This window comes from Cyclobacteriaceae bacterium, assembly GCA_013141055.1.
Lineage (GTDB): Bacteria > Bacteroidota > Bacteroidia > Cytophagales > Cyclobacteriaceae > ELB16-189.
Genome location: JABFRS010000001.1, coordinates 2,630,001 through 3,091,373, shown reverse-complemented (window position 1 = coordinate 3,091,373; position 461,373 = coordinate 2,630,001). Strand labels below are relative to the sequence as shown.

Sequence of the window (461,373 nt, the reverse complement as noted above, 5' to 3'; positions counted from 1 at the left end):
ATAAATACGCACCCTGTCTTCCACTTCTGTCACTTCACTATTAAACTCTTTTTCAAGATTTCGCAGCTGACTGGGTGAAAGGTCATCGTCGAAGATGACATTCTTCACCTTATTGTTGGCAACGAAAGACAGTATCTCCTCCAGCTTTCCCTTCCCGACGAAAGTTCTTGAGTCCGGGCTGGGAAGATGCTGGATATATCTCTTCAAGGTTGAAATACCCGCTGTTTCGGCTAAAAATGCAAGTTCGTCCAGGTGCTCATCAATGAGATCCTGTAATTCACGGTTCGACGCAACGGCAACAAGGACGCAGGTTAATTTATTAGGTGTCTGGCTCTCCATAATTCAAATTCAAAAATACGGGGTTTATCAGGTGTAGTTTTTAGGTCGGTTACTTTTATTTAGTTTTGAAGAATTTAAAACTGAAAAACGTCCATTTTCGACGTTATAACGGTCTATTTGGCTAATGAAGGTTGCAATCGTCCTCAATACTTCCTGGAACATCTATAACTTCCGGATGAACTTCGTCAGAGCCATGCTCGCGAAGGGATATGAGGTTCATACAATTGCTCCAATAGACAGCTACACACACTTTCTTACAGAAGCTGGTTGCAAGCACCATGCCGTGCGGATGGACAGTCGCGGTGTAAACCCGATCAAAGACACCGCTCTTATTATAGAGTTGTGGTCTATTTACAGAACCATCAAACCGGACATGATATTGCACTATACCATAAAGCCTAATGTTTATGGTTCACTGGCAGCGGCATTCCTGGGAATTCCGACTGTTAATAATGTGTGCGGGCTGGGAACTGTTTTTCTTAAGAAGAACATGCTTTCTGCCATAGCGCTTTTCCTTTATAAATGGACTTTCCGCTATCCAAAGAAGGTTTTTTTCCAGAATCCCGATGACCGGGACCTGTTCGTTTCAAGGAAGCTGATCGCTGAAAAGTCGACCGATCTTCTCCCCGGTTCAGGAATTGATCTCAAGCATTTTGTCCCTTCCGAATTCAAAAGAAACAGCAAGTTTACATTCCTGCTGATCTCACGTCTGATCACTGATAAGGGAATTCTCGAATATGTTGAAGCAGTAAGAAAGCTCCGCGCTCAGGGCATGGATGCTCACTTTCAGATATTGGGAGCCAAGGATCCAAAGCATCAAAGAGGAATTCCATTGCAGTTGATTGACTCCTGGATCAAGGATAATACGATTGAATATCTGGGCACCACACATGATGTCCGTCCCTTCATAAATGCTGCCGACTGTGTAGTGCTTCCATCCTATCGTGAGGGAACACCGCATACTTTGCTGGAGGCTGCGAGCTGTGCAAAGCCTATCATCGCGACGGATGTACCGGGATGCCATCAGGTAGTCACCGATAATTATAATGGCTTCCTCTGCCGGATGAAAGATTCCGATGATCTTGCCAGTAAAATGGATCGCATGGCAGGTATGGATGACAATTCCCTTCGCCAATTCGGCGAAAACGGAAGAAAGAAAATGGAGCAGGAGTTTGACGAGTCGCTGGTCATCGATAAATACCTCGAAACATTATCCGCCCTCCAGAAAGCCTCATAAGTTTTGTTTACCGGAAATCGGTAGTTTTACCCTGGATTACTCATTACGCGTGAAATTTTCTACTCTTCAATTCAGGTATATCGCATTCCTGTGCCTCTTCGTTTGGGGCTGCGGGACCTATAAGCAGAATGTACTGCTGCATGCTCCGGATGACTTCAAATCACCTCCGATCACCAAGGAAATACTGCAGGCAGAACGCAATTATGTCATTCAGAAAAATGACATGCTGAAGGTGGATGTCTACACCAACAAAGGTGAGCGCGTTATTGATCCCAATCCAGAACTTACAAGACCCACTGCCAATACAACCAATCAACTACGTCCCCAGGTAAATTATCTTGTGGAGCTTGATGGTGTTGTGAAATTTCCGGTGATAGGAGATCTTAAAATGGAAGGACTTACTCTTCGCCAGGCGGAATTGATTCTGCAGCAGGAGTACGACAAGTTCTTTCATGATTGCTACGTAGTAGTAACCTTTCAAAACAAAAGAGTGATTGTTCTTGGCGCGGTAGGCGGCCAGGTAATACCGCTGGTAAATCAAAACATAACACTGGCAGAAGTGATTGCATTGGCGAAAGGTCTGCCCAATGATTCAAAGGCGGGCAGCATCAGAATTGTTCGTGGAGAAAAAGTCTTCATAGTAGATCTTACCACCATCGAGGGATTTCAATCCGGCAATATGATCATCGAGCCGGGAGACATCATTTACATTGAACCGGTAAGAAGACCCTTCGCTGAAGGCTTGAGAGATTATACAGGTCTCATCAGTCTGTTTGTAAGTGCACTTTCACTGATCATCGTTATCCGAAGCCTGAACTAACGTGAATAATAATCGCCTCCGTCCTCAACGTAATGATGCTCTTGAAGGGATTGACCTCGAGAAGCTCAAGATGGTTGCGCGTAAAAATCTGTGGGCGATCATTATCATCTTCATTGTTACCAATCTTGGTGCTTATCTCACCATCCGCTGGACCAAGGATGTTTATGAATCAAGCTCTGAATTACGTCTTGAAATAAAACAGGATGCTACAGCTTTAGGGATCGCTCAGATCGTTGAAGATCAAAACAGGAATATCATTGCGGGTGAGATCGAGCAGATGAAATCAAAGCTGTTCTTCAGTCGCGTGCTGGATTCACTGGATCTCTGGGTGAGCTATTACAGCGCCGGAAATGTTCTGGAATTCGAAATGTATCGTGCATCTCCCTTTCGTGTCAACTATACATTGACTGACAAGAGGATCCTGGATAAGCCAATCTATTTCGATTTTATTGAAGGCAATAAGTATCAGATAAAGATCGGTGAAGAAGGTGAAGAGAGAGAAGCAACATTGGGTGAACCCCTTGTACTCGAAGGAGCAAGCTTCTTAATTCAGCTGGCACCGAACGCTCAACCGGACTTTAAGAATCACTTCTTCTTTATCATCAACAGTCGCGAGAAGCTTGTCGAGTTCCTGACCGACAACCTGAAGATCGAGCCATTAAACTTTGACGCTAACACGATCCGGATCTCTTTGAGAGATTTCAGCGTAAGAAAGGTTTACACAATCGTCAACAAGATTGATTCAGTGTATCTGCATTACAGTAATGAACAAAAGAACAGCTCCAACAAGCAAAAGATCGAGTGGTTGAACAATGAACTTGGCCAGGTTGAAACGAAGATGGAAAACTTCGAAAACTATTTCGAGAACTTCACGCTGAAGAATAAAAGCAGCAACCTGGATTCAGATCTTCGCAAGACAATCTTTGTTATCAACCAGCTTGACTCACAAAGATTCGAGCTTAACAGAAAGATCACAGACATCAGCACCCTGATGGATGATCTGTCTTCCGGAAAAACGACGGCATTCATTATGCCGAAGCCATATCTGCCAACGTTCATTAACGAGAGGATTGAAGAATTCCAGAAGATCACGCAGGATCAGAATAAGCTTACCCTCTCCTATAAAGACAATACCTATGCCTTTCAGCAAAAGGAAAAGGAAGTCAACACTATAAAGAGTGCACTGTTCGGTCAGCTTACAGAAGTGAGAAAGAACTGGATGGGTTCTATGGTGGAGCTGAATCAGAAGAAGGCAAAGCTTGAAAAGGATTTTGCCACCATGCCGGACAAAAACACTCAATTTTCAAAGAATCAGCGCTTTTATAAGTTGTATGAAGAATTCTATCTGAGCATGATGCAGGCGAAGGCTGAATTTGAAATTGCACAGGCAGGAAGTACACCGGATTTCAAGATTCTTTCTTCTGCGGTTCTTCCGACAAAACCTGTTGCCCCTAATCGTTACATAATTCTTGGGATTGGTTTCGTGGGTGGGCTGATCCTTAATTTCTTCTTCATTGGAATCATCTATCTCTCCAATAATAAAATTACCGGACTGACAGAAATTGAAAGATCGACAGGAGTTCCGGTGCTGGGTGTGATTCCTGAAATGAAGAACAAGGCAGCAAGTCCATTCTACATTGTTGACAATCCACGTTCTATTGTCAGTGAGGCCATTCGAACATTGCGAACCAATCTTGACTTCTTCACCTCGAGTGACAAGAAGAAAGTTATCGTTATCTCATCGAGTGTATCCGGTGAAGGCAAGTCATTCCTTGCGATGAACCTTGGAGGAATACTGGCGATGTCAAAAAAGAAAGTAATCCTTCTGGATCTTGACATGCGCAAGGCAAAAGAAAACAGTCACGCTGATATCAAAGATCCATCAAAGGGCGTAAGCACGATATTGATTCATAGGAACACATTGGCGGAGAGCATTACCAAAACCTCACTGGAAGGTCTTGACTTTATTCCTGCAGGCCCTCATCCTCCCAATCCTTCTGAGCTATTGCTCAATGGAGAGTTTGAAGATCTGTTGACAGAATTGAGAGGCATCTATGATTATATCGTAATTGATACACCTCCTGTCGGACTGGTTACGGATGGGATCATGGCCATGAAGCGCGCCGATCTTTCGATCTATGTAGTACGTGCTAATTATTCAAAGAAAGAATTCCTCTCTAACCTGGAGCGATTGATCTCCATCAATAAGCTTTCGAATGTAGCCGTTGTGCTGAATGCTTTACCAAATACCGGAAAGACATACGGCTACGGATACTACCAGGAAGACAAAAGCAAGAAGCACTGGCTGAAACAAATCTTTAACTAGCGTGTTTTCCTTTTTTAGCAAGCCCGCTTTACGTCCCCTGATCACCGATATGCATTCGCATTTGATTCCGGGGATCGATGACGGAGTAAAGTCACCACGGGAAGCATTTGCCGTGATTGATGCGCTGATGGAACTGGGATATCAGAAGATCATCACCACTCCTCACATCATGACAGATTATTACGGCAACACCGCCGAATCTGTAACAACAGCATTCGAGAATTTCAAGGTGGTGCTAAAGGAATCTGGTTATACAATTCCCTTTCATTGTGCAGCAGAATATTATCTGGATGAGAACTTCATTAAGATAATGATGGACAAGAAAAGGATATTGACATTTGGCGATCGTCATTTTCTTTTCGAAACGAATGTGATGAGTGAGCCATACCAATTGAAAGAGTTCATATTCTCAGCAACATCACAGGGATACAAGCCCGTGCTGGCACATCCTGAACGCTATGAATACATGTCGCTTGAAAAAGCAGAGGATATGAGAAATCGTGGAGTGCTGTTGCAGATCAATATGCTTTCGCTGATTGGTTTCTATGGTCCCCAGATCCAGAAGATGGCAGAGAAGATGATTCAAAAAGGTTTGATCGATCTGTTGGGAAGTGATTGTCATAATATGGATCATGCGCTGATCCTTAAAAAAGTTCAGCAAGCTAAATTCTACAGGAAGGCTCTGGATCTTCCTTTGTTGAATTATACACTTTAAGAAATATGGTAGTAGTTACAGGTGCAACCGGACTGTTGGGAGGTCATATCCTTTCAAAACTTCTTTCAGAAGGAGTTGAGACCGTTGCGCTGTATCGTGGCGATCACCAGTTGCCGGAAGGAGTCATAAAAAAACAGGCAGACGTTCTTGATCAGGTTTCATTGCGCGAAGCTTTTGAAGGAGCGGATACGGTTATACATTCTGCAGCATATGTTTCGTTCAATCCCCGTCGTGAAAGAAAGGTCTTTGATACAAATGTTCAGGGTACACGAAATGCAATTGATGCATGTCTTCAGCTTGGAATAAAGAATTTTATCCAGATCAGTTCCGTTGCGGCGCTTGGACGATCAACACGTGAGCCCATCACAGAAGACAGCAAGTGGAATAATATTCTTTCTACCGACTACGCTGAATCAAAGTACCGTGCAGAGCTTGAAGTTTATCGCGGCGCTGAAGAAGGTCTTACCATAAGCATGGTGAATCCTTCAGTGATCCTGGCGGCAGATCAGATATCAAGAAGCAGTGCTACGTTGTTTGACTATGTGTGGAATGAGAAATCATTTTACACGAATGGATCATTGAATTATGTTGACGCACGTGATGTGGCGGAAGCAGTGTTTCAGCTCTATAAAAAACCGCAGCATCTTGAGAAGTTTATTCTGTCTGCCGGGTCAATTCCCTTCAAGGATTTTTTCACGGAAGTAGCCAAACGCTTTGGCAAAAAGCCACCCTCCATTGAAGTGTCTGCAGGCCTGACGCACTGGGCCGGTCTGGCAGAAGAAATCAGGGCTTTTATGCTCAATAAAGAGCCAGTTGTTACCCGTCAATCAGCTCTGATGGCGGTTCAATCCTTTCAATACAAAAATCAAAAATCTGTCGATTTGCTGGGAATCCGGTACAAGAGCCTGGAACAAACGCTTGCATGGTGCTGTGAGGCCTATTTGCGAAATGTTAAGCCTAAGAAATAAAAAATGCAAGTTGCAGTTCGACTATTATTACCAGACTTTTGAGCCAAATAAGGGCCTAAAATTATTAGAGACCCATTTTTTTAATATTCGTGACCAGTTTTGTATTTTGGTCAAACCCTTTTAGAGAATGGCGCAGGAATTCAGAAAACGGGAGGAAGAGGAGGAGTTGATCAGAAGTTTTGAAGATATTCTCAAAAGGAAATCCAGCGGCTTTTTCGATCTCGAAGCATACGAGACAATCATTTACCACTACCTCGATCGCGGAAAACATAAAAAAGCTCTTGTGGCCGTTACCATGGCCATGGAACAATATCCTTTTTCAACAGAACTCATTGCTGTAAAGGCTCAGATCCTTTCCAATCTTCAGCGTTACGAAGAAGCTCTGGAGCTTCTGGAACAGGCACTCAATCTCCACCCAACGGATCTGGATATACTCCTTTCCATGGGCTCGATATTCTCTCTTCAGGGCCTTCATGAAAAAGCAATTGAACTATACGAACAAGCGCTTGAAATGACTGAAGATGATCGTGATGAGATCTACTACAGCCTGGGCCTGGCTTATCAAAGCAAAGAAGAGTTTGATCAGGCGATCGAATGCTATAAAAAATCGATTGAAGAGAATCTCAATCACGAAGGTTCGCTGTACGAACTTGCTTACTGCCTTGATGTTGTAGGTCAGCTTGAGAACAGCTTATCATACTATAAGAAATTCATTGACGAAGATCCTTTCTCAGGACCAGCGTGGTACAATCTTGGAATTGTTTGCAACAAGCTTGAACGTTACGAAGAAGCGATCGAAGCTTATGAATATGCGATTGCCCTTGATGAGAACTTTGCTTCAGCATGGTTTAACATGGGCAACTCCTTTATGAACAAGCAGGAGTTTGAAAAAGCTCTTGACGCATTCAGAAAGACCATTGACATTGAAGGACCGAGCCCTGAAGTTTATTGCTGCATGGGCGCTGCACATGAAGGTCTTGAACAATATGATCTGGGATTAAAGTTCTTCCAGAAGTCGACCAAGCTTGATTCAATGTATGATGAAGCATGGTTCGGTGCCGGAAGCTGCCTGGAGAAACAGGAGAAATGGTATCAGGCTCTTCACTTCTTTAATAAGGCAGTAAAGCTTAATTCACAGAACGCTGACTACTGGAAAGCAGCTGCACATGCTGAGTTTAAGATCGGCAATACCATCTCAAGCATCAGCGCATATGAAGAGGCCAGCCATTTAGGACCTGAAGACAAGGAGATCTGGCTGAACTGGTCATTTATTTATTATGACCGTGGTGAATATGAAAAGGCTGTTGAGGTTATCCTTCAGGGGATGGCTGAGATTCCTGACGACCCTGAATTTTTTTACCGCATCGCGGTTTATCTGATAGAAGCCGGCAAGTTCAAAGATGCCTTCAACTATTTAGAGAATGGTTTAATACTAAACTTTGAAGGACACACCGTCCTGTTTGACTTCTTTCAAAAGCCTGAAACCCAAAAGGCGTTATACAAGATCATCGACCAATTTAGAAAAGACAATCCCTCATGAACTACACGTTGAATAATCTCCCTGAGCGTACCACCAAGCCCAGGCAAATAGGATATACTATGGCCATGGACAAAGGCCTAAGCCTGAGGGAGACGGAAGATTTTGTAAGCAACTGCTCTGAACATATTGATATCGTAAAACTTGGATGGGCAACTTCTTACGTAACGCCACATCTTAAAGAGAAAATAAAGGTTTATAAAGACGCAGGCCTTCCATGTTATTTTGGAGGCACTTTGTTCGAGGCTTTTATCATCCGCAATCAATTTGATGATTATCGCAAGCTTCTTGATAAATATGATCTGCAATTCGCAGAAGTGTCAGACGGATCGATTGATCTGGATCATGACAAGAAATGTGATTACATACGCAAGCTAACACCACAGGTCACTGTACTTTCTGAAGTAGGTTCCAAGGATGCTGATAAGATCATCCCACCTTATCAGTGGATCGACTTAATGCAGAAGGAGCTTGAAGCCGGAGCATGGAAAGTGATCGGCGAAGCACGTGAAGGTGGTAACGTAGGACTATTCCGTTCTTCTGGTGAAGTACGGTCAGGTCTTGTACAGGAGATCTTAACCAAGATCCCTTTTGAAAAAATTATCTGGGAAGCGCCGCAAAAAGCGCAGCAGGTGTGGTTTATCAAGCTTTTAGGCGCCAACGTAAATCTTGGTAACATTGCACCGGAAGAAGTGATTCCGTTAGAGACCATCCGACTTGGACTTCGTGGAGATACCTTCCTTCATTTTCTGGGTTTAGAACGTAAAAAAGATAACAACGCTCCTCCCTTTCACATCGATTAAGGCTGCCCTGCAAACAGACCGAATCGATTTTTTTACTGGTTTAAATAAATAGAAGTGAGAACACTGAAAGATTATCTGCTGCTGTATTTCAAAGGCATAAGCATGGGAGCCGCAGATGTAATACCAGGAGTTTCCGGAGGAACTATAGCATTCATCACCGGCATCTACGACGAACTTATCGAATCTATCAAAGCGATTGACATCACTGCTGTTCGTCTTCTGCTTTCTTTTCAATTTGCGGCCTTCTGGAAAAAAATCAATGGCAACTTTCTGATCTGCGTACTGGCAGGGATTGTTACCAGCATATTTTCCCTTGCCAACCTGATGACGTACCTGCTGGCAAATCATCCTATTTCTATCTGGTCCTTTTTCTTTGGATTGATCCTCGTCTCATCGCCACTTATTCTCAGGGATATTAAGAAATGGAATTTTGTCACCGTACTCTCTTTCATCATCGGGATCGTGGTAGCGTATGCGATCACTGTGCTCTCCCCTACTGAGACTCCAAATAATCTGTTCTTCATTTTCTTTTGTGGAGCACTTGCTATCTGCGCAATGATATTACCCGGGATCTCAGGTGCCTTCATCCTCTTGCTCATCGGAAAGTATGAGTACATCATCACCGCACTCATCACATTGAATTTTCCCGTGATCATCGTATTCGTATTGGGATGCTTTATCGGACTGGTAGGGTTCTCACATGTTCTCAGCTGGGTATTAAAGAATTACCGCTTCCCAACACTTGCCGTGCTGGCGGGCTTTATGATCGGCTCTCTTAACAAAGTGTGGCCGTGGAAAAATGTGATCGGTTTCCGTCTTGACCACAACGGCGTACAGGTACCTGCCTTTGACAAAAGTGTATGGCCAGGTCAGTTTGAAGGCGATCCGCATTTGTTTCATGCCATTCTCTTCGCAGCGCTTGGTGTATTTCTTGTAGTAGCAATTGAAAAAACAGCTACTTATCTCAAATCAAAAAACTAAAAAAACTTCATGGAAAAAAAATTTGGCTTAATCGGCGCTACTGTCTCTCATTCATTCTCGAAAGCATATTTCGATGAGAAGTTTTTTCATGACGGACTGCGTGATTATCACTATGACCTTTATACTCTTAAGAACGTTGACGAGCTAAAGACCCTCCTGAAAGAAAATCCGGAACTGGCAGGCCTTAACGTAACCATCCCTTACAAAGAGCAGGTTTTAAAATTCCTCAGCGATATCGACCCTTTCGCAAAGACCATCGGAGCGGTGAATGTTATAAAGATATCGGATGGCAAGCTGAAAGGATATAACACCGACTGCGATGCATTCCTCGAATCTCTTGAAAAATGGTTTCCCAACATTGACGGATCACGTGCATTGATCCTCGGAACCGGCGGATCGTCAAAAGCAGTTCAGGCGGCTCTGAAAAGAATTCCTATAGACTTCAAACTTGTCTCCAGAGACAAAGCTTAGGGTGATTATACATACGAAGACCTTGAAAAGGACCCAAGCATCATCGGAGATTCACATCTTATCATCAATACGACTCCTCTTGGCATGACACCGGATACGAATGCAACGCCTCCTATTGATTTTGAACAAGTAACCTCCAATCATTTCGTTTACGATCTGATCTACAATCCGGCCCGTACCAAGTTTTTACAGAAAGCTGAAATGCGTGGGGCAACGATCAAGAACGGTCTTGAAATGCTGCATATACAGGCTGAGAAAAGCTGGGCGATCTGGAACAACTAATCCAATAGCTGTCAGACACCTGGATTTGTTAAAAAATCATCAGGTGTCTGACAGTATAAAGGAGGTGTCAGGCTCCTTCGCTAAATTGCAGAATGGATTTCAAACTGACGAGCGAATACGTACCGACCGGAGATCAGCCGGCGGCAATCAAGAAATTAGTTACGGGCATTGAAGAAGGAGAAGCACACCAGACGCTGTTAGGTGTTACCGGCTCCGGGAAGACTTTTACAGTCGCCAACGTAATTGCCAACACGAACAGACCTACCCTTGTATTAAGTCACAATAAAACTCTTGCAGCTCAGCTATTTGGGGAGTTCAAACAGTTCTTCCCCGAAAATGCTGTCGAGTTCTTTATCTCCTATTACGATTATTACCAGCCGGAAGCGTTCATTCCTTCTTCCAATCTTTACATTGAAAAAGATCTTTCCATCAATGAAGAAATTGAGAAGCTCAGATTGAGTGCTACCTCGGCTCTGCTCACGGGCAGAAGAGATGTGATCGTAGTGGCATCCGTTTCATGTATTTACGGTATCGGAAATCCGGTTGAGTTTGGGAAGAACAGAATACAGCTTAAGGTCGGCGAGATGATCTCACGGAACAAGCTGCTGTTTGGCCTGGTGGATATTCTTTACAGTCGCTCAGAAGTCGAATTCAAGAGAAGTAATTTCAGAGTGAAGGGCGATACGGTAGATGTATTTCTTGCGTATGCCGATTATGCTATCCGGATCTATTTCCTGGGAGACGAGATTGAATCTATTCAGAGGATCGATCCAGTGACGGGAAGAAAGATCTCCAATGAAAGTGTGGTGACCATATTCCCTGCCAACCTTTTCGTTACAGGAAAGGACTCCTTACATCAGGCGATCCGTGAGATTCAGGATGATATGATGCTGCAGGTTGAATTGTTTGAATCAGATAAACGTCACCTGGAAGCCAAACGATTAAAAGAACGAACCGAGTTTGATCTGGAAATGATGCGTGAGCTGGGCTATTGCAGCGGCATTGAAAATTACTCGCGATACTTTGATAGAAGAAAGCCTGGCGACAGACCCTTCTGTCTGATTGACTACTTCCCGGACGACTATTTAATGGTCATTGACGAAAGTCACGTAAGCGTTCCTCAGGTTCGCGCGATGTGGGGTGGAGACCGTTCGCGCAAAGCAAATCTGGTTGATTTTGGATTTCGGTTGCCATCAGCGCTTGACAATCGCCCATTGACTTTCAATGAATTTGAAACATTGATGAATCAGGTCGTGTACGTAAGCGCAACGCCCAGTGAATATGAATTAAGGAAATCAGAAGGTGTTGTTGTTGAGCAGATCATTCGCCCGACGGGATTGCTGGATCCGCAGATAGATGTTCGCCCCAGCAAGACACAGATCGACGATCTTCTGGAAGAAATTGATGAGAGGGTGAAGAGAAGAGAACGTGTTCTGGTGACGACGTTGACCAAAAGAATGGCAGAGGAGCTTACTAAGTTTTTAGAAAGAGCATCTGTAAAATGTCGGTACATCCATTCAGAAGTTGCGACTCTTGACCGGGTTGAGATCTTAAGAGAATTGCGTTTAGGAGTATTTGATGTGCTGGTGGGTGTCAATCTTTTGCGCGAAGGACTGGATCTTCCTGAGGTTTCCCTGGTGGCTATTCTGGATGCCGACAAGGAAGGCTTCTTGCGAAATGAGAGATCACTGGTTCAGACGATAGGCCGCGCTGCAAGAAATGTCAATGGTCGTGTCATCATGTATGCTGACAAGATCACGGAATCCATGCAGATGGCCATCGATGAAACAGATCGCAGAAGAAAGATCCAGACGGAATATAATATTGCGAACGGGATCACGCCTCAGACCATCATCCGTTCCAAAGATTCAATTCTTGGGCAAACGAAAGTGGCTGACTCCAAGAAGTCTTTCAAGAAATACTATGTTGAAAATGAAGAGACCTCTCTTGCGGCAGATCCTGTAATGGCTTACCTCAGCAAGGAGGAGCTAACCAAAATGGTGGATCAGACCAGGAAGGCAATGGAAAAGGCAGCGAAGGAACTCGAATTTATGGACGCTGCCAGATTAAGAGACGAGTTTTTAGCTTTGCAGAAAATGCTGGAGGATAAGAAATGATTCAGCAATAGATTAATTTGTCGATCGTAAATAATTTTTTAAACTATAAATTCAATAATGAAAAACTTTTTAATTGCTCTGTTCTTTTGTTTAACTGCGATCTCTTTTTATGCCAATGCTCAGGCCACCAATGATATCCTCATTGGCGGCGGACTGGATGTCGTCAAGACTGATAATGTCAAAGTCTTTGATAAGGCTCAGATTGGCTTCGAAGCAAACTATTTTATTCAAAGACGCTTTGCCATTGGTGCCGGTCTCGAAATCTGGACACGACAAAGAAATTCGTTCGTTATGGGTGTGCGCTGGTATGCCAACGATAATATTTTTCTTCGCTTTCGCGGATTGATTGGAGCAAACGACGCCTCTTTTGGTGCTGGGTATTCCAAACCCATTGGAAAGAACTGGAGGTTTGAAGCGTTGGGAGATTTCTTCTTCGACAGTCAGAGGTTTGCTCTGAGGGGCGGACTGAGTTACGTTATCCGGAGGTAGGAATTCAGGAGTCAATTAAACTTCAATAAAAAAGGGCACGAATGCCCTTTTTTATTTTTTATGAAAATGCTGATTAAGCAAATCTCTTTGCTACTTCGCTCCAGTTGACAACATTCCAGAAAGCTGCACAATAATCCGGGCGACGGTTTTGATAGTTGAGATAATAAGCATGCTCCCAGACATCCAATCCTAAAAGAGGAGTTCCCTTCACTTCAGCAACATCCATCAAAGGATTATCCTGGTTAGGTGTTGAAGTGATGGCCAGCTTGCCGGAAGCATCTTTAATAAGCCATGCCCAACCTGAACCAAATCGTCCGGTTGCTGCAGCGTTGAATTTTGTCTTGAACTCATCGAAAGTTCCAAACGCAGCATTGATTGCATCTGCCAAAGCGCCTGTTGGTGCGCCACCAGAATTCGGTCCCATGATCGTCCAGAACAGACTGTGATTATAATGACCGCCTCCGTTATTACGAACAGGTGCCGGGTACTTTGAAATATTCTTGCAAATCTCTTCGATGCTCAGATTTTCTTCCGGCTTACCGGCAAGAGCGGTGTTAAGATTTGTAACATAAGCATTGTGATGTTTGCCATGATGGATTTCCATCGTACGAGCGTCAATATGAGGTTCCAAAGCATTCGCTGCATAAGGAAGAGCTGGAAGTGTAAAGGCCATAATTTTATTCTTTTTGTTTAATTCAAAATCTCAATCAAATATAACAACCCTGATCGTGCGGCAAAAGTTTATTCAGATTCAATATTCTGCTGAAAAAAATGTGCCATTAAGTACTTCAAAGTACGTTTCGATCAATATTTTCTCACTAATTCACCCAATGTCTTAATACCCTGTTCAACTTTATCAGACCACGGCAATCCAAAGGAAATACGGAAGCAATTTTTGAATTGTCCCTGAGATGAAAAGATCTGACCCGGCGCGATTCCAATACCCGCCTTCAGTGCCCGCTTGTGAAGCTTATAGGAGTCAATTCTTTTATCAAGCTCAAGCCACAATGCAAACCCTCCTTGCGGACGAGTGATCCGGGTACTCTCAGGAAAATACTCCGTCACCGCCTGAATGTAACGAAGACATTGAGTATGCAGTGCTTTTCTTAAATGACGTAGATGGAGTTCATATCTGCCGTTGGCAAGAAAATTTGCAATGGCAGCCTGAGCCAGTGTGTTGGTTGAGACATTATTCATTCTCTTCAACCGCACAACACTGTCTTTGAACTTGCCTGGTACCACCCATCCAATTCTATATCCTGGCGCCAGTGACTTGGAGAATGATCCGCATTGAATGACCATTCCCTTCTTGTCAAATGACTTGCATGTGCGGGGACGAACTTTCCCAAAGAACAATTCACCATAGATGTCATCCTCGATCAAAGGAATATTGTTTTTCGTGACAAGGTCCACCAGCTTCTTTTTCTTTTCATCTGAAAGACAACTGCCCATTGGGTTATTGAAATTGGGCACAAACAGACACGCTCTTATGTTGAATTTCGCCATCGCACTTTCAAGGCGGTCAAGATCAACACCGGTTTCAGGATCGGTTGGTATCTCTACTACTTTCAAACCAAGACTTTCCATCACCTGAAATATTGCAAAGTAGGTAGGGCTTTCAATGGCCACCGCATCGCCCGGTTTGGTAACGGCTTTCAGGCTTAGAGACAAAGCTTCCATGCAGCCTGCCGTTACAACTATATCATCTTCACCCAACGTTCCTCCCCAGTTAAATGATTGTCGTGCTATCTGCTTACGCAATTCAACATTCCCCTGGATGTGCTCATAGTTAAGACAGCTATCCTGAGAGGTTCGGAGTGCGTGAGTTACAGCCTTGTTCAGTTTTGCTGCTGGCAACAATTCAACAGAAGGAGCACCTAGTGAAAAATTAATCAGCTTGTCGGAACGAAGGTCGTGATACACGCTGCTGATCATTTCATCAATGGTAACGGGCAGCGCCTCTTCTGATGGATCGCACGTAGTAGGAACCTTGAGCATGTTACCCGGTGTGAATTTCACATAGTAGCCTGATTGAGGCCGGGCTTCAACAAGTCCTTTGCTTTCAAGATGATAGTACGCCTGAAATGCAGTGCTGAGACTTATTCCTTGCTCCTTACTGAGAGTACGGACAGACAACAGCTTATCTCCTACTTTTAATGCTTTACGCTCAATCAATCTTTCAATACGTTCCGCTACCTCCTGATAAAGATGATCGGTTGTTAGTTGCGCAGTCTTCATAAATAAGTTTATAAAATTCGAATTACAATGAGTGATCTATGGAAAAACTGATCTGGTCAAAATACACAAAACTGAAACTGTTTTGTAAAGGTATAAAAAGAAAAATTTGCACCAATATTTTAAATAAGAGTTTCACAGAAGCGGGTTGAGCAAACGGCTCCGATGGCGAAGCTTTGTGTAAATATTAAAGCGAAATCAATATGAGAGCTCTGGTAATTTTTCTCCTGTTACTTTTTCCTGTGACCGTATGGGCAAACATTGATCCATTGGATTCAATTCAAAAAACAAAAAAGGAGAATACATCGAACTTAAAACTTTCAACGCGATTACATTCAATGGGGCAGTTTTCCTATGGCGGAAGAATTGTTTCAGACAATCCAACACTTGATTTCAATTTCACCTATGACCGTAAAACGTGGGGTCTTCAGGTGTTTAAGGCAATGGATCTTCACAACGAGCCAACGCAAATCAACTTTATGCTTGCGGTGATTAACAAAAATTTTCATCTCGGCAGGAAACTAACGATCACCCCCAGTGCAGGCTTTATCCTTGAGCAATGTCACTCAATGGCTGATAAAGGTTCAGATGTCACACTGATATTAACAACAGGCTATAAAATCTCTAAAAGCTTTACGATTGAGCATAGTACATTATTTGGAAATTTAGTCATGGAACAGGAGTATAAGGATTGGGTGAACCGGTTCCGGATACTCTATTCAAAAAATCACATTGACATGGGGCTGATGGCCTGGCATAATAATAAGGTTTTTGATTCTGCAGAATATATGACTTTCGGAAGCAGCCTGTTTTATAGCAGAGTCAGGCTTTCACCTGCACTGATGATGAATGCAGGAGTAACAGGATTGCTGATGCCCTATTCCAATGATATTGAGGACTATCCAAAAAAGAACGGAATAATCGTTACCGTGGGATTGGTTTTGGACTAATCTCATTTGGGAAGCGATAACGCCGCTCATCATTTCCTATCTGGATTTTTCAGGCGATTGATTATCTTTAAAATCAATCATTATCCCTATGAAAAATCTCGTCTCCACCGTACTTCTTGCTATTGCTTTCATTAATCTATCAGGACAAACATCTCTCCCCTCTTTTACTGAGCCTGCGCTTTCACCCTCCGGTGATGAGATTGCTTTTGTTTCGGGTGGGGACATCTGGACGGTATCCTCAAAAGGTGGAGAAGCACGATTACTGGTAGTCAGTGAAAGTTTTGAATCACGGCCTCTTTATTCTCCTGATGGAAAATACATTGCCTTTACAAGTCAGCGCTCCGGAAACGGTGACGTTTATATTATCAGGCTTGATAACGGCGAACTTAAACGCCTGACCTTTGATGACGGCCTCGACGAAGTAAGCGCCTGGACACCCGATTCAGGTTGGATATTCTTCTCCACAACCGGAAAGGAAATATCAGGAATGGGAGATGTCTTCAAAGTTTCAATCCTTGGAGGAACACCTGTGTTACTTCTCGATGAACCTTATACAAATGAATTTTTTGCAAATCCATCAGGTGACGGCAATGCCATTGCCTTTAATGCCCGTGGTGTAGCATCACGTCAATGGTGGAGAAGAGGACATAGTCATCTTGATGAATCAGAGATCTGGATCAGAAAAAATAACGGTGAACTTTCAAAAGTTACCGATCGCGGAGCAAAAAGTCTCTGGCCGATGTGGAGCAAAGACAATTCTTCAATTTTCTACACTTCCGATCGGGATGGAATTGAAAATCTCTGGTCGCAGCCATTGAATGGTGCAGCAAAAAAACTTACCACGTTTACAAATGGAAGAGTTCTCTGGCCATCCATGAGCTATGATGGAAAGACAATTCTCTTTGAACGTGACCTGACTATCTGGAAATATGATATTGCTTCTACCAAAGCTGAACCTGTCACTATCATTAAAAAAGGATCTGCATCTGCTCCACTATCCATTGTTTCAAAGCTTACCAACCAATTCAATGAATTTGCCCTGTCACCCGATGGAAAGAAGATTGCCTTCATTGTAAAGGGCGAAGTATTTGCTGTCTCAGCAAAAGATGGAGGTGATGCGGTTCGTGTTACCAGCAGTCTTCAACCGGAAGATGATATCACGTGGACCGGTGACAGCAAGTCGATCATTTACTCGGCATCTACTTCCAGCAAGCGTCAGTTATTTTCGTATTCTTTTGATTCGAGATCAGTCAAGCAACTTACTAATAGCGCTTATCACAATGAATTCCCATTTGTATCTCCTGATGGAAAGTCATTAGCCTACATCCGTGATGGAAAAGAACTACATGTTATGGACATCGCTTCAGGTACTGATAAGCGTTTAGCCACGGCTTACTTCAATCGCGGAGCAGTTGCTTCCAATTCAGTTGTATGGTCACCTGATAATAAATGGATTGCCTTTGCTTCCTCTGGTGTCAAATCTTTCAGGAACATATCCATTGTCTCAGCACAAGGTGGAGAAGTGAGACCAGTATCCTTCCTTTCAAACTCATTCGGAGGAAATCTGATCTGGGCTAAAGAGGGAAAGTATCTCCTCTATCTATCCCGTCAGAGAACAGAAAGCGGACAGGTAGCACGCATAGACCTTGTTCCTCAAACTCCATTGTTTGCTGAGGAGCGCTTCCAAAATCTGTTTAGTGATCCTGTAGTTGAACCGAAAGTCACTCCGGAAGCAAAGCCTTCAGTCAAAAAAACAGACGATGCAATTGCTGAAAAGCCTAAGGATAAAAAATCAGTTACGATCGTTTGGGAAGGAATTCAACAGCGGATCAGCTTTTTGCCAATCGGACTGGATGCAAATTCCATAACGCTCAGCAATGATGGGAAAACCCTTCTTGTTGCAGCGGCTGTGGCAGGTCAGGAAAATCTTTACACGTGGTCATTAGATCCCTCTGCAAAAGAAGCGCCGGTTGCCAAACAACTTACCAGCACTCCTGGCGGAAAGAATAGTCCTGTGTTCAGCAGCGATGATAAAGATGTATTCTATTTAGAACAGGGTCGCATACAAAAAATAAACATTGAAAGTCGTCAGGCGAAGGGTGTAGACATCACGGCAGAAGTCGAGACTAATTTTCTCACTCAAAAGTCGGCGATGTACCAGCAGGCATGGGAAATCCAGCGTGATAATTTTTATGATACTGCCTACCATGGCAGAGACTGGAATGCAGCGGGAAAGAAATATGCACCCTATGCGAATGGAGCAGGAAGTCCTGATGAGCTGCGAAGAATTATCGGTCTTCTGTTAGGTGAACTAAACGCATCTCACTCTGGAGTGAGTGCACCCAACGGATCAGCCATTACAGCAGCAGGAAGGATTGGATTAAGATTTGAATCCAGCGCCGTTGAAAAAGGTCAGCTAAAGATAAAATCAATCATTCCATTAAGTCCGGCTGCCGTGTCCGGAAATATAAAGCTGGGAGAATATGTAGTTGCTGTAGACGATACGCTGATTACGTCATCTGTCAACTATGATAAGTTGCTATTAAATAAGATTGGCAAACGAGTTACTCTTAAAATAAGTCCGACAACTTCAGTCAAAGAAGCCAGAAGTGTTGATCTGAAGCCTGTTAATATGGCCACTGAAAAAGGATTGCTCTACAAAGAGTGGGTAGCTCAACAGAGAGACTATGTGCACAAGAAAAGCAATGGCCGGTTGGGTTATGTTCACATGTTCGATATGTCATCAGAATCATTGAATCAATTGTATTTTGATCTGGATGCGGAGAATCACGCACGTGAAGGTGTGGTGGTGGACGTTAGAAACAACAATGGAGGATTTGTAAATGCTTATGCACTGGATGTATTTTCACGAAAGGCATACATGACGATGACTATCAGAGGTTTGCCTTCAGCGCCAGCAAGGACACAATTGGGACAACGCTCACTGGAGCTGCCAACGATCCTGCTTATCAATCAGCATTCGTTATCCGATGCAGAAGATTTCACAGAAGGATACAAGACTCTTCAGTTGGGTAAGGTTGTAGGTGAACCTACAGGAGGATGGATTATTTATACATCAGGAACACAATTAATAGACGGCTCCAATTTACGACTGCCTTTTATACGGATCACAGATCATGAGGGTAAGAATATGGAACTGGCGCCACGACAGCCCGATATCAAAGTGAGCAGAGCATTGGGAGAAAGTGGAAATAAAGTCGATACTCAATTAGACACCGCTGTGAAAGAGTTGCTGGGGGATATTGATTCTAACAAGAAGAAATAAGCAGTGAGATGATGCAGGGTTGTTAGTTTAATGGCAAAACCATAGCTGATTGGGTTCGAGTCCCACCTATCTACCTGGGTAGTTTAAACTGGTCAAAACCGCTATGTCGCATTGTTCGATTCGATGCACAACCACTTTTCAATCTTCTTACAAAAAATTTACTGACACCTTCAACTCAACAAACCTTTGAGTTAGTGACTTTCAACTGATCTGGTCAAAATACCTAAAACTGAAACTGTTTTTTCTCCGTTTTAAAGAGAAGTTTTGAGGTATAATTCATTACAAATGAGGACAAGAAGAAAATGGATTTTACTATTCGGAATTATCGTTGGAATCTTAGCGTTAATGGTTAATAGTATTTTATGAAACCTGCTAGTAGCAGAACATTAGAATGAAAAATAACAAAAACCTGATTGCTTACCTGGCGCTGGCCGCTGTATGTATCATCTGGGGTACCACGTACCTTGCTTTACGCATCGGTGTTACTCAGTTTCCGGCATTTCTTTTCTCGATGATCCGCTTTCTTTGCGCCGGTCCTATCCTGGTAGTGTTTATGCTAACCGTTGGAAAGGCACAATTACCCAGTAAAAAGGTGATTTTCAATCAGGCAATCGTCGGTTTGCTTATGATCACACTTGGAATCAGTGTGGTGGGCTGGAGTGAAAAATATATTTCCAGCGGACTCGCTGCTATTATTTGTTCTGTTATGCCGATCTGGATCGTGCTGATCAATATCATCACGACCAAAGAAGAACGTCCTAACTGGCTCATCATTCTTGGACTTCTTACCGGACTTACCGGCATCATCCTGATCTTCGGTGAACACATCGCGGAATTTTCAGACTCCAATTATCGTGTAGGAATTCTCATGACCTTCCTGGCTAATTTATGCTGGGCGATCGGAAGTGTTTGGATCAAGAAAAATAATGGGAATAGTAATCCATTCCTCAATGCAGGATTGCAAATGGTCTTTGGCGGACTCTTCCTCATTCCATTCAGTCTTGTGTTTGATGATTACCGCACAATTCAATGGCCGGCAGAAGTAGTTTATTCTTTGATCTACATGATATTGATCGGATCCGTTGCGGCGTATGCCTGCTATTCATACGCGATCAAGAATCTTCCAATGACATTGGTCTCCCTTTACGCATACATCAATCCAATTGTAGCGGTTGTTCTTGGATGGCTTATCCTTTCTGAAAAGCTGAATACTAAAATTGGTATTGCCATATTCATCACTGTAGCCGGAATCTATCTGGTGAACAAGGGATATCAGATGAAAAACTCTTCAGAGAAACCTTTTCAGGGAATCCGTTCCATACTGCGCTCTATTAAAGCAATAGCTTTTCACTGATATGAAAACACTTCCCTGGTTTGATCGCAAATTCGACTTCGGACTTCCGGTAAATATGTTGCCGTTCTTCCTTGAACGACTGGAAGGAACAATCATTCGCATTGAACATAAGGTGAAAGGAAAAAACGAAAAGTTTCTTTCTGAGAAGTTCAATGATAAGTGGTCAGTGAAGCAACACATCGTCCATCTGGCGGAAGTTGATCAGATCAACAACAGAAGAGTGGATGAGATGAAGGCTGGGGTGGAAGTTTTATCTCCCGCTGTATTTGAACCAAAAGATTGCAATCTGTGGTCAATTGAAAAAGTCCTTGATTATTTTCGTACAGCAAGAATGGAAAATCTTGCGAAGTACAAATCTCTTTCAGAAGCAGAACTGGCAAAATCTTCCATCCATCCAAGATTAAAGGTCCCAATGACTGCTATTGATCTTGCATTCTTTGATGCTGAGCATGACGATCATCATTTGTTAAAGATCTCAGAAACCATCTCTGACCATGTACACGCCTAAGAATTTCAGAAATGAGAATTCAGATGAATTAAAACAGTTCATCCGCGATAACGGGTTTGGCATCCTGATAAGTCAAATGGAAGGGAAGCCATGGGCAACGCACATTCCCATGATCCTGAGTGAAGATGGAAAGACTCTTACGGGACACGTTGCAAGAGCAAACTTTCAATGGAAAAATTTTGATACAGCCTCTGACGTACTGGCTGTTTTCAGCGGACCTCATGCTTATATTTCTTCTTCCTGGTATGATCACGAAAACGTTCCTACCTGGAATTATATCGCAGTCCACGTCACCGGCAAGATCCGGATCATCGAAGATGAAGCATTGCTACAATCATTGAAAGATCTGGTTAATAAATACGAGAAAGATTCTGCTTGTCCGGTAACTGTTGAAAAAATGACTCCCAAACTTTTACAGGCAGACATAAAAGCAATTGTTGCTTTTGAGATACAGATTGAAAAAATGGAAGCCTCTTATAAGCTTTCGCAGAACCGTGACGACAAAAATTATCAACAGATCATAGCAGAGTTGCAACGAAGAAATGACACGGGATCAAGCGAGATTGCCCGGGAAATGAAGAAGAACAGAAGTGTGGAAAAACACTAGCCGCAGGTAAAAATCACCCCAAAACTCGAGTAGTTTTTAAATATCTTTACAGCTTAAGAAAATCAACTGTATGACACTGACAGCATCCATTCCGGTACAAAAAACGTCTCATTCACGCCTGAAAGAAACTGATTTCGATAACCTCGAATTCGGAAAGTATATTTCAGATCACATGCTTATTTCTGACTGGGCTGCTGGCAACTGGAGCGAGCCTGTTATTGTTCCATTCGGTGAGCTTAAGATGACACCTGCTATTCTGGCACTTCATTATGGCCAATCGATTTTTGAAGGCATGAAGGCATTCAAAAGACCGGATGGAACCATCAATATCTTCCGTCCGCATAAACATCTTGATCGCATGAACAAATCACTGGATCGCATGTGCATGCCCAGGATCACATTTGATATGTTCATCCAATGCCTCCACGCTCTGATAGAAGTTGATAAAGACTGGATCCCGACATTTGAAGGCTCTTCTCTTTACATTCGTCCGGTAGTATTCGCATCTGAATCACGCCTGGGAGTAAAGGTTGCCGATAAATATAAATTCGTAATACTTACCAGTCCCGTCGGACCATATTACAGCAAACCCTTCAGACTTAAGGTTGAAGATCATTTTACGCGCACAGCAGATGGCGGCACAGGTTTCGCAAAGTGTGCTGGTAACTATGGAGGAGCATTCTACCCAACACAAGTAGCCAAGAATGAAGGCTTCGACCAGATCCTCTGGACGGATCATAAAGAACACAAGTACATTGATGAAGTAGGAATGATGAACGTAATGTTCGTTATGAATGGGAAAATCGTAACCCCAAATCTTAGCTCTGCAATTCTGGATGGCATCACCCGCGATTCACTTCTGACCATGGCCCGTGAAATGGGGTTGCCGGTTGAAGAACGCCGCGTGAGTATTGACGAACTTGAAGAAGGGTTTAAAAACAAGACTCTTACGGAAGCCTTTGGTGCAGGAACGGCTGCGGTAGTTGCACCGATTGCCGTTATCCATATCCATGGTACCGACTATCAGCTTCCCGCTGTAAGTTCCTCCAGCATTCAGCAAAAATTGAAGGCAAAGCTGACGGATGTTCGACTTGGAAATACTCCTGATGCTCACAACTGGAATTACATCATTTAAATAAGTAACTGACAACGATGATTGCCGCACTCTTTAAAGAGAAGAACTCACCGTTATTAATTGAAGAAGTTAAGAAACCTGCTCCTGGCAAGGGGCAGGTTTTAATCAAGCTTCATGCAGCCGCTCTCAATCACCGCGATCTCTGGATCCAGAAAGAGCAAGCCAATCCCTCTTCATCAGGAATCATCCTTGGTTCCGATGGCAGTGGAGTAATTGAATCACTTGGAGAAGATATTGAAGAAGAAATTATCGGACAGGAGGTAGTTATCAATCCCAGCATCAACTGGGGGAAAAATTCTGCAGTACAATCCGATGCTTTTAAGTTTTTAGGATTTCCGGATGCAGGAACATTTGCTCAGTATGTTGCCGTGTCGCGAAAACTGGTAGTTGAAAAGCCACAGCATCTTTCCTTTGAGCAGGCAGCAACTGTTCCGCTATCAGGACTTACTGCTTATCGGGCGCTGTTTACAAAAGCAAGGATTCGACCTGGTGAGAAAGTATTGGTTACCGGTGCCGGAGGTGGAGCCGCACTCTGGGCAGTAAAATTTGCTGTAGCCTTTCAGGCAAGAGTATTTATTACATCAGGTTCCGAAGAAAAAATTAAGAAGTGTATTGAGCTTGGCGCGACAGCCGGTTTCAATTATAAGGAGAAAGGCTGGATTGAAAAGATCACAAAGGAGGTTGGAGGATTTGATGTGATCATTGACAGTGCCGGTGGTGAGCAGTTTCCAAGTCTGCTCGATCTCGCCATGCCAGGAGGAAGAATTGTAATCTTTGGAAGAACAGCCGGAAATATTCCCTCTATCTCTCCCCGCACTCTTTTCTGGAAGCAACTTTCAATTTTTGGAACCAGCATGGGAACGGAAGACGAGTTTCTTTCCATGCTCGATCTGATCCACAAGCGCAAGATTATTCCTGTCATCGATGAGGTGTTCCCATTGCAAAATGTTAATGAGGCTTTTGCGCGCATGGAGAATGGAGGACAGTTTGGAAAGATCGTTTTGAATATCCCACAATAGTCTTTATCCGTATGAAAAATATCGAATACAGGAGTGATGCCAAGATCACACCTGATCAATTTGTGGACTTACTAAAACGATCTACGCTTGACCAGAGAAGACCAGTAGGCAACCCAGAGCGCATAAAAAAAATGCTGCAGTTCGGAAACATTCTTATCACCGCCTGGGACAAGGATTTATTGGTTGGTGTTTCCCGTGCATTGAGCGATTTTTCATTTTGCTGTTATTTGTCTGATCTGGCCGTGGATGCTTCCTACCAGCATCAGGGTATTGGCAAAAAATTAATCGAGGTCACCCATGAAGTGTCGGGAGTAGAAGACACGATGCTTATGTTGCTGGCCGCACCCGCCGCTGTCAATTACTATCCCAAGATTGGAATGAATCGTTTTGAGGAATGTTTTATTATCAAAAGAAAAGCAAACTGATATGGCTGATCAATTCCCAATAACCGACAAAACAGAGATCACGCGTTTGCCTAAGCGCGGCGTTTACGACAAGGATGTTGTTTACTCTATTCTTGATGAGGCTCTGGTATGCACGTTAGCTTATTCAAAAGATGAGCAATCCTTTCAGATACCAACTGGCTTTTGCAGAATTGATGACATGCTTTACGTTCATGGCAGTGTAGGAAGTTTTTACATGCGTGAACTCATCTCAAAAAAGAGTAAGGTATGCATCAGTGTTACACATCTTGATGGATTGGTGCTGGCACGTTCTGCTTTTCATCATTCTGTGAATTACCGTTCCGTGGTTATTTTCAGCGAGCCTGAATTGGTAACTCAAAAGGAGATTCTGTATAAAGTCCTGGAGGTCTTTACTGAAAAGGTGTGTCCCGGAAGATGGAATGATGTCCGAAAGCCAACCGACAACGAGTGGAAGGCAACCATGGTAATTGGTTTTAAGATTCAGGAAGCTTCGGCCAAAGTTCGCGTGGGTCCACCAAAAGACGATGATGAAGATTATGATATGAATGTGTGGGCTGGTGTAGTTCCATTAAAGACTATCAGGCTGACTCCTGAAGCGGATCCAGTCTTGAAGAAGGGAATTGAGCTACCTGCCTATTTAGGCAATGACATGGACCAGCGTCCTGGTTAATCAGCATTAATCTGCGGGAAAATTCACTATCTTTGCGCGTCGCAAACCCTAAATTCGGCCAAAAACGCAGAAGGCTGAACTAGTTACTTAAAAAATTGGTTTTGAATTGACTGGAAATTACAATAATCACTAATCACTATAATTCATGGGAAGACCTCCTGTATTACCAAAAAAGAAGAAAGACGGATTCTATATTGAAATCCGCAATAAGGGCGCCAAATCAGGTACTATTATTATCCGCGACAGCGAACAGGCAATGATGCAGGCAGCTAAGCAATACGAAACAACGAAAGACGTTACCATTCTTGGAAAGCACGAGAACGGAAAACGCGTTGAAGAAGGACGTGTTAAAAAAGCTAAAGCCTAGTTAAGGCTTCAGCTTTCAATCACTTCAAAAAGCAATCATTAATTTCTAATTAGAAAGGCAAGTCATCTGTTGAAGATGAACTTGATTGGAAGGGTTCGTCTCCGATCGAATCAGACGAGGACGAGCTCTTTCCATTTCCACCTCCCGCGCCATTCTTTTCAAGTTTCCATGCGCGCGCCTCAGTATACCAGCGACCATTGTATTCACGGCTTTCAAGATCAACGGATACATTAACCATATCACCCTCCGCCAAATTGAATTGATCTATTTTATCTCCCCAGGCAGAAAGACATACTTTCTTTGGATACTGTGCCTGTGTCTCAACAATGAATTCCTGTTTCTTCCATTGTCCTTTTTTTCCCATGCCCGTTTGAACTGCCAGCATCTGGATAACTTTTCCTTTTAATTCCATACTCATAAGCGCAATGTTACTATTTTTCTCTGATCCTTTTAAAAAACCTGTCTAACAACTCTTTACTTTCTGCACCCTTTATCCCTTTCGAAACTTCCGTTCCGGGATGCAAAACCGGTGATTTCAGCAAACTGAAACCCCTTTGCAAATCTTCTGCCCCATACACCAGTTTCTGAATCTGCGACCAACGCAAGGCTCCTGCACACATCACACAAGGTTCCAACGTTACATACAAAGTACACTCTGTGAGATACTTCGCCCCGAGGTAGTTTGATGCCGCTGTGATAGCCAGCATTTCAGCATGAGCTGTAACATCGGTCAACTGCTCCGTTTGATTGTATGACCTTGCAATAATTTTATTCTGACTTACTACTACTGCCCCAACCGGAATTTCCCCTGCCTCAAACGCCTTCACTGCCTCCTTCATTGCCTCACGCATAAAGTGTTCGTCTGTGTAGAGTTCCATGTTTGAGTGCTAGGTCGGAAATACGAAGTTCTGATTTCTGGAATTAGGAAAAAATTGGTTGGCGAATGTTTACCTGATAATCCTTATCTAACACGGACGCTTTTCATTATTTCCTGCGCAATAGGTTGCCAGTCCTCCCTTAGATCTTTGGGACAGGAGAAGGTAAAAACGAGTGTACGATCTTTTTCAACGAGATACTGAATGTAGGTGTATTTAAGGATTGGATCCTGCAGGCCTTGCTTTCTACGATCTCCGCTGACACGTGATTCGAATTCGAAAAAAATAAACTCCTTTTTGTGAAGAAGCTGAGTACCCTCACTAATGACCTCCATCCGATCAAAAAGATTATGAAGTCCTGATTTAAAAAATTGCTGAGCCATTTCAACATTGGCATCTGGCCAGTTCGTGGCAGAAATATTCACACTGAAATCAACCATGCGTTCCTGATCTGTATAGGCTCCCAATGGCGCGCGGACTGACGGATACCGTTGCGCAATGTCATCAGGGGTCATTGGATACATCGTTTTTGGCAGGGAAACAGAAACGCCGTCAGCAACCTTGGTTTTTATCAGGGTGGCCGGCGCAAAAGAAGTTACAAGAGCCAAAACGACGAGAAGGAATAGGTTTTTGATCATTATTCAGCGATGAATTTATAACGATTAACAGGTAACGTTTATTAACTTGCGCGCCCAAAATTAATCATTTTCAGATGCTTAGGACACATACTTGCGGCGAACTGCGAATCAACGACGTCAACAAGACCGTAACCCTGACGGGCTGGGTACAGCGCCTTCGGGACAAGGGCAGCCTTCTCTGGATTGATCTAAGAGACAGATATGGTATCACCCAGCTCTTTCTGGAGGAAGGAAAAACTGATCCTCAATTGCTGCTGGATGCCCGTAAGCTAGGTCGTGAATATGTGGTGAAAATCACTGGAGTGGTGGCTGAGCGCCTTTCAAAAAATGACAAAATTCCAACCGGTGGAATCGAAATAAAGGTGGAAAAAATCGAAGTTTTGAATGAGTCAAAAACACCTCCGTTTACAATAGAAGAAAATACAGACGGAGGCGATGATCTTCGTATGAAATATCGATATCTGGATTTACGCAGAACGCCGGTTCGCGAAAGCCTGCAGCTTCGTCATAAAATGGCGCAACAAACTCGTATCTATCTTGACAGTTTGAATTTCATTGAAGTAGAAACGCCTGTCTTAATCAAGTCAACTCCGGAAGGAGCTCGTGATTTTGTTGTGCCTTCACGTGTACATAATGGTGAGTTCTATGCATTGCCGCAATCCCCTCAAACTTTTAAACAACTGTTGATGGTTTCCGGATTCGACCGCTACTATCAAATCGTAAAATGCTTTCGCGATGAAGATCTTCGTGCTGATCGCCAGCCTGAGTTTACTCAGATCGACTGTGAGATGGCATTCATCACACAGGAAGATATCCTCACTACGTTTGAAGGACTGATCCGTCATCTTTTCAAAACGGTGAAAGCAATTGACATGCCTTCCGTTCCGCACATGTCATACGCTGATGCTATGAAGTTTTACGGATCCGATAAACCGGATACGCGTTTTGAAATCAAGTTCACTGAATTGACTTCATTGGTGAAAGGAAAAGATTTTCCTGTATTTGATCAGGCTGATCTCGTAGTGGCTATTGCTGCTACCGGATGTGCTGGATATACCCGTAAGCAAATTGACGAGCTGACAGAATATGTAAAACGTCCTCAGATCGGAGCGAAAGGTTTAGTGTGGGTACGTTACGAAGCCAACGGCAGTTTAAAATCATCTGCTGACAAATTCTACTCTGAAGAAGAATTAAAGAAGTGGGCCGAAGCTTGCCATGCGCAACCAGGAGATTTGATACTGGTAATGGCTGGTGAAGGAGATAAGACAAGAAAGGCTCTTGGCGAATTACGTTTGCTCATTGGAGCTCAATTGGGGTTACGTGATAAAAATAAATTCTCGGCACTTTGGGTTATTGATTTTCCATTGCTTGAATGGAATGAGGAGACCAATCGTTTCCATGCGATGCATCATCCCTTTACATCACCGAAACGCGAAGATATTTCCCTTCTGGAAACAGATCCTGGTAAAGTCAGGGCCAATGCCTATGATATGGTGATCAATGGAACAGAAGTTGGAGGAGGGTCGATTCGTATTCATGATCGTCCTACTCAGCAAATGATGTTCACACATCTTGGATTCTCTGAAGAAGAAGCAAAGAAACAGTTCGGGTTCCTGATGGAGGCGTTTGAATTTGGAGCACCTCCACACGGGGGAATTGCCTTTGGGTTTGACCGCTTGTGCTCCTTGTTTGGTGGCGCGGACTCCATTCGTGATTTTATTGCATTCCCTAAGAATAATGCAGGGCGAGACACGATGATCGATACACCATCAACAATTTCAGCAGAGCAGTTGAAGGAATTGGGTATCAGGATCGCAGAGTAAATCGCATTTTTCTCCTGACAATCAGGAGGCTGAATTTAGAGGAGTGGATTTCTGTTGAGATTTCCACTTCCTAGGAATTGCCTTATCCTATTCATATTTTAGTCAACCTTAATAACTGGCGTTTACCCACCCAAACGAATCATTCATGAAAAAAATCACATTCTTCCTTATCGGGATAATTGCATTTGCAGCTTGCACGAACAAGGCGGATGAGCTTTACAAACAAGCTGTTACAAAGCTCAACGCACATGATTTTCAGGGAGCCATTGCAAAGTTTGATTCCGTCATTCTTCTGGATGACAAGAATATGCTAGCCTACATCAATCGCGGTAATGCAAAGTTTGATGTAGATGATTTCGAAGGATCACTGGCAGATTATAACAAAGCAATTTCCATGAGTTCTGATAAAGATCTGGATCCGGGTATTTATTGCAACCGCGCTGATGTTTACTGGCAATTGGAAAAATTTGACGAGGCCATGAAAGACTATACAAAAGCGATTGACATGAAGCCTGACTATGACAGTGCGCTCGTTGGGCGTGGTAAGACCTTCCTGGCAATGGGTGACTTTGTGAATGCTAAAACAGATATAGAAAAAGCAATTACAATCAATAACGGGAATGCTTCAGCTCATTATGCCTTGGGAGATGTTGTTTATAATCTGAAGGACTATGAACTTTCGATCTTAGAATACACCAAAGCCATTGAGTTAAAGTCAACGGAAATGATCTACTTCCTGGATCGTGGAGATGCTTACTATATGGTTGAGAATTTTGATAAAGCAGTAGCTGATTATTCCAAAGCAATTGAAATGAATCCACAACTTCCTGCAACCTATGTGCTCAGAGGTGATGCACTGGATGATTCAGGTAAACCCAGTGAAGCCATTGAAGATTATAATAAAGCTATCGCGATCGATTCACTGTATGCCTCCGCCTATTACAATCGGGGGGTTACTTTAAAAAAGATGGGTGATAAGAAAAGTGCTTGTGCCGATTTCATAAAAGCCGATGGCCTTGGCGATGAAAATGCCGCGGGGTATTTGAAAGACTGTAAATAATCTTAATTGAAAAATTAAAAAAAGGATTATTGAAGTGATCGGGTAGTTGGCTAAAAGCTGACTACCCGATTTTTTTATCTCCAGTCTCCTAATAAAATTGCTCCAGCCCAATAATAAGGCAGTGCAAATTTTGGATTTTTCGAGAGATTCACCTGCGCCAAACGCAAAGCATCAACCGCATCCATTGTTTTGATGTTCTTATAGAAATCTCCAATTAAAATAGAAGTCGCCTCATCATCCACTTTCCACAGCGTCGCTACTACCGACTTTACACCATTCTGTAAAAATCCACTGGCAGGGCTTACAGGTGAACTCTCATTCGAACCTTTGGTTACAGCCGTCTGGCACGCTGAAAGCACCACGATACTAAGGTGATTCATTACTTCCATTCCCCATAACTCTTCTAATGTCAGCTTACCATCCTCATTCTTTGATGGATTTACTGCCATTGTCAGATATGACTTGCTGAAATCCTCATAATCAAGATTTCCATGCGTGGCGAAATGCATAACATTAAACTTCTCCTCTGCGAACTTCGCTTTATCTTCCGTGGCATCATCTCCAGTAAATATCGAAGCATTGGGAAAGAGCTTCTTTATGTCCGATACTTCTTTTTCAGTTGATGGCAGACTTTTATCAGGGTTGCCGAAAGCAAGGATATTATAATCCTTCTCTCCTCCTTCCAAAGTACGCAACAACATGTCCGTTGAGTTTGCATAGAAGATTGAGAATTGATTTGCCATGAGGCTGAATTTCCCATTTTGCAATGTCTTGCCTAACAGCTGAAAAGGAATATAGCTTAAAGCACCATTAGGGATAATGCAAAGCTTCTTTTTGTTGGCTATCTCAGCACTGACAGGAGATATCAGATAATGATACAATTCCTCAAACGGCTTCATCGATTTATCCGTTTGCTTCTGATCAGAAACAAGTTCCTTTCGCTCTACTTCTTCCTTTGAAAGATCCAGCTTCCCAAATGTACCTTGTTGGGTGCGCACAATACTCATTACACCACTAACATCACGGGCAAGTTGCTCTCTTGTAATATTAACAACCTTGGCAATCACCGTATCCGACGTTGCCATAAAAATATACAGTTGTTTTTCACCAGGCAGATAAGAAAGCAGAGCCATGTCCTTCGGAATTTGCTTCTTCCTCTTTCTAAACTCAGATGGCTGAACACTATTACTAAAGAACTTTGATAACTCTGGTTGGACATTCACCTGTTGATTGACAAATTTAAGATAGTCACCTTCAGCAATTGTCTGAATACCTTCAAGATTCTTAAGCTTGGCAACATTTTGTTTATCAACTGGTAATGCCTTTTCATTTACTATCTGCTGTTCAATGCCGTCAAGCTTGGCCTTCATAGTGCGCTCCTGGCCTACCACCTTGTTCTTGTTCTCATTCTGAAACTTGATGTCCAATCCGCGATACTTTGCTTTTAAATTATCTTCATTGTTCTTCTGAAGGTATTCCATAGCTGCGTCAGTTTCTCCAAGCTGCAGCAGCACATCTACCAACACTTCATAAACCTTTAAAATGTTTTTGTCAGAGGAAAACAATTTTTGCGCTTCTTCACCACCCGATACCTTGTTTCGGATTTTCTCAATGATCAATACCGATTCTTTAAGATTATCACGACCCATTTGCAGATCACCGGTTTCCCTGTTCATTACACCAAGTAGGTATAAACTTTCCCAAAGTGTACTATTCTTACCCATCGTTCTGGATGTTGCAATCGCTTCTTCAAGCAGCGGTTTAGCTGCAGCATATTTTTTCTCCTCCACTTCCAATTTCCCCAGTAACACAAGATTGCTGATATATCCAATCTTCAGTGATTTTTCTTTGGACAGCCTCATGCCCTCCACCAGGTAAGGACGGGCTTCTGTAAATTTTTTCTCATCAATTTTCAAACGTCCCATGACACCAAGGTTGTCAGATTTTGCTCGGAAGGCTCCCACCTGATCACAGGTCGCCAATGAAAGTTTGATCCATTTCTCTGCCTCTGTAGGATTTCCCAGATAATAATGTGTTTCCCCAATCAATACCTGAATAATTGCAAGGTTTTCATTGAGATCATTTGCTTTTTTGGAAATGGCGAGTGTCTGCTGATAGTACTCCATCGCTTTCACATAATTTCCCTGAGCCGAATAATTCTCACCAAGGTTAGCAATCGGGGCAAGTCGGGCATACTCTGCATGAATGCTTTTATAGATGCTATCTGCAATCAATTGATTTTTTATTGCCTGATCATACTCATTCAACTGTTTGTAAATATTTCCTCTGTCCACATACACTCCTGCAATTCCCCAATCATTATCAATCTGCTGGTAAAGCTCAAGGCTTTTAGTTGCATAGTCGAGTGCTTTTTGAAACTCTCCTAATTCACGCAGGATCGTACCACGCTGTCCGAAAATACTGGCCTGCAGCATTACATCTTTAATAGTATCTGCAATCACCTGAGCATCATCGAGTAACTTCATGGCCTTGATCTGGTCACCGGTTACATATCCCACGTCAAAGCTTTGACTCACCAGTGTGTTGGCATATTCCTTTCCATTCTTATTCTTTTTATAAAGATCCAATGCTTTCTGAAGGCTTTTTTCAGCGAGCGCTGCCTTACCCTGAGATCGGTAAAGCCATTTCATCTGACTGAAAATAAATGCCTGAATACCTTCATCATGCGTCTGTTCAGCAAGTTTCTCAGCTTCCAGGAAATACTTCTCTGACTTCACATAATCCTGTTGAACATTTAATTCCAGATTTCCGAGACATGAGAGATTATATGGAATATTATCCCTGTCCTTGATCTTCCTTCGGAGAACCAGGGCTTTTGAATACAGGGGCTCGGCATTTTTGTAATCATTTTTAATTGCATAGACTATCGCAAGATCATTAAGAGCAGAAGCCAGGTTTAATGTATCCCTTAAGGCTTTACGAATAGTAATCGAGCGATCGAAATAATCCATTGCTTTTGGATAGTCTTTCGACTTATAATAAGTATTCCCGATGTCCTGATAAGTTGTTCCCAGTTGTACGGAATCTTTTATCACCAATAGTGCATCTGCCGCATTCACGAGCGCTATAGTTCCATCAATGGGATTACCAGAGTCCTTGTATAGGATTGCCAGTTTCGACCAGGATCGCGCAACTTGCTTGTTATTCCTGCAAGCTTTTGCCAGTGCTATTGCCTTCTGATGATATTCTATCGCCTTCACATAATCTACCTTACTCCAATGATCCTGTCCAATATTGGAAAGCATGACGCAGGCATTAACTGAGTCCCCGGCTTCCATATACAATCCATAAGCTGTTTTGTAATGATCGATGGAGAAATCATAGTGGTCAAACCAGGTATCCGACTGATAGGCAAGATCCCAATGAGCTTCAGCTTCTTCCCTTTTGTCTCCGGCCCTATTGTACAGTTTAATGGATTCCGTGAATCTGTCTATTGCCAGGGCATATTGCTTGCGCGCCACCTGACGATGTCCCTGGTCGTCACTCATATTACCAGCCTTTAGAAAATTCCCTAATTGTTCATAAATTTTCTGGGCCAGCCTGAAGTTCTCAATAGACTTTACATTACTATCGAACTGCTTATAGGAATTGGCAAGATGCTCGTATGAGTAGGCAAGATCTGACTTGTCTTTTCTGTCTCTATTTAAGAGAATTGCACGTTCATGATTTTTATATGAATTGACAGAGTCCTTAACATCACGATAAGCATAGCCCATATTATTGATAACAATTGTGAGGCTTGCGGTGTCCTTGATCTGTCGATAGTCCTTTTCAGATTTATCATAATAAAAAATCTCATTCTTGATATCTCCCTTCTTTCCATATACCAATGCAATGTCCCAATTCATGTCTGCTCTTCTGGAAAGATCATCCACTTCGATGTACTCAAGCCGCTCTTTGAATTTTGAAATAGCGAGATCATACTGCCCCGTTTCACGATAGCATTTTGCAAGTTTCTTCTTCAGATTTTCAAGCTTCACCCGGTTATCAAGCTTTTTGTAGATAACCTCCGCCTCTTTATAACTTTTAATGGCATTGAGATAATCCTCATGCTCCACAAACTGGATTCCCTGATAGTCAAGGATGGTTACAAGCGATGCGTCATTCTTGGTTTTTTTTGCCAAAGCAATACCATCTGCGGTAATGGATTTCGCTATCTGATACCGCTTTAAATTTTCATTAACGATTGCCAGAGATCGCATCAATGTAACAACGCTGGTTGTATCCTTTAAGTCAACATAGATATCTTTTGCCTTCTGATAATACACCAAAGAGGAGTCATGGTTTTTGAGTTTCTCCTCAAATACAAAACCATGATTCCATAGGGCCGTTCCTTCATCACTTTTATTTTTGGCCAGTCTTGCAAACTTCAAAGCAGCTCGATAGATCTCAATCGATGACTGGTAATCTTCCACAGCATACGTTACATCAGCGGATGCGTTCAATGTTGTGTACATGTTATTCAGGTAGTCAACATTACCAGGGTTGTCTTTCACCAACTTGCCCCGGATACCAATCGCTTTTTCAAATGACTTTAAGGAATTAGCATAATCTTTTAATCGATACTGTACCATCCCTATTGCCTGATGAGCATGGCCTATCGTGAAATTATTATTGGCTTTAGTGAAATGATCCAATGCCAATTGATATGATGCCAGACTTTTATCATAGGCTTCAGACCTCTCATACAAATCAGCTTTTGCGAAAAAATAAAGGCCAATTTGATTCTCGTCTCCCATTTTTTCGGAGAGAAAAATGCATGCATCCAGCAATGCCTCGGCATCATCAAATTTCTTATCGTTGGAAAATTTTGTCGCATCCTCTTTCCAATCTTCAAGAAGTTTTTTTGTTATCTTTCTTTTGTACTGAGTATACTTTCCTTCCATGGATTGCTTTGTCGCACCGACAAACCAGGTTTTCAATAAACCCGGAGAAGCAACATCCCCTTCCTCCACATACTCCTTGAATGCCTCACTAAGTCGGATATCCTGACCCATCGTCTCCCAGTTCATCTGATTAAGATGATAGACATAGTACCAAACTGCCAGCGTATCAGTTTTTATCATAACATCATACACTGCCTCGCCTTCATACGGGCCAGCCTGAACCTTGCCCTTATAGCCAGATTGTTTTAGCTTTTCTCCAGCTGCATGTATGTCATTTTGCATGGACAGAAATTTTTCTGTGCGCAAAGTGAAGCCGTCCTTTTCGAGAATTTCCTCAAATGTGTAATAAGGTTCCCCGTTGTCTTTAACAACATTTATAGCTTCTGTGATGAGAAAGAAATAAGAAGTACGCTCTCTTTTCGGAACCGTGATATTTACATAAAACAAATCACCATCCATTATGATCTCATTTTCATTTAGTTTGATGGTACCCACTGAACGGTTTTGAGAAACCGATGTCCATGTCACCGTGCCTAACTTATGATTATGAGCTTTTACGTCTTTGCGAACCATTCCATAAACAGTTCCGGTGCCGTCCTGTTTCAGTCCTATGTCAAGGCCATGATCAATGGCAGCTGTATATACGTTTGCCCCTTTTTTCTCCAATGAAGAGAACTTGAACCCCATGGTGTAAACCTCAGTTTCAGTTTTCTGCCCAAAAGATGTGAGGAGAAGAGAAAATAGTGCGAAGGCAAGAGAAACGGTAACTTTCATAGGGAGCTTTAACTCTAAAAATAAAGAGAAAAAGCTACCTATTGCTTTAAATTAGTGGAATTACGTAGAAATCCGTACCAGTACGGATATCGAATTGCGGGTTGACGGTATATGCTTTTCTTGGCTAATCCAATAGCCTACGAGCACCTTCGGCATCAATGTCAATATCATCCTCTCCCACTTCATCAAAAGGATTCTCAAGGTGATCCTGAATATTATCCAGACTGACCAAAATGAAGCTGTAGAGCACAGGCATAACATATTCCAGCGATGGCGAATAATCACCAAATGTGCTGGCAAAATATGGTCCATATATGATCGGGAAAATATAAATGAAAACTTTGCTATACGCCCTTAAGGTTACGGGTGTTCGATAGACAAAAATTATCTTAAGATTATCAAAGGCAATGATCATCTTGCTAACATACTGACTCACTCTGGAAATCTCTCCACTTTGAACACCATGATCCCGCAACTCCATGGTAATTGCTGATAGTTTCGAAAAGAGTTTATAGATCTCGACTTCTCTTGCAGGCCACTCGCTCTTCTTTCCACTAAGAATAATCTTCAATTTTTGCATCATCTCAAGAGTAGTCTCGCGAGTACGCTGCGGCAGATCATTATTTTTGTTTGTCGTCCAATCACGTGTTGCATAATAGATGGCAATCGCGTGACCTTTAAAGTCGGCCCATCTCTGCAAAGCCGTTTCTCTTCTACTGTAGGCCGAGCCAATTGAAAACACAACGGGGAAAACAATGGCCACACCCACCAGCATATCAGGAAATTTTGCAGTGAGACCAAATTGAATGCAAACATAAGTTGATATTACAGACAGTGCAGTAATGATCAGTGTCTTATAATTAATGATTAGCGAAAAGCTACGGATTGTTTTCTTCATTGCTGAGAACATAAGAACCGCATGTGGCTTATAACAGGCGGTTAAAAATTAAGTGTACTAAGGTATAAAATTATTGTTCACGTTTTACAACGGTTGCGCTGGCTTGTGCAACTGGAAAAACTACCAGATCAGCCACCACTACATGAGGCGGTCGGGTTAAAGCAAACAAAATAAGGTCAGCTATGTCCTCACCCTTCAAGGGAATAAGGCCTTTGTAAGCTGCGGCAGCACGCTCAGCATCTCCTTTAAATCTGACTAATGAAAATTCCGTCTCTACCATTCCAGGCTGGATCGCAGTTACTTTAATTCCGGCAGCATTCAGATCAATTCGCATGCTACGGGTCAAAGCTTCAACAGCAAACTTACTGGCACAATAAACGTTTCCGTTTGCGTACACTTCTCTCCCAGCAATAGATCCCAGATTAACTACGTGACCAGATCTACGTTCGACCATTCCTGGCAACACTTCACGTGATACATACAGTAAGCCTTTTACGTTAATGTCAATCATTGCATCCCAGTCTTCAACATTACCAGATTGAATCGGATCAAGGCCGTGTGCATTGCCTGCATTATTGATAAGGATATCAATGGATGTCCATTCTGCAGGAAGAGATTTAATTGCCTTGGCAACTTCATTATGATCCCGAACCTCAAAAGAGAGAGTAGTAACTTCAGTAATCAAAGACAATTCTTTGCTGATCTCCGCAAGACGATCTTTTCTTCTGCCACAAAGGATGAGCTTGAAATTATTTTTGGCCAGCAATCTGGCAGTAGCCTCTCCGATCCCGGAAGTAGCTCCGGTGATAAAGACGATTCGCTTATGAGTCATAAATGATTAACGGGGTGAAAGAAGAGGCAATATTATTGAAAAATGAAATACACCGAAATAGTATTGGTGTGAAGATCTTTAATGGGTGCTGCAAAAGGACTAGGGTCAGATCCAAGCATATTTGTCAAGCCTTTTTGAAAACGAATTTCCTGAGAGAATTTAAAGAAAGGAAAATAAAAATCGAAGCCAAGACCTGCATCAAGACTAAGGTTCATACTCTTTATATCAAGATTGGAAGTTGTTGACTGTACATCATTTTTTCCGGAGGCCTCAAAGGATGGTGTAAAACCTCCTACCATGTACATCCTGACATTTCCTCTTCGCATGGATTTATACTTTAACAGGATTGGAAATTCATACATAGAGGTTTCTACCAATTGCTGCCTTGAAGAGTTGTTTGTAAAATAGTAGTTAAGCTTATGATTATAGAATCCTGCTTTTGGCATCACTCGCAGATCGAGGACTTCGTTCAAACGAAGATTAATAAGAAATCCCAATGAAAATCCTCCACTGAAAGAACCTTGCACAGAATGAACGGTATCAAAACTTTGCGTTACAAACCGATCAGAGTATTTAACCTCATAGGCTGAGGTATGAATACCAATCATAAAACCGTAAGAGATTTTTCTTCTATCAAACTCAGGATTATTTCTTTTCGCCCACGCAAAATTCTGCCCATAGGAAAGACCTGTGGTTAACAACAGCAGTACCGTTATTTGGTACCCCAGTAGAGCGAACTTATTCCGAAAGTGAGTGAATTGCATTGCGGATTTTTGTAACCAATGGTGGAAAGAATTTTTATGAAATCATTTCCATCTGGAAAAGCTTGTACTGATTCAGGAAGATATTGATACGCCGATTGATCTTTCGATATCCATCGGCCAACCAATGGCAAGATGGCAGTAAAATAAACTTTGTACAACTGCTTCATCGGGAATTTTGAAGGCCTGGAGAATTCAAGAATAACAATTCTTCCTCCGGGCTTTACTACCCTTAGCATCTCTGCCAACCCACGTTCCAGATTCTCAAAATTCCTCACACCAAAGGCAACGATCAAAGCATCAAAAAAATTATCCTCAAACGGAAGATTTTCAGAGTCACCCAAGCGGAGATCAATAATATGATCAACCTTTTTAGCACGCATCTTTTGTCTGCCGACTTCCAGCATGCCTTCAGAAATGTCAACACCGACAATCTTATCAGGGTTGAGATTAAGTGCTTCGATGGCAAAATCACCGGTACCGGTTGCCACATCAAGGATCGTTTTAGGCTGAAGCTCTTTCAATAAGGCAACAGCTTTTTTTCTCCAGACAATATCAATACCAAGGCTCAAAAAATGGTTGAGGAAATCATAGCGGCCACTGATGCTATCAAACATCCTGGCGACTTGTTGCTTCTTGGCTGAGGAATCTTCTTTGTAAGGTACTACCACGTGCGAAAGTTAGTGAATTCCTTCAAGGTGTTAATGTGTTAATATGCAGAAGTGCCTATGCTGGATATTCTGATTTCCACATCAAGTCATCAAGAAATTGTTGAGGTGCTGGTTCTTATTGGTACTTTTGCCAAAATGATTATAAAATCGGCCGAATTTATCATGAGCAATACGGACCCTGGGCGTAGTCCGGTGTCAAACAAGCATGAATTTGCATTCATTGGCCGATCCAATGTGGGAAAGTCGTCTCTTATTAATATGCTGGTGAACAGGAAAACACTGGCCAATACGTCCTCCACTCCCGGCAAGACACAGACAATCAATCATTTTCTGATCAACGAAAAATGGTATCTGGTGGATTTACCTGGATATGGATATGCTCATACGGCACGAAGCAAACTGCAGTCATGGGGACCGATGATTGAAACCTATCTCAAAAAAAGAGAAACTCTTACAACAACTTTTGTGCTCCTGGATCCACGTCATGAGCCCCAAAAAATTGATCTAGAATTCATTGAATGGATGGCAAGTCAGAACCTACCCTTTTCGCTCGTCTTTACAAAATCAGATAAGTTGAAACGAAGTGAATTGTTGATATCCATAAAAAGATGGGAAGACACTTTAAAAGTGACCTGGGCTGAACTTCCCCCAATGTTTCTGACGTCATCAGAAAAACATGAAGGTAAGGACCAACTGCTGGGGTATATCGGATCCCTTCTTACGGGTGTAAAAAAATAATTTCACTCGTTTGATTCTGAATCTCCGCTTCTGGCTTTTCTTTATCAAACACTGCGTAATCTCACTTCATATTCAAATTGAATCCTTATTTTTGCTAATCATATTAAAGTATAAACGATGGAATTAAAAGATCTCGCTAGCGTTTCCGGAAAAGGTGGATTGTACAAAATTTTAAAACCAGGAAATACGGGCGTTCTGTTGGAATCTCTTGATGAGGCGAAAAGCAGAATGGTTGCCAGCGCAAGCAACCGGATATCTTTGCTGGAAGAAATCTCGATTTATACCACTACAAAAGAAGGAACAATTCCATTGGGAGATGTTTTAAAGAAGATCAAAAAAGAATTCAATAATGATACAGGTGTCGATATCAATTCAGATCCATCAGAGTTGAAAGCATTCCTGAAATCAGTGCTGCCTGAATATGATGAAAATCGAGTATATGTTTCTGATATTAAGAAGCTGGTAAGATGGTATGGCGTTATTTTACAATACGCACCGGAGATACTTGAAGAAAGTAAAAAGGAAGAAAGTAAGTAATTATAAAAAGCAGTTGGCAGCTTCACCAACTGCTTTCAAGATTATTGATCTCCATTGAAGGCACAAATGAATCCAAGTTTTTCATAATACAAACCCGGGCCATCACAAGCCATCCAGGTTCCTGATAATTCAGAATCAGAATTTACCATCAGATATTCTTTCAATCCTGCCTCACAGGTTGCAATCAATTCATTTTCGGAATCATAGACTAACTCAACGTACTTTTGATAGCTTATCGTTGTTATTTGAAAAGTACCACCCGCCTCTACAATAGCACCATTTCGCTCTCTTGATTTAAGAAACTTTCCATTAGGATAAAAGTAAAGTGACTCCTGCCAGTCCATATCTGCACCTACAAGTGGTGGCTGATTTGCAAAGTTTCCAGTCATCCGCACAAGAATCCATTTCTCTGTACAATTTGCTGGAATTGGTGCAATCTTCTCTTTTTCACAAGAGATTAAGATCAAAATCAGGAATATCGGAAGGATCAGTTTTTTCATAGCTAAGATTTTTCAGTATTAATAACTCTTAGACACATGTTCCGACGTTCAGGTTGGAATCTAAAATTACTATTTATTTCTATGCTGCTTTAAGCTTTGCAATATCAAGTTTCTTCATTTTTAAAAGTGCCTGCATCGCTCGATTTCCTTTTTCAGGATCCGACATCAACTTGCCGAGCATGGATGGAACGATCTGCCAGGAGACACCAAACTTATCCTTTAACCAACCGCACATGCTTTCATTGCCACCATTTGCAATCAGACTGTTCCAGTAATGGTCAATCTCTTCCTGGGTATCACAGTTTACAACAAAAGAAACTGCTTCGTTAAATTTGAAGTTCGGTCCGCCATTCAATCCAATGAATTTTGATCCATTCAATTCAAAGGCCACGACCATCGGATTAGCATCAGTGATCTTTGAATTTTTAAAGATTGAACAATAATAATCCGCTGCTTCCCTGGCATTACCATCACACCAGAGGCAAGAAACAATTGAATGATCCATGTTTTTGAATTTAAGTCTTTATGTTTTTTTGTGTTGACGTAACGAAATTACTCAACCCCCTAAACATAGAAAGGCTTAAAAACGACAATCGTGAGGGGCGATTCCGACGAAATGCTAAAACAGGAGAAAAAAGAAGTGACTTATTTTATTGCTTCGACAATCTATAACGATCAAAGTTGCCATCATCATATCGATGAATCATGATAACTTCGTTTCCGTTTACCTCCAGGTCATATTCTCCGCCTAAAATCAACGTCCAATCAAAATTAGCAGTGAAAGCACAAGCGTTCGAAAAATTGATTTTACTTCCGCTTACTGAGAAAGTGCCGGAACAAATGGATGGATAATTTGAAACATCACTGGATCCTTCAAATTTATTATCAGTGACCACAATTGTCACATGTGAAGAAATTGCATCAATCAGTGGACCTCCTCTGTAAAATTCACCTTTGTAAACGCCCGACGCAAGGGGATCGACTCCTTCCTTCTTTTTGACCTCATCTTTCTTACAAGAGGTCATCAAAAACGTTACTGCAAGCAGGAGCAATGGAATGTTCTTCATAATTCTGCTATTTCTCATTAGACCACTCAACATGGAAATAGGTTGGAATGGATAGTGAAAAAATATGCTTCATATTTTCACCCAAAGCTTTCCGCCTTCTCAACCATTTTCTTTGAACCCACATAAAAAGGTGTACGTTGATGGAGTGTTAAAGGCTGAATGTCCAATATCCTTTTCTTACCATCAGTAGCAAGTCCCCCAGCCTGTTCTGCAAGGTATGCCAAGGCATTACACTCATACATCAATCGGAGTTTTCCTCCTTTGTCTTTGGCATTTGCAGGATAAATATAAATTCCTCCCTTCAGCATATTGCGGTGGAAGTCGGCTACCAGCGAACCTATGTAGCGTGCCATGAAATTTTGACCTTTGCAATAATTTAAATAACCCTTCACACCTTCTGAAAACGAGTTGAATGAACCTTCATTTACCGAAAAAATCCTTCCGTCTTCAGGCATTTTAAGATCAGGATGAGAAAGAAAATACTCTCCCAGTGTTGGTTCGTACGTAAATCCGTTGACACCATGGCCCGTGGTGTACACGAGCATCGTGCTTGATCCATACAATATATAACCGGCCGCTACCTGCTCACTTCCCTTCTGCAGAATATCAATGTTCTGTATGGGTGTACCCTCAGGACTTTTTCTTCTATACACTGAGAAGATTGTCCCGATAGAAACGTTAACATCAATATTGGAGGATCCATCGAGTGGATCAATCGCAATTACATACTTTCCTTCGTTGTTGAGGTCGACAAATGATTCTGTCTCTTCAGAGATCAAGGCACATACTTCTCCGCCTTTCGAAAGCGCCCTAGTAAAGCGGATGTTGGCCAGCACGTCAAGCTTTTGTTGCTCATCTCCTGCCGAGTTTTGAGAACCCAAAGCACCCATGATGTCAATAAGTCCGGCTTTGTTTACTTCCCGGTTTACCACCTTTGATGCCAAGGCTATGTCTCTCAGTAATTGCGAAAGTTCGCCGCTGGCGTATTGAAACTGCTCCTGGTTATTCTTTATAAACCGGTCAAGGGCGATTCCGATAGAGTGAGCAATGCGGGACTGTTCCATACTTGTTATTCTTTGGGAGGTAAAGTTAATGCAATCGATTGAAATGGACTAAAAAGACAGAAAAAAAGGACCACAAACAGAGTAATCAATAAAGAAAGATGAAAGACATCCTACATTTGAAAAGTAACTATGAAAACAGGTTCAACAATGTCAAAAGGTGTTTTATCTTTTATCTTTCGTTCTAAATTTAATTCATGCAGATATTCAAATTCGGTGGAGCGTCGGTTAACAGTGCAAAAGGCATCCGTCAGGTAGCAAGTATCGTTAAGAGATATTCAAAAGAAAAAATCCTTGTAGTGGTATCTGCCATGGGAAAGACTACCAATGCCCTCGAGCGGGTAATTGATCAATATCAGAAAGGAAAAAATTTTCAGGAAGAGATAGAGTCCAGTCGCATATACCATGAGAATATCATGCGTGAACTCTTCAAAACTGAGAGTCCTATCTGGCAAAAGGTGGCCCATGAGTTCGACAGTATCCCTGATTTATTGAAAGCAAAAATGCCTCATGATCAGTTATATGATCAGGTGGTATCTATTGGAGAAATTGTATCCACATTAATCGTTTGTGATTTTATCGCTGAACAGGGATTAAGCATGCAATGGCTCGATGCCCGTAAGTACATTATCACTGATGAAACTTTCCGTGAAGGAAAAGTAGACTGGACCGAAACAGATCAACGCATTAACACCTTACGATCCCTCATCGATGAAAAAATAATTCTCACGCAAGGATTTATAGGAGGTCATGGAAAATACACGATCACTCTGGGTCGGGATGGTTCTGATTATACAGCTGCAATCTTCGCTTCATGCCTTCACGCAGACTCAGTGACAATCTGGAAAGATGTTCCTGGCGTTATGAATGCTGATCCTCGTCGTTTGCCGGAAGCTGTAGTCTTTGAAGAACTCCCCTTCCGGGAAGCAGCGGAAATGACATACTATGGCGCATCGGTTATTCATCCAAAAACCATCAAACCGCTAGCAAACAATAATATTCCATTGTATGTAAAGAACTTTGATGATCCCTCCTTGCCAGGAACCATCATCCACGAAACGAAGATCAGCGCACTTCCTCCCTTGATTGTGTTTAAAGACAACCAATGCCTGGTCTCCTGCAGGGTAACGGATTACACCTTTATCAATGAAGAGCAACTCAGTTCTATTTTTAAGGCATTATCTGAACTAAACATTAAGATCAATGTAATGCAGAATTCAGCAATCTCATTCTCCTTTTGTATTGATTTTCGTGAGGACAAAGTATTGCAGCTCACTGAGCGACTTTCCAGTCACTTTGAAGTTTACTACAATACCGGACTTACATTGATCACTGTGAAAAATTACGATATGATCAGTTCAGACAAGTACAGGAATATGAAAGGCGTTCTATTAGAGCAATTGTCAAGGAGTACGCTTCAGGTATTGGTAAAAAACTGAAGCATTAAATTATTTTAATGTACTAATAAAACCCTTCATTGATCTCGTCAGTATTTCAAAAACGTTCTGAAAATCACTCTCTCCTCCCGACCACGGATCAGGAACGTCAGATCCAATATCTTCAGAGTCAAACGTGCGCATAAGTTTGATCTTATCGCCATATTTTTCGGCACCGGGAAGCCGCATGATGTTATTGAGATTACTTTGATCCATAGGAATGATCAAGTCATAATCTTCAAAATCTTTTACAGAGAATTGCCTGCCAATGTGGTCTATCTTTATTCCATTCTTTAATGCATTCCTGATTGTACGGGAATCAGGCTGATCACCAACATGATAATTCGCGGTTCCACAAGAAGCAATCTTAAAATGATTCTGAAGGTTTTTTTCGGTGATCTGATGAATAAAAATTGCTTCTGCAAGCGGTGAGCGGCAGATATTGCCAAGGCAAACAAAAAGAATTCGTGTCATTAGAAGTAAAAATTTAATAAAAATAGGAAGAGTAGGGTTACAACGTAAGTTTGAAAAGAATTAATCAGGTATAGCACATTTTATCGGTTTTTGGTTTGGAAACACCTCGGGTTGGGGTGTTTCCTTTTTTTATGGGATTTTTGATCCTCTGATCATTAAATTGCACTCAAATCTATTTTCATGGAATTAATTAAAGTCAACAATCAATATGCTCCCTTCGTAGCATTAATAGAATTGTATCGTCCTAAAGAACTCAACGCACTAAATCCCCAGTTGATGGGTGAGGTTCGCGACGCACTTCAGGTTCTTGACAAAGATGACTCAGTAAGGGTTATTATCATCACGGGCAATGAACAAGCGTTCGCTGCCGGTGCAGACATCAAGCAGATGGCTGACAAGACCGCGATGGATATGCTTATGCTGGATCAGTTCAGCACCTGGGACCAGATCCGCAAAACAAAAAAACCAATCATTGCAGCAGTTTCGGGATTTGCCTTGGGCGGTGGATGTGAATTTGCAATGACCTGCGATATGATCATTGCATCGGAGACTGCAAAATTCGGTCAACCGGAAATAAAACTTGGAACCATACCAGGTGCGGGTGGCACTCAACGACTTACCAAAGCGGTGGGAAAAGCAAAAGCAATGGAACTTATTCTTACCGGAAGATTCCTATCAGCAGAAGATGCACTCTTTTACGGACTGGTTATAAAAGTGGTGCCTGTAGAATTTTACTTACTGGAAGCTGTCAATCTTGCCAAAGAAATTGCAGCAATGTCGCCGGTTGCGGTACAGCTCGCAAAAGAATCAATCAACCGTTCCTTCGAAACTTTATTGGATGAAGGACTAATGTTTGAACGAAAGAACTTCTATCTCACATTTGCGAGCGAAGATCAGAAAGAAGGAATGAAAGCATTTATAGAGAAAAGAAAACCCACGTTCACTGGAAAATAATCATTCAGTAATTTGATATTCAAAATAAAAGCCTTCGCTACAATGTAACGAAGGCTTTTATTTCTTTAGAATTTATGATTATCTGACGGAGAATCCGAAACCTGCAGTAAGCATGCCGTTGGAATTCACATATGAGTAATCACTGTTCAATGCAATCGGTCCGAATTTCAAACGAATACCACCTGTTGCCCTTACGCCACTAACTGAATATTCTTCATGAAATGGATTCGTCAAAAGAACCGGCTGAGCCAATGGAATTCCACTTTCAGTTTGATTCACATAATAGCTTCCTGTGATATCATAAGTAGTCTTAGAGCTGTTGTATCCAATAGCACCATAAAATGTTATAACAGCAAATGTTTTGCTTACAAGAATCTGTGCAGTGTATCCTTTTGTTTCACCGATTCCATTTTGATTATTATAGGTATTTGAAGTTGCTCCATCAAAATAGTATCCTTTCAGATCAGTAGTGGCTGTCAACTGTGAGTAAGCCAATAATAATGAAAGGTGGAAAGGTGCCATTTTAATACCCGGAATATGCTGCTTGATATCATGTTGGATACCAACTCCCCAATTCTTCAATTCTGTTCCGCTCAATGTAACTGCTGGAGTATAACGGAATCTCAGATCTGTATTTGCAAATAATCCAATACCACCTGTGATTGTAGGAACAACCAATGATCCGATGGGAACATCCTTGCTGATGTTTCCACCACCAGGTCCCAGAAAAGGAATAAGTGTATTAGGGCCGCTGTTGAAAACAAATCTTGGGATAGATGTTTCTTCACCGTAGGCTGTTGGAGCAGGATCACTGGTTCCAGAACCATTATAGGAAACTCCTGTAAGTCCGCTTGGGAGGAAAGTCTTTTGCTCACTTTTTGCAAAAATGGTATTCATGGTCACCTGCAAATCGAATCCAAATTTCTTATGGTTTTCTGCAGTGGAATACCATCCATTATTCATTAAAGAACCGAAATCTTCAGCAACCGGTTTAATGTAACCAGAAACCAATCCTTGCACGTTTGCTGATCCCGTCGCCGTTGGCGTAGTACTATTACCGATCGCTGCTGCCGGAAAAAATTTCGCTATCTGATTGGTCTGGGCAAACGCCGCTTGACTTGCCAGAAGCATCAGAAAAATGATTTTTTTTGTCATAAGGGGATTATTTATAATTGAAAGATACGAAACCCAAAACAAAGTCAAAAATGCATGAAGTGCGCCTGACCACTGATGATGCAAGAGTATATCTCCTATCTTTGACTTCTGATAATAAGAATGGTCTTACTCTATAACTTTGGTATCCGATTTCTGAGCAGTGCGTACTGGCTGGCCTCATGGTTCAATCCAAAAGCAAAAGCCTTTCGCGAGGGGCGCATCCGGCAATCGGATAAATTGAAACAAACTTTCCCTTCCAACAGCCAGGATAAGTGGGTTTGGTTTCATTGCGCATCCTTAGGTGAGTTTGAACAGGGTCGTCCCGTTATGGAGGCATTGAAAGTATGGAATCCTTCCCTGAAGATTCTGCTTACTTTCTTCTCTCCTTCTGGCTATGAGGTAAGGAAAAACTATGCAACGGCTGATGCTGTATTTTATCTTCCCTGGGATACCAAAAAGAATGCACGATGGTTTGCTGAAAATGTAAAACCTTCCCTTGTTGTATTTGTGAAGTATGAATTCTGGTACCATTATTCTGAACAGTTAAACAAAAAGAATATTCCACTCATCTCGATCGCCTCGATTTTTCGTCAAGACCAGAGTTTTTTTCAATCATATGGATCTTTCTTTCGGAAGATGTTGGGTTATTTCAATCATTTTTTTGTTCAAAATGAAGAGTCAGTCACGTTGCTAAAGTCTATTGGAATACAATCTGTTACATTGGGTGGAGATACACGATTTGATCGCGTCCATCAGATCATTCAGCAATCGGAAGAAATTGCAATAGCAAAACAATTTAAGGATGGACAAAAACTAATGGTCATTGGAAGCGCCTGGCCTGATGACATGGATGTCCTCTATCCTTTCATTAATGAAAACAAAGACAGACTAAAATTTATCATTGCTCCTCATGAGATCTCTGAAGAGTTTCTAAGCACCATAGAAAAATCGATTGATGGGAAAACAGTCCGTTTTTCGAAGGCAGGAAATGCTTCGTTACCGGAAGTATCTGTATTGATTATTGACAACATCGGAATGCTGTCACGATTATACAATTACGGAGAGTTTGCATATGTTGGTGGGGCATTTGGTGAAGGTCTTCATAACATACTGGAGGCTGCTTGCTATGGAATCCCAGTGTTCTTCGGCAATAAAAAATACCAGAAATATCAGGAAGCGGTGGATCTTGTATTCAGGGGTGGTGCTTTTGAAGTCGGTGACTTTACTCAACTAAAATCAAAATATGAAATGATGATCAGTCATCCAGAGACTTTCTTGCTGGCGTGTGAAGTGACTCGTCAATATGTTTTGGAAAATCTGGGGGCAACTTCCAGGATTGTGAATTACAGCAAAAAATATCTTTCATAATGGAAGGCCGCGTAATGAAATCGACAGGATCGTGGTATGAAGTTATCGGCACTGATAAAAAGAAATATAATTGCAGGCTTCAGGGCAAGCTGCGTCTTGATGAAGGAAAAGAAACTAATCCTGTCGCCGTTGGAGATCGGGTTGAATTACTACTCGACCAAAATGATGCTTCCATTTCGGAAGTCAAGCAACGTGACAATCACATCCTTCGTCAATCAGTTAAGAAAACTGGTCATCGTCAGGTGCTTGCAGCAAACGTAGACCAGGTATTGTTGATTGCAACAGTAAGTCATCCAAGAACTTCACTTGGATTTATCGATCGGTTTTTGGTAAGCGCCGAATCATTCCGAATACCGCAAATTCTGATCTTCAATAAAAAAGACCTGCTCACTGAAAAAGAAATGGTTCAAATTGATCAGGCTAAAGCTCTTTACGAATCTTTAAATGTCACCACACTCATCATTTCATCTCTGGATGATGAAGATGTGAAACAGTTATATAATCTGTTAAACAATAAAACAACATTGATTGCTGGTCATTCAGGGGTGGGTAAATCAACACTCCTCAACAAACTTTCACCCGGACTTGGGCAGACAACCGGCGAGGTCTCAGATTTTACAAGCAAAGGCACCCATACTACCACCTTTGCGGAAATGTTTCTGATAAGCGAAAATACATTTGTTATAGATACACCCGGTGTCAAGGAATGGGGATTGGTTGATATGACACAACAGGAAATCTCAGACTACTTTCCTGAAATGCGGGAGCTACGTTCGGAATGCAAATTCGAATCAAGATGTTTACACCTCACGGAACCTAAATGTGCTATTCGACTGGCGGTAGAAGAAGGGACGATTGCTTTGAACCGCTACAATAATTATGTGAGCATGGTGATGGGCTACGACAACAGGAAATGATCAAAAGCTAAAAAATAGACAACCAGTTATCACCGCAAAAGAAGTCTGAAGTAATTCAAGGCAAGTTTTATATCACCCAACAGAAGAGCCTGGCGCAACTCGTAACGAATTCTCATTTTTAATGCAGAATATTCCTCATCAGTTCTATTCAAGAGGAAAGCTTTTTCGCAGATTTTGAAAGTTGATTCCAGCTGACGACTCCCGCGCTTATATTGATGACTTCCCAATGATGTGGATAGTATTCTCCTTTTTAAAAGTACCTCCGGGGTATAGATAAATTTAAACTGACGTGAGGAACGCACCAGGAAATCAAAGTCTTCATAAGCGAGTGATTCATCATACCCTCCCAGCCTATCAAACACCATACGCTTCATCATCATAGTGGGACTATTGATAAAGTACTTTCTCAGAATTGCAGCATAGATATCACCTTGAGGAATTGAGTTGTGAGGAAAGCGATCTGAATGACGACCCAGACTTTTACCCTCAGCATTTATCAGCTCGGCGTCGCAAAAATTAACACCAGCATCAACTGAAGCGTTTTGAAAAGCGGTCACACCTTCCTCAATTCGTTCCGGAAGTAGTACATCATCGGCTGAAAGGTCAATGATAAATTCTCCACTGGCAACTTCAAGACCTTTGTTGAAAGCCCGACAATTGCCCAGATTATTTTGTATGGGGATAAATTTTGCATTCGTAAGACGTGGAAGGATTCTCTGAATTACTTCCACACTTTGATCTTCACTATGATCATCCAAAATGATCAGCTCAACATTGGGATAGGTTTGGTCTTGTACAGAACGAATTGCTTCTTCAACAAATTTCGAATGATTGAAGCAAAGACATATAACCGAAACCAATGGCTTGTTCACACCAGATCTTTTTCAAAGGTAAGCTTCATAGATGGAATAGCTCCAAGTCTTAACTTGAAATCCAGCAAACTGAAATTTGGTTGACCCTCAACAGCGGAGGTGCCGAGATCCAGTAAATGGATTTTATTGGACCCACAGAATTTATAAATGCCACTAATCAATAAAACTACAGGACTGATGGCATCAAACTTCTTTAAATGACCGGAATAAAAATTATACAGTATATCCTGATGAACGCGAATAGAAATAGAGGCCGCAGCAAGTTCATTCTTGTGATAGGCTCCAAAAAGAAAAAAAGATGACTTAAATACATTCACAGTCTCCGTCAACTCAGAAAGTGTCATACTGAGAGAATGGCCCCGTTGATCACGGCATTTTAAAATAAACTTATAAACAGTTTCCAATTCACTGATGGGTAATTTTTTAAAAGTAAGGCCCTTCACTTTTGCCTGCTTGAGCTTTCTCTTTTCCCAGCTTTCAATCTTATCATCGAAAGCAGTATTGTCAATTCTGATTCCCGAACTTATTTGCGCATCAGTAACATGATATCCAAGGTTGAATAAAATAGTTTGCAAAAGCTCCCCGGAAGAGTTGTAAAATAATGGTGGCTCAATGATCCTTACAGACCTGATTTTCTTTTTTACCAGATGTCTTTCACACTCTTGAATAAATTGATAGAGAACCAGCGGAGAGAGATCGCGTGAAAAGTTAAAAGAACCAAAAGAAGCCCGCATGGGGGAGTAAGCCTTGTGGTCCTTTACATGAAAAGAAACACGCGCCATGATCTTTTGATTTGCTTTTCTCAGCAAATAGAAATTCAGCCAATCATCTGCCTGAAGTAAATGATGCTGCGGATCATCAAACAAAAAGGAATTATAATCGGGAGTAGATGCCGAAGAAATTTCTGTTACAACACTATATCCCTTCTCCAATTAGTAAGGAATTCCGATTTTTTTATAAATGAAATGCATGAGCCAGGCAGGTCCGATCATAAGAAACTGCAGATCTTTTAAGAAAGAAGGTTTCTTACCTTCCACTTTATGTCCATAGAACTGACCGATCCACGCCACAACAAAAATACCAAGGCTTGCAGCCCACAACGGAATGCCGGCTGCGGAGATAGCATTCGCTAAAAAAAGACAGAGTAACGCAAACAAGACCATTCCGATCGTCAACGTGATCGATAAAGTAAAGTAATAAGCAATTGCAAAGATCAGAACGATGGTAGCCCAGTTGGCATATGGATTTCCCTCTCCCAGAAAAGATTGAACTGGTCCCGGCGGAATAGAAGCAATCAATCCTATTACACTAAAAAAAATCAGAGGAACACAAATCCAGTGAATTGCCTTGTTGGTTGCATTCTGGTGGCTCTCACCGTATTCCGAAAGCAGAAGATCTATTTTTCGCATAAGCAGAGGTTTAGAAACACTTATAAATATAAAGATGAAAGATCAAACTATAAAGACTAACCGGAAGCGAAAAAAGGTCAAAGTGATCCAAAAAGAAACTAAGTCAGTTTTGTTTTCACCTTTGTCCAGTCTTTGACCTGCCAGAAAACTTTTCCTGTTGTGAGGTGATTTCCCTTAACATCATGAATTTTAATAATGCACGGAACCTCAACAGACTCCTGCGTTTGCAGTGGAACTATAATTTCTTTCTGAAACCATTCATCGGAAGTGCTGAACTCAGCATATGCATCCATCTTACCTTGATAATGATACTCCATTTCAATACGGCGCATGATCAATCTGTATTTCTTTATGTCGAGACGTGAAAGCAATAAGAACCCTGTCGCAAATTCCGAAATGGTTGCAAGTCCGCATGCATGAAGACCTTTTATATGATTGAAGTTACTGCGACGGTAAGGAATAAGGGCTTTGAGAAAATGATCACCGATCTCAACAACCTGAAATTTGTGAGGAGCATTGAAAGGAACCATCCGGTAGAGTGATTGATTCAAAATCCACCTCCAAAAAGACGAATGTTTGGCTTTTTCGATGACTGCTGCAGAATTCATAAAGTGTTGGACGTTGAAATCCTAAGTTAAGTAATTTAAAGGGCAAATTTGGGTGAGATTCATCAATGATTTAAGTGCCTGATTGGACTAATTGTTAAATAGGCTATATTGTTCAATCAAATTTACATTGAATGACTCAAGATAAGAGGCGGCCGAATTTAGTTCATGCTTTCATTCCCATCGTAATACTAATTTCTCTCCTTACTATCAACGTGATTGTATTGGGTAACGATGCGATCTCAGGTGCCAACCAGATTGCACTCTTACTTGCCGCCGGAATCGCGGGTATCATTTCCTACAAACTCGGATACACCTGGGAAGAAATTGAATCCAGTATTGTTAAAAGCATCAGCTCAGCAATGGGCGCTATGCTGATCCTTCTTGTGATCGGCTCTCTTTCAGGCACATGGCTTCTCAGTGGAATTGTTCCTGCAATGATCTATTATGGATTGAAGATCTTAAATCCTACTATTTTCCTTTTTGCTGCATGCATTGTCTGTTGCGTCGTCTCTCTTGCCACAGGATCCAGCTGGTCCACGGTAGCCACAGTAGGAATAGCCTTATTGGGAATTGGAAAAGCAATGGACATATCGGAAGGTGTTATTGCAGGTGCCATCATATCCGGTGCCTACTTCGGAGATAAGATGTCGCCCCTGAGCGACACCACTAATCTCGCTCCAGCGATGGCAGGTACTGATCTTTTCACTCACGTGAAATACATGATCTATACAACGGTGCCGACTCTGGCGATCACCTTACTGATCTTTTTCGTCTGGGGATTTACTCTTGACACGCACGTAACAGCAACGGATACTACTGCTGTATTATCTGCCATCGAAAGTAAATTCAATCTCAACCCGCTCCTCTTTGTAGTTCCTGCGTTGGTAATTTTCATGATTGTAAAAAAAGTACCTGCCCTGCCAGCTTTGATGATTGGAGCTTTGCTTGGTGGAATTTTTGCCATCATCTTTCAACCACAGATCATTGACCAGATCTCTGCGATTAGTGGAAATTCTGTAAAGAGTTCCTTTGTCGCTGTCATGAAAGCATTGACCACGACCATCAATATTCAAACGGACAACAAAATGATCTCCGATCTGTTGACAGCACGGGGAATGAGTGGAATGCTGAACACCATCTGGCTTATCCTCTGCGCTATGATCTTTGGTGGAGTAATGGAATCATCCGGTTTATTAAACCGCATTGCAGAAGAAATCATCCGGTTTGCACATAGCACAGGATCTTTGGTAGCGAGCACTGCTGCCACGTGTGTGTTTTTTAACTTTACTGCATCCGATCAATACATGGCAATCGCAATACCTGGAAGGATGTACTCAAGCACTTACCGTGAGAGAGGATATAAACCTGAATTACTGAGTCGCACGCTGGAAGATGCAGGCACCGTAACTTCTGTTTTAATTCCATGGAACACGTGTGGCGCTACTCAGGCAAATGTTCTCGGTGTTGCAACGATGGTGTATGCACCATACTGTTTCTTTTGCATTATTAGTCCACTGATGACAGTCCTGCAGGCTTACTTGAATTTTAAGATACGAAGGTTTAGTGATGCCAAACCCGCATAACGGAAATACGACCATTACTAACGAGGAGATCAATCTACTTCCGTTAGGAGCTTTTGATGGAAAAGTAGTGGTCATTTCTGACCCTGAAGAACTTGCAAACGCTTTTCGCGAAATAAATCGCCACTCTACGATAGGATTTGATACCGAAACAAAACCCGTTTTCGTAAGAGGTCAGTATAATAAAGTAGCGATCCTTCAGATTGCACTTCCCGAAACTGTTTATATCATTCGATTAATGGCTACCGGGTTGACTCCTGAGATTATTCAGTTCTTGCAAAATGAATCGATAGAAAAAGCAGGCGTTGCAATTCGTGATGATCTGAAAGCACTCCAACATTTGAAAAAATTTAAGCCGGCTGGTTTTGTTGAGCTAGCGCTACTTTCAAAAGATAAAGGGCTTGAAGTTGAAAGCGTAAAAAAACTGACCGCCCTTTTGTTAGGCTTTCGCATTTCAAAAAGTGCGCAAACCAGCAACTGGGAAGCTCCTCAGCTTAATGAAAAGCAGGTAAGCTACGCTGCTACCGACGCATGGGTTTGCTTAAATATCTATGAGACTCTTAAGAAAATGCCAGCGGTTCCAAAACCTAAGCCTTCGCTACCGGAGGAGGAACAGAATTCAGAAGGTTAGTCTTTTTGAAAGTTCTTCTCGCCAACACAGCGCTTATTAATGTAAGCACCGCTCCCAGCAACATCGCTGCACCAGGAAAATAAATAGGGGCCTCCACAGAAGTATAGTAAGCAAAAAGTCCATTCATCATCAAAGGGCCAAGAATAGAACTCACACTCATGAGACTCGTGAATCCTCCTTGCAATTCTCCCTGTGCGTTAGCAGGAACAACCCCTGACATGATTCCCTGTAATGCAGGCCCGGCAATTCCTCCAAGACAATAGATGACTGTAAAGGCGTACATCATCCAACCGTGTGTTGCGAAAGCATAACATAAAAATCCAAGTGAGTATAATGCAAGGCCAACGAACACGCTCTTTTGCTGACCCAGAGCCGGAATAATTTTCCTGATAAGAAGTCCCTGAACAATGGCAAACATAAAACCCACAACCGCAAGAGAAATACCGATTTGACCCGGCTCCCATTTAAACTTTTCAATCGTAAAGTAAGACCAGTTGCTTTGCACAGCATGTGCAGCAAGATAAAGACAGGTTATCGCAATCAATAAGCCCGAGATAACCGGGTATTTCCAGAGATTCAATAATGTCCCGAAAGGATTTGCCCTTTTCCATTCAAAGGGTCTTCTGTTTTCTTTCGATAGCGATTCTGGAAGAATAAAATATCCGTACAGCCAGTTTAATAATGTCAGTATCGCAGCAGCAATAAAGGGAACACGAGGACCAAAATCGCCGAGCAATCCACCAATCACAGGACCAATAATGAATCCCAACCCGAAGGCAGCGCCAATGATCCCAAAATTCTGTGCGCGATTTTCATTAGTACTGATGTCTGCAATGTAAGCACCGGCTGTTGTGAAGCTTGCTCCCATCGCACCCGCTATAATGCGACCAACAAAAAGCCATGCGATGTTCGGAGCATAAACAACAAACAGGTAATCAAGGCCAAATCCAAATAAAGCGGCTAATAAGACAGGCCTTCTGCCATATTGATCACTAAGTCCACCCATGATGGGAGCGCAGAAAAATTGCGTTAAAGCGTAGGCAGCAATCAACCATGCACCATACGTTGCGGCAAGACTTATGGATGATCCTGGTCCTAGAAGCTCCTGAATCAAACTGGGAACAACAGGTATGATGATTCCAAAACCTGTTACGTCGATTAAAAGTGTAACAAAAATAAATCCAAGAGCTGCTTTCGGCTTTGCCATGATGTTTTTAATAAGGCGGCTAAATTAATTTATTTCCTCTATGCAGCATACAGAAAAAAGGCATCTAACTGCAGGAAAGTTCTATTTTAATATCATTCTAAATGAAGGATAAGATTACTATCCAGAGATATATCTTCTTTCAGCTTTCTATAATACGAATGGGAGATGACGCAAGCGCTAGAGATTTTTTTCAGGATCAAAAAGACCGAAAGCGATGAATTTGACGGCATTTCTTTACAAATTTCTAAGGTGAAGCATATTGCCGGTAAGGATATGTAACCACCAGATTGGTGATTACGTCAAATATAAGACACAGGCCCGTGCAACCTTTTTTGACGCCAACCAGTCTGTATTACTAGTTTAAAAGAAATACCCATGAAAAAACTATCACTGTTAATAGTCATTTTAGCCATCAGCGTTCTTTCATTCGCGCAGACGCGTGAGGTGAGAAACGTCGAGAACTTTACAAAACTTTCCTTCCGCGTTCCTGGCAAACTTTACCTGAAACAGGGAAGTGTTCAAAAAGTTGAACTCGAAGGCCCTGCGAATCTTTTGAAAGAAATTGAAACCGAAGTAAACGGCGGAAGACTTTCTATTGGCAAGGAAGGAAAATGGATGGACTTTAACTGGAAAGATAGTGACAGAATCACTGCATATGTTACTGTAAAAGATCTTGAAGGAATAAGCGTTAGTGGATCCGGAGATGTAATTGCTGAAGATAAATTCTCAACAAAAAATCTTGAATTAAAAGTAAGCGGCTCTGGTTCTTTAAAATTGGAAGCTGCTGCTGATGGAAATATAGAAGCTGATGTTTCGGGATCTGGCAATATTGATCTAAAAGGTTCTTGTGGCAATTTTGACAGTGATGTAAGCGGAAGTGGAAGAGTTATTCTATCCATCACCATTCGTGAGCAGGCAGATTTTGGTATCTCAGGTTCCGGAAGAATTCAGGCAGATGGAACTGCGAAGGTAGTAACCGCAAAGATCAGCGGCTCAGGAAGAGTTTTAGCATCAAATCTTGAAGCAGACAAATGTGAAGTACGGATATCCGGGTCGGGCGATGTGGAAATCAGCGTGAAGTCAGATCTTGATGCTGTAATCAGTGGCAGCGGTAGTGTAACATATAAGGGAAATCCAGCCCGCGTAAATAGCCATTCTGCAGGAAGTGGAAAAGTGAGAAAAATGTAATGAGATTAAGATCAAAAGATTAGAGATTAAAAAAAGATCTGCAGCGATGCAGGTCTTTTTTATTTATGTCTAAGTACACCTGCTACAATAAAGTATTGAGCACTGATATAGGTAAACATGATCAGAAATCCGGCCATCGGCAGAGGTGAATAAAATTTATTGATAGCGAGCAATGAATCAGAGACCATAAAAAGAACAGCTCCCAGAAATACCATCCAGAAGCTTTGGGAAGTCGTACGGCCGTAGCGGAATAAAGCCGTCATGGTCATACCAACAAGCACCATAGAGTAAATCAATACCGGAATTTTTAAGGCGCCCAACTTCGGGAAAAGAATGGTGATTAATCCTGTACCGATGAGAATCAGTGGCAATGAATACCGGATTTTTTGAGTCCAGAGCAATTCATTTGTCTTATCCGTTGTCATGAATTTACTGTAAGAGATCATATAGAAAAGATGACCTACCAGAAAAGCCACTAATCCGAAGATAAAGAACCATTCGGCTTGAGGTTGAAAGATCAGCAACACATCGCCTGCCCAACAGAAGAGCAGTGCCAGAATAAAAATTCCTGAACGCTTTTCTGCCTCCATCCAATAGTATCCCATCAGTGAAATCATGATTACTGGCTTTGAAAGATCCTGCATCAAAGGCATTTCAATTACAGCACCAACCAATTGAATAGCACTGGCAATCAGAAAGACAACGAGAAAAATTGAATTGTTTTTCATTTGAACGCCGACACTCGTGAAGGCCGTGTCCATAAATATAAGAAAGCTATGAAACTAAGTATGCCACCGACACCAAATGGAATATAAAATTGTAATGGATTATTGACATAAATCAATCCCGAAAAGAAGGCTCCAATACCAATTCCGAATTCCATCAGAATGTATAATGATGCCAGACCTCTTCCTCGATGCTCTGGCAAACTGAGGTCTGCGGCCCACGCCAGTAATGTCGGGGAATTAGCACCTTGTCCCAATCCATACATAAATACTCCAATGATCAACATCATCTTGGTGGAAGCAAAAGCTATAATCCCCATCGCAATGGTCATAATCATCGTAGAAAATTTTAATACCCTAACGCGACCATAGGTATCAGACGCCCGTCCCGCGAGAAGACGAATCATAAGAGACGCAATAGTAAAATAAGTGAAGAGAAGTCCCTTGTTTTCAATTGCAAAGAAAGTGCTGTAGTCTGTCGCAATCGTGAATAATGTTCCATAAGCATAAGCACATAATCCCATTACTACACATGGCATGATAACCCGAGGTTCAAAAAGATCAACCTTACTTACCAAAAGAAGTCTGTACGTTATTGCATGCTTCTCTTTTACTGTTTCTTTAATTGTAATGACAATCAAAGCCGAGAGGATTGCAAAAGCAGAAGAACAATAGAAGAGAGATTCCATTGAATAGGTGGATATGAACCATCCACCGAAAGACAATCCACTGGCCATTCCCAGACTACTGGAAGTTCCCATAAGGCCCATCGCTTCTCCCCTTCTGTCAGGTGGAATGATGTCGGAAATATAAGCCGCCTCGCCTGTTGGAGTAAACCCTGTAGAGAATCCATGAAGCAACCGCAGAAACAAAAATCCAAATACAGTAGTAAGGACAGGATAAAGTAAACTGCAAATGAAGCACACCAGCGCTCCTGCCATTATCACTGGCTTTCTTCCAATCCTGTCTGCCAGCTTTCCGCTCAATGGACGGGAGATCATGGCTGTAACAGTAAACAATGAGATGATCAGTCCAATATATTCTGCCCCGCCAATGGAAGGCAGGTAGATGAATAATCCCGGCACCAGCATGTTGAAGCTCGCAAAAAAAAGAAATGAGCTTGTGCAGAGAAGCCAGAACTGCGTAGAGTAAATTTTTGAGGATCCTGGTTTGAGCACGGGAGAATATAGGAAGTAAGAAATTGCTTATTGTTTCACTGCGTTTTCCTGAGCGCCCAGGAGAAATGCTTTGATGAAATCATCCAAATCACCGTCAAGAACATTTTGCGCATCCGTTCGCTCAACACCAGTGCGCGCATCCTTCACAAGTTTATAGGGATGCAATACATAGTTTCTGATCTGAGAACCGAAATCAATTTTCATTTTTCCAGCCTCCACTTTATCACGGGCAGCATTTCGCTTGTCCATCTCAAGTTGATACAATCTGGACTTCAGCATTTGCATGGCCTTCTCACGATTCGCATGCTGAGAGCGCTCTACCTGACAAACAATAACAATTCCTGTTGGCTTATGTGTGAGCTGAACTTTTGTTTCTACTTTATTTACGTTCTGACCACCCGCACCACCTGATCTGGAAGTCTGCATTTCAATGTCAGCCGGATTGATCTCAATATTGATTGTGTCATCCACTTCAGGATAGACAAACACCGATGCAAAAGATGTATGACGACGGGCATTTGAATCAAAGGGAGAAATTCTTACCAAACGATGAACGCCTGATTCAGATTTCAGCTTTCCAAAAGCAAAAGGTCCTTCTATTTCGATCGTCGCGGATTTAATCCCCGCAACATCCCCTGCCTGATAATCTACTTCACGAACCGTATAGCCGTTTTTCTCTCCCCACATGATATACATGCGGTGAAGCATATCCGCCCAGTCCTGACTTTCCGTACCACCTGCTCCAGGATTGATTTCGATCATAGCACTTAGCTGATCTTCTTCCTTGCTGAGCATCTTCTTGAATTCAAGTTCCTCAATCGATCTCGCAGCATTTTTATACTCCGCGTTTACCTCATCTTCGGAAACATCTCCTGCCTGATGAAATTCCACCAATACTTCAAGGTCGTCAAGTTGCTTGCTGACAGCGTCATAAGCATCCGTCCAGACTTTCTTAGCTCGGATATTTTTCAGGGTTGCTTCGGCCTGCTTGGAGTTATTCCAGAATTCGGCCTGCTGTGTAATACGTTCTTCGTCTTCGATTTCTACTCTCTTGCGATCGTAGTCAAAGATACCTCCTCAAGGCAGCCACTCGGGCCTTCAAATCTTTTAATTGTTCTGATGTCATGGAGCAAAGATATAAGAAGAATCGGAGAATTAAGAAGTTGGGATGCGGCCGTCAGAATAAAGTAGCTCGACCTCAAATACTACCAATTGTTACCTTCTTTTTCCTACCTACTTTAAAATAGTTATTATTAAAAAACTGCATCACTGTTCCACCACCTGCGAGGATACCAGAGGTGATCCACACGCCGCTGCTGATTGTATTGGAATCAGACGAATTAAGCATGTCTGTAAACAAAAGAATGACTCCCGCAGCAATCAATTTTCTTCCCGAGCTTGCTGTATGAAAACTGTTGTTGGAATGGTGTCGCATATCAATGACACCGATCTCGGATACATAGATGGTATCCTCATTGTTGACTTTAATAAAATCCTTGTGGATTCCAGTAATCGTGGCAGAAGCAAATTCCTTATCCCCTTTGAACTGAAATCTGATCTTTTCTCCCTCCGTGAAACGTGCTATTACTGAATTTTTTTTAATAAGCACCAGCGCCTTTTGCTGAGCCGTTCCATTCAGTGCTATCGTTAAGATAATAAGACTCAGGAGGATTCTAATCATTCTTTAACCGCGTTCCTGTAAAGCTACAGAAGAATAGACGCACAGAACTCATATTAAGTTCTTAAAAAAATACAGAATCTGTGCGCCTATGTGCGGTTTAATGAAATCAGAAGGAGTACATCCAACCAAATGGATCGGGTTTCAGTCCACGTTTGATGGCATCAAGTTCAGCCAAAACCTTATTTGAAAATTTCCTTGTCTCAACAGGAGGCAAATAATGATTCTTTCCCTCGTAACCGATCAATTCAATGTGGGCGATGGTAGCGGCAGTACCGGCACCAAAAGCTTCTTTCACTCTTCCGCTTTCAAGACCGTCGACAAGCTCTTTAACAGAAATCTTTCTTTCTTCCACTTTCATCCCCCAGTGCCTGGCCAATGCCAATACACTATCGCGCGTAATACCTTTCAAAATTGAATCTCCAAGCTCAGGAGTTACGATGGTGTCATCAAATACAAACATGACATTCATTGTTCCTGACTCTTCAATGTATTTGTGCTCCCTTCCATCCGTCCATATCAATTGGTGATAACCCTGATCCTGGGCAAGCTTGGCAGGATACAATGAACTTCCATAATTCCCTCCGGCTTTTGCAAAACCAGTTCCGCCTTCTACAGCTCTTGTATAATGTGTTTCAATCTTAACCTTCACAGGAGTTGAATAGTAAGGACCAACCGGTGAATTGATAATCATGAAAGTAAAGTCGAGAGAAGGCCGGATACCGATATACTCATCCGCAGAGAACATAAAGGGACGGATATAAAATGAGCTGCCTTCAGTTTTCGGAATCCACTCACGATCAATTTCCATTAAAGAATGAATTCCTTCCATAAAAATATCTTCTGGCAGATATGGCATACACATTCTATCAGCCGAAATATTCATACGCTTCCAGTTGTCCAGCGGACGGAAGATCAAAGCTTCACCCTGATCGTTTCTGTATGCTTTCAATCCTTCGAAAATAGACTGGCCATAATGAATCGCCGGGGTTGCAGGACTCACCAGCATGTGACCATAAGGTACCACGCGCAAATTGCCCCAATCACCTTTACGGAAATCAGCAAGGAACATGTGATCCGCAAACACTTTCCCGAAAGGAAGATCATTAAAGTCAACTTCTTTCACACGGGATTTCTCAGTCTTCGTAACATCAATTTTCAACGTTTCTACCATGTCAGAATAAATTTTAGAGCGGCAATTTAATGGATATTTCAGACCTCGGCTAACGGATGTTAGCAAATCTTGAAAAACCGCGTTTGTTTAACAATAATCTAATTTTTAGGACATCCCTGAAGTAAGTTCTTACGCATGCAAACACTGATCTCAACCCCGATATATTGATCATAATTAGGAATGATAAAGTACCCGGATTTTTCATAGAGATGCATTGCTTCCGGCTGCTTCTTAGCAGTTTCCAAAATGCATGACAAAAGGTTTAATTCCATTGCCCAGGTCTCAAGAGCATCCATAATGCGTCCGGCAATTCCTTGCGAACGATGCTCTGCTGAAACAAACATTCTCTTAATCTCCATGGTGGTATCATCGTATTTCTTCATGGCTCCGCAGCCAACGGGTCTGCCATCCCGGTAGACGATCACAACATGCCTGATCTTATCGAGCTTATTGAATTGGTTGAAGAATTTCTGACTGTCGCCATAACGACCGGCAAGATCCTTATCAAGCTCAACCACCAATGAAATAAAATCCGGATGAGAGGAATCTGTTCTGAGGATCTCTTCTGTCATAAACAAAGATCTAAAGCGACTTGATCACCTTCCACATTTGTTCTGCCACCAGTTGATTCCCTTTCTCATTCAGGTGAACACGATCCGTAGTAAGAATTCCAGACTCTTTATTTTCAGGGTTCGACTTTATATTATACTCAAGAAAAGCCTTTCTCAAATCAATCAGCTGAAGGCCATTCTTTGTTGCTAAAGAACGGATGATCGTGCTGTAACGATTAAGATCACCGTCCAATTCATTGCTGAAATCCGTACGCTCTCCAATCACCCCTGGAGTACAAAGAATTACCGCTATATTTTTTGCCTTTAATTTATTGATGATTGCTGTGTAGAATTTTTCAAACTTATCAGGATCCGTGCCCGTACCAAAGGATCGCTTGTGCCAGACGTCATTCACTCCAATGTAGATGACAACTACATCAGGATTTTTCACCAGAACATCATCCTCCATCCTAAGAAACAGATCATATATTTTATTTCCCCCAATACCGGCGCCCATAAATTCAAATTGACTTGCCTTTCCATCAGCCACAGCCAGATCTCCGATCTTAAGAATATAACCTCCTGAACTTGCTCCGGCCTGGGTGATGGAATCACCAAAGAAAACAACTCTCTTCTTTTGCAAGAAAGTAAAAGAACTTGCCACAATAAACATGATCATCATCGTCCAGGAAAAAACTCTCATAATCAGTTATGAATTAAAGATTGGTAATTTCAAAAACATAGAATTTAAAAATCTGGGTAGCACTGAAATTATTATCCGTAACAAAAACCATTGTTCTGTTTCCGTTCGGCAGCGTCTTTCCCCAGGCAAAAGTCTCAATGTTATCTGTGTCTCTTATACCGATATTGCTGAAATCAAGAACCAACGTTTTGACTAATGGTTTATAGGAAGCATTTACAAGTGAGGTGACATTTGACACATCCGTCGCACCACTAAAGTCAACCTCATAAATCCTGATCGTATTGCCCGTAGCAGTAGGATAGCCAGCTGAAAAGGCCCTTTCTAAAACAAGCAATCTGTTTTCATCTATGGAAAGAACCTCACAAACTCCATTGTTGCTGGAACCATTAGCTGGAATCGGATTCTTTGGATTTTTTTCAGGGATATAAGCATACTGTGCAACTTGTGTATTCGTCTTCCAATTGACACGCGCTATACGAATTGGCGATCCACCTTGTGAAAAGGTAGCACGAGGCCCGTCCTGCAAAAGTGGAGCCTCAATGGCAACCCAGAGGTCATCGCTATTCGGAATAAGACACATCGATTCAAAAGTAGCATTGGTGATGAGCCCTGTAGTATTGGGCGGCCGTACGTACCGGAACTGTGATGGTGTTGGAATTTCCTTTATAAATGTCCCTTGAAGATCTATTTGATGAATGAAGGGTTGAACTGGCGCGATGTTAATGTTTAAGTCAGATCCTTCACTGGCATATAACAAAGTTCCCGTGAAGGGATCATATCGGATAGATTCAGGATCTGTATAGTTAATGGTCGTCGAGGATCCGAAATAATCATTATACGAAGGATAGTTGTTGCCAGCAGGTGTTTTTAAACTCACTACTGTTTTCAGATTAATAGAGGAGAAAATGGATGCATCATAATTCAGTTCCGCTGTATAAAAGCGAGCTGGATTAATTTCACTTCCATCATCAGAAAGCAGATAAAAAGTTCCATCGGGATTCATATCGATTCCTGAAATGCCTCCCACCTGTGTACCCTGGAAAGTTGTAGCTACATCGAGTTGCTGTTCGCCAATCAATCGGAATTTACTCACTTGTATTGGCTCTTTCTTATCAGAGCAGTTGAAGATCATTAAAAAAGGCAAAAAGCAGAAAATGTAATACATGCTATCAGTTTAGGAATGAAAGTACGGAAAATCCTAAAGCAAAAATCCCGAATCTCAGATGTAAAAACACCGGAAATTCAGGAGATGAGAAAAATTAATCGGAATCTATTCTTGCTTGAGAACGTCTGCAGGATTGGTTCTTGTAACTTTTATTGTCTGGGAGCCTATCATAAGCAAAGCAATGAAGAGAATACCTAACACCCCGGCAAACATTTCAATAAGAGAAAGGGGTGCATGATTAGCAATTTCAGGAAGCAATAATTGTTCAAAGAATATGATAGTGACTGGCAATCCGATAAGAGTAGCAATCAGAAGCAACGTGATAAATCCTTTTCCTAAAAGATATAACAGACCTATTTCACTTGCCCCCATTACTTTGCGAATACTAATTTCTTTTAAACGTGTTTCAGTGGTGAATACTACCATTCCAAGTAATCCCATGGAGGCGATACAAACCGCCAACATGGCAAGAAATCCTGCCATCTTCACAGCGGCCTGCAATCCACTAAAGGCTTCCTCAAGTTGTTCATCATAGAACATCCCTTCCATAGGATGCACATTATCATGCTTCTTCCAGATTGCTTCAATTTTATCATGAGTGGCAATCAGATCCGTTGATCCAATTTTAAGGTTTATCCAGTTCATTCTCTTGTGGGAATATCGCATCACCACTTCCCTTGCCTCCGCTTTATCATTAGCCCTTCCATACTGAAAGTTTTTCATCACCCCGATGATCTTCATATCCTTTCCTTCAACGCGCAGGATCTCATCGATTGCATTGGCAGGATTCTGCTCAGCGATATTGAATCTCTTCAGAAGCTGTTCATTCACGATCACTTCACTTTCAATAAAGTCCTCTCCTCTGGTTGTGAAGTTTCTACCTGCCAAAAGTTTATGCTCATGAAGCGGAAGATAATTCTCATCAATGGCATTATAATTTACTGATGCAGAATCATCTGGATTGGCATGGTACTTTACACGTGTTGTCCAGTAGTTGCCTACGCTTGGAATAATCCTTGATATGGATATCGCCTTTACTTCAGGCAATTCACTTAAGTCCTTCTTCAGTAGCTCCGCGTTATTGCCTTTGAGTTCAATGTTAAAAATATTTTCTGTTTTAAATCCAAGATCAAACGCCATGAAATGCTTGTATTGCGAGAATATGACGATCGTACAAGTGATAAAGATGATGGATATCGTGTATTGAAATACAATTAATGCCCTCCTCAGAGTTTGCTTCTTAAAGCTCAGAACAGATGATAAATTCTTCAAGGCTTGTGCCGCATTCACTTTAGCAAAGAATAAGGCCGGTAGAAATCCCGCTCCTACTCCTACAAGAACCGCAAATAATATAAACCAAAGCACCATCTCCAATGATAAGTTTAACGTCAGCATTCTACTGAACCCAGGATCGATCCCTAAAAAATAACCTCTTAGGATAAGGAAGATTACGAATGCAAACACAAGCCCTATCAGCGAAATAAGAACAGCCTCTATTACAAACTGGCTTAATACCTGACTCTTCAATGCCCCAACAACTTTTCGGATACCCACTTCCCTGCTTCTTCTTAAAGATCTAGCTATAGAAAGATTCGCATAATTGAAGCAAGCTGAAAGAATAACAACAAATGAAAGTCCTCCGAAAATCCACATCGCACTGCTTCCCATCACCGGACCGATTTCATTACTTTGATTATCAGTCATCATGATGCTGTCAAAGGGCTGAATCGAAAGCTCGATATGAGTGTCTTTTACCGTTGGATCAAATTTTACAGACAGCTGATTAAGATTTGCCTGTAAGGTTTCAAGGTTTGCATCCTCAGGAAGCAGCAGATACACCCATGTTCCCCAGATATTATCCCATGCCATTTCTCTTTTTTCCTCTTCCGTGAGAATAGTCCTTGAGCTAAAAGATCCCAGCATATCAAATTTGATGTTGGAAAAAGTAGGGATGTCCTTAATAATTCCCGTAACCGTGTAATCTCTTCCCTGGTCCGTTATTGTTTTTCCCATCGCATCCTGATCACCAAAGAATTTTCTCGCTGTTTGTTCTGTCAGCACCATGGAGAATGGTTCCTTCAATGCTGTTTCTGCGTTTCCTCTCAGCAATTGAAAAGAGAAAACGCTAAACAATTTTTCATTGGCCCAATAACCGTTGACCGGAATTGTTTTCTCATTTGCTTTCATGTCACCCTGAAAACCGGCCCTGAAAAAAGCAACAGCTTCAGGCATTTTAAAGCTCTCATTGATTTCCAAAGCTGCTTTCACTGATGTTGTGGCCATGAAATGATCATCCTGATTATCAAGAAACTGATACTTGCTGATGACCCGATAGATGCGCGAGTGATTTGTATGGAACTTGTCATAAGAAAACAAATCGGTAAGAACTCCGATAGTAAGTAATCCCACTGACATGCTGATCGCAAGTCCTGCAATGTTGATTGTGGAGAAAAGTTTATTCCGGACAATATTGCGTCCCGATGTTTTAATGTAGCTGCCCAGCATAATCCAGTTGATTAAAAGATTTATAAATTCAGGTTTACGAACAGTATAGGATCTGAAGAACTTAAACACATCAATGATGTAGATAAGTCTTGCTCTCCTCAATGATTTCTCTTTTACATTTCTATTAAAATATTCATTCAAATCACCTTCAAGATCTTCCAGCAACTCCGGACGACAATACCATGAGAGCAAACGCGTTGCCCATCTCGGTGGTATTATGTTCTGAGGTTGCTTCATACTATTCACTCTTTAAAACCTCTGCAGGATTTGATCTTGCTGCCTTTAACGTTTGAGAGCCGATCATTAAAAATGCCAGAATCATCACGGATAAAACTCCAATCAATAATTCAATCACCGTGATCGGTTGATGATATGGAAATTCAACCAAAACGACCTTATCGAAAAATAAATAGGTGACCGGAATGGCAACCAATGCCGAGGCAATCAGTAGTGATAAGAATCCCTTTCCGAGCAGATAGACAAGCTTTCTTTCACTTGCACCTAAAACTTTTCGGATGCTGATCTCTTTGAGGCGGGTCTCTGTAGTAAAGACCACCATTCCAAACAAACCCATCGACGCAATGCAGATCGCCAGGAAGGCAAGCAAGCCAATTACTTTAAGCATTACCGAAAACTGACTGTAAGCCTTTTCAATCTGATCATCATAAAATACGGCATTCAAAGGATGGACCTTGTCAACTTTCTTCCATGCAGCGTCAATGGCAGTAAGTGTTTCAGGGAGATTGCTGGAAATAACTTTCAGATTGAGATATCCCCACGGCTCATCTGCTGAATATCTGAAAATGACAGGATCAATCTTATTCTGCAATGTCCCGTAATGAAAGTCTTTGATTACCCCAACAATGGAAAGCTTTTTCCGATCAACAACTACTTCCTCTCCGATTGCTTTTGCAGGATCTCCTTTCGCAATATTGAAATGCTTCAGAACCTGTTCGTTTACAATTACCTCACTCTCCTCACCTTTTTTCGGACGTAACAGGAAATTGCCTCCCGCAAGGATCTGATGATCGTGAATAGGCAGATAATGTTCGTCTACAAGATTTAACCAAACCAGAACAGAATCCTTCGGATCCGAATATTTCATGTGAGTGCCATGAACACTACCAATGCTTGTGATCATCAATGAGCGGGATATTTCATTCACGGCCGGGATAGATTCAAGTTCCTTAACGACCAGATCACCTTTATTTCCCTGAAGTTTTATGTTGAGGATATTCTCTGTCTTATATCCCAGATCGAATGTGAGGAAGCCTTTGTATTGATTGTATCCTATGACGGTGCCAGTAATAAAAATCAGCGAGAATGTATACTGAACAACAATCAATGCTTTACGCATATTCAGACGCTTAAACACTTTCACCGAAGAAGCATTTTTCAAAACCTGAATAGCGTTGATCTTTGAAAAGAAAATAGCAGGGAGAAAACCCGCCAACACACCAACCAATAGAGCTAATCCTATAAAGGATAGAACCAGTCCCGGAGACAAATCAAGGGAAACGAGATCACTGATAAACTTGTCAAGTGACAAAAATTGAACACGCAGAAATAAGAACAGCGGGAATGAGATGATCAAAGCAATCAATGAAATGATAATAGCTTCTGCCATGAATTGAGAAAGGACATGACTTTTCAAAGCCCCAATTACTTTACGGATCCCGACCTCACGGGTGCGCCGTAATGATCTGGCAATGGATAAGTTGGTATAGTTAAAGCATGCCGAAAGAATCACCACAAAAGCGAGACCTCCGAGTATCCATACTACCAAAGGCATCATATTCGCTCCAATATTATTGTTGATCCTCCTGCCCAAAGCAATTTCTTTCAGGGGCTGAAGAAGTAGTTCTATTTTCTTGTGTTGGAAAGCCTTGTTCTCCTCTTTGCTCAACTTATCGAGATTCGCCTGAAAGGCTGAAGCACTACCATTCTCTGGAAGGACTACATAAACGTAGTTGGACCATACATTATCCCAGTTATTAAACCCTTTGTCTTTCAAAGGCATTTCAAGTTCAGCAGTAGAAAAAGAGATCAGGACCTCAAATCTTAAATGACATAGCTTTGGAACATCCTTTATTACGGCAGTGACAATGTAATCGAGACTGTCAAATCTTACCGGCTTTCCCAATACATCGGTCTTTCCGAATAATTTTTTCGCTGAGGATTCAGTTACAACAATTGAATGAGGTTCTTTCAAAGCTGTTGCAGAATTCCCCTGAATCACTGAAAAGCTGAATACTTTAAAGAAAGACTTGTCGGCATACAGACCTTCAATTGGAATGATATTCTCTCCAATGTGAGCATCTCCACCGAACCCATTTCTTAAAATGGTCAGCTCTTCAACTCCGGAAATGGTCTCCTGAATTTTCTTTCCAGCCTTTACAGAATTTGAAGCAAGTTCAAATGATGGATAATTCTGATCCTGAAAAACCGAATTGACGCGGTAGATCCTCTCCTTCTTTTCAAAAAAATCATCAAAGGAAAGAAGGTCGGATGCAAACGAAATGACAAGTAAGCCAACCGCCATACTAACAGATAATCCAAAAATATTAATGGCTGAGAAAAGCTTATTGCGAACAATGTTACGGCCTGATGTTTTGATATAGCTCCCAAGCATAATCCAGCTGATTAAAAGGTTGACAATTTCAGGTTTACGTATGGTATAGAATCTGAAGAACTTAAATACATCAATGACATAAATCAGCTTTGCTTTACGAATCGATTTTGATTTTACATTGCGATCAAAATATTCATTGAGGTCTCCTTCAAGATCCTCCAGCAATTCCGGACGACAATACCATGACAGCAAACGCGTTGCCCATTTCGGTGGAGATATTTTTCTCTCATCTTCCATTAGATTCTTTTCAACGTCATGGATGGAATGATGCTCCATAGTTGGTCACGAAGATCCTTCGATTTTATCAACGCCGACTTCCCTGTATTAGTAATAATGTAATAGCGCTTCCTTTTTCCGCCTCGTGTGTTGGTTGCTTCTCCCAGCTTGCTCTTTACAAATCCTTTCTCCTCCAACCGATTCAATACAGCGTGAACAACTCCAAGCTTGGCCGCTCTTCCAGTATGTCGTTCTAATTCATCACTGATGGCAACACTGTAAGCATCATTTACCAGTGCCGCAATGGTTAATAAAACCAGCTCTTCAAATTCACCAAGGTTTGTTCCCTTCATAGCCAAGTATTAATTACGTAAATGTATGTAAAATAGTTATGAACCTGAGAACACTCAGTCATATCACCACAAGTTCTCAGGTGTGCGAATCCGGGAAATGTATGTTTTTTTTAAAGCTACCCAGGAAAAAAAAGGCAAAAAAAATTATTCAACTCGGACTTTACGGATATAAAGTTCAGCAAGAATAAGGTTTGGAAGCCAGCTGAGCCACGCAATGGTTGCATATGCAGCAGGTTGGGAAAGGTCAAATGACCATGAAGAAGCAAAAACATAAACGCGCAACGTTATTGCCGCCAATGTCAATGCAAAACTTCGGATCATCCATTCACGATGACTGGTTATATCTCTCTTGCGAATCTTGTGATATGCCAGATAGGTAAACCAGAACCATAACGTGCACTGTACAAAGAAACTTAAGAGAACAAGACTTCCCCTGTTGATGAACAGACTCATCACAAAACCTCCCGGAGCAGAAAAAAACAAGATACCGAATACATAAATCTTCCCCAGTGTCCGGTGAAGTCCCGGAGAGCGATGCCGGAGAGAAGTGCTGAATTGAAAAAATCCTATTACCAGCACCATCCCTGCTATCAGCACATGAGAATAGAATGCCGGGAGATACCATCCAGTGGCAATGGCCTCTCGCTTTAAACGAAGGAAACCATAATTCCCGTCAAAATTGAAGTATGTAAACGCGTTCAACGAAAGAGCAACGGCCAGAAAAAAAAGGAGTGCAATGCCAACTTTCCTCGACCGTAAACCGAACGCACTCATTCTTTAAAGAGAAGCCGAATAGGAAGGATCAAGACTTCCGACAATCCTTTCAAGAAAGATCAGATTATGTTTGTCAATGGGCGTCATCCTTTCCATTATTTCCGAATACGAATTATACTTAGGCTGATACCACTTGTTGTACCCGAATCTTTCAGAAAGAGAAGGATCTGAGAAAGTATATCCATAGATCGCCAGGATCTCATTCCTTATTTCCTTTATTGTTTTATCTGAAGCAAAATCATAATGCTTGGTTCCCTGAGTCTCTTCGTCATACCGGACAAAATCTCCCTTCAGATAGCTGCTATCCATTTTTACCAGTTCACTAAAAATATAGTTACGATTCGACTTGACAGCATTCACAGACCTATCCACATCAATGGCGAAGTAGCGGTAAGATGGAAAATTATATTCCTCCTCGGGGTCATCACTCATATAGTCCTGAGCCTCCTCACCGGAGGGTGAAACTTTTACTTCCAGCAACATGCTGTCAATTCTATTGACAACTACTTCACCATAGCCATAAATATCTCCGGATCCCAACACTTCTCTCTTTTCATCCATAAATGCTACCTGCTTCTTGACATAAAATTCTTCTCTGCCGTCAAGATAGCGCTCTGTAAAAGTGGTGATGAGGGTACTGATCTTACCTGATACGTTTTCCAGAAATTCACTCTTGGATTTTATGTATACCAGCCAACCACCGCTGTAGGATTCTCCAATGGTGAAGCCATGAAGAATCTCTTTACAAACACCAAAAGAAGTCATGAAGCTTGGCGGAATAATAATTCCCTTTGAAGCATGATCTATCAATGGAATTTCACACATGCTTTGATGAGTGTCATCAATAGTCAGATCATCGGGAAGAAATTCAAAATTTGAAACGTAGGCTCTCGACTTTTCATTTGGGAACCCCGCATGAAACTGATACTCTTTGTCAAGCCAGCCATTTAAACTGTCCTTTTTTACAAGAACAAAATCTGATGTTTCTGAAACCGGTATGATCCACTCGTACTCCACAGGAACAATCATTTTGGCATCACTGAGCTGATAATACCCAACCTTGTCGTCCTTTTTCACCTCCACCACATCATTCATCGCCATTCCTGGTGTTCCAACAAGATCAAATGAAACAGGCACAACTTCAACACCATCGCCATCCACAAGACCCATCTTATAACCGGTTGAACGGCTCGCTTCGTTATCAAGGAAGTAATTGACCCAGCCTCCACCATTCACTGCATAGAAATAATCTTTACCCTGATAGTTTGTGTACCAGATAATTGAATCATACTTCTTCTGAAGCTCTTTTGCTTTTTCATAATAAGCTCCACGATCCGCCATCAATTCATCATTCATCGCCTCTGCCTCAATAGAATTTCTGAAGTTGCTGAATTCCGTATAAAATTCCTGACCATCAAATTTCGTAATGAGGAATTTATTATCAGTGCGTTCCAGCCAAAGGATAAGGCGATTACTTAGCTCTACGCCGGTTTGCATCGTGCTATCCTGATAAGCAAAAATGGGGATACTTACTGTTACCGCCGTATTATCCAATGTGATGACCGCTTCATTGAATCTCGCATCACACCACGCCGTACGGGAATATTTATTCTGCAAAACTGCTATTCCCGCCATGATGGCATCTTTATTCTGAGAAGCATTAAAATGATCAAGGATCAAAGAGTCCGGACCATTAAGGCTTGCGGCAAAGTCGTTTATAAAATCTTTGACCTCTGTCTCACGATCCACTTTAGTGAAAAAATGACAACCCGTAACGCTCACTAACATGAGGACCATAAGAAGGCGCGGATAGAGGGGGGATTTCATAATTTGTTTTTTAAAGAGAAATTAAAACGATACTCAAGAACTGATCTTCAATCTTCATCAATTACATCTTAGGTTTCCATGGAACCTCCACAGCCTTTAGTTCAAGTGTCATCATCCTGCACAAGACAAACAAGTAATCAGACAGACGATTGAGGTACTGAACGACGAGGATATCAACCTTTTCCTGTTCGTCCAGTTCAATGACCAACCTTTCACCACGACGACAAACAGTCCGGGCCACATGTCCGAACGAAACAGATTGATGGCCTCCCGGAAGAACAAATACTTTCATAGGTTCCAGCACAGCATCCATGGTATCGATTTTCTTTTCAAGAAAGGTAATATCTGCTTCAGCGAGATGAGGGATCTTCACTTTAGTGTTGCCGGGTTCTGTTGCAAGAATAGCCCCTACCGTAAACAGTCTGTCCTGAATTTCGATGAGTTCATCCGCACGGTGTTGATTTACTGGTTGATCACGGAGCACTCCAATCCAGGAGTTTAGTTCATCAATCGTACCATAGGTATTAATTCTCAGATCAGCTTTGGAAACCCGCTTTCCGCCAAAGAGCGCAGTGGTTCCCTTGTCTCCCGTCCTGGTATAGATCTTCATACTGTAATTTGGGAAAAGAGAGGGCAATAAGCAAAAGGGACTTGCATCTCTTTAAGCAAAAAAACTGCTCATTCATTCAGAACTCTGATTGCGAAATCAGCACATTCCGAAATAAATGAATGGATTAATGCTCTGCTTCTACTTCAGGAATTCCTCTGGTCACATTATCATTGACCTTATCCCACTCTACCAATCCATCACGAAGACGGATGATACGATGTGAATAATGGGCGATATCATCTTCGTGCGTTACCATAATGATAGTATTGCCTTTATCATGAAGCTCCTGAAAAAGAGCCATGATTCCGTAAGATGTTTTTGAGTCAAGATTACCAGTAGGCTCATCGGCAAGAATGATCGAAGGCTTGTTTACCAATGCACGTGCAATGGCCACACGCTGACGCTGACCTCCGGAAAGTTCATTGGGCTTATGATGATAACGATCTGCAAGGTTGACACTTTCCAGTGAAGCCATCGCTATCTCATTGCGTTCACTTTTTCCATACCCTGCGTAGATCAGTGGAAGTGCCACATTCTCTAATGCACTCGCGCGTGGCAAAAGATTGAATGTCTGGAATACGAATCCGATTTCTTTATTGCGAACCGTAGCAAGCTCGTTCTCTGTCATCTCACTTACCATCTGACCATTTAGCTCGTATGTTCCGTCAGTAGGTGAGTCAAGACAACCAACGATATTCATCAATGTTGATTTTCCCGATCCGGAAGGACCCATGAAAGCAACATACTCTCCTTTATTAATCGTAATGGATACAGACTGCAAAGCGTTTACGATGTTGTCACCCATCTTATAAACCTTTGAAATTTTATTCGTTTCGATGATTTTCGCCATATCCTGATATTAATTTAAGAGAGTCCCTATGCTTCAACTCATTATAGATGATTGAGTTTCAATTTTAGGTCAAATTGCTGAAAAATAAATTCTAAAAGCCAAAATTACTCAAAATTTAAAGCCTTTCAGCCCTCATTCCAATGAATTTGAGACGACCCCGGTGTTTAAATGTTACAGTTTGATAAATCCGACACACTCTCTGATAACATCATCATCCTTCAGGATTCTTGTATGACCCAGACCCCGGGTTTTGAAAAGCTTCGCCGAAGGATATGCTTTTATCAATTCCTCCGCATTAATAATATAAACGTCCTGATCTTCTTCATCATGTACCAGCATCAGGTCAATAGGATGAGGCAGATTTTTAATCGCATGCATAGAGGTAAACTCCTCAAAAGACTTTCCCGTCTTCTCTATCACAAACTTCCTGAATCTTGTAACGGATGGCCAGGTCCCATTGATTGCCCGCAGATAAGTACTTAATATCTCGTCCGCTATGGTGGGAGACGCAATGTTGATGAGTTTGCGAATGGGCAAACCGTGTGATGCTGAATACAAGGAAGCTGCACCTCCAAAAGAATGCGTGATCAATGCTACCGGCTCCCCGAATTTCTTAAAGATCTCATGCAGTGTTTTTTCAAACTGGAGGATAGAGGTATGTCTCCCCTCCGACTTTCCATGAGCAGGACCATCGAATCCAATAATACGATATCCCGCAGCCTCCAATGGCTGTACAAATTTTCTGAATTGTGTTGCTCTTCCTGCCCATCCATGAACCAGCAATACATATGGAAGAGCCTTATCTCCCCATGAATAGCATTGAACTGATTTTCCTTCCACAACAATAGTGGTGAGTTCCGCTTTTCTACTTAACTCTTTTTCCTTTTCAGGAACCTTATATCGTATCGGAACATAAAACACGAATCTGAAAATTCGTTGAGCAATGAAGGGAGCAAATTTCTCCAGCTTAGGATACAGCCAGCGGGTCGCTGTTAATATGAATGGAACATTATTCCTTTTCTTTTTCATTTATGCGTCAGCAGTTAAATCAAAAACCTGCTGCTGGAATTCAAATGTCTTCAGATCATACACTCTCTCAGCGAAAGTGACTTTATTGTTTTTATCCACCAACACCACGGTGGAACATCGTGAGCCATAATCAGGCGACTTGATAAACATTGATGATAGCATCCGCTCACGCTCAAGACCAACGCCTGTATCAGGAAGCTGAGCATCTTTAGCCGGCTCACTGTCGTAGAGAAATTCAAACAATTCAGCAGGTTCGATCTTTTCCTTTTTTAAGATGAGCTTAAGATTCGCTTTCCCTCTCTCCACCTTGGGCCACGGTGTATCCAGCAAATGATTACTGAGACCATGCAATCCAGGAGTTATCTTTTTTATTCCTGATGAATAATTTGAATAGTACCAAAGATCCTCCAGCGTACCGACAATGAGATTAAAACCATTATACATCTTACCGGAAGACTCGATTTTTCTCAGATAGTCCTGTGCATTGATTTCACTCTCCAGATAATCAGAAACAAGCTGCCCGCGTGAAGGGGCCCTGGGATCTATATTTTGAGGATCTCTGTAATTGGTCAGCAGACTTATTTTTCCCGACTTCGTCATTGCCATCCATGTGCCCTGGGCTTCAAGGTCGCGGCCACCCAGAATAGAAGGATAATCTTTCCAATAGCCGGCAGCCGCTGTTTGGCGACGATAGAACTCATCACGATTGGCAGCAATGATCAGCTTATAAACAGGATGGTCCTGAACGGAAAGAAAGATCAAACACATGAAAAAACAGATTTACAATGCGCACAAAGGTATCATATTGTCCACATTGTAAAATAAAAGAGCATGGCCCGATACAGGCCGATGATTAGCGTGAAAAGAAAAAATAACGGAGCTACTCTCAACAATCCCCAATACCATTTTTGCTTGTAAAAATTGATCTGTCCAAAAAACAGGAAGCAAGCCAGAAACGAGGCGACAATGATGAAATAGACATTGTCATTCAGAATAACACCCCAGTCAACTCCAAAGAGGTGTACAAATTTTATAAGCCCAATAAGAATCGTCGGGAAAATGATAAGATTAAACAGAATATGAAACGTATTGAACTCCAGTGAGAAAAGAAGATGGTCGAAAAAATAAGCCTTCTTTGAAAAATTGACTGCAAACAAAGCAAAAGAGAACATGATCACCACAAGTATCAGCAACAGCTTGGAGAGATTGGTGGATTGTGCCGTGTACTTTTCAGTGAATAGCTCCAGGGTTATCTTCTCTTTTTCAATTTTCTCATTCACCATCCTGGCCGCACGTTCATGATACGGCAAAACATTCATCTGTGAATAGAGACTTGAGTTAAAGGAATCCCACAGCGGAAAAAGAAAATAAAAAAAGTTAGCAACAAAGAATAAGGATATCAGACTCATGTAAGGCATTCTGATCCCGTCCGTAATATTCCTCGACAGCTGTCCCGGCTTTGTCAACAGAAGCTTGAGTGTCCGGATAAATTTACCATCAAGAAAAGTAAACGCGTTCAGAAGTCCGGCAAGGAAGCTTTGGATGGAACGTTCATTTTCCTCCATAACCTTCTCACCACATTTGCCACAGTACCTTCCTTTAAACTCGAAATGACAAGTCTTGCAGGTATGAACTACTTCTAAATTGAATGTGTCTTCTTTTCTTTTAAATAGTGAGAAAGGCATAAGACTAATTTATACAATTATTCCTCAAACAGTTCCAACTGAGATGGCAATAGTTGAAATGACCTTCTATGATAAGGCGTAATACCCAACGCTCTGATCCCATCCCTGTGCTCCAGGGTAGGATACCCAACATTTGTCTCCCATCCATATCCAGGAAATTCTATCGCCCACTGACTCATCAGATTATCACGATACGTTTTCGCCAGTACAGAAGCGGCGGCAATAGACAGATACTTCCCATCTCCTTTAATAATACATTCGTGACGAACATCGCGATAGGTAGTAAACCGGTTGCCATCGATCAATAAAAGCTGAGGCAAAACTTTCAATTGGTCCAACGCAATATGCATTGCCTTAAAAGACGCATTCAGAATATTGATCTCATCAATCTCAGTGTGACTTACTTCCGCCACCGCCCACGCCAATGCATCGCGCATGATCACATCCCTCAGCTCTTCCCTGTTTTCCTTTGAAAGCTGCTTGGAGTCATTCAGTAATTTATGTTTGTACTTCTTGGGAAGTATTACAGCCGCAGCAACCACCGGACCCGCCAGACAGCCCCGCCCCACCTCATCACAGCCGGCTTCAATCAGATCTTTTGTAAATGAGCTCTTGAGCAATCTTTAAATGTTTTTACTTCAGTGTGTTAATGTCGTTTTTTGACAGGAATATCACAATATTAAAGGCTTAAAAAAGACATACCATGAACGCAGACTCAAAAAACTCATGGCAGACACTTTCGTCGGCCGAGAAATATGACAATGCCTGGATCAGCGTCACTGAGTTTCAGGTAATCACGCCTGGAGGAAAACCTGGGATTTATGGGAAAGTCCATTTCAAAAATAAAGCGATCGGCATCATTGCTCTGGATGAACAGGACAACATCTGGCTTGTGGGACAACACCGGTATCCATTAAATGAATGGTCATGGGAAATACCGGAAGGCGGCGGACCCGTTACAGGTGATGTCTTGGAATCAGCAAAACGTGAATTGAAAGAAGAGACTGGTCTCACAGCAACCCGTTGGACTCAAATCATACGAACACATTTATCCAATTCCGTTTCTGATGAAGAAGGATTTGTATTCCTGGCAGAAGGCCTGACTCATGGAACCAAAGAACTAGAAGATAGCGAAGCCGATATGAAACTTCAGAAACTTCCATTCGCGGAAGCATTGAAGATGGTGCTGGATGGAAAAATAACCGATAGCCTGAGCATGATAGGAATATTAAAAGTGGCGAGGATGAAGAGCCTGTAAGTTCATAATAGATGAAACTCTCTTCCTATCGTTCCGAAATAAAAACAAGTTTTCTTCTTGCATACCCGGTGATGTTAAGTCAGCTGGGTCATGTGATGATGGGAGTTTCTGACAACGTAATGGTCGGCCATCTCGGGGCCGAAGAACTTGCAGCCTCCGGTCTGGCAAACGTTGCCTTTAATGTATTGATGCTTTTTGGAATTGGAGTTTCCTACGCCATCACACCGTTGGTTGCCACAGCCGATGGCGAGAAAAATATTTTTAACATCAATGAAACGCTTCGTCATGGCCTTGTGATCAACGTTGTGACGAGCCTTGTACTGGTAACGATTGTTTTCTTTGCAAAGAATTTACTTTACCACATCGACCAGCCAGCCGAAGTGATCGCATTGTCAATTCCCTACCTGGAGATCATCACCTTCTCGATCATTCCGATGCTCATCTTCCAGACGTACCGCCAATTTTCGGAAGGCCTTTCCAACACCTGGATACCCATGATCATCGTGCTGGCCTGTAACGTGCTGAATATCCTCCTCAACTATATATTAATATATGGTCATGCTGGTTTTCCGGCTCTGGGCCTCAATGGTGCAGGATGGGCAACATTCATATCACGCATCGTAATGGGTTGCTCGCTTGCTGCCTTCATTTATTATGCTCCGCGCTTCAGGCAATATCGCCCGGGATTCGCATTCGGAAAGTATTCCCGTGCTCTTTTCAGCAAAATGCTCAACATCGGTTTGCCTGCAGGGTTACAATTCATCTTTGAAGTTGCTGCTTTCGATTTCTCTCTTGTCATGATGGGCTGGATGGGAACGAGTGCACTGGCAGCTCATCAGATCGCCATCAATCTCGCCACAGTAAGTTATATGACTACCTCCGGACTTGCCGCTGCAGCCGCTATCCGCGTAAGTCATGAACTTGGAAAAGGCGACATCACAGCATTGCGCAAAGCCGCATTCGTTCTGTTAGGAATGGCATTGTCCCTCATGACTGCCTGGGGAATCTTCTTTGTCGTTGGAAAAAATTTCCTTCCACAACTTTATGTTGAAGATCTTGAAGTGATCCGTGTTGCCGGACCTCTCATTATCATTGCCGGATTATTTCAATTGTCAGACGGAATGCAGGTAGTGATCATCGGTGCGCTGCGTGGGTTACAAGACGTTAAAATTCCATCCGTCTTTATTTTTATCTCCTACTGGATCATTGGATTACCGCTTGGATACTGGCTGGGATTTCAGGCAGGACTTGGACCCGTCGGCATATGGACTGGATTACTCGTGGGGCTGACACTAACAGCCACCGCCATGGTATGGAGATTCAATTACTTAAGCTTAAAGCTAAAGTCAGAAACCAGAAAACAGATTGATATCGCTCAGTAATTCCAGGACACTAATCAATCAGATAGATTGATGTCTGAAGATTCATGCTGAACTTATTCAGCTTCAACCCTTCCTCTTTTACAAAATGGGATACAATAGCGCTTGAATACTCTCTGATGCAAGGGAAATGCTTTGCTTTCTTCTCAATTTTATTTGCTCTCAAAAGCGCTGACAGCGTTGTCTTTTCGCGGGCACCGATCTCACTACCCTTCTTCACTGACTTCTTTATCGTTTCAATGATACCGTTGATCTCTTCTACTTGCTTTGGATTGAATTGAGGCATATAAATTTTATTGTGGGCTAAAAGTAAGGTTTTTTGAGCTATTGAAAACTGTTGGGTATCCAGCTTTAAACTTTCCACTTAAAATTTTACCTTCACCATCTCCACATGTTCTTTATGAAAGACTCCGCCAAGCCCGTTAGAAATTCCCAGACCACGATCACTGAACTGATGGTTCCTTCGTATGCCAACTTTGGTGGCAAGATCCACGGCGGCACGCTTCTCTCGCTCATGGATAAATTAGCTTACGCATGCGCGAGCAAACATGCAGGAGAATATTGTGTAACAGTTTCAGTTGATAAAGTTGAGTTTCTACAGCCTGTGGAAGTGGGTGAACTGGTTTCCATGCATGGTTCCGTCAATTATGTAGGAAGAACTTCTCTCGTGGTAGGCATCAGGGTTGAAGCTCTCAATGTCAAGACCGGAATAGTCAAGCATACCAACTCATCTTTCTTTACCATGGTAGCAAAGGGTGAAGATGAAAAACCCGCAATCGTTCCCAAATTGATCCTGGAAAATAAAGAAGATGTGAAAAGATTTATCGAAGCCATGCGTGTCCGCGAGATCAAGGCAGCGATGAAAGAACAAATGGATGATGCACGCTCAGGAATCGATGTCGAAAATGCAGGCGCGCTCTTAAAAGATGAACGATGTATTTTAAAATTTGCCTGAGATTACCGGTCAGCACTTTTTTTCTCCCCGAAACAGAATTTTAGTAATATCTTCCCAACAACCGTTAAGCCTTACGTCAAGGCTTCTCGAAAGACCCAAAACTAAAAACCTATGAAATCATTTCTAACGCTTCTCCTTGTCTTTGTACTGGGAAGCAGCTTCGCGCAATACCCGCTCGTGCTTACCCAACGCGATCAGGCCAAAGTCATTGACGAACTTCTTGATGATCGTCTTCGTACTCTTTTACCAGCACTCATGCGTCGTGAGGGTTTTGATATGTGGGTAGTCGTCTCCCGTGAATACAATGAAGACCCCGTTATCGAAACGTTACTTCCTGCAACCTGGATGGCAGCACGACGCACAACAATGCTCGTTGCTTTTGACAAAGGAACTGAAATGGAATATCTCGCTGTCGCACGCTATGATGTTGGTAAAGTTTTTAAGCGCGCATGGGAACCCGATGCAAACCCTGATCAATGGGCACAGCTTGGAAAAATAATAGCCGACCGCAATCCAAAAAAGATCGGTGTGAACAAAGCTCCTTCCTGGGGACACTCTGATGGATTAACATCCAATGATTTTGATAAACTAATCAGTGTGCTTCCAAAAGCATTGCAGCCTAAAGTTGTATCCGCTGAAAAACTTTCCGTTGCGTGGCTCGAATCACGTACAGAAAAAGAAATGATCATCTATCAGCAGATCTGCCGGATCGCTCACAACATCATTGCAGAAGGATTTACAGATAAGGTGATTCAGCCGGGCGTAACTACCACAGAAGATGTTGTCTGGTGGTATCGCGAAAAGATCAAAGAACTCAAGCTCGACACCTGGTTCCATCCTTCCGTTGCCATTCAGCGGAATGAACCCGAAGCCGTCACACTCAAACGCGCAAACCCATTGCTCATCTTACCCGGTGATTTCTTATGGGTTGACTTTGGAATTAAATATTTAAGATTGAACACCGACACTCAACAACATGCTTATGTTCTAAAGCCAGGCGAAACGGAAGCTCCTGAATTTTTGCGCAATGCATTGAAGAAGGGAAACAGACTTCAGGATATCCTCACCTCCAATTTCAAAGAAGGTAAAACAGGAAACCAGATACTTGCTGACTCACGTAAGCAAGCCATCGCGGAAGGAATCACTCCATCCATCTACACACACCCGATAGGATTTCATGGTCACGCAGCCGGCACTACCATCGGACAGTGGGACATGCAAGGTGGAGTTCCCAACACTGGTGATTATCCCCAACATTATAAAACAGCATACTCCATTGAACTAAATTGTTCCGTAAATATTCCCGAATGGAAAAAAGACGTGCGTGTACAATTAGAGGAAGATGGATACTTTGATGAGACAGGTTTTCGCTATATTGATGGCCGGCAAACAGAACTGATACTTATACCTAAACCTATTCCGAACGCGAAGTAATTTATTTACCGCGTGAAGGATTAAATTTTTTAACACTTCATGAGGATATTGAGAGGAATACACACTGCCTATGGTTCGTTTGTATTCCTCATTCTTTTTATAATCTTTTTCTTTCCCCTTCTGATTCCCATTGCCTTCCCAAAGAAATTCTCCTGGGTTGGAATTATTAACCGGCTGTGGGCAAAACTTCTTTTCACGTTTGTGGTGCTTCCCTATAAAGTGGAGAGCAGATCAAAGCTCGATCCGGGAAAGCAATACATATTCTGTCCCAATCATTTCTCCTATCTCGATATTCCAACCATGGGACTCAATCCCATCAATACCATATTCGTTGGGAAGAATGATATGGAGAAGGTTCCGTTCTTCGGATTCATGTATGGGAAGCTTCACATCACCGTTGACCGGAATCGCCTGAGAAGTAAGTATGAAACATTTATTAAGTCAGGCCAGGCCATTGATGATGGAAAAAGTCTTGTCCTGTATCCTGAAGGTGGAATTTTTACAGAGAATGCACCCGCAATGGTCAGATTCAAAGATGGCGCCTTCCGGTTGGCCATTGAAAAACAAATCCCGATCGTGCCCGTCACCATTCCTTATAATTGGATAATTTTGCCACCCGATGAGTTTTTGTTGAGGCAGGGAAATGTCAAAGTAATATTTCACGAGCCCATCGAAACTAACAACATGACATTGGCAGATGTGGATACTCTAAAACAAAAGGTATTCACCATCATTGAAGACGAGATTTGTAAGTATAAGAAATGAAAATTGACAGGACCTTACTGGATAAAATTGCTCACCTCTCCCGACTTGAGTTTGAAGAGAAAGATGCTGAGAAGGTGATGAAAGAGATGTCGGCCATTGTAACATGGGTAGAACAGTTGAATGAAGTCAATACCGAGGGAGTTGAACCTCTCACTACGATGAGTCATGAGGTGAACGCGTTAAGAGAGGATGAAGTGAAACCTCACCTGCCTCATGATCAGGCCCTGCTGAACGCTCCTAAAAAAGACGCTGATTATTTTCGTGTACCAAAAGTCCTGGAGTAAACACAACGGACGAACATGTACATCCTACAATTCTGGAAAAGCTGGCCACCTGTTTATCAACGTCTGTGGTGGATTGTATTGATCACCTTTACTGCATCCGTTGGTATCCTGGTTTTTTCATTTGCAAAACATCCAGCTCCCGTATTTGCATGGGAGCAATTTCAGGATCTCAAACGCCAGGAAATTCCTGTCTATAATATAGAGGTCGGCGGAATTAACATTCCCGTCCTGACGGAAAATTATATTCTCTTTGAACGCTGGGCAGGAAAGCCAATGCAGATTGATCTCTCTGCCCTGGACATCTACTTATTTTTGTTTGCAGCGGCAATGGTAATGATCCTTGCCATCATTTCTGCTCTTCCCAGATTCTGGTTCCTGGTGGGTGCCGGCGCGGCAGTGTTCATGATTTCAAGTTTCCAGCTGGAGACATTGGAGATCTTTGGCCTGTACAACAAGATCCCTACCATCGGGATCATGATCATATTGATCGGCACAGCTCTTTACTTTCAATTCCTGAATAAATCAGCATCCCTTTTATACCGGATAGGGGGATTCCTCATCGCAACGATCATAACAGGACTTATCATTTCTAATTTTTCAACAGCACAACATCCACTTCGCTACCTCGCAGTAAACACACTCTCATCCTCCCTCGTGATCACCATTCTTTTTATTGTGCTTGTTGCACATGAGATCATGGCATCTTTTGTTTCATTGGTAGGGAAAGGAACGCAGAATTCAAAAACTCTCCGGCACTATGTCATTATCAGCTTATTCTATCTCGTCAATCTGTGGTTCACGTACCTCGATAGAATAAACTACATCGAGTGGGCCTTTACCATTCCACCTGTCTTGTTGCTGGTGATATCCGGAATTCTTGCGCTGTGGGGAATCCGTCAACGAGAGCCTGTATATGAAAACATTCTCACAGCGGATCCATTCGCAGTTTATCTCATCGGATCATTAGCAGTTTTATCATTCGGCACCCTCGGCTATTTTATTGCCTCCGCAAATGATCTCGTTGTGCTTTCTTTAAGTGACCTCATTCTTTATGCTCACATTGGATATGGGATGATCTTCTTCCTCTATGTCATTTCCAATTTCATGCCCATGCTCATCGCCAACTATAAGGTGTCGCGGGTACTTTATAAGCCAACGGCCATGCCGTACATCTCTTACCGTCTGGCGGGACTGATCTTCACGCTGGCTTTTGTTTTCTATAACAACTGGATGGCTCCTGTTAATCATTTTATTTCCGGGTACTATACTTCACTTGGTGATCTGTTCACTCAGCAGGATGAAACACTCAGCACCGGCTACTACAAACGTGCCTATTTTTATGCACCGTATAATCAACACGCTGCTACTGCCCTGGCAAAGAATGAAGCACTGAAAAGCAATACCCTTAATCAAAGAAAATATCTTAACGGCGCAAACTCATACCGGCCTACCGAGTTTACGCTCCTTAATAATGCTGCCACCTTTTCAGGGAATAGTCTGGAAGAGCTGATCGTGCTTCAGGAAGCCTATAAGCTCCAGCCAAAAAGCGGCGCTATCAAAAACAATCTTGCGATCTCGTTTTCAAAACTGGGAATGACCGATTCTGCTTCTCACTATTTTGAAGAAGCTCAGAAAAATAATCTGACACGTCCTTCCGCTGAAATGAATTTCTTCGGACTGATGGCTAGTTATGATACAAAGGTCAATGCTGATTCCCTTTACAAAGCTTCAGAATCAGAGCCACCAAAAATCAAAAGCAACATCATTGCCATCGCCAACCACCAGGGGAAAGTGATGGATATTAAAATGGATCTCCCCAAAGATTCGACTCTTAATCTTTTCACGGCGACGATGATTGGAAATTATATCACCAATCACATCGGCATAATTGATACAGCATTTGTTGCCAGCTCTGCAGCAGTTGCCCGCAAAAAACAAAACAAGGATTACAGTGAGCTGGTACTTATTCCGGCAGCACGGGCATACTATGCAGCAGGATTGGTAAACCGTGCCTTTGAACTCTTACAAGAAGTCATGTCGACTTCCTCCAATCCTGGAATTCACAATATCACCATGGCCTTGTGGTCTTTGGATCATGACAAACCGGATCTTGCATCCGCATTTCTGCATTATGCCATGTACACATCGCCACAAACTTCCCTTGTGAATGCGGTAACGATCACAGAAGTTGGCAGGATCAATGAAGCGATCATCGCGTGGGATACGCTTCATTATAAAAAGGATACCGTGATTCGCTCCATCGCGGAAAGTATGAAAAGAGTACTGGCAGGAGATGCTTCGTGGTACCAGGGCTTCAGCGATAAAGAAAAGTATCAATACCTGCGCCACCGCGTTTCAATCTATGATTCTATATCTTTCAATTCACTGGTCAATCAGATCATCAATGAAGATCTTAAAGCAAAAGCTATTCTTGATCGTTCAAAAAAATGGTTCTCCCTTGACGAGGTTTCCAAAGCAGCATACACCTATAAACGACTTCAGGGACTTCATCTCACCGATATCGAACTCTTTGCAAAGATCAAATACTACGAATTGCGAATGTTTGCCGCCCAGAATTACTGGCAATTGATTGATGAACAAATTAAAAAGGGAGTATCGTTTGGAGCTTATCGCGAAACTGAACGCGTTTACTATGAAGCATTGCGAAATCTGAATACCAATGATACCCTCTCTGCTTCAAAGAACTTTAACTGGCTCGCGAAAAACAATTATATGTTTGATGAAGGAGTTGTGGCAGCTTCCGATTTCTTCAAAAGAAGTTCAAAGAGAAGATCCTACACCATCCTCTCAGAGGCGCTGCAGGTAAATCCCAACTCCGTTAAAATTCTCAAGGCTTACATTCCAATCGCTCAGGCGAATGAGTATGATGATTATGCTGCCAGCGCACTTCAGACTCTGAAGGGTCTCATCTCTCCTGCTGCCTTTCAGAAATTTGTTTCCCGGAATCAGCTATCCTCATTGGTGATTCAATAACGGATTTACGCCAAAATCCTTCTTATCTCCTTTCGCTTCTTTCAGTTCTTCCCGTTACCTTTGCCCACCTCATTATAAAATCACATGGAATTAAAGAAAGTACCCCTCAATGATATTCACGAAGCGCTTGGCGCCAAGATGGTTCCGTTTGCCGGATTCAATATGCCGGTCCGCTACTCATCTGATCTTGAAGAACACATGACCGTACGTAACGGTGTGGGGGTATTTGATGTGTCGCACATGGGAGAGTTTACCGTGAAAGGCCCGGATGCACTGGACCTTATACAGAGAGTTACCAGCAACGATGCAAGCAAACTAATAGATGGCCAGGCGCAATACTCCTGTCTCCCGAATGAAGACGGCGGTATCGTGGATGACCTTATCGTTTATAAGATCCATGACAATGATTACATGCTGGTGGTCAATGCTTCAAACATCGACAAGGACTGGAACTGGATCTCAAAATTCAATACCAAAAAAGCAGAGATGAAAAATGTATCAGATGATACATGTCTTTTTGCTGTACAGGGACCAAAAGCCTCAGCTGTTTTGCAGGCATTGACAAAGACTGACCTATCCAAAATTCCATACTATCATTTTGCTATTGGTGAATTTGCGGGACTCTCTAATGTTGTTATCAGCAATACAGGCTACACCGGTGCCGGTGGTTTTGAGATCTATTGCAAGGCTGCCGATGGCGTAAAGATCTGGAACGCAATCTTTGAAGCCGGTAAAAATGAAAACATCAAACCGATTGGATTAGGCGCCCGTGATACCCTTCGCCTGGAGATGGGCTTCTGCCTTTACGGAAATGATATTGATGATACAACCTCTCCATTGGAAGGTGGTCTTGGATGGATCACGAAATTCACGAAAGACTTCACCAACTCCTCTGCATTAAAGAAACAAAAAGAGGAAGGCGTCACGCGCAAGCTGGTTGGATTCAAAATGATTGACAAGGGCATTCCCCGTCACGATTATCCCATCAAGGATGCAACAGGAAATGTCATCGGAAAAGTTACATCGGGGACGATCTCTCCGGTATTGGGGATTGGAGTAGGGCTTGGTTACGTTACTATCGAAAACTCTAAAGTGGGCTCAGAAATTTTTATTGATGTCCGCGGAAAAGGTTTGAAGGCCAGCGTTGCCAAACTTCCAATGATCTAAAATGAAGTTTCTTCTCTTTCTGATTTTCCTGGCCAATGCAGCCGTTGCTCAACAACAAGAATATCTGGTTGAATCAAATAATGCATTAAAGTTAATGGAGGAGAAAAAGTACGAAGAAGCTATCTCTATTTTCAGTTTTCTCGTCGATAAATACCCAAGATACTCCACCTATCGTTATCACAGGGCACTGTCTTATTCTTATCTCCTAAAGTACAACGAAGCCCTTGCCGACTACAAAATTCTGGCGCAACAACTTTCAGATGAACCTGAGTATTATTTCCAGGCAGGAGCTCTTTTCGAAAAAATTGAAAAACCTGATTCAGCAGAATGGTATTACTCAAAAGCCATTTCATTAACCCAGGAAGATTATCAATACTATTCTCAACGTGGTACTTTTTATTTAAAGCAGGGATTATATTCCAAAGCTGTAAGTGATCTGGATGCATCTATCCGCTTAAATCCGAACCATCTGAGCTCATTGCATAATCGGGGAAACGCTCTTTCCAAATTAGGCAACAAAAAAAAAGCTTGCGAAGACTGGTGTCTGGCATCAAGCCTTGGTAGTGAGATGTCAAAAAAACAAGTTGAAAAGAACTGTCAACAACACCCCTGCACAAAATGAAATCAATTGATGTCTGTCTCAGTCCTGAGTTAATGCACTTGTATGATGTGAAAGACCGTACGGTTGTGGTGGTTGATATTCTCCGCGCTACTTCCTGCATGGTCACAGCATTCGCACACGGTGTTGAAAGCATCACACCCTTCGCTGATCTTTCCGCCTGCCAGGCAATGAAAGAAAAAGGATATATCACTTCAGGTGAACGTGATGGAAAAAAAGTTGATGGCTTCGACAGAGGCAACTCTCCTTTTGAGTACATGGGTGCCGACATCAAGGAAAAGAAAATCGCCTTCACCACCACCAATGGAACGCAAGCCATTGAAAAAGCTTTTGGCGCTAAGAAAATTATCATTGGTTCTTTCCTTAATCTTTCCTCTGTTGTAAAATATCTCCTCTTCGGAGAAAACAGTGTGCTGATCATCTGCGCAGGATGGAAAGGAAAGGTCAATCTTGAAGACACGCTCTTCGCCGGAGCGATCATGGAAAAATTAAGAAATCACATCGAGCCCGACTGCGATGCTCCACTCGTAGCGCAGCATCTTTATAATCTTGCAAAAGATGATATGGTCAAGTTCCTCAACAACTCATCGCACGTTAAACGTCTTAACAGACTTAACATTCACAAAGACATTGAATTCTGCCTGACTCCTGATCAGTACTCCATCGTACCGGTTATGAATGAGGGGAAGCTTACCATCGGATAAAAAATAATCTTACGAGTCATAGCTCCATAGGAGCGCCCTGTTTGTAGTAAGGTTCTTCTGAGACAGGACATAGCTCCGTAGGAGCGACCTGTTATTAAATTAAAAAAAACAGCTCAAACTTTCTTATCAAAAAATATGCAAAGCAACAGGCCGCTCCTACGGAGCTTGACCATCACTTAGAATTACTTTTCTACAAACAGGTCGCCCCTAACGGGGCTGGTTGTCTCCGCCTTTCCTGTTACATTAATTGCGAATGGTAATAACACTGAAATTTGGAACGCTTGCATGCAACTATTCCAAAGGTGCATGATCCTTCGCACCTGAACGTGCATCCATTCATCCTTTCATACCATTCCCGGTCCGGACAGAGCCAGCATCGTCTCTAATCCATCCCCATTCATACAAAAAATCCTACTCAATAACCTAATAATCATTATTTTAACATTCTATTTCCAAATCCATTTTAAACATGAAAATATCAAGCTTCATCATCCTGCTGTTGTTTGTCTGCTCGGCAACCTTTGGCACTAATACAACAGATACCCGACTCTTATCCCAACCGGCAGTAAGCGCAAACAACATTGCATTTATCTATGCCGAGGATCTCTGGATTGCCAATCCCGATGGCTCACAACCTCGCCGCCTTACAGTAGATGAAGGCGTTGAATCAAATCCAATGTTCTCTCCCGATGGAAAATGGATTGCCTTCAGCGCACAATATGATGGTAACACAGATGTCTTCATCATTCCTGTTGAAGGTGGAATTCCAACACGTCTTACCTGGCATCCCGGAGTCGACAACGCCAAAGGATTCACACCTGATGGTAAAAGTGTCTTGTTCACTTCCCAGCGTGCCATGTTCAATAATCGCTATTCACAATTATTTACTGTACCTGTAACCGGTGCTTATCCCACTCAGCTTGAAGTTCCGAATGCAGCACACGCTTCTTATTCACCGGATGCAAAATCAATAGCCTATACTCCCCTCAACGATGCTTTCAAGCAATGGAAAAATTATCGCGGAGGAAGCTTCTCTACCATCTGGATATTCTCGTTCGGAGATAAATCAGCAGTAAAAATTCCAACAGCACAGGCAGGCAGCAATGATGTTGGCCCAATGTGGCTGGGCAACAAGATCTACTTCAGAAGTGATCGCAACGGTGAATTCAACTTATACTCATACGATGTTTCTTCCAAAGAAATAAAACAACTGACAACCTTTAACGACTTTCCAATCATCAATATGTCGGTCGGAAGCGGCAAAATCATTTTCGAACAGGCTGGCTATCTTCATTCGTTCGATCCCGCAACAGCATCTTCAAAAAAGATAACAGTAGGTATCGCCGCAGATCTTCAGGAACTTCGTCCAAGATTTGTAAAAGGTCCTCAGTACATCCGTGATGGACAGATCTCCGCTACCGGCTCACGCGTGGTTCTTGATTTCAGAGGAGACATCTTCACCATCCCTGCTGAAAAAGGTGATCCAAGAAATCTTACTCAAACTACCGGAGTCCATGAAAAATTTCCAGCATGGTCACCCGACGGCAAATCAATTGCATACTTCTCTGATGCCAGCGGTGAATATGAACTTCACATCCGTACGCAGGATGGAAAAAATCCCGCTAAAGCATTTAAACCTATCGGAACAGGATTCTATGCTTATCCAAAATGGTCGCCCGATAGCAAGAGGATCGCTTATGTCGACAACGGCAGAAATCTATATGTTCTCGATGTAGCATCTGGTGTCAGCAAGAAAGTTGATGGCGATGAGATCTATTCACCCGGCATCTTCAGGGAGTTATTTGGCGATTGGTCTAATGACTCCAGATGGATTGTCTACACCAAGGCCATGGGTACCAACTTCAAAAAGATCATGATGTATTCTGTTGATCAGGATAAAACATTTCCCGTAACGGACGGATTGGTGGATGCTTCAAATCCCGTATTCGATCCTGCAGGAAAATATCTTTTCTTCTTTGCATCCACGAATGCAGGTCCTGTTGTCAACTGGTTTGATCAGTCCAACAACGATATGAGATCAACGAATTCAATTTATCTCCTGACGCTTCAGAAGGAAACTCTTTCTCCATTCTCAAAAGAAAGTGATGAAGAAGAAGTGAAAGGCGACAAACCAGAAACAAAACCCGAAGTAAAATCAGACAAGACACCGGCTCCCGCTGCCGAAAAGAAAAATGATTCCTTCCGCGTAGACTGGGCAGGTATTGAAACAAGGATTGTTGACTTCCCGATTGCTGCCGGCAACTATTACGGATTGGGGATGGGGAAAGACAATGAACTCCTTTATGTTGCTCGTAAAGAAAACGGAAGCGGTGTTCTTCACAAATATGATATGAAGAAACGCAAGGACACAGATGTTATGGACCTGGATGACTATTCAATCTCTTCTGACGGCAAGAAGATGCTGTATTATAATAACAACTCCAGAACATGGGGAATTACCAACGTGGGTGAAAAACCGGAAGCCGGAAAAGGAATTCTGAATGTCGCCGATATTCAGGTTAAGATCGATCCGATAGCTGAATGGCCAAACATTTTCAATGAAGCATGGAGAGTAAACCGCGACTACTTCTATGACCCCGGCATGCATGGTGCTGACTGGGCAGCCATGAAAAAGAAATATACTGTATTCCTTACCGACTTATCATGTCGCAGTGATCTGAATACTGTCATCCAGTGGATGTGCAGCGAACTTGGCGTAGGTCACCATCGCATTACCGCACCCGGAGAGAAGCTGAATAATCCGGCTACCGTTTCCGGCGGACTATTGGGAGCTGATTATACTGTAGCAAACGGTCGCTATCAGATCAAAAAGATCTATGGTGGTTTGAATTTCAATCCAAATCTTCGTTCTCCGTTGACTGAACCAGGAGTGAATGCGAATGTTGGCGACTATATTATAGCTGTGAATGGAAAAGATGTTCCTTCATCTGAAAACATCTTTAAATTCTTTGAAGCAACTGCCGGCAAGATCGTCGAGCTTACATTGAGTGCGAATGCAACGGGTGCTGGTTCACGTACTGTAAAAGTCGTACCGGTCGACAATGAAAATGCACTACGCAACCGCGACTGGGTTGAAGGAAATCTCAAGAAGGTGAATGAGGCTACCAACGGACAGGTAGCATACGTTTACGTTCCTAACACCGCAGGATTAGGGCACGAATATTTCAAGCGCTACTTCTATCCGCAGGCAAATAAAAAAGCAGTCATCGTGGATGAACGCTTTAATGGTGGTGGTCAGCTTGCCGATTATTATATCGATAACTTACTAAGACCTTATCAGGCACACTGGAACATGCGTTATGGTAAAGACTTGAAATCCCCTAACGGTTCGATCCAGGGTCCGAAAGTGATGATCATTGATGAAACTGCTGGTTCCGGTGGCGACATGCTTCCATGGATGTTCAGAAAATTCAATGTTGGAACGCTGGTAGGAAAACGCACCTGGGGAGGACTCGTTGGTGTTCTCGGCTTTCCTGAGTTCATTGACGGTGGTAGCGTAACAGCACCCAATGTTGGAATCTGGACGAAAGACGGATTCATCGTTGAGAATGTTGGTATACCACCCGATATCGAAATCGAGCAAACACCTTCTGAAGTGATCAAAGGAAACGATCCGCAACTGGAGAAGGCAATTGAGATTGCATTGAAACAATTGAAAGAGAATCCGCAGGCGGATCCTGTCAGGCCTCCTTATCCGGTAAGAGTGAGAAAAAACTAATCAGACTAAAATCAAAAAGCTGTCTCGGGAAACCGGGGCAGCTTTTTTCATTTAATAACAGATAACGGTTAATGCAATTTGGGATTCTGATGATGCCGGTCTTTATCCCGGATCGTTTTCTTTTCAATGTTCTTTTTGAAGGACTCTGTTAAATTAACACCCGTCTGATTCGCAAGACAGATCAATACCCACAATACATCAGCCATCTCCTCTCCAAGATCTTTTCCTTTGTCAGCTTCTTTTTCAGATTGCTCACCATATCGTCTGGCCATGATCCTGGCTACCTCTCCTACTTCTTCCGTCAGGAGAGCGGTATTAGTAAGCTCATTAAAATAGCGGACACCATGCGCCTTGATCCATGTGTCTACCAGCTTCTGCGATTCATCTAATGTCATAATTACTTCTTTTCAAGTTCCTCAAAATTAATATCCATCACTTCATAATTCTTCCACCCGATAAAATCAAAGTGCCACCATTCAGAACCATTCACCTTGAATCCATTTTTCTCCATTACGGATATGATCAGCTCCCTGTTTTTTCTGATAACGGGATCTTTGACAGGAGTTGAAGGCCAGGCGTCTTTGCTGAAAGAATCGTATTCGGTTGGCATCTTCAGCTCTTCACCGGTTTTAATATCAACGATGGTCATGTCCAGTGCACATCCCCGGTTATGCCGCGAACCTTTGTATGGAGAAGCAACATACGTTGTGTCGTGATACTCCTCATAAAACTTGACCGTTGCAGCATACGGGCGATACGCATCATGCATTTTTACTTTAACACCCAGCTTCTTAAAATCCGCCTGTGCTTTCTTTAAAGCTTCCGCCACCGGCTTGCGGGCATACGCTTTTGCGAGTGTGTAAATTTTCTGCCCTGTAAAATTGTTGGCGGTTGCATACCGGATGTCCATCACCAGATCCGGAATAAATTTTTCGAGATCAACCAGCTCTTTGTCAGGATTGGTTTTCACGGACTCATTATACTGCTGATAATTCGTTGGTTTAAGCCCATATTTATTCTGAGCGATGCTTAGCAGGGGAAGAAAAAGTAAAATTATCAATGATCTTTTCATATTTTTAATGAGTAATAAAACTCTCCGTCCAATTACACTCCTGCTTTAAAAGTGGGGTCACTAACCTGATCAAATTTATTCACGAATGAAAATACTGAAAAGAATTCTAATCGGCATTGTTATCCTGCTTGCCGTATTTGTCCTGGGAGTTTATATCTATCTGCGAACTACTTCTCCCAAATATTCCGGTGAAGTAACCTTAAAGGGATTGACAGCAGAAGTCAGTGTTGGTTACGATGAATACGGCGTTCCTCATATCTCAGCACAAACAGCAGAAGATGCCTATTTTGCTCTGGGTTATATTCATGCTCAGGATCGTTTGTTTCAAATGGAAATGATCCGAAGAGCTGCCGGTGGAAGACTTTCAGAAGTTCTTGGAAAAGATCTGCTTCCTGTAGACAAGCTTTTCAGAACACTCGGCATCAATAAGTTTGCTGCTACTCACGCTCAAAAATATCTCAGTAAGGATTCATCAGCATTTCAGAAGGCTGCCCTGTCTTATCAGAAAGGTGTGAACGAATTCGTGCGGACCGGAAAGACTCCCCTTGAATTCATGATCATGGGAATCCCCAAAACTGAATTTGTACCGGAAGATATTTATCTGGCCATCGGTTTCATGTCATTTGGTTTCGCCGAAGGAATCAGAGCCGATCCTGTCATCAATAAAATTAAGACTGAACTGGGTGAAAGTTATTTAAAAGATCTTGCCATTCAGACTCCCGGAGATGCAGTCAGAATCAAAAGTTTTAAAGGCCCGGTAAAAACACTCGAGAAAGATTCTCTTATAGCGGCTCTTTCGGAAGCTTTACAAAAAATTCCAATACCTCTTTGGTCGGGAAGCAATGGCTGGGTGGTTTCAGGTGAACATACCAAGTCAGGATTTCCCATTCTGGCAAACGACACGCACATCGGATTCTCACAACCAGCAGTATGGTATGAAGCATCGCTGTCTTATCCGGGTTTCAATTTTTATGGACATCATCTCGCAGGAGTTCCCTTTGCCTTGCTTGGCAATAATGAATTCTGCGGCTGGGGATTGACCATGTTTGAAAATGATGATACCGATTTCTTTACGGAAACAATCGATCCGAAGAATCCTGATCAGGTGATGTTTAATGGTCAGTGGGAAGCCATCACTACCCGCGATGAAATAATAAAGATCAAAGGTGAAAAAGATCTGACACTCGCAATCAAATCAACGCGTCACGGCCCGATCATTAACGGCATTATGGAAAAGACAGTGCCTGCTACTACCGTTGTTTCACTTTCGTGGATGCTCAATCATCTTAGTAATGAATCACTGCAGGCCGCTTATCAGTTAAATCATGCAACCAGCTTTGCAGATGCAGCCAAAGCCGCCGAACTATTCTCTTCTCCGGGATTGAATGTTATGTATGCTGATGTTGCCGGGAATATCGCATGGTGGGCAGTAGCCAAATTACCGGTCCGACCCACTCATGTAAACTCCAAGATATTCCTCGATGGGGCGTATGGAAAAGATGAATACATCGGGTTCTACGACTTCTCAAAAAATCCACAGGCCATCAATCCTCCGTGGGGATATGTCTATTCTGCAAACAATCAGCCTGATACGGTGGATGGAGTTTTGTATCCCGGATATTATTATCCCCGTGCCCGCTCTGGAAGAATTGTTGAACTTCTCAGTAAAGAGAGAAAGTGGACCGTAGATGACATGAAGGCAATAAACCTTGACGTTGTTTCCAATATGCATCCTGCCATTGCAAAAGAGATCGCTTCGATACTGGACTTCACAGGCAAACCGGAATTCAAGGAGATGGCAAAGGTTCTTAAGGACTGGGATGGTGATCACCAGCTGAATGACGTTGCTCCATCCGTTTATTACAATATGCTTTCACAGATCATGGTGCGATCCATGGAGGATGAGCTGGGTTCGGATGCCTTTGATGCGATTATGAAATCGTCCATTCCAAAAAATTCTTACGAGACATTTATTAAGAATAATTTATCTCCATGGTGGGATGATGTGAGAACAAAAGATGTTGTGGAAGAGAGGCAGGATATTATTGAGCAGTCAGCGATTAAGACACTTAAAATATTAAAAGAGACCAGTGGAGAATGTACAACCTGCTGGACCTGGAACAAGATTCACACGCTTACACACAAACATGCATTGTCATCTGTGAAACCTCTGGACAAATTCTTCGGTGTAGGGCCATTTGAAGTTCCGGGTGGAAGTGAAGTGATCAACAATTTGCATTTTGATCTGGACACAACCGGATACTACCCTGTGAATGGCGGACCCGCTCTCCGTAAGATCACGGATTTTGCAAACGTCAATGAGGGCATAACCGTCTCTCCCACCGGACAGTCTGGAAATGTGATGAGTGATCATTATTCCGATCAGGCAGAAATGTTTGCTACCGGAAAATTCAGACGTATGATCATGAAACTGACCGGGAAAGAAGAGTGGAAAAATATTTTGATCCTCAAACCTAACTGATTGCTGACCTAACCTAAAACCTATATGAACGAACAACCCCTCATGAGCGCTGAAGAAGCGATCGCAGAAACCCAACGGTTCATGACAAAAGTCTACGGATGGATGTCATTTGCATTGATTATCACCGGATTTGTTGCCATGTACATCGCATCTTCACCATCATTGCTGGAAATGGTTTTTGGCAACACGATCACATTCATTGGAATTATTGTTGTGCAGTTCATCATCGTAGGCGCATTGGCGGGCTGGGTCAGCAAAATGTCTGCAACGACGGCTACACTCATCTTTATTTTATATTCAGCATTAAACGGATTAACCCTTTCGGGAATTTTTCTGGTCTACACAACTGAATCTCTCGCCTCGACATTTTTCATAACGGCCGGTACGTTTGGAGTCATGAGCATTTATGGGTACACCACTAATGCGGATCTTTCTAAAATGAAGAATCTTTTGTTCATGGGATTGATGGGATTAGTGATCGCATCGATTGCCAACATCTTTATGAAAAGTGAAATGATCTACTGGATCACTACCTATCTCGGTGTTTTGATCTTTGTTGGTCTTACTGCTTATGATACACAGAAGATCAAGAATATGAACATCATCGGCAATGAAGGCACCGATGAAGACCGAAAAGAAGCGATCATGGGAGCTCTTACACTTTACCTTGATTTTATAAATCTATTCCTGTATCTGTTAAGGATCTTTGGAAAGAGAAAATAGCATCTCTTCGTTGTCAGTTTCATGATGTCAACAGGCAAGAGATTGGGTAAGATCTGAATAAGCTCCGAGTAGAGACTGGGTAGAGACTGAATAGACTCCGCATAAGCTTGGGGAAGGATCAGAGAGTCGAAGGAGATGGATCCGACATGAATCAGAGAAACATCAGAGAGCAATCAGAGGCGAATCAGAGAAGAATCAGGGAATAGATAGGGAAATACGGCGTTTTATAGGGAAGTGATCAGAGACGAATCAGAGATTTATCAGAGAAAGCAGCGTTTTTATAGGGGAAACATCAGAGAGCGATCAGAGAAACATCAGAGAAAGCATGCAATGGTAGCTGAAAAGTACGAGGAACGTCCGAGGAACGTAGCTGAAACACCCCTAAAAACCCTCAAAATGGGCTAAAAACGAAGAAAAGGAGGTGTAAGTTTGGAGTTGAGGAGTCAAAAGTGGCGATTTTGGGGTGATTTGGAGGTTTTTGGGGTTGAGTCTGGTATGGCCCAATATCAATCTACATCTGAAAAGCCTAAAACGGAACCATATAGCACTAGAAGGCTATATGGCGTACCGTAAACACGGATTCATGGATTAAAAGGTAAAAAAAGCCATCCGGCAGATACTGGATTGACAGGATTTATCAGCTTCGCTGATGAGGTACTAAAAATCTCTAAGTTTTTGGGGCGTTTGTCGCCCGCTTCCGGACGAGGCGGTCAGTTTCTTAACAGTTTCTAACAGTTCTTAACAGTTCGTGACAGTTCTTAACAGTTTGTAACAGATCGTGAGTGTTCGTGTAGTTTCGTAACAGTTTCTAACAGTTCGTGACATTTTGGTTTTGCGGCGGTTGCATATTTGGGGCATGGCAAAACAAACGGCATATGAAAAACTTAGACAGGAACAGTAATCACGGATTTACAGATAAAAAAGCAATACAGCTTTTGCTTGAGAAAGGATGCAGATTGACACGGATGATCAGCTTCGCTGATGGGTTCTATAAGCCCACGGTTTTAACCGTGGGATGATGATAGGATATTTTCATTCCACCATTTTAATGGTTTCAAAATTAATCTGCGTTTAGAAAACCATTGAAATGGTTACCGGCATTGATATCAATTTATAACCCACGGTTAAAACAATGGGTTATCCTATTCATCGGCTACAATGTCTTCATAAAAAAATGTTGCGTACCTACGGCACCGGTGTAAATTCTGATGATGTTGACTACAAATATTGGGTCCCTCCGGGACCGTTAACTAACGGCAATGAGAGATGTCATAGGTGATTTTGATACACGACCATTAAATAACCCAATAGGACATGTTTGTGGATACTGGTCCCAGCGGGACCCAATCTTTGTAGAAAGATTATGTTTAGTTCGACCAGCGTGCCGTAGGTACGCAACAACATGATGAACGATTCTATTTGAGTTTAAAAGCAAACGCACTTAGTTATGCTTCATCTGTGGTCATGCATTTTTCTTCGATTCAAAAGCTATTATTTCTTATCCGTCCGTACCTCACATCCCCATCATCACAAACGCTCCCCAATAATACGGATCCTTATATTTCACCATCAACTGCGTCTGAGCCAGCTTGAAAGCCTTTAACTTATTACCGCTCTTGGTCCAGTTATTATAGAAGTTCGTCATCAGCATCTGTGTCGCTGCATCATCCACTTTCCACAAGCTCATGATCAACGCATTGGCGCCTGCCACTAAAAATGCGCGCTGCAATCCATACACTCCCTCCCCCGCCCTCACATCTCCTAATCCTGTTTCACATGCGCTTAAAACAATAAGATCCGTTCCTTCCAGAGAAAGATTCATCGCTTCATATGCCGTAAGAATTCCGTTGTCGTTGCTTTGAAGATCAGAAGATTCCTGCTGCTTGCCAGGATCCGGTGCACCAGACAAAATTAGTCCTGACCTTAACAAAGGATTGTTCTTTGCATTCTCAGCATCGATGCCCATTGCATTGCCTGTACCAATATCCGTATCTGCCAGAAAATATCCGTGTGTTGCAATATGCATAAGAGCAGGTCCTTTAACTGCTTTGATCTTTGCTTCATTAGCTTCTTTCTGTTCACTCAGACTGACCGTATAGCCCGCTAGCTTCAGGATCTTTGCAAGGTTCTCTACTTCAGCCTTTGTTCCTGGCAATGCCACTGCTGCACCACCATAGTCGGGGAACCCCAACACAAAAGCAGTCTTTTTCAGAATAGCCTTCTTACTCTTTAATGCAATGATGTCCTTGGAATTACCAATGGTCACAACATCAAAACGATTTCCAACATAGTCGCCATCCGTCTTCTTCAGGGTATTGATATTCATCTGATTGTAAACTCCATCAGGAGAAAAGTAGATCATCTTCTTGCCCACCAGCAATGGATCAATCTTTGACCAATACTGCTCATAGGAATACTGATCCGCTATCCGCTGAATGATCGCGTTTTTATAATACTTGGCAAACTTTGTCTCCATCTGACTGCCATTGTCAAGCACTACCATCTTAGGGATATCAAGTCCTTTTGTCAGAATAAGTGCAACGTAGCGCGACTGATCCGTGAAGTCCTTGTCAAACGATCTCACGCGAATGATCTCCACCAGTGCCTCCGTTTCACCCAGCAATCCCGCTACTTTCTTATAGCTGATCTTCTCACTGGAATATGCTTTGGAAAAATCGCCGGAGCGTTGCGACAAAGCTTTCTCAGAAGCGTTGGCCTGCTGCTCAAGAGCCTTGATATCAATCTTCTGGTCGTTCAGCTCTGATTTTGAAAGAGAATAGTATTTAGCCAGAGCTTCCTTCTGACCAATCCATGATAAATAATCTTCAATCAATTGCTTATCCTTACTTTCAAGGATTGCCTTTTTGATCTTGTTGGTTGAATTCAAAAGCAGCGCCTTGGTAGTAATCTGATAGTCCATGACATCTTTTAATATCTCAGGCTTGCTGACACTGGCTTCCACTGCATAACCATAGAAACGCTGGAAGCGTGGTTGTAAAATATCCCAGTACTTTGTCTTCTCCACCTCACTCATAGGAGGGAAATACTGATTGATAAAGTCAAGAGACTTTGTCATCGCTTCACTAAAGTAGGTATAGGCATTGGTAAGATCTCCTTTCTTCCAATACAGGATCCCCAGGTTATCCACTGACTTCACATAGTCAGGATGATTCTCTCCCAGTACACTCTTTCGGATTGCTATCGATCGCAGAAACGCAGCCTCTGCTTCCGGGAACTTACCCTGAACTCTATAAAGAGTTCCAAGGTCATTCTGCACTTTCGCAAAGGATGGGCTTTCTTCTGTAAATTTCTTTTTATAAAGTTCCGCTGACTTCTTAAGCAATGGTTCTGACTGATCATACTTGTTAGTCTGGATATAAAGCACCCCCAGCTGATTCAGCAATGCCGCATATTCAGGTCCAACCGTTTGGAGGCGGTTTTCAAATGTCTTCTTGATCGTTAATAGAATTGATTCGGCCTGGACATAATCACCCGAGAGTTGATAGAGATAAGCAAGATTGGATTGAAATCTTCTTGTATCGAATGATTTATCATCCTTCTTTACTTCAGAATTTTTGATCGCCTCTTTCATTAATTCAACGGCTTGCGGATATCTTCCCAGTGTCTGATAAAGCATTGCCTTATTATTCTGCAGCACCGCGTATTGCATGCTATTCTCCTTGAAGATCCCTTTTAATATCTGTGCGGAAGTTTCAAAATCCCTTTCAGCATCGTTGTACTTCCCTGACATTTCCTCAAGCTTGGCTCTGCTGTTCAGGTTAGCAGCATAGCCCACACTCTTCTCTCCCAATATTGATTGGGTGTTTTCAAGTGAAACTGTAATGATGCTGTCAGCTTTTTCGGTACGGCCCTGCAAAAGATAAACGACTCCCAGCATGGTTTCGGACTTCAGATAACTGATATCTCTTTGCAGTCCTTTATTAATCATGTAGCTCCTCGCATTGTCAAGGGCAAGTTGTGCAGGCTGAAACCATCTGCGGTTATAATAGAATGTCGCCCACGCCAGTGTATCTCTTGCTATTTCAGAGTCTGTTTTTTCAGAGCGCTCTTTCAACATGTACATGGCTGTCGCGCCGCCTTCTCCTTTATTATCAACATCAAAGAATCCTGCATTCTCATTCACTGACATCGCCAACTGAAAATCAATAGAATCAAGCTGTGCTTTCTTCTTGGCACCTGCATTACCGACTTCTTTCTTTACTCCTTTTAAAAGGCCTCCCCAATCCTGAGCCATAGCCTGGGCGGATACAAAAAGCACTAGTAAAAAAACAATTGATCTCATGATGTTGGGTGTTAGTTTTAATAAACGTTTCAAAAATCGCCAATCAGCTTTAATTATTCAACGAGGCACTTTTAGCGAAAGGCATTATGTTTTGGGTAGTACAATTTTGAAGTTATAAAGTATCCATGAATATCCTCTAACTTTCGGGCAAATAAGGCAGTATACATGCATTTTTAAGCGTTTTACGTAGCCTGGCTAAAAACACTTATCATTTTGAAACTCTTCCACAATCTTTCTCAAGCAGTCGTTGAATCTCTCCACGAAATATTTGTCGAAAACCGGTACGCTGACAAGGTCATAGAAAAGGTCCTGAAACAAAATCCCAAATGGGGTGCGCGCGACCGTCGCTTCATAGCAGAGACTACGTATGATATTGTGAGATGGCATCGCCTGTTCTCATATCTGATTGATTGTGATCCTGAAGATTTCTGGAGACTTCTGCAGGCGTGGTGTGTATGGAATAAAATTACCATGCCGGATTGGGAAGAGTTTCCTCCCGTCGACAAGGGCAAGTTCTTTGAACGATATGATAAAATAAAGAACACAACCAAAATACGTGAATCAATTCCTGATTGGCTCGATGATCTTGGCAGGAAAGAAATAGGGCGCACCTGGGATGGCGAGATCCAGGCATTGAATGAACAGGCTAAAGTTGTTCTGCGTGTCAATACATTAAAAATTCAAAGACATGATCTGCAAAAACAACTGGAAGAAGAGCAGATTGAAACCAATGCACCTAAAGAATTTCCGGATGCATTGATCCTTGATGAACGTCAGAATATTTTCACACGACAACAATTTAAAGACGGACTTTTTGAAGTTCAGGATGCCGGTTCTCAGATGATCGCTCCTTTCCTGCAGGTAAGTCCGGGGCAACGTGTTATTGATGCGTGTGCCGGAGCGGGTGGAAAAACTCTTCATCTTGCATCACTCCTTAATAATAAAGGCAGGATCATTGCGATGGATACTGAAGGATTTAAGCTGGAAGAACTGAAGAAACGGGCAAGACGTGCAGGTGCCAGCGATACGATCGAGACAAGAGCCATTGATTCTTCCAAGGTTATCAAGCGACTTGAAAATTCTGCAGACAGAGTCTTGTTGGATGTTCCCTGTTCGGGACTTGGAGTAATCCGGCGTAACCCTGACGCCAAGTGGAAACTCTCATCCGAGTTCATTGAAAAAGTAAAGGTTCAGCAGCAAACTATTCTGAATGATTACAGCACTATGCTGAAGGTTGGTGGACTTATGGTTTACTCTACCTGCAGCATTCTGCCAAGTGAAAATGAAGGTCAGGTTGAACAATTCATGAAAAACCATGAAGGAAAATTTGAGCTTCAGGAGCAGAAGAGCATTATGCCTAGTGAAGGCTTTGACGGATTCTATATGGCCCGTATGAAGAGAATATCCAGGTAAATCTTCATTTGCTTTTCTTTCTCTCACGGCACACCTTTTGTATTGTAGTTTTCAGCGACAGTAAACTGAATAATTCTCAAATAAAGAAGTTTACATTTTGCTTGAGTTCCATTCTACTATAAATTACAATCCAATTTCTTTTTTGAATGGTCTTAGTCAACGGCAATCTTAATCTTCCAACAGGTGAAAAGCAGTAAGGCTGATTTGAATTCTCAATTCATTTCAGGTGGTGGAGAAATGGGTGCGCTCACACGCGCAAAAGACTGGACTAAAACATCTCTTGGACCTCCTGAAACCTGGCCACAAAGTCTTCGCACAACGCTTAGCATTATTCTTAATTCCAAGTTCCCCATGTTTCTATGGTGGGGACCAGAGTTAATTTGTTTTTATAACGATGCTTACCGGCCAAGCCTGGGGCAAAATGGAAAACATCCTTCCATTCTTGGACAACCTGCAAAAGAATCATGGGCGGAAATTTGGGACATTATAAAACCATTGATCGATCAGGTGCTGAATACAGGAGTAGCTACCTTTAGCGAAGATCAGTTGATACCCATCTATCGAAACGGAAAAATTGAGGATGTCTACTGGACCTTTAGCTACAGTCCCGTTAAAGACGAATCAGGAAAAGAAGCTGGTGTGCTGGTCACCTGCAGTGAGACCACAGGGAAGATCAACGCATTGAAAGAAATCAAGCAGCGTGAAGATCTGCTTAGCTTCACAATAGAAGCTGCCGAACTTGGAACATGGGATTTAAATCCTTCCACTAATAAATTCATTGGTAATGATCGGTTAAAAGATTGGTTTGGACTTACGCCGCATCAGGAAATTGAATTGCCTCTGGCGCTTGGCAACATTGCAGATGACGACCGTCAAAAAGTAATTGATTCTATTTCAGAAGCGTTAAGGCCTGGTTCTGATGGCAATTATGAAATATCATACACCATTACTAATCCTCTTACCGGACAACAGCGAAGAGTACTGGCAAAAGGAAAGGCAACCTACAACGAAAAGAATATTGCAGAACGATTCAGTGGTACCCTTCAGGATATCACCTCACAACAGAATGCATTCAGGCAGATTGAAGAAAGTGAGAAGCGCTTTCGCAATACAGTAGATCAGGCTCCTCTTGGTATTACCATTTTACGTGGACCTGAGTTCATTGTGGAAATGGCAAATCAGACCTATCTCGAGCTGGTGGGAAGAACAGGAACTTCTTTTATCGGCAAACCTCTTTTCGAATGGCTGCCGGAAGTAAAAGAAGCTGTAGGCGCATTGTTAACCTCCGTAATGACGACAGGAGTGCCTTATCATGGATTTGAATTTCCCGTCATCCTGAATCGGTATGGAAAAAATGAACAGACCTATTTCAATTTTGTATACCATCCGCTAAGAGAAGAAACCGGAGATATTTCAGGGATCATTGTTGTTGCAACAGAAGTAACAGCATCGGTTAACGCAAAGCACGCACTGACTGAAAGTGAAAAGCAGTTCAGGAATCTGGTCATGCAATCTCCTATTCCGATGACTATTTTCATGGGAGAAGATCATGTGATCGAGATGGCCAATGTGATCATGTTTGAAAACATCTGGCGAAAAAAAGAAAGTGACGTAATAGGCAAAAAAGCTTTAGACGTCTTTCCTGAATTAAAAGATCAGAAATATCCAGAGCTACTAAAAGAGGTTTATAACTCTGGTAAGACCCACAGGGAGCTGGAGTCCGTTGCTTATGTACAGGGGGATGACGGGATGAGCAAATTCTATCTCGACTTTGAGTATGCTCCTCTTTTTGGAACGGACGGAAAAGTGGCCGGCATTATTATTACTGTCAATGATGTAACGGAGAAAGTAGAGGCAAGACAAAAAGTTGAGAATGCAGAACAACGCCTGCGACTTGCCAGTGAGGCATCGGGACTTGCGACATGGGAACTTGATCTTGTTAACCGATCGATCATTCATACCTCAAGACTGTCAGAGATTTTTGGCCACGACAAATCAGTGGTATTACTTCATCAGCAGATGCGCGGGCAGATTCATCCGGAAGATATAGCCTTTGTTGAGAAGTCTTTTGATGAGGCCATGAGATCGGGAGTATATTCTTATGAAGCCCGGATTATTAAACCCAACAAAGATATCGGTTGGATAAGAACCCGCGGAACAGTTTTCTATGATAAAGATAAGACACCGGTAAGGATTATAGGAACGCTAGGAGATATTACAGAAGAACGGAAGAACCGTCTGATGCTGGAAGCTAGTGAACAAAGTCTGGAAAGACAGGTTCGCGAACGAACCGCTGAACTCGAGCAGAAGAATAAGGAACTGGAAAAGATGAATACGGAATTACAGTCTTTCGCTTATGTATCCAGTCACGATTTACAGGAGCCTTTGCGGAAGATCCGGACCTTTGCTTCACATATCCTTGAAAAAGAGTATGCCAGCCTTTCAGACAATGCGAAAGATTATTTTCTGAGAATGCAAAATGCTGCCAAGCGTATGCAAACGCTTATTGAAGATTTGCTGGCATATTCCAGGACCAGCACCGTAGAGAGAAACTTTGAGAATACGGATCTGAATCTGATCATTGAACAGGTGAAAACGGATCTCAGGGAAGATATTGCCCAGAAGAACGCAGTGATAGAATCAGACAAGCTATCAAAAGCTTACATCATTCCATTTCAATTCAGACAATTGATTCATAATCTCATTGGGAATTCTTTGAAATTTTCAAGAGAGGGTATTACTCCTCATATCAGGATCAAGGGCAATACTATGAAAGGCAATTCTTCAGGGGCACCTTCGAATCTCTTACCTGATAAAACATATTATCATCTTTCCATTTCAGATAACGGAATTGGATTTGATGCTGAGTACAAGGATAGAATCTTTGAAGTCTTTCAGCGCCTTCACGGAAGGGACGAATACAAGGGTACAGGAATCGGCCTGTCGATCGTGAAGAAAATTATCGAAAATCATAATGGAATAATTCTCGCGAATGGTGAAGTAAACAAGGGCGCCACCTTTGATATGTACTTCCCTATATCTCAATAAAGGTTAAAATCGCATTTAATTCAGGGATTACTTATTTATGACCCGGGATTTTTGTAAAATTATATTGTGATTGCCCGAACCCCAGGGCTATTTTCAATAATCTTAAAGCTTCCTCACCTTGAATTCTGCCCACGATTTTGCATTGAAATATCGTTTCAAGCACTATTCAAAATTACTGATGGGAGTCGCCATACTAATCGGCGCACTGATTCTGCTAGGTTGGGCTTTTGACATCGCTTTCATAAAGCACTCCTTTTCCAATACACCCACCATGAATCCCACCTCAGCGGTGTGTTTCATTTTGCTAGCGGTCTCCTTTCTCATCATTCACTCAACTTCCAGAAATGGATATGTCTTTGCCTGTTCATTATCAATTGCAGTGATCATTGTAGGACTTCTGAGACTAGCGGATTTCCTATTAGGAACTCACTTTGGTATTGATGGATTTCTTTTCCCAGGCGAATTACAATCAGAATTACCTGGAGTTATTTCCAATAGAATGGCCCCCAATACGGCCTTTAACTTTTCTATTCTTGCCTCCGCAGTCCTTCTAACCAGTTTATCAAATGATTTTGCAAAACGGATTGCAAATCTGGCCGTACTCCTTGCCATTCTTGTTGCGCTTTTTGCCATTATAGGATATTTGTATTCTGTTAAGGAATCTTTCGGTTTGCTGTACTATGTACCGATGGCGTTACAATCTGCTATTACATTCTTACTCGTTGCAACGGCTATACTTTTTACCAATACAGAGCGTGGTTTTATGTCTGTGATCTCAAGCTCTTACTCGGGCGGAACGATTGCAAGACTACTCATCCCCGCAGCAATCGTCTCTCCTGTCATTCTGGGATACTTGAAGCTGATCGGACAAGCCAAGTCGCCCATCACCGATGAGTTGGGAGTATCAGTAGTAATCGTCGCATTTATCATTCTGTTCTTTCTTATTATTCTTCAGGCAGCCTTCATCATTAATAATAAAGACATTGAACAGAAGAAAATTGAAGACAAGCTGGCACTTCTCAACTTAAGTCTGGAACAAAAAATTCTGGATCGTACAGAAGAGATCTACAGAAATGAACGACGCTACCGGTCTCTTATTGAAAACAGTGCGGAAGGGATCTCACTTTTTGATAGGAAGCTGGTTCCTACCTATCAAAGCCCGGGGGTATTTTCCATCACAGGATATACGTTCGAAGAAAGAAGATTAATGAGTGGACTTGACTCTGTTCATCCGGATGACCGTGAGGATGCGCAAAGACTTTTTGCAACCTTACTGGAGAATCCGGGTAAGTCTTTCAATTTTCAATACCGGTCTCTTCACAAAAACGGAAATCATGTCTGGGTGGAAGGGATTGCTTCAAATCTTCTGGATGATCGGGATGTCCAGGCTATCATCATCAACTATCGCAACATCACCGAAAGAAAAGAGGCAGAGGTCCGACAAACAGAAAGTGAGCAGAGGTTACGATCCATTCTTGACAGCAGTGCGGATGCCATCGCTATCACTGACGAGAATCTACGAACTAAATATCAAAACCCAGCTGTAGAACGACTGACTGGTATTTCTTTAGAGTACAGATTGGCTCATCCTGATCAACGTTTTATACATCCTGAAGATGCTCATCTTTTAAAAGACGTAGTAGATTCTGTTTTTAAGGAACCGGGTAAGGCATTTCCCTTTCAGGTACGAGTACAGCACCGAAAAGGTCATGGCATCTGGATAGAAGGTGTTGTGACTAATTTGATGAATGATAAAAATGTTAATGGAATTACGTTTACTTACAGAGATATTACTGACAGAAAGAATTTTGAAGAGAAACTTGCCAGTAATGAGCAGCGTTTTCGTGTGTTGATTGAAAATATTGTCGACGCCATTGTCCTCAATGATGAAGATTCCAATATTCTTTATCAGAGTCCGTCCGTAACAAGGATCCTGGGATACACGCTTGAAGAAAGAATAAGCCGGCCGGTCCTTGAATATGTTCATCCTGAGAACAAAGAGGATTTCCTGGAACTCTATCGCAAGCTAAAACTACAACCTGGATTACCATTGCCATTTCAATACCGGTTCCTTCATAAGAACGGAAATTACATCTGGCTGGAGGGGGTCGTCACAAATCTTATGAACGATCCTACTGTTCGGGCTTATGTTGCCAACTATCGTGATGTTAGTCAAAGAAAAGAATCTGAAGAAGAGATTCTCAATCTCAACAATGAACTTGAAAACCGCGTCACCGTTAGGACCAAGCAGCTTCAGGAACTAAATCAGGAACTCGAAGCATTCACATATTCAATATCGCATGATCTCCGTGCTCCATTGCGGATCATGAACGGCTTTGGGCAGATCCTTCTTGAAGACTATTCACATCAGTTTGACAGCGAAGGTCAGGTTATCCTGGGCAGGATCATGAGAAATGCCAAGCGGATGGGGCAGTTGATTGATGATCTCCTTAACTTCTCGCGTCTGGGACGAGCCGAGCTTACAATATCAGAAGTCAATATGAATAATCTGGTAAAAGAAGTGGTAGAAGAACTTGTTGTCGGCGGAACCATGATTCCTGAAAAATTCAAATTGCTTAAGTTGCCTCCCGCAAAAGGTGATTTCAATTTATTAAAACAAGTCTGGATCAATCTTCTCTCTAACGCCATCAAGTATTCCGGAAAGAAAGATCAGCCCATGATTGAAGTCGGTTCGCTTAAGCAAGACGACAAGACTGTGTACTACGTTAAAGACAACGGTAACGGATTTGACATGCAGTACTATTCAAAATTGTTTGGCGTATTTCAACGTCTGCACAAAGAGTCGGAATTTTCAGGAACGGGAGTAGGTCTCGCGTTGGTTCAAAGAATCATTGCCCGTCACGGAGGCACCGTATGGGCAGAAGGAAAGCCACTTGAAGGGGCAGTTTTCTACTTTAATCTGCCTTCTTAAGAGCCAAACCAACTTCACCTTTCCTTAGGTAAGAGAATTAATTATTATTAATTAACTTCTATCTACCATGGAAAAGAGGATTAAAGTGATCATGCTGGAAGATAGCGAGGAAGATGCTGGCTTTATCCTCAAAACACTCCATCGCGCTGGCCTTATCCTTGACACAAAAATCGTTTTCACCCGCAACGACTTTATTGACGCTCTTCAATCTTTTCTGCCGGATCTGATCCTTAGCGATCATCAGCTTCCACAATTCAATTCAATGGAAGCGCTTTCAATTTGCAAGCAGACGTCTCCCCTTACTCCATTCATTCTTGTGACAGGTGCCGTTTCGGAAGAGTTTGCAGCTTCCATCATCAAGGCAGGTGCTGATGATTATGTATTAAAAAATAATCTGAAACGTCTGCCAACGGCAATCATTCAGGCGATCGATAAGAAGTTAATTCAAAGCTCTCTTCATGACACGGAAAAAGAGTTGATTGTAGCGCATGAGAGACTTCTGTTTCATATTGAAAATACACCCCTCGGGTTTATTGAGTGGGATACTAATCTCCACATACAATTGCTCTCCAAAAGAGCAGAAGAGATCTTTGGATGGAAACCTAAAGAATGGCTGAAAGGAGAGATCAATGAATTAAGTCAGGTGCATGAAGAGGACAGAGAGATGGTTAGAAAAATTGCGGACGAGCTGATCAGCGGAGCAATCGAAAGGAATTCTACCCAACAAAGGAACATTACCAAAGATGGCAGGGTTATCTGGTGCGAATGGCATAATTCTGTTCTCAAAAACCGAAATGGAGAAGTTATAACCATCATGTCGCTTGTTCAGGATGTTACTGAAAAAAAATTAGCGGAACAGGCCATCAAAGAACAGAATACCAAATTGAGAGACATCGCCTGGCTTCAGTCCCATGGGGTCCGGGGTCCGCTTGCCAGAATCCTGGGACTTATTAATATCCTTCAGCATCCGGAGGATCAGCAAAACAAAAGTGAACTGATGAGCTATCTCCTGGCTTCAGCCAATGAGCTGGATCACGTTATTCGAAATATCGTTAACAAGTCCGAAGAGGTAGAATAAATTCTTACTACCACTTCACTCCGATCCTTACTCCACCCCATCTGTGAAAATCTCCTTCAACAAATTCCTTGCTGATGATGGACTTGAAATACTCGAGATAGATGGACTTGAAAGAGAGAACAAACCCGTAATTAGCCTGAAATGTTATACGGGTAAGATCATTTTGTGATATGGTATAAGGACTGTCTCTATTGAAAAAACCACCTTGCAAGGTCGCATCATATCCAACGATGTTCATCAAAGGCTGCAGATAGACATGAAATCTGAACTTCTTTGTCGGGATGGCAGATATTCCACTTTCAGAAAATGCCCGCGTGATACTGGGATTTAATTTTCCAATCATCATAACAAATCCAGAAGAGAGTCGCGTGTTTAAGGTTCCTGCTCTCGCCTGCATCATACCATTGATTAAAAATTTATTGTTGAGATGAACAAGATTCTTTTCAAAGGCGAACTCATAGTTTATTATAATGTCGTTGTGAATCTGATTTTGCCATCCTCGTGGGATCGTATAATGAATCAATTCATGAAGGGCCTTCTGCACACCGTAACCTCCGGCACCCTGGCCAATGATCCCAAGAGAAAGAGAAGAAGTAATTCTCTGATGCCGCATGGAATCCACACTCATAGAAAATGTCTTGAGCTGCAGCGTGGCAGCAAAGGGACGATCTCCGTATAAAATATCATCATGCTCAATACTTTTTGGAGTATATCCATTCTGCTCAAGTGAGATGCCTGATCGGGTCTTATATCGCTGTGGCGCCACCAGTATTTTGGTGAGAGGAAATTTCCTGAAAAGCGGGTGAACCATCTCAAGATTAATTCCCGCAGTATAATAGTCGTCAGTGGCAGTGAAGTAATCATTGTCAACATTGAGTCTTATGTAGCGATTACCATCCACCATGCGGAAACTCGCCATGTTGTCAATTGTCTGCCCGGAAGAGAGATTGGCAATGATCCAGAAAAAAGAAATGAGAAAAGAGAATTTAAGCCGGCTGCTGGTTTGAGAGGAAAGCATATCAAAATCCGTTTTAGGATGCTCTCCCTATTCAATTTTCGTTCCACGGGGCTGAAAATCCGTGATCCCTGAAATTATTTATGGAATTTTATCACAAATTCACACCCACACGGATCCCACCCCATCGGTGATACATCCCTGATTCAAATTCCTTACTGATAATGGTTTTGAAATAGTCAAGATGAATAGACCCAAAGCTGAGCACTCCTCCATAATTAGCCTGAAATGTAACATGAGAGACATCACCAGAAGAAATCGTATAGGGGCTTGAGCTATTAAATAACCCTCCCTGAAGCGTTGCGTCATAGGCGACCACATTCACAACTGGTTGTACGTATAAATGAAATTTCAACTTTCCTGACGATGCTTTTTCACGGGAAAAAACGGAAGCAATTGCCCCATTGAGTCGACCCAGCATCACAACAGCACCGGTTGAGATCTTTGTATTAAGAGTACCTACTCTTGCACTCGCAAAACCATTGACAATAAAATTATTTCCTGATGAAAGAATATTCTTCTCCAGGCCAACTTCATAATTAACAACTACATCATTCTGAATTTGGTACTGCCAGCCAAAAGGCTCCTGACCTTTTATCCATGAGTGAATGGCTTTTTGCATTTCATATCCACCAGCAGCTGGCCCAATGACGCCTAATGTTAATGAAGATGTTGTACGAATGTGACGAACTGAATCCACACTTAAGGCGAATGTCTTCAACATCAAGGCTGCGGCAAACGGCCGGTCTCCATATAAAATGGTATTACTTTCAATACTCGTTGGAGTATAGCCGTTATGCTCAATCGAAATCCCATACTGACTACCAGAGCTTCGGGGTGTAAATAATGCCTTACTGATAGGAAACTTACTATAAGATGGAGCCACCACTTCAAGATTCATCCCTTGTGTGAAATAGTAATCAGTAGCGGTGAAGTAGTCGTTCTCGTAGTTAAATCTGATATATCTTTTTGAATCAATCATTCGAAAACTTGACATGTTTTCTACAGCCTGTCCATAGCTCAAAAGAGACGCGGAAGGCAAAATAAGCAGGATCAACAGAACTCGACAGATCATCAAATGATATACGATGATAGTGGGGTATTTAGATTTTACGGTGAAAGAAGTTTCAACCACATCATTTCCCCTTCGCAGCATGCATTTCATCCGTCATCTGATAATCCTTCAGTTTGTAAACCGAAAAATATCTCACAACTTCTCCGCTTCTGGAGTTTTCAAAAGTTTCCAGTAGCTCCAGGGAGGAGAAATATGGAAGAAAAGCTTCATCGAGATTGATAGAATAGTTGCTCGGGACAACACACAAGGCATCCTCTCCTTTCATAAGAGTAGGACGATCATTGTTCAACCAGAAATACTGATGAAGGTCCGTTACCCTACCAACCCCTACCAGGGAGATGTTATGGGGAAGTGCCACATAATAATCAAGGTGCGCAGCAGGAAACCATTTATGAGAAACAATCTTAATATTATTATCCAGATTTCCTGACTTTTTCTGTGAGACAAGCCAGGGACTGAATTGATCAGCAAACTGTTTCCAACCATACATATCCAATGTGAAGTCACCCTCACCGTATCTCGGCTTATCCCGATATCCCAAAGTGCCTGGATAGAAATTTATCAGGATGGCAGCCGCGACAAATGCGGTGACGATGAGATAAGCACTTGATTTCAAAATTAACGGAAGTGAATATGAGCTGCCTTTGGATTTTTCGTCGAGATAGGCAGCAGCAAGCAAGGCCATTACCATAAATCCCGGGCCACTCCAATGTGGAAGAATGGAATTGAACAACGACATTCCCGTGACAACTAATATCATTGGAAGGCCGTTCCATAAGACAAATCGCAATGCAATACTATCCATGAATTTAAGACTTCTTACTTTCCACAAACCGATAAAAATAAGAACAACATTGACAGGATTATTATACAGAATCTGACCTCCGACCGTTTGAATAAAATAGTCGAGATGAATAAGCGACTCCCGTACTGCTACACGTTCACTATGAAATTTATAAGTGATGAAATCGTTTTGAATATTCCAGATGAGAATGGGGCTAACAACCAATGCTGTAATGAGAGCCGCTGCATAGAGTCCTGGCTTTGCAAGAAGACTTCTTTTATAAAGCAGAATATACATTCCAAATCCAAACCAGATAAAGACGCCATGAACTTTGCAAAGAATAGCTAAACCTGACAGGAGGCCAAATAATATCCAATGGATAAATGATGATGATTGCTGCTGATGAGCATTCAAAATGATCTGATATCCTATCCATAATGATGCGAGCCAGAAAATCACCTGAGGGCTGTCGGGAATGATGAAGGTTCCTGCAATAACAGATGTATAGATGCTGGTGTTGTACAGAATAGCAGCGAACCAACCTGTTCTCTCATTCTTAAGAAGACTTCCTAATTTGAAAGAAATGTAAGTACCAAGTGCTGCGCCCACTATGGCTCCGAGCCTGACAAATAATTCACTGGTAAATAATAAGTTGCCCGTAAAAAATCGAATCAGAATTCCGACGCCGGGTGGGTGATCAAAGTAATTTGGCTGAAGATCCAGAGCATATAGAAAGTAATAAACCTCATCGTTGCTGAGTTCAAGGGATGCCCCAACAACTATTCGCAAAATCGCTGAAAAGAGGATGAGATAAAGGATTCTGGATGGCATTCTCAAAGATAATTACAATTCGCATCACTACTCCTCAGTAAAAAATTTATTGCCTTTGATTTTAAAATGCCTGCAATCAGAATATCTTTCCTGATCATCAATTCAATATGGACGGCATTTCTTATCCAAAAATCTACTTGTACCGTCGCATTGTTCAGGCTAAGCTATTCATCGATAGTCACTATGCAGAAAGCATTAACCTGGATAACATTGCTGATGAAGCCTTCTTCTCAAAATATCATTTTATACGCCTGTTTAAAAAATCTTACGGAAAAACACCTCATCACTACCTCACTTCCGTCCGGATTCACCATGCATCCTTGTTATTGCAATCAGGGAAGTCGGCAATTGATGTTTGCCATGCCGTCGGATTTGAAAGCGTAAGTTCTTTTACAGGATTATTTAAGAAAATTGTGGGGATAACACCGTCTCTTTATCAGCAACGTCAGCTTCAGATAAAGACTGATGTACAGAAAGCTCCACTCAAGTTTGTTCCTAATTGTTTCGCGGAAGCGAAGGGTTGGACCAAAAAAAGCAATTTTCAAGAAGTCATAAATTGAACTATTCTCTCATATTTGTTCAGAAAAACAAACACTGATTATGGTAACAAGATTATCGCACGTAAGTGTGTTTGTCCTCAATCAGGACAGCGCCTATGATTTTTATGTTAATAAACTAGGCTTTAAGGTCCATACAGATGCACCTATGGGGCCGGGTGCACGGTGGCTAACGGTTACTCCACCAGAGCAACCTGAACTCGAAATTACATTGATGGCCATTGAAGCGGGGATGATGTTTAATAAAGAAACTGCGGAACAAATGAGAAATCTCGTGAGCAAAGGAACCTTTGGCTTCGGAGTGTTTCAATGTAAGGACATCTATGCAACGTATGAAGAGCTCAAGGCAAAAGGCATAGAATTTAAGAAAGCTCCAAAAGAGGAATTCTACGGACTTGAAGCTTTGTTTAAAGACGACTCCGGGAACTGGTTTAGTCTTGTACAAAAATAATTCAGCAGCTATGGGTAAGAAAGACAAACGTTTTGACGCCTACATTGAAAAGTCGGCAGCTTTCGCAAAACCTATTCTTAATCACTTGAGAAAAGTTGTGCATGCATGCTGCCCGGAGGTAGAGGAAACCATGAAATGGAGCAGTCCTCACTTTCAATACAAGGGAATGCTTTGCTCCATGGCGGCTTTCAATCAGCATTGTGCCTTTGGATTCTGGAAAGCTCGTCTTATGGAAGATTATGATAAGCTTCTGTCTGTTGGCAATAAAACAGCCATGGGGCATTTCGGACAACTGAAGACTTTGAAAGATCTTCCATCTGATAGTATCCTCAAAAAATACATTGAGGAAGCGATGAGACTTAATGACGAAGATATCAAGGTGGTAAAGAAACCAACACCTCAGATTAAGCAAGCGCTTAAAGTACCGACAGATCTGAAGTCAGAGCTTCTTAAAAATAGTGAGGCCCGAAAAACTTTTGAATCCTTTAATTATACCAACAGGAAAGAATATATAGAGTGGATCACGGAAGCTAAAACAGATGCCACCCGTGAAAAGAGATTGAATACAGCGATTGAATGGATGGCAGAAGGAAAAATCAGGCATTGGAAATATCTTAAATAATCTATCCGAAAGTTTCCAAACAGCAACAACCGTTTAACATTTAACCGGTAATCAATTAACGTTTTTTCCCGATCTTGCGGTAAATTCAGACTGCTTGGGATTCATTCGTATCATATTTGAAAAGTTGTACATCGCATGGGTGGTATTCGTTTTCACCTTTTTCATGATCCTCTATCTTCCGGGGATTCTCCTTCCCTTTCTTTTTGGCGAACGATATGGAACGATCAGCTATCAATTCCTAAAGTTATGGTCGTGGACTTTCAGCAAGTTGAATTTTATTCCATATGAAATTAAAGGGAAAGAAAATATCCATCCTGGTAAGTCGTATGTCTATGTAAGCAATCATACCTCCTCTCTGGATATCCCGGGAGTTTGTCTCACGGTGCCGACCCAGATACGGCCTCTTGCAAAAAAAGAACTAAAGAAGATTCCGGTATTTGGATGGATTGCAAAGAACGCCACCATTATCGTAGACAGATCCAGCAATGAAAGTCGCAGAAAGAGCATGGATCACCTGAAGGATGTTCTGAAAAGAGGAATATCGATTTTGATTTTTCCGGAAGGAACTCAAAATCGCGGACCAGAACCATTGAAGCCATTCTATGACGGCGCGTTCCGCATTGCTATTGAAACTCAGCAACCACTGCTGCCAATGATCATTCTCAACGCGGGGAAACTGATGCCACCCAAGGAATTCACGATCAAGCCTGGAAAGATCAAGATATTTATATTACCAGAAATCTCAACAGAAGGATTACTGCTTTCAGATGTCCAGGCTTTAAAAGAAAAAGTAATCAATCAAATGAGTGAGGTAATCACTCAACATTCATAGCAATGGATATCCGGTCCACAATTGTTTATTAGCTATCTTTTTTAAGAATTATTATAGGAGAAGCGTTGCAGCGCTCCCCCCATAACAATTGAATTTTAAAGTGTAAACCCTACTGTAAAGCTGATCGATCTTCCATCAGAAGACCAGACTCCAGGACCTGGGTAAAATGTTGGTCTCTTTGTAAAGTACTGCTGATCCAGCACATTGTTCACGTTGATTCTGAACATGAGCTGACTTGAAACCCTGAATGAAGAATTTATATCCAGTATACCGTAGGATGGCACTAAACCAACAGAACCATTTGCTGATGGCTTCCGTGTATTCAGGGCATCCGCAAAGGTCTCACCAGTGTAACTGTAGAGAAATGAAACGCTTGCTCCTGACCTACGGATAGTAACACCGTTACGTGTAATAATGTCAGGAACACTTTCAAGTTTATTTCCATTAACAGAAACATTTGTGTCTCCTACTTTAATCTGAGCATCTGTATATCGTCCGTTAAACAATGCAGTAGACGTAAAGAATGAAATCTTCGCATCCTTTGCAAAATCCACTCCATACTCAAGAAAAATCTCTGCTCCCTCCGTAACTGAATTTCCAATGTTAGTACGGTACAGATAGAATACTCCATCTTCCAGCACGGACTGACTTCCAAGACGATTGTTGTATACCAGTCTGAAAACTCCTACATCCCATTTGAAGTTTGAGGTATTCCCACGAAAACCCGCTTCAAGATTGTATCCTGCAGCATCCTTCAAATTTTTATCAACACGTTCGTAAATAGAAGAAGCTATAATCTCCTTTAAAATCACTGGACGGTACGCTTGGGCAAATCCTGCATAAAAAGAACCTATTTGCTTAAGGTTATATTCACAGTTAATTCCAAAAAGCGGGAATTGATGCTTGATGGTGTTAGGGATTTGACCCGGATCATAATAATTGATCACACCTGAAAATACGGATTCTCCTGATTCCAGTCTCACACCAGGATTCAATACCAGGTTTGGCAAAACCTGAATTTTATTCTCTGCAAAAAAAGCAACGTTCGTTGACTTTAAATGCATATCCCGGCCAAAGGCAGGCTCTGTCAACGTTAAATCAAAACCAGTACCGGTAGTTCCTTTACCTAACTGCTGACGGTGAAGATCATTATTTACATACTGAACCCCGGCGGCAATGGTATTATTTACATTCATAAAAGAATAAGAATGTAAAATCCTCAACTCGGAGGTATAACTATTAAAATTATCAATATCGACCTGTCTGGCTGCATATGTCAGAGTAGCGGGATTGATTGCATCTACAATATCAGCAGGTCTGTCAAACTGTACGCTGTTGCGGTATCCCAGCACCGCTGAGGTTGTTAATAGAACTTTCGTTCCTGCAGAAGGACTCCACTCCATTTTCAATGAAGGAACATAGATCTCCGGATTAAAATAATTTCTTGAACGTATCGATTGTTTTGGGTTTGCATTAAACATGCTATCGGTTAGTGGCCCTGGAATGTGATAGACATAGTTTGAACGACCTACCTCCATTGTAAATTTTAATCTATTGGAAGGTGAATAGCTTACTAATAAAGATTGGGCATCATAGTCAGTATCGCTATTATTGCGGTAACCCTTCGAGATACGCTTCGTGTAATAAGCCCTGTATTGAAATTTCCCGATCTTACCACTAACGGCGTTGTATGTGCTCATCAAACCAAAGGAGCCGACGGAATTAACACTTTCAAAACCCAATCTCCTTGTTGTATCAGGAGCTTTAGTTATATAGTTCAGCATACCGCCAAACTGTGCACCATACTGAAGTGAACCAGTGCCACGAACTAATTCTATTCGTTCAATTGCTTCCATCGGCATGCTGTAATGACTTGCCGGATAACCATAGATGTCTGAATTTGTAATCGTTCCATTTCTGCGGATATTATATTCCCATCCACGGTGAGGATCGAGTCCTCTGGTTGAAATGTTGGTTTGATTACCCGTTCCATCCATATCATAAACAAACACTCCCGGGATCTTTGCAAAGATCTGGCGCCCTGTCTTTTCAGCAATATTGGCATTGATATTTTGAAGATTGATCACTTCACTTTTCTTCCCCGCCCAAATATTGGTTCCTTGTTCAGCCGGCAATCGCATGATATCCGACCATATCTTTCCTTTGATTACTACAGGATCCAGTTTTTTGGTAACAAGAGAATCCTGTGAGAATACCTGAAAAGCGAAGGCAGTAAAAAATATTAATATGAAAAGTTTTTTCATTTAGAATTTCTTTTAAAAAAAGCGGAGAGAGCCCCCTCCCTCCGCTTTACCCAATTAATAATTAACTACATCTGTATTTAATTATGTACCTGCCCGTGTCCAGCGGTCAGGATATCTTTATTATCTTAATTAGCACCGTCACCGTTAGCAAATGCAACTGTGAACCCTGCAACTTTAGTTCCTAATTCAGTTCCTGCTACACAATCCGTACGATAGTGAATTGCGCTATACAATCTTGACATAGCAGCTTCTTCAGACATGGTATTAAAATCCTTTGCCCCTGCAGGGAAAAGATAACTTAACACCGTTGCCGCTGAAGCTGAAAATGTTGAGTGTCCTGAAACATATGATGGAAAGTTTGGCAAACCTGTGCTGGTCTTGATTGTAGGATCCAATTGTGCTGGTCTTGCATTGAAATAAAAGTACTTTGTGTCCCAGCAAGCAACAACCGCGTCATGCATTGACATGTTGAGCAATGCAAAGGCACGAGCTGCTCTCACCTCACTAAAACGCGCGTCACGGATGTATTCCTCAGCAATATCATTCCAGTGTCCTGGAGGAGAGTAAGTTCCAACTCCGTCAGCCCACTTATGTACAATAGCAAGTCTACCTCTGTCAAGATTATCAGCATAGAATTTTACTTCAGCAAGTTCCTTTGCCATTTCAGAGGAACCTGCAACTGGTGGAGGAACTGGTCGAACATCGATAATATTCTGAGTTGTCATGCTCCAGCATTTTACCGAAGCTCCATTTACTCCATTTAAACCAAAGAAGGGAAGCATCGGAGGACGAGGAGGCAAGTCCTGGCTCAACCAGGCAACATCCTGTCTGCTCTCAGCATTTGCTTTCAAGCCATCCCATAATGGTTTCGAACCAATTGCATTTCTCATTCCGTCGCCACCAGCGCGGGCAATGAATACGGCGGCAACTGCTTTTCCAAGGTTAAGTCCAGCGGTAATATCGCTTGGTGTTGCTTTACCAGCCCAAAGAGCAGCACTACGTTGCTCGCCTGCTTTCAATGTAATTTCTTCAATAGCAGCTGGAAATAATGATTTCAAAATATCTGCAGCTGCTCCTGACATTACTGCATCTTCTGATGGATATGAAGGCAGGTCGGTTTTTGGCATCAATGATTGGATCGCCGGATCTACATTGTAAGGTGCAGGTCTGTTATATTGATATTTATAATACCATGCTGCTTTCAACGCATCATACTGTGCTACCGATGCGTAGCTATAAGCTCTTGCGGCATAGGGAGGATTTGAAAAAGGAAATCCCGGATCAGCAAATGGATTCTCAGCATCAGGCCCAGGATAGCTTCCATCTGGATTTGGTGCTGGAGGAAGGTTGTAACGTGCTACTAAAGCACGGAAGATTTGATTCCAACGAAGAATTCCTCCTACACTCCAGTACTCAATAGATTTCTTTTGCGCTGGCGTCAGTTTGCTCTGAAGATCTTTGATCGTTGCAAGCTCAGCGAGATAAGCAGCTGATCCTACAAGTGTCGGTGCTGGTACAGCAATCTGATTGATTGGATTCAAAAACACAGGAGCCCATGTTCCTGCATTTGCATCAATGCTAAGCGGAGCCTGTGCTACTAAATGCTCACTGTTGTCAATGTCCTTGCAGCTGATCGGCAGCAATACAACTGCGAAAAAAAGAACTGCGATTTTTGAAAAATGAATTGATCTCATGGCTGTGGAACAGTTTCGTTTTTAGAAGAGAAATGAAAGGTATAAAGCAAGCCGCCCATCAGTGTGGTGGCCTGACCAACGTTGCGGCCATCAACTGTATAGCTGAAAGAGGCACGTACGGCAAGATTCTTAGGTTTTGGAAGATAGTACATCAGCAATGCACCAACTTTTGAATAGTTCATTCTATTCGAAACGAAAGGCATATCCTGACGACGGATGTCACCACCACCCAAAGTATTTTGCTGTGAATAGAAAGCTTCCGCCTGGATACCATTTTTATAGTAACCCAGCATAGTTGTGAAGTCGTACACATCGTTCATTTTTACCTGATCAGTAAAATACAACTGGCCATCGCTGTAGTAGGATGGTCTGTCAAGCTTAACGTTGCTTCTAAGAGTATAACCTGTGCTTGCATTGATATACCATCCACTGTTAAGATGGTAGTTACCAGTAACACGCGCCGTGAAATTTGTGCTTGCCATTCCTATTGAAAGCGGTAAAAGATCCGGTGTATAGTTTGTCAGTGGCGTTGATGCTGTTCCTACTGCAAAAGCACGAAATCCGCTGGATGCAAAATCTTTTGCAAAAAACCTGTACTTCACGGACAATGATAAATCCTGAATCCCTTGCATATCTGTCAATGTACCCTGGCTTGCATGTGTTTTCACAAATGGCACCATCGCAATGATGTTCATCTTTTCAGTCACACCATAGTTACCCATCCAGGTAATACTCTGCGTTGTGATCGTTCCGATGTTTGCGTTATCACGCTTCAATCCACCTTCCCAATAGTCTTTCCACTGGTCATGGGTGTATAGAAATCCTGTGCAAAAGGCACCCTTTGGCATCAGCAAGCCATCGGTTAGCGATTGTGCTTGTGCACCGACCGCAAAAAGTGAAAAAATAATTACGTAGACTCTCTTCATATGTGTTAAAAAATGGGTTTCGGGGAATTCCGATCGATCAATTGAATTATGCATTGATGATCAGAGGTGACAACAAAAGTTGTCCAGAACATTCAGGAGGACTTAATACATTTCCCTGTCAACCAGGAAAACCAATTAAGAAGCTGATGTTCGATTAAGCGATGCGTTCAGGAGGATGAACGATCGAAGGAGAAAATGTTGGTACGAGAGATTGAAGTGCTGAGATGTAAGCAACTTCTAAAGACCAGCCAACCACAGAAGATTTAACTGATACAATATTTGAAATGTATTCCTTAATGAAACCCGGAACTGTCTTAACATTCTGTTTCGCATCTACGGGTTTATCTGAAAATGCCTGAGCAAGTTCTTCCTGTTGCTGATTAATCCTATTGCCTTCGTGATCTTTGACACAGGCAATCAAAACGGCATCAAGACCAATTTTCTGCTTAACAATTTTGTACAGCTCACCTTGATATTCAAACTGGCCGTCAGCCTTTTCCCATTCTTTCTCCTGAGTAACGTATGGGACACTGATGGGTATTTCGATGATTAGTTCCTGTGAATTGGATCTCTCATCGTCAACGGAGCTGATGGAGTTATGATATTTCCAGCCCTCGAAAACGAGGTAATATCCCGCTATGTTTAGCGTGATAATAAAGAGAAAGAAGAGGGCAATTGCTTTTCTCATCACCGCAAGGATAAGGAAAATTTCAATGCTGATGCAACAAGTTGATTAAAAATATGCTGTTTAAAAGCTAAAAAAGGCTACAATGGCATGTAAACGACCTTTTTAGTCTCGAAAAAATCCTCCTTAAAGAATGTTGGAAGGTCGTAAAGACTATAGGGTCGCTTCAGTTTATCCATCTCTTCATCAAGATCTCCACCCTTTAAGTACAATATTCCATTATCAATTGTATGAAGGGATTTCGGTTTGATCTTGTTATTGACCCAACCATAAAATTCCTGCATCTGGGTCACTGCACGACTCACAATAAAATCATACTTTAACTTGAGTTGCTCTGCGCGATTCTGTTCTGCGATAACATTTGTCAGGCCTAATCCCTGAGCAACTTCTTTTACAACCGTTATTTTTTTCCCGATAGAATCGACCAGATGAAACTGTGTATGTGGGAAAAGAATTGCTAGTGGTATGCCTGGAAATCCGCCACCTGTTCCGACATCAAGAACATTTGCTTCCGGTAAAAAGGAAATCACTTTTGCAATCCCTAATGAGTGCAGTACATGATTTACATACAGGTTTTCAATGTCCTTCCGGGATATGACATTAATTTTTTCATTCCATTCCTTATACAGAGGTCCCAGTTTTTCAAATTGATTACGTTGTTGTTCTGTAAGATATGGGAAGTATTGGGTAATGGTAGTGATATCCTGCACAGCTGTAAGATTATTTGATTCCGAAAGTTAATTCAAGTTAAACGTATTCTTAAGGATCAGCATGAGCTTTTACAAAAGGCCTTTTTTTATTTATATTTAATCATAATCTTCTTCATTTTGACCATTCCCTTCCATCATATTAGAAAAGTCACAGCCATTCTCTTTGCAACAATGGCCATTTCTTTTATTGGATTCTATGCGACAAACGCTGCAGCAGCACCGGGCAATTCAATTAATTATTCCACACAAATTCAATACACCGAGTGCGGAAATCCAATTCAATTCATCGAATTGAGTGATCATTCAATTTCCCTAACTGAACTCTCCAAAGTCTCCTTTGTTCCAAAAGCTAACGAACTCTCAACCTTCGATGCTTTTAGCGCTGCGTTATTCACTAATGACGGATTGAATGTCTCACGCTTCCTCCACCACACGTTTTATACAGTGGTGAACATCAACGCACCTTAGCGTTTTCGTGCAAAATTTACGGAGTACAATTTTCTAATTTATTTCTAATCCGGGTTACGAAAGGACTTCTGACTTAAGGGTGTCATAAAACATCATCCTATTTCAGTCTTCGTAACTCATAATTCAACTTTTATGAAGAACATCATTGATTTAATCAAAAGACTTTGGTTCGTAATAGCAATTCTTGGAATGACGGTACTGCTCTACATCGCCATGTCACGATAAAAATGACTATATTCTCAGGCGGGATTATGTCTCGCCTGCTTTTTTTAAATTTTAAAGAACTCAATGAAATTATCTGTTGAAAATGTATTACTCTTTGGATCTGTCCTCTTGTTCATCAGTGTTATTGCAAGCAAGACGTCATTCAAATTTGGAATACCAACACTTATTCTTTTTCTCATAGTAGGAATGCTGGCCGGATCGGATGGTCCCGGAGGAATTTATTTTAATGATCCGAAAATTGCTCAATTCCTTGGGGTTGTAGCACTTACTTTCATTCTCTTTTCCGGCGGACTTGATACTAAGTGGGAAAGTGTAAAGCCCGTCTTACGAAATGGAATTTCATTATCCACCATCGGAGTTTTTATTACGACCGTCTCGGTCGGTCTATTTTGTTCGTACTTGTTAAACTTTACAGTTCCGGAGGGTCTTCTTCTTGGTGCCATTGTATCCTCGACAGATGCCGCGGCAGTTTTTTCCATTCTAAGATCACGAAGTATTGGATTAAAAGGGACCATACGACCCTTGCTCGAATTTGAAAGTGGAAGCAATGACGCAATGGCTTATTTTCTTACCATCAGCTTCATTTATCTCGTCCAGGAGCAGGATGCATCCATTGTAAGTCTGATTCCAAAATTCTTTACAGGGATGATACTAGGTGCTGCCAGCGGATACTTTTTCGGAAGAGTTATGATCTGGGTTGTTAACAAGATCAAACTTGATATTGTCGGCCTTTATCCTGTATTAATTCTTTCTCTTGTATTCTTCACATTCTCATTTACAGATACTATTGGGGGAAATGGATTCCTTGCTGTTTACATCTCAGCGATCATTCTTGGGAACAGCAACTTTATTCATAAAAAAAGTATGATGAAGTTTTATGATGGGCAAGCCTGGCTTATGCAAATCGTTATGTTCCTTACGCTGGGTCTACTTGTATTTCCATTGCAGATCGTTCCAATTATTCCACAGGGCTTACTGATCTCTCTCTTTCTTATTTTGGTCGCCAGACCGCTGTCAGTCTTTATAGCATTATCCTTTGCTCATGATCTGAACTTCAGGAAAAAACTTTTCATTTCGTGGGTAGGATTAAGGGGGGCTGCCCCTATCGTATTTGCAACTTATCCCCTGCTCGCACATATTCATTATGCAGACATGATCTTCAATCTTGTCTTTTTCATTTCTCTTTCCTCGGTGCTTCTGCAGGGGACTACTTTGCCTCTTATGGCAAAATGGCTTCATGTGAGCGTACCTCCAAAGTTGAAAAGAAAATTTCCGTTGGATATTGAGTTAAAGGATGATTCACGTTCGGAGCTTATTGAGCTGGACATTCCTGAAGATTCACCAGCTGTTGGCAAGGCTGTCGTACAACTAAAACTTCCCAAGACCGCACTCATTGTTCTCATTCATCGCGAGGACAAATATCTCACCGCTGATGGTGATACCATTATTCAACCGATGGACCACTTGCTAATCATGGCTGATAATACCGACACAGTCAAAAAAGTCTTAGAGTGTTTTGCTGTTGCTTAGTCTGAAAAAGGATACTGAGAAAAAGAAATATTAAATCCGATCAGTAACTTACTGCAAAAACAAATTCTTCATGCAGATAAAGAACAGTACTCTTCAGGATATCGACACAATTTTTGATTTATATACTGCAGCGATTGAGCATCAAAAGAAAGTATTCAATAAGCATTGGCTTCCTTTCGATCGTAGAATGGTGGAAAAAGAAATCCTTGAAAATCGGCAGTGGAAAATAATAATAAATGATGAGGTTGCATGCATTTTTGCAATAACTCACAATGATCCGATGATATGGAAAGAGAAGGACAAAGATCCATCAGTTTATATTCATAGAATCGTAACTAATCCATCTTTCCGGGGTCAGTATTTTGTCAAAGACATTATTGCCTGGGCCAGGATATTCTGTAGAGAGAACGGAAAAGAATTCATCCGGATGGATACCTGGGGAGATAATCAAAAGCTTATCGACTACTATACTCAATGTGGCTTCAAATTTCTAGGAATCACTCAAATGGGGATTACTGAAGATCTTCCGAAGCATTATCAAAATGCAAGTCTCAGTCTCTTTGAGATCAGCATCATTTAAACCAGTAAGTTCATATTGAAGAAAGTATTCCATGCAAGTATGAATCATTGCTACCTTTACAGCAAAACCTCTTCTCATGCTTTTGGCCTTTAGCCTTCTTCAGCTTACCAACGGAATTCTAATCATCTTTTTCCTCTTTCTGGTGTTTAGATTCATTGAAACCAACTGGTCATATAAGATAAGCAAACCATATCAGTGGGAGGAAGCGGTTCGAAGCGGAGTTGTTTCCAAAAAATTGAAGAAGATTGAAAGATTTTATCGGGACAAAGTGAGGTTTTATACATTCTGGCTTCAAATCAACAGGCTAAAGAAAGAGTCAGTTGTGGGTGCCTTAGCAGAAGTAGGAGTTTATAAAGGTGAGACTGCCAGGATCATTCATGAAATTGATAACACCCGACCTCTGCACCTGTTTGATACATTTGAAGGATTTAATAAACAGGATCTTGAAATTGAGAACTCCAACCACACCAACTACTCCATCGATTTTTCTGACACCGAAATTGAACTCGTAAGCAAATTTATAAAGGGAAATGATAACATCTTGTTTCATAAAGGCTATTTTCCGGTAACAGCTGAAAACTTAAGACAGGAAATCTTTGCCTTTGTCCATCTTGATGCAGATCTATATAAACCAACATTAGCAGGGCTGGAATTCTTCTACCCACGTTTGTCACCCGGCGGTGTTATTATTGTTCACGATTATAATCACAACTGGCAAGGTGTGACTAATGCAGTAGATGAATTCGTGAAAACTATTCCAGAGAATCTCATGGAAATTTCTGACTGGCAGGGAAGCATAATGATTATAAAAAATAAATAATCGTGAAAATGAAAAAAATGGCCTACAAGGATTTTACGATCAAGGCCATTGTTACAGACTTCTCAAGAACTGAAAGTCTTCTCAAGGATCTGGCAGTATTAAAGGGCATTGACCATCAAAAAGATACTTATTTTAATGTATCAAAAGGGAAGCTAAAACTCCGTCAGGGAACAATTGAGAACCTGATAACACATTATGAAAGAATTGAAGATGATGGAATGGAGAAAACAATTGTCTATCAATATGATGCGAATCCTACCCGGAACCAGATTGATTCACTTTTTCAGAATCACAAAATTATTGGTACTGTTGAAAAAATAAGAAGGATATATTTCTCAGGAATTATAAAAATTCATCTGGATACTTTGCCCGACCAAAGAACATTTATTGAAATAGAAGCTATCGATAGTTCAGATTCTATTCAAAGCGAAGAGCTGAAAGCACAGTGCATCTCAATGAAGAGAAAACTCGAAATCAGTGATGAGTATCTTGTAAAAACGGGGTATCTGGCAGCAGAATCCTAGGGTTTTTCTTCCGAGACAGTTTCTACCATTGAGCTACTGAGTGAGTGGTTGATTTCTTTTAAAACCGAATCAAGTTCATTAGCTGCATTATCAATCTCACTTAATAAAAAACCGGTTTCATTTTCTTTTATCGCACCGATCTTGACCAGATTAATAAGTCCAAGGATTCTTGTTAAAGGGCCGCGAACTCTGTGCGAATTATGAAAAGTGTACTGAATAAGCTTTTCATTTTGCTCAAATATCTTTGAAGTTTTTTCTTCTACAAGTTCCTGAAGATTCTCATTCATCGCCGCGATCTCCTCGTTAGCCCTGCTTAACTGCAATGCCTGATCCTGAATAGATGAATGTTGCTCTTGAATTTGCTGGTTAAGAAGAGTAAGTTCATTTTTCGCTTTCCGGTTTTGAACTAACAATCTGTAATAGATAATCGCAAGGATAGTAACAATGACTGCAAAGATGGCGCTAAAAATGAGCAGCGACCTTACAACTACCAGCTGCTTCTGGTTCATCTCAGCCTGACGTACGAGATTAAGATTTTCTCTTTCCTTTTGCTCAGACTCATACTTGGTTCTTAATTCAATCCCTTGTCTGTTTTGAACCTCATTGTACAAACTATCTTCCAGTGCAAGAAGCAATTCATGATGCTCAAGTGCTTGCTTAAAGTTGCTTCTTCTCTTATTTAAGTCGACAAGATTCTTATAAACATTTACCAACAATGGTTTAAAATTCTCTTTTTCGCCTATCACCTTTGCCTTCTTTATAAATTCTAAAGCCTCCGTGTATTTTCCAAGTTCAATGAGAGAGTGTCCGACATTATTCAACGCACTGGCTTCCTGAAGCGTTAATCCTTTTGACTGGTCGATCACAATTGCTTTTTTGTAAAATTCAATAGCAATTCTGTACCGGCCCATTTCATTATTGACCAATCCAATATTTGTAAGCGTATTAGCCAGTTTTCCAGGCTTATGCAGTTTAGTATAAATTATTTCCGCACTATTCAGATATAACAATGCTGAATCAAGTTGTTCTGAATTAATCAAGATGAGTGCTATATTATTCTGAAGATCAGCGACTGTTTCTTCATCTTTTACTTTCTGGTTGATTACGAGTGCTTTTCTGTAATTCTCCATAGCAGCTTTGTAATCATTATTAAAGTAATAGTGATTGCCGATCACCTTAAAAACAAGGCCCTTCAAAAAATCATCCGATTCACGCTCACTTAGTTCTAAAGCCTGGACATAGTTTTCAAAAGCTTTGTCGCGCATACCAAGCCTTGAATAGTATTTACCTGTATTCAGGATTGCATATGCTAATCCCAATTGGTCCTGCGATTGAATCGCAAGCTTTCTTGCCTGCTGCGAATATTCAAAACTCTTCTTCAAATCTGCATTGACCATCAAAGAAGCAGCATCATTTAAAATCCAGATTTTCTCATGAACTGAAGTGGCTTTTTCAAAACGCACCTGAATACTGTCCATCGCTTTCTCCTGACCATAGATTTTTAGGCTTGAAAAAAGTAGTAAGACGAGAAAAGACCGTTTCATGAGGAATTTGAGGGGTGTCAAAATTTGGGAGGACAAAGGTAAGATTTTCTTCTTGCCTAAGATGCTTTAAGTCAACGCAATATGTATTTTGGATAAATCTTATGTCAACCCTTACGACAAATTACACTTTCAGGTTACCACCGAAATGGATAATAGTTTTCACGCTTTTCATCAGCGCATTTTCTTGCTTTGGAATTGATTTTACGACTTCTCCAAAATATCAAACGTTTGAAAACGCTTCTAAGGGATTACGATCAAGTAAACCAAAAAGCACTATTTCTTATCGAAATGCTCTGATCAAGCTAAGGCAGAAATTATTTTTAAATTCTTTCAATTTTTCTTTAGACAACATAAGATCATTAGGTCACAGGATTAGTGTATTAATGATTCAATCGTCCAAAGATCTTTTCAACAGAACCAACCTCAAGAAAAGCTTTAACACTCTTATCCTTCATCAAAATTCAGATGAAGATCTTATCCATTCAATACAAGGATAAATATCTGCCAGGTTAAGACTGGCTTCATTCATTCTTATTAATCATCCCAATAGCGCATACGCGTGCTGCTACTATTTCATGAATTTCTTAAAAAAATTATTAAGAGTATTTTTTGTTGCTATTATAATTTGCCTTGCCGGATTTGGCTCGGGAATGACAGGCTTACTACCGAACTATCGTCATAGATTTCTGGACAATGAAATCAAAATAGAAAAATTGGATCGGAAAAGAGGGGGCAGATCGAAGAGTCTGAAAATTAAAAAATTATAGAGCAAGAGTCAGGGTCAGGAACAAACTCTTGTCAAATCATACTCCTACATATGTTCCTTCTTGTTTTTCACAAGATCGTACATGAGTTCACGTGCGCGATGAAGTTGAGCTTTTACGGTTCCCAGTGGGGCCTCTAACTCAACAGCAATCTCTTCATAAGACAATTCATGAAAATATCGTAACCGTACAAGCTTTTGATACTTTGCAGGAAGCATTCCCACAAATACCTGAATCAATTCTTCCTTTTGTGATTTAATCGCTTCCTCCTGGGGATCAGGATTCTGATCTTTTACATCGATAGATACTGATTGTCCATCATCATCGGTATAAGTATTTTCGATGCTCATGGTATTGATCTTTTTCTTTCGAATAAAGTCAATCGTATTATTCGTGGCAATTCTGAAAAGCCATGTACTGAAAGTAAAATCTTTTTTGAAACGGTGCAGGCTTTTAAAAGCTTTAGCAAACGACTCTATCATTAAATCCTCTGCATCGTCAACATTACGAACCATTTTCAGGATCATATGATACACAGGTCGCTTGTAACGCTGCAGCAATTTTGCAAAAGCCTTGTCATCTCCTGCAACGGCGCGATCGATCAACTGAAAATCCTCCAGCGCTTTAGACGAAAACCTGTTTTCTATTTCTTCCATCGTACTCGTCTGGAGACCAGCGCCCCAAGACCCGTTCCAAGATAGTAAATGGCGTAATTAAAATCTAAAAGTGGCGTTTTCCAGGCCTCAAAATTATCCCCCAGCACTCGGGAAGTGCGATGAACAAGTCCTATCAGCACTATTTCGCGCAGAAAAAGCCAGCCCACAAAAAACTTCCATAGTCCGGTAAAATAAATATTAAGGGCAGTACGACCACCCAACTCAGCACCCAGGAAAGCGAAAATATTCCCAATAGAATCTTATCTGAAAATTTATAACGCTTACCAACAGAAAGATGCCTGAGTTTTTGATAGAAAAAAGCTTTCCAGGTTTTCTTCGGTTCAGAGGGTATTAATGAGTCCTTGCCGATGCTTACAACCGTATTGAGTTTTGTCGCATGTTCATTTACAAAAAGATCATCATCACCTCCTGTGACCGGGAGATGCTTGTTAAATCCCTTATTCGTAAGAAAAAGATCTTTTCGATAAGCAAGATTGCGTCCTACACCCATGTAAGGTTTACCTAGCAATGCCCAACCTATAAATTGTATTGCGGTGACCAGCGATTCAAAACGTATAAAAGAATTTAGATAAGAATCTTCCTTTGAATATGGAGAGTACCCAATCACTATTTCTTTACCCTGCTGAAAATTGGAAGCCATCGACTGAATCCAAAGATCACTGGTGGGTCGACAATCAGCATCGGTAAGCAATACCCAATCATTAGTTGCTGCTTTTATGCCCAGCGTCAATGCGAATTTTTTCCCATTAATATGCTCCGGCAAATGACGAACGCGTACCATCTTCAGCTTACTATTTTCCTTTGTTGCTTCCAGCAGATAATCGTACGTACCATCGTTGCTCCTGTCTTCAACAATGATCACTTCAAAGTTTGGATAGTCCTGCCGTAATAATAATGGAACCAGCTGCCTGATATTTTCCTCCTCATCATGTGCGCAGACGATAACCGATACAGGCGGGCGTGTATCCTGTTGGGTGGGCAGTCTTTTTCTGGAAAAAGCGACTGTTAAACTGATCAAATAGATCAGCTGAATCCCAAGAATCGTCCAGGCAATAATCAGTAAGGATGTGAATAAAGAGACCATTTTTCGAAGCGGCAAAGATATATTAATTGTCCAATGAAGAAACCCGAAATCGACGAGCTTTGTGGCAAGACAACATACTTAAGAAAGCAATGAAGCTTATCTTTGTGCTCCATGAAATTTCAAATTCTCTCAAAAGACCCACAATCTAAGGCAAGGACTGGAATTGTTTCCACGGCTCACGGTGATATACCAACACCCATTTTTATGCCTGTAGGAACTGCCGGATCCGTTAAAGCGGTTCATCAACGTGAACTGGAAAATGACATTGACGCCAAAATCATCCTCGGAAATACCTATCATCTTTACATGCGTCCGGGACTTGAAATATTAAAAAAGGCAGGTGGTCTTCATAAATTCAATGGCTGGAGCCGTCCTATTCTTACTGACAGTGGCGGCTATCAGGTTTATTCGCTCTCTCAAAATCGAAAGATTAAGGATGAAGGAGTAACATTTAAATCGCATATTGACGGCTCTTCACATTTTTTTAGTCCCGAGGGAGCAATGGATATTCAACGAATCATTGGTGCGGACATCATGATGGCTTTTGATGAATGTACACCTTACCCATGCGAGTATAGCTATGCAAGAAAATCACTGAAGATCACGCACGACTGGCTTGCCCGATGTGTAAAACATTTTCATAGCACACCAGCTGCCTACGGTTATGAACAAACATTATTTCCTATTGTCCAGGGGAGCGTTTATCCAGACTTAAGAAAGGAATCAGCAGAATTCATCGCATCACAAAATCAACCGGGAAATGCTATCGGAGGTCTTTCTGTTGGTGAACCACATGAAGATATGTATGCCATGACGGAGCTTGTTTGTGGAATTCTCCCCCAGGATAAGCCTCGCTATCTGATGGGTGTTGGAACACCTGAAAACATCCTTGAGTCCATTGCGCTTGGTGTTGATATGTTTGACTGCGTAATGCCCACCCGCAACGCCAGAAATGGAATGCTCTTTACAACAGAAGGGATTATCAATATTCGAAATGAAAAGTGGAAAGATGATCTTTCTCCTTTGGACGTAGGACTAGGGGGCCATGTGAGCACTTTTTACTCAAAAGCTTACCTGCGGCACCTTATCATAAGTAAAGAAATTTTAGGCGCGCAAATTGCTTCCATCCACAACCTGACCTTCTATCTTTGGCTGGTAAAGCAAGCCCGTCTTAAAATAGAGGAAGGCGTTTTTACCGAATGGAAAAATAAAATGATAAAAACCGTATCTCAAAGAATGTAAATGTCTTGCCATAGATGAAAATCATTGATCGCTATATTTTAAAGAAGATCCTCTCCACATTCTTTTTCGTGGTGTTGATCCTTATGGCAATCATTACGGTGATCGACATCACGGAAAAGATGGATAAGTTTGCAAAGAATAATCTTTCCAGTCAGGAGATTCTTGGATATTATCTTGACTTCATTCCATGGGTAGCAGGTCTCATCACTCCCATAACAGTCTTTATCGCTATCATCTATGTAACATCAAGAATGGCCGGCCATACAGAGATCATTGCGATTCTGAGTGGTGGTGTGAGCTTTAAAAGATTTTTATTTCCATATCTGATGGCTTCCATAGTGATTGGGTCCATCAGCTTTGCATTAAACGGGTGGGTGATTCCACGCGCTACAAAATCAAGACTTGCCTTCGAGCTACAATATTTTAACAATCGATACTTCTTTGAAGCCCGCAACATTCATCTGCAGATGGCGCCCAATGTTTATCTGTTCATCCAGAATTACAACAATGTTTCTAACGTTGGATATCAGTTCAGTCTTGAGCGTTTTGAAAACAATGTTTTGATTGAGAAACTGACTTCTGATAACATCCGATGGGATTCCGTAAAACAAAAGTGGAAACTCGGTTACTGGAGATTGAAACAAGTGAATGATGTGTTTTCAACAACACCTCAGAGTGATGTGTCGTTACTGGTAAAAACCGGCGACTCTATGGATACAACTCTCGCTATCTCGCCAAAAGATTTTGAAGCTCAGGAACGAAGCTATGATGGAATGACGATGCCTGAACTCAACGCTCACATTGCCAAATTAAAATTCAGAGGTGCTACGGGAGTTCAGATGTACGAGACAGAAAAACTGGTCCGGTATGCCACACCGTTCAGCACTTTCGTTTTAGTATTCATGGGTGTTGTTGTTTCTTCACGAAAGAGCCGTGGTGGTACCGGATTGCAAATAGCGCTCGGATTTGTCCTGGCCTTTATCTTCATTTTATTCTTTATGCTCTCGCGAACTTTTGCGGAAGCTGGAGAAATTTCACCTTTAGTTGCAGCGTGGATACCTAACATTGTATTCTCAACAATAACCCTTGTCATTTATTACTTTACCCCCCGATGACAATCTCGACTTCTGACACCATCAAACTTCATTCAATCGTATTTTTGTTTGGATTCACCGGAATACTAGGAAAGCTTGTATCTATTCCGGCGGTAGAGATGGTTTTCTTTAGAAGTTTTTTAGCTGCTATTGGAATGGCAGTCCTGATCCTGAGTGTAAAAGGAACCTTTAAAGTTTCAGGAGCTGATTTCACTAAAATATTTCTCACAGGTTTTATTGTGGGCGTACATTGGATCACGTTCTTTTTATCTGCTCGTGTTGCCAATGTTTCAGTAAGTCTCGTTGGTTTCGCGACCGCAAGCTTATGGACAGCATTTCTCGAGCCACTTGCAAAAGGTTATAAGATCAAACCTATTGAAGTTATTTTCGGATTGATTGTCTTGGCTGGCTTATACTTGATTTTTGCTTCAGACTTCAGTTACTCCACCGGACTTATTCTTGGTGTTCTCTCGGGGCTCACGTGTGCCATCTTCACAATCATCAATTCACAAATGGTGAAGAAGGTTGATTCTTTTACAATCACATTTTATGAAATGTCAGGTGCTTTTATCAGCATCGGTTTATTCCTTCCACTATACCAAAACTTTTGGGCTGAAGGAAATCAACTCAGATTGATTCCTTCAATGGTGGATTGGGTTTGCATCGCATTATTGGCATGGTTATGCTCTGTTTACGCTTATTCTACCGCAGTAGAGTTAATGAAAAGAGTAAGTGCTTTTTTCTTCCAACTGATGCTCAACCTGGAGCCTGTGTATGGAATCATAATGGCAGTATTGATCTTTGGTGATGAAGAGAAAATGAATCTGAATTTCTACCTGGGCACACTCGTCATACTTTGTGCCGTATTGATTTATCCGATGATGAGAAAAAGATTTACAATTCACCCGCCCAGCCAAAGTTCTCATTAAAAATCTCGGATGCTTTAATTTTCTTATCAAAAATTCCGAAGACTGAAGAGCCCGAACCACTCATACTTGCATACACCGCTCCTTGCGAATAAAGATCTTCTCTAAGCTTTTTAATAACAGGATTGGTTATAAAAATTTTCTTTTCAAAGTCATTACAAATATAATCCTTCCATTGCGTTAAAGGACCCTGAATTGCGTTACCAAGTTCATGGCCTTTCATTCCCAATTCAACACCATCATAAGCTTCTTTTGTTGAAACGTGTATGCCGGGCGTGAGGATTACAATGAAATAACCTCTCAAACTTATATTCACTGGCATTAGCACTTCACCCCTTCCGCTTCCCATCATAGGATGATCCTGAATAAAAAAGGGACAGTCACTTCCAAGAGCAAAAGCATAATCCCTCATCTTTTGTTGACTCAGACCCAGATTGAACAATTCATTCAGGAGACGGATCATATAAGAAGCATCTGAAGATCCGCCACCTAATCCCGCTCCCGTTGGAATATTCTTGTGTAAATGGATTTGAATAGATGGAAGTTTAAAATCTTGCTTCAAAAGTTGATAGGCTTTTAAACACAAGTTTTCCTCTGCCTTTCCAGGGATAGGAATGCCCGTCTGAACAAATTTCATTTCTGAATTTTCCAGAACCTCCAGGACGTCTGTCCATGGAATTGGATAAAAACAAGTTGAAATATTGTGATATCCGTCCGATCGCTTGCTGAGTATATTAAGACCCAGATTGATTTTACACGGAGGAAACGCTACCACAATTACTTTTTCATCTGCTCTATAATCTCTTCCGTGATACCAGTGGTAGAGAACCCTCCATCATGCATAAGATTTTGCATGGTTACCATTCTGCTATAATCAGAGAACATTAATGCAATGTAGTTGGCACAATCTTCACCGGAAGCATTTCCGAGAGGAGACATCATTTTTGCGTAGTCAAAGAATACGTCAAATCCTGAAATACCCGCACCCGCAGTAGTAAGTGTTGGAGATTGTGAAATCGTATTTACACGTACCTTCTTAAGTTTTCCAAAACGATACCCATAGCTCCTGGCAATGGATTCAAGAACAGCTTTTGCTTGTGCCATGTCTGAGTAATCAGGGAACGTGCGTTGTGAAGCAATGTAGGTGAGAGCAAGAATGGATCCCCATTCATTCATTGCGTCAGTCTTTTCAGCTGTCTGCAGAACTTTATGAAAAGAGACTCCCGAGATATCAAGAGTCTTTAGATACCAGTCATAATTCAAGTCACCATACAATTTATCCTTGCGAACATTTGGGCTCATTCCAATAGAATGGAGAACGAAATCCAGTTTTCCCCCAAGAATCTCCATCGATTTGGTGAAGAGGTTAGTCAATTCCGCCTCGCTGGTAGCATCAGCAGGAATTATTTCTGCGTTGCATTGAGTTGCCAATTCCTTAATCTTACCCATTCGCATGGCAATGGGCGCGTTGGTCAGGGTGAATTGCCCACCCTCCTCTTTTATTTTGACCGCCGTCTTCCAGGCAATAGAATTTTCGTCCAATGCTCCGAAGATGATACCGCGTTTACCGCGAAGAAGGTTGTATGCCATACAATTAGAGATTAAGTTTGATTGCAATATTACAAAAATCAATTTTATTACGGTTGTTGAGGGTTTTCAAAATTTAGAAACATGTCTGAACTAAAGGGGGATCAACCGATCGGTGTATTCGATAGTGGCATTGGAGGTTTAACTGTTGCCCACGCGATCAAGCAAAAAATGCCCAATGAGAATCTGATTTACTTTGGGGATACGGCTCATCTTCCATATGGCGATAAATCTGAAGCGGCTATACAGGCATATTCTATAAAAATTGCGGATGTCTTATTGAAAAAAAATTGCAAGGTCATCGTGATCGCGTGTAATTCAGCAAGCTCAGCGGCTTATGAATTATTAAAGGAGTATGTTCATCAGTCCGTAAAAGTCATTAATGTGATTGACCCTATGGTTAATCTTGTTGCGGAAAAATTTCATGATTGTACTATCGGATTAATTGGAACAAAGCGAACTATCCAGTCAGGCATTTACGAAAAGAAGATCACAGATGCCAATAAAAATATCTCCCTTCGGTCTGTTCCGGCGCCACTTCTGGTACCCATGATTGAAGAAGGTTTTTTTAATAACAAGATCAGTCACGACATCATTGAAAAGTATCTACGCGATCCATTGTTAAAAAATATTGATGCGCTTATTCTGGGATGCACTCACTATCCTTTGGTCAAAAAAGAAATAAAAGATTTCTATTCAGACTCAGTTGATGTTCTGGATTCTTCTGCGGTAGTAGCTGAAGCTCTATATAATTACCTGCTTTCACAGAATCTTTTAAAGAAAGACAAAACCGGAGCTGATCAGTTTCTGGTTTCCGATTTTACAGAGTCCTTTGAAGCCTCAACAAAGCTGTTTTTCCGTGAAGCTGTTCACCTGGAAAAGCATGCTCTCTGGAACTGATAATCTGGCATACATGTAGGTTTTGAGCAGATTTTAAAGATTTTAATCTGGAAAAATCCTTGTACTTTGGTTAAATATTTTCATGTCTTTGCCTCAGTATATATTGTTCAATTCCGCTTCTCCCTCCTTACTAGTGGTTGTGAATCATTTGAAAATTCAGTTTACACAAAAGACTAGTTTTCGTGGCACTATTTTAATGGTCCAGGTATCTCACAAGAGACCGCTTCAAACATCGCGTTATTATTTTACGGCATAGGAGTTAGAATTTAATACATATGATTTCAAAGAGAATTTTGCTTGTAAGCCTGATGGTGTTCTTCACTCTCAGCTCTTTTTCGCAAGCCCTTGATAGTCTTAAGGAGCGATTCAAAAAAGAAAAAAATGATTCTATAAAGTTTGATATACTGCTGAAGCTATCGAAAGCCGCAGAGTTTCAGGACTATGCCCTTGCGAGGAGGTATGCCGAAGAGGCTATGGAACTTGCAAAAAAAATTAATACCAATTGGTCCAAATCAACTATCTATCTACGTCTTGCTTTTCTCGAAACGATGAGAGGCGATTATGCAGAAGCCTTGAGATATGATATGGAGTGTGTAAAAATTCATACCGTTACAAAGGATAGCGCTAGCCTTTCTCTCGCTTTGAGCGATGTTGGTGCTGATTACAGAGATCTTGGCGAGTTCGAGGAAGGATATTTCTATCTGACTCAAGGTTATCAGATGGCAAGAACCCATCAGAAGGTACCATCGTATGATGATTCTCTTGTAATGAGTATTTGTCTTCACAATATCGGGACGATTTTTACCGAATTACGACAGTTTGATATTGCGCTGAGTCACCTTCAGGCCTCCGCTAAAATAAGCGAGGATATTAATGATCCTGAGGGGGCACCATATTCTCATGACGAAATTGGTGATTTATACCGTCTTAAAGGAGATTACAATCAGTCGGAAAAAAATCTCCTGCTTGCATTAAAAGAAGCGCATCAGCTAAAAATCAGATTTCTCATACCCCGCATTCATACTCACCTGGCAGGACTTTATCTGGAGAAGAAAGATTTTAAAAATTCTTTGGTCTACTATGATTCAGTAAATGAGCATCAAAAAAAGATCAACAATCGTTTTGGAATGGCTGAATGCGATTTGGGAAAAGGTAAAGTCATGGCGCGCTCAGGCAACTTCAATGAAGCTCTTGATCTTTATGAAAAGAGTTTAGAGACTGCAAAAGAGTTAAATGCGCGTAACCTTGCCCTTGCATGCTATAAGGAAATGGCTTCATTGTATGAAATCAGAAATGACTATGCTAATTCATTGTTGTATCTGAAGCAACATGATGCTCTTCGCGACAGCATCTTCAGTGGCGCCGCAATGGAGAAATTATTCCTGAATCAGAAAAAATTTGAAGTCGAGAACAAAAACACTGAAATCGCTGCTCTTAGCAAAGAAAAGACTGAGCAAAGCTCAGAAATAAAAAGACAAGAACTCGTTACCAATATCCTGGTAATTGCAGTGGCTCTTACAGGATTTCTGTTGTTAACTGTTTATCGAAGCGGTCAAAGAAGAAAAAGAATCAACGGGCTCTTGCTGGAACATCAGGAAGAAATCAAGAAGCGAAGCATCGAACTTGAGCAGCTTAACCAGGTAAAGGATAAATTCTTTTCCATCATATCGCATGATTTGCGCTCACCTATGAACGCACTATCCGGCACACTTGATTTACTTGAGCAGAAAAATATTTCCCAGGCTGAGTTTAGTGAAGTCTCCAAGAATCTCAGAACACAATTCAATCACACCCGAACTCTTATCAACAACTTATTGAATTGGACATTATTGCAAATGGATAAGTTGACGATTCAGCCTGAAAAAGTTGTATTGCATTCAAAAGTGGAAGAAAGCTTTGCGACACTTAAAATGCTGTATACCAAGGACATCCAAATGGAAAATAAGGTTAATGAAAATGTTGTGGCCTTTGCCGACCCTAACATAGTAAATCTTGTCTTGCGCAATCTAATTCTCAACGCAGTAAAGTTTACAGAATCCGGTGGACACATCTGGATTGATTCAAAGGAAAGCGACAATGAAATTATCGTTTCGGTTTCCGACAACGGGATTGGAATAAGACCTGAAGTAAGAGAGGTGCTTTTCGAAAAGACTTCCGGTTACAGCACACGAGGAACCGCCAACGAAAAAGGTACAGGATTAGGTTTAATACTTTGCAAAGAGTTTGTTGAAAAAAACGGAGGAAGAATCTGGCTGGAAAGTGAGATTGGAAAAGGAACTTCTTTCTATTTTACTTTGCCAAAAGCTTAAGGCGCTAATCGCAATACGATTCCATCGATCTCCTCTGTAATTCTGATCTGACATCCCAATCGGCTGTTATCTTTTACATGAAAGGCCTGATCAAGCATTGCAAGCTCTGAATCATTTTGTTCAGGAAGAGACGTATTGGACTCAAGATAACATTGACACGAAGCACATAACGCCATCCCTCCACAAGTTCCTTCTACCGGGAGTTCATATGCCTTACATATCTCCATTATATTCATGTTCATATCAGTAGGTGCCTCCAGATGATGAGGAACCCCTTCGCGATCAATGATGGTGACTTTTATATCCATATATTCTGAATGATCATTTCAAAATGATCAGAATCCACTGACACCATTAACAGTGGTGTATTTCAATACGTTCTTTTTATTGGGATAAATTTTGGCAAAAGCAGATTGTACCGCCAGTGTTCCTTCATGAAATCCTGATAATATTAATTTAAGCTTGCCCGGATAGGTATTAATATCTCCTACCGCATAGATACCTTTTCGATTTGTAGAATAATCGAAGGTATCTACTTTCACAGCGTTCTTTTCAATTTCCAATCCCCAATTAGCAATCGGCCCCAGACTTGGAGTTAATCCAAATAGAGGAATAAAGTGATCCGTCTCTTTAATGATATCTCCAAGACTGGTATGCTTGATTAACACAGAACCCACGGAACCCGATGCTGTTGGATTAATTGCACTTACTTCCGCATCAGTGATAAGATTTATTCTTTTCTCATTGGCGAGATCCATTACCTTTTGAACGGAATCAAGATGTCCACGAAAAGAAGTTCTTCTATGTACAAGTGATATCTCAGAGGCAATTTTATTTTCAGCCAGATAGATTGTCCAGTCAAGTGCTGAATCTCCGCCACCAGAAATTACAACTCTTTTTCCCTTGTAAAATTCAGGGTCCTTAATGATGTATTCAACACCTTTATCCTCAAACATTTCCAGGTTTTCAATCGGAGGTTTTCTGGGTTCAAAAACTCCTAATCCACCAGCTATGATTACAACTGGAGCCTTATGCTGAGTGCCACGATTAGTGGTTACTAAAAACTGATTGTCTCCAATCTCCTCCAGGTCCACGACTGTTTCACCGAGGGTGAAGCCGGGCTTAAACACAGCACTTTGTTCCATGAGGCGGTTGACAAGATCGCCTGCATTGATAATTGGGTATCCAGGAATATCATAAATAGGCTTTTTAGGATATATCTCGATAAGCTGTCCACCGGGCTGTGGTAAAGAATCGATAAGGTGACATCTGAGTTTTAAAAGGCCAGCCTCAAAAACCGTAAAAATGCCTACAGGACCTGCTCCGATGATAATAATATCCGTTTGAACCATAATTGAAAATAATCGCGAAAATAATTATTTCTACCCGCAAACCGTTGAATCGGAAGCCGTTCAAAATATTCCCAGACGAATCTTTTTGACCCGCAGTGGGTTATGGTTGTTTATCGACCATTCGGCACAGCTTTTTTGATCAGTTGAATGAATAAAATTAACTTTGTCTTTTAGATACTGATGAGCGATTCAATTCTACACGAATGTGGCATAGCGCTGGTCAGGCTGCGCAAGCCTCTTTCCTATTACATTGAGAAGTACGGTCCTACCTATGGGATGAACAAAATGTACATCCTGATGGAAAAACAGCATAATCGCGGTCAGGATGGAGCCGGAATTGCCAATATCAAGATTGATCAGGAGCCTGGACTGCGCTATATCAGCCGCTATCGCTCTATGAAAAGCCAGCCAGTAGCTAACCTCTTCAAAAAAATCGGGAAAAAATATAAAAAAGCCCAGAAGGAGGGTAAAGAGAAATTTCATAATGAAAAGTGGCTGAAAAGGCATCTTTCCTTCAGTGGTGAACTTTGGCTTGGACACCTTCGCTATGGAACTCACGGCTTTAACAGCATTGAAAATGTTCATCCCTTCCTGAGACAGAACAACTGGCGCAGTCGGAATCTTGTAATGGCAGGAAACTTCAACATGACAAATGTCGACGAGCTTTTTGACATCCTCGTGAATCTCGGTCAGCATCCAAAGGAAAAAGTTGACACCGTCACCGTGATGGAAAAGATCGGACACTTTCTGGATGAAGAAGTTCAGACTCAGTTTGAAAAGTACAAGGATCAATTCACGAATAAGGAAGTTTCAGACATTATTGAGAATGAAATTGATCTGGCAAGCATGCTGAAAAGAGCTTGCAAGGATTTTGACGGTGGCTACACTATGGCCGGAATGATTGGATCGGGATCTGCTTTTGTTGTTCGTGATCCTAACGGAATCAGACCAGCTTATTTTTATGCAGATGAAGAAGTGGTAGTCGTTGCTTCCGAAAAGCCTGCCATTAAGACCGCTTTCAATATTGAATACAATCAGATAGAAGAAATAAAACCGGGGCACGCTCTTATCATTACAAAGAGTGGAGAATATGCCCAGCATAGCATCGTGCCGTCCGGAGAGAAAAAATCCTGCAGCTTTGAGCGTATTTATTTCTCCAGAGGAAACGATCCGGACATTTATCGCGAAAGAAAAATGCTCGGAAAGCTTTTGGTGCCTCAGGTGCTGAAAGCCATCAATTTTGATCTTAAGAATACAGTCTTCTCTTATATTCCTAATACTGCAGAAACGGCCTTTTACGGAATGATGGCAGAGGTGGAGAATTATCTCATCAGAAAGCAGACAGATATCATTGTTGACGGCAAACCTTCTGTTGATTCGCTGGAGGACATACTTGCGTTCCGTCCACGAATTGAAAAAATTGTCATCAAGGATGCAAAGCTTAGGACCTTCATTGCCGATGATGATCATCGCGATGAGATGGTTGCTCACGTTTACGACACCACTTACGAAGTTGTAAATCGGGATAAGGACACTTTGGTCGTAATTGATGATTCAATTGTCAGAGGTACTACGCTTGAGAAAAGTATTCTCAGGCTTTTAGACAGGCTGGGTCCAAAGAAGATTGTAGTGGTATCTTCCGCACCACAAATCCGTTTTCCGGATTGCTATGGCATCGATATGAGCCGTATGGGCGATTTTGTTGCTTTCAGAGCGGTCATAGAACTCTTAAAAGAGCATGGCAAAGATTATTTATTGGGTGAAGTTTATGAGCAATGTCTGCAGTCAGCATTAATCAAGGAACCGATCAATCACGTCAAAAAGCTTTACGAACAATTTACCTATGAACAGATCTCCGACAAGATTTCTGAGATCGTCAAGCCTCCTGACATGAAAGCAGAGTTAAAGGTGGTTTTCCAGACAGTAGAAGCTCTTCATAAAGGAATTCCTAATCATTCAGGGGACTGGTATTTTACAGGAGATTATCCAACACCAGGAGGTATGCTCGTAGCTAATAAATCATACGTTAACTACATGGAAGGAAGATTGGTAAGAGCATATTAAGAATAGAGTGACAAAATCGCGCATAAAAAAAGGACCTCGAGCATCGAGGTCCTTTTTTTAATACTCATTTCAGAATTATTATCTCACTACAATTTTTTGCCTAAGTACATCCTGACCAACTGCAATTGAGATGATGTATAATCCAGGTGCCAGTTGCTGTGTCATTTCCATCCTGACCTGTTTTGAATCAAGATTTCTGATAACGTTCTGACTTAGCTCCTTACCACTGATATCCTGAATTTTAACAAGCGCATCCTTACCAAGATTTTCTTTCAGGAAACTGATGTTAATCTCACTTCCATTGGAAGGGTTAGGATAAATACTTAATGCTTCCTTAACCTCCACAGAAACTATTTTACTATATGAGTAATTCTTATCAAAGTCAGTTTGTTTCAGTCTGTAGTATGATTTACCAATCACCGGCTGATGGTCATATGCTGTATAGCTTCTTGGCACCGTGGAAGTCCCCGCACCCTTTACTTCCACAACATCAGAGAATTCTTCACCACTTTCTGATTTTTGAACGGTAAAGAAATCATTTCTTAATTCAGTTTCTGTTCTCCAATTAAGCTCAACCAATCCGTTATGGCTTGCGGCTGTAAAACTCACAAGTTTAATCGGAAGGATAATTGCTGCGTCTGTAAGTGCCCATGGAGAAAGATTATTAGGCATCAGTTGACCTGGTATTGTTACCTGAAAGAATCCGGCTGCAGGAGCATTATTATTAAAGGATTGACCCGCTGATGGTGCATTCCAATAGTTGGAAGCGCTCCAGCTTTGGCCCGTAATTCCGGTGCCAGGAAGGGTTGGAATAGATCCAGGTTTCTCACTTGCAAGCGCCGTAAATGTCAATGTGGCTGTTGGGCGTACGACATTCGTTGATGGAGTTAATATCCAGAATCTGTCAACAACTGAATTACCTCCACTGGTACCATTTAGATTGGTCACAGTAGCAGGGAGTGGAGTATTGTTGGCTGGAGTAGCATAAGTTGAAACCGTCAGGGTTGAGGCAGCAGAACCCGCACTGGTAATGTTATAGGTCACAGGAATGTATTCTGTAGAGGATTTAGCAAATGGGAAAACAAAGGCGCCTGTAAGATTGCCTGTAGCCCATTTAACTTCACTATAAGGTGCGGTTGTTTTTTCGCTTATGATATATCCTGATGTGCGGGTGATAGATGAAGTGGATGCGTTCGTAACATTAATCTGATTTCCGTTCAGATCCAGACCCCCGTTAGTAAGTGTCAATTGATTATTGACTGTAACACCCTTGTTCATCTGAACAAGATCTGTTGAGGTTCCGTTAATTGTTAATTTATAGAATGTTTCAGTTGCCGTGCCACTGATGATCTGAGGTTGCATTGGACCATTTGCATCGAAAATAACACCAACATCAGATCCAGTCGTTGATGGCAAGAAAGTTCCATTGTTCGTCCAGTTACCCCCCACGGTAAAACTCTGAATGCGTCCCGGACTTGTGTTGGCATCTATTTTTGCTCCTGTATTGATAATCACATCACCAGTAACCGTAAAGGCAGTGGTATTGCTACTTCCATCTCCTCTCAAGGTTGGAGTTGAGGTTCCGTTTCCAATAGTTAGATTTCCAGCCACAGAGGTGCCTGTAGGAGACAATTCATAATTGTTACCTGAATAGAGTACTTCAAGATTTCCAAAAGCCTCTGCTGGTATACTGATGGGATTAGGAGCTACCTGTTCATACTTCACTGTTCCAAAAGGGGCTACTGTTCCCAACGATGTTGAGAAAACCGTAGGAAAACTACTGGCACTTCCGGTCATCCAGAAAGTAGCACCGGGATCTATTTGAAATGTCTCTCCAGGGTTTCCTGTAATGTCAGTATCATCACTGGTAAATAAAGTCCCTGTTTGAATTCTTACATCTCCTGTAACATTGGCAGGAGTAATATCCTGACCGGATGGACTAATTGAAACACCGGCGACGCTGGAGTTATTAAACAATAAGTTATTGTAGTGCCAGGTGGCCGGCGCGTTTGATGGGAAGATCAGAAGCTGACCTGCAGTACCATTAAAGTTGAACGTACTGGAAGTGCCTGGAGAAAGTGTTCCCAGATTATTCGTAAAGCTCACAGCTCCCGAAAGATTTACAATTCCAGCTCCTGAAAGATTAAGAACTGCAGTTGCTTCGTTGGAAGCGTTGCCTGTCGTATTGAATACAAGACTTCCAACATTCAATGTTCCAGTCGAAATGTTAACCCTTGCAATTCTGGCGTTGTTATTCACTGCGCTTCCAATGGTAAGTGTTCCAAGCACGCTGGCAGTTCCTGCATTAATATTCCATGCATCAGTTGCGGCCCCTCCTGGCTGATTTACCATAGCATTGGTCTGGATTGTCAGCAAGTTGGTAGTGGTGTGTGTCAATATCTGCGCGGTTGTTCTTGGAGAAGAGGATGTGTTGATGTTAATCGTATTGATCGTTGTTGCGGAAGGCATGTCATACTGAATGGTCGTTGTCGCATCAGCGATTAACGGATTGCCTATCGTTACAACATCCGTTGCCAGATTTGGAATACGTTGTCTTCCATAGGCACCGGAGGCTGCCCCTGCTACAGCCGTCAAAGTAAGCTGCGTATCGTTTGCAATTGACAAGACCGTTCCTCTTACTGTTCCTGCAGAAGTTTGAAGCATAATTACGTCACCTGTGACAAGTTCTGAAAGGAAAAGAGTTCCTCCTGATCCAACAACATTTGCCGAACCATCAAATGTCACAGTTCCTGTTAAATGCTCAATCCAGGTGGTCTTATCATTCCAGATACGCGTTCCTGTAAGTCTGTTGAAAATGTTTGAAAGCACAATCAATTCACCAACCTGAAAATCAGCAGAAGTATTTGAAGGAGGTAATGTGGAAGCAGGCTCTCCTACGATTTGTGTCGAAGTTGCTGTTCTTGCTCCTGCCGTTGTTGTGTTCCAAAGGAAGCCATTTGCTGTCCATTTGGTTTGAAAATTTGCAGTATTAGCACCACCATCAAGGTCAGAAGGATCGAACGTAAATATTGCATCGAATGAGGTGAATACCGCATCCTGGTTCTTGATAGACCAGTAGCGATTAGCTGTCTTGGATGGTTGAATATTAGAGGATCCAATTCCAGGATGATCTCCTGCTATGGTTGAAACTGTGATCGAACCTACTGTTGAGATGCCTGTAAGACTCAGGGTTGCCGGCGCGTATGTAGTGCCGGATCCGATTTCATATGTAGGATTTGTTAGTGTTGGAGAGGAAACATCTTTCTTCAGATTACCATCAACGAAACCTGTCGTTCTGGAAACTGGGGCTCCGCCGGAAACATAGACGCTGTATACGCCTGTGATGATATGATTGGATAGAAGGTTAAGGGAAGTGTTAACAGAAATATCAACACCAAGCCTAACATCATTTGGATTGTTGATTGTAAGGTTAGCAAAACCTGTACTTGTAGTTCCACCAATAATCTGATTTGTTCCTGTTGTAAAGATTACGTTACTAGAGTTGTTGACAAAGTTTCCGCCACCGTTGTATGTCCAGAATCCATTTGTACCATTTACTGTAATCGTCCGATTAGAGTAGTTCAATACACCATTAGAAAGAATAAGACTTCCTACAGTAAGGTCATTACTCATACTTTGCGTTGCAGAAGAGTTATAGGAAAGTGTTCCCCCAACCGTCATCACAGGATTCAATGTCATCCTTCCGATGTTGGAAAAATTCAGGTTCCCACGAATCAATGTCATTGCTGTTGAAACAACATTTGGAGATCCTGATGCACCACTGATGTTTACGTTCTGATAAGGATAGGTGTTGGTGGTTGATGGATTGGTTGCCGAACTTCCTTTTGGTGTCTGTGTACCCGTTCCATTGAAAGTTACTGTGGTTCCTGCAGCAAAATCATTCGCTGTTCCGGTCAATTCAGGAAGCGTTACAGAGTTCCTTGCGAAACTAATACCAGACGTTCCTGTCATGATAAGATTCGCCGCCCCTGTGAGTGCGTTTGTCGCGACATCAAATACAGCAGTACCAGATGTTGTTAAAGTGTTTGTAACTGAAGAGGTACCTGATGCAAGGGTTTTAGTGCCCGAGGTACTGATCGTTAGTCTGTTATAAGCCGTTCCATACACAGATTGATTGCCTGCATAATTATAATCAACTGTACTGTTGACTCTTGAAAAATCAATGATACCAGTACCAGTTATAGTTCCGCTTCCGGCGATATAAAGAATCACTCCTCTTACGCCATCACCGTTGTTGAATCTCCTGCCTGATCCGACGTTCAACACATTACCACCTACCTTTGTAAGGGCTAGTAAACCAAAATTATTAATCGTGGTTGATGCCCCGATGGTCAATCTCAATTCATTGATATTGATCAGCTTGGGACCTGAATAAGAATACGTAGTTCCAGTTGTAGTTACAGTATGTATACCTGTTCCTGATGTGGAAGCTGGCCAGAATCCACTGTTGACAAGGTTACAGTTAACGATAAGGTCTTCACCGATAACGTTATCCCATGTTCCACCAGCAGCAACATCAATGGTGTTATTAAAAGTTTTGATACCGGTTCCGGTAGTTGTGAATTGAAAGTATCCTCCAATCGATGTTGTTCCGGTAACGGTGAAACGGATGGATCCTAATCCTGCAGATTGCCCGCCTGGAACTAAAAAAGCACCGGCTATATTGAGGATATGTGCATTACTTGTACCTGTGATGGACGTATTGCCATTCATAGTCAGGTTTCCGCCTACGGCAAGTGTGTTGGGACCTGCCCCTGTAAAGTTTAATCTGGCAGTACTTTCGATCGTAAGATTATTGCTGGCAGCATCTGCTGTGACATCGATAACGTGATTGCTGGTTATCAGTACATTATCTGCGGCACCAGGGACAATTCCGCCCAACCAGGTGGTTCCCACGTTCCATGGACCGCTCGTAGTCGACGTAATTTGTGCCTCTGCAACCGCCATCACAAAAAACAACAGAATAACGCTTGCAGCTAAAGACTTAAAGGTCATGGAATCCGGTTTTTGGCAAAATCACACTTTTGGTAAAGGTACAAAAGGTCAATGATTCAATATGCTCTTTTCGTAAATAGTAACCTGTTTTTAGGGCAAATAAAAGTCAAAAACGAGGTCGTTCATGCATTTAAAATGGCCTTTGGGGCATTTATTGAACCCAATCTTGGAGCAGGGGCGGCAATCCAGTCTGGAATTCTCAAAAATGGTGAATTTGGTGCGGTACGGATACATTCCAAATGCGGGAATTGTGCTCCCCCAAATACTGAAAATTTCCTTTCGGAACGCCGCCGCAATATGCATCAAACCAGTGTCGTGGGTGAAGACATAACGGGACTGTTTAACAAGACTAGCTGACTGATTCAGATTGAATTTCCCGCAGGCATTATAGACAATGGTCTTCTTATTCATTTGCTGCAGAATTCCTTCACCTTCAATATCCTCAGGATTTGTGGTGAAAAATCTGGCTATAGCTTCTCCATTCTCGACATCTTCCTTACCCCCTAGTAAAATCACAGGTTGGTTTATCTTGTCGCATAATTCAATCATCCTGTTCAGCGGAAGTTTTTTTGTGTTGTGCTGTGCACCGATCGCATAAACGATATATCCCTTTCTAAAGGCTTCAGGCAACCATTCTAGAGGCACTTCATCCTTCTCAGGAATAAAATAATCCAACCCTAATGCATCCTGCCTGACGCCGAGAGATTTTACGGTTTCCATATACCTCTCAACGATATGAATATTGGGGAGCTTGTTGATCTTCAGATTAACGATCAGCCATTTTTCAATATTAAGTTTCTTAAAACTGAAGGACTTCACATTTAAAGCTCTTTTGATTCTGAGTGTCCTGAGGTTGTGATGCAGATCAATTACGTAATCAAAATTTTCCTTTTTCAATTCTGTTATAAACTCCGAAAGATTGTCTTTCAGAAAATGCATCCTGTCGATGTAAGGATTTACTTCAAACAATTCACGATACTGAATTTTTGTTGCGTAATGTATGGCCGAATCCTCCAGTTGGGTTTTGAGAGTACGTACAACAGGTGTTGTCAGCACAATATCTCCAATGGAAGAAAAGCGTAGTATAAGAATCTTCATCCGGCAGTTACCATAAATTCAAATTTACCACTTTGATGAAGAATACCCTTAGCGGGGGTAGGTTGTAAACTGATTTTTTCACCCATCTATTTACTATTTTAGAAGCAGAAAAAATTTTCATCATGAATTACTGGCTGTTAAAAACTGAACCTGAAACTTTTTCCTGGAACGATCTGATTCGTGACAAAAAAGCTGTCTGGGACGGGGTGAGGAATTTTCAAGCAAGGAACCATCTCAAGAATATGAAATTGGGTGATAAAGCGCTTATTTACCATACTGGAGAAGAAAAGGCAGTTGTTGGTATATCCACCGTGGTTCGCGAATCATATCCTGAACCTAAAGAACCTGATTGGGTAGCCGTGGATCTTGCCCCTGATAAAGCACTGAAAAATCCCGTCAGTCTTGCGAAAGTAAAACAGGATAAATCTCTTCAACAAATGGTACTCGTTAAAGTTGCAAGATTATCTGTACAGCCTGTTTTGAAATCAGAATTTGATAAAATAATGGAACTAAGCTCTAAACCTTGAAACTCAAAGTCACTTTTCTTTTTTTCTGGACATGCCTCATCGCAGTTTCTATTGCTAAAGCTCAGTTAAGTCAACCATTTCGTTTTGAGAAAGAGATCAAGGGATCAGAACAGGGGCCAATGGTTGTTTCTCTTAAGAAAGAAGGCCTCGCATTGATAAGTGATGATGAAGAATCATTACAAGGTCAAAAAAAATGGTTGATTGAAATTCTGGATTCCACTCTCTCCAAAATCTGGTCAACAGATATTGAATTAAACAATCGCGCGCTTCTTGTAGGATTTGAATACAATACCAATCACGTTTATTTCCTATTCCGTGAGGGAGAATCTTCTTACTACAATTTTCAATTGTTCACCATCAATTTTGTTGAACAAAAAGTCAGTCATGACGATGTGAAATTTGAAATTGATTTCAAGCTAACTCACTTCACCATGTCAGGAAGCAGCGGAATATTTGGTGGGTATATCAACAGCGAACCTGCTGTGCTGCTGTATGACCGATCAAGCAGTCACCCTAAAGTGTTGCCAGGATTATTCATGCGCGACACAAAGTTGTTAGATGTTCGAGCTAATCAAAATGAAAGCTTCAACATTCTTTTGGCTGAGCGAAAAGATCGGGATAAAACCATTCTTGGTGTTCGCACTTTTGATCATCAGGGAAATCTTCTGATCGATGATAACATTGACATCGATCCGCGATATTCAGTTCTCAATGGCATCACAAGTGTCTTGGAGCGTGATGAGCTGATGATTGTGGGCACCTATGCCGAAGGTTCCGGTCGTGAGGCACTTGGACTTTTTTCTTCTGTTGTAGACCCATTCTCCGAACAAATGGTAAACTATATTGATTTCGCATCGATGGATCATTTTCTGGATTATCTAGGACCAAAGCGCGCAGAAGATATAAAAAACAAGTCCCAGAAGCTAAAGACGCAGGGTCTGCTTCCCAACTTCACAGCATCCGTGTTGCCAGTTCGAATAGAAGAGCGATCAAACGGTTTCTTTTTATTGGCAGAAGTGTATCGTTCCAATCAGGTCAATTCAAATAACTATTGGAGGACAAATTCATATCCAGCCAATACATTGGGCTCACCGTACTATGGCTATGGTTCAGGCTACAATATGTACAATCCATCTTATGCTTCACCTTATCCAACAGCCCGATCTTCACCACATCTTGAAGTTCAAATGTTTGAAAGCCTGGTGGTTCAGATAGATCCCAATGGTAATGTACAGAAGTCAGCAAGTATCAAACTTGATAATGTAAGATCTAACGGAATTGAACAGACAGGTGATTTTGTATTAAAGCAAGACAGCATATTTCTTCTTTACAAAAAAGACAATGACATCTTTTATCAGGAGGAGCTTCGGGCTGATGATGATAAACCGACTGTCAATCAGACAAAAATAAAGCTTAATAGCTTTAATGATGAACTCAAATTTGATCAAACTCAGGAAGGTTCAACTCGCCACTGGTTTGGAGAGCATTTCTATGTTTGGGGTTATCAGACAATCAGGGATAAAACACGTGTATCGGATAAGGTGCGAAGAGTTTTTTATGTTAATCGAATCACAGTGGAGTAAAACTCTGCTCATTACTTTTTTAGGTTTCGTAAGTTTCCTTACCCTTTCTGCTCAGGTATTGCTGGAAGGCAGGATAGAGATTCCTATTAACGAAGATTCCAATGCTGAGAAGTTCAAAGCAATTGGTATTGAAAAAAATGGCCTTATTATCTATCGTATCATTCCAGGTCGTGAAGAAGATAAACTTGAATTGATAAAGGTAGATACTTCTTTCATTGAGGGATGGAGAGGTTATATTGGAGTTCCCAGAAATTTAACCCTGATCCACGCTGAGTACAGCAACGGTATACTTTTCATTCTTTTTAAACATCGCTTTTATCTGGGCGGCGACTTTCAAATTATTTCTGTTCGTGTGAATGATGGAAAGTTCAGTACATACTTGGTAAAGAATCTCATTCCCTTTAATCCTACTCAGTTTACAATCAATAGTCAGGCAGCAATGATCGGGGGGTATTTTAATTATCGACCACTTGTATTGTATTACAACTTTACTCTTCAGACCTCAAAGATCCTTCCCGGATTTTTAAATGAAGAAGGGGAATTAGATCAACTGAAGCCTTATAGTGACGGAAGTGTTGATGTAGTGGTCTGCGCCCGGAATCTTCAAAAAAAGAAATCGCTTTGGATCAGGAATTATGACTCACAGGGAGAACTGATCAAGACTACTATTGTGCAGCCTGACGTCGATAAAAATTACCAATTACTGTTTGGCCGATCTGTCAGACTTTCGAATGGGGATCAGATCGTCGCCGGCGTTTATGGTCGTTTCTCAGATCTGTCACGGGGAATATTTGTTGCTGGTATTAATCCAGTTGGTGAGTATTCTATACGATACTACAACTTTTCTGAGTTGGATAATTTTTTCAGCTACATGAAAGTTCGACGTCAAAAGAGGATCAAAGAAAGAATTGAAAGAAGGAAAATTCATGGAAAAAAGATTAAGTTCAATTACCGTTTTTTGATTCATGAGATCATTCCCTACAAGGATCAATACATAATGACGGGTGAGGCATTTTATCCACACTACGCCTATCCGAATAATTCAAATCTTCAGACAAGAAGTTTTTATCAGACTGCCGCTTCAGGTTTTTACAATTCCCCGAATATGAGAGGTGAGATGGTTTTCGATGGCTATCAATATACCCATGCTGTAGTCGTCGGATTCGACAAGACAGGATCAATTCAATGGGACAATAGCTTTGAGATCAATGATGTGAAGACCATGCAACTCGAGCAATTTGTGGAGGTCAAGCCTGAAAAAGACAGGATTGTCATGATGTATCTTTTCAAAAATAAACTCCGCACAAAAATCATCAATGATTCACAGGTCCTGGAAGGGAAAAGTCAGGATGACATTAAAACCAATCCCAATCAAAAGATAGACCCCAAGAGCATTGTGGGAGAACAGTTGGATTATTGGTATGGGGAACATTTTTATGCTTATGGAATTCAAATTGTAAGTACCGGAGGCAGTGAAAGAAAAATCTTCTATGTTAACAAGCTGACTTACAAATAAGCGTTATGAATCGTGAAATAACTTCTATATTTGCCTCACGGCATGCAGAAAAAGCTCATTCTTGATTCTGATCTCCTAACTATCACCCTTGATCGTCTTTGCCAGGAATTAATAGAGAATCACGGGGATTTCGAACATACTATTTTATTAGGCCTCCAACCCCGGGGGATATTTCTGGCCGAATGGCTTCAGGAAAAACTATCCGCGCTTAGCAAAAAACAAATTCCGCTCGGATATCTGGACACCACTTTTCATAGGGACGATTTCCGCCGTCGTGATATTCCCGCCAAGGCGAGTGAAACAAGAGTCCCATTTCTTATTGAGGGAAAGAAGGTGGTGGTAATCGACGATGTTCTCTATACCGGCCGTACCGTTCGCGCTGCATTAGATGCTATGATCGCTTTCGGTCGCCCTGAAAAAGTGGAGCTTCTCGTATTGATCGACCGCAAGCACACACGTGAATTACCAATATCTGCTGACTATGTAGGCAAATACGTAGACACTTTAGAAAGTCAGCGTGTACTGGTGGAACTGGATGCCGATCAGAAGCATAATAAAATTTGGCTCATTAATAAAGATTGAAACTTATGTCACGACTCAGTCAGCCGCACTTGCTAGGAATCAAGAATATTACGCGCGATGACATTGAACTTATTTTTGAAACTGCTGACACTTTTAAAGAAGTTATCAATCGCCCTATAAAGAAAGTTCCTTCCTTGCGGGATGTAACCATTGCCAACGTATTTTTTGAAAATTCCACACGTACAAGACTTTCTTTTGAACTGGCTCAAAAGAGACTTTCCGCAGATGTGATAAACTTTTCAGCCTCCAATAGTTCGGTTAAGAAAGGCGAAACACTTTTAGACACTGTTAACAATATCCTCGCCATGAAGGTTGACATGATCGTAATGCGACATGCCAGCGTAGGAGCCGCACACTTTTTATCTAAACATATAAAAGCAAACATCATCAATGCAGGAGATGGCACACATGAACATCCTACACAGGCACTCCTGGATGCCTATTCTATTCGTGAGAAATTAAAATCTGTGAAAGGAAAGAAAGTTGCGATCATAGGAGACATTCTACATTCAAGAGTCGCCTTATCAAATATTTTCGCGCTGAAAAAACTTGGGGCTGAAGTTTTAGTATGCGGACCTCCTACCCTGCTTCCAAAGTTTATCGGACAACTTGGCGTTAAGACAGAATGGGATTTGCAAAAGGCTCTTGAGTGGTGTGATGTAGCAAACGTTTTACGCATACAACTAGAGCGACAACAGATAAAGTACTTTCCTTCTTTACGGGAATATTCACTCTATTACGGTATCACCAAAAAAATGCTGGATGGATTGAAAAAGGAAATCGTGCTGATGCACCCGGGGCCGATTAATCGTGGTGTTGAGCTCAGTAGCGATGCTGCGGATTCACACCATTCCATCATTCTCGATCAGGTCGAAAATGGAGTAGCCATACGCATGGCTGTAATGTATCTTTTAGCGGGAGCTACCGCTTAAAATATCCACAAGTCCTTATATCATTTCGAGCGACTTACAAGAGACGTTTTTATTACCTTGCGTCACTATTATTCAACATTATGATCTATAACTCAATTGTAGAAACTATCGGCAATACGCCCATGGTTAAGCTCAATAAGCTGAATGCAGGAATCGCAGGTACCATCCTTGTCAAGGTTGAGTATTTCAATCCTGGAAATTCAACAAAAGACAGGATGGCCCTCAAAATGATCGAGGATGCCGAGAAAGCAGGGCTTCTCAAGCCGGGAGGAACAATTATCGAAGGTACCTCCGGTAACACAGGAATGGGCCTTGCCTTGACTGCAATTGCCAAAGGCTATAAATGCATCTTCACGATGGCCGACAAGCAGTCTCAGGAAAAAATAAATATTCTTAAGGCAGTAGGTGCCGAAGTTATCGTTTGCCCAACGAATGTTGAGCCAGACGACCCACGCTCATATTACTCCATCGCCAAGAAGCTCAATAAAGATATTCCAAATTCATACTATCCTAATCAGTACGACAATCTATCCAATACTGCAGCCCATTTCGAAACGACAGGCCCTGAAATCTGGAAGCAAAGCGGTGGTAAGATCACCCATTATGTTGCAACAGTAGGAACAGGCGGATCAATGTGTGGTACTGCTCAATATTTAAAACAACAGAATTCAAAACTTAAAACTGTTGGCGTTGACACCTACGGATCAGTTTTTAAAAAATATAAGGAAACCGGAATTTTTGACCGTAATGAGATCTACCCATATCTAACAGAGGGTTTTGGTGAGGACATCCTTCCTAAGAATGTGAACTTCGAAATGATTGACCTATTCATTAAGGTAACGGATAAGGATGGTGCGATTATGGCAAGAAGATTGTCGAAGGAAGAAGGATTGTTTGTTGGATGGAGCAGTGGATCTGCTATGCATGGTGCTTTGGAATATGCCCGTGAGCATCTTAAGAAAGATGATATGATGGTCGTATTGCTTCCTGATCATGGAACTCGTTACCTCAACAAGGTCTATAATGATAACTGGATGAAGGATCATGGATTTCTTGAAGAACGAATCTTTTCTTCAGCACGCGACATCATCCTTCATCGCAACAACAGTGACAGCCTGTTTACTGTAAAGAAGAGTGCAAAGATTGGAGAGGCTATTAAAATCATGAATCAGCAGGGAATTGATCAGGTGCCCGTTGTAGATGGAACGGAATTTGTTGGAAGCGTTGCTTCTGCAAGTCTTCTTGAAAAGATCATTCAGGATCCAACGGTAAAAGACAGTTCTGTTGGAGAGCTGATGGATAAGCCCATGCAATTTGTTGCGCTGGATACTACCCTTGATGTTCTTTCATCTATGCTTAATAAGAATAACAAAGCACTGCTTGTAAGAGATGAAGCAATGAAAGCACACATCATCACGCATCATGACATTTTAAAGGCAATGACCTCATAATAAAATTGAAAACCCGGAAATAAAAAATGGAACCCAAGAGTTCCATTTTTTATTTAGTTAATTTTTTAAATATTAGTGTCGTATAACCTCCACTTCAATTCTGTCATTGTAGTTGGCATAAACGCTGGTTTGAGGATAAACCATTTCCTTACCACCTTCTCCTTTGGTAGAAATGCGTTCTACTGAGATTCCTTGTGACACCAAATATCGTCTTGCAGATTCAGCTCTAAGATCTGTCAATTCCTTGGCAGAACCGGTTTTTTTCACGTTCCCAGGATCTGATTCAAAGAATTTAGTGCTGGTTCCAAGCGTGACGATGTCTCGGGATTCTGTTCCATTGCAATGACCATGGATCTTAACTTTGTAGGCCAGATTTTCCTTCATAAGATCTACGAGTCCGTCCATTTCATCTTTGAATTGTGGCTGCATGACTACTGAGTTGCGATAGAAACTGACGTTGTTAAATTCTATATAATCTCCTCGCTTCGCACGGGTAAGGGTAAGAGGAATGATAATCTCACCATCAGGACCTGTGCCGGATGAAGATGGAAGCGGATCCTTATAATTGATAGTTGTTTCCAAAACCTTATAACCAGGTGCTACCGTAGTGATGAACAATGTCGATGATGCATTTCTTGGTGCAGGCAAATCAATCATTTCATTTGCCTTATAAGCCTGATACTGGGTAGCCTTTTCTGATTCTGAAAAATGCAACTCACCTCTAACTTCATTTCCGTTCTCAGCATTCAGGAATTTAAAATCGAAGAACTTATGCTTTGCTACTTTTTTTACAACTGGCTTAACAATTGTTGAGGAGTCTACTTTTGTAACTACAGGAGTTTCAACAACAGAATCCTTTACTACAGGTTGTTCAACCACAGGCTTTTCTACTACTATAGGCTTTTCAACAATAGGTTGTTCCACCGGCATAGAATCCTCTCCCAAATGACCATTGAAAACCCATGCATCCTTATACTCTGAATCAAGTTTAATCTTAATAAGAAACGCAAACGCTTTCCTTTTTTCAGCAGTCTGAAGTATGTAAACATAATAGAGTTTACGGGCAGGATTAATTGCGTAATGAGCACTGAAGCCGACCCGGTTTGCTTTGGCGGTAAAGCGAACGGCATTGTCCTGAACAGCAAAAACCCCGATAGTTACATAGTATTCCTGGGGTGCTGATTGTGCCACGACCGAAGTACAGAGGGCCGAAAACGCAATTATCCAGAACGAAATTGTTAATGCCTTCATAGTTTAAAAAGATTTCAATTTCTCTAAGGTAAGAAATAATCGAAAATTCGATGCAATTGGCAAATAAAGAAGGGGTTTTAGCCTTCGACGCAGGCATTTGAAAGCTCTGCCCCTTTGTTTAAGGCCTAAAAAATGAGCAATTCACTGTCTTTCCTAAAATAACAATTAAGAAATACCTGACGCAAAGTGCATCAGGACTTAAACCAGACTAGACCGTTATTTTACAATTTCGATCTCTACACGAACGTTGGCTTCAGCCTTTTCATCGTCGACTTTAAAGAGAGCTTTCTTTCCGCCCCACGCCTTAACGGTCATTCTTTTCTTGTCAATGCCATGGGCGATCAGGTAATCACGGATTTCGTTGGCGCGCAACTCTGAAAGTTTCTTTGCCGAACCATAATCTTCTACAGTGCCATCCAGCGAGAAATAATCTTTGCTTGTTGGAGGGCGCTTGATGATTTTACCAGGGTCATTTCCATTGGTATGACCATGTATACGAATTTCTTCCTTTGGATTGTCCTTAAGAATCTGAACAAGTTTGTCAACTTCATATTTCGATTCCGGTCTTAATACAGCAGCATCCTTATAGAAGAATATATAGTCAAGTCTTCCAATTTCTCCCTTTTTAGTAGCCATCACCTGTTTGTCGACTTCCGCTTTAATTCTTTCCTCAACAAGACGAGCTGAATCCGCTGCGCTCATTTTCTTAGGTTCTTCAACCACAACAGGTTCAGCTTGTTCAACCACCGGTTCGGTAATGACTGGCTGCTCAGTAACAGGATGAAAGTCTTTGTGTTCATCTGCAGCTGCAAGATCTTTTACAGCTCCTCTGAAAACCCAGGTGTCTCTGAATGAACCCGTTCCACGAATGCGCTTAGCTTCAGCAAGGGCAGCATCACGATCTTCGGTTTCAAGCACAACAACATAGTATAAATTCTTGAAATTGTTTAATTCAACCTGGGGAGTAAGTCCTTTTTTCTTTGCGAAAACGACACATTTTTCTGCATTTGCTTCAACAGAAAACGCACCCACTACCACGACAAATCCACTGTGTATCAGTGGTATATTTTGTTGGGAGTTTGCCTGCCCCACAAGAGCAAAAAACAAAATAGAAATCAAGCCAATCGTTTTCATTCTGATGATTTTAGAAATAGACTTTGCAATATTAATTCTGCGCACCCTATAAATTTATTCAATTTCCGCTAAAATATTACATTCCTGAAGGTTAATCACCTGAAATTACGGTAAATGAGCGTTGTATGGTCTCACCCAAGTCATCTACGAGCGTAAGAACATGCTGCCCTTGTTTGGCTCCTATCGAAAAACGATGACTCTTTTGAGTTGATCCGAGAAAGTGCCCATCAATATGCCAGAAAATAACTGAAGCGGAATTCCGATGTGTAGCTTCAAATACGGTAGTGCTTGTTTTTCCATCCAACTGTACTGGCAGATATATTTTTGAATTGACTTTAGGATAAATAATATCCATTGATGCGATAGATGCTGGATCAGCACAATCATTCCGATACGCAGGAAGCGAACGATAGTACAAGTTTCCGATCTTAAAATAATACTCCTGAATAGCGGGGAGCACAAACCAACTTACAGACTTCATTTCATTTACAGATGCACACTCACTGTGTACACGATATTTCATGTCGGGAGACAAATGAATTAGTTTATGGTATTGACATAAAGCAGAAGTCAGTCCTGCTACTGGAATTGATACTGTATCAACCTTATCACACAATGATGACGCACGTTGACCACTCATTGAACATACTGCAGCACTTGTTAATTCTGATTGAGGTTTCTGAAACCATGTCTGACCATGAAGAATAGCAAACAGATCAAACATTAATGGAGCTGCTGCTTCAGTACCGGTTAATCCAGGTCTTCCTTCACCATCTGCATTTCCGACCCATACTCCTACTGCATAATCCGGAGTTACACCAACTGCCCAACCATCCCTGAATCCAAAGCTTGTTCCTGTCTTCCACGCAATAGGTGTCGTGCTGCTAAAATGCTGCCATCCGGTTTCTTCACCCGGCCGATATAATTCTTTTAAAGTTTCAAATGTCAGCCAGAGTGATGAAGCACTTAGGTATGAGGACGACTCAAGAACTGTATCGGGAAAATTTGTACGTGTAAATAAAGGCGAATGAAAATCCATTCTATTGTATCGATCCTTCCCGGGATATTGAAAATAATTATTCAGTGTACGTGCCGCAGAAGCATACATTCCTGTGATATCCCATAATGAACCTTCCGCACCTCCCAACACCAGCGACAATCCATAATGGTCTGGGGATTTTTTTAATGTACTCATTCCGATGCTTTGAAGAAGCCTATAAAATTTTTCATAGCGATAATCCTTAAGCTCATAAATTGTTGGAACATTTAAAGATCGGATTAGGGCCTTATCGGCAGGAACTGCTCCGTCATACTGTCGTGAGAAATTCTTCGGCGCAAATCCACTGATCAAAGTTGGAACGTCAGGTATCAACGTACCAGGAAGCATTTTACCTTCATCAAGCATGGCTGCGAAAAGGAAAGGTTTAAGAATGCTGCCTGTACTTCTGGGAGCCTGGATGACATCAACGCTTTGTTCGTGGTCATCTCCTGATTTTGTATTTCCTACATATGCAAGCACTTCGCCTGACCTTACATCCACAATTAAAGCAGCTGCATTAAAAACCTGATTGGCTTGTATTCTTTGAAAGTGATCATCCACTATCTGCTCTGCCCTGATCTGAATCTCCTGATCAACAGAAGATCTCACTACCTTCTGTCTGTACCCCGCTTTCACCACCTGATCCAGCAAATGTGATGCATACCGTGGCAAGGGCTGAGGTTTCTCAGGAATAGGTTCTGTTATTGCAAGTTGAAAACTGATCTCATCAAGCTCATGCTGCTGAAATAATTTTTCAAGAAGATGATTACGCTTTGCCTTGAGAAGATCACGGTTCCTGGCAAGATGAATCAATGATGGATTATTCGGAAGTACTGCCAGCAATGCTGCTTCTCCCCATGACAATTCCGCGGAACTCCTTCCAAAGTAGCGCCAGCATGCAGCTTCGATTCCAACCACATTACCTCCGAAAGGTGCATGTGATGCATAGAATTGCAGGATTTCTTTTTTTGAATAGCGAAGCTCAGCACGTGTGGCAAGAATTACCTCTATGATCTTTTGAAAGACGGTGCGGTCTGGATTCTTCCTTGACAACCGAATCGTTTGCATGGTAAGTGTACTACCCCCGCTAACCACATGACCCGCCTGAATATTCATTCTTATCGCTCTGCCCAATGCAAGAATATCAATGCCTAGATGATTCATGAAGCGTTTATCCTCATAAGCAATAATGGCTTTCTGAAATTTTTCATTAACGGTGTCTATCTCGGGAAATCGCCATTGTCCATCAGAAGCAATCGCTGCTGAAAGTAAATGACCGGAATGATCTTCCAGAACAGTGGAGTATGAGCTATTGAAGAGTTTTTGAGGAAGAGAAAAAAAGTACCAGAGCAATAATACCATCGCAAGAAAAAAGAGTATGATTCTTTTCCTTGTAAAAAACGTCTTCAGTGTGTTAGTGATCTGCAATTATTTAATTGGAATGACGAATATCCAACGTCGAATGCAGAAGTGCAACGCACTGTTACGGCATTTTGTTGGCGTGACGGGAAGCAAGTTTCCAAAGGTTTCCGCTTTTGACATAAACCTCAGTATAGCGGAGATCCATCGCAAAAGCAGTTCCATTAGTAACTCCTTCAAATCTTCCAAGGCCGGTAACAATCGCTGAGTTGGAATACAATCTCACTTTGGAATCTTTCACTTCCACTTTTTGATATACAAGTTTACCACTCTTAAGATCATTCACTACCTCATCCTTACTTTGAATCCAGCCATTGGAATGAATGTACTGAACTTTATCATCCAGAACTTTTACAAGTGAATCATACTGCTTGTTGAGTAGCCAGTCAAATTTCCTTTTGGACAATTCCAGGATACTCAGCTCCTGAGAAGTCTGAGCAAAAGCTGTAATAATTCCCAGCGAGAGAATTACAATCAACGAAACTTTCTTCATGATGATTAATCAGCGTTCTACACCTTCGAGCACAAGCTCAGCATCCGGTTTCGATTCATCTGTTAGGGCAACTTTGCCGCGCTCCTGGCGAAGTATCCGCATGTACAGAGATATGTTCTTGTCAAAAAGGAAACGGAAAAACAGTTTGGTCCAGGAGTTATGAGACTTTAATGAATCATAATATTCAGGAGCTTGATTTTTCAGTTCAGGCAATTTATTCCAAGGAATGGAAGGAAAATCATGATGTTCGTTATGAAATCCTACGTTAAAAGCTACAGCATTCAGAGGACCATAATAACTATATGTTTCCTGTTTCTCATCCAAGGTCAGGTAATGTTCCTGAATCCAGCGAGCCCCCAGAGGATGAAGACCTACGGAGAAGAAGAAGCTAAATAATAAAAAGAAGAATGCTTTTGGTCCGAAGAATACCCAGATAGCAACATTAAATGCAATTTGAACTATCCAGTTTGCAACGATCCATCCATCCACAGGCTTGATCTCTTTCAAACGGAATGTACGGATCGCCTGAAATATCGGAAAGAATAAAAGCCAGAGTGCTTTTCCAAAAAAGGAACTGTTTATGAGTTTCGCTTCCCAATAATCAGGAAGATCTCCGTCTAATTCATGAACACCTTGAAATGAATGGTGCTTGATATGGTAGCGCACAAAAGAAATAGCACTTGGAAACATGTGAGGAAGGTTTGCAACAATCGCCGCTGCAAGGTTCATTCCCTTCTTTTTAAATAACAAGTTATGAGTGCATTCGTGGATCATTACAAATAATGCATGATTTGCAAATGCCCCACCAATGTATGCTGCGGCTACCACAATCCACCACGAAGCGTCCCTCACGAGATAAGCTCCACCGACCATTCCGCCAACAAGGCCCAGGATCGCCAGGATAGTGCCTGGATTTTTACCCATCAGTTTTTTGATCTGAGGATGCTTTTTCATGATCTCATGAGTGCGTCCACGATGCGGCTCAGGGCCGGAAGAGAAGCGGAATTCAGTTGTTTGGGCCATTGTAACTAGTAAACTGCAAATTTAAAAAGAAATTGTTAAGAGATGAATCAGATTTCACAGGCAGCCTTAGACTTAAACCGGAAAAACCATTTCTGTGTCACAACAAATACTGACAATAATGGTTCGGGAACTTATTCCTCATAACCCTATCAAATTCCTTTATAACTTTCGGATTATATATACTAATTAATGGATTCCAATATAAACATAAGCTACTTCCCCAAGACAGAGGCAATCATTTATGGACTTGTCGTTTTGCTTTCAGCAGCAGCATGCTATTTCCTTGGACTAAGCATCATCTTTCTCGTCGTACTTGTAATACTATTTTACTACATAGTTATGTCCGGATCGGCTATAGTCACTCTGGACGATGAGACTTTGAAGATCACCTCTATGAACATTTTTTCAACCCCTCAATCTATTGACATCGCATCCATTACAAAAGTGAGAGGCATCATTGGTTATGATGGGCATAGTACTGGTGGATATTATATGTTTTCCGGAAGGCGACTGGAAATTGAAATGAATGGCGATAAAGAAAACAGAATTTACTTTCCAGTCTTAAATCAGAAGGCTGAAAAGAAGATGGTCAAGGCTCTGAAAAAACTTACGAAAAAAGAAAAGGTCGTTGAAGAGAACGAGGAGATTGAAGAGAGTGAAGATTAAAACTAAAAAAGCCGAATTCACAATTTTGAAGATTAACTTCATCATTCTGAATCCGGCCTTGATTATTTTTTCTAAGGATACTCTATTGAACGCTTCTCTTGATTACCTGGACTACTTGTCCTTTCGTTCTGGCATAGACACCATGATCATACATTGCTTCACAACTCATCGCCGGTAAATAATAGCTTCCTGCATAAGTGGCGGTTAGCATCACTTTGAATGTCTTCCGCTGACCAGCATTGATATCAAAGTAAGTGTATACGCGATCATCACGAATATCCTGATAAGTGAAGACATCGTTCTTAAGCATATCCTCGGCACCATCCAAACGAAGATTATTAATCTCCCAGCCTGAAGGGAAGATCTGATTCAATGCAAGATTCTTGTACGCTCCACGAACACCTGGATGTGAAATGGTAACAGTAGCAATAAACTCAGTTCCTTGTTCAAGACTGGAAGGATCAACAGCTCCACCATCTGCATCTGCATAAGTCACCGACAATCCTAAATTATTGCTGGCCTCCATTTCTTCGCCACGCGCCGGCACGCCTTCAGTAATTATGCGTGCGAATAAGGTCGACTGACTCTGGCTTTCAATTTTAATAGCACCAACCTTCACACCATCGAATGGAAGACTTACCTGAGCAAAGGTGAGGTCCGTACTGACTGGCACATTCTTTCCATTAAAAGTATAAGTGAATTTTAATGGACCCTTCTTTTCAGTTCCGGCAAACATTCCCACTGCCTTTAAACTCCAGGCAACCGATTGAGTACTCATCCAGGTATTTGAATTACTTAACGAAGCGGATATATCTTTTACCAATTCAAAAGCTTTCGTACGATCATTCAACAATAAAAGTGTTTCAAGAATGATCGCTTTATCACGAACATCCGATCCATACGAATATGCCATCTCCTGGTACGGCTTAATACTTGTTGGAAGATTGGCAATTAAAGTTTTTGCTGCCTCCTGTTGTCCGGCTTTAGCATAAGCAGCAGCGAGCATCCAAACTGATGTTACCGGAAGATTCCCCATTTCACGCATACGGTTCATAGAAGCAAGGTCAGGATCACCAGCTAATGCAAGTGTGTACAACCGATACGCCTGAATCAACTCACTACTCTGGAATTCCTTATTCTTTCTCCATTCCACAGACTTATTCTTTTGGAATTTCTTCCAGCGTTTCAACATATCACTTGGAACGAAATAACCTTTGGCCTCTGCCTCCAGAAGAAAATGACCCGCATATGTAGCGCCCCAGCTTTCAGAATCCTGATTTCCTGGCCAATATGAGAATCCGCCATCACGCGTGACAAATAGCTTCAACCTCTCAATGCCTGCACGAACGTTGCGCTGCGTTGTCACCTTTTCATCTTCCGTCAATGCCTTTACCTGATCCAGATAAAGTTGAGGGAAAACAGAAGATGTTGTTTGCTCAATACAACCGTATGGATATTGCATCAGGTAACGAAGTCGCTGACCAAGATTGATTGGCGGGAGGCTTGACACTTCCAGCATAGCTGTGTTGGTCCCTAATATCCCAACCGGCGCTACCGTTGAATTAAATCCTTTGCCAGGCTCCATTATACCTTCAATTACTTTAGTTACCGGCGGATTTGGATTACGGATCTCAATATCAATTACATCAGTTGCGCTATAGCTTCCGGAAGAAACTGTTACTTCAATTTTTGCTATTCCGGTTTCACCTCTGACGGTAAGATCAAAATCCGTCGTAAGGTCTTCTTTATCCATTGTTACTGATCTTGAAGCATCGCCAGATAATGAAACAGGTCCACTCACCTTCACCTCCACTTTCACATTTTTTATGCTTTTCTCCATGGAGAAAATCGTCACGGGCAACTTTAATGTTTCCTCAGGCCCTAGAACCCGTGGCAATGTTGCGAGTACCATTAATGGTTTGCGTACTGGTGTTGCTTTATCAGTCGCACCATATGCACCTTCATAGCCTGCAACAACCATCGTTTTAACAGAACCAATGTACTGAGGCATGATAAACTTATGTTCGTTGCTGCCTCCATCCAGTGTAAACGGTCCTAAAAACTTTACAACAGGTTTAAATCTGTTTGCCTTAGCATCATCTTCCTTACTTTTTGCTGCCATGTCACCACCAACAGCAAGAAGTCGCTCGATCTTTCCACCGAAAGCTCCCATGACTGCATCATAGATATCCCAGGTTTTTATACCCAGAGCTTCGCGTGCATAGAAACGAGACCAGGCATTAGGAGTAGTGAATCGGGTTATATCAAGCAAACCTTCATCTACCACAGCAACCGTGTAGGTCATTTTTCTTTTCGATTTCTCAGATATTTTAATCACCACTTCCTTTCCAGGCTCCAATACATCCAGCATTGTAATGACTGGGTCTAAATGAGTTTTTGGATCCTCCACTGTAACAGGTATGACACCATACATTCTTATTGGAAGATCATTTATGGTTTGAGAGTGTGGTTGAAGAAGTGTTACACTTACAAAAACATTCGGCGTCATTTCCGGTGTAACATCAAAACTAAATTTGTTGTCGCCGCTTTTTGTTTCAACCCAGTATGTACCGATTACGCGACTTCCATTCTCAATGCTGACGAGCGCACGACCATTGTCGCTTCCAGGAATTACAAGATTTGCTTTTTCGCCAATGCTATATCCTGGCTTATCAGAAGATACCGAAAGCATGGCAGCTCCCTGAGATTCATTTTTTGCCCGACCTGCCCAACCCGGCCAATCGATATAAACTACTTTCGCCGTGCTGTGACCAGAAACAGGATCCGTTGCACGAACCAAAAATCTTCCCCATTCAGGATATTTCACTTTAAAATTCCAAACTCCTTTACCATTGACAGTTTTAATCCGTCCGGAAGCAATTGGTGTTGAGTTATTTGCCGACATGTAATTGGCATTTCCTTCTGAACTATCCCACCACCAGCGCCACTCAAGTTTAGAAATGGTCATTTGAATATTATCACGCGTAACGCCATTACCGTCTGCATCCAATGTTACTACCTCCACGCGATGAGTGGTATCGGTTAACAACATTCCGCGAGCCTTATCGCCTTGCGGAAGACGAATACCGGTAAATGAAGAATAAGGATAGAACGGAAGACTGAAACGATCAATGCTGAAATTTCCGCTTTCCTCATACACTTTACCTCTAAAGATTGCATTTAGCATGCCCGCCGGTTCACCGCTAACTTCAAGTGAGGCATTGATTTTGGCGTTACCGTCATCATCGGTATATCCTTCAAAGATTGGCTTCGCTTCACTGTCAACTCTCTTTGCCGGATCATCAAATGTGTATTCAGGATATTTATCAAACTTGGTTTGAGCTTCGGTCAGCAGAACTTCGAATTCTGCTTTCAGATTTCTTCCTGGTGAACCGGCCAACCAATTTACATTCAGTGTTCCTGAAATATTATTATCCCCAACAGTGATCTTATCTTTTCCAAAGTCAAGCTTGATCTTTAAGCGATTAGGCTTGATCGTTTCAATCTTAACCGTCTGAGTGAATTGAGCTCCACCGACTTTGATCCTCGCCATCCAGTTACCGGTAGGTGCGTCAGGTGAAGTAGTTGTGGCAAATTTATAAAAACCATTCTCTGATGAGGATCTTACAAGTCGTTGCGTCACTTGCCCTTGCGGATTCTGCAATTCCATCACAACAGGATGTGCGGCCGGAAGAAGTTTTAATTTATCCTCCAACAGGAAGGTCAGGTATAGAGAATCACCTGGTCTCCAAACACCACGCTCGCCATAAATCAATCCTTTCAAACCTTTGTCAACATGCTCTCCTCCTACGTCAAAATTGCTAAGTGAAAGTGACTCACCGTCTGCCAATCTCAAATAACCACGCTGTGCGCCATTTTTGGCAATCAACGCAAAGGGAGTTTGCTTAGAGCTGATGGATACTTTTCCGTCTGTGTCCGTATTGGCAACACCGGTTAACTGTTGCTGGAAATCATAAAGCTCAACCTGAACACCACCCTGAGGTTTTGTGGTTTTTAGATCATTAATAAAGACAATAGTATTTCCATCACCACCACGTTTCACCATGATGCCAAGGTCAGATGCGATCACATTGCGTCGTATGGTGCGACTGTTTGTATAGTAAGATGAGTTACAAGGATTGTCGCGTTGTTCCCAATCGTAATTTTCATCGTAGTCGTAATCATTATAGTAATCCCAATTACTTGCTTCATCCTCCGCCTGATCCCAATCCTCCTCTGCCAATGGAGTTTCAACAGCATCTTCACCCTCCGGGCAATTATAGACAGAGTAGGCTCTCTTAAATCCTACACTTACCTGGTAAATGGCCCCTGGCTCGGTATTTATAAATTTTGAAAGATCAATCGTATAACGACTCCACTTTCCAAGATCATTGCCAGAACCTTCCAGGGAAACCATCTTTTTTATAAGTGATTTTCCTACACGTCGAATTTCCGAGTTGCCATCAAAATCATTGACTTGCAGAAATTGAAGAACATTTCTTTCGTAGATCTTGATGATCTGAATATCAACAGCTTTCAAGTTGACTGCTTCAAAAGGAAGAATCAACCCATCAGTTGAAGGAAGAATATTTCCCTTACCAATAAATCTTACCAATGGAGCCACCTGTTCAAAGATTACATCGAAGGATCCGCCTTCTGCCATGCGATAGTTTAAAATGTTTTTTATTCCCGCCTCTATCGTCAGTTTCTTGGAACCTGTTTGACGTGCTGGAGGAAAAATATGGATTTCATTATCCTTGATCTCAAAGTCAAGGGATGGAATGTCAGAGAAAGAAAGAAGTCCGGCAAGATTTTGCTTTTCACTTAAAGGATCCGAAAACTGAACCACTACATGCTGATTGGAACTTTGCTCCACTTTTACATTTGTAACTTTGAAATCTCCGAGCGCAGGAATTTCAACATCCCTATTATCCATTTGCTCTATTCCAATCTCCTTTCCATTAACAGAAAGAACAACATTGCTTGCTTTATCCTTGCGGTCAACATCTTCTACTATAAAAGCATGATGCTTCCCTTCACCAGTATGAATCCAATTTACTTTCAAGGATTTTCCTTCCTGGTCCGCCGTGAGCGTTTTCTCAAGAGATGATTCTTCCGCAAAATCTGCTGTGAATAAGACCCCTTCAATTTTCTGACGTTTTAATTCAGTTTTTACGTAAGGCTTGATATTATCAACTGTAAGTTCAAAGTTCTGAGGGATTACCTGGAATGAGTAGAGGAATGTCTTTAGATCAGAAGGAACATCCAGAAGACGGGAAAGATTGAATTCTACCTCATATACCGTCCCGGATAACATTCTTCCGTCAGGACGAAACTCTACAGTATGCCTGTCCACCCAGATAGTTTTTCCCTTTAAAGTAGGACTGAAGTTGAAAAGCTTCACTGAACTTTCTCCCAATGCAGTTGAGTCAACTGCATCCTGTGCCAGCACAATCTGAATATTTGAACCTGAGCCAACAACACCTGCTGTATAGGACGATATATATTCTCCAAAAGCAGGATTAACACCACCCGAAATAGTTGTGGAGCTTTTGGCAGTTTTAAAATAAAGGACACCAGCAACGGCGGCGGCGAGAACAATGACACCAATGGCAATTTTCTTCCAGGGAGAGCTCATAAGAAAGAGTTTGAATTTGAAACTTGAGGATTAGGCCGAAGGTCGGAGATTTATTAATGCAACAAAAATCCCGCGCCATAATTAAATTATCGCAACGGGATTATTAAGCTTTATAAGCCGTAAGCCTGAATTACACTTTCACTTCGGTCTTATTCATCACTTTGGTCTGGACCTGAATAGATTCATGGTGAACCAATCTCAACAGGTCACGGGTGAATCCTTCATCAAGTCCCATTGCCTTTCCAAGGGCGGCACGGGTCTGGACGATTTCTTCCCAGCGGTTAACCTGAAGAATCGTGACATTATTCTCTCTTTTATACTGACCTATCTTTTCAGATACCTTCATCCTGTTGGCCATTTTCTGCATGATCTCGTCATCAAGCTGGTCAATCTGTTCACGGAGAAGGCTCAACGTATCCTTGAATGTCTTATTATCAGACGAAGCAGTACGAACAACAAGGCTATCCACAATCTTCGCGAGAACAGATGGTGTCACTTGCTGCTTGGCATCACTCCACGCTGCATCCGGGTTAAGATGACTTTCAATCATCAACCCTGCCATATCGAGATCAAGTGCTTTCTGAGCGACCATTGCAATCAACTCTCGATTTCCAGCGATGTGACTTGGATCGCAAATCATTTCAATTCCGGGAACGCGGGTCTTTAGTTCAATTCCCAAATTCCACATCGGCGCATTACGGAAAGGTCCTTTTTCGAAAGATGAAAATCCACGATGGATGGCTGACATTTTATTGATACCAGCGCGGCTTAGGCGCTCGAATGCACCAATCCACAATTCGATATCGGGATTGACTGGATTTTTAACCATCACTGGAATATCAACACCTTGCAACGCATCAGCAATCTCCTGAACAGAGAATGGATTCACTGTGGTGCGGGCACCGATCCAAAGAATGTCCACGCCGGCTTTGAGGCAGGCTTCAACGTGAGCGGCAGTTGCCACTTCGGTTGTGATCGGCAATCCTGTTTCCTGCTTCGCCATGACGAGCCACTTCAAGCCATCTGCTCCTGCTCCTTCAAACTGGCCGGGGCGGGTGCGGGGTTTCCATATACCTGCGCGAAGAGCATGAACTTTTCCAGTAGCCGCAAGCTGGCGGGCAGTTGTGATCATCTGGCTTTCTGTCTCAGCACTGCAAGGACCGCTAATGATCAATGGTTTCGTGATCTTAAGTGCTGATGTGATTGATTCGAATTGCATATCTTAAAATTTAAATACTAGGAATGAATGATGGTTTTATCTTCTGTTTCTTTTGGTTTTGCTTCAGGAAGCCCGGCATCTAAAACCTTTCGGATCTTATTTGCCTCTTTCATAACACGATAAAGCTCTTTTGTGTTCCGCTTCATAAGCTGATAATGGAAACGCTGAAGATGCATAATATACTCTGATATTGCCTGACCGAGATATTCAGCATTTTGCTCAAAAATCGGTGCCCACATATCCGGAGAGCTTTTCGCAAGACGAACAGTTGAAGTCAACCCGCTTCCCGCAAGGTTGAAAATGTTTTTCTCGTCTTTTTCAATATCGAGCACTGTCTGGCTTAGTAAAAATGAACTAACGTGTGATAGATGTGAAACGTACGCAACATGGCGATCATGTTCATCCGGATCCATGAAAATTGTTTTCATTCCCAATGCTTCAAATATCTTCTCAGCGATCGAGAGAGATACGTCAGAAGATTTATCACGTTCACAGATGATATTCGTCTTGTCAGCAAACAAGCCTCTGAATGCCGCTTCAGGACCTGAGTTTTCAGTTCCTGCGATCGGGTGTGCTGCAACAAACTGCTGGCGATTAACATGATTACTTACGGAACGACATATCAATGATTTTGTGGAACCGGTATCAATCACGACTGCTCCCTTTTTAATAACATCCAACACCTGCGGCAACAGCGCATTCATAATGTTTACGGGAATTGCGAGAATAATAATATCCGCTTGTGCGATTGACCGATCTTCATGGTCAATGCGATCAACAAGACCGAGCTCTATCGCTTTTTTTCCATTCTCCTCATTCAGATCCACACCAACAAGCTCTGTGGCAAGACCTGCTTTTCGCAAATCAAGTCCGATAGAACCACCAATCAAGCCAAGACCAACAATTGTAATTTTCATGCTATCGCTTTCGGGTGAAGAGTTGATTGTTTTGAATCCTGTTTTTTCCAGTTCGTAATGCGCAAAAGTGCTTCGTTCATTTTTTCTACAGGAGCACAAAGAGAAATGCGAATGTGCCTGCGGCCTGCTTCTCCGAAAATAAATCCAGGAGTAATAAAAATTTTCGTTCCATAGAGAATATCATCGATCCACTTTTCAACTTCTTTAATATGATCAGGAGCTTTGGCCCAGATGAATAAACCGGATTGTTTTTCTGAATAGGTACATTCCAGTTCTTTCATAATATTTTTTGCAGCAACACTCCGCTCACGATAAACCTTGTTGAGCTCTTTAAACCATTGCTCGCCGTTTTTCAATGCTTCCACTGCGGCTTGCTGTAGTCCAAGGAACATTCCTGAGTCCATGTTGCTCTTCACACGCAGGACGGCATCAATAAATTCTTTTTTACCAGCTACCCATCCTATACGCCAGCCGGCCATGTTATGAGATTTGCTCAAAGAATTTAATTCCAGCGCCACTTCCTCAGCTCCTTCAATGGAAAGAATGCTTAAAGGAGCATCATTAAGAATTCGACTATATGGGTTATCGTTTACAATCAGGAATTGATTCTTTCTTGCCAAGTCAACCAGTGCTTTCATTTCATCGCGGGATGCAACATGGCCCGTTGGCATGTGAGGAAAATTTACCCACATAATCTTCACCTTTGAAAGATCCTGGTTCTTCAATGATTCGATATCAACGCCCCAATCCAAAGATTCTTTCATCTCATAAGTTCTGATTTTTGCCCCTACAAGTTTGCCAACAGATGAATAAGTAGGATAACCAGGGTCAGGAATCAGAATCTCATCTCCTTCATTCACAAATGCCATAGCAATATGCATGATTCCCTCCTTTGAGCCCATGAGAGGTAAAATACCCGATTCCGCATCAAGGGAGACACCGTACACATTATTATATAGTGTCGCGATCCCCTGACGAAGAGCAGGAATACCTTTGTAGTTCTGGTAGCCGTGATGGGAAGGATTTTGAGCAGATTGAGTTAACGCCTCAATTGTATCGCCGGATGGTGCAAGATCAGGACTTCCGATACCAAGATTAATGACACGGAGTTCAGGAGTATCAAGTAACCGAACCTCAGCAAGTTTTTTGCTAAAATAGTATTCCTCAACGTTTGCTATTCTGTCTGCTGTTTTGATCATGTTCTTGACTTCAGAATTTTATATCCGCTTTTTTATACTCACCCAGCACACTCAGGTTGCGTGTCTGACGCAATACCTGATTAAGTGCCAGATCATAGTTTTTCTTTTTCTTCCATTCAACATCCACATGAATTGAATATTCGCGAGGCTTTCCAATAATTGGGATCGACTGGATCTTTGTCAGGTTGATACTATTGTCCTTGAATGATGTTAACACATTTGCAAGGCTTCCTGCTTCATTAGGTACCTCAAACCAAAGAGATGCTTTATTGCTGTCAGTTATTTCAGTATTCTTTTTTGTGAGGATCAGAAAACGGGTGAAGTTCTTCTTATGCGTTTCAATTCTTTTTTCAAGAATTTGAAGTCCGAATTTTTTCGCGGCATGTTCATTGGCGATGGCTGCCGTGTCTCTAAGTTTTTTCTCCTTTACTTTTTTTGCTGACAATGCCGTATCCTCACTCTCTTTGATCTCAACACCTTCAAGTTTGTTAAGAAACTCTGTGCATTGACGAATGGCCATCGGATGAGATTCAATGCTCTTGATGTCTTTTAGCTTAACACCAGGAAGGGCAAGTAAATGCATGTGAATAGGGAGATACAATTCGCCAACAATAGCGAAATGATATTCCTGCAAAAGGAAATAATTTGGAAGGATGCTTCCTGCAATGGAATTTTCTATGGCCATGACGGCGTAGTCTGCCTGATCGTGTTTCAAAGTTTCACAAAGTGCATGAAACGAAAGACACTCCACCGTATCGATAGGACTTTGGAAATGCGTCAATGCAGCCACCTCATGAAAGCTGGTGGCTATACCCTGGATCGCAATTCTTAATTTCTTCTTCTTCATTTCTGCCCTTATTCAAATAGTGTTGTCAAAAAAAAATCCCGGATGAACCGGGACTTTTGGAGTTTCTGTTATCTTTTTAAATGATCAACAAAGCGCTCTGTCAGTCCCGAGGGATTGATAGAAATAGAAGTAAAAATAAAATCGCTTGTTGTTCATGTGTTATTCTGAAGGCTAAGAACGTAGAAAATTACTATTTCACCAACCTGCACTCAAAGAAATTGAAAAATTCTTACCGCCACTAACTACTGTTAGTCGGTAAAGGTTGGCCTGCATGGGGTAAAAAAGTAACTTTGCTCAAAATCAATCCATATGAAAATCACCCTTATCGCCATTTCCTTCTTGATTTTAGTTGCCTGTGGCAAGACTGCGGATCATAGTAATCACAATCAGGCTGGCAGCACAGATTCTGACAATCCAAATCAGGCCCTATATAGTGAGATCATGGATATTCATGATGAGGTGATGCCTAAGATGGAAGACATCTATAAGCTTAAGCAGACTTTAACAGAGAAAGTCACAAATACTCCTGACATGCCTGAAGCTCAAAAGCTCGAAATTCAGGCAACGATCGCCAGACTTGATTCTGCAAACAACTCTATGATGGATTGGATGCATAGTTTCAGTCCACTACCCGATTCTGTAGACCAGGAAAAAGCCAGAGAGTATCTTGAGATGCAAATGGAGTCTATAAAGAAGGTGAGAGATGTTACCAATGAGACACTTGAAAAGGCTCAAAAGATTAAGAATTAAGAAAACTTTTTTAGGACACGTATCACTTTTTCATTTTCTTCTTCTTGCTCTTTTTGAGGATTTCGTGAGGCAATAAAGATTTTGATTTCTTTCCTTCTTTGGCAATTCTCTCTGCCTCAATCCTGACATTGTAACGGATGGCCTGCCAGTATTCGCCACCGTAACCAACAAGGATCTCTGATCGGGCCGGGATATCACGCGTGGCAACAATAAAGCATCGTTTCTTCTCAGTTTCGTATTCTGAATTGTTTTTCAAACCTTCCACGCGAGCAATTCCTTTTGCGTCATTGGCAAAATGAGCAAAGCCTTTGTGCTTCCATGCATCGATAACATAGTTATTGGTGAAGAAGAAAACGTAGCCGTTACGATCCTCAGGCATCTTTTCAGCTTCCTTCCAGGTAAGAACTTCTCCTTTGTATTCAACAATCCTGGTTCCTTTTGGAATAAATACTCTTGTAAACAACCCTTTTCCGGCGCCTGGCAACTGAGAACGTTTGGTATATAAATTCTTTTCCTGAAGAGCCATCAATAATTAATCTTCGATTTTGTAAAAATGATAAAATTGAGTTGAATGAACCAGTCGAACAGCGGGTAACTCCAGTGGATAACGACTTAAAATATAATTCACCTTCAATTTATGATGCAGTTGAAATCTTACTTCGGGCTTATCCTGGGCCGTGGCAATATTGGTTGTGTACAATATAGGATGACCAGAAGCGGTAGAAAAAGGTAGGAGTGCTTCTGCAGCGGAACCATAATCGTATTCATTATAACACCAGACTACAGTTACTTCAGAATCTTCTGAGATGTGATTGGTTAGTTCATTCAAAGCAGACTGGAAAGGTTTACTGTTCTGCCATCCATTGTAAGCATTTTGTCGTTCTAGAATTGTGATGGAAATATTTTCATACAATAGAGGGAAAATTAACATCCCTCCCATCAAAATGCCGTACTTAAGCATGGGTGGTGAATTTGTTACCATGAGCACAAAAATGATCAATGGAATCAGGATGGCAGACTGCTTCAGAAAATACCAGGGTCCTGCCGAATAATAAGCCATCAATGCCCCCACCAGTGAGATGCTTACAAGAAGAGCAGCAAGCAACAATCTCTCTTTGGTTTGCCACCATCGAACCATGGCAATTCCCATTAACAAAAGCAAAATATAAACTCCAAAGGAACCGCTTTTTAAAAGAGAGAAAGTATTCCGCATTGTTGCTTTTATCGTTTTGAAAATAAATCCAAAGAGGTCAAATTCAAACAACTGATCAATTTTCTGCATATCACCAGCATAGGGAGGCGCGGTAAAGTAACGCATGTACAGAAGTGTGATTCCAAGTCCAACAAGAAATACAATAATCATTGAAATCATCATCTTCCTTGTCTGACTCAATCCGATTAATGACGTTAACCAAAAGATAGCAGTAGACCTTAAAAGCACAACCGCGAAGACAAGTCCAATAAAAATGGTCACATATAAGTTTCTCTTCCTTACATCCTTTGCCTGATAGATCAGAGTGATCAAAAGAATAAAGATGATGGCAAAAAAAAGATGAATGGATTCAGGAAAATAAGTAAAGATGTAACCTGTAAACTGTTCTGTGAAGAGAAGGGCGCTGCAGAAAAGCAATCTGCTTTCCAGAGAAGAAGGAATAAAAAAAATAATGGTGATCGACAGAAGAGCGAGCACAAAATGAATCTTTATAAACAAGGTTGGATCCTCTCCAAAAAAATCCTGACTCGCACCATACATCACGGCATACCCTGGCCCATACCAATTCATCTGACCAATCCGGGAAACATCTTCTGTGATGCAGCCCTCCGCACGTACAGACCCGGTTTCTGAGAAAACTTTCGCTGAGCAATAATTGATTACCTCGTCCTCATACGCCAGATAATATCGATTATCAGAGACAGCCCGAAAGAAAAGAAAAGTTAAAAAGCTGATTTGAAGGGCGATCAGAACCTTTAGTAATAATAAACGCTGGCTTTTTAATACTTCCAGCATACTTTTGACCCTTCCTTTCATACCAAAATGAAATCAATTTCCAGAAAGGTAAATTTAAGAAATGAAAAAGAACGTATTAATTACCGGAGCCGCAGGAATGATCGGGTCGCATCTGACCGAAGAACTGCTTAACAAAGGTTATAACGTAACCGGAATTGATGATCTTTCTTACGGAAGCCTTATCAATCTCGAACCCTGCATTCATCATCCTAATTTCAAATTCTACAGAGTCAACATTCTTGATTTCGATTCTCTTAAAATTCTCGGAAAAGATATGGATACCATTATTCATATGGCGGCCGTTAAAAAGATCTCTGAAAAAGATATCAGCCTCCCAACCCTTTTGGTAAATACTAAAGGAACTGAGAATGTTTTGGAGACCGCTAAAATGTGGGGGTGTAAAGTTCTTTTTGCTTCCACATCTGATGTCTATGGAATGTCCCCAGATCTACCGCTCAATGAAGATGGCGATCTCTTACTCGGGCCAAGCCTTATAAAGCGATGGAGCTATGCCGTATCAAAATTATATGGAGAGCAACTTTCATTTGGATATTTTCATGATCATAAAGTTCCGATTGTCATCATCCGTTTTTTTGGAGGGTTCAGTCCAAGGTCAAGTTTTGCCTGGAGTGGCGGGCACGTTCCGATTTTTATTCGTTCGATCATGAATGATGAAGAAGTGATCGTCCATGGAGATGGGCTTCAGACACGTTCTATGGGTTTCGTATCCGATCTGGTAAAAGGCACTATTCTCGCACTTGAAAGTGAGAAAGCAGTTGGGGAGATTATTAATATCGGAAATGATGAAGAACTTTCCGTTTTAGAAACCGCCAGACTTATTCACAAAATCACCGGATCAAAAAAAGAACTTAAGATAAAATTCGTTCCTATGAGCGAAGTGTTTGGTAAATACAAGGATATTCTCAGACGAGTTCCGGATCTGTCAAAAGCAAAAAGAATTCTTGGTTACGAGCCTTCTGTAAAACTGGAAGATGCTGTCAGATTAACAATTCAGGAAATCCAAAAAAGTAAATCCTGAGATGATCTTCTTCCTGATCCCGGTTTATAATGAGACTGCCAACCTGAAGAATCTGTATGGAGAGCTTACCGCATGGCAAAGTGTGCAGAACATACATTATGTTTTTTCTGATGACGGATCAAAGGACAGATCAAAAGAACTAATAACAGAATTATTTAGTGGCAGGCTATACACTGTACTTGGAGATGGGATTAATCGCGGCCCGGGTGCAGCGTTTAATACTGGCTTTCAATGGATTCTAAAAAACTCAAAGCCAGAAGACATTGTTGTAACTCTTGAAGCAGACTGTACCTCTGACTTAAAAATTCTAAACATTATGCTCGGCCTGCAGTCAATGGGCTATGATCTTGTGCTGGCATCAGTATATGCACAGGGCGGCGGCTTTGAGAAAACATCATTCTTCAGGAAGTTTATCTCGGCAGCAGCTAACTTCATGTTTCGCTTTCTGTTTGATGTGAAAGTACTGACACTCAGTTCCTTTTATAGGGTCTACAGCGTTTCATTGCTGAATAGAATACAGGAAAAGTATAATGGAATTATTACAGAACCGGGTTTTGTATGCATGCTTGAAGTTCTGGTTCGTTCCATTCATTGCAACGCACAGGTCATTGAAGTCCCAATGCAGTTGCATTCTTCAAAACGCGTTGGCCAGTCGAACATGAACGTTGTGAAGACGACGATTCAGTACTTTAAATATTTACTGAAGGGGAAATCTTCCCAATAGATCACTTAGCAACCAACACCGGAAGACTTGTGATGAGAACTATCAGATCAGAGTCATTAACAAGTTTCTTTTCATCAGCCACCAGCAGGAAGTTTTCATAAAGCGAGTTTAGTTCCTCACCTTCATATCGATATCCAAGCAATTCAGCACGGTGCTTTAAAGCAGCGCGACCACTTCGCGCCGTCAAAACAATAGAGGAAGATCCAACACCCACATCTGCAGGATTTATAATTTCATAATTTTCTGAATGCTTCAGAAAACCATCCTGATGAATACCTGATGAATGAGCAAAAGCATTCTTGCCAACGATCGCCTTATTAGCCTGAACAGGCATACGCATCATGGAACTAACCAGCATGCTCATTTCAGAAATTCTTTCAGATTTGATATTTGTATGAAGACCAAGGTCACTATGCGTTTTAATGATCATAGCAACTTCTTCCAACGCGGTATTACCTGCACGTTCACCAATTCCGTTGATTGTTACTTCCGCCTGACGGGCACCATTCAGTAAGCCCGCCATTGTATTTGCTGTGGCAAGACCAAGATCATTGTGACAATGAACTGAGATCACCGCTTTATCAATATTTTTTACGTTCTCAAACAAATACTGAATTCGTTTCCCATAAAGATGAGGAAGGCAATACCCGGTAGTATCGGGGATATTAACGACATCTGCGCCTGCAGCTATAACCGCTTCCGTCAGCTTCGCCAGAAATTCAAGATCCGCACGACCAGCATCCTCAGCATAAAATTCAACTTCATATCCTTTTGATTTCGCGTATTCTACCGCCCAAACGCCTTGTTCAAGAACTTGTCCTCGATCGCTCCGGAATTTATGTTTGATATGAACATCGGAAGAACCAATTCCTGTATGAATTCTTCCATGCTTAGCGTGATGCAACGCTTCTGCCGCCACATCGATATCTTCTTTTTTGGCTCGGGTCAATCCACAAACAGTAACATGATTAACGGCTTTCGATATTTCAACTACTGATAAAAAATCACCAGGACTTGATATTGGGAAACCAGCCTCGATCACATCCACTCCCATAGCTTCAAGCTCACGGGCAATGATCACCTTCTCTTCTGTCTTCAGCTGACAGCCAGGGACCTGCTCTCCATCGCGAAGCGTCGTATCAAAAATCTGGATCTTGTTGCTCATTATTTAAGTCGTTAATTGTTATTGTTTATCAGATATCAAACTCTATCGATTGGCTGAAATACTTGCCAATGATAAATTTTCAAGAACCTGACTTCCCATTGATTGCGTGTTTAGTATTTTATTCTTCGCTGTCGTAACGTGTGCTATGTCTACTGTGCGATAACCTTCTTTTAATGTTTCAGAGACTGCTTTCAGAACTGCTTCTGACTCTTCCTTCATTCCAAATGAAATATCTAACAGCAGGGCCACTGATAAAATCGATGCAAGAGGATTTGCAATTCCTTTGCCCGTAATGTCGTGGGCACTTCCGTGAATCGGTTCGTATAGACCTACTGTATCTCCGATAGAAGCAGATGCAAGCATTCCCATAGAACCAGCTATTTGCGATGCTTCGTCTGTAAGAATATCACCAAATAGATTTCCGGTTAGCACCACATCAAAGCTTCGTGGAGATTGAATAAGTTTCATGGCCGCAGAATCCACGAATTGATGCTCAAGTGTTATATCTGGATATTGCTTTCCGATTTCCTGAACAGTCTCTCTCCACAAGCGTGAACTTTCAAGAACATTTGCCTTATCAACAGAGGTCACTTTTTTCCTCCGTGTACGAGCTGCCTGAAATGCTTTATGGGCTATTCTTTCAACTTCATAACGTTGATAGATCATGATGTCGTAAGCAGTGTTTCCCTCGTCCTTTCTACCCTTCTCTCCAAAGTAAACATCACCAGTAAGCTCGCGGAAGAAAAGAATATCAGAACCTTTCAATATTTCAGGCTTGATACTGGATGCTTCAAGCAATTCATCAAAAAGTTTGATCGGTCTTAGGTTAGCATAAAGACCAAGCTCTTTCCTCATTTTAAGCAATCCTTGCTCAGGCCTTACTTTTAATGTCGGATCATTATCATATTTAGGATGACCTACCGCTCCAAATAAAATTGCATCACAGTTTTTAAGCTGACCTAATGTTTTGTCCGGTAATGCTTGTCCGGTACTCTCGATAGCATCATGTCCGATGATTGCATCTTCAAACAGAAAACTATGTCCAAAGTCTTCAGCAATCTTCTGAAGCACTTTCTTACCTTCAGTAGTCACCTCTTTACCAATTCCATCTCCCGGAAGAATTACTATTTTCTTATTCATATTAGTGCGCCAGGTCAAATTCACGAATCTCACTATTCAGACTGAGCAGATAATCAATGTCATCGTAGCCATTGATCATACAAGTCTTCTTATAAAGATTGATATCAAAACTTTCAGAAATTCCATTCAGAGAAACTGTCTGCTTTTCAAGATCAACAATGATCTCAGTGTTGGGATCCTTTTCGATGGCTTCAAACAATTTTTTTAAATAGGCATCGGATACCACTACCGGAAGCAAGCCATTGTTCAGTGCATTGCCTTTAAAAATGTCAGCAAAGAAACTTGAGATCACGACCCGGAATCCGAAATCAAAAATCGCCCACGCCGCGTGCTCACGACTGCTTCCACAACCAAAGTTCTTTCCAGCGACCAGAATTTTTCCCGAGTAAATGCCAGAGTTCAATACAAAATCCTTTACTGGATTATTATCTGCATCAAATCTCCAGTCGCGGAAAAGATTGTCGCCAAAACCTTCACGGGTAGTTGCTTTAAGAAAGCGCGCAGGAATAATCTGATCAGTATCAATATTCTCAACTGATAAGGGAACCGCAGTGGTGGTAAGCGCTATAAATTTTTCTTTGCTCATTAAAATTCACTGTTAGCTGTTCAGACCAACGATTAAACTAATTCTCTTACATCTGTCACTCGTCCTGTGATCGCTGCTGCTGCTGCGCTCAATGGACTTGCTAGAAAAGTTCTTGACTTTGGACCCTGTCGTCCTTCAAAATTTCTATTGGAAGTTGCTATGCAATATTTTCCGGCAGGAACCTTATCTTCATTCATTCCAAGGCATGCGGAGCAGCCGGGACTTCTTAGCTCAAAACCCGCCGCTTCAAAAACTTTATCAAGCCCTTCCTTCTTTGCCTGCTCTTCAACTTGCTTTGAACCTGGAACAACCCACACTTCAACATTTGCTGCTTTCTTTTTCCCTTTCACCATGTCGGCTACAAGTCTTAGATCTTCAATACGGGCATTTGTGCAGCTTCCAATAAAAACATAGTCGATTGCTTTCCCCAGTAGTTGTGACCCTGGTTCAAGACCCATATAATCCAGGGATTTCGTAAACGAAGCCTGTTCACTGATTTCTTTTAGTTCTTCCAGTGTTGGAATACGATCAGTGATGCGCATGCCCATACCAGGATTTGTTCCGTATGTGATCATCGGAGCAATGTCAGCAGCGTTGAACTTCACTACCTCATCATACACAGCTCCTTCATCGGTTAAAAGTTTTTTCCACTCTATAATTTTTTGATTAAAGTCCTCTCCTTGTGGTGCAAATTTCCTTCCTCGGATGTAATTGAAAGTCGTTTCATCCGGTGCAATCAACCCACCACGTGCACCCATTTCAATGCTCATGTTGCAAATCGTCATGCGAGCCTCCATTGAAAGATTTTGAATGGCATCACCGGCATATTCAACAAAGAAGCCTGTAGCACCACTGGCAGTAAGTTTAGAAATGATGTAAAGGATAATATCCTTGCTCACCACACCTTTGGCAAGTTTTCCATTAATCTCTATGCGCATTGTCTTCGGCTTGTATTGAAGAATACATTGCGTTGCCAATACTTGTTCCACTTCGCTCGTACCAATTCCAAAAGCAATATTTCCAAATGCTCCGTGCGTTGAGGTGTGACTATCACCACAGACGATCGTCATGCCTGGCAATGTTAAACCAAGCTCAGGACCAATGATATGTACAATACCCTGGAATGGATGTCCAAGGTCATATAATTCAATTCCAAAGTCTTTACAGTTAGTACGGAGTGTTTCCACCTGATGACGTGACAAAGCTTCCTTGATAGGAAGATGCTGATCTTTTGTTGGCACGTTATGATCTGCAGTAGCAGTTGTGCGCTGTGTATTGAATACTTTGATGCCTCTTTTCTTCAGGCCATCGAAAGCCTGAGGACTTGTTACCTCATGAATGAAATGACGGTCTATGAACAGTGCGTCCGGATATCCTTCTGAGCGCTTGACAACATGGCTGTCCCAGATCTTTTCAAAAATTGTCTTTGGTTTCTTATCGCTCACAACAATCGTTAGTTTGGCCTATGCCCTTTAAAACGAAATCGCCCCGACAAAACTGTTGTTTTGCCGGGGCGGATTCTTTGTTTCTTTCCCGTTACGAATATGATAAATTTTTATGCTATGGCGTCAGTATATGTTCAATTTTATTTAATCACTTACAAGCGTTAGTTTCTATCATCATCCGAGTCTGCACTACTTCAAAAGAACAGCTTCTGATGTAATAGGAATTTTTAACACCTTGGAGATCAAGCATCCTTGCTCTGCCGCCTTTGTGATCTCGATAAACTTTGCTTCTGTAATGTTTGGAATTTTCCCCTGAATAGAGAGGTGAACTGATTTTATGTCAAGACCTTCCAACGTGACAGCAGCAGTAGTATCAAGAGACGTTGCAACAAAACCAGCTTCACCAAGAATGCTGCTGATGGCCATGGTAAAACATCCAGCATGCGCTGCAGCCAGTAGTTCTTCAGGATTGGTACCTACACCATCTGCAAAACGGGTATTGAAAGAATATTGAGTTTTATTAAGAGTTGTGCTTTGAGTGGACAGATTTCCTTTTCCTGTTTTCAAATCACCTTCCCAATGTGCTGATGCGTTACGTTTCATGTTGTTTATTTTTAAAGAGTTGAACAATAATAACAGTTTTATTTAAAAAGCGTTCACCGCGCCTTGTGATTTACCACCATGGTAATGGAAACTTTATCTCGCTTACTGATTCAACCACCATGTCAGGCTTGAAGGCATATCGGCTCAAATGATCTTTCTTTGTAATTCCACTGAGGACAAGAATTGTCTTATATCCCATCTGAACACCCCCGCGGATATCTGTCTCCATTGTATCGCCAATAATGGTAGTCTCTGCCGCTTCCAATCCTAATGACTTTCGGGCATATCGCATCATTACAGGACTGGGCTTACCAATAACAAATGCTTCAATACCAGTTGCTTCTTCAATCATAGCAGTGGTTGCTGCAATTCCAAGATTCGCCCAACCTTTCTTCTTGGGAGAGGGATCACGATTCGTGGTTATAAATTTCGCTCCGGCCAATATCATGTCAACAGCACGCTGCACCATTTCAAGCGTGAAATTTCTCCCTTCACCGAGCACCACGAAATCGGGATCAGTATCAATAAGCGTAATGCCGTTTTCATGAAGGCTTGTCAGCAATCCCCCTTCTCCTAAAACATAAGCAGTACCATTGGGGATCTGTGTTGAAAGAAATTTTCCCGTTGCCATAGCACTGGTATATATGTGCTTTTCAGTTACATCCATACCCAGTTTATGAAGCTTTCGAACGGCTTCCAGTCGTGTCCGCTGACTGTTGTTGGTCATGAAACTAAATGGAATATTTGCCGTGACAAGACTTTTAATAAATACATCCGCGCCGGGGATCATGAGATCACCGCCGTAAACCACTCCATCCATGTCAATCAGAAGACCTTGTGCCATAATTACAGATTACCTGATAAAAATATCTTTCCTAAGATACGGGATCACGACTCCTCAATCATTAATAAACTGGAAAAAATTATAAATTGAATGTGAAATGGATTGCATTCGACCTCCCCGTGTCCTAACAACATTACTGACAGTAACCTTTCTGGTTATTTTCTGTGAAAGTTTGCTTGGGCAAAAGAAACAAATAGACAGCCTGAACAATTTGTTTTCTACCGGAAACGATTCCAGTAAAATGATCGCCTTGAATGAACTGAGCTGGATCTACAAAAACAGTAATGTTGATTCAGCGATTATGTTTGCACGCCGGGCTCTTTACCTGGCGAAACAAAAACGCAATCAAAAATTCATCTCAAAAGCTTTCAATAGTCTTGGAAGTGCTAAGCAGGCATCCGGTGAATATGATAGTGCCCTCTACTATCTGAATCAATCCATTGAAACAAGCTCTAAGGATGACTCTCTAAGCATGCCTAATGTTCTAAACAACATAGGAATTATTTATGATGAAAAAGGAGATTATGACAAAGCACTTCAATCCTATTTCAAAGGTCTCCAGATGGCTCAGAAAACAGGAGCAGTTACCATACAGGCTTATATCCTCAGCAACATTGGAATCGTTTATAAAAAACAGAAGCAATACGACAAAGTACTCGAATACTATACTACTGCCCTTGAACTCTATAAAAAACTCAACTCATCTTTTGGCATCACTGTAACTTCAGGAAATATTGGTTCTGTTCTCTTACAGACTAAAGAATATCAAAAGTCAATAGACTATTCCCTGATTGCAAAGAAAGGATATGAAGAATTGGGCTACACCCGATATGTCCCATATACCCTTGGCAATATGGCCATTGCCTACGATAGTTTACATCAACCAGACAAGGCGGAAGGGTATTACCGACAGGCATATAATGAGCACTTAAAATTTGACAATCAATATGAGGCTGCTTACAACAGTAAGAATCTCGTTTTCTTCTACCTCAAAAACCATAAAGTTTCAGAAGCAAAACTTTTTGCCGATAAAGCCATTGCCTCTGCTGAGAAGATCGGAGCAAAGGAAATGGTCCGCGATTCCTACAATGCCATGTCGCGCATTGCAAAAGAACTTGGCGATTACAAGGAGGCCTATCGATATCAGCAAAAGTACATGTCCTTAAAAGATAGCTTGTTTGAAGAAAGCAAAACAAAAACCATTTTCGAACTAGAGGTCAAGTATGAAAGCGAAGCAAAAGAACTTGAACTCTCTCAGCAAAAAGTTCTGCTTGCCACCAATGCACTTGAGTTGGAACAAAGAAATATTCAGGTGCTCTCACTTGCATCGGCAACCCTCTTCCTGCTGATCCTTGGAGTTCTCATTTATCAAAATCAACTGGCCCGAAGAAAGAAGCTCAAACAGGAATCAGAGTTTCAGCTAAAGCTTGCAGAAGCAAAACTTGAGAATGAATTACATCAGGACAGGCTTCGGATTTCCAGGGATCTTCATGATAACATCGGTTCAAGGCTTCTGTTTTTATACACGGCTACCGAAAATCTGGCTGAAAGATCTGCACCCGAATCCAGCGAAAAAGCAGAACAATTGTCCCTGTTTGCAAAAAATACATTGCATGAATTAAGAAGAACAGTATGGTTCATCAATAAAGACAATGTAAACCTGGAAGAACTTCAGCTCAAGTTGAAAGAATACTTCAACTTTTTGAATCAGTCGGCGACATTAACCATCGATATGGTCCTGAATGCTGATCCATCCAACATTATTCCTTCACCAAAGGCAGCGGCCATTTTCAGAGTTGCCCAAGAGGCAGTGAGCAACGCCATTAAACACTCAGGAGCACATCATATCAATATCAATCTGACATCTTCTTCTGATAATGATCTTCAGCTCACCATATCAGATGATGGCAATGGATTTGATCAGAATACTTCCGGAGACGGAAACGGTTTAAAAAACATGCAATTGCATGCTAGCAACGCAAAGGGAACTATCAGTATAAAATCTGAAAAAAAACAGGGTACAAGCATTGTTTTAACATTACCACTGGATTAAATCCGCATTTCTGCGTATGGTGGCCGGAATGCAATAAGATAATTTTGAAAAGCTTTTTTACACTAACAATTCACAAATGAGTACACCTGCCATCCGCGTAGCAATAGCTGAGGATAATTCATTTGCATTGAATGTCATCCTGGAAAAAATAAAAAGCATGAGTAACATTCAGGCATGCGTGACGGCCAATAATGGAAGCGATCTGATTGACAAAATTCCTGGGTCAGGCAGAGTGGATGTCATACTTATGGACATCGAAATGCCAATCCTCAATGGAATTGAAACTACGCGAAGAGTAAAAAAAGATTATCCGGGAATTAAGATTCTTATGCTCACAATTTTTGAGGATGATGATAACATTTTCGAATCGATCCGGGCAGGTGCTGACGGATATTTGCTAAAAGATGAGAAGGGAACAAAAATTCATCAAGCCATTCTTGAAACTATGGAAGGCGGTGCAGGAATGTCTGCCGGAATCGCTGCACGAGTATTGAAAATGATGGTAAGTGGGGGTCCGTTAAAGCAATCTGTAAATCAGGAAGTCATTGATCTTACAAAAAGAGAGATTGAAATCCTTGAACAATTGAAGGCTGGCTTAAGCTATGAGCGCATTGGCGAAAATCTCTTCATCAGTTACGGAACGGTCCGCAAGCACATTGAAAATGTCTACCGCAAACTTCAGGTGCATAATAAGGTAGATGCCGTACAGAAGGCAATACAGCACAAAATAGTTTAAGAATATCCTGCTCCACCCCAAAAGCATAAAGCTGGTATATACACGGCTTACAATCATGCAATGACCGCTGATATCTCATATGTAACTCCTTAAATGGGATCCCAACATCCTGATTATTCAAATACGATACTCTGCGTATTGCTCTCCGCAGCTTCTTCAACCACATTTACAATAAAAAAAACTCAACCCTTATGAAAAAGATTTTAAGCCTCATCGCAATTATTGCTTTAGGCGCCACGCTGACGTTCGCTCAGAAAAAAGGCAAAGGCGCAGTGGTAGAAAAAAGAGAATCAGATAAATTCAAAGTGGAAAAGTCAAAGATCCTCTTCGATATGAAGAGACTTGCCTTGGCTCAATTGACAGTAACCTACAAACTGACCACTACAGCAAAGACGATTGCTCAGGCTAAAGGTGGAAACCGGGATATTGCTGGCGCAAGAGTATCAGCTTACATGGAGTTTACGGACGGTGATATGACTCAAAAGGAATATCAGGAGATCACAGATTACTTCTATTACTATCTGCAAAAACAATTCAAATCAATCGGAATAGATACTGTGAGCTGGAACAACATTACTGCGCATGACTTCTATCTAAAAGTTGATGAGAGTGAGGATAACAAAGATTTCAAGGAAGAAAAAGGAGGCGGCCAGGAATGGGTGACTGTGACGGCGCTTGGAGGCAAGCAATTACATCAGGGAATGACAGGCTTTGCGTTCGGTAAAGGAAAACGCGCGATAGATTTCTCCAAAGACCTGGATGCTGTAGCTGCATTTTTCAAATTAACGGTTGACTTTGCTGATGTTATGGTAAACCTTGACATCAAGTCAGTGGCCGCTCAGGATCTGGGTAACGGCTGGTATCGTCCTGCATCCAGCAAAAAGAAATATACATGGGCCATCAATCCCGAAATGAGAGTAGGAAATACTGAGAAGACATTCACCCTGTTCTCAACGAAAAAAGGTGGCCTCGAATTCCTGATGATGTGGAACGATATTGAATCACACACAAAATATGCTGAGTCAATGACAGAAGATGTTTCAAAGGCTAGAAGCGGTGTCGCCAAACAATTCGCTTTCAGAAAAGAACTCACTCCTGTGTTGATTCAAACTACCAGAGATAAATATAAGACAGCAGCAAAGAAAGCAATGGAGACTTATGCTGATGCTCTTGTTGAGAAGATTAAAATGGGGGAGAAATAATCTAAATCTAAGTGGCTTTAAAATAAAGGCGCTTCCGTTTTATGGAGGCGCCTTTTCTATTTATATAGAGTCGAATCAACTGGCTATACCAAATACTCAAACAGATTTTCATTTTGATTCACAAGTGTATAATTCAACTTGTGACTATTCATCCGGTCGATCAGCAAGGTAAAATCTTCTTTCGACTTAACTTCGATTCCAATCAAAGCAGGACCGGTTTCCTTGTTATGCTTTTGAATGAATTCAAAGCGAACAATATCATCATTTGGACCAAGGATATGATTAACAAACTCTTTTAAAGCTCCCGGACGTTGCGCGAAACGAACAATGAAATAGTGCTTTAATCCTTCGAACAAAAGAGACCGCTCTTTGATCTCCTGCATACGATCGATGTCATTATTACCCCCACTAAGAATGCAAACCGCCTTTTTACCCTTCAGTTGATCTGCATACTGATCCAATGCAGCAATCGATAGAGCACCAGCAGGCTCCGCTACGATTGCATCCTCATTGTATAATTGAAGAATAGTGGAACTTGCTTTTCCTTCCGGAACGAGCAACATATCAGATAATACTTCCTTACATATCGGAAAAGTAAAATCACCCACTTTCTTTACAGAAGCACCGTCCACAAACCTCTGAATAGAATCAAGAACCACCGGCTTGCCTGCTTTTAAAGCCTCCTTCATCGAAGGCGCTCCCTGAGGTTCAACACCAATAATTTTTGTTTGAGGTGAATAAGTCTGAAAGTAAGTTCCCAAACCTGCACACAAACCACCACCACCAATCGGAACAAATACAAAGTCAATATTGGACTGCTCTTCAAGGATTTCCTTTGCAACAGTGCCCTGCCCCTCCATGACTTTAACATGATCAAAAGGAGGAATAAATACACTTTTATGTGCATCAACATACTCAAGAGCATGGGCCTGGCATTCATCAAACGTGTCTCCAATGAGAACAATTTCGATATTGCTGCCACCAAACATTTTTACCTGATTAATCTTCTGCTTCGGAGTTATTGCCGGCATATAGATGACACCTTTTATATCAAGTTCCTTACAAGAGAAGGCAACTCCTTGTGCATGGTTTCCAGCACTGGCACAAACAACTCCGCGTTTACGTTGCTCAGGCGTTAGACTTTGAATTAAATTATAAGCACCTCTAATCTTATATGAGCGAACGACCTGAAGATCTTCCCTCTTCAGATAAATTTCAGCACCAAACTTTTCTGATAGTTTGCGATGATACTGAAGGGGAGTCTTTAATACAACACTCTTTAGCACCTCGTATGCGGAGTTGATGTCGAGTGTTTGTTTTACGGTCGATTGCATTTTACAGATTATGTTCTTGGTTGGTAACTAAACGTTAATGATTAGTTGATCATGCTGGCGGCTACTTTTTCTTTTTCCGGGCGCAATGCTCTGACCGCTGCACCTGCCTGCCATAATTCGCTTTCACGAACTTCTTTCAATTCTTCTGCAAGCTTTTCACGATAATCCGGTTTGCTGCAAGTTTCAATTGTACGTTTTGCTTCAGCACCGCTCGCTACGCTATCATAAAGCTCCTTGAACACAGGTAATGTCGCTGCTTTGAATTTCTTTTTCCAGTCAAGTGCACCACGTTGAGCAGTTGTTGAACAGTTGGCATACATCCAATCCATTCCATTCTCTGCTACCAATGGCATTAAGCTCTGTGTCAATTCTTCAACAGTCTCGTTGAAAGCCTCAGAAGGCGTGTGTCCTTTTGAACGCAAAACTTCATACTGAGCTTCAAAGATACCAGCAATGGCACCCATCAATGTGCCACGTTCGCCTGTCAAATCAGAGTACACTTCTTTTTTGAAATCTGTCTGGAACAAGTAACCAGAGCCTACACCAATGCCAAGAGCAATTGCTTTCGTTGTAGCGTTTCCGGAAGCATCCTGAAAAACAGCATAGCTTGAATTAATTCCTTTACCCTGCAAAAATAATCTGCGAACAGAAGTACCGGAACCTTTCGGAGCTGCAAGCACAACGTCAACATCCGCTGGAGGAATAATTCCCGTTTGATCTTTGAAAGTAATGCCAAAGCCATGAGAGAAGTAAAGTGTTTTGCCTTTTGTAAGATAAGGTTTGATAGTTGGCCACAAAGCAATCTGACCAGCATCAGACAATAAGAACTCAAGAATCGTTCCGCGCTTGGCAGCTTCTTCAATTTCAAATAAAGTTTCACCCGGGATCCAGCCATGCTCTACAGCTTTATTCCATGTTTTGGAACCTTTGCGTTGACCAACAATCACATTAAATCCATTGTCGCGAAGATTGAGGGCCTGAGCCGGACCTTGGACTCCATATCCAATGATTGCAATGGTTTCCTTTTGCAAAACTTCCAATGCTTTTTCCATCGGAAATTCTTCCCGTGTTACCACCTCTTCCATTGTGCCACCAAAATTGATCTTTGCCATAGTTCGTGTTTTAAAAAGTTATTGTTTTTTTATTTTTAGTCTACATCAATTATTCTTTCACTGAATTCAAGGTAAGAAGCACTACCTTCAAATACATTCACCTCATCGGTCTCAATAAGTTTTTCCAGTTGCACTTTTACCTTCTCCATTAAGTCAGGCGTGGTGTACAGAAGCATAATAATTCCGCCACGACGAAAATCATCCTCATTCTCAAAGGCCATCATTTTCTTCACCCTTACTCTTCTCCTGTTAAGAATATTTATGATTCTATTCAGCACAGAGAAATTATTGTCGGACGAAAGCTCCAATGTGAAATCCTGCTTCATACTATTTGGGTTGTTCGAGTAAAATATCCGACACTCCTGCTCCTGTTGGGATCATCGGAAATACATTGTCTTCCTTTCCAACTACCACCTCCAGAAAATAAGAAGTTTTAGCATCCAACATTTCTTTCAAAGCACCCTGTAGATCTTCCCTCTTCTCAACCTTTCGGGCAGTAACATTATAAGCTTCTGCGATTTTTATAAAATCAGGATTCTGCATCTCTGTAAATGAATAGCGCTTCTGATGGAAAAGTTGCTGCCATTGACGAACCATTCCCAGGAAGTTGTTATTCAACACCAGCACTTTAACCGGTATTTTATACTGCATGATTGTACCAAGTTCCTGGATAGTCATTTGGTATCCTCCATCACCGATCACAGCTACCACTTGCTGATGCGGCATTGCAAGTTTGGCGCCAATCGCCGCAGGAAGTGCAAAGCCCATGGTACCTGCCCCACCAGAAGTAACATTCGTTCTTGGGCTTTTGAATTTATAATAACGCGATGTCACCATTTGATGCTGACCAACATCCGTCACCACAATGGACTCTCCCTTTGTAAGGTTTGAAAGATGATTGATGACCTCCGCCATCATCAACTCACCGGAAGGATTAAACTCCTTTTGAATTACCTTCTCATATTCAATTCTGTCAAAGTTGCGAAAGGTCTCTCTCCATGAATCATGACGATTCACATGACACTTTTCAGTCAATGCAATAAGGGCTTCTTTCGCATCTGCATGAACTGATACATCAGCTCGTATGATCTTATTGATCTCTGAATTATCAATATCAATATGAATGATCTTTGCCTGCTTTGCATACTTGCTCACATTGCCGGTAACTCGATCATCAAATCGCATCCCAAGACCAATCAATACATCACATTCATTGGTGTTTACGTTCGATCCATAATTTCCGTGCATTCCAAGATAGCCTGCATAGTTTGGATGATCGGTTGGAAATCCCCCCAAACCCAAAAGAGTGCACGCTACCGGAATTCCAGTCTTCTCTGAAAATGCAATAAGCTCCTGAGTAGCACCTGAAAGTAAAACTCCCTGTCCCGCAAGAATGTAAGGCTTCTTTGCATTATTAATTAACTGTGTCGCGGCCTCCACCTGCGAATGTTGCAAGGAAGGTCTCGGTCGGTAGGTTCTTATGCTTTCACACTTTTTATATTCGACCTCATCCATCAATTCATTCTGAGCATTCTTGGTAATGTCTATTAATACAGGGCCGGGTCTTCCGCTTTTCGCGATGTAAAATGCTTTCGCAATGGCAGGAGCAATATCCTTAGCTTCTGTAACCTGGATGTTCCACTTCGTTACAGGGATAGTCGTATTAACAACATCCGTTTCCTGAAATGCATCGGTGCCCAATAAATGAGCAAACACCTGGCCCGTAATACATACAATTGGTGTTGAGTCTATCAATGCATCTGCAAGCCCTGTAACCAAATTTGTTGCACCGGGACCAGAGGTTGCCAACGCCACTCCTACTTTTCCGGATACTCTTGCATATCCCTGAGCAGCATGTACTGCTCCTTGCTCGTGACGCACCAATATATGTGTCAGCTGATCTGAAAAATCATACAAAGCATCATACACCGGCATGATTGCTCCGCCAGGATATCCAAAGAGAATATCCACGTTTTCGGAAACAAGACTTTGCAATAAAGCTTTTGACCCGGAGATCTTTTGCTTTGGAAGAGATTCCTCTCTTTTCTGATCAGCCGTCAACCCCGATCTACTCTTCGTCAGTAACGCATCCATCTGCAGCTGTTTTTACTTGTTTAGCATATTTATAAAGTACTCCACTCGTCACACGCAATGGAGGCTTCTGGTAGTGCGACCTTCTGATAGCGAGTGTCTTCTCATCCACCAGCAAATTGAGTTGACGTTTTTTTACATCGATCTCAATCCAGTCATTATCTTCTACCAATCCAATCAAACCTCCATCAAATGCTTCTGGCGTGATGTGACCGATAACAAATCCATGAGAACCACCGGAGAATCTTCCATCTGTGATCAGTGCAACTGTCTTACCTAATCCTGAACCCATGATCAAACTCGTTGGCTTCAGCATTTCAGGCATACCTGGTGCGCCTTTAGGACCCACGTTGCGAATCACTACTACATCGCCTTCTTTTATTTTTCCGGATTGTATTCCGGCAGTCAATTCGAATTCTCCATTGAAGACCCGCGCCGTTCCCTTGAATCTTTCACCTTCTTTTCCTGTGATCTTTGCTACCGAACCCTTCTCGGCAAGATTTCCATAGAGAATCTGAAGATGTCCTGTTTTCTTGATAGCCTTCTCAACAGGATAAATAACATCCTGCTTTTCGAAATCCAATGCCGGAATATCTTTTAGATTTTCAGCAATTGTTTTTCCGGTCACGGTAATGCAATCACCATGAAGAAATCCTTTATCAAGAAGATACTTCATCACAAGAGGAGTACCACCAATCATATGCAGATCTTCCATCAGATACTTTCCACTTGGCTTCAGATCAGCTAACAATGGAGTCTTATCTGATATGCGTTGAAAATCTTCCTGATTGATTTTTACACCAACCGACTTAGCCATAGCAATCAGGTGCAACACAGCATTCGTCGATCCGCCAAGAATCATGACAATGGTGATAGCATTCTCAAATGCCTCAAACGTCATGATATCACGGGGTTTAATATCTTTTTCTAACAAATGACGAATGGCTTGTCCAGCTTCACGGCACTCATTTGATTTTTCTTTGCTAAGTGCAGGACTTGATGAAGAATATGGCAATGCCATTCCCAATGCTTCAATCGCGGAAGCCATGGTGTTAGCAGTATACATTCCTCCGCATGCTCCCGCACCCGGGCAGGAATTCTGAATAATTCCCTTATAATCTTCATCTGAGAGTTTGTTGGAAAGTTTTTCTCCCAATGCCTCAAACGACGAAATGATATTCAATGACTTTCCTTTCCAATGACCACCTGCGATCGTTCCACCATAGACCATAATTGCCGGACGGTTTAATCTTCCCATCGCCATCACAGAACCGGGCATGTTTTTATCACAACCAACAACCGCTATAAGTCCATCATAGTATTGAGCGCCACAAACTGTTTCAATAGAGTCGGCAATTACTTCTCTGCTGACCAGAGAGTAACGCATTCCTTCCGTGCCATTTGAAATACCATCACTTACGCCAATCGTATTGAATATCAATCCAACAAGTTCATGATCCCATACTGCCTGCTTAACTTCCAACGCAAGTGCGTTCAGATGCATATTGCAGGTGTTGCCGTCGTATCCGGTGCTTACTACTCCTACTTGTGCCTTTTTAAGATCAAGTTCTGTCAATCCAATTCCATACAACATTGCCTGTGACGCTGGCAGTGTCATATCCTGAGTGATGGTCTTGCTATACTTATTGATTTCCATTTTTTTTGATCCTGATATTCTTTTTCTTTTGACTAAGCTTTGGTGATCTTACACAATCACATAGCTATAACTCTTGTCCATCACAATGCTTTGATATGCCTCCTGCACGACAGACCCAAGAGATTTTTTCCAAAGTTTATGGAAAGCCTGTCCTTCAATTGATTCGATCGCATTTATTTCCGCTGCCGTTCCACAGAAAAAGGCGCTGTCAGCCTCAAACAATTCTTCCGGTCTGAAATACTTTTCAACGACAGGTATTTCAAGTTCGTGACAAATTTCAATTACAGTCTGACGAGTAATCCCTGGAAGAATATTTCCAAGCGGTGGGGTATAGAGCACTCCATCCTTCTCAAAGAAGAAATTGGCTCCCGGACCTTCTGCTACAAATCCATTCATGTCCAGCATCAACGCTTCATCAAAGCCACGTTGCTTTGATTCCATAGTAGCCATGATGGAATTGACATAGTGCCCGGTGGCCTTTGCTTCCATCCTGACAGATTTAGGGTTCGGTCTTTGAACCGTAGAAACGCAAATGCGTAATGAGGAACTTCTGAAATATTTTCCCCAGTCCCAGGCTGTGATCATGATCGACACATCTTTCGGTCCATCAAGAGACATGTTGGGACTGCAAAATACAAGGGGACGCAGGTAAGCATTAGAAAGGTTATTTTTCTCAAGTACCTGATATGAAAGTTGAGTGAGTTCTTCAACACTGTAGCTTAATGGAATGCCAATGAGTTCACAACTCTTTTTCAATCTTTCAAAATGCTCATGGGATTTAAAAATCTTTACACCATGAATGGTCTGGTAAGAACGGATTCCTTCAAATGCGCCATAGCCGTAATGAAGGGTTTGACTGAACAAATCCATCTTCGCCTCTGCTGCCTTCACGAACTTTCCATCGAGGAAAAGAACTGTGTTTTCGTTGTAATACATATGTTTTTAAAACAATCGTTAGTTTGTGCCTGCCTGTAGAAAACAAAACCGCCCCGATTGTGTCGGGGCGGTTGAAAAATCTGTTCAAATATCAGATCAACACCACCCCGCTGGTTGCAGAATGACGATGATAATAATCACCACGAGAGCACTAATCCCGTTGGTGAATGATGTCAATGCTATGTTTATTCGGTTCAACTTCACAATTATATAAATCGAGTGTCTACAAGATTGGAAAAAAAAGGCATCAGTTTCAATTCTTTTTCCATAAAAATTTCATTTTCAGGCGTTAACGAGTGTTAGTTAAATGTTATTCTTGACTTCTTCTTGGCATCAAATCCAAAAAGAACACTTGTTTTCAAAGGCGTTCCTCAGGCCTTTCTTCAAAACGAATTAGTTTTGCCCGATAACGATCTGTACTATGAAGCCATCCCGCAGGACATTTATCGGAACCATCCTGTCAGCTTTTACTGGTTTGACATTCCTCAGCAGCTTCTCTCCAAAATCAAAAAAAGATAATCCTATGCTTACTCACCACGTTTTCTTTTGGCTGAAGAATCCTTCTTCGACCGAAGACCGTAATAAACTCATTGAAGGTCTCAAGACATTAAAAAAAATTGAAAGCATTCGACAGATTCACATTGGCTTGCCTGCAGATACGGAGAAGCGTGAAGTGGTCGATAACAGCTACAGCGTTTCAGAACTTATGTTCTTCGATGATGCAGCGGGTCAGAAAATCTACCAGGATCATCCTATCCATAAAAAGTTTGTAGAAAATTGCTCGATGCTGTGGGGGAAGGTGATTGTGTATGATTCCCTGAACGTATTATAAGATCATCCCAACCACTTCTTGAATGCTACCGCTTTTTCGCGACTGATCTCAAGTTCATTATTAAATGGCGCTTTCAATTGAACATTGATACCCTTATGCGTTGACTTTATCCGGGCGACACTCTGGATGTGTATGATAAACTGACGATTCACCCTGAAAAACTTGTCGGGATCCAGCAGATTTTCAATCTCATCAAGTGTTGGATGCTCTCCAATAAATTTTTCATTACCCATCGTGTGAATGAAGATGAGCTCTTCCTTGTGAAAAAAAGCTATCTCTGCAGTAGTGACCGGAACAAGTGTATTACGCTGCAGCGAAAGGAACCTCTCCTTATAACGTTTCGATGAATCCTTACCCCATGTACTTATCATGGATTTAAGTTGGTCCGACAACGTGCTTTCAACACCCATTGACTTGTACTTTTTCAATGCACTTTCCAACTCTTTAGAATCAACAGGTTTTAATAAATAGTCAACGCTGTTCAGTTTAAATGCACGAATAGCATACTCGTCATATGCAGTTGTGAAAATGATCGGACAAGTGATATGAAGCGATTCAAAAATCTCAAAACTTATACCATCTGAAAGCTGAATATCAGAAAGGATCAGGTCCGGAAGGGGATTCTCCTTAAACCACTTCCTGCTCATTTGCACGCTGACCAACGGCCCAATCAGTTCAGCATCAGGCTGAATTTTTCTTACCTGGTTCTCAAGGTCCTTTGCCACCAATGGTTCGTCTTCAATAATGAGGATCTTCATAATGGTAAATTAGAGTAGCGGTATTTTAATATTAAATCGTTGATCAGTTTCTTCAATCTCAATGGGCTTATCCGTAAGAAAACGATAAAGAGATCTGAGATTCTCAAGTCCTTGTTTATTGGAAGTCTCAACGATCTTTCGCAATTGAAGGTTATTGCCCACGATTAAATAATCACCGGCCGTATAGATTTCTATAGAAAGAGGTCTTTGGGAATCGACGATGTTGTGCTTGATGGCATTCTCAATCAATATCTGCAGCGTCACCGGCACAATAGCCTTCTCATAAACCGATGCAGGAACATTTACTTTGATCCTGATCGATTCCCTGAATCGTGTCTCAACTAAAAAAATATATTTACTGATAAATTCCAGTTCCGTTCCAATCGCCACGTAGTTTTTATCCTTATTCTGGAGAACATACCGATACACTCTCGACATATGATGAAGGAATTGAGATGCAAGGGTTGGATTCTCAGAGATCAGACTATTCAAAGAAGTCAATGCATTAAAAAGAAAATGCGGATTCAGCTGGTTTTTCAAGTTATCAAATTGAACAATGGATTTTTCCTTTTCGAGACGCTCTGCCATAATGATCGAATCCTTCCATCGGTCAATAAAAAACCGAACGATAAATATTGAATTAATAGCAGCTGACATTATTGAATAAAGAGCCCACGTTGTCGCAACAAACATGCTGTCGAGCTTAACAGGCAACAGCGGCTCTCCAAAATAGTACACTAAAAAACGAATGAACAATGCTACCACCACTCCCAGGATCAACTGAACTGCAATTCTTTTTGGAATACCCTGTTCAAAAGGCATCACTTTATTAAGCCATATGTTAACCCCACGAATCGATTCCCAAAGCGCCGAAATCAGGAGGAACATAATGACAAAAAGAACCAGGTTCAGCTCTGTAGAAAATAAGCCAGAACCCCACCGGATTGCATAAGCAATGCAGTTAGCAATGAAAATAAAAATATAGGGACCAAAGCGATTCATATCATAGTTGAAATGAAACATTGTAAAGGGACTTCATCTGCTTGTCAATTACGCTTTTCGGAATTTTTCTGAAGAGTCCATTTCGCAAAGAGATCACCAGACTGTTTTCAAGTTGCGCAATTTTACCAATATTCCATGATTGCTTCACAATTTCGGTGGTACGTCTGATTCTTGATGCTTCAAATTTTATAAAAGTCTCTTCAGGACTGTATTTCATTAACCCATTGGCGAGTGTTGCCGCATCTTCGATCGCCATACATGCGCCCTGACCCATATTTGGCGTTGTCGCATGCGCCGCATCACCCATTAACACGATACGTTCAAACGCGAATTTGCGGATCGGCTTCAGATCTATGATATCGCTCCAGATGATCTGCTCATCCCTTGTGCGTTCCAGAATCTCCGGAATAGGGAAATGAAAGTCTTTGAAATAATGCAACAGATCCTCAGAAGATGCATTGCGCATTATTGGATCATTTGCTCTTGCGTTTAATGTAGCAAACCAATAAACACGATTGTTGCTAAGCGGAACAATACCAAAACGTTTTCCAGGTCCCCAGCTTTCTGAAGCTTCTGATGAATTAAAATCTTCCGGCAAATCACTCACTACAGCACGCCAGCAGGTATACCCTGAAAAGCGGGGTGATGATTCCGGCAATAATTTTCTTCTGATAGGAGAATGAATTCCATCGGAGGCAATCACATACTCCGCTTGTGCCTCACTCCCGTCACCAAAGTGAATGGTTACACCTCTCCCATGCTGAATGACATCTGAACAGGTTTTACCGAATTCAATAGTGCCAGGTATTAAAAGTCCGGCAAGAACATCATGAAGTTCTGCACGATGAATAGTGAAATTATTAACGACTCCGAAATCCGCTGTCAGCTTTTCAGCATCTGTGAAGCTGATAACTTTTCCCTTATCATCCTTGATAGCCATTGCCTTAATCTCTTTCCCGGCTTTCATGATATCTTCTGCAATTCCAATTTCCGTAAATGCTTTCATGGCATTTGATGCCAAAGTAATTCCTGCACCAACTGTTTTGAATTTTACAGCGCTCTCGTAAACAGTGACGTTCAAGCCCTTGCGCTGCATGGCAATCGCCAACGTCAGTCCTCCAATTCCTCCACCTATAATTGCAAATCTCTTCATACTACTGAGTGATGGTCTTAAGTTTTCTTTCACGATTAAATAAGAACAGAGGACAAGTGAAAGCAAAAGAAATTACAAATGTTAATACTACATACCACCCTATTCCTTTTATTCTCATTCTTCGCGCTTCTACGATCATCCATACCAGAACAGGAGTTGTGCCAATAAAGAAATCTGTTGTAATGGAAGAGGTGAAATCATTTTCCATTCCGGCACCGATATAATTCGCCATGGTAAAAAGTTGATCGCCGAACATCATTTGATGAAGATTGAAATACCATGGAACAATAGCGCCCGCCACCGCCATCATAAGGTAAAACCACATAAGCGGTGTGAATTTTGAAACTGAAATCTTTATCATAATAAATTAGTTAGGGAAAAATACGGGAGCTACGCTGTGTAGTTGCGTGAATTTGGTGCAAAGCCGTACAAAAACTATTTGAGGTGTATCGAAATTCAGGTGAGGTGAATCTGCTCTAAAGCAAGAAAACCTCCCAAAAGGAGGTCTTCAGATCAGTCTTGAAAAAAAATTAAATATTTGGCTGCGGGGTAGTTCTCAAGTAAGGCTTCACCCGAGTATGACCTTTTGGAAATCTTCCTGCAATCTCTTCGTCTTTCACAGCAGCAGTGATGATAACATCTTCTCCATGCTTCCAGTTAGCCGGAGTGGCTACACTATACTTAGCTGTAAGCTGAAGGCTGTCAATTACACGAATGATCTCATCAAAATTTCTTCCGGTAGCCGCAGGATATGTAATGGTGAGCTTTACTTTTTTATCTGGTCCGATCACAAATACAGAACGCACAGTAAACTTGTCGCTCACTTCCGGATGAATCATATCATACAACTTTGCTACTTCAAAAGAAGGGTCGGCAATCAATGGAAAATTCACTACTGTATTCTGAGTTTCATTGATATCACCAATCCATTTACCATGCTGTTCTACTGAATCTGTACTCAAGGCCACAACCTTCACATTTCTTTTATCAAATTCCGAACGAAGCTTTGCAACGGCACCAAGCTCTGTCGTGCAGACAGGCGTGAAATCCGCCGGATGAGAAAACAATACTCCCCATCCATCTCCCAACCATTTGTGAAATTGAATTGTACCTTCTGATGTCTGTGCCTGAAAATCCGGCGCAATGTCTCCTAATCGAATTGCCATATCCTGTATTTTTTATTTTGAATAGCAAATATAAAGGTAAAGTCTAGTAAATTACTAGATTATAGAAATAACTATTTCCCGAGCTCGCGTTCGCGCTTTACAATATGCGCCAGGGTACTTTTTGAAAGCAATTTTAATGTCTCATCACGCACGTTGGTAAAGGCATCGCGTATACCGCAGGTGACTTCATCACGACATTCCTCGCAGGGTTCATAATAGTTAAGAGATACACAGGGAAGCAGTGAGATAGCACCATCCATCAACCGGATGATCTCTATCATATTCACATCTTCGGGTCGCTTGTATAAATAGTATCCTCCGCCTTTTCCTTTCTTACTGTGAAGAATTTTGGCGTTGCGCATTTCCAGAAGAATCGCTTCCAGGAATTTTTTTGGAATCTTTTGTGCCTCCGCAATATCCTGAATATGTACAGGACCCTTTTGGTAGCGCTCAGCAAGATAGACAAGAGCGTGGATGGCGTATTTACACTTCTTAGATAGCATAATCAGGGTTCTAAGTTAGGGAAATTTGAAGATTAATTTGGGCGGCTGCCGCGAGACGCAGGCACCGGGCTATCCGCTTCAAGTCCGGCCGCACACAAATCCATCTCACTCCGGGCTTTCCGCTCCTATCCCTTCCGCGTGCTCAGTTCATTAACTACCTGGTCCTTGTCGTGAAAGAATGGAATGGAAAAGTCGGAATGTTGAACGTGGAAAAATTTTCGATATTCGTATTAAATGAAATCAGTTTTTCTCAGCAACTTCTTCATTATCGGGATTATCATCGAACTGGCAGCAGTCATCTTTTATTTTCCTGCGTATCGCTCCTTCTATTATGGAGGTGGCGCTCCTTTCCTGCAGATCTTTTTTGGATTGGTCTACGCGGTTGGTGGCTACTTAATTTTCAAAAGTGATGTTCCGTATTTCGCAAAGCTTGCTACGGTTTACTGGTGGATCGCCGCAATTATTGGCTGGGTTTCTTTCTATTTTATTTCATACGGGGTTGAATCAATGCGGTCAACACAGGAAACGTATCTTATACCTGAGCGGTATCGTGGCAAAGTAATGGTCTATTATAACAAACCTGACGGCGATCAACCTTCCTACGACGGGAAAAGAATTGTATTTAAAGTAAAGGAGGATGGAACAGTGCACACCAGACTCCTAAGGAAGAACAATCACTATTACACCAATAACCTGAATCCTCTTTTTTATTACCTGAGTGAATCAGGGGAACGCAAACTTTTAAAATTGCACAACGACCCTTCTCTTCAGAAGGATGAAGTGGCTTTACATATCAGCAGATACTCATTCGACGATGGGCAGGTAATCGATCAGGAGTTTTTTGTCTTTACCCTGGACGAAATGGACTCTTATTATAAGAACAGGTAACTGTTTCTTCTGTTGGAAAACCAATCAAAAATACTGCTCTCATGAATTCCAAAATTGGCTTGTTATTAAAAGGTTTTTACCTTTGCCGCCCCTCCATTTATGACTGCCCACGTGGTGAAATTGGTAGACACGTACGTTTGAGGGGCGTATTCCGTAAGGTGTGCTGGTTCGAGTCCAGTCGTGGGCACTAGATCAAATCCCTGGTCCTTTTGAAAAAGAGGATTAATGCCGAAGTGGTGAAATTGGTAGACACGCACGTTTCAGGGGCGTGTGCCGCAAGGTATGGGGGTTCGAGTCCCCCCTTCGGCACTTTAAAAGCAAAAAGACCCGACTATTCAGCGTAGTCGGGTCTTTTAATTTAAGACACAGCATCCTTAGTCAGACTAAGATACTATGAATGAGCGGTTTAGGTTTATGGTAAAGGTATATTAAGGTCAAAAATGGGTCAGAAATCAATTAAGCAGCATGACGCAATTGTTCTGATCTTTCAGCTTCTTCAGTCTTCTTAATATGGACTGTAACTACAAAATGAAAAAACAGGCTGAAAAAACCAGTGACGAGTAAAAGGCTGAAGTGGATCATGGCTGTTGGTTTTAAATTTTAATAAAGGTCGCTTTCATGATTAAAACACGCCGTTCGTTCTTCAGACAGAGCCGTCAGAAGTAATATTTTCCTCCCTTTTGAATAATTTTTCCACATTAGCATGGCCGGCATGTAATTTGGCGGCATTAATAACTGACTATCGGGGATTATCCTATGATTTTTAGAACCTCATTTTTCTGCGCATTGACCATTATTGGTGCTTTTTCCACAGGATCAGCACAAAATTCTGCCCCTCCTTCAAAAGATTGGTTTCTTCTCGATCCTAAAAATGATCATGTCCAGGGTTTGAGTACGGAAAGAACATATGATTCGCTCCTTAAAAATCTCCCATCCCGTACCGTGATAGTAGCTGTGCTCGATGGCGGAGTTGATATATACCATGAGGATTTGAAGAGCATCATCTGGACCAATACTAAGGAGATTCCTGACAATGGCGTTGATGATGACAAGAACGGTTATGTCGATGACGTCCATGGCTGGAACTTCATTGGAGGAAAAAATGGCAATGTGAACGAGGACACCTACGAACTCACCCGGGAGTACATCCGACTCAACAACATATTCGGTAACGTTGAAAATGATAAAGTTCCCAAAAAGCAAAAAGCAGATTACGAGAAGTTTAAAACGATAAAAAGCAAATTCGAGCGTTTGCGCGATAAGAACAAAAAGGAATATGACGTCTATCGCGGTATGTATAAAAACTTACGAATGAGCATTGACACATTAAAGTCTATTCTCAAAACAGATGTGCTCACAAAAGAGAGCCTGGATACATTAAAAGTTTCCGATCCTACCCTTGCTTTCGCGAAAGGATTCGCTTCCACCCTTCTTAAACGAACCGCACCAGGCACAGATATAGAACAGGTTATTACTGAACTGAAAGAGGGAGTTGACTATTATAAAGTCATTGTTGAATATGGATATAATGTTGATTTTGATTCCAGGCTTATTGTTGGGGACGACTATAACAATAAGACGGAAAAATATTACGGCAATAATGATGTGAAAGGTCCGGATGCAAGCCACGGAACTCACGTTGCCGGGATCATTGCAGCTGACCGCAAGAACAATATCGGTATTAAGGGAATCGCCAACAACGTTCTCATTATGCCCGTTCGAACAGTGCCCAACGGAGATGAAAGAGATAAAGATATTGCCAATGCTATTCGCTATGCCGTTGACAATGGAGCACAGATCATCAACATGAGCTTTGGAAAGGGATTCTCACCTGAGAAAAATGTTGTTGATGATGCTGTACGCTATGCGGAAAAGAAGGGCGTCTTGATCGTTCACGCTGCGGGAAACGAGGCCGAGAACAACGACAAGGAAAATAATTTCCCAACACGCTATTTCCTGGATGGAAAAGAAGCGAAGAACTGGCTTGAGATCGGTGCGTCTGCCTGGGGCAATGATGACCAACTGGTCGCCGATTTTTCCAACTATGGGAAAAAATCTGTGGATGTTTTCTCTCCAGGTCTGCAGATCTATTCCACCACACCGGAAAATAATTACAAAGAAATGTCCGGCACCAGCATGGCGTCACCAGCCGCTACAGGGGTAGCCGCAATGCTCATGTCTTACTTCCCCGACCTCTCTGCAGTACAAGTGATGGATATCCTTAAGAAATCATCCCGGAAATTCGATGGATTGAAAGTTCAGAAGCCAGGCGGCGGAAAGATCAACTTTGATGATCTCAGTAATACCGGAGGATTGATCAACGCTTATGAAGCTGTGAAAATGGCGATGGAATTGAAAGGAAAGAAAATCGAGAAGTAATCTGACTTAGTTACTTCTTCTTGAATTTCTTGAAGAGGTTGTAGACGATCACCATCTTTCCTTCCTTGTTCTGATGTGCCCGAAGGAAAACACTGGGGCCAACCTTTGCATCTACACCAACATTCTCAGGCTTATAATCCTTGTTACGCTTCTTCAGATTACTCAGAGGTACCTGTATCGTCAGGTCCGTGCTGTCGCCAAGCGAATAGCGGCCTTCAAGAAAAAGAGACAAAACACTCGATTCAATTTCCATTCGGCTCACATCAAGATACTGACCCGAGAGACTGAACTGCCCTTTGATCTCGGCAAACTGCACATCTGAAAAATCACGCTTCTTGAACAGGAAATTGCTCATCTTCTCCAGTGGCTCAAAATCCTTCAGCTCACCTTCGCGCAATTTGAAGTCGACCGTTCCCGATAATGAAGGCATCAGAATATTAAACTTGTCATCAATCTTAGCGGTGAGATTAAGTTTAGTAAACACCTTTCCGCTCAGGTTCTTAGATTGAATAGTTTTTTGAGAGAAGTTATCGAAAGAGGAAAAGAACTTCTGAATGTCGGCATTCTTCACTTCAGCCCTCAGCGTCACCGGATTAATTTTTTTATCCAGAGCAAAAACTTTTAAAGAAAGATCAACCTCTCCATCTGCAAGGCGCATGCTGACAGGATTAGCAATAAGATGGTTATTCATGAAGTTGACCTTTCCTGAAAATTTAGAAGCATGGAAGGATCCATTCACGATCTCATTGACCTTAACATCCAGGATGAATTCTACTTTGCTGTTAAGTATATCCAGCAGGTCGGATATCTTTTTCTTACCTCTGGCAGCTGCTTTCGGTGAAACTTTCTCATTTGATTTACTGGTCTTGAGACTTGCCAGGTCTATGCGCGGCGACGTTATACTAAGATTGATAGATCCCTTTTCCTCTGGCACAAAAAAGAATGGAATAAATCCTATTACATTACCTTTTATCATCACCGGATTCCCATTGATCCTGAAATCAATCTCATCAAGGTCCATCCTCTCTTCCGTAAATCGGAACTGCGCATTGATCCTGTCAAATTTTTTCTCCTGTTGGCGCATCACCAGCGATCCATCTTTTATTCTGACAGTCCCCTTTAGCTTACCCCGATAAACAGTTTTTGGACCATCCAGATATTCATTCAGCTTGCCATTGTAATTAATGTCTGCATCAAAGATTCCGCCCAAAAGCTTCAAGCTGGCAGTGTCTGTCTCATGATTGATATCTGTGAGGTTAATGTGACTTTTGGAAATCAGTTTAAGCTTAGGATCCGTCAGATCCGTAATAACTAGATTTGCCTCCACACCTACTTCCTCTATCCTTGTGGAAACTGTGTCGAGCACAATTCTGGAATTATGATCATCGATTTCTTTCGTAGAGTCGATGTGATTGGTAAATGATCCCTTGAAGGAAAGATCTTTTGCATCAAGCTTTCCGGTAACAAAGTGATTTCCCCTGGAGGTAAATGCAATATCAACTTTAGGTTCAGCACCCGGTCCCAGACTGCCCTGAAGCTTAACATTCAAATCAATCGGTCCGTCAAATTGAAATTTTTCAAGCTTTTCACGCAGCGCTTTGGTGATCAATGACAGTCCCTCGCTATAATTCAGATCTTTCGAATCAATATTCAAAGTAAAGCCACCCCGCTTTGAAAAATCGAAACGTCCCGAAAGAGCGACGGTAGAGTTTTTGAATTTTAATTCTGAAGGAAGAATTGTCAACTCTTTTTTGGAAGGCCTGAACTCAAGATTAAGATCAGCATCCGTTGCTTTTTTTGTGAGATATCCACCCTTTGCTGCATTCAGCACTAAGCCACCAAAGCCCATCTTTCCCCTCAGAGAAATGCGTTGTAGAGAATCTGATGATGCAATATTCAAAAAGGTTTTTATCAACGTGATATCGATCGACTTGTTCTTCAGGGAATCCACATACGTCACTCTGGTGTCTTCAAAAAAGATGTCCTCCAGTTCAAGGGCAGGCTTGGGTCCTGTGGATTCGACACTATCTTTCTTTTGCTTCTTCAACACATCCATGTTAGTGTAGCCCTTGGTATCCGTGAAGATGAAAACAGTTCCGTTCCTGATACTGATCGACTTAAGACTAATCGCTCCCTGAAATAATCTGATAGGGTTGACGTGAATGTAAATTTTGTCCGCTGTGAGAAAATCCTTATGATACTTATCAAAATGCGGACCGCGCACATAGATCTTTCCAAGGGTGATAGAAAAATTCGGGAACTGCTCAAAAATGGTGAAGTCCAGCCACCCTATTTTTACATCGCCATTAACACTTTCTTTCAGCTCTTCATTAATGGTTCTAAGGATTGAAGGGCGAAAATATTGAGCAGCACCATAACCGATGACTACCAGAGACACTAAAAAAATAATGAAATATAAAGTCCACCGCAGAACACGGACCATAAATCGCCTTCCTTTATTCTTTTAAGTTAGAGAAAAAAAGATAAACGAGCGGCAGTAATTTTCTTGAATCAGACTGCTGGCTTGGCAGGCTCAGGTTTCTCACCGACCTTCTTTTTGTTAATGCCAAACAAGCTATAGGCTAATGTCTTCCCGGCATTCTCAGTTTCGTCTTTGAGTATTTGCAGAACACCCTGACGCAAAACCCTGCTTTTATCCGCAGATTCAACGATATAGTTTATATCCAAACCTTCTGTGGTCTCTGAAAACCGGATGGAAACAACCGGCGATCCTTCTCCTCCATTGAAATTCACACTGCAATTCTTCATCTCACTGGTAATGTCCTTAGTGAGATCAGAAGTCTCTTCTCCTTCGAGATTGAGCTGAAAACTCATCTTGAGATCTGAAAAAGGAACTAGCTGAGGAAATGTTTCATAAAATTCGCGCGTCCATTGATTACGCTCGTTATCATTGGAACTTGCGTTAGCCATTCCTTCGTATATACGGGCATACAACATGCGTTGATATTCATTTCCTCTCTCGCGGTCCTGAAGTACCTGCTGGAAATATTTTATTGCTTCTGACTTATTTCCTTCAGCCAGGTACAGCTTGCCCAAAAAGTAGCGGAAGTATTTCTTAAGTCTCGGACGCTTATCAGTCTCCAATAACCTTTTATATACCTCGATGAAGTATTCATTCCCAAAACCATCTATGACCGAAGATACTTCATCAAAGCTCATCAGATTTTCAGGAGAGAAAATAGTATAAATAACCTGCTCACGCTCAGGGTTCTCAGCAATCAGTGAAGCCAGCAACATTTTATAATGATGGATCTCAAGGGAATACTTGATCCACTTGTACCAGTTCACCGGGTTAAACCAAAACCACCATTGATCGTTCTCAAAAAAGTATTCTTTTTCGAACTGAAGTTGATTGAGATAATTCAGCGAAGAGACAGCAAGGTTGTATTGCTCCTGCCCCCAGGTGGTGCCAATGTGAAGTTCCTGAAATCGTGATGCCTTATTATTGTACTCCTGACTTTCATCTGTCAAACCTTCATAATGCAGTGCTCTTGCCAGACCGATAGCGTGCCATCCATAGCCAGGCGTTGAGCCCTGTTCTTTTAAAACCCGGCGCAAAAGAGAATCAGCTTCTTCAGGGTGTGCCCTATAAGTATTGAGAGTCCCGCGCATATAGAAATACTCTTTTGTATTCTTTTCACCTCCATACTCCTTCTGTTCTGCTTCCTTGAAGAAATCGTCTGCTTCACTAAACTCACCCATGGCAAGCTTGAACTCAGCGTAATTGTTGCTGGAATATGCATCCCCTTTTATCAGCTCATTGTAAAAGAAGTTAGCTGAATCAATCTCCAGCTTATAATCATAGATCATCGCCTTGTAATGAAATGTCCCCAGATACTGGCGATTGAGAAAGGAAGGATCAAACAACCCCGTATTCATTGACATGTCATTGTAATTCTTCATCAGAGCCGAATCGAGGTACTTGTTGGCCATCGCGACATTCTCCTTTACTGAATTCTTAAGAAAAGGAAATTGCTTTGAAGTATAAACGCGGTTGCGGTGAAAGATCCATGCCATGGTATTGTAAGCATTGATACTTTGCTCCAGCTGAAAATTGTAATCGCGGACATGATACAGAACTTCCATTGCCTTATCCGGCATTTCAATATTCTGATATGACGTCTCAAGCATGTAAGCGATCAGACCGTAGTCATTATGATAACGATACACAGCGCTATAGTCATAATAATTGTTGCTGCGGGTTCTGAGCTGCTTGTCGAAATCCTTCTCCATGAGACGAAGGGCCTTCTTCAAAGGTGTGATAGCCTGGTTGAATCCAAGTTCATCATTTGCCCTGAAAAAAAGATAGGCTCCCTGAAACATATGACCCACATAATAAGTACTGTCGCGACGGACAAATCCTCTTGCCTTTTCAAATGTCTTCTCTTCATAGAATGACAGGTTCTCCGCACGCTCCTGATCAATAGACTCTCTGACACGCGATTGCGCAAAGACGGTTTCCGAGAAGGTTACCGTCAAAACAACGCTGAGAAGAATATGAAAAAGATGATTTCGCATTCCGGCTTATTTTTTTGCTGTGATACCAAGCTTTGATAAACGATTGACTTCCTGATCAACGATCTGATTCAGGGCAACTTTTGCTGCATCACGATTCCTGAATATCAGACGATGATGCAAAACAGGGTGAGCCAGTGCACGAATATCATCCTCAATTACATAGTCACGCTGATTGACCAGCGCCCATGCTTTAAGACATTTAATAAAGATGATACCACCGCGTGTCGAACAACCCAATGCTATTTCAGCATGATGTCTGGTAGCCTGAACCAGCTTCACAATTGATTTTACAATCTCAGGATGCACGTAAACATTTTCAGCTTCCTGCTGCAGATTGATAACATCGTTGTACGCCAATACCTGGTGCACTGCTTTCCTTACATCCCCAATCGACAGGTAGTTGTTATAGATATCCAACTCCACTTCTTCCGTCACGTAACCAAAAGAAATTTTCATAAAGAAACGATCCAGCTGGGCTGTCGGCAGTGGATATGTTCCTTCCATTTCGATCGGATTCTGAGTAGCGATGGTAAAGAAAAATTTATCCAGTTGGAAAGTAGTGTCCCCTGCTGAGATCTGGTTCTCTGCCATACACTCCAGCAAGGCACTTTGAACTTTTGGAGAGGCACGATTGATCTCATCTGCCAGTAGCACGTGTGTGAAAAGCGGACCCTTCTTAAAAACGAAATCTTTCTTCTCTTCATCAAAGATATAGGAGCCAATCAGATCCATAGGAAGAAGGTCAGGTGTAAACTGAATTCTTTTAAATGCGACACCTCCACCGGCAGTCGGCTGAAAATCTGCAGCGCCTTCTGAAATAGATTGAGCCAGTGTTTTCGCCAGCACAGTTTTTCCGGCCCCCGGATTATCTTCCAGAAGAATATGACCCTTGGCCAGCAAAGCAGTGATCACATAGTTGATCTCCTGCGGCTTACCACGGATGATCTTTCCAATATTTTCTGCGAGTGTCAGGAGCTTTGATGAATGAGTGCTTTCGTTCATAACATTTATTGATTTTCGTATTCGTTTTCTGATTGTAAAAAATACCGGCTGGCCAGGACGATGTTGAAATAATTTAAGGCCACTTTAAAGAATCCTTTCGTTTTGCGAATTGCAGAAGCTTTACTATTGCCAAACTGATGAATGATCTCGGCATCTCCCTCACGTAAAGTGCCCCTTCCATATTTCAACCGGAGATAGACCGTCATAAAGGTATAGAAGCTCGTATTAAATACAGGATCCACTTTCGTTCGGGCATAATCCAAAGGCGTTTGAGCAATCCTTTCAGCTCCCGCCATATGGAATTGATACAATGCAGTCTGATAAATAGCATCAGCCTTTGTCGCATCATTTTTTGCTAACGAAGTCCTGATCACCAGATAAATAAGATATAGCAGTGGCAGAAGGAAAATAAACACGATCACGCCTCCAGCAATTTTACCCGCCAGCAATAACATTTCTTTCCATGACATTCCCTTCTCTTCCACGTTCTTGCGATCACCCTTCACATCCTCCTTCTTCTCTTTCTTTGGTTTAGGCTTTATATGAATCTCATCAGCGACAATTGGCGCAGGGAAATTATCAACCTGATTCTCAATAGACACTCCCTTTCTTGGTTTCGGAATAGCCTTCGCCTCGTCTTTATAGGAAACAATAACCAACGAATCTCCTGCTGTTATCGCAGATAATGTAGTATCCTTTTTATCATACAACACACGACATACAGAAACATCAATGGAACGTGTGACTGATTTGTTCAACTGATACTTCTCATCAAAGTAAATGATGTTGCTGAAGGTGGCATCCATTCTTTTTGATTTATCCCCAACAACCGATTCTGCTTTTGCATTCAACACCAGCCAGGGTTCGGGTGGCGGCAAAGGTGGAGTTCCATCAGGCTTCGGTGCGTTTTGCTGATCTTCATTACCAATGGTCATATCAAAGTCCATCCATCCATATCCAGGAAAGTAGACTTGCGTCCATGCATGCGCCTGACTGGCATAAAACCAATACCATCCTTTATTCTTATCACTTCTGTTGATGGTTGCAAAGCCTGTGGTGAAGCGTGCAGGTATTCCTACCGAACGGAGTAAAAACAACGAAGCTCCTGCATAGTAAGTGCAATATCCTGCATGTGTTTTGAAGAGAAAATCATTCAGCATCGATGTGTTAGGAATGTTTGGATCACTCGGCGTTCCGGGCTTGAGTGTGTATCTGAAAATCCTTTTTCCATTTTTATCACGGGCGAGAAAGTGATCCCTGATGGCAAGCACCTTGTCGGCAGGATTGACAATGCCCGCAGTAATCTTCTTTGCCAGCAATGCGATGGAATCATAGATAACACCCTTCGGCATGTCTATGTAATAATTATAGAATTCCGGATCTACCTTTGAATAATCTCTGACCGTTCTCAATTCACTGTAACGCTCTTCCTGAAAAGATTCCAGTTGTGGATTGGCAGAAGGATTGTAAACGAAGTATGCATTGTTCAATTCAGATACGTACGACTTTACTTTATAGGCAGATATAAATGTCTTCTGGAAATCCTTCTCAACAGGTATCGATTGAATATAAAAAGCACTTGCTGGTGCAAGCAAAGCGTGCTTCCATGTGTTGGAGGAAAGATAGACTTCCGATTCAACAACCTTCCGGTTCTTCTTACCCAATGCATTTCTAATAACTGAGCTATCCTGCCGTGAGTGAAAGATGGCCACTTCCGATGGATCTGCATCAAACTCATCGAGGTAGGGAACATTTGCATCACGAATGAAGCTTTCCTTGGCAGGATCATACTTTGTCAGATAGTGATAAACAAAATACAAAGGCTGCGGTGTGCCATCAGGAAAGTAATTATTCAGGCGACTGCAGAACATCAACTGATCGGACTGGCTCATCTTAGAGCTGATCTTCATCGTATCTTTTAATTTGAAGCCATCGTCTTTGCCCCCAGGCTTATCCATCAGGCCATAGCGCTGATCATAACCACCATCTTTCTCCTTCTTGTCTCCGTCTTTATCCGATTTTGCGCCCCTGTCAACAAGCTCCTTCTCAACTGCCTTGAGATCATCCCTCAGGAGATTTCCGACAAAAAGAAAAGCGAGAATTACTAATATTAAAAACAGCGCAAACCGTAGAACCAATCTGCCGGACTTTTTCAAATCCATTTCAACATCATACACCAGCAGAGGGGAAACAAAAAGCATGTACAAACCATACACCACCACTGGCAACAAATGATAAAGAATGTAGGAAATGCTGACATCAACCGTGTTTGAGATGGCCACGACGGTAGATACTCCCAGTATTCCAAAAAGAATAATGTATGAGAACTTTACACGAACCAGGAGAAATCCGAAGATCCATCCAAGAATGAAGAGCGCTGAATACAATTGAAACCGCGCCGTTGCATAAAACACATCAAACTCTCCAGGAAGCTTGACAATGATCTTACCAATGAGCCAATATGCAAACCACAATAAGATAAAGGTGACCAGCCAGCGGATCCTGAAAAAGTAAAGTGAGTAAGCAATCAGGAGACCGGTTCCAAAATAAATGGACTGTGTAAGAATATTTGAAGTGAGGGCGGTGTATGAAAAATTTACATAGACAAGAGTGATGTACCCGATGACCGCCGTCGGGAGGACAATAAAAATCCATCGTATCAATAACTGCACAAATCTATCTCGCATACTTACCTGTATCATTCTGTTACATCAATGGATCGTACCAGCCACGCATTTCCGCGTGACTTCAAAACCCTTTCAATTTCATTTTCATTTTTGAGAATGCGTTGTCGCAAAGGAGAAACAAACCACGGTTTACGAAGCTTATCTACCGGATTCTTTTCCGGACGGAAGAAAATATCTTTTACTGCTATCTTAAAGGGAGAAGCAATCGCATCCGATAATCTTACTACCACCAGCGGAACACTCATCGGTAAGGTCTTTATCAGCATTTCAATTTCTGATACAGGCGTCAATGCAGAAAGACAGACGAACGCAGCCTTGTTAACATTCACATACGAATTCGGTGAGTTGCCTTTCTGCCAGGAAGCAGCGGTGATCTGAAACAACTCATTCTTTTTATCACTCATGCCGGAAAGCCTGGCTATCTCCTGATCCTGAGGGATCCTTACATCATAACCGTTCTTTTGCAAAGCCTCAAAAACATTTCTCACTTTGTCCTTATAGACATTCAGCAATTCTGTATCAAAGGTTCCATCGTTCAGATCAAATCCCTCATAGAAGCTTGCATAGAAATAAAGGTGCGATGCATAAGGATCTTTCGTTTCTGGTATTCTTACAACAAGCTGTCCGCTCTTCGCATAGATCTTCCATACTATCCTGCGGATGTTATCACCTGATTCAAACTCTTTATAACTAATATACTCTCCTTCTACCCTGCGTGGAATTTCAATTCTATGCTTTTGTTCTTCCGTAGAATTCGGCTGAGCATCCACTCTCTCTTTCCTCAATTCCTTTGGCAATGTGTAAAGCTGCTGTGTGAATGGCACACTGCAGGGAAGTGCGATCAGACTGAACATATCATAAAACAGGATATGAACCTTTTCAACATCATAAATTCCACGATCATGAAGAAGTGTCCTGCCCGTTCCCTTAATAGCATGACGAAGGAATCCTCTCTTCTTGAAAACATCGGTATCCAGAAGAATCACTTCTGATAATTTCTTTCCGGCAAATACCAGTCGACCGCGAATCGTTCCAAGTAATGGACGGATCACTGTTCCGGTTAAGGAAATCACCAGCATTGCATATCCCGCCTCTGCCTGTTGACCGTCTCCGAATTGAACCTGCACACTGATCTTCTTCTGCCTGACATTATATATAAAGAGTCCCCAGGTAGTAAGGGCCGTCAAAAGGCTGATGGAAAAAAGTCCGACGATCGCCCACTGGATGATACGGACAAACTGATACATAACGATCCACATATTGGAATCGTCCTGACCATAATTGGCTTTGAGCCACATGCCACCCAGCCAAAGCACCAGAAGGGTTAGGAGCAATTGCCAGCGGATCACGATATGACTCAACCAATACAAAGAGAGACGTAACAGCATGTGGGATTTAACGGAGAATTAGAGGCAGAATTTTAGAAAGGGAAAATATAATTATAAAATATTGGTGAACAAAAAACTGAAATCCTTTGTATTGATATCTGAATTCTAAAAAACAGGCTTATGGATAAGGTATGGCTCATAACAGGCTGCTCAACGGGTTTCGGCCGCGAATTGGCTAAACTCGTACTCAAATCAGGTTACAAGGCAGGTGTTGCCGCCCGCAATCCAAAAGACATCGAGGATATTATTAAAGATTACCCTCAAACTTCCCTTTCGTTAAAGCTCGATGTTACAAAGGCTGAAGAAATTACTTCAGCGGTAGCGCTGACAAAACAAAAGTTCGGAAGAATCGATGTATTGGTGAACAATGCCGGCATTGGCTACTTCGGAGCGATTGAAGAAAGCGAAGAGGCAGAGGTAAGAAGAATGTTTGAGATCAACTTCTTCGGCCTTGCAAGAATCACCAATGAAGTGCTGCCGATCATGCGAGCTCAACACAGTGGTCATATTCTAAACATCGCATCGATTGGAGGATTGGTTGGATTTCCAGCAGTAGGATTTTATAACGCCACCAAGTTTGCAGTGGATGGCTACTCCGAATCATTATCAAAAGAAGTTGCACACCTTGGAATTAAAGTAACGGTCATTGCTCCCAGCGGATTCAGAACAGATTGGGCAGGACGATCAGCCAATAATAGTCCTGTTGTCATTGAAGATTATCTTCCTTCTGCAGGTGCAAATAAAAATACGATCCGTGGATACAGCGGCCAGCAACCTGGCGATCCAGTAAGAGCTGCACAGGCGATTGTCAAAGTTGTTGAAACAGAACATCCACCTTTGAGATTATTGTTAGGTGCTGCAGCATTGAAAGGTGCGCGTAATAAGCTCGAAGTCCTTAAAAAGGATTTCGATACCTGGGAAGCAACTACCACTGGTGCGGACTTTCCTTCCTGATTGCTATTCGCTTCTTAACGTTTGAGTAGGATTTGCTGAAATGGTTTTCAGACTCTGGATCCAGATGATCAGCGCTATTAAAGCAGCTACACCCACAAAGGTCAGTGCGAAAAATTCCCATGGCATGGATGTGTGATAGGCAAATCCTTCAAGCCATCGGTTCGCAGCCAACCATGCAACAGGACCGGCAATCAGTAAAGCAATGATCAATACGCCTGTAAACTGATTGAACAATAACACTAATACCTGACGGATCGAAGCGCCGAACACCCTGCGGATGCTGATCTCCTTATTTCTGCGCATAATATTAAATGTGGTAAGGCCGACCATCCCAATGATTGCTATGATCAATACGACGATGGTAAACAGGAGCACAAGTCTCGATGCGATCATCTCTGTCTGATAGAGCTCATGGAAAGTATCATCCTGAAACCAGTAGCGCATGGTAAATGTCGGCTCAACATTATTGTAGGCTTTCTGAATTACTTCAAATGCACGTTTTGCCTGACCGGGTTGATACTTGATATACACCGCAGAGATGTAATCATAAGTTACTCTAAACAAAATGACGGGCTCCCTGCTTTCATGCAGTGATCCCGTATGAAAATCATTGACTATTCCAATGATCACACTCTTGGCATTCCCCACTGAAATTTCCTGTCCGATAGGATTCGCCAGATTCATGATCTTTGCAGACTCTTCTGTTATCAATACTTCTGATCGTAGTGAATCACTCGTCTTCTCCTCAAAATTTCTTCCTTCAATGATTTTCAATCCAATAACCTCTGGGAAATCATAACTACATCCCATCGTCTTGAAGGATATTCTTGTTCCGTCCGGCTTTCCGGGCCAGCTCACTCCGGTATTGCCTCCACCCAAAGTAAGGGGATTGGATTGCGATGCACCGATTCCAACAATGGAAGGATCCTTACTGAGCTCATCCTTAAAGCTGCCCATCTTCCTCAATACCCGAATCGTCGGCTCAACACGAATGGTATTGCTCCTGTCAAAGCCAAGATTCTTTTCAGAAATAAATCCGATCTGCTTGTAGAGTACACCTGTAAAAATGATGATGCCGATAGATACACTGAGTTGCACCACCAACAGCACACTTCGCAGTCGGTGAGAACCTGTTGTATTGCCAAATTGATTCTTCAGAATCCGGGCAGGTTGAAAAGATGACATCACCATGGCCGGATACACTCCCGCAATGAGTGCCACTGAAATCAAAAACAGAAATAAATAAAGAGGAATATATCCCGTCAGCAAACTTATCTGAATGGGTTCTGACAACAGAGCATTGAAGAAAGGCAAAACAAGCTGAGTGATCAGTCCTGATAATAAAAAGGCAACCAGCACGATCATGAAAGATTCGCCCATGAACTGAGCCGCAATGGCACTGCGCATTGCACCCGTAACTTTTCTTACTCCGATTTCCTTGGCCCGCAGCGTTGCACGGGCGGTAGACATATTTACAAAATTGATGACCGCCATGATAACGACAAGCGAAGCAATAACAATGAACAGTACAACATACTCTATCCGTCCTCCAGAATTTTTGCCCTCCTCAAATTTGCTGTTCAGGCGCCAGTCAGTGAGAGGATAGGCCTGGTAAGCAATCTTCTGTTCCCTTAGTTCTTCTGTTAGAACACCAGCAGTATTTAATTTTTCAGTCAGAAGCTCAGCGCTTACCGCCTTATGCGTCTTCACATACACAGGAAAGAAGTTTTCAGAAAGCTGATCATCATTCACACCCCATTGCTTTTTCAGAATGGAGAAAGGCATGGCAAAGTCGAAACGAAGAGAAGAGTTGGAAGGAATGTTTTTGAAAACAGAAGCAATGGTCACTTCCCAGAAATCATCGATCTTGATCATTTTCCCCACAGGGCTTGCTTCACCGAAAAGAGCGATGGCCATATCTTCGGAGATGGCAATGTTGGTATTTCCTTTTAATGGATTAGGATCTCCCTCCAGGATTGGAAAGTTGAAAATTGAAAACAGGGACTCATTCGCGTAGACACCATTCTTATAAACACATTCGTTGGCCTTACCTTCTGCCCTGAAGCATAGCTCATGAGGCCAGCGTGAACCATTCGAAACGATTGCCGCTGATTCTATTTCCGGAACGGTAGATACACTGATCCCTGCCGATGCTGCATCGTATGTCTGAATGGTTCCGCTTCCGTTAACATGTGTGATGACTTTAAACAGCTTTTCAGTTTCCGGATGAAACCTGTCAAAGGAATATTCCTGAGAAACCCATAATAATATCAGGAAGGCGCAGGTAAAACCCGTTGCAAGTCCGAATACATTTAATAAGGAGTGTCCTGGCTGTCGCACAAAATTGCGGACAGAGATGAGCAGCATATTTTTGATCATGGCACCGAATAGATTGTTTTGATAATTATTCTTCACAGGCCGTATGTTCTTTAGTCTGAAAAACCTGACAACATTCCAGATGAAAGAGATCTTTGCCCATGTCTTATTCTTCTTTGCTGAGCGATAAAATAATTCATATACGTCTCCCTGGATTTGTTCCAGCAGATCCGGGTGACAATACCATTGCAAAAAACGATCGGCCCAGCGTGGAGGATTCATTATTTCAAATAGCTGAATTGTAATGCCATCTTTGGAATCTGATTGAACAGCTGGTTGCGCATCTCATTTGCTTCTTCCAGCGCACGCTTTCCGGCGGCGGTTAGTAAGAAGATGCGCTTACGGCGTCCTCCTCTTTCTTCTGTCGGATCACTCATCTTCGATTTCAGGAATCCCTTCTCTTCAAGACGAGTCAGCACAGAATGAACGGCACTGATGTTCAGACTTCTTCCCGCTTGCTTTTCTATTTCATCCATGACTGCTACGCCGTATGCTTCAGGGTATAAAATACCAACATGCAACAGCACCAGTTCTTCCAGTTCGCCCAGGTAATTTCCTTTCATAAATGTGAATTAGTTCTGCAAACGTGAAACTAATAGATATGTTTCAGTTTTGTAGGATTAATGCAGAGAAAAAGAAGTGACAGAGCCCAAAAGAGGCACTTTTATTACAACTACTAAAGATCGACTGGCTTAAAAAATCCTACTCACTCCTCAAAGAATCAGAAGGATTTGCCTGCGAAGCACGGAAAGCCTGAGTGCTCACAATAATAAGGACCAGCACTAACGCGATAGCCCCGGCTAGTGGAATCACCCACCACGTCAATGAGATCCGATAGTCATATCGCTCCAGGAAATTATTCAATCCCCACCATGCCAGCGGTGCCGCAAAAGAAAATCCAATCAGTACGAGATAAGCAAAGTCTTTCGACAGCAATGACACAATGCTGCCGGTGCTCGCTCCCATCACTTTGCGGATCCCTATTTCCTTAATGCGTTGCTCAGCCGTAAAAGCCGCCAGACCATACAGTCCCAGGCAGGTAATAAAAATTGCCAGGACAGCGAAAAGATTGGAGAGCGTACCGATCATCTCAATGGATGCAAATTTCCGGTCGTACTCATCATCTACAAACTTGTACTCAAACGGGTAGGACGGATTATACTTTTTATAAATGTTCTCTAATTGTTTCATCGATGCCGTACGATCATTACTTGCTTCCAACCGCATCGTAATAATTTCCAGCCAGTCAGGATCCAGCAGGAAAAATCCAGGCTGCACTTCCCGGAAAGGAGAGGTCATCAATGGATTATCCACGATACCAACTACATGCCACTTCTTTCCCCAAAGATCGATCTGCTCGCCAATAGGATTTTGAATTCCCATGACATCCAGGGCCGCCTGGTTCAGGATCATTGCACTGGTATCACTCTTGAAATCCTGTGAGAAGTCACGCCCTTCCAGGACTTTGATTCCCATCGTCTTTGTGTAATCATACTCTGTGCTGACACGACTGAATAAAACAGATTGTGACTCCGGTTTACCGGCCCATCCTAATGTATTGTTTCCATAAATTTCTGTGATGGGACTGCTCGATGTGGTCATCGACTTTACCAATCCGGAGCTCAGCAATTCCTGCCTCAGAGATTTATAGTTCTTTGCCAGCTCCTCATTTGAAGAGACCATGATAAGATTCTCCTTATCGTAACCTACGTCTCTGCTCTTGACAAAATTTATCTGCTGATAGATGACAAACGTAGCGCCAATCAGCAGGATCGAAAAGAAGAACTGAAGAGAGACAAGAATCTTTCTCGGTGCCACACCTCTTGTGCCCAGGTGCAGCTTGCCTTTCAATACATTGACAGGATTAAAAGACGAAAGATAAAATGCAGGATAGCTGCCCGCGAAAAGACTTGTGAAAATGATAAACGTTGCTGCTATCATCCACACCCACGGTGAAGAATATTGAATGGAAAGTTCTTTTTGCACGAGGTCATTATATAAAGGAAGGATCATCTGCACCACCAGCAGTGCAATAAAAAACGCAAAGGCGGAGATGATAAAGGATTCACCCAGAAACTGACTGATCAGTTCAGAGCGCCTGGATCCTACCGCCTTACGAACTCCTACTTCTCTCGCCCGTCGTTCACTGCGTGCAGTAGCAAGATTCATAAAATTGATGCAGGCAATGACAAGAATGAAAACAGCGATCGCCGAAAACAGCTTGACATAGTCATACATCCCGCCAATCAATACTCCATCTTTATAAGTTGATTTCAATCTCCAGTCCTCTAAGGGATGAAGGAACAGTGTTCTGATGTTCTCAGGAACCTTTTCATGAATCAGATTGGCAATGCCTGCTTCAACTTCTTTTCTATCCGCTCCCGGTTGAAGCTCGACAAACACCTGGAACGATTCATTGTCCCACTGTGTCAGGGAATTCTTGATCCATCCCTGCTGCGCATTCACTGCCCAGGGCAATAAAAAATCAAATCTGAAAGAAGAATTGGATGGAATATCTTTTAATACTCCCGTTACTTTAAAATCTGTTTTATTATCAACCCGGATCAGTTGATTAACAGGATCCTTGTCGCCAAACATAGCTTTGGCAAGAGACTCAGAAATCACAATGGAGGAAATATCATCCAGCACACTGGAAGCTTCTCCCTTACTCAATGGAAACTGAAACATCTCCAGGAATTCCGGACTGACATAGAACCCTTGCTTGTTGACACGGGTGTCTCCTGATAAAAGAAGATGAGGTCCTCCCCAATCGGTTACCGCCGTATTCTTAATGCGCGCATCAGCAGTTTTTAAATATTCATAAACAGGAAGTGGAACGGAACGGTATGAATTAATCTTATCGCTGAACTGCGCATGAAGCCATGTCTGTGATAACCGATCTGAATTTTTGTGAAAGGAGTCAAAAGAAAGTTCATCATACACCCACAGCATGATGAGAATACTGCAAGCGATTCCCGCCGCAAGTCCACCGATATTGATAACAGAATAAAATGAATTTCGAACGAGGTTCCGGAAAGCGATGGTCAGATAACTGCGAAGCATGAATCTCTCTTAAGTCCAGTCATAAAAATACCTTATTTTACAAGACCTTTTCTACTTCACCCTGTAGAATTCCATCATCCAGTTGAGCTCCCACGTTCTTCCATTGTCGGTTGAAAATGATTGCTCCCAGTAAGCAAAGTTCTTGCATATCTCTGTCCACTCAACCCACACCAGCACTTCTCTATTATCAAAGATGCCCTGAGATAAAAAGGAACCTTTGTTTCTCCAGAATGTGCCCTTTAACGCAGGCATCGCTAATGCAGACATCGAATCCATGCGATCGATCTTCCAGAACTGATTGTTGAAATCAAACTCACGAACCACGCTTCGCTCGCACAGAGAGTTTCCCTCTATATACCGATGCATCGCAATATTTCCAACCCCGGCATTTCTCTTTACTTCAGTGTGGTGCGACTCAAAGCTTATCCAGTCATTGCAATCACACAACCAGTTCTTAAGACGGGTGTTCACAACCTTCCATTGACCTATCAGGAAATCAAAATCTTCAAGCATGACTGAATGTTGAATTATGCTGAAAAGTAGCAACGATGATCAAATCAGTCGTTTAAGATTTTATGACCGCAAAGAGCATTCCTTTAACGGTAACTTTCGATGACTACACTTTATTGGGTTAACCGGAGAAGTATTTAAAATGAGCTATTTATTAAGAAACCACCATCACTCAATCGTCTTTGCGTACGCCATGACGGCTCTCAACTGACCATAGCCAAATTTACCTTTCAGCTTTTCATAAAGATCTTTTGAGGTAGAACCTTCCGGCAATTCACGCTGGGCAGCAACAATTTTCATCACAGTCTCTTCTGTCATGAATTTGAAGATACTTACCGTTCCTTCTGCTACCCCTTTGGCCAGATGAGTTTCAATGGTGGAAACAACAAGTCCGCGCTCCTGCGCAATCTGTTCCACTGTCATGCCGCTATTCATAAGATCAAGTGTGATCTCAAACGTGCTGCGCTTCTCATCTTTTGCTTTTGGCTTTCTTGCTTTCTTCTTCTTCTTACCTGCAGGAACCTCCGCATCTGCCAGGCTCCTGATCTCACTTAATAATATTGTGCGCTCCTCCCCTCTCTTCAGTGCCAGCTCATTAAAATCAAATTTCTCATGACTGTTCAAGATAGCTTCCGTCAACGAAGCCGCCTTGTCTATTTCCTCCAGCTTCTTACTCAATACCTGGTCAAGGTCGGTCAGTTGTGTTGTATATGTTTTTACGCGCTTCCCAAGTTTCACAACCTCAAGATGATGAAGCAACGTTTTAATATTCTGAAAAAGCAAAGCCCTGTAGTAGGCGCTTCCTTTTTTAATCCTTTCTATCAACGCAGGAAGATCCTTTGCATTGAGCAAGTCTGTCAGTTGATTCCGGAATCTTTCTGTATTGCCTTGCTCTACTTCCAACGCCGCAATAATCTGTGAAAGCGCCGGCTTCATCGTTCCCTCTTCAAATCCTGCCTCATCATGATCTTTCTGCACATACTTTATATCCTTGATCAGATCACTAAAATCGAAAGTTCTATAGATCACCTGCCGCACAAAACGTTCCTGCCTCACTTTCATTTCCTCACTTAATTGATGAGGGCGATGATTGCTTTGAACAAACGCGACGATCTGCTTATCGGTACTGATGACAGAAGATTGAATGCGCGTTCTCAGGACAAGGCCTTCAAGTGATCGCAACCGCGACAACGCTACATAGACCTGACCATCTGCGAAAGCCTGGCCTACATCGATGATCGCTTTGTCAAATGTCAACCCCTGGCTTTTGTGAACCGTAATCGCCCACGCAAGCCGTACCGGGTATTGTTCAAAAGCGCCGATGACATCTTCCTGAAGATCCTGGGCATCATCATTTACTTTATACTTCTTGTTCTCCCACCGCTCACGCTTCAGCTGAAACCGTGTATGGTTCCCCGCCATTTCAACAAAGACCTTATCACCATCGATTTCAATAACCGTGGCGAGCTTCCCATTGAAATACATTTTACTTTCATTGTCGTTTCGCACGAACATGATCTGTGTACCAATTTTCAGTTCAATGCTTAAAGGCACCGGGTACATGCTTTCAGGGAATTCATCCTCTATGCTTGCCCCAAAAAAATGTGAGGCACTATCCAATGCCCTTAACTCTTTCTGATTTAACTCGTCCGCTTTATAATTATGAGTCGTCAACGTGATGATCTCTCTGAGCTTACTGATCTCTTCAGGCGTCTTGTAATGCTGATTGAGCACCGCAATATCTTCCGGAGTGGTAATGTTGTTACGGAGATTATTCAATATAGTGATGAAGGTCGGGTCGCTCTGACGGAAAATCTTATCCAGTTCAATATAAACAGGTGTATCTTCTTCAAGCGCTTTCGCTTCATAGAACCACGGACTTCTGTAATAACGACTCAATGTTTCCCATTGATCATTCTTCACAACCGGAGGAAGCTGATACAGATCACCAATGAACAATACCTGAATGCCACCAAAGCTTTGCTTAAAGTTCCCACGCGCTGCACGCATACGGTAATCGATCGCGTCCAACAGGTCGGCACGAAGCATACTTACCTCATCGATCACCAGCAGATCAATGGAGCGAAGCACTTGTCGTCGCGCACTGTTCAAGGGATGTTTTCTTGCCAGCGTATTCTGATTCATGAATCTTCCATCTTCTGTAATGCTCTCCGCCAAAGAACGATCAGGCAGAAAGGTCATGGGTGGCAATAAGAACTGTGAATGAATCGTAACACCCCCTGCATTCAATGCAGCAATACCGGTAGGTGCTACTATAATAAGTGACTTATGAGTAAGCTTACTAAGATTCTTCAGGAAAGTGGTTTTTCCGGTGCCGGCTTTTCCTGTAAGGAAAATATGTCCTGAGGTAGTGTTGACAAACCTGGCAGCGGCGGATAAGAGATCTTCCATAGATAAGGGACGCAAGTAGCATTTTTTGATGGGAGTGTGCAATGCCAGAATAAGTAATGTCAGGTAAACCGTATGCTTCAGGACGTGGATTTTACTACCCAATCCACGCTTTCTCTATCATTGAAAACCATTACAAATGCCTTCCGGGAAGGGCGTAATTTTTTATGTCAACCTGAAAAAAACACACACAGACATGAAAAATTCAATTCTAAAAACACTCATACTCTCCTGTATTTTATTGGCAGGTATTTCAGCTAAGGCTCAGGAGAAGACCTGGAGTGTCGGTCCTGAAGTAGGGCTAAGCCTTTCCAAATATGGTGGTGACGCAGGCAGCAATGATCTAAAATCAGGAGCAGTGGGTGGACTATTCCTTACCTATAGTATTAAAAATACGTTCGGTATAACAGGTAAAGTTCTCTACTATCAGAAAGGTGCTTATGTTCCTGATCTGGATCTCAAGCAAACTTTAAATTATATTGAAGTGCCGATCATTGGTCGTTATTTCCTGATCAAAGAAGGAAACTTCCGTCCTAACATTTTTCTTGGACCATCATTCAATTTCCTGACTGGCGTTACCAATAAGGTTGGAACAGGTGATCGTGTAAGTCAGGAGAACTGGGATTCTGTTTACAACAGCTTTGACCTTGGAATTACCGGTGGTGCTGGACTCAATTTCCTGATTGCTTCAGAAACTTATTTCATCATTGATGCACGCTATACTCATGGCTTCTCAGATCTTACAAAGCCAGCGGGCGTAATCAATAACAATTCCATTGCTATCACCGCAGGAATTTCCTTCGGATTCTAATTAAGATATTTAAACTCTCATTAAACCCTGCCGCTTTACAGTAGCAGGGTTTTTTTGTGACAATATTTTACAATTCCCTTTGGACTTATTAAGCTAATTTTGACTCCTATCCGGAACAACTGTGTGGAATAATCGTAAGACCACACCAGACTTAGATCATTACGGACTCAATAGCTTAAATTTCCATCAGGATGCAATCAACCCGTAAGATCGGCCTTATACTTGCCCTGGTATTTCTTCTGCCGGCATTGTTCTTCTCAGTTTACGAGATCTCTTCGCTCAGTAAGGACGAGAAGATGATCGAGGAGATTTACAACAAGCAACTGGAAGCAATCCTTTTCTCTGTCAATCAATACTCAGACGACATATTAAACAGCTGGAGCACCCGGATCGAAACGACTATGGAAGACGTGGTGAGCTCCGATTCCATTCCCCCCAAGATCAACGCGCTTCTTTCCCTCAATCCATCTCTTGTTTGCGCATTCATAAGCGATACATTAGATCATCTGCCGGTGCAAAAAATATACTCCTCCTCAGATTCTATTGAGGATCTCTATAAAGACAAAATCAGGTCAGCACTTGCCGGCGGGACCAAACTTATCCAGGAGCTGAAGCAGTACAAGATGAGTGGGTTTCAAAAAATTGTAGCACTTCCGCATTCCTGGAGCGATACGGAGGATCTGCAATGCATGATCTTTGTTATTGAGAATAAGAACGGGTTCCGTGTTGTGGGACTACTCCTTAATCCGGGAGTGTTCATTCAGGACCTCGTCGGGCCACGCCTTCAGAAGATTGCCAAAGATCAGTTTATCCTTTCGGTATTTGACAGCAGGCATAAACCACCCATCTATTCAACACTTTCAGCCGACAGTGTCTCGGCAAAAATGGAAGGACTCACCAAGAATTTCTGGCTCTTTCCCGACTATGCTATTGGCATCCGCACGAAAGGATCCTCATTACAGGTGCTGATCAATGAAAGAACCAGCAACAACATTATCATGCTCCTGTCATTGGATGTGATCCTGATCATTGCCGTCTTCCTCGTTTTCAGAAACGTAAAGAAGGAAGTGCAGCTTGCCCAGAACAAGGCAGATTTTGTTTCAAACGTTTCACACGAGATACGCACTCCGCTTGCGCTGATCAGCATGTTTGCAGAAACACTTGAGATGGGCCGGGTCCCCACAGAAGAAAAAAAGAAAGAGTATTACGGCATCATCAGCAAGGAAACGCACAGGCTTTCGTCCATTGTCAACAAGATCCTGAATTTCAGTCAGACGGAAGCGAATAAGAAAACACTGCACCCCGAAGTGCTGGTGCTTGGAACTGAAATAAAAGATGTTCTTAACACGTATGACTTTCATCTCACCAATAAAGGCTTTGAATACACCTTTAAGGAAAGTGGTGATATCCGTGTGCTGGCAGATAAAGAAGCTTTAATAGAAGTGCTGATCAATCTGCTGGACAATGCAATTAAATATAGTAGTGATAAGAAACGCATCGAGATAGAGACAGGCTCAGAGAATAATGAAGGCTTCGTAACCGTAAAAGACTATGGTGTTGGGATCAGCAGCCAGGACCAGAAGCTTATCTTCAATAAGTTCTATCGCGTATCCAGTGGCGATCTGGCAAAGAGTAAAGGCACAGGACTGGGACTTTCATTGGTGAAGCAACTGATGGAAGCGCAGAAAGGAAGAATTACAGTATCCAGCAAATCAGGGAAAGGCTCGTCATTCACGGCATACTTTCCGTTAGAAACAAAATCGTAATAACATGGCAAGCATACTGATCATTGAAGACGAACCGGCGATGCAATTAGGCTTAAAGGATAATCTTGAGCTTGAAGGCTATGCGGTGGAACTTGCCGGCGACGGAGAAACAGGTCTTAGAAAACTGAAGACAGGACAATACGATCTTGTTTTGCTCGATGTGATGCTGCCGAAGATATCGGGTTTCGATGTTTGCAAATCAGCACGAACAGCAGGCATACATACGCCAATTATATTATTGACTGCAAAAGGTGAAGAGATCGATAAGATCATTGGGCTCGAATTAGGTGCTGATGATTATATCACGAAGCCGTTCAGCGTTCGCGAGCTGCTGGCAAGAGTCAAAGCGATCTTAAGAAGAAGCAAAGATATCATTGGTAAAGAGCAGGTCATCATTGAGATCGGAAGATTGAAACTTGACTTCGCCGCTTTCCAATCAAAAGAGAACGATGAAGAAGTAAAATTATCTCACAAGGAATTCGAGATCCTCTCCTATCTTCATGCGAACCGAAATCGTGTAGTAAGTCGTTACGATCTTCTGGAAAACGTTTGGGGTTATGAAGAACAGATCTCAACACGTACTGTAGATAATTTTATCGTGAGACTTCGGCAAAAAGTGGAAGCCAATCCGAATGCGCCAAGGATCATTCTTACCGTTCATGGCGAAGGTTATAAGATGGTGATCTGATCCTAAAACTTCTTTTTACTTTATCGAACCAGCCAATATTCTTTTTCGTTATGCCTCATCACTATAGAATAGTAACGGGACATTTTGACATCCCGATCTCATTATAAGAGCAAATTAGAAAAGTTAAAAACCTAATAATTTGCTCAGTTGCACACTTTTTTGAGCGTGCACCACCGTTTCCAGCATCAATTCAAAGAAAATCAGTCAAAAGCACGGTCGACCCACGGTCACCCCACGGTCACTCCACGGTCACCCCCCTCTTTTATCCGATAAGACTCCGGGAAGAGATTGGGAAAAGACAGGCGAAGCACTGGAAAAGATGGGCTTAAGGTCTCAAAAAGCCACTTTCTGACTCAATGGGAGGATTCTTTAAGATTCAGTTACCCGACCAAATATGAGCCTCAAGATTTAAGGAGGTGATGACAGGACGGCAGAAAGGCCTGGATAAATTATTTAACCAAAACACAATCATCTTCTCTCCATTCACTCTCCTTTTCAATAATCTGTCTTCTCTTTTTCTTATGACATCTTGTTACAAACCTTTACTCATGCATGACATCTTAGGTTAAGGGCTTCGCGTTATTTGAACTGTAAACATTATTACAGTTTTAAAAACACAAATGCCATGAAAGCAAAAGCAATTATCACCGCAGGATTGTTCATCATCCTTAGCTCACCAATCATCAATACGTTTGCACAAACAATTGATGAACCAGCCATTAAAATTCTTCCTACCGTACAAAAAGGAATTCTGAAAGTATTGTACGCTTATAATAACAACGAAGCAGTAGAAGTTAAATTCTTCAACGCTGACGGACCGATCGTTACTGATAAGATCAAGTCCGGAACTTTCCAGAATGGCTTCTCAAAGAAATATGATGTTCGCAAAACAAGTCCCGGCGACCTCTGGGTTGAAGTGAGCTCAGAAGATCTTTCTGTAACCTATCGTCTGGTGGAATCCAACGACGGAAAAGGCTTTGTTCCCCTTTTGGAAAAAACAACTTATAACCATCAATTGGTTGCCTCCAACACTAGTTTGGGTTTAAACTAGCTGTGTTAGTTTGAAGAGGGTGGATGGTTTGGTCATCATTCACCTTTCTTCAAACATTTGTACTTTTATTTAAATTTCTAAGCGTGAAGTTTCTCGGATCCCTTTTTCTCGGTTTAATCTTTATCTCAAACCAGTCGCATTCCCAGGTGATCAATCTGGAAGGCGAATGGAAATTTCACGTTGATGATAAATCATTCTGGTCGGTTGCCGACTTTGATGATTCCAAATGGGGAACCATTCATGTTCCATCCCCTTGGGAAGAAGAAGGATTCAACGGTTACGACGGCTTTGCATGGTATCGTAAAAAATTTGACGGCAGAAAGCTCGACAAGGCTGACAACTATTATTTAGGTCTTGGGTTCATCGATGATTGCGATGAAGTCTATCTGAATGGAAAGCTTGTAGGATTCTCAGGATCCATGCCTCCGAAATTCAAAACTGCTTATAACACCGAACGGAAATACGTATTGCCTTCAGACGCCATCAACTTCAATGGAGAAAACGTGATCGCCATCCGCATTTTCGATGTGGTCCACGGCGGCGGGATCATTGAAGGTGACATTGGCATCTTCCGAGGAGAGAGCACTAAGTCTTTGCTGGTAGATCTTCAGGGAATCTGGTCTTTTGCAACAAGCCCTTCCGGCGAGCCGATAAAGAAAGATGCTACCTGGGACAAGCTGATGGTTCCGCAGGAATGGGATCAGCAGGGCTATGCACGCTATGATGGTTTCGCCTGGTATAAAAAAACTTTTACACTTCCTGCTGTTCTTCCTGACGAACCGCTGGTTCTGATTCTGGGCAAGATCGATGACTTTGATAAAACATACTTCAATGGTGTATTCATTGGAACCACCAATGATCACAGACCTTATGGTGAGAGTGGATCGTTTGATAAACGAAGAGTGTACCTCATACCTCCTGATCTTCTGAAAAAAGGAGGCGTTAATACGATTGAAGTCCTGGTGGAGGACATGGGAAATATAGGCGGCATTCACGATGGCCCTGTCGGTATCACTACCCGATCAAAATACAATCGCTATTTTGAGTGGTAAGGTTTATTTTGCCGGTAAGTAAACAAAGAACCTTGCGCCTTTCTCCAGTTCCGAAGTAACTCTGATGAAACCATTATGGTTTTCAACGATCTTCTTCGCGATGGCAAGACCTATACCGGTACCCTCATACTTGCGTCCATGTAGCCGTTGAAATAATCCAAAGATCTTGTCGCTGTACTCTTCTTCAAAGCCGATACCATTATCCCTGACACAGATACAGACCATCTCCTTTTTAGAAATACCCAGAATATTTTCGTCCTCTTCCGTTACCGGCACTTCTTTGATCTCGATCCTCGGTTTTTTGGAATCTGTGCTGCTGAATTTTAAGGCATTGCTTATAAGATTCTGAAACAGTTGCTGCATCTGCCAGCGTACCGCCTGAACTACCGGCAGTGGACCTACTTCAACACTGGCATTTTTATCCCGAATCATTATTTCAAGATCATCAAGAATAGCCTTTGTAACTTCTGCGATGTCTACACTCGCCTTCTTTGCACTATTGTCAGATAACTTAGACAGCGACAATACGTCTTCAATCAACGTTTGCATTCTGCCGGATGCGTTGATCATCCTGTCAAAATAATTTGTTTCTTCCGGATCAAGTTTTGGCAGAATGCGGGATCGGAGAATGTTTCCAAAAGCCTGAACCTTTCGCAAAGGTTCTTTCAGATCGTGTGACGCCACAGATGCAAACTGCAGCAGGTCAAGATTGGATCGCTCCAGCTGCGTATTGGAATCTTTCAGCTGTCGCGAAGTACTTTCAAGCTCTTCGTAATTGTGAGCGATAATTTCTGAAGCCTGTTTTTGTTCAGTGATATCGGTATGCGTGATGACAAGACCATCGAGCATCTTGGCAGCATTCAGCTTATACCAACGCCCTGTTGATTCATGATGAAACTCATCATTCTCCTCCACACCGGTTTCCACCACTTCCTTTAATCTTTCAAATAACTCCGAAGCATGATGGGGGAATATTTTAAGGAAACTTTTTCCAGGGATATCAAATCGTGACATTCCGAAAAACTGTTCCGCAGCAACATTGGCAGCCAGGTATTGAAAATCGATGATCTTGTTATCCTTATCCCGCATCGTTTTCTGTGCCGTAATCCCGCTATTGGATGTTACAAAGATCCCATCCACAATGCTGGAAAGTCTTTTCGATTCAGAAATATCGGTGATGTTGATAACAACACCTTCTGACACCTGATCCCGTTTAACATACGGAGCAATGCGCATCAGATAATATTTGTGCTCCTGAAGCATGATTTCCTTATCAAATGGCACGTCCGTCTTGATCACTCTTTTTATAGCATCCACAAGATTGAAGTCTTTGATGTTAGTTGTGATGTGTACGATAGATCTTCCAATGTCTGAACCAATCAGGTTGATCATCGTGGTAGCCGAAGGACTAAACTTGCGGATGATAAGCTTGTCATCAACAACAATATGACCAATGCTTGAATTATTGAAATAGTTATTCAGGTCATCGTTAAGTTCATGCAGTTCCTTGATCTTGAGCTGGTGCTCTCCGCTTACCGTATGCAGTTCTTCATTAAGAGACTGTAACTCTTCATTTGTGCTTTGAAGTTCTTCATTCGTTGAAGTCAGTTCCTCCGCGCTGGACTGCAGTTCTTCGTTGGCAGTTTCCATCTCTTCGATGACTGCCTGAAGATTTTCACGGGTTTCTTTCAACTCCTGTTCGATCTCCAGAATGGCGTCTGATGTTACCGGCGACGAATTGGTTTTCGTTCTTGCAGATTTGGAAGCTGGCTCTTCCTCCTCCAGCACAACGCATAAAAATGCTTGCTGATACTCATTCGAGTTGAGATAAGGCTTTACTAAAACACTCACCCGACGGATGGAGCCGGATTCATGCAGCTGCACACCATTCATTACAATCTTTTCATTTTGAACAATGGCTTTCCTTACTGCCACACCCAGTGCTACGGAGAGATCACCGGATACCATCTTAAGCAAATTGAAATTAAAAGCATTGTCAGGGAATTGGATAAAGCTCTTGTATGCACCAATCGCCTGCTTAAGGGTAAAGTCTTTATCAATAAACAGCGCAGCAATTTTGTTTGATTCAAGAAGAGTATCCTTAAATATTTCCGCAAGATTGTTGTTGAGGTTCCTGTAGTTCGACTTACCATTTGGATAAACCATGTTTTTATCCAACGGCATGATGAGCGTATCATTCTCGATCACCTTCGCCTTTATGGTACACCGGTAGATCTTCCATTTACGGTTGATCTCCTGCATGTAGTCCTTGATAATGTCGATGTTCTCACTGGGGCCCATCATAAGAAAGCTGTTCGAGCCAAGAGCAAAATGAAACTTTCTTAATATTTTCTGCTGCAGGGTGGGATTAACATAGATAAACATGTTGCGGCATGTGATCAGATTCAAGTGACTGAAAGGAGGATCTTTCAGAATGTCATGATTGGCAAAAACAACATGCTTTCTGATATCTGCGGTTACCCGGAATCTATTTCCCTCTTGTACAAAATACTTCTGAAGGCGACTTTGAGAAACATCTTTGGCAATTGCATCACTGTACACGCCCCTGGATGCGACTTCCAGAGCATCAGTATCAATGTCGGTTGCAAATACTTTTAAATTTTTGGGCTCAATGTTATGGTTCTCAAAATATTCAAGGAAAAGCATGGCAATGGAATATGCCTCCTCACCCGTACTACAGGCCACCACCCAGACTTTTATAGCTTCTTCCTTCTTATGTTCATCAATAATTCTTGGTATGACTTCCGTTCTCAGTACTTCAAATGCCTCTGCATCGCGGAAGAACTTGGTAACATTGATGAGAAATTCTTTACTAAGGTTCTTGACCTCTTCTTCATCAGAGACAAGATGATTTTTATAATCATTGATAGACTTGATTCCTACTTCTGACATTCTCTTGGCCAGACGCCTGAAGAGAGTAGGTCTTTTATAGTGAGTAAAATCTCTTCTCGTAACCCGATTGAGCAAATCAAGTATCTCCCGAAGAGTTTCCTCATCTTTTTTACCAAAAGGATAAAAAGATTTGATCAGGGGAAGTTCGTTAAGATAATTTGCGATCTCTTCTCCAATGATCTCCGGGGGAAGGATGAGATCTGCACAGCCTGTGTCCACTGCACTAAGCGGCATTCCATCAAAACTTGCAGTGAGAGGATCCTGAACAATCACAATTCCTCCCTCTTTCTTTATCTCTTTGATTCCCTTGCTTCCATCCGTACCTGTGCCGGATAAAATAATTCCTATGGCATTCGACTTACATTCTTTTGCGAGGGATTCAAGGAATACATCGATAGCGTTATTCGGAAGCTTATCTTTTATTTTTTCTACCAACTTGATGCGTCCCTGCTTGATCGTCATTAACTTTTTGCTGGGAATGACATAAATACAGTCAGGCTCTACTTCCATTGCATCCTCCGCCTCATATACTTTCATCTGTGTATGACGAGATAGCAATTCAGCCATCAGACTTTTATAGTCAGGAGACAGGTGTTGAATGACGACAAATGAAAATCCGGTATTCTTGGGCATGTAGTCGAACAGATCGTGAATTGCTTCTAATCCACCCGCTGACGCGCCGATTCCTATCACGTACCGGTTTAAATTCAGTGCAGTTTTCTTCTCTTCCTTTTTTAGGGTCTTGATGAGCATTAGGGGAATTTGTTTTTATCTTTGGAGGCCTATGAATCAATTATCAATCCTTCTTATCGAAGACGATCCGGATGACGTGGAATTACTTCAGGAAGCTCTGAAAAACGCGAATATTCAATATAATTTGCATGTTTTAGGAGAAGGAAACACAGTCCTCCCTTACCTCGAAGTGTGTAAAAATTTCCCCAATATTATTCTCCTGGATCTTAACATTCCCAAGCTCCACGGCCGGGAGGTTCTCAAACTTTTAAAATCTTCGGACAAATTCAAGGGCATTCCCGTGGCAGTTCTTACAACCGCCTCTTCTCAAACTGAAAGGGATTTATGCATAGAGCTGGGTGCTGATCAGTTTTTAACAAAGCCCGCGACAGTGGATGGTTTTACAAAAACAGTAAAGCTGATTGTAGATGTTGCTGCTGCTTCCAGTTAAGATTACTCTCTAACTTCTTAAATTTTTATAGGTCAGCACCACAACAAGTGTAATGACCCATAGCACACCTATGAGGTGGACGATCAAAGATCCTCTGTTCAACCGACGTAAGGGATCTGCATTTCTTCCCAGTATTAAAAAGATAATTCCTATAATTCCTGCCGGATAGGAAACCATCAAATTCAATTTCCACTGCCACAAATAGCTTGTTAGCAGAAATATAATTCCAAAAATGAGACTGATCGTATTGTAGAGTTTTGTCTTCGACATTAATAATAAGCTATAGAGTTGATGAAAAAATAATCTAGCTCTTCACGACAAAAAATATAAGAAAGGAAATGACCGCAGAGGCCACACCTAGAATGTGAACGATGATGGACGCCTTATTCAGTTTTGTAGGCGGGCCGATGTTTCTTCCGATGACCCAAAAAATAAATCCCAGGATACCTACTGGAAAGGAGATAAAGACATTGGCGATATAGGCCCAGAACCAGCTGGTGAGTGCGAACCAAATTCCACAGAGCAGACTGAGGATGTTGAAAACAAGAGCGCGTGTTTCAGGTTTCATAAGGGGTGGATTAAAAGAAAGATATGAATTTTTTTCAACCCCGATACCCTCAACCTCTGAATCGAAGGTGCCTGATTTTCCACCAAAGAGATCTTTTAATGCATACTCCTCCTGCAATCACAATTTCTCCAAGGCTAATTTCGTCTATTGCCATATTCACATTGATCACTAATCCGGTGCCGATAACAATCGTCTGCGTTTTAAGGCCAATGAAACTAACGATTAAAGAATCCTCTTTAGCCGGGTTCTTAATCGTAATGGAGTACTTACCGTTCACATCTGATACAACAGCATTTCCGGTTCTCTTATGAACAATGTTTATTCCCGGCAATGGCAGGCTATCTTCCTGGTTGATGATAACACCTGAAATGGTACGCACTGCTGGAATGGATGCTACTTCGCCTTTCACAATACCATCGCCAATTCTTTGTTCTGTACTAACTGCCTTCTTTTCATTTTGAGCGTACGTCTGACGGGTTGAAAAGAGAATCAAAATACTGATCAGAACAAGCGATAGCCAATGCTGTCTTTTCTTTTCCGGAGACAATGAATATCCCTTCAGCTGATTCGCTCTGAATCTACCGCAGGTTGCTGCACCATTAATAAAGTATTGCTTGATCTCCTCTTCGCTCCAGTAGGTAAAGTCGATCACTTCTTTCTGGCAGGAAGAACAAAAGCCTCCTTTTTTAGTAGGCGTAAACTTAGAGTATTCTTCGTGGCAAGGTTTCGCAATAGAGAGAATCAGCTCGTTTTTCATGGTAGAGGCATTTATAATAAGATGCACGCCTCACACAATTCCATAAAAAAAGTGCTTGAATATTTACGCCACAGCGCAAACACTCAAGCACCTTAACACCTTATTCTATGATAAACTTGTCTTCCGGTTTGCGAATTTGGTGATCAGCACGTACAGCACCGGTACCACGAAGATTGCCAGTGAGCTTGCCGCGATCATTCCTCCCGCCACTGTCCAGCCTATTGTCTTTCTTGCTTCAGCACCCGCACCGGATGAAAATGCCAACGGCAATACACCCAGAATAAATGCCAGCGAAGTCATGATGATCGGACGAAGACGAAGCTGAACCGCCTCGAGTGTTGCCTTCACAATTTCCATTCCTGCATCCACGCGCTCTTTCGCAAACTCAACGATCAGGATAGCATTCTTTGCCGCCAATCCGATCAACGTGATCAAACCGATCTGCGCATAGATGTTATTGGAAAGGCTCGGAAGCAATGTCAGCGTAAGGATTGAACCAAAAGCACCGATCGGAACTGCAAATAATACCGAGAATGGAACGGACCAGCTTTCATACAACGCTGCCAGAAAGAGAAATACAAATACAATGGAGATCGCAAAAATCAGAAGGATGGTATTGCCCGCCTTCACTTCCTCGCGACTGATTCCACCGAACTCATAACCGTAACCGGCAGGCAATGATTTAGCCGCTACTTCTTTCAAAGCATCCAGAGCCTGACCACTACTGAAGCCTGGCTTGGGACTTCCATTGATCTCAACAGACCTATAAATATTAAAATGCGATACCAGTGATGGGTTCTCAACGATCTTAGTTGTAACCAATGAACTCAACGGAACCATTCCTCCTGTATTGTTGCGAACAAAATACCTGCTCAGATCCGTTATGGATGAGCGATACATTGTATCAGCCTGCGCCATCACTCGGAAATTTCTTCCATAAATATTAAAATCATTTATATAGCTGCTTCCGAGCAACGTGCCGAGTGTTCCATAAACATCAGAAACAGAGATTCCCAGCTTCTTAACTTTTTCACGATCCACATCCACCTGATAACTCGGTGTGCGTGCTGTGAAGAAAGTGAAAGCAAGTCCTATTTCAGGACGGGCATTCAGCTCCGCAAGAAAGTTTCTGGCAACTTTTTCAAACTGCTGAATATTATCTGTGCTGGTGGTTTGTTGCAATTCAAATGTAAAACCTGCTGTCTGACCAAGACCAGGAATTGCAGGTGGAGTGATGGCAAGTACGCGTGCCTCTTTTATGTCCGCAGTTCGCTTGAAAATTTCTGCAGCGACAGCCTGAACCTGCTGCTCTTTGCTGGTGCGCAAATCCCAATGCTTAAGATTCACGAAGATGGTACCAACGTTTGACTTGTTGGATTGACTCACAATATTCAACCCTGCGATACCTCCCACCAGCCGAACGGCCGGTATTGCCTGAACTCTTGCCATGATATCTTTTAACAAGACCGTGCTTCGCGTGGTAGAAGTAGCTTCCGGCATTTCATAGGTAACGAATAATCTTCCTTCATCCTCTGTAGGAATGAAACCTGATGGCTTTGCCTTGAACATAAAAAACAATCCAATAAACACACATACGAGCATGACCAACACCAACCTGGATGCTTTGATCCATTTGGAAACATAGTGAGTATATCCGTTTGTAACTTTCTCAAACCAGGTATTGAATCGGGCAAAGAATTTCTCCAGGAAGTTTTTGCGTGCATCCTTGTCTTTGGAAGGCTTCAGCATGATGGTACACAAAGCTGGCGTTAAGGAAAGTGCTACAAAAGCTGAGATCATGACAGATACAGCAATGGTAATGGCAAACTGCTGATAGAGTTTCCCTACAATTCCGGGAACAAACCCAACTGGCACAAACACCGCTGCGAGAATCAATGCGATAGCAATAACAGGTCCTGTGATTTCCTTCATCGCTTTCTCTGTGGCTTCTTTTGGCGAAAGTTTATCATGATCAATGTTATGCTGAACAGCCTCCACCACAACGATGGCATCATCCACCACGATACCGATGGCGAGCACGAACGCAAACATGGTGAGCGTGTTGATTGTAAAATCAAATGGTATGAAGAATATGAAGGTTCCTACGAGTGAAACAGGAATTGCGAGAACCGGGATGAGGGTTGCCCTCCAGTTCTGCAGGAAAAGAAATACTACAATGATCACGAGGATCAATGCCTCCAAAAGTGTTTTAACAACTTCCTTGATGGAAACTTTTACAACGCTTGCTGTTTCCAGTGGAACACCAAAGTCAAGATCTTTTGGAAAAGATTTTTTTAACTCTGTCAGGGTTGCCATAACAGCATCATACGTTTCCAATGCATTGGCACCCGGTGCCTGGTAGATCAGAAGAAACGCCGCCGGACTTCCCTGCACAAAAGAGGTAGTGGCCGCATAATCAAAAACTCCCAACTCAATGCGTGCAACATCTTTCAGATAAACAATACTTCCAGAGAGTGGTGCAGTACGCACAATCACATTTTCAAATTGCTCCTTGGAATTGATTCTGCTGTTGGAAAGAACAGAATACTCAAAGCTCTGAACATTCTGTTGTGGAGTTCCACCCACCGTTCCGGCAGCCACCTGGAGATTCTGTTCGGCCAATGCCGCAAGGATCTCTGCTGTTGAAATTCCGAGAGAGGATAGTTTCTCCGGATTGATCCAGATGCGCATTCCGAAATCAGCTCCACGGGAAAGAATGTCACCCACTCCTTTTACACGCTGCAAGGCATCCTTGATATAAATGTTGGTATAGTTTCCGATGAAGCGCGGATCATGCGTTCCTTTTGGAGAATATACCGCGAGGGCAATCATCACACTGGGATTACGCTTACGGGTAGTCAATCCAAGTCTCTTCACACCATCCGGCAATGCAGGCTCTGCAACACTTACGCGATTCTGAACGTCCAGTGTAGCGATGTTGATGTCCGTGCCGATATCAAATGTTACTGTGATATTGCTTTGTCCACTGCTTGTGCTGTTGCTGGACATATATGACATACCAGGAACACCATTAACCTGTGTTTCAATTGCTGTGGTCGTTGTTTGCTCAACGGTCTGAGCATCCGCACCTGTGAATATCCCCGAAATGCTTACGGTTGGTGGAGTAATGTCGGGATACTGAGATACCGGCAATGTCGTCATGGCGATGATACCCACTAGAACAATGACGACTGAGATTACGATGGCCGTTACAGGCCGTTTTATAAATACATCTGATATCATGCTGCTTGATTATTTTGTTGGGTTCTTCGCTGTTTCATTGCCGTTCTTGACAGCAATGGCAGAACCTTCTTTTAAATTCTGAACTCCTTCAACAACGATTGTCTCTCCGTCATTAAGTCCTTTCAGGATGACGACGTCACGGGCAACCTGCTTGCCAATGATGACACGCTGCTGAGTTACTTTGTTGCTATCGGTCTTTACAACGTACACAAAGTACTCTCCCAATTGTTCAGTGATCGCCTTAAATGGAACGAGAATTGATTTCTTTGAAGCATCATTCAATACACGAACGGTACCACTCATTCCAGCACGCAAATTATTTTCTGGATTTGAAAATTCAAGACGAACAATTATAGTTCCTGTCTGTGCATTCACAGCACGATCAATGAGACTGATCTTGCCAGGATGAGGATAAATAATTCCATTAAACGCCAGCCTGAAAGTTGAATCAGTCTTTGAACTTTTAACTCCCTGGAACTGTACAAAACGATATATCTCTTTCTGGTCAATTGAAAGATCAGCCGCAATCGGATTATCGGAAGAAACAGTATTCAGAATGGTTTGCCCCGCTGACACTGCTGTTCCCAATCTCACTTGAGAGATTCCGATTGTTCCATCAAAAGGAGCAGTGATGCTGGTGTAGCGGACATTGGTCTGCACACTTTTCACAGAAGCTTTGCTGGCTTCCAGCGTTCTTTTTGCTGCTTCGTAATTAGCCTCAGCATTATCAACGAGTTGTTTTGCAACAGCGTCGTGCTTGTTCAGCTCACGGTAGCGCTCAACATCCTTTTGTGCCTTCACAAGATTAGCTTCTTGTACTGCCTGATTTGCAACAGACTGCTGATAGGCCGCTTCATATTGTTGCTGATCAATGGAGTACAGCTTCTGTCCTTTTTTCACACGATCGCCTTCCTTAAAATGAACAGCCGTGATGTAGCCATTCACCTGAGGACGAAGTTCTACCTGGTTAAGGGCAATGACAGTGGCAGGATACTCATCATAATACACAGCATCCTTTTCAGAAATTTTCTGAACAGTGACGTTGACAGGTCCCGGCTTCTGCGGCTGCTGACCTTTTGGGGTGCATGAGAACACCATGACAATAAAGAGTATGGAGAAAATATTTGGTATAGATCTTAATAGCATATTGGTTGGGATGTTTGGATTAATAATTGATTTGACCAAGAGACTTCTGAACATCAATTTTGCTGGCCAGCACCTGGTAAAGTGAGTTGAAATAGTTAATGCGCGCATTGCGCAAATCTGTTTCCGCAGTAATTACTTCGAGATAGGTTTTAATACCTGTCTTGTACTGGAGCTGAATGATATCATACACTTCTTTTGCCAGCACTACATTTTCACGCAAAGACATGTAGGTGGCAAGGCTGCTCTTATAGGATGCCATAGCACGGATGTATTCCGCATTGGAATTGTTCTTGAGATTGGTAAGATCCCAGTCAAGTCTTTTGGCATTCCATTTCTGGATCTTGATGTTAGCTGTCCGCTTTCCGCCCTGAAAGATTGGGACGCCAATGGTTAATATAGCATTGGAATAAGGAGTGTTGGTCTTATAAATCTCGTTCAGACTGAATTCAGGACTGAGATAATAGAAATTGTAAGCTCCGGATAAAGCAACTGTTGGAAGAAAGCTCCACTTGCTATACTTCAAATTGAAGTTCTGAAGCTTTTGCTGCGTCGTCAGTAATTTATAATCAATGCGGTTGGTGTAGTCCAGTGTTTGAAGTGTGTCAAGATCGATCTCATTCTCCATCTGGAGCGTGTCATAGACAATTTCAAAATCATCAGCATAAGTATAACCCATAAGGACTTTCAGATTCTGCATTTTGTATTTCAGCAATTCCATGTTGCTCTTGAGAGTTGCCTGTGTATTGTTCAAGGCAATGGTCGCCCGTTTGAAATCAGTCTTGTCAGTGATCCCGGCAGAATACTGATCCTTTGCAGTTTTTAAGCTTTGGCCTAAACGAACGATATCACCTTTGCCAAGTTTTATCTGTTGTGAAGTTGCCAGCACATCGTAAAACGCTTTCGTAACATTTACCGCTACATCGATCTTGCTGCTGCTTGTTTTCTGCAACGACTGGATCCTGACTTCCGATGCAGTCTTGCTTGCAAGCAACACATCACGGTTGAAGATGTTCTGCGTTAGTGCAAACTGTGCAAGGGATGTATTGCCAATACCAAAACGGGTAATATTCCCCTGAAAGTAATTGGGTTGAATCTCAAAGTTATGAACCAGATTGTAATTGAAATTGATCTGTGGATACCAGTCGGCAAGCTTCGTCTTGATTGTCGACTCGGTTATCTCCTGATCAACCAGTGATTGCTGGATGAGTGGTTGGTGAGTTATCGCATAGCTCACTACATTTTCAAGGGTAGCAACCTGAAGCACACTGTCAGGTTTAGTTTCCTGACCCAACAAACTCAGGGGCAAAATTAAAATTATGAGACCCGCCAGGCCTGATCTCCATCGTACGTACAACATTCTGTAGAAATTATTCATTAATAAAAGGGATTGGGAAATGGGTGATTAAAAATCTGCTTCCTCATTGAAGAGGCTTTTATAGATAACTTTCTTTCGTTCTTTCAAGAAAGTCTTGTATTCATTTTCATCAAGATCAAACATACCTTGCAGGATCGGCTTGGCTACCAGAGGATAGCTACACATGGACATCAGATTAGCCATGAAGTGCTCCGGCTTGATCGGGTCAATGGTACCCTTACTGATCTCATCTTCGAGTTGAGGAAAAATTGTTTCACAAAGATTCTGGCGCTTCTTCTTCAGGTATTCCTTTTCTTTTTCCGGATTCGTGTTGATCTCCGAAATAATAAAATTCTGCATGTATGGATACCGGATATTCCGGTCAATAAACACGTCCAGGTATTGGCTGATCTTCTTTTTAAAAGGATCCTTCGACTTGAAGATGTCGGAGATCTTTGTCCGCGTCTCACTGACCGCCTCCTCAAATACCGTTTGCAAAAGCTGCTCACGACTTCGGAAGTAATAGTGAATCAGGGCACGATTGACCCCCGCTTCATCCGCAATTTCCTGCGTAGTCGCCTTTAAACGGCCCTTTTGGAAAAAGATCTCTCTGGCGGTGTCCTTAATTACTTGTTCCGTTTCCTGCGTAGATGTCACTTGTCATATTTGTTTAACAATTTTGTTAACCAGCAGTCATGACAAATGGTTCAGTCTCGTTATTCTTTTTTAAGAATACGAGGAGGTAATCCGGTAATCTCCTGATCCTGTGATTTCTACTCTTTGGGCAGCGTGAGTTTAAATGCAGTGCCCTTGTTCTCCGTGCTGGTAAATTCTATTGAACCGCTCATTAGCTCAGCGAGACTTTTCACAATAGAAAGTCCCAATCCGATGGAGCGCTCTCCATTCAGGCCTGTTCTCCCAGCAGGCGTGTATTTCTGAAAGACCATTGGCTTAAGATTTTCCGGAATGCCAATGCCATTATCAGCAATGGTAACAATTATGACATGGGCCATTTCGTCAATGGAAATATCGATGGATCCGTACTCATGCGTAAACTTGACGGCATTGGACAGCAGATTATTCATGATCTGGAAATACTTAACATCATCTCCATTGATGAATAATTGTTTGGGACCGCTTTTATAGCGCAATTGTCTTCTGGGGTAAGAATGATTGAACTGATCGATCACACTCATTACATTGAGCACGGCATCAAACCTGTTCTTCTTGACGTAGATCGTCTCCGATACTAAATGCTCCTCTTTTAAAAAATCGTAAATAAAGTCGAGACAGTTGTGAGTGGTGTCTTTCATGAATCCAATCAGTTTACCGGCTTCTTCAGAATTACCATCCTGGAATTTCTTTTCCAGCAAATGAATAACTTCTTTCGATAACAGCAGTGGCCCGCTTAAATGGTGAGAGAGCATTTCCAGAAGAGAATCTTTCTTCGCTCCATAGGTAATGATATACTGAGCATGCTCTTTTGCTTTGGTAATATTCCTGACAAACGCTACTATCTTATCTTCATCAGCAATGTAAGTTGCATCAACAGAGACATAGATCGGATGATTACCCGCAGTGACGTTAAATTCAATATCACATACCGATCCATCCTTTTTTAAATCAGTTAAGTGACTTTTTATATAATCCACATCTTTTTCAAAAGTAATTTTCCAGAGGTCATCATAATGAATCATTCTCCCCGGATCAGTAATTTCCAGTATGCGCTTCAATGTATCGTTGATATATTCAATGCGGCCGTTTTTTAAGTCGACTACTAAAACTCCGGTCTTGGAAGTCTCCCCGATTTTCTGGAGTGTTGGTAATTGCAGATTGCTCATAAATTCAGAAACTATTTTTACATCGGGATTTCCCGGATACGATACAGTCATTGAGGATAACCAAAACTCAGGCCGTGGCAGAAGAATGTTTTTGTATGAAAGGCTTCAAAAGCTCTAACATCACAGCTATCCTTTACCTTACATGCTGATCAATCCTCTGGCAAAAGAATAGGCGATCAGTTCATTCGTGTTTTTCACTTCAGCCTTGGAGACGAGATTCTTTCGATGCGATTCAACTGTCTTTTCAGCAATGAATAATTTTTTGGCAATGGCACGTGAAGAGTATCCCTTTGCAAGAAGTTCCAGAACTTGTTTCTCTCGTTTTGAAAAGAACTCGTCTTTGCTCTTCAATGTATCCTCGAGTCCAATCAAAAATCTATTGAGATTTTTTAATCGTTTAGATGTTGCTTCACAGATATACTTCTTACCGGAATAAACCACTTTTATGCCTTGAATGAGCTCCTGATAGCCTGCTTTCTTGGAAATAAATCCCATGGCACCGGCCTTCATCGCACGGGCTACCCGATCAGCATCATCATATACTGAATGAAAGATCACTTTGATTTTGGGAAACTTCTGATTGACAATCGTGCATATTTCAAATCCATCGATGGTCTTTACTTCCTTCATCGAGTCCAGGTATATGTCCAGCAACAGAATGTCGGTCTGGCCGTCAAGCTTTTTCATTAGCTCATCGAAGTCAGAAGCCTCTCCGCTGATGGCTATTTCCTCATCCGTGGTCAGAAGAAATTTTATCCCATCTCTGATAATCTTATAATCCTCTAAATGAAAAACTTTGATCTTAACCGCCATCGTGAGAAAATTTTACGCGAATAAAGGAGTCCTCGAATCCTTATTATTTAAAACCTGAGTTAATAATTTAAAAATCATGGTTTTTCCTGATCGCAATGAAAAAACCATGCGCTGGAACCAGGTTAATCTCAGCACAGCTAGAATCAAATGATTATACTTGTGCACAAAGAGTTGTGGCAATTTTTCCACGATTCCTCCCCTAAACTGATTATATAATGACACTCTTTTACGCGGACGATGATCCGGACGAAATCGAGCTCTTTGGATATGCGTTAAGGGCTATTGATGAGTCTATAGAGTTTATCACAGCTAAGAATGGCGAGGAGGCTCTTGTCATTTTACAGCTGAATGAACCCCCCACCTTTATTTTTCTGGACATTAATATGCCCCGTCGTAATGGGATGGAAGTGCTGGTGGATATCAGGAAAATCTCTCACTTACGCGATGTGCCGGTAATGATTTATTCCAGCACCACAGATGAAAAGCAAATGAAAGAAGCGGTCAAGCTGGGAGCTACAAAATTCATCTCCAAGCCATCTTCTGTCAGAGAGCTTTCCAAGCTCCTCAAATCCGTACTAGGTGTTTCTCCGGGTGGAGTTGCCTGATCTTCTATGGTTGTCTTTTAAATCAGCCCGACTGAATTTATTAGAACCAAACGCTTCCTACCTTTGTTTTCATGTAATCAATCTAAACCCACTTACACATGAAAATCATAGTAGCGTTTCTTGCGTGCATCCTCACAACGATAGGTCTTTCTGCACAAACCTTTACCTTAAAGAGTAATGAAGTCGGTGGTCAGGCAACCAATAAACAATTTGCAAACGTCTTTGGATGTAAAGGAGAAAATATCTCTCCTCAACTTTCATGGGAGAATGCGCCTGCAGGAACACAAAGCTTTGCAGTAACTATTTTTGACAAGGACGCACCTACCGGAAGTGGATTCTGGCATTGGGTGATCTTCAATATCCCTGCTGACGTGAAAGAATTAAAATCAGGAGCGGGAGATATTTCCAAAGGTCTTGCACCGAAAGAAGCTATTCAGATAAATACAGATGCCGGAACACCGGGTTATGTCGGACCCTGCCCTCCTCCCGGAGCACCACATGAATACCTTATTACTGTGTATGCACTGAAATCCAAACTGGCATTGGATAAATCTGCAACACCGGCATATGTAGGATTTAATTTATCAGGCACTCTTCTGGCGAAGGCTTCTATTGTGATGTACGGAAGACAGTAACCAATTTATATCTGAGGGTTTGGAGATTACTTTCAAATCCTCAGATTCTTTAAAGTTTTTGAAGCTTGTCATTTATAACTTTTGAATCGGCGGCCGTCTTTGCCATCGAAAGCGCTTTTAGTAAATGCTGCTTCGCGAGCACCGAATCAATGCCTGTATAAAGTTCTCCCAGCAGGGCAAAATAAAAATGATTATCCGTCAGCTGAAGCTTCTCCGCCTCAATGATTGCCTCGGGTTTTCCATTTGCTTTTGAAAGTGCATACGTTCTGTTAAGTGCGGCAATGGGAGAATAAACGATCTCTAATAATTGATTATAAAGCTGAAGGATACTTTCCCACTTTTCACGGGAATCACTTTTTTGTGTGTGCCAATACGCAATCCCGGCTTCAAGGTGGTATCGTGAGATCATATCTCCATTTGCAGCACCATTCAAAAAATAACCTCCCTTCTTAATAAGATCTGAACTCCATAACCCAGGATCCTGATCGTCATATAAGATGAGTCCTCCATCCTTATCAATGCGTGCCTCAAAGCGTGACGCATGAAAACACATCAGTGACATCAATGCATTTACGGATGGAGTATTAGTTTCCTGGGTTTCAATCAGCATATAGCAAAGTCGCATGGCCTCCAGGCAAAGCTCCTTGCGAAGTGTCTTGTCCTGACTTACAGAATAGTACCCTTCGTTGAACAACAGGTAAATAGTGGTGAGGACGGTTGATAATCTTGCTTCTATCTCTGAATCTGCCGGCAACTCAATAGCAATTTTCTCTTCCCGAAGTTTCTCCTTTGCCCTGAAAAGTCTTTTGTTGATCGTTTCCTTATTCGTAAGGAACGCATTGGCAATCTCCTCAATTCCAAAGCCGCACAGGATCCGCAATGATAATCCGATTTGACTCTCCTGCGGAATGGAGGGATGACAAATAGCAAACATCATCTGCAGTTGACTGTCATTGATACTCTCAGGAGATAGGTCTATGTCGATGTGTTTCAGCTGATCCGTTTCGATTTTCAGATCCGGAACAATCTTATCATGAAAGATTGAACGACGGGTAAGGTGATTGATGGCTTTATTTCTGGCAACATTATAAAGCCAGGCAACCGGATTTTCTGGAGAGCCTTCCAAACCCCAGACCTGTGATGCCGTGAAGAAAGTCTCACTTGCAATGTCTTCCGCTATTTCAATTTGCTCAAAGCCAAATCTTCGAGACAATACCGAAACAATTTTCCGATACTCTGTTCTGAACAGATGTGGAATGAGAGGTTGGCTTTTCATTTTAAAAAACGAAGCCTGCAAATTGCAGAGCTTCGTCTTAAAGTTAAAGATCAGAAAGCATTGATCTCTCTTACTTCAACTTCTCCACCCATCAATAATACAGGGCAGCCGTTTGCGAGTTCAACCGCTTCATCATAGGAATTTGCTTTCACGATCGAAAACCCGCCAATGAACTCTTTCATTTCAATAAAAGGACCATCTGTGACGAGATTCTTCTTCACAATTTTTCCGTGATGCATCAACCTGTTTCCTTTGGTAACAAGCTTATTCTGTGCAGCAATGCCGCCGACCCAATCCATCCATTTCTTTGTCCTGGATTTTGTCTCCTCTTCCGAAACCTCAGGCAGACTATTCCAATCTCCCCTGAAAACAAATAAAAATTCTTTCATAATAATGATTGTTTAAGTTATTGATGACTCCATAACAAACAGAGAAATCAAAACTGGACATTCAGAAAGCCTCAGGAATTGTTGTGAACGGAAACTATTTTTCTCACCTCCACACTGTTTCCTTCTCCCTTCAGGATTGGACAGCCCTTTGCCAGACTCACGGCATCATCAAAGTTCATTGCGTTGACTTTTATAAACCCGGCGAGAGACTCTTTTATTTCTACAAATGGACCATCTGTCATTACCTGATTCGGCTTCAGCACCTTTCCTTCTGTTGACAATCCTGTTCCACCCAGGAATTTTCCTTTGGCAACAATGGTGTTGATCCAATCCTGATACTGTTTCATGTAGACCTGCATCTGTTCCGGGGATGGCTGCGCTGACTTATCAGTAAGGTTGAGACGCATTAAGATCACGAATTCTTCCATAATTGAAATGATTTAAGTTTGACACACTCATAACAATCGAAATATTCAGTATTGGACAAAAGTTGTTCAAAATCATTAAAAAAATAATGTGATTATTATTTTACAGTTCTAAACCCAATATTCGAGCTTCCAGAATCAATAGAAGTCGCCTGCCTTGCGCTGGGGCGATAATTTGAACAATAGTTGGAAGCGCAAAGAAATGATCCGCCCTTGGTAACTCGTTTGATTGCATACGGATCATTAGGATCGTAAGAAGAAGCAGGTCCTTTTGGATCGTTCGTTATTGAATTTGCTGCAATCGTCTGAAAATAATCAGCAGTATAAAAATCTGAAGTCCACTCCCACGCATTCCCGATCATATCATAAAGTCCATATTCATTGGCAGGAAAACTTTTCACGGGTGATGATAACTCAAATCCATCTTCCTTCAGGTTCCTTACTGGAAAACTTCCCTGAAAAGTATTTGCCATGTACGATTTCTTTGGATTCATTTCACCGCCCCAACCATAGCGTGCCTGTTCCTTTCCACCACGCGAAGCAAATTCCCATTCCGCTTCTGTTGGCAAGCGACTTCCCTCCCATTTGCAGTAAGCAATTGCATCTTCAAAGGCAATCTGAACAACGGGGTGATTCCACCGACCTTCCAAGTTACTTTCAGGACCTTCCGGGTTTTGCCAGTCAGCGTCGGGAACAAACGCCCACCACTGCGAGTAATCGTTCAACATTACCGGCTGATCAGGTTGGATGAATACCAATGACCCAGCCATTAGCAAGCTGTCGGGCGGTGCGGGTGTGTCAGGAGGTAAACTGCTTTTCAAATCTTCCCAAGTTGGCTTGCGCTCCGCCACCGTTTTATATCCGGTGGCATCAATAAATTTCATGAATTGTTCATTGGTGACTTCTGTTTCAGACATCCAGAAACCGGAAACATGAACTTTATGAGCAGGTCTTTCATGATCATAGGCTTCCGTTTCATTGGTGCCCATGATAAAATCTCCACCCGGTATCCATACCATCCCAGGAAGTGGCGCTGATTCCTTAGAGGGTTTTTTCGAACAGGATACGTTCAATAAAACCAGGATAATAAAAATATTGACAAGCAGCCTACCCATAATAGCATTAACAATGAACGGGCAAAGTTATTGTCCTGCTAAGATGATGGAAATTATTCCTGCAAAAAAGAGAATGAACATGATTGCAAGCAATGTGGACACGCCTTTGGGGGCATTCCTGAATTCCTTCCAGATAAACACTCCCCAGAAAGCTGCAATAAGAGTAGCGCCCTGACCAAGGCCATAGGAAATAGCGGCTCCAGCCTTGCCTGCAGCAATCAAATTGAAAGAGTTTCCGATTCCCCAGATAAGTCCACCCAGGATCCCTACCATGTGAGTGAAAAAACTTCCTTTGAAATAAGCTGTATAGCTCGTTGGCTCGCCACTGATTGGACGCTTTAGAAGAATAGTATTAAAAACCAGATTGCTCAGGAATATTCCAACAGAGAAAATTACTACGGCTGTATAGGGAGTCATCAATCCAGCGGCAGGGTCTTTAAAATTTTCCATATCCATTGATACAGCAATGAATCGATAGAAGAAAGACATGAGTATTCCTGCCAGAATAGATACCACGATACCCTTTGTCGAAACCTTCTGACTTCCTGAAGTTGATTTTTTATAAGCCAATGCATTAACGAGAATAGCCAAGGTGATTAATCCAACTCCAGTAAATAATAATAAAGGATCTCCACTCTGTGCACCATTGTAATTAACAATGACACCTAACACCAATGCAATTCCAATTCCTACTGGAAATGCTACAGACATTCCAGCGATGGCGATAGCAGTTGACAATAGTATGTTAGCAGCATTGAAAATAACTCCACCGATAAGGGCGCTTGAGATATTGCTCATATCCGCCTGACGAAGATCATCAAGAAACCCTCTTCCATTCTCGCCATTGCTTCCAAGTGTAAAAGCAAAAATGAGCGACAGCAACAGAATTCCTATTACATAGTCCCAATAGAATAATTCATAACGCCAGGTCTTACCGGCAAGCTTCTGGGTATTACCCCAGGATCCCCAGCAAAACATAGTGATGAAGCAAAAAATAACTGCCGTTGAATATTCTTCTATGATAAACATGATCTTCTTATTTAGTTATTTCCTTTTTTATCTCCCGCCGGGATGTCATACTTGAATCCTTTCCAAGGTTCCTTGTCAGCAACATATTCAGGATTTGGCTGCATCATCTTAGCTGAAACACTTTCTCTCCATTTCTGCAGCATGTCTCTCAGCTCGTTAACAATCAGAGGTTCCTCCTTAGCGATGTCATGCAATTCACCCAGATCTTTATCAAGATCAAACAGCTGGACAGTATTGTTCTCGTAATATTCCAGCAATTTGTAATTCTTGTAACGCACCGCCCCGCCCGGACTTTGCATTCCATGATTGCTGTAATGAGGGAAATGCCAGAAGATAGCATCGCGATTGATCGTCTTCTCTCCTTTTAGTGCAGGAACAAAACTTTTTCCATCGACATGCTGTGAAGGCAGTTGTGACAAGCCTGCCATCTCAAGAATGGAGGGATAGATATCAGTATGAATGACGGGCACCTTGCTAACAGAGCCGGGTTTTTTTATGCCGGCCCACTTTACAATCATTGGTACGCGCAGACCACCTTCATACATCCATCCTTTTGCACCTCTTAAGGGAAGGTTGGAAGTAGAATAGAATTTATCAAGTTGAGTTGAGTCAACTTTTTTGCTTGGCCTTCCGAAATTCGCTGCAGACATTCCTCCGTTATCGGAGAGAAAAATGATGATCGTATTTTCGGCGATGCCCAGCTCCTTTAATTTTTTCATGACACGTCCCATGCTTTCATCCATGGTTTCCACCATGGAAGCAAAGTTTGTGTTATCCTGGCGCTGCTTGATTTTTACGGTTCCCCGCGGCAACTGGCTGTAGCCTTTGTATGCCGGATCCTTCAAAAGTGAAACTCTTTCCTGGATCGTCAGAGGGTCAGAATCCGGATTACCCTCTAATATATAAGGAGTGATTTTGGATTTTGATTTAGCCGCCAGCTTCTTCCTGTACTTTTCTACCAGATCCTTCCTTCCTTCAATCGGGTCATGGACTGTAAAATGTGAGAAATAGAGGAAAAAAGGCTTGTCGCGAACACTTTCCATATATTTCAAAGCATCATCGGTGAGTTTATCTGTAAGGTATTCACCCTCTTTTCCATCATAATTCGGAAGCTTAAATGGTGCATAATATGTAATCGGCCATCCTTTACTCCAGTCAGCTGGAATGTGAGTATCAAAACCATGTTTGGTAGGGTCGGAGGGATTCTCACCCAGATGCCATTTCCCAACAATCGCAGTACTGTATCCTTTTTCTTTTAATGCTTCGGCAAGAGTGGTTTCTTCATAAGGCATCTGCTGAACAACCTCAACATTTTTTAATTTCTGATAAGCGAAGTCATTTCTTCCTGGCAGCCAATCTGTAAGATTCATGCGGGCTGGATACTTACCGGAGAGAATTGCAGCACGGGAAGGTGAACACACATGACAGGCGGCATAGGCATTGGTGAACTTCACTCCTTCCTTTGCAAGCTTGTCAATATTTGGTGTTTCATAAAGTGTACTCTCAAAACAACCAACGTCGCTCCAACCGAGATCATCGATCAGGAAGACTACAACATTCGGTTTTTTTACCTGAGCCATTGCCGTCAACGTCATCATCAACACAACCACCAGGCACGCAATTCTTTGAATGGATTTCATACGCTTTCTCAAGTCAGTAGATTACAATTTGATTTCACTTGGTTTATCATCAAAAATGATGACATAATTTATTTCGGGCTGGGCATAATCAATAGGGTTAAGAATTTTCACCACCACTTTATGCTTCCCTTTTGGCAATTGATATTTCCAGAAAGGTGTAAATCTTCTGTTGGTTTCTTTAGTTGAAAGTCTGGCCTTCTCCACAAGCTTATCGTCGATGTACATCTCTGTGTTGAACTCAGGATTTTTTCCATCATAGTTCTTGAGATTTGGAGGACTTACAAGCGCGAATCCTACACCATCAAACTCAAAAGAGATCTCTGTTTTCGAGATTTTGGGATTAATCAAAGCAACCGGATAGTGATCTTTGAAAGATACTTCGAGCGGAACAGTCTTTGGAACTTGTCTTTTTATTACTACCTCATTTTCTCTGATCTCTCCTCCATTCTTAGCAATCATTTTTTCAGCATGCTGATAAGAAAGATCATATGCCTTTGTCAAAGAGATGGAAGTTCCCATGAAGGGGATTTGCTCCACCTTATCAATGCCTTTTTTCCAGAAGTCGGGAATTTTATTGTAGCCAACGATCGCTGCTAAAATCCCGCCTGCAGAAGCTGGATTACAGTCAGCATCATCACCACATCGGGTTGCTATCTCAAAAGTTCTTGTAAAATCACCGTTGCCATACAGTAGCCCAACGAGTACCCATGCAGCATTTATTTTAGCATCAATATTGAAAGGCTTGAAAATTCCAAGAGGCGAGCTGGTGTCGATTGACCATTTTCGATTGACTTTGTACCAGGTTGCTTTCCAGTCGTCCGGATTTTCCTTATGCCATTGAATCACATCGTTTATGCATTGCGCAAATTTGCTTTCAGCAGGAATTGTTTTCAAAGCCTCTTTTGCAATGGATTCAATTTCACTTGTGCTGTTTGCGGCAAGCGCGAGGGAATAGAGTCCCGAGATATATACGCCACCATAATATCCATCTCCATAATTCATAATATGACCTACGCGATCGCATATTTCAATTCCCGAATTGATCATTCCAGGTGACATCAATCCTGCAAAGTCTGCCTCGATCTGAAAATCAATATCATCAGCACATGGATTATTCAGCCAATGACCCGATTGTGGCGGAGTCAATCCATTTTGAATATTATAGCGTGCCATTTGATTGGCAAACCATAATTTATAATCTGCATTACCGATGGCATCAGCAAATTGCTGCGGAGTTGCATCCATCCCCTTATCTTCGAGCACCTGTACAAAGGTCAGGTCCATGTATATGTCATCGTATGTTCCAGGCTTGGTTTTAAACTCATTCGCCAGAAGAGTATCATTCCATTCAATCTTTTGGTTGTCCTGAACCATTGTGGTATTGTACTTGAATTCAATAGGTGCACCGAATGTTACACCAATGGTTTGAGCTGCCCAGGCACCTTTGATCTTGTCCTTCAGAATTGCTTTTGAAATTACCAGCGGACCGTCATCTGTTTTGGCTTGCTCTGTTTGTTTTTGCCCACAAGCGGCTAGTATTAAAAACAGAAACGCAGTAAGCGATCTTTTCATACGTTATAGTTATTGCTTGATAAATTTATGTCGTTCGGTACCATTGATCAACAGAAAATACATGCCCGGCGCGAGTTGCGAAAGATCTACTGACAGTCCTTTGCCATTAGAGTACAACTCACCCTGCATTCCATATACCTGGTAAACTGTTCCCTCATCATATCCGTCAAGATTCAAGGCATTTTTTGCAGGATTGGGATACACTGTACCATTCTTAAAGCTCTTTTCAACTTCGGTAATAACAGCCGTCCTGGCACCAATGACATTCGGTAAAAACGTTGGTGTATCGAGATATTGAATTTCCGGAACCATGATCGTTCTCCAGTCTGGGGGCCCGATCTGAACTTTGTCTATATAAATGTATGCGGTTGCATATCCTCTGAATTTGACCTGGTAATTATCAGAACTTATCGGACTGATATTAGCCGTTGCTGTGTACCATTCCCAACCCGTTGTCAGATTGACATCTCCAATATTCATCCATCCACTTGCATCTGTTTCCTGAACCCATGATACCAATCTCTTTCCTGCTGCGGTTGCTTTTGCCCAGAAGCTGATAGTGATTTCTTCATTGTGATCCATATGAAATAGCTCATTGCTTTTCATAGCATAGTCCGTTGAGCCATTCATGTTGGTGACAACAGATCGTAAGCCGGTGGTAGAGCCAACTCCGAGACCCGCACCAAGGGTTACAACCTGATCTGTTGTTTTTGGAACGGCAGACCAGTTTCCGGTCTCCATATCTCCATTGGTTATATAGTTAATGTTGGTGAGGAGTTTGTTGTTGAATTTTACATTATCAAAAACAAATCCGCTTAAAAAATCCGCAGCGTCTTCACCTTTTATCTGATTCTGAAAACTGGTGCCCATTGTCATTTTTACTTTCCAGTTTTTGAGATACAGTCCGTCAATATGGGTATGACTAAATGGATCAGGGGTAATATTGAATATCTGTGGAATTGGATTTTCTGTTACAACGTCTTCAATCAGCCAGTTTGTTAGGGAGTGAGACCATCCTGCGTAATGATATTTATTACCAACACAATTTAACAGTCCCGTGTTGAAACGACTTACATCCCACTCTGCACGCAGCACATCCACTCGGCTGATCTTTACATTGTTGGCAGTTACTCCTCCAACATCTCCTCCCCAACTCATTTGAATGATGCCGCCATTGTTAAGTTGCCAAACCACAATATCTGACCAGGTGAGAGAGTCGCGATAAACTTTTATCGCGTCGTCATTAGCCCAGATAAAGCATTTGGAAACATTAGAGCCTGCATAGGCAGAAATTCCATCCATGTTATAAACCCAACCTCCGATAACTTTAGCGTAGTTCACTGTGTTTCCGGTTCCGATCAATCGTATCCCAAAATATTTTGGGTCTGCCACCACCAGTCCCTCCACGATTATATTATTACTGCCATTGATCGCTTCGACGGAGTGCTGGGATCGGTAATTCAGATTGAATGCTGACAGTACACCTCTTCCGAAAATTTTGACGTTCGGATTTGCGTCCATCTTCAGAGCTCCGTATACCCAGGAACCATCTTCAAAATAGATGTTCTTAATATTAGAAGGAACAGTAAAGATGCCAATGTCATGGACACCTCTTCTAAAATAAATTCCGGTATATCCTGTCAGTGATGAAAGACTTCCTGCAGTTGCTTCATACACCACTTTATAGAGAGGATCTGTTTTACTGGGAATGGAAGTCTCAGTAGGGTCAGCAAAAATGATGAGACCATTTTTATAACCATTGTCACCAATCTCCACGGAATATTGTCCTGGTTCGGTGATCGTGAAGGTTACTACATTTCCACTGGTTGTGGATGTAATACCAAAACGTGATGGAAGGATTCTTACAGTCTGACCAGCGACCGGAACTTTTGTAGTATTCAGAACATTAACATGAACTGTAATAGGGTTAGTATAAGAGAACTTTGTGTAGTTAATGGTTCTGTTTGCGAACAAGTCAAGAGGGTTTTGATCCTTGGATTGCATTCCCTGATAGCCTAATGAGTATGTCGGGCATGTACTTCTAAAGGTGTTGATTGGCCAGGTCATGCTGTTTTGACTTAGCGTAACATCATAAATACCGGACTGGGCAACATTTTCGTAATCGACCGGACCGATATTGACATTATCAATGTACATGGTCCCAGTATTGTACCCTCTGAATTTTACTTTGTAGTTATTGGATGTCGAAGTGGTGAGCGTAACAGTAAACTGATATTGCTTCCAGCTTGTGGTAAGATAGGCGTCTCCAAAATTCATCCATGTATTGCCGTCCGATTCCTGAACCCATGGTTGCAATCTCATATTCGCTACTGAACTTTTTGCCCAAAAGCTTACTGTAATCTTATCTCCAGTAACCATGGGAAATACCTGGTCACCTCTGATAATGTAATTTGTATCACCACCCATGCTGGACGTGACTGTCTTTAATGCAGTGGTACTACCAATGCCAGCACCTGATTGAAAGGACACCACAAGATTAGTTGCACCTGGGACACCTGCCCAGTTTCCACTTTCCATATTTCCGGCGGTTGTAAAACTATAAGTCTGTGCCTTTGAATGAGATGCAAGAAGGATAAAGAATAATATCGATATCCCACTCGCGATCCGCAAACCCATCATGTGATTTACGATTGCGATAAATCTGTAAAGTAAAATCATATAATTGGTCGGTTGTTTGTCTTTATTCCATCCTTACCCGAAAATTTTATTCTGGCACTTAGAAACATTTTCACTTCATCTTCTGTAGGGATTGACGGCTGTGCACCCATTCGGGTAACACAGATTGCCGATGCCGCAGTTGCAAAGCGAATGGCTTCGACGATGTTCTTTCCTTTGCTTAGTTCGGCTACCAATGCACCACAAAAAGTATCACCTGCCGCAGTAGTGTCAAGAGCCGTAACATGAAATGCAGGTATAAACTGACTCATATTCTTATTTCTAACGATGCATCCCTTTCTTCCGAGAGTAAGAATGACTGTGCTTGCGCCCCTGGATAGAAGTGTGTCAATGATCTCCTCCTCTCCTGCTTTGCTGATAGATTGTTTTGAAATCATTTCTATCTCAGTTTCATTCACCACAAGTATGTCAACCATTCCAAGCAATGATGTATCAATCTCGCGCGCTGGAGCAACATTCAAAAGAATTTCTGTTCCGTGCTTCTTTGCCAGTTCACAGACCTTCCGAACGGTTTCATATGGAATCTCCATCTGCAGCATAACAATGGAGGCTGAGGCAATCTCCGATTCTATCTGCTGAATATATTCCGGTGTCAGTTCATGATTTGCTCCCGGTGTGACCACAATGCAATTCTCTCCCTCTTTGTTAACAAGAATGATTGCAGTTCCTGTCGGAGCATCCTCAACGATCCTGGAAAAGGAAACGTCAACTCCTTCTTCTGTATAGTACTTCAGCGCATTTCTTCCATTGGAATCATTTCCTAAACACGTAACGAATCCAACATCACCTCCTAAGCGTCGGGCAGCGATTGCTTGATTGGCACCCTTTCCACCCATTGCCTGCATGAAAGATTTTCCGGTAATAGTCTCTCCTGATGAAGGAAAACGATCAACGTTTGTAATTAAATCCGTATTGGAACTCCCTACTACTAATATCTTGCTCATATGCTTTTGATCACATTACACGACTTCATTACTCAATCTTGCTTTCCATCCATGTCAATCTCCATTGCCCCGGTTTTCTATCACCAGATTCGTAGTATGGCAGGAATAGCAGGGCCTGTTGGCCAGATAATTTTAATTCGTAAGCAGGTCCTTTGCTTCCATTAGATCTTGTTGCCGGAATAAAAAGTTCATCTGCTTTCTTTGATCCAATTGACAAAGCTCTTTCACGATCCTTTCCATCGATCAGGCCATTGGCAGAAAACACCAAAGGACCACGCGTCATAGAAACCCAGCTCACATTAAATATTTCACCGCCGCCCTGAGGAACATCTGCCTGCTCGGAACGTTTGTGCAGTGTAAGTTCAAGAGGGAAATCAATATCAATCATATCTTTGGCAGTCCAGGCTCTGTCGATCACAAAGAATTCCCCTTTCTTCAAAGCCGTTACATCCACTGGCTTGCCATTGATATTGATCGTTGCTGTTGAAACCCAATCCGGAATTCTGATCGATAGCGGGAATGCAAGTTTCTTTGATGGTGATACCTCAATCTGAATCTTACCTTCAAACGGATATTGAGTTTTCTGACTGATGCGGACAGGATTTGTATTATTAAGTGATATCGTCGCTTCACTTTCTGTGAATAAATTCACCGCAAGCCCATTGCCTTTTTTGGAATAAATCATAGAAGGCAATTCCTCCAATGCCATTATTCCACTTGATGGACAACAGTCATTGAAGTGTGCTACATGCCAGCTTCCATTCGTGAATGAGTGGTATGTCCAATCCATGCCGTTTGCGTAACGCGCACCCAGCAAGGAGTTATAAGCAGATTTTTCAATCTCCTGTGCATACTTGGCTTCACCTGTAAGATGAAGTAGTTGTTTATTTAATTGAATCCATGACATCGTACTGCAGGTTTCAACAAATCCGTATGGGCTGAAATAATTTTTACGATTGAAGCATTCCATGTGTTTCCCTATTCCACCCCATGGACCGCCCGTGATGGTGAGGTGATGGTCAGCTATATTCTGCCATGCATTACTTACAGCTTTGAGGTAATCCGCATTTCCGGTTACTTCGTATAACTTGGCAATAGCTGTCAGTGTCCAAAGAATCTGATAAGCTTTTCCATCGCCAACATTTTCCATATCACCATTCGCTAAAGAAACAGAAATGAGCTTGAGGCCTTCCTTGGCTTCCATCTCTTTCATAATAGTACCAGCAAGATCCAGGTATCGCTTATCATTTGTTGCCTTGAACAATTCCACAATAGGATCAAGAATTACTGTTGCTGAGATACCTCTGCGTGTTCCGTAATCTGTAATGTCATGAGTGCCATCTCCAAATTGTTTCAGGAATAATTCACCAACACCTTTTGCCGCATTCAGATATTTTGGATTAGGGAAATAGCGATTTACTTCCAGCAAGCCCAAGGTCATGTAACTAAGATTCCAGACATCCCAAGATCTCTTATGAGAAGCTTCATTGTTAGTAATTCGTATCTTGGGAGAGTACACGGCAAGGTATCCATCTGCATCCTGCGTACTAACGAGATAATCTGCGGTTCTGAAAAGTAAAGTCTCTAACTGTTTGTCACCTGTTTGTCTTGCAGCCAGAGCAGTTGTGTAAAGCCATTTTCCTCCATGCTCACCATACCAGTCGGTCTTATCGTGGGCATCCTTAACCTCTTTACTGAAGATTGTAATTAACTCTCCATTATTCCACGATGGTAATGCCGTCAATCTTCCCTTAACACTTCCGGCAATTTCATCTCCAAGCAAACCCTTTACCACCACATTCGATGGGTCTAGAAAGTCTGTCTTGGGTGCCGGTAATGTTTGAGCATCAGAACTGAAAATCAGAACTGATAAGGCAATTGTCGTCGTGAAAAAATACTTTGCTTTCTGCATGATGAGGATTTTAAGAATAAAGATTACCAGTCTGTGTTTTGACTGAGGCTTTTATTGATGTCTCTTTCAATTTGTGGAATAGGCCAGAGATAGTTGCGGCTCGACCAGGAGTTAGTCCATGCAAGCACTTCAACAGTTTGAAGCACGTTGCTTGGATCTAGATATGTCATTCCATAAACCTTTCCGGGCATCACCGTCTCTGCAATTCTCCAACGACGAATGTCAAAATATCGCTGTCCTTCAAAAGCCAGCTCTACCATTCTCTCGTGACGAACAATTGCCCTTAGTTCAGTCTGAGTTTTTCCAGCCAAAATGATGGGCATGTTCACATCAGCCCGTTGACGAATAGAATTTATAGCAGTGTAGACAGATGCATCCAATTGATTCAACTCAACTTTTGCTTCAGCATACGTTAACAGAACTTCCGCATAACGTAACAGAATAAGGTTAATGCCTGAATTTGTTGGCGTAGTAAGATCTTCAGCATTAACATATTTCTTTACATTAAATCCTGTTGGCGAAACTGTGAATGTTGAACCAACAGCATCACCTGTTGTACTGTTAGGTTTAGGATTAAAAGTTGCTCCATTTGGAAGTATGTCTCCCGGAACAAAAACTGAATGACTTAAACGAGGATCACGATTAGCATATGGACTGTTAGGGTTAAAGCCACTTCCGGGTGCATCGATTGCAAGTCCGTTGGTCATCTCATAAGAATCAACAATAACCTTGGTTGGTACAAAGAGGCTCTTGCTACTAAGACTTTGCTGAGCCAATACACTAAATATATCATTAGAGATTGTTCCCTTAATGAACTGTATGTCGAAGATGATCTCTTTGCTATTTTCCTGAGCTGTCGTAAACAATGCTTTGTAAGAAGCATTCAATGCGTAAACGCCAGTTAGATTCATAACAGCCAACGCAGCATCTGCCGCGGCCTGATGACGACCTGCTTGCAGCATATATCTTGCCTTCAGCGCGAGAGACGTTCCTTTTGTTACTCTTCCTTTTTCGGTTTGAGTGGTTGGAAGCTGATCTGCTGCCTGAGTCAATTCCGTTGATACAAAGTCCCACACATCACTAACGGGTGTCCTTGTCAATACTTTGCTTTCCGCCAGGGAAATTTCAGTAGTAACCAAAGGAACATCGCCGAATAGAAAAGCAAGACGACCATAAAAGTAGGCACGCAAAACCCGTACTTCTCCTTTCAATCTGTCAATCAGTGCAGCATTCGTTGTTTGAACTTTGTCAACATTTGCTAAAAATGAGTTTGCGGTACGTACTCCAGAATAGAGACTTACGTAGTCTGTATAAACTCTGCTATTCAATGCATCAAACTGTCCCTGCAGAATAAATGATTCCGGTGATTGTGGTAAGTGAGTATACCCAATGTCTGTCATGCCGTCCCAGCTTGTATAATGACTGGCGGTTTCTATCATGTGGGTGTACACCGCGTTAGCTCCAAGCGTAGCATCCTTTTCTGTCTTCCAGAAAATATTGGTGGAGATCCGGTCATTTGGAATCGTGTCCAGCAAATCGGCACAACTCTGAAAGATCAAACATACGATCGTCAGGATTGCAATATTTTTAAATGTCTTCATGGTTTCATTCTTTTGTTGTGAATAAACATTTTTGATGGTGATTAAAATTGAAGGTTAACCCCCAATGTGTACACAGCTGTCTGAGGATAATAATTCTGCCATCCAGAAGAAGCTTCAGGATCCAGATTCCATTCATTCAATTTGGAGAATGTCAGAACGTTGGTTGCAGAGAAATAAACACTGGCTTGTTCCAATCTTATTTTGCTCAGCAATGAAGTTGGAATCTGGTAAGCAAGTTGAACATTCTTTACTCTCAGGTAAGATGCGTCAACGAGCATCCTGTCTGTTGAGGCCTGATTTCTAAGATCCTGTTTGGTTGGTCTTGGAAATCTCGCATCAGTATGTTCCGGTGTCCAGTAGTTATTGGTATAAATGTCTGGAGTAAATCCTTCAAAATTTCCTGCCTCACCCAATGCTCGGGCGATTCGCATCTTAACATCAGAAACACCTTGAAGAACGAGATTAACAGAGAAGCCCTTATACGCAACATTGATTGTTCCACCAAATGTATAGACAGGGAATGAGTTACCCAGATTGGTCATGTCGCTTGGATCAATTTTGCCATCACCATTCAGATCAACCATCTTTACATCTCCTGGTTTTGCAGCCCGCATGAATACAGGGTCAGCATCGGCTTCAGCCTGAGTTTGATACAATCCTGCTGTTTTATATCCCCAGAAAGCATTGATAGGATATCCTTCACCTGTGATGTAACGAGGATCAATGTCATTACCAACAATGTAAGGACCTGTTCCCGCAAGACTCACAACATTATTATTGTTAATGCTCAGATTGACATTAGCATTGAGACGGAACTTTCCAAGCTGATTACGTGCGCCGATCAGGAATTCCCATCCTTTATTGTCAACTATCCCGGCATTCTGACTGCTTGGTTGCAAACCCAACGCTCCCGGAACTGGAAGGGTCAGAAGAATACCATCGGTTCTCTTGTTATAATAATCAACAGAAAGTGTAAATCTTCCGTTGAGAAACTCCGCATCCAGACCAATATCTGTTTGTGCTGTTGCCTCCCATGTTAATGTTGGATCCGCAACAGTTCTCTGCTCATAGCCTTGTGCTACAACATTATTAAAATTGTAGGTTACAGAAGACATAGTAGGAAAGTATCCGTAGAGGTTTGCATTATTGTTACCTGTCTTCCCCCATGATGCTCTTAGCTTCAGGTCAGATACAGTCTCTCTAAGTGAACTCCAGAATTCTTCCTGCGAGATTCTCCATCCTGCAGAGAAAGAAGGAAAGGCGCGATATTGATTTGATCCTGTGAAAAAGGATGACCCATCGTAACGTCCGTTTGCTTCAAATAAATACTTACCTCGGAATGCGTAATTAAGTCTTCCGAAATAAGAACGAAGGCCCCATGTATAATCAGAACCTCCATTATTTTTAGTTGCATCATTCAAACCCTGACCCAGGGACTGAACATCATTGTTATAAAAACCCTGACGAAAGGCAGTAATGGAAGTGTTTGAATGATATATCTGTGAATAGCCTGCTAGAACTTTAAATTGATGATCATCAGAGACTTTAAAATCGTAAAGCAAAAGATTATTCCAGGTGACTTCACGATCCACAAATCTTGATTCTGTAAGATTATTTATGAGATTGGTTTTCTTAACCGTTACAGAATCCCTTGTTTCCCATGTGTTGGTGTAATCTTTACCGGTAGTGAAAGAAGACCTTGCACCTAACTGAGATGAGAATGTAAGACCCTTGATGATCTCCCATTCACCTCTTACGTTTCCAAAAATGTAATCATTCATTACTTTATTCAATCCACCGCTTTCGGCAAGCAACAAAGGACTGTTTCCCTGAGTACCACCGCCATAGACTCCATTGGGATATTTAGGCACTGCCCAGATTGCATTCTGCATCATGAAACGAAAAATATCAGTGATGCCATGAGGTTCCAGTGTATTTTGATTCCTGTAGTTGAGGTCGGTGCTGATCTTGATTTTTTCAGAGACTTTGAAATCCGTGCTAAGACGAATGTCATTGAGTTTGGATTCGGTATTAGCGATGATACCTTGTTGTGACTGATTGCGTACGCTAAGTCTTGCTTTGAAATTATCATTTCCTCCGCTGATGGCTACCGTATTGTTGATCTGTGGAGCATTCTTGTACATCGTATTGAACCAGTCATACGGTAGTGGATATTTTAAGCGATCTCTCATTGTTCCCGCAACATAACCGGGTCTTCCGGCATCGGTATATTGAGGTTGAGAAGCAGGCGGCGTTGCTCCAACATTCTGGTATGCGATTTTTTCAAGTTGCAGATAGCTTTCGATGTCCATTGCTTTTGGAACGCTGATGGCACTTTGAATGGCAAACTGTCCACTGTAACTAACAGTAACTTTGTTTGACTTAGCTCTTTTGGTAGTGATCATCACAACGCCATTTCCTCCGCGCGATCCGTAAATAGCAGAGGAGGCTGCATCTTTCAACACAGAAATTGATTCAATGTCATTTGGATTTATGTATCCGTATGGTTGTTCAATACCATCAACAATAATCAGTGGGCCGTTATTACCCACCTGCGCCGTCTGAGTTTGATCCAATCCCACAGGAGTATAAGGTTTATTAATGCCACGAATAACAATTTGAGCATTGTTGGATCCAGGCTGACCACCGCGATCCAGGATTGTAACGCCTGGCATTTTACCTTGCAAAGATTGAGCAAGACTGTTAACGGGTCGTTGAACCAACTCATCTCCTTTTAAATCGGAGATTGAGTTTGTAACACTTACTTTTTCCTGAACACCATAACCTACGACAACAAGTTCCTGAAGGGCGACGTTGCTAGCAATGAGATTCACATCGATTACTGATTTTCCACTGGCTGTAATTTCCTGCGTTTCGAATCCAATGGCACTGAACACCAGGATGGACGCATCATCTGGAATCTGAATGTTATATCTGCCATCCACATCCGTGACAGTTCCCAGTGAAGTTCCTTTGATAAGAATGTTTACACCCGGTATTCCTTCTTTATCGGTGTCGGATATTACCCTTCCCGAAACGGAGGTTGCTTGTTGCTCTTCTGAGGGGATCAAAAGAGGTGCCGCACTTCCGCTGATTGCCAACAGTTGGCCTGCAAGAATAAGAAGTAACGACAGCAGACTGGCGGTGCTTCTTACACTGTTGAGTAGTTTTCTTTCCATATGGTCTTTGTTTTTAACGGTAGGCCAATATTAGAAAAAGGCAATATTTTGCACAAACGTTTGTTCAAACAATCGTTTGAAACAAGGTTTTAGATATGTAAGTGTCTCATTATTTGCATTTTAAAATATTAAAAAGTTCTTAAAAAAATCTTAAAAAATTGATTAAAAACAATAATCGTTTGTTCTATTCCATTAATATCACCCTATGATCTTCATGACTTGCGCTATTTGTTTTTAGTATATTTGAACTTCTCCAACCTCCTATTATCTGTAATAAAACGTTTGTTCAAGCATGGCCAATCAGAAAGTAAATATTGTAGATATCGCCAAAAAAGCTGGGGTCTCCATCAGCACGGTATCAAGAGTATTGAATGGCAAAGCAGAACAGTTTAGGATCAGCGAAAAATCCCAGGAGAGGATCCGTGAAACTGCCAAGAAGCTTAACTATGTTCCTAATCAATTTGCCGCTAATCTTAAATCGGGCAAAAGCAATACCATTGCTCTGATTATTCCTTCGCTCAGCAATCCATTCTTTGCAGACATCGCCAGTGAGATCAATGCGGAAGTCCGGAATCGAGGCTACATAACCATCATTGGTGACAGTGATGAGAATCGTGAGATTGAAAATGATGAACTGCTTCAAATGCAATCCAGAAATATTGAAGGTCTTGTCATTGCCCCCTGTAGCCAGAATTCAAAAAGCATTAAGAAATTACACGACCAAGGACTTCCTGTTGTTTGTATTGACCGATACTTCGAAGACCTTGATATCCCTTATGTCTCTACTGATAACTACGAAGGAGCATACATGGCAACCAAGCACCTCATTGAGCACGGCCACAAGCAAATAGCCTGCATTCAAGGTGTTCAGCAATCAATTCCAAACAAACTTCGTATCCAGGGATTTAAGGATGCAATGATTGAAGCCGGTCTGAAGGACTTTGTTATTACAGGTGATGAGTTCAGCATTCAAAATGGCTATAAGGAAAGTAAACTGTTGCTTCAGCTGCGTCAGCCACCAACAGCCATTTTTACATTAAGCAATACTATAGCCATAGGATGCATAAAAGCTTTGCGGGAAGAAAATGTGCTTATCCCTGAGCATATTTCTGTGATTACATTTGATGATCATCCCTTCCTGGACTATCTCGCTACTCCCCTCACCTGCATTACCCAACCCACACGCGAAATCTGCAGAATAGCCGTGAAGCATCTTTTCTTTATGCTTACCAACAAAGAAATCAAATCAAAACAGATACTCCTTAAACCTGAGCTGAAATACAGGAAATCTGTGAAAAGAATCTAACTAATTATATTTTCCAGTTAGGCTTTCTAAGCGCTAAAAGAACAATTGCCAACGTTAACAGGAGGCTTGCTGATGGATAAAGTCGTTCTTCCACGCTCCATGACTTTCCCGCGAACAAGGAAAGAACATTTGCCGCAAGGAAAATGAAATAAGGTATCAAAGGTGTTTCAGAAGGTTTCTTATATGTATTAAACATCTGTGGAATACTTGCAATGACCACTGCAGCGGCAGTTGCCATTAATGCAACTCGCTGACCTGCTGTAGACCATACGATCAAACAAATAATAACAAGAAAAGCAGTCATCGTCTCTACCCTGGTCCATGAAACTTGTTTTTTAATCACCAGTAAAACTGCTACAGCAGAAGCACCTACAGCATTGGACAATGGCAGCCAGAAGTTACCATTTTCAAGAATGGATGTGATGGTTGCGATGGTATCAAGCATTCCCCAAAGCATAAATGCTGCAAAGTTCTGCCTGACATTACTTTTTAAAATGGCAAGAATCAGGAATGCGTAAGCAGCGACACCAATGATTCCGCCAAGCTGTTGTAAAATATCGTGCATGAAATTCTTTGGAAACTGAAATTGGTCTCAGGTACTTTTAGCGTACGATAAGTATGCCAACTATCTCAAAGATTAATTAACTTAGTTATAATAATTAAAAAACATGAAGCATCTGACTTTTTTACTGATTCTTCCATTGTTGTGGGTTTCTATCAGCTGCAGAAAATCTTCTGCCTCAGGAAACAAAAACATCTCTGCAATACTCGTATCCTCTGAATCCTCCAATAAGTGCATTAATCAATCTGATGCGGAAAGTATTCTTGGAGAGAACGCAAAACTTACAGAAAACATATCAGAAAAAAAGGACGGCATCTCAGAATATAAATGTACTTATACCGCCAGTTCAAAAGATGCCAAAAGCAACAGGATTGGAGTATTATTTTATATGCTTGAGGAATTTAAGGATACAGTTTCTGCACACAAGAAATTCACTGAAATAATTTCAATAAACAATGGAATGGCGGGCCAAGAAAAGATTGATGTTGGAGCAGATGAAGGATGGCTTCATAGTGACGCAGAAAACTTTCATTTAATCATGTTTCGCGTCGGAAAGAAAATTGCAAGACTTAAAGTGAATAAAGTTACAAACCTGACTTCCATGGAAAATTTGAAAGCTGTGGCCGGAAGAGTTGCTCTGGAAATGAAAGAATAAAACGGCTATTCACCAAAATACCCAACCCCATGCGCCATCAATCCTGCCAGCAGCGGAATGATGAAGAGCAACATTAGTTCAATTCTCAACATCATCACTACCGAAACCGGAACAGGTACGATTTCATTCATATCACCCTTCCTGTTTTTCAAAAAGAAAACCGTCGGCCAGATTGATAACAAACCAATGATTGCGAACAGCGTAATCTTGGTATGAAAGATCCAGTTCTTTGAATAGAAGTAGGTAGGCTTTCCAACACCTCCAAGCCACAGGATCAATCCCGCAGTAAGAAGAGTTACTGCGGCAATACCATAGACCGCATCAATTTTAGCAATGCGCCCAATCTCTGAACGGGTAAGAGTCTTCTTTAGTAAAAGATGTTCCGATACTAACGAGCCCACAATTGCGAAAATGGAAATGAAGTGAATGTAGCGAAGTGTGATTTCTAAAGTCATTCCTAAGAAGTTGAGAGGTGAAGTATATAAAGTTTATAAAATTAAATAAATGTTATTTGAAAAGCCTAAACACTGAAACAACAGAGAAACCTCATGGCATCTGTTCTTCGTGTGAACGAGATTGATTGGGCTCTCATAACATATATATTGTTTGAAATCCTTTCAAACGAGCGCTTTTCAGAGAAAAAAAGATTTGTATTATATAATATATCTTTGTGATTCGTTTCTCTAAAAACCTACCACCTATGGCATTTTTGGACTACATACTCGAACCCCCCCGCTATGGATGGCAGGATGATTCCGGTAATCTGATAAAACCAACCGCGGGTCAGATCCTTCGGGAATTTGGTTCAAGGGTAAATATTTTCAAATCCAAAAAGAACTGGCTCTCTTTCATGAGCTGGCTACAGGTTGCTTGCCTTATTCCCTTTTTCTTTGTTTTTATTTTTAAGTTCTTTAGCTGGGGATTGCTGGCAGCGGCATTCGTTTACAGCATGATGTACATGGGTACACATGGAACTGTCTGGCATCATCGCTATTGCACACACGGTGCATATGTTGTTAGAAACAAGTTCTGGTTATTTGTCATTCGCAATCTTTCATTAAAGATCATCCCTGAAGAAATATACGTTGTGTCTCATCATGTGCATCATGCAAAATCTGATCAACCAGGTGATCCATACAATGCATCCGGAGGCTTTTTGTATTGCTTCCTTGCCGATGTAACACATCAGCCTATCCGACGCAATCTTAATGAAGAAGATTATAATCGTGCTGTCAATATGATGAAGCACACAGGAACGCAAACCAATACTTATCAGCAATATCAAAAGTGGGGTTCACTAGCGAATCCTGGTTTGTCAGTATTGCATTGGGTTCTCAACTGGGGATTCTGGTATGGTGTGTTCTATTTAATTGGTGGTCATCCACTTGCTTTTGCAATGTTCGGTGGTGCAGGATTCTGGGCTGTTGGCGTTCGCACTTTTAACTATGAAGGTCATGGCAAAGGAGAGAACAAGCAACGTGAAGGAATTGACTTTAACCGGAAAGACATGTCAATCAATCAGGCGTGGCCGGGTATTGTCGCTGGTGAGTGGCACAATAATCACCACCTGTTTCCTCAAAGTGCACGCTCTGGATTCCTATGGTATCAGATCGATTCAGCATGGTATTTTATTCGCACACTTTCTTTCATTGGCGCCATTTCTTCATACACAGATTCCAAAGAAGCATTTAGAAAACAATATTTGCTCAGTGAGGAGAAGGAAGAGCATCGTGAGAGTGTGGAAGCAGTTGTTATTAAATAGAGATTGTAGAAATTAAAACAGAAAGAAATACCCCTCATCAGGATATTCTCATTCTTTAATTTAATTCATTTTAATTATTTCGCTTCTTTCTCCAATCCAGAGTACATTCAATTCATGCATCGCTCTTGTACAGGCGATGTATAGAAGACTTCTGTCAACATCCGTGTGATAGTTATTACTGGAAACTCCAGGCACAATCACTTCATCAAATTCCAGCCCTTTTGAAAGGTGAACGGTGGTAATGATGACTCCATTTCTGAAAGCAGTATTCTCAGCTGTAAGCATGTAAGCTCCATACGATTTTAATTCTTTAATTAAAGCTTCCGCCTGCCGCTGTGTTTTGCAAATAATCCCCATCGATTGATGCCCTGAAGTCTTAAAGGCTTCCATCAACCGGATAATCTCCGTCGTCTGTTCTGTCAATGTTTCAACTCCTTTCAACATGGGTTCAAATCCATGCCGTTCCATTGGTATGATGTCAGGATTTCTGAAGATTCCCTGGGCAAAAGCTGTGATTTCCCAGGATGACCGATAGCTCCTGAACAACTTAACAATATCAGCCTGCGGAAATATTTTTTCTATCACTTCTGCAGACGAAGCACTATATGGATTTACAGTCTGACTGACATCTCCCAGAATTGTTTTTTTACAACGAAATACTCTCGACAACACAGCATACTGCACAGGTGTATAGTCCTGCATTTCATCTACCAGTAAGTGCTTCACAAAATTGTAAGATTGTAAATGCTCAGTGCCCTCCAGACGGATTTTATAATAGATCATTGGAAAAACATCAGCATACTCAAGTGTTTCACCTGACCGATACAAATCCTTTCTTCCATTCCACGTATAAAAATCCCTGTAAAGTTCATGTGCCTGGCTGATCCTGAACATGCGTGGAATAGACTGATGCACCTGTGACTTCTCGTGACCTGTGAGTTTTCGTTTTACATTGTCTCTCACATAATCCAAAACATCCTTGACTACTAACGGCACACGTTTAAGCAATGGGACGTACGTGTATTTTCTGAATTTTTGCTGAATGAAGTCTGCCAACACCATGAAATTTCCTACCCTTAAATCACCTGCAACAAAATATTTATTCTCAATGTAAAGAAGATGCTTGTTCAGGTTAACCAAAAAATCATAGGATGATTTATAACGAATGCGTTCAACAAATTTCTCATCAGGATTTTCTAATAACAACGATACCTGCTGAAAAAATGTCTGAAAAGGGTACTTGTATTCCAGCAATTCTCCTGCAAGATCTTCCATAACCGTTTCCGGAATGTGATCTTCACCTAATTCAGGCAACACGCTTGAAATGTAATCTGCAAATACCTTGTTTGGAGAAATAATGAGAATATCCTTTGCCTTTATAGAATCTCTAAACCGATAAAGTAGGAACGCGATACGATGTAAAGCGATTGAAGTCTTTCCTGAACCTGCGACTCCCTGAATGATCATAACAGAAGCTGTTTCATTTCTGATTACAGCATTCTGATCCCGCTGAATTGTGGCAACGATATTCTTCATCTTCTCATCGGAAGATTTACTCAACTCCTTCTGTAAAATATCATCCTGAATATTGACAGAGTTCTCGATCATGAACTCCATTCTGCTTTTACGAATCCTGTACTGACGTCGAAGATCGATCGTTCCCTTGATCGTTCCCGATGGTGTTGTGTATTCGGCAGGACCTAATTCATAATCATAAAACATCGAAGAGATTGGTGCCCGCCAATCGTAAATCGGATAAATCGTTCCTGAATTGTCAGAAAAAGTGCCAATGCCGATATAGACCGGAGAAGTCTTACTTTCTGATGTGAAATCAAGGCGTCCAAAGTAAGGTGAATCAATCAGCTTTTGAAGCTTGTTCTTACGCAACACAGCCGACTCGCCTGTAGAAGCCATTCGATTGATGGATTGACCAGCAGCAACCATATCAGCTTCATCCATTCCAGATTGATGCTCATAGATGTACTCCTTGTTTTGTTTTAGTTCTGTCGAATATAGTTTTACAGTATCGTCAACGTGCATAATGGCCAGCTCCAGTTTTTCCTGGATGTGGTCGAGATACTCTCTTTCGTCTTTTTCTGTGGGATTAATCATTGCGGCAGGTGCAAAGTTAGGCAAACATGACAACTTGAGGAGTCCATTAAGAGTTCAAAATTGCAGGCACTGAATTTTGGTCTGATTTGTTACCTTCATCCAACAATTCAGATTATGAAAAAAATCTTCTTTCCAGCTCTTCTTTTCCTGCTCACACAATCATGTTCAAAAGAAAATCAAGTCACGGTTTCAGAGAACATAATAAAAGTAGAAACCGGACTTAGTGGGTCGGTTTACTTTGAGGGGGACACTACCTGGACAATCGAAGAGCGAATGAAGCATTACGATGTTCCCGGATTATCCATCGCTGTCATCAATGATCATAAAATTGAATGGATCAAGAGTTATGGCATAATGAATAAAGAAAGTAAAGAGGTTGTCACTACCACTACCCTTTTTCAGGCCGGCTCGATCAGTAAACCAGTTGCTGCCTACGGAGCTCTTCATCTTGCAGATCAGAAAAAAATTGATCTTGATGAAAACATAAATATCTACCTCAAATCCTGGAAGCTTGCAGATAATGAATTCACAACAGAAAAAAAAGTAGCTCTGAAAAATCTGTTAAGCCATAATGCTGGCGTAACAGTGCATGGATTCTGGGGGTACAGTCCTGACCTGAAAGTTCCAACATTAATACAGGTACTGAATGGTGAACCTCCAGCAAATTCTCCAAAAATTTTTGTAGACAAGCTACCCGGTAAAAGTTTTCGATACTCAGGAGGCGGATATTGTATTATCCAGCAAACGATGATTGACGTAGAGGGAAAAACCTTTCCACAGATTTTAAAAGAAACCGTTCTGCAACCACTTGGAATGGAAAACAGTACATACGATCAACCGCTTGAAGGCACACAACTTGAAAAAGCTGCGACTGGCTATTTGCCAGATGGAAATATGACCAAAGGAAAACGCCATACTTATCCGGAGATGGCTGCGGCGGGATTGTGGACTACGGCGGAAGATCTTGCAAAATTTGCACTTGATGTTCAGAATTCTTCGGCAGGAAAAAGTAATGCTGTACTCTCCGCAGAAATGTCCAATTTAATGTTAACTCCTTTTGTGGAGGAGTATACAGGACTGGGAATATTTCTTGATAACAGAAAAGGCGATATCTATTTTGGACACTCGGGCTGGGATGAGGGATTCTCCAGCGAAATGAAAGCGCATAAAAACAAGGGCTATGGAGTAGTTGTTTTGATCAATTCCAATCATCCGGAATTCATTGAGGAATTAATTAATTCAGTAGCCCGTACCTATCAGTGGTCAAACTTTATGTCTATTAACACTAGAGTGAAAATGGATACAATGAAGTTTGCATCCATTAGAGGTCGATACTTCAATGGGAATGATGGCGTAATACGAATCTTCAACAAGGGAAGCAGGCTATTCATTAAATATCTGCGTGCAGACAAACCATATGAGTTATTTCAGGTTTCTGAGGGAACATATTTGAGTCGTGATCAATCTCATCCCGTTTTGCCAGTACAGTTCAAAGAAAATCCCGAAGACGGAAAGCTAAATCTTGTATTCGTTGAAAAAGGAAAATCACTTTTATACATTCATCATTCACTCAACGAGGATTCAAAAGTCCCTTACGAATATTTGCTTGAGGGCAATTTCGAAGAGTCACTAAAAGGATATCAGCAATTAATAAAAACAGATCCAAAAGATGTCGCTGTAAGTGAAGAACACATCAACCAACAGGGATATAATCTTTTAGAGGCGGGAAAGAATAACCTTGCAAAAGATGTTTTCAGAATTAATACACTTCTTTATCCGTCGAGTGCCAATACCTATGATAGTTATGCGGACGCGTGTATGAAGGGGGGAGATAAGGCCACAGCAATCACTTATTACCAAAAAGCATTGACTCTAAATCCTGAGAATCTGAAAACATCAGAAAAACTCGAGCAGGCTAAAAAAGCTTTGAAGTAATTAATTTTTATTGAATCGTGTATGTCACTGAAACTCCATTCGATCCACCCATAAAGAAAGGGTTGAGGGAAAATCCTCTGTCTTTAATTTTAATGCGATGAAGTTCGGGTATTCCAATGCCACATGCAGCACCCACCAGAAAACCCACCATCACATCGGATTTAAAATGTTTGCCAGCCTCCATTCTATAATATCCAACCAACGCCGGAGGAATTGCTGCACCTGTATAAATAAGAATGCGTTTGAAGCCCTTTATCTGCCGATAATCGGTGTACATTTTAGCCATTAGAAAAGTAGAGGCAGCAGTCCAGGAAGTATGACCGCTAAAAAATGAATTAGTCTTTCCTTCTCCAATCTTATCTTCCAATGCAACATCAGGATTATAGGTCAGTGGTCGGGCGCGACGAAAGGAAGCCTGCGCAGCAAAATAAATAGCGTTGTCAGCAGCATGCGTCACTAAAAAAATGCTGACGAGATCAACCCAATCCTTTCGGATTCTTTTATCCAAAAGAAGAAGAACAGGACTAGCAACGGCAACGTTCAAAAAAAGGTCAGATGTGCTCTGTGCACTTGCAAAATTTGCGGGATCATAAAACGCGACAGGACGATCAAAAGAGTTTATTGAAGCTGGATCGAGTTTCAACACATCAGCCTCAGTAAAAGAGGCATGCTTATCCAAAGCTTTGAATCCAAAATAAGCTCCACAAAAAAATACAGCCGGGATGGGTATTTCAAGTTTTGGATTGGTATGATAGACTTTCAGGTATGCGCTGTCGGTTTGGGCGCACAATGAAAGGCAATTCAATAGAGCAAGGGAAAGCAGACAAGCCTTTAGCTTCATTTCTGGAACATTGTCACGGCAATTACGAAGGACAATACCGATAATACAAATCCAAACATGAAGAAACTGTAGGCGAAACGCAATAATTTGTACTTTCTCGCCAGAACGATCCCCAAGAAATAAATATCACGCGTCATGCTTCCATATAAAAATTCAGAATCTGCCATCATTGCATCTACTCCTTGCTGATAATCTTTTAATGACATGTTGTGGAAATTGCCAAAAAATAAAAGATTAGCGCGCTTCTTTTCAATATCTTCTTTTGTAAAAGTTCCTTGAGTAACATTTGGGCGCGTAACCAGGATCGCAAAAACAATCGACACCAAAGCTGTGATCAAAAAGATCATCGCCGGAAAAAGAAAACGTTCATCCTCTTCCAGCTTCCTGAAAAGAATTGAGACGAGGATAGAAGCAATGATCGAATTCACGGTAATCATGATATTGGCTTTCGCATCCGCCATCTCACTTAATCTCAGATGATTCGACGAAGTTGTTCGGAACATAGTTTCCACTCCTCTGAAGGGCTTCGATTCTTTGTCCTTAGCTTTTGAATTGTCACCAGATTTATTTTTCATATCATCTTCTTTTATTCTCTCCTTCAACCTGGCAATATTCTCGTCTTTGGTCTTTTGCAATAATTGTCTTGCATATTCAGTGTGAAACCGAATTCCTTCCAAAAGGAAAAGTGTTTGCTTTCTCCACTCCTTACCTGAAATTTTTATACCGGAGATCCTTTCTTTCTCACCTTTTATCTGTTTACTGTTTTCCGTAAATTCTTCAGTCCCTAAATGAAAAAGATCCGCATCACAAACGATCTGACTTATCAATGAAACAGGACTCTGAGGCATTTTCGTCGCCATGATGCACTCCTTAACTTTTTCTACAAGCTCCTCATCACCACTTTCCTCCATGATAAATTCGGTAGCTAGCTCGACACCCTTCTCTTCGTGTTTGTCTCCAGTAGTAAACAAATAGCCAAGATCATGGAACCACACGGCGATATATACAGCAGTGTAGTCCTGTTTACTTAACTCATAGTGATCCGCAATCTTTTCCGCTGCAGCAACTACTTTTTCTGTGTGCGACAAGCAGTGATATAATAATTCGGATTTATGATGCTTTGCAAAGACATCCCGAACGTGAGAAGCAGCATGACTCATTAATTCCTTAGCCTTCATAAACGTTGCATTTAAAACCTGAAACCCAGATTAACATAGGGCAACACACCTTCCTGTGAATAACCAGCCACACCAGTGATGACAATACTTTCCGCAGGAATAATATAAAATCCTCCGCCATATCCCCAATGCCAAAGATCTGAAGACTCGTTTTTCGCCCAAACCCTTCCAACATCATTAAATAATACCATTCCTACTGAACCCGGAAAAAGATACGATGTAAAATCAAACAACTTGATGCGCAATTCAAGATTATCATATAACATTGAGTTTCCTGCAAATCTATTCTTGCGGTATCCCAAAAGCCCTCCATCTCCTCCCATATAAAACATCTGGAAAAATTCCGGATCTCCAATACTTGTCCCCGCTCCTATCCTGTGCGCAATCACAAATTTTGGATAGCGATTAAAGCTAATATACATACTCATTTCGGTTCGAACCTGACCAAATGAGTTTCCAGCATTCACCTGCTGCATACCCGTAAACGAAGTCCGCCAGTGAAATCCCCGAACGGGTAGCATAGAATTATTGCGGGTATCCACTTCATATCCGGCAACACCACCCAGATACACTCTATGATCAAAAAGTGTTGGACCACTTTGCTGTGCCGCATAAATATTAACAAACCTGTCTTTATTGTCATCAGGATCCATGTTATAATACTGACCAGCAACTCCGGCAAAAAAATTAAAGGATTTTGCCAGTGCGAACTTCAATCGCACCTGAGTATCAATAAAATTATACCGTGTTCTATAATACCTGATTTGAGGATCACTTACATTGTCGAAGGTGGTCTCGTTCCCTACTCCGAAAAAGTTAACAGTATTGTCAGGAGCAGCAACATTCAGGTACATATCCAATGCAGCCTTTCCTATAAAATTGGTGACGTCTCCTTTATATCTTAAAAAAGATGCATCGGTCGCTAATGCATGACCCACCATGATCCTGTGACGGGATGCAAAAGGTTCACGTCGAAATCCATACTTTGTAAAAACGCCACCCGCTCCCAGCAAAATCCCATCATCAAGATTAAAGGCTATTGTGGCAAGAGGCGCAAGCTTGTTATAATTAAACGCTCTTGGATTATACAGATTTACATCATTGCTCGTTGAGGTCAGCAACCTCACCCCGTGATCAGGAAATACATTTTTTTTATCTGAGCGATCATAAATCAGCAATTTGCTTCGCTTTGCAGCGGATCTGCTAACGTAAATACTGTCCACCGAACCGCCACCTACCAATCTAAGTTTAAATCCAGGTTTATAATTACCATCTACGACAAATACGTCTTCATCACCACGACCATATAATCTGACTTCTTTGGTAATAGCATTGTCGATAACGCGCTGATAAAAAACATCTCCAGCAATTCCATCCTTTTTGATTTTCTGCAAGGAGATCTTAGCATCGCCATTTGAAAGTGTTTCAACATGAATCAGATCTTTTTTATCAGAAGCCGGAATATCAATTTCACGCGATAAGAAATTATAATAAGTAAGCCCTTCCGTCATCAGACTATTTCTCCGCGAAATGAGATTGTGAATAAGCTTTTCACCTATCTGTTTATAAACTGTATCAGGAAGTTTACCAATCGATTGCCGAATAATATCATCAGTAACAGATGTTTGAACGCCCGATATTACTTCCTGCCAGTCTTTTTCATTAAGGCCATTTAAAAATGAACGATCAAAATATCGTGCATTGAACATGAATCCATTGACGTCTCTTATCTCATCTCCAAAACCCTGAAACTTGGGCATGATCCACTTGAGTCTTGCAATGGAGGGAACGAACCCTGTGCTGATAAAGAATACCTGGTCTCTATCCCGTGGAATAGGACTATAGATACTTTTCTTATCTGTTTTTTCCTGTTTCCATCTCCATTGATCTTCATGCCGATCCCAATCACCGATCAGGAGATCCAGCATACGTGCTCTCAACACAGCTTTCTGATCAACGGAATTATCATTATCTTTTTCAAGCTTCTTTAATACATCATCCGTGCTGTAAGTTTCATCAGCACCAGGCTCCCGTTCTTCAAAAATGCATACCGTATTGGCAAATTCTGACTGATAAATACCGAGAGCAGGATCATCAGGAACAAAAAGTATTTGTGGATTTGAGTGAGGGACATTAGCAGCTTCTGCAATAACAGGTACTGTCAAGGGCGCAAAAGGATTCGCTGCCGAGATCTGATCCTGTATAATTGATTTGGCAACCGTTGCCCTCAGATTGGAAGGCAATGCCATTTCAGGATTCTTTTGAATGGTACGTAGGACCCACTGTTTGCCATTCTTATCCTCCATTCTCAAAGATTTAGTCTGCTGACCTCCTCCTTTCTTGAGAATCTTAAGACCTCCATTCTGTTCATTTACATGAAAAACTTTGATCGTAACGGGTGTTGCCCAGATTTTTCTGTAGTGCTCACCCCAGATAGCTCTGTGTGATTTCCCAACCTGATCATACTCGGGTGCTATTCTTACCGTGATACTGTCATCCGAAATTTCTTTTGACGCTATCTCATTCTGCCTTTTTTCAATAATGATTTCCGGAACTTCAAAACGATACACTTCTTTTCGTATGCTATGCTCATCAACTTCATAAAAACTGATAATCTGCTTTCCATCAATCGTATAAATGATCTCAGCAAATCCATTCTGATCAGAAGCAAACAATGAGCCTTTGCCTTTTTTAACCTGTGATCGATTCGTACCTGACCCACTGATGATATGATTTCTGTTCCCTTCGCGTATCAATTGAAGGTTGTGGTCATGCCCACCTGCATACGTTACATCAGGCGCAGTCGCCATAGATTTTTCAATGCCCCGAATCATTTCCTTATAATCTGGATGGATGAGATCTTCAATGTTTCCGAATTTTCCCCTTACAATCGGATAGAGCGAACCTATGACAGGAAGAGGCACATATGCTTTTTCAGAAAAACCTGTTAAAGGAAAGATGTGCTGCTTCCAGGTATAGTATCCGCCATGCTCACCATAACTTCTAAGCGGATGATGGGATGCAAATAGGAATTTCTTATTTGGATTCCGATGAACGATATCCTTTAACCTGGCAATTACATCCTCTTCAGTCTTACAATCGCAGTTGTCATTGATCCCGGGTTTCGGATTTTGATGCAGCCACCACTGTGTATCCATGATGATCAAAACAAGATTGTCATCAATCGTTACCTCCTCGGGACCAGGACAGCCAGCTTCTGGTAAAAAAATTGTATTTGGCTGATTTAGATCCTTTACGAATTGCTGCTGTCTTTTTACATTCTGCCATCCATCATATCGACCTCTTTGCCAATCGTGATTACCAGGGACAACAAATACTTTTGCCTGATAATCCTTGAAAGAAGTCAGGATGGTCTTTAAAACATTTGCGGAAGCAGGGTATGATTTATCTTCTTCATCCTCGAGTCCTTTTGGATAAATATTATCTCCAAGAAAAAGAATGGTAGTCTTTGAATCATCAGGTGAAACGAACTGCCGGGCAGCTTCCACGACAGCATTTTTTCCATCATGAAGTTTCCCAGGGTCACCGATGATAATAATTCTGGTTTTTACGTCACTCCCGGATTCCTGAGCATAAGCCGGTGCTGAAAGAAAAATGAGCAGCAAAACAAGGGTCCAGCATTTTTGACAACGATTCAGTGACATGGCCCGCAACATGCTTTAACAAAGAATTTTTAAGAATTAAGAGCTTATTCATTTACCACAAGAACATCACCAACTTCTTCACTCAACAACGCTTTGTTCTCTATGTTTATCTTAACCCTGATCGCCTTTAACTTTCCAATAGTCTGAAGTTGCTCAAGATCAAGATATTCGATATCCATACTCAGCTTATTCTGAGAAATGAGTTCCTTAATTTTTTCAAGATACAATGAAATACTGTTTTTATTAGCGTAGACAATTGATATTGTTCCCGGCTGCGTAAGGCGCTCTGTGCTGTTCAACAATCTCACTTTATCAATCCTCTTTTTGAGAACCTGGTAACGGATACTGTATGATCCTTCTACATCAAAATGGTGCTCGTCAATCCGGTAGCTGATATCAACAGTATTTTCATGAACGAGGATCAGTTGGGTCGTCTCGAGAGGAACACTAAGATTCTCTTTATAGGCATTCGCCGCAATGGCCATTTTCAGCATTACATTCAATTGCCAATCCACAAGAATTTCCAGTCCGTTGGATGGGAAGTTCCTGGATGGATCAATCTCTTTGCCAGCATAAAGGCTGTATTCAATTCCATCAGTCTGAAACTTTTCAAAATAATGTGGCAGTTTATTCTGAAGAGATACTTCAGCTTTTAGCAATTGTTCTTTGAGAATACGATTCAAATCCTGAATGCTCTCCTCATACTTATTGTGAAAAGCATGAAATCTTCCATACTTAGAAGCAATGGTTTTTTCATACTCAGTTGCTATTGAAGAATCCATTTTACCATGATGCGCCTGTGACGCAAGAAAATTGACAGATTCGGTCTCAAGAAAAAGTCTGAGACTTGATTCGTCCTGAATATCCAGATCACCCGCAAGGTGATTGATCCAATACTGCACTTTGATCAGAAAATCATTTAATGACTTATCACTTGTGCCGATTATATCGTTTGGAAAGAGTGTTGCCAAATACTGAAGTTGGGAATGATAATCAGCATGAATTGCTTCCAGCTGTCGCAAGGATGAGTTGCGAAAATCTACTGCGCCATAAAATGGATACAGATCCTCAAATCGAACAGGTGGTGTAGAAGGGAGTTGAGAAGGGCTGCTGAGATTCTTCATCGCATTCCAAACTTCTTCATTAAACCTCCACGCAACAGATTCCTGTATTGAAGTGTATCGTTGCATGATAAATGATTTCATATAATCATTAAAGGCAACGGTCTTGTATAAAAAGAACTCCCTGAAAACAGGCATCGCTTTATCCAACTTCCGGAGGATATCAATGTTGATTTCTTTTTCGTCTTTACTTCCCAGCTCGATAATCCCAAGCAGGGTATCATTATGCATCACAGGTATGAATTTCAATGCAGTCAGGCCCTCTTTTGAAAGAACATCTTTTACATGCTGTATTGCGCCAGTTTCTTCCTCCATTTCATAGATATCATTATTTAATGAGGAGATTGCATTTGAACTTTCGGCTGAATGCTCAGCTATACAGTGATACATCATTGCCAACTCATCCTGAGTGAAGTGTCGTTTCAGTCTGCCAAATACAATGCTTATCGTGGAGTAAAAATCATGATAGACATATTCACCATTCACTTTTAACGCCGCCAGAAATCCCAATTCAATATTATCACTTCCTAAAAGTGAAAGAGTAGCGCGCTTTAAATTAAACACTGTCTGATCTGAACTATTGGTATGAAGTTCTGAGATCGTTTTATTTAACTCATCGAGGGCAACTTCCTTTGTTTCCGGAACAACTGAAAAAATAAAAAATCCTTCCAGTATGAATTTCTCAAACGGCAGAGGCTCTTTGATCTCAGTATACGAAGCAATATTTCCACAGGCATAGTCAAGCCACTCCTGTTGTAATTCAGGAATTCCTCCCTCCACCTGAATATCTACAAATTGGTGACGCTTGATTACTTTATAATAATGAGTAACGCCGTTTACCTCATATGACCATTGCAACATTGCTTCCGGCTCAGCATCATAATTATCGATCTTATAGGCCTTCTTCAATATTTCCCGATATGTATTTCTTCTGAATTCCTCACCAATCCCAAGAGAAGTCAATTTCAGATGGTGACTATTTGTCTTAAAGAAATCAATAAACTCATCCGAGTAACCAAAATAATTAATCACTGGTGGTTTGCCAGAAGGAATTCCCAGGGTGTACATATTTCCATCTGACTTAACCTGCGACAGGTGTGTAATCTTAACCAGTTCAACAAGTTCTTTATGCTTGTCTAAAAGGCCAAAATCTGTAATGGGCTCCAGTAATTCAGGACTGGCTTTTATCAGGGAAGCAATTGACTTGAGAAAATTTTTATACACCTCACTGTTTGTAGTCAGCATCTGTTCCTCAACATACTTGAGGTACGGGCGAAAGGATAAAACACAATTGACAGCCGGAATAGGCAGGTCATGTATTTTCATTGATATTAGTTCCATAATCTGGGGGCGTTTTAAGTAGGAGGTCAATTCATTACCTCTTCGTTTTATCGTAGACGAAATATGTCTCCCGTTTAGTTTGTCAATAACGCATTATTTCGATTCACAGTTCAGTGTCTTGCAGCAGGTATTTTACTTTCTCCAGCATATAATTTATTACATTCATACCACATCTGAAAAAATCAAAAGCTCGAATTTCCAGTGTTTTCGATGGAAATAATGTTTTTACTCCTGACATACCGTTGTCACTTGATGCTAGGATTTTTGTATAATCATCTAAATATCCAGCCAAATGAAATCAAAAAGCAAGTACAGATCTTTTGAAAATCCGGATGTCGCTGCCGTCTTTGATGCTTGCCCAAAAACAATTCGCGCCAAGCTGATGACATTACGAGAACTTATTTTCGAAACAGCTGCTTCAACAGATGGCGTTGGCAAACTGGAGGAAACTTTAAAATGGGGGTCACCCAGTTATCTGACTACTGAAACGGGGAGCGGAACAACCATACGCATCGATCGTATCTCTGCTCAAAATAGAAAGTTCGCGATGTGCGTTCATTGTCAAACTACCCTGGTGGGGCCTTTCAAAAAAATACACGGCGATTTCTTTATTTACGATGCCAACCGCGGCTTGATACTTGATGATAAAGATGAACTTCCGATACCGGAATTAAGGCAATTCGTTACCATGGCATTAACGTATCATCTCAGTAAAAAGAAAAAGAACAGGGCATCATTTTAAGTCATCTACTTTCTATCACTTCATCCGCTACCTGTCTAATCTCATACTCCAGACCCCAGTCTTTCAAGGCATTTAAGACAGGAACAAGTGACTTCCCTTTTGGGGTCAGAAAGTACTCCACTCTTGGAGGTATCTCAGCATAAACAATTCTTGAAATGATGCCATCACTCTCCAGATCACGGAGCTGGGTTGTCAGCATCTGACGACTGATATCTTTCAGTATCATGCTCATCTTTCCAAAGCGATTAATGTCATTATTAATAAGATGAATGATCAATAATTTCCACTTCCCTCCAATCACATCCATTGTTGCCGTGACAGGGCAGTTCTCTAGGTTCGATAAATTATTCATAACTAATTGATTATCAATATTAGTATGTTTTCGATGACTACATCAGTTTTAAATACCTAAGCACAAATTAAAAACTAATGCACTAGAATTGCAACGTCATCGGACAAAAGGTTCGGCGAGCAAGTCAAAAACATAAACGCTTTTATCATGAATCAATATCTCATTACCGGTTCTATCGGACACATCAGTAAGCCAATTGCTGCTGCGCTTATCAAAGCAGGAAAAAAAGTTACCATCCTTACCAGCAGCCCTGAAAAAGTAAAAGAGATCGAAGCGATGGGTGCTACGGCAGTCGTCGGCTCATTATTCGATGCGGCATTCGTTAAGAATGCATTCAGAAATGCAGAGGTGGTATACACTATGATCCCGCCCGTATGGCAAACGAAAGACTGGAAAGCATCACAGCTGGAAGTTGCTAACAATTATGTGGAAGCCATTAAATCAAATGGAATAAAATATGTAGTTAACCTTAGCAGCATTGGCGCACATCTCGGAGAAGGCTGCGGACCGGTTGACGCCATCTCCGATTTTGAAAAAATGCTGAATAAGATTGAAGAGCTTAATGTAAAGCACATTCGTCCATCTTCATTTTATTATAATTTATTGAATCAGATAGGATTGGTGAAACAGGCTGGAATTATGGGAGCCAATTATGGAGAAGAAAAGATTGCGTTAGTTCATCCCAAGGATATTGCAAAGGTGGCAACAGAAGCGCTTCTCAGTCTTAACTTCAAGGGTAACTCTATACAATACATCTTCAGTGATCTCAGAACAGGAAAAGAAATTGCGGAGGTTTTAGGGAAATCAATTGGAAAAGAACTTCCATGGATTGTGTTTTCTGATGAGGAACAAAAGCAAGGCATGCTTCAGGGCGGAGTACCAGAGACCCATGCAGGGTCCTATACAGAAATGGGACATGCCATCAGAACAGGAAAGATGCAGGAAGAAATTATCAACCTGGCTCCAACAGGATCTATGAAGCTTGAAGATTTTGCAAAGGAGTTTGCTGCGGCCTACAACAATTAAATCAAGAATCAAGATGAGAAATTAAAGATGGTGTGCACGATCCACCTTTAATTTCTCATTCTTCATCTTTAATTCGAATACCAATTTCTCAATCGCACTTCAATTGATTTGTTGGAATCATTAACGATCTTCTTAAAGGCTTCGGTATCACTTACTCCATTCTGACCGCGATAGTGATAAGGATATACAACTTTTGGCTTGAAATCAATCACTGCAGAAGCAGCTTCAGGTACATCCATCGTGTATGGAAGATTCATGCAAACAAACGCAACATCAATATTTTTTAATGACCGCATTTCCGGAATACCAGCTGTATCTCCTGATAAATAGATCTTTTTATTTCCAAACGATAGGACATAACCATTGCCTCTGCCTTTAGTATGCTTTGCATCGGTTGCTTCCGGCAGATTGTACATCGGTATTGCCATTATAGAAATATCAAGCTTGCTGATCTCTTGTCCATTGCCTAATACTGCTGCTTTTGCTTTCAGTGTCTCAGAAAGTTTATCTACAACTACCTGCGGTGCGATAATCATGGTCTTGGCCGTGCTGACTGCTTCCAATGTAGGAAGATTGAAATGATCACCGTGAATATCGGTTATCAGAATAAGATCAGGAGCAGCAATACCTTCAAATGCTTTGGCTCCACCATCGGGATCCGCATAAATGGTTTTCCCATTCCAGGTAAAAACTACGGTACCATGTTTGATGGGCTGAATAACAACAGGGCCTTTTGATGTCTCAAGAACATCAGAAGCAGGACGCTGGGCAAAGATTTGTCCAGACGCAAATAAAAGCGCGACGGCAAAGAATATTTTCTTCATAGGATCAGATTTAGGTCTTCTTAATTTCCGGCAACGTAAGAAGATTTTATACCTGAATCAATAAGCGAAACTATGATTATTCATTCTTCAGCGATTCAATTGGATTGCCAATGGCTGCCCTTATGGATTGAAAGCTGATGGTTATAAAGGTAATCAGGATCGCTGCGCTGGCCGCAAGAGCAAACACCGTCCAGTTCAGATCGACTCTATACGAAAATGTATTAAGCCACTGATCCATGGAATACCATCCGATCGGAATCGCTATTAAAATGGCAATTGCAACAAGCTTGAAAAAATCAACAGAAAGAAGCTGTACTACACTTGCCACACTTGCGCCCAGCACTTTTCTAATTCCAATTTCTTTCCTTTTCTGTTCTGCTGCATGCACGGATAAACCAAACAATCCAAGACAAGCGATCAAAATAGTGATGACCGTAAAGTAGCTAAACAACCTCTGGAATTTTGAATCAGCTTCGTAAAGCTTTGCTAATTGTTCGTCCTGAAAAGTGTATTCAAAAGGTTTGTCAGGAAATATTGATTTCCATGCACTCTCTAATTGACCCAAAGTATTGGAAATCTGGGAAGCATCAACCTTAACAAATAATGTTTTAATACTGTTTTCCCCAAGAACAAATCCAAAAGGCTTGATAGGCTCATGAAACGAAGTGAAATGAAAATCCTCAATGACACCGATAATTTCCGCGTAATAGACAACACCATTCTCATCTATACCCCATACGATATTCGTCCCGATTACAGGTTCCTTGAGACCTAACTGTCGTACTGCTGTTTCATTCAAAACAATCGCACTGCTATCTGCCTCAACTTTTGAAGAGAAGTTTCTGCCATCCTTTATCTTAACATTCATCACATCCAGAAATTCCTCATCCACATTAAGAAAATTGAGTAACAACTCATCTTCGTTTTCTTTTGCACGAATGCTGGTAGTCCAGTTCAATCCTCCTAAGGTTCCATCCGCTCCGCCAGCATTCATAACGCCTGTTATTTTTTTCACTTCCGTTGCAAGCGCGGCCTTCTTTCCTCTTCCTGAAATATTTTGCACCATTAAAATATTCTCCTTGTCAAATCCCAATTCGGTATTGCGAATAAAATCCAGTTGACTGGTAATTACCAGGGCACCGCAAATAAGAACAGTAGAGATTACAAATTGAAACGTTACAAGACCTTTCCGTAAAAAGTTGCTGCCTGTCATTCCTATTCCGGAGCCCTTTAACACAGTGGAAGGCTGAAAGGATGAAAGATAAAATGCGGGATAAACTCCTGCCAGCAATCCAATGATGATGACCATCCCTCCTAATGTCATCCACAATTCCCGACTTGCGTCATGGAAGAAACTCAATTCCGTTCCGAGAAAGTTCGTCATCAATGGAAGGATCGACTCGGCAATAACAATTGATACTGTCGAAGCCGCTACCACCATCACCATTGACTCCAGAATAAACTGACGAATCAGCATGGTACGATTAGCACCGGTAGCTTTTCGGATACCAACTTCCTTTGCACGTTTGCTAGCCTGGGCCGTGACAAGGTTAATATAGTTGATAGCTGCGAGCACCGCCATAAACAGGGCTATTACAGAAAGAATTCTGACATACATCGCATTTCCATTGTTAGAAAGCTCCCACTTAAGATGTGAGTTTAAATGAATATCCGATAGTGCCTGAGAGTAGACTTCGTTTTTGTTTTCTGGATTGTATTTAACGAAAAGTGGTTGCAGCTTTTTATCAAAATCTTCCCGAATAGTTCCTTCCTTAAGTCTGACATAAGTATAATAGTTATACCAATTCCAGTCGGTATCCAACTGACGTCGGAAGGTTCGGACAGAAATAAGAAAGTCAAAGGTAAAATGAGAAGTGGCAGGAACATCTTTCAATACACCTGTAACAGAGAACTCAGTTCCATTTCTGCCAATGTCGATCTTGATTGTTTTACCAACAGGATCATTATCTCCAAAGTATCTTTTTGCAGCAGATTCTGTGAGAAGAATGAAGTTTGGAATGGTCAATGAGGCCTCTTTACTTCCTGACACAAATGGAAATGAGAACACATCAAAGAAACTGCTATCAATACGGGTGACCTTTTCTTCATATCTGCTGTCATCACCAGACTGAATCAGATACTTATGTCCCCAGTTTGGAAATACGCGTGTAGTTGAAGCAACTTCAGGAAGATCTCTTTGTAATGCCGGACCAAAAGCAGGCGGAGTGGTAGCATCCGGTATGTGACTACCATCATCATTAACAAAATCCTTGACAATACGGTAGATGTTTTCAGAGTTTACATGCTGCTTGTCATAGCTCCATTCGCGCGAAACAAATAGAGCAATGATTGAGAAGCTTATAAGACCAACAGAGAGGCTTGTTATCTTTATAAGGGAAGCCGTCGAATTGCGTAGCAGGCTTCTGAGTGTAATTTTCAAATAATTGAACAACATAACAGGCGGGTTAAGTTGATTTCAGATATTCAATTTCCAGTCCAAAGTAAAATTATCATTTTGCGGCAAAAACAAGATTGAGTATTTCTCCGACGGTCGGGAGCGGCCGATTGTGTTCGGGAATGGGAAATAAAAAAGCCACCCCTTAGGATGGCTTTCAATTATAATATCATTAAAATTAAACCGCACCCTCACGTTCAGAAGCCTGAACATCTCTTACATTTTTCTGAACGGCCACTGCCGCGAAAAGAGCCAGGAGAAATGCAAACGCATAAAATCCTTTTTCACTTGGCAATAATTCCGCGTTCCACAATCCCACAATTAATAATACAATACTCAGGATGGTCGAAAACCAACTGAGTCCATAATAAACATCTGTGACCCGCAGTCCTTCCAGTCTGTCTCTTACTGCTTTCTGTAGAGAAACAACAGAGAAAAGTCCATACATCAGAACTGTGAAATAATAACCCTTTTCATTAAGCTGCATATCAGAACGCCAGAGACCTATGATGTAACCAATCATTCCGGTTCCTAACGCTACCCACGAAGCTCCAATAAATGCATTTGATGGTTTGTAATTCATAATCTATTGTTTAAGTAAAATCCTTTTAAGAAAATATCATCTCAGCCAACACTTCAGAAGTGCAGATAATTAAAAGATGAAATGAAATTAGTCTTAATTAGAAATGACTCGAATAGAAATGGTCATCTGGGGATGTTTCACTGTTAAACGCAATGCCGAATTGAATGTTGTGTCATTTTACAATGTAAATCAACATTTTTCATTCAAAATCGCCCTCTATTAAATATTTATAAATACTAAAATCCTTATCTGGCTTCATTCTAAAAAAGCCTTCCGGCTTTCGGTTACAAAATTCTATAATGATATTTAACATAGATTTTACTCCGTCTATGAATTGGGAAAAAGAAATTCAACCATTACTTAAAAAATATAAAGGCAAAAAACATCCTTTGGATTATAATAACGTGTACGAGTTGCTCGTGATGGTTGTTCTTTCCGCACAGGATTCGGATCGCAATATTAATAAGCTTGCACCGGCGCTTTTCGAGTCGTATCCTGATATGAAAGCACTCTCAAAAGCAAATGGCGAATCATTATTCCCTTTCGTATCAAAGATTCGGAACTTTGGAAATAAGACAAAATGGCTTCTGGAGTTATCTGCAACAATAAAGTCAGACAAGAACATTCCAACAACTCTTGAAGGTCTGACAGAGCTTCCAGGCATTGGAAGGAAATCTGCCAATGTTATTCTCCGCGAATCCGGAATGAAGGCAGAAGGAATTATCGTCGATCTTCATGTGGTTCGTGTTGCTCCACGCCTTGGCATCGCAACAGGAACTGATCCAAAGAAAATTGAAAAACAACTCATGGAAGTCATCGCACCAAAAGACTGGGGTGAGGCGGGTATGGCGATTTCATTCCTTGGAAGAGAGATCTGTCGCCCAACCAATCCAAAATGCTCGGAGTGTGTCATGAATAAAGTATGTGCGTATTATAAAAGTCTGCAATCCTAAGATCACTCTATCTTTTGCCAATCAAACTTCTTACTTCCTGATTTCTTTTGAGGAATCGGATCTTTGATTCATAAACTGATCTTCAATTTTTCCATCTTTCTCGAGAAGCTTCATCAACTTTCCGTTAAGTGGCCTTTCCTTTATAACGTTAAAGCTTTCCCAAAAGGACTTACTGTAAGGTTTTATTTGTTGTTCAATGCTCTTCTTATTTGACATAGGTCGCCCGTATTGATGAACCAATTTCTCTACATCCTCAGTGATGATCTCATTTACCAATAATTCCTGCAAAAATTCCCGCGTATCGGTTGTCTCCCCTGTAACATCAGATAAAGTTCTGGTGCGCCAATTCAATTTTAAGTAATTGAGAAAGTAACGATTGTTGTACTTACGAAAAACCAATGCATTGTCGATATAAATCATTTGATGAGTTCTCTTCAACCATGGCTGTTTGTCATCCCCAAGAATAACATCTCCCTTCATCTGTCCTTTAAAGGTGATACGCAAGAAACCAAAGTCACTCGCTGAAATATAAAATTCATACTGGCCGGGTACTTCTTTGGATTCTGCGGTGATGAGATATACATTTTCTCCATTCTGTGTGACAATATCCTTCAGGTCATACGTGAGATGCTTAAAATCAAAAGGACCAAAAACATTTCCAATGTTCCTCGAGAATGTATGCCTTACATAATTCTGCTCAACAAGAAGATATAAATAATTATACTCATTCCCACTCGCCTTGCTCCTTCTGACATGGTCCACAAAAATCAATTCATTTGAAGTTTTTTTATAGCTCTTATCATAAACTGAAATGGCAGCCTCCACCAACGTCACCTTGGAAGAATCCGGGACTGTGGATTCGCGTATTTTCCAATCACGGTAAAATGCCTTTAAAATGTTGGGACCGACAGGATAATTATTTTCAATGCTTGCCAAAGCTTTTCTCATGATCTGCTCTCCCGTAAGGGTATTGACAGTTATTTCCTGAAGCTGTGTGCTGGAATTTTCCAGATAAAAAAGTTCTCCTCTTACATCCAGAATTTTACTGCTTAGGTTTTTATATCCTACATAAGAAACAATAAGTGAATCATTCCTGTTTTCAACAGGCACTTTAAACTCAAATTCTCCGGATTCATTTGAAATCGTTCCAATTGATCTCCCCTTCAGATAAATGTTTGCGTAGGCTAAAGGGGACTTTGATTTTCTATCCAGTACTTTTCCACGAATCACTATGAATGAATCCTGGGAGAAGCAGTTGGAAGAAAGTAAAATGAATACAAAAAGAAAGACCTGTTTCAAGGTTTATTTGTTATACAAACGTGAATATAATGAGTTTATTGTTTAATGAGAATCTCTCTTGTTGAAATCCATTGCTAACCATTATATTTGAAAACCCTAAACCTTTCACCCATGAGAACCAAAATCAGCTGGAAGAAAATAATTCTCCGCTCCCTCCTCGTCATCTTCATATTATTCGCCGGATTTGTCATCAATCTTATCTGGTTTAAGCCTTTCAGCATCCGGCTTTTCTATGATAAGATCTTTGTTGAGTTTGCCCTAACCGATCCTGAAACAGTCACTCAGCTTGGCATTCCAGTTCTCTACGGAATGAGCAAAGACGAACTCACTGACGTCTCAGATAAAAAGCAGTGGGAAACATTCAACCAATTCAAAGAGGATCTTGAAATTCTCAAAAGTTATGATTTCGAAAGTCAGAGTCCGGCCAACCAGCTGAACACTCAGATCCTTCAGTGGTTCCTCACTACTCAAGCCGAATCTGAACCTTATTTCTATCATGACTATCCTGTCAACCAGATGTTTGGTGTACAGAACAATCTTCCAAGTTTTCTGGAAAGCGCTCACAAGCTTCGTGATGCAAGTGATGCGGACGCTTACATCGCGCGTCTTTCAAAATTCGATACCAAATTTGATCAGGTACTGGAAGGATTAAAGATCCGTGAAAGCAAAGGGATTATCCCTCCTCGCTTTGTGATCGACAGAGTGTTAAGCGAAATGAAAGGTTTTACGGGTCAGGGGAAAGAAAAAATCAATCTCGAAGAAGGGCAGCCCAATCCCATTCAAACAAATATTCTGTTCGCCAATTTCAAGAATAAGATTGATACGTTGAAAGATATTTCTGACGCCGATAAAAAAGAATTGATCAGTCGTGTTGAAAAAGAAATGCAGCAAACTGTTTTTCCTGCTTATCAGAAACTCATTGACTATTTCACCGCTTTGAAAGAAAAGGCAACCGACGATGATGGTGTTTGGAAATTTCCCGATGGAGATAATTTTTACAAGTATCAGCTTAAGCAGAATACAACGGTAAGTCTTAATCCTGAAGAAATTCATAACATCGGCCTGTCAGAAGTGGCTAGAATCAAAAAGGAAATGTGGGAGATACTAAAGTCTGAGGGATACAAAGACACGACTCGATCCATCGGAGAAACAGTTCAGGCTATTAGTAAAGAAGAACGTTTTCTGTTTAGCAATGACGATGCAGGGAGAAAACTTGCATTAGCTGAATATGATCGACTTCTGGAAGAGATCAATAGTAATCTCGACAGTGCATTTGATATTCGTCCGAAATCAAAACTGGAAGTAAAGCGTGTTCCTGCGTTTAAAGAGGAAGGATCAGCAGCGGCATATTATAATGGTCCGCCTATGGACAATTCACGGGGTGGTACTTTTTATGTCAATCTCCGCGACTTACATGAAATTGTAAAATTTGGAATGAAGACACTCGCTTATCATGAAGGAATTCCAGGACATCATTTTCAGATCGCCATTCAAAGTGAGATTGAAAGCGTTCCCATGTTCAGAAATATTCTTGGAACAACAGCATATGCCGAAGGATGGGCTTTGTACTCCGAGCGTCTTGCCTGGGAACTTGGATTCTACAAGAATGATCCTTTCGGAAATCTCGGAAGACTTCAGGCTGAAATGTTCAGATCAGTGCGATTGGTAGTCGACACCGGCATCCACCATAAAAGATGGACGCGCCAGCAGGCGATTGACTATATGGTTGCCAACACTGGAATGCCTACCAGCGAAGTCACAACCGAGATCGAACGATATGTTGTAATGCCTGGTCAGGCGTGTGCTTATAAAATCGGAATGCTTAAGATTCTTGAGCTTAGAGAAAAAGCAAAGACTGCTCTGGGTGAGAAATTCGATCTCAGAAAATTCCACAACGCCGTTTTGAAAAATGGCTCAGTGCCACTCGAGTTACTTGAAATGATCGTTGACAAGTATATTCAGGAAACAAAAGGAGCTTAATACTAAGTGTTGAGGTGTAATTAATTTATACCTCAACACTATCTTTTTCCCCAATCTGTTGTCTCCACATCGCATAATATAAACCTTTCTCAAGAAGGAGCTCTTCGTGCCTTCCGGCCTCGATAATGTTACCTCTCTCCAAAACAAAGATTCTGTCCGCATGCATAATCGTTGATAACCGGTGTGCAATCAAAATGGTAATGTGATCCTTGATCGTAGATACTTCACGGATTGTCTGTGTGATTTCTTCCTCCGTAATAGAATCAAGCGAAGAAGTTGCTTCATCAAAAACAAGGATATCCGGCTGACGAAGGAGGGCACGCGCAATGGAAAGTCTTTGCTTCTCTCCCCCTGAAACTTTTACTCCGCCTTCACCAATGACAGTATCCAATCCTTTATCCGCCCGAGCGAGCAGTGTCTGACATGCAGCCTTTTGCAAAACGTTCATACAATCTTCATCGGTTGCCTCAGGTCTCACAAATAATAAGTTCTCCCGAATGCTACCTGAAAACAACTGAGTATCCTGTGTAACAAACCCGATCTTCTCACGCAGCTCATCCAGATTTATTCGCTCACTCGATACATTATTATACAGAATCGTGCCTCCTTTCGGTGGATACAATCCTACCAGAAGCTTTACCAACGTCGTCTTTCCTGATCCTGATGGACCCACGAATGCAATCGTCTGCCCGTTCTTCGTTTCAAATGAAATGTTGTTTAATGCATTGGTTCTGGCAGACTGATGTTTGAAACTAACATCATTAAAGCTCAGGTCTGTTATCCGTCCCATCAATACGGGATCTTTTGGCTTTGCTTCTTTCGGAAGACTCAGGATGCGGTTAAAATTTGTGAGTGACACCTCCGCCTCGCGATAAGCAATGATCACGTTTCCTAACTCTTGCAAGGGTCCAAACAAAAAGAATGAATAAAAGAGAAACGTAAAATACTTACCTGCTGAGATCTCATTGTCGAAAATGAGCAGCAGCAGGATCACGACCATTGCACTCCTTATAAAATTCACTGTCGTTCCCTGCAAAAAACTCATTCCTCTTACATACTTGACTTTTTTCAACTCAAGACCAAGGATTTTGTAGGTTGTATTGTTCAGGCGTTTGATCTCCTGGCTGGCAAGGCCCAGACTTTTTACGAGCTCTATGTTTCGTAAAGATTCCGTAGTTGATCCCGCCAGTGATGTGGTCTCCTTTACAATGCTCTTCTGAACAACTTTTATTTTTCGACTTAGCAGCCAGCTTGTTAATGCAATGATAGGAACCGCCGCGAAGTACACCAGCGTAACTTTATAGCTGACGGATAGTGAGTAAACCACCACAAAGATCAACCCTACAATGCTTGCAAATAATACACTTACAAACTGAGTGATAAATTTCTCAGAGTCGGTTCTGACTTTTTGGAGAATGCCTAATGTTTCTCCACTTCGCTGATCTTCAAATGTCTGATAGGGAAGTTCCAATGAGTGCTGAAGTCCGTCAGCATACATTTTTGCACCCAGTTTTTGAACAACAATGCTGGTGAAATAGTCCTGTAGGTTTTTTGCAATACGGGATACCATCGCCGCACCGATCCCTAAGCCCACGAGATATAAAATGCCCTTAATAAAATCCGTCCGGGAGAGAGCATCCTTCTTTTCAATAAAATTGTCAACAATTTTACCCGTAATATGAGGATCCAGAAGCGAGAACACCTGACTGGTAGCGGCGAGGAAAAGAGCCAGTGCAATCAGGCCTTTATAATTCTTTAAATAGTTAAAAAGTATCTTCATGAATGCTGTTGTAATTGCGGAACGCAGGATGAACACAGAAATGCCCTGCGTTGTTCACTCTATCCAAACTTTATTATGCCGCAAGATAGTGGGTTCTGGACTAGGGATTTGACACCTGATCTTTCCTGTAGATAATCTTTCCATCAAACACAGTCATCACCACTTTCGTCTCATGAGTTTTCATTGGAACAATTGTGAATAGATCCTGTGATAACACGACCATGTCGGCGAGATAATCAGGAACAATCTTTCCTTTCATATTTTCTTCAAAAGAAGAATATGCTCCTCCTTGTGTGTAAGCTATCAATGCCTGGGTGATGGAGATTTTTTGTTCCGGCACCCAACCCATTTGAGGTTCACCTGCAATGGTTCGTCGTGTAACAGCGGTATGTAATCCACGAACCGGATTCAAACTGACACAAGCTGGCCAGTCACTGCTATACACAAGCTTGCCTCCAGCTTTCAAGACGGAAGCCCACGCAAAAGAATATGGCAACCGCTCAGTACCTACTCCCTGCGACCAGACAGAGACGGTTCCGGGTTCAGCATGAATGGGTTCCATGGAGGGAAGCACACCAAGGGAAGCAAAACGTGGCAAGTCATCAGGAGAAATTGTTTCAATATGTTCAATGCGATGTCGTGCAGAAGTCTTGTTCGTTTTAGCAGCAAGTTCATAAGCATTCAATGCTTCCCGCACCGCCAGATCTCCAATAGCATGTGTGAATATCCGGAAGCCCTTTGCATCAAACTGCTCAACAAGTCTTTTATAAGTTTCGAGGGGAAGAGCAAAGCTACCAGTGGGTGAAGTTTCTCCAGGGGCAGGATTGCTGTAAGGTTTCAACATCGCTGCTGTGTGAGATTCGATAACTCCATCCAGCATGAATTTTACAGCATTGATGGATAGCCTGTCATCTCTTCCAATGCTGTCCATTAAAACTTTATACTTTACTATATCGTCATCCGTTGTCCGTTCATCCACAGAAATAGCAGCACCCATTCTAACGGTAAGATCATGATTGTCTAAAAGTGTTTGATACAATCTGAATTCATCAATGGAGCCACTGGCATTCGTCATGCTGGTAATTCCTAAAGAGGCAGCCAGCTCCAAACCCTTTTTAAGAGCAGAAATTTTATCATCAGTGGTTAGAGATGGAATTCGATCACTCACCACAGACATCGCTTCTTCTTTAAAAACTCCGGTTGGCTCACCATTCTCAGCATGAACAATTTCTCCAAAGCCTTTATACTTTGTTGACTTAGTAATTTTCAACAGGCTTAAAGCAGCACTGTTGGCCAGAGCACTATGCCCATCATATGCTTTTATAAACACAGGACGATCGCTCAAGGAACTGTCGAGAAGTTCTTTGGAAGGGAGTCCGTTTGCAAACATGGTGTATTGCCATCCCCTTCCGGTAATCCATTTCTTATCAGGATTTTCGTCGGCATACTTCTTTATGAATGCCACAACTTCCTCTGCAGAATGAGCATCAGTAAGATCAACTTCTGTTAGACCAATTGATCCGCCCAAAAAATGAATGTGAGCATCATTGAAGCCGGGGATCAACAATTGTCCTTTGAGATCAATGACTTCTGTTGATTTATTTCCGTAGTTATTCAGTATCTCCTCCGTACTTCCGGTTTGGGCAATGACATTACCCTTTATCGCGACTGCTTCAACGAATGAAGTTGAATCCACTCCTGTCCACACCTTGCCTTTGATGAAGATGAGATCAGCATCCTGCTTCTTCGGACCACAACCAAATAATATTACCATCAGTAAAATGGCCAGAAAGAGTGAGTATTTCATTGATAGAAATTTAAGAATGTAATTTATGCATTCCTGAGTCCCGACTGATCTCAAAAGATCTCCAAACCTTCAAAATCAGGTCAATATGGGGCCAATTGGCAATAATTGAGGCCTGTGGAACTAATTGCTCCCAATTCGATGTTTAAACATACAATTCAAAAAATAACTTAAACCTCTTATGAAAAAACAATTCCTCTTAGCAGCCTTTGTACTGGTTGCCGCATTCGCACAAGCTCAAACATGGTCATTGGATAAGGCTCATTCAAAACTCGGTTTCGGCATTACTCACCTTAGCATTTCCAACGTTGAAGGTTCTTTCAAGAAATTTGATGCAAAGATCACTTCTTCAAAAGAAGATTTCTCTGATGCTACAGTAGACGTTAGCGCAGAAGTTGCAAGCGTAGACACTGATAACGATCAGCGCGACGAGCATTTAAGAAGTGCTGATTATTTTGACGCAGCTAAATTCCCTACCCTTACTTTCAAGAGCAAGACATGGAAGAAAGTTGCTGACAAGAAGTTCAAAGTAACAGGTGACCTTACTTTCCACGGTGTAACCAAGACAGTTGAACTGGACGTTACTCTTAACGGAACAATGGTTCATCCTATGAGCAAGAAGACAGTTGCTGGTTTCAAGGCAACCGGAGTTATCAAACGTACTGATTTTGGTATCTCTCCAAATACTCCATCAGCTATGCTGGGAGATGATATTACACTTGCTATCAACACAGAATTTGCGAAAGACTAATTTTTGGTCTTTTAAATAAAAAGAGTCCTGCGAAAGTGGGACTCTTTTTTTGTGTGCACCTCTCAATTACTCATTTGATAACAGCCCGCCTCTTAATATCAAATTGAATACCTGGCTTTAAAACATACCACCATTTACCATTGTGTTGTTCATTGTCGTAGATGGCTGCAATTCCTTTTCCAATGATCTCAAACGTATCGCCGGAGAATACCAGAGATATCTGATCATCAATGGCTATTCCCAGTAATGTCGGATACTGTTCAAGAACATTAACAAGTTCGGTGTCACGTTTAGCAGAAGTAAGATGTGGATTGATCACAACATTCTGAAGAAATCCAAAACCTTTCTCATGTCCCTTTGCCATCAGCAATGGCTTATCAGGGCGACCACGAACGATGTATGAACCTTGAATGATTGCGCCGGCAGAACTTCCTCCGATCACTCCGCCTCTCATCAATACATTTTCAAGTTCTTTTGTAAATAATGTTCCCAGAAATGTAATGGCATACCTACCGGCATTTCCAGGACCGAGCCAGACACCATTTGCACTGACAAGGGGTTTGTTGAATTCCTTTGAGTCTGCGATCTTCCGGTCTGTTGTGTGAAGCACTATGACCTTCTTAACCCCAAATAATTTCGCCAGTTCAATTTCAAATTTTGCTTTCTGGTTCTTTGCACTGTCAGAACCATTATCCAATGGCTCGTAGATAAATCCATTATCCAACCTGATGCTGGTCGATGCGGAAGGAACATACACATACGATGCATCCACACCACCTGCCAATGATACAAATCGCTCAATTGCTTCAGGGGTAATCTCTCCCCCATTCACAATCAGATGTCCCTTTGAGGAAGTGCTATTAAAACTTTGTGAAAAAACACTGAGACTGCATAAAAGCAAACAAATGATTTTCATAAGCTCTTGTTTAAAAGCGAAGATGCCTGAACCCGTAGAAAAGTTTAGCTGAAAGTACTTAAAAGGTTAAAATCTATGGATATAGATTGATCGGTTCGTCCTATATCGGACGATCAGGAAACTGCTTGCTTTAAATAAAGATCGATTACTCTACCAACTGACCTATTGCTTCTACCGGAACGGCTTTTACTGCCGGCGTAATTTTCACAGGTTGTACCGGTGCTGAATCTCCAAGACCAAATCGCTCAAGAAACTGTTTCTTGGAATCATTGTATCTGGATACGCCTCCTAATTTGTGAAGGCAATAAATATAGATCCACGCAAGATCAAGCTGGTTAGGTAAAAATCCTGCACGCGCACTGTCAGGATAGAGATGATGATTGTTATGCCATTCACCTGAAAAAAGTCCCGGACGGGTTTGGTTGATTGACATATTGCTTCTGTCAAAGTCAACTCCTTCAACATGCTTGTTCTGGCCACCGCCGTGACCGGTATAATTAAATGCACGGACAAGAACATACCAGAACATGGCACCGCTGAAAAGAGCACATGCTAAACCGGGCCCACCGATCAGCGTAAGCACAGTAAACCAGAACGTCCAGTTCAGGATCAGAAGGCCTACTGTATAAAAAGGATTGGCGATCGAACCCCATTTCTGGTATTGCTTATAACTATTGATCCACACACCGGTGTGACTGATGAAATTCGAAACTTTTCTATAATCATTTTCACTTAAGTCCTTTGCAATAGCCTGATGGTTGACATCTGAAAGCATGCAATACATAATGCCTGCGTTAGAGTTGTAAGGATCGCCTGGCTTATCAGATTTTAAATGATGCACATGATGCGACACCACGTACACTTCTTCAGGAAACGTACGGAGAACAAGATTCTGAGTGATGAATCGCCATACCGGATTACTGAAAGTGTATGCGCGATGAGTGCTGTAACGGTGAAACCAGATCGTGCCATGCGTGCTCATGATGATCATTGCATAGGCAACAGCAGCAATAGCATAAGGCCAGTAGAAATACTGAAACAGAAAAAGATAAAGAAATGGTAACATGCATAGAGCAATGAACCAGTTGATAAACGGGATCCAGTTCTTCTTCGTTTTGAAAACGTTCACCCTGGAAAAGGCTTCACCCCACAATTGTTTGAGGGTTGGTTTTACAAGGTTTCCTTCACTATCAGCCCACTTATAAGAGGGAACCTGAAGTACAATATCAATAAATGCCATGTTGAGGGGAGTCTCCTTTACACTTGTTTAACGCGAATTGCAGGCAATTCGTATTGTGACAAGATAGTGATGACTGGAAGAAGAAAAAAACCGCTCCAATCAATACAGGATACGCAAATTATCGTATTTAAACGGCTGCATTTGGCCGGAATATATACTCAATTAAAATAAGGCGTTGTACCAATCTTCTCCTGCCAGTACTTTCTGATCCCTGCCGTATCCCACCTGACCAGATAGGAATAGTAAGGCCGCAGCAATGTCGCGGTCTCGCTGTCGGGATATTTCACAAACATATAGTCATACGCTCCCTTAAAATCCTCAGAAAATCCTCCATTGGGACTCTGGAATATGGGCGTATTATCAGCACCAGTTATTAAAGTCCATGTGTATATCTTCTGCTTGTCGGAAGGAGTCTGCTTAAAAATAAAAGTTGGGTTGTTCTTGTTGAATCGTTCCCACCATACTGTCCTATCCACTAAAGTGTTATACTCAATAATAATTCCCCCGTCTTCTTGAAATCCTTGCTGGTTCTCTTTGTTGAGCTGATCAAGATATTCGATCATCAAGGGAGTCAGTTGTTGATAGAAATTCTGCTTTACATACTCCCTATCTTTAGTCAAGTAGACAATGCCTTCGGTCCATGCAGGCTGAAATCCATTGGACCGGTACTTGTTATCGAAGTCTGTGATCCTTTTTGACAACTTAATCTTCTCGCCATTGGAAGATCCCAGGAAAAGAGAATCGAATCCGTCATAGCTCTGTTCATTGATCTTGTCATCTACACCGGAATAGAATTTCTCAAACAGATAGTATGCAGAGTCACACATAGCTTTTGATCGACTGGCAAATAACTCATTGAATTTACGGGTTGCGTCTGCCACGTTTTCAACTTTGGATTTATCCAGAGACTCCAGGTATTGCTGATAGTCTGCCAGGTTCGGATCACGAAAGGAATAATTCTCAAGTGCAACTTCCTCTTCCGGTTCATCATTGAAGAATTGTGAATCATCAACTATAGCAGTGGTGTCAGTGCTCGCCTCAGAGAATTCTGATTCAGCGTCCTGACTTTTCTTTTGGCAGGAAACAAGAATGATCATTGCAAAAATCAGGAGGTAGGGTTTCATAGGGGTAGGTATTGATATTAAATAAACAAAAAAATCAAATTAGAAATAAGTTTTTTTTGCTCCGTAGCCGCATGGCTGCATCATCACATCTGGATACTTCAGGTTTTAACAAAGTGCTCTACGTCTCTTGAAAGACTGAAACATAATCTTTGATCTGAATCCCGAACGCACAGCAAATTCATAGATATTGAAAGAACATCGCTGCCGCCCGCATGACCGGTCGGACGGGTGCATTGCTTCATGGAAACATTTCTCCCCCATTCCCCGTTAAATTGCCTTTTAAGGTAAAGAGGGGAAAGATGAAGCATGTATTACTGGTCGATGACGACCCTGTCTGGAATTTAATCAACAAGAAAAACCTCGAAATCACCGGAATGGTCAATGATATTGACGTCGCTTCCAATGGAAGAGACGCATTGATCCTGCTGGAGAAATATTGCCTCGCCGAGGACCGAGTGCCCGACGTCATCCTTCTGGACATCAACATGCCCATTCTTAACGGCTTCGGGTTCCTGGAAGGTTTTAAGAAAATGCAGTGCAAGAATAAAGACCGCATTAAGATATCCATCCTCAGCTCTTCAAAGAATGATAAAGATCTCGCCAAAGCAAAGGACCTGGGGGCATCTAACTACTTCGTCAAGCCCATGGATCAGGCAGGATTTATGAGTCTTTTGAAAGAGAATTGATCTTTCTTAATCTGTCTTGAGAATCTTACCCGAATAAAGCTCCTGACCGATCTGTAGCTTGTAATAGTAAATCCCATTCGGCGACGAAGTAAAATTTAAAGGAAGGTTCACTCTACCCGAATGATACGTTCCATCAACCGGAACTCCAATCATTCGTCCCAACTGATCCACAATAGTTATTCTTACACTTGAATCTTCCGAAAGGGAGATTGAAAATTCAATCGTCTCTTTAAAAGGATTGGGACTAAAAGAGAACGACTTCGTTCCTTCATGTACTCCTGTTACAATACCTGTGCGCAGATTGAATTGAGACGTTACCGACAACGTTGATGGATCTTTAGCAACAATCTGAATCGACGCATTACCACTGAGCGCCTTACCTTTTATATAAAGAAAATTACCCTCCACTCTCAATAAAACATTTTCAGGTGTTGGTGTAGTGGCTGTATAACTTAGCATATCTCCATCCGGATCAACAAAATGTTTAGACAGATCCAGTGAGATTTCTTCGTTAGCAAGAACCGAACGATCGGATATCGGATTCGTAACGACGGGCCTTCTATTAACTATTGTCTCCACCGTCAGTCGAACAGGCACTTGTATCTCCCGCCTGCCGGGATCATTCCCATTGAAATAAAGTACCGTCTCATATTCACCCGGACTTAATCCTGTAGTATTAATTTTCAACTGGATATTATCCTGAGCCTGTGGTTCAGTCTCACCTGAAGTGGCAGTCATGATCTTCAGCCAATCAGGATAAGCAATCGTATTGAGAAATTCATTCATGATAACTTCCATTGCACTGTTATTGATAAACGTTCCTGGTAAACCGGAAAACATCAGGTAGTAAACCCTGTGAAGGCTCGTCACTTCATTTCCGGGAGATTGCATCTCATGACTATCAAGATCTTTTGAATTGCTGAAAATCTCATGAATGGCATGCCTCCGGTTGTGTGCAATAAACATATGATTGATCGATGGAGCGTGGGGGCCGTAGCTTCTTTTAATTAATCCTTTGAGAGGAATTCCGAGTCGGGTGGTCGATATCTCTGCACCATCCAGATTGGGATGCTTTCCACCACTGAGTTCCCCTACTATTTTAAATGAGGTAAGGTCTGTGTCAGCAACAAACGTGAATAGTCCGTTATGCTTGGCAGTAAAGTATTTTCCTTCTACCATAGCATTCGGTGAGAGGTATTCCAGGATCTGTATCGCGCCATCAGTATAGGGGAGTATCCGGGATGAAAATCCATTACGGGCTTCAATCTTATTTCCCTCATGATACATATCCGGCTCGTGTGCTCCTGTGATGCCGGAACCTGTCCTGCCACCAAAGAAATCATATCGTGAAGGGATCTTGTCAGTAAGTCGAGCGCTACCCTCATTCAGTCTTTTCAGAATTGCCGGTAAGGAAGTGTCCTCCATCTCTGACTCAAGATTCCACCGTAATAAAGATCTGCCTGCATTGGAAATTGAAAGTGACACGGTTTGTATTTGTCCTGGCGCAAGTGAAATTGAAATCCTTGGTTGATCAATCTGCATCACGGGGGGCAACATACCGATTGCACGCACAGGGATCTCCACCAGCGGTGCGTTAGGATCATTGGTTTCAAACTGAAGAACCAACTCGTGATTGCCTTCTGTAACCGGTGAGAAAGCGACTTCAATGAAGTTATCTGCCTCAGGATAAAGTCTCATGCTCGTCTTGTCCACTGTGAATTGCGGATTGTTAATGGCAATGTTCTTTATCTGTAGAATTCCCCTTACACTGAGATTGCTAACGCGCAGCTTCAATTTCCTTTCCTGTGACACCAGCAACTCTCCAAAGTCCATAACAGAAAGATCCTTATGAAACACCGGGGGAGCGCCTACCACATTCAATGTAACAGGAATTACCTGAGGAGTAGTGCCATTATTGCTGTTGACCAGGAGCTCATAGTGATACGTTTTTCCCAACATGCCTCTTGAACTAAACTCAACTGTTACCGTGATCGTCTCTCCGGGCTGCACTGTTTTTGTGGAGAAATCAAGAACAACGGGTTGATAAGTTTCATCACTTGCCAGACCAATGAGACCTGCGTCATCATTCGTGTAAGGCATCTCATGAAGCACATCTCCTGTTTTTGGATCCAGAGCCATGAGGACTGCCCTGTTATATTCATATGCAAACAAGACATTGGCTGAAGATGAATAAGCAAGGCTCATGAAATAGTGCGTTTCATCAAAGGTCATCGTATTAACAATTTCTCCGGTACTCGCATCCAGTTCATATATTTTGTAACCCTCAAGGCTGTTGATATACAGGGTTCCTGTGTTACCGGCATGAGCGAGTCCTTCGCCGGGATAAAAATCAAGGGGAATGGTATTCACAACCCTCTTGCCATCAAAGTCTATTTTATAAAGTCTTTTCGTCAGATTAATTTCAGATGCATACAAGTATTCACCATCAGAAGCTAAACCTCCAAAGACAGCTTCGTTGGGATTGGAATATGAATCGATCAACTGACCAGTATCTGGATTATACTTTCTTATCTCTGCGCCAATAAATCCATCGCTCACATAAATGTATTCACCATCAAATGCCGTCCCTGCAGCATAATCCATAGCCCCTGCCGGAAATTGATTCACAATGTTCAGGTCCGTTGGATTCAATTCTATTATTTTCCCCCGGGAATCATTGTCTACGATGCTAGCGAACAGTCGGGTACCATGTATATTGTAAGGAGGTTCTGATGCGCCGATTATTTGTCCTCGTTGCTGAGCTGACAACACTCTACGCATCGGTCGTTGGAAAGGCTTCACTCCCGCTTGAATAGTTCTTTTTAAAGTATTGACAGAGGGAACATTTAACATTGGCTCTCCGGCTTTCTTTCGGACCGTGAGATAAACTTCCAATGCTTCGCTTCCTCCATTTGTAATTGAAACTTCACGGGTCTGCGCAGTTTCATCATCGACGTTAACATCTACAGTAAGCGATGAGGGTGTGGCTACAATCGCGCCTTGCAAAGTTCCGGGACTACTGTTCTGTTTCTTCTGCGCGGAGATTACAAATGAACCTGTGACCAACAGTACAGCCATTAAAAATTTCATATTACTATTCATAAAACCCGATTGAAGCTATTGATCTACTGGCGATACCACTCCACCTTCACTAAAAGCTACGGACACGGTGAGGGTTTGGATGATCGCAAATTTTAATCAATACAAGGATTGATTGATAGAAGATCCGTAGCAGGATCAGGTATTATCGTTGCAGGTACACTGGAATGAAAAAATACGGTTGCTCATTGGTCATGATTTGGTAACATCCCCGGCAAGGGTAGCGCATATTGCGTGCTTACTTTTGCTTTCCTTTTTAAGTCCTAACGACCAACTCCTGACCGGATGTTTAGATTTTTTGCACTCAACTCCATACGCAGCCGTATGGTCAGCGGCTTCCTTTTCCTCACAGGACTCATCATTGTTCTGGCGATCGTATCCATTCTGATCTTTGACAACATCACCCGTATTGCCAGGACCCATAGCAATATCAGTCAGCTGGAGATCTATACGCTCAGTCTCATAAAAGCTGACAATGACTTCTTTGACCTTGAAACAATCAATGAATTCTATTTCAAAAATCATCAAAGCGACTATCTGAAAAGAAGGGATAGTCTCAATGTACTTATCTCACAGGAGATCCAGGCACTTGTAAAAGACAAGGAGGCAAAGAAAAACGGAATCGGAAGCAGCCTGATACGCATCGACACAACCCTCGGCGACTACAATAAGAAGTTCAGAAAACTTGAAGAGCTGGTTTTCAAGAAAGGTTTTAAAGACTATGGTATTGAAGGGACCATGCGACTCCATGCACACGGACTGGAGCAGATCATTAATCCGGATCAGATGCTTGATCTGTTGTTCCTCAGACGACATGAAAAAGATTTTATGTTGAGAAGCGATTCATCTTATGTAACATCATTTAAAGAACGATCAGAGCAATTTCATAATAAGCTGATCTCCGATCCCGTCAGGAACAAACCTGCAATAGATCTACTTACCAACTATGAGAGAAGCTTTCTTGAGTTAGTAGGCATTCAGTTTGAATTGGGGTTAACCAGCAAGCAAGGATTAAGAAGCGAACTGAATGATCTGACTTACTCTCTCACCAATCAATACTATTCCTTGTCGGAATATTCCTATACCTATTCTGAAACTACTTATTACCGTGTAAGAATTTTCTACATCACGTTGGTCATTGGAGCGATCTTCTTTTCATTGTTTTCAGGCTACTGGATTTCCAAGCGACTCTCTGAGCCCATCGCCAATCTTTCAAAGATCATTCAGCAGGCAATTCTCACCAAGCAGGAAATAAGAACTGATCTCAGAATCAAAAAGGCCGCTATAGAAATTACCACGCTGGCGCAGTCGTACAACCTGTTGATTGATCAGGTTAAAATTCAAATGGAAGAAGTCGAAAAGAATTCCATTATCATCTCTGCGAGCAACCAGGAGCTGGAAAAAATCAATCATGAGCTGGATAATTTTCTTTACAGTACAGCGCATGATCTCCGCTCACCGTTGAGCTCACTATTGGGACTACTTAACCTTATCAAGCTTGAGAACAAACAAGGCGACCTGATCCCCTATTATTCTCTTATGGAGAAAAGCGTTCAGCGATCTGAACATTTCATTTCACAGATTGTAAACTTCTCAAAGAATAAAAGACTCAACGTAGTAGCTGAGCCCCTGAAATTATATCATCTTATTTCCGATATACTCGAAAGTCATCAGTTTGTGGAAGGCTCTTCTGAAATAGAAAAGATCATTGATATCCATGGTGAGGAGACATTCTACTCTGACCGGAATCGGATCACTATGATCTTCACCAACCTGATATCCAACGCCATCAAGTACGCGGATTTTGAAAAGCCGAAGCCATTCATTCACATTACGATTACTGTTAAACGGGAAGAGGCAGCGATTGAGTTCGCTGACAATGGCATCGGGATAGAAGAAGAACACATCGGAAGCATCTTCAACATGTTCTATCGTGCCAATACACGATCAGAGGGATCAGGGTTGGGCTTGTTCATCTTTAAAGAAACGGTATCCCGCCTTTCCGGCAAGGTGTCTGTGACCTCCACTCCCGGAAAGGGAACTACATTTTATATTTCCTTACCCAACCTGATCAGCACTCTGAATTAATATGTTCTTTATGCGTGAGCAGCAGTATTGTTTACGCCTGCCTTGGCCTTGCCTTTAGTTTTTTCTGATTTCTTTTTCGGTGCACGGACTTTCACAGCCGCTTTCTTGATCTTGCTTTTCACCTGGCGCCTCAATTGTGTCGACAATTTCTTTATGAGCCTCTTGGTCTTTTTCGAAGTCTTTGGTAAGTCAAGTTGCACAAGGGCCTGATCAATCACTGTTGTTACTTTTTTCTTTAATTCCTGTTTCTCAAGCTTTTTCATTTACTGGATGTTTAATGTATTCGAAGGTAGGGCAATATTAAATTGGGGTTAATACGGGTAACAATTTCTTAATATTGATCAGGTTTAACCCACTGGAGAATAGGAAGTTAGCCAATGTTATGTTTTTTATTTTCACCTCTTTTGAGGCCGGATTTTCTTACTCCGGTTAGCCTGGCATTATTGCCCGCTTTTAATTTCCTTCTAATTCAGTTTTAATCTCACCGGATTTATTTAGCGCGCGGAAACAGTGCGCTCAATGAAGAACGAGGAATATTACAGCAAGAGTAAACCCAGAGATAAATTTCTGATCCGCCCCTATCTCACCAAAACAAACTGGTGGATCATCGCCGTTCTCTCACTACTGATCATCGCTTACGGTCCCATTCAATGGATGAAACACAAGGGCGTCATCTTGTTCTCATGGGACAATTACTTCCATCTCGTCTTGCTGGCTGCCGCATTGATCATCCCACTTGAAACACTCGTGTTATGGTTTCCTCAGATCAGATTGATCCTCATACAGAAAAAAGGTTTTGACTGGATCGGTAAATTTGAAGTGATCGATAAAGAGTTCCTGCTTGGATTTCATTACCTCGTCGTTCATCCCGGAACCGCCCACAAGCTGAAAGTAGACGCTGATGTCTACCATAAAATAAAGATCGGAGATGATTTATTAGTGAGAAGAAATGCCCTCGGCGATGTAAAAGAAGCGGTTCGTGTTCCCAACATGCACAGAAGAGTGATGCGTTGTGTGACGGCAGAGCGAAAACTGATCTAAATCTAAAATTTACCCATCAGGCGCGTCAGGGTTAATTATTTGCACATGAACCTGTTATTGATCGAGGACGAACCCAGCGTATCCAACTTTATCCGCAAAGGATTTGAAAGTGAAGGCTATCTCATTGATGTCGCCTATGATGGCGATCTGGGCAAAAATCTTTACTACAAGAAAAACTACGAACTCATCATCCTCGATGTAAATCTCCCGGGCATCAACGGCTTTCTGTTATGCAAGGAATTCAAAACCGAGCGACCGCATGTGCCGGTAATTCTCTTAACAGCACTCGACGGACTCGATGACAAGGTAGTGGGATTCGAATCAGGTGCCGACGACTATCTCGTAAAGCCTTTTGAGTTCAAAGAGCTTCTCATGCGCGTGAAAGCTCTGGTAAGAAGATCCGGCAACACACGACTCACCGAAAAGAAGATCAAGGTTGCTGATCTTGAGATGGAAACGATGGGCAAGGTGGTCACACGTGCAGGCAAGCGCATTGACCTCACAGCCCGTGAATTTGCTTTGCTGGAATATCTTCTGGTGAACAAAGATCGTGTTGTGAGCCGCGTAGACATCGCAGAAAAAGTATGGGACCTCGACTTTGATACGTCTACCAACGTGATTGACGTCTACATCAATTATCTGCGAAGAAAAATTGACAAAGGCTTTAATGCCAAGCTCCTCCACACTGTCGTGGGAATGGGCTACACCATCCGCGAAGATTAACCATGCTCATACGGCACAAACTTGTCATTCTGTTCCTTATCTCTTCAGGAATATTGCTGATGCTGTTTTCTGTTTATATCTACATCGCATCCTCCACCTCCCGTACCAATATTTTCCTGGAACGCATCAAGCAAAAGGCTCTTGACACGCGTGAGATCTATGAGCTCCATGATCGTGTGGCAGAGAAAGTTATCATCAGTCTTCCCGAACAATCTGAATACGTCTTTGATGAGCATGGCAAAGAGATCTTTGGCATCAATGATGTCGGCGACTATGCATTCGACGAATCTTTTTTTAAATCCTTACCCGTCGGCAAGGAGATCTATTTCAGCTTTCAGGGAAATCAGCCTCAGAACTACAAAGAAGGCTATGCGTTTTCATTTGATCAGGATGGCAAAAAGAGAACGATTGCCATCACAGCGTACAATAAAAGCGGGTTCGACCAGATGGAAAGTCTTGCTCAGAACCTGGTTGCCGGCAATTTATTCTTCCTGATTGCTGCGGCCATCGCTGCCTTTACTTTTTCCAGCCTGCTCTTCCGTCCTATCAACGATCTTGTTCACGAAGTTGAAACTATCGAAGCACATGATCTTAAGTTCAGGCTATCCTATCAGAACCCAAAGAATGAGATCGGAATTGTAGCCGGTGCTTTTAACCGTGTGCTCGACCGCGTTCAATCGCTGATGGATTCCCAGAAGTCATTCATCTCCTATGCTTCCCATGAATTGAGAACTCCACTGGCCGCCATCGCGGGAATACTGGAAACTTCCATCAACTACGATAAGGACAAAGATGCAATGAGTGAAAGTCTCAAAGCCGCACAGCATGAGATCCAAAGGGCAACAATCCTTGTCAACGGACTTTTGCAGCTGGCAAAGATTGAATCTGCGACTGAGCGCGAAGAGATGGTGCGACTCAACATCATTGATCTGCTGCTGGATGTTATCAGCTTTTATAAATTAAAAAATCCTCTGCAGGAATTTGCCTTTGACATGCCGGAACCATCGCAGGGCAATTACATTGAAGTGAATGGATTCCCGCAATTCCTCAGAACGGCCTTTGTCAACCTGATCGATAATGCTTCGAAATATTCATTCCACAAGAAGATCAACATCAAGCTCACCAACCAGGATAATAAGATAAAGATCAGCGTCATCGATAAGGGAATCGGCATTGATGATGATGGTGAGCATCAGCTCTTTGACGTTTTCTACCGTGGGAAAAACGTCGCGGGCATTGATGGCTTTGGTCTGGGACTACCCTTTACACAAAAGATCATTGCCCTTCACGGTGGTGAGATCAGGCTCATACCCAATGAAAGCTCGGGTATGACAGCCGAAGTGATTCTGCCTGCCATCATCGAAAAGGCCTCCTGATTTGCCTGTATTAGCGGTTTCTAATCCTGCTCTAATTTTATTTTAATCCCGTCTTTGTTGTATTGCGCACCGGTTGAAAAAATATCATGCGCGAACGAAAATCAATACGCAATACTCGCAAGCATCTGTGCAATACGCGCACAGATCGCTATGGGATTTTCTCAAATTTCAAAATAACCGGCGCCTTCGTGTGTCTTTAATTCCATCCCATCATCTAAAAACCAAAAACTATTTATGAGCAGAATTCTCATGGTCATGAGCATGTGTGCATTCCTCTACCTCGCAGGATGTTCGGCAAAGACAGAAGAAAAAGAAGAGGGAATCAGGTTTCTGGTTACGAGTCCTTTGAAAAGAGATACTATGGTTACGCGGTCATACGTCTGCCAGATCCGAGCCATCCAGCATATTGAAGTAAGAGCACTGGAGAAAGGTTACTTGCAAAACATTTTCGTGGACGAAGGAAAGTTTGTCAGAAAAGGACAGATGATGTTTCAGATCATGCCGATGATGTATAAAGCAGAGCTGCAGAAAGCAGAAGCGGAAGCAAAGTTTGCCGAGATCGAATTCCTCAACACCAAACAGCTTGCCGACAGCAATGTGGTTTCACCTAATGAGCTCGCCCTCGCCAAAGCAAAGTATGACAAAGCAAAAGCGGAAGTTGCCATGGCGCAGGTTCATCTTGGATTCACCGAGATCAAAGCACCATTCGATGGCATCATGGATCGCTTCCAGGTGCGACTTGGAAGTCTCCTCAATGAAGGAGATCTGCTGACAACCCTTTCCGACAACAGTGAGATGTGGGTGTACTTCAACGTACCCGAAGCAGAGTATCTGAATTTCAAAGCCAACGAGAAAGGCGACAGCCTGATGAAAGTAAAACTGCTCATGGCCAACAATGAATTGTTCAGCTATGGCGGTGTGGTAAAAACCATCGAAGCAGACTTCAACAATGAAACAGGGAACATTGCCTTCCGAGCGACTTTTCAAAATCCAAAAGGATTGCTGAGACATGGCGAGACCGGCAATATCGTTGCGATCTCACCTCTGAAGAATGCACTGATCATTCCTCAAAAGGCAACCTTCGAAGTGCTGGAAAAGAAATATGTGTTTGTGGTCGATAAAGACAACATCATCCGTCAAAGAGAAATAACCATTGCTGCAGAGATGCCTGATCTGTATGTCATCTCCTCCGGTGTATCCGAGAATGAAAGGATCATGCTCGAAGGTATCCGCAAAGTAAGAGACAATGACAAGATCGCTGAGTACACTTATGAAGATCCCAGGACCGTTCTGCCACGCCTGAACGTCTACGTCGAATAATTTCAATTTCTATCAAGCAACAAAATGTTTAACGCATTTCTAAAGAGGCCGGTCCTCGCGATCGTATTATCCCTCGTCATCATTTTCATGGGAGTATTGGCAATCAATACACTCCCTACTTCACAGTTCCCTTCCATTGCTCCACCGATGGTCATGGTATCCGCATCTTATCCTGGTGCCAGTGCCAAGACACTCACTGAGTCTGTTGTCATTCCTCTTGAGCAGGCGATCAACGGTGCATGGGGCATGCGCTACATGACTTCCGATGCAACGAGCGCGGGCGAAGCCAACGTTCAGGTGATCTTTGAACCCGGTACCGATATCAATCAGGCATTGGTTCAGGTTTCCAATCGTGTTGAACAGGTGAGGAACCGACTCCCGCCACTCGTACAACGCGAAGGTGTCATCATCACACCCGTGATCCCAAGCATGCTCATGTATGTGAACTTGTACAGCACTGACAAGAATGCGAACATGAAGTTCCTGTTCAACTATGCCGGTGTTACCATGATCCCTGAATTGCAGCGTATCAATGGTATTGGTCAGGCGAGAATTCTGGGTAGCCGTCAGTATGCTATGCGCGTATGGTTAAATCCGGAACGCATGAGAGCCTACAGTATCTCACCGGATGAAGTGATGGAAGCATTGGGCGACCAGAGTATCATCGGTAAGCCGGGCCGTATCGGTCGTGGGGACAGCAAACGTTCAGAAGCACTTGAATATGTATTGGCTTACACGGACCGATTCAGCGATCCAAAAGAATATGAGAATGTCATTATCAAAGCCAATGCAAAGGGAGAGATCCTTCGTCTGAAAGATATCGCGACGGTTGCATTGGGAAGTGAGTACTATGATATCTATTCCAACATAAACGGCTACCCTTCTGCGGCGATCGTGCTGAAGCAAACCTACGGCAGTAATGCCAGCGAGGTGATTAAGAACGTAAAAGAGAAGCTTGAACTTTTAAAGAAAGACTTCCCTCCCGGGATGACCTATGAGATCAGCTATGATGTATCCAACTTCCTGGATGCATCCACTGAAAATGTTATTCACACCTTACGCGATGCGTTTATCCTCGTGGCGCTGGTGGTATTTATTTTCCTCGGCGACTGGAGATCTACATTGATCCCAACACTCGCAGTACCGATCTCATTGATTGGTGCATTCATCTTCATGCAGGCATTCGGACTGACCATCAACATGATCACATTGTTTGCGGTGGTATTGGCAATCGGTATTGTCGTCGATGATGCTATTGTGGTGGTCGAGGCCGTGCACGCCAAAATGCATGAAGAGAATCTCTCACCGTACATGGCGGTGAAGAAAGTATTGGGTGAGATCAGCGGTGCGGTTATCGCGATCACCTTATTAATGACTGCGGTGTTTGTTCCGATTGCATTCATGTCTGGTCCGGTGGGTGTATTCTATCGCCAGTTCTCCATCACCATGGCAAGTGCGATCATTCTTTCAGGCCTGGTAGCCCTTACACTTACACCTGTGCTTTGCGCGATGATCCTCAAGAACACACACGGTCAGCCAAGAAAAAGAAATTTATTCAACAGAGCGATTGACGGATTCAATGGCGGGTTTGAGAAAGTCACTGGCAAGTATGTATGGGTATTGAAGAAGATCGCTGGTCGCAAGTGGGTAACCGTTGGTCTCTGGCTGGCCTTTACTGGCGGGATATTAGTGATCGCCAGCAACCTGCCTTCCGGTTTTATTCCAAGTGAAGATCAGGGTATGTTGTATGCCATCGTACAAACACCTCCTGGATCAACGCTGGAACGTACCAATGATATCTCACGACAGCTGCAAGAGATTGTCATGAAGGTGGAAGGTGTTCAATCCGTATCATCTATCGCCGGATATGAAGTGTTAACAGAAGGAAGAGGATCAAATGCAGGAACCTGTCTGATCAATCTGAAACCATGGTCTGAAAGAAAACATACTGTACAAGAAATCACCTATGAGCTTGACGAAAGAGCGAAGGAGATTCCAGGTGCAACGATCGAGTTCTTTGATCCCCCTGCAGTGCCAGGGTTTGGAGCAGCGGGTGGTTTTGCTTTGCAGATGCTTGACAAGAATCCTGACGGAACCTATGAAGATCTTGAAAGAGTCAAGAACGAATTCATGGAAGCATTGGAGAAACGCAAAGAGTTGACAGGATTGTTCACTTTCTTCAGCGCCAACTATCCTCAGTATGAAATTGAGATCGATAATCAGCTTGCCATGCAGAAAGGTGTATCGATCGGTAATGCCATGAACACACTTTCCATTTTTGTTGGAAGCACGTATGAACTTGGTTTCATTAAGTATCAACGATTCTTCAAAGTATTCGTGCAAGCTGCCCCTGAATTCAGACAGCTTCCGCAGGATGTTCTGAACCTATGGGTGAAGAACGATCGTGGTGAGATGGTGCCCTTTTCAGCGTTCATGAAGATCAAGAAGAAACAGGGCGCCAATGAGATCAACCGTTACAACATGTATAATACTGCCGCCATTCGTGGTGCTGCAGCAAAAGGATACAGCAGTGGTGAGGCGATTGACGCAGTAAAAGAAGTGGCGGCCAAAACATTGCCCCGCGGATTTGACATCGACTGGGCAGCCCTTTCATATGATGAAGTGCGTCGTGGAAATGAAGCAATCGTCATCTTCATCATCGTGCTCGGATTCGTTTATCTGGTGCTTGCCGCTCAGTATGAAAGCTTCATCATCCCACTGGCGGTTATTCTTTCATTGCCGGCCGGTGTCTTCGGATCCTTCATGATGATCAAAGCCATGGGACTGGCAAACGACATCTATGCACAGGTAGGACTGATCATGCTCATTGGTCTGCTCGGTAAGAACGCCGTGTTGATCGTCGAGTTCGCTGTTCAGAAACATGCACAGGGCATGACTGTACTGGATGCAGCGATCGAAGGAGCAAGAGTTCGCTTCCGTCCGATCTTAATGACATCATTTGCATTCGTTGCCGGATTGATTCCATTAGTAGCAGCTCACGGTGCGGGTGCGATCGGTAACAGAACCATCGGATCATCTGCCTTGGGCGGGATGCTTTTCGGAACCGTGTTTGGTGTCATCATCGTACCGGGACTGTATTACATCTTTGGTACCATCGCCGATGGCCGCAAGCTGATACGCGATGAAGAGAATGATTCATTAACAGACAACCTTGTTCACCGGGTTGACAATTTTCCACAATCTGAAAATGAGGGAACTACAAGTCATGCACACTAAGAGAATAATGAAATATATCACGATCGGCTGTTTGTCACTGATCTTCACTGCATGTGTGCCATCATTGGTGCGCAAGACAGAGAATAAGAATGCACCATCAAGCTATCGCGGGTCGCGGGACTCCGTGAACACAGCGACGGTCAAATGGAAAGAATTCTTTACCGATCCTAACCTCACGGTGCTCATTGATACAGCGTTGAGAAACAACCAGGAGCTGAACATCATGCTTCAGGAGATCAACATCGCGAAGAATGAAGTCAGAGCAAGGAAGGGACAGTACTTACCTTTTATCGATGTCACCGGCGGTGCGGGTGTTGAGAAGGTTGCACGGTTCACAAGACAAGGGTCGGTGGAAGCCAATTCCAATATCGCACCGGGTCAGGAGTTTCCGGATCCATTGCCCGACTTTATGGTAGCGGCGAATGTATCTTGGGAGATCGACATCTGGAAGAAGCTGCGCAATGCCAAGAAGTCGGCGGTGTTCAGCTATCTGTCGACGATGGAGGGAAAGAACTTTATGGTGACCAACCTCGCAGCAGAGATCGCCAACTCCTACTATGAATTGATGGCGCTCGACAACCAGCTGATCATCCTTAAAAACAATATTGAGATTCAGCAGAATGCACTGGAGATCGTAAGACTTCAAAAGAGCGCAGCAAAAGTTACGGAGCTGGCGGTGCGCAGGTTTGAGGCCGAAGTGTTAAAGAACCAAAGTCGTCAGTATCACATCCAGCAGGAGATCATTGAAACGGAGAACAGGATCAACTTCCTGGTGGGAAGATTTCCACAGCCGATTGCACGTAACTCACAAAGTTTCATTGAGCTGAAGCCTGATAGTATTCAGGCGGGGATACCGTCACAGCTGTTGCAAAACAGAACGGACATCCGTCAGGCGGAACTTGCACTGGCGGCGGCGAAGCTGGATGTGAAAGTTGCGAAAGCATATTTCTATCCATCGTTGAACATACGAGGTGCCATTGGTCTGGATGCATTCAAGCTTGATTACCTGGCTACCAAACCTGAGTCGATGTTCTATGCGATTGGTGCCGGCCTGACCGGACCACTTGTGAACCGGAATGCGATCAAGGCTACATATTATAGTGCCAACGCAAGACAGATCCAGGCAGTCTATAATTATGAGCGCACGATCCTGAGAGCTTACCTGGAAGTTTCCAACCAGCTATCCAACATCACCAACATGGAGAAGAGTCTGGACCTTCGCTTGAAGCAAGTGCAGACGCTGACAGAGTCCATTGATATCTCGACACGACTTTTCCGTTCGGCGCGGGCTGACTACATGGAAGTGTTATTAACACAGCGTGATGCGCTGGAGTCGAAGTTCGAGCTGGTGGAAACCAAGAAGCAGCGTATGAATGCGATGGTGAACATCTATCGTGCGCTCGGTGGCGGATGGAATTAATCCTGACAAGTATTAAAATTCTTTTTAACGTATTATGAAAATTATCCGGCCGACATATCCCAAGGAAATCAGCATCGGGCTATTGCTATTGATTTTTGTTATCTCATTCCTGTTGTCATCACAGTTGTTTGACACACCGGTGAAAGACCTCGATGCCGAAGCATACATCGGCATGACGCTGGTGAGCATTGCGGTGATCATCATGGTGATGGTGCTGTGGGAAGAGTTTTTATTTCCGATCCATGTGAAGCCGGTAGATGGAGGATTGAATCTGCGGAACCATCGCAACAAGCTGAAGAAGCAGCTGCTGATCTACCTGGCGATCCCATTCATTTTTGTTTTCATCTATATGAATCATGAAGTGAACCATGTTCGCTTTTTCATCTGGTCCGGTATATGTGTGGTGTTCCCGATTGTAGGGAAGCTGTTTACAGGGTTGAAAAATTATAATGACTTCCTGACGTTGACGAACACATACATAGAATACCGGAACAATGAGAAGGTGGGCAAGTTCGGGATGCAGGAGATCAAGGCGTTGACATTAATAAAAGATGAGCGGAAAGTTCTTCACAAGTTTCAGTTGACGTTGGTGGATGGCAGGAAGGTGATGATTGATCTGGATGAGATGGAGCTGGAAGCTTTCTATGAGGCGATTGACAAGTTCATTGAAGATAATTACGGGGGACTCGTTGGGGTGTAGGTTTGGGGGTGTGGGGTCCCCCATTTTTATTATTAGTTTGTCTAAGGCCTGAAGGGCCGGGAATTATTATCTAACAATCTCGCCCATTCAGGGCTTAAATGCACGTTTGCATCGCAAACCCTGGCCTGCGGCCAGGGCTAATAAATCTCGGCCCTTCAGGCCTTAGAAATACAAGGGCCTTGTACTAAAAGTCTTTTTCCCCTCTTTTTAAGGCCTTGCTATCATCCTCTCTTCAACCCCCATCCTCCAAAACCCCCTTTCCATCCTCCATTCCCCGTTTTTTATCCCCTTCTTTAAATTTCAACTCCTTTTTAACCCAGTTTTCTTCGTTTTTAGCCCAATTTGAGGGTTTTTAGGGGTGTTTCTCGAACGTTTCTCGGACGTTCCTCGTACTTTTCAGCTACCATTGCATGCTTTCTCTGATGTTTCTCTGATCGCTCTCTGATGTTTCTCTTATAAAAACGCTGCTTTCTCTGATGATTCTCTGATTCGTCTCTGATCGTTCCCCTATAAAACCGCGTTTTTCTCTGTCTCTTCCCTTATTCTTCTCTGATTCACCTCTGATTACTCTCTGATGTTTCTCTGATTCATCCCCTATTCCTCTCTGATCATTCCCCTATTCCTCTCTGATTCCCGCCCTTCTCTTCCCAGTCTCTATTCGGATCCTACCCAGTCTCAACCCGGTTCCTATTCGGTCTCTATTCAGATCCTTCCCTTATTCCTTAGGATTTCGATAACTTGTTTTCATGGAATTAGAGATCATTACCCACCCATTGGAAATAAACATCCATGGCTTTGGCGGCTTTGCTGTGAACAAAGATTATGTGGGCACTGCTTTTAAGTTATCCGGTAAGATGTGGGAGACGGTTAAAAGAGAAGCAATAAAAAATAAGGGAAAGAATATCTGGGTGTATGAAGGAAATGAAAAAGTCTTTGCCGGTGTAGCGCTTGAGGATCCTCTCACCAAAGACACAGAGCTTGAACATAAGATAATTGTTCTTGAAAAATATGCTTACTACAAACACATCGGTCCTTATGGTCTGATCAAAGAAAAAGGACAGATGATGACGAAGGAATTAAACTCAAAAGGCTTTGATACCACGTTGCCTTACATTGAGATCTATGGTCACTGGAATTCCGACGAAGAAAAATGCGAGACGGAATTATTCATGAGTCTCAAATAATATTTCACATCAGAGATAACTCAGCCACCAGCTTTTATTCTTTCTCTTGTAATCGGCGTACCATTTGCATGGGAAGTATAATACGATCAGCACGAGTACCCATACAACATAGGTTCTTATTAAAGATGGAGTATAATCAGCAGGGAACTGTTTGGCAGATGCAAAGGCAATGTTCACCTGTTCGCTGAGCGTGAAATGCACCCACACCCACGAGGTGACACTGATAAAGAAAATATGGACCACAAAAAAGAATAGCGGCACCTGGCCAAACGCCATCGCGAACTTCCTTGCAAAGCCTTTGATGTGATCCGCTACCGACAACAGGAATAACGCAGGACCCATCATCAATAAAATAAAAAACAACGATGGCGGCTTCTTGGTGACATTAATAAACGACAACACCGAAAACATAAATCCTCTTGGTTGTTGCGCCCACGGAAACGGATCGCCGTACTGGTTGATCAGTCGCATGACAATAAAGATCACGATCAATGCCACTCCCGTTAACCGCAACAGTTTATTTCTTCTGCCTTCTTCATAGTGATACCATTCTCCCATCCAGTACCCTGCTGCCATGAGCGCTACCCAGGGAACCAGCGAATAGGCAACGATCATGATGGGAATACTTTCAAACTTGACAACGAATGGTGAATTATGAAGCGACGCCCAGAACATATTGCCGGTAGTGACCGGTGTAACATCCGGAACAAGGTTATGAAACGCAATGATCGCCACCACCACCACCAACAATGCCATTCTTGGCAACCATATCAACCCGGCGAGACAGATCATAGACCAGCCTATCACCCAGATCACTTCCAGCAGAATAAAATCATATCCGAAGTTCCACAGGAAATTGATCACGGTGATCTCCAGGAACATCAGCCAGGCACCGCGTTTCAATAAAAAAATACTGACCTCTCTCTTTGTCTTATTCCCTTCATACAATCGCATGCTCATGCCCGACAGGAAAATAAAAACCGGAGCACAGAAATGTGTGATCCACCGTGTCATGAAAAGCATTTCCGACGCCTGCGTAAGATCCTCCGGCCGTATTGCACTGCGACTATAAAACTCCCTCACATGATCCAGCGCCATGATGATCATGATGATGCCACGAAGGATGTCGATGGAGGAGATGCGGGGGTGGGTGGTGGGTAAAGTGGTGGTCATTGAGGGTGGAAGGTCTGAAATTTATAAGCTGAATCAAACTTTCAGCGAATGTTAAACAACGATTTGTACCCACGGTTAAAACCGTGGGCTGTATAAATCGGAACGCACCATGGCTTGGTTATAACGGTGAGCTATATCATTTGAACGTATCACCATCCAATTTAAATCCATTAAACTTCAAAAACGCTTCATACTCTTCTTTGAATGTCATCTGCTTATGGTGCATCTTCTGATTGAGAATGTACGCCGTAACCTTCTCAAGTTGCGATTCACTCACAGAAAAAGCACCATACCCTGTTTGCCATGCAAACTTTTCAGTTAGTACATCATTATGATTTATCCAATATGATGTATTGCCTTTTATCTGCTTCAATGTATCTTCAACACTAATATTCGGATTTTGCTTAAATAGAAGATGCACATGGTCAGGCATGCCATTTATAATCTTCACAGGACAATTCAGCTCTATTAATTGTTCTTCCAAATGTTGGTAAATTTTCTTCTCCTGATTAAGATTGATCAATGGCAACCGATCCTTGGTGCCGGAAATTGCATGAACCCATATTCTTGGTAGGGAGTGTGACATAATCTTTTTGTACAAAAGAATAGTTTGAAGAGTATGGGCGCAATCTGGTTATCCTGACAATTTTGCGTTTTTAATATGTGTTTAAAACCATTGAAATGGTTACAGATGTCTCCAACCATTCATAGCCCACGGTTAGAACCGCGGGTTGTAATCATCTGAACATCATTACCTCAACACACTATGCAAATCGAATTGACATTGTGTGTGTCAGCGTTGTTAATTAGCCCACGGTTTTAACCGTGGGTTAGGTGGTGACCAATGTTGCCCGTAACCATTTTAATGGTTTTTAATATGTGTGTAAAACCATTGAAATGGTTCCCGATGTGTTCAACTATTCAGAGCCCACGGTTAAAACCGTGGGTTATCTATACATACACCTCACAACACTCCCTTCCCTTTACAAACCGGGCACGTTGTATTCACATTCGTTCTTGTCACCTTGTTGGGATCGCGGACGTAGACGTTGAAGTTGACCTGCTCCCACTGGTCGAGCTTCACGCCGATGGTCTCGTTGTAGCTGCCCATGCCATTGCAGCGGGTACACATTTTTAAATTGGAGGTGCTGCAATACTTGTATTTATTGGCAATCTCGTACGGGGCGCCGGAAGTGGTGTACACCGTGTTCGCATTGAATACACCATATGTGTATTTGTCCCTCTTGCAATCATAGGCGGTGATGAAGGCCGCGGGTTTACTGCAGTCGCCTTTTATGTCGGACAGTGTCGCACCCACCGGGAACGGCAGCTTTGCAGTCGCCCTTCTGCAAGCTGATTCCTCTTCTGCCATCACCTTTTCATGGCTCGGTGGGTAGATGTTGTCGTACAAATTGTAGATGATCAGTGTTGGCTTGCCGGTGGTGATGTCAAAAGCATAGGCTCTCGTACGCCGTTTCTCCTCATAGAAATTCGGAAGGAGCATAAGCCGGTTGCTTGCCATCACTTGCGTAAAATATCTCGCGGTGTCGATCTGAAGTCCTGTGGTGTCGAGCATGACGGGAGGCAATACATTTAATCCCTGCTTGTCGTTGGCTTTCACTTCCAGCAAGGAGAAAGTGTCTTCATTGTAAAAGAACAATTTGTCGTTGACTAAAAATGACTGTTCGGTATAGGATTGTTCAATCGGTTCTTTTGCCACAAGCTTACCGGAACGTACATTATAGAGAGTAATCGCATCTTTACCGGGATCGCTGATGTAGTCTTTGCTGTAGAGCAATGTATTGCTGAGCTGATATCGTGATATCCCCCGGGGCTTTTGAAACGTCCAGCTTTTTGCAGTTGCAAGATCGAATGCATGCACAACATCATAACCAAGACCCTTCCCCTTCTCAAAGTGTACATCTTCGATCCAGCAGAAAAGCTGGCCGTCAGGAGAAAGAACAAACTGTGTCTTCATGGGAAATTTATCTTCCGCTGATAACGTTGTGGATGCTTTCGTCATGGGATCCACTAAAAACAATCCTTCACATTTTGTTGGCTGCCCCGGTCCGTACTTCGATTGCTTTTTGAAACCACCGGGTTTTGTAGTGATCAGCTTGCCTTCATCCGTGACCGCAAGGGTGAAATAATTTTCAGGAGCTTCGAAATGGTAATCCTTGTTTTCGTCCTCCAGCAAAGAGGCTCCATGAGTTTGCCAATCATGGATGGTTTCAATTTTTCCATTGCCTTTTTTCGCAGGGACGTATGATTTAAAACCAAAGGTGTTAACGACGCGGTATTGAAGATTGGGAGAATAGAAATACTGGTGGACCATTCCCACAGCATCCCGTTGCGTTGCATTGGGCTGAAGGTACCGGCCTGATTTCTCTTTTAACAATAGAACACCCATGGTTTCAAATTGACCATCATGTGCCAGAATTCTGTTTCCATCGGTGCTGATCCGGATGTCGGCCATCACACTTTTCATGGACGTGAACGAGAAAGAGGGAATAGATTCCTGTCTTTTCGTTGTCGGCATCTGGGCAAGCACGAAGCCCGGCATAATAAAAAGCAGAAATAGGAAGAGCAGAGTGTTGGATCGTAGCATAGCACTAGGGGAAAGCTATGACTAAGGTAAGGTGGAAGGGAGGGATTTGGTATACGTATTACTTCGTATGTCTTTACTGCTTTTTGATAAAGCTTATTCCATTATATCTCAATTCCTGTACCTGGTGATCTTTTAGTACGAAGCGGATGGCCATGCCGTCGCCGGGGATGAGTTCTACTCTGATGACATCGGGTAATTCAATAGCGGTGGCAATGGATTTCATGTTGCCAAAGGTGAGGGTCAATTCATCGTTTTCACTTTTTACCAATACGGTCCCTAATTCCGGATTGAAATAAGATCCTGCATAACTACTTTTCGGAAGCGTGAGTTGCCAAGCCCGTTTCGCAAAGTGTGCCCTGGATTTTATCTCCGCATTTCTGTTCTTCTCTACCAGTTTGGGAAGTGTTACATCCGCATACTTCTCATGACCTTTTAATGCGGAAGTATTTCCCAGGTAGAGATCATAGGCATATTCTGCGATTAAGTTTCCGGGAACACTGCCGAGTTCATGATTGACAAATACCGCAACCGCCAGTTTCTTTTCCGGAAGGAAAGAGAGATGAGCAAAGAAACCTGTGTAGCCTCCGAAATGATATATTAAAGGTGTGTCTTTATAGGTACCCGTGCGCCATCCCAATGCGTAACCGTTCCCTTCAAACACCGGAGAGAACTTATGCATGTTTGCAATCTTCTGAAGCTGTGTCATCTGCAGTACTTCCCTTGAATACAATTGTGTGTTGCCAACCTTTCCCATATTCATCTGAAACATCAGCCACTTGCCCATGTCATTGGCTGAAGAAATAATGCCGCCGGCTGCGTGCATGGTGTCATCAGTTTTCATGAGGTAGGCACGTTGAGGCGTATCCGATAGGATGCCGTTGTAAGGCATGGCGAGATCTTTCCTTTCAGCTACCGAGATATACGAGGTGGTGTTCTTCATATCAAGCGGTTCAAAGATCATGTCGCGCAACAAGTCTCTCCAGTCGAGGCCCAACTCTTCTTTCAACAGGATAGAAAAAAGGTAGTATCCAAAATTGGTGTACTCGAAGGCTCTCCCCTTTTCATTTGCGACGGTATGTTTTTCGACAAGATCCAGGATCATCTTCTGATCATAGTCGCCGCTGTACGCCAGCTTGATAGAGAGAAAATCATTGTCCCCTCCGCTTTGATGGGTAAGCAGATCATGAATGGTGATATTCTTAAAGAGGGACTTGTCGCTGAAGTTTTTGAAGGGAGCATAGTCGGAGATCGGTCTTTGCAGATCAATTTTTCCTTTGTCGGCGAGCGTCGCGGCCAGGAATGCAACAAAGGGTTTTGTAGTGGAGGCGATGTAAAAGCCTGTTTCGGCTGTTGCCTTTACGCTGTTCTCAACATCGGCCCATCCGAAACCTTTTGCGAATACAATGCTATCGGTATTGACCACCACAATGCTGACACCGGGTACTGGTGGTGCTGCTGCTAGTACTCTGTCGACAAACAGTGATAGTTTTTTACTTTTCTCATCCTGGGCATAGGATATAATTGTTGCAAGGAGGAAGAGGAATAACAGGATTCTTACTTTCATTGGCACCTTTACGAAAGGTTGCTGTTTTCGTTGGGGCCTATTCGGGGGAGGTGTAGTGAAGTGTATTTATACTGTAACGATTTGTCGGAGGGTGGAAATTAAGTTTGCAAAAACTCCTTTTGTGAAAAGTCGTATCAGATAAGGTTTCGATCAATAAACTGAATTCTAATCCCTAAATTTACCACATGGGATTTGAAATCTTAAAAACAAGGTTTGTCCAATCTATTAAAATAACATCTGTTGAGAAGAAATATTAATATCTGATAAAGGGAATTGAAGGCCTGATGTTATAAGATGAAAACACTTTTAATTACGCCGGAAGGTTTAGAAAAGTTAAAGGCGGAGCTGGATCATCTCTGGAGGGTAGAACGTGTTGAAACCACTCAAAAAGTTTCGTGGGCCGCAAGTCTTGGAGATCGTTCTGAGAATGCAGACTACCATTACAATAAAAAACGTCTGAGGGAGATCGACCGTCGTGTGCTCTACTTAAGAAAATGCATTGATGATTTGAAAGTGGTGACGTATTCACCGTTTCAGGAGGGCAAGGTGATGTTTGGAGCGTGGGTGGAAATTGAGAATAGCAAAGGTGAACGGAAAAGGCTCCGCATCGTGGGCTCTGAAGAAATTATCAACACTCCAAACTATATCTCCATGGATTCACCGATGGCGCACGCTCTCATGAACAAACAAGTCGGGGATGAAGCAATTGTAAAAACAGGCGCGGGTGAGTTTGTGTGGAGGATCATTAAGATTGAGTATGAACTCCACCTTCGCTGAAGCAGCTATGGTGGACAATGCCACCTTCGCTTGAAACTAAAAAACCCTAGCTACTGCTAAGGCTTCTTTTTATTCTGTGACCCCGCTGGGAGCGCACTATCTTAGTTTTTGCCACTAAAACTCAATGTTTTGAATAGTAGGTAACCGAATAGGTCACCTCGTTTTTTGCCAGCATTTAAAGAACGAATTCTTAGATCAAAATTAATACATTCTACCTTATCTTAAATTAAAAAGTCTGATCAACTTGAAATCCTTCGTAATCAAAATCGAAAATCAAATTGCTTTTCAAATAAAGAATTAGCTCTTGATCTTCCGTTAAAGGCATTGATGGGCCTACTATAACTAATTTTTTGGGTCTTTTATCTTCGGAATAAAATCCGTACAAAACCACTTGAGCTAGACCATCCCGAATACAGTCTTCAACCAGGTGAAAAGGCTTTACTTCATAAAAAATAAGACTGTCTCCCAAATCTACTTTGATATCTACCCAGTCTTCTTCCATGGTCACTTTATCCACACCATAAAGTCGTTCCAACTTTTCCTTGAAACGATTTTGGAGTTCGTTATGCCTCGAATTGGCTACGTAAGGATTACTACCTTTCCTATGCTGGAGCTTTGTCGATTTTGTGTGTACCCCCTCTTTTTTCTAATTTTTCGTCTTATGTTATCCTCGTCTTTAGGTAAAAAACCATCGAAAATTTGCGCAACCAATTCAGGTTCTGTAATTCGTGCAATGGTCCTATTATGTCCTCCAATACCAAACTCTTTATTAAGGCTGGTATCCAGAAATTCTACACTAATACAATGGCCTAGTTCAAGCGAATCGTAAGAGTATACAGAGCCCATTCTTTCAACAACAATGGCATAGGCATCGATAATAAGACTTGGCGTTGTACCTCTTGGCGAGCCTGATTTTTTAATTGCTACAATGTCTCCCGATTTTATTTGCAGAAACTTTGCAATTGCGTTATAAGATTTTGGCGCTTCCCCTTCTTCTATAAGAAATTGCTTTATCTCCACTTCTGACCTAAGATAATATCCATCTAGTGGTGCATCGTAAAAACCTATCGCAATAACTTCCTTACTGATCATGGCAGGAAGCATAGAAATATTCGCCAACTCGCCGTATTTAGATCCAATCAGGTAAAATGATCTTCCTGAGTTATAATCAGATGAGTATACCCCATGCTTATCGGCAACGTTGTGTTTTGTGTCAGTATTAGTTAAGGAGAGATAATGATTGATGATACTTCCAATCCAACGTCTTCTACCATCACTTTTAGCAAAATTCTCTTTTACAAGAAGATGCTTTATTTCTTCATAAGGAATTACATAGAAATCTGTCTTGATACTATCATCACCATAAACAATAATATTGAAGCGATCGTTTGTTAACTTTCGATAATAATTTATCTTATTATGAGATAAATCCAGCCAGTAATTAGTTTTCGGATCGGCCTTCCTTACATAGTTAATTAGTGACAGCTTTCCACGATTTACCTTTGCCCAATTCATGTTAAGATTTTCTTAAGGTCGTAATTCTTGTATACCCAAACGCGTAACTTTAATTGGGGCGAATAGATAGTTAGGGGAGGACAGATACTAAAGATTGAATCTACAAATATTTAACGAAGCATTCATCTTGTTACATCAAAAAGTTAGGGCATATTCGATTTGTTACTTATCAAAAAATATTTACTTTAGTATGATTCTTTTCCTCTTACCAACTCGATTAACAATCAGTCATTTCAGCTTTTAGCTAATATAAATTGGCTTCAGAAAAATTTTCTGTGGCCTGAAGGATTAACTGTATAATTCAATTATGAGTATTGAGAATAAGAAAATTGCCATAAAAGATCTACTGCTTTGGGACGAGAATGCAAGATTCCCTGATAAATATTTCAACTCCGATCAAAGTGATTTAATTCACTTTTTTGTTGCTAAATCTGATTTTAAAATCAAGCAGTTAGTCGAAGAAATTGTCAAAGATTTAGACTTGCCTCAACTTGAAAAATTAGTGGTGTGGTCCGACGGAGGAAGTTACATCGTGCTTGAGGGCAACAGACGGTTAGCAGCTTATAAAATTTTAAGTAATCCTGAATTAGTTTCTGATGAAAGACTTAATAAATACCTCTTCACGCAAAGTAGTGTTGCTAAGTTGGATAGCTCCTTCTTGCTTGAATGTATAGTAACCGATAACAAAAATGAAGGTTTCAGATATATAGACCGTAAACACGCCAATAATAACAATGAGGTCAATTGGCAGGATACTGAACGAAGCACTTATAAGGTTCGGAGAGGAAGTGAAAACCATGCTGAATTTATTAAGATAGGTATTGCAAGAATAGTAAGGCAATTGGACATTCCTGAAGAAATGAAAGATCAAATATTGGGTAAGGGATATGTAACAACATTTTTTAGGCTTGTTACGACAGGGCCTGCCAAAGCCGAATTTAGATTTGAAGTGGATGAAAAAGGCGCATTAACCGTAAGAGATGTTGATTTCAAGGAAAAACTAAAAGTCATCATTCATAACGTTCTCCGAAAAAAGGACTTCAATGACAACGAAATAGATTCGAGATCATTAAACAAAACCGACAAAATTGAATCTTATATAAAATCTGTAAAGATCGAAGATGCTAAAAAGGTTGATGCCGAGATAAAAAATAATACAGTCGAAGACATTTTTGGGAACAAAACCGTAAGTATCACTCCAGGCGGAAAACCACCGAAAGCTACAGACAAGCCCATAGCACTTCGAAGTAGACCCCAACCAACAGGTCTTTTTACTTCTGTAGATATACCTTTTAGAATTGGAAATTCTAACTTACGCCTTCTATATGAGGAGTTGAGAGATATTGATGTAGCTCAATTTCCAAATGCAACTCATGACCTTCTTCGCAGTTTTTTGGAATGTTCTTTAATAGCATTCTTTAAGAAGAATAATGAATACGAAAAAATTCAGAAAAACGCGAAGCACAATCCAACATTGGGTGAAATGCTAAGTCATATTGTCAACGGAAAATGTACGAGCATTACTGACCAGAATCTTATTGAGACTATAGATCAAGTCAAAACTGATTATGATAAGCCCTATTCTTTGGAACGACTGCATATGATTAATCATAACGAGAACTGGGTCTCAACCGAACGCGATGTACGAGTTGCTTGGGCGAAACTGGAGGGGCTGTTTAAAATACTACTCGGTTCCAATTGACAATAAATTTCAAATGACCATGAACCAAAAAGTTGAGTCAATCCATATTAAAGACTTAGTCTTATGGACTGAAAATCCTCGCGAACCAATCGACCCAAACGGCTCAGACCAAGATGTTGTCGATTTGGCTTTTAGTGATAATCATTCTAAGTGGACGCTCGCTAAACTTTCGAAGGAAATGGGCGACTTCTATGACTTTAGTGAGTTACCTACAGTGGTTTACCATGGACAAAAACCGGTTGTTTATGATGGTAATCGAAGGATGATATTAGCTAAGATTAAGCACGGACTAGTAACTATTCCATTGGGAACAAAGATTGACCTTCCCGAAATTCCAGAAGAGGTGCCTTGTAATGTCTGCATTAAAAAAATTGCGCTGGTTAACGTCTTACGAAAGCATAGTGATTCTGGGTCATGGCTCCCCTTAGAACGCGATATTTTTCTACATAAATTTATGGGTAAGGAAAAAAGTCCTTTCTTAATACTAGAAGAAGATACAGGAATAATAACAGCCAATCCCCATCTAAATAAGCGATTCGTAAAGGATGAAATTTTCCGTGAAGACATTTTGAAATCCCTTGGCTTTTCCGTCAAAAATGGAAAACTAAATAGTCAACATACAGAAAAAGAAGCTATAGCGATTTTAGCAGATATTTCGACAAAAGTTAAAGATAATGTCATATCTACTCGAGAAAACCGAGGAAAAGTGGTTGATGTTCTTGCCCCCACCTCGCAGCAGTTTTTACAAAAAAATAAGAACAACAGCATACGTCGAACCAAAATCAGATTTCATGTCGATACCGAATCACCGAAGTCGACTGTCACTAGGCGAACTCATGTCAAGAAGAACGAACTATTTGGGGGCAAATTATTTCTTCGGATTGGCGAAGTAAGTAATCTTTATCGGGATATCGTCGATTTATATAACTTTTATAAATCCAACCAAAGCACTTTATCCAATACTTTTCCAGGATTAATAAGGATGTCTTTACGATTACTTGTTGAAACAGCGGCTAAAGAAGATAAAAATAAGAAAATGGACACTTATCTTACCGGACATTTTGCTGAAGCCAAATCAAATCTCAATCAGGATGTCAAAACTAGTTTGTCAAACCACAATATAAATCAGTCTTCAATAATTCAATTGCTGCACACAGGAGCTCATAATTACCAGACTTCAAATAGTATCGAACAAACTGTTGCCCTTTCAATAGCTATTGGTTCCATTGTTACGATTTCCCATGGAAAAGAATAAAACCCCATTTTATTCACCCCTAAGATATCCTGGGGGAAAAAACTGTATTTTTTCATTCGTTTCGAAAATATTTTATGAAAATGGATTAATAGGATCCAGTTATGCTGAGCCCTACGCAGGCGGTTCTGGATTGGCGCTACGCCTACTCTGTGAGGGATATGTCGAGCGCATTTATATTAATGACCTCGACAAATCAATTTATTCTTTCTGGAAAATCGTTTTAGAAAGACCTGATGAGTTTTGTGAGTGGGTAGCAAATGTAAAAGTTTCCGTAACGAATTGGCGGAGATTTAAGGCAATCCAAGGACGGGCAAATGATGTAGACGAATTTGATTTAGCTAAATCTACATTTTTCTTAAATAGAACAAATGTCTCTGGAGTAATTAGCGGCGGTATCATTGGGGGATTTAGGCAAAAGGGTAAATTCAAAATTGATGCTCGGTTCAATAAGAAAGATCTAATATCTAGAATAGAAAGAATTGCTACCGTTGCAAATCGGATCGTCCTCTCAAATGACGATGGAGTGAAATTCATAAATAAGTTAAATAAGAGCAAAGATGAGATATTCATCTATTTAGATCCACCTTACTATTTAAAAGGTGCCGATCTATATATGAACTTTTACTCTAAGGAAGATCACAACAAACTATCCAAATACGTAAATCGACTTAATAAAATGTGGATGGTATCATATGACAATCACGAATTCATTTTGAACTTGTATGCCCAACATAAACGAGTTCTGTATCAACTGTCCCAAGCTACTTCTAATAGGGTGGGCGATGAGATAATGATTTTTTCGAAAAACTTAAATTTTTCGCAAGCCTTGAAAGAATTAAAAACACCAATTTTACTTCGATGATGAATAGAACCGTTGAAATCGACGCAAATTTTATTCTTTTAAAAATCTATGAAAATTTTTCCAGGTTTTTCGAGTTTGCTCTTTGATACTATTGAAAGACATGATTCTAGCAGCTAAGGTACTATAGGTTAAAAAATTACCCCAATCGTATCTATGACTAACAACCCATTGGCCATCATTTTTTCCGCTCTTTTTAAACAATCTTTTCCGTTCCGACCCTAAGTGCGTGAACCGTTTATACAATCTTCCTTTGAACAAGACGCCTTTTGACTTGGTTCTACTTGCTAAAGAATAAAATTTCCCTCGCCTAATCGAACTTTTCATTTTTCTGTAGTACCCAGCTAGGCTGGAAGATTTCAATAAAACATTCTCTCCATCAAAAGTGAAGCCCAGATATTCCATTTTATTCCTTTGACTATACAATCCCGTCACATCGCTTTGTTCAAAACATTGAAATCTCCCCGCTTGTTTAATGAAATGAAAAACTTTTGTTTTTGTAGTTTGAATCTCTAAATCAACATTTTCCTTATCACTAATCGAAGCTTGTAGAAATTCCAAAATCGACGTTTTGTGTTCCTCTTTACAAATAACAACTAAATCATCAGAATAGCGATTATATAGCCCTCCTCGTTCGCCCACAAATTTTTGAATTGCCATATCAAGATCAGTCAAGTAAATATTCGCGAGTACGGCGCTGATAGGAGATCCTTGCGGTATTCCTTTAATGCGCAGAGCCTCCCGTGACGGATCATGATACTTATTTGAGCGAATGTAGTTGCTCTCTCTGAGTAACTTTATACCATATGCGTTACAAAAGGCAATTGCTTTCTTTTCTTTAAGATATTTTATTTTGTCAATTGATCGCGATTTAAATCGTCCATCCTTCGTTTCAACAATAATTTGTGATTTAAAAAAACTGAATATGTCGTTTTCTTCTATATAGGAAAACTTTGTTATGTTTTTAAAGATGTTGTAATGATCCTCTGGGAGATCCGCTCCGCTCCCCAAAATTTCTTTCCATCTTCTCTTTAATATTTTATGATTCAATGAATCAAAAAAGCTTTTAATATCCAGAGTGATTGATACTAAGTGAGTCTCATCACTTCCTCTGATATAATTGAATACATCATTGGCGAAATCAATGTTACACTTATTTCTCGAGTCAGGATTTTTTGGGTTCAGTGGAATTCTTCGATAAGCAGTTACGCATGACGAAATTGCGCTGCTCTCAAGATATTTTTCGTACTTCTCACTTAAAAGATCAGCATAGTATCCATAGATATTTGAATCAAGATGATTCGCATAAAAGATATGTCTGATCTTCTCTCCATTGGTTCTCAATTTAGATTTCTCCGTTCCAACAGTTTCACGTCTATATTTCCGAACTTTGATCGCTTTATGAATAAATGGAGAAAATGAATGTGCCTTTACTTTTACAGGGTCCTTAATGTAACGCTCGACCCACTCTCTATCGCGAATTGTGAGAGGAGAACCGATATGAGGATATTTCTTTATTTTAAACCAGTCAGAATTTTTCATTTTTGTTAATAATGCAGGATGGGTAGCAAACTACGGAGCATGCCTGACTGAATGGAATAGTACATGCTTTACACAATGCCCTTATTGCGCATTGCCCCTTCAAGTTTAGGATAATTCAATTCGTATCTTTACACACAGTTAATACCATGTTTGGAATAGAAATTGCTGACATCATACATGATACTCTTGTCCTCCTCACGGAAGCCATTTGCATCAGTGTAATCGCCAATCCTTATCAACGTTTATCTTGATAAGCTGTTCATTATTAAAAGTACTATTCGGCCTACCCATCACTGCATTAAATTTTGAATGAGGTATAAACTAGATACCCAAGTTCATAATTTTATTTAGATAAACGATATTTTAGTTGAGGATTTTGTATTTATGTTGATCCTGACATAGAAAGTCGGGTCTTGGTTCAAACTTTATTAATCAAGCTTCTTTGCATTAGTCATTAACAAAGCTTCTGCCTGAGCAACTCATTTCAAACTTTAGGTATTAATCGGAAAATTCCGCGATTTGGGCATTTCTGGCTATTTTAATCAGGAAAAATACTTGACTTATCAATTATAATATGTTTTTTTCTCCCATAATTAATAATTAATCGGAAATATTCTCCAATTTTGGAGAAACGTGCCAGTTAATGGGAAAAATTCCTTCAAGAGTTCAGGAAATGATATTTGGCTCTTCCGACAAAACTGAGTCAAAAAAAATTGCGTCTCTCTTAAAGTGGGAAAAGATCCGAAAAATCGCACCTCGGATTTATACCTCCAATTTAGAAGATGAACCAGCAGCTATTATAAAAAGGAACTGGTATCACATCCTTCGCAACCAATACCCCAATGCAATACTAAGCCATCGAAGCGCACTGGAATATAAACCAACGAAAAATGGTCATGTGTTCCTTACTTATACTTACACCGAAAACGTTGAACTTCCAGGGCTCACAATTCATCTACTGAAAGGTCTACCTAAGATAGAAGGTGACACTCCCTTTTTTGACAATCTCTATGTCTCACAGGAAGCCCGTGCGCTTCTTGAAAACATGCAACCAACACGCAAGCAAGGAGAGGAATCAAAAGCTCTATCTCTAAACGAACTTGAAGAACGACTAGAAAGCATTATTCGGGCGCGCGGCGAACGTGGTCTTAATACTATCAGAGACCAGGCAAAAGCAATAGCAGAACCCCTGGGTTTTCAGAAAGAATTTAAAAAATTAAATCAGCTCATCAGCGATTTACTCGCTACGGGTGAAAGCAAAAATCTCACCTCCACCGCAGCAATTGCACGTGTAATGGGTGAGCCATTAGATCCAGATCGAATCAACTTGTTTGAAACACTTTATGGAGAGTTGGCTGGCAAAGTATTTCCTGAACGACCCGACCGGAACACAAGTACTGGTTCGTATAAAACCTTAGCGTTTTTTGAAGGGTATTTTTCCAACTACATAGAAGGTACCGAATTCACAATAGATGAAGCAAAGGAGATCATTAATACACAAACTCCTTTACCGGCACGTGATGAAGACTCTCACGATATACTGGGAACTTATCAAATTGTATCGGACAGGAGAGAAATGAGTATTTGCCCCGCAACCCCGGAGGAGTTTCTGGATATCCTAAGAAGGCGCCACGAGATTTTATTAAGGGCACGTGTTTCGAAAAAACCAGGAGAATTCAAGGATAAAAACAACCGTGCCGGGAACACAGAATTTGTGGATCATCATCTTGTTAGTGGAACATTGAAGAAAGCCTTTGAGTGGTATACCTTATTAAAAGAACCTTTTGCAAAGGCCGCCTATATGATGTTCATAGTAAGCGAAGTTCACCCGTTTCTTGACGGGAATGGGCGTATTGCGCGCGTCATGATGAATGTCGAACTCTCTTCAAAGGGCCAATCCAAAATAATTATACCGACTGTTTATCGGGAAGATTATATGGGTGCACTGAGAAAACTAACAAGGCAACGACTTCCTGACGCTTATGTGAGAATGCTGTTAAGGGCTTACGAATTTAGTGCGTCCTTTCATCACGAAAGTATCGACGAGATGGAACAACATTTGATCAAATGTGACGCCTTCAAGGAGCCCAAAGAAGGTCAATTAAAAATCATTTACGATCAAAGCGAATAGCACCTACGAAATAATTTCATTCAAAATGATTCGTTGACGCCGCTTCGTACGCACAACGGATTCAGCATTTTTGTCTTCTACTTCAGACTGAATTATTTTACTTACACCGAACAAACTTTTTCCCTTAGAGTTCTTGCCTGTTTGGCGATCCTTCTGATAACCGAGATGAGTTTGAATTCGAGCATGACCAGTTCGCCTCATGTTCTCACGCATTCCAGCTTCACTGGGAAGCCTTCACTAAAAAATCCTCTTTTGCCATCATCATCTATTGCTTTTCAACTCTTATGGTCATAAACATTTCAATGATCATCTATGATCGCCCGTGACTGAGCAATGTCATAGGCTTTTCCTGATATGTGAGACACCTGACAAAAATCAGATCGGACACTGACATATGCCGTCTGGACTCATCCGGCCGACGGATATTTTTACTACAGTCCTACGAGAAACCTTAAAACGAAAATGGCTATGAAAAAAAACATGGGCAGCACCGACCGAATCTTCCGCACCTTGATCGCAATAGTACTGATGACGCTTTATTTCGCCGGCTTCGTTACGGGCACGGTTGGGATCATACTCATCGCACTATCGGTCATCTTTCTTTTGACAAGCCTGGTAAGCGTCTGCCCCTTGTACCTGCCCTTCGGACTAAGCACTATCCTTCACAGGAAAACCCTAAAAAAATGAAAATGTTGCTGGCATTGATTCTTTCCCTGAGCCTTGCTGCCTGCAGCCAACGTGTTTCCATTCACTCCACCAGTGAAGTGGATATGGATTATACCTGCTTCAATTCCTATACATGGCCCGTAGCGACGGCGGAAGAAAAAAAACGTAATCCATTTAAATACACAGAGTTCAGCAACCAGCACATCCGGCGCGCAGTCGAAGGAGAACTTAACGCGCGCGGTTATCATCACTCGGACTCCACTGCCGATCTCACTATTCATTATCATTTCGTTATAGAAGACAAGAAGCTTCTTATACAAAACAATGAAATCAGTGACACCTATCTGCCTTCCTGGTATCCGTGCGAGCACTTCAGCTATGACTATCAGCAAGGAAGCTTTATCATAGATATCATCGAAGTATCATCCGGCAGGATTATCTGGCGGGGATGGTCGGAAAAAGTTATCAACTCCTATCCGTTTCAGCTCACATTAAAAGAGATCAACGTCACCGTAAAAAAGATCTTTGAAAAATATCCGGTTCGTCCACGAAACATTCAACCTCAACCTCTCCAACATGCTCGGAACACTGTCATCTCCCCAAATTGAAGCACTGCTTACCGCTGAAATCGTCGGACGCATTGGCTGCTCGGATCAGAGTAAGACCTACATTATCCCGATTACCTACGTATTCAAGGGCAACTGCATTTATGCGCAATCACAACCCGGTCATAAGATCGACACCATGCGCAAAAATCCAAACGTATGCTTCCAGGTTGATTCGATTGAAAACCAGGAGAACTGGCGAAGTGTGATCACCTGGGGGACTTATGAAGAAATCAATGATGCCTCCACTTATGAGAAAGCCTATCGCATTCTTTACGACCGTTTGCTACCCATGCACACCAACACTGTCTCGCGCGGTGGATTGGATCTTTCACGCGCACCACTGGAAGTAGACAAGCGATCAAAGCCAATTCTGTTCCGCATTCGCATCAGTGAGTTGTCGGGTCGCTTTGAAAAAGAATAACGCGATTGCTGCAACGTGAAAACACCGACGATCGAAAAATCCGAAATCAACTTCCTCAAAGGTCCTCAGTCACGCTGGGAAGAACTCACTTTTGTTATGAACGTGTTGATGGAATTCATTCACGGATTTCGCCGTCTGCATTTCGTTGGTCCATGTGTCACATTCTTTGGTTCGGCGCGGTTTGAAGAAAATCATCCGATCTATCATTCTACCCGCGCATTAGCCGGTGCTGTTGCGGAATTGGGATTCACTGTCATGACCGGCGGTGGTGCGGGCCTGATGGAAGCGGCGAACCGGGGAGCCAAAGACGTTGGAGGCCGATCGGTAGGTTGCAACATTTCACTGCCTTCTCCACAAGCGGTGAATCGTTACCTTGATAAATGGGTCACCATCCGTTACTTCTTTATACGCAAGACGCTCCTGATCAAATACTCTTTTGCATTTATAGTATTGCCCGGAGGATTCGGCACACTCGATGAATTCTTTGAAGCCGTCACGCTGACGCAAACAAAAAAAATCCTTCAGTTCCCCATCATCATCTTTGACCGCGCCTTTCACGAAGAGCTGCTGCGTCACCTGGATCATATGATCGAAGCTGGCACCATCTCACGGGAAGATCTGGAACTTATCGTGGTGGCGGATGAGATCCCAGTGATCATAGACTTTCTTCGCAGGCAAAGCATCGAGAAATTTTTGCTTCAGCCTGAAGTAAAACGCTTGCCACGCCAATGGCTGTTCGAAAAAGCATAATGAGTTTTCGTGACTCGTCATTTTGAGTTTGTTCTATTTATCTCAGAAATAAAAAAAGGTGGCAAAGCCACCTTCATAACCACCACAAAAGTTTCCCTAACCCTGCGATGGTTTATTACTATCGCAATGATCCTTATGCCGCAATCCATCCCCCGTCAACAGCAAGCGCCTGACCCGTAATGAAGGATGCTTTTGCCGAGCAAAGGAACAACACCACTTCCGCCACTTCCTCCGGTGTTCCCATCCTTCCTACTGGCTCCATATCTTCATATGCCTTCTCAACTGTTTTATCTTTTCTGGTTACCCGATCTACCATCGGCGTCTTAATCACTCCTGGACACACTGCATTGATTCGCACGCCGAGCTTGGCGTTTTCTAACGCCGCTGACTTGGTAAGCCCCACCACCGCATGCTTGCTTGCGACATAGGCCGGTAAGCCCTGAAATCCGACAAGGCCCGCGATCGATGCGCAGTTCACTACGGCACCTTTTGTTTTGATGACCTCCGGTAGCATGTACTTCATACAAAGCCACACACCTTTAAGGTTCACTGCAATGGTCTTGTCCCAATTTTCTTCCGTACACAACTGGGTTAGCGCAGTAGCACCCTCAATGCCGGCGTTGTTGAAAGCAAAGTCAATGCGTCCATAGGTTTCTATTGCTTTCTTAACCAATGCCTGTACGTGGGACGTATTGGATACATCGCAGCTTACAAACATTGCCTGTCCGCCAGCAGCCTTAATGGTGCGAAGCGTAACATTCTCGATGTCTTCTACTATATCGGCCACCACCACATTAGCGCCTGCCTTCGCGAATGCGATCGCTGTTGCCTGTCCGATACCATAGCTGCCACCGGTGACGATCGCAACCTTGCCCTGCAATTTATTTTCCATAGCTCGTTTGATTTTGTTCTTCAAAATTCTTTTTCACCTGGTACAAAGGTCCTGACGTTTGGAACGTTACCAACTGATTTCAATCAAGGTATCTCATGACAATTGTCATATGGGTCTCAGAAGTAGTGTATGAAATTTGATTTCAAAAAAAACAAAACCATGAAAAAAATACTGGTACCCTGTGATTTTTCGGATGCGGCAATTCACGCTTTCCGCTTTGCCATAGACGTGGCGGCAATGTCCGGCGGAGAAATCCTCTTGCTCCACGTAGTGGAGACACCGGTTTCAGCCGATACTATTTTGATGCCTACCCTTTATTTTGAGCAGGAGATGCTTGATGACCTGAAAGCGGCGGCCAATGTTAAGTTCAAAGCACTCAAAGACAAATGGCTTAAGAATTCCGATGTCCATGTTAGCACCTTCGTAGAGTATGGAGATGTGAACTACACTCTTCACCAGTACGTCACCAAAAAGAAAGCGGACCTCATCATCATGGGAACCAAAGGTGCCACCGGTGCAAAGGAATTTTTTGTGGGCTCCAACACTGAAAAGGTGGTGCGAAAATCCAAAGTACCCGTCATTGCCATCAAGCAATACGTTAAGCCGGCTTCGATCCGTTCCATCGTATTTCCAACAGGACTTCAGAAAGAAAAGGATCCACTGATCATGAATGTGAAGCAGTTGCAGGATTTCTTCTCTGCGGAGCTTCACCTTGTGTATGTCAATACTCCGGCTATCTTTCGCAGCGACATTCATACGCGCAAGGCACTTAAGGATTTCAAAGCACGGTACATGCTTAAGAACACTACGACGGCTATCTGGAACGACATCGACTACTCATCTGGTATCATTCACTATGCCCACGAGATCGGTGCCGACATGGTTGCCATGGCAACACACGGACGCCGCGGTCTAAATCACCTGCTTGTCGGCAGTGTGGCCGAGGACGTAGTCAACCACATCGATTACCCGATCTGGACTATCGTTGAGAAATAAATCAGATAGTAAATTGTAACAAAGAGAACGGCGGATGATTCTCCGCCGTTTTTTCATTTCATACTCTCAACCTTTCAAATATTTTCAAATAGGCGGATGGTTTCAAGATATTCCGGCTTTACCACATTCCACTTCATGCGTTGCCGAATTGCTTCTCCATACAGCTCCAGGTCCTTTCCCTCACCATGCACAGTGAAGGTAATCGATGGCGGATTCTTAAAGTTTCCCATCCATTGAAACAATTCTTCTTTATCTGCATGGCCTGACAGCGCACTGATGTTTTCCACTTTGCATTTCACAGGAATCTCTTCATGGAAGATCCTGAGGGTTGGGCTCCCTTCCATTAATTTTCTTCCGCGTGTTCCCTCTGCCTGGTATCCGGAAATCATGACCGTATCCTGCTTGTTGGGTAAGCGTTGATATAAATGGTGGAGTATTCTTCCGCCGTCCATCATTCCGCTGCCGGCAATAATAATCGCACGGTTTTTAATTTCATTGAGCGTCTTGGAGTGCTCCGCTGTCTTGACAAACACGAGCATGTTGGTTTCCAGTTCCCGCGCAAAATTCTGCTGGTCTACCGGGATGGTGTGATACGCTGGAAATTTATAATATAAGTAGGTAGCCGATATTGCCATCGGGCTGTCGATGTACACCGGCACATCCGGTATCTTGTTTTCATGGATCAGCTTGCGTAGATAATATAATAATGACTGTGTTCGTCCCACGGCAAAAGCAGGAATTAACAATACACCATGATTGACAGTATCATTTACAATTCTAGCCAGCACCTCCTCGGGATTCACGGCAGGATTATTACGATTGCCGTAAGTTGACTCGATAAAGAGAACATCCGCTTCGCTGATCGCCTGCGGTGAATGCATAATGTCCTGGTGGTAGCGGCCAATATCTCCCGAAAAAACAATTTTCTTTTTCAACGAAGTTCCCTGAATGAATACTTCAGTGATCGCTGATCCAAGCAAATGTCCCGCATCATGGAAGACGATTGATACCGCCTTGTGAAGATCAACGACTTCTTTGTACTTGAATTTCTTGACCATCTTCACCACGCGTCGCGCATCTTCGATCCGGTACAACGGCTCCGCCGGTGTATGCTTGGAATAACCTTTCTTGTTAGCAAAGGCCGCCTCCTCCTCCTGTAATCGCGCCGAATCCAGGAGCATGATCTCCAGCAGATCCGCTGTCGCTTCCGTACAATAGATTGGGCCATCGAAGCCTTGCCTGACCAGCCGCGGCAAATAACCGCAGTGATCAATGTGGGCATGACTGATAATGACCGCGTTAATGGTAGACGGTTCCACAGGCATAGGATTCCAGTTGCGCAGTCGAAGCTCTTTGAGCCCCTGGAACAAACCACAGTCAAAAAGGAATTGAAATTCCCCGGCTTTCACCAGGTAACGCGAACCGGTCACCGAACCGGCTGCTCCTAAAAAGGTTACATGTACATCCATGGAGCAAGTTATTTTTTCAGGCTTTCAGGAAGACTGATTTAAATCATGTGTGGCCTTGATTCCTGTCACGGTCTTGCGGCTAACACTCCAATAGATTTGAATCATTAAATAACACACACAATGAAAAACCTTCTGGTGCCAAGCGACTTTTCAAAGACCTCTTTGAACGCCTTTAAATTTGCCATCGACACTGCTGCCATTTCGGGAGGTAAAGTTCACGTTGTTCATGTGATCGAGCTTCCAGCGATGCCCAACTCCGCGCTCACACCGGTGCAGGCATTCGGCGCGCCCCTCCGGCGCGAAATGGCCGGCAAAGCAAAAGCCAATTACGATAAGCTTACCGCCAATTGCAATCCCGACCAAGTCCCTTGCGAATTTTCAGTCGAGTTCGGCGCGCCCTCCAAATCCATTCTTTCCTATGTAAAGAAAAATAAGATCGATCTTATTGTTATGGGATCTCATGGGGCGGAGGGCCTGAAAGAATATTTCGTTGGATCCAACGCCGAAAAAATTGTTCGTACTTCACCTGTTCCTGTTATTGTCGTTAAAAGTTTTTACAAAGGCCCGGTCAAGAACATCGTCGTCCCTTTTACGCTCGACCAGGAAAACTATCCCAATTTCTTTATCAACATCAAAGCCCTTCAGAAATTCTTTAAGGCTCATCTCCATTTTCTATGGGTTAACACACCAGCCAACTTCACCCTTGATGAAGTAACCTACAATCGCATTGAAGGTCTTGCAAAAAAATATAAGATCGCCGACTACAGCATCGACATCTACAACCAGCTTTATGAAGAGCAGGGCATTCTGAAATTTGCTGAAGCCACAAACGCCGACATGATCGCCATGGGAACACACGGCCGCAAAGGGATCGCGCACATGGTGTATGGAAGCAAAACGGAGAATGTTGCCAACCATGGCAAAACGCTCATCTGGACTTCAGTTATGAACTAAATTTCTTTTCGCCCCCTATGAAAAATCTCGAAGAGAATGTGGATGAAAAGATTGCAATAGAGAATGAGCTAGCCTGCTATCACTGCGGACAGCCATGTGCTGATACCGATACTGTTTGGCAGGATGATAAACCATTCTGCTGCACGGGGTGTGAAACGGTCTACTCCATTCTTTCTGAAAACAATCTCTGTGACTACTATACCATGGACACAACACCGGGTGTTCCAATGGGCGACCCAACAGAATCATCCTATTACTTTCTGGATGAACCTTCAGTCAGAAAGAAAATCATCGAGTTCGATTCAACCTCGTTTGCTCGCATACTTTTCAATATTCCTGCTATCCACTGCATTTCTTGTATCTGGCTGTTGGAAAATCTTCACAAGATCAATACCGGAGTGCTCAGAACTGAAGTGAATTTCTCAGCTAAAACAGCACGTGTTGATTTTAATCCTTCCCTCATAACACCTGGTCAGCTCGCACAACTTCTCTCCTCGCTTGGCTATGCGCCATTGATTAATTCAACCGATAAAACAAGCAGTGAAGCGCGCACCGACAAGAGCCTTCTGATCAAGCTTGCCATAGCAGGTTTCGCCTTTGGCAACGTAATGCTGCTTAGTTTTCCTGAATACCTCGGCCTTGGGAATGAAGAGCAAAGCTTTGGATCGGTATTCGGATATCTCAATATTGCTTTATCCATTCCTGTAGTATTCTTTAGCGCAAGAGATTATTTTGTCAATGCATGGAAAAGTTTTTCACAACGACAACTCAACATTGACGTACCGATCGCACTGGGACTGGCTGCTCTGTTCTTAAGAAGTTTGTTTGAAATCATCACCCATTCGGGAGCCGGTTACCTTGATTCACTCACTGGACTGGTTTTCTTTTTATTGATCGGAAGATGGTTTCAGAGCAAGACCTATGAAACACTTGCTTTCGATCGTGATTACACCTCTTACTTTCCTCTGGCGGTGCTTCGCAAAACGGGCGACGAATGGAAAGCAGTCGTGATCCAGGAGATCACTCCGCAAGACCGCATCCGAATACGGAACCTTGAAGTAGTGCCATCCGACAGCGAGCTGGTTTCTGAAAAAGCGTTTATCGATTACTCATTCGTTACCGGAGAAACCCGGCCAGTGAAAGCCATGCTTGGCGACCTTATTTATGCGGGAGGTCGCATACTGGGTCAGCCAGTTGAACTCATCGTCACCAAACCGGTTTCGCAGGGGCATCTTACCAGTCTATGGAACAATCCTGTTTTTCAGAAACCGGAGGAGCGAGGCTATCGCAAAACAATCGATCGCGCAGCACGCTATTTTACCTTCATCGTTCTCGGTCTTGCTATTGTTACGGCAATCTTCTGGTACTTCTATGAACCCTCACGCATGTGGCTTGTCCTCACGTCTGTGCTTATGGTTGCCTGTCCCTGTGCGCTGGCGCTGGCTGCACCGTTTACGTTCGGATCGTACCTGCGCGTGTTTGGCCGTCATCATCTTTACTTAAAAAATTCGGATGTCGTCGAACGACTTGCCGGTATTGATACAATTGTCTTTGATAAAACCGGGACGGTAACCTATACCAAACAACCGGATATTCATTTCATCGGTAACCTTTCCTCAACAGAACTTGACTGGATCAAAACCATTACCAGCTTTTCTACGCATCCCCTTAGCAATCTCATCTCTAGATCTATTCGCTCGAATCGTTTCATCGAAGTAACACAGTTCAAGGAATATCCCGGTCGTGGGATTGAAGCGCAGGTCACTGGTATAACGATAAAAATCGGGTCCGCCAGCTTCGTTGACACGAAAACAAAATTTTCAGAGAGTACGGTCGTCTTCATCAACATCGATGGCAACCTCCGCGGGTACTTCTCTATCGGCGTATCGGTACGACCCGGAATGGAAGAACTCATCGATCGTCTCGGCGCAAAGTGTCACGCCCTACTCTCTGGAGATAATGAAGCCGACCGCCAGAAAATGAGAAGTTTGTTCGGTAGGCATACCGAACTCCTCTTTCAGCAAAGCCCCATGGATAAGCTTGCCTACATCCGTTCCCTGCAGCAGCAAGGAAAAAAAGTCATGATGATCGGTGACGGGCTTAATGATGCAGGCGCTTTAAAGCAGAGTGACGTTGGCATTGCGATCAGTGATGATACTTCTGTCTTTACTCCTTCCAGCGACGGTATCCTGCAAGGAGACAAGATAGGAGCTCTCGACACATTCCTTGACTTCGCGCGCACTTCCAGGAATGTTCTTAGGTCAGGGTTCGCACTATCCTTCTTTTATAATGCCATCACACTTTCGTTTGCTATCACGGGTAATTTGACGCCGCTCGTCGCCGCGATTCTCATGCCGATATCATCCATCAGCGTGGTCGTCTATTCTACGATGGCCGTCCGATACATCGCTTCCCGGAAACTGAATCGACAAACATGATCCATCAAATTCGTCACACTATGTATACTACAGCAGAAAAAGCTATTGAACTGATCAAGTCCGGAAACCGCGTGTTCGTTCATGGTGGTGCCGCAACACCTCATATCATGCTGGACGCACTTGCAAATAGTGCATCGAATTTTTCAGGTGTTGAAATAGTAAGCATCAGCCTCCAAGGCCGCGTGACCATCGCCGACAAGGCTTATCGCTCAAGCTTCCGCATCAACTCATTATTTGTTTCCGAAAATATTCGCGAAGCTGTCAACGATGGTCGCGCTGATTATGTACCGGTGTTCTTAAGCGAGATACCCTCCCTGTTCCGAAAAAAAATATTACCACTCGATGTGGCCATCATTCATGTTTCGCCACCTGACACCTATGGATTCTGTTCGTTAGGGACATCGGTTGACATAGCGATGGCCGCCGTAGAGGCCGCACCGATCGTCATTGCACAGGTCAATCCGCGAATGCCACGCACCTGGGGAGACGGCATCGTCGACAGTCGGAAGTTTTCCGCCATGGTATGGGCCGAAGAAGACCTTACCGAAGTATTTCCGGGAGAAAGAAGCGAGATTTCAGGACGCATCGGGATGAACTGCGCTGAACTGGTAGAGAACGGTGCAACGCTTCAGACCGGGATTGGATCAATACCCGACGCAGTGTTGGCAAGCCTTACCAACCACAAAGAGCTCGGCCTGCACACCGAAATGTTTTCGGACGGCGTCCTTCCCTTACTGGAAAGAGGTGTCATCACCAACCAGCATAAGAAAAAACATCGGGGAAAGTCCGTTACGTCTTTCATTCTTGGAAGTAAGAATTTATACCAGCACGTTCATGATAACCCTTCGATCGCGGTGCTCGGTATTGACTACGTTAATGATACTTCGGTAATACGTCAGAACCCGAAGGTAACAGCCATTAACAGCGCAATCGAAGTGGACATCACGGGTCAGGTATGCTCGGACTCGATTGGCACCTATCACTACTCGGGCGTCGGAGGGCAAATGGATTTCATCCGCGGGGCTGCCCTATCAGAAGGTGGAAAGCCGATCATTGCGCTACCCTCCATGACTATGAAAGGAATCTCTCGTATTGTTCCTTTCCTAAAGCAAGGTGCAGGAGTGGTAACCACGCGCGCGCATGCACACTATATCGTTACGGAATATGGAACTGCGTATCTCCATGGCAAGAACATGCGACAGCGCGCCAAAGCACTGATAGATATTGCGCATCCCAATCATCGTGAGGAGCTTGACATGGCAGCTTTCGAGCGCTTCCGCAATTACCAGTTTGAGCATTCTTACTGATACGAATATGGACATCATCATTCCGCTCATCTTCATCAGTCTTATCATTGCTGTTGGTTTTCTCATTGCGTTCATCTGGAATATCCGTAGCGGTCAGTACAGCGATACCTATACACCGTCGGTCAGAATTCTTTTTGGTGATTCAACACAGAACGAAAAGAAGAAATCTGCTTTATCTCCCGATCCGGTTAAGAAATAAAAAAATAAAAAGATGCACACTCATTTTACTCCCGCTGTTTTTGCTAAATGGTCGGCCCGCATCATGGGCCTTGTAACCGCCAGTATCTTTATCGGGTTTACATTCCTGCAAGGACTGGATGGATTATATGAAAATGTCCAGTTCGTCTTTTACATATTCCTGTCCTTTGTCCTGTTTGCACTGGCCGGTTATGGTATCGCCTGGCTGCAGCCCGACAAGGGCGGCTCCATCATGATCGTTGCCGGCTTCCTGATGATGGCCTTCCACTTCTCGCGCGATGACCGCTTCACCGCGATGGTATATGGAATTCCCTTCATCATTGAAGGCGTATTATTTATTCTTTCCAAAGCACTGCAGGAAAAGAAAATGTCAAAGGGAAAATGGTAGTGAATCAAAGGCATCAACAACAGCATTTAAAACATTCATCATGAAACAGCTTAACAACCTCAACGAGATTCTCGCCTATCATCTGGAAGCAGCCTATGTGGCTGAAAAGAAAATACAGAAAGTGTTGCCCGCAAGTCTGCCGGCCATCGGGCATAAAAAATTAGCAGCAACGTTTAAGAAATACCTGGAAAGCAGTTCAGATAAACGAATGAAGTTAAAACGCATGTTCGGTTATTTGTTGGTTAGACCACAATCCCGCAAATGCAAGCCCGTTGTAGGCATCCTTGACCAAATGACTGCCATCGTGCGATCGGAATCTGCATGTGAATTAAGGGATGTACAGCTTCTCGGTGCGCTGCTATCGCTCACTCGCTACAAGTCTTCTCTTTATATCACGGCAAAACTCTATTCTTCCGCGCTGGAGCTTAACACGGTATCGGCGCTCGTGAATGAGGTTGCCGGCTGGGAGAATGAAACCTACGAGACCCTGCTGAAAATTTCATCAGAAGGTATTCTTCAGGAGGCCGGGGAAGTTGGTGTTGCCTGACGAAGCCAGGCTCCCATCGCCGCCATGTTCAAACCCATGACGCCCATCACCAGGTGCAGGGGAGAAAACGTCTGGAGATAAACTACCTGGACCATGATCCACAGTATCAAAAATGCTCCCTGCGCAACAGCATAGAGTGGATAACGTGGGGAAGAAAAAATCGAAAGATAAAATATCAACAGGCTCGACACACCATTGAAAACAAACAGCACCATTCCCGGAAGGAAATAACTGGTAAACGGGGAATACCGTAACATCGCCACGGTGATATGGAGCAATCTTCCATTGGGCTGTGCCATGAGCAGCAGCCCACCGATCACGGCACTGATTCCGTTCAGGAAAAGAAGTGTCTGCAAAAGGATTTTTACGATCCCTGTTGTAATGTTATTTGTGTTCATACAATATGGATTTAAGTCCGGCGAGAAAAAGAACCAGGCTGATGAGTGCCAGGGCAATCATTCCAGCGGCCAATACAAAGCTGCCATCCTGCCCTTGCGTTTTAAGGATCACCGTGAGCAGCGCGATCGTCAGGTCCATTAGTATAAAGAATACCAGGAACACCGGTGCCAGTAAATAACCAATGCGTTTCTTGAAGAACAGCAAAATACCACACGAGAAAATTCCGGGAAGGAGCAGCGCAAGGTCCAGCACGTGAACAGGGTTCGTGGGAAGATTAATGATCCTCAGGTTTGCCGGGGGTTGATTATGGAGAATGGCCGGAACGATTTCCGATAACCAGAGCGCAGCAAACGCCAGCGAAATAACAATGAAAAATATGCCGATGAGCCGAAACGGAAAAATATTCATCGCTGCCTGTCTCACGCCTTGGGCGAGGTAATGATAAAACAAATACAGCAGCGAATAGATCGACAAACACAACACCAGGCAATACATGGCAAAAAGCCGGTTAAAGTGAACATCAAAGCAATAGACCATAAACGTGTACACCGTGTATAACAGGGCACCCGCCAGGATCATCACCCCGACGCGTTTGTTGAGCCGAAGGGAAACAGCACAGACCGCCAGCAGCGGCACAAGCACAAAGAGATCAACAAGGTCCTGCCCTCCCGCCTGCAACTGCCAATTAATGGATTCATACTGGTAAAAGTCGTCGTAGAAAATTCCGACACCACTCACTCCGGCAATCAATACCGAAAGGATGATTGAAGGAGCGACCAACCCGCGATACCAGGTCGCCAGCGGGCGATGTCTTGCCTGAAGTATCTTTCCGGTTGCGATCATATCCTCAAATCTCGCGTACCTTTTTTTAACATTCCCTCGGCTTTATCAGGTAGCCAGCTGACAAAAGTCATCTTTGTCCATAACAACAGTCATTCAGGTGCCTGCCGAGCTCCTCTACTTTTATGGCAGTCAATCAACAAAACCTCCTCCCATGGAATTAGAGAGATTCAGTTACGATAACAAGGTGGTCAAAGCCTTTATTATCGCCACCGTTGTGTTTGGACTTGTTGGAATGCTTGTCGGACTTACTGCGGCCATCCAGCTCTTCTATCCCATCTTCAATTTTGACACCCAGTACACCACATTCGGCCGCATACGTCCACTCCATACCAATGCGATCATCTTTGCCTTCGTCGGCAACGCGATGTTTGCCGGGATCTATTACTCAATGCAGCGTCTGCTCAAGACGCGCATGTTCAGCGATACCTTAAGCTGGATACACTTCTGGGGATGGCAGCTGATCATTCTTGCTGCAGCAATTTCGTTACCGCTCGGTATGACCACCTCGAAAGAGTATGCGGAGCTCGAGTGGCCCATCGACATCGCCATCACGGTAATATGGGTTGTCTTTGGATGGAATATGATCGGCACGATCATCAAACGGCGCGAGCGTCACATGTACGTTGCCATATGGTTTTACATCGCCACGTTCATTACCGTCGCTGTTCTTCACTTAGTGAACTCCTATGAAATACCGGTAACATTTTTCAAAAGCTATTCCGGTTATGCCGGCGTTCAGGATGCACTCGTCCAGTGGTGGTACGGTCACAACGCCGTTGCATTTTTCCTTACCACACCGTACCTGGGGATGATGTATTACTTTCTTCCCAAAGCCGCCAACCGCCCGGTCTACTCCTATAAGCTTTCCATTATCCATTTCTGGTCGTTAATATTCATTTATATCTGGGCAGGTCCTCACCACTTATTATATACCTCCCTTCCCGACTGGGCACAATCACTGGGCGTTGTATTTTCTATCATGCTCATCGCTCCATCCTGGGGTGGTATGCTCAATGGTCTGATGACCCTACGCGGTGCATGGGATCGCGTCCGTGAAGAACCAGTGCTCAAGTTCATGGTCGTTGCCGTCACTGCCTACGGTATGGCGACACTTGAAGGCCCGCTGCTTTCATTGAAGAACGTAAACGCCATTGCTCACTTTACCGACTGGATCGTAGCACACGTCCACGTGGGCGGACTTGGATGGAATGGCTTTCTGATCTTTGGAATTCTGTACTGGATGGTTCCGCGGATGTGGAATACCAAACTCTATTCGACTTCTCTTGCCAACATTCACTTCTGGCTTGGCACGCTCGGCATTATCTTCTACGCTGTTCCAATGTATGTGTCCGGAGTAGTGCAAAGTCTCATGTGGAAAGAGTTTAATGCGGAAGGATTTCTCGTCTATAAAAACTTCCTTGAAACAACGGTTCAGATTCTTCCCCTTCACATGCTGCGCGCCTGTGGCGGAGCCCTGTATCTCACGGGCGCCATCATCATGACCTATAATCTTATCAAGACAGCATACGCCGGTACGTTCATTGCCAACGAAGAAGCAGAAGCGGCGCCGTTAACGAAAGTTTATCGTGCCCCAGCCTCTGGCGGATGGCATCACCGGATACTTGAACATAAACCGATACTATTCACTGTTCTTTCACTCGTCGCTATACTGATTGGGGGTGCCATCGAAATGGTACCCACATTCTTAATCAAATCAAACATACCGACCATTGCCAGTGTAAAACCTTATACACCTTTAGAGCTTCACGGCCGGGACATTTATATCCGGGAAGGTTGCGTGAACTGTCACACACAGATGGTCCGTCCGTTCCGCTCAGAGACCGAGCGATATGGTGAATATTCAAAGGCGGGCGAATACGTATATGATCATCCTTTCCTGTGGGGATCCAAACGCACCGGCCCGGACCTCCAGCGCACCAGCGGAAAATATTCCAATGCATGGCATTACAATCACCTGCTTGCGCCCGATGCGGTTTCAACGGGGTCGATCATGCCTCCTTATCCGTGGCTGTTTGAACAGGTAATTGATAAAACACAGACGGCAGGAAAGATCACAGCCCTTCGACGCGTTGGCGTGCCCTATGCAGAAAATTATGAATCTACTGCCAACGATGAACTTGATGCACAGGCGAAAGGCATTGCCGATAACCTCAAAGCGGACGGCATTGAAGTGATGCAGGAAGCGGAGATCGTTGCTATCATCGCCTACCTCCAGCGACTTGGAAAAGATATCAAGGCTGATAAAACAGCAAGTACAACATCGAAAGATCAAAACCCATAAGCCATGTACAATAACATTCTTCAGAGCATCGATAACATTGCCATCTGGCCAATGATCTCTTTTGTGATCTTCTTCCTGTTCTTCCTGTGCCTGCTGTGGTATGTCTTCACGGCCGACAAAGGATTCATCAACACGATGAAAGAGCTACCACTCAACGACGGCGTGAAAAATTCCAGCACAACGATTAATCCCCGATAACCATGTGTCAGAAAACAGCAATCAAACATCCTGATAAAAATAATAGCACGATTACCACCGCTAAGAATGCCATGGCACCGTTGCCGTGCCGGCGGAACTGTGATGACTGCCGGAAAAAGCAACAAGCACAGGAGAAAACACTTCTGAAAAAACTCACCGCGTTATTATCTATGCTCTTGCTGGGATCTGTCAGTGCATTTGCACAAGATGGATCCACTCCCAAAACATTCTGGGATGATCCATTCAATAGCCCCATGCTTCCGCTATATGCCGTACTAACCTTTGTGCTCATCACCATTGTCCTGGTGTTGGTGGTAGTGGTGGTAATGCTTCGGGTACTCAATGTTTTTATTGAACAGGCTGCCAAAGAAAAAGCAACCCGCCTTGGAATCTCCTATGCCTCCACTCCTTCCTGGTGGTCAAAGCTCTGGAATCAGGCGAACGATCTTGTGCCATTAGAGGAAGAAAAAAGCATTGAACTCGATCATAACTATGACGGCATTAAGGAACTTGATAACCACCTGCCACCCTGGTGGAAAGGTTTGTTCTATGGTTGTATTGTATTCGCCGTCATTTACATGGTCGTCTATCACTTCACCGATTCTTTTCCGTTACCAGAGCAGGAATATCAAAATGAACTTGCTGCGGCTGATGACGCTGCCCGTATCCTGAAGGCGTCTCAGCCTGCTGAGCTCATTGATGAAAATACGTTGCTATATTCGGCAGACGCGGAAATCATCTCCCGTGGTAAACTAGTCTTCAGTTCCAGCAACTGCGCATCGTGTCACCGCGCTGATGGTGGTGGCAATTCGATCGGGCCTAACCTCACCGATGAGTTCTGGTTACATGGCGGGGATATTAAGAACATCTATCATACCATTAACAATGGGTTTGTAGAAAAGGCTATGCCTGCCTGGGGAAAAGTCATGAGTCAGAAAGATGTTCGCGATGTTGCATTCTATGTCATGAGCCTGCAAGGTTCCAAACCTGCGAACCCAAAAGCTCCCCAGGGCGAACGGTTCTCTCCCACAATTGAGCTGAAACCGGATACCACCCGTGTGGACAGCTTGAACATTGCACTAAAAAAATAACGTGAATACCGCCGAAGATCTCTACCAATACGATGAAGAGTTTCGTAATACGATTGCCACCGTAGACGAAAAAGGAAAGCGCATCTGGCTCTATCCAAAAAAACCTTCCGGCAATCTTCACCAGAGAAGAATCATGGTGACGGTCCTTCTGTTATCACTCTTCTTCGGCGGTCCCTTCATTACCATCGATGGTCAGCCCTTGCTGCTGCTCAATGTTTTCGCCCGCAAGTTTGTGATCTTCGGTCAGGTCTTTTGGCCGCAGGACTTTGTCCTGCTGGCTATTATCCTCATCACATTTTTTGTTTTCATTATTCTCTTCACCGTGGTGTTTGGGCGCATCTGGTGCGGTTGGATGTGTCCGCAGACCCTATTCATGGAGATGGTTTTTCGTAAGATAGAATACTGGCTTGAAGGCGATGGTGCCGCACAGCGAAAACTGAAAGAAGCGGCACCCAGCCTTTCAAAGGTTTCGCGCAATATCTTCAAACATTTCTTATTCATTTTGATTTCGCTGCTTATCGCCCATACGGCAATGGCTTATCTCATTGGTATTCATAACACACTGGAAATTATTCAGCACGCTCCTTCTGAAAATATCGCGGGCTTTACAGGGCTGCTCGCCTTCACCACGATCTTTTATTTAGTATATGCACGTTTTCGTGAGCAGGCCTGCATCGCCGTTTGCCCCTATGGAAGATTGCAAGGTGTGTTGCTGATTAAAGATTCCATCGTAGTAGCTTATGACTGGATCCGCGGAGAACCGCGCGGCAAACTTAAAAAGAGATCCATCGAGCTCGCACCTTCCGGGGATTGTATTGATTGCAAGTTATGCGTGCACGTATGCCCCACCGGCATCGATATCCGAAATGGCACACAGCTGGAATGCGTGAACTGCACCGCGTGCATCGATGCTTGCGATGAGGTCATGATTAAAATCAATAAGCCTACAGGTCTGATACGATTCACTTCTTATAACTCCATTAAGGATGGCATCCACCATCTGTTCACGCCACGTGTCATTGGATACAGCTTTGTCCTGGTCGCATTGATAGGACTACTCAGCTTCTCCCTCATCACGCGATCGGAAGTGGAGACCAATGTGTTCAAAGTTTCCGGAACGTTGTTCCAGAACAATAACGACGGGTACATCTCCAATCTTTATAATATAGAGTTTGTCAATAAGACCTTTGACAGGATGCCTCTTGAGCTGAAGATTGAGTCGCCCGCTGCTGCCGAGCTGTTAAACCCTGATGGTAAATCCATCGAAGTACCAGCCGAAGGCATGCTTAAAAAAATATACTTTATCCGCATTCCATCCGCTGATCTTTCGTCATCGAGAACGATTGTTTATCTGGGCGTGTATCGCAACGGAACACTCGTTGAAAAAGTGAAAGTGAAATTTATCGGGCCGGTCTCTACCATTAAACCAATTAAACCATGAACTGGGGAAAATCCATTATCGTTGCCTTCGTCTTATTCGCGCTCTTCATCGGCGTATTGGTAATCGTCTGCATGAAAGAATCGGTGAACCTTGTATCAAAAAACTACTATCAGGAAGAGTTGCAATACGAAACCCGTATCACCGCGATGAACAATTACAACGCTCTTATTTCCAAACCAGTCTTGCTACTCACTGTTGACACACTTACCATTCAATGGGTCAAGCTCATTCCAATAGAAAAGGGTAGCATCATCTTTTTCCGCCCTTCCGATGGAGGACTGGATAAAAAGTTTGATCTCACCGCTAATCGCCTTCTGGAACAATTTCCGATTAATGGTCTGCCTAAAGGCCGCTACCAAATCAAGCTCCAGTGGTCAGGGCAGGGGAAAGACTACTTCCAGGAGAGATCGGTCACACTATAATATGTAGTAGATGCTGTTCACCGCCTTTTTACTAGGACTTGCTGGAAGCCTGCATTGCCTTGGGATGTGCAGTCCTCTGGTAATGGCAGTCACCAGTTATCAGCGGCCGTACTTTTATAACCGGTTATTATATAATGGTGGCCGCATCCTCATGTATGGACTGATGGGAATGGTGGCGTCGTCGTTCGGGTCCATTCTTTCCTTGTCCGCCTACCAGACCTGGCTGACCATATCGCTGGGAATTCTGCTGCTTCTTATTGGCGTTACCGGTTCCAACCTGTTAAACCGCATCCCCATCATCACATCCGTTATGCACAGGATTTCTTCGGGTGCAAAATCAATGTTCGCCACCTTGTTAAAAGAAAAAAATACCATGTCGTATTTCCTGCTTGGCGCACTCAATGGTTTGTTGCCCTGCGGGCTGACTTACATGGCGCTCACCTATTGCTTCATTTTGCCAGGTTATTGCTCGGGATTTCTCTTCATGATTTTCTTTGGGCTGGGGACACTCGCCGTTATGCTGGGATTCACCAGCGTACTCAAAGAAATCATGCAACGTTTTCATATCAGCCTTCAGCGCTTCACCACAGTTTCATTAATTGTGCTTGGCATCGTACTGGTAGCACGTGGAGTGATCATCCATGAAACACCTCATCGCTCCGGACCGGAAGAAATTGTGATCTGTAAATGATAAACAATGACACCACGTTCAAAAATGGCATTGCTTAAATCAGGCGATACGATAGAACTTATTCTTAAGTACACGCTGATCATCGGCCTTGGCGCCGTAATATTTTTTTTAAATGAATACCACGTCCTGGATCCGATCACCACCACCTGGCTGATTTTTATTCTGGCGCTCATAAAAAATATATTCTTCATACTGCAAAGTCTGCGAAAAATATTTCATGTAGTAAATAAGAACGTGGCCTACTTCCGGTTTCTCATGTTTATGACCTTCAACGTCCTGACGATTATCTTTTCGTTTTCGGTCGACTACTTTTGCCTCTATCATATTGATGATTCGCATTTCACAGGTGTTCCAACAGGACTAAATCCTGCTGAGCTCATATTCGAATTTTTTTACCTGAGTATGCTTGGTTTTAACAACCTGGGCTTTTATGATGTGATACCTATAAGCCTGCCGGCTAAACTCCTGGTCATGGGTGAAATCATGTTATACTACTTCTCGATCATTCTCATCCTGTCGGACTTTGTCAGCCTGCGCGATTCTATTCTGGAAGAACGCTTGCAGAAAGAGACAAATACCCACGGCTCCTCCCTTCAAAAAAAATAAAAAAACTTAACATCATTCCTGGCAGGAACCCAACAAACATCATTCGCGGCAATGACTTCGGTCAGCCATTCATTCCTGGTGTCAGGATAGCTTGTGTCAAATTAAACAAGTCAATCAATGAAAGCTTTAAAAATCGGAATTTGGATGGATCACCACCAGGCACACCTCACAGAATTCGCCGCAGACAAAATGACTACAACCTCTTTGGACGGCAGTGAATCGAGCGGGCACAGCTTGGTCTCAAAAGGAGAAAAAATCCAACATCACAAGGAAGACAACCAAAAGCGTCACTTCTTCAAGCAGCTAGAGGAAGTTATCACTCGCTACCATTCGGTCCTTTTATTCGGTCCAACCGAAGCAAAGACTGAGTTGCTTCACCAATTGAGGAAAGATCATCGCTTTGATCATATCCAGATTTACGCCATCGTCGCAGGCAGAATGACAGAGGCAATGGAACATGCGTTCATACGGAACTATTTTTCTCAGCACACGGAAATTCAGCACCAGTCATAGCCGATTGGTGCTTTAAATTTTCTTTTCTTGATCTTAACGTTGCTGCAGATGTCGCGATTGTCTGCGCTGATAACACAAGCAATGGTTGGATCCTTCCTGAATATCATAAAGAATCGGTGTGCCGGTTGCGATCTCCGTTTTCGAAATATCCTCATCAGAAATCAGCTCAATGTATTTTATGAGCGCTCGTAAGCTGTTACCGTGGGCAACGATCAACACATTGTGATTTGCCAAGAGCAGGGGTTCAACCGTCATGCGATAGAACGCTACCACGCGCTGATAGGTTTCGGCAAGCGTCTCGCCTCCCGGTGGCCGGGAATTAAAATCACGACGCCATTCATTTACCTTTTCTTTGGTATAAATTTCTTCGCTCTCGGTTTTAGAGAAGCCCTGCAGCTTGCCATAGCTCCGCTCGTTGAGCGCTTTTACCTGGTAGGTGTTAACCTTCTTTTTCGGATCCACTACTTCCAGTATAGCCTTCAACGACTGGATGCTTCGAAGTAGACGGGAAGAGAAGGCATCCTGAAACGTGACGCCCGTTTCCCTCAGTTGTTTTCCCGCCAGGAATGCTTCATATTTTCCCAGCAGCGTCAGGGGAACATCGATGTCACCTGTAAAACGATTCTGAAGATTGAACGTCGATTGTCCGTGGCGAACGATGGCAAGTGTCATAACAGCTTAGTAAAATTTTTTCTTTGTCTGAATTTGTTACAGTGTCCATTTCCAGTGCTGGATCTCCGGCATATCTTCACCGTGCTCGCAGATGTAGGCACGATGCTCCAAAAGTTTGTTCTGAAAATATTGCTTCACATAGGCAAACCGCGATTGAAAATTGGTCAGCCGGTCAATCACCTGGATCGCAAGGTGATAGCGGTCTACTTCATTAAGCACAACCATATCAAACGGCGTGGTGGTCGTCCCCTCTCCTTTATAACCTCTTACATGTAAATTATTATGATTGTTTCTCCGGTACGTAAGACGATGGATCAGTAACGGGTAACCATGAAAAGCAAATATTATTGGCTTGGTGCTGGTAAATAAAAGATCAAAATCATTATCCGATATTCCGTGCGGGTGCTCACTCTGTGGCTGAAGCGTCATCAGGTCCACCACATTGATCACGCGTATCTTTAATTCAGGGAGATGTTCGCGCAATAGCTGAACTGCCGCGATCGTCTCCAGGGTCGGCACATCGCCCGCGCACGCCATCACCACATCGGGCTCGGATCCTTCATCGTTGCTCGCCCACTGCCAGATGCCCAGACCCGTTGAACAATGCTTTACCGCTGCTTCCATGTCCAGCCATTGGATGGCCGGTTGTTTTCCCGCCACGATCACGTTAATATAATTCCTGCTACGAAGGCAATGATCGGTCACACTCAATAAGGTATTGGCATCGGGAGGTAAATAGATGCGCACGATGTCCGAAGACTTATTGGCAACAATATCCAGAAAGCCCGGGTCCTGATGACTGTTCCCATTATGATCTTGTCGCCACACATGCGAAGTCAATAGATAATTAAATGATGCAATCGGTGCACGCCACTCCACATGTCCTGCTACCTTGAGCCACTTAGCATGCTGGTTAAACATGGAGTCAACAATCTGTACGAACGCCTCATAACAGGAAAATAACCCATGACGACCAGTGAGCAGGTAACCTTCCAGCCATCCCTGGCAACATTGCTCGCTTAAGATTTCCATCACGCGTCCGTCCGGGGAAATATGATCATCTGTGTCCAGGATTGTAGCAACAGAAGTGCGTGACGTGATATCAAACACTTTCGATAACCGATTGGATGAAGTTTCATCGGGACCAAACAAACGGAAATTGCGTTTCTCCCAATTGATGCGCATCACTTCACGCAGGAATGCTCCCATGATCACGGTTGCCTCAGCGATCTGCGTTCCGGGACGCTCCACGCGTATTCCCACTTTTCTGAAGTCAGGCATGGCAAGTGGATGAAGCACTTGACCTCCATTGGCATGCGGGTTGGAACCCATACGGCGTTCACCCTTCGGTGCAAGGGCGACAAGCTCCTTAATCAGCTTTCCATTTTTATCAAACAATTTTTCAGGTTCATAGCTTTTCATCCACGCTTCAAGTATCGCGATATGCTCCGGCTTTTCAGCGAGTTCACTTAGCGGCACCTGATGGGACCGCCAGGTGTTTTCAATCGCCACCCCATCGACCATTCTTGGACCCGTCCATCCTTTTGGCGTTTTAAAAACAATCATAGGCCACGTCGGACGCTTTGAAAAACCGTTGGTCCGCGCCTCTGTTTGAATTGCCTTGATCTCATATATAATAGTGTCAAGGATATCGGCAAGCTGCACATGCAATACTTCCGCAACATCGCCTTCAATGAAATAGGGCTTATATCCATAGCCTTTCAATAGCTGTTCCAGCTCCGCCTCAGGAATACGAGACAGCACGGATGGATTGGCAATCTTATATCCGTTCAGGTGAAGGATAGGAATCACCGCGCCATCATGTTCCGGATTAAGAAACTTATTCGAGTGCCAGCTCGTGGCAAGCGCACCCGTCTCCGCTTCACCATCGCCTACTACACAGGCTACAATCAGATCGGGATTATCAAACACAGCGCCGAACGCATGTAATAACGAATAGCCCAGTTCGCCTCCCTCATGAATAGAGCCCGGTGTTTCCGGTGCTACGTGACTGGGAATGCCACCCGGAAATGAAAACTGTTTGAATAGTTTCTTCATTCCATCTTCATCCTGAGTGATCTCTGGATAGAGTTCACTGTAAGTTCCTTCCAGATAGGTGTTGGCAACAATGCCCGGTCCGCCATGACCCGGTCCTGTTACAAAGATCATATTGAGATCAAACTCGTTGATCAGGCGATTGAAATGAACATAAAGAAAATTCAATCCGGGTGTCGTGCCCCAATGTCCGAGCAGCCTTGGCTTGATATGCTTGAGTGTTAACGGCTCTTTCAATAGCGCATTCGCATAGAGATAGATCTGGCCAACCGCTAAATAATTCGCGGCCTTCCAGTAGCGGTTCATCCGGTTCATCAGCATCACATTTTCGGATGCCGGGAGTTTTTTTTCAATCAGCTCAGTCATGATTATTTCGTTAAGCGTTACATAATTGGTTTGCATTCACCGGTTCTTTTTGAACAACCGCGAGCACACTTCGGGCAATCATAAGTTCTTCATTTGTTCTGATCACACGAACGTTGACATTACGGAAGCGCGTGGAGATCATGTCTTTATTGTGGATGTTGCGTTCTTCATCGAGCTCAATGCCCAGGTATTGCAGCCCTCCACAAATGCGGCGGCGGATCACCGGTGAATTTTCACCAATGCCCCCTGAGAAGATGATCGTATCAAGTCCGCCCAATACGGCACTAAGCGACCCGATGGCTTTCCTGATGTGGTAACAATACAGATCAATGGCCAGTGTTGCCTGGCTGCTTTTCTTTTCATGTACCAGTAGTTCTAACACGTCTCCACTGATGCCCGAAATACCCTTTAATCCCGACTCGTGATTCACCAGGTGAGAGAATTGTTCCTTCGTGAGTCCTTCATTTTGAAGAAGGTAGGTGATCAATCCCGGATCGAGATCACCCGTGCGGGAACCCATCATCACTCCCGATGTGGGTGTAAAGCTCATGGTGGTATCCATTGGTATACCATCTTTCAGCGCCACCAGGCTCGAACCGTTTCCCAGGTGAGCCATGATTACATGGTGCCGGGCAACGGAACTCTGTTCACGGTCATTTAACTCTTGCAACAGGTACTCATAAGAGATGCCATGGAAGCCATATCGGCGTACACCTTTATTATAGTAGCGCTCCGGCAAGGGCAGGTAGCGTGCAAGCTGGGGCATTGCCTGGTGAAAGGAAGTATCAAAACAGGCGATCTGTTGTGCTGACGGGAATGCTTTTTCACACGCATCAATGAGGCGGATTTCCCTGGGCAAATGATCCGGGGCATAACTCTCCACCAGTCGCAGTCGGCCCATCAATGAAGCATCAATTCGCACCGGTCCGGTATGCTCCAGACCCTGAACAATACGATGACCGATATATATTATTTCACCCACATTGGATTGCCGTGCAAGCCAGCCTATCAGAAAATGAATGGCCAGTTCCGGATTCTCCGCTTTTAAATGAAGATTGGTATGAACGTCCGCACCGTTGTCCGAATACTCGAACCGGGTGTTCACGCCGATGTTTTTTACCGCACCCTGCAGTAACGGAACGGTTAAAGAATCCTGGGCATACACGGCGAACTTGATGCTGGACGATCCACCATTCAGGCAAAGGATGGTAGCGGGTTTTGTTTTGAGATTAGCGGAAGCAAGACTCATCTTCAGTGGTTTTCTTGACAGGACCAAGTGACAACTTATAGTGCAGACGTCCCCTGATAATACTCTTTCATGAACCTGATTTTTGTCATGGTATTAAAAAGACAGGCAATGTTCCTTGCCTTAAAAAAGCCATGGAAAATAACGTGGAGCTCGCCCTGCTTGCCAATACCATCTTCGCTTTCGCTGTAATCGGTGCCGTCACGCGGCCGCACCTGGCGAGAAGCTTCTTTTCCCTCATCTTTCTCGGTTCAGCGGTTTTCAATTTGCACAACCTCTCCGACCTTGCCACACTGTCTTCCACACAGGAGATGTCCGTGCTGCCACTCTTTAAAAATCATGTCATCGGATTTTCTCAGCACCTGATCGCTTCCGTTGTACGAAGCCTTGCCGCACTTCAGCTTCTCATCGGCATCGGATTAATCCTTCCACGACGATGGGCTACCGCAGCAATGATCCTTGCGGCGGCTTATGGAATTTTTATCACCACCCTGGGCGGATATGAATTCCCGGCGGCGCTCGTCATGTCCATTGCCTTTCTAATCCTGGCGGGTAACTACAAACACGAAGGGCTCTGGAGGCCGAACCAGTACAGCGAGAAGTTATCCTATCATTCACATCAAGGAATCACTGGATGAATTTTTCATTCCTCTCCTATCTCTTACTATTCTTGCTGACCATCATTGTAGAAATCCTCGGAACAATTGGAGGCTTTGGATCCTCAATCTTTTTTGTTTCGATCGCACAATTGTTTTATGATTTTCAAACCGTGCTCGCCCTTACCGGACTGTTGCATGTGTTCAGCAACTCCTCCAAACTATTTTTATTCTGGAACCACATTGACTGGAAGCTTGTCGCCTGGCTGGGCATCTCCAGCGTTGTGCTCGCCATTGCAGGAGCCTTTCTCACTACACTCATTACCTTTCAATACGCACGTACAGTGCTTGGAATTTTTCTGATTGCTTTCAGTATTCTTTTCCTGGCAAAGCCCGATATCAAAATTGCCCCGACCTTGTTCAATTCCGTCGCCGGTGGCGCCCTGGCTGGTTTCCTCGCGGGGTTTGTTGGAACCGGTGGCGCGATCCGTGGACTGATCCTGGCATCCTTCAATCTTAAGAAAAATCTTTTTGTCGGCACTTCGGCTGCCATTGATTTTGGCGTCGACCTTTCGCGAAGCATTATTTACTTAGACAGCGATTTCCTGGAGAATCGAATGCTATGGTACTTACCGTTTTTACTGGTTGCATCCTTTGCGGGTAGCTACCTGGGCAAACAACTTCTGGAGAAGATATCCCAGGAAAGCTTTCGAAAGACCCTGCTTATTATCATCCTTGTCATGGGTGTGCTTCTACTGGTAAACCTGGACAAGTAAGAATTAAATATTAAGTATTCAGTACAAATAAATAATACGTGATATCATTAACGACGTAATGTCTTATGACCCGAAGGCATGCCGATAAGAAATCCAACCGCCTTAAGGGAATCGATGTGATCACAGGTCACCTTAAACATTGCCACTAGTGGAATGGCCAGAAAAATCCCGGCAATTCCCCACAGCATTCCACCGATCACGAGGGCTACCACGGTAGCAAGCGGATTGATGCGTACCTCGTGGCCCAATATCAACGGTTCCAGGATCCAGCCCTGGATAAACTGGATCGTACCATAGACGAAAAGGATTCCCAGGAGCATCGACAACTCCGCGCCCTGTACAAGGGATACGAGCAGTGTTAACGAAGTACCGGTGATATTACCTATGAAGGGGATGATCTCGCAAAAGCCACAAAAGACAGCAAAGAAGATCGGGTTCTTCACGCCGATCAGTGTAAAGCCAATCCCATACAATATCCACAGGCAGCCAATCATCTTGCTCAATCCAAGAAGATATTGCTGGGAAACACGCGTGATGTTCATGAGCACCTGATAACCTTCGCGGCGATGATTCGGCTTTAAAGCCTGTAAGTAAAATCGCTTTAGATGATTACGGTAATAAAGAAATAAAAATACATATGCCGTTACCAGTACGATCTCTCCGAGGAGTTGTGTCATCGACCCCAGCGCCTGCGTAATGATTCCCGCAACCGAGAACTGTTCGTTGAACAGGACGTCATTTTGCCGCTCGCTTGAAATACCAAACTGGTTAAAAAGAAATGCCTGCACTTCCTTGACCGTGACCGACACCCGTTCCCTGACGAGCGCAATATCCTGAATTAAGGCCGACACTTGCCAGCTTACTATCCAGACAAGAGTGCCAACTAATGCCAATATTAATAACAGACAACAGAGGACCGCGATGAATTTAGGTAGCTTCCATCGCTCAAGCCACTGGCTCAATGGCAGCAGCAGCATGGCAAGCAAACCGGCAATGGCTACCGGTATGAGCAGCGAACGCCCAACGTACAACACTGCTACGATCAGAATGAGAAGGGAAAGTTTTTTTGTTACGGAGGTGGTGGTGATGTGCATGCGTGCCACGAAAGTAAATTCAGTGTAGTGTCGGAAGACTGATTTTAATCATGTGGTATCCAAACATTCTGCAGGAGAAGTGCTGCTTTCAACTTCTTTATTGCTTCCATGAGCTATCACATCAAATCACTGGAAGACATAACCGCAGAGTTTAACACGGGTAGTGGCGGCATTCACCCCGCATCGGTTCCAGAGCGTCAGAAACAATACGGACGAAATCTTCTGGTGATTAAAAAGAAAAAAACATTTCTTCAAATGCTCTTCGGGCAGCTGACGGACTTTATGATCATAATCCTGATCGTGGCCAGTGTTGTCTCGGGCTTTATCGGTGAAATGACCGATGCCTATGTGATCATTGCCATTGTCATTATCAACACTGTCATTGGCCTGCTTCAAGAGCGCAATGCAGAACACGCGCTGGAGGCGCTTGAAAAAATTGTGATCACCAAAGCCAGTGTTATCCGCAACGGTGAGACAATAGAAATTCCTGCCTCTGAATTATTACCGGGTGACCTGGTGGTGATGGAAGCCGGCAACATCATCCCCGCCGACCTCCGTTTTATCGAAGTCCACGCATTGAAAGTTGATGAATCCTCTCTCACCGGGGAATCATCTAACGTCAGCAAGATCACCGCATCCTTACCACACGGCGACTATCCCCTCGGTGACCGTATCAACCTGGGCTACAATGGAACGATGGTTACCAGCGGACGCGGAACGGCCTATGTTGTTGCCACCGGTATGAAAACAGAGATCGGGCGTATCGCCTCAATGATCCAGCAGGGCAACACCCGTACGCCATTACAACTACGACTGGATGCTTTCAGCAAGCGACTGACGATTGCGATCCTGCTGCTTTGCATAGTATTTTTCTTTATTGGAATTCTTCGAGGAGGTCCCTGGTCAATCGTATTGCTCACCGCGATCTCACTGGCTGTTGCCGCCATACCGGAAGCCCTTCCTGCGGTATCCACCATCGTGCTGGCGCGCGGTGCACGGCAACTAGTGAAACAAAACGTACTGGTTCGAAAGCTCCCGGCGGTGGAAACATTGGGATCGATCACCTATATCTGTTCGGACAAGACCGGCACGCTGACCATGAACAAAATGGAAGTGACCGAATTATACGAACCTGATCTTGGCGCAGGATACAATCACTATTTGCCCGGAAAAAATCTTCTGTTGACTGCGATGGCGTTGAATACTGATGTGGTCAGCAACCAACACGGGGAGTTAACCGGCGAATCAACTGAGCTTGGCCTCGCGCAATTTGCCGCGGCTCAACACTATAATCGATCCGCGCTTGAGAAAGAACTTCCACGCATTGCCGAACTTCCTTTTGATCCTTCCCGCAGGTGCATGACCACACTTCACGGGACTTCAGACGGCGTTATCGCCTTTGTCAAAGGATCAGTAGAAGTGCTCCTTGAAAAACTTGCCCACCATCAGGACTCCGAGCGTTCTTTCTTTCAGGAGAAAGCCAACAAGATGGCCTCTCAAGGATATCGTGTCCTGGGTTATGCCGTGAAAAGGATCAACACCCACCTGTCAAACATCAATATAGGTGAGGTTGAACAGGAACTAACCTTCATTGGCATCGCCGCCATGATGGACCCTACCCGTGAAGAAGCAAAAGAAGCGATTGCTCAATGTAAAGCCGCCGGAGTGACCGCCGTCATGATAACAGGTGATCATAAGCTAACGGCAACATCGGTGGCGGAGCGGCTGGGTATCATTTCTTCAGAAAAAGATCTTGTACTGGAAGGACATGAACTTCGTCAACTGTCTGAGCAGCAGTTTATGGAAAGGGTTGAACATATCCGTGTCTATGCGCGCGTGAATCCTGATCAGAAGCTGCGTATCATCAAAGCGTTACGCGAAAGACATCAATTCATTGCCATGACCGGTGATGGGGTGAACGACGCACCGGCACTCCGAAACGCTGACATCGGGATCGCAATGGGACGCACCGGTACGGAAGTGGCCAAAGAAGCCGCACACATGATTCTCCTCGATGATAATTTTGCCACCATCGTGAAGGCAATCCGCCAGGGCCGGCGCATCTTTGATAACATACTCAAGTTTATTAAATACATCATGACGGGTAACACCGGTGAGATCGCCACGTTGTTCGTTGCCTCGCTCGCCGGTCTTCCCATTCCCCTATTGCCCGTTCATATCCTTTGGGTAAATCTTCTCACTGATGGACTACCAGGACTCGCACTTTCTTCCGAGCCTGCCGAAGAAAATATCATGCAGCGAAATCCCCGTGATCCCAGGCAGGGAATATTCTCCACCGCCCTGACGCGCCATATTATTTTTTATGGATTGTTAACCGGAGCCGTAACGCTGCTGATGCAGATCTATACAATCGCTCATCATGATTCCGCCTGGCAAACAATGACTTTCTCGGTGTTGTGCTTCAGCCAGCTCTCTCACCTGTTGGCGATCAAGTCAGGAGCCAAATCATTCTTTCAGACAAATCATTTCGCTAACAAACCGATGATGGCTGCCATCGCGGTAACCATTGCTGCCCAGTTAATGGTGATCTATGTTCCTGGCTGTAACGCAATCTTTAAAACACAACCGCTGTCACTTTATGAAATGACACTGGTGATCGTTTTTTCGCTGGTGATCTTTGCCGTGGTAGAAATAGAAAAGTTGCTGCGATACTGCTTTAATCGCAGTGCATCAAAAAGGTGAGCAGTTACTTCCGGGCAACATTCCAACGCACCACCTTTTCAAGCTTGGCGGGATGAAGAATTTTAATCCTTCCGGATTCAATCTCGATAAGGCCCTCGTCCTTGAATTCGGACAACACGCGGATCACCGATTCAGACGCCGTACCCACCATCTTGGCAAGGTCGTCGCGCGAAATGGAAAGCGTTTCTCCGGAATCTTTTGAACCGACTACCTTCAGTAATGCTTCCGCCGTACGTTGACGAACCGAGTTATAGGCAAGGTGTAACAACTGCGTTTCTTTTTCTTTCAGCTTCTGGCAGAGAAGCGAAATGAACACTTTTGATAATTCAGGACTGGCATAGAGCAGCGTAAGGAAATCCTGTCGGGGAATGCTGATCACTTCTGAATCTTCCATCGCCACAGCCGATTCCTGGTAATCCGTGTTTTCCAGAATGGCTTCGAATCCGAAATAATCGTTGGGTTTGCAAAGGCTGATGATCAGCTCCTTTCCATCCGGGTGTGACTTGAAAAGTTTCACACTACCGGATTTAACCAAATACACATGCAATGGTGTATCACCCTCCACAAAAATTTCCGCCTTCTTCTTATACGTTTTTACTTTTCGATCCTTCCCAAGATCTTTCACTTTGAGCGCCTGGCCGGCATCCTGTATGAAAGCATCGAGCCCTTCGGGCGTCGCGTCATACTTCTTATAATGTTCATGTTTTTTAAACGCACTTCGATCGCGTTGAGCAGCTCGGTATCATCGAAGGGCTTGGTGAGATAATCATCCGCTCCCAGATTCATCCCTTTGCGCATGTCCTGCTTTTCTGCTTTTGCCGTCAGGAAGATAAACGGAATCGATGCCGTTTCAGGACGCTTGCTCAGGATGTGCAGCACACCGTAACCGTCAAGCTCCGGCATCATAATATCACAAACAATCAGGTCGGGCAACACTTTCTGCGCTGTCTCCGCTCCTTCTTTTCCGTTAACCGCGGTGATCACGTCGTAAGAAGCCAGTGATAGAATTTCTGCCGTGTTCTCGCGCACATCGGCATTGTCTTCAATGAGGAGAATTTTTTTCATGCTATTGGTTAGGTAGAGTAATGCTAAACGTACTTCCGGCTCCTTCCTTGGAAGAAAACCGGATAGTTCCTTCTAGTAATTCAACGTAGCGCTTCACGATGTTAAGCCCAAGACCCGTTCCCTGGATCGTCGATGAGTTGGTCGCCCGGAAGAAGCGATCAAAGATGTGCTTCACCTCAGCGGCAGGAATACCAATCCCTTCATCCTTCACATCGATTGCTATGGTGTCTTTCGTTTTTTTTATCTCAATTACAATATCCTTTCCTTCCGGGGAATACTTGCTGGCATTGGAAACCAGGTTGAATAAAATGCTGCGCAATATTTTGGCATCGGTGACAAACGTTTCCTGACCTTGCTCATTGCTTATGATGAGATGCTGGTTGGCCTTCAGAATAGGCTTCATCTCTTCGTTCATCTCATTAAAGAAAGAAGCAAGCGTAAGCTCTTCTTTTATGATCTCCATGCGCCCTTCCTCAAGCTTACCAAGCGACAGGAAATCATTAAGGATGGTTGTGAGATGCTGCACCGAAGACTTGATCCGTTCAATATGCTTATCCATCTTTTCCGGCTCGGAGCGATCACGGTATTGTTTAATAAGGGACGTCGAGCTAAGGATTGAACTCAATGGAGTTCGAAACTCATGGGAAGCAATCGAAACAAATTTTGATTTCAGCTCGTTAAGCTCGCGTTCTTTCTCCAGGGCTTTGCGGGTCTCCTCTTCCGCCTCCTGCCGAATACGTATCTCGTGCTGGAGGTCCGCATTCGCTTTTTCAAGCTTGGTGACGGTCATGTTCAATGCCTCGGTCCGTGACTGCACCTTCTTCTCCAGTTCACCGGCGTACTCAATTAACTGTTCTTCGCTTTTTTTAAGTCGATCCTCGGCGACCTTCCGCTGTGAGATATCAGTGATGAATGCCATGCTCAGCAATTGGTCATTCATGCGGGTATAACTCAAACTGATCTCTACGGGAAATTCAGTTCCATCCAGACGCAAGGCTTGCAGATCCCGTCCAATACCCATGCGACGAGGTGAGGGTGCGTCGTTAAAACCTTTACGGAACCCAAGGTGCATTACGCGAAGGCGTTCCGGGAGTAAATCTTCCAGCTTATGTCCTACCAGGGTGCCTTGTTCGTATCCAAACATTTTTTCCGATACCGGGTTGGCCAGCAGGATTTTTCCGACGGCATCGACCATGATAATTCCTTCGGCAGAGGTCTGAAAAATTTCACGGAACGTATCACTGGAAACGAAGGATATCTCCAGCGGTTTTTTGTCAGGCATAACACGAGGCGCTAATTTGTCCAAGATACTAAAAACCGCTTGTTTGGGTTAAAATTAGTTCCTCCTGTGCCCTGGCAGGCATGACAAAAATCAGTTTTCCCTCTGATTAACACAGGCATTTAACATTTGCCACAACAATAGTTTTGGCAATTAACCACCGGCGGAATCCGTACATGGAAAAGCTCTTATATCAAAACTCGATATTGTGTGTGATCGACTTCTCGGAGTCTTCTCAAAAAGCGTTGCGCTGGGCGATCAAGCTGGCTTCCGATAATCACGCTCGCGTGACCGTGCTTTTTTGTTACCGCCTTATCACTTCCACCGACGACCGGGAAACACTTCACCTCAAGCGCGATATGGAAGAAGAAGCATCGCGGAAGTTTGATGCCCTGCAAAAGGACCTTGTCCAAAACCAGACGTTCACCTGCGACTTCATTACCGAGATCGGATTTTATCCTTTCCGGATTGAAATGTTTTTAAAGAAACGCCCGGTAGGACTGATCGTGATGGGCAACACGATTGTTGATAGCTTTACCGATTACAAACGCATGACCTTCGACCACTTTTTGAAAAGTGTGAAGATCCCGGTGGTGGTAGTTCCATCCTGAACCAATCGATAGATTATTTTTTTAGACTGACGTCCAAGAATGGCCCGTCTATCACAGACTGTCCTGTTTTACATAAGGATGAAGTTCATCGATCAGTTCCAGCGCCCATTCATATACAACCGACCGCGCAACCTCAGCGTTGTCCTCTTCCATTCTCGTCTCATCGTTGGGTCTTAGTAACCACAAGGATTTCGATTCGATCAGCATTCCACCACGTGCCGTGATCACTTTTTCAAAGGCCGCCTGGGACCATTGGGTTGACCCTGCACCAAGAGTGAGCGCAATAACCGGCCTTGCCTTGATCATCACATCTTGTTGGATGAAATGGGTCACCGACCAGTCGGGTCTCCAGTTATAGGTATTGGCACAAAACACATACACATTGAAGTGTTCACCGTGAAGCTCCTTTGCTGCAGCAACCGTGGCGACCATACCGGATACACCGGAATCGGCCAACGCTTCGCCAAATGCGCGGCACACCTGCTCGTCCAGGTTATAAAAAGGATCCGGATCATATACGATCAGCACCTGGGGGCGGGACATCTTCGGACCGAACGTCCAGTGTTTCGCAGGGCCCTGAACTTCCGCCCAAAGAGTCAGCACGAACCAGGTAACAAGCGAAATGACGAACACGAATAGAATGACCGATCTCCAGCGTAGTGGTTTCATAATAATAAATTGAACACTAAAGATGCGGGCAGCGATGTGCTTATTGACTGACAAAAATCAGGTGGCATGATCATCTTTATCAGCATCCCTTGCTTCGGATAAACCTGATAAACATCACCGGGTCTCCTTACAGGGATCATGAATTTTTTTCAGCCGTACTCTCAATTTCGGGTATCAGAAAAGCAAATGATCCATACTGCTATGAAAAAAATTCTTATCCCCTGTGATTTTTCCAAAACATTCACCGAAGCGTTTAAGTTTGGAGTCTCATTCGCACGCTCAGTGAACGCAAGCATAACACTGTTACACGTCATTGACATTCCGCCACTCGCTGACCCGATGCTGGGACAAACCTTTATTGTCGACAACCGCATCTACGAATCGTTAACCCGGCAGGCACAGCAGAAATTCGAAATACTCTGCAAAAAATATGCTCCTGACATGCCCGCCATCAACCTCGAGGTAAAACAAGGTCCTGTTGCGATGACCATCCAGCTATATTCCCAAACAACCTCCTTCGACGATATTGTTATGGGTACACATGGGGTTACCGGCCTGAAAGAATTTTTCGTTGGCTCCAATACCGAACGCGTAGTCCGTTTCTCAGCAATACCGGTTTTTGCAATTCGGAAAGCCCGCGAATTCTCTTCCATCAAGCATATCATTTTACCGACCACCTTTGAACTGAATCAGCTGGATTTTATAAAGGAGCTAAAGGCGCTTCAGCAATCACTCAACGCCACGATCCATCTGCTGCACATCAATCGTCCAGGCCAATCGATCAGTGAAAAAGATTTCGAAGACTATTGCCAGTTCTATCAGCTGACCAACATTACTTATAACATCCGCAACGCGCCGAGTGAGCAAGACGGTATCCTGGACTTTGCCCGTGAGCGAAAAGCTGATCTCATTGCAATGGCCACCCATGGAAGAAGCGGATTGGCGCACCTTCTTACCGGCAGCATTGCAGAAAGCGTCGTCAACCGCCTGACCTGCCCGGTATGGACGTATGTGCTGAAACGAACCTCAAAAAAAACCAGCAAGAAACTATATGAAAAAGAGCTGGCATAACATACAGTAGCCATTACCTTTTAAGGTCCTATTTCAATTCAACAACAAAACATACTATGAAAACAAACAAAGAATTACAGGAAGATGTGATGAACGAACTCTCCTGGGATCCAACACTGAAAGAAACCAGTGCCCTGATCGGTGTTACAGCCAACGATGGAGTGGTAACCTTAAGCGGCTATGTCGATTCGTTTCATAAGAAAGTGTCTGCTGAACGTGCTGCCCAGCGGGTCTCCGGTGTTAAAGTGGTAGCCGAGGACATTGAAGTCCGCTTGCCGGGACGCTATTCAAAGCGTACCGATACGGATATCGCCGAGGGTCTCAACAACATTTTCAAATGGAACAGCGCTTTAAGTGAAATTTATCTCAAGGTACGGGTTGAAAATGGATGGGTTTACCTGGAAGGCGTCGTTGACTACGACTATCAGCGTCGGTATGCCGGACGCATCGCGCAGAATTTAACCGGGGTGACCGGAGTGAGCAACGACATCAGGCTCAATGTAACCCTCAAGGCAAACGACGTTCGCAATACGATCGCCGCGGCCTTTCAACGCAGTGCTGCTATCGATTCAGCCACCATAAAGGTCGATGTTAACGGTTCGCTCGTTACCCTCACTGGAACGGTTCGCTCCTATCTTGAAAAACTGGAAGCTGAACGTGCCGCCTGGGCAGCACCCGGCGTGTTTACTATTAAGAATCAAATCGTCGTCGAGGTGCCCGTTCTCGCATAAGGTTCTATCCTGTTACAGGAGGTGGATATCATCTCCATCTCCCGTGGCATGATGGACGCGCGGTTCAATTCCACACGATCAGTATCAGTTTGCCTGCTGACTTCTGTCATGTTACACAGGTTGACCAATCGGTAGGTTTGGAAAACGTAAAACGATTGCAACTAACTCATGCCGCTCACGGGACGAAACTATATCTTACAACTCGACGCTGATAACCTTCACCACCAAACGCTCGAATGGCTCTCGACCACCGGACTCTGGAGCCGGGAAACCATGTTCTATCAAAAGCTGCTCGACATCTTTGGACCAAAATTTACAGACCCTGCCAATAAGGTTATCATTTCCAATCTTCAGAACTTTATCACCTATTACTCCAGCCACCTGGTCACCCATTACCGCAGCCAGTTACTCGATCACGAAAGTAAACTTTCAAACTTTTACCGTGAACGAAAAGAACCCGACCAGCAATACCTGCAGCAGCACCGTGCGCTGATGAATGACTTGCGGGTTCAGCGGTCGATACCGTCAATTCAAGAATGAGCTGTTTTCCAAAATCGAGACGGTGATGGCCCCCGATTCAAAATGAATTTACAAAATGCCCTCCCATAAACACATCCTGTTCTCGATTCTTGCGATCCTGTTGATTGTATTGATCCCTCTTTCGGTCAATCACTACAAAGAAAATATTTCATCGTGGCTACAACCCGATACACTGAACACGCTCCCTTCTTTTAGTAAGATACCGGTGGTCTATCATCGTGTAGACCACGACATACGGATCAAGGATTACTTTGACTATTTACAAGGTGTTGCATCAATGGCCGACTCATCACTTCACCTGGATGAATACGTTCTGGCACACGTTAATCCGTGGATCATGGATTCACTGAAAGCAACTGACTATTATGAGAGAATGAAACGAAATATATTCCTCTATGACCAGCCTGTTCATATCATTCTTCATGCAGGTGATAGCATCCTTCTCCCCGATAGCCTGGCTGCAGCGTCCATTCACGCAAAGCTGGCTTCTACCTGGATTGACGTGAACATTCCGGAATTCAAACTTCGATTGATGCAGGGAGGCGACACTATATTAATATGTCCTGTGCGCGTGGGTAGAAATAAAGAAGAATACCTCGAAGTGGCCAAGCACGTCGTCAATCTTCGGACACCCGTAGGCGAAGGGGAAATCATCAGGATCGCCCACCTGCCTTACATTGTCAACCCGGAGACAGGAAAAAAATATGAACGGACCTGCCGGGACGATGGGCGCTATACTAAGATGCCTGTGATTCCCTGGCTTGAGCCTTCCATTAATGGCATCCGTTACGGCACCTTGATCCATCCTACCTCTAATCCCAACACCCTCGGTCAGCCTTTCTCCCATGGGTGCATCGGTACCAGCGAAACGGATGCATGGACGATCTATTTCAATTCTCCGATTGGCACCCGCGTTACCTTTCGGTACGATCTTCGTGTGATCAATGAGCAGGGTGACTCCGTGGTGCTCAAAGACATCTATGATTTTAAAAAGCCGAAAAGAAAATGAATAAAACCTGGCACCAGCAGCATCCTATGAAAAAGAATGCTACGCTTGAGGAGCGTTTAACCTGGCACGCCGCGCATCAGGTCGCCTGTCATTGCCGTCCTGTTCCCAGGTCTATCGAAATGTTGCTGAAGAAACGCCGAAGCAGTAAATAAAACGCATCAACACTACTTCATATACTTGTTGTTTTTCCATGCTTTCACACCCTGCCTGAGCATTTTTTCCAGCTCCTTTACATGTACCTGCTCGGGCTTCCTGAAATTAAAACAGATCTTTCCTTTCAGGCATTTTCCAAGATTTGGAATGACATCGGCATAATCTTTTTCGTGGTAATACATCGGAACAAAATAGAAGCTCACCATATCCTTGCGCGGTACGACGGATGAAAAATACATTCCTGGAATAATTTTCTTTGTGCTCCCATACGGTACGGGAATATTTCCAATCAGCTCGAAGACATCTTTTTTATCTTTTGCCACTACCATCGGCGGAGAGCATTTTTTCAAACTGTTTTTAATCGTGTCAAAAATAAGCTGTCGGTTTTCGGGGGAAAGCGGCATAGGTTACTGTTTTTGTGATTATAGCATCCTCAAAATTTACAAGTTCCCTCCGCCATGAGCAAATTCATTGAGGGGACTGACAAACGTCATATTCCCATACTGCGCTCGGAAGTAAGTTCGGTAAATTATTAAGGTATGGACGCAATCAATTCAGGTGAAAAAACAGCCGTTTTACACCAGATCATTCTGAACCTCCTTGACGTACCACAAGAACTGGAGTTGCTCGGCAAGGAGCTTGGCAGCCAACCAGAAAAAGTCCAGGAAAAATTCAGGATACTGAACCTTGAATTCTTGCACCATGTGCTGGAATTAAAAAAGGCAGTTTCAGCCATGCCAGGGATCGAAGCCATTGAGCTGCAACCTCTTTTTCAACAGTTAGAAGCATTGCTCCTGACCGCCGTTGATAATAACCTGCAACTGACCTCGCACAAAACAAACATCACATCGTGTCTCCTGTCCATCGAACAAAAACTATCTGAACAATTCCTCTCATTGATACAAACGAAAGTCTTTTCCCATGAGATGGAAAAATACAAGCTCAAGCTGGAGATCCTGCGCCTTCGTTTCCTGGTCCGGGACTATCAGTTCCGGAAAGCGTATCATTCAGGAATGAAAAGAGCCGGGGAACTCACCCATCACCTTATCAGGGATGTCAATCGCATTGTAACCACCAATCCATTTAACGATGCCTCCATCGAACGAAAGATCAAGCGGATCTATCGCCACATGAAGGATGCCGTTCAACAAAGCTGATGCATGGAAATGGTTAAGATCCATGACACGTCGTTATCACCTTCCAGGAAAGCAACACTGGGACGCAGGATAAAAAATTTCTTTTCAACCCTTGGGCCAGGTCTTATTACCGGCTCCAGTGATGATGATCCTTCCGGCATCGCCACTTATTCACAGGCGGGTGCAAGCTTTGGCCTATCAACACTCTGGACAGCACTCATCACCTTTCCATTAATGGCCTCGATACAGGAAATGTGCGCGCGGATCGGGCTTGTCACCTCCTCGGGACTTACCGGTACCTTGAAAAAACATTACCCAAAATCTGTTTTGTACCTGATGGTATTATTTAGCTTTCCCGCGATCGTACTCAACATTGGAGCGGATATCGCTGGCATGGGCGCTGTCGCCAACTTGATTGTTCCAGCAGTACATCCCGGGATTTTTAGTGTCCTTTTTACGGTTATGCTTATAGTCGCGATTGTCTACTGGCCTTATAACAAAATCGCAAGCACACTAAAATATCTTTGCATTGTCTTACTGGTTTACCTTGTTGTTCCATTCTTGACTAAGCAGGACTGGAATATGATCCTCTACAATACACTGGTTCCTGAAATTCATTTCAACAAAGAATATGTAGCCATCCTGGTAGCGGTACTCGGCACCACCATCTCACCTTATTTGTTTTTCTGGCAAGCGACCATGGAATCAGAAGATCTTAAGCATCAGCAAAACGTCGTTGTCGATAAAAGGTTGATCAACAGAATGCGCCTTGACGTAAACTTCGGAATGCTGTTCTCAAACGTGGTCATGTTCTTTATTATCCTTACCACTGGGACCGTCCTTTTCAATGGAGGCATTAACAACATCGAGACCGTTCAGCAGGCGGCAGAAGCGCTCAAACCTCTGGCAGGTGACGCCGCCTACTACCTTTTTGCCATTGGCGTGATCGGCACCGGTTTCCTGGCTATACCGGTGTTGGCCGGATCCCTCTCATACATCATATCTGAGACGTTTGACTGGGAAGAAGGACTTGATAAGAAATTTCATGAAGCCCGCCCCTTCTACCTGGTCGTCATCGTATCTCTTCTCATGGGGCTCGCCATAAATTATATTGGCATAAGCCCTATCAAAGCATTGATCTATTCGGCCATCCTGTACGGAGTTACTTCTCCCGTGATCATCGCTATCGTGATGCATATTTCTAACAACCGCGCGATCATGGGAAATTTCACTAATGGAAAAAAATCAAACATTCTCGGAACGATCACATTAATATTAATGAGCGCCGCGGCGTTTCTGCTGTTTTACCTTGCCTTAATAGGTGAAGGATAGTGCTGTGTTCACTATTGAATTTCCTTTCTAACCATCCAAAAATAAATCAATGACGAATTCCAGGAAACTCGCAAAACTGATCGGCCCATCGATCATTGTGTTAACTATATCGGAAGCTTACAATTCACATATATGGGTTAATAATACAGCTGCCGGAGTTTACCTGAACGGGTCTCTACTTTTTGTGGCGGGTCTTTCCATTGTACTTAATCATAATCTCTGGGGATGGCATTGGCCGACGTTAATAACGCTAACCGGTTGTATGGCTATATTGTTAGGGTTATTCAGGATGTTTGCGCCTGAAACACAACTTAAGATTGTAGATAACAATGTATTGATAATTGGAGAAGCGATGATTGTCTTTGGGCTTGGAGTCTTTTTAACTTTCAAAGCCTATACCTCTTATTAACAGCCAGTAGCATATCCGCTATTCAAGATTACTTGGTTATTTGAACCTGCGGAAATAAAGTTTTTTTATTAAAGAAGAGATAGAATTTAAGAAGAGCTTATCATCACGAAATAATATCGTTTAAAATAATCTGCTGGCGCCGCGCACGAAAAACTGATTTGACATCTATTTCAACTGCTTCGGATTGAATTATTTTACTTACTCCGAACAAACTTTTTACTTTTGAGTTTCTTCCCGTTTGACGATCCTTCTGATAACCCAGGTGTGTTTGAATTCTGGAATGCCCCGTTCTTCTCATATTTTCCCGCATTCCAATTTCATTCGCTTCTTCGTTAAGATTCGTAATAAACGTCCTACGACCTGTCATAGCTTCAGCAAACAGACCTTTATGCTGAATGAGCAGAAACTCCTCGTCACCCTTTGATTTTCTTTGCGTGTAAATAAGCTCATACTCTTCGTCATACTTGTCTTCAAAATATGGTCGATACAATTCAAAAGCAGTAATAAGTATCTTTTTGATCGCGTCATTAAATTTCTGATCATGAAAATTCAGGTTATAAGAATATTTTTTCAGGATCATTTCAGCGACTGGATCGAGCTCAACTTTGAAACCGGTTCGGGTTTTCCTTCTGTCGCCCACTAATTTTCCTCTTACCACGTCAGTCTCTTTTATTTTCTCAGTGTCAATAGGTGCAGTTCCTTGTAAGCACATAAAGATCAATATATCCAGATATCGTTTTTGCATCAGTGACAACGACTCATAGAATTCCGGTTCGTAGTAATCCAGATTGATCATAAACTGCAACTCTTCGATGGTGAGTGTCAGTTCCCATTTCTTGGAGTCGCATTGTTTAACCACGCCATACTTGAACTTGGAAATTTTGATATACTCCAGGAGCGCCTCCGTGTCAACACTTACATTTTTTCTTCGCTTACAATAACCCAGGTATTCAATGAGATCGGTGAGCCTTTTAATAATCGTCTCATTACTCAAGCCAGTCTCAGGGATTTCGGAAGTTATCGAGCCTGATTTTGTATTCCGGAAATATTCGTGCTCCTTTATCATGTAGCAAACAAGATCGTTAAAGAAAGGCTGGTTCAATGAATTCAAACCAATCATACCATATCCCTTCTCAATGTTCGCCTCCTTGAACTTCCGAATAGTGACCAACAGATTATTGTATCTTTTGATCGTTCCTTCGGTCCGGGTAGTCTGTCGCTTGACATCAATAAAATCAGGCCAGTAGAAAAATATGTCATCCTCAATGCTCCCGGCTTGACTTTCTAAAATTTGCGATGATGTTGATTCAGACATCTCAATTTCTTCTGAAGTGAATGCCGGTTGCCCTAAGTATTCCTTGATTCTAAGTTTATTAAACTCAATTCTTAACCACTGGCAAAGAGGCTGTTCATCATATTGTATGAAATGCTGTCGTATCAAATTCTCAATACATTGATGCAGCTGTTGTATACGATGCCTATTCAACGAATCATTCAATACCCCTTCCACATCGACAATTCCCAGATCAAATATTTTGACTTTTGTCGACTCTCTGAATTTTGCTCCATACCTCGAATAATAAATAAATACTTCCCTGTAACCCTTGCGCTGTTGTAATATGATTTTCGAAAATGATTCCATAGGTTTCTCGTTGTGGAAACGTTGTTAAAAAACACCTAGAAGAATCGTTCTTATTTGTGGAAACTCGCAAAATATTGCGTGGTTACGGGGGAACCAGAAACACCATTTGGAAATCCATGAATTTGAGAGAGTTGTGTAAATCATAATATTCCACAAATTTCCCTGCGAGACACTTGTGGAAATGACCAACCGTCACCAATGACCATGTAAGCCATTGTCGGTCAATAAAAAGGAGAAAGACTTGAACTGTCTTTCCCTAAATTTACAAGTGACCCCGCTGGGACTCGAACCCAGGACCCATACATTAAAAGTGTATTGCTCTACCAGCTGAGCTACGAGATCCAACTACGCTGAGGCAGCTCCGTTGGACACTGTCCTTTGAGAGCCTCAAAACGTCAATTACTTTTTCGGCCGACGCAGTCCATTTGTTAACGAACTACGCTTACCTATTTCTTACTTTGCCCGCCTTGCTAAAGCTTCGCGGTCAACGTATTTGCCTTTCATGCCTCAATTACTCCCTCTGACTTGCAAATATTTGCCCGTTTTAAGGGGTTTTCCGTAATTGAGCCCGCAAAGGTAGCAGGAAGTGAAAAATATGCAAAAGAGGGTTTGTAATATTCTGGTAATCGTTTTTATCGCTTTGGCCTCCACCGTGATGGCTGCTCCTTCCACATTCGTTCTCAAAGCCGCCGACTCCTCATATAATAACAAACAGTACACACAGGCGCTTGACCTCTACAAAGGCATTTATAAAGAAGGGAATTATTCCGCTTCCATGCTTCTGAAGATGGCACATATACAGGAGGGTCTCGGTCACCTCGGCGAATCACTTTATTATCTCAATCTTTATTTCATCGCTTCCGATGATGCACAGGCTCTCAAAAAAATGGAAGAGCTCGCCGAAAAGAATAACCTCGAAGGCTACAAAACCAACGACTCCACCCGTGCCCTCGCATGGTTACAAGAGCATTATAACATCATCGCCTGGCTGCTCGCTTCCATCACCGTGTTTCTGTTCGCCTCCATGTATTATCAGCGCGTGAAGCTGAAGATCAAACCAGCATTCACAGGCATGGCGTTCGCCATCACCCTGACAGTATTATTCATTCATGTAAACTTCAGTCTGAAAGATGAACGCGGTATCGTAGCCGGTGCCCCTACATATTTAATGGACGGTCCTTCTGCCGGCGCCTCTGTCGTTGCTATTATTGGTGAAGGTCACCAGCTTGAGATCAAAGGCAAGAAAGATGTATGGCTGCGGGTTGCCTGGAGGGATCAGGAGGTATTCGTAAAAGATTTTCTGATACGCGAGATCAAGTTGTAACTGACGTCACCGTCAGAACCTCAACAGCACCGTCCCTCTGTATTCCCGTTCGGTATATTTCAGATAGTAGAAGTAAACTCCTGCGATCTCTCCCTTTCCATCCCATTTGAAATCACGTTCCGCACTCCGGAATACTTCCTTACCCCATCGATCATAAATTCGAACAGATTCAAACTTCATCTCGCAGTTATCCTTTGGCAGGATATTCGTCAATTCTCCTGTGGTGTGATCTTTCATTTCCATCGCGAAGTAATCATTGATGTTATCTCCGTTCGGTGAAAAGAAATTCGGTGGGATAAAGCCGCTGTCTGATCCATCTACATCCCTGATCGTAAGCTTAAATTCTACCGTGTCAGATTTCGCGCTGGCACAATGATCATCTGACAGCCTGAACATAAAAGAATAATCGTTGGTAAAGACACGATCTTTAAAGATGGAGCAGTCCGGCTGCCAGCGGAAGTTCGTCTGCACCGGACTATTCCCACTCACCGTTCTGAAATTAAATCCCTCCGGGTCCACGTTTCCCGAAAATTTTACAAGCTCCAGTTTCAAATTATCCTTCGCAGGAAAATTATCACCGTCTGTTCCTGTCAATGACAACCGCACTGCATTCCCTACCGTCATCGACATCCGATAGTCACTGGTGAGTGTTGTCTCAGATGAATTCTCATTCACCACCACCAGCTGCGGTTTCAAATTCGGCGGCGGCAGGATCTTCACAGAAACATCTACGGTATCTGCTTTGTAGATCCTGCACTTGTTCTGATTATCCACAACAATAAACTGAAAATCAAATGTGTCTTTCTTTTTGAGATCCACGGAAGTGCAATTCACTGTCCAGCCAAGATCCGATGAAACGGAACTCATTGCTGATGCAGGATTCGGTGTGATCACAATACCATAATCCGACAACACAAAATTCTTTCCTTTTGCACTGAGCACGAGCGCATCATTGTCAGTAAGATCTTTTCCTGTCACTTTAAAATTCAAGGTCTCATAAATACTTCGCGTGATGCCAGTCACATATCGTTCATTCACTACGGGTGTCAGGTCGGTGTCAATGGTAGGATCAGTATTGCCTGGAAGAATGACATTGAGATTGAAGACCTGGTTGGCAGGATTCGGACTTAAACAGAAATCCCGGTCCTCCACCTGCAGCGTCACCTGAAAGGATGTTCGCTGGGTAAAATTGTAAATATCACAGAACGCATCCCACTTCAATTCTCCATCTGCCGCACCCAGTGTCTGATGAAGAGTATTCAGCGTCATTCCGGCTGTGGCCATATCAAATCCGTTGGTGAGCACCGTGATCACCAGCTCATCACCATCATCATCTACAATATCAAATGGCCATGATCCCCGTGTTCCTTCATTGAGTGTTGCCGATGCGGGGTTGACCACGGGCATTATAAACCGCGGCTTGCTGTTCTGAGGCGACTCCACATGCACTGTTATTTTTAATGTATCCATCAGGGGAACACTGCAGGCATCGTCCATTGCAATGATACCAATGACAGGATCACCTCCGGTAAATGACAATGGGCATTCCGGAAAACAGATCTGAAATTCAACAAACCCTCCATATATTAATGTCGCATCACTGACTGCAGGAATGATCGCACTTACATCTCCTTTGAAATTGATTGGGATTGCCTTGATCTTTACCGTTTCAGAAAAGAAAGAAAGCGGATTATTCGCATCAGGGTCTGTTACCTTTACCATTACGCACCGCTGATTTGCAGGTACAGTATTGGTGAAAGAAACCTGCATCGTATTGTCATAGGTATACGTTGGGTCCGTCAATTTCTTTCCCAGGATCTGTGGCGGATCACTGAAATCGCAATGATCAACTACCAGCAGTTGAAAATCCCGCCGGGTCTCTCCTATCTTCTTCTTATCCCTGAACGATTCTATCTTCACAGCAAAGACAAACAATCCCTGAATAGTTGGAGTTACGCTTAATATTCCATCGCGTGTGATCCTCAGATCAGGAGCTCCTTTCATGATACTATTAAGGCTATACCCCGGTCGCCATCGTACTTCGGGATAAGGTCTTGCCGTGCTTGGATTATTATTACCTCCACCGGTTGCAATGTCCAGGGGTGTCACCATGGAATAGACAAGTGAATCTCCATCATCATCCACTCCACGGAAGTCAGCATAGTAAGGTCTGTTAGGGCATGCGTAATCATTCAATGGAGGGAACAGGCGTGGAGTTGAATCAATGAAAGGCAGACCATCTTTCACAACCGGAGGGAACTCCATATAAAATGATTGGCCAACATTATTAGGAAAATTTTGTTCACTGATAATATTCGTGATGCCATAGTTGCGGCAGCATCTTCCATAAACTGCATAATAACCTCCCGGATCATTAAATATGGTGGGAGACAAATCAATGAAGATGGTAAAGACGTATTTGGTGGTGACAATTTCACCATGAGCACACGCAGGCTGCGTATAACCAACACTAGAAGTGAACATTCTTGGCACAGGAAGATCCGCCATGATCTTGTTATCGCTCATGCGAAAGATCCTGACATTCGCAAGATCATCCCTTGCCGAATTATCACCGTGCAATTCATCAAAGTACAGGATCATATTGAACCGGTACCGTATACCCGTCAGGTGGATAAGCTCAAACTCACCTCCCACAATGTGCGAGGCATTTCCCGCTAAGGAACCTGATAGCAGCATGATAAAAAGCAACGCTTTCTTCATCAGTCAGTATAAAGGTGGGTAAGAAAACTGATACAAATTACTCAACTTCCAGGAAATGGAAATTGCAGAAAAGGCAATGGCTTAGTATCTCAGCGATACTGTTCCCCTGTACTCTTTTTCAGTGTACTTCAAGAAATAGAAATAGACGCCAGCCGATTCGCCTTTTCCATCCCATTGGAAATTCCGTTCTAAACTTTGATACACCTGATTTCCCCAGCGGTTGTATATACGAACCGATTCAAACTGGGAAGCGCAGTTATCAAGTGGCAGAATATTCTTTACCTCACCTGTCGTATTATCTTTTAACTCCATAGCGAAGTAATCATTTACATTATCTCCATTGGGAGAAAAGAAATTAGGCGGCATAAAGTTCGAATCAGATCCATCAAGGTCTTTGATCTTTACCGTGATCGTGACCGAATCTTTCTTTGCGGTAATGCAGTGATCGTCGGTCAGCATAAACTTAAAGGTGTAATCATTTTCATAGACGCCATCCTTGAAGATGCTGCAATCGGGCTGCCAGGTGAAGGTGGTCTGTATTGGACTTGTCCCGGTTATCTCTGAGAACGTAAATCCTTCCGCTGCCACTTCGCCGTCTTTTGAAACCAACGCTATCTTAAGGTTGTCTTTCGCAGGAACGAGATCGTTATCCGTGCCAGTCAATAATAATTTTATGGCATTCCCCAGCGTCGTTGAAATTCCATTGTTGCTTAATTCAGTTGCAGCACTGTTAGAATTTGTAACGGAAAGAACCGGTGCCTGATTGAGCGGCGGCAGCACTTTCATTTGTACGTCTACAGTGTCTGCTTTATAAAACCTGCACTTATTTGCATTATCTACAACGATAAACTGGAAATCAAAAGTGTCTTTCTTTTTGAGATCAACAGATGTGCAGCTGATATTCCATTGAAACAGGCTATTCACCAGACCGTTGCCGGTGACAAGCGGCGGTGTGATGGTGATGCCATAATCCGAAAGCACAAAGTCTTTGGGTCTTCCGGTTAGGACGAGCAGATCATTATCAGCTATATCTTTTCCGGTGACAGAAAAATTAAGAGGTTCATTGATTCGCCGGGTAATGCCAGTTACCCTTCTCTCTCTGCTGGCAGGTGTGAGATCCGTATCGATCGTCGGACTTGCATTTCCCGGAAGGATCACGGAAAGGTTAAAGACCTCCTTGGCGGGATTGATAATCTTGCATCGGTCCTGATCTTCCACCTGGATGGTGACCATAAAGGATGTTCGTTTTGTGAAATCAAAAATATCGCAGTACGCATTCCACTTGAGTTCACCTTCAGCAGCGCCGTTGGTCTGATTCAGTGTATTAAAAGTCATCCCGGCATCGGCAAGTATAAAATTATTGGTGAGCAACGTGATCACCAATGGATCATTATCGTCATCAACTACCTGATAAGGCCACGCATCCTGTGTACCTTCCGCCAGTACAGCAGTAACCGGATTGGTGGCAGGCTGAACAAATCGGGGCTTTGTATTTGGTGGTGGTTCTACACGAATGGTAACTTTCAATGTATCTGTCAATGGCAGGCTGCAGGCATCATCCATGGCAATAATTCCTATGATGGCATCTGCAGGGAAGAGAAGAGGGCAATCCGGGAAGCAAATATCAAACTCAACAGTGCTGCCATGTGAAAGCGTTGCATTGATAACAGAAGGTAATAATCCGGAAAGGTCTTTCTTGAAGTTCAGTGGAATTACTTTGATCTTCACTTTTTCATTGAAGCTATCACTGGCCCTTTGAGAATCTTCATCTGATACTTTTACTGTGACGCATCGCTGAGCATTGGTTGTTGTATTATTATACTGGACAAACAAATTCTTACTGTTGGAATAGGTTGGGTCGCCGATCTTCTTTCCGACAATCGATGGCGGCACTGCCACCGGACATGCATCCACCACCAGCATCTGAAAGTCGCGACGCGTCTCTCCGATCTTTACCTTATCTCGAAACTCTTCCACCTTTACAGCAAAGACATACAAGCCCTGAGTGGTTGGGGTTACTGTCAGAAATCCATCGGTTGTGATTTTCAGATCCGGTGCACCGTTCATAATATTTGCCGGACTGAAGGGAACACGATAGTTCACTACGGGATACGGTGCGGGCCTTGAGCCGTTGACCGGTACCGACTCTGATGTCTTGGTGTTTAACGGAGTGACCAGGGAGTAAACCAATGAATCATCATCATCATCCGTTCCACCGAAGTCTGTATAGTAAGGCTTGGTTGGGCAAGCATAATCATTCAAAGGAGGAAACAATCTTGGAGTTGAATCAATGAATTGTACGCCGTTTTTTATAACGGGAGGAAACTCAAGATAAAATGTCTGGCCTGCATAGAGAACACCTCCGGCGTTAGGGTCCTGACTAAAGATATTGGTGATGCCATAATTTCTACAGCATCGCTCCCAGCCGATATAATAGCCTGCGGCATGATTGAAACTATTGGGAGAAAGTGTTACAAGATTTGAATAGAGTATGCGGCTGGTTCTTAGTTCACCATGTGAGCATGAGGGTTGCGTATAACTTACCAGACTTTCGGAGACATAAGGGAGATGAATATTTGCCATCACCACATTATCGAATTTTCTGAAGATCCTGATGTCCTGACCATTTATATCCTTCGCAGGCGGAGATCCATTGATCTCATCAAAATAAATGACAAGGTTTAGCCTGTATTGATACCCGCTGATATGAATGAGCTCAAACTCACCACCCACAATATGCGTGGCAGTCCCTAAAAGCGGGACAATGAGGAAGATCAGGAAAAGGATCCCTTTTTTCATAGGAGGAGGATGGAAAGATAATTAAAGCCCTGCACGTCCTGAAATGTCTTTCGGTAAATTGCGACCGTAAAAACAAAACCGTAGACTAATCCGCAAAAGCCGCGTTATTGCCATCTATGACTCAACTCAAAAAGGGGGATATTCTTACTGACATTAGGGTGGAAACCATGGCCGCCGAAGGAAAATGTATTGCACGTCGCGAAGGCCAGGTGGTATTCATTTCGGGTGGTGCCCCTGGTGATCTTGTCGATATTTCACTCACCAAAATAAAAAGTGCATTCCTGGAAGGAAAAGTCACTACCATAAAAGAGTTGTCTGCAAATCGCACCACTCCTTTTTGTTCACACTTCGGTTTGTGCGGCGGTTGTTCATGGCAACACATCAACTATCCGACGCAATTGATTTACAAACAGCAGCAGGTAGTGGATAATCTTGAGCGCATCGGAGGCCTTCAGCTTCCCGCGATGAAATCCATTCTTGGTTCAGAGCGTCAGAAATATTATCGGAACAAGCTTGATTATACTTTCTCTGCGAATCGATGGCTCACGCGTGATGAGCTCGTGGAGGGAAAAGATATTGGCAGCCCAGGCCTTGGCTATCACTTGCCGAGGATGTATGATAAAGTTTTCGATGTTGAAGAATGTTATCTGCAGCCTGCACCATCCAATGACATCCGCTTATTAGCAAGAGAAGTCGCGCTAAGAGAGAACATTCCATTCTTTGATCTTAGAAAGCAAGTAGGCTTCTTACGGACACTCACCATTCGGACAGCATCTACGGGAGAAGTCATGGTCATACTGCAGGTGACGTATGATAAGATGGAGTGGACGGAAAAAATACTTACTGCATTGTCTGAAAAGTTTCCACAGATCACTTCTGTGAATTACATCATCAATGGAAAACGTAACGATACGTTTGCTGATCTGGATGTGATCTGCTGGAAAGGAAATCCCTACATAACGGAGTCGATGCCGAAGCCGGATGGAAGCGGAACATTGCAATTCCGTGTGGGTCCAAAATCTTTTTACCAAACGAATTCAGAACAGGCGTTTGAACTTTATAAGATCGCATGGCAAATGGCAGATCTTAAAGGCAACGAACTGGTGTATGATCTTTACACTGGCACAGGGACGATTGCAAACTTTGTTGCCGGTCAGGCCAGGAAAGTTGTCGGATTGGAATATGTAGGTGCTGCTATTGATGATGCAAAAGTAAATTCATCCATCAACCAGATCACGAATACGGATTTTTATGCCGGCGACATGAAGGATCTCCTCAATGAATCGTTCCTCAAAACTCACGGACGGCCTGACATCATCATTACAGATCCTCCACGATCTGGCATGCATGAAGATGTTTGCAAGATGCTTTTGAAAGCGGCGCCTGAAAGAATTGTCTATGTGAGCTGCAATCCCGCAACGCAGGCACGCGATCTTAAAATATTAGATCAGCTGTATGAGATCACCGCTGTGCAACCAGTAGATATGTTTCCTCAGACAATACATGTTGAGAATGTGGTGAGGCTGGATAAGAGAAAAAGTTAGTTTCTTAAGAAACCATCTCTTCTGTTACCATTTCAAGACCTGCGTTTACCATAGCACTGAAGCCACCGTAAACATTGATCAGGTTGGTAAATCCTTCACGCTTCATCAGTGAGATCGCTGTCATTGAGCGGTAACCTCCACCGCAATGAACAACGTATGTTCTGTTCTTATCGAAGCCCTCTAGATTTTCAGGCATGTTGGCAAGAGGAACAAACTGTGCATCTTTTAAATGAGCTGTATTCCATTCACCTGGCTTACGAACATCCAGAACTCCCGTATCTCTTTTCACCGTCGATTTAAAGTCTTCCGCAATAATGGACTTAACTGTATCAAGCTCTCCATCCCACGATGAGATACCTCCTTCCAGATAACCACTGACTTTTTCATAACCTACGCGTGCAAGGCGAAGAATTGTTTCATTTTCTTTTCCACGTTCTGCAACCAACACCAGTGGCTGATTGATATCCAGCAATGTTCCTGCCCAGACAGCAAACTGCCCATTCAATCCGATGTTTATTGCTCCGGGAATAAAGCCTCTTTCAAATTCGTCTGCTGTACGAACATCCAGAACAATCGCTCCTTTGTTCATTTCATTCTTAAACTGACTCAGAGAAAGCGGTGTTGAATTACCTTCCATTACATCGTCAATAGGTTCGTAACCGTTTTTATTAATGCGTGCATCTTCAAAGAAATAAGCAGGAGGAGGAAGAATTCCATCTGTCAGCTGACGAATGAACTCTTCACGTGTTTGTTCCTTGAGTGCGTAGTTGAATTTCTTTTGTTCGCCAATAGTTGAGAAAGTTTCTTTTCCAATATTCTTTCCACAGGCAGAGCCCGGGCCATGAGCTGGATAAACAATCGTTTCGTTGTTCAGCGTTTTGATCTTGCTGTTAAGGGAATCATATAACATTCCCGCCAGGTCATCCTGACTCATCACACCGTCCAGAAGATCGGGTCTGCCTACATCCCCTACGAAGAGCGTGTCGCCTGTAAAGACAGCATGCTCCTTGCCCTTCTCATCCAATAATAAATAGCACGATGATTCCGGTGTGTGACCGGGCGTATGCAACACTCTGAAGGTTACTTTTCCAAGTTTGAACTCCTGGCCATCCTTAGCATTGATGACCTCGTACTTTGTATCAGCCATCGGACCGTAGATAATTGGTGCGTTCACCTTTCTCGCCAGGTCAATGTGTCCAGAAACAAAATCAGCATGAAAGTGCGTTTCAAAGACATACTTGATCACTGCACCGCGTTTTTTTGCCAGCAATATGTACGGTTCCGTTTCGCGAAGAGGATCAATGATGGCAGCCTCTCCTTCCGACTCTATATAATAGGCAGCTTCTGCAAGACAATTGGTGTATAGCTGTTCAACGTACATTTCGAGGTATTTAGGCCTTATAACCCTGCGAAGTTGGAAAAAATTCCCCATTTACCCTTGTTAATTATCCCCCGAAACGACTTGTCGGCAATTCCTGTCAGATCAGCATAAACACAGATGCATTTCAAACGTGAGCGAAATCATTTTTTTAGTCCTGATTAGAAAAAAATTAGAAGTAGCATAAGTAGGGGCATGACGTCTGTCGAAAGGCAGTTCAATTTTCATTCAGGAATCCCATAACTTTGATGCTACATGAAACTCGCAGGGCTTCTTTTCATTTTTGTCGCATTCTCCTCCTCACTTCTGGCGAGTGACTATCAGCGATTTGAAGAAAATGGAAAGGTAGGATTGAAAGACAGTCAGGGGGCAGTAGTTCTGCCGGCTTCCTTTGATGCACTTGGCTGGTCGGATGGAAATTTTTCACTGATCGGTCAGATCACCGGATATCGTCAGAACAATCGCTGGGGTTTACTGAATCTCAAAAAAGAATTTATTACCAAGGCTGAGTTTACAACACTGACCTGGCCGGGTAGTGACAGGATCATTGTCAGTCAATCTGTAAATTCATTTACGATCAAGTTTGGATGCATTGACCTCCAGGGAAAACAGATCATTCCCATTAAATATGATGCGATCGATATTCATTCTCTTCGCGCCATTGTTATGAATAAAAATGGAGTGCGTTATGAATACGGACTTATCGATCTCAATGATCGCTCCATCCTTCCAATGAAGTTCAAGAAGATCACACCAATAGGATCTCTTCGCTATGCTGTCATGAACTTCTCTGATAAAATTGCGCTCTGCAGTGAAGAAGGTAAATGGGTCACTGATTTTATCATCGATCATATTTCTGATTTCCATCATGATCTTGCCATCATTCATCAGGGATGGAAGCAAGGCGTGATTGATCGCACCGGTGATATTAAAGTGCTGCCTCAGTACCGCGCCATTCACATCATCGGACCGGATCACATTACCGTTCGCAAAGCTGATGAATGGAAGCTGATGAATGAAAAGTTTCATGATCTTCAGCGCATTCCGGCGGATGAACTGATCTATAACAATGAAGGTTTGTATCGGATTACCCTCAATAACAAAAGCGGACTAGTCAGTGATATATTACAACCCCGATGGCCACTGGATTATGATTACATCGGGCCGGTTAATGATCAGCAGGCAATTGTAAAAAAGGATGGAAAGTTTGGGCTCCTTAGGTTGAATCAAACGGCTGTAATTCCGATAGCGTTTGACTCACTGTGCACTCAACAGGGCTTTGTGCGCACGATGAAAAAGTCGGGTGGCAAGTCTTCCTGGGAGCTCTATGACACCTTCGGAATCCGCAAGACTAACAAGTCTTATGATTTTATGGATCGCTTCAACGGCAAATTCTTTCCTGTAAAAAACCGTGGGCATTGGGGTGCGGTGGATCGCTATGGCAAAGAGCAGATCGCATGCGTTTACGATTCCCTTTTACAGCACAACGATTCCCTTGTAACAATCATCTTCAAGGGAAATTATGGTATTATCACGCTTCAGGATCAATGGAGGATGCCTCCTCAAAAAAATCCAATTCAGCTTCTTCCTGACAACCATTACCTGGAGAAACAGGACAGTCTCCTCTTTTTAAAAGACATTTCGGGAAACACACTCTACTTTACGGATCATCAGGTCACCGTTTTTGAAGATCATCTGGTGGAAAGACTTTCTGATGGAACAGAGAAAGAGATCAGCTTTCAGGGACAGATCATTAGCCGGAAGGAACCCGTGATTATTGTTGCTGAAAGAACATTCCGTGAAAGCGAAGGTCTCATTGGAATAAAGCGAGATGGGAAGTTCGGCTTTGTTGATAATCGGGGTCGTCTTCGCATTGCCAATCGCTATGAAGGAATCGGAGAATTTCATGATGGCCTTGCACCGATACAATTACTGGGCAAATGGGGATACATCAATAAATCCGATGAGATCATCATTCAACCGACCTATGAGTTTACTGGCAACTTCGAAGAGAAAGTGGCACTGGTATCTAGAAAGTCAAAGTTTGGAATGATCAACAGTGACGGAAAGGAATTGCTGGAACTCCGCTATGATTCGATAAAGAAAATAACATCACAGCTCTTTCTATTAACGCTTGGCAGACAGCAAGGATTGGCGGATACACAGGGAAGAATATTGATTGAGCCCCGCTTCGACGCTATTGAAGTTATCAATGACGAACAGGTTATGGTACTTCAAAACAAAAAATTCGGTGTGCTGACTAAAGATGGAATGAATGTTCTTCCTATTCAATACACCAGGCTCATTCATCTTCCTGCCAGAAAGAGTTTTGTGAGTCAGCAGAAATCTTCCTGGGAAACAATTCTGTTAAAATAAAAGAGCCCGGCGTTTCGGCCAGGCTCCTTGAATTCTACTCTTTATAAATTACTTGCCTGTTGTATTTGGTGATTGTCCTGTTTTTCCAGTTCCGGAAATAGATTGTCTCATATCCGTATCTGCCTGTACATTCTGCATTTTGTAATAATCCATTACACCAAGATTTCCATTTACAAAGGCCTGGGCAATTGCTTTAGGGATTTCAGCTTCCGCCTGGATCACGTTTGCTCTTGCTTCCTGTGCTTTCGCGATCATTTCCTGCTCAAGGGCTACCGCCATTGCGCGACGCTCTTCTGCACGGGCTTCTGCAACTTTCAAGTCGGCAGCAGCCTGATCTGTTTGAAGCTTGGCACCAATGTTTGCGCCTACATCTACGTCAGCAATATCAATAGAAAGAATTTCGAAGGCTGTTCCCGCATCGAGACCACGTGATAATACAAGCTTGGATATTTTATCAGGGTTCGCCAATACTTCTTTATGAGATTGCGCTGAACCAATGGATGTTACAATGCCTTCACCAACGCGTGCAAGAATGGTGTCTTCACCGGCACCCCCGACCAACTGGGCAATGCTGGCACGGACGGTAACACGCGCAACTGCAATCAACTGAATACCATCTGCTGCCACAGCGGCAACTTTTGGTGTGGTGATTACTTTTGGATTAACTGATATCTGCACTGCTTCGAATACATCACGACCCGCGAGGTTGATGGCAGTTGCTTGCTTAAAGCTCAGGTTAATATTTGCTTTCTCAGCGGAGATCAAAGCACGAATAACGTTTGGAACATTTCCACCTGCCATGTAATGTGTTTCAAGTTCACTGGTGGTAAGCTTTAATCCAGCCTTCGTTGCTGTGATTGAAGAGTTGATGATGATGCTTGGTGGCACTTTACGAATCCTCATCAGGATAAGATCAAAGATTGAAACTTTCACTCCTGAAATAATAGCGGTGAACCAAAGTCCTACCGGCACATAGTACATGAGAATAAAGAAGAGAATAAACCCTCCAAGAACCATTATTAATAAAAAGATATCCATAGTTTAATTTATTTGCTCTACTGTAATCTGATTTGAGAGGATCTCTTTTATTCTTATCCTAATTCCGCTCTCCAGATATCCGCCGGATGTTTTTACTTCTCTGACTTTACCATTCAGTTCTGCATTTCCAATGGGACGCAAAGCAGAAATAGCAACGCCTTCCATACCGACATTTAAATCACTTACTGATCCTTCGTTAACCTTACTTGCAATGGTAGCCTTCGACGCGAATCGTTTCCAAACATCTGACGTAAAACAGAAGTAAACAATCACTGCCGAAAGTACTGCAGAACCGGAAGCAACGGTCCATCCGATGTTGCTTCCATAATATTTGAAACTCAGCATGACACCAATCACCACAAGAGCAGCTCCTGCTACTCCAACAATGGTGGTTCCGGGAACTACGAGTATTTCGATCACCAGGAGGGTTATGCCCAGGAAAATCAGAATTAGGACGGTCATCCAGTCTGTCATAGAACCAAATCTACAACTTAATAAGCCCTTGCAAACAAAACTCTTTGTGTGGAAGGTTTGCCTGAATAAACGCACTTTCCAGCCTCTTCCTTAGCATCCAGTGGAATACAGCGAATGGTTGCCTTCGTTTCTTCCTTGATCTTCGTTTCGGTTTCAGGAGTTCCATCCCAATGTGCCAATACAAATCCGGATTTTCCATCGAGGACATTTTTGAACTCCTCAAACGTGTCAACAGAAGTAGTTTTTTCAGATCTGAACTTCAAAGCCCGGTTATAGATGTTGGTCTGAATATCTTCAAGAAGCTTAGGAATCTCATTTCCAACTTCAGAATACTTCATAACATTTTTTTCTTTCGTATCCCTTCTTGCAACTTCCACCGTTCCGTTCTCAAGATCACGTGGCCCTATCGCAATGCGAACGGGTACACCTTTCATTTCATATTCCGCAAACTTGAAACCTGGTTTCTGAGTATCGCGATCATCAAACTTTACTGACAATCCTTTTGCGCGAAGCTCTTTTACCAAAGGCTCCACTGCTGCTGAAATTTTAGCAAGTTCTTCTTCACTTTTGAAAATAGGAACGATCACAACATGGATCGGCGCAAGCTTTGGTGGAAGAATCAATCCATCATCATCGGAATGAGCCATGATCAATGCACCAATGAGACGAGTGCTGACGCCCCATGAAGTTCCCCAAACATGCTCAAGTTTCCCTTCCTTTGAAGTAAACTGAACATTAAAAGCTTTTGCGAAATTCTGTCCCAGAAAATGAGAAGTTCCTGCCTGCAGCGCTTTACCATCCTGCATCAATGCCTCAATGCAATACGTGTCAATCGCTCCCGGAAATCTTTCTCCTTCTGACTTAACACCTTTTACGACTGGCATTGCCATGAAGCTTTCCGCAAAGTCTGCATACACATCCAGCATCTGGCGCGTTTCTTTGACAGCCTCCTGTGAAGTAGAGTGAGCAGTATGTCCTTCCTGCCAGAGAAATTCAGCAGTGCGCAAAAAAAGTCTTGTGCGCATTTCCCAACGAACAACATTCGCCCATTGATTAATCAGGATTGGAAGATCACGATAAGACTGAACCCACTTTTTATAAGTACTCCAGATGATCGCTTCACTGGTGGGTCTCACTACTAATTCTTCTTCAAGCTTTGCATCTGGATCAACGATCAGCTTGCCTTTATTATTGGGATCTGTTTTTAAACGATAATGAGTTACAATCGCACACTCTTTTGCGCGAAGCCTTCTGCATTTTTTTCCTCAGCTTCAAAAAGGCTCTTTGGCACGAACAAAGGGAAATAGGCGTTGACGTGGCCTGTCTCCTTAAACATCTTATCCAGGGCCTGCTGCATTTTCTCCCAGATGGCGTAACCATAAGGTTTGATTACCATACACCCCTTCACATCCGAATTTTCTGCCAGATCGGCACGCTTCACCAGTTCAATATACCATTGTGAATAGTCTGCCGCCCTCGTAGGAATCTGTTTTGACATCTTTTAATTCAATTTTGAGGCGCAAATATACGGCAGACGATACTGAAAGGCTGTTTTTTGCGTTTTTAAAGTGAAATGAGAGAATTGCGTAGTTTTTTCCTCATAAATTCAGTGAAATCAGTACGGAGAAATCGTTGATAAACGGCACCATCCTTGCTAACTTTACGTTAATAGTATATTAGAGATAAATCCTACGACTATGAAAACCAAATACACTTTAGTTTTATTGACTTTAGGAATGTCAGTGGCGGCGTTTGCTCAGGAGGATGATGACATGTATTTCAATGCTAAAGACCGTGTTCAATTGAACAAGGTTAATGAAGTCGTTCTTGCAAAACGTTACCAACAGGAAGATCTTACTGCGGTTAATTCCAACCCGGTTAATCCTTCTGATAGTTATTCCGGTCGCGGAGTAAACCCAGAGTCAAAAGCACAATCAAAGAATGGAACCTCATTGGTTCAGAATGATCCTGACTATTTTCTTTCAGGATATCAGCCACAGCCTACCAATGTAAACAGCAATCTTTACAATGGTGGAAATACTGCGTATAGCAACTATTACGGAAATTCACCTTACAGCAATCCATACTTTGCAGGTTACGGTAGCTATGGTGGTGGATACGGTGGCTTTGGAAGTCCTTATGGATATTCAAGCTTCTATTCTCCTTATAGTTCTTTTTATTCTCCTTACAGCAGTTTCTACTCACCATACAGCATGTATGGAATGTATAGCCCTTATGGTGGATATGGAATGAGTGGCTTTGGTATGGGAATGGGCTATGGATACGGTTACGGATCTATGTTCAGTTCTTACTATGGTTATGGAAGCTATTATCCAAACTATGGCTATAATTATGGAAATGTCATCGTTGTTGGTGAAGGACAAGGTGTTTCACACAGACAGCGTGTATCACGTTCAACTGCTTTGAACAATGCCTACTATGATGCTTCAGGAACACGTTCAGGAAGTACAGCAGGTACAGCTTCAGGTGGTGGTCGCAGCAGCAGCATTGGAAGCCGTACATCAGGCAACAATAGCCAAAGCAACTATTATGATAGTCGCTGGAGAAACAACGCTTCTAATTTCAGCAACTCTGCTTCGGGTGGTAATACCAATAACCGTAGCGGATGGAGCACTGGAGGAAACACTAATTCCGGTTGGGATAACAGTGGCCGACGTCAGTCAGCTGATTTCTGGAATAACAACAGTAACAGCGGCTCATCATTTGGCAGCGGTTCACGTGGTTCATCGTTTGGTAGTGGAGGTGGTAGCAGCTCAGGCGGCGGTTCAACTTCAAGCCATTCACGCGGCAGAAACTAATCCTAAATCAAATTTTCTATGAAGTTTAAGGTCGTAATAGCGATCGCAGGATTCTTATTGCTTGCCTCCGAAGAGATTTCGGCACAGGTTTACTCATTCCCTGAATACGCGAATCTTTTCAGCAGAGTTCAGGCTGGAGGTTCGGCGAGAATCAGGGCAATGGGTGGTGTGCAGAATTCACTGGGTGGCGATGTAAGTTCAGCGTATTATAATCCGGCAGGTTTAGGAATGTTCAATCGTTCAGATTTTTCACTGACGCTTGGATACAGCATAACGAGTGCTTCCGCTAATTATATCAACACCAATACCAATGACAGCGGAAGCAAGCTCATTGTTCCAAACTTTGGAATTGCATTCAATTCAAAAAAAGATGGATCAAAACTTCTGTCAGGAACGTTTGCGATCAACTTTAACCGAATCAATGATTTCAATAATTCTTTCACCTACACGGGAAGAAATGATTCTACTTCTATCATTGACTATTTCATGCAGCAGGCTGACGGAAGGGACAGTACCCAGTTTCAATCTGGTACCAACACCCGTCCTGAAGGGGTCAATTACAATACACTCACCGGACTGGCTTTCAACAATTATCTGATCGGGCCGCTTAATGAATTGGATTTTAATGCACCAAAAGATCTTTACTACTCCCGTGTTCCTCTTCAATCAATCGTTCAAAAGGAGACCGTAAAAACAACCGGCGCACAAAATCAATGGAGTTTTTCTTACGGAGTAAATCTTAGTGACAGGATTTTTATTGGTGGCGGGTTGGGTTTGTCAACTATCAATTATAAAACTACTGCTACCTATTCAGAAAATTATTCTTTGAATCCATTGCAGAGTATGTCGTTGACCGAAAGTCTGGAGTTGTCAGCAACTGGTATCAATGCCACTCTTGGAATTATCGGAAGACCTATCGATCAGGTTCAATTAGGATTCTCTCTCGCAACACCAACAAGCTATGCGATCAGCGAAACCTATACTGCAGTGATGAGTTCAAAGTGGAATAATTATCAATACTTCCCGGGTTTCTTCCTGAACAATGTAAAAGAGAACCTTGACATCCTGACGAATGATTATACGCTCATTACTCCCTGGAGATTTTCAGGAGGCGCCACGTTCTTCATCCAAAAGAAAGGGCTGATCAGTGCCGATGTGGAATATCTAAGCTATGGTTCTTCAAAGTATTCCAATCTTGGCACTTCAGATCTGGAGAACCAGGATATCAAGACCTTATATCAATCTGTTCTTAACATCCGGGTCGGTGGTGAATACAGGTTAAATAACTATCGTTTCAGGGGAGGATTCAATCTGATGCCCGACCCTTACAAGACAGCACAAAATGATGTTGACAGAACATTGACATCTTACACTGCTGGTATCGGATACAGAAGGCCTTCCTTCTATGTTGATATGGCTTTCGTCTTGCAGCAAGGAAATACAACTCATACGCCTTACACAACACAGTCGCCGATTCCAGCCAGCTACAATGTTACATTGAAGAACCAGACAACTTCGGTAATGTTTACTGTGGGGTTCCCTTTTTAATCTGATCGATCACCTCAGCAACTGTAATCGTTGTTCCGGAAACGGTATGATGAGCCTGGCGGTAAAACGGCAGTCGGTGTGACCGCATAAACTCAAGATGATCTTTTATGCTTTCAGGATGTGCGTTGGCAAAATGAGGACTTTCTGCACGTTTGTTATGTACTATTCGCCTGGCGATTTCACTTGCAGGAACATCCAAAAAAATGCTGAGGCCTGACTGGTTGATATGATTGATGTTATCAAAATAAACAGGTGCACCCCCACCGGTTGCCATTACAAAATCACCTGATAATGCACACCATTTTTTAAGCTCAGCTGATTCAACCTTTCTGAAGTGGTCTTCCTTTTTCTGTTCAAAGATTTTCCGGATAGTGGTGCCTTCTGTTTTCTCTATCTCAGCATCAAGGTCGACAAAAGGAGTCTTCAGGAGTTTGGCGATTTCCCTGCCCAGTGTTGTTTTGCCAGAACCCGGAAGACCCAATAAAAAGATTTTCATGTCTGATCTGATGGAACAGATTATTTTAACATTTCAATTACTGTACTGGCAGAAGGTGTATTGTTATGATGCCAGTTCCCTAAAACAGTTCCATCCTTCCATAAAGCGATTCCAGGATTGGAACGGATAATTGTTTTCAAAACAGTAGCATCTGAAAACGCAAAAGGTACCGCCAACTGGTGTTCATGTCTGAATGTTTCAATTGATTCTGCTGATGATGAAGTCAGAATCATCATTTTCACTTTTCCATCCAGATCGCGGGTAAGCCTGCGGATCTCTGCGATGTTTTTCACAGAGGCCTTATTCACATCATACATAATAATTAATAATTGTGGTCCTTGAAAAGAAGACTGTGTGAGATCTTCTCCTTCCGGTCCGCTCACCGAGTAGTCGGTAATCTTCGCCTTAATGGCATCCTCATTGAGAATGCTTGATGATTTGTAAGTATATCCTTGTTCCGGAGTCAGGAATTTATCTGAACGAACTTCTTTACCATCCTTATCAAAGACATACTCAATGATCGGCACTTCACCCGGTAGCATCTGCTGAGGAATATTCTTTCCAACACGGTAGGCCCTGAAGTCGATGTATGGCAGATGATTGATTGCATAGATTCCAACAAAAAAACTTATTAAGATCGTTGCGATGATCACACTGTGACCTTCCCATGTTCTCAGGACCGCCTGATACCTTTTTCTGTACCAGAATAAGTGGAGAACAAATACCATAAGGATAATGTCTTTCGTAAAAGATTCCCATGGTGTAAGCTTGATAGCATCACCGAAGCATCCGCAATCCGTTACTTTATTAAAATATGCCGAATAGAAAGTGAGGAACGTAAAGAAGACCATCAACGCCAGCAATATCCATGTTGTGAGGGGCATTCTGTAAAAGAGCAGGATCGCAACTCCAAGGGCGAGTTCCAGCACGATCATCAGCATTCCGATTTCCAATGACCATGGAATGAAATAATGGAAGAACGATCCGAAGTCCAGGGCAAATACTTCAAAGTATTCTTCCATTTTTATTTCGGTACCGATCGGATCATTGATCTTGATCAATCCTGAAAAAATGAAAAGTCCACCAACAAAAAAACGAGAAAACTGATCTATGACTTTTTGCATTACTGAAACGACAAATTCTGTTAAAACCTTGTTAATTTTTTAACTTAATAAGGCAAAACACAGCGTAGTTGATCATGTCCTGATAATTTGCCTTCACTCCTTCACTTACGAGTGTTTTACCTTGATTGTCTTCAATTTGTTTCACTCTTAACAATTTCATAAGAATAATGTCGGTGATAGAGCTCACCCTCATCTCCCTCCATGCTTCACCATAGTCGTGATTCTTATTTTCCAGAAGCTCAAAAGTCTCTTTCATCGCTTCATTATAAAGAGGAACAACTTCTTCTGCTGTGAGTTCAAGAGATGAGTTGGCGTCCAGCCTGATCTGAATCATCGCGATCGCGCAATAATTGATGATGCCCATGAACTCTTCACGAATGCCGTCTTCTACTTTCTGAATACCTTTTTCCTGAATGCTGCGGATCCGTTGAGCCTTTATGTAGATCTGATCTGTAATGCTGGGCAGTCGCAGGACACGCCAGGCCGTGCCATAGTCACGGGTCTTCTTGGCAAACAATTCTTGGCAGGCGCTGATTACCTCTTTATATTGTGTGGAAGTTTCTGAAATCATAAAGCGGGTGCAAAATAACGTATTTTATACCAACAAAACATTGAACATCCGCGGCAAACTCACCGAATTGACTCCTCCCCGCGTAATGGGAATTCTGAACATCACGCCGGATAGTTTTTACGACGGCGGAAAATTCGCAGATCAGAATACAATTCTGAATCAGGTGAGAAAAATGCTGGAAGAGGGTGCGGATTTTATTGATGTTGGGGGGTATTCATCCCGACCAGGTGCTAAAAATATTTCAGTGGAGGAAGAGCTTGGAAGAGTGGTTCCTGTAATAGAGCTGATCACAAAGAATTTCCCGGAAGCCATTTTATCTATTGATACTTTTCGTTCAGAGGTGGCCCGAAAATCCATTGAGGCTGGTGCATCCATGATCAACGATATTTCAGGTGGAGAGCTTGATCCAAAAATGTTTGAAACTGTCGCTTCATTAAAAGTTCCATACATTCTCATGCACATGAGAGGCACTCCTGAAACAATGTTGACATTGACAGAGTATGAAGATATCATAAAGGAGATGGTCTTATATTTTCAAACAAAGATCCGGCAACTGCATCTGATGGGTGTAAAAGACATTATCATCGATCCGGGTTTTGGTTTTGCCAAGACCATAGATCAGAATTTTAAAATATTGCAGCACCTGAATTACTTCAGAATTCTGGGGCAGCCGATACTGGCAGGATTATCACGCAAGTCAATGATCTGGAGAACACTTGAAACTAGTTCCGAAAATGCGCTTAATGGCACCACTGCTTTGAATTCAATAGCGTTAGTAAACGGAGCAAATATTTTAAGGGTACATGACGTTAAAGAAGCGGTAGAGTGCGCGAGGCTTGTTGCCAGATTGAAGTAGTGTTTGCCAGGATCGTCTCCATCACCCATACCACGCGACCGGAGGATAAATAGTCTGTAAAAGCATTAACTTTACAATGTGATACTGGCATTCAAAATAGCATTTCTTGAAGTTAGTTGGGTTGACCTTGTCGACATTGGCCTGGTGACCATTCTTCTTTATCAGATTTATAAGATGATAAGAGGAAGTCTTGCCGTTAATATTTTTCTCGGCATTCTATCACTTTATCTTATCTATTTGGTGGTTCGGGCTGCACAGATGGAATTGCTGGCAAAAATTCTGGGGCAGTTCATGGGGGTTGGTGTGTTAGCAATGATCATTCTCTTTCAACCAGAGCTTAGAAAATTTCTATTGGTGATTGGTCGCACAACGGAGCTGAACAAAAATTTCTTCAAATCATTGGCCCATTTTCAGAATCGCTTTCATGATGATTTTGATGTTCACCAGGTTATTGAAGCCGTTAAAACACTTAAGGCAACACGGACTGGAGCATTGATCGTCTTTTCAAGGGATACAGAGTTGAAATTTTATAATGAAACCGGAGATACGTTGGATGCTGAAGTATCAAAAAGATTATTGATCTCAATTTTTAACAAGAACAGTCCGTTGCACGATGGTGCGGTTATCATTTCAAAGGGACGAATCAAGGCAGCGCGTTGCGTGTTGCCCGTCAGTGAGAACGATCATCTTCCGCCTCATTTCGGCTTACGACACCGATCCGCAATCGGAATGAGTGAAACCACCGATACGCTGGTCCTTGCTATTTCAGAAGAAACCGGGCGTCTTATCCTTACACGTAATGGAAAATACCTGAAGAGTCTGAAGCTCCGCCAGGTTGAACAAAAGATCCTTGAATATCTCCATAACGAAGAACCCAAAAAGTGGGACGAGGTTTTGATCGAGCCTGAGGCTGCAGAATCGCAGGAAGTAAAAGCTTAGAAATTCTGTTTATCAATTCATCTTCGATGTATTGGTAAATCCTTATAATGATCCCATGATTCAAAGTAGCTTTATGCCTATGAAACGCTTATTCTATATACTGTTTTACGCACCAATCTTTTGCAGCGCCCAAACCATCGAAACGGTAATTCAAAAAGGACATGAGCTGGCTGTCCTATCGGTGGCTATCAGTCCGGATAGTAATTATGTTGCAACGGGCAGCAGAGACAAATCTGCCAAGCTATGGGAAATCAGCACCGGCCGGGAAGTAAGAAGTTTTCTTGGACATGAATTCGGTGTCAACTCCATTGACTTCAGCAAGGATGGAAAGTATTTAATTACCAGCAGCGCTGATAAAACAGCAAAGATCTGGGAAGTAACAACAGGCAGGGAGGTTTTTTCCACGGAACCTGATGATGATTTTCTGACCGACGTTGAGTTTAGTCCCGATGGAAAGTATTTTATCACAGTAGGATACAGCGATTCCGCCAGGGTATATGATTATGTGAATAAAAAAGTTGTAAAAAAAATCAGCGTTAATGCTGATAAAGGTTCTGGATCGGGTGTCAATATCGCCATCAGTCCTGACAGCAAATGGCTGGCACTCGGTCAGGATAATCGCATGGCCATCGTTTATAGTACTTCCGACTGGAAACAGGTATTCAAATTTGAAATTCCGGAGGGATACTGTGGAGGTTGCGGAACGCAGGTCATCTTTTCAATGGACAGCAAAAATCTTTTTATGGCTTCACACAATGGTGAGGTGAAAAAATATGAGTTGACGTATGGAAAATTAGTAAAACAATATCTTGATAAAGTAGAGGACCTGACCTCACTTGATATTAGTCCTGACAATAAGAGGCTGTTAATGTCAACCAAGAAAGATGTTATTCTTTGGGATCAGGAGTCCGGCAAAGAGATTGAAAGAATAAATCCCGCACTTAGCGAGGACATTAATGAAACCATTTTTACTAAAGACGGAAAACAAGTCATCATTACCTGCAATGACAATACCGCTGTAATCTGGGATCTTCAAAAAAAGAAATCATCAGGCTTACTGACAGGTTTTTTGAATGCCCGCGATAAGGGTGGATTACTTTATGATCAGGATGATTACTGGTCTTCCAACATTGCGAAGTACGTGCGATTAAAAAATCAACTGCTGCTTACACAGGATGGAAAAGAATTGATCAAAGGAAAGTTTGGGACAAAAGTAAAGCGCTGGGACATCGCGACCGGCAAGGCGTCGATGGAATATGTAGGTCACAAAAAAGCGGTGCTATGCTATGATCTTTCCAAAGACGGAAAACAGATGCTCACGGGCGGTGGCGATGGAAAGATACTTCTTTGGAATACAAAGACTGGTGATTCCATTCAGACTATCCAATCATATCAACATCCTGTTTTCTCAGTTCACTTTAATGATGATGAAACCATGGTTGCCTCCTCGAGTTGGGATGGAAGTATGAAAGTGCATGATCTTAAAACAGGAAAACGACTTCAGTACTTTGACTTTAAAGAAGAGGGTTCGGCATTTAATATCCTCTGGGGAAAAAATGATCTCTATTTAATATCCTCTCACGGCAATCTGTTGAAGATGTGGGAAGTTGATACACATACCCCTGTTCGTGAATTTTTCGGTCACCAGGACCTTATCACGTCATTGCATCTTGGACCGGATCAGAATACTCTATTGAGCAGCAGTGCTGATGGCACAATCCGGCTTTGGGATATCAATACAGGCTTATTGAGCAGGAAATTCAAAACTCCGGGAGGGGTTCATATGGCAATTTTCAGTGCCGATGGAAAATTTGTTTACTCAGGAGGCTCTGACCGAACGATCAGGGTGTGGGATGTTGCAACTTCCAAAGTGGTACGAACATTTGAAGGACACAAAGGAGAGGTAACCTCTCTTCTGTTAAGTCCTGATGGGAAAATGCTGATCAGTCTCAGTCTTGATGGCTCTACAAAATTCTGGGATCTCAATTCAGGCAAAGAATTTTTCGAGCACATTCTTTTTGGTGAAAACGAATGGATGGTAAAGAACCCGGAAGGATATTTTAATGGAACACAGGATGCCCGTCAATACATTCATTTTGTGGATGGTATGAAAACATATTCCGCAGATCAGTTCTTTAATGAATTCTATCGTCCTGATCTGTTGCCAAAGATCTTTCAGAATCGTGGAGGCAGCGATGATCCGAAGAAAGGAATGCAGGGAATGCTGCAAAAATCTCCCCCTCCTTCTGTTAAGGTAGCGGCGCTCCTTTCTTCTGAATCAGGTAAGGCAGAAGTATTTATAAAGATCACAGACAATGGTGCCGGGGTTGAAAATCTAAAATTGTTTCACAACGGAAAATCTATTCCCATCAATCATTCGGAATTAAAAATGCCGGATGGAAAAGACAAGACTGTTACTTACAAACATGTGATCAATCTTGTTGGTGGAAATAATACTATCACAGCCTCCGCTATCAATAAAGACAGAATTGAATCAGATCCGCATTCAGCAGAACTGTTTTCCGAAAGTTCAGGTAAGACCAGCATGTGTTATGTTCTCGCAGTGGGAATTAATCAATACAAGAATACCCGGATGTCTTTAAATTATGCAAAGCCCGATGCTGAATCATTTGGAAAGATGATGAAGGATCACGGAACACAGTTGTATAAGAACATGGAGGTGCATAATCTATTTGATACAGAAGCCACACGTGAGAACATTTTAAGAAAGCTTGAAGAGCTGGCAGCCAAGATTCATCAGGACGATGTTTTTATTTTCTATTATGCCGGGCATGGAAGCATGGTGGATGATCAGTTCTTTTTCATTCCAACAGGAAGTTTGCGTCTTTATGATTTCAGTTCATTACAAAAAGATGCAATTGAGGCGAGTGTTCTGCAGGATAAATTCAAAAACATTCAGGCCTTAAAGCAACTCATCATTATGGATGCCTGTCAGAGTGGAGGATCTGTTGAATTACTGGCTACACGGGGTGCTGCAGAAGAGAAAGCAATTGCTCAACTCTCACGAAGCGCAGGCATTCACGTTATGGCATCTGCCGGAAGTGAACAATTTGCTGCAGAGTTTACAGAGTTGGGTCACGGTTTGTTTACCTATCTACTGATAAAGGGATTGACAGGTGATGCGGACGGAGCGCCGAAAGATGGAAAAGTAACGATCTATGAATTGAAAGGATATCTTGACGATCAGGTACCAGAGATGACGCGAAAGCTCAAAGGAAAACCTCAATACCCTTATACATTTTCACGCGGACAAGACTTTCCAGTTGTAATTGATGAGTAGCTAGCGGAGTCATTACAACAAAATGTTAATAATTTCGTTATCTTAGTCATTGAAAACCAACTTTTTATGTAAATGAAAGAAGCCAGTCCTGTGAAGTTTTACTTCGCTAAGTACTTTTTTCTGGCCTTTGGATTATTACAGTGGTTATGTGGAATGCTTCTCTTCCTTCGCAGCAATGCTGAGGAAAATGAAAAGGCCCCTCTCCTTTTTTTCATCATCGGCCTGACATTCATCGCGCTGTATTTTCTGATTGCCTCCAAATTGAGGCGTGTGGCCTTCAGTAAGAAACGGATCATTGTTATGAACAACAAGAAATCCGAACATTACGAATGGCCCGAAGTCAAGTCCATCAAGATGATACCTTACTTCAATCTCTGCAAGCTGAAGCTGAGAGGAAAGAAAGATCGTATCTACTTTTTGCCTGACAGATCTGCGGAACCGCTTTTTGGATTATATCCAACACAGCCGGAACTCGTAGAAGGCTTGAGAAAGAAAGTAAAATAAGATTTACTTCAATACACCAAGTTCCTTTCCGACTTCGGTAAAGGCCTTGATCGCTTTGTCTAAATGGTGGCGTTCGTGGCCAGCGGATAACTGTACCCGGATACGTGCTTTTCCCTTTGCAACCACCGGGAAGAAGAATCCTATCACATAAATTCCTTTTTCCAGTAAGCTATCTGCAAACTTCTGAGCGAGTGGCGCTTCATACAACATGATCGGTACAATAGGATGCTCTCCTGGCTTAATATCAAATCCTGCCTTCGTCATCTGCTCTCTGAAATACTTTGTATTACTTTCAAGCTTGTCCCGGAGTTCGGTTGTTTCAGAAAGCATTTTAAAAACTTCTATGGATGCGCCTGTTATGGAGGGAGCAAGTGTGTTTGAAAACAAGTAAGGTCTTGATCGCTGACGCAATAGTTCAATGATTTCTTTTCTACCGGAAGTAAAGCCACCGGATGCACCCCCCAGAGCTTTTCCCAATGTACCAGTAATGATGTCAACACGTCCGGTAACACTTCGATACTCCGGCACACCTCTACCCGTCTTACCGATAAATCCTGTTGAATGACATTCATCCGTCATTACAAGTGCTTCATACTGATCTGCCAGATCACAGATCTTATCCAATTGAGCAATCGTACCATCCATGGAGAATGCACCATCCGTTACAATCATGATTTGTTTTGCACCTGCAGCTTTGATCTCATCAAGTTGTTTTTTTAAATCATCCATGTCATTGTGCTTGTAACGATAACGCATCGCCTTGCACAATCTCACGCCATCAATAATAGACGCATGATTTAATTCATCTGAAATGATAGCATCCTCTGCGCCAAGCAACGGTTCAAATACTCCTCCATTTGCATCAAAGGCTGCGGCATATAATATTGTATCTTCTGTTCCCAGGAATTTTGAGATGCTCTCCTCCAGTTCTTTATGAATATCCTGTGTTCCACAGATAAACCGTACACTTGACATTCCAAAGCCGTGTGTATCAATAGAGTGTTTGGCAGCGGCAAGAACGCGCGGGTGTGATGACAATCCCAGATAATTGTTTGCACAAAAATTAATAACCTCTTTTCCATCAGAAGTTTTTATATCGGCACCTTGTGGTGTCGTGATAATGCGTTCTCTTTTATAAAGTCCTGCTTCACGAATGGATGCTAGTTCTTTTTCTAATACAGGTTGGAGTTTCTTATACATGGAAGGCTTTTTTGATTTACAACAATAGCTGGAATTCTACTCTTAAATGCTATTTCCTGACAAATCTAACGGGACAGGGTGTAAATGTGAAATTTTGATAACTTTCGAGAAGGTCTCAGATACTTATCAATGAAGAAAACGACAATTCTATTAATAGGAGCAGGTGGTCAGCTCGGTAGTGAACTTACGCAGGGGCTTTGGAAAATTTACGGCCAGGACAATGTTATCTCTTCTGATATAAAAGATCCAGTAGGAATTCTTAAAGAAGGTCGATACGAAAAATTTGATGTTATGCAGCGCGAAAAGCTGTTTGACATCCTGAAGAAAAACGAGGTAACTCAGGTTTATCATCTTGCTGCTCTTCTCTCTGCAACAGGCGAAAAAGATCCAAGATGGGCGTGGAAGCTCAATATGGAAAGCTTACTCTTTGTTCTGGAGGCTGCTTTGGAATTAAAACTTCATAAAGTTTACTGGCCCAGCTCCATTGCTGCATTTGGCCCAACGACTCCCAAGCAAAATACTCCTCAGGATACGATTATGGATCCGACAACTGTTTATGGAATCACCAAGCTGGCAGGAGAACTCTGGTGTGAATATTATTTCAGAAGATATGGTGTTGATGTAAGGAGCCTTCGTTACCCAGGACTTATTGGATGGAAAACTCCTCCCGGTGGAGGCACAACGGATTATGCTGTTGATATTTACTTCAAAGCTTTACAGGAAAAAAAATATGAATGCTTTCTCGCAGCAGACACATATCTACCCATGATGTACATGGAAGATGCGGTAAAAGCCACCATCGATCTTATGGAAGCACCGGCAGAAAAAGTAAAGGTGCGGACAAGCTATAATGTTTCATCCATGAGCTTCTGTCCGGCGCAAATTGCTTCTACAATTAAAAAATTCATTCCTGATTTTTCCATCACTTACAAACCTGATTTTCGCCAGGCAATTGCAGACTCCTGGCCTAAGAGTATTGATGATGCTCCTGCAAGGGCTGACTGGGGTTGGAAGCATCAATTCGGTTTGGAGGAAATGACAAAGGATATCCTTACGAACCTGAAACAACAATTAACAACGGTTCAGTAGAATCATTATTCATGTCCCGACTTTCTTACCAGCATCATGAATAAATTAAAAGCTCTTGCTGGTCAAACGTTGCTGTATGGCTTAGGAAGCATTCTTCCCCGAACACTAAATTTTTTCCTCATCATGCTGCACACCCGGATCTTTCTCCAGAAGGATTATGGGATTTATATTAATCTATACGCCTGGGTTGGATTTCTGATCGTTGTCTATCTCTTTGGGATGGAGACAACGTATTTCAACTACGCAACTAAAGAGGGGGCCAATGAACAAAAAGTCTTCAGGATCACACAAACTTTTGTTCTCGCTATTAGTTTTATTATTTCCGTTACAATTGCTCTATTCGCCGGCCCGCTTGCGCAATACTTCAATGTGCCTAATCATCCGGAGTTTATAGTATGGCTGGCGATAATCCTGTTCATTGATGCGTCAGTATCCATTCCGTTTGCCCGACTAAGGCTGCAAAAGAAAGCAGCGCTGTTTGCAACAGCAAAAATTATAAATGTTGCTCTTCAGATCGGGTTAAACATTTACTTTCTACTCATCATTTATAATCCCGAGTTCGGCATTGGCTACATGCTGCTTGCCAATCTGATTGCCAACTCGTTCTATCTTTTGTTCTTTTTAAAAACTCTGGTTTCATGGCGGCCTACATTTGACAAACAGGTTTTCTCAACCATGTTCTCTTATGCATTTCCTATTATGCTTACGGGTTTAGCAGGCATTGCAAATGAGAATTTTTCAAGAATTATGCTCATCAGCTGGCTTCCGGAAAATTTCTATCCCGGAAGAGACGCAGATTACGCTTTAGGAATCTTTGGAGCAGCGTATCGATTTTCAGTGATCATGGCTGTGGCTGTAACAGCATTTCGTTTCGCTGCAGAGCCTTTTTTCTTCTCTCATGCATCGAATAAAAATTCTCCACTCCTCTTCGCCAAAGTGAATCATTACTTCACATTGGTCTGCTGCTTTATCTTGTTAGGTGTGACAATCAATCTGGATCTTTTAAAATATATCATTGGAAGTACATTCTGGGAAGGGTTGGATGTGGTGCCTATTCTGATGACAGGGATGATCTTTTTCGGAGTTTATTATAACATTTCAGTATGGTTCAAGCTGAATGGCAAGACCTACTTTGGCACAATTATTACAGTAATCGGTGTCGTGATAACTGTGGCATTGAATTATTTTCTGATTCCATTGTATGGATATATGGGCAGCAGCTGGGCTACATTACTGTGCTATTTTTTTATGGCGATGATCTGCTATGCATTGGGCCAGAAGTATTTCCCTGTTCCTTACAAATTATTAAGTGAGTTTGGATATTTGATACTGACATGGTCATTGATTCTCATTTCTGGTTATGTGACAATATCCAATCAGGTTCTGGCAACTTCTTTTCACGCACTGGTCATTCTGTTTTTCCTTGCCGTTGTTTTTATGTTCGAAAAGAACTACTGGCGCTCTTCTGTCGATTGAAATTTAATTCACTATGAATATAATTATCCCAATGGCTGGACTCGGCAAGCGCCTTCGTCCTCACACAATTACCACTGCAAAACCATTATTGCCAATTGCTGGCAAGCCAATCGTTCACCGTTTGGTGGAAGATATCGCTAAGGTTTGCCCTGAAAAAATTGAAAGTATCGGGTTCATCATTCATCCCAGTTTTGGTAAGCAAGTAGAAGAGGATCTCAAAGCCGTTGCCAAAGCTGTCGGTGCAGAGGGGAAAATTTTCTACCAGGATAAAGCGCTTGGGATTTCTCATGCCGTACTTTTTGCCAAAGAAATTCTCAAAGGGAAAATAATTGTGGCATTCGCTGATACCTTATTCCGTGCCGACTTCAAACTTGATACCGGAAAGGATGGAATCATCTGGGTTCAGAAAGTTAAGGATCCTTCTCAGTTTGGTGTTGTAAAGCTTGATGAGGGTGGTACAATTACGGAGCTTATTGAAAAGCCAGCAGTCTTTGTCTCCGATCTTGCCATCATCGGTATTTATTTTTTCCGCGACGGAGAAAAATTGAAAAACGAAATGCAGTATTTATTGGATAACGACATTAAAGAAAAGGGCGAATACCAATTCACTACCGCACTTGAAAATATGAAACGCAAAGGTGCAAGGTTTGTACCTGGTGAAGTAACGGAATGGCTGGATTGCGGCAACAAGGATAATATGGTTCAAACCAATCAGAGATATCTTGGATTTCTGGATAAGGATGCCCTCGTCTCTGCCTCTGCAAAAATTATTAACTCAACTATCCTGCCACCAGTATTTCTTGGTGCCAACGTTGTCGTGGAAAATTCTACGGTTGGGCCTTTTGTGTCGATTAGTGATGATTCTGTAATCAAGGATTCCACGATTAAAAACTCTATTATTCAGAAAAATTGCACGATCAACAAGGCCAGTCTGGACAACTCTATGTTAGGGAATTTCGTTAATTTTGAATCCCGGTCTTCAGATGCAAGTCTTGGTGATTATAGTGTGATACGGTGAGAAAATACAGTTTCTATAATATAGCTGCCCTTTCAATACTGCTTCTGGCAGTTATTTACTCTCCTGCGTGCGCCCAGCGTGAACGCAGAAAAGGACCTCCTGATTCGCAACCTAATGATACACGTCTTCGCGAAGCTGAATATTTCTTTACCGAAGGTGAGAAATATTTTATTCTGGAAGATTACGCTAAAGCTCTCAGGAGTTTTCAACGGGTTATTGAATTAAATCCTGAGAATCCAACCATTCATTACAAGATTGCTGAGATACTTTCAAAGAGCAACAAAGACGAAGATCTTCAACGTGCGGCGATCAGCATAGAAACTGCAATCAGACTTGATAAGAAGAATAAATACTTCTATTTGCTGGCTTCCAACATTTTTACTGCAATGAATAATTTCCAGAAGGCAGAGCAAGTACTGGAAGCAATGTTCAAAGAAGTGAAAGGAAGCGAGGAGCATTTGTATGAGTTAGCTGCCATTTATCAATATGATAAAAAACCAGATGAAGCCATTAAAGTCTATGATAAGGCAGAAAACCTGATGGGTATTAATGAAGTATCTTCTCTTCAAAAGCAAAAAATATATCTTGATCAGGGAAAAGTGAGTGAAGCAATTGAGGAAGGTGAAAAATTATTAAAAGCGTTTCCTGAAGATGAACGATATGCAATGAGCTTTGCGGAAGTACTGGCGCAAAAGGGTCAGGAAAAAAAAGCTATTGAATCTTTGGAAAAATTTATTGTAAATCATCAGGATGCTGGCATTTCAAAAATTCTTTTAGCTCAACTATATCGCGCCACCGCCCAGGAGAAAAAAGCCAGGGAAATTCTTTTGGCAGCCTTTCAGGATAATTCAATTGATGTCAGTTCGAAAGTTGTGGTTGTTAGTAGTTACAATGATCAGATCCGTCAGAACAAAATCAAGAATGTTGCAGATTCTGAACTTGAGTCTTTTACACTTGGTCTATTTAATCAGCTAAGAAAAAATTACTTCGACGATCCCAACGTTCACATCGTTGGTGGAGATCTTTTTCTTATTCTAAAAAGAAATGCAGAGGCTGAGCATGAATTCCTTGAAGCCGTTCAACATGGCTCTGCAACTTTTGAAGCCTGGCAAAATCTGCTGTCACTGGAATCTTCTGGTAACAAGTTTGACAGTCTGATCTTTCATTCAGAGCAGGCACTGGAAATATTCCCGAACCAGGCCTTGCTGCATTACTTTAACGGATATGGACATTTTCGCCTTAATCATTTTCGTGAGGCTGCATATTCTCTTGAGCAGGCAAAAAGACTTTCAACAAACAATCAGGAATTTGTCAGTGACATCAACAGCATGCTTGGAGACGCCTACAACGGCACCAAAGAATATGCAAAATCCGACAAGGCTTATGAGGACGTGCTTTCCTTTAATCCCAACAATGATTTCGTACTGAATAACTACAGTTACTATCTCGCTCTCCGAAAGGAAAATCTGGAAAAAGCTGAGAAAATGGCGGCACTTGCTACCAAACTAAAACCCAATAGCTCCTCTTTCCTTGACACTTATGCCTGGGTTTTGTACACCCGTGAGAAATATAAAGAGGCCAAAAAAGTTATGGAACGTGCTATGAGTCAGCCGAATATCTCTTCAACACTTTTTGAACACTATGGGGATATTCTCTTTCAGTTGGGAGATGTGGACGGGGCTGTCTCGCAATGGCAAAAAGCCAGGGCCCTCACCTCGCAACACGATCTCATTGACAAAAAAATCGCCAATCGAAGGCTTTATTAGCCGTCTTTAATAAGGCTATTATTTTTTCCTTTCAAGCCGTACCTTTGGGCACCTGATGAAATACCCGGCTTTAGTCATCTTATCTGTAGCTCTGCTTTTTTCCTGCAGTAAAAAAGTATTACCTACAATTCCTCCTCCACCCGCTACTCTGGAAATTCAGGAGATTGATTTCGAATATTTTCATGGAAAAGCACGCATGGTTTTCCGTGACGACAACAAGGAACGTGAAGTCACAGCTAATATCCGCATCCGCAAAGACAGCGTAATCTGGATGACTTTTTCAGTTATTGGCGTTCAGGGCGGAAAGGCCTTGATCAATAAAGACTCTGTTACAATTGTAAGCACTGTTGACAAGGAATACTATGTTTTCGATTACAAGGAACTTTCTCAACGCTTCAATTTTGAAGTCAATTATTATACCATCCAATCCGCCATCCTCGCTAATTTGATTTCTCCACGCATGGAAGAGGATAAGATCACACCAGGGCCAAGTTTCAATCTTTTGGAACAACAACGCGGCACTGTCAACGTTAAGAATTATATCAATGCTGCCAGCCGGAAACTGGAGAAGGTAGAAATGAAAGAGGCAAGCACCAATAACTCTGTTGTTCTGAATTACTCCAATTTTCAAGTCGTGGGAGATAAAACTTTTCCTTACAGTGGCGGCGTGAATATCATATACAAAACCGCGAAGGGCCTTCTTAATACTTCTATCATACTGGAGTATAACAAAGCCGAAGTAGGCGATAAAGAATTGAAATTTCCGTTTAAAATTCCACGGAAATATGATCGCAGGTAAAAAACTCTGTTTCCTGATTTTATTTTTTTTGTTCGTTTCGGGCGTCGAGGCACAACGAACTAAATCACAACTGCAAAAAGAAAAACAGCAGAATCTTGATAAGATCAAAGAAACCGAAAAGATCCTCAAAGAAACCTCTCAGCAAAAAAGCAGTTCATTAGGTGAGCTTGCCGCAATCACACAGCGCATCCGTCAGCAGGAAGCCCTCATTGTATCGGTACAATCCGAGATTGAGTTGATGAACATGGATATCGGAGAGAACAACGAGATCTTAAAAGCACTACAAACCGATTTAAATCGTCTTAAGGCCGAGTATGGCTCCATGGTTTTCTCTGCTCAAAAAACAAGTGGTGGTGTTTCAAAATTGATGTTCCTGTTTTCCGCCTCTACCTTCGATCAGCTTGCCATGCGCATCAAATACATGGAGCAATATGGCACCGCCAGAAAAGAACAGGCTGTCGTTATTAAAAGAGTTCAGGAACATCTCGCTGAGCAAGTGCTTGTGATCGAAGGGAAAAAAGATGACAAGAATAAACTGTTGAACGAAGAATTGTCTGAGAAAAATAACCTGGATGGCCTTAAGCAAAAACAAAATGTAATTGTTCATTCTCTTACAAAAGAGGAAAAAAGGCTCAAAGTAGATCTGGAAGAAACGAGAAAAGCAGTTGCCAAACTTGATAAGGTAATCAGCGATATTATCAAAGAGGAAATGGAACGTGCTGCAAGAGAAGCACGTGAGGCTGCCGCTGCAAAAAATAAAAAGGAAGCAGCCAAGCCAACTGATAATGTCGTTGCCCTTTCCAATTCTTTTGAAGAAAACAAAAATAAATTCCCATGGCCGGCCGCAGGATTCGTATCACAAAAATTTGGTAGGCAAAATCACCCTTTGTTAAAAGGTATTATTGTGCAAAATGATGGCATCAATATTCAGACAGCACAGGGAGAGAAAGTGAAGACGATATTTTCCGGTGAAGTCCGGGCCGTAGCATTTATCCCTACACTAGGAAACACTGTACTTATCAGTCATGGAGAGTACTTCACTGTATATTCCGGCCTTAAAGACGTATCCGTTAAAAAAGGTCAGAAAGTCATCACCAATCAGGAGATTGGTAAAATGCTGGTCAACAGCGAAGGGATCTCAGAACTCCGCTTCCAGATTCGCAAAAATACCTTAGCTCTGGATCCCCAAACCTGGCTAAAAGATTGATTTAAAGCCCATTCCGTGCACTTTCAGCACTTCCATGAATGGTGGAAGAAATTCAAAATTTTAAGCTAATTTTGAGGTTCTAAAGATAAAATTATGAAAGCGATCCTTTTGATTTTAGGCGGCGTTGGTTTCAACGAAATGTTGTTGATCGGTGTAGTTGTATTGGTGTTTTTCGGAGCTAAGAAAATCCCTGAATTCATGAAGGGACTTGGCAAGGGAGTACGCGAATTCAAGGATGCTGTAAGCGATGTAAAGAAAGAAGTTGAAGATGCTGGCAATAAAACTGGCCGGCTCGATGACGGTAAGTAAGCATTGGAAACCCATTCAAGCTTTTTAGAAATTCAGAGCAATCTTCGCACTGGAAATTTCTCTTGCGTGGACCGTGTTCTGTTCCATCTTTCTAAAATACGTGAACAGTCTCATCTCAATGCTTTTCTAAGTATCTATGAAGAAGAAGCCCTTGCAAGAGCTTCAGAAATCGATAAGAAAATTAAGAACGACCATGCTGGCAAACTCGCCGGCATGGTCGTTGGCTTAAAGGATGTTCTATGCTACAAAGACCATCCGCTTCAGGCAGGAAGTAAAATTCTCGACGGCTTCGTCTCTCAGTTTACAGCGACAGCTGTTCAAAGACTACTGGATGAAGATGCTATCATCATTGGCAGACAAAATTGTGATGAGTTCGCGATGGGGTCTTCCAATGAAAACTCAGCTTTTGGCCCCGTGTTAAATCCCGTTGATAATACACGCGTTCCCGGCGGTTCTTCCGGTGGATCCGCTGTTGCAGTCGCCGCGGATATGTGTCAGGTTTCACTTGGCTCTGATACCGGAGGATCCGTTCGTCAACCTGCAGCATTTTGTGGGGTTGTTGGATTAAAACCTACTTACTCCAGAATCTCACGTCATGGACTGGTGGCCTATGGATCCTCATTTGATTGTATTGGTATTTTTTCAAAGAGTACGGAAGATATTGCTTTAGTTTTAAGTGTAATCGCAGGTCACGATGATTACGACAGTACCGTATCTCATAAAGCCGTTCCGGATTATTCATCAGAACTTGGTCATCCAAAGAAATTTAAAGTAGCATATCTTAAAGACACTCTTGAATCCGATTCAATTCAACCGGAAATAAAATCAGCCATGAAAGAAGTAATCTCCGAATTGCAATCGGGAGGTCACACTGCAGAGCCGATTGATTTCCCTATGTTGAAACACGTTTTGCCAACATACTATATTCTGGCAACTGCCGAAGCGAGTTCGAATCTTTCCAGATATGACGGAGTTCGATATGGATACCGAAGTCCACAAACAAAAGATCTACAATCTCTCTACAAGAAGACAAGAAGTGAAGGATTTGGAAAAGAAGTGCAACGGAGAATTTTGTTAGGAACCTTTGTGCTTAGCTCAAGCTATTATGATGCTTACTATACAAAGGCTCAAAAGGTAAGGAGACTGATTCGGGAGCAGACAAAAGAAGTTTTTCGCCAATACGATTTCATTGTAATGCCAACAGCGCCGACTACTGCATTCAAACTCAGAGAACACACAAGTGATCCCCTGGAGATGTACCTGGCGGATTTATTTTCAGTGCAGGCAAACGTTGCGGGCGTTCCGGGAATTTCTTTTCCTTATGGAAAGGATCTTCAAGGACTTCCTATTGGACTTCAGGCAATTGCAGATGATTTTGAAGAATCAAAGCTCCTGCAACTATCAAAAATGCTGACAAAAGAATAGAATGATTACTCTCCTGGACCAGAGATAATTTTTAAAAACACAATACGTTACGATACTATGAGAAGTTGGATTATAATATGTTTTTTCGGGCTTATGGCTGGTCAGGTAATTGCTCAGATACCCGATCCACCTGATTCGATTGCCGAAGTCGTGGAGTCTGATATCATGGCAGTAGACAGCCTCTCACCTGAGATTATGATGTTTGCATTGCCTATGGACTATGAATATATCCCGGCAGAGGAAACTCCAGAGCTGGTCGCTGATCGGTTACGCTGCATTCAACAGACTATTCCACTCCCCTACAACAGCAACATTCATGGATTTATAAATTACTTCACGATTCGTAATCGTGAATACACACGACTGATGCTTCGCCGCAGAGATCTTTACTTCCCGCTTTTCGAAAAGTACCTTGCAAAGTATAATCTCCCTGATGAATTAAAATATCTGTCCATCATAGAATCAGGATTGAATCCTCGTGCTGTCTCAAGGGCGAGTGCTGCGGGTCTGTGGCAATTCATGTCTTTTACAGGAAAGTATTTTGATCTTCATAACGACTGGTATTTCGATGATCGCATGGATCCGGAAAAATCCACAGAGGCTGCATGTAAGTATCTGAGCCAATTGTACAAGATGTTCAACAATTGGGATCTGGCCTTAGCAGCTTATAACTCAGGCCCTGGCACTGTGAAGCGTGCCATTCGACGTTCTGAATACAAGCGAACTTTCTGGGAGATCTATAAATTCCTCCCCCGGGAAACACGGTCATATGTGCCACAATTTGTAGCGATCATTTATGCTATGAATTATGCAGAAGAACATAACATGATCGAGACTGCGATTGAGCAACCTATTCCTCATGATACACTTGTGGTAAAGAAATTTCTTCATTTTGACACATTCGCCAAACTTACCGGCACTTGCACAGAAGATCTCCTGATTTTAAATCCATCCGTCCGGCATAATGCACTTCCCGAAACACAAAAAGGATTTATACTCAGATTACCACTAGCGGCTAAAATTGAATTGGAAAAAGATCGGTTCAGAATTCTGGATTCTGCTTCTAAAGTCGGCAGGAAACAAATTGAAATATTGGCAAAAACTTCCTCTGGCAATACGGCCGGACGCGAGCTGTTGGTTTATCGCGTTAAGTCAGGAGATGTGCTGGGAGGTATTGCTCAGCGCCATCGTGTTCGGGTTGATGATTTACGTAAGTGGAACAAGCTTCATGGAAACATGATCCGTACAGGACAAAAACTTAACATCTGGGTATACCCATCCAAAAAAGTTACACAAGCAACCCCTCAGGTGTCTACCAATTCTGTCTCATTACCAGATGACAAAACCTATATTGTTCAGCCTGGCGATACCTTGTGGGATATTTCAAAGAAATTTCAAGGAATTACTATTGAGAAAATCAAGAGTCTTAATAATCTCAAAAACAATCGCCTCGAACCCGGAATGAAATTAATTCTTGGTTAGTCTATTCTGATCGCAAAGAATCTGCCGGGTTAACAATTGCAGCTTTAAGAGACCGATAACCGACCGTTGCAATTGCAATAACCATGGTAATCACAACTCCTGAAATAAATATTTTGGGACCCATATCGATCTTATAAGCAAATCCATCAAGCCACTGATTCATTATGTACCAGGCAAATGGTGATGCGATAATGAATCCAATGATAATCAGCTTTATGTATTCCTTTGAAAACATATACACGATGCTTTCTACTGATGCCCCTAAAACCTTGCGAACACCAATCTCTTTTGTCTTTTGATTGGCCATAAAGGAAGCAAGACCAAACAGTCCGAGGCACCCGATGAAAATGGCCAGAGATGTAAAAAGACCTAGCAGGATTGAAATCCTCTTCTCATTTTCATAGAATTCTTTGATTTTCAAGTCGAGAAATTCATAAGAAAAAATATGATCGGGATAAGATGTCTCCCAGGCTTTCTGGATTTGCTGAATGCTTCCCTGCATGTCAGCACCGTTCAGCTTTATAGATAAATTCTGATAGCCCCGGATTCTGTTAAAGAGAGCGGTTGCTTCAATGGGGGATCTTAAAGACGTTGTGTGAAAATCTTTTATCACTCCTACAATAGGAAGTTCTTTTCTTCCCATTTTCATAAGCTTACCGACAATGTCATTGGGGTTTGAATATCCAACGATGCTTGCCAATTTTTCATTTACAAGGTATCCATGTGCTGTATCGATATCCATGATGTTATTACCAGCACTTAATTTTATATCGTACAGATCAAGGTAATTTCCATCTACCATTTTTATCTGAGCTTCATACTCTTTCTCATCTCCTTTAATGGTAAAGCTGGTGGTGTTTACTGATCCGGAAGAAGGAGGAGTATTACACAAGCTTACGTTCTCCACTCCTGCGATTCTGGCAACCTCTCCACGCAGGGTTCTCATCTTACTGGAACCATCATTGGATGGAATTTCACGAACCGGAACGGGCACATTGATGATGGCATCTCTCCTGAATCCGAGCTCTTTGCTCTGGAAATAGTTCATCTGAGTGATCAGCACAATCGTTCCGATTATAAAAAACTGTGAAATAGAAAATTGCACTACTACCAAAACTCTTCTCAAATTAAAACCAGAAGAGTTTCTGTTCCCTAAACTATTCTTTAAAGCAAGGATGGGATTAAATCCTGAAACTACAAAGGATGGATATAGGCCGGATAGTCCGGCAACTACTGCCAAAATAACTGTTATGAAAACCCACAGGCCACCATCGTTACTGAAATTCAATCCGATTGATTGATCCAGAAAAGGATTCAGGAAAGTAAGCGCAACCTTTGCAATGATAAGTGCCGCAACCATCGCAAAGACGGTTACGAGTATTGATTCACCCATAAATTGTGCTATGAGCTGACCTCGCGTACTACCCAATGACTTGCGAATGCCCACTTCCTTGGATCGCTTAATAGCCTCAGCGGTGGATAGATTGATAAAATTGATGCATGCCGTAAGAATCAGGAATACCGCTATAACACCAAGAACTGAAAGCATATTGCGACTGACCGTATTGTAATTATAATTGCCGAAGCGATCATCATAATGAATATCTTTCAAGGATTGAAGTAGAAATGATCTTGTGGCGGCATCCTCACCAAGATATTTTTTTCCAAACTCAGGCATCCTGCTTTCGATCTTGGAAATAGGCTCACCATCCTTTAGCAAAAAATAGCATTGATCATCACTTGAAGTACTGTTCCACCCACCTTCCTCCTTCGCTTTTTGTATGGTGATGTAGGAAAACATAAGTTCAAATGGGAAGTCTGTATTCTTTGGAAAATCTTCCATTACAGCTGTGATCTTGTAATCAAGGTCTCTGTAGCGAATCGTTTTCCCCAATACATCCTTTGTCTCAAAATATTTTAAGGCAAGCCTCTCTGATATGACTGCTGTGTTTGGCTCGTCGAGTGCTTTAATGTTATCTCCTGAAATAATCTTTCTATCAAAAATTTTAAAGAAATTCTGTTGCGCATTTGCCATGCCCCAATCCTCCTGATACTGCTTAGGCTCTTCCGAACCTTGAGGGATTGTGACCAAACCACCGTTGTTATATGATGTGATCGTTACTTCTTCTGCTTCGGGAAAATCATTTCTGAAAGCAACCGGAAGTACAGTAGGGATACCCGGTGTATGGCCCTTTCCACTGTTACCTTCTGATTCAGTAACTACCCTGTAAATCCTGTCACGCTTCGTATGATAGTTGTCATAACTCGACATGTGACGAACAAGAAGAAACAGGATAAGACTTGAAGCTATTCCTAACGCAAGCCCTGAAAGGTTTATGATCGTGTTGCTTTTTTGCAGCCAAAGACTTCTGAGTGCAGTTTTTATGTAGTTTTTTAGCATGGATTAAGGATGCGCTTTTATTGAAAAAAGTTTCAAAAGCGATCCCAAGAATAAAGCCAAAATAAATTCTACCTATACCCTGTTTTTGAGGATATTCAACCCTTCTGAACTGTTCGATTTTACCTGCTGGTGTTCAAACGTGAACAGGGGAACCATTTTTGAAACTAGGTGGTTTTGAAGACTGTAACTATCTTTATACTGTGATTCAGTTAATCCTGATCGGTCTTATTTTTCTAGGCGCTCTCGCCTATGTTGGAAATCTCATCTATAAGAGTTTCCAGGCAAAAAATGCATGCTCAACAGGTTGCAGTAAATGCGGTGCAGTTGATCTGGCCAAGATCGAAAAGCAAATGGCCGATTCTAACTCCTGACTATTCTCCTAGGCCCATACTTTCGTTCCTTCAGTACAATTTTTACACATTTCAATTTCGTTTCGGGATCTCAAAAGCGAAACTCTGAAATCTGAATATGGTTTACTGGTCCATATTTCTTTGAATGACTGTTTTGAAAGATCACCCATAACATGGTGTGCATCCTTATCAAAACAACATGGAACAATCTTGCCATCCCAGGTTATCACACAACTGTGCCACATTTTCCAGCAGTGATTCATTAATTCATTCTTAATGTGAAAAGTCCCATTGGAATCCTTTTCATAGCGTGAATACTTACTTTGAGTTGGGATAAGATCGGAACCATTCTTATAGTCATAGATCTGGGCAGTTTTTAAAACCACTTTATCAACTCCCAATTTCTTTGCCAGAGCATATACTTCAGGAACCTGGTGCTCGTTGGGCTTTACAACTAAAAATTGAAAGATGACCTGAGGGGTACTTGATTTTAATTCCCTTCTCAGTTTGAGAATATTTTTTGTGCCCTCAATTACTTTTTCAAGTTTTCCTCCCACACGATATGACTCATAAGTTTCCTGTTCGGTGCCATCAATAGAAATAATCAGGCGATCAAGTCCTGAGGCTATGGTTTTCCTTGCATTCTCTTCGTCAAGATAATGGGCATTGGTTGAAGTGGCTGTATAAATACCTCTGTCAGATGCATACTTCACCATATCCAGAAATTTAGGATTGAGATAAGGCTCTCCCTGAAAATAAAAAGTCAGATATGACAAGGTTGGTGACAGCTGATCAATAACATTTTGAAAAAGAGAATCTTTCAGCATTCCGGTAGGACGTGTAAAAGAACGAAGCCCGCTGGGACATTCCGGACAACGAAGATTACAAGAGGTTGTCGGTTCTATGGAAATGCTGATTGGAAATCCATGATGATCAGCCCTACCCGACATACGTGAAGCCCAGTAGCTGGACCATACTTTTGCTGCATTCCAGGAACGTTTTGGGGTAAGCCCCGAAATAATATTCAATTGATCCTGAAAGCCGCTGGTCATTGAATCAAAAGTACGTGCACTTCAGGAATTGTCTTTATCTTTCGATGATAATATTCTTATGGAATGCCCTTTATAACAAGAATTACAGCGTTGTTGATTCTGATGCTTGGAGCAGCAACAGCCCAAGGTCAGTCTAACAAGCTTTCCCCTGAGGCAGAAATTTCGCTTATCACATGTGGACCATGGCAGGGAGAAGTTTATACAGCCTTTGGACATACTGCTATCCGTGTAAATGACCCTGTCAATCGTTTTGATGCCGCATACAACTATGGTGTTTTTGATTTCGGTCAACCTAACTTCTATATTAATTACACCAAAGGACTTCTCCTTTTTGAACTTGGTGTCTATAACTACAGTGATTTCATCTACAACTATTCGTACTACAACCGATCTGTTGTTGAGCAGGTACTAAATCTCTCGCCTTCACAGAAGCAGGCATTGTTTGATTATCTTCAATGGAATGCCTTGCCAGAAAACAAAACCTACAGGTACGACTATTTCTTCAACAATTGCTCAAGTAAAGTACGTGATGTCATTGTCGAGGTACTGGGTGATTCGCTAAAGTTTGATGATTCTTATATTAAGACAGACTATACCATTCGCCAGCTCACGGATCTGTATCTGAAACAACAACCCTGGGGAGACTTAGGAATAGACATCTGTCTTGGCTTGCCAATGGATAAACATGCCACTCCTTATGAGTACATGTTTCTGCCCGATTATCTTGAATCATCATTCGACCATGCAACTCTCACACTGAATGGAAAGACTATTCCTGCTGTAAAGGTGAAGCAGGCAGCATATACCCCGGTTCCAGAAGAACCGGCCAAAACCATGATTCATCCCTGGGTAGTTTTCGGTTTACTATTCTTGATTATCTCAATAATCACTTTTAATGATCTGAGAAGAAAAAAACTTTCTAAATGGCTTGATCTTGGGCTCTTCATTATTACCGGGTTGCTTGGATTGTTATTGATCCTTTTGTGGACCGCGACTGATCATCAGGCGGCAGCAAAAAATTTCAATATTCTTTGGGCGTTACCGACCAACCTGTTTGTCGTTCTTATTTATCGGCAGAAATCAGCTGAGTTTCTCAAAAAGTACTTCACTATTGCGGCGATTATCTACACGATTGTACTCATATCGTGGTTTTTTCTTCCACAGCAGCTACATATTTTCCTCTTACCACTTGTTGGGGGGCTTTTGTTCAGGGCTTACGCAATTACCAGACTTTTGTAGCCATCAAAAAACAGTTTGTTTTTGATTGGAACGTTGTTTCTTTTATACAAAATTCCTTGTCATGTCAGAAAAAAGAAAGTTTGGTTTCGAAACACGCATGCTTCACGCTGGTCATATTCCTGATTCTTATTCAGGTTCCCGTGCAGTTCCAATATATCAAACGGCAGGATATGTTTTCGATAGCCCTGAATACGCGGCTTCGCTTTTTGAATTAAAGCAATACGGAAATATCTACACACGTATCAGCAATCCGACAACGGCTGTATTTGAGGAAAGAGTTGCTTCTCTTGAAGGAGGAACAGGTGCGCTTGCAACTTCAAGTGGGCAAGCTGCACAGTTGATAACCATGATGACTCTGCTAAATCCAGGTGATGAATTTGTCGCATCTTCTCATCTTTACGGAGGCACTTACACACAGTTTGAACACACTTTCAAGAAACTCTCCATCAAAGTACACTTTGTTGATCCTACCGATATTAAAAATTGGGAGAAAGCGATTACCCCCAAAACACGGGCTCTGTATGGTGAAACTATTGGCAATCCACAAGGAAGTGTTTTTGATTTTGAAGGTGTATCAGCTTTAGCAAAAGCAAATTCAATTCCTTTAGTTATTGATAACACACTCGCCTCTCCATACCTATGCCGCCCCCTAGAATGGGGCGCTGATATCGTTTTGCATTCCGCAACCAAATTTTTGAATGGTCACGGAACATCCATTGCAGGCGTGATCATTGATTCAGGTAAGTTTGATTTCAGCAATTATCCAGCTATTTCATCGCCCTCCATTCCTTATCATAATCTGAATTTTTATGAGACGTTTGGTCATTATGGATTCCTGATGAAGGCCCGATGCGAAACTCTTCGTGATACAGGCGCAACAATTTCGCCATTTGATTCCTTTCTTTTAGTGCAGGGAATGGAAACACTTTCCGTAAGAATGGAAAGGCATGTTACCAATGCACTTGCCATTGCAAAATTCCTCAAGAATCATCCAATGGTCGAATGGGTGAACTTCTCTGGACTTCCGGATCATCCACATTATGAGAGAGCAAAAAAATATTTACCGAAAGGTGCAGGATCTGTATTTGCTTTTGGGTTAAAGGCTATGAACAATAATGCTCGTGAGACAGGAAAAAAATTCCTGGAAAATCTGGAATTATTTTCTCATGTGGCCAATCTCGGTGATTGCAAAAGTCTTGTCATTCATCCGGCCTCCACAACACACCAGCAACTTTCTGATGAAGAGCTGAAGCGGGCAAACATTAAACCCGAGTTAATACGATTATCAATAGGACTAGAAACAACTGAAGATTTAATATGGGACTTGGAACAAGCCTTTCATCAGATATCTCGATGAACACCCGCCTGAGCGCGGAAGAAAGAAATAAATTTCAAAATTCAGAGACTGTTCGGAAAATTCTGAATAACTCCAAAACAATTGCCATTGTGGGGCTTTCCGACAAAAAGGAAAGGGCCAGTAATTTTGTGGGATCGTATTTAAAATCAGAACGGTACACGATCATACCTGTAAATCCCATGAAGCAAGAGATCCTTGGAGAGAAGTGCTATCCTGATCTTGCTTCTATTCCTGGTCCTGTCGATGTGGTGGACATCTTTCGCAAGCCTGAAGAATGTCTCAACGTTGTTAAGGAAGCGATTGCAATCAAAGCAAAAGCTGTGTGGCTTCAACTTGGTGTCATTAATGTCGAAGCTGCAGAACTCGCACAGCAAAATGGTTTATTGGTGATAATGGATCGTTGCCTCAAAATGGAACATGGACGTTACATCGGAAATCTCCACTGGGCCGGAATGAACACGGAGATTATTACTTCACGAAAGGTGAGCCGTTTTATTTAGACCAGTGTGCTTGGTCACCGCAGGAAATAGCAAAGTCCTTTAAATATGTATCGGCCTATTTGCGGTTGCTGCCAGACATGCCTCTCTCACTGCTTCCATATAGGTAGGATGTGCATGTGACATTCTTGAAACATCTTCTGCAGATGCACGGAACTCCATTGCAGTAACTCCTGATGCAATCATATCCGCTGCGCGTGCTCCAATGATATGAACACCTAATATTTCATCTGTGTTTTTATCAGCAAGTATTTTTACAAGACCATCAAGATCCATACTTGCCCGTGCGCGACCTAATGCCTTGTACGGAAAATTTCCAATCTTATAAGCCTTGCCATCCGCTTTTAGTTGCTCTTCGGTATAACCAACGCTCGCAACTTCTGGCCATGTGTAAACAACCCCGGGAATCAATAAATAATTGATATGCGGCTTCTGTCCCGCTAATTGCTCTGCAACTAATGTTCCTTCTTCCTCCGCCTTATGAGCCAACATCGCACCACGCACTACATCTCCAATAGCATAGATGTTTGGAATTTTTGTCTGCAAATGATCATTCACAGGAATCTGACCTTTAACGGTTTCAATTCCTACCTTATCAAGTCCAAGTCCGTCTGTGTAAGGGCGCCTGCCCACACTTACAAGACAATAGTCACCTTTCAATTCAATTGCAGCACCACCATTCTTTGGCTCAGCTTTAAGAATAACTTCCTTTCCTTTATTCTCTATCGCAGTAACCTTATGGCCGAGATAGAATTCCATTCCCAGTTTCTTGGTAGACTTTAGAAGTTCCTTACCCATCGTTCCGTCCATGGTAGGAATAAGGCTATCCATAAACTCAACGACAGAAACTTTTGCTCCGATCCGTGCATAAACAGATCCGAGTTCCATTCCAATAACACCTCCACCCACTACAATCAGATGCTTAGGAACTTCCTTAAGTTCCAATGCTTCTGTGCTGGAGATGATTCTTTTCTTATCAAATGCAGCAAACGGAAGGGCCGTCGGCTTCGAACCTGTCGCAATGATTACATTGTCTGTAGTGATAGACGTTTCCTTGCCATCGGAAGCAGTGATTTTGATTGTATTCTTATCAACGAAAGATCCGACGCCGGTATGCACGTCGATCTTATTCTTCTTCATCAGAAATGCAATTCCATCCACATTTGATTTCACAACGTCACCTTTTCTTTTGATCATCTGACCAAAATTCACTTTAGGCTCAGAAATATCAATGCCGTGTTCTTTAAAGGTATGTGCCGCGTTATGAAAATGCTCCGTGGAATCCAGCAATGCTTTTGAAGGAATACATCCCACATTCAGACATGTACCGCCAAGGGTATTATACTTTTCAATAATGGCAGTCTTAAATCCAAGCTGAGCACAGCGAATGGCAGCTACATAACCACCAGGACCCGAACCAATGACCGTAACGTTGTATTGCATAAAACTTTTATTTCTTCAATAGAGAGATGTCTGTAATATTAAACCCCTAAAATCATGCGACCTGGATCTTCCAAAAGCTCTTTCACTCTCACCAGGAAACTCACAGATTCACGTCCATCGATTACTCTGTGATCGTATGAAAGAGCGATGTACATAATAGGTCTTACAACAATCTCGCCTTTCACCACCATCGGACGCTCAACAATGTTGTGCATTCCCAGGATCGCCGATTGAGGAGGATTAATGATGGGTGTTGACATCATAGATCCAAACACGCCTCCATTAGTGATGGAGAATGTTCCTCCGGTCATTTCTTCAATAGAAAGCTTACCATCTCGGCCTTTTGTTGCCAGTCTCACTACTTCACTTTCAATTTGTGCCATTGAAAGGGATTCTGCATTTCTGATTACCGGAACCACGAGACCTCTTGGTGTAGAGACTGCAATAGATACATCGCAATACTCGTGGAATACTATCTCATCCTTGTCTATCGAAGCATTGACTGCCGGGAATTCTTTTAGAGCAATACAAATTGCTTTGGTGAAGAAAGACATAAAACCAAGTCCAACTCCATTCTTTTCCTTGAATTGATCTTTATATCGACTTCTCAATTCCATCACAGGCTTCATATCCACTTCGTTGAAAGTGGTGAGCATCGCTGTTTCATTCTTCACTGCTACAAGACGTTTTGCAATGGTCTTACGCAAAGACGTCATCTTCTCACGACGTTCATTTCTTGAACCACCAGACGCAATCACCGGGGGAGCTAATGGTGCTGCTGCTGGCTTTCCCTCTTTCGCAGGAGCAGAAGCTTGAGCTTTCGATGCATCGTCCTTTGTAATTCTTCCACCAACGCCAGAACCCGCTACACTTGTTGCAGCAATTCCTTTTTCATCAAGAATTTTAGCGGCGGCAGGAGAAGGATGTCCTTCTGCATATCCATTCGACTTTGCAGATGCCTGTTGATTTGCCGCCGTTGGCGTTGTTGCAGCAGAGGTTGTTCCTCCTTCTGTGATTTCAATCTTACAGATCAATCCTCCAATCGGTAATGTTGTCTTCTCTTTCGCCACTATTCTTAAAATACCATTGGCTTCAGCGGGTAATTCAAATGTTGCCTTGTCGGATTCAACTTCAGCAATGATTTCATCCAGCTTGACAAGATCACCATCCTTTTTCAACCAGGTAGAAATCGTAACTTCTGTGATCGACTCACCTACCGCAGGAACTTTCATCTCCTTAACTCCACCCGTAGCAGCTGGCTTTGCCGAGGTAGTTGTTGGAGCGGATGCAGTTGTCTTGGGAGCGGATGCTGTAGGAGTCGAGGCTCCTGCTCCATCAGCTATTTCACAGATGACTGTTCCTATCGGAACGACTTCACCTTGCTTTTTTGAGATCTTTAAAACACCCGCTTGTGGGGCTGTCAATTCAAATGTTGCCTTATCGGATTCCAATTCAGCAATCACTTCATCCATCTTCACAGTATCTCCATCTTTCTTGAGCCAGTTAGCAATCGTCACTTCTGTGATCGATTCGCCTACGGTAGGAATTTTTACTTGTTGAGCCATTAGGATTTAAGATTAGAATGATTGTTAAATTTCAAAAGCTTGTTGAACAATTTTCTCCTGCTCTGCCTTGTGCACTTTGGAATAACCAGTTGCCGGAGATGCACTCGCCTTACGGGAAATAAATTCCATCTCCTGCTTGGGCATCATGCGTTGGATGAAGGAAAGTGCACCCATATTAGCAGGCTCTTCCTGTACCCATACGATCTTCGAACCTTTATACTTCTTGAAGATATTTTTCAATTGCGATTCAGGGAAAGGATATAACTGCTCCACGCGAACTACCGCCGTATCCTTGGTCTTTTTCTTAGACTGAACTTCCAGCAAATCGTAATAGATCTTACCTGAACAAAGTACAATCCGTTTCACATCTTTTGCTACTACGATCGCATCATCAATCACTTCCTTAAAAGAACCACCTGTAAACTCTTTTATAGGTGACACCACAGAAGGATGACGCAATAGTGACTTTGGAGAGAACACTATGCATGGTTTTCGAAATTGCCATGTCACCTGCCTTCTCAATAAATGAAAAATATTAGCTGCTGTCGTCGGATTGGTTACTACATAATTATACTCAGCCGCCATCTGGAGAAAACGTTCAGGGCGACAGCTTGAATGCTCCGGTCCTTGTCCTTCATATCCATGTGGTAGTAACATAACCAAACCATTCATCCGTTGCCATTTTGATTCGGCACTTGAGATAAACTGGTCGATCATAACCTGGGCGCCGTTTACAAAATCACCAAACTGCGCTTCCCAGATCACCAAAGCATTCGGATTAGACATAGAATAACCATACTCAAAGCCCAGTACTCCAAACTCAGAAAGCAAAGAATTATAAATATGAAACGGCTGCTGATCTGTTTGAATATGATCCAGACCGCAATACGGATCATTTGTATTTGCATCAAAGAAATATGCATGCCGGTGAGAGAACGTTCCGCGTTTTACATCCTGGCCTGACATTCTAACCGGTGTTCCATCTGAAAGTAATGAACCATATGCGAGCAACTCTGCTTCAGCCCATCCCAATACTTTATCATCGAAGAAAGCGGCTTTGCGATCCTTCAATAACTTTTCAATCTGTTTAAGAGCTTTAAATCCTTCAGGAATAGTAGTAAGAGCCTTCCCTACCTTATCAATGATTGCTTGCTTAATGCTTGTGTCAGGAGACGTCTCAAAATCTTCCGGTTTTGCACGAACCATTTTCTCCCACTCCTCTTCAATCTTCTGAGGCTTGTAAGGAAGTGGCTTTTGTTTCACTTCATTCAGTCTGTCCTGAAGCTGATTACGGAAATTTTTATCCATTTCATCAGCCAGAGCAGCATCTACATCACCACGCTCGATCAACTTCTTAACGTATACTTCCCGTGGGTTAGGATGCTTTGCAATAATATTATAAAGCTTAGGTTGGGTAAATTTCGGTTCATCACTTTCATTGTGACCATGTCTGCGGTAGCAAAGCATGTCAATGAATATATCCTTTCCGAATTTCTGACGATACTCTACCGCGAGCTTGGAACAGAATGTCACAGCCTCTGCATCATCTCCATTAACATGTAAAACAGGTGCATCAATGATCTTGGCTACATCTGTACAATAAATCGCTGTGCGCGCATCCTCATAATCTGTAGTAAATCCAACCTGGTTATTGATAACGAAGTGAATTGTTCCACCCGTGGTATAGCCTTCGAGGCCTGACATTTGAACCAATTCATAAACTATTCCTTGTCCGGCAACCGCTGCATCACCATGGATAAGGATCGCCATTGCTGTATTCTGTCCTTTATACTCATCATCAATTTGTCCCCGGGTATAACCCAGAACCAGGGAATCGACTACTTCCAGGTGAGAAGGATTCGGAGTAAGTTTTACATAGATCTTATTTCCGGAAGGAGTATTAATATGACTGGCATATCCCAGGTGATATTTTACATCACCGTCACCCATTGTCAGGTCAGGATTAACATTACCTTCAAATTCAGTAAAGATCTGTTCGTATGTTTTTCCAAGAATGTTGGAGAGAACATTCAAACGACCACGATGGGCCATACCAATTACAACTTCTTTAACGCCCATCTCTGCAGTCTTGTTAATAATTGTCTGCAGTGCGGGGATAGTAGTTTCCCCACCTTCCAATGAGAAACGTTTTTGTCCCAGGAATTTAGTGTGAAGGAAATTTTCAAATACTACGGCTTCGTTAAGCTTGGAAAGAATGCTCTTCTTTTCATCAACGGATGGATTGTATGTGTAATATTGATTCTCACATTTCTGTATGAACCAATCAAAGATTTCCTGATTGCGGATATAGCTATATTCAAAACCAATCGTTCCGATATAAACCTTCTCAAGTTTTTCAATAATCTTCTTGAGGGTAGTTCTACCCAGGCCAATTTCTACACCTACATCAAACTCGACATCAAGGTCAGCGTCTGTTAGGCCATAAAATTTATGATCCAATGCCACATGGTGATCTCTTCTTTCGCGCACAGGATTGGTATGAGATTTCAGATGCCCACGGGATCTATAGGCGTGGATAAGCGTACGAACCAGGGTCTCCTTAATTGCGGTACCCAGGTCTGCGGCTGGACCGGAATGGCCATTGTCGCCAAACTTCTGAAGGGAAAAGTCATATCCTTCGAAAAATTTCTGCCAGGTCGCATCAACTGAAGCAGGATCCTTTTTATAATTTTGATAAAGCTGATCGAGATAGCCAACGTCAGCATTAGAGATATAGGAATATTTATCCATAATCCGGTTTTTGATAGGGGTAACAAATGTATACAGGAGCCTTTTGATTAAAAAACCTAATAATCGATTATTCAATTATGTAGACCGGCTTCAAATTTCACTTTAACCTTTTTGACAAGCCTAATTGGCAGAAAGCCAAAATCCATTACCTTTGCAGTCCTTAAAAAACGGACGAGATCCAACCTTTAAAAACAAAGCAAAATGGCAGTAAAAATCAGATTAGCCCGAAGAGGCCGCAAAAAATTAGCTAGATATGACGTTGTTGTAGCGGATGCCCGCTCTCCTCGTGATGGAAAATTCATCGAAAAGATCGGTACATACGATCCGTTGACTGTCCCAGCTACCATTATTCTTGATGACGACAAGGCCTTCAAATGGCTTATGAACGGTGCTCAGCCTTCTGATACTGTAAAGGCTATGCTTTCTCACCATGGCATTATGTTGAAAAGACACCTTCAGATCGGTGTTGTGAAGGGCGCAATTTCTCAGGATCAGGCTGATCAAAAGCTTGCTGACTGGAAGAAATCCAAAGAAGAAAAGAATCAAACACGTCACGATAGCATTTCTAAGAAGAAACAAGATGCAGCTAAGGCTCGCAAGGATGCTGAGGTTAAGATAAAAGAAGCACGCGCTGAGGCTCTTCGTAAGAAGGCTGAAGTTGCTGCCGCTGCTCCAGTAGCAGAAGCTGCACCAGCGGAAACTACTGAAGCTGGAGCTCCTGCAGAAGAAGCACAGGCTTAATTCTTTCAAAGTCTAAAGAAATGCCAACGCGACTTTCGTGTTGGCATTTTTATTTTATGATCATGGAGATAAAAGATTATTTCAAGATAGGCTACATAGCAAAAACGCATGGTCTCAAAGGAGAAGTAACCATCATGCTTGATCCCGATTGCCCGGATCTGGAAGAACTGAAGTCAATCTTTGTTCAAACCAACCAGCAACTTGTTCCCCACTTTATTGAAACAGTTTCTATCAAAGGAGTAAAAGCTTATTTAAAGTTCGAGGATGTCAGCACGTTGGAACAATCTACAGCCTTAAAAGGCTCCAGTCTATTCCTGGCAAAAAGTGACCGTCCTAAGCTTCAAAGAGGAGAATTCTACAATGATGAGGTGGTAGGATTTGAGGTTTCAGACGTGCAAGAAGGTCCTTTAGGGGATGTTTTCGAAGTTCAGGAAGCCGGGCCCAACCGCTACCTCATGATCATGTATCTTAACAAAGAGGTTATGATCCCATTGAATGGACCTTTTATAAAAAGCGTCAACAAAAGCAAAAAGAAGATCTTGGTAGAATTGCCAGACGGATTTCTTGAAATATAAATCATACGATTTATGCGCATCGATATCATAACATGCCTTCCCCGATTACTGGAAAGTCCTTTCAATGACTCGATCTTAAAGCGCGCACAAGAGAAGGGAATTGTTACTGTTAAAATCCATGACCTTCGCGACTACACAACAGATTCACATCGGAATACTGATGATTATGCTTTTGGTGGAGGCGCTGGAATGGTAATGATGGTTGAACCCATTCATCGGTGCATATCTTCTCTTAAATCAGAGCGAGATTACGACCATGTCATTTACATGAGTCCGGATGGAGAACTATTAAATCAATCCATCGCCAATCAGTTGAGTATGAAAGAAAATCTCATCCTTTTATGCGGTCATTATAAAGGTATTGATGAAAGGATACGGCAACATCTGATTACAAAAGAAATAAGTATAGGAGATTACGTTTTATCAGGTGGAGAACTTGCAGCAGCAGTAGTGTCTGATGCTGTGATCCGTTTATTGCCAGGTGTTCTTTCTGACGAATCCTCTGCATTGACAGATTCATTTCAGGATGGATTGGTCGCGCCAGCTGTTTTTACCCGTCCGGCGGAATACAATGGCTGGAAAGTTCCGGAAGTTCTACTTTCAGGGAACCCGGCCAAAATTGAAGACTGGAAGCATGAAAACGCATTAGAAAGGACAAAAAAACGGCGTCCTGGGCTTTTAGAAGGAAATTGACCCTAATTCGAGCAATTTCAAATTCACCGCTTGCTGACTGCCCTCTCTTTCCTATATTTGCAGTCCATTTTCAAAACGATAGCAACATGGCCGATTTCATTAAAATAGCCGAACAAGAATTAGCTGGAAAGCGCGATAATCACCCTGCTTTCAAGCCTGGTGATACAATTAACGTTCACGTGAAGATCAGTGAAGGAAATAAGGAGCGTGTTCAGCAGTTCCAGGGAGTGGTTCTATATCGTCGTGGAACTGGCACCAACGGTGAGTCTTTCTCTGTTAGAAAGGTGTCAAATGGAGTTGGTGTTGAGCGTATTTTCCCTGTAGTAAGTCCAAGCATCGATAAAATTGAATTTGTAAAAGCGGGTAAGGTTCGCAGAGCGAAACTGTATTTTATGAGAGGCCGCCAGGGTAAAGCAGCAAGAATTAAAGAAAAATTGACTGTCATTCAAAAGAAGTCAACCAAAGCATAGCAATCGTTGTATTGCGCTAAAAAAGCCTATTCTAACGCAGAATAGGCTTTTTTTATGCCTTTGCTCCTATGTTGCGGTGTTGGAAACCATAGCCTGCGGGGCTATATTTGCCTTCCCATTTCAAACCAATATATGGCAAAAAGTAACATTGCAGAACTCCTTGGTAAGGACGCAGATTATCTCCTTAGTTATAAAAGTAAAACGGTATCGAAGGATCAGATACACCTTCCCAGCCCGGAGTTTGTAAACGATATTTTCGGACCTTCCAATCGCTCTACTCAGGTATTACGCAGCCTTGGCTCTTTGTTTGGAACAGGCCGCCTGGCGAATACCGGATTCCTTTCAATTCTTCCAATCGATCAGGGCATTGAACACAGTGCAGGAGCATCTTTTGCCAAGAACCCGATTTACTTTGATCCTGAAAATATTGTGAAGCTTGCTATCGAAGGTGGTTGCAATGCTGTGGCAACAACATTCGGAGCGCTGGCTTTCACTTCAAGAAAATATGCTCACAAGATCCCTTTTATCGTCAAGATCAATCACAACGAACTATTAACATACCCAAATAAAGCTGACCAGATCATGTTTGGATCTGTGCGAGACGCCTGGAATCTTGGCGCCGCAGCCGTTGGAGCAACTATTTATTTTGGCTCAGACAATTCAACTCGTCAGATTGTAGAGGTTGCAAAAGCATTCGAAGAAGCTCATCAACTTGGTATGTCCACCATTCTTTGGTGTTATACACGTAATAATGCTTTCAAGAAAGATGGCGTTGATTATCATACTTCTGCCGACTTAACTGGTCAGGCAAATCATCTTGGTGTAACTATCCAGGCTGACATTATCAAACAAAAACTTGCTACCAACAATGGAGGCTTTAAGGCCTTGAATACAGGAGGCAGCAGTTATGGAAAACTAGATGAGCGTATTTATAGTGAACTGACAACTGATCATCCTATTGACTTATGTCGTTACCAGGTGCTTAATTGCTATATGGGACGCGCTGGATTGATCAACTCCGGTGGAGAATCAAAAGGTGCCAGTGATATGGTAGATGCAGTTACGACTGCCGTTATCAATAAACGTGCTGGTGGTATGGGATTAATTTCCGGCCGCAAGGCTTTTCAACGCCCGATGAAAGAAGGTGTTGAAATTTTAAATGCAATTCAGGATGTATACCTGGACAAATCGATAGACATAGCTTAATTCAATTTAACACAAGCAGGAATGCCTTGGTTTAAACGTACTGATAAAGGAATTCTGACTCCTACCGAAGCGAAACGGGAAGTGCCCGATGGCTTATGGTTTAAATCACCAAACGGAAAAATCGTTCACACTCGTGAATTGAAGAACAATGCTTACGTGGTACCTGAAGAAGAGTATCATGTGAAGATCGGATCAAGAGAGTATTTTGAGATCCTGTTCGATAACAACGAGTTTACGGAACTTGATGAAAACATGGAGTCAGGTGATCCGCTGAAATTTACTGACACCAAACCTTATCCAAAACGGATTAAGGAATCACAAGCCAAAACAGATTTGAAAGATGCCGTCCGCACTGCTTATGGCAAGATGACTGGAATGGAAATCACTGTGGCATGTATGGACTTTATCTTCATTGGAGGATCAATGGGTTCAGTAGTAGGTGAAAAAATTGCCAGAGCTATGGACCATAGCTTACAAAACAAAATTCCGTTTCTGATGATCTCCCGTTCTGGTGGAGCCAGAATGATGGAAGCAGGGTTGTCATTAATGCAAATGGCGAAGACTTCTGCAAAGATTGCACTCCTCGATGAAGCTAAAATTCCTTACATATCACTTTTGACTGATCCTACTACAGGCGGTGTCACTGCATCATATGCAATGCTTGGAGATTTTAATATCGCGGAACCAGGTTCTTTGATTGGATTTGCCGGACCACGAGTAATTAGAGAAACGATTGGAAAGGATTTGCCAGAAGGGTTTCAGAGCGCTGAGTTTGTTCTGGAGCATGGATTTCTTGACTTTATCGTTGACAGGAGAAATCTTAAAAGTCGCTTGACAACATTACTGAATATGATAAAACCATAATTCAGAATTGAACTTAAAAAAGCCTGACTCTTAAAAAGAAGTCAGGCTTTTTTTTAAAACCCATCTGGCTTAAAGTTGGTAGCGCCTGGTTCCAGAAATCTACAATCCCCGGATTTAATAGGAATGTTTTGGGAGGGCGCAATAAAACTCGCATCCTTGAACCTTTCGATCAGCAATTGCGATCTGGAAACAGACGATGCTCCAAAGTACCCAATAACATTTTCAATGGGATCATTTTCATTGATCAGATTACCTTTGATTGAGGAAGGAGGGGGATCAAAAAGAGTTCCCGTAGTGGTCTGTTGCTTGCTAATGCTACTCAAAAAAAAGTGTCCCTTTTTTGTAAGAGACTGCTGCCTGACTTTCACTAAAAATTTTGTCGGACGGTCATAAATTACATTCGCCAAAAGAGTTTTAAAATTTTGACCATCAAGATATTCATCGCTACCAATTCTTATCTGAGGTTCAATTCTAAATTTGGGCGCCCAGCACTGATTTCTGGGTGGGATAGGATCTGGTTCTCTTGGATCAGTATAACTACTGAAAAACTCAAAAATTCCGTCCACCTGCCAGCGATAAAAGTTTTGTTCGTCAGCAGGATCGGTAGTAATCACTGAAATAGCAAAAGATTCAAGTTTCTTTAATCTTGAGCTACCATTCGTGTTGATAAACAGGCTTTCAACAATTAAGAATTGGGATTCAATTTTTTGAATAGCGGGAACAGGAACTATCTTTTCAAATTCAGATTTGTACTTCTTTCCATCAGAAGTTTCCACTGTTACCCGATAACTGTGCCCCAGTTTTCCCAATAGAGTGGAAGTCACGTAAGTTCCAGGAACCGTTTCAGTCAACTGCTGAGTTTCACCTAAGCTATCAAGGATTATTACACGGGCCTGGGATATTGGAATAGTGTAAACTTTGAGAGGTTGACTATTGTCAAAAGGGATGCTTTTTGCAACTTTAACAGTATAGGGGCCAGCTTCATCAGTAATCCAACCGTCGATTAAGACGGATCCTTTTTCACTGCTTGTTTTGATATTAATTGTATCAATGCAGCCTACTAGTGAAAAAATGAAAAGAAGATTCAGAACTTTTCTCATCGCTCATAAGATTAAGATGTTAGACTCTAGCTTTAAGAATCACAAATCAGTTTATGGGTTTGGCGACAACTTTAAATTCTATCTGTTCAGAAACATAGTATCCGGCATCAGAAAAACCTTTCACCTCTACGACCATATCTCCAAGCTCTTCCAGTGTACTAATTCTGACCTTCGTCCTGCCGTTCACAGTTACAGAAGGATTCCAATACAATGGGTTAATAAATACAGGAATTGCTTTTTCACTTTCATTCTGTCGTGGAGCAGCAAATATCAATGGAGTATGGAGATTTTTAAAGATCTCGATCTTTGATTGGGAATAACGAGTTTTTGATTTGGTGGAAATTGAAACTACACCATTATCAGCAAGGGAAAATACCCCAAGAGCATTGATTTCATTTAACCCCCACGTTATATCAAGACGCTGAATATCCTCCAAGGGTACACTTAGGAATTCATTCGCAGTAACGACAAAACGATCCAATAAAATTAAAGGAGATTCTTTAAAAAAATAGATGTGTCCAGGGTTGTCAAAATTGCGAAGGCGAAGAACCTTCTCTCCTTTGACTTTTCTAACTTTCAATTGAGGAACGACTTCCCGTATGAATTCTTCAAAGTTAGGCAAAGACGCATACTTGCCTGGCTCAAACGTATCGTTAACAGGAAGATTATAATACTCCTGAACCTCATGGAAGGAGGTAATCGCATAATAATCCATAACCTTCTTCTTCATTTCTGCAGTTAGGATTTTCTTTTTGTCATCATCCCCGTCAAATCCAAGGTCATATGGTAATACACTCATGCTATTAGAAAAATTAACAGGCTGAAGTGAATTAACAGATGGGGGGAAAATAAAATTATCCTTCTTATATAAAAGCGGTTTTTGTCCATTATTCATTACGAATTCACTGTTCAGAGGAAATAATACTAAATTTCCTATTGACCGAACCGAAGCCTTGGGCCTTACCGAAACAGAAACATTAGCGTTAACCAAATTACCAAGCTGGTCACGGATCTCAATTGAAAGATCTGTATTTGACCGTGGTTGAAGTTCCTTAGAATCCATTGAAAGGACAATGCTTGTATTTATATTTTTATTAACGATCTGTTGCTCATCAATAATTTTCCCATGCTCATCAAGCAGGACCACACCCACAACATGATCATTTCTCTTTACAAAATCCAGTGGAATGGAGGATTCTCCTGCTAATGTTTTAAAGAACACTACTTCCTCATTGTTAAAAGCAACAAGCGATCCCTTAACGTCGGGAGAGATACCGATCGTTACACTATGAGGACCAGTTATGTCCACTTTCATAATGCCCTCACGTTTAAGCACTGCCTTATCACTTGATTTGTCGATTACAGCATCGGTATTAATTATTGGAATGAACTGTTCATACATTTTTCTCCCCAATGAATTCTTCATCCACATTGTAAAGGCTACAAGTTTATAGTATCCTGTTGGCAGACGGTCTGGAATAGAAATCTCTCCGTAAGCGTTGCCAAATTTGCACTTAATCTTCTGACGAATAAGAACTGAGTCATTTTTATCGCGTACTTCAACATAAGCCAGTGCGCTCAACGAGCTTACTGCCAGGGTTTCGTTCCAAAGATGAAGAGAATACCACACTTTATCACCAGCAAAATACAAATCCTTATCAAGGGTAAGCTCTATTGATTCAGGCTGATAATATTCATTGTAATCATCCAGATACCATTGATAATTTTTCTGCATTACTTTTTCCTGAGCCTGACAAAAAAGGACAGGAATAAATAATAATAAACAGCACAACTTATTTACCATAATAAAATTTTTCGAAGATTTACAATATAACTTGATAGATAACATTGTCTACTAAGGAAATCCCGGCCACTTAATGTTGGTTGCAAGTACTTCATGAAGCCTGCAGTCTCCATTTTTGGGAGCTGTGTAGCGTGAAGGATTAACTCTTCCTGACTCCACAAACCTATTTACCAGTAAAGTACTCTGAACTTCAGAGCATGCACTAAAAAAACCTAATACTGTTTCTGAACCGTCTAGATTTTTTATGTTACCTGAAATCGGAGTTGCAGGTGGATCAAAAAGAGTACCTGTACTCGTTTGCTGAATATTTATTCTCTTTAAAAATGAATGTGCGGTTGCAGTTAAAGATTGCTGGCGAACGGTTAGTAAATAATACGTAGGTCTGTCATAGGGAAAGATACCAATAAACTGTTTGTATTCTTTTCCATCAAAATACGTATCACTGGCAATCTGAAGTTGTGATTCCAGTCTTGTTAGTGTTGGAGCCCAGCATTGCTTTCTATCAGCAAAGTCAGTCACGCTAAAAAACTCATAAACGCCATTGGCTTTCCAGCGGTAGAAATTCTCTGACGCGGCTGGATCATTCACAATTACATAAATGCCAAAATCTTCTTTCTTCTGAATTCTTGAACTCCCATTTGCATTAATGAAAATGGTTTCACTCACCTGAAACTCAGCTTTGATTGCTGAAAGGCCTGGATTGGCAGGCATCTTCTCAATTGTTGAGGCGTACTTCTTTCCGGTCGATGTTTGAAACTTAAGTTGATAGGATCTTCCAACGACGCCTGTTAGTCCACTAGTAGCATAAGATCCTGCTTCTGTTGTCTCTGTAAGAAGCGAAATATTCCCCAGATCATCTTCAATGGTGACACTTGCGCCTCTTTCCGGAACAGAATAAACTTTTACCGGAGCGCTATTATTGTAAGGAATTGTTCTGCTAAGCTTAATAATGTATGGGCCAGGTTGATCCGTTACCCAGCCATCTACTACCAAAGCACCACCTGCTCCAGCATCTTTCAAATTAATAGGCTCGATACAGCTTGCCGCCCCTATCAGTACTAAAAATAAAAATCTCCTCATCCTCATATCCGACTAAAATTTAAAGTTATAAGTAATCGATGGGAATACTGTTCCAATTACCGCTAACTGATAAGACTGTGTCTGGAATCCGTTAAACTGTGGTTTGAAAAATACAGAATAAGGGTTTGCTCTTCCGTAAACATTGTAGATTGAAAACGTCCAACTCCCCTTCCATTTTTTGGTTCGCTTTAAGCTTTCCTCAATCGTAAAAGATAAATCCAGTCTATGATAATCTGGAATTCTAGCCTGATTACGTTCAGTAAATTGAGACACTGCATATCCATCAATCAAATAAACAGATTGTGGATAGGTGATTGGCCTACCAGTACTGTAGGTGAAATTTGCCGATAAACTCAACCTTCTCGTGAAAGCATAATTTGCAACGATCGAAACATCGTGTGGCTTATCAAAATTCGAAGGATACTGCTTGCCTTGATTTAGAGTTTCCTCAGGAGAATTTCCTGAGACAGTTCTAAATGTTCTTGCATACGTGTATGCCAACCAGCCCGTTAATTTTCCTTCCTTTTTCTTTATGAATAGTTCAACCCCATACGCCTCTCCTTTGGCATTTAACAGCTCAGCTTCAAGATTTGGATTCATGAAAAGGTTAGCACCATCCTTATATTCAACAAGATTCTCAACTTGCTTATAATATCCTTCAATAGAAGCTTCCCATCGGTTCTGTTTAAAATTCTTGAAATATCCGATTGCAACCTGATTCCCAATCTGGGGCTTTACATAATAATTACTGCTTTTCCATAAATCAAGAGGGCTTACCGCTGTTGTGTTTGAGATCAATTGCAAATATTGATAATTCCGGTTATAGCTAACCTTGATGGAACTTTGTGGATTCAGCGACATTTTCATTGAAAGCCTTGGCTCCCATCCTGAATAGTTTTTTATTTCCTGACCATCAGTAAAGTGAAGTACATCCACCACAGTGTTCGTGCTCTTAGGAACACCTTCTGCATAGACATTCACATCCTTGGCTCCTCTTACTGAATATGTAGAATATCTAACACCACCATGTACAGAAAACGATTCGCTTAATTTAAATTCATCACTGATATAGTATCCACCCTCAATCGAGTGCTCATCCTGGATGGAAATGGGATTAATGGATGAATTGTTGGCCGGCACCAACTTACCTTGATTAAAAGTGTAATAGGTCATGCTGGTTCCGAAATCAATACGATGCTTGCCTCCACCAGGAACGTAGGTAAAATCAATTTTTCCACCTCTTGTATCAATACCAAAGTCAGCTTTGAATTCTTTCGTCGCTTTACTACCAGTAATCTGGTTTTCATACTTGGAGTAAATCCCGGTAATGTTGGCAAACAAATTATTACTAATTACAGTATTCCACTTAAGAGAAAAATTCGTTGTACTCCATCCGTATGTTGTATCTGCAGCAAATTTAAATTGATCGCTGCTTCTATATCCCGAGAAATAGATGTTATTCTTGTCATTGATCTGATGACGTATTCGCAAATTCAAATCATAAAAATTACTGGAGCTACGTTGTACATTTAAATCAGGGACTTGCCTGATGATCCAGTTCGGATACGCATATCTTCCTCCAACCACAAATGTAGTTTTCTTTCCAATCGGTCCCTCCAAAAGAAGACGGCTCGTGATAATTCCAAGACCCCCCGTTCCCGAGAACTTATTTGAATTACCATCTTTCATTTTTACATCCAGTACGGAAGAAATTCTTCCTCCATAGCTTGAGGGCATTCCACCTTTCAAGAGTGTAACGTCTTTTACGAAATCAGGATTGAAGGTTGAAAAGAATCCAAATAAGTGTGATGAATTATATAATGGAGTTTCATCAAGTAATATAAGGTTCTGATCAACGTTTCCTCCTCTTACATTGAAGCCACTGGCTCCTTCTCCCACTGTACTAACTCCTGGAAGCATTAGGATACTTCGAATCACATCCACCTCACCCATGAATTGGGGCATTGTCTTCATAGTTTTAACATCAATTTTCATTAGTCCCATTTCTGTGGACGAAATATTCCTGTCAGTTCCCTGAGAAAGAATAACAATATCATCTAATTGAGTCGTCTGCTCGAACATTTCAATGTCCATTCGCTGATCTTCACTCAAATTAATCACCTGCGCAGTAGGTAACTTACTAACTGCTGTAACCCGAACCCGGTGTGTTCCGGAGGGAAGCTTAAGAGAAAAATTACCTTCGTGGTTCGTTACGGTTCCTTTTTCCTGCTCAACAGCAAAAACCGTTGCCCCTATGATAGGTTCATCTGTAATAGCATCTTTAATGACACCACTTAGTGTATAAATATCATTTTTGTTGTTTGATTTTTCCTCAACAACAACCTTGTCAGTTTCATTTGCTTTTCTTGGTTCCAAAGAAGATACTGGAGGGTTACCTCTGAAAAGAACGATGTATTTGCCATCATAAAACAGCATGTTGCCAATACCTTTATCTTTAAGAGTAAATGCCAGGAAATCCTGAAGACTAAGTGATGAAGGTTGGTTTACCGTAATACTCTTGATCCAGTCATTTCTATAGAAAAACTTTACTCCTTCTTTTTTCTCTACTACTTCAAGAGCTTCTTTTAAAGGAATTTGACTTTGCCCATTTTGAGCGTTGATATTCTGTGAAAGAATTATAAAAAAAATTACCAAAGGAAATCGTGTACTGAAAAAATACTTAAATCTCATTCTTAGAAAGAAAATGGAGGAACTCTCCGTTAAAATATTAAACAAGCACAGAGTCTATTTACACTTCTCATGGGTGTGGAAGCGAAATTAAAAAAGAGTGCCCCCGAAAGGGCACTCTTTCACAAAAAGTACTACTTCATCCTAATTACCAGCCCGGATTTTGTTGAGCTGCCAATGTAGGGTTCAAGATGACCTCAGAAGTTGGGATAGGCCATAAAAACTTATAATTGCTATAAGGAATTGCTATATGCGATAAAATACCTGGATTAGTAGCTGGGTTACCAGTGTATAATGGCTGATAGTTAGTGATCGCATTCGAACTTACCTTAGCCGGGATACCACCGCCCCATGTGTTATACAGTAATGCATCTTCTGTAGTTTCTGCTAAACGGGTAATATCCATCCAACGCATACCTTCGCAAAGGAATTCAATTCTGCGTTCGTTAAGGATAGCGGTAATCAAAGCTTGTCCATTCGCAAAGTCACCAATTCCATCATATGATAAATCCGTACCTGCAGCATTTGCGCGGCTACGAATCGCATTGTATAGAGCGAAAGCTCTTGGATCTGGAGCAGCACCAACAGCAATCTGACGCTGGATCGCCTCTGCCATGTTCAGGAGAACTTCAGCATAACGAATGATAGGAGCATTATCTGATCCACCCACTACGTCAGAATATTTCTTTGTGAAATATCCGCCTTTTCCACCACCACCAGGAAGTTCAACATTGATATTAACCATTGTTGATGACTTACGGATATCTGATGCATTCCACCAAGTCTGGTTCCAGATGTATGGACTAATAGCAACCAATGCTCGACCTGTCGTAGGTGCTACTGAGGTATTGTACATGGAAGGCAATGCTCCGTTTACGCCAGGATTGTCAGTCACATCATTCTCAATTGAGAAGATTGATTCCGTATTACTCTTACTATTTCCGGAAGTAAATGGTCCGAAAGGACTGGTTGTAAGAGCATAAGTACCATTTGCACCAATTGCGGTGAAAGGGCCCGTTGCTTGAGGAGCAAGTTTGTTACCTTCTGTAACAACCGCTGCCCAGTTGCGCAAATTCAGGTGAACACGAGTCTTCAAAGCAATCGCTGCAGCTTTCGTTGCGCGAGCGACTTTCAGACTTCCTGTACGGGTATTAGGTAATACTGATTCAGCATAGTCAAGATCCGCTAAGATATCGGCATAATTTTCCGCTACAGTGGCTCTTCCCAAGGCAGTCGCATCATTCGCTGCAAGGGATGAAACGATCGCAGTTTTGCGATATGGCATACCGCCAAGTGGTGCATTTTTGTTATCCCAGGCAGGACGACAAAAGTGTTTTAGCAATTCCATGTAAGCCAGGGCTCTCAGGAAACGGCCTTCACCTTTGTAAGCATCTATTTGAGCTTGTGTCAGCGTAGCAGAAGGCTTTGCTGTTTCAAGACCTGCTAATACAACGTTCACACGATTAACCAACGCGAAAAGCGTCTGGAAGTGGAAATCGTTATTACCGGACACTCCGTCATAAGTATTGGAATAAGTGATAAGGAAGAAAGCTTGTGTATTTACAACATCTTCTCCACGGTTGTCACCTTGCTCCACGTGAGCAGCTCCAAAAGGATATCCACGTACAGCACCACCAGCATAAAATCCTGATTGTGCAGCATCGTACATACCTGCTACTGTCAATTCAATTCGCTCCGGTGTAGCAAACGCTGTTGCATCCGAAAGCGCTGTCTGAGGTGTCAGTTCCAGCAGATCTCCGCATGAACTTGCCACCAAAACAACAGCTATTAATGCGCTTGTTAGTGTTTTATATGTTTTCATTCTTTTTATTCATTTAAATGATTAGAGTCCGATGTTGACACCGATCGTATACGTACGGCTCAATGGATTCGTATTGTTATCAAGACCTGCACCTAATTCAGGATCAAGGCCTTTGTAGCTAGAGATCGTGATCGCATTCTGCACTTGAGCAAATACGCGGACACTAGCGATCTTGTTATCTCCTGAACCTAATAGTGATTTAGGTATTGAATAACCTAGTTGGATATTCTGTATGCGAAGGAAGTTTCCACTTTCAACGAAACGTGATGTAGCAACACCAGACTGATTTACCTGAGAATTGTTGCTTAGGTACATCCTAGGCATTGTTGTGCTACGGTTTTCAGGAGTCCATGAGTTCAACAACTCTGTTCCAGTGTTTGTGAAATCCTGACCAAGAAGAACATCCTGACGGGTCTGGTTGTACACCTGATTTCCACCTGAATATCTTAAGAAAACTTCAAGGCTAAAATTCTTATAAGTAAAGTTATTTGTTAAACCACCAAACCAGGTTGGAGTAGTCTTACCAAGAATTTTACGATCACCACCCGCACTAACATCTGCAGGATTCAGTGGGGCACCTGTTACGTTAGTTTCATTAAGAGGATTCGCCGGATCGTAGAAAGAGTAGTTTCCGTTCACAATATTACGCTGAACGATCTGACCGGTACCCTTTTCATACAAAGGAAAACCGTTATCAGGATTCACTCCTGAGAATGTATATCCATAGATTACATTAAGAGGCTGTCCAACACGAGCATTAATAAGATAATTACCAACACCTATTTCAGAATTTACACCAGCCGCATTAGGGAATGTCTTGATGATCTCATTATTAACGGATGTATAGTTAGCTGAAACATTCCATGTAAATCCGTTACGATTTAATGCAGTTGCACTCACAGTCAACTCAAGTCCTGAGTTTCTGAGAACACCAATGTTCTGAGCAATCGTACCTCCCGGAATACCCAAAGAAGGAGCATAAGGAACATTAAGAACGTTTCCATCAATATCGTTCTGGAACCAGTCAAATGTTACCGTGATCTTGTTATTCAGGATACCCACATCCAAACCGATATCAGTCTTCTTACTGGTTTCCCAGATCAACAGAGGATTTCCAGCCTGGGCAAAAGCAATACCGTTCTGTGAACCATACTTGGCAGCAGCATACAAACCAGCATACGGGAATGAGCCAATATTAACGTTACCGATCGTTGCGTAGCTAGCACGAAACTTCAAGTCATTAATTGTAGTGCTGATTCCTGAATTCTTGTAGAAGTCTTCCTGAGACACACGGTATCCTACTGAAGCTCCCCAGAACACACCATAACGATTAGCAGGGTCAAGATCAGAAGTACCATCACGACGAACACTAGCACCCACCAGGTATTTATCCTTATAAGAATAATTCAAACGAGCGAATGTTGAAGCAAATGCTCTTGGTACATAAGTACCACCTGAGAATTGATTCTGATAATTACCCCCAATCAAACCATGATCCATAAAGAAACGATCAGAGAAACTTGATCCTTGTCCATTGAATGACTCAGTGATAGTTTTCTGATATTCCAAACCTCCAACGAAGTCAATTCCATGAGAACCGAAATCCTTGATGTAACTGATTGTGTTAACCCAGTCCCATGTCGTAACGGTTCTGAATTGATTAAAAATAAAACCATTAGATCCTCTTCCATCACCATGACGTGGATCTTGTTTCTGGAAATCCTTGTTCGCTAAATAATCGATACCAATTTGAGATTTAATTGACAAACCATCAATAAGGTCAAGCTGACCGTAAAGATTTGTCTGAAGACGATCATTGGTCGCCTGGAATTTATTGTTCGCTAATACAAACCCCTGATTGGTCCAGCTGCTGGTAATGGCACGTGTATTGGCGCCGGGCCCGATTGCCTGACCATCTGCAGAAAGATTATAACCCGTTGCGTTGGTTGGATCATAAACAGTAACATTTGGGAACAAACGAATACCACCGGCAATGTTACCAGAAAGTGCGTTAGCTCCTGTATTCAAACCATTGGTTACACCGCGTGTAAATGAAATTTTACCTCCAAACTTGAAGAATTTATTTGCACGGTGATCTGCATTCGCAAGGAACGTAAAACGCTCAAAATCATTAGCAACTATATTACCTTCCTGCTTCTGATATCCTACAGAGAAATAATAGCTGGTTGCATCTGTTGAACCAGAAAGACCCAGGTTATAGCTCTGGAACTTTCCTTTTCTCAAAAGAACATCCTGCCAGTCTGTTTGACCGCTGGTTGCAATAGCTGGATCAGAGAAAGCTGAAGGAGCTGAACCTGCGTTAGCAAGCTTTGCATTTGCAATGGTCTCGAATTGAGATGCATTTGCAAGATCAAATCTTTTAACGGCTTCTGAATAACCTGTTGTGGCTGCAAAAGTCACATTAGCTTTACCTTTTGATTTTAATCCTTTCTTAGTAGTGATGAGGATAACTCCATTAGCAGCACGTGAACCGTAGATCGCTGATGCAGCACCGTCTTTCAATACGTCATATGACTCAATATCAGCTGGGTTAATATCAGCTAATGGATTGGTAGGAGTTACTGAGCTCTGGTTACCAGTTATAATTGGCACACCGTCAACAACCACCAATGGGAAGGTTCCTGATGACATTGAATTTATACCGCGGATATTGATAATAGGAGTTTGTCCTATTACACCAGTCTGGGTAGTAATCTGAACACCTGCTGCACGACCAGCCATCTGGTCCACAAAGCTAGGAGTTGCCAACTGAGCGATTGCGCCACCCTGGATAGAAGATACTGATGTTGTCAGCTTTCTTCTTTCCTGAGTTCCGTAACCCGTTACAACAACTTCATTCAATTGAGTGATGTCAAGTCCAAGCTTTACATCCACTACTGTCCTTTCACCCAGAGCAACCTCCTGAGTTTCCAAGCCAATGAATGAGAATACTAATGTACCGCCTGCAGCAGGCACATTAAACTTATAGTTACCATCTGTGTCGGTAACCGTTCCATTTGTCGTGCCCTTCAGCACCACGTTTACACCAGGCAAAGCAGATCCATCTTCTGTAGATGTTACTTTACCTGATATCATTCTCTCTTGCGCCCAAGCAGTGCTTAGTGCAAAAACGAATGTGAAGCATACCAGTAAAAACTTCTTCATAGGTTTTGTTTAGGTTAATAAAGCGTTAAAAATAGAGTGAAAATTTAATAAAAGGAAAATTATCTATGGGGTTTGGGAGCAAAATCAATATTCTAATATTANATATTTATTAAAACCCCCTCAAAACCATCGTAATCACGGGTTTATGCTTCCGATTTGGGGTAATAATTTGATTTTATCTTCTGTAAAATACCACGTATGGTCTTAGAGGACCCTTAAAATGTAAAAAGCCCCTGGAAATTGAATTTCCAGGGGCCTTTAAAATGATATTTTTTAAACTAAGCTTCGGCTACCACAGAGACAAAAGATTTGTCAGCTTTGCCTTTCTTAAAAAGAACTGTTCCGTTGGTCAGAGCAAAGAGGGTATGATCTTTACCAAGTCCTACATTTCTTCCAGGATGATGCTTTGTTCCGCGCTGACGCACAATAATGTTTCCAGCAACGACTTTCTGTCCACCAAACACCTTAATGCCCAGTCGCTTGCTTTCCGATTCCCGGCCGTTCTTTACTTTACCTTCACCTTTTTTGTGTGCCATGAGTCAAACGTTTTCTTCTTATTAAATCTATTTCTTAGATGCTTTCAATCTGAACCTTTGTTAGCTGCTGACGGTGACCGTTCTTAACAGCATAGCCTTTTCTGCGCTTCTTTTTGAAGATGATTACTTTTCCATCCTTCACATGCTCCAATACCTTACCGGAAATGGTCGCTCCTGCGATGGTTGGGGTTCCTACTTTCACAGCACCAGCTGTGTCGATCAGGAGGACCTTATCAAAGGTCACTACATCACCCACCTTCGCATCCAGGCGTGGGGTATATAAATACTGGTCTTTTTCAACCTTGAATTGCTTACCAGCGATATCGACAACTGCGTACATGACGGTATTTTTAAAAATGGACTGCAAAGATAGAATACTACCCATAAAAAACCAATAATTTCCTCAAAATAGCGGAAAAGACCTAAAAATCACGTTTTTTCCCCTTTATCGATTCCTGAAGGCTTCTTCATTCCAAATCCATTGCCCCTGATGAATTGCCGAACAAGCAAAAATGGCGTTTCAACACGACTGTTATTCAACCCACTTTTCATCATTAAATTTTTCAGAAAATTTATCATTTGACATATCACTTTTCATAAGGGAGATAAGTGAATGAGAATGAAACGCTTTCAAAAATTCATTCACCGAAAATGATTCTTGCGGTGTCGTCACTCAGCGATTGCCCCTTTGATATATGTGTTCCAATGCGAATATTTGTTGCTCCCTTACATTTTATTGAACGTCTTTACTCGCAAGTTGGTGAGTGGGGAAAGTGTTCTCTAAAAATTTCGGAAACCGGACCACGACAAAAAAGAATTTTTTATAAAATATGAGCCATCCCACCCTCGATGAACCCATCCTCAAAGAAAACAAGGACCGATTTGTACTCTTCCCTATCAAGCACCACGACATCTGGAAGTTTTACAAACAAGCAGAAGCCAGTTTCTGGACTGCGGAAGAAATCGATTTAAGCCATGATTTAAGGGATTGGGCTAATCTCACCGAAGGAGAAAAGTATTTTGTCAGCCACGTTCTGGCATTTTTTGCCGCTAGTGATGGCATTGTCAACGAAAATCTTGCAGAACACTTTGTGGGAGAGGTTCAATACACGGAGGCAAAGTTCTTCTACGGCTTCCAGATCGCTATTGAAAACATTCACTCAGAGACCTACTCCCTGCTGATTGACACCCTTGTAAAGGATCCTAAAGAGAAAGACAAGCTTTTCCATGCCATTGACACCATGGATTGTGTGAAAAAGAAGGCAGACTGGGCTCTTCGCTGGATTAACAAGGGCAACTTCCAGGAACGTCTGATCGCGTTTGCTGCAGTCGAAGGAATCTTCTTCTCAGGATCATTCTGCTCTATCTTCTGGTTAAAGAAAAGAGGCCTTATGCCTGGATTGAGTTTTTCCAACGAGTTGATCTCCCGTGATGAAGGTCTTCATTGTGATTTCGCTTGTCACCTGTACACCCAGCACATCGTCACCAAGCTCCCTTCAGAGCGCGTGATTGAGATCATTAAAGATGCAGTAGCGATTGAACAAGAGTTTGTAACAGACGCCCTGCCAGTGAACCTTATCGGAATGAATGCACAGCTGATGTGCCAGTACATTGAGTTTGTGGCAGATCGCCTCCTCAACGAGCTGGTCGGTCAGAAAATTTACAACACCACTAATCCTTTTGACTTTATGGAAATGATTTCGCTCAGGGGGAAGACTAACTTCTTCGAGAAAAGGGTTGCTGAATACCAGAAAGCCGGTGTGATGAAAAGCACCGAAAAAGAAGCCGATCAAAAGTTTTCATTGAACGAAGATTTTTAATTACCTTTTAGAAATCATTTTTTAAACTTTTACTACACACCCAAACAATTTTTATAAATGCTTGTATTAAAGCGGGACGGACACAGAGAGTCTGTCAAATTCGACAAAATCACCGCCCGGATCGAAAAACTCTGCTATGGCCTCGATCCAAAACTTGTCAACCCGGTAGAAGTCGCCATGAAGGTGATCAACGGCCTCTACGATGGTGTATCAACACACGAATTAGATAACCTCGCAGCTGAGATTGCAGCTACGATGACGACGCGCCACCCGGACTTCGCAAAGCTTGCTGCCCGGATTGCCGTATCCAACCTGCACAAAACCACCAGCAAGTCGTTCTCCAACACTATGAAGCGACTGTACCAGCATGTGGATGCTAAAACAGGTCAAAATGCTCCCATGATTTCCAAGGAAACCTGGAAGGTCATTAAAGCCAACGCAGCCGAACTGGATGATGCAATTGTTTATGATCGCGACTTCAGCTACGACTTTTTCGGTTTTAAAACACTGGAACGTTCTTATCTGATGAAGATCGAGAATAAGGTTGTAGAACGTCCTCAGCATTTGCTCATGCGTGTTGCTGTGGGTATCCATGGAGAAGACATCGCAGCAGCGATCGAGACTTACAATCTTCTTTCAGAGAAGTGGTTCACACATGCTACTCCAACGTTATTTAACGCAGGAACACCAAAGCCACAACTATCATCTTGCTTCCTCTTAACAATGAAGGATGATAGCATTGATGGCATTTACGATACATTAAAAAACTGCGCTAAGATTTCGCAATCCGCAGGAGGTATTGGACTAAGCGTTCATAACATCCGTGCAAAGGGTTCTTACATCAAAGGAACAGGTGGTACTTCTAACGGAATCGTTCCAATGCTTCGCAACTTCGACATGACAGCACGTTATGTTGATCAGGGCGGTGGCAAGCGCAAAGGAAGTTTCGCCATTTATCTTGAACCATGGCATGCAGATGTTTTCGAATTCCTTGACTTGAAGAAGAATCATGGAAAAGAAGAGATGCGTGCCCGTGATCTTTTCTATGCAATGTGGATTCCTGATCTTTTCATGAAACGCGTTGAGCAAAATGAATCATGGTCACTTTTCTGCCCGAATGAATGCCCGGGATTGGCAGATTGCTATGGAGAAGAGTTTGAACGTCTCTATGAAAAATATGAGAAGGAAGGAAAGTTCCGCAAGCAAATAAAAGCTCAGGATCTTTGGTTTGAAATTCTTGAATCACAAATCGAAACAGGAACTCCATACATTCTTTATAAAGATGCGGCTAATAAAAAATCGAACCAGAAAAATCTGGGTACGATCAAGTCAAGCAATCTGTGTACAGAGATCATAGAATACACATCAGATGATGAGATAGCCGTTTGTAATCTTGCTTCTATCGCATTGCCGAAGTTTGTTATTGACGGGAAGTTCGATCATCAAAAATTGTATGAGATCACAAAGGTGGCTACACGCAATCTGAATAAAGTGATCGATGTGAATTACTATCCTGTTCCAGAGGCAAAGAAATCCAACATGCGTCACCGCCCAATCGGATTAGGTGTGCAGGGATTGGCAGATGCCTTCATCCTGTTGCGCATGCCATTCGATTCTGAAGAAGCCAGAGGATTGAACAGCGATATCTTCGAAACGATCTACTTCGGTGCTATGGAAGCTTCTATGGAGCTTGCTAAGGAGCACGGATCTTATGAAACATTCAAGGGATCACCTGTATCAAAGGGAATCTTCCAATTTGATATGTGGGGAGTTACTCCATCATCTGGTCGCTGGAACTGGGAACAACTGAAACGCGAAGTGAAGCAAAACGGTGTTCGCAATTCATTGCTGGTGGCTCCTATGCCTACGGCCTCCACTTCACAGATTCTTGGAAACAACGAATGTTTTGAACCATACACTTCAAATATTTATTCCCGCAGAACATTGTCAGGAGAGTTTATCGTGGTGAACAAACACCTGATGAAAGATCTGATGTCAGCTGGTTTATGGAGTGATACATTGCGTCAGAAATTGATCGGCGCAAACGGATCGGTTCAATCTATTCCTGAGATTCCTCAAAACATTAAGGATATCTATAAAACTGTTTGGGAAATTTCCCAGAAGGCAATCATCGATATGTCCGCTGATCGTGGTGCATACATCTGCCAGTCGCAGAGTTTGAATATTCATATCACGAATCCAAACTTCGGCAAACTAACTTCCATGCACTTCTACGCCTGGAAGAAGGGATTGAAGACAGGTATGTATTACCTACGCTCTACTGCTGCTGCTGATGCGATCAAGTTCACTTTGGATAAAGCCAACATGCAACAACCTGCTGCAGAAGTGGCGAACGCACAGGAAGGCGTTGAGATTGCTGCTCTGCAAACAGCTTCTGTAGCTCCAGCAATGGAAGGACAGCACGCTATTCAATACGAAGCTCAACCAATGAACTACGAACAGAATCGCGCTGACATGGCCTGCTCCCTGGATAATCCGGATGCTTGTGAGGCCTGCGGAAGTTAATTCAACAAAAGGTTCTAAATAAAAAAAGCCCTGATGATTCAGGGCTTTTTTATTGTCAGTACTTTATTCCTTATCGGCCCACCTTGGACTTAGGAGCAACCTTCAATTGTTTGGTTTTCTTTTTCTTCTTCTGAGTTGACCGACCATATGTAGGTTTCACAGTTGCTTTGGAGTTGTTCAATTTTGGATTGTGGCTGTCATCCTTAACAGCTTGTGTTTTAGTTTTTCCTTTATCCCATCCGAATACGAGATTCAGTCCAGCTCTTACAGTGAGAAGCTGAGAACTGTTGACATATGAATTAAGATTCTGATTGGCAATCAGGGAAACTGGTGCCCTCAAAAGATTATCTCCCACTATATAAAGCTGTACAGGAGAAGCGTTTACTGACAGTCCTACGCCAATGTTATTGTATGATCGGTTCGAGACTGTGTAGCTTAAGGATGTCGTAAGGATCTTACCAAAATTCTTATTGACAGCGGCAGTCATTCCAGCTGAATATCGATCTCTGAATTGTTCACTGAAGAACAATGCTCCGATTGAAAGACTTTCCATCAATTCGTAATTTCCACTGAGATAGAATTTGCTCGGCAACATTGTAGTGTAAGAACCTGTTGGAACTTCATTCATCTTGAATTTTTCCTTTGCCTGATCCCATTGATCCGATAAATAATCTGAATTCTTATTCAGCAATTGAGTCATGTCAACTCCACCAAAAGTGTAAGTGGCTACAGAAGGATCAAGAGTATATTGAACCGTATTATTTTTCCAGTTAATAAATCCAATGTCGATAAGACTGGCGCCAAGGGTAAGCTTATCCATAAATTTATAGGTGGCACCCAGATCCAGGCCCCAACCGGTATTATTGGTATAATCACCCCAATGATCTCCGACGTTATAGCCAGACTTGTTAAAATTATCAATACCTGAGGTCTTAATATTGGCTCCAGCAGTGGCTGTAATCAAGTAAGTGTCTGCTACCTGAACGACCAGAGAGGATGATTCAGTTGTAACATTAGCAATGCCTTTCAGGTATTTGAGTCGGCCTCCAAAAGTAAACTTATCACTCGCCTGATAGGCCATTCCAATTCCTGTTTCCAAATACGAAAGACCTTCCTGCTGGGGAGCGGTGTTGATGTAAGAACCAACAAGTGGACCTGTACCATCCACTAGCAGAGATGACAAACCTTTTGGAAGCATGGATCGGCTATATCCTTTTAAAGAAGAACTGAACATCAGATACATTTTGGGATTGATGCGCATTCCAAAACGAAAGACATCTACCTGAGCCCCGACAGCGATATAATTCTTCTCAGGAAGATTTTCTGAAAGTTTTGAGAGATCACCGACTACCACACCATTGCTCTTTGATGTGATGTCATTGTATGTGAATCCATTATTTGAATAAACCCCTGCTACAGAGGAAATCCCTGGCAAGCCAATGGACAACTTGTAACGGGGCATGATGGCTGGATTTACATCCATCACCTGAGGAAGGCTGTTCATGAAATAAAGGGTGCTTTCCGTTTGCGCGAAAGTAGCAGTACCAATAAAACCAGCACAAAGAATAAGCAGAAACTGGATTTTTCTCATTTCGCTACAATATTCAATGTTGCCAATAAACCTACATTCAGTTTCAGCTTGTATGCTGATTTGAATTTAACATTCAAGGAAGATCCGTTCGTGTCCTTTGTTGTATTGAATTTGGATTTGACGATGATGTAACTAGCTGAGAATAGCTTATCAATCTTCTCAACAGAGAGGTCAGATTTAGTATCATTCACTCCTGGTGAGACTAATTCTCCGGAAGCGTCGACTGCACTTGATCTTACAAGAAAACTCTGATTAGTAGTGAATAAAGAGTCAATCACCTGATAATTCGCATCAGTCAGGTAAAGTTGAACATGAGCATCCAATGGCATCTGATTTACCGCTCTTACTTTCAACGCTGAACTAATGACAGATGACTTGTCAATGTTCCCTAAATCAATTTTCATTGTATCTGATATCGAAAATCCTGATACTCTCCCATTTAAAGGAAGCTCAGTGACCAATGTAACATGCAATCTGCTAGAATCAGCCATGAAGTTGGAACCACTTGCAATCCCTCTGTTAATACGTGCGCTGGCTGTATACACTAATTGAGTCGGTGCAAAATTGACTACCGCTGAAGCATTATCAACGGCTATGTTAGTAGTTGTAAAATTGCCCAACACGGATGGAAACGGAAGTGTAATAGGACTGGTAGGATTTAATATAAAAGGGACTGTATTACTCTCTTTTTTGGCCTGAACGGAAGTGAAATTGATTTCTGACGGCACTCCGTAATCATTTCGAACTGACAACCTAAGAACCGGATTAAGAAAAGAAATACTGGATGTTTTCAATGATGAATTGATGCTAAGGTCAATTGTTTGAGTTGGAATACTCACCTGCTGATCACCAAAAAATCCCTTTATGTAAGAGAAATCATTTTCAAAAGAAAATTTAACATTCAGCTTAGTATTAGCGGGGATAAACACCGCGTTGGTCCTTTTTTTAAAAATGAGAGCCACCCTTATGCTGAACTTGTTATCATTCATGGTAATGAGATGATCCTTCATAGAAACGGATCCTATTCCTGTAGTTGCCGAAAATGTTAAGGGCTGGTTGGTTGTTTTGTGAACAACATCGGTCATTACTACATCGATCTGAAAAGGGAGCGCCGGAGTGGTCGCCTGGGAAAGGCTGATGTTATATTTTACAAATCCACCCTTCATCATCATTTCACTTAGTTGACCTGGATCAAAATTAAAGTCGATCTCTTTGTCAACTGTAATTCCTACCTGAGTATCCACAGCGAGTGGAGGTTGAGTACCAGCTGGTAAGTCGAAAACCTGTGGATAAGAGTTATTGGCTGGTAAGTCAAACAGGCCTCTTATTTCTCTGGAATCAAGTGTTTTTGTATATGAAAAGTAAAGAAGTCCATCAGGATAGGTCTTTATATATGAGGAATCCTTGTCAGAGGCGATGTTGAGAATACTGAGTTCGCCCGAAGCAAGCGGTATCGCTTCTGTTGGGGTAATCGTCAAAGATTCCAGATTGTAATCCTTATTGTCGATGCACGACGAGAGCATGCACAGGCAAGCAAGGCAAAGAATGCGATAAAGCATGAGAATGGTGTTAGTGGGCATTTATCTATTGAAAGGTAAGAGAAGTAACCTACTATCCCAACGCCCCCCGTCTAATTTCTTCCACAATGGAAGGATCGAGGAGTGTGGTGGTATCACCCAGATTAGCAGTGTCACCTTCTGCGACTTTACGCAAAATTCTTCTCATTATTTTTCCGGAACGGGTTTTCGGCAGCCCCGGAACAAATTGTATTTTATCCGGCTTGGCAATCGGTCCAATTATCTTTGACACAATGTCACGTATTTCTTTACGAAGTTGCTCTTCATCCTCGGGCTTCTTGTAGCATGTTACAAAAGCATAAATCCCTTGCCCTTTGATATCATGCGGGTAACCGACCACTGCCGTTTCGCAAACATTTTTATGCTCATCAATTGCATTTTCCACTTCAGCCGTCCCCATATTATGACCTGACACAATAATGATATCATCTACCCTTCCTGTAATTCTGTAATAACCTTCTTCATCACGCTTGCATCCATCTCCGGTAAAATACTTTCCCGGAAAAGTTGAAAAATATGTTTCAGTAAATCGCTGATGATTTCCATAAATAGTTCTGGCAATGGATGGCCATGGGAATTTAATCGCAAGCCTGCCTTCAATGCCGTTCCCTTTTAATTCATTTCCCTTCTCATCCATCACTGCCGGCTGGATCCCAGGCAAAGGGAATGAAGCAAACGCAGGTTTAAGTTTAGTAACATTCGCAATCGGAGAAATCATGATTCCACCCGTTTCCGTTTGCCACCACGTGTCAACAATAGGACAATTCTCATTTCCTATGTTCTTATAATACCATTGCCATGCCTCCTCATTGATCGGTTCACCTACAGATCCCAGAACTTTTAATGATGACAGATCATGCTTCTTTATAATATCCAGTGATCCCTGTTGCAACGAACGTATAGCCGTGGGTGCTGTATAGAAAATATTAACCTTATGCCGTTCGATAACCTGCCAGAATCTTCCAAGATCAGGCCATGAAGGAACGCCCTCAAAAATTATAGTGGTGGCTCCTGAAGAGAGGGGACCGTAAAGAAGATAAGAATGACCTGTTACCCATCCGATATCTGCTGTACACCAATAAATCTGACCCGGTTGATATTGAAATACAGTCCTGAAGGTATAATTCACCTGAACCATATAACCTCCACACGTGTGTACCATACCTTTCGGTTTACCAGTGGACCCAGAAGTATATAAGATGAAAAGCAGGTCTTCTGCGTCCATCTCTTCTGCTTTACAATCTGTGGTAACTTTCTTCATTTCATCGTGCCACCAAAGATCTCTTCCAGTTTTAAAAGCAGGTTTTGAAGAAGTTCTCTCCAACACAATTACTTTTTCAATGGAGGGGCACTTCTCTATTGCTTCGTCAACGATTCTTTTTAAATCAATTTTTTTATCTCCTCTGAATGCTCCGTCTGCTGTGAGAACAATTTTGCAACCGGAATCATTTATCCTGTCTGCAAGTGATCCCGCTGAAAATCCAGCAAAGACTACCGAATGGACTGCTCCTATTCTTGCACAACCGAGCACTGCATAAGCAAGCTCTGGCACCATTGGCATATAAATACAGACACGATCACCTTTTTTAACACCAACCGATTTAAGCATGTTGCCAACCCGGCACACGTTCTCATGAAGTTCTTTGTAAGTAATTTTCTTTGCCTCATCCTTTGGATCACCCGGTTCCCATATAATAGCAGTTTTGTCACCATGCGATGGAAGATGACGATCAATGCAATTCTCTGTGATATTCAGCTTTGCGCCTGAGAACCATTTTACTTCTGCTTTGTTGAAATCCCATTCCATAACAGTATCCCACCTCTTTTTCCAGACAAAATCATTGGCAACTTCACTCCAGAATTTCTCTGGATTCTCAATGCTTTTTTGGTAGACTTTTGAATAATCTGATTCTGTGGACACGACTTCCATACTCACGGTTTTAATAAACGGCTTCAAATTTTGCTTAATCAGAGTTAAAAACAAAACCTCATATTATAAAGCAGAAGTGTTTTCTATCAAGAGGCACATTAAAATAAATTCATAAAAAAACTCCACTGTTTCACACAATGGAGTTAAGTATTGCCAGTTAATGGATCAGGCAGTTGCCAAAACAGGAGAGGGTCTGGTTGCACCCAATTCTTTCAATAGCTTACCATGAGCAACAATTGCATCCCAGAATGTGTCTTTCATTTTATAAGGAAGTCCGAATTCATTCGCAGTTTCCTCAACAATAGATGATAAGTGGCGATAGTGAACATGACAAACATTTGGGAATAAGTGATGTTCAACCTGAAAATTCAGTCCACCAACATACCATGACAAGACTTTATTATCGTGTGCGAAATTAGTGGTGGTATAAAGCTGATGAATAGCCCAGGTGTTCTCAAGGTTACCATTTGCATCCGGCATAAAGTAAGATGTGCCTTCCACAACGTGTGCTGGCTGAAAAACAATAGCAAGAATAAATCCGGCAACGAAATGCATTACTACAAAAGCCGCAGCAATTTGCCATCCTGTGAAAGGAAGGATCATAACGGGTATTACGATGATATAAATGACATAGACAACCTTTGTCACAATAAGAATCGCCCACTCTTTAGCAACGCTGGCTTTTTGTTTTTTAATAAGACCATCCTTTTGATAGCGGATCAATCTGAAAAAATCTTTGGCAATTACCCAAACAATGGTCATTAGTCCATAAAGAAACCATGCATAAAGATGTTGAAATCTATGGAATGATTTATATGGAGAATCAGGCGACATACGCAATACTCCTCTCGGACTTATATCTTCATCTACTTCATAAATATTTGTGAAAGTATGATGCAGGACGTTGTGTTGAATTTTCCAATTGAAGGCATTTGCGCCGACAAGATTCAGTGAGTAACCAAGAAGATCATTTATCCATGGTTTGCTGGAGTATGCTCCGTGATTTGCATCATGCATGATCGACAGGCCAATACCTGCGATTCCAAAACCCATGACAATGCTTAATAAAATATATACAGCAAAGGATGTAACAACTCCCGTCAGAATAACTGCAAAGGGTACCAGAAATAATGAGAACATAAAGACGGTTTTTATAACCATCTCTGCATTTGCGTTTCTGCTTAAATTCTTTGTCTTGAAATAATTATTAACCCTTTGACTTAAGGTGGCGTAAAACTCCTGTTGATTAGTTCCGAACTTAATAGTCTTCGTCATTTGCTGTAAAATATTTGAATGGAGCCTTTTGGCGGGGTCGTAGGTAACTGAGAATTAAGATTTTACAAATATACCTCTTTGGATTTTTATAACGCCTGTTAGGTTTGTAATAGTGCGTAAACGGACAAATCATTAAAAATTAAGGCTGAATTTGAAGGTGATCCTTAATTCCTTCTGAAACATAGGTCTTTATTCCTTCCTTCGATGAATAAATAAAAAAAACGTTTAACTCGGGATGGCTTTTCAAAATCTCAAGTGCTTTCAGATGTCCCATTGACATGAACGCTGTTGCCCATGCATCTGCTGTGGAGCAATCAGAAGCAAAGACCGTTGCGCTCAATAATTCATGCTGCACCGGAAATCCTGATGAAGGATCAATTGTATGAGAGTACTTAATGCCGTCTACTTCCCGATAATTGAAATAATTTCCAGAAGTGGTATATCCCAGATTTTCCAAGGCTGCATATGCTTTGAATTTCTGTTCAATGTAATCTGAGTTAGGATCAAGAATTCCAATCTTCCAGGCTTTATTTTCCTGAAGGTTTTTTCCCCATGCTACTCCCTCTCCTCCCAACTCAATGAAAAAATTATTTATTGATTTTGATCTTAAAAAATCAGCGATCACATCTGATCCATAACCTTGTCCGATTGCACCAAAGTCAATCTGAACACGTGAATCATTTTTCCAGATACTGTCATTATTGAAATTGATCTTTTCAAAACCAACATACTCCCGGGCCGCGAGCACTTCAGCAGTATCTGGTCTTACAATTTTCTTAGGCCCAAAGCCCCACGCATTAACCAATGGCATCACAGTAGGATCATAGGCACCCTGCGATCCTTCAACAACTTCCTTTGATTTCTTTAAGGGTGGAAAAAAATAGGGCAAACGAAAAATAAAAGATTTGTCCGCACGATTAAATCTTGAGATCTCGGAAGTTGAATCATACGTGTTGATTGATTTATTGACGACCTCCAATAGTGAATCTACTGAGTGTTGAAAATTTCTTTTTTGATCATCAAAATAAGTAATGTGATAGCTGGTCCCCATCGTTTTACCTTCAAGCTTGATAGGATCGGAAGATTTTTGATTTCGATACAGCCACACTACCACAATAGCTGTCAACAGAAACAAAGAGTACAAAGCATTTTTTGTCCGAGAATTCATTGGGGCAAATTAGTAGGAAATGCCTTTGTGCAAAAGGCATAATAATAGATCAGGTTCCCGAACAGCTTTTAGGAGCTCTCAAAATAAGGTTTCAGAAAAAAAATTAATTTGAATAGCGGGGTTCGTACTGTAGCTTTGAAAGATGCGTGAAGATTATCTTAAGCCAGATAACGGAAGTTTGAATGATACTGAGAAAGAGATAGAGAAAGCTTTGCGCCCACTCAATTTTGGTGACTTTTCAGGTCAGCAAAAAGTAGTAGATAATATTAAGGTCTTTGTGCAGGCCGCTAAACAACGAAGCGAATCCCTGGATCACGTTCTGCTTCATGGCCCTCCAGGACTTGGAAAAACAACTTTATCATTCATCATTGCAAATGAACTTGGCAGTAATATCAAGATCACTTCCGGACCTGTTCTTGACAAACCTGGTGACCTTGCCGGTCTTTTAACCAATCTTGAAGTCAACGATGTTCTTTTTATAGATGAAATTCACCGGCTTAATCCAATTGTAGAAGAGTACCTCTATTCCGCCATGGAGGATTACAGGATTGATATCATGCTTGATAGTGGTCCGAATGCCCGCTCTGTTCAGATCAATTTGAATCCATTTACGCTGATTGGCGCAACCACACGTGCTGGTCTTCTCACATCTCCTTTGCGGGCAAGATTTGGGATCACAGCGCGATTGGAATATTATGACTCAGCGTTGCTTACAAAAATCGTCAAGCGTTCCGCTGCCATCCTCAATACTCCTATTGAAAATGACGCTGCTTTTGAAATCGCAAGGCGCAGTCGTGGCACTCCTCGTATTGCCAACAACCTGCTTAGAAGAACAAGAGATTTTGCGCAGATAAAAGGAGATGGAATTATTACAAAGCCTATTTCTCAAATGGCTTTGCAGGCGCTCGATGTTGATGAGAATGGATTGGATGACATGGATAACCGTATCCTTTCTACTATTATCGAAAAATTCAAAGGAGGGCCAGTGGGATTGACAACAATTGCAACTGCTGTTGGAGAAGAGGCTGAAACTATTGAGGAAATGTATGAACCGTTTTTGATACAGGAAGGATACTTAAAACGAACTTCCCGCGGAAGGGAAGCTACAGCCATTGCTTATAAGCATTTGAAGATCGCAATCCCCGCATCGCGCTCTCAGGGATTGTTTGATTGATCGTTTTCAAAGAAAATTAAGGTAACTGTAATGTCAAGCGTCAGTAACCGGCATACACAACTTATCAAATCCATCTCGAAGGAATTGGGATTCAGTTTTTGTGGAATAGCAAAGGCCGAATTTCTTGAAGAAGAAGCTCCGAAGCTTGAGGAGTGGCTGCGCCGTGGGTATCAGGGCAAAATGAGTTACCTCGAAAATCATTTTGATAAAAGACTGGATCCGCGTCTTCTGGTCCCAGGAGCAAAATCAGTGGTTAGTCTGATCTATAATTATTATCCAAAGAAAGAGATATCATCTTCAGACACCAGTCAACTAAAAATTGCGCGATACGCCTATGGTGAGGATTATCATTTCGTAGTGAAGGAAAAGCTGAAAGAGTTTTTGGATCGCTTACAGGAAACAATTGGCGAAATCAATGGCCGCGCTTTTGTGGACTCTGCTCCTGTGATGGAGCGTGCATGGGCAGCAAAAAGTGGATCGGGATGGATTGGAAAAAATAGTTTGCTACTCAATCGTTCAATGGGTAGTTTCTTTTTTCTTGCGGAGCTAATCATTGATCTTGAACTTGATCCAGATGAAGCCACAAAAGATTATTGTGGTTCATGCACCGCCTGCATGGACGCATGTCCTACGGATGCGATCACAGAACCCTATGTGGTTGATGGCAGTAAGTGTATATCCTATTTTACCATTGAACTAAAAGAAGAGATTCCTAAAGAAGTAAAGGGCAAATTTGATAACTGGATCTTTGGTTGTGATATCTGCCAGGAAGTATGTCCATGGAATCGTTTTTCAAAACCTCATTCTGAAACAAAATTTGATTCTTCTCACGAATTAGGAAACATGTCAATCCAGGATTGGAAGGAGATCACCGAAGAAGTTTTCGATAAACTATTCAAAGATTCCGCCATAAAGCGCACGAAATTTTCCGGATTGAAAAGGAACATATCATTTATTACAGACTAGTGGATAATAAAAAAGCCCCAACCGGGGCTTTCATTTTTTTAGTTTGAATTTTACGCTACAACAAAACAGCGATTTAAAATCGCCTGATGGCTACCGAAATTAGCATAACACCAATTTCTAAGTTCCTGCAACTCCTCACTGATCAACATCTTGATCGCCTTCCGCAGCTCTTTTTCGAAAAGCCGGGCATCGAAACTCACACGTGTGAGCACCTTTTTTGCATAATTAAGCATAGTTCCAATAAATTAAAGTACGTTTTGTATCAGGGATACGCGAATTATAACGTTGAAAAGTAGTAAATCAGTCAATGAGTTAAAAGAAAAATTAAATTTGTCTCCGCAACTGATTGCATAACACCTGCATCAAATGAAATTCGTCACAAAAGCCCTTCTTTACTTAACACTCTTCTCTGGAAGCTTTATTTCACTAGCCCAAAACATTCAAATTGTACTGGGACCAGATGAGATTGGCGAAAATCAGGCCTGGACGATATCGGTCAATGTCATAAACGAACAGTTAAAGACCTACAGCAACTTTCCGGATATCGATGGCTTCCGAAAAAGAGGCACCAGCACTCAGTCTCAAACCAGCGTGACGAATGGCCAGGTGAGTTCATCTCAGTCCGTTATTATGACGTATGTGCCAACCCGTCAGGGGACCTTTTTAATTCCTGCTTTTGGAATGAAAATCAATGATAAGGATGTCACTTCCCCCAGCAAAAAAGTAAAGGTTGGCCCTCCGATTCAGGTTCAGGCAAGAGATCCCTTTGGTGATTTTTTTGGCGGGCGTGAAGAAACTGAGTTTGTAGATGTTAAAGAGGAAGCCTTACTGATGCTCACAACCAATAAAGACGAGGTTTATGTTGGCGAAGGCCTTACCGCTACTTTATCTTTTTTGGTGGCAGATAATAATCGTGCACCCATGCAATTCTTTGAACTGGGACGTCAACTTTCAGAAATTTTAAAAAAGCTCAAACCCACAAACTGCTGGGAAGAAAATTTCAACATTGAGAATATTGAAGGAGAAGCCATTAACATTAAAGGCAAAGGCTATACTCAATATAAAATTTATCAGGCATCTTTTTATCCACTGAATGCTGAACCAATCAAATTCCCAAGTGTTGGTCTTCAAATGATAAAATTTAAGGTTGCTAAAAATCCTTCCTTCTTTGGCCAGAACAGGCAGGAGGATTTCAAAACTTTTTCTTCCGCTTCAAAAATAGTTAAGGTCAAGGAATTGCCTCCTCATCCATTACAAGGTTCCGTCGCTGTAGGCAATTATCAGTTGGATGAGAAAATCTCAACTCAGCATCCTAAGGCAGGCCAAAGTATTGGATACGAGTTTAATGTCTTTGGAGAGGGGAACATCTCTTCTATTGAGAGACCTGAGATTCCCAAGGATAATAATTTTGATTTCTACGAGCCAAATGTTCAACAAAATATTTCCCGTGAAAACGGAAGAGTGGCAGGAACAAAATCATTTAAATACTTTTTGGTTCCTAAAGAGCCGGGAGAGTTTTCTATGGATAAATACTTTCAGTGGGTATTCTTCAATCCTGCCAAGAAGAAGTATGATACACTTCGATCTCAGGTGAAGCTAACGGTTGATGGAGAAAGTCAGCGAAACCAATCCATTCAAAGTACTGATACCGGGTCTTTTTATGATCGTATTGATGATGCTGACAACAATTTGAAATCCTCGTCACCTATGAACTGGATGTCAGCAGGAATGAATCTCCTAATTTTTCTTTTGCTGGCCTCTTCCGCCTACTTGATTTTTAGTTCAAGATCGAAAGCATAAAGTCCGCAGCGAATCAATAACTTTGGGCATGAGCAATTCCTACGGCACACTATTCAGAATCACCACGTTTGGAGAGTCTCATGGACCTGCTATTGGTGTTGTTATCGACGGATGTCCTGCAGGACTTGAAATTGACGAAGCTTTTATACAATCTGAACTCACCCGCAGAAAACCAGGTCAATCAAAGATTACAACGCAACGTAAAGAAGACGACACTTTTAAAATTTTGTCAGGAGTTTTCGAAGGAAAGACAACAGGGGTACCAATCGCAATTGTCATTGAAAATCAAGATCAGCGCAGCAAAGACTACTCTCATCTTGAAAATACTTTTCGTCCTTCTCATGCGGATTACACTTATCAGGAGAAATATGGCGTCAGGGATCATCGTGGCGGTGGCAGAAGTTCGGCACGCGAAACAGCAGCCAGGGTTGCTGCAGGTGCTGTTGCTAAATTGTTTCTTCAAAAAAATGAAATCGAGATACACGCCTTTGTTTCTCAGGTAGGAGATATCACGTGTCCGTCTTATGCTCAGCTTGATCTAAGCAAAACAGAAGACAGCATTGTTCGGTGTCCCGATCCTGCTACTGCAGAAAAAATGATAGCGTTGATTGACAAAGTTCGATTGGAACGTGATACTATCGGTGGCATTGTAACCTGTGTTATTAAGAATACCCCGGTGGGTTTGGGCGAGCCAGTTTTTGATAAGCTTCACGCTGAATTAGGCAAAGCAATGCTAAGCATTAATGCAGTAAAGGGATTTGAATACGGAAGCGGATTTGAGGGCATTAAGCTTCGTGGTTCGCAACATAATGATGAGTTTGTTAATGACTCAGGAAAAATCCGAACAAAGACAAATCATTCGGGTGGAGTTCAGGGTGGTATCAGCAATGGTGAAGACATCTATTTTAATGTTGCTTTCAAACCCGTTGCAACCATTATGCAGGATCAGCAAAGTGTTGACAAGGATGGAAATGAAGTTGTTGTTTCCGGCAAAGGACGTCATGATCCATGCGTTGTCCCCCGCGCGGTACCGATCGTTGAAGCAATGGCAGCACTTGTAATAGCTGATTTTTTCCTAAGGAATAAGATCTCCCGGATCTGATCAATCACCTTCCGATTCGATATTTCTGCTCCTTTTTTCAGTTATATTGCATGTTACGCCACGATTACTAATTCATTATGGAAGTAGCTACCACCCCATCGAAAAAAAGCAATCTTACTTTATACATTATCATCGCATTAATCCTGGGGATTGGCCTTGGTTTTACATTGAACAAGAGCTATCTCTATGAAGAAAATCAGGCGCTGGCAAAAGCTGACAGTACCATTGCTATCGTTAAAGATAGAATTCTTCACTCCTCCGATAGCATGACCCTTGTGGCTCTTCAGAGTCAGAAGAAATCGTTGAATGAGACACGAAATGAAACGCTGGCCAGGCGTGATGCAAAGACAGATCCATTCTCACTATTAGCTGATATTTTTTTACGATTGATCAAAATGATCGTTGCTCCCCTGGTATTCACCACTCTTGTGGTTGGGGTCGCAAAACTTGGAGATATCAAAGCAGTTGGAAGAATTGGTGGTAAAACACTTTTATGGTTTATCAGTGCTTCGTTAATGAGTCTATTGCTTGGAATGGTGCTGGTTAATTTCCTGGAACCTGGCATTGCCATGCAACTTCCTGTTCCTGATGTGAATGAAAGCAGCGGCATTGCCAAATCTGCTCTTTCCTTAAAAGAATTTCTATATCACGTGTTTCCAAGCAGTGTGATTGACGCAATGGCAAAAAATGAAATCCTTCAAATCGTAATCTTTTCCCTTTTCTTTGGTGTTGCCACAGCCGCAATTGGTGAACAGGGTAAAATTGTGATCAAGGCGATGGATGCCGTTGCACATGTTATTCTGAAAGTAACGGGATATGTTATGTACTTCGCTCCGGTTGCAGTCTTTGGAGCTATGACCGCAATCATTGCCAAGCAGGGACTTGGTATTTTGAAAACCTATTCAATTTTTATCGGAGAGTTTTATTTTGGATTAGCCATACTCTGGTTGTTATTGATTCTGGCAGGGTATCTCGTCATAGGCAAACGAATTGTTAATATGGTTAAACGTATTAAAGAACCTATCCTTCTAGCTTTCAGCACCAGCAGCAGTGAAGCTGCATTTCCAAAAACTATGGAAGAGCTTCAGAAATTCGGTTGTAAGGATAAAATCGTAAGCTTTGTACTTCCCCTTGGATATTCATTCAATCTCGATGGCAGCATGATGTATATGACCTTTGCGTCATTGTTCATTGCGCAGTCATACGGCATGCATCTTCCCCTTGGCACACAATTAAGTATGCTGTTGGTTCTTATGCTCACGAGTAAAGGAATCGCCGGCGTTCCAAGGGCATCTCTGGTGGTTATTGCTGGCACACTTGCAACGTTTAACATTCCCGAAGCAGGGCTTGCTTTGTTGCTGGGTATTGATCCACTTTTGGATATGGGCCGCAGTGCCACCAATGTTGTTGGAAACAGCGTTGCGACAGTAGTGGTGAGTAAGTGGGAAAATTCTCTAGAGAATCCCGGAACTTCCGCTTAAAAAGCAGTTCCAAAAGGAACCTTAAATCACTAAATTTGTTCGTTGTGTAAATCCAATTGAACATGTTAAAAGCCGCTCCAAAAGCCATCTCTGTATATCTCGAGTCAAATCCGAACCCAAATTCATTAAAATTTGTGATCAGCGAAATGCTGGTTCCGGAAGGAATGAGTTTTGACTTTCCCAATCAGGGTAGTGCTGCGCATGCTCCTTTAGCTCAGGAACTTTTCATGTATCCTTTTGTAGATCGCGTTTTCTACATGAGCAATTTTATCACTGTCACCAAGAAAGATGATGTCGAGTGGATTGAAATTCAATCTACAATCAGAGATCACATTCAGAAATTTCTTGAATCAGGAAAATTGATCCTTGATGAGAAAACTCCTGAAGCAGCTCCTCAGGAAGAGGAAACCGAAACCATCAAGAAAATCAAAACCATCCTTGATGATTACATACGCCCGGCTGTTGAACAGGATGGAGGCGCTATTACGTATCATTCATTTCAGGAAGGCATTGTAAAAGTAACATTACAGGGATCCTGCAGCGGATGCCCTTCTTCAACAATTACATTGAAAGCAGGAATTGAAAACCTATTCAAGAGAATGATGCCTGATGAAGTTCAGGGCGTCGAAGCACTTGGATAATCAATCCGCTCGTCCGTTCTGGTAATCAAATCTTAATCTTACTGACACGCTAGCATAATAGTTGTTGCCGTCTTTTGTACAGCAAACTGAAATGAAAGCGTTACTACTTGCCTTATCAAGTATTTTTTTTGCGCCAGTTGCCTTTTCACAACAAGAGAAGTCTCCTACAGGCGCTGAAAAAATCAAGATACTCTCCTGGAACATTTATATGCTTCCAGGATTCCTCTCGCCGGGTAAAGTCCCGCGTGCAGAGGCCATTGGAAAACTCCTCTCATCGCGCGACTATGATGTAATCGTTTTCCAGGAAGCGTTTCATAAAAAATCCAGAAAAACAATAAGCCGGCACCTTCAGTCGGCTTTTCCATTTCAGATGGGGCCAGCGAATCAAAAATTCTTTTCATTAAAGACGAACAGCGGAATCTGGATATTTAGTCGATACCCTATTTCGGAAACTCATTCTATAATTTTCAAAACAAGATATGGAACCGATGCTCTTTCGAGAAAAGGGGCTCTATTGATTGAATTAAAAGTAAACAATCATCCCATACAAATTATTGGAACTCATCTTCAAAATGCCGGCGATGATTGGCGAAGACAAAGTCAGTGCATGGAAATCTTTAACCTGCTGGAAGAACATAAACGACCTGGCGTACCGCAAATCGTCTGTGGAGATTTTAATGTGACCCGTTATGGGACTGATAAAGATTATGAAATGATGCTGGAAACACTCAATGCTGATGATGGTGAAATTACCGGTGAAAAACTATTCAGCTACGATCAAATGAGTAATGACTTATTATCCTCTTCAGGAACTCAGCAGGATATCATAGATTACATTCTTGTAAGATCCAATCAAACAAACGTTGTGTGTAGCGACCGGAAAATTAAAGTGCACCAACAAAGGTGGAATTCAAATCATCAGGACTTATCTGATCACTACTCCGTCGAAACAGAAATTTCCTACCAGCCACATTCTGAAGTTTACACCGTTTCAATTCCTGGACTGAAATAATTCCAGGATTTCAAAATCACTGAAGCTCTGTTGCTACATCATTTGCACCTGAAAAAGTGGTAATTTTGTGGCTTATGATTCAGATTCAATCATTTACATTCAATCCGTTTGAGGAAAATATGTATATCCTCTTTGATGAAACAAAGGAGGCGGTCATCATTGATCCTGGTTGCTATGAACCTGAAGAGCAAACTGAATTGAAGAAATTCATTTCAAAAGAAAATTTAACGGTAAAATTTCTGCTCAACACCCATTGCCACATTGACCATGTTCTGGGGAATAGCTTTGTAAAGCAGTATCATAAAGTTCCTTTTCTTATTCACCCCACAGAGTTGAAAGTACTAAGAGCCGTGATCAGCTATGCTTCTAATTATGGTTTCCCGCGCTACAGCGAAATTTTACCCGATGGTGATCTGATAGAAGGTGAATTTATAAAATTTGGCAATAGTTCATTAAGTATAATTTTTCTGCCGGGTCATTCACCCGGACATGTCGGATTTTATTCAAAGGATCAGAATTTTTTAATCGGGGGTGATGTATTATTCTATCATTCCATCGGACGCACAGATCTTCCGGGGGGAAATTTTGAAACTCTTATTAAAAGCATACATCAAAAACTTTTTGTTCTTCCCGAAAACGTGGTTGTACATCCTGGACATGGATCTCCTACAACCATTGGTGAAGAAAAGGTTCATAATCCATTTTGCGCACTTACTGTCTAATGAAAATATTACGCCATCTGCCCAACGCCCTTACTTGCTGCAATCTGCTTTGCGGATGCATCGGTATCATTTTCACGATTCAGTACACATCTGAATACCCCACGCTTTCCGCCGCATGGTTTGTTTGGGCAGCTTGTATTTTTGATTTTTTTGACGGCTTTGCAGCAAGACTTTTAAAAGTTAGTTCTGCTATTGGAAAGGAACTGGATTCGCTGGCGGATATGGTAAGTTTTGGTGTGCTGCCATCGATCCTGATGTTTAGAATGATTGATACCATTTCCTCCAATGAAATCTTACCCTTTGTTGCTTTCTCACTTGCCATCTTCTCAGCATTACGCCTGGCGAAATTCAATATTGATGAAAATCAAAAGGACTCATTCATAGGATTGCCAACTCCAGCCAATGCCCTTTTTATAACCTCACTGGTCGCCCTGGAAAGCCCGTGGGACATTTTCATCTCAAATGACCTGCTATTGGTGGGCATTACTCTCATTTTTTCTTTCCTTTTGGTGGCGCCCTTCGAGTTGTTCGCACTTAAATTCAAGAATTTTAGCTGGTCAGACAACAAACTCCGGTTTACATTTCTCGCCTTTTCGGTATTACTACTGGGGCTTTGGCAGGTTGCAGCCCTTCCATTTATCATACTATTATATGTCATCGTGTCGTTATTGACCCGCTGGATAAGAATCTGAAAAATTGAAGCGATTTCTCATAATACTCTTCCTCTTAGGCGCTATAGATGCACTTGGACAGCCTTCGGTATTATCCACCGGAAACTGGTACAAGCTCTCTGTCGAAGAAGATGGCATTTACAAAATTGACTACGATCTTCTCAAAAAATCAGGCATCAACCCTGATCTCATCAATCCAAATAATATCCAGATCTATGGTGGTGTTAATGGCATGCTTCCACAGCCTATCAGTACCCCCAGAATAAATGATCTTAAGGAACTTGCGATTCATCTGGCAGGTGCTTCTGATAATAAATTTAATAGAGAAGATTATATTCTGTTTTATGGTCAGGGACCTGACGCATATCAATTGCAGGCAGGTAAGGGTATCTTTCAATACCAGAATAATTTGTATTCAGATAAAAATTTCTACTTCATTACAATCGGCGAAACTGCTGGCAAACGAATTGCTGAAGTTCCATCATTGGCAGGAGTCTTTCCAATAGTCGATGAGTATGATCACTTCGGATACTATGAACTGGAAAAAGTCAATGAACTACACTCAGGAAGAGATTGGTTTGGAGAGATTTTCGATTCCAAAACAGAAAATACGATCCGGTTTGAAATCCCAGGGATTCTTGACGGCACATCAATAAAGTTGGTGTCAAATGTAATGGGTCAATCTTTTGCAGAGTCTTCCTTTCAACTATTCTTCAATGATGTTCTGATTGGTGAACAAAGAATGGATCCTATTGTCAATTCCCAATATGCGATAAAGGGAATAGAAAGAACCGATACACTTACCTTCTCAGCCACCATTGTTGGTGCTCCCTCAAAGACCAATCAGGACATAAAGCTGAAATTCAACAAGGCAGCTTCCGGAAGATCTGTTGGATATCTTGACTATCTATTGGTTCAATCTAAAAGGAGATTAGCATTATATGGAGATCAAACCATATTTCACTCGCTTAAAAGTCTTACTCAACCCAGTACTACATTCTCGATCACTTCCATGCCCACCGATGGATTTGTGTGGGATATTACAGACTCTTTTGAGGGGAAAATCCAACAAATAAACATTCAGACAGGTGTCGGAAGATTTTCTGCATCATCTACAGTTATTAAAAAATATATAGTCTCTTCAAACAAAAATTATCCTACACCCAAAACAGAAGGAGAAGTTACAAATCAAAATCTTCACGGGCTTCCTCCTTTGGATTTGCTGATCGTTACAGCTCCTGAGTTTTTGGCAGAAGCCCAACGACTGGCTTCTCTTCGTCAATCCAACAACTCTTTGAGAGTGAGCATCGCGACGACCACAGAGATCTATAATGAATTTTCAGGTGGTAAGCAGGATGTTACAGCCATTCGCGATGCCGCACAATATCTCTACTTCAATGGAAATGGAATCAAGAGTCTATTGCTCTTTGGGCGAGGTTCCTATGATTATAAAAATTACTTCACCTACAATAAGAATTTTGTCCCTATTTATGAATCGCGGAATTCTTTAAGTCCATTAGAGACTTATTCTTCTGATGATTACTTCGGTTTTTTGGAGAATAACGAGGGAAACTGGGGTGAAAATCCTCCTGAAAATCACACGCTTGACATTGGTGTGGGAAGATTGCCTGTAAAAAGTATTGAAGAAGCGGCCACAATCGTGGATAAACTTATCCAATACGAAAATAAAAATTGGGGAGAATGGAGAAAGGAAATTCTGTTCGTGGCGGATGACGGGGATTTTAATATTCATCAGGGTCAGGCTGATCAACTGGCGGAAGACCTGGAGTTTGATCATCCCGAATTCAATACAAAGAAGATTTACATAGATGCTTTTAAGCAAATCAAAAGCAACACAAGTGGCCAGGCTTCGCCTCAGGCAGTTAGTGAGCTTAATAATAATGTTCGGAAAGGTGTAACGATTGTAAACTACACAGGTCATGGGGGTGAGCAGCAATGGATGCAGGAGAGAATTTTTGATCAGATCACTTTAGATAAATGGACTACCGCTCCGCATTATCCGCTATTAATAACTGCCACTTGTGAATTTGGCAGGAATGACGACCCAGGGCTGATCTCCACTGCCGAACTCTCTTTGTTTAGAAAAAAGGCGGGTGCCATTGGAATGCTTACAACTGCACGGCCCGTAAATTCCAGCACCAACTTTACTTTGAATAATGCTTTCTATCAATCACTCTTTATAAAAGACCAAAATCAATTCAGGAATATCGGGGCCATTCTGCGAGACACCAAAAACACAAGCTTGAGTGGAGTCGCCAATCGGAATTTCTCTCTACTTGGTGATCCATCCATGAAAATAGCTTTGCCCTCAGCTGAAGTAAAAATATCAGAGGTAAAGAACCTTACCTCTGGATCAGATACTCTCAAAGCATTGTCGAAAGTAAGAGTAAAGGGATCCATATTTATCAACGGAGTTCAGGATGCCGGTTACAATGGTATTTTAAACGCAACCTTCTTTGATAAGCCAACGAATGAAGAAACCAAAGGAGATGAAAATTTGCCTTTTACATTTAAAAGTCGTGAAAACGCAGCCTTTCGTGGAGCCGCTACTATCCGCAATGGACTCTTCGAATTCGAATTTATAACTCCTTCTTCAGTTGATCCTGCTGTTGCTGTTGGAAAACTTGGTGTGTATGCTTTTTCCAATTCCAATGCATCAGATGTTACAGGTGTTGTTTCAAATGTAAAAATAGGAGGCCTGGAGAAAAATCCTGGTTCTGATACTAAAGGTCCTTCAATAGAATTATTTGTTGGTGATTCAACTTTTGTTGATGGGGGCATTGCTGGGACTAATAGCAGAATTGTTGCAATCCTATCCGATGAGAATGGCATTAACACTTCTACTTTCATTGCTGAGAAAGCGATCATTGCCACGCTCGACGACTCATTATCTTTTGTCATCAGTAAATACTATCAATCCGATATTGATAATTACAAGCACGGTAAAGTGATCTTTCCTATTGATGATTTGAAACCAGGCGAACATCATCTTTCTTTAAAAGCATCAGATACATATGGCAATACTTCCACAACATCTATTACATTTTCTGTTTCCGATGAGAGTGGAATTCGGATTGAGCAACTTTTGAACTATCCCAATCCTGTCTTTGAGTCCACCACCTTCCATTTTAAACATAATAGGTCTGGTGAAGATATTGAGGCGGGCATTACGATTTTTGACAGGCTGGGACAGACTGTGCTGAGCAGCACTTACCAAATCACCAATAGCTCGTATCAAGTAGACCTCCCGGTTTGGGAGGCTACCAACTCCAGCGGGATAAAATTAGGAGCAGGCCTATACTTGCTTAAGCTTTCACTTCGTTCTCTGCTGGACGGTTCTAAAAATGAGAAAATAACGAAGGTTATAATTGCCAATTGATTATCTTTACCCCTTAGATGTTGATTATGAATAAGTTAGCACTGGCCTTAATCTCCCTACTTTGTGCTGGGGAACTCTTCGCACAAACTATTGCTGGTTCCGGGACCAATTTAATTAACCAGGACAGCACTAATAAGGTCATCACAACTGCTGTTCCATTCCTTACAATCACCCCAGATGCACGTGCTGCAGGTATGGGAGATGCTGGTGTTGCCACATCCGCAGACGGTAACTCAGCTTTCTGGAATGCGGCAAAACTTGCCTTTGTTGAAAAAGGTTATGGAGTATCACTATCTTATACTCCATGGCTTGGGAAGGTTATAAATGACATGTATGTTTTTCAACTTTCGGGATTCTATAAAATAAACAGGCAACAGACTGTAGCGGCATCCATGAAGTATTTTGACATGGGTGAAGTTCAGTTTAATCATGGACCAACTTCCTTTGATCAGGATGGTCGTTATAATCCGCGCGAATTTGCTTTTGATGTTACATATTCAAGATTGCTTACAGAACACATGAGTATTGGCGGTACTCTTCGCTACATTCATTCGAATCTTACTGGATATTTATCGTCTCCTAATTCTGATGCTGCTCCTGCCAATTCAGTAGCTGTTGATTTCGGTTTCTATTACACCAAACCAATGGTTTGGAAAAATTCCAATCTTTCTCTTGGGGCCACCATCACGAATCTTGGTGGTAAGATTAGTTATGCCAGTCAGGATTCTAAAGACTTTCTTCCAACAAATCTGCGGATTGGAAGTGCTTATAAAATAGAGTTGGATCTGCTTAGCAGTTTAACCTTTGCTCTGGATTTTAATAAGTTGATGGTGCCAAGTCCTTCACCTGGCAGCAAATCTCAATCCATGCTCAGCGGGGTTTTAGGATCATTTACAGATGCAAAGGGGGGATTTGCAGAGGAGATTCGGGAAATAACAACATCACTTGGAGTGGAATATTGGTATAATAATACTGTTGCCGGAAGACTTGGCTATTTCTATGAAGCCCAGGAAAAGGGTAATCGGAAATACCTGACTGCTGGTGTCGGTTTCCGTTATGACAAATTTGGAATGGATGTAGCTTATTTGGTTCCTACCAATGGACGTGAGAATGCTCTGGCAGAAACCATTCGCTTTTCCCTTTCAATGTTATTCGACAAAAAAGTTAAAAAAGAAGACGAATCCGTTCCTGATTAATGACTCTTCTGGACAGGACACAGGCTCCTCCATTTCGCCTCTCTTCGGATTACTCCCTGGCTCGGCCAGAAATTTTCAAACTCAACAGCGAAGTTGATCTTTACGCATTCCGTGAATTAAATCAGGAAGTGGTCAAACTTGAATTAATTTTTGAAGCTGGGAAATGGTATGAACCAAAATTGGGAGTCAGTCACTTTACCTCTCAAATGCTATCAAAAGGAACGGATAAACGATCCTCGTTTCAAATAGCAGAAGCGATTGACATGTTGGGCGGACATCTTGAAATTAATCAAAGTTATGATCTTGTTACTGTGTCAGTTTTTTCTCTCCGGAAAAACATTCTTGCAACATTAGATATTGTGGTGGACCTGTTGAACAATCCTTCTTTTGATGAAGAGGAATTGCGATTGATGAAGGAGATCTTTTTACAGGGGCTTCGTGTGAATAATGAGAAGACCAGCGTTGTTGCATCTAAAGATATCAGAAGAGAAATTTTTGGAAAGGATCACCCTTATGGCAGCTCTGCTGAAGAGGCTGATGTAAAGAAAATTGAACGAAAGGATCTGAAGATTTTCTTTCAGGATCGCTATTCCCTTCATTCTGGTTTCTTGATTGGGAAACTGAATGATGATGAAATAAAGGCCTTAACTAGCTCAATTTCGACATTATTGAGTAAAAAGGTGCGAAGCAAATTTCAGCGTCTACAAGGTTCTTCACAGCCATCTGTGAAACCTGTCAGCGTACAGGCATCTATAAGATTAGGTAAGAAGTGTTTGTCAAAAAGTGAAAGCAAAGAATACTTTGATGCTGTGATGTTCAATCATATTCTTGGTGGTTTTTTTGGATCCAGGTTAATGAAGAATATTCGCGAAGAGAAAGGACTTACCTATGGAATTTATTCATCTCTGAATCATTTTCTTCGTGATAGTTTCTGGGTTATCGGTGCAGAGGTTAATAAGGAAAATGCAGCCCGTGCGATTGAGGAGATCAAGCACGAAATAATAACATTGCAACAAAATCTGGTGTCAGAACAGGAACTTGAGATTGCCAAGAATTACTTTATTGGCAGTTGGCAATCTGAGAATTCAACACTTTTTTCTGTTGCTGATAAAGTGAAGAGTTCACAGCTTACAGGTGTTTCCGAAAATTATTACAGAAGTTTGATGGAGCACATTCAAAAAATTACCCCTGCACAGGTTCAGTCCGCTGCTTCACATTTTGATACAGTTGGAATGATTGAAGTTCAGGTCGGGTAGTTTGCATCCATAGATATTCGATTTAAAAATATGGTCATAAAAAAAGCCCATCATATTTCTATGAAGGGCTTTATTATAAAGTCAGGCAACGACTTACTCTCCCGGATATTACTCCAGTACCATCAGCGCGGGTGGTCTTAACGACTCTGTTCGGAATGGGAAGAGGTGGTCCCCACCGCAATAGTCACCTTAATATTTGTTCTGTCCGGGTCTTTAGTAAGGCCGGGGGCAGAATATTTTTAAAGAGGTCTCACTTCGTTTAGTTGAGCGTCTCTGGATCTTGCTTTTGGCAGATCCAATATCGTTGACATTCTTGATGAAAGAGTAAAATAGAGCAAGCACATAGGAGACTTGCGCGGGTCCACTGTGATCTGTTCGATCAGGGAGTGGACCCTTTCTTCTGAAGCGTTCGGGTAATTAGTACTGCTCGGCTTTGCCATCTCTGACTTTACACCTGCAGCCTATCAACGTCATAGTCTCTGACGTCCCTTAATGGAAGTCTCATCTCGAGGTGGGGTTCGCGCTTAGATGCTTTCAGCGCTTATCCCTTCCCAACGTGGCTACCCGGCAATGCAGCTGACACCACAACCGGTACACCAGAGGTTGGTCCAATTCGGTCCTCTCGTACTAAAATCAGAGCCTCTCAAACTTCCTACGCCCATCACAGATAGGGACCGAACTGTCTCACGACGTTCTGAACCCAGCTCGCGTGCCACTTTAATGGGCGAACAGCCCAACCCTTGGGACCTTCTCCAGCCCCAGGATGTGACGAGCCGACATCGAGGTGCCAAACCTCCCCGTCGATATGAGCTCTTGGGGGAGATCAGCCTGTTATCCCCGGCGTACCTTTTATCCTTTGAGCGATGGCCCTTCCATGCAGAACCACCGGATCACTATATCCAACTTTCGTCCCTGCTCGACCCGTCGGTCTCACAGTCAAGCACCCTTATGCTATTGCACTCCACGCACGATTACCAACCGTGCTGAGGGTACCTTTGAAAGCCTCCGATACACTTTCGGAGGCGACCACCCCAGTCAAACTACCCACCACACAATGTCCCATGATAAATCATGGTTAGGCATCAAGAGAATATAGGGCGGTATTTCACCGTTGACTCCCCTAGAGCTAGCGCCCCAGGATCATTGCCTCCCGCCTATCCTACACAACATTCTCCCAATACCAATGTGAAGCTATAGTAAAGGTGCACGGGGTCTTTCCGTCCCGTGACGGGTACACGGCATCTTCACCGTGACTACAATTTCACCGAGCTCATGGCTGAGACAGCGCCCAGATCGTTACACCATTCGTGCAGGTCGGAACTTACCCGACAAGGAATTTCGCTACCTTAGGACCGTTATAGTTACGGCCGCCGTTTACTGGGGCTTCAGTTCAGAGCGTTGCTCTTGCGAGCTAACTCCCCCCCTTAACCTTCCAGCACCGGGCAGGTGTCAGGCCATATACATAATCTTTCGATTTCGCATAGCCATGTGTTTTTGTTAAACAGTCGCCTGGGCCATTTCTCTGCGACCTCTCTCTATTGCTAGAAAGTAGGCATCCCTTTTCCCGAAGTTACAGGATTAATTTGCCGAGTTCCTTAGCCATGATTCACTCGAGCACCTCAGGATTCTCTCCTTGACTACCTGTGTCGGTTTGCGGTACGGGTACCATAAAAATATGCTTAGCGGATTTTCTTGGAAGTCTGCTTACGTTCTCTATCTCGTTGGCCGAAGCCTCTGAGTACTGTTGGGTTTCAGCATCAAATACGGATTTGCCTGTATAAGATATACCTACGCCTTTTAACGATCTATTTCGTCAGATCGCGGAACTTTCACTCCTCCGTCTTCACTTCGCTCTTTACGGTAGTACTGGAATATTAACCAGTTGTCCATCAACTACTCCTTTCGGATTCATCTTAGGTCCCGACTTACCCGCGGATGATTAACATTGCCGCGGAACCCTTAGTCTATCG

At 42.2% G+C, this 461,373-nt stretch carries 374 protein-coding genes, 3 tRNA genes, 2 rRNA genes and 3 pseudogenes (2 of these 382 running past the window's edge); 188 read left to right on the top strand and 194 right to left on the bottom strand.

What is annotated here, in order from left to right; all coding sequences use genetic code 11:
* Positions 1 to 339, bottom strand: partial view of a GTPase HflX gene (gene hflX, locus HOP08_13760; protein ID NOT75987.1) — the 5' portion only. Its footprint begins 852 nt before the window's first position; the window shows 339 of its 1,191 coding nt (coding positions 1-339); the start codon lies at positions 337 to 339; its stop codon lies off the left edge, out of view.
* A 124-nt stretch (positions 340 to 463) separates the two neighbouring features.
* On the opposite strand from hflX, the gene HOP08_13755 reads away from it, so the two are divergent.
* The 11 genes and pseudogenes from HOP08_13755 (at position 464) to HOP08_13705 (ending at position 13,085) form a co-directional block, all read left to right on the top strand.
* Positions 464 to 1,576 (top strand): glycosyltransferase family 4 protein, encoded by a 1,113-nt coding sequence (locus HOP08_13755; GenBank protein ID NOT75986.1) that lies wholly within the window; start codon positions 464 to 466, stop codon positions 1,574 to 1,576.
* 49 nt (positions 1,577 to 1,625) lie between these two features.
* On the top strand, positions 1,626 to 2,396 hold the full coding sequence (locus HOP08_13750) for a polysaccharide export protein EpsE (GenBank protein ID NOT75985.1): 771 nt from the start codon (positions 1,626 to 1,628) through the stop codon (positions 2,394 to 2,396).
* A gap of 1 nt (position 2,397) precedes the next feature.
* Positions 2,398 to 4,722, top strand: coding sequence for a polysaccharide biosynthesis tyrosine autokinase (locus HOP08_13745; protein ID NOT75984.1), 2,325 nt, complete (start codon positions 2,398 to 2,400; stop codon positions 4,720 to 4,722).
* Between the two features lie 49 nt (positions 4,723 to 4,771).
* Positions 4,772 to 5,437: a capsular biosynthesis protein gene (locus HOP08_13740; protein ID NOT75983.1), complete on the top strand. Its 666-nt coding sequence runs from the start codon at positions 4,772 to 4,774 to the stop codon at positions 5,435 to 5,437.
* A 5-nt stretch (positions 5,438 to 5,442) separates the two neighbouring features.
* Positions 5,443 to 6,405, top strand: coding sequence for an NAD-dependent epimerase/dehydratase family protein (locus HOP08_13735; protein ID NOT75982.1), 963 nt, complete (start codon positions 5,443 to 5,445; stop codon positions 6,403 to 6,405).
* A gap of 127 nt (positions 6,406 to 6,532) precedes the next feature.
* Positions 6,533 to 7,945, top strand: coding sequence for a tetratricopeptide repeat protein (locus HOP08_13730; GenBank protein ID NOT75981.1), 1,413 nt, complete (start codon positions 6,533 to 6,535; stop codon positions 7,943 to 7,945).
* Entirely contained in the window at positions 7,942 to 8,745 is an 804-nt protein-coding gene (locus tag HOP08_13725; GenBank protein NOT75980.1) for a phosphosulfolactate synthase, read from the top strand. Before HOP08_13730 ends, HOP08_13725 begins: the two co-directional genes overlap by 4 nt.
* Before the next feature lie 102 nt (positions 8,746 to 8,847).
* Entirely contained in the window at positions 8,848 to 9,726 is an 879-nt protein-coding gene (locus HOP08_13720; protein NOT75979.1) for a DUF368 domain-containing protein, read from the top strand.
* Between the two features lie 9 nt (positions 9,727 to 9,735).
* Positions 9,736 to 10,479, top strand: a pseudogene (locus HOP08_13715) (shikimate dehydrogenase).
* A gap of 92 nt (positions 10,480 to 10,571) precedes the next feature.
* Positions 10,572 to 12,596, top strand: a complete 2,025-nt coding sequence (gene uvrB / locus HOP08_13710) for an excinuclease ABC subunit UvrB (protein ID NOT75978.1) — start codon at positions 10,572 to 10,574, stop codon at positions 12,594 to 12,596.
* Positions 12,597 to 12,653: 57 nt separating this feature from the next.
* Entirely contained in the window at positions 12,654 to 13,085 is a 432-nt protein-coding gene (locus tag HOP08_13705) for an outer membrane beta-barrel protein (protein ID NOT75977.1), read from the top strand.
* A 73-nt stretch (positions 13,086 to 13,158) separates the two neighbouring features.
* Here HOP08_13705 and HOP08_13700 read toward each other — a convergent pair whose 3' ends face one another.
* Together HOP08_13700 and HOP08_13695 are read right to left on the bottom strand one after the other, a co-directional pair.
* Positions 13,159 to 13,758, bottom strand: a complete 600-nt coding sequence (locus HOP08_13700; protein NOT75976.1) for a superoxide dismutase — start codon at positions 13,756 to 13,758, stop codon at positions 13,159 to 13,161.
* Positions 13,759 to 13,889: 131 nt separating this feature from the next.
* Complete coding sequence (locus HOP08_13695) at positions 13,890 to 15,323, bottom strand: PLP-dependent aminotransferase family protein (GenBank protein ID NOT75975.1); 1,434 nt, start codon at positions 15,321 to 15,323, stop codon at positions 13,890 to 13,892.
* A 200-nt stretch (positions 15,324 to 15,523) separates the two neighbouring features.
* Between HOP08_13695 and HOP08_13690 the strand changes: the two genes are divergently transcribed.
* From HOP08_13690 to HOP08_13645, 10 genes are all read left to right on the top strand, one after another.
* Positions 15,524 to 16,270, top strand: coding sequence for a hypothetical protein (locus tag HOP08_13690; GenBank protein NOT75974.1), 747 nt, complete (start codon positions 15,524 to 15,526; stop codon positions 16,268 to 16,270).
* An 88-nt stretch (positions 16,271 to 16,358) separates the two neighbouring features.
* The gene (locus tag HOP08_13685) at positions 16,359 to 19,556 is read left to right on the top strand and encodes a peptidase S41 (GenBank protein NOT75973.1); all 3,198 of its coding nucleotides are present in this window, start codon (positions 16,359 to 16,361) and stop codon (positions 19,554 to 19,556) included.
* A 391-nt stretch (positions 19,557 to 19,947) separates the two neighbouring features.
* Positions 19,948 to 20,910, top strand: coding sequence for an EamA family transporter (locus HOP08_13680; GenBank protein NOT75972.1), 963 nt, complete (start codon positions 19,948 to 19,950; stop codon positions 20,908 to 20,910).
* A gap of 1 nt (position 20,911) precedes the next feature.
* The gene (locus tag HOP08_13675) at positions 20,912 to 21,418 is read left to right on the top strand and encodes a DinB family protein (protein ID NOT75971.1); all 507 of its coding nucleotides are present in this window, start codon (positions 20,912 to 20,914) and stop codon (positions 21,416 to 21,418) included.
* The gene (locus tag HOP08_13670; GenBank protein NOT75970.1) at positions 21,405 to 22,025 is read left to right on the top strand and encodes an FMN-binding negative transcriptional regulator; all 621 of its coding nucleotides are present in this window, start codon (positions 21,405 to 21,407) and stop codon (positions 22,023 to 22,025) included. The genes HOP08_13675 and HOP08_13670 overlap by 14 nt, the downstream gene beginning before the upstream one ends.
* Positions 22,026 to 22,095: 70 nt before the next feature.
* Complete coding sequence (locus HOP08_13665; protein NOT75969.1) at positions 22,096 to 23,160, top strand: branched-chain amino acid aminotransferase; 1,065 nt, start codon at positions 22,096 to 22,098, stop codon at positions 23,158 to 23,160.
* A gap of 17 nt (positions 23,161 to 23,177) precedes the next feature.
* The gene (locus HOP08_13660; GenBank protein NOT75968.1) at positions 23,178 to 24,179 is read left to right on the top strand and encodes a zinc-binding dehydrogenase; all 1,002 of its coding nucleotides are present in this window, start codon (positions 23,178 to 23,180) and stop codon (positions 24,177 to 24,179) included.
* A gap of 11 nt (positions 24,180 to 24,190) precedes the next feature.
* Positions 24,191 to 24,604, top strand: coding sequence for a GNAT family N-acetyltransferase (locus HOP08_13655; GenBank protein NOT75967.1), 414 nt, complete (start codon positions 24,191 to 24,193; stop codon positions 24,602 to 24,604).
* A 1-nt stretch (position 24,605) separates the two neighbouring features.
* Complete coding sequence (locus tag HOP08_13650; protein ID NOT75966.1) at positions 24,606 to 25,274, top strand: pyridoxamine 5'-phosphate oxidase family protein; 669 nt, start codon at positions 24,606 to 24,608, stop codon at positions 25,272 to 25,274.
* Between the two features lie 145 nt (positions 25,275 to 25,419).
* Positions 25,420 to 25,641: a hypothetical protein gene (locus HOP08_13645; GenBank protein ID NOT75965.1), complete on the top strand. Its 222-nt coding sequence runs from the start codon at positions 25,420 to 25,422 to the stop codon at positions 25,639 to 25,641.
* Positions 25,642 to 25,690: 49 nt separating this feature from the next.
* Here HOP08_13645 and HOP08_13640 read toward each other — a convergent pair whose 3' ends face one another.
* The 3 genes from HOP08_13640 to HOP08_13630 all read right to left on the bottom strand — a co-directional run bounded on the left by HOP08_13640 (position 25,691) and on the right by HOP08_13630 (position 27,154).
* Entirely contained in the window at positions 25,691 to 26,053 is a 363-nt protein-coding gene (locus tag HOP08_13640; GenBank protein NOT75964.1) for a DUF3127 domain-containing protein, read from the bottom strand.
* Positions 26,054 to 26,072: 19 nt separating this feature from the next.
* Positions 26,073 to 26,519 (bottom strand): nucleoside deaminase, encoded by a 447-nt coding sequence (locus HOP08_13635; protein NOT75963.1) that lies wholly within the window; start codon positions 26,517 to 26,519, stop codon positions 26,073 to 26,075.
* Positions 26,520 to 26,602: 83 nt separating this feature from the next.
* On the bottom strand, positions 26,603 to 27,154 hold the full coding sequence (locus HOP08_13630; protein ID NOT75962.1) for a hypothetical protein: 552 nt from the start codon (positions 27,152 to 27,154) through the stop codon (positions 26,603 to 26,605).
* 74 nt (positions 27,155 to 27,228) lie between these two features.
* On the opposite strand from HOP08_13630, the gene aspS reads away from it, so the two are divergent.
* Together aspS and HOP08_13620 are read left to right on the top strand one after the other, a co-directional pair.
* Entirely contained in the window at positions 27,229 to 28,977 is a 1,749-nt protein-coding gene (gene aspS / locus HOP08_13625; protein NOT75961.1) for an aspartate--tRNA ligase, read from the top strand.
* Between the two features lie 145 nt (positions 28,978 to 29,122).
* Complete coding sequence (locus tag HOP08_13620; GenBank protein ID NOT75960.1) at positions 29,123 to 30,037, top strand: tetratricopeptide repeat protein; 915 nt, start codon at positions 29,123 to 29,125, stop codon at positions 30,035 to 30,037.
* Positions 30,038 to 30,111: 74 nt separating this feature from the next.
* On the opposite strand, the gene HOP08_13615 is transcribed toward HOP08_13620, so the two are convergent.
* The 5 genes from HOP08_13615 to ubiE form a co-directional block, all read right to left on the bottom strand.
* On the bottom strand, positions 30,112 to 35,718 hold the full coding sequence (locus HOP08_13615; protein ID NOT75959.1) for a tetratricopeptide repeat protein: 5,607 nt from the start codon (positions 35,716 to 35,718) through the stop codon (positions 30,112 to 30,114).
* 124 nt (positions 35,719 to 35,842) lie between these two features.
* Positions 35,843 to 36,616: a hypothetical protein gene (locus HOP08_13610; GenBank protein ID NOT75958.1), complete on the bottom strand. Its 774-nt coding sequence runs from the start codon at positions 36,614 to 36,616 to the stop codon at positions 35,843 to 35,845.
* Positions 36,617 to 36,686: 70 nt separating this feature from the next.
* On the bottom strand, positions 36,687 to 37,448 hold the full coding sequence (locus HOP08_13605) for an SDR family NAD(P)-dependent oxidoreductase (protein ID NOT75957.1): 762 nt from the start codon (positions 37,446 to 37,448) through the stop codon (positions 36,687 to 36,689).
* 32 nt (positions 37,449 to 37,480) lie between these two features.
* Positions 37,481 to 38,149, bottom strand: coding sequence for a PorT family protein (locus HOP08_13600; protein ID NOT75956.1), 669 nt, complete (start codon positions 38,147 to 38,149; stop codon positions 37,481 to 37,483).
* 11 nt (positions 38,150 to 38,160) lie between these two features.
* Positions 38,161 to 38,826, bottom strand: coding sequence for a bifunctional demethylmenaquinone methyltransferase/2-methoxy-6-polyprenyl-1,4-benzoquinol methylase UbiE (ubiE, locus tag HOP08_13595; protein NOT75955.1), 666 nt, complete (start codon positions 38,824 to 38,826; stop codon positions 38,161 to 38,163).
* 189 nt (positions 38,827 to 39,015) lie between these two features.
* Here ubiE and HOP08_13590 point away from each other — a divergent pair, with 189 nt between their 5' ends.
* Positions 39,016 to 39,618: a YihA family ribosome biogenesis GTP-binding protein gene (locus HOP08_13590; GenBank protein ID NOT75954.1), complete on the top strand. Its 603-nt coding sequence runs from the start codon at positions 39,016 to 39,018 to the stop codon at positions 39,616 to 39,618.
* 117 nt (positions 39,619 to 39,735) lie between these two features.
* The gene (locus HOP08_13585; protein NOT75953.1) at positions 39,736 to 40,155 is read left to right on the top strand and encodes a DUF5606 domain-containing protein; all 420 of its coding nucleotides are present in this window, start codon (positions 39,736 to 39,738) and stop codon (positions 40,153 to 40,155) included.
* 41 nt (positions 40,156 to 40,196) lie between these two features.
* Here the strand turns inward: HOP08_13585 and HOP08_13580 are convergent, their stop codons facing one another.
* From HOP08_13580 to fbp, 4 genes are all read right to left on the bottom strand, one after another.
* Complete coding sequence (locus HOP08_13580; protein ID NOT75952.1) at positions 40,197 to 40,655, bottom strand: hypothetical protein; 459 nt, start codon at positions 40,653 to 40,655, stop codon at positions 40,197 to 40,199.
* A 79-nt stretch (positions 40,656 to 40,734) separates the two neighbouring features.
* On the bottom strand, positions 40,735 to 41,160 hold the full coding sequence (locus HOP08_13575) for a VOC family protein (protein NOT75951.1): 426 nt from the start codon (positions 41,158 to 41,160) through the stop codon (positions 40,735 to 40,737).
* 145 nt (positions 41,161 to 41,305) lie between these two features.
* Entirely contained in the window at positions 41,306 to 41,722 is a 417-nt protein-coding gene (locus HOP08_13570) for a hypothetical protein (GenBank protein NOT75950.1), read from the bottom strand.
* Positions 41,723 to 41,799: 77 nt separating this feature from the next.
* On the bottom strand, positions 41,800 to 42,786 hold the full coding sequence (gene fbp / locus HOP08_13565; GenBank protein ID NOT75949.1) for a class 1 fructose-bisphosphatase: 987 nt from the start codon (positions 42,784 to 42,786) through the stop codon (positions 41,800 to 41,802).
* Between the two features lie 194 nt (positions 42,787 to 42,980).
* On the opposite strand from fbp, the gene HOP08_13560 reads away from it, so the two are divergent.
* Complete coding sequence (locus HOP08_13560) at positions 42,981 to 44,222, top strand: aspartate kinase (GenBank protein ID NOT75948.1); 1,242 nt, start codon at positions 42,981 to 42,983, stop codon at positions 44,220 to 44,222.
* 9 nt (positions 44,223 to 44,231) lie between these two features.
* Here HOP08_13560 and HOP08_13555 read toward each other — a convergent pair whose 3' ends face one another.
* Positions 44,232 to 44,693, bottom strand: a complete 462-nt coding sequence (locus tag HOP08_13555) for a low molecular weight phosphotyrosine protein phosphatase (GenBank protein NOT75947.1) — start codon at positions 44,691 to 44,693, stop codon at positions 44,232 to 44,234.
* A gap of 180 nt (positions 44,694 to 44,873) precedes the next feature.
* Between HOP08_13555 and HOP08_13550 the strand changes: the two genes are divergently transcribed.
* Positions 44,874 to 45,647 carry an enoyl-CoA hydratase gene (locus tag HOP08_13550; protein NOT75946.1) on the top strand — a complete coding sequence of 258 codons (774 nt, stop codon included), beginning with the start codon at positions 44,874 to 44,876 and terminating at the stop codon, positions 45,645 to 45,647.
* Positions 45,648 to 45,725: 78 nt separating this feature from the next.
* Here the strand turns inward: HOP08_13550 and HOP08_13545 are convergent, their stop codons facing one another.
* Positions 45,726 to 46,802: a hypothetical protein gene (locus HOP08_13545; GenBank protein NOT75945.1), complete on the bottom strand. Its 1,077-nt coding sequence runs from the start codon at positions 46,800 to 46,802 to the stop codon at positions 45,726 to 45,728.
* Between the two features lie 120 nt (positions 46,803 to 46,922).
* Here HOP08_13545 and HOP08_13540 point away from each other — a divergent pair, with 120 nt between their 5' ends.
* Together HOP08_13540 and rsgA are read left to right on the top strand one after the other, a co-directional pair.
* On the top strand, positions 46,923 to 48,170 hold the full coding sequence (locus tag HOP08_13540; GenBank protein ID NOT75944.1) for a 3-deoxy-D-manno-octulosonic acid transferase: 1,248 nt from the start codon (positions 46,923 to 46,925) through the stop codon (positions 48,168 to 48,170).
* Positions 48,170 to 49,087, top strand: a complete 918-nt coding sequence (gene rsgA, locus HOP08_13535) for a ribosome small subunit-dependent GTPase A (GenBank protein ID NOT75943.1) — start codon at positions 48,170 to 48,172, stop codon at positions 49,085 to 49,087. Before HOP08_13540 ends, rsgA begins: the two co-directional genes overlap by 1 nt.
* A 29-nt stretch (positions 49,088 to 49,116) precedes the next feature.
* Here the strand turns inward: rsgA and HOP08_13530 are convergent, their stop codons facing one another.
* The 4 genes from HOP08_13530 to HOP08_13515 form a co-directional block, all read right to left on the bottom strand.
* The gene (locus tag HOP08_13530) at positions 49,117 to 49,959 is read right to left on the bottom strand and encodes a glycosyltransferase (GenBank protein NOT75942.1); all 843 of its coding nucleotides are present in this window, start codon (positions 49,957 to 49,959) and stop codon (positions 49,117 to 49,119) included.
* Entirely contained in the window at positions 49,956 to 50,891 is a 936-nt protein-coding gene (locus HOP08_13525; GenBank protein ID NOT75941.1) for a hypothetical protein, read from the bottom strand. Before HOP08_13525 ends, HOP08_13530 begins: the two co-directional genes overlap by 4 nt.
* Complete coding sequence (locus HOP08_13520; GenBank protein NOT75940.1) at positions 50,892 to 51,368, bottom strand: DUF962 domain-containing protein; 477 nt, start codon at positions 51,366 to 51,368, stop codon at positions 50,892 to 50,894.
* A 98-nt stretch (positions 51,369 to 51,466) separates the two neighbouring features.
* On the bottom strand, positions 51,467 to 51,976 hold the full coding sequence (locus HOP08_13515; protein NOT75939.1) for a DUF4442 domain-containing protein: 510 nt from the start codon (positions 51,974 to 51,976) through the stop codon (positions 51,467 to 51,469).
* A 131-nt stretch (positions 51,977 to 52,107) separates the two neighbouring features.
* Here HOP08_13515 and nhaC point away from each other — a divergent pair, with 131 nt between their 5' ends.
* Together nhaC and HOP08_13505 are read left to right on the top strand one after the other, a co-directional pair.
* Positions 52,108 to 53,559 (top strand): Na+/H+ antiporter NhaC, encoded by a 1,452-nt coding sequence (gene nhaC, locus HOP08_13510; GenBank protein NOT75938.1) that lies wholly within the window; start codon positions 52,108 to 52,110, stop codon positions 53,557 to 53,559.
* Complete coding sequence (locus HOP08_13505) at positions 53,543 to 54,187, top strand: 3'-5' exonuclease domain-containing protein 2 (protein NOT75937.1); 645 nt, start codon at positions 53,543 to 53,545, stop codon at positions 54,185 to 54,187. The genes nhaC and HOP08_13505 overlap by 17 nt, the downstream gene beginning before the upstream one ends.
* Here the strand turns inward: HOP08_13505 and HOP08_13500 are convergent.
* Entirely contained in the window at positions 54,144 to 55,394 is a 1,251-nt protein-coding gene (locus tag HOP08_13500) for a TCR/Tet family MFS transporter (GenBank protein ID NOT75936.1), read from the bottom strand. The genes HOP08_13505 and HOP08_13500 overlap by 44 nt on opposite strands.
* 375 nt (positions 55,395 to 55,769) lie before the next feature.
* Here HOP08_13500 and HOP08_13495 point away from each other — a divergent pair, with 375 nt between their 5' ends.
* The gene (locus tag HOP08_13495) at positions 55,770 to 56,582 is read left to right on the top strand and encodes a DUF2807 domain-containing protein (protein ID NOT75935.1); all 813 of its coding nucleotides are present in this window, start codon (positions 55,770 to 55,772) and stop codon (positions 56,580 to 56,582) included.
* 59 nt (positions 56,583 to 56,641) lie between these two features.
* On the opposite strand, the gene HOP08_13490 is transcribed toward HOP08_13495, so the two are convergent.
* From HOP08_13490 to HOP08_13400, 19 genes are all read right to left on the bottom strand, one after another.
* Positions 56,642 to 57,310 (bottom strand): lysoplasmalogenase, encoded by a 669-nt coding sequence (locus HOP08_13490; GenBank protein NOT75934.1) that lies wholly within the window; start codon positions 57,308 to 57,310, stop codon positions 56,642 to 56,644.
* The gene (locus tag HOP08_13485) at positions 57,307 to 58,398 is read right to left on the bottom strand and encodes an MFS transporter (GenBank protein NOT75933.1); all 1,092 of its coding nucleotides are present in this window, start codon (positions 58,396 to 58,398) and stop codon (positions 57,307 to 57,309) included. The genes HOP08_13490 and HOP08_13485 overlap by 4 nt, the downstream gene beginning before the upstream one ends.
* 114 nt (positions 58,399 to 58,512) lie before the next feature.
* A protein-coding gene (locus HOP08_13480) for a peptide chain release factor 2 (GenBank protein ID NOT75932.1) occupies positions 58,513 to 59,611 on the bottom strand; the annotation gives its coding sequence in 2 pieces (ribosomal slippage) (positions 58,513 to 59,550 and positions 59,552 to 59,611; 1,098 coding nt in all).
* A gap of 72 nt (positions 59,612 to 59,683) precedes the next feature.
* Positions 59,684 to 60,166 (bottom strand): hypothetical protein, encoded by a 483-nt coding sequence (locus HOP08_13475; GenBank protein ID NOT75931.1) that lies wholly within the window; start codon positions 60,164 to 60,166, stop codon positions 59,684 to 59,686.
* A gap of 106 nt (positions 60,167 to 60,272) precedes the next feature.
* Positions 60,273 to 61,337: a branched-chain amino acid aminotransferase gene (locus tag HOP08_13470; protein NOT75930.1), complete on the bottom strand. Its 1,065-nt coding sequence runs from the start codon at positions 61,335 to 61,337 to the stop codon at positions 60,273 to 60,275.
* A gap of 98 nt (positions 61,338 to 61,435) precedes the next feature.
* Positions 61,436 to 61,909, bottom strand: a complete 474-nt coding sequence (locus HOP08_13465; GenBank protein ID NOT75929.1) for a GNAT family N-acetyltransferase — start codon at positions 61,907 to 61,909, stop codon at positions 61,436 to 61,438.
* 10 nt (positions 61,910 to 61,919) lie between these two features.
* A complete protein-coding gene (locus HOP08_13460) occupies positions 61,920 to 62,591 on the bottom strand; it encodes an SGNH/GDSL hydrolase family protein (GenBank protein NOT75928.1) in 672 nt (223 codons plus the stop codon).
* Positions 62,592 to 62,604: 13 nt separating this feature from the next.
* Entirely contained in the window at positions 62,605 to 63,756 is a 1,152-nt protein-coding gene (locus HOP08_13455; protein NOT75927.1) for an esterase-like activity of phytase family protein, read from the bottom strand.
* Positions 63,757 to 63,861: 105 nt separating this feature from the next.
* The gene (locus HOP08_13450; protein NOT75926.1) at positions 63,862 to 66,498 is read right to left on the bottom strand and encodes an FtsX-like permease family protein; all 2,637 of its coding nucleotides are present in this window, start codon (positions 66,496 to 66,498) and stop codon (positions 63,862 to 63,864) included.
* A 1-nt stretch (position 66,499) separates the two neighbouring features.
* Positions 66,500 to 68,893, bottom strand: a complete 2,394-nt coding sequence (locus HOP08_13445; GenBank protein NOT75925.1) for an FtsX-like permease family protein — start codon at positions 68,891 to 68,893, stop codon at positions 66,500 to 66,502.
* 236 nt (positions 68,894 to 69,129) lie between these two features.
* A complete protein-coding gene (locus tag HOP08_13440) occupies positions 69,130 to 69,462 on the bottom strand; it encodes a PadR family transcriptional regulator (GenBank protein ID NOT75924.1) in 333 nt (110 codons plus the stop codon).
* A gap of 144 nt (positions 69,463 to 69,606) precedes the next feature.
* A complete protein-coding gene (locus HOP08_13435) occupies positions 69,607 to 70,236 on the bottom strand; it encodes a DUF2306 domain-containing protein (GenBank protein NOT75923.1) in 630 nt (209 codons plus the stop codon).
* Between the two features lie 3 nt (positions 70,237 to 70,239).
* Positions 70,240 to 72,063 carry a YARHG domain-containing protein gene (locus tag HOP08_13430; GenBank protein ID NOT75922.1) on the bottom strand — a complete coding sequence of 608 codons (1,824 nt, stop codon included), beginning with the start codon at positions 72,061 to 72,063 and terminating at the stop codon, positions 70,240 to 70,242.
* Positions 72,064 to 72,124: 61 nt separating this feature from the next.
* Positions 72,125 to 72,673 (bottom strand): cob(I)yrinic acid a,c-diamide adenosyltransferase, encoded by a 549-nt coding sequence (locus HOP08_13425; GenBank protein ID NOT75921.1) that lies wholly within the window; start codon positions 72,671 to 72,673, stop codon positions 72,125 to 72,127.
* A gap of 124 nt (positions 72,674 to 72,797) precedes the next feature.
* Positions 72,798 to 73,514, bottom strand: coding sequence for an ABC transporter ATP-binding protein (locus HOP08_13420; GenBank protein ID NOT75920.1), 717 nt, complete (start codon positions 73,512 to 73,514; stop codon positions 72,798 to 72,800).
* A gap of 180 nt (positions 73,515 to 73,694) precedes the next feature.
* Positions 73,695 to 74,552, bottom strand: a complete 858-nt coding sequence (locus HOP08_13415) for an alpha/beta hydrolase (GenBank protein ID NOT75919.1) — start codon at positions 74,550 to 74,552, stop codon at positions 73,695 to 73,697.
* A complete protein-coding gene (locus tag HOP08_13410) occupies positions 74,553 to 75,320 on the bottom strand; it encodes an NRDE family protein (GenBank protein ID NOT75918.1) in 768 nt (255 codons plus the stop codon). It abuts the gene before it with no gap.
* 32 nt (positions 75,321 to 75,352) lie between these two features.
* Positions 75,353 to 76,237 (bottom strand): DUF3667 domain-containing protein, encoded by an 885-nt coding sequence (locus tag HOP08_13405; protein NOT75917.1) that lies wholly within the window; start codon positions 76,235 to 76,237, stop codon positions 75,353 to 75,355.
* 17 nt (positions 76,238 to 76,254) lie between these two features.
* Positions 76,255 to 76,857: a ribonuclease HII gene (locus HOP08_13400; GenBank protein ID NOT75916.1), complete on the bottom strand. Its 603-nt coding sequence runs from the start codon at positions 76,855 to 76,857 to the stop codon at positions 76,255 to 76,257.
* 83 nt (positions 76,858 to 76,940) lie between these two features.
* Between HOP08_13400 and HOP08_13395 the strand changes: the two genes are divergently transcribed.
* Together HOP08_13395 and HOP08_13390 are read left to right on the top strand one after the other, a co-directional pair.
* Entirely contained in the window at positions 76,941 to 77,495 is a 555-nt protein-coding gene (locus tag HOP08_13395; protein NOT75915.1) for an NUDIX hydrolase, read from the top strand.
* Between the two features lie 11 nt (positions 77,496 to 77,506).
* Complete coding sequence (locus HOP08_13390) at positions 77,507 to 78,877, top strand: MATE family efflux transporter (protein ID NOT75914.1); 1,371 nt, start codon at positions 77,507 to 77,509, stop codon at positions 78,875 to 78,877.
* Positions 78,878 to 78,887: 10 nt separating this feature from the next.
* On the opposite strand, the gene HOP08_13385 is transcribed toward HOP08_13390, so the two are convergent.
* Positions 78,888 to 79,160 carry a hypothetical protein gene (locus tag HOP08_13385; GenBank protein ID NOT75913.1) on the bottom strand — a complete coding sequence of 91 codons (273 nt, stop codon included), beginning with the start codon at positions 79,158 to 79,160 and terminating at the stop codon, positions 78,888 to 78,890.
* 114 nt (positions 79,161 to 79,274) lie between these two features.
* Here HOP08_13385 and HOP08_13380 point away from each other — a divergent pair, with 114 nt between their 5' ends.
* From HOP08_13380 to HOP08_13340, 9 genes are all read left to right on the top strand, one after another.
* The gene (locus tag HOP08_13380; GenBank protein ID NOT75912.1) at positions 79,275 to 79,829 is read left to right on the top strand and encodes an acyl-CoA thioesterase; all 555 of its coding nucleotides are present in this window, start codon (positions 79,275 to 79,277) and stop codon (positions 79,827 to 79,829) included.
* 111 nt (positions 79,830 to 79,940) lie between these two features.
* Positions 79,941 to 81,263, top strand: coding sequence for a M24 family metallopeptidase (locus tag HOP08_13375; GenBank protein ID NOT75911.1), 1,323 nt, complete (start codon positions 79,941 to 79,943; stop codon positions 81,261 to 81,263).
* Positions 81,264 to 81,302: 39 nt separating this feature from the next.
* Positions 81,303 to 82,028, top strand: coding sequence for a 1-acyl-sn-glycerol-3-phosphate acyltransferase (locus HOP08_13370; protein NOT75910.1), 726 nt, complete (start codon positions 81,303 to 81,305; stop codon positions 82,026 to 82,028).
* A complete protein-coding gene (gene gatC, locus HOP08_13365; protein NOT75909.1) occupies positions 82,025 to 82,312 on the top strand; it encodes an Asp-tRNA(Asn)/Glu-tRNA(Gln) amidotransferase subunit GatC in 288 nt (95 codons plus the stop codon). Before HOP08_13370 ends, gatC begins: the two co-directional genes overlap by 4 nt.
* 15 nt (positions 82,313 to 82,327) lie before the next feature.
* Positions 82,328 to 85,306, top strand: coding sequence for a hypothetical protein (locus HOP08_13360; GenBank protein ID NOT75908.1), 2,979 nt, complete (start codon positions 82,328 to 82,330; stop codon positions 85,304 to 85,306).
* An 84-nt stretch (positions 85,307 to 85,390) separates the two neighbouring features.
* Entirely contained in the window at positions 85,391 to 86,473 is a 1,083-nt protein-coding gene (gcvT, locus tag HOP08_13355) for a glycine cleavage system aminomethyltransferase GcvT (protein NOT75907.1), read from the top strand.
* 1 nt (position 86,474) lies between these two features.
* A complete protein-coding gene (locus HOP08_13350) occupies positions 86,475 to 87,095 on the top strand; it encodes a hypothetical protein (protein ID NOT75906.1) in 621 nt (206 codons plus the stop codon).
* Positions 87,092 to 87,796 carry a 2-phosphosulfolactate phosphatase gene (locus HOP08_13345; protein NOT75905.1) on the top strand — a complete coding sequence of 235 codons (705 nt, stop codon included), beginning with the start codon at positions 87,092 to 87,094 and terminating at the stop codon, positions 87,794 to 87,796. The genes HOP08_13350 and HOP08_13345 overlap by 4 nt, the downstream gene beginning before the upstream one ends.
* A 469-nt stretch (positions 87,797 to 88,265) precedes the next feature.
* Positions 88,266 to 91,535, top strand: coding sequence for a peptidase S41 (locus HOP08_13340; protein NOT75904.1), 3,270 nt, complete (start codon positions 88,266 to 88,268; stop codon positions 91,533 to 91,535).
* Positions 91,536 to 91,603: 68 nt separating this feature from the next.
* On the opposite strand, the gene HOP08_13335 is transcribed toward HOP08_13340, so the two are convergent.
* Entirely contained in the window at positions 91,604 to 91,930 is a 327-nt protein-coding gene (locus tag HOP08_13335) for a nucleotide pyrophosphohydrolase (protein NOT75903.1), read from the bottom strand.
* Between the two features lie 2 nt (positions 91,931 to 91,932).
* Complete coding sequence (locus tag HOP08_13330) at positions 91,933 to 92,607, bottom strand: M15 family metallopeptidase (GenBank protein ID NOT75902.1); 675 nt, start codon at positions 92,605 to 92,607, stop codon at positions 91,933 to 91,935.
* Between the two features lie 85 nt (positions 92,608 to 92,692).
* On the opposite strand from HOP08_13330, the gene HOP08_13325 reads away from it, so the two are divergent.
* The 3 genes from HOP08_13325 to HOP08_13315 all read left to right on the top strand — a co-directional run bounded on the left by HOP08_13325 (position 92,693) and on the right by HOP08_13315 (position 96,831).
* Complete coding sequence (locus HOP08_13325) at positions 92,693 to 95,089, top strand: penicillin acylase family protein (GenBank protein ID NOT75901.1); 2,397 nt, start codon at positions 92,693 to 92,695, stop codon at positions 95,087 to 95,089.
* A 24-nt stretch (positions 95,090 to 95,113) separates the two neighbouring features.
* Entirely contained in the window at positions 95,114 to 95,812 is a 699-nt protein-coding gene (locus HOP08_13320; GenBank protein ID NOT75900.1) for a Bax inhibitor-1/YccA family protein, read from the top strand.
* 875 nt (positions 95,813 to 96,687) lie between these two features.
* Entirely contained in the window at positions 96,688 to 96,831 is a 144-nt protein-coding gene (locus HOP08_13315; GenBank protein ID NOT75899.1) for a hypothetical protein, read from the top strand.
* A 494-nt stretch (positions 96,832 to 97,325) separates the two neighbouring features.
* Here the strand turns inward: HOP08_13315 and HOP08_13310 are convergent, their stop codons facing one another.
* Complete coding sequence (locus tag HOP08_13310) at positions 97,326 to 100,115, bottom strand: CHAT domain-containing protein (GenBank protein ID NOT75898.1); 2,790 nt, start codon at positions 100,113 to 100,115, stop codon at positions 97,326 to 97,328.
* A gap of 213 nt (positions 100,116 to 100,328) precedes the next feature.
* Here HOP08_13310 and HOP08_13305 point away from each other — a divergent pair, with 213 nt between their 5' ends.
* From HOP08_13305 to HOP08_13290, 4 genes are all read left to right on the top strand, one after another.
* Positions 100,329 to 101,528: a class I SAM-dependent methyltransferase gene (locus tag HOP08_13305; GenBank protein ID NOT75897.1), complete on the top strand. Its 1,200-nt coding sequence runs from the start codon at positions 100,329 to 100,331 to the stop codon at positions 101,526 to 101,528.
* 237 nt (positions 101,529 to 101,765) lie between these two features.
* Positions 101,766 to 104,576, top strand: a complete 2,811-nt coding sequence (locus HOP08_13300; GenBank protein NOT75896.1) for a PAS domain-containing protein — start codon at positions 101,766 to 101,768, stop codon at positions 104,574 to 104,576.
* 118 nt (positions 104,577 to 104,694) lie between these two features.
* A complete protein-coding gene (locus HOP08_13295) occupies positions 104,695 to 107,508 on the top strand; it encodes a PAS domain S-box protein (GenBank protein ID NOT75895.1) in 2,814 nt (937 codons plus the stop codon).
* 67 nt (positions 107,509 to 107,575) lie between these two features.
* Positions 107,576 to 108,586 carry a PAS domain S-box protein gene (locus HOP08_13290; protein NOT75894.1) on the top strand — a complete coding sequence of 337 codons (1,011 nt, stop codon included), beginning with the start codon at positions 107,576 to 107,578 and terminating at the stop codon, positions 108,584 to 108,586.
* A 7-nt stretch (positions 108,587 to 108,593) separates the two neighbouring features.
* On the opposite strand, the gene HOP08_13285 is transcribed toward HOP08_13290, so the two are convergent.
* From HOP08_13285 to HOP08_13275, 3 genes are all read right to left on the bottom strand, one after another.
* Positions 108,594 to 109,604 (bottom strand): lipid A deacylase LpxR family protein, encoded by a 1,011-nt coding sequence (locus HOP08_13285; protein NOT75893.1) that lies wholly within the window; start codon positions 109,602 to 109,604, stop codon positions 108,594 to 108,596.
* A gap of 91 nt (positions 109,605 to 109,695) precedes the next feature.
* Positions 109,696 to 110,598, bottom strand: a complete 903-nt coding sequence (locus HOP08_13280; GenBank protein NOT75892.1) for a lipid A deacylase LpxR family protein — start codon at positions 110,596 to 110,598, stop codon at positions 109,696 to 109,698.
* A gap of 139 nt (positions 110,599 to 110,737) precedes the next feature.
* Entirely contained in the window at positions 110,738 to 112,291 is a 1,554-nt protein-coding gene (locus HOP08_13275; protein ID NOT75891.1) for a glycosyltransferase family 39 protein, read from the bottom strand.
* 107 nt (positions 112,292 to 112,398) lie between these two features.
* On the opposite strand from HOP08_13275, the gene HOP08_13270 reads away from it, so the two are divergent.
* The 4 genes from HOP08_13270 to HOP08_13255 all read left to right on the top strand — a co-directional run bounded on the left by HOP08_13270 (position 112,399) and on the right by HOP08_13255 (position 114,753).
* Complete coding sequence (locus tag HOP08_13270; GenBank protein NOT75890.1) at positions 112,399 to 112,851, top strand: helix-turn-helix transcriptional regulator; 453 nt, start codon at positions 112,399 to 112,401, stop codon at positions 112,849 to 112,851.
* Positions 112,852 to 112,891: 40 nt separating this feature from the next.
* The gene (locus HOP08_13265; GenBank protein NOT75889.1) at positions 112,892 to 113,299 is read left to right on the top strand and encodes a VOC family protein; all 408 of its coding nucleotides are present in this window, start codon (positions 112,892 to 112,894) and stop codon (positions 113,297 to 113,299) included.
* 10 nt (positions 113,300 to 113,309) lie between these two features.
* Positions 113,310 to 113,921 carry a hypothetical protein gene (locus tag HOP08_13260; protein ID NOT75888.1) on the top strand — a complete coding sequence of 204 codons (612 nt, stop codon included), beginning with the start codon at positions 113,310 to 113,312 and terminating at the stop codon, positions 113,919 to 113,921.
* Between the two features lie 94 nt (positions 113,922 to 114,015).
* The gene (locus HOP08_13255) at positions 114,016 to 114,753 is read left to right on the top strand and encodes a 1-acyl-sn-glycerol-3-phosphate acyltransferase (GenBank protein NOT75887.1); all 738 of its coding nucleotides are present in this window, start codon (positions 114,016 to 114,018) and stop codon (positions 114,751 to 114,753) included.
* Between the two features lie 95 nt (positions 114,754 to 114,848).
* On the opposite strand, the gene HOP08_13250 is transcribed toward HOP08_13255, so the two are convergent.
* The 5 genes from HOP08_13250 to rsmG all read right to left on the bottom strand — a co-directional run bounded on the left by HOP08_13250 (position 114,849) and on the right by rsmG (position 121,023).
* The gene (locus HOP08_13250; GenBank protein NOT75886.1) at positions 114,849 to 117,017 is read right to left on the bottom strand and encodes a TonB-dependent receptor; all 2,169 of its coding nucleotides are present in this window, start codon (positions 117,015 to 117,017) and stop codon (positions 114,849 to 114,851) included.
* A gap of 125 nt (positions 117,018 to 117,142) precedes the next feature.
* Positions 117,143 to 118,711 (bottom strand): phosphatase PAP2 family protein, encoded by a 1,569-nt coding sequence (locus tag HOP08_13245; GenBank protein NOT75885.1) that lies wholly within the window; start codon positions 118,709 to 118,711, stop codon positions 117,143 to 117,145.
* Positions 118,708 to 119,637: a hypothetical protein gene (locus HOP08_13240; protein NOT75884.1), complete on the bottom strand. Its 930-nt coding sequence runs from the start codon at positions 119,635 to 119,637 to the stop codon at positions 118,708 to 118,710. Before HOP08_13240 ends, HOP08_13245 begins: the two co-directional genes overlap by 4 nt.
* Positions 119,638 to 119,791: 154 nt before the next feature.
* The gene (locus HOP08_13235) at positions 119,792 to 120,325 is read right to left on the bottom strand and encodes a hypothetical protein (GenBank protein NOT75883.1); all 534 of its coding nucleotides are present in this window, start codon (positions 120,323 to 120,325) and stop codon (positions 119,792 to 119,794) included.
* 77 nt (positions 120,326 to 120,402) lie between these two features.
* Entirely contained in the window at positions 120,403 to 121,023 is a 621-nt protein-coding gene (rsmG, locus tag HOP08_13230; protein NOT75882.1) for a 16S rRNA (guanine(527)-N(7))-methyltransferase RsmG, read from the bottom strand.
* Between the two features lie 126 nt (positions 121,024 to 121,149).
* On the opposite strand from rsmG, the gene HOP08_13225 reads away from it, so the two are divergent.
* From HOP08_13225 to HOP08_13205, 5 genes are all read left to right on the top strand, one after another.
* Positions 121,150 to 121,500, top strand: a complete 351-nt coding sequence (locus tag HOP08_13225; GenBank protein NOT75881.1) for a hypothetical protein — start codon at positions 121,150 to 121,152, stop codon at positions 121,498 to 121,500.
* A 288-nt stretch (positions 121,501 to 121,788) separates the two neighbouring features.
* The gene (locus tag HOP08_13220; GenBank protein NOT75880.1) at positions 121,789 to 123,255 is read left to right on the top strand and encodes a potassium/proton antiporter; all 1,467 of its coding nucleotides are present in this window, start codon (positions 121,789 to 121,791) and stop codon (positions 123,253 to 123,255) included.
* A 70-nt stretch (positions 123,256 to 123,325) separates the two neighbouring features.
* A complete protein-coding gene (locus HOP08_13215) occupies positions 123,326 to 123,835 on the top strand; it encodes a GNAT family N-acetyltransferase (GenBank protein ID NOT75879.1) in 510 nt (169 codons plus the stop codon).
* Between the two features lie 76 nt (positions 123,836 to 123,911).
* Positions 123,912 to 124,655 carry a methyltransferase gene (locus HOP08_13210; GenBank protein NOT75878.1) on the top strand — a complete coding sequence of 248 codons (744 nt, stop codon included), beginning with the start codon at positions 123,912 to 123,914 and terminating at the stop codon, positions 124,653 to 124,655.
* 8 nt (positions 124,656 to 124,663) lie between these two features.
* Positions 124,664 to 125,179 (top strand): class IV adenylate cyclase, encoded by a 516-nt coding sequence (locus tag HOP08_13205; protein ID NOT75877.1) that lies wholly within the window; start codon positions 124,664 to 124,666, stop codon positions 125,177 to 125,179.
* On the opposite strand, the gene HOP08_13200 is transcribed toward HOP08_13205, so the two are convergent.
* The 3 genes from HOP08_13200 to HOP08_13190 form a co-directional block, all read right to left on the bottom strand.
* Positions 125,176 to 126,723: a tetratricopeptide repeat protein gene (locus HOP08_13200; GenBank protein ID NOT75876.1), complete on the bottom strand. Its 1,548-nt coding sequence runs from the start codon at positions 126,721 to 126,723 to the stop codon at positions 125,176 to 125,178. The two genes, HOP08_13205 and HOP08_13200, sit on opposite strands and share 4 nt — an antisense overlap.
* 811 nt (positions 126,724 to 127,534) lie before the next feature.
* Positions 127,535 to 128,143 carry a sigma-70 family RNA polymerase sigma factor gene (locus tag HOP08_13195; protein NOT75875.1) on the bottom strand — a complete coding sequence of 203 codons (609 nt, stop codon included), beginning with the start codon at positions 128,141 to 128,143 and terminating at the stop codon, positions 127,535 to 127,537.
* Positions 128,144 to 128,282: 139 nt separating this feature from the next.
* Entirely contained in the window at positions 128,283 to 129,107 is an 825-nt protein-coding gene (locus HOP08_13190; GenBank protein ID NOT75874.1) for a glycosyltransferase, read from the bottom strand.
* A 252-nt stretch (positions 129,108 to 129,359) separates the two neighbouring features.
* Between HOP08_13190 and tgt the strand changes: the two genes are divergently transcribed.
* From tgt to HOP08_13175, 3 genes are read left to right on the top strand one after another with little or no spacing between them, the layout of a single operon-like run.
* A complete protein-coding gene (gene tgt, locus HOP08_13185; GenBank protein ID NOT75873.1) occupies positions 129,360 to 130,490 on the top strand; it encodes a tRNA guanosine(34) transglycosylase Tgt in 1,131 nt (376 codons plus the stop codon).
* Positions 130,491 to 130,504: 14 nt separating this feature from the next.
* A complete protein-coding gene (locus HOP08_13180; GenBank protein NOT75872.1) occupies positions 130,505 to 131,605 on the top strand; it encodes a YjgP/YjgQ family permease in 1,101 nt (366 codons plus the stop codon).
* Entirely contained in the window at positions 131,602 to 132,513 is a 912-nt protein-coding gene (locus tag HOP08_13175) for a DMT family transporter (protein ID NOT75871.1), read from the top strand. Before HOP08_13180 ends, HOP08_13175 begins: the two co-directional genes overlap by 4 nt.
* Here the strand turns inward: HOP08_13175 and HOP08_13170 are convergent.
* Together HOP08_13170 and HOP08_13165 are read right to left on the bottom strand one after the other, a co-directional pair.
* Positions 132,479 to 133,285, bottom strand: a complete 807-nt coding sequence (locus tag HOP08_13170) for a 4-(cytidine 5'-diphospho)-2-C-methyl-D-erythritol kinase (protein NOT75870.1) — start codon at positions 133,283 to 133,285, stop codon at positions 132,479 to 132,481. The genes HOP08_13175 and HOP08_13170 overlap by 35 nt on opposite strands.
* 2 nt (positions 133,286 to 133,287) lie before the next feature.
* Positions 133,288 to 134,100: an SDR family oxidoreductase gene (locus HOP08_13165; GenBank protein ID NOT75869.1), complete on the bottom strand. Its 813-nt coding sequence runs from the start codon at positions 134,098 to 134,100 to the stop codon at positions 133,288 to 133,290.
* Positions 134,101 to 134,181: 81 nt separating this feature from the next.
* On the opposite strand from HOP08_13165, the gene murI reads away from it, so the two are divergent.
* Complete coding sequence (murI, locus tag HOP08_13160; GenBank protein NOT75868.1) at positions 134,182 to 134,997, top strand: glutamate racemase; 816 nt, start codon at positions 134,182 to 134,184, stop codon at positions 134,995 to 134,997.
* 275 nt (positions 134,998 to 135,272) lie between these two features.
* Positions 135,273 to 137,306: a tetratricopeptide repeat-containing sensor histidine kinase gene (locus HOP08_13155; protein ID NOT75867.1), complete on the top strand. Its 2,034-nt coding sequence runs from the start codon at positions 135,273 to 135,275 to the stop codon at positions 137,304 to 137,306.
* Here the strand turns inward: HOP08_13155 and HOP08_13150 are convergent.
* Positions 137,303 to 137,614, bottom strand: coding sequence for a 2Fe-2S iron-sulfur cluster binding domain-containing protein (locus tag HOP08_13150; protein ID NOT75866.1), 312 nt, complete (start codon positions 137,612 to 137,614; stop codon positions 137,303 to 137,305). The two genes, HOP08_13155 and HOP08_13150, sit on opposite strands and share 4 nt — an antisense overlap.
* Positions 137,615 to 137,641: 27 nt before the next feature.
* Positions 137,642 to 138,658, bottom strand: coding sequence for an NAD(P)/FAD-dependent oxidoreductase (locus tag HOP08_13145; GenBank protein NOT75865.1), 1,017 nt, complete (start codon positions 138,656 to 138,658; stop codon positions 137,642 to 137,644).
* Between the two features lie 180 nt (positions 138,659 to 138,838).
* Here HOP08_13145 and HOP08_13140 point away from each other — a divergent pair, with 180 nt between their 5' ends.
* On the top strand, positions 138,839 to 140,722 hold the full coding sequence (locus tag HOP08_13140; protein NOT75864.1) for an amidophosphoribosyltransferase: 1,884 nt from the start codon (positions 138,839 to 138,841) through the stop codon (positions 140,720 to 140,722).
* 78 nt (positions 140,723 to 140,800) lie between these two features.
* Here the strand turns inward: HOP08_13140 and HOP08_13135 are convergent, their stop codons facing one another.
* Both HOP08_13135 and HOP08_13130 read right to left on the bottom strand, forming a co-directional pair.
* Positions 140,801 to 145,738, bottom strand: a complete 4,938-nt coding sequence (locus HOP08_13135; GenBank protein ID NOT75863.1) for a T9SS type A sorting domain-containing protein — start codon at positions 145,736 to 145,738, stop codon at positions 140,801 to 140,803.
* A gap of 90 nt (positions 145,739 to 145,828) precedes the next feature.
* Positions 145,829 to 146,836, bottom strand: coding sequence for a glycosyltransferase family 9 protein (locus HOP08_13130; GenBank protein NOT75862.1), 1,008 nt, complete (start codon positions 146,834 to 146,836; stop codon positions 145,829 to 145,831).
* A 122-nt stretch (positions 146,837 to 146,958) separates the two neighbouring features.
* Between HOP08_13130 and HOP08_13125 the strand changes: the two genes are divergently transcribed.
* The 6 genes from HOP08_13125 to HOP08_13100 all read left to right on the top strand — a co-directional run bounded on the left by HOP08_13125 (position 146,959) and on the right by HOP08_13100 (position 153,427).
* Positions 146,959 to 147,363: an EVE domain-containing protein gene (locus HOP08_13125; GenBank protein NOT75861.1), complete on the top strand. Its 405-nt coding sequence runs from the start codon at positions 146,959 to 146,961 to the stop codon at positions 147,361 to 147,363.
* On the top strand, positions 147,360 to 148,946 hold the full coding sequence (locus HOP08_13120; GenBank protein NOT75860.1) for a hypothetical protein: 1,587 nt from the start codon (positions 147,360 to 147,362) through the stop codon (positions 148,944 to 148,946). Before HOP08_13125 ends, HOP08_13120 begins: the two co-directional genes overlap by 4 nt.
* Positions 148,921 to 150,462, top strand: coding sequence for a hypothetical protein (locus HOP08_13115; protein NOT75859.1), 1,542 nt, complete (start codon positions 148,921 to 148,923; stop codon positions 150,460 to 150,462). The genes HOP08_13120 and HOP08_13115 overlap by 26 nt, the downstream gene beginning before the upstream one ends.
* A 42-nt stretch (positions 150,463 to 150,504) precedes the next feature.
* Positions 150,505 to 151,044 (top strand): bifunctional pyr operon transcriptional regulator/uracil phosphoribosyltransferase PyrR, encoded by a 540-nt coding sequence (gene pyrR, locus HOP08_13110; GenBank protein NOT75858.1) that lies wholly within the window; start codon positions 150,505 to 150,507, stop codon positions 151,042 to 151,044.
* A 5-nt stretch (positions 151,045 to 151,049) separates the two neighbouring features.
* Positions 151,050 to 151,976, top strand: coding sequence for an aspartate carbamoyltransferase catalytic subunit (locus HOP08_13105; protein ID NOT75857.1), 927 nt, complete (start codon positions 151,050 to 151,052; stop codon positions 151,974 to 151,976).
* A gap of 80 nt (positions 151,977 to 152,056) precedes the next feature.
* A complete protein-coding gene (locus HOP08_13100; GenBank protein ID NOT75856.1) occupies positions 152,057 to 153,427 on the top strand; it encodes a pyridoxal-phosphate dependent enzyme in 1,371 nt (456 codons plus the stop codon).
* Positions 153,428 to 153,499: 72 nt separating this feature from the next.
* On the opposite strand, the gene HOP08_13095 is transcribed toward HOP08_13100, so the two are convergent.
* From HOP08_13095 to HOP08_13075, 5 genes are all read right to left on the bottom strand, one after another.
* Complete coding sequence (locus HOP08_13095) at positions 153,500 to 154,678, bottom strand: OmpA family protein (GenBank protein ID NOT75855.1); 1,179 nt, start codon at positions 154,676 to 154,678, stop codon at positions 153,500 to 153,502.
* A gap of 216 nt (positions 154,679 to 154,894) precedes the next feature.
* Positions 154,895 to 155,812: an OmpA family protein gene (locus HOP08_13090; GenBank protein ID NOT75854.1), complete on the bottom strand. Its 918-nt coding sequence runs from the start codon at positions 155,810 to 155,812 to the stop codon at positions 154,895 to 154,897.
* Between the two features lie 91 nt (positions 155,813 to 155,903).
* Complete coding sequence (pbpC, locus tag HOP08_13085; protein NOT75853.1) at positions 155,904 to 158,213, bottom strand: penicillin-binding protein 1C; 2,310 nt, start codon at positions 158,211 to 158,213, stop codon at positions 155,904 to 155,906.
* Positions 158,214 to 158,334: 121 nt separating this feature from the next.
* Positions 158,335 to 158,763: a nuclear transport factor 2 family protein gene (locus HOP08_13080; GenBank protein ID NOT75852.1), complete on the bottom strand. Its 429-nt coding sequence runs from the start codon at positions 158,761 to 158,763 to the stop codon at positions 158,335 to 158,337.
* Positions 158,764 to 158,772: 9 nt separating this feature from the next.
* Positions 158,773 to 159,786: a fatty acid desaturase gene (locus HOP08_13075; GenBank protein ID NOT75851.1), complete on the bottom strand. Its 1,014-nt coding sequence runs from the start codon at positions 159,784 to 159,786 to the stop codon at positions 158,773 to 158,775.
* 189 nt (positions 159,787 to 159,975) lie between these two features.
* Between HOP08_13075 and HOP08_13070 the strand changes: the two genes are divergently transcribed.
* On the top strand, positions 159,976 to 160,452 hold the full coding sequence (locus HOP08_13070; GenBank protein ID NOT75850.1) for a hypothetical protein: 477 nt from the start codon (positions 159,976 to 159,978) through the stop codon (positions 160,450 to 160,452).
* Between the two features lie 82 nt (positions 160,453 to 160,534).
* On the opposite strand, the gene HOP08_13065 is transcribed toward HOP08_13070, so the two are convergent.
* From HOP08_13065 to HOP08_13045, 5 genes are all read right to left on the bottom strand, one after another.
* Entirely contained in the window at positions 160,535 to 166,090 is a 5,556-nt protein-coding gene (locus tag HOP08_13065) for a hypothetical protein (GenBank protein ID NOT75849.1), read from the bottom strand.
* A 130-nt stretch (positions 166,091 to 166,220) separates the two neighbouring features.
* A complete protein-coding gene (locus HOP08_13060) occupies positions 166,221 to 167,309 on the bottom strand; it encodes a bifunctional 3-deoxy-7-phosphoheptulonate synthase/chorismate mutase type II (GenBank protein ID NOT75848.1) in 1,089 nt (362 codons plus the stop codon).
* 17 nt (positions 167,310 to 167,326) lie between these two features.
* Complete coding sequence (locus HOP08_13055) at positions 167,327 to 168,226, bottom strand: prephenate dehydrogenase (GenBank protein NOT75847.1); 900 nt, start codon at positions 168,224 to 168,226, stop codon at positions 167,327 to 167,329.
* Complete coding sequence (locus HOP08_13050) at positions 168,223 to 169,425, bottom strand: aminotransferase class I/II-fold pyridoxal phosphate-dependent enzyme (protein ID NOT75846.1); 1,203 nt, start codon at positions 169,423 to 169,425, stop codon at positions 168,223 to 168,225. Before HOP08_13050 ends, HOP08_13055 begins: the two co-directional genes overlap by 4 nt.
* A 10-nt stretch (positions 169,426 to 169,435) precedes the next feature.
* Positions 169,436 to 170,272 carry a prephenate dehydratase gene (locus HOP08_13045; protein NOT75845.1) on the bottom strand — a complete coding sequence of 279 codons (837 nt, stop codon included), beginning with the start codon at positions 170,270 to 170,272 and terminating at the stop codon, positions 169,436 to 169,438.
* Between the two features lie 309 nt (positions 170,273 to 170,581).
* On the opposite strand from HOP08_13045, the gene HOP08_13040 reads away from it, so the two are divergent.
* The gene (locus HOP08_13040; protein NOT75844.1) at positions 170,582 to 171,022 is read left to right on the top strand and encodes a hypothetical protein; all 441 of its coding nucleotides are present in this window, start codon (positions 170,582 to 170,584) and stop codon (positions 171,020 to 171,022) included.
* Positions 171,023 to 171,044: 22 nt separating this feature from the next.
* On the opposite strand, the gene HOP08_13035 is transcribed toward HOP08_13040, so the two are convergent.
* Complete coding sequence (locus HOP08_13035) at positions 171,045 to 171,548, bottom strand: SET domain-containing protein (GenBank protein NOT75843.1); 504 nt, start codon at positions 171,546 to 171,548, stop codon at positions 171,045 to 171,047.
* A gap of 6 nt (positions 171,549 to 171,554) precedes the next feature.
* A complete protein-coding gene (locus HOP08_13030) occupies positions 171,555 to 173,051 on the bottom strand; it encodes a hypothetical protein (protein ID NOT75842.1) in 1,497 nt (498 codons plus the stop codon).
* A gap of 40 nt (positions 173,052 to 173,091) precedes the next feature.
* On the opposite strand from HOP08_13030, the gene HOP08_13025 reads away from it, so the two are divergent.
* Both HOP08_13025 and HOP08_13020 read left to right on the top strand, forming a co-directional pair.
* Positions 173,092 to 174,069, top strand: a complete 978-nt coding sequence (locus HOP08_13025) for an NAD-dependent epimerase/dehydratase family protein (GenBank protein ID NOT75841.1) — start codon at positions 173,092 to 173,094, stop codon at positions 174,067 to 174,069.
* A gap of 1 nt (position 174,070) precedes the next feature.
* Positions 174,071 to 174,793, top strand: coding sequence for a glycosyltransferase (locus tag HOP08_13020; GenBank protein ID NOT75840.1), 723 nt, complete (start codon positions 174,071 to 174,073; stop codon positions 174,791 to 174,793).
* A 1-nt stretch (position 174,794) separates the two neighbouring features.
* On the opposite strand, the gene HOP08_13015 is transcribed toward HOP08_13020, so the two are convergent.
* From HOP08_13015 to HOP08_12990, 6 genes are all read right to left on the bottom strand, one after another.
* Entirely contained in the window at positions 174,795 to 175,958 is a 1,164-nt protein-coding gene (locus HOP08_13015; GenBank protein NOT75839.1) for a 2-isopropylmalate synthase, read from the bottom strand.
* Positions 175,959 to 176,000: 42 nt separating this feature from the next.
* Positions 176,001 to 177,098 (bottom strand): 3-isopropylmalate dehydrogenase, encoded by a 1,098-nt coding sequence (leuB, locus tag HOP08_13010; protein NOT75838.1) that lies wholly within the window; start codon positions 177,096 to 177,098, stop codon positions 176,001 to 176,003.
* A 1-nt stretch (position 177,099) separates the two neighbouring features.
* The gene (leuD, locus tag HOP08_13005) at positions 177,100 to 177,684 is read right to left on the bottom strand and encodes a 3-isopropylmalate dehydratase small subunit (protein ID NOT75837.1); all 585 of its coding nucleotides are present in this window, start codon (positions 177,682 to 177,684) and stop codon (positions 177,100 to 177,102) included.
* Between the two features lie 32 nt (positions 177,685 to 177,716).
* Complete coding sequence (gene leuC, locus HOP08_13000; GenBank protein NOT75836.1) at positions 177,717 to 179,129, bottom strand: 3-isopropylmalate dehydratase large subunit; 1,413 nt, start codon at positions 179,127 to 179,129, stop codon at positions 177,717 to 177,719.
* 189 nt (positions 179,130 to 179,318) lie between these two features.
* The gene (locus HOP08_12995) at positions 179,319 to 179,732 is read right to left on the bottom strand and encodes an OsmC family protein (GenBank protein NOT75835.1); all 414 of its coding nucleotides are present in this window, start codon (positions 179,730 to 179,732) and stop codon (positions 179,319 to 179,321) included.
* 70 nt (positions 179,733 to 179,802) lie between these two features.
* Positions 179,803 to 180,576 (bottom strand): HAD-IIA family hydrolase, encoded by a 774-nt coding sequence (locus tag HOP08_12990; GenBank protein NOT75834.1) that lies wholly within the window; start codon positions 180,574 to 180,576, stop codon positions 179,803 to 179,805.
* A gap of 97 nt (positions 180,577 to 180,673) precedes the next feature.
* On the opposite strand from HOP08_12990, the gene HOP08_12985 reads away from it, so the two are divergent.
* The 3 genes from HOP08_12985 to HOP08_12975 all read left to right on the top strand — a co-directional run bounded on the left by HOP08_12985 (position 180,674) and on the right by HOP08_12975 (position 184,567).
* Positions 180,674 to 182,629 carry a tetratricopeptide repeat protein gene (locus HOP08_12985; GenBank protein NOT75833.1) on the top strand — a complete coding sequence of 652 codons (1,956 nt, stop codon included), beginning with the start codon at positions 180,674 to 180,676 and terminating at the stop codon, positions 182,627 to 182,629.
* A gap of 76 nt (positions 182,630 to 182,705) precedes the next feature.
* Positions 182,706 to 183,365 carry a response regulator transcription factor gene (locus HOP08_12980; GenBank protein NOT75832.1) on the top strand — a complete coding sequence of 220 codons (660 nt, stop codon included), beginning with the start codon at positions 182,706 to 182,708 and terminating at the stop codon, positions 183,363 to 183,365.
* 191 nt (positions 183,366 to 183,556) lie between these two features.
* Positions 183,557 to 184,567 carry a hypothetical protein gene (locus HOP08_12975; protein ID NOT75831.1) on the top strand — a complete coding sequence of 337 codons (1,011 nt, stop codon included), beginning with the start codon at positions 183,557 to 183,559 and terminating at the stop codon, positions 184,565 to 184,567.
* An 83-nt stretch (positions 184,568 to 184,650) separates the two neighbouring features.
* On the opposite strand, the gene ilvA is transcribed toward HOP08_12975, so the two are convergent.
* From ilvA to HOP08_12945, 6 genes are read right to left on the bottom strand one after another with little or no spacing between them, the layout of a single operon-like run.
* Entirely contained in the window at positions 184,651 to 185,901 is a 1,251-nt protein-coding gene (gene ilvA, locus HOP08_12970; GenBank protein ID NOT75830.1) for a threonine ammonia-lyase IlvA, read from the bottom strand.
* A 41-nt stretch (positions 185,902 to 185,942) separates the two neighbouring features.
* A complete protein-coding gene (gene ilvC, locus HOP08_12965; GenBank protein ID NOT75829.1) occupies positions 185,943 to 187,013 on the bottom strand; it encodes a ketol-acid reductoisomerase in 1,071 nt (356 codons plus the stop codon).
* Positions 187,014 to 187,048: 35 nt separating this feature from the next.
* Positions 187,049 to 187,339, bottom strand: a complete 291-nt coding sequence (locus HOP08_12960) for a hypothetical protein (GenBank protein ID NOT75828.1) — start codon at positions 187,337 to 187,339, stop codon at positions 187,049 to 187,051.
* Position 187,340: 1 nt separating this feature from the next.
* On the bottom strand, positions 187,341 to 189,107 hold the full coding sequence (gene ilvB, locus HOP08_12955; GenBank protein ID NOT75827.1) for a biosynthetic-type acetolactate synthase large subunit: 1,767 nt from the start codon (positions 189,105 to 189,107) through the stop codon (positions 187,341 to 187,343).
* Positions 189,082 to 190,761: a dihydroxy-acid dehydratase gene (gene ilvD / locus HOP08_12950; GenBank protein ID NOT75826.1), complete on the bottom strand. Its 1,680-nt coding sequence runs from the start codon at positions 190,759 to 190,761 to the stop codon at positions 189,082 to 189,084. The genes ilvB and ilvD overlap by 26 nt, the downstream gene beginning before the upstream one ends.
* Positions 190,762 to 190,809: 48 nt before the next feature.
* Positions 190,810 to 191,697, bottom strand: a complete 888-nt coding sequence (locus HOP08_12945) for a branched-chain amino acid transaminase (protein NOT75825.1) — start codon at positions 191,695 to 191,697, stop codon at positions 190,810 to 190,812.
* A gap of 421 nt (positions 191,698 to 192,118) precedes the next feature.
* Here HOP08_12945 and HOP08_12940 point away from each other — a divergent pair, with 421 nt between their 5' ends.
* Positions 192,119 to 192,529: a Dabb family protein gene (locus HOP08_12940; GenBank protein ID NOT75824.1), complete on the top strand. Its 411-nt coding sequence runs from the start codon at positions 192,119 to 192,121 to the stop codon at positions 192,527 to 192,529.
* A 2-nt stretch (positions 192,530 to 192,531) separates the two neighbouring features.
* On the opposite strand, the gene HOP08_12935 is transcribed toward HOP08_12940, so the two are convergent.
* The 6 genes from HOP08_12935 to HOP08_12910 all read right to left on the bottom strand — a co-directional run bounded on the left by HOP08_12935 (position 192,532) and on the right by HOP08_12910 (position 197,111).
* Positions 192,532 to 193,287: a response regulator transcription factor gene (locus HOP08_12935; protein ID NOT75823.1), complete on the bottom strand. Its 756-nt coding sequence runs from the start codon at positions 193,285 to 193,287 to the stop codon at positions 192,532 to 192,534.
* A 9-nt stretch (positions 193,288 to 193,296) separates the two neighbouring features.
* On the bottom strand, positions 193,297 to 194,310 hold the full coding sequence (locus HOP08_12930; GenBank protein ID NOT75822.1) for a histidine kinase: 1,014 nt from the start codon (positions 194,308 to 194,310) through the stop codon (positions 193,297 to 193,299).
* Positions 194,291 to 195,442 carry an NAD(P)-binding protein gene (locus tag HOP08_12925; protein NOT75821.1) on the bottom strand — a complete coding sequence of 384 codons (1,152 nt, stop codon included), beginning with the start codon at positions 195,440 to 195,442 and terminating at the stop codon, positions 194,291 to 194,293. Before HOP08_12925 ends, HOP08_12930 begins: the two co-directional genes overlap by 20 nt.
* A gap of 1 nt (position 195,443) precedes the next feature.
* The gene (locus tag HOP08_12920; GenBank protein NOT75820.1) at positions 195,444 to 195,803 is read right to left on the bottom strand and encodes a DUF2834 domain-containing protein; all 360 of its coding nucleotides are present in this window, start codon (positions 195,801 to 195,803) and stop codon (positions 195,444 to 195,446) included.
* Between the two features lie 169 nt (positions 195,804 to 195,972).
* Positions 195,973 to 196,608 (bottom strand): peroxiredoxin, encoded by a 636-nt coding sequence (locus tag HOP08_12915; GenBank protein NOT75819.1) that lies wholly within the window; start codon positions 196,606 to 196,608, stop codon positions 195,973 to 195,975.
* A 71-nt stretch (positions 196,609 to 196,679) separates the two neighbouring features.
* Positions 196,680 to 197,111, bottom strand: coding sequence for an Rrf2 family transcriptional regulator (locus HOP08_12910; GenBank protein NOT75818.1), 432 nt, complete (start codon positions 197,109 to 197,111; stop codon positions 196,680 to 196,682).
* A 234-nt stretch (positions 197,112 to 197,345) separates the two neighbouring features.
* On the opposite strand from HOP08_12910, the gene HOP08_12905 reads away from it, so the two are divergent.
* The 4 genes from HOP08_12905 to HOP08_12890 all read left to right on the top strand — a co-directional run bounded on the left by HOP08_12905 (position 197,346) and on the right by HOP08_12890 (position 200,378).
* Entirely contained in the window at positions 197,346 to 197,999 is a 654-nt protein-coding gene (locus tag HOP08_12905) for a hypothetical protein (GenBank protein NOT75817.1), read from the top strand.
* A gap of 105 nt (positions 198,000 to 198,104) precedes the next feature.
* Positions 198,105 to 198,186: transfer RNA gene (locus HOP08_12900), tRNA-Leu, on the top strand.
* Between the two features lie 40 nt (positions 198,187 to 198,226).
* A tRNA-Leu gene (locus HOP08_12895) sits at positions 198,227 to 198,308 on the top strand.
* A 447-nt stretch (positions 198,309 to 198,755) separates the two neighbouring features.
* A complete protein-coding gene (locus HOP08_12890) occupies positions 198,756 to 200,378 on the top strand; it encodes a S8 family serine peptidase (GenBank protein NOT75816.1) in 1,623 nt (540 codons plus the stop codon).
* A 10-nt stretch (positions 200,379 to 200,388) separates the two neighbouring features.
* Here HOP08_12890 and HOP08_12885 read toward each other — a convergent pair whose 3' ends face one another.
* The 5 genes from HOP08_12885 to HOP08_12865 all read right to left on the bottom strand — a co-directional run bounded on the left by HOP08_12885 (position 200,389) and on the right by HOP08_12865 (position 209,994).
* Complete coding sequence (locus HOP08_12885; protein ID NOT75815.1) at positions 200,389 to 202,821, bottom strand: hypothetical protein; 2,433 nt, start codon at positions 202,819 to 202,821, stop codon at positions 200,389 to 200,391.
* A gap of 68 nt (positions 202,822 to 202,889) precedes the next feature.
* The gene (locus tag HOP08_12880) at positions 202,890 to 204,917 is read right to left on the bottom strand and encodes a hypothetical protein (protein NOT75814.1); all 2,028 of its coding nucleotides are present in this window, start codon (positions 204,915 to 204,917) and stop codon (positions 202,890 to 202,892) included.
* Positions 204,918 to 204,923: 6 nt separating this feature from the next.
* Positions 204,924 to 205,919 (bottom strand): MoxR family ATPase, encoded by a 996-nt coding sequence (locus HOP08_12875; GenBank protein NOT75813.1) that lies wholly within the window; start codon positions 205,917 to 205,919, stop codon positions 204,924 to 204,926.
* Between the two features lie 5 nt (positions 205,920 to 205,924).
* Positions 205,925 to 208,606, bottom strand: coding sequence for a hypothetical protein (locus HOP08_12870; protein ID NOT75812.1), 2,682 nt, complete (start codon positions 208,604 to 208,606; stop codon positions 205,925 to 205,927).
* Positions 208,607 to 208,617: 11 nt separating this feature from the next.
* Positions 208,618 to 209,994, bottom strand: a complete 1,377-nt coding sequence (locus HOP08_12865; GenBank protein ID NOT75811.1) for a DUF58 domain-containing protein — start codon at positions 209,992 to 209,994, stop codon at positions 208,618 to 208,620.
* A 120-nt stretch (positions 209,995 to 210,114) separates the two neighbouring features.
* On the opposite strand from HOP08_12865, the gene HOP08_12860 reads away from it, so the two are divergent.
* The gene (locus HOP08_12860; GenBank protein ID NOT75810.1) at positions 210,115 to 210,948 is read left to right on the top strand and encodes an SDR family NAD(P)-dependent oxidoreductase; all 834 of its coding nucleotides are present in this window, start codon (positions 210,115 to 210,117) and stop codon (positions 210,946 to 210,948) included.
* 3 nt (positions 210,949 to 210,951) lie between these two features.
* Here HOP08_12860 and HOP08_12855 read toward each other — a convergent pair whose 3' ends face one another.
* The 5 genes from HOP08_12855 to HOP08_12835 form a co-directional block, all read right to left on the bottom strand.
* A complete protein-coding gene (locus HOP08_12855; GenBank protein ID NOT75809.1) occupies positions 210,952 to 213,546 on the bottom strand; it encodes an FtsX-like permease family protein in 2,595 nt (864 codons plus the stop codon).
* On the bottom strand, positions 213,546 to 213,887 hold the full coding sequence (locus tag HOP08_12850; GenBank protein NOT75808.1) for a PadR family transcriptional regulator: 342 nt from the start codon (positions 213,885 to 213,887) through the stop codon (positions 213,546 to 213,548). Before HOP08_12850 ends, HOP08_12855 begins: the two co-directional genes overlap by 1 nt.
* A 139-nt stretch (positions 213,888 to 214,026) precedes the next feature.
* Complete coding sequence (locus HOP08_12845) at positions 214,027 to 216,387, bottom strand: FtsX-like permease family protein (protein NOT75807.1); 2,361 nt, start codon at positions 216,385 to 216,387, stop codon at positions 214,027 to 214,029.
* Between the two features lie 51 nt (positions 216,388 to 216,438).
* The gene (locus HOP08_12840; GenBank protein NOT75806.1) at positions 216,439 to 216,900 is read right to left on the bottom strand and encodes a hypothetical protein; all 462 of its coding nucleotides are present in this window, start codon (positions 216,898 to 216,900) and stop codon (positions 216,439 to 216,441) included.
* 165 nt (positions 216,901 to 217,065) lie between these two features.
* Positions 217,066 to 219,309: an AAA family ATPase gene (locus tag HOP08_12835; GenBank protein NOT75805.1), complete on the bottom strand. Its 2,244-nt coding sequence runs from the start codon at positions 219,307 to 219,309 to the stop codon at positions 217,066 to 217,068.
* Positions 219,310 to 219,502: 193 nt separating this feature from the next.
* Here HOP08_12835 and HOP08_12830 point away from each other — a divergent pair, with 193 nt between their 5' ends.
* The 5 genes from HOP08_12830 to HOP08_12810 all read left to right on the top strand — a co-directional run bounded on the left by HOP08_12830 (position 219,503) and on the right by HOP08_12810 (position 224,674).
* Positions 219,503 to 220,117 (top strand): PorT family protein, encoded by a 615-nt coding sequence (locus HOP08_12830; GenBank protein NOT75804.1) that lies wholly within the window; start codon positions 219,503 to 219,505, stop codon positions 220,115 to 220,117.
* Positions 220,118 to 220,308: 191 nt separating this feature from the next.
* Positions 220,309 to 221,883, top strand: coding sequence for a HAMP domain-containing histidine kinase (locus HOP08_12825; protein ID NOT75803.1), 1,575 nt, complete (start codon positions 220,309 to 220,311; stop codon positions 221,881 to 221,883).
* A gap of 4 nt (positions 221,884 to 221,887) precedes the next feature.
* Entirely contained in the window at positions 221,888 to 222,571 is a 684-nt protein-coding gene (locus HOP08_12820) for a response regulator transcription factor (GenBank protein NOT75802.1), read from the top strand.
* A 625-nt stretch (positions 222,572 to 223,196) separates the two neighbouring features.
* Positions 223,197 to 223,622, top strand: a complete 426-nt coding sequence (locus tag HOP08_12815; protein ID NOT75801.1) for a hypothetical protein — start codon at positions 223,197 to 223,199, stop codon at positions 223,620 to 223,622.
* A gap of 83 nt (positions 223,623 to 223,705) precedes the next feature.
* Positions 223,706 to 224,674, top strand: a complete 969-nt coding sequence (locus tag HOP08_12810) for a glycoside hydrolase (protein ID NOT75800.1) — start codon at positions 223,706 to 223,708, stop codon at positions 224,672 to 224,674.
* Between the two features lie 3 nt (positions 224,675 to 224,677).
* Here the strand turns inward: HOP08_12810 and HOP08_12805 are convergent, their stop codons facing one another.
* Complete coding sequence (locus HOP08_12805; GenBank protein NOT75799.1) at positions 224,678 to 228,340, bottom strand: PAS domain-containing protein; 3,663 nt, start codon at positions 228,338 to 228,340, stop codon at positions 224,678 to 224,680.
* 31 nt (positions 228,341 to 228,371) lie between these two features.
* On the opposite strand from HOP08_12805, the gene HOP08_12800 reads away from it, so the two are divergent.
* Positions 228,372 to 228,770, top strand: coding sequence for a response regulator (locus HOP08_12800; protein NOT75798.1), 399 nt, complete (start codon positions 228,372 to 228,374; stop codon positions 228,768 to 228,770).
* Between the two features lie 9 nt (positions 228,771 to 228,779).
* On the opposite strand, the gene HOP08_12795 is transcribed toward HOP08_12800, so the two are convergent.
* The 9 genes from HOP08_12795 to HOP08_12755 form a co-directional block, all read right to left on the bottom strand.
* Positions 228,780 to 229,040 carry a hypothetical protein gene (locus tag HOP08_12795; protein ID NOT75797.1) on the bottom strand — a complete coding sequence of 87 codons (261 nt, stop codon included), beginning with the start codon at positions 229,038 to 229,040 and terminating at the stop codon, positions 228,780 to 228,782.
* Positions 229,041 to 229,074: 34 nt separating this feature from the next.
* On the bottom strand, positions 229,075 to 229,338 hold the full coding sequence (locus HOP08_12790) for a hypothetical protein (GenBank protein ID NOT75796.1): 264 nt from the start codon (positions 229,336 to 229,338) through the stop codon (positions 229,075 to 229,077).
* A gap of 49 nt (positions 229,339 to 229,387) precedes the next feature.
* The gene (locus HOP08_12785; GenBank protein NOT75795.1) at positions 229,388 to 230,095 is read right to left on the bottom strand and encodes a hypothetical protein; all 708 of its coding nucleotides are present in this window, start codon (positions 230,093 to 230,095) and stop codon (positions 229,388 to 229,390) included.
* A 105-nt stretch (positions 230,096 to 230,200) separates the two neighbouring features.
* A complete protein-coding gene (locus tag HOP08_12780) occupies positions 230,201 to 233,338 on the bottom strand; it encodes a multidrug efflux RND transporter permease subunit (protein NOT75794.1) in 3,138 nt (1,045 codons plus the stop codon).
* Positions 233,339 to 233,347: 9 nt separating this feature from the next.
* Positions 233,348 to 234,484: an efflux RND transporter periplasmic adaptor subunit gene (locus HOP08_12775; protein ID NOT75793.1), complete on the bottom strand. Its 1,137-nt coding sequence runs from the start codon at positions 234,482 to 234,484 to the stop codon at positions 233,348 to 233,350.
* 19 nt (positions 234,485 to 234,503) lie between these two features.
* Positions 234,504 to 235,841 carry a TolC family protein gene (locus tag HOP08_12770; GenBank protein ID NOT75792.1) on the bottom strand — a complete coding sequence of 446 codons (1,338 nt, stop codon included), beginning with the start codon at positions 235,839 to 235,841 and terminating at the stop codon, positions 234,504 to 234,506.
* Between the two features lie 45 nt (positions 235,842 to 235,886).
* Positions 235,887 to 236,495, bottom strand: coding sequence for a TetR/AcrR family transcriptional regulator (locus HOP08_12765; protein ID NOT75791.1), 609 nt, complete (start codon positions 236,493 to 236,495; stop codon positions 235,887 to 235,889).
* Between the two features lie 116 nt (positions 236,496 to 236,611).
* Positions 236,612 to 237,730, bottom strand: a complete 1,119-nt coding sequence (locus HOP08_12760) for a PAS domain-containing sensor histidine kinase (protein NOT75790.1) — start codon at positions 237,728 to 237,730, stop codon at positions 236,612 to 236,614.
* A gap of 87 nt (positions 237,731 to 237,817) precedes the next feature.
* The gene (locus HOP08_12755) at positions 237,818 to 238,492 is read right to left on the bottom strand and encodes a response regulator transcription factor (protein NOT75789.1); all 675 of its coding nucleotides are present in this window, start codon (positions 238,490 to 238,492) and stop codon (positions 237,818 to 237,820) included.
* A gap of 215 nt (positions 238,493 to 238,707) precedes the next feature.
* On the opposite strand from HOP08_12755, the gene HOP08_12750 reads away from it, so the two are divergent.
* Both HOP08_12750 and HOP08_12745 read left to right on the top strand, forming a co-directional pair.
* Positions 238,708 to 239,097, top strand: a complete 390-nt coding sequence (locus HOP08_12750) for a response regulator (protein NOT75788.1) — start codon at positions 238,708 to 238,710, stop codon at positions 239,095 to 239,097.
* Between the two features lie 98 nt (positions 239,098 to 239,195).
* Positions 239,196 to 239,732: a YbhB/YbcL family Raf kinase inhibitor-like protein gene (locus HOP08_12745; protein ID NOT75787.1), complete on the top strand. Its 537-nt coding sequence runs from the start codon at positions 239,196 to 239,198 to the stop codon at positions 239,730 to 239,732.
* Positions 239,733 to 239,781: 49 nt separating this feature from the next.
* Here the strand turns inward: HOP08_12745 and HOP08_12740 are convergent, their stop codons facing one another.
* The 12 genes from HOP08_12740 to HOP08_12685 form a co-directional block, all read right to left on the bottom strand.
* Positions 239,782 to 241,008 carry a sigma-70 family RNA polymerase sigma factor gene (locus tag HOP08_12740; GenBank protein NOT75786.1) on the bottom strand — a complete coding sequence of 409 codons (1,227 nt, stop codon included), beginning with the start codon at positions 241,006 to 241,008 and terminating at the stop codon, positions 239,782 to 239,784.
* Positions 241,009 to 241,058: 50 nt separating this feature from the next.
* On the bottom strand, positions 241,059 to 241,397 hold the full coding sequence (locus HOP08_12735) for a transcription initiation protein (GenBank protein NOT75785.1): 339 nt from the start codon (positions 241,395 to 241,397) through the stop codon (positions 241,059 to 241,061).
* A 71-nt stretch (positions 241,398 to 241,468) separates the two neighbouring features.
* Positions 241,469 to 241,825, bottom strand: coding sequence for a transcription initiation protein (locus HOP08_12730; protein NOT75784.1), 357 nt, complete (start codon positions 241,823 to 241,825; stop codon positions 241,469 to 241,471).
* Between the two features lie 95 nt (positions 241,826 to 241,920).
* Positions 241,921 to 242,937 carry a formylglycine-generating enzyme family protein gene (locus HOP08_12725; protein NOT75783.1) on the bottom strand — a complete coding sequence of 339 codons (1,017 nt, stop codon included), beginning with the start codon at positions 242,935 to 242,937 and terminating at the stop codon, positions 241,921 to 241,923.
* 27 nt (positions 242,938 to 242,964) lie between these two features.
* A complete protein-coding gene (locus HOP08_12720; GenBank protein NOT75782.1) occupies positions 242,965 to 243,966 on the bottom strand; it encodes a multidrug DMT transporter permease in 1,002 nt (333 codons plus the stop codon).
* 11 nt (positions 243,967 to 243,977) lie between these two features.
* Complete coding sequence (locus HOP08_12715; GenBank protein NOT75781.1) at positions 243,978 to 245,606, bottom strand: sulfatase; 1,629 nt, start codon at positions 245,604 to 245,606, stop codon at positions 243,978 to 243,980.
* Positions 245,607 to 245,627: 21 nt separating this feature from the next.
* Positions 245,628 to 247,178 carry an ADP-ribosylglycohydrolase family protein gene (locus HOP08_12710; protein ID NOT75780.1) on the bottom strand — a complete coding sequence of 517 codons (1,551 nt, stop codon included), beginning with the start codon at positions 247,176 to 247,178 and terminating at the stop codon, positions 245,628 to 245,630.
* Positions 247,179 to 247,187: 9 nt separating this feature from the next.
* Positions 247,188 to 249,857, bottom strand: coding sequence for a T9SS type A sorting domain-containing protein (locus HOP08_12705; protein NOT75779.1), 2,670 nt, complete (start codon positions 249,855 to 249,857; stop codon positions 247,188 to 247,190).
* A complete protein-coding gene (rbsK, locus tag HOP08_12700; protein ID NOT75778.1) occupies positions 249,854 to 250,819 on the bottom strand; it encodes a ribokinase in 966 nt (321 codons plus the stop codon). The genes HOP08_12705 and rbsK overlap by 4 nt, the downstream gene beginning before the upstream one ends.
* 28 nt (positions 250,820 to 250,847) lie before the next feature.
* Positions 250,848 to 252,731, bottom strand: coding sequence for a hypothetical protein (locus HOP08_12695; GenBank protein ID NOT75777.1), 1,884 nt, complete (start codon positions 252,729 to 252,731; stop codon positions 250,848 to 250,850).
* Between the two features lie 23 nt (positions 252,732 to 252,754).
* The gene (locus tag HOP08_12690) at positions 252,755 to 254,332 is read right to left on the bottom strand and encodes a RagB/SusD family nutrient uptake outer membrane protein (GenBank protein NOT75776.1); all 1,578 of its coding nucleotides are present in this window, start codon (positions 254,330 to 254,332) and stop codon (positions 252,755 to 252,757) included.
* A gap of 41 nt (positions 254,333 to 254,373) precedes the next feature.
* Positions 254,374 to 257,511 (bottom strand): TonB-dependent receptor, encoded by a 3,138-nt coding sequence (locus HOP08_12685; protein NOT75775.1) that lies wholly within the window; start codon positions 257,509 to 257,511, stop codon positions 254,374 to 254,376.
* 292 nt (positions 257,512 to 257,803) lie between these two features.
* Between HOP08_12685 and HOP08_12680 the strand changes: the two genes are divergently transcribed.
* Positions 257,804 to 258,817: a LacI family DNA-binding transcriptional regulator gene (locus HOP08_12680; protein NOT75774.1), complete on the top strand. Its 1,014-nt coding sequence runs from the start codon at positions 257,804 to 257,806 to the stop codon at positions 258,815 to 258,817.
* 4 nt (positions 258,818 to 258,821) lie between these two features.
* Here HOP08_12680 and HOP08_12675 read toward each other — a convergent pair whose 3' ends face one another.
* Positions 258,822 to 259,382, bottom strand: a complete 561-nt coding sequence (locus HOP08_12675) for a hypothetical protein (protein ID NOT75773.1) — start codon at positions 259,380 to 259,382, stop codon at positions 258,822 to 258,824.
* A 103-nt stretch (positions 259,383 to 259,485) separates the two neighbouring features.
* Between HOP08_12675 and HOP08_12670 the strand changes: the two genes are divergently transcribed.
* Positions 259,486 to 260,034 (top strand): hypothetical protein, encoded by a 549-nt coding sequence (locus HOP08_12670; GenBank protein ID NOT75772.1) that lies wholly within the window; start codon positions 259,486 to 259,488, stop codon positions 260,032 to 260,034.
* Between the two features lie 5 nt (positions 260,035 to 260,039).
* On the opposite strand, the gene HOP08_12665 is transcribed toward HOP08_12670, so the two are convergent.
* On the bottom strand, positions 260,040 to 260,489 hold the full coding sequence (locus tag HOP08_12665) for a DUF2214 family protein (protein NOT75771.1): 450 nt from the start codon (positions 260,487 to 260,489) through the stop codon (positions 260,040 to 260,042).
* A gap of 245 nt (positions 260,490 to 260,734) precedes the next feature.
* Between HOP08_12665 and HOP08_12660 the strand changes: the two genes are divergently transcribed.
* The gene (locus tag HOP08_12660) at positions 260,735 to 261,796 is read left to right on the top strand and encodes an acyl-CoA desaturase (protein NOT75770.1); all 1,062 of its coding nucleotides are present in this window, start codon (positions 260,735 to 260,737) and stop codon (positions 261,794 to 261,796) included.
* Between the two features lie 60 nt (positions 261,797 to 261,856).
* Here the strand turns inward: HOP08_12660 and HOP08_12655 are convergent, their stop codons facing one another.
* On the bottom strand, positions 261,857 to 263,908 hold the full coding sequence (locus HOP08_12655; protein NOT75769.1) for an AAA family ATPase: 2,052 nt from the start codon (positions 263,906 to 263,908) through the stop codon (positions 261,857 to 261,859).
* A 114-nt stretch (positions 263,909 to 264,022) separates the two neighbouring features.
* On the opposite strand from HOP08_12655, the gene HOP08_12650 reads away from it, so the two are divergent.
* Entirely contained in the window at positions 264,023 to 265,843 is a 1,821-nt protein-coding gene (locus tag HOP08_12650; protein ID NOT75768.1) for a serine hydrolase, read from the top strand.
* 7 nt (positions 265,844 to 265,850) lie between these two features.
* Here HOP08_12650 and HOP08_12645 read toward each other — a convergent pair whose 3' ends face one another.
* Genes HOP08_12645 through HOP08_12630 form a run of 4 tightly spaced genes read right to left on the bottom strand, consistent with a single transcriptional unit; the run spans position 265,851 to position 273,989 of the window.
* Positions 265,851 to 266,684: a phosphatase PAP2 family protein gene (locus tag HOP08_12645; protein ID NOT75767.1), complete on the bottom strand. Its 834-nt coding sequence runs from the start codon at positions 266,682 to 266,684 to the stop codon at positions 265,851 to 265,853.
* Complete coding sequence (locus HOP08_12640; protein NOT75766.1) at positions 266,681 to 267,862, bottom strand: phosphohydrolase; 1,182 nt, start codon at positions 267,860 to 267,862, stop codon at positions 266,681 to 266,683. Before HOP08_12640 ends, HOP08_12645 begins: the two co-directional genes overlap by 4 nt.
* Positions 267,863 to 267,873: 11 nt before the next feature.
* Positions 267,874 to 271,527 carry a hypothetical protein gene (locus HOP08_12635; GenBank protein ID NOT75765.1) on the bottom strand — a complete coding sequence of 1,218 codons (3,654 nt, stop codon included), beginning with the start codon at positions 271,525 to 271,527 and terminating at the stop codon, positions 267,874 to 267,876.
* Positions 271,528 to 271,571: 44 nt separating this feature from the next.
* On the bottom strand, positions 271,572 to 273,989 hold the full coding sequence (locus HOP08_12630) for a hypothetical protein (GenBank protein NOT75764.1): 2,418 nt from the start codon (positions 273,987 to 273,989) through the stop codon (positions 271,572 to 271,574).
* Between the two features lie 292 nt (positions 273,990 to 274,281).
* Here HOP08_12630 and HOP08_12625 point away from each other — a divergent pair, with 292 nt between their 5' ends.
* Positions 274,282 to 274,731: a DUF1801 domain-containing protein gene (locus HOP08_12625; protein ID NOT75763.1), complete on the top strand. Its 450-nt coding sequence runs from the start codon at positions 274,282 to 274,284 to the stop codon at positions 274,729 to 274,731.
* Position 274,732: 1 nt separating this feature from the next.
* Here the strand turns inward: HOP08_12625 and HOP08_12620 are convergent, their stop codons facing one another.
* Positions 274,733 to 275,083, bottom strand: coding sequence for a helix-turn-helix transcriptional regulator (locus tag HOP08_12620; protein ID NOT75762.1), 351 nt, complete (start codon positions 275,081 to 275,083; stop codon positions 274,733 to 274,735).
* Positions 275,084 to 275,230: 147 nt separating this feature from the next.
* Between HOP08_12620 and HOP08_12615 the strand changes: the two genes are divergently transcribed.
* A complete protein-coding gene (locus HOP08_12615; protein NOT75761.1) occupies positions 275,231 to 276,109 on the top strand; it encodes an NAD(P)H-binding protein in 879 nt (292 codons plus the stop codon).
* Between the two features lie 68 nt (positions 276,110 to 276,177).
* Here HOP08_12615 and HOP08_12610 read toward each other — a convergent pair whose 3' ends face one another.
* The 3 genes from HOP08_12610 to HOP08_12600 all read right to left on the bottom strand — a co-directional run bounded on the left by HOP08_12610 (position 276,178) and on the right by HOP08_12600 (position 279,971).
* Entirely contained in the window at positions 276,178 to 276,933 is a 756-nt protein-coding gene (locus HOP08_12610) for an MBL fold metallo-hydrolase (protein NOT75760.1), read from the bottom strand.
* A gap of 76 nt (positions 276,934 to 277,009) precedes the next feature.
* Positions 277,010 to 279,388: an FtsX-like permease family protein gene (locus HOP08_12605; GenBank protein NOT75759.1), complete on the bottom strand. Its 2,379-nt coding sequence runs from the start codon at positions 279,386 to 279,388 to the stop codon at positions 277,010 to 277,012.
* 178 nt (positions 279,389 to 279,566) lie between these two features.
* Complete coding sequence (locus tag HOP08_12600) at positions 279,567 to 279,971, bottom strand: hypothetical protein (GenBank protein ID NOT75758.1); 405 nt, start codon at positions 279,969 to 279,971, stop codon at positions 279,567 to 279,569.
* Between the two features lie 299 nt (positions 279,972 to 280,270).
* Between HOP08_12600 and HOP08_12595 the strand changes: the two genes are divergently transcribed.
* Positions 280,271 to 280,924, top strand: coding sequence for an endonuclease III (locus HOP08_12595; protein ID NOT75757.1), 654 nt, complete (start codon positions 280,271 to 280,273; stop codon positions 280,922 to 280,924).
* Between the two features lie 30 nt (positions 280,925 to 280,954).
* Here HOP08_12595 and HOP08_12590 read toward each other — a convergent pair whose 3' ends face one another.
* Entirely contained in the window at positions 280,955 to 282,223 is a 1,269-nt protein-coding gene (locus tag HOP08_12590; protein NOT75756.1) for a carboxypeptidase-like regulatory domain-containing protein, read from the bottom strand.
* 111 nt (positions 282,224 to 282,334) lie between these two features.
* Between HOP08_12590 and HOP08_12585 the strand changes: the two genes are divergently transcribed.
* The gene (locus HOP08_12585; protein ID NOT75755.1) at positions 282,335 to 284,203 is read left to right on the top strand and encodes a DUF885 domain-containing protein; all 1,869 of its coding nucleotides are present in this window, start codon (positions 282,335 to 282,337) and stop codon (positions 284,201 to 284,203) included.
* A gap of 25 nt (positions 284,204 to 284,228) precedes the next feature.
* On the opposite strand, the gene HOP08_12580 is transcribed toward HOP08_12585, so the two are convergent.
* On the bottom strand, positions 284,229 to 285,983 hold the full coding sequence (locus HOP08_12580; protein NOT75754.1) for an ABC transporter ATP-binding protein: 1,755 nt from the start codon (positions 285,981 to 285,983) through the stop codon (positions 284,229 to 284,231).
* 100 nt (positions 285,984 to 286,083) lie between these two features.
* Positions 286,084 to 287,790: an amidohydrolase gene (locus tag HOP08_12575; GenBank protein ID NOT75753.1), complete on the bottom strand. Its 1,707-nt coding sequence runs from the start codon at positions 287,788 to 287,790 to the stop codon at positions 286,084 to 286,086.
* 178 nt (positions 287,791 to 287,968) lie between these two features.
* Here HOP08_12575 and HOP08_12570 point away from each other — a divergent pair, with 178 nt between their 5' ends.
* Positions 287,969 to 288,538 carry a YceI family protein gene (locus HOP08_12570; protein ID NOT75752.1) on the top strand — a complete coding sequence of 190 codons (570 nt, stop codon included), beginning with the start codon at positions 287,969 to 287,971 and terminating at the stop codon, positions 288,536 to 288,538.
* Between the two features lie 70 nt (positions 288,539 to 288,608).
* Here HOP08_12570 and HOP08_12565 read toward each other — a convergent pair whose 3' ends face one another.
* The 3 genes from HOP08_12565 to HOP08_12555 form a co-directional block, all read right to left on the bottom strand.
* Entirely contained in the window at positions 288,609 to 289,454 is an 846-nt protein-coding gene (locus HOP08_12565) for a cyanophycinase (protein ID NOT75751.1), read from the bottom strand.
* Between the two features lie 145 nt (positions 289,455 to 289,599).
* A complete protein-coding gene (locus HOP08_12560; GenBank protein ID NOT75750.1) occupies positions 289,600 to 290,694 on the bottom strand; it encodes an acyl-CoA desaturase in 1,095 nt (364 codons plus the stop codon).
* Positions 290,695 to 290,852: 158 nt separating this feature from the next.
* Positions 290,853 to 291,818 carry a hypothetical protein gene (locus tag HOP08_12555; GenBank protein NOT75749.1) on the bottom strand — a complete coding sequence of 322 codons (966 nt, stop codon included), beginning with the start codon at positions 291,816 to 291,818 and terminating at the stop codon, positions 290,853 to 290,855.
* A gap of 212 nt (positions 291,819 to 292,030) precedes the next feature.
* On the opposite strand from HOP08_12555, the gene HOP08_12550 reads away from it, so the two are divergent.
* The gene (locus HOP08_12550; GenBank protein NOT75748.1) at positions 292,031 to 292,504 is read left to right on the top strand and encodes a response regulator; all 474 of its coding nucleotides are present in this window, start codon (positions 292,031 to 292,033) and stop codon (positions 292,502 to 292,504) included.
* Positions 292,505 to 292,510: 6 nt separating this feature from the next.
* On the opposite strand, the gene HOP08_12545 is transcribed toward HOP08_12550, so the two are convergent.
* Entirely contained in the window at positions 292,511 to 295,606 is a 3,096-nt protein-coding gene (locus tag HOP08_12545) for a T9SS type A sorting domain-containing protein (GenBank protein NOT75747.1), read from the bottom strand.
* A gap of 282 nt (positions 295,607 to 295,888) precedes the next feature.
* Here HOP08_12545 and HOP08_12540 point away from each other — a divergent pair, with 282 nt between their 5' ends.
* A complete protein-coding gene (locus HOP08_12540) occupies positions 295,889 to 297,691 on the top strand; it encodes a GHKL domain-containing protein (protein NOT75746.1) in 1,803 nt (600 codons plus the stop codon).
* An 8-nt stretch (positions 297,692 to 297,699) separates the two neighbouring features.
* On the opposite strand, the gene HOP08_12535 is transcribed toward HOP08_12540, so the two are convergent.
* Positions 297,700 to 297,954, bottom strand: a complete 255-nt coding sequence (locus HOP08_12535) for a hypothetical protein (GenBank protein ID NOT75745.1) — start codon at positions 297,952 to 297,954, stop codon at positions 297,700 to 297,702.
* A 256-nt stretch (positions 297,955 to 298,210) separates the two neighbouring features.
* On the opposite strand from HOP08_12535, the gene HOP08_12530 reads away from it, so the two are divergent.
* The 8 genes from HOP08_12530 (at position 298,211) to HOP08_12495 (ending at position 308,692) form a co-directional block, all read left to right on the top strand.
* Positions 298,211 to 298,732 (top strand): hypothetical protein, encoded by a 522-nt coding sequence (locus HOP08_12530; GenBank protein NOT75744.1) that lies wholly within the window; start codon positions 298,211 to 298,213, stop codon positions 298,730 to 298,732.
* Between the two features lie 45 nt (positions 298,733 to 298,777).
* Positions 298,778 to 299,455 (top strand): response regulator transcription factor, encoded by a 678-nt coding sequence (locus HOP08_12525; protein NOT75743.1) that lies wholly within the window; start codon positions 298,778 to 298,780, stop codon positions 299,453 to 299,455.
* 2 nt (positions 299,456 to 299,457) lie between these two features.
* Positions 299,458 to 300,831, top strand: a complete 1,374-nt coding sequence (locus tag HOP08_12520) for a HAMP domain-containing histidine kinase (protein ID NOT75742.1) — start codon at positions 299,458 to 299,460, stop codon at positions 300,829 to 300,831.
* A gap of 234 nt (positions 300,832 to 301,065) precedes the next feature.
* Complete coding sequence (locus tag HOP08_12515) at positions 301,066 to 302,151, top strand: efflux RND transporter periplasmic adaptor subunit (GenBank protein NOT75741.1); 1,086 nt, start codon at positions 301,066 to 301,068, stop codon at positions 302,149 to 302,151.
* 24 nt (positions 302,152 to 302,175) lie between these two features.
* Positions 302,176 to 305,388 carry an efflux RND transporter permease subunit gene (locus HOP08_12510; protein ID NOT75740.1) on the top strand — a complete coding sequence of 1,071 codons (3,213 nt, stop codon included), beginning with the start codon at positions 302,176 to 302,178 and terminating at the stop codon, positions 305,386 to 305,388.
* Entirely contained in the window at positions 305,378 to 306,808 is a 1,431-nt protein-coding gene (locus tag HOP08_12505; GenBank protein NOT75739.1) for a TolC family protein, read from the top strand. The genes HOP08_12510 and HOP08_12505 overlap by 11 nt, the downstream gene beginning before the upstream one ends.
* A gap of 31 nt (positions 306,809 to 306,839) precedes the next feature.
* The gene (locus HOP08_12500) at positions 306,840 to 307,508 is read left to right on the top strand and encodes a heavy metal transporter (protein ID NOT75738.1); all 669 of its coding nucleotides are present in this window, start codon (positions 306,840 to 306,842) and stop codon (positions 307,506 to 307,508) included.
* Positions 307,509 to 308,254: 746 nt separating this feature from the next.
* Complete coding sequence (locus HOP08_12495) at positions 308,255 to 308,692, top strand: hypothetical protein (GenBank protein NOT75737.1); 438 nt, start codon at positions 308,255 to 308,257, stop codon at positions 308,690 to 308,692.
* A gap of 9 nt (positions 308,693 to 308,701) precedes the next feature.
* Here HOP08_12495 and HOP08_12490 read toward each other — a convergent pair whose 3' ends face one another.
* The 4 genes from HOP08_12490 to HOP08_12475 form a co-directional block, all read right to left on the bottom strand.
* A complete protein-coding gene (locus HOP08_12490; protein NOT75736.1) occupies positions 308,702 to 309,865 on the bottom strand; it encodes a DUF1624 domain-containing protein in 1,164 nt (387 codons plus the stop codon).
* Between the two features lie 136 nt (positions 309,866 to 310,001).
* A complete protein-coding gene (gene tnpA, locus HOP08_12485) occupies positions 310,002 to 310,451 on the bottom strand; it encodes an IS200/IS605 family transposase (protein NOT75735.1) in 450 nt (149 codons plus the stop codon).
* Positions 310,452 to 310,829: 378 nt separating this feature from the next.
* Positions 310,830 to 312,428: a hypothetical protein gene (locus HOP08_12480; GenBank protein NOT75734.1), complete on the bottom strand. Its 1,599-nt coding sequence runs from the start codon at positions 312,426 to 312,428 to the stop codon at positions 310,830 to 310,832.
* A gap of 118 nt (positions 312,429 to 312,546) precedes the next feature.
* Complete coding sequence (locus tag HOP08_12475) at positions 312,547 to 314,037, bottom strand: serine hydrolase (protein NOT75733.1); 1,491 nt, start codon at positions 314,035 to 314,037, stop codon at positions 312,547 to 312,549.
* Positions 314,038 to 314,331: 294 nt separating this feature from the next.
* Between HOP08_12475 and greB the strand changes: the two genes are divergently transcribed.
* Positions 314,332 to 314,814 carry a transcription elongation factor GreB gene (greB, locus tag HOP08_12470; GenBank protein ID NOT75732.1) on the top strand — a complete coding sequence of 161 codons (483 nt, stop codon included), beginning with the start codon at positions 314,332 to 314,334 and terminating at the stop codon, positions 314,812 to 314,814.
* Between the two features lie 226 nt (positions 314,815 to 315,040).
* Here greB and HOP08_12465 read toward each other — a convergent pair whose 3' ends face one another.
* The gene (locus HOP08_12465) at positions 315,041 to 315,349 is read right to left on the bottom strand and encodes a hypothetical protein (protein ID NOT75731.1); all 309 of its coding nucleotides are present in this window, start codon (positions 315,347 to 315,349) and stop codon (positions 315,041 to 315,043) included.
* Between the two features lie 44 nt (positions 315,350 to 315,393).
* On the bottom strand, positions 315,394 to 316,329 hold the full coding sequence (locus tag HOP08_12460) for a hypothetical protein (protein ID NOT75730.1): 936 nt from the start codon (positions 316,327 to 316,329) through the stop codon (positions 315,394 to 315,396).
* Between the two features lie 307 nt (positions 316,330 to 316,636).
* Between HOP08_12460 and HOP08_12455 the strand changes: the two genes are divergently transcribed.
* Genes HOP08_12455 through HOP08_12445 form a run of 3 tightly spaced genes read left to right on the top strand, consistent with a single transcriptional unit; the run spans position 316,637 to position 320,148 of the window.
* Positions 316,637 to 318,031 carry a hypothetical protein gene (locus HOP08_12455; GenBank protein NOT75729.1) on the top strand — a complete coding sequence of 465 codons (1,395 nt, stop codon included), beginning with the start codon at positions 316,637 to 316,639 and terminating at the stop codon, positions 318,029 to 318,031.
* A 19-nt stretch (positions 318,032 to 318,050) separates the two neighbouring features.
* Positions 318,051 to 319,286, top strand: coding sequence for a hypothetical protein (locus HOP08_12450; protein ID NOT75728.1), 1,236 nt, complete (start codon positions 318,051 to 318,053; stop codon positions 319,284 to 319,286).
* Positions 319,273 to 320,148 carry a DNA adenine methylase gene (locus tag HOP08_12445; GenBank protein NOT75727.1) on the top strand — a complete coding sequence of 292 codons (876 nt, stop codon included), beginning with the start codon at positions 319,273 to 319,275 and terminating at the stop codon, positions 320,146 to 320,148. Before HOP08_12450 ends, HOP08_12445 begins: the two co-directional genes overlap by 14 nt.
* A 30-nt stretch (positions 320,149 to 320,178) precedes the next feature.
* On the opposite strand, the gene HOP08_12440 is transcribed toward HOP08_12445, so the two are convergent.
* On the bottom strand, positions 320,179 to 321,687 hold the full coding sequence (locus tag HOP08_12440; protein NOT75726.1) for an RNA-dependent DNA polymerase: 1,509 nt from the start codon (positions 321,685 to 321,687) through the stop codon (positions 320,179 to 320,181).
* A gap of 643 nt (positions 321,688 to 322,330) precedes the next feature.
* Here HOP08_12440 and HOP08_12435 point away from each other — a divergent pair.
* From HOP08_12435 to HOP08_12415, 5 genes are all read left to right on the top strand, one after another.
* On the top strand, positions 322,331 to 323,818 hold the full coding sequence (locus HOP08_12435) for a Fic family protein (protein ID NOT75725.1): 1,488 nt from the start codon (positions 322,331 to 322,333) through the stop codon (positions 323,816 to 323,818).
* 468 nt (positions 323,819 to 324,286) lie between these two features.
* Entirely contained in the window at positions 324,287 to 324,505 is a 219-nt protein-coding gene (locus HOP08_12430) for a DUF2892 domain-containing protein (GenBank protein ID NOT75724.1), read from the top strand.
* Positions 324,502 to 325,092 (top strand): DUF4136 domain-containing protein, encoded by a 591-nt coding sequence (locus HOP08_12425; GenBank protein NOT75723.1) that lies wholly within the window; start codon positions 324,502 to 324,504, stop codon positions 325,090 to 325,092. Before HOP08_12430 ends, HOP08_12425 begins: the two co-directional genes overlap by 4 nt.
* A complete protein-coding gene (locus HOP08_12420; GenBank protein ID NOT75722.1) occupies positions 325,061 to 325,513 on the top strand; it encodes a pyridoxamine 5'-phosphate oxidase family protein in 453 nt (150 codons plus the stop codon). The genes HOP08_12425 and HOP08_12420 overlap by 32 nt, the downstream gene beginning before the upstream one ends.
* A 96-nt stretch (positions 325,514 to 325,609) precedes the next feature.
* Positions 325,610 to 326,263 carry a TIGR00730 family Rossman fold protein gene (locus tag HOP08_12415; protein ID NOT75721.1) on the top strand — a complete coding sequence of 218 codons (654 nt, stop codon included), beginning with the start codon at positions 325,610 to 325,612 and terminating at the stop codon, positions 326,261 to 326,263.
* 133 nt (positions 326,264 to 326,396) lie between these two features.
* On the opposite strand, the gene HOP08_12410 is transcribed toward HOP08_12415, so the two are convergent.
* Positions 326,397 to 327,155 (bottom strand): SDR family oxidoreductase, encoded by a 759-nt coding sequence (locus HOP08_12410; protein ID NOT75720.1) that lies wholly within the window; start codon positions 327,153 to 327,155, stop codon positions 326,397 to 326,399.
* 159 nt (positions 327,156 to 327,314) lie between these two features.
* Here HOP08_12410 and HOP08_12405 point away from each other — a divergent pair, with 159 nt between their 5' ends.
* Positions 327,315 to 328,151 (top strand): universal stress protein, encoded by an 837-nt coding sequence (locus HOP08_12405; protein ID NOT75719.1) that lies wholly within the window; start codon positions 327,315 to 327,317, stop codon positions 328,149 to 328,151.
* A gap of 74 nt (positions 328,152 to 328,225) precedes the next feature.
* Here the strand turns inward: HOP08_12405 and HOP08_12400 are convergent, their stop codons facing one another.
* Positions 328,226 to 329,620: an MBL fold metallo-hydrolase gene (locus tag HOP08_12400; GenBank protein ID NOT75718.1), complete on the bottom strand. Its 1,395-nt coding sequence runs from the start codon at positions 329,618 to 329,620 to the stop codon at positions 328,226 to 328,228.
* Between the two features lie 120 nt (positions 329,621 to 329,740).
* On the opposite strand from HOP08_12400, the gene HOP08_12395 reads away from it, so the two are divergent.
* From HOP08_12395 to HOP08_12370, 6 genes are read left to right on the top strand one after another with little or no spacing between them, the layout of a single operon-like run.
* On the top strand, positions 329,741 to 330,574 hold the full coding sequence (locus HOP08_12395) for a universal stress protein (protein ID NOT75717.1): 834 nt from the start codon (positions 329,741 to 329,743) through the stop codon (positions 330,572 to 330,574).
* Positions 330,575 to 330,591: 17 nt separating this feature from the next.
* Positions 330,592 to 333,012: an HAD-IC family P-type ATPase gene (locus HOP08_12390; protein NOT75716.1), complete on the top strand. Its 2,421-nt coding sequence runs from the start codon at positions 330,592 to 330,594 to the stop codon at positions 333,010 to 333,012.
* A gap of 20 nt (positions 333,013 to 333,032) precedes the next feature.
* The gene (locus HOP08_12385; GenBank protein NOT75715.1) at positions 333,033 to 334,319 is read left to right on the top strand and encodes an acetyl-CoA hydrolase/transferase family protein; all 1,287 of its coding nucleotides are present in this window, start codon (positions 333,033 to 333,035) and stop codon (positions 334,317 to 334,319) included.
* A 7-nt stretch (positions 334,320 to 334,326) separates the two neighbouring features.
* Complete coding sequence (gene ccoS / locus HOP08_12380) at positions 334,327 to 334,518, top strand: cbb3-type cytochrome oxidase assembly protein CcoS (protein NOT75714.1); 192 nt, start codon at positions 334,327 to 334,329, stop codon at positions 334,516 to 334,518.
* A gap of 12 nt (positions 334,519 to 334,530) precedes the next feature.
* A complete protein-coding gene (locus HOP08_12375; protein ID NOT75713.1) occupies positions 334,531 to 334,905 on the top strand; it encodes a hypothetical protein in 375 nt (124 codons plus the stop codon).
* Between the two features lie 40 nt (positions 334,906 to 334,945).
* Positions 334,946 to 335,452: a DUF892 family protein gene (locus HOP08_12370; protein NOT75712.1), complete on the top strand. Its 507-nt coding sequence runs from the start codon at positions 334,946 to 334,948 to the stop codon at positions 335,450 to 335,452.
* On the opposite strand, the gene HOP08_12365 is transcribed toward HOP08_12370, so the two are convergent.
* Complete coding sequence (locus tag HOP08_12365; protein ID NOT75711.1) at positions 335,422 to 335,850, bottom strand: hypothetical protein; 429 nt, start codon at positions 335,848 to 335,850, stop codon at positions 335,422 to 335,424. The genes HOP08_12370 and HOP08_12365 overlap by 31 nt on opposite strands.
* A complete protein-coding gene (locus HOP08_12360; protein ID NOT75710.1) occupies positions 335,837 to 336,694 on the bottom strand; it encodes a hypothetical protein in 858 nt (285 codons plus the stop codon). The genes HOP08_12365 and HOP08_12360 overlap by 14 nt, the downstream gene beginning before the upstream one ends.
* A 151-nt stretch (positions 336,695 to 336,845) precedes the next feature.
* Between HOP08_12360 and ccoN the strand changes: the two genes are divergently transcribed.
* The 8 genes from ccoN to HOP08_12320 all read left to right on the top strand — a co-directional run bounded on the left by ccoN (position 336,846) and on the right by HOP08_12320 (position 343,958).
* Positions 336,846 to 338,996: a cytochrome-c oxidase, cbb3-type subunit I gene (ccoN, locus tag HOP08_12355; protein ID NOT75709.1), complete on the top strand. Its 2,151-nt coding sequence runs from the start codon at positions 336,846 to 336,848 to the stop codon at positions 338,994 to 338,996.
* Positions 338,997 to 338,999: 3 nt separating this feature from the next.
* Complete coding sequence (locus HOP08_12350) at positions 339,000 to 339,194, top strand: cbb3-type cytochrome c oxidase subunit 3 (protein ID NOT75708.1); 195 nt, start codon at positions 339,000 to 339,002, stop codon at positions 339,192 to 339,194.
* Positions 339,195 to 339,196: 2 nt separating this feature from the next.
* Positions 339,197 to 340,285, top strand: coding sequence for a c-type cytochrome (locus HOP08_12345; protein NOT75707.1), 1,089 nt, complete (start codon positions 339,197 to 339,199; stop codon positions 340,283 to 340,285).
* 1 nt (position 340,286) lies between these two features.
* Complete coding sequence (gene ccoG / locus HOP08_12340) at positions 340,287 to 341,726, top strand: cytochrome c oxidase accessory protein CcoG (GenBank protein NOT75706.1); 1,440 nt, start codon at positions 340,287 to 340,289, stop codon at positions 341,724 to 341,726.
* Positions 341,723 to 342,148 (top strand): hypothetical protein, encoded by a 426-nt coding sequence (locus HOP08_12335; GenBank protein ID NOT75705.1) that lies wholly within the window; start codon positions 341,723 to 341,725, stop codon positions 342,146 to 342,148. The genes ccoG and HOP08_12335 overlap by 4 nt, the downstream gene beginning before the upstream one ends.
* 10 nt (positions 342,149 to 342,158) lie before the next feature.
* Positions 342,159 to 342,839 (top strand): sulfite exporter TauE/SafE family protein, encoded by a 681-nt coding sequence (locus tag HOP08_12330; protein NOT75704.1) that lies wholly within the window; start codon positions 342,159 to 342,161, stop codon positions 342,837 to 342,839.
* Positions 342,840 to 342,845: 6 nt separating this feature from the next.
* Positions 342,846 to 343,445, top strand: coding sequence for a hypothetical protein (locus HOP08_12325; protein ID NOT75703.1), 600 nt, complete (start codon positions 342,846 to 342,848; stop codon positions 343,443 to 343,445).
* A 117-nt stretch (positions 343,446 to 343,562) separates the two neighbouring features.
* Positions 343,563 to 343,958: a hypothetical protein gene (locus HOP08_12320; GenBank protein NOT75702.1), complete on the top strand. Its 396-nt coding sequence runs from the start codon at positions 343,563 to 343,565 to the stop codon at positions 343,956 to 343,958.
* Between the two features lie 33 nt (positions 343,959 to 343,991).
* Here HOP08_12320 and HOP08_12315 read toward each other — a convergent pair whose 3' ends face one another.
* From HOP08_12315 to HOP08_12305, 3 genes are read right to left on the bottom strand one after another with little or no spacing between them, the layout of a single operon-like run.
* Positions 343,992 to 344,630, bottom strand: coding sequence for a 2,3-diphosphoglycerate-dependent phosphoglycerate mutase (locus HOP08_12315; GenBank protein NOT75701.1), 639 nt, complete (start codon positions 344,628 to 344,630; stop codon positions 343,992 to 343,994).
* 36 nt (positions 344,631 to 344,666) lie between these two features.
* Positions 344,667 to 347,051, bottom strand: coding sequence for a phosphoketolase family protein (locus tag HOP08_12310; protein NOT75700.1), 2,385 nt, complete (start codon positions 347,049 to 347,051; stop codon positions 344,667 to 344,669).
* Positions 347,052 to 347,061: 10 nt separating this feature from the next.
* A complete protein-coding gene (locus HOP08_12305; GenBank protein ID NOT75699.1) occupies positions 347,062 to 348,300 on the bottom strand; it encodes an acetate/propionate family kinase in 1,239 nt (412 codons plus the stop codon).
* A 131-nt stretch (positions 348,301 to 348,431) separates the two neighbouring features.
* Here HOP08_12305 and HOP08_12300 point away from each other — a divergent pair, with 131 nt between their 5' ends.
* Both HOP08_12300 and HOP08_12295 read left to right on the top strand, forming a co-directional pair.
* Positions 348,432 to 348,935: a hypothetical protein gene (locus HOP08_12300; protein ID NOT75698.1), complete on the top strand. Its 504-nt coding sequence runs from the start codon at positions 348,432 to 348,434 to the stop codon at positions 348,933 to 348,935.
* Complete coding sequence (locus tag HOP08_12295; GenBank protein ID NOT75697.1) at positions 348,932 to 349,669, top strand: sulfite exporter TauE/SafE family protein; 738 nt, start codon at positions 348,932 to 348,934, stop codon at positions 349,667 to 349,669. Before HOP08_12300 ends, HOP08_12295 begins: the two co-directional genes overlap by 4 nt.
* 47 nt (positions 349,670 to 349,716) lie before the next feature.
* On the opposite strand, the gene HOP08_12290 is transcribed toward HOP08_12295, so the two are convergent.
* Positions 349,717 to 350,772 (bottom strand): AI-2E family transporter, encoded by a 1,056-nt coding sequence (locus HOP08_12290; protein NOT75696.1) that lies wholly within the window; start codon positions 350,770 to 350,772, stop codon positions 349,717 to 349,719.
* A gap of 99 nt (positions 350,773 to 350,871) precedes the next feature.
* On the opposite strand from HOP08_12290, the gene HOP08_12285 reads away from it, so the two are divergent.
* On the top strand, positions 350,872 to 353,466 hold the full coding sequence (locus tag HOP08_12285) for a cation-translocating P-type ATPase (GenBank protein NOT75695.1): 2,595 nt from the start codon (positions 350,872 to 350,874) through the stop codon (positions 353,464 to 353,466).
* Between the two features lie 4 nt (positions 353,467 to 353,470).
* Here the strand turns inward: HOP08_12285 and HOP08_12280 are convergent.
* Positions 353,471 to 354,531, bottom strand: a pseudogene (locus tag HOP08_12280) (response regulator).
* 1 nt (position 354,532) lies between these two features.
* Positions 354,533 to 355,813: a PAS domain S-box protein gene (locus HOP08_12275; GenBank protein ID NOT75694.1), complete on the bottom strand. Its 1,281-nt coding sequence runs from the start codon at positions 355,811 to 355,813 to the stop codon at positions 354,533 to 354,535.
* A 209-nt stretch (positions 355,814 to 356,022) separates the two neighbouring features.
* On the opposite strand from HOP08_12275, the gene HOP08_12270 reads away from it, so the two are divergent.
* Positions 356,023 to 356,421 (top strand): universal stress protein, encoded by a 399-nt coding sequence (locus HOP08_12270; GenBank protein ID NOT75693.1) that lies wholly within the window; start codon positions 356,023 to 356,025, stop codon positions 356,419 to 356,421.
* 51 nt (positions 356,422 to 356,472) lie between these two features.
* Here HOP08_12270 and HOP08_12265 read toward each other — a convergent pair whose 3' ends face one another.
* The gene (locus HOP08_12265; GenBank protein ID NOT75692.1) at positions 356,473 to 357,090 is read right to left on the bottom strand and encodes a hypothetical protein; all 618 of its coding nucleotides are present in this window, start codon (positions 357,088 to 357,090) and stop codon (positions 356,473 to 356,475) included.
* Positions 357,091 to 357,291: 201 nt separating this feature from the next.
* Here HOP08_12265 and HOP08_12260 point away from each other — a divergent pair, with 201 nt between their 5' ends.
* The 4 genes from HOP08_12260 to HOP08_12245 all read left to right on the top strand — a co-directional run bounded on the left by HOP08_12260 (position 357,292) and on the right by HOP08_12245 (position 360,441).
* Positions 357,292 to 358,161 carry a universal stress protein gene (locus tag HOP08_12260; GenBank protein ID NOT75691.1) on the top strand — a complete coding sequence of 290 codons (870 nt, stop codon included), beginning with the start codon at positions 357,292 to 357,294 and terminating at the stop codon, positions 358,159 to 358,161.
* Between the two features lie 56 nt (positions 358,162 to 358,217).
* Entirely contained in the window at positions 358,218 to 358,892 is a 675-nt protein-coding gene (locus HOP08_12255) for a BON domain-containing protein (GenBank protein ID NOT75690.1), read from the top strand.
* Between the two features lie 168 nt (positions 358,893 to 359,060).
* A complete protein-coding gene (locus HOP08_12250; GenBank protein NOT75689.1) occupies positions 359,061 to 359,432 on the top strand; it encodes a hypothetical protein in 372 nt (123 codons plus the stop codon).
* 55 nt (positions 359,433 to 359,487) lie between these two features.
* Entirely contained in the window at positions 359,488 to 360,441 is a 954-nt protein-coding gene (locus HOP08_12245) for a L,D-transpeptidase (GenBank protein NOT75688.1), read from the top strand.
* A gap of 164 nt (positions 360,442 to 360,605) precedes the next feature.
* Here the strand turns inward: HOP08_12245 and HOP08_12240 are convergent, their stop codons facing one another.
* Complete coding sequence (locus HOP08_12240) at positions 360,606 to 360,998, bottom strand: hypothetical protein (protein NOT75687.1); 393 nt, start codon at positions 360,996 to 360,998, stop codon at positions 360,606 to 360,608.
* Between the two features lie 135 nt (positions 360,999 to 361,133).
* Between HOP08_12240 and HOP08_12235 the strand changes: the two genes are divergently transcribed.
* From HOP08_12235 to HOP08_12225, 3 genes are read left to right on the top strand one after another with little or no spacing between them, the layout of a single operon-like run.
* On the top strand, positions 361,134 to 361,751 hold the full coding sequence (locus HOP08_12235) for a hypothetical protein (GenBank protein ID NOT75686.1): 618 nt from the start codon (positions 361,134 to 361,136) through the stop codon (positions 361,749 to 361,751).
* Positions 361,752 to 361,754: 3 nt separating this feature from the next.
* A complete protein-coding gene (locus tag HOP08_12230; protein NOT75685.1) occupies positions 361,755 to 363,062 on the top strand; it encodes a divalent metal cation transporter in 1,308 nt (435 codons plus the stop codon).
* 49 nt (positions 363,063 to 363,111) lie between these two features.
* Positions 363,112 to 363,471, top strand: coding sequence for a hypothetical protein (locus tag HOP08_12225; protein ID NOT75684.1), 360 nt, complete (start codon positions 363,112 to 363,114; stop codon positions 363,469 to 363,471).
* A gap of 103 nt (positions 363,472 to 363,574) precedes the next feature.
* Here the strand turns inward: HOP08_12225 and HOP08_12220 are convergent, their stop codons facing one another.
* Positions 363,575 to 365,113: a hypothetical protein gene (locus tag HOP08_12220; GenBank protein ID NOT75683.1), complete on the bottom strand. Its 1,539-nt coding sequence runs from the start codon at positions 365,111 to 365,113 to the stop codon at positions 363,575 to 363,577.
* Between the two features lie 269 nt (positions 365,114 to 365,382).
* Positions 365,383 to 365,455: transfer RNA gene (locus tag HOP08_12215), tRNA-Lys, on the bottom strand.
* A 253-nt stretch (positions 365,456 to 365,708) separates the two neighbouring features.
* Here HOP08_12215 and HOP08_12210 point away from each other — a divergent pair.
* Positions 365,709 to 366,437, top strand: coding sequence for a hypothetical protein (locus tag HOP08_12210; GenBank protein ID NOT75682.1), 729 nt, complete (start codon positions 365,709 to 365,711; stop codon positions 366,435 to 366,437).
* A 12-nt stretch (positions 366,438 to 366,449) separates the two neighbouring features.
* Here HOP08_12210 and HOP08_12205 read toward each other — a convergent pair whose 3' ends face one another.
* Both HOP08_12205 and HOP08_12200 read right to left on the bottom strand, forming a co-directional pair.
* Positions 366,450 to 369,158, bottom strand: coding sequence for a hypothetical protein (locus tag HOP08_12205; GenBank protein ID NOT75681.1), 2,709 nt, complete (start codon positions 369,156 to 369,158; stop codon positions 366,450 to 366,452).
* Positions 369,159 to 369,239: 81 nt separating this feature from the next.
* Complete coding sequence (locus HOP08_12200) at positions 369,240 to 371,957, bottom strand: gliding motility-associated C-terminal domain-containing protein (GenBank protein ID NOT75680.1); 2,718 nt, start codon at positions 371,955 to 371,957, stop codon at positions 369,240 to 369,242.
* Between the two features lie 116 nt (positions 371,958 to 372,073).
* Between HOP08_12200 and rlmD the strand changes: the two genes are divergently transcribed.
* Positions 372,074 to 373,501: a 23S rRNA (uracil(1939)-C(5))-methyltransferase RlmD gene (gene rlmD / locus HOP08_12195; GenBank protein NOT75679.1), complete on the top strand. Its 1,428-nt coding sequence runs from the start codon at positions 372,074 to 372,076 to the stop codon at positions 373,499 to 373,501.
* Between the two features lie 4 nt (positions 373,502 to 373,505).
* Here the strand turns inward: rlmD and HOP08_12190 are convergent, their stop codons facing one another.
* Positions 373,506 to 374,882: an MBL fold metallo-hydrolase gene (locus tag HOP08_12190; protein NOT75678.1), complete on the bottom strand. Its 1,377-nt coding sequence runs from the start codon at positions 374,880 to 374,882 to the stop codon at positions 373,506 to 373,508.
* Positions 374,883 to 375,134: 252 nt separating this feature from the next.
* Here HOP08_12190 and HOP08_12185 point away from each other — a divergent pair, with 252 nt between their 5' ends.
* Complete coding sequence (locus HOP08_12185) at positions 375,135 to 377,255, top strand: WG repeat-containing protein (GenBank protein ID NOT75677.1); 2,121 nt, start codon at positions 375,135 to 375,137, stop codon at positions 377,253 to 377,255.
* A gap of 48 nt (positions 377,256 to 377,303) precedes the next feature.
* Here HOP08_12185 and floA read toward each other — a convergent pair whose 3' ends face one another.
* The 3 genes and pseudogenes from floA to HOP08_12170 all read right to left on the bottom strand — a co-directional run bounded on the left by floA (position 377,304) and on the right by HOP08_12170 (position 380,265).
* Entirely contained in the window at positions 377,304 to 378,293 is a 990-nt protein-coding gene (floA, locus tag HOP08_12180) for a flotillin-like protein FloA (GenBank protein NOT75676.1), read from the bottom strand.
* 3 nt (positions 378,294 to 378,296) lie between these two features.
* The gene (locus tag HOP08_12175; protein ID NOT75675.1) at positions 378,297 to 378,755 is read right to left on the bottom strand and encodes a hypothetical protein; all 459 of its coding nucleotides are present in this window, start codon (positions 378,753 to 378,755) and stop codon (positions 378,297 to 378,299) included.
* 29 nt (positions 378,756 to 378,784) lie between these two features.
* Positions 378,785 to 380,265, bottom strand: a pseudogene (locus tag HOP08_12170) (proline--tRNA ligase).
* Positions 380,266 to 380,464: 199 nt separating this feature from the next.
* Between HOP08_12170 and HOP08_12165 the strand changes: the two are divergent.
* Both HOP08_12165 and HOP08_12160 read left to right on the top strand, forming a co-directional pair.
* Positions 380,465 to 381,586, top strand: coding sequence for a hypothetical protein (locus HOP08_12165; GenBank protein NOT75674.1), 1,122 nt, complete (start codon positions 380,465 to 380,467; stop codon positions 381,584 to 381,586).
* An 18-nt stretch (positions 381,587 to 381,604) separates the two neighbouring features.
* Positions 381,605 to 383,134 (top strand): hypothetical protein, encoded by a 1,530-nt coding sequence (locus tag HOP08_12160; protein NOT75673.1) that lies wholly within the window; start codon positions 381,605 to 381,607, stop codon positions 383,132 to 383,134.
* On the opposite strand, the gene HOP08_12155 is transcribed toward HOP08_12160, so the two are convergent.
* Genes HOP08_12155 through HOP08_12145 form a run of 3 tightly spaced genes read right to left on the bottom strand, consistent with a single transcriptional unit; the run spans position 383,112 to position 385,325 of the window.
* Positions 383,112 to 383,630 (bottom strand): AAA family ATPase, encoded by a 519-nt coding sequence (locus HOP08_12155; GenBank protein ID NOT75672.1) that lies wholly within the window; start codon positions 383,628 to 383,630, stop codon positions 383,112 to 383,114. The two genes, HOP08_12160 and HOP08_12155, sit on opposite strands and share 23 nt — an antisense overlap.
* 20 nt (positions 383,631 to 383,650) lie before the next feature.
* Positions 383,651 to 384,754 (bottom strand): DoxX family protein, encoded by a 1,104-nt coding sequence (locus tag HOP08_12150; protein NOT75671.1) that lies wholly within the window; start codon positions 384,752 to 384,754, stop codon positions 383,651 to 383,653.
* Between the two features lie 31 nt (positions 384,755 to 384,785).
* Positions 384,786 to 385,325, bottom strand: coding sequence for a DUF1599 domain-containing protein (locus tag HOP08_12145; protein ID NOT75670.1), 540 nt, complete (start codon positions 385,323 to 385,325; stop codon positions 384,786 to 384,788).
* Between the two features lie 85 nt (positions 385,326 to 385,410).
* Between HOP08_12145 and folP the strand changes: the two genes are divergently transcribed.
* From folP to HOP08_12125, 4 genes are all read left to right on the top strand, one after another.
* Complete coding sequence (gene folP, locus HOP08_12140; GenBank protein NOT75669.1) at positions 385,411 to 386,181, top strand: dihydropteroate synthase; 771 nt, start codon at positions 385,411 to 385,413, stop codon at positions 386,179 to 386,181.
* Positions 386,182 to 386,259: 78 nt separating this feature from the next.
* A complete protein-coding gene (locus HOP08_12135) occupies positions 386,260 to 387,120 on the top strand; it encodes a TIGR00159 family protein (protein NOT75668.1) in 861 nt (286 codons plus the stop codon).
* A 79-nt stretch (positions 387,121 to 387,199) separates the two neighbouring features.
* The gene (locus HOP08_12130; protein NOT75667.1) at positions 387,200 to 390,421 is read left to right on the top strand and encodes a hypothetical protein; all 3,222 of its coding nucleotides are present in this window, start codon (positions 387,200 to 387,202) and stop codon (positions 390,419 to 390,421) included.
* A 72-nt stretch (positions 390,422 to 390,493) separates the two neighbouring features.
* Positions 390,494 to 390,925 carry a hypothetical protein gene (locus HOP08_12125; GenBank protein ID NOT75666.1) on the top strand — a complete coding sequence of 144 codons (432 nt, stop codon included), beginning with the start codon at positions 390,494 to 390,496 and terminating at the stop codon, positions 390,923 to 390,925.
* Between the two features lie 3 nt (positions 390,926 to 390,928).
* Here the strand turns inward: HOP08_12125 and kbl are convergent, their stop codons facing one another.
* Positions 390,929 to 392,125, bottom strand: coding sequence for a glycine C-acetyltransferase (kbl, locus tag HOP08_12120; protein ID NOT75665.1), 1,197 nt, complete (start codon positions 392,123 to 392,125; stop codon positions 390,929 to 390,931).
* 129 nt (positions 392,126 to 392,254) lie between these two features.
* On the opposite strand from kbl, the gene HOP08_12115 reads away from it, so the two are divergent.
* From HOP08_12115 to HOP08_12075, 9 genes are all read left to right on the top strand, one after another.
* Positions 392,255 to 393,214: an NAD-dependent epimerase/dehydratase family protein gene (locus tag HOP08_12115; GenBank protein ID NOT75664.1), complete on the top strand. Its 960-nt coding sequence runs from the start codon at positions 392,255 to 392,257 to the stop codon at positions 393,212 to 393,214.
* Between the two features lie 36 nt (positions 393,215 to 393,250).
* Positions 393,251 to 394,690: an oligosaccharide flippase family protein gene (locus tag HOP08_12110; protein ID NOT75663.1), complete on the top strand. Its 1,440-nt coding sequence runs from the start codon at positions 393,251 to 393,253 to the stop codon at positions 394,688 to 394,690.
* Positions 394,691 to 394,703: 13 nt separating this feature from the next.
* Positions 394,704 to 395,708, top strand: a complete 1,005-nt coding sequence (locus HOP08_12105) for a nucleotidyltransferase (GenBank protein ID NOT75662.1) — start codon at positions 394,704 to 394,706, stop codon at positions 395,706 to 395,708.
* Positions 395,705 to 397,474, top strand: a complete 1,770-nt coding sequence (locus tag HOP08_12100) for a tetratricopeptide repeat protein (protein NOT75661.1) — start codon at positions 395,705 to 395,707, stop codon at positions 397,472 to 397,474. Before HOP08_12105 ends, HOP08_12100 begins: the two co-directional genes overlap by 4 nt.
* 55 nt (positions 397,475 to 397,529) lie before the next feature.
* On the top strand, positions 397,530 to 398,273 hold the full coding sequence (locus tag HOP08_12095) for a DUF4292 domain-containing protein (GenBank protein ID NOT75660.1): 744 nt from the start codon (positions 397,530 to 397,532) through the stop codon (positions 398,271 to 398,273).
* Positions 398,260 to 399,480, top strand: coding sequence for a peptidoglycan DD-metalloendopeptidase family protein (locus HOP08_12090; protein ID NOT75659.1), 1,221 nt, complete (start codon positions 398,260 to 398,262; stop codon positions 399,478 to 399,480). Before HOP08_12095 ends, HOP08_12090 begins: the two co-directional genes overlap by 14 nt.
* A 93-nt stretch (positions 399,481 to 399,573) precedes the next feature.
* On the top strand, positions 399,574 to 399,789 hold the full coding sequence (locus HOP08_12085; GenBank protein NOT75658.1) for a twin-arginine translocase TatA/TatE family subunit: 216 nt from the start codon (positions 399,574 to 399,576) through the stop codon (positions 399,787 to 399,789).
* A gap of 3 nt (positions 399,790 to 399,792) precedes the next feature.
* Positions 399,793 to 401,214 carry an Asp-tRNA(Asn)/Glu-tRNA(Gln) amidotransferase subunit GatA gene (gene gatA / locus HOP08_12080; GenBank protein NOT75657.1) on the top strand — a complete coding sequence of 474 codons (1,422 nt, stop codon included), beginning with the start codon at positions 399,793 to 399,795 and terminating at the stop codon, positions 401,212 to 401,214.
* Between the two features lie 93 nt (positions 401,215 to 401,307).
* Positions 401,308 to 402,696, top strand: a complete 1,389-nt coding sequence (locus tag HOP08_12075; GenBank protein NOT75656.1) for a LysM peptidoglycan-binding domain-containing protein — start codon at positions 401,308 to 401,310, stop codon at positions 402,694 to 402,696.
* 1 nt (position 402,697) lies between these two features.
* Here the strand turns inward: HOP08_12075 and HOP08_12070 are convergent, their stop codons facing one another.
* On the bottom strand, positions 402,698 to 405,097 hold the full coding sequence (locus HOP08_12070; GenBank protein NOT75655.1) for an FtsX-like permease family protein: 2,400 nt from the start codon (positions 405,095 to 405,097) through the stop codon (positions 402,698 to 402,700).
* A gap of 200 nt (positions 405,098 to 405,297) precedes the next feature.
* Here HOP08_12070 and HOP08_12065 point away from each other — a divergent pair, with 200 nt between their 5' ends.
* Positions 405,298 to 405,468 carry a FeoB-associated Cys-rich membrane protein gene (locus HOP08_12065; GenBank protein NOT75654.1) on the top strand — a complete coding sequence of 57 codons (171 nt, stop codon included), beginning with the start codon at positions 405,298 to 405,300 and terminating at the stop codon, positions 405,466 to 405,468.
* 8 nt (positions 405,469 to 405,476) lie between these two features.
* Here the strand turns inward: HOP08_12065 and HOP08_12060 are convergent, their stop codons facing one another.
* Entirely contained in the window at positions 405,477 to 406,499 is a 1,023-nt protein-coding gene (locus HOP08_12060; GenBank protein NOT75653.1) for a radical SAM protein, read from the bottom strand.
* A gap of 102 nt (positions 406,500 to 406,601) precedes the next feature.
* Here HOP08_12060 and HOP08_12055 point away from each other — a divergent pair, with 102 nt between their 5' ends.
* The 3 genes from HOP08_12055 (at position 406,602) to HOP08_12045 (ending at position 409,595) form a co-directional block, all read left to right on the top strand.
* Entirely contained in the window at positions 406,602 to 407,738 is a 1,137-nt protein-coding gene (locus HOP08_12055; GenBank protein ID NOT75652.1) for a DUF4105 domain-containing protein, read from the top strand.
* A gap of 61 nt (positions 407,739 to 407,799) precedes the next feature.
* On the top strand, positions 407,800 to 409,095 hold the full coding sequence (locus tag HOP08_12050; GenBank protein ID NOT75651.1) for an O-acetylhomoserine aminocarboxypropyltransferase/cysteine synthase: 1,296 nt from the start codon (positions 407,800 to 407,802) through the stop codon (positions 409,093 to 409,095).
* Complete coding sequence (locus HOP08_12045; GenBank protein ID NOT75650.1) at positions 409,056 to 409,595, top strand: CoA-binding protein; 540 nt, start codon at positions 409,056 to 409,058, stop codon at positions 409,593 to 409,595. Before HOP08_12050 ends, HOP08_12045 begins: the two co-directional genes overlap by 40 nt.
* A 39-nt stretch (positions 409,596 to 409,634) precedes the next feature.
* Here HOP08_12045 and lpdA read toward each other — a convergent pair whose 3' ends face one another.
* From lpdA to HOP08_12030, 3 genes are read right to left on the bottom strand one after another with little or no spacing between them, the layout of a single operon-like run.
* Positions 409,635 to 411,035 carry a dihydrolipoyl dehydrogenase gene (lpdA, locus tag HOP08_12040; protein NOT75649.1) on the bottom strand — a complete coding sequence of 467 codons (1,401 nt, stop codon included), beginning with the start codon at positions 411,033 to 411,035 and terminating at the stop codon, positions 409,635 to 409,637.
* Positions 411,036 to 411,073: 38 nt separating this feature from the next.
* A complete protein-coding gene (odhB, locus tag HOP08_12035; protein NOT75648.1) occupies positions 411,074 to 412,600 on the bottom strand; it encodes a 2-oxoglutarate dehydrogenase complex dihydrolipoyllysine-residue succinyltransferase in 1,527 nt (508 codons plus the stop codon).
* A 24-nt stretch (positions 412,601 to 412,624) separates the two neighbouring features.
* Positions 412,625 to 415,351, bottom strand: coding sequence for a 2-oxoglutarate dehydrogenase E1 component (locus HOP08_12030; protein ID NOT75647.1), 2,727 nt, complete (start codon positions 415,349 to 415,351; stop codon positions 412,625 to 412,627).
* A 201-nt stretch (positions 415,352 to 415,552) separates the two neighbouring features.
* Here HOP08_12030 and HOP08_12025 point away from each other — a divergent pair, with 201 nt between their 5' ends.
* The 6 genes from HOP08_12025 to HOP08_12000 all read left to right on the top strand — a co-directional run bounded on the left by HOP08_12025 (position 415,553) and on the right by HOP08_12000 (position 419,900).
* Positions 415,553 to 416,092: a 30S ribosomal protein S16 gene (locus HOP08_12025; GenBank protein NOT75646.1), complete on the top strand. Its 540-nt coding sequence runs from the start codon at positions 415,553 to 415,555 to the stop codon at positions 416,090 to 416,092.
* Positions 416,093 to 416,154: 62 nt separating this feature from the next.
* The gene (gene rimM / locus HOP08_12020; GenBank protein ID NOT75645.1) at positions 416,155 to 416,667 is read left to right on the top strand and encodes a 16S rRNA processing protein RimM; all 513 of its coding nucleotides are present in this window, start codon (positions 416,155 to 416,157) and stop codon (positions 416,665 to 416,667) included.
* A gap of 12 nt (positions 416,668 to 416,679) precedes the next feature.
* Positions 416,680 to 417,360: a tRNA (guanosine(37)-N1)-methyltransferase TrmD gene (trmD, locus tag HOP08_12015; GenBank protein ID NOT75644.1), complete on the top strand. Its 681-nt coding sequence runs from the start codon at positions 416,680 to 416,682 to the stop codon at positions 417,358 to 417,360.
* Between the two features lie 86 nt (positions 417,361 to 417,446).
* Positions 417,447 to 417,830: a 50S ribosomal protein L19 gene (rplS, locus tag HOP08_12010; GenBank protein NOT75643.1), complete on the top strand. Its 384-nt coding sequence runs from the start codon at positions 417,447 to 417,449 to the stop codon at positions 417,828 to 417,830.
* Between the two features lie 132 nt (positions 417,831 to 417,962).
* Positions 417,963 to 419,036 (top strand): class I fructose-bisphosphate aldolase, encoded by a 1,074-nt coding sequence (locus tag HOP08_12005; protein ID NOT75642.1) that lies wholly within the window; start codon positions 417,963 to 417,965, stop codon positions 419,034 to 419,036.
* Positions 419,037 to 419,057: 21 nt separating this feature from the next.
* Complete coding sequence (locus HOP08_12000; protein NOT75641.1) at positions 419,058 to 419,900, top strand: acetyl-CoA carboxylase carboxyltransferase subunit beta; 843 nt, start codon at positions 419,058 to 419,060, stop codon at positions 419,898 to 419,900.
* A gap of 53 nt (positions 419,901 to 419,953) precedes the next feature.
* On the opposite strand, the gene HOP08_11995 is transcribed toward HOP08_12000, so the two are convergent.
* The 8 genes from HOP08_11995 to rplU form a co-directional block, all read right to left on the bottom strand.
* Positions 419,954 to 421,000 (bottom strand): DUF4249 domain-containing protein, encoded by a 1,047-nt coding sequence (locus tag HOP08_11995; GenBank protein NOT75640.1) that lies wholly within the window; start codon positions 420,998 to 421,000, stop codon positions 419,954 to 419,956.
* Between the two features lie 46 nt (positions 421,001 to 421,046).
* Positions 421,047 to 422,735, bottom strand: coding sequence for a hypothetical protein (locus HOP08_11990; GenBank protein ID NOT75639.1), 1,689 nt, complete (start codon positions 422,733 to 422,735; stop codon positions 421,047 to 421,049).
* A 120-nt stretch (positions 422,736 to 422,855) separates the two neighbouring features.
* Positions 422,856 to 423,884 carry a DUF4249 domain-containing protein gene (locus tag HOP08_11985; GenBank protein ID NOT75638.1) on the bottom strand — a complete coding sequence of 343 codons (1,029 nt, stop codon included), beginning with the start codon at positions 423,882 to 423,884 and terminating at the stop codon, positions 422,856 to 422,858.
* Between the two features lie 12 nt (positions 423,885 to 423,896).
* Positions 423,897 to 426,575 (bottom strand): TonB-dependent receptor, encoded by a 2,679-nt coding sequence (locus tag HOP08_11980; protein ID NOT75637.1) that lies wholly within the window; start codon positions 426,573 to 426,575, stop codon positions 423,897 to 423,899.
* A gap of 145 nt (positions 426,576 to 426,720) precedes the next feature.
* Positions 426,721 to 428,346 carry a RagB/SusD family nutrient uptake outer membrane protein gene (locus HOP08_11975; protein NOT75636.1) on the bottom strand — a complete coding sequence of 542 codons (1,626 nt, stop codon included), beginning with the start codon at positions 428,344 to 428,346 and terminating at the stop codon, positions 426,721 to 426,723.
* Positions 428,347 to 428,415: 69 nt separating this feature from the next.
* Positions 428,416 to 431,559 (bottom strand): TonB-dependent receptor, encoded by a 3,144-nt coding sequence (locus tag HOP08_11970; GenBank protein ID NOT75635.1) that lies wholly within the window; start codon positions 431,557 to 431,559, stop codon positions 428,416 to 428,418.
* Positions 431,560 to 431,837: 278 nt separating this feature from the next.
* Entirely contained in the window at positions 431,838 to 432,095 is a 258-nt protein-coding gene (rpmA, locus tag HOP08_11965; protein NOT75634.1) for a 50S ribosomal protein L27, read from the bottom strand.
* A 34-nt stretch (positions 432,096 to 432,129) separates the two neighbouring features.
* Positions 432,130 to 432,435, bottom strand: coding sequence for a 50S ribosomal protein L21 (rplU, locus tag HOP08_11960; GenBank protein ID NOT75633.1), 306 nt, complete (start codon positions 432,433 to 432,435; stop codon positions 432,130 to 432,132).
* Positions 432,436 to 432,925: 490 nt separating this feature from the next.
* Here rplU and HOP08_11955 point away from each other — a divergent pair, with 490 nt between their 5' ends.
* Both HOP08_11955 and HOP08_11950 read left to right on the top strand, forming a co-directional pair.
* A complete protein-coding gene (locus tag HOP08_11955; protein NOT75632.1) occupies positions 432,926 to 433,915 on the top strand; it encodes a ribonucleoside-diphosphate reductase in 990 nt (329 codons plus the stop codon).
* Positions 433,916 to 433,972: 57 nt separating this feature from the next.
* The gene (locus HOP08_11950) at positions 433,973 to 436,441 is read left to right on the top strand and encodes a ribonucleoside-diphosphate reductase subunit alpha (GenBank protein ID NOT75631.1); all 2,469 of its coding nucleotides are present in this window, start codon (positions 433,973 to 433,975) and stop codon (positions 436,439 to 436,441) included.
* Positions 436,442 to 436,511: 70 nt separating this feature from the next.
* Here the strand turns inward: HOP08_11950 and HOP08_11945 are convergent, their stop codons facing one another.
* From HOP08_11945 to HOP08_11925, 5 genes are all read right to left on the bottom strand, one after another.
* Positions 436,512 to 438,032 carry a hypothetical protein gene (locus HOP08_11945; protein NOT75630.1) on the bottom strand — a complete coding sequence of 507 codons (1,521 nt, stop codon included), beginning with the start codon at positions 438,030 to 438,032 and terminating at the stop codon, positions 436,512 to 436,514.
* Complete coding sequence (locus HOP08_11940; protein ID NOT75629.1) at positions 438,029 to 439,591, bottom strand: hypothetical protein; 1,563 nt, start codon at positions 439,589 to 439,591, stop codon at positions 438,029 to 438,031. The genes HOP08_11945 and HOP08_11940 overlap by 4 nt, the downstream gene beginning before the upstream one ends.
* 52 nt (positions 439,592 to 439,643) lie before the next feature.
* Positions 439,644 to 441,545 carry an acetate--CoA ligase gene (gene acs / locus HOP08_11935; GenBank protein ID NOT75628.1) on the bottom strand — a complete coding sequence of 634 codons (1,902 nt, stop codon included), beginning with the start codon at positions 441,543 to 441,545 and terminating at the stop codon, positions 439,644 to 439,646.
* A gap of 159 nt (positions 441,546 to 441,704) precedes the next feature.
* The gene (locus HOP08_11930; protein NOT75627.1) at positions 441,705 to 442,814 is read right to left on the bottom strand and encodes an acyl-CoA desaturase; all 1,110 of its coding nucleotides are present in this window, start codon (positions 442,812 to 442,814) and stop codon (positions 441,705 to 441,707) included.
* A 139-nt stretch (positions 442,815 to 442,953) separates the two neighbouring features.
* Positions 442,954 to 443,982, bottom strand: coding sequence for an FAD:protein FMN transferase (locus tag HOP08_11925; GenBank protein NOT75626.1), 1,029 nt, complete (start codon positions 443,980 to 443,982; stop codon positions 442,954 to 442,956).
* A 142-nt stretch (positions 443,983 to 444,124) separates the two neighbouring features.
* Between HOP08_11925 and ruvB the strand changes: the two genes are divergently transcribed.
* The 12 genes from ruvB (at position 444,125) to HOP08_11865 (ending at position 459,403) form a co-directional block, all read left to right on the top strand.
* Positions 444,125 to 445,156, top strand: a complete 1,032-nt coding sequence (gene ruvB, locus HOP08_11920; protein ID NOT75625.1) for a Holliday junction branch migration DNA helicase RuvB — start codon at positions 444,125 to 444,127, stop codon at positions 445,154 to 445,156.
* Positions 445,157 to 445,186: 30 nt separating this feature from the next.
* Positions 445,187 to 446,122: a tRNA epoxyqueuosine(34) reductase QueG gene (queG, locus tag HOP08_11915; protein NOT75624.1), complete on the top strand. Its 936-nt coding sequence runs from the start codon at positions 445,187 to 445,189 to the stop codon at positions 446,120 to 446,122.
* A 366-nt stretch (positions 446,123 to 446,488) separates the two neighbouring features.
* Positions 446,489 to 447,922, top strand: a complete 1,434-nt coding sequence (locus HOP08_11910) for a hypothetical protein (protein NOT75623.1) — start codon at positions 446,489 to 446,491, stop codon at positions 447,920 to 447,922.
* A gap of 28 nt (positions 447,923 to 447,950) precedes the next feature.
* Complete coding sequence (gene aroC, locus HOP08_11905) at positions 447,951 to 449,024, top strand: chorismate synthase (protein NOT75622.1); 1,074 nt, start codon at positions 447,951 to 447,953, stop codon at positions 449,022 to 449,024.
* Positions 449,025 to 449,101: 77 nt separating this feature from the next.
* Complete coding sequence (locus tag HOP08_11900; GenBank protein ID NOT75621.1) at positions 449,102 to 450,505, top strand: dicarboxylate/amino acid:cation symporter; 1,404 nt, start codon at positions 449,102 to 449,104, stop codon at positions 450,503 to 450,505.
* A gap of 62 nt (positions 450,506 to 450,567) precedes the next feature.
* Positions 450,568 to 451,146 (top strand): NifU family protein, encoded by a 579-nt coding sequence (locus tag HOP08_11895; protein ID NOT75620.1) that lies wholly within the window; start codon positions 450,568 to 450,570, stop codon positions 451,144 to 451,146.
* Positions 451,147 to 451,237: 91 nt separating this feature from the next.
* Positions 451,238 to 452,158, top strand: a complete 921-nt coding sequence (locus HOP08_11890; GenBank protein ID NOT75619.1) for a sphingomyelin phosphodiesterase — start codon at positions 451,238 to 451,240, stop codon at positions 452,156 to 452,158.
* A gap of 74 nt (positions 452,159 to 452,232) precedes the next feature.
* A complete protein-coding gene (locus HOP08_11885) occupies positions 452,233 to 452,880 on the top strand; it encodes an MBL fold metallo-hydrolase (GenBank protein ID NOT75618.1) in 648 nt (215 codons plus the stop codon).
* Positions 452,880 to 453,572: a CDP-diacylglycerol--serine O-phosphatidyltransferase gene (gene pssA, locus HOP08_11880; protein NOT75617.1), complete on the top strand. Its 693-nt coding sequence runs from the start codon at positions 452,880 to 452,882 to the stop codon at positions 453,570 to 453,572. Before HOP08_11885 ends, pssA begins: the two co-directional genes overlap by 1 nt.
* A 4-nt stretch (positions 453,573 to 453,576) precedes the next feature.
* Entirely contained in the window at positions 453,577 to 456,951 is a 3,375-nt protein-coding gene (gene porU, locus HOP08_11875; protein NOT75616.1) for a type IX secretion system sortase PorU, read from the top strand.
* 17 nt (positions 456,952 to 456,968) lie between these two features.
* Positions 456,969 to 458,147 carry a type IX secretion system outer membrane channel protein PorV gene (porV, locus tag HOP08_11870; protein ID NOT75615.1) on the top strand — a complete coding sequence of 393 codons (1,179 nt, stop codon included), beginning with the start codon at positions 456,969 to 456,971 and terminating at the stop codon, positions 458,145 to 458,147.
* Positions 458,147 to 459,403 carry an insulinase family protein gene (locus HOP08_11865; GenBank protein ID NOT75614.1) on the top strand — a complete coding sequence of 419 codons (1,257 nt, stop codon included), beginning with the start codon at positions 458,147 to 458,149 and terminating at the stop codon, positions 459,401 to 459,403. Before porV ends, HOP08_11865 begins: the two co-directional genes overlap by 1 nt.
* 80 nt (positions 459,404 to 459,483) lie before the next feature.
* On the opposite strand, the gene rrf is transcribed toward HOP08_11865, so the two are convergent.
* Both rrf and HOP08_11855 read right to left on the bottom strand, forming a co-directional pair.
* A 5S ribosomal RNA gene (rrf, locus tag HOP08_11860) occupies positions 459,484 to 459,595 on the bottom strand.
* A gap of 205 nt (positions 459,596 to 459,800) precedes the next feature.
* Positions 459,801 to 461,373, bottom strand: a 23S ribosomal RNA gene (locus HOP08_11855); it runs 1,322 nt beyond the window's last position.

Excerpts from the sequence above, each read along its gene's own strand:
- HOP08_13105 (NOT75857.1), top strand. The coding sequence starts at position 151,050 with ATGTCACGACTCAGTCAGCCGCACTTGCTAGGAATCAAGAATATTACG.
- HOP08_13680 (NOT75972.1), top strand. The coding sequence starts at position 19,948 with ATGAAAAATAACAAAAACCTGATTGCTTACCTGGCGCTGGCCGCTGTA.
- HOP08_12600 (NOT75758.1), bottom strand. The coding sequence starts at position 279,971 with ATGAATTACAAACCATCAAATGCATTTATTGGAGCTTCGTGGGTAGCG.
- HOP08_12160 (NOT75673.1), top strand. The coding sequence starts at position 381,605 with ATGAAGTTTAAGGTCGTAATAGCGATCGCAGGATTCTTATTGCTTGCC.
- HOP08_12115 (NOT75664.1), top strand. The coding sequence starts at position 392,255 with ATGAAGAAAACGACAATTCTATTAATAGGAGCAGGTGGTCAGCTCGGT.
- gcvT (NOT75907.1), top strand. The coding sequence starts at position 85,391 with ATGGAATTAAAGAAAGTACCCCTCAATGATATTCACGAAGCGCTTGGC.
- HOP08_13450 (NOT75926.1), bottom strand. The coding sequence starts at position 66,498 with ATGAAGCAACCTCAGAACATAATACCACCGAGATGGGCAACGCGTTTG.
- HOP08_13440 (NOT75924.1), bottom strand. The coding sequence starts at position 69,462 with ATGAAGGGAACAAACCTTGGTGAATTTGAAGAGCTGGTTTTATTAACC.
- HOP08_12175 (NOT75675.1), bottom strand. The coding sequence starts at position 378,755 with ATGACCGTCCTAATTCTGATTTTCCTGGGCATAACCCTCCTGGTGATC.
- HOP08_12595 (NOT75757.1), top strand. The coding sequence starts at position 280,271 with ATGATATTTAACATAGATTTTACTCCGTCTATGAATTGGGAAAAAGAA.
- HOP08_12785 (NOT75795.1), bottom strand. The coding sequence starts at position 230,095 with ATGAAAAACGAGCTGATTCTCTCTATTGCGAAACCTTGCCACGAAGAA.
- HOP08_12190 (NOT75678.1), bottom strand. The coding sequence starts at position 374,882 with ATGTACGTTGAACAGCTATACACCAATTGTCTTGCAGAAGCTGCCTAT.
- HOP08_12450 (NOT75728.1), top strand. The coding sequence starts at position 318,051 with ATGAACCAAAAAGTTGAGTCAATCCATATTAAAGACTTAGTCTTATGG.
- HOP08_12905 (NOT75817.1), top strand. The coding sequence starts at position 197,346 with ATGAAATCAGTTTTTCTCAGCAACTTCTTCATTATCGGGATTATCATC.
- HOP08_13540 (NOT75944.1), top strand. The coding sequence starts at position 46,923 with ATGGTCTTACTCTATAACTTTGGTATCCGATTTCTGAGCAGTGCGTAC.
- HOP08_12370 (NOT75712.1), top strand. The coding sequence starts at position 334,946 with ATGAAACAGCTTAACAACCTCAACGAGATTCTCGCCTATCATCTGGAA.
- HOP08_13250 (NOT75886.1), bottom strand. The coding sequence starts at position 117,017 with ATGAAAAAACTTTTCATATTAATATTTTTTACTGCCTTCGCTTTTCAG.
- HOP08_11970 (NOT75635.1), bottom strand. The coding sequence starts at position 431,559 with ATGAAGAAGTTTTTACTGGTATGCTTCACATTCGTTTTTGCACTAAGC.
- HOP08_12325 (NOT75703.1), top strand. The coding sequence starts at position 342,846 with ATGACACCACGTTCAAAAATGGCATTGCTTAAATCAGGCGATACGATA.
- HOP08_13570 (NOT75950.1), bottom strand. The coding sequence starts at position 41,722 with ATGAAGAACATTCCATTGCTCCTGCTTGCAGTAACGTTTTTGATGACC.
- HOP08_13690 (NOT75974.1), top strand. The coding sequence starts at position 15,524 with ATGAGAGCTCTGGTAATTTTTCTCCTGTTACTTTTTCCTGTGACCGTA.
- HOP08_13035 (NOT75843.1), bottom strand. The coding sequence starts at position 171,548 with ATGGCTCTTCAGGAAAAGAATTTATATACCAAACGTTCTCAGTTGCCA.
- HOP08_13430 (NOT75922.1), bottom strand. The coding sequence starts at position 72,063 with ATGAAATCCCCCCTCTATCCGCGCCTTCTTATGGTCCTCATGTTAGTG.
- HOP08_13245 (NOT75885.1), bottom strand. The coding sequence starts at position 118,711 with ATGAGATCAATTCATTTTTCAAAAATCGCAGTTCTTTTTTTCGCAGTT.
- HOP08_13045 (NOT75845.1), bottom strand. The coding sequence starts at position 170,272 with ATGAAGAAGAAGAAATTAAGAATTGCGATCCAGGGTATAGCCACCAGC.
- HOP08_12365 (NOT75711.1), bottom strand. The coding sequence starts at position 335,850 with ATGAACACAAATAACATTACAACAGGGATCGTAAAAATCCTTTTGCAG.
- HOP08_13520 (NOT75940.1), bottom strand. The coding sequence starts at position 51,368 with ATGCGAAAAATAGATCTTCTGCTTTCGGAATACGGTGAGAGCCACCAG.
- HOP08_13665 (NOT75969.1), top strand. The coding sequence starts at position 22,096 with ATGACACTGACAGCATCCATTCCGGTACAAAAAACGTCTCATTCACGC.
- HOP08_13270 (NOT75890.1), top strand. The coding sequence starts at position 112,399 with ATGGACGGCATTTCTTATCCAAAAATCTACTTGTACCGTCGCATTGTT.
- HOP08_13240 (NOT75884.1), bottom strand. The coding sequence starts at position 119,637 with ATGAAGAGAGTCTACGTAATTATTTTTTCACTTTTTGCGGTCGGTGCA.
- HOP08_13375 (NOT75911.1), top strand. The coding sequence starts at position 79,941 with ATGAAATCATTTCTAACGCTTCTCCTTGTCTTTGTACTGGGAAGCAGC.
- rplS (NOT75643.1), top strand. The coding sequence starts at position 417,447 with ATGGCCGATTTCATTAAAATAGCCGAACAAGAATTAGCTGGAAAGCGC.
- HOP08_12920 (NOT75820.1), bottom strand. The coding sequence starts at position 195,803 with ATGATAAAGATTTCAGTTTCAAAATTCACACCGCTTATGTGGTTTTAC.
- HOP08_13280 (NOT75892.1), bottom strand. The coding sequence starts at position 110,598 with ATGTCAAGTTTTCGAATGATTGATTCAAAAAGATATATCAGATTTAAC.
- HOP08_12745 (NOT75787.1), top strand. The coding sequence starts at position 239,196 with ATGAAAATCATAGTAGCGTTTCTTGCGTGCATCCTCACAACGATAGGT.
- HOP08_12940 (NOT75824.1), top strand. The coding sequence starts at position 192,119 with ATGAAGCCATCCCGCAGGACATTTATCGGAACCATCCTGTCAGCTTTT.
- HOP08_13585 (NOT75953.1), top strand. The coding sequence starts at position 39,736 with ATGGAATTAAAAGATCTCGCTAGCGTTTCCGGAAAAGGTGGATTGTAC.
- HOP08_12335 (NOT75705.1), top strand. The coding sequence starts at position 341,723 with ATGAACTGGGGAAAATCCATTATCGTTGCCTTCGTCTTATTCGCGCTC.
- HOP08_12005 (NOT75642.1), top strand. The coding sequence starts at position 417,963 with ATGGCAAAAAGTAACATTGCAGAACTCCTTGGTAAGGACGCAGATTAT.
- HOP08_13015 (NOT75839.1), bottom strand. The coding sequence starts at position 175,958 with ATGAGCAACAAGATCCAGATTTTTGATACGACGCTTCGCGATGGAGAG.
- HOP08_12565 (NOT75751.1), bottom strand. The coding sequence starts at position 289,454 with ATGAAAATCATTTGTTTGCTTTTATGCAGTCTCAGTGTTTTTTCACAA.
- HOP08_13655 (NOT75967.1), top strand. The coding sequence starts at position 24,191 with ATGAAAAATATCGAATACAGGAGTGATGCCAAGATCACACCTGATCAA.
- HOP08_12890 (NOT75816.1), top strand. The coding sequence starts at position 198,756 with ATGATTTTTAGAACCTCATTTTTCTGCGCATTGACCATTATTGGTGCT.
- HOP08_12760 (NOT75790.1), bottom strand. The coding sequence starts at position 237,730 with ATGACTGTATCGTATCCGGGAAATCCCGATGTAAAAATAGTTTCTGAA.
- HOP08_13175 (NOT75871.1), top strand. The coding sequence starts at position 131,602 with ATGACAATCTCGACTTCTGACACCATCAAACTTCATTCAATCGTATTT.
- HOP08_11925 (NOT75626.1), bottom strand. The coding sequence starts at position 443,982 with ATGAATTCTCGGACAAAAAATGCTTTGTACTCTTTGTTTCTGTTGACA.
- HOP08_12720 (NOT75782.1), bottom strand. The coding sequence starts at position 243,966 with ATGTTTATCATAGAAGAATATTCAACGGCAGTTATTTTTTGCTTCATC.
- HOP08_13575 (NOT75951.1), bottom strand. The coding sequence starts at position 41,160 with ATGGATCATTCAATTGTTTCTTGCCTCTGGTGTGATGGTAATGCCAGG.
- ruvB (NOT75625.1), top strand. The coding sequence starts at position 444,125 with ATGCGTGAAGATTATCTTAAGCCAGATAACGGAAGTTTGAATGATACT.
- murI (NOT75868.1), top strand. The coding sequence starts at position 134,182 with ATGTCTGAACTAAAGGGGGATCAACCGATCGGTGTATTCGATAGTGGC.
- HOP08_13335 (NOT75903.1), bottom strand. The coding sequence starts at position 91,930 with ATGACATTAGATGAATCGCAGAAGCTGGTAGACACATGGATCAAGGCG.
- ubiE (NOT75955.1), bottom strand. The coding sequence starts at position 38,826 with ATGTTTGATAGCATCAGTGGCCGCTATGATTTCCTCAACCATTTTTTG.
- HOP08_12875 (NOT75813.1), bottom strand. The coding sequence starts at position 205,919 with ATGAACGAAAGCACTCATTCATCAAAGCTCCTGACACTCGCAGAAAAT.
- HOP08_13545 (NOT75945.1), bottom strand. The coding sequence starts at position 46,802 with ATGACAAAAAAAATCATTTTTCTGATGCTTCTGGCAAGTCAAGCGGCG.
- HOP08_13580 (NOT75952.1), bottom strand. The coding sequence starts at position 40,655 with ATGAAAAAACTGATCCTTCCGATATTCCTGATTTTGATCTTAATCTCT.
- HOP08_11985 (NOT75638.1), bottom strand. The coding sequence starts at position 423,884 with ATGAGGAGATTTTTATTTTTAGTACTGATAGGGGCGGCAAGCTGTATC.
- HOP08_12880 (NOT75814.1), bottom strand. The coding sequence starts at position 204,917 with ATGCGAAATCATCTTTTTCATATTCTTCTCAGCGTTGTTTTGACGGTA.
- HOP08_12695 (NOT75777.1), bottom strand. The coding sequence starts at position 252,731 with ATGCAGAAAGCAAAGTATTTTTTCACGACGACAATTGCCTTATCAGTT.
- HOP08_12265 (NOT75692.1), bottom strand. The coding sequence starts at position 357,090 with ATGAAACCACTACGCTGGAGATCGGTCATTCTATTCGTGTTCGTCATT.
- HOP08_13215 (NOT75879.1), top strand. The coding sequence starts at position 123,326 with ATGCAGATAAAGAACAGTACTCTTCAGGATATCGACACAATTTTTGAT.
- lpdA (NOT75649.1), bottom strand. The coding sequence starts at position 411,035 with ATGCAATACAACGTTACGGTCATTGGTTCGGGTCCTGGTGGTTATGTA.
- HOP08_13060 (NOT75848.1), bottom strand. The coding sequence starts at position 167,309 with ATGCAATTCGAATCAATCACATCAGCACTTAAGATCACGAAACCATTG.
- HOP08_12360 (NOT75710.1), bottom strand. The coding sequence starts at position 336,694 with ATGATCGCAACCGGAAAGATACTTCAGGCAAGACATCGCCCGCTGGCG.
- HOP08_13460 (NOT75928.1), bottom strand. The coding sequence starts at position 62,591 with ATGAGAGTTTTTTCCTGGACGATGATGATCATGTTTATTGTGGCAAGT.
- HOP08_12510 (NOT75740.1), top strand. The coding sequence starts at position 302,176 with ATGTTTAACGCATTTCTAAAGAGGCCGGTCCTCGCGATCGTATTATCC.
- ilvD (NOT75826.1), bottom strand. The coding sequence starts at position 190,761 with ATGGAAATCAATAAGTATAGCAAGACCATCACTCAGGATATGACACTG.
- HOP08_13470 (NOT75930.1), bottom strand. The coding sequence starts at position 61,337 with ATGGTAGAAACGTTGAAAATTGATGTTACGAAGACTGAGAAATCCCGT.
- HOP08_13070 (NOT75850.1), top strand. The coding sequence starts at position 159,976 with ATGGATTCCAATATAAACATAAGCTACTTCCCCAAGACAGAGGCAATC.
- HOP08_12315 (NOT75701.1), bottom strand. The coding sequence starts at position 344,630 with ATGACACTTGCCATCGTTCGCCACGGACAATCGACGTTCAATCTTCAG.
- HOP08_13080 (NOT75852.1), bottom strand. The coding sequence starts at position 158,763 with ATGAAGAAAGTTTCGTTGATTGTAATTCTCTCGCTGGGAATTATTACA.
- gatC (NOT75909.1), top strand. The coding sequence starts at position 82,025 with ATGAAAATTGACAGGACCTTACTGGATAAAATTGCTCACCTCTCCCGA.
- HOP08_12820 (NOT75802.1), top strand. The coding sequence starts at position 221,888 with ATGGCAAGCATACTGATCATTGAAGACGAACCGGCGATGCAATTAGGC.
- HOP08_12425 (NOT75723.1), top strand. The coding sequence starts at position 324,502 with ATGAAAATGTTGCTGGCATTGATTCTTTCCCTGAGCCTTGCTGCCTGC.
- HOP08_13095 (NOT75855.1), bottom strand. The coding sequence starts at position 154,678 with ATGAAGGCATTAACAATTTCGTTCTGGATAATTGCGTTTTCGGCCCTC.
- HOP08_13630 (NOT75962.1), bottom strand. The coding sequence starts at position 27,154 with ATGATCAAAAACCTATTCCTTCTCGTCGTTTTGGCTCTTGTAACTTCT.
- HOP08_12415 (NOT75721.1), top strand. The coding sequence starts at position 325,610 with ATGAACGTGTTGATGGAATTCATTCACGGATTTCGCCGTCTGCATTTC.
- HOP08_13555 (NOT75947.1), bottom strand. The coding sequence starts at position 44,693 with ATGACACGAATTCTTTTTGTTTGCCTTGGCAATATCTGCCGCTCACCG.
- floA (NOT75676.1), bottom strand. The coding sequence starts at position 378,293 with ATGGATATCTTTTTATTAATAATGGTTCTTGGAGGGTTTATTCTCTTC.
- HOP08_12575 (NOT75753.1), bottom strand. The coding sequence starts at position 287,790 with ATGAAATACTCACTCTTTCTGGCCATTTTACTGATGGTAATATTATTT.
- pssA (NOT75617.1), top strand. The coding sequence starts at position 452,880 with ATGAAAATATTACGCCATCTGCCCAACGCCCTTACTTGCTGCAATCTG.
- HOP08_13445 (NOT75925.1), bottom strand. The coding sequence starts at position 68,893 with ATGCTTGGGAGCTATATCAAAACATCAGGCCGTAACATTGTTCGCAAT.
- HOP08_13090 (NOT75854.1), bottom strand. The coding sequence starts at position 155,812 with ATGAAAACGATTGGCTTGATTTCTATTTTGTTTTTTGCTCTTGTGGGG.
- HOP08_11890 (NOT75619.1), top strand. The coding sequence starts at position 451,238 with ATGAAAGCGTTACTACTTGCCTTATCAAGTATTTTTTTTGCGCCAGTT.
- HOP08_12285 (NOT75695.1), top strand. The coding sequence starts at position 350,872 with ATGAGCTATCACATCAAATCACTGGAAGACATAACCGCAGAGTTTAAC.
- HOP08_13505 (NOT75937.1), top strand. The coding sequence starts at position 53,543 with ATGCCAAACCCGCATAACGGAAATACGACCATTACTAACGAGGAGATC.
- HOP08_12490 (NOT75736.1), bottom strand. The coding sequence starts at position 309,865 with ATGACCACCACTTTACCCACCACCCACCCCCGCATCTCCTCCATCGAC.
- HOP08_12095 (NOT75660.1), top strand. The coding sequence starts at position 397,530 with ATGAAATACCCGGCTTTAGTCATCTTATCTGTAGCTCTGCTTTTTTCC.
- HOP08_13315 (NOT75899.1), top strand. The coding sequence starts at position 96,688 with ATGAAAAACTTAGACAGGAACAGTAATCACGGATTTACAGATAAAAAA.
- HOP08_11885 (NOT75618.1), top strand. The coding sequence starts at position 452,233 with ATGATTCAGATTCAATCATTTACATTCAATCCGTTTGAGGAAAATATG.
- HOP08_12640 (NOT75766.1), bottom strand. The coding sequence starts at position 267,862 with ATGAAGGCTAAGGAATTAATGAGTCATGCTGCTTCTCACGTTCGGGAT.
- HOP08_12865 (NOT75811.1), bottom strand. The coding sequence starts at position 209,994 with ATGCTGTTACGTCTCTCTTTGTATTGGTTGAGTCATATCGTGATCCGC.
- HOP08_12735 (NOT75785.1), bottom strand. The coding sequence starts at position 241,397 with ATGAAAGAATTTTTATTTGTTTTCAGGGGAGATTGGAATAGTCTGCCT.
- HOP08_12070 (NOT75655.1), bottom strand. The coding sequence starts at position 405,097 with ATGCTAAAAAACTACATAAAAACTGCACTCAGAAGTCTTTGGCTGCAA.
- HOP08_11900 (NOT75621.1), top strand. The coding sequence starts at position 449,102 with ATGGAAGTAGCTACCACCCCATCGAAAAAAAGCAATCTTACTTTATAC.
- HOP08_12260 (NOT75691.1), top strand. The coding sequence starts at position 357,292 with ATGAAAAAAATTCTTATCCCCTGTGATTTTTCCAAAACATTCACCGAA.
- HOP08_12295 (NOT75697.1), top strand. The coding sequence starts at position 348,932 with ATGAATTTTTCATTCCTCTCCTATCTCTTACTATTCTTGCTGACCATC.
- pbpC (NOT75853.1), bottom strand. The coding sequence starts at position 158,213 with ATGGTATTATTGCTCTGGTACTTTTTTTCTCTTCCTCAAAAACTCTTC.
- HOP08_13100 (NOT75856.1), top strand. The coding sequence starts at position 152,057 with ATGATCTATAACTCAATTGTAGAAACTATCGGCAATACGCCCATGGTT.
- HOP08_13670 (NOT75970.1), top strand. The coding sequence starts at position 21,405 with ATGTACACGCCTAAGAATTTCAGAAATGAGAATTCAGATGAATTAAAA.
- HOP08_12730 (NOT75784.1), bottom strand. The coding sequence starts at position 241,825 with ATGGAAGAATTCGTGATCTTAATGCGTCTCAACCTTACTGATAAGTCA.
- HOP08_13700 (NOT75976.1), bottom strand. The coding sequence starts at position 13,758 with ATGGCCTTTACACTTCCAGCTCTTCCTTATGCAGCGAATGCTTTGGAA.
- HOP08_13465 (NOT75929.1), bottom strand. The coding sequence starts at position 61,909 with ATGACAGAAGAGATCCTCAGAACAGATTCCTCTCATCCGGATTTTATT.
- HOP08_13350 (NOT75906.1), top strand. The coding sequence starts at position 86,475 with ATGAAGTTTCTTCTCTTTCTGATTTTCCTGGCCAATGCAGCCGTTGCT.
- ccoS (NOT75714.1), top strand. The coding sequence starts at position 334,327 with ATGGACATCATCATTCCGCTCATCTTCATCAGTCTTATCATTGCTGTT.
- HOP08_13675 (NOT75971.1), top strand. The coding sequence starts at position 20,912 with ATGAAAACACTTCCCTGGTTTGATCGCAAATTCGACTTCGGACTTCCG.
- HOP08_12515 (NOT75741.1), top strand. The coding sequence starts at position 301,066 with ATGAGCAGAATTCTCATGGTCATGAGCATGTGTGCATTCCTCTACCTC.
- HOP08_12655 (NOT75769.1), bottom strand. The coding sequence starts at position 263,908 with ATGATTAATCCCACAGAAAAAGACGAAAGAGAGTATCTCGACCACATC.
- HOP08_13205 (NOT75877.1), top strand. The coding sequence starts at position 124,664 with ATGAAAAAAATGGCCTACAAGGATTTTACGATCAAGGCCATTGTTACA.
- rlmD (NOT75679.1), top strand. The coding sequence starts at position 372,074 with ATGACTCAACTCAAAAAGGGGGATATTCTTACTGACATTAGGGTGGAA.
- HOP08_12150 (NOT75671.1), bottom strand. The coding sequence starts at position 384,754 with ATGCAAAAAGTCATAGATCAGTTTTCTCGTTTTTTTGTTGGTGGACTT.
- HOP08_12165 (NOT75674.1), top strand. The coding sequence starts at position 380,465 with ATGAAAACCAAATACACTTTAGTTTTATTGACTTTAGGAATGTCAGTG.
- HOP08_13340 (NOT75904.1), top strand. The coding sequence starts at position 88,266 with ATGAAAATATCAAGCTTCATCATCCTGCTGTTGTTTGTCTGCTCGGCA.
- HOP08_12430 (NOT75724.1), top strand. The coding sequence starts at position 324,287 with ATGAAAAAAAACATGGGCAGCACCGACCGAATCTTCCGCACCTTGATC.
- HOP08_11995 (NOT75640.1), bottom strand. The coding sequence starts at position 421,000 with ATGAGAAAAGTTCTGAATCTTCTTTTCATTTTTTCACTAGTAGGCTGC.
- fbp (NOT75949.1), bottom strand. The coding sequence starts at position 42,786 with ATGGAACAGTCCCGCATTGCTCACTCTATCGGAATCGCCCTTGACCGG.
- HOP08_13615 (NOT75959.1), bottom strand. The coding sequence starts at position 35,718 with ATGAAAGTTACCGTTTCTCTTGCCTTCGCACTATTTTCTCTTCTCCTC.
- HOP08_13415 (NOT75919.1), bottom strand. The coding sequence starts at position 74,552 with ATGAAAAAGAAAAGGAATAATGTTCCATTCATATTAACAGCGACCCGC.
- HOP08_13685 (NOT75973.1), top strand. The coding sequence starts at position 16,359 with ATGAAAAATCTCGTCTCCACCGTACTTCTTGCTATTGCTTTCATTAAT.
- HOP08_13200 (NOT75876.1), bottom strand. The coding sequence starts at position 126,723 with ATGAAACGGTCTTTTCTCGTCTTACTACTTTTTTCAAGCCTAAAAATC.
- HOP08_12310 (NOT75700.1), bottom strand. The coding sequence starts at position 347,051 with ATGACTGAGCTGATTGAAAAAAAACTCCCGGCATCCGAAAATGTGATG.
- HOP08_12525 (NOT75743.1), top strand. The coding sequence starts at position 298,778 with ATGAACCTGTTATTGATCGAGGACGAACCCAGCGTATCCAACTTTATC.
- HOP08_12110 (NOT75663.1), top strand. The coding sequence starts at position 393,251 with ATGAATAAATTAAAAGCTCTTGCTGGTCAAACGTTGCTGTATGGCTTA.
- HOP08_12620 (NOT75762.1), bottom strand. The coding sequence starts at position 275,083 with ATGAATAATTTATCGAACCTAGAGAACTGCCCTGTCACGGCAACAATG.
- HOP08_11950 (NOT75631.1), top strand. The coding sequence starts at position 433,973 with ATGCTTGTATTAAAGCGGGACGGACACAGAGAGTCTGTCAAATTCGAC.
- leuD (NOT75837.1), bottom strand. The coding sequence starts at position 177,684 with ATGAGCAAAGAAAAATTTATAGCGCTTACCACCACTGCGGTTCCCTTA.
- HOP08_11895 (NOT75620.1), top strand. The coding sequence starts at position 450,568 with ATGTTAAAAGCCGCTCCAAAAGCCATCTCTGTATATCTCGAGTCAAAT.
- HOP08_12455 (NOT75729.1), top strand. The coding sequence starts at position 316,637 with ATGAGTATTGAGAATAAGAAAATTGCCATAAAAGATCTACTGCTTTGG.
- rimM (NOT75645.1), top strand. The coding sequence starts at position 416,155 with ATGGAGATAAAAGATTATTTCAAGATAGGCTACATAGCAAAAACGCAT.
- HOP08_12345 (NOT75707.1), top strand. The coding sequence starts at position 339,197 with ATGTGTCAGAAAACAGCAATCAAACATCCTGATAAAAATAATAGCACG.
- HOP08_12625 (NOT75763.1), top strand. The coding sequence starts at position 274,282 with ATGAAATCAAAAAGCAAGTACAGATCTTTTGAAAATCCGGATGTCGCT.
- HOP08_12870 (NOT75812.1), bottom strand. The coding sequence starts at position 208,606 with ATGCGAGATAGATTTGTGCAGTTATTGATACGATGGATTTTTATTGTC.
- ccoN (NOT75709.1), top strand. The coding sequence starts at position 336,846 with ATGGAATTAGAGAGATTCAGTTACGATAACAAGGTGGTCAAAGCCTTT.
- HOP08_12255 (NOT75690.1), top strand. The coding sequence starts at position 358,218 with ATGAAAACAAACAAAGAATTACAGGAAGATGTGATGAACGAACTCTCC.
- HOP08_12680 (NOT75774.1), top strand. The coding sequence starts at position 257,804 with ATGGCCAATCAGAAAGTAAATATTGTAGATATCGCCAAAAAAGCTGGG.
- HOP08_12520 (NOT75742.1), top strand. The coding sequence starts at position 299,458 with ATGCTCATACGGCACAAACTTGTCATTCTGTTCCTTATCTCTTCAGGA.
- ilvC (NOT75829.1), bottom strand. The coding sequence starts at position 187,013 with ATGGCAAAGATCAATTTTGGTGGCACAATGGAAGAGGTGGTAACACGG.
- HOP08_13730 (NOT75981.1), top strand. The coding sequence starts at position 6,533 with ATGGCGCAGGAATTCAGAAAACGGGAGGAAGAGGAGGAGTTGATCAGA.
- HOP08_12815 (NOT75801.1), top strand. The coding sequence starts at position 223,197 with ATGAAAGCAAAAGCAATTATCACCGCAGGATTGTTCATCATCCTTAGC.
- HOP08_12230 (NOT75685.1), top strand. The coding sequence starts at position 361,755 with ATGGAAATGGTTAAGATCCATGACACGTCGTTATCACCTTCCAGGAAA.
- HOP08_12990 (NOT75834.1), bottom strand. The coding sequence starts at position 180,576 with ATGGCACAAGGTCTTCTGATTGACATGGATGGAGTGGTTTACGGCGGT.
- HOP08_11955 (NOT75632.1), top strand. The coding sequence starts at position 432,926 with ATGAGCCATCCCACCCTCGATGAACCCATCCTCAAAGAAAACAAGGAC.
- aspS (NOT75961.1), top strand. The coding sequence starts at position 27,229 with ATGCTTAGGACACATACTTGCGGCGAACTGCGAATCAACGACGTCAAC.
- HOP08_12555 (NOT75749.1), bottom strand. The coding sequence starts at position 291,818 with ATGAAACCCTACCTCCTGATTTTTGCAATGATCATTCTTGTTTCCTGC.
- HOP08_12860 (NOT75810.1), top strand. The coding sequence starts at position 210,115 with ATGGATAAGGTATGGCTCATAACAGGCTGCTCAACGGGTTTCGGCCGC.
- HOP08_12185 (NOT75677.1), top strand. The coding sequence starts at position 375,135 with ATGAAACTCGCAGGGCTTCTTTTCATTTTTGTCGCATTCTCCTCCTCA.
- HOP08_13130 (NOT75862.1), bottom strand. The coding sequence starts at position 146,836 with ATGAAGATTCTTATACTACGCTTTTCTTCCATTGGAGATATTGTGCTG.
- HOP08_12395 (NOT75717.1), top strand. The coding sequence starts at position 329,741 with ATGAAAAACCTTCTGGTGCCAAGCGACTTTTCAAAGACCTCTTTGAAC.
- HOP08_13075 (NOT75851.1), bottom strand. The coding sequence starts at position 159,786 with ATGGCCCAAACAACTGAATTCCGCTTCTCTTCCGGCCCTGAGCCGCAT.
- HOP08_12145 (NOT75670.1), bottom strand. The coding sequence starts at position 385,325 with ATGATTTCAGAAACTTCCACACAATATAAAGAGGTAATCAGCGCCTGC.
- HOP08_12235 (NOT75686.1), top strand. The coding sequence starts at position 361,134 with ATGGACGCAATCAATTCAGGTGAAAAAACAGCCGTTTTACACCAGATC.
- HOP08_13360 (NOT75908.1), top strand. The coding sequence starts at position 82,328 with ATGTACATCCTACAATTCTGGAAAAGCTGGCCACCTGTTTATCAACGT.
- HOP08_12790 (NOT75796.1), bottom strand. The coding sequence starts at position 229,338 with ATGAAACCTGAAACACGCGCTCTTGTTTTCAACATCCTCAGTCTGCTC.
- HOP08_12410 (NOT75720.1), bottom strand. The coding sequence starts at position 327,155 with ATGGAAAATAAATTGCAGGGCAAGGTTGCGATCGTCACCGGTGGCAGC.
- HOP08_13635 (NOT75963.1), bottom strand. The coding sequence starts at position 26,519 with ATGGAACTCTACACAGACGAACACTTTATGCGTGAGGCAATGAAGGAG.
- HOP08_13475 (NOT75931.1), bottom strand. The coding sequence starts at position 60,166 with ATGATTAGAATCCTCCTGAGTCTTATTATCTTAACGATAGCACTGAAT.
- HOP08_12050 (NOT75651.1), top strand. The coding sequence starts at position 407,800 with ATGTCAGAAAAAAGAAAGTTTGGTTTCGAAACACGCATGCTTCACGCT.
- HOP08_13150 (NOT75866.1), bottom strand. The coding sequence starts at position 137,614 with ATGGATATAAAAGTCACCATCATTGATCGCGAAGGGGTTCCTCATCAT.
- HOP08_12910 (NOT75818.1), bottom strand. The coding sequence starts at position 197,111 with ATGCTATCTAAGAAGTGTAAATACGCCATCCACGCTCTTGTCTATCTT.
- HOP08_12320 (NOT75702.1), top strand. The coding sequence starts at position 343,563 with ATGAAAGCTTTAAAAATCGGAATTTGGATGGATCACCACCAGGCACAC.
- tgt (NOT75873.1), top strand. The coding sequence starts at position 129,360 with ATGAAATTTCAAATTCTCTCAAAAGACCCACAATCTAAGGCAAGGACT.
- HOP08_12585 (NOT75755.1), top strand. The coding sequence starts at position 282,335 with ATGAGAACCAAAATCAGCTGGAAGAAAATAATTCTCCGCTCCCTCCTC.
- HOP08_12305 (NOT75699.1), bottom strand. The coding sequence starts at position 348,300 with ATGAGTCTTGCTTCCGCTAATCTCAAAACAAAACCCGCTACCATCCTT.
- HOP08_11940 (NOT75629.1), bottom strand. The coding sequence starts at position 439,591 with ATGCTTTATCGCATTCTTTGCCTTGCTTGCCTGTGCATGCTCTCGTCG.
- HOP08_12530 (NOT75744.1), top strand. The coding sequence starts at position 298,211 with ATGAAGAACGAGGAATATTACAGCAAGAGTAAACCCAGAGATAAATTT.
- HOP08_13725 (NOT75980.1), top strand. The coding sequence starts at position 7,942 with ATGAACTACACGTTGAATAATCTCCCTGAGCGTACCACCAAGCCCAGG.
- HOP08_12350 (NOT75708.1), top strand. The coding sequence starts at position 339,000 with ATGTACAATAACATTCTTCAGAGCATCGATAACATTGCCATCTGGCCA.
- HOP08_12825 (NOT75803.1), top strand. The coding sequence starts at position 220,309 with ATGCAATCAACCCGTAAGATCGGCCTTATACTTGCCCTGGTATTTCTT.
- HOP08_12220 (NOT75683.1), bottom strand. The coding sequence starts at position 365,113 with ATGGAATCATTTTCGAAAATCATATTACAACAGCGCAAGGGTTACAGG.
- HOP08_12715 (NOT75781.1), bottom strand. The coding sequence starts at position 245,606 with ATGAAATCCATTCAAAGAATTGCGTGCCTGGTGGTTGTGTTGATGATG.
- HOP08_13390 (NOT75914.1), top strand. The coding sequence starts at position 77,507 with ATGAAACTCTCTTCCTATCGTTCCGAAATAAAAACAAGTTTTCTTCTT.
- HOP08_13485 (NOT75933.1), bottom strand. The coding sequence starts at position 58,398 with ATGCTGGTGCCGGGATTATTCATCTACCTGCCTTCCATTGGCGGGGCA.
- HOP08_12405 (NOT75719.1), top strand. The coding sequence starts at position 327,315 with ATGAAAAAAATACTGGTACCCTGTGATTTTTCGGATGCGGCAATTCAC.
- HOP08_13260 (NOT75888.1), top strand. The coding sequence starts at position 113,310 with ATGGGTAAGAAAGACAAACGTTTTGACGCCTACATTGAAAAGTCGGCA.
- HOP08_12710 (NOT75780.1), bottom strand. The coding sequence starts at position 247,178 with ATGAAAAGATCGCTTACTGCGTTTCTGTTTTTAATACTAGCCGCTTGT.
- HOP08_12685 (NOT75775.1), bottom strand. The coding sequence starts at position 257,511 with ATGGAAAGAAAACTACTCAACAGTGTAAGAAGCACCGCCAGTCTGCTG.
- HOP08_12690 (NOT75776.1), bottom strand. The coding sequence starts at position 254,332 with ATGAAGACATTTAAAAATATTGCAATCCTGACGATCGTATGTTTGATC.
- HOP08_12090 (NOT75659.1), top strand. The coding sequence starts at position 398,260 with ATGATCGCAGGTAAAAAACTCTGTTTCCTGATTTTATTTTTTTTGTTC.
- HOP08_12420 (NOT75722.1), top strand. The coding sequence starts at position 325,061 with ATGCTCGGAACACTGTCATCTCCCCAAATTGAAGCACTGCTTACCGCT.
- HOP08_13220 (NOT75880.1), top strand. The coding sequence starts at position 121,789 with ATGAAATTATCTGTTGAAAATGTATTACTCTTTGGATCTGTCCTCTTG.
- HOP08_13380 (NOT75912.1), top strand. The coding sequence starts at position 79,275 with ATGAAAGACTCCGCCAAGCCCGTTAGAAATTCCCAGACCACGATCACT.
- rsgA (NOT75943.1), top strand. The coding sequence starts at position 48,170 with ATGGAAGGCCGCGTAATGAAATCGACAGGATCGTGGTATGAAGTTATC.
- leuB (NOT75838.1), bottom strand. The coding sequence starts at position 177,098 with ATGAATAAGAAAATAGTAATTCTTCCGGGAGATGGAATTGGTAAAGAG.
- HOP08_12670 (NOT75772.1), top strand. The coding sequence starts at position 259,486 with ATGAAGCATCTGACTTTTTTACTGATTCTTCCATTGTTGTGGGTTTCT.
- HOP08_12705 (NOT75779.1), bottom strand. The coding sequence starts at position 249,857 with ATGATTTTACTTTACAGATTTATCGCAATCGTAAATCACATGATGGGT.
- HOP08_12840 (NOT75806.1), bottom strand. The coding sequence starts at position 216,900 with ATGCTTGAAGATTTTGATTTCCTGATAGGTCAATGGAAGGTTGTGAAC.
- HOP08_11930 (NOT75627.1), bottom strand. The coding sequence starts at position 442,814 with ATGACGAAGACTATTAAGTTCGGAACTAATCAACAGGAGTTTTACGCC.
- HOP08_12980 (NOT75832.1), top strand. The coding sequence starts at position 182,706 with ATGAGTACACCTGCCATCCGCGTAGCAATAGCTGAGGATAATTCATTT.
- HOP08_12495 (NOT75737.1), top strand. The coding sequence starts at position 308,255 with ATGGAATTAGAGATCATTACCCACCCATTGGAAATAAACATCCATGGC.
- HOP08_12845 (NOT75807.1), bottom strand. The coding sequence starts at position 216,387 with ATGCTTCGCAGTTATCTGACCATCGCTTTCCGGAACCTCGTTCGAAAT.
- HOP08_13560 (NOT75948.1), top strand. The coding sequence starts at position 42,981 with ATGCAGATATTCAAATTCGGTGGAGCGTCGGTTAACAGTGCAAAAGGC.
- HOP08_13490 (NOT75934.1), bottom strand. The coding sequence starts at position 57,310 with ATGAAAAACAATTCAATTTTTCTCGTTGTCTTTCTGATTGCCAGTGCT.
- HOP08_12330 (NOT75704.1), top strand. The coding sequence starts at position 342,159 with ATGCTGTTCACCGCCTTTTTACTAGGACTTGCTGGAAGCCTGCATTGC.
- HOP08_11980 (NOT75637.1), bottom strand. The coding sequence starts at position 426,575 with ATGAGATTTAAGTATTTTTTCAGTACACGATTTCCTTTGGTAATTTTT.
- HOP08_12300 (NOT75698.1), top strand. The coding sequence starts at position 348,432 with ATGGAAAATAACGTGGAGCTCGCCCTGCTTGCCAATACCATCTTCGCT.
- HOP08_13165 (NOT75869.1), bottom strand. The coding sequence starts at position 134,100 with ATGGCATACAACCTTCTTCGCGGTAAACGCGGTATCATCTTCGGAGCA.
- HOP08_13275 (NOT75891.1), bottom strand. The coding sequence starts at position 112,291 with ATGCCATCCAGAATCCTTTATCTCATCCTCTTTTCAGCGATTTTGCGA.
- HOP08_13300 (NOT75896.1), top strand. The coding sequence starts at position 101,766 with ATGGGTGCGCTCACACGCGCAAAAGACTGGACTAAAACATCTCTTGGA.
- HOP08_13020 (NOT75840.1), top strand. The coding sequence starts at position 174,071 with ATGATCTTCTTCCTGATCCCGGTTTATAATGAGACTGCCAACCTGAAG.
- rpmA (NOT75634.1), bottom strand. The coding sequence starts at position 432,095 with ATGGCACACAAAAAAGGTGAAGGTAAAGTAAAGAACGGCCGGGAATCG.
- HOP08_13620 (NOT75960.1), top strand. The coding sequence starts at position 29,123 with ATGAAAAAAATCACATTCTTCCTTATCGGGATAATTGCATTTGCAGCT.
- HOP08_12610 (NOT75760.1), bottom strand. The coding sequence starts at position 276,933 with ATGAAGAAAATATTCTTTGCCGTCGCGCTTTTATTTGCGTCTGGACAA.
- HOP08_13455 (NOT75927.1), bottom strand. The coding sequence starts at position 63,756 with ATGTATTACATTTTCTGCTTTTTGCCTTTTTTAATGATCTTCAACTGC.
- HOP08_12055 (NOT75652.1), top strand. The coding sequence starts at position 406,602 with ATGCTTGGAGCAGCAACAGCCCAAGGTCAGTCTAACAAGCTTTCCCCT.
- HOP08_12505 (NOT75739.1), top strand. The coding sequence starts at position 305,378 with ATGCACACTAAGAGAATAATGAAATATATCACGATCGGCTGTTTGTCA.
- HOP08_12580 (NOT75754.1), bottom strand. The coding sequence starts at position 285,983 with ATGAAGATACTTTTTAACTATTTAAAGAATTATAAAGGCCTGATTGCA.
- HOP08_13040 (NOT75844.1), top strand. The coding sequence starts at position 170,582 with ATGAAAATCACCCTTATCGCCATTTCCTTCTTGATTTTAGTTGCCTGT.
- ilvA (NOT75830.1), bottom strand. The coding sequence starts at position 185,901 with ATGCAATCGACCGTAAAACAAACACTCGACATCAACTCCGCATACGAG.
- uvrB (NOT75978.1), top strand. The coding sequence starts at position 10,572 with ATGGATTTCAAACTGACGAGCGAATACGTACCGACCGGAGATCAGCCG.
- HOP08_12780 (NOT75794.1), bottom strand. The coding sequence starts at position 233,338 with ATGATATCAGATGTATTTATAAAACGGCCTGTAACGGCCATCGTAATC.
- HOP08_13425 (NOT75921.1), bottom strand. The coding sequence starts at position 72,673 with ATGAAGATCTATACCAGGACGGGAGACAAGGGAACCACTGCGCTCTTT.
- HOP08_12665 (NOT75771.1), bottom strand. The coding sequence starts at position 260,489 with ATGACTTTAGAAATCACACTTCGCTACATTCACTTCATTTCCATTTTC.
- HOP08_12105 (NOT75662.1), top strand. The coding sequence starts at position 394,704 with ATGAATATAATTATCCCAATGGCTGGACTCGGCAAGCGCCTTCGTCCT.
- HOP08_13515 (NOT75939.1), bottom strand. The coding sequence starts at position 51,976 with ATGAATTCTGCAGCAGTCATCGAAAAAGCCAAACATTCGTCTTTTTGG.
- aroC (NOT75622.1), top strand. The coding sequence starts at position 447,951 with ATGAGCAATTCCTACGGCACACTATTCAGAATCACCACGTTTGGAGAG.
- HOP08_11990 (NOT75639.1), bottom strand. The coding sequence starts at position 422,735 with ATGCAGAAAAATTATCAATGGTATCTGGATGATTACAATGAATATTAT.
- HOP08_12025 (NOT75646.1), top strand. The coding sequence starts at position 415,553 with ATGGCAGTAAAAATCAGATTAGCCCGAAGAGGCCGCAAAAAATTAGCT.
- HOP08_12635 (NOT75765.1), bottom strand. The coding sequence starts at position 271,527 with ATGTCACTGAATCGTTGTCAAAAATGCTGGACCCTTGTTTTGCTGCTC.
- HOP08_13495 (NOT75935.1), top strand. The coding sequence starts at position 55,770 with ATGAAAAAACTATCACTGTTAATAGTCATTTTAGCCATCAGCGTTCTT.
- HOP08_12250 (NOT75689.1), top strand. The coding sequence starts at position 359,061 with ATGCCGCTCACGGGACGAAACTATATCTTACAACTCGACGCTGATAAC.
- HOP08_12795 (NOT75797.1), bottom strand. The coding sequence starts at position 229,040 with ATGTCGAAGACAAAACTCTACAATACGATCAGTCTCATTTTTGGAATT.
- HOP08_13695 (NOT75975.1), bottom strand. The coding sequence starts at position 15,323 with ATGAAGACTGCGCAACTAACAACCGATCATCTTTATCAGGAGGTAGCG.
- HOP08_12800 (NOT75798.1), top strand. The coding sequence starts at position 228,372 with ATGAATCAATTATCAATCCTTCTTATCGAAGACGATCCGGATGACGTG.
- HOP08_13610 (NOT75958.1), bottom strand. The coding sequence starts at position 36,616 with ATGAAGAAAACAATCCGTAGCTTTTCGCTAATCATTAATTATAAGACA.
- HOP08_13030 (NOT75842.1), bottom strand. The coding sequence starts at position 173,051 with ATGAAAGGAAGGGTCAAAAGTATGCTGGAAGTATTAAAAAGCCAGCGT.
- porV (NOT75615.1), top strand. The coding sequence starts at position 456,969 with ATGTTGATTATGAATAAGTTAGCACTGGCCTTAATCTCCCTACTTTGT.
- HOP08_13500 (NOT75936.1), bottom strand. The coding sequence starts at position 55,394 with ATGGCAAAGCCGAAAGCAGCTCTTGGATTTATTTTTGTTACACTTTTA.
- folP (NOT75669.1), top strand. The coding sequence starts at position 385,411 with ATGGGAATTCTGAACATCACGCCGGATAGTTTTTACGACGGCGGAAAA.
- HOP08_12475 (NOT75733.1), bottom strand. The coding sequence starts at position 314,037 with ATGAAAGTAAGAATCCTGTTATTCCTCTTCCTCCTTGCAACAATTATA.
- HOP08_12545 (NOT75747.1), bottom strand. The coding sequence starts at position 295,606 with ATGAATAGTAATATGAAATTTTTAATGGCTGTACTGTTGGTCACAGGT.
- HOP08_12200 (NOT75680.1), bottom strand. The coding sequence starts at position 371,957 with ATGAAAAAAGGGATCCTTTTCCTGATCTTCCTCATTGTCCCGCTTTTA.
- HOP08_13740 (NOT75983.1), top strand. The coding sequence starts at position 4,772 with ATGCATTCGCATTTGATTCCGGGGATCGATGACGGAGTAAAGTCACCA.
- trmD (NOT75644.1), top strand. The coding sequence starts at position 416,680 with ATGCGCATCGATATCATAACATGCCTTCCCCGATTACTGGAAAGTCCT.
- HOP08_12630 (NOT75764.1), bottom strand. The coding sequence starts at position 273,989 with ATGGAACTAATATCAATGAAAATACATGACCTGCCTATTCCGGCTGTC.
- kbl (NOT75665.1), bottom strand. The coding sequence starts at position 392,125 with ATGTATAAGAAACTCCAACCTGTATTAGAAAAAGAACTAGCATCCATT.
- HOP08_12550 (NOT75748.1), top strand. The coding sequence starts at position 292,031 with ATGACCGGTCGGACGGGTGCATTGCTTCATGGAAACATTTCTCCCCCA.
- HOP08_13345 (NOT75905.1), top strand. The coding sequence starts at position 87,092 with ATGAAATCAATTGATGTCTGTCTCAGTCCTGAGTTAATGCACTTGTAT.
- HOP08_12885 (NOT75815.1), bottom strand. The coding sequence starts at position 202,821 with ATGGTCCGTGTTCTGCGGTGGACTTTATATTTCATTATTTTTTTAGTG.
- HOP08_11865 (NOT75614.1), top strand. The coding sequence starts at position 458,147 with ATGACTCTTCTGGACAGGACACAGGCTCCTCCATTTCGCCTCTCTTCG.
- HOP08_12775 (NOT75793.1), bottom strand. The coding sequence starts at position 234,484 with ATGCTATTAAGATCTATACCAAATATTTTCTCCATACTCTTTATTGTC.
- HOP08_12805 (NOT75799.1), bottom strand. The coding sequence starts at position 228,340 with ATGCTCATCAAGACCCTAAAAAAGGAAGAGAAGAAAACTGCACTGAAT.
- HOP08_12570 (NOT75752.1), top strand. The coding sequence starts at position 287,969 with ATGAAAAAACAATTCCTCTTAGCAGCCTTTGTACTGGTTGCCGCATTC.
- HOP08_12435 (NOT75725.1), top strand. The coding sequence starts at position 322,331 with ATGGGAAAAATTCCTTCAAGAGTTCAGGAAATGATATTTGGCTCTTCC.
- HOP08_12995 (NOT75835.1), bottom strand. The coding sequence starts at position 179,732 with ATGAAACGTAACGCATCAGCACATTGGGAAGGTGATTTGAAAACAGGA.
- HOP08_13755 (NOT75986.1), top strand. The coding sequence starts at position 464 with ATGAAGGTTGCAATCGTCCTCAATACTTCCTGGAACATCTATAACTTC.
- HOP08_12945 (NOT75825.1), bottom strand. The coding sequence starts at position 191,697 with ATGTATTACAACGAAAACACAGTTCTTTTCCTCGATGGAAAGTTCGTG.
- HOP08_13410 (NOT75918.1), bottom strand. The coding sequence starts at position 75,320 with ATGTGTTTGATCTTTCTTTCCGTTCAGGACCATCCTGTTTATAAGCTG.
- HOP08_13310 (NOT75898.1), bottom strand. The coding sequence starts at position 100,115 with ATGAGATCAATTGTTTTTTTACTAGTGCTTTTTGTATCCGCCCAGGCT.
- HOP08_12930 (NOT75822.1), bottom strand. The coding sequence starts at position 194,310 with ATGTTTCATTTCAACTATGATATGAATCGCTTTGGTCCCTATATTTTT.
- HOP08_12045 (NOT75650.1), top strand. The coding sequence starts at position 409,056 with ATGGGACTTGGAACAAGCCTTTCATCAGATATCTCGATGAACACCCGC.
- HOP08_13325 (NOT75901.1), top strand. The coding sequence starts at position 92,693 with ATGAAAATACTGAAAAGAATTCTAATCGGCATTGTTATCCTGCTTGCC.
- HOP08_12210 (NOT75682.1), top strand. The coding sequence starts at position 365,709 with ATGCAAAAGAGGGTTTGTAATATTCTGGTAATCGTTTTTATCGCTTTG.
- HOP08_13115 (NOT75859.1), top strand. The coding sequence starts at position 148,921 with ATGTTAATCGAATCACAGTGGAGTAAAACTCTGCTCATTACTTTTTTA.
- HOP08_13195 (NOT75875.1), bottom strand. The coding sequence starts at position 128,143 with ATGGAAGAAATAGAAAACAGGTTTTCGTCTAAAGCGCTGGAGGATTTT.
- HOP08_12740 (NOT75786.1), bottom strand. The coding sequence starts at position 241,008 with ATGAAAAGCCAACCTCTCATTCCACATCTGTTCAGAACAGAGTATCGG.
- HOP08_13660 (NOT75968.1), top strand. The coding sequence starts at position 23,178 with ATGATTGCCGCACTCTTTAAAGAGAAGAACTCACCGTTATTAATTGAA.
- HOP08_13705 (NOT75977.1), top strand. The coding sequence starts at position 12,654 with ATGAAAAACTTTTTAATTGCTCTGTTCTTTTGTTTAACTGCGATCTCT.
- HOP08_12130 (NOT75667.1), top strand. The coding sequence starts at position 387,200 with ATGAAACGCTTATTCTATATACTGTTTTACGCACCAATCTTTTGCAGC.
- HOP08_12645 (NOT75767.1), bottom strand. The coding sequence starts at position 266,684 with ATGAAGCTAAAGGCTTGTCTGCTTTCCCTTGCTCTATTGAATTGCCTT.
- HOP08_13210 (NOT75878.1), top strand. The coding sequence starts at position 123,912 with ATGCTTTTGGCCTTTAGCCTTCTTCAGCTTACCAACGGAATTCTAATC.
- HOP08_13025 (NOT75841.1), top strand. The coding sequence starts at position 173,092 with ATGAAAAAGAACGTATTAATTACCGGAGCCGCAGGAATGATCGGGTCG.
- HOP08_13650 (NOT75966.1), top strand. The coding sequence starts at position 24,606 with ATGGCTGATCAATTCCCAATAACCGACAAAACAGAGATCACGCGTTTG.
- rplU (NOT75633.1), bottom strand. The coding sequence starts at position 432,435 with ATGTACGCAGTTGTCGATATCGCTGGTAAGCAATTCAAGGTTGAAAAA.
- HOP08_13180 (NOT75872.1), top strand. The coding sequence starts at position 130,505 with ATGAAAATCATTGATCGCTATATTTTAAAGAAGATCCTCTCCACATTC.
- HOP08_12835 (NOT75805.1), bottom strand. The coding sequence starts at position 219,309 with ATGGAAGATCTCTTATCCGCCGCTGCCAGGTTTGTCAACACTACCTCA.
- HOP08_13265 (NOT75889.1), top strand. The coding sequence starts at position 112,892 with ATGGTAACAAGATTATCGCACGTAAGTGTGTTTGTCCTCAATCAGGAC.
- HOP08_12725 (NOT75783.1), bottom strand. The coding sequence starts at position 242,937 with ATGGGTAGGCTGCTTGTCAATATTTTTATTATCCTGGTTTTATTGAAC.
- HOP08_13605 (NOT75957.1), bottom strand. The coding sequence starts at position 37,448 with ATGACTCATAAGCGAATCGTCTTTATCACCGGAGCTACTTCCGGGATC.
- HOP08_12660 (NOT75770.1), top strand. The coding sequence starts at position 260,735 with ATGGCATTTTTGGACTACATACTCGAACCCCCCCGCTATGGATGGCAG.
- HOP08_12390 (NOT75716.1), top strand. The coding sequence starts at position 330,592 with ATGAAAAATCTCGAAGAGAATGTGGATGAAAAGATTGCAATAGAGAAT.
- HOP08_13055 (NOT75847.1), bottom strand. The coding sequence starts at position 168,226 with ATGAAAATTACAATTGTTGGTCTTGGCTTGATTGGTGGTTCTATCGGA.
- HOP08_12060 (NOT75653.1), bottom strand. The coding sequence starts at position 406,499 with ATGACCAGCGGCTTTCAGGATCAATTGAATATTATTTCGGGGCTTACC.
- HOP08_12375 (NOT75713.1), top strand. The coding sequence starts at position 334,531 with ATGCACACTCATTTTACTCCCGCTGTTTTTGCTAAATGGTCGGCCCGC.
- HOP08_12985 (NOT75833.1), top strand. The coding sequence starts at position 180,674 with ATGGATTGCATTCGACCTCCCCGTGTCCTAACAACATTACTGACAGTA.
- HOP08_12855 (NOT75809.1), bottom strand. The coding sequence starts at position 213,546 with ATGAATCCTCCACGCTGGGCCGATCGTTTTTTGCAATGGTATTGTCAC.
- HOP08_12460 (NOT75730.1), bottom strand. The coding sequence starts at position 316,329 with ATGAATTGGGCAAAGGTAAATCGTGGAAAGCTGTCACTAATTAACTAT.
- nhaC (NOT75938.1), top strand. The coding sequence starts at position 52,108 with ATGACTCAAGATAAGAGGCGGCCGAATTTAGTTCATGCTTTCATTCCC.
- HOP08_12440 (NOT75726.1), bottom strand. The coding sequence starts at position 321,687 with ATGAAAAATTCTGACTGGTTTAAAATAAAGAAATATCCTCATATCGGT.
- HOP08_12925 (NOT75821.1), bottom strand. The coding sequence starts at position 195,442 with ATGAAGAGATTTGCAATTATAGGTGGAGGAATTGGAGGACTGACGTTG.
- tnpA (NOT75735.1), bottom strand. The coding sequence starts at position 310,451 with ATGTCACACTCCCTACCAAGAATATGGGTTCATGCAATTTCCGGCACC.
- HOP08_13435 (NOT75923.1), bottom strand. The coding sequence starts at position 70,236 with ATGAGTGCGTTCGGTTTACGGTCGAGGAAAGTTGGCATTGCACTCCTT.
- HOP08_13285 (NOT75893.1), bottom strand. The coding sequence starts at position 109,604 with ATGCTTTCCTCTCAAACCAGCAGCCGGCTTAAATTCTCTTTTCTCATT.
- HOP08_13550 (NOT75946.1), top strand. The coding sequence starts at position 44,874 with ATGGAATTAATTAAAGTCAACAATCAATATGCTCCCTTCGTAGCATTA.
- HOP08_12225 (NOT75684.1), top strand. The coding sequence starts at position 363,112 with ATGACGAATTCCAGGAAACTCGCAAAACTGATCGGCCCATCGATCATT.
- HOP08_12750 (NOT75788.1), top strand. The coding sequence starts at position 238,708 with ATGACACTCTTTTACGCGGACGATGATCCGGACGAAATCGAGCTCTTT.
- HOP08_13370 (NOT75910.1), top strand. The coding sequence starts at position 81,303 with ATGAGGATATTGAGAGGAATACACACTGCCTATGGTTCGTTTGTATTC.
- HOP08_12085 (NOT75658.1), top strand. The coding sequence starts at position 399,574 with ATGAAAGCGATCCTTTTGATTTTAGGCGGCGTTGGTTTCAACGAAATG.
- HOP08_13050 (NOT75846.1), bottom strand. The coding sequence starts at position 169,425 with ATGATCAAAACAGCAGACAGAATAGCAAACGTTGAGGAATACTATTTT.
- HOP08_13135 (NOT75863.1), bottom strand. The coding sequence starts at position 145,738 with ATGACCTTTAAGTCTTTAGCTGCAAGCGTTATTCTGTTGTTTTTTGTG.
- HOP08_11945 (NOT75630.1), bottom strand. The coding sequence starts at position 438,032 with ATGAGAAAAATCCAGTTTCTGCTTATTCTTTGTGCTGGTTTTATTGGT.
- HOP08_12385 (NOT75715.1), top strand. The coding sequence starts at position 333,033 with ATGTATACTACAGCAGAAAAAGCTATTGAACTGATCAAGTCCGGAAAC.
- HOP08_12400 (NOT75718.1), bottom strand. The coding sequence starts at position 329,620 with ATGGATGTACATGTAACCTTTTTAGGAGCAGCCGGTTCGGTGACCGGT.
- HOP08_12615 (NOT75761.1), top strand. The coding sequence starts at position 275,231 with ATGAATCAATATCTCATTACCGGTTCTATCGGACACATCAGTAAGCCA.
- HOP08_13065 (NOT75849.1), bottom strand. The coding sequence starts at position 166,090 with ATGAGCTCTCCCTGGAAGAAAATTGCCATTGGTGTCATTGTTCTCGCC.
- greB (NOT75732.1), top strand. The coding sequence starts at position 314,332 with ATGAAAACACTTTTAATTACGCCGGAAGGTTTAGAAAAGTTAAAGGCG.
- HOP08_12480 (NOT75734.1), bottom strand. The coding sequence starts at position 312,428 with ATGCCGGGCTTCGTGCTTGCCCAGATGCCGACAACGAAAAGACAGGAA.
- HOP08_12535 (NOT75745.1), bottom strand. The coding sequence starts at position 297,954 with ATGAAAAAGCTTGAGAAACAGGAATTAAAGAAAAAAGTAACAACAGTG.
- HOP08_13395 (NOT75915.1), top strand. The coding sequence starts at position 76,941 with ATGAACGCAGACTCAAAAAACTCATGGCAGACACTTTCGTCGGCCGAG.
- pyrR (NOT75858.1), top strand. The coding sequence starts at position 150,505 with ATGCAGAAAAAGCTCATTCTTGATTCTGATCTCCTAACTATCACCCTT.
- HOP08_13640 (NOT75964.1), bottom strand. The coding sequence starts at position 26,053 with ATGGAATTAAAAGGAAAAGTTATCCAGATGCTGGCAGTTCAAACGGGC.
- HOP08_12000 (NOT75641.1), top strand. The coding sequence starts at position 419,058 with ATGCCTTGGTTTAAACGTACTGATAAAGGAATTCTGACTCCTACCGAA.
- HOP08_12075 (NOT75656.1), top strand. The coding sequence starts at position 401,308 with ATGGCTGGTCAGGTAATTGCTCAGATACCCGATCCACCTGATTCGATT.
- HOP08_12770 (NOT75792.1), bottom strand. The coding sequence starts at position 235,841 with ATGTTGTACGTACGATGGAGATCAGGCCTGGCGGGTCTCATAATTTTA.
- HOP08_12030 (NOT75647.1), bottom strand. The coding sequence starts at position 415,351 with ATGGATAAATATTCCTATATCTCTAATGCTGACGTTGGCTATCTCGAT.
- HOP08_13330 (NOT75902.1), bottom strand. The coding sequence starts at position 92,607 with ATGAAAAGATCATTGATAATTTTACTTTTTCTTCCCCTGCTAAGCATC.
- HOP08_12445 (NOT75727.1), top strand. The coding sequence starts at position 319,273 with ATGGAAAAGAATAAAACCCCATTTTATTCACCCCTAAGATATCCTGGG.
- HOP08_13735 (NOT75982.1), top strand. The coding sequence starts at position 5,443 with ATGGTAGTAGTTACAGGTGCAACCGGACTGTTGGGAGGTCATATCCTT.
- HOP08_12850 (NOT75808.1), bottom strand. The coding sequence starts at position 213,887 with ATGAAAGGAAATTACCTGGGCGAACTGGAAGAACTGGTGCTGTTGCAT.
- HOP08_13590 (NOT75954.1), top strand. The coding sequence starts at position 39,016 with ATGATTATAAAATCGGCCGAATTTATCATGAGCAATACGGACCCTGGG.
- HOP08_13235 (NOT75883.1), bottom strand. The coding sequence starts at position 120,325 with ATGAGAAAAGCAATTGCCCTCTTCTTTCTCTTTATTATCACGCTAAAC.
- HOP08_12975 (NOT75831.1), top strand. The coding sequence starts at position 183,557 with ATGAAAAAGATTTTAAGCCTCATCGCAATTATTGCTTTAGGCGCCACG.
- HOP08_12675 (NOT75773.1), bottom strand. The coding sequence starts at position 259,382 with ATGCACGATATTTTACAACAGCTTGGCGGAATCATTGGTGTCGCTGCT.
- ilvB (NOT75827.1), bottom strand. The coding sequence starts at position 189,107 with ATGGATGCGTTACTGACGAAGAGTAGATCGGGGTTGACGGCTGATCAG.
- rbsK (NOT75778.1), bottom strand. The coding sequence starts at position 250,819 with ATGAGCAAGATATTAGTAGTAGGGAGTTCCAATACGGATTTAATTACA.
- HOP08_13145 (NOT75865.1), bottom strand. The coding sequence starts at position 138,658 with ATGGTTCAAACGGATATTATTATCATCGGAGCAGGTCCTGTAGGCATT.
- odhB (NOT75648.1), bottom strand. The coding sequence starts at position 412,600 with ATGGCTCAACAAGTAAAAATTCCTACCGTAGGCGAATCGATCACAGAA.
- HOP08_13320 (NOT75900.1), top strand. The coding sequence starts at position 95,114 with ATGAACGAACAACCCCTCATGAGCGCTGAAGAAGCGATCGCAGAAACC.
- HOP08_12650 (NOT75768.1), top strand. The coding sequence starts at position 264,023 with ATGAAAAAAATCTTCTTTCCAGCTCTTCTTTTCCTGCTCACACAATCA.
- HOP08_12960 (NOT75828.1), bottom strand. The coding sequence starts at position 187,339 with ATGAAGCAGGATTTCACATTGGAGCTTTCGTCCGACAATAATTTCTCT.
- HOP08_12240 (NOT75687.1), bottom strand. The coding sequence starts at position 360,998 with ATGCCGCTTTCCCCCGAAAACCGACAGCTTATTTTTGACACGATTAAA.
- HOP08_12915 (NOT75819.1), bottom strand. The coding sequence starts at position 196,608 with ATGGCAATTCGATTAGGAGACATTGCGCCGGATTTTCAGGCACAGACA.
- HOP08_13140 (NOT75864.1), top strand. The coding sequence starts at position 138,839 with ATGAGCGATTCAATTCTACACGAATGTGGCATAGCGCTGGTCAGGCTG.
- HOP08_12275 (NOT75694.1), bottom strand. The coding sequence starts at position 355,813 with ATGCCTGACAAAAAACCGCTGGAGATATCCTTCGTTTCCAGTGATACG.
- HOP08_12830 (NOT75804.1), top strand. The coding sequence starts at position 219,503 with ATGAAAAATTCAATTCTAAAAACACTCATACTCTCCTGTATTTTATTG.
- HOP08_12605 (NOT75759.1), bottom strand. The coding sequence starts at position 279,388 with ATGTTGTTCAATTATTTGAAAATTACACTCAGAAGCCTGCTACGCAAT.
- HOP08_13155 (NOT75867.1), top strand. The coding sequence starts at position 135,273 with ATGATTTCAAAGAGAATTTTGCTTGTAAGCCTGATGGTGTTCTTCACT.
- HOP08_11910 (NOT75623.1), top strand. The coding sequence starts at position 446,489 with ATGAAATTCGTCACAAAAGCCCTTCTTTACTTAACACTCTTCTCTGGA.
- HOP08_12245 (NOT75688.1), top strand. The coding sequence starts at position 359,488 with ATGCCCTCCCATAAACACATCCTGTTCTCGATTCTTGCGATCCTGTTG.
- HOP08_13405 (NOT75917.1), bottom strand. The coding sequence starts at position 76,237 with ATGCCTTTCTCACTATTTAAAAGAAAAGAAGACACATTCAATTTAGAA.
- HOP08_13385 (NOT75913.1), bottom strand. The coding sequence starts at position 79,160 with ATGCCTCAATTCAATCCAAAGCAAGTAGAAGAGATCAACGGTATCATT.
- HOP08_12125 (NOT75666.1), top strand. The coding sequence starts at position 390,494 with ATGAAAGAAGCCAGTCCTGTGAAGTTTTACTTCGCTAAGTACTTTTTT.
- HOP08_12755 (NOT75789.1), bottom strand. The coding sequence starts at position 238,492 with ATGGCGGTTAAGATCAAAGTTTTTCATTTAGAGGATTATAAGATTATC.
- HOP08_12935 (NOT75823.1), bottom strand. The coding sequence starts at position 193,287 with ATGAAGATCCTCATTATTGAAGACGAACCATTGGTGGCAAAGGACCTT.
- queG (NOT75624.1), top strand. The coding sequence starts at position 445,187 with ATGTCAAGCGTCAGTAACCGGCATACACAACTTATCAAATCCATCTCG.
- HOP08_12155 (NOT75672.1), bottom strand. The coding sequence starts at position 383,630 with ATGAAAATCTTTTTATTGGGTCTTCCGGGTTCTGGCAAAACAACACTG.
- HOP08_12205 (NOT75681.1), bottom strand. The coding sequence starts at position 369,158 with ATGAAGAAAGCGTTGCTTTTTATCATGCTGCTATCAGGTTCCTTAGCG.
- HOP08_13290 (NOT75894.1), top strand. The coding sequence starts at position 107,576 with ATGGAAAAGAGGATTAAAGTGATCATGCTGGAAGATAGCGAGGAAGAT.
- HOP08_13720 (NOT75979.1), top strand. The coding sequence starts at position 8,848 with ATGGGAGCCGCAGATGTAATACCAGGAGTTTCCGGAGGAACTATAGCA.
- HOP08_13645 (NOT75965.1), top strand. The coding sequence starts at position 25,420 with ATGGGAAGACCTCCTGTATTACCAAAAAAGAAGAAAGACGGATTCTAT.
- HOP08_12540 (NOT75746.1), top strand. The coding sequence starts at position 295,889 with ATGTTTAGATTTTTTGCACTCAACTCCATACGCAGCCGTATGGTCAGC.
- HOP08_12560 (NOT75750.1), bottom strand. The coding sequence starts at position 290,694 with ATGGCATTTATTGATATTGTACTTCAGGTTCCCTCTTATAAGTGGGCT.
- HOP08_13125 (NOT75861.1), top strand. The coding sequence starts at position 146,959 with ATGAATTACTGGCTGTTAAAAACTGAACCTGAAACTTTTTCCTGGAAC.